Below are 461,373 nucleotides of genomic sequence, written 5' to 3'. Positions count from 1 at the left end.
AGCTCAATGAGGGGATCCAGCACGCCGCGCACCGTGGGGGAGAGCCCCATGGCGATGCCCACCGTGATGCCAAAGAACGCCGCGGCAGCGAGCGCCACCAGGATGCGCCCCAGGCTGGCCCCCAGGTGTTGCCACAGGGTGGCATCCATAAAGCCCGTTGGGCCTGCGATGGTGATGAGCTGTGCCAGCACCCGCTGTGGGGGTGGCAGGAACAGGGGATCGACCCAGCCGAAGTGTGCCACCAGCCACCACAGGGCCAGCAGCACGATCAGGGTGGCGAGGCTCAGGGTCAGACGGCGGGGCCGGGGCCAGCCCGCTGCCCGTGTGTGGGTGACATCCCGTTGCCGGGCGAGGGCGAGAGTCATGCAAAGGCCTCCCGCTCTGCGAACACCCGTTCCAGCACGTATTCACGGCGCTCGATGAAGGCCGGATCGGACTTGATGCTGCGGCAGGGCTCCCCGGCGGCGAAGCGGCGACCGAAATCCAGGGTCAGCCGCTCCGTCACCCGCCCGGGGGAGGGGGAGAGCAGCACCAGATCGGTGGCCATGAAGATGGCCTCCTCGATGTCGTGGGTGATGAGCAGCACCTGACGCCGGTGCTCGTGCCACAGGCGCAGCAGCAGAGTCTGCATCTGCTCCCGGGTGAAGGCGTCCAGGGCGCCGAAGGGCTCGTCCAGCAGGAGCAGGCGGGGCTGGGTGGCCAGGGCCCGGGCGATGCCGACCCGCTGGCGCTGGCCGCCGGAGAGCTGCCAGATGGCGCGATCGCCGGCCCCCTCCAGCCCCACCTGACGCAGCAGTGCCCGGGCCTGTTCGGTGCGTTCGGCACTGGGCACACCCGCCAGCTGCAGGCCGAGTGCCACGTTGTCTCGCACGTTGCGCCAGGGCAGCAGCCCCTCGCTCTGGAACACCACGCCGCGCTCGGCGCCGGGGCCGGTGACCGGCTTGCCCTCAAGGCTTATCTGGCCGTGGTGGCAAGGCTCGAAGCCCGCCACCAGGTTGAGGAGGGTCGTCTTGCCCGAGCCCGAGGGCCCCAGCACCACCATCAGCTCCCCCTCGGACAGGGAGAGGTTGATGTTGTCGAGCACCCGCCTGCCGGCGTACTCGGCGCACACATGAGAGAGCTGCAGCATGGTCGTCTCCTTGGATTTACTGGGCCACGGCTTTCACGAAGCGATCGGTCACGAACTGGCGGTAGTCCGAGGCGGCGTTCGCGACCTTGCCCTGGCTCTCGAGGAAGCGGGCGGTGTCGATGATGGTCTGGTTGACGAGGCGCCCGATCTCGGCACTCTGGGCCTTCGCATCGAGGTAGGTGTTGCCCTTCACCAGCGCGGGAACGTCCGCCTCGGGAACGCCGCTCAGTTTGGCCAGCTTGGCGAGGTTGTCCGGCTTGGTGAGCCAGCCGTCGGGGTTGGCCAGGTAGTCGCGCTGGGCGGCCAGGGTGCTGTTCACGAAGGCCTGCACCACTTCGGGGTGGGCCTTGGCAAAGTCCTTGCGCACTACCCAGACGTCCAGGGTCGGCGCCCCCCAGTCACCCACCTGGGCGGAGTCGGTCAGCACCTTGCCCTCCTTGGTGAGCTGGTTGAGGGCGGGGGCCCAGACATAGGCGCCGTCGATGTCGCCCCGCTGCCAGGCGGCGATGATGGCCGGTGGTTGCAGGTTGACGATCTGCAGCGTCGCGGGGTCGACGTTCCAGTGCTTGAGGGCCGCCAGCAGGCTGTAGTGGGTGGTGGAGGTATAGGGCACGGCGATGCGCTTGCCCGCGAGATCCTCGGGTTTTGCGAGCCCCTGCTTCACCACCAGGGCCTCGGACTCCCCGAGCTTGGAGGCGAGCAGGAACACCTCGATGGGCAGGTTCTGGCTCGCCGCCACTGCCAGGGGGCTGGAGCCGATGTTGCCTATCTGCACGTCGCCGGAGGCGAGCGCCCGTACCACGCTGGCGCCGCTGTCAAACTTGCGCCAATCCACGGTGGCGCCGCTCTCCCTGGCGAAGCTGTTGTCGGCCTGGGCCACCTTGGCAGGTTCGGCGGAGGTCTGGTAGGCCACGGTGACGTCGAGGGCCTGGGCGGACTGGCCGAGCAGCATGGAGGCCGCGAGCCACAGAGAGATGCCTTTTGCTGTCATGATGCACTTCCTTGTTGGGGGTGTTGGAAGCCACATCTTTATCTGAACATCCCCGGGGGCGAAGGAACGAGAAGGGTGCTCTCATGCCGTTTGGTTCTTAGAAAAAGAACGGTAAATCAATGATCTGATTGAGATATGCCAGAAAGTGGATAGCTTGCTCACCCGCCGTCTATCGGGTGGCTGGCGCAAGGGGCCAGCAGGTGCGTGCAGGGGCCAGCCACCAGGGGGCGCAGTGACTGGCAGGGGGAAGAGAGGAAAAGGCCCCGCCAGGGTGGCGGGGCCGGGGGATCAGCGCTCAACCAGCGGGGCCGAGCGGTAGCTCCACAGGCCATAGGTGCGCAGGGCGTCCCGGTAGATGCCAAGCAGCTCCTCCGGGCTCGCCTTGGCCAGGGCCGAGAGGGGCTTGTCCGGGTAGGCGACGCTGTCGATGCGGATGTTCGCCGGGCCGCTCTGCCAGCAGGCGATTTCCAGCAGGGTCTGGCCCCGGCGCACATGGCTCGCCGAGCTCACCAGGGTGGCGAACTCAATCTCGTGGCGGGCGAGGGCATAGCCGCTGTAGAGGGCGTTCTCCACCGTGCTGGTGGCGTAGTTCTCCTCGATGATGCGGGAGCGGTCGATGCCCTTTTTCGCCAGCCAGTCCGCCATCAGCTTGCCCTCGGTCTGGCGGTTCTGGGGCACGCCGCCGGTGAGGATGACGAGGGCCGCCGGATCGGCCTGGGCCAGGGCGCGGGTGGTCTCGAGGCGTCCCAGCAGGATGTCGTGCATGGAGCCATCGGGATTGAGGGCATAGCCCAGGGTGACGATGGCGCGGCGCCCCTTCTTCTCGCCCCGTCCCTGACGCTCCTTGAGGGGGGTGGCGACCACCCTGTCCACGGTGGCGAACAGTCGCTGCAAGTCGGCGGCGCGACCGGCATTGAGCTCACCGACCCGCTTGAGGTGGCCATCGGATTTGGCCTGGTTGCCCTTGAAGCGCTGCCAGGTGGCCAGATAGGTGTTGATGTCCAGATCGTCCGGGGCGGCGGTGAGGGCCTGCTCGAACAGGGCGATGGCCCTGTCCACGTTGCCGTTGTAGATCTGGGCGTTGGCCGCCGAGATGAGCAGATCGGTGCGATAGGGCTCGAGCTGGTGGGCCTCCAGCAGCAGGGTGGTCACCTGCTCCATGTTGCTCGGCATCTTGGCGGTGAAGCCCGCATCGGAGACCCGGGCGGGGGAGTGGAAGATGCGGGCGGCGTCTGCCAGCAGCTGATCCACCACCTGGCGCTTGCTGATGAACTGCTCGTAATTCTGCTCCTTTTGCAGGGAGCGCACCGGGGCGGCCCAGGCATCGGATGAGACAACGAGCGGCAGCGTCAGCAGGCTGGTGAGGGTCAGGGCAATCGCGGTTTTCTTCATCATGGGGCTCCCTCTGGGGTGCGGGGCGCGATGTCGTGGCTCGTCCCCTGAATGCTTTTCCAATAAAAACAGATGCTTGGTTTGCTGCCTACTCTACTCCCTTCCCGATGAAAAAAACGTGAACCGTTCCGGTTATCCCGATGCCCCCCCTCAGCGCAGCCCCAGACGTTCCTGCAGGAAGGCCAGCCAGGCCTCCACCTTGGCGGGCAGGTGGCGGCGCCTGGGATAGACGCACCAGATGCCGTGCTCGGGCAGGGCATGGTCTGGCAGGACGGGCACCAGCCGCCCGATGGCGAGATCCCGCGCCACGATGAAGTCCGGCATGTTGCCGATGCCAAGCCCCGCCAGCAGCGCGGTGTGGATGGCATCGCTGTTGTTGACCTCGAAATTGCCCCTGGGGGTGATGGCCACCTCCCCTTCGGGCCCGTGCAGCCGCCACTGGGTGCCGCCGCGAAACAGGGAGTAGAAGAGGCAGTTGTGGCGCTCGAGATCCGCCGGGGTGCGGGGCGTGCCGGCCTGCGCCAGGTAGGCGGGGGCGGCGCACAGGGTGCTGAGACAGGGGGCGAGGCGGCGGGCCACCAGGCTCGAATCCTCCAGCTCGCCGATGCGCACCGCCACGTCGAACCCCTCGGCCACCAGATCCTGCCGGGCGTCGCTCATCTCCAGCTGCAACTGCACCTCGGGGTGGAGGGCGAGAAACTCGGGGACAAGGGGGGCGATGTGGCGCCGGCCATAGACCATGGGCACCGTCACCCGCAGCAGGCCGCGGGGGACCGATTGCAGGGCGCCGATGGCATCTTCCCCGTCGCTGGCCAGGCGCACTGCATGGCGCACCGTCTCGAAGTAACGCTCCCCCGCCTCGGTGAGGGTGAGGGAACGGGTGGTGCGATAGAGGAGCTGGCAGCCGAGGGCCTGCTCGAGCTGGCTCACCTTCTTGCTCAGCACCGACTTGCTGAGGCCGAGCTGACGGGCGGCGCCGGAGAAGGTGCCCGACTCCACCACGGCGACGAAGGCGGGGAGCAGGGCGAAGGCTTCCTGGTTCATGTTGTTCTCGTTATGGAAACAATGTTGTTCCAGGAGGGTGGATTATCCTCAAATCAAAAACAATTTACCCTGCTCGTCAGTTCAACCAAGGAGCAACCCCATGATCCCCCCGCTTGTTGACCGCGGCCCCGGCCGCCCCGCCCTCGGCCAGACACTTGGCCAGACCCTGGGCGCCCTGGCCGCCTTCGCCGCCGGCCTGCTGCTGGCGCTGATGATCGCCCAGAACGGCGCCCTGTCCCGCGCCACCGACCCCTGGCTCGCGAGCTGGCTGGCCCACGGGGTCGGCACCCTGGTGGCCGGGCTTCTGTGGTGGCTCTCCCCGAGGCCCCCGACGCCGGAGGCGGCCCCGCCCTGGGCCTGGCTCGGCGGTCTGCCGGGGGCGCTCACCGTGGTGCTGGCGGCCCTCTGCCTCAACTCGCCCCTCGGCATGGCGGGCACCCTGGCCCTGCTGCTGCTCGGCCAGCTGCTGTTTGGTGCCCTGTGCGATGGCCTCGGCTGGCTCGGACTGGCTCGCCGCCGCCCCTCGGGGAAGGACGCGCTCGCCGCCCTACTGGTGCTGGCCGGCGCCCTGCTCATCGTGCTGCATTAGGAGAGACACCATGACCTTATTGATCCTGCTGGGACTGCTGAACGGCGTGGCGGTGAGCCTGTCGCGCACCCTCAATGGCCGCCTCGCCAGCGCCCGGGGCGCCATGACGGCGTCCCTTGCCAACCACCTTGTCGGCTTCGGGCTGCTCGGCGCCCTGCTCATCCTCAAAGGGGCACCCTGGGAGCGGCTCGTCGGGCTCGATCCCTGGCTGCTGCTCGGCGGGGTGCTGGGGGCGCTGTTCGTCGCCATCAGCAGTTGGGCCATCGGCCGGATCGGCGCCCTGGCCTGCGCCCTGCTCATCGTCACGGGCCAGCTGGCGGGGGGCGCCCTGCTCGATGCCCTGGCCGGACGGCTGGCTGCGAGCGATCTGCTCGGCATCCTGCTGGTGCTGGCGGGGGCTGCGCTGCAACGCTGGCAGGGCGGCAAGTCGCGATCCCGAGGGTGAGTGATGCGGTGATGGCCTGGGTAAACCGGCAGGGATGACAAGAGTGTCGCCCTGCCTGGATGCCAAAGGCGGCTCGCCTGCCGGATCAGGGCCCAGATGAAAAGGAAAAGGCGAAAGAAAGGGAGGGAAAGGAAGACAAAGGAAGGCAACAGAGAACAAAGAAAGAGAGGCGCCTGTCACCCTGGGCCGCCCTCAACAGCAGAACACCGGCGCAAGGCCGGTGTTCTGAACAGCATGGCGGCGGGCCCGGCGGGGCGCGCGGTCAGGGCCGCTTAGGCGTAGAAAGCCTCGACGGTACCCTTGACGGTGATCAGCATGGGGTTGCCGTAGCGATCCTTGGCCTTGGGGGAGGGGATCTTCACCCAACCTTCGCTGATGCAGTACTCCTCGACATTGGTGCGCTCCTTGCCGTTCACGCGAATGCCGATCTCGTGCTGGAAGCACTCCGCCACATGGTGCGGGCTGCGCGGGTTGGCCGCCAGACGGTCGGGCAGTGCAGGTTTGTTGTCGCTCATTTTATAGACCTGAGTGTGATAAAAAGTGGGTCATTGTAGGCAATGCCCGTCATGGGCTCAAGGCTGGGTTGCGTCCCATGGGGGGGGACTAGGTCTGGCTACAGTTGCAGCTCCGGCAACAGCGTCGCCTGCGCCTGAAAATGGTGGCAACGGCGCTCAACGTCGTCTCGGTAGCGTGCCAGATAAGCCAGTTCGGCGGGATTGTCTGTCTCGACTTGGGCGATGGCGGCATCAAGCTGATGCAGTATGTCGCTGGCCATCTTGTGCAAGGTCTGCTGCAACAGGCGTTTGGGCAGCTCGCATGCTTCGGCCATCTCCAGCAACTGCCATGCGTTGATCGCCTCGGGAGCAAACTCGTCGCCTATGGCCATGGCCAAATACTGGTTGAACTCGGGGTAAAGCCCCACATTGACCAGATCGTACCAGGGGGTGGGCGTCAGCCCTGCTTTTGATACGAAGAAGCTGTAGTTCTTGCCGTGGGCATCGTGGTTGTTGACGCAGAGGTTGAAGAGCAGCCATTGCAGCATGTCCAGTCTAGCCTGCGCCGGATTGACACAGAGGGCGCTGAGACTGAACAGCCGTGGCAGGCTCACCCCTTCCCGAATATGGGCCACGTCCCGCCCGTCACCGAAGTTGCGTTCATATTTTCGGGCGGCGGGAAACCCCAGTCCCTGACAGGCATCGATCATGTGACGACGGCGCACCCTCACGCCATCCTCGTCAAGGCGCCGATCGAACCGTTCCACCAGCAAGCCTCGGTGGGACTTATCGCCTTGGCCGACCCTGTGCAGTTCGATCCGCGCCACCGGCATGCCCAGTAACGCCGCCAGCCGCATGGTCACAAACTCATTGATCACCAGATGAGGATGGTGCTCGAACTTGAGGAGGTGGGTGGAACAGAGCTCGCCCTCGCCAAATCCCAGCGTCCCCTCGAGTCGCAGCAGGTTGAGCTTGGCCTGCACGCCCGCAACCGAGAGGCGGGGGCGACCATCCCAGACTTCCAGCGGCCAGATCTCGGGCTGTTCGAGGCGCAGCAACAGCTCTTCCGGGGTGATGGGGCGAAACCGGGTGGGGACGTCGGGCTCTGCGGGCAGGGTAAAGGTGACCGCCCCGGAGACATCGCGACCGATGCCGTGGATCAGGGCAAAGAGATTGCTGCGCGAAACGGAGAGCGCCTCAATCAGATGGTCCAGCCCGCGATTTTCAGGCAGCAAGTTGCCGAGATACGCCCGGATCTGGGCGCTGCTGGCCGAACCATCCAGCGCCAGCGGGGGAGAGAGCGGGAATCCGCGCGCCTGCCACTCAGGTGTATAGCCGAGCTGAAACGCATCCTGGCTGGAGTCATACTCGAGATGGCCGATCAGCTGGTTACCCAGCCGAAGTTCAAGCCGATGGTGCTCAGAACCACTCATCATCACCGACCTCTGGTTGGCTGTTGCCGCTCGTTACCTGTGAGCCCGCTTCCTGCACCAGTTGCAAGTGCAGCCCCAGCGCCTTCATCACCTGCAGCAGGGTCGAGAGGTAGACATCACCCCCCTTTTCAATCTTGATCAGGGTCTTCTTGGAGATGCCGCACAGTGAGGCCGTCACCTCCTGGGTCATCCTGGCGGCCTTGCGTCTCTCGCGGATCGCCAGCCCCAGGGAGGCGGGATCCAGTTCTTTCGGGCCGGTTTGCAACGATGCATCTGCCATCATGATCACGAAAAAAAGTGTAGGTTGTTACACCTTAACCCATGGCGTGAGAATACATCAATCAAATGTGTACGATGGTGCACTTTTGATGGTTCTGGTACTGGTTGCAAGATAAAAGTGTAGAGGAGTCTACAAAGCTGTTGGCGATTCACATAGTTACAACACTATCTCCTCCGCAGTGGAGTAGGGACTAGTGTCTGGATGTATGGAGTTAAATCCGATCACATCGTAAGTCAATTTTTAATAAAGATTCATATGGTAATGCCGATAGTAATTGAAGACTAGATTGAATCTTAGACTCTGCGGCAAGGACACTATGTTACTCTCAATTCGCACCAATAGTACTGCAATAGCTGCACAACGTAATCTTAGTAGTCTGATGGGGTCTTTTGACTCATCTCTCAAGCGTTTATCTTCGGGCTTGCGTATCAACAGCGCAGCAGATGATGCTGCGGGACTTCAGATCAGTAATCGTCTGACAAGCGAAATCAATGGTAGCAATGGAGCGATTCGAAATATCAATGATGCCATCTCCGTTATCAATGTTGCTGATGGGGCAATGGACGAGTCGATGAATCTCATGCAGCGTATGCGTACACTTGCTCTGCAGGCTGGTAGTGGCATCAATTCGGCAGATGACCGGGCAGCACTCAATATGGAGTTCCAGCAGATGCGTTTGGAAATGGATCGGATCGCAACCAAGACAACTTTTGCTGGACAGAGCCTATTGGCCGGGACATATGAAGGGGTGTTTTCTATAGGAGCTTATGCAGGTCAAAACATGGTCATCACAGATATGAATGCGCAAACCAAAAACCTTGGAGAAATGGTTTGGCAGTCTCGCAGTCCAACCAGCAGTAAACCTGGTGCTCTCAGCATTGATGGTCTTCAGTTAGGTGCCCAACCTATCACACTCAACGGCGTGACGTTCGACACAAACTATCCAACGCTAGAAGCGTTTGTTGCTGACATCAATAGCACTAGCTTCCCAAATAACCAGAGCCCGATAGAAGCTGTACAGCACCCATTCTCGGTAAGATCGTCAATCGATCTGTCCACTCTTCCTTCCTATATCGATATCGAAGGACAGACGGTGGATTTGACAACGGGCATCGACATGACTGGCTGGGATCCTGTGAACCCCACGTCGGAAAATAGTTGGTTGATGGCAACGGTCGTCCATCGGATCAACATTGCGGCACAATCTGCAGGTCTTGGATTTTCCGTCAGTGGTTCGTATAACAACAACCCTGCTAATAATCAGCTTACGATACATAGCTCTCAAGGAAATAGCCTTACTCTGGCAAATGGCAGCATTCATCCACCCCAGCCACCCCAGCCTGCACCTCCGGCTCCTCCTATTCCACCAATCTCTGCTAATCCGTCACTTTCTGCCCTTCTCACGGATGTGAGTAGTACAACTTATATTGGACAACTTGAACTGAGCTCATCAGGTACTCGATATTCAAATATTGATATGGAAGGTAACACGTTGGGCTCTCTTGGATTTTTCCTTCAAGATAAGCAGAAATATACAGTCGATAACATTGATGTGCTGAGCGAGAGCAACGCCAGTCGTGCTATTAGGACCCTGGATGCAGGCATGAAGCAGCTTGGCGTACAGCGATCCCAGATTGGCGCTCAGGCTAACTCACTCGAAGCGAGAGGGCGTAGTTTGAGTACGAGCCATGAAAATCTGAGTGCTGCTCGCGCACGGATTCGGGATGCTGACATAGCGAGTGAGTCTGCACGCATGGTTCGGGTGCAGATCATGCAGCAGGCCAGTGCCAGTATATTAAGTCAAGCTAACAGTCGTCCCAAATTAGCGCTGAGCTTGTTGCAGTGAGATAGCACCAAGGATTAGTTTATCCTGATTACCCATGATTAGCAGTCACCACGAGCTGTACTGATCTTACGTACAGTTACTGAGGTGCGAGATCATGGCCAAAAGCAAAATCCAATTCCAGAAAGGCTACAGCCTGTTTGAGTTTCTCAAGGACTATGGCACTGAGGCTCAGTGCGAAAATGCGCTGTTCACTTGGCGTTTTCCTAACGGCTTTGTCTGCCCTGAATGTGCCAACAAGACCTGTTGTCGCCTGAGAAGGCGGCCACGTGTGTGGCAATGCAATCACTGCCGTCACCAGATGTCATTGACTGGAAATACGATTTTCGCAAACACCAAGCTCCCACTGACCAAGTGGTTTCTGGCAATGCACCTGTTGTCACAAACCAAAACAGGCTTGTCAGCGATGGAGCTAAAGCGCCAGTTGGGCGTCAAATATGACACCGCCTGGATGCTCAAGCACAAGCTGCTGCAAGCCATGAAAGAGTCCGATGACAAGCAGCCCATCAGCGGCATCATTCAGCTCGATGATGTCTACTGGGGTGGCGAGCGCCGTGGTGGCAAACGGGGTCGGGGCGCGGCAGGCAAGACGCCGTTTGTGGCAGCAGTGGCCCTGAACAAGGAAGGACATCCAATCAAGATGCGGATGACGGTGGTCGATGGTTTCAAAACCAAGTCCGTTGCTGATTGGGCAAAACGGCATATTGCCAGTGGTAGCGCGGTGATATCCGATGGATTGGCCTGTTTCAAAGCGGTCAAGGAGGCCAATTGTGAGCACCTGGGTGTTGTCATCGGGGGCAACCTGGACTGGCTGGATCATCCGGCATTCAACTGGGTAAACACGATGATAGGAAATGTGAAAAACTCGCTGCGGGGCAGTTGCCATACGCTCGGAGCGAAGCATTTACCAAGGCATCTTGCGGAATACTGCTTCCGGTTTAATCATCGTTTTGACCTCAAGAGCATGTTGGTTGAATTGGGGCATGCAGTCGTGGCAAGCCCTCCGATGCCATATCGGCTCTTGAAGCTGGCTGAGGGTCATGGGTAATCAGGTAGTTTATTGTGAAATGCTCATGGGGGTGATTTTCGTTATCACGATAAACTGTAAGGTATATGATGCCTTTTCGAGGGGATGACCGATGCACTCATCATAGATACAGATGGTATGAAAGTCTCTTTTGATGAAAATACGTGCAGAGTCAATATATTCGTCATTAAGCCTAACACTTTAAGCTTAGTGTTGGATTATCTGATTGTTTAGTTCTCAAGTGTTCTTCTTGCCTTCCCAAGAAACGGTACAACGATGTTAATGATCATAACAAATACGAAATAGAAAGGGAGCCGGTTAGGCTCCCTTTGGTACGCTGATATCATTATGGCTGAGGCGGATACGCAGCCGGACCATTCACGGCCAAGGGCATGTGGCCAGTGCGCCCCTTATCGATTGGTCGCGGCCTTCATCCCTTCCACAAACTCCTTCAGACGGGTGAGCATATGCTCCGGGTTCTTGTGGTGGGTCTCGATGATCTTCACCACTGCCGAACCCGAGATGGCGCCGGCGGCGCCAGCCTTGATGGCATCGCGTACCTGGGCCGGTTCGCTGATGCCAAAGCCGAGCAAGGCGGGGGGGGCGTTGAACTCGCGCAGGGAGTTGATGAGGCCCTCCACCGGCATGCCGGCCTTGGTCTCGGCACCGGTCACGCCGGCGCGGCTCACCAGATAGGTGTAACCGGAGCCGAGCTCGGCAACGGCCTTGAGCGTCTCGGTATCGCCGTTGGGCGGGGCGATAAAGATGCTGTCGATGCCGAACTTGTCGGCGGCCGCCTTGTAGGGTTCGCACATCTGCACCGGCACGTCCGCCACCAGCACGGAGTCCACCCCTGCCTGCTGGCACTTCTCGTAGAAGCCGTCGATGTGGCGCACATAGACCAGGTTCGCGTAGACCAGGAGGCCAATGGGCAGCTGTGGGTACTTGGCGCGGATGCGGGCGAGCAGGCCGAAGCAGTCGTCCGGGGTGGTGTGGCTGGCAAAGGCACGCAGGGCAGCACCCTGAATGGTGGGGCCGTCTGCCACCGGATCGGAGAAGGGAATGCCGAGTTCGAGGGCGTCGGCGCCCCCTTCGACCAGGGCATCGACGATGGCCAGGGACAATTCGGGGGTGGGGTCACCCAGCATCACGAACGGCACGAAGGCGCCCTGATTGGCCTTGTCCAGACGGGAAAAGAGTTGTGCGTAACGGTTCATGACAAGGTTCCTTCTTTTTCAAAGATGTCGGCAACGGTGAAGATGTCTTTGTCGCCACGGCCGGAGAGGTTGACGATGAGCACCTGCTCTTTTTCCGGTTCACTGCGGGCCATCTTGAGGGCATGGGCCAGGGCGTGGGAGGACTCCAGCGCCGGGATGATGCCTTCGGATTTGGCCAGCTCCTGGAAGGCGTCCAGCGCCTCCTTGTCGGTCACCGAGGGGTACTCGGCGCGGCCGATGGCGGCCAGGTGGGCGTGCTGGGGGCCGACGGAGGGGAAGTCCAGCCCCGCCGAGACGGAGTAGGACTCCTGGATCTGGCCCTGGTTGTCCTGCATCAGGAAGGAGTGCATGCCAAAGAAGACCCCCTTGCTGCCGTGACCCAGCGGCGCGCCGTGCTCGCCGCTTTCGATGCCGTGACCACCGGGTTCGACCCCGATAAGGCGCACGGAAGGCTCATCGATAAAGTCCGCAAACATGCCGATGGCATTGGAGCCGCCGCCGACGCAGGCGATCACCGCATCGGGCAGGCGCTCTTCTTTTTCGAAGCACTGGGCCTTGGCCTCTTCCCCGATCATCTTCTGGAACTCCCGCACGATAGTGGGGAAGGGGTGGGGGCCAGCGGCGGTACCGAGCAGGTAGTGGGCGGTTTCATAGTTGGCAGCCCAGTCCCGCAGCGCCTCGTTGCAGGCATCTTTGAGGGTGCTGGAGCCGGAGTGCACCGGGATCACGGTGGCACCCATCAGCTTCATGCGAAACACGTTGGGCTTCTGGCGCTCGCAATCCTTGGCGCCCATATAGACCCGGCACTTGAGGCCGAGCAGGGCGCAGGCCAGCGCAGTGGCCACACCGTGCTGACCGGCGCCGGTCTCGGCGATGATCTCGTGCTTGCCCATGCGCTTGGCAAGCAGGGCCTGACCCAGCACTTGGTTGGTCTTGTGGGCGCCGCCGTGCAGCAGATCTTCACGCTTGAGGTAGAGGCGGGTCTTGGTGCCCTTGGTCAAATTGCGGGTGAGGGTGAGCGGTGTCGGGCGACCGGCGTACTCGGTCAGGAGCGCCTGAAACTCGGCGACGAAAGCCGGATCATCCTTGGCATCGACGAAGGCCTTCTCCAGCTGGAGCAGGGCGGGGATGAGGATCTGGGGCACATACATACCGCCAAATTCGCCGAAAAACGGGTTGAGCAGGGTCATAGACTATTCCTTGTATTTATAGGCTTAAGCGATTCATTCATTTGGTGCATGTGTTTAGCGGGTTCGCAGCGCTTTTTCACAGTTGGCGCAGGGCACCAAAGGCGGCCGCCAGCTTGTGGGCATCCTTCCTGCCCGGGGCACTCTCCACCCCGGAGTTGAAATCAAGGCCCACACAGCCCACCCGGGCGGCCTCGAGGGCGTTGTCGGGGTTGAGCCCCCCTGCCAGCATCAGTTTGCTCTTGTCGAGCCCGGCCAGCAGAGTCCAGTCGAACGCCTGACCGGTGCCGCCGCTCTGGCTGCCGACTTTCGTATCCAGCAGCAGGCGATCCGCCGGGTAGTCGAGGGCGGGCAGGGGCTCGCCACTTGTGACTCCAACCGCTTTCCAGATCTGGCAGCCTGCCGGCAGCAGCGCGCGCAGTGCCTCGACATAGGCGGCATCTTCATCCCCGTGCAGTTGCACGGCGGCGAGCCCCAGCGCATCCACCGTCTTGGCGATGGTGGCGGGCTGGGCATTGTGAAACACCCCGACGTAAGAGAGCGCCGCACCCGCCATCACGGCGCGGGCGGCGGGAATGTCCACGTAGCGCGGGCTTTTCGCCACAAAAATGAGGCCGCCGAACACGGCGCCCGCCTGATGGGCGGCGGCGGCGTCCTCGGGACGGGTCAGGCCGCACACCTTGTTCTGGCCGAGCACGAGCTTGCGTACCGCGGCCTCCAGATCCGGCTCCGCCATGAGGGAAGAGCCCACCAGGAAGCCCTTGGCGTGGTGGCGCAGGGCCGCCACCTGGGCGCGGTGGTTGATGCCGGATTCGCTGATCACCACCCGATCCCCCGGGATCCTGGCCGCCAACTGCTGAGTGCGGGCAAGATCGACGCTCAAATCCCGCAGATCCCGGTTGTTGATGCCAATCACCGGGGCGCCGAGGTCGATGGCGCGGGTCAGCTCCTCCTCGTTGCTCACCTCGGTGAGCACCCCGAGGCCCAACTCTTTCGCCACGTTGAACAGGGCGCGATACCCCTCGTCGGTGAGCACGGAGAGCATCAAGAGGATGGCGTCCGCCTGATAGTGGCGGGCCAGATAGACCTGATAGGGGTCAATCATGAAGTCCTTGCAGAGCACCGGCTGCTGGACGCGGCCCCGTACCCGGGGCAGGAAGGCAAAATCCCCCTGGAAGAACTTCTCGTCCGTCAGCACCGAGATGGCGGTGGCGTAGTGGCCATAGATGTCGGCGATGGCCTCCGGGCTGAAGTCATTCCGGATCAAGCCCTTGGAGGGGGAGGCCTTCTTGCACTCCAGAATGAAGCGGGTGGAGCCTTGGCGCAGATCCCCCTCGAAGTCCCGATCGCTCGGGGTCAGCGCGTCCTGGAAGCTCGCCAGGGGCTGGCTCTCCTTGCGGGCGGCGACCCACTCCTGCTTGGCCGCCACGATCTTGCCGAGAATGGTCTGGCTGATGGAGGCCATGTTCAGAAAGGCGTGGGGAGCAATGACATCTGACATCTCGTTATCCTTGCGAAGCTGGCTGTTGCCCGTCGGGCGTTCTGGGTGAGTGCCCCTGGGGCACGCTGTGGTGGTGGCTGACATCATGCCTCCTGATGGCTCAGGGTGGCGAGATCCCTGGCGAGGAGGGCGGCCTGGCCGCTTGCCAGCACCGCCAGCACCCGGGCGGCGGCCTGCCGAAAGTCCGGGGCCTCGCCCGCCATGACCAGGAGCGGCGCCACGTTGGCGGCGATGGCGGCGTTGTGGGCCGGGCTGCCGCGCCCTTCCAGGATGGAGGCGGTGATGGCGCGGTTCTCCTCGGGCTCACCGCCCTGGATGGCGCTGACCGGGTAGGTGTCGAGGCCAAAGTCCGCCGGGGTGAGCAAGTACTCGCGAATTTCGCCGTCGCGGATCTCCGCCACCTGGGTCGGGCCGTGGATGGCAATCTCGTCGAGACCGGCGCCGTGCACCACCATACCGGTTTTCAGGCCGAGTGCCAGCAGGGTTTCGGCGATGGGGCGCACCAGCTCGGGGGCATAGACCCCCATCAGCTGGAAGCTGGGACGAGCGGGGTTGATGAGCGGCCCCAGCACGTTGAACAGGGTGCGGGTCTTGAGGGCCTGGCGCACCGGCATGGCGTGGCGTACCCCGGCGTGGTACTGGGGGGCGAACAGGAAGCAGACCCCGAGCTCGTCCAGGCAGCGACGGGCCTGGGCCGGGCTCATGTCGAGCTTGATGCCCATTTTATCGAGCAGATCGCTCGACCCCGACTTGCTCGAGACCGAGCGGTTGCCGTGCTTGGCCACTTTCAGGCCGCAGGCGGCGGCCACCAGGGCCGAGGTGGTGGAGACGTTGATGGTGTTGAGGCCGTCCCCTCCGGTGCCGACGATGTCGCAGAAGGCATAGTCCGGGCGCGGGAAGTCGCGCGCTTCGGCCAACAGCGCCTCGGCGGCGCCGGCGATCTCCTCCGGGGTCTCCCCCTTGATCTTGAGGGCGGTCAAAAGGCTCGCGAGCACGATGGGATCCACTTCACCACGAACCACCTGGCCGAAGGCGTCGCGGGCGGCGTCGCGGGTGAGAGACTGACCCTGATAGAGGGTGTTGAGATGTTGATGCATGGTCTCTTCCTTACCGCACGTGGCTTTCTGGACGGGTGACATGGGCGAGGGCCTGGGTGAGCAGGCGGGCCCCTTCGCTGGTCATGATGGATTCCGGGTGGAACTGGAAGCCCAGCACCCGCTCGTCACGCTGCTCGATGGCCATGGGCATGCCCTGATAGTGGGCAATCACCTGCAACTCTTGTGGCACATAGGTGGCCACCAGGGAGTGGTAGCGGGCCACCGGCAAGGGGCTCGGCAGCCCCGCGAAGGCGCCATGGCCGTTGTGCTCGATGAGGGAGCGCTTGCCGTGAACGATTTCCCCCGCCGCTCCGACGGTGCCGCCGTAGGCTTCGCACAGGGCCTGATGACCGAGGCAGATGCCGAGGATGGGCACCCGGCCCCGGGCCAGCTTGATGAGATCGATGAGGCAGCCCGCCTCATGGGGGGCGCCCGGCCCCGGGGAGAGCACCAGCACGGCGTCCCCTTCGCAGGCGTCGATCTCCTGCATGATGCGGCTCGCAGGCAGGCTGTTGCGGTAGATGCGCACCGGGTAGCCCAGGGTGCGGAACTGGTCGACGAGGTTGTAGGTAAACGAGTCGAAGTTGTCGAGCAGGAAGATGTTAGTCATGGCTCACGTCCTTGTGTTGTTCCTGCTGGGCGCTGAGGGCCTGCAGGGAGGTGCCATGGCTGGCAGCGATGGCGGCCAGCACGGCCGCCGCCTTGGCGCGGGTCTCGTCCGCCTCGGCCTGGGGTTTGGAGTCATAGACCACCCCGGCGCCGGCCTGGACATGGGCGACCCCCTCTTTCACGAAGGCGGAGCGGATGACGATGCAGGTGTCCATTTCTCCTGCGCCGTTGAGGTAACCCACGGCGCCGCCGTAGCTGCCGCGACGCTTGCCTTCCACCATGCGGATAAGCTCGCTGGCGCGCAGCTTGGGGGCACCGGTCAGGGTGCCCATGTTCATGCAGGCCTGGTAGGCGTGCAGGGCGTCAAGGTCGGCGCGAAGGGTGCCCACCACCCGGGAGACCAGGTGCATGACGTGGCTGTAGCGATCCACTTTCAGCAGATCCTTGACGTAGCGGGTACCGGGGGCGGAGATGCGGGCGATGTCGTTGCGGCCCAGATCCACCAGCATCAGGTGCTCGGCCACCTCTTTCTCGTCCTGACGCAGCTCCAGCTCGATGCGGCCGTCCAGATCCAGGTTGATGCTGCCGTCCGGGTTGAGGCCGCGGCGGCGGGTGCCGGCGATGGGGTACATCTCCACCTGGCGGCTGTTGGCGCAGAACTTGACCGCGCTCTCGGGGGAGGCGCCAAACAGGGTGAAGCCCTCGTCCTGCACGTAGAACATGTAGGGGCTGGGGTTGGTCTGCTTGAGGCGGCGATAGGCGGCGACGGGATCCGGGCAGGGGAGGGAGAAGCTGCGGGACGGCACCACCTGGAAGATGTCACCACGGCGGATGAAGCCCTTGAGCTTCTCGACCTCGGCGCAGAACTGCTTGTCCCCCTTGTCGACGGCCAGGGCGCCGGTCAGCGGCGCCGTGCCCTGCGGCGCAGGCAGCGGCTGCTGACAGGCCTGTTTGAAGGACTCGAGGCGAGCGGTCAGGCGGGCGTAGCGCGCGTCCAGCTGCTCATCCTCTTCGCCGCCGAACAGGCAGGCCAGCAACTGGGTACTCTGCTTGATGTGGTCGATGGTGATCAGGGTCTCGGCCACATAGAAGCAGTAGTCAGGGCAGTCGTTGCTCCCCTCTGGCACCTCGGGCAAGTCTTCAAAGGAGGCGATGAGGTCGTAGGCGAAGCTGCCCGCCATGAAGAGGGCCTCTTTGCCCTGCTGGCATTGCAGCTCCCGCTGCAGGGTGCGCAGCACGTCCAGCACGCTGCTGCCCTTGAGGCGGCTGTCTTCGTCAAGCTCCCGATCGGACGCCGGGAAGTCGAGGTGCAGCTCGTCCGCCACCCGGGTCTGGGTGATGACGGCGGGCAGGCGCTGCTCCAGCAGGCGCAGCAGGGCGGCGCCGTTGTCGCCGAGGGGGCGCACCTGCACGGCGCGGCCGCGGCACTCGATGCGCAGGCAGGCGTCCACCAGCAGCAGGCTCTGGGTGCCGGCCTTGGAGTCGATCTCCACCGATTCGAGCAGCAGGTTGTTGGGTCTGTCCTGGCAGAGTCGTGTATAGAGTGCCAGGGGGTCTGTCACATAGGGGGCATTGAGCCGGATGGTATCGAATTCGCCCAGGGGCAAACGGGTCTTGTTGCCTGTCATAATGCCTTCCCTTGCATGTGTTGTGTGTCACCGATGGTCATGGCGCTGTCTCTCTTGAAAATGGGTCGGGTTCGGGTCACGTCAGCGAGTTCGCCATCGCCATGTCAGTGTGCTTCTCTGAATTGTCGGTTTCATCACAGGTCCATTTGCCGGATAATAAAAAAGCCCGCTGGGGTCAGCGGGCTTTTTCTTTGGGTTCTTAACTTGCTGTCAGATTACAGGTACAGCAACGACCACACGCCCGCATGTCAGGGAGTGTGCCACCACCAGATGGTCAGGATGGAAGTCGCTTGCATGAGATTGAGTCCTGTAAAAAGATGTTTGCAATGAAGTGCCTACAGAAAACGATAAAGCCGCGGCCAAGTCAAGTCGCTTTTTTGCCGGCCTTTTCCAGGCAGGTCCCAAACAAGAGCGAAACACGCCGATGAGATTCGATCTTCATTGCCACACCACCGCCTCGGACGGGGTGCTGAGCCCCGCCGACCTGGTGCGCCGCGCCGCCGAAAAAGGGGTGGAGGTGTTAGCGGTCACTGACCACGATACCCTCGACGGGCTTGAGGAGGTGCGCCAGACCATCTCGGCTGACCAGTTGCCACTGCGCCTGGTGAGCGGGGTGGAGGTCTCCACCGGGTGGGAACATCACGAGATCCACATCGTGGCCCTCGGGGTGGATGAGAAAAATCCCCAGTTGCTCGCCTTTCTGGCAGGGCAGCGGGCTCGCCGGGAGGCGCGCGCCGAGGAGATCGGGCGTCGTTTGGAGAAGTGCCTCATCCCGGGCACCTATGAAGAGGCCAAGCAGCTCGCCGGTGACGCCGCCGTGACCCGGGCCCACTTTGCCCGGGTGCTGGTGGCGCGCGGGGTGGCCGACAATATGCAGAAGGTGTTCAAGAAGTACCTGAGCCGGGGCAACAAGGGCTATGTGCCCGCCGAGTGGCCCGGGATGGGGGAGGCCATCGAGGCCATCCACGCCGCAGGCGGGCTGGCGGTGCTGGCCCACCCGAGCCGCTACAATCTCACCGCCAAGTGGATCAAGCGGCTGCTGGTGGCCTTCAAGGCCGTCGGGGGGGATGCCATGGAGGTCTCCCTGCCCCAGCAGAGCCCACAGGAGCGGGCGAATCTCGGCCAGTGGGCCAGGGAGCACGATCTCTATATTTCGGTGGGGTCCGATTTTCACTTCCCCTCCAACTGGACCGAGCTTGGCCGCCACCTCTGGCTCCCCAAGGAGGGGATGCCGCTGTGGCTCGGTCACCCCGGTCATTTCGGGCTCACCCCCGAGGAGCATGCGGGCCTGCTGGCCAGCCGCTGACCCCCGGGCCGGCATCTTTGATGCAGGCGAGTCTGCGTCAAACAGGTTAAGGTAGTGTCATGGGCCAAGGGGCCCTTGACCATGAAGCGGGCAACGAGCGTGCCCCCTATCGCGAGAAGAGCATATGAGTCAGCATTTTTACGTACATCCCGACAATCCCCAGGTTCGCCTCATCAGCCAGGCGGTGCAGATCCTGCAAAACGGCGGCGTCATCGTCTATCCCACCGACTCCGGCTACGCCCTGGGCTGCCAGATGGGCAACAAGGATGCTTTGGAGCGCATCTGCCGCATCCGTCGCATCGAGCCGAACCACGACTTCACCCTGGTGTGCCGTGATCTCTCGGAGATCTCCACCTATGCCAAGGTGGACAACACCGCCTTCCGGCTGGTCAAGAACAACACCCCCGGGCCCTACACCTTCATCTTCAAGGCCACCAAGGAGGTGCCGCGTCGCCTCATGAACGAGAAGAAGAAGACCATCGGCATCCGGGTCCCGGCCAACAACATCGCGCTGGCCTTGCTCGAGGCCCTCGGTGAGCCGCTGCTCTCCACCACTCTGATCCTGCCGGGCTCCGAGATGGCGGAGTTCGACCCCGAGGAGATTGCCGACAAGCTCGGCAAGCAGCTGGATCTGGTGGTCAACGGCGGGTATTTGGGCGAGCAGCCCACCACTGTGGTGGACTTCTCCGACGACGAGCCCGTGCTGCGTCGCCGCGGTGCCGGGGATCCGACGCCGTTTGAGTGATCTTGCCGACCCCGTGCCCGCGCTGACAACCCCCGCGGGCACGACGGGGGAGGCTTCCCTTCCCCCGCCCATCGCCACCGTGCTGGGGCAGCCCTACCATGAGCTGCCCCAGGACTTGTTCATCCCCCCCGATGCGCTGGAGGTGTTTCTCGACACCTTCGAGGGGCCGCTGGATCTCTTGCTCTACCTGATCCGGCGCCAGCAGCTCGACATCCTCAACCTGCCCATCCTGCAGATCACCGCCCAGTACATGGAGTACGTGGATCTGATGCAGGGTCTCAACCTCGAGCTGGCGGCGGAATACCTGCTGATGGCGGCCTGGCTCGCGGAGATAAAGTCCCGCTTGCTGCTGCCCAAGGCCCCGGAGCTGGAAGACGAGGAGGAGGGGGAAGACCCCCGCGTCACCCTCATTCGTCGCCTGCAGGAGTACGAGCGCTACAAGCTGGGGGCGGAGCGGGTCAATGCCCTGCCGAGGGTGGAGCGGGAGATCTTCGTCGCCGCCGCCATGGCGCCGGATTTTGGTGCCTTGAAGCCATTGGCGCCCGATGTTTCTCTGGTTGAACTCGCCCTTTACATGCAAAGTGTGGTAAAACGCGCGACTCATTTTGAACATCACCAGATCCGCCGCGAGCAGATCCCGACCCGGGTACGGATGGCGGAGATCCTCGCCATGCTCTCCCTGGGCCAGACCCTGCGCCTGGAGCAGGTGCTGCGGGCCGAGGAGGGGCGCATGGGGGTGCTGGTGACCTTCCTGGCCCTGCTGGAGCTGTGCAAGGAGCAATTGATCTGGATCTTGCAGGCGGAGCCCCTGGGCCCCATCCATTTTGCCCTGGCCAGTCAGGGGAAAGGGGAGGAGCATGAGCATCTACACTGAGCGAGGGGCGGCGCCAGGGGCGCGGACCCGGGAGGTCCACCGTGGCGCTGCCTGCTGAACGATTGAAGACCCTGATCGAGGCGGCGATCTTCGTGGCGGGGCGTCCCCTCACGGTGAGCGAAATCAAGGGCAGCGTGCTCTCGGACTACCCGGTCACCGGCCGCTATGTCCAGCTGCTGCTGGCAGAGCTCAGACAGGATTACAGCGAGCGGGGGGTCGAGCTCAAAGAGGTGGCCTCCGGCTGGCGTTTCCAGGCCCGCCAGGAGTATGCCGAGGAGCTGTCGCGCCTGTGGAGCGAGCGAGCTCCCCGTTATTCCCGCGCCGTGATGGAGACGCTGACGCTGATTGCCTATCGTCAACCCATCACCCGGGCGGAGATAGAAGCCATCCGCGGGGTGGCGGTGTCGAGCCAGATCGTCAACACCCTCAAGGAGCGTGGCTGGGTGCGCAGCATCGGCCACAAGGAGGTGGCGGGTCGCCCCGAGCTGCTCGCCACCACCCGTGAATTTCTGGACTATTTCAACCTGCAGAGTCTGGAGCAGCTCCCCGAGCTGGATCCCGAGCTGCAGGCCCCCTTGTCGCTCATGCCGGGCGAGGGCGGTGACGGTCAGCCTCTGGCAGGCCGTGCTGAGCATGAACATGGTGGGGAGGCCAACGGGGCCTTCCCACAAGAGCCAAGGTTGTCCGCGATGTCGGCGGGCAGCGATCAACAATCAGGTAAACCCGATGAGTGAAAAACTGCAAAAAGTATTGGCCCGCGCGGGTCAAGGCTCCCGTCGTGAGATGGAGGCCCTGATCACCGCAGGTCGGGTCAGCGTGGATGGCAAGGTCGCCACGCTGGGGGATCGCGTCGAAGTGAACGCCGTGATCCGGGTGGATGGCCACCAGGTCAAGACCCGCGCCGCAGAGGAAGTGATCTGCCGCGTGCTGGCCTACCACAAGCCCGAAGGGGAGATGTGCACCCGCCACGATCCGGAAGGACGTCCCACCGTGTTTGATCGTCTGCCCAAGATGGATGGCGCCCGCTGGATAGCGGTCGGCCGCCTCGACGTCAACACCTCAGGCCTCTTGCTGTTCACCACCGACGGCGAGCTGGCGAACCGCCTGATGCACCCGAGCCACGAAGTGGAGCGGGAATACGCGGTGCGGGTCTTTGGCGAGATCACCGAAGCCATGCTGCAGCGCCTGCGCAAGGGCGTGCAGCTGGAAGACGGCATGGCCAAGTTCAACAAGATCAAGCCCGCCGGTGGCGAGGGGCTGAACCAGTGGTTCAACGTCACCCTGACCGAGGGCCGCAACCGGGAAGTGCGCCGCCTGTGGGAGTCCCAGGAAGTGCAGGTGAGCCGCCTGATGCGTATCCGCTACGGCGACGTCAAGCTGGATCGCGGCATCCCCCGCGGCGGCTGGCAGGAGCTGAAACTGCCCGAAGTGAACTACCTGCGCGGCCTGGTCAACCTGCCCAACGAGACCGAGTCCAAGGTCGATTTGCAGCAGGATGGCAAGAGCACCCGCCACAAGCAGGCCGCCCAGATCCGTCGCGCCGTGAAGCGCCACAAGGAGATGCAGGGCAAGGAGCCGCGCGCCCGTGCCACCACCGCCCGTCGCAAGCCGACCTCCTCCACCCGCAATTCCGGCACCGGCAGCAAGTAAGCCGCCGCCACGGGCCGCTCGCCCCGGACACGCCACAAGCCCGCACCCCAAGGTGCGGGCTTTTTTGTTTTCTGTTCCTGCCGGGCTCCTTGAGACTGAATCGCACAGGGGAGAGAAAGGGCCAGACAAGCTCCTCCCCCTTTTGAAGGGGGAGGCTGGGAGGGGGTGAGTAGTTGTTATGCTGACAGGGGTCATAGTCGGAGGAATACTGTCATGAACGAGAAGCCAGTTCGTGTTTTCAACCGCGAGGCCACGCTGGATAAACGGCGTGAACAGCGAAACAATCCAACAGAGCCTGAACGGCGATTGTGGCAGGCGCTTCGGGCTGGGCAACTCGGAGTCAAGTTTCGCCGACAGCAAGGTATAGGCCCATACATTGCGGATTTTTACTGCCCCGGGCGGTTGTTGGTCATTGAGGTTGATGGCGACAGCCATTTCGACATGCGGGGTTTGCGTCATGACAAGCGACGGGATGCCTACATGGCGGCCCTGTCGCTGACGGTACTGAGATTTAGCAACAGGGAGGTGATGGAAAATCTACCCGGGGTGGTTGTCTCTATTCGGGCATGGCTTGATCGCGTCTGACCCCACCCCAGCCCTCCCCTTGCCAGGGGAGGGGGCCAGAGTGCCCTCTATACGGGCTGGAAAGCGTCATACACTTCCCTTTTTTGAAGGGGAGGTGGTTGCAGACGGGGATGTGCATCAGGATGGTTGCCCTGTCGGGACGGGCTTGTTAGCCTTTCGCGCACAAAGACAGGAGAAACCAATGAGCAAGGTACTGGATGAGCTGCTGGCGTTGCTGGCGCTCGAAAAGATCGAGGAGGGCCTGTTTCGGGGCCAGAGCCAGGATCTCGGGTTGCGATCCGTGTTTGGCGGACAGGTGATGGGGCAGGCCTTGTCAGCCGCCAAGCAGACGGTGGCAAGCGACCGCCAGGTCCACAGTTTCCACTCCTACTTCCTGCGCCCCGGGGATGCCAACAAGCCCATCGTCTACGACGTGGAGAACATCCGCGACGGCCAGACCGTCTCCACCCGCCGGGTCAAGGCCATCCAGAATGGCAAGCCCATCTTCTACCTCAACGCCTCCTTCCAGGTGGAGGCCGAGGGTTTCGAGCACCAGGCGAAGATGCCGGGCGGCATTACGCCCCCCGAGCAGCTCAAGAGCGAGCTGGAGCTGGTGCGTCCCTACGAGCAGATGATCCCGGCGGCCCTGCGGGACAAGATCCTGTGCGAGAAGCCCATCGAAATTCGCCCCGTGACCCTGGTGGACCCCATTCGCCCGGATGTTCACGAGCCCCTTCGCTACACCTGGTTCAAGGCCAATGGCCCGGTGCCGGACGATCAGCGGGTCCACAACTACCTGCTGGCCTATGCCTCCGACTTCCACTTCCTGTTCGCCGCCCTGCAGCCCCACGGGGTCTCCTACTGGGAGCCGGACATGCAGGTGGCCACCATCGATCACTCCATGTGGTTCCACCGGGAGTTCCGGCTGGACGACTGGCTGCTCTACGTGGTGGACAGCCCGAGCGCCAGCGGCGGTCGGGGTCTGGTACGCGGCCAGTTCTTCACCCGGGATGGGGTATTGGTGGCGAGCACCATGCAGGAAGGGGTGATCCGCCGCCGGGGCTGAGACGCCCTCTTGCGCCAACGAAAAACGGGAGCCGATGGCTCCCGTTTTTTATTGCCTGCGCTATCAGGCTGCGTCCTGCTCGGTGCTGAGTGCTGGCTCGCCCCGGGCGAAGCGGTCGGCCCACAGGGCGATGACGCCGTCACCGGTGACGTTGCAGGCGGTGCCGAAGCTGTCCTGGGCCAGGTAGAGGGCGATCATCAGGGCGATGGAGGCCTCACCGAAGCCGAGCATGGAAGTGAGCAGGCCGAGCGCGGACATGACACCGCCACCCGGTGCGCCCGGCGCGGCAATCATGATGACGCCCAGCATCATGATGAAGGGCACCATGGTGCCGTAGCCCGGAATGGCCAGGTGTTCGGAGAGGAACATCACCGCCGTGGCGCAGGTTACCAGGGTGATGGTGGAGCCGCACAGGTGGATGGTGGCGCACAGGGGCACGGTGAAGTTGGCGATGCCGTCGCTCACGCCGTTGCGCTTGCTGGCTTGCAGGGCCACCGGAATGGTGGCGGCGCTGGACATGGTGCCAAGGGCGGTGAAGTAGGCGGGCAGCATGTTCTTGATGAGCATGACGGGGGAGCGCCCCTGAGCGAGGCCGGTGCCGACGAACAGGACGCAGAGCCAGATCCAGTGCATGACGATGGCCATCACCAGCACCACTCCGAAGGTCTTGAGGGTGGCGAAGACGGTGCCTTCCACCGTCATCTCGACGAAGACGCCGGCGATGTAGAAGGGGAGCAGGGGAATGATCACGCGTGTCAGCAGGCGGTCGATGATGTCACGGCCCTGATCGGCGACCCGGCGCAGGTCGGTGGCCTGGGTGGCGCTGATGCCGATGCCGAACACGAAGGCGGCGGCCAGGGCCGACATCACCCCGAACAGGGGCGGGATCTCGAGGTTGATGTAGGAAGCGAGCTTGGTGGCTGCCTCGGCGGTGGGCTCGGCGGCCGTGGTCAGGTGCGGGATCAGGTGGCTCGCCACGGTGAAGGCGAACAGGCCCGCCAGTATGGTGGAGCAGTAGGAGAGCCCTACCGTCTTGCCCAGCAGCTTGCCGGAGTTCTTCGGCAGGCTGGCGATGCCGCTCATGATGAAGAAGAGGATGATGAGCGGGATGGTGAAGGTGATGAGCTGGCCTATCACCGTCTTGGCGGTGAACAGCACGCGGGCGACCCATTCGGGGGCATAGAGACCGAGCAGCAGGCCGGCGAGGATACCGGTAACCAGATTGAGAACGAGTTTCATGGGGGAATCCAGGTGTTGGTGTCTGATTTGTTATTTAATTTTGATTTTAATGCCGCTTTTTAACACAAACACCGCATCTTGTCTGCTTTATGGTGGTTAACTCAGGGTTAAATATTGTTAACGGGCTGAATGCCGTGAGGTGTCACTGTCCCCGGGGGCTTTCGCGGATCAGCGCCGCACCAGCAAGGCGTGCAGCCAGGGGCCGTTCACTTCATCTTCCCCCACCCAGCCGTGGTGCAGGGTGAAGGGGAGGGGAGCGATCAGGCGTCGCAGCCCCGCCTCGTCGAGCCGGGTCTGCAGGGGATATTCCCCCGACCGTGGCAGCGGTTCGCCCTTCCCGTGGGGGAAGGCGGCGTAGAGGGGGCCCCCGGCCTTGAGCAGGGTGGCCAGATGACCGAGCGCCGGGGCTATCTCGTGCTCGGGCAGACAGGGGAGGGAGCCGCTGGCCCAGATGCCGTCATAGGGAACGACGCTTTGCATCTGCTCGACGCGGCAGACTCGCACCGGCTGACCGCACAGGCGCGAGGCGGCAGCGGCCTGCGCCCGGCTCGCATCGAAGGCGGTCACGGTGAGGCCTTGCTGGCGAAAGAGGCGCAGATCCTCTCCTGCCCCGCAACCGGCCTCCAGCAGATGACGGCCGTTGCCCAGCAGGGCCAGGAAGGGGGCATGGGCGCCTGCCACGAGGGCGGGGCGAGGGGCGGCGTCGTGCGCCGGCGCGGGGGCGTGTGGCAAGGGTGTCGGGCTCATCGTGGTGGGGGGCGTTACTCTAGCAGGTTTGCCCCCGGCTGTTGAGCATTGGCGGGGGCGGCGCGTCTTGCCGACTCAGGGGTGGCGGCGAAGGGTGGGGCTCGCGATGAGGGTGAACAGGGTATCGAGGAGAAAGTCCGACTCCTCCATCAGATCGATGCGATCCGGGAAGTGCAGCCAGTTGATGATGTAGCCGTCCAGGGTGCAGTGGAGCAGGGTGGCGGCGCGGCGCAGATCCAGCCCCTCGGGCAGTTGGCCACGACGCACGGCATTGGCCAGGGTGATCTCCAGATCCCGGAAGAAATTCATGGATTGCAGGTGCATGTGCTCGCGCATGACGGCGGCCTCTCCCTCCATGGATTCCAGATTGAACATGATGGTGAACATCTGCTGGTGGGCGGGCTCGGTGCTGATCTTGAGCATCACCTCCTTGAGAAAGCTGCGCAGCTTGCCCAGGGGATCCGGCTCCGCCTCGTCGACGCAGGCATCGAGCTGGTGGGAGAGGGGGGCACACAGCTCCTCCCACAGGGTGACGAACAGCTCTTCTTTATTCTTGAAGTGCCAGTAGATGGCGCCCCGGGTGAGGTCCGTCGCCTTGGCGATATCGGTCAGGCTGGTGCGTGCCAGCCCCTGTTGGCAGAAGAGATCCAGGGCCGTGCTCATGATGTTGCAGCGGGTTTGCTGCGCCTCTTCTTTGGTGCGTCTGGCCATTGACTCCGGTCCTGTTTAAAAGTGAAAAAAGTTTCTTACATACATTCATGAATGTATGTATATTGCCTCATCTTCGCCGTTTTACCAACAGGGGCCTTATAAACCCTGTGGTTTTGTCACTTCTTTTTGATTGAAACTGAGGTTCAGAGACTTGATGCATAAACATATTCTCGCACGTTCGGTCGGCCTTGCCTTGCTGGCAAGCGGCCTGCTGGCTGGCTGTGGTGACAAGGACGGGGCCCAGCAGGCCATGGGGGAGATGCCTCCCGCCGCCGTGGACGTGGTCACCCTCCATACGGCCCCCTGCAACTGTTGTCCGAGCTCACCGGCCGCACCGCCCCCCTGCGGGTGGCCGAGGTGCGTCCCCAGGTGAACGGCATCATCCTCAAGCGCCTGTTCACCGAGGGGAGCGACGTCAAGGCCGGTCAACTGCTCTATCAGATTGATCCCGCCGTCTATCAGGCCGAAGTGGCTTCCGCCAAGGCCAACCTCGCCAAGGCCGAGGCCAACGAGCGCAGCGCCCGCCTCAAGGCCCAGCGCTACGCCGAGCTGGTGAAGGTGAAAGCCATCAGCAGCCAGGAGTATGACGACGCCGACGCGGCCTGGAAACAGCAGCTGGCCGAGATCGGGGCCGCCAAGGCCGCATTGCAGACCGCCAACATCAACCTGGCTTACACCCGCATCACGGCCCCCATCAGCGGCCGCATCGGCAAGTCGGCGGTGACCGAGGGAGCCCTGGTGACCGCCCAGCAGGCGGACAGCCTCACCTCCATCTCCCAGCTCGATCCCATGTACGTGGACGTGCGCCAGTCCACCGCCGACCTGCTGCGCCTCAAGCGCCTAGTGGCCGAGGGCAAGCTGACCCAGGGGGAGAAGGACGGTGCCGGTGTCAGCTTCCAGCTGGAAGATGGCAGCCAGTATGGCGAGAAAGGAACCCTCCAGTTCTCCGATGTGACCGTGGACGAGGCGACCGGCATGGTGACCCTGCGGGTGATCGTGCCCAACCCGGATCAACTGCTGCTGCCCGGCATGTTCATGCGCGCCACCTTGCAGGAGGGCGAGCGCCCGCAAGGCCTGCTGGTGCCCCAGACTGCCGTGACCCGTACCCCCAAGGGCGGTGCCACCGTCATGGTGGTGACGGCGGACAACAAGGTGGAACTGCGTGAAGTGCAGGTCGGCCGCATGTCCGGCGACAGCTGGGTGGTGGAGTCCGGTCTCAAGGCTGGCGAGAAGGTGATCGTCGCCGGTCTGCAGAAAGTCAAACCCGGGGTCGTGGTGGCGCCCACTGAACGTGCCGGCAACAGCGCACAACAGACCCCGGCAACCAAGCAGTAGGATGGAGTAGTCGCCTCATGGCACGTTTTTTCATAGATAGACCCATTTTCGCCTGGGTGATCGCCCTGGTGATCATGCTGGCCGGGGCCATGGCCATCATCGGCCTGCCGGTGGCCCAGTACCCGACCATCGCCCCGCCGGCGGTTGGCATCTCCACCAGCTACCCGGGGGCCTCCGCCAAGACGGTTGAAGACTCGGTGACCCAGATCATCGAGCAGAACATGACCGGGCTGGATCACCTGCTCTACATGTCGGCGCAATCCGACTCGTCAGGGAACGTCAGCGTGACCCTCACCTTCAAGCCGGGTACGGATCCCGACATCGCCCAGGTGCAGGTGCAAAACAAGCTGCAACAGGCCATGTCGCTCCTGCCCCAAGAGGTGCAGCAACAGGGCGTGCGGGTCCAGAAGACCTCCAGCAGCTTCCTGATGGTGGCCGCCTTCATCTCCACCGATGGCGCCATGACCAACGATGACCTGGCGGACTATGTGGTAGCCAACATCAAGGAGCCCCTGAGCCGTCTGGACGGGGTCGGTGACATCACCTTGTTCGGCAGCCAGTACTCCATGCGCGTCTGGCTCGATCCTCACAAGCTCAACCGGGTGCAGATGACCCCGGCCGACATTCAGGCCGCCATCAAGGCCCAGAACGCCCAGGTTGCCTTCGGCAAGCTGGGGGGACCCCTGCGGTGAGCGATCAGCAATTTACCGCCACCATCATGGGCCAGACCCGGCTCTCCACCGTGGAGGAGTTCAACAACATCCTGCTGCGGGTGAACCAGGACGGCTCCAAGGTCCAGCTCAAGGACGTGGCCCGGGTCGAGCTTGCCGGTGAAAACTACGACGCGACCGCGCTCTACAACGGCCAGGCCACCGCCGCCGTCGCCATCAAGCTGGCGACCGGTGCCAACGCCCTGGACACCGCCGAGCACGTGCGGACCAAGCTGGGTGAACTCTCCGAGTACTTCCCGGCCAACATGGAGATCGTCTATCCCTACGACACCACGCCGTTTGTGAAGATCTCCATCGAGGAGGTGGTGCAGACCCTGATCGAGGCGATCTTCCTGGTGTTCTGCGTCATGTATCTGTTCTTGCAGAACTTCCGGGCGACCCTGATTCCGACCATCGCGGTGCCCGTGGTCCTGCTCGGCACCTTCGGGGTGATGGCGGCCTTCGGCTTCTCCATCAACACCCTGACCATGTTCGGTCTGGTGCTCGCCATCGGCCTCTTGGTGGATGACGCCATCGTGGTGGTGGAGAACGTGGAGCGTCTGATGAGCGAGGAGGATCTCTCCCCCCTCGAGGCGACCCGCAAGTCCATGACCCAGATCACCGGCGCCCTGGTGGGCATCGCCCTGGTGCTGTCGGCGGTGTTCGTGCCCATGGCCTTCTTCGGTGGCTCTACCGGTGCCATCTATCGCCAGTTCTCCCTCACCATCGTCTCGGCCATGGTGCTCTCGGTGCTGGTGGCCCTGATCCTGACCCCGGCCCTGTGCGCCACCCTGCTCAAACCCATGAAGCACGGTGAATTCGGCGCCCAGCGCGGCTTCTTCGGCTGGTTCAACCGCTTCTTCGACACCAACGCCAACCGTTACCAGAACGGCGTGCGCAAGGTGATCAAGCAGGGCACCCGCTACGGCATCATCTATCTGGCCATGCTGGCAGTGCTGGCGGTGCTCTTCATGCGCATGCCCACCTCCTTCCTGCCGGAAGAGGATCAGGGGGTCATCATGTCCATGGTGCAGCTCCCGGTGGGGGCGACCAAGGAGCGGACCGAGGTGGTGCTCGGGGAGATGCGCGACTACTTCCTCGAGAACGAGAAGGAGAACGTGGACTCCGTGCTGACGGTGGCGGGCTTCAGCTTCGCTGGTAGCGGTCAGAACAGCGGCATGGCCTTCATCAAGCTCAAGGACTGGAGCGAGCGCAAAGGAGAAGATCGCAGCGCCAATGCCATCATCGGCCGCGCCATGGGGTTCCTGTTCAGCATCAAGGAAGCCCAGGTCTTCGCCTTCAACCTGCCCCCCATTCCGGAACTCGGCACGGCCACCGGCTTCGACTTCTTCCTGCAGGACCGCGGCGGTCTGGGTCACGAGAAGCTGATGCAGGCGCGCAACCAGTTGCTCGGCATGGCGGCGCAGGATCCCAACCTGGTGCGGGTACGCCCGAACGGGATGGAAGACACGCCCCAGCTCGACATCAAGATCGATTACGAGAAGGCGCTGGCCCAGGGGCTCTCCATCACCGACATCAACAACACCCTGTCGGCAGCCTGGGGCTCCTCCTATGTGAACGACTTTGTCGACAGAGGCCGGGTCAAGAAGGTCTATCTGCAGGCGGATGCCCCTTTCCGGATGAACCCGGAAGATCTGAAGCTGTGGTACGTGCGCAACAGCGCGGGCCAGATGGTGCCCTTCTCCGCCTTTGCCAGCACGGAGTGGAGCTTCGGCTCGCCCCGTCTTGAGCGCTACAACGGTGTCTCCGCCATGGAGATCGTCGGTGAGGCGGCCCCGGGCAAGAGTACGGGTGATGCCATGGCGGCCATCGAGGAGATGGTCAAGCAGTTGCCGGAAGGGATCGGCATCGAGTGGACCGGCCTCTCCTTCCAGGAGCGTCAGGCAGGCTCCCAGGCGCCGGCCCTGTACGCCATCTCGCTCCTGGTGGTCTTCCTCTGTCTGGCGGCCCTCTACGAGAGCTGGAGCATTCCGTTCTCGGTCATGCTGGTGGTGCCGCTCGGGGTGCTGGGGGCCATTTTGGCCGCGACCCTGCGCGGGCTTGAGAATGACGTCTACTTCCAGGTGGGCCTGCTCACCACGATCGGGCTGTCGGCCAAGAACGCCATCCTCATCGTCGAGTTCGCCAAGGAGCTGCACGACAAGGGGATGAGGCTCGGGGATGCGGTGGTGGAGGCCTCGCGTCAGCGCCTGCGCCCCATCCTGATGACCTCGCTCGCCTTCATCCTGGGGGTACTGCCCCTGGTGATCAGCACCGGGGCGGGCGCCAGCAGCCGAAACGCCATCGGGACTGGCGTGATGGGGGGGATGATCAGTGCCACCGTGCTCGCCATCTTCTTCGTGCCGCTGTTCTTCGTGCTGGTGATGCGCTATTTCACCGAACGCAAGCATGCCGGGGAAGAGAGTGTCCACACCAAGGAGATCAACCATGACTAAGACCCTGATCGCCCTGGGCGTGACCCTGATGCTGGGGGGCTGCTCCATGGCCCCCGACTACCAGCGCCCCGAGCTGCCCCAAGGCGCCTCCTGGCAAGCTGACCTGGCCGCCAAGGGGGAACTCGCCCCCTGGCGCCAGCAGTTCCAGGACCCGGCCCTTCAGACGCTGATCGGCACCGCCCTTGAGAGCAACCGGGATCTGCGCCTGGCAGCCCTCAACGTCGAGGCCTACGAGGCGAAATACCGTATCCAGCGGGCGGCCCAGTTGCCGACCCTGGCCGCCAGTGGCAGCGGTACCCGCCAGCAGGGATCCGACGATCTCAGTAGTACGGGGCAGGGCACCATCAGCAGCCAGTACGGCGCCAACATCGGCATCACCGCCTATGAGCTGGATCTGTTTGGCCGGATCCAGAGCCTGAAAGATCAGGCCCTTGAGACCTATCTGGCGCAAATCGAGACCCAGCGCAGCACCCAGATTGCGCTGGTGGCCTCGGTGGCCAATGCCTACTTCACCCTGCTGGCGGATCAGGAGTTGCTGGCCCTGAGCCAGGCGACCCTCGCCACCGAGCAGGAGAGCTATGCCCTGACCGAGCACAAATACCGCCTGGGCGCCGCCTCCGAGATGGAGCTGGCCCAGGGGCGCACGGCACTGGAAAACGCCAAGGTCAGCCAGGCGCAATACCAGCGTCTGGTGAAGCAGGACAGAAATGGTCTGGCCCTGCTGCTTGGCACCGATATCCCGGTGCTGGCGGCACAACCGGCCACCCTGGCCGAGGTGAAACTGGCGCCGATCCCGGTGGGGGCTCCCTCCAGCCTGTTGCAGCAACGCCCGGACATCCTGGCGGCGGAGCACAACCTGAAGGCGGCCAACGCCAACATAGGGGCGGCCCGCGCCGCCTTCTTCCCGACCATCTCGCTCACCGCGACGGCGGGCACCGCCAGCAACCAGCTGAGCGGTCTGTTTGACGGCGGCACCGGCACCTGGACCTTCATGCCCCAGATCAATCTGCCCATCTTCGATGGCGGCAAGCGCGTTGCGGATCTGGACGTGGCCGAGGTGGGGACCAGGCAGGCGGTGGCGAGCTACGAGAAGAGCATCCAGACCGCCTTCAAGGAGGTCGCGGATACCCTCGGTGCCCAGGCTGACTACGCGCAGCAGCTGCAGGCGCAACAGGCGCTGGTGGATGCCAATCAGACTTACTTCAGGCTGGCGGAGGTGCGTTACGAGCAAGGGGTGGACAGCTACCTGACCCGCCTCGATGCCCAGCGCTCCCTGTTCAGCGCCAAGCAGGGGCTCATCAGCACCCGGCTCGCCCAGCTGAGTAACCAGGTCGCCCTCTACAAGGCCGTCGGTGGCGGCTGGCAGGCGCCGAAGGACGCAGAGCCGGCATCAGACAAACAGGGTTGACCCCTCGGGGTTGACGTAAAAAGCATCAGGGGCGAACCACTAGGTTCGCCCCGTTTTTTATCTGTCATGTCGAGAAGCCAAATTGAGGCAGGTGACAACGGCGCTCCCTGTCCGGGGCAGGGAGCGGGCAGAAGGAGCCCCACGTTCATGGGCGCCGCCCTCGGCAACCATCATGACCCGCCTGGCGGTGACCACCTCATCGCCGTCATCCGTTGCGACGGACCCAGGCGATGCCATTTATCGCATAAGCTGTGCCGTAATTATTCTTTCAAAGAATAAATGGTCGACTCTTATAGTCAGTCACTCGCCCCTCATTCCAAGGATGTGAAATGAAACGACTCGTGCCCGCCACCCTGCTTGTTGCAGGACTGGCTCTCGCCCCGCTGGCCCAGGCGGCCACCCTGCTCAACGCCTCCTATGACGTGATGCGCGATTTTTACAAGGAGTACAACGGAGCCTTCCTGAAGCACTGGCAGGCCGAAGGCGGGGAGCCACTGCAGATCAACATGTCCCACGGCGGATCGAGCAAGCAGGCGCGCGCCGTCATCGACGGCCTGCCCGCCGATGTCATCACCATGAACATGGCCACCGACATCAACGCCCTCGCCGAGCATGGGGGCCTGGTGCCCAAGGGGTGGGCGGATCGCCTGCCGGATCACAGCGCCCCCTTCACCTCGGCCACCGTGTTCATCGTGCGAAAGGGCAACCCCAAGGGGTTGAAGGATTGGCCTGATCTGCTCAAGGAGGGGGTACAGGTCATCGTGCCCAACCCCAAGACCTCGGGGAACGGCCGCTACACCTACCTGTCTGCCTGGGGGTATGTGCTGGAGCAGGGGGGCGATGAAGAGGCGGCCAGGGCATTTGTCGGCAAGCTGTTCAAGCAGGTTCCCGTGCTCGACACCGGCGGCCGCGCTGCCACCACCACCTTCATCCAGAACCGCATAGGGGACGTGCTGGTCACGTTCGAAAACGAAGCCGAAATGATTGCCCGGGAGTTTGGTCGTGGCAGCTTCGAGGTGGTCTATCCGAGCGTCACCGCCGTGGCCGAGCTGCCGGTGTCAGTGGTGGACAAGGTGGTCGACAAGCAGGGTACCCGCAAGGAGGCCGAAGCCTATCTGGCCTATCTCTGGTCCGACGAAGGCCAACGCATTGCTGCCAGCAACTATCTACGCCCGCGCAACCCGGCGATCCTCGCCGAGTTTGCAGACCGTTTCCCGAACGCCACCTTCCTCGACGTGGTGAAGACCTTCGGCGAGTGGCCTGTGATCCAGCGCACTCACTTCAAGGAGGGCGGGGTGTTCGACCAGATCTATGCCCAGCGCTGAGGGGCCTCTGGATAACGATGCTCACCCAGGTGCAGCCGGGGCGTGGCTGCCTGGCTGCCCTCTCTGTTGGTGGGGTCAGGTTGGTGCGTCAGGCTCTGAAAGATGAACAGGACCGTCGCGGATGGCGGTGTCCTGGAAGGGGAGGGTGTTCTGGCACAGTCACACCGGCGTCTTGGCCAGAGACCCGGGACAAAAAGCACGAAGGGTTGGCCTCGCACTGAGGCCAACCCTTCGTCTGTCTGGTGCCGGTAATAGGAGTCGAACCTACGACCTTCGCATTACGAATCCAGATTTTGCCGATTTCAGTCTGTTTCACCTCGTCTCACAAATCAAAAATAAAAGCCATTAAATCAACCATTTAAACGCAACTCACTGCATCAGGTTGTGTCGTGAAATATCACCCTATACCATAGCAAAAGAGGGGTATGAGGAGGGGTACGGAATGGCGATTACAACCGATGCCGAGATTGCGGCAATCAAACCAGAATCCGGCGTTATTGTGCGCCGTATGGCTATCCAGTCAAAGCATGGTGGCGGACTCAAGCTGGAAGTGCGCACCAGTGGAATCAAGCGCTTTGTCTATCGCTACAAGATAGCGGGCAAAGCTGGGGAAATGCTGCTTGGCGGCTATCCCGCCATGACCCTAGCAAAAGCCAGACAGGCCCACGGTAAAGCGGCTGAATTGGTAAAGCAGGGAATTGATCCGCTTACTGTCACCAAGCAAGCCAAGGCTAAGAACATCGAGATGCCGACCCTTGGCGAGATTTACCGCGATTGGCTGGCGATGCGAGCCAAATCAAAGCCGATAGGCCCGCGCACCCTGCGCGATTATGAGGGAACCTTTACCCGTCACATTGAATCGGCCATTGGCAATACCCGTGTGTGTGATCTCTCCCGTGCCGTACTGTATGAGCATTTCCGCCAAGTAGAGACTGCCGAGGGCGCACGAAAAGGGCTGATAGTTTTGAACCAGTGCCTCGATCACGCGGTGTTACAAGGTCACATCGAAATCAATCCCGCTCGCCTACTCAAACCCGCCATGTTTGGCGCATCTATGCCCCCACCCCGTGAACGCTGGTTGGCCCGCGATGAATTGCGCCAGTTATGGGGAGCACTTGAACAAGCGACTGCTGGCGGCGGTTCTGTGGCTGCTGGTGGCCGTGGGATTGCGTCTAACGTAGTGCTATCGCTTGCGGTGGCAAACTGCTTGCGTTTGATAACCCTGACCGCTGTACGCCGTTCTGAGGCTGTAGGGATGCGCTGGGAGCAGATTAACGGCGACCGCTGGACAATCCCCGAGACCAAGAATGGACGAGCCCACGTTGTGACCCTGTGCCCGCTGGCACTGGAGATTATCGAGCTGCAAAAAGCGTTATCCAATGGCCCCTATGTGTTCGAGTCCACCAGCAAAATAGGGCACCCGATTACGGGGGATGCCGTCACCAAGGCGCTAGATCGCGTGCGGATGAAATATCTAGCCGAGCTTGCGCCATTCAGCCCACACGACCTGCGCCGCAGTGTTGCCACGGGCGCGGCTGAATATCTGGATGCCCCCGAACGTCTGATCGAGCTGATGCTAAACCACGTTCCCAAAGACAGGCTGATCCGCACCTATCAAGTGGGCGGCATGGCCGAGAAGTTGCGGGCGCTATTTCTACGTTGGGGGGATTTCATGACGACCATAACACAGCCGGAGCAGGCCAAGCCGGATAACGTGGTTTCTATCAATTTTGGGGGGCGTGGGTGATGGCGAAGTTTGATAAGCGCCCAGTACTTGAGGTTATGGGCAAAGTCCACAATGCCCATTATAAGCTTGGGCTTGAGGCAAAAATCTGCGAGGCCATTTACCGCGAATTTAGCCCTGAGCACCTTGAGCAAATCCACCTTGCGCTAAGGCCGATATTCTCATTAGTTGGTAAACAACTTGCCATAAAAGAAAAGGGGCTACCCAAAAGCCCCGACCTCAAAAGAGCGATCATAGAGGCGAAGCGCAAACAGCTTAAGCTACTGGAGGAGATTTATAACCTTGGGGTCTCCTCTGAGTGCGAGCATTTAATCATCCCTCTTAACGAGAAGATGAAGGCCGAGCTTGAGTGGTTTGAGAGCTCGGAACTTGGCGAGGATCCCTATAGCGTGACTGTATTGGCGCAAGAAATCCAAGCCGCATGGGCTAAGTTAATGCCAGATAAGGATTGGCAGCTTTACCGACTGAGCGAGCGAGCGGACGAGGAGACCCACACCGGTAGGAGTCTTGATTTTGCAATGCTGGTGATCGAATCCATACCTTGGGATATACGCCCCTCCCTGCGATCCCTGTTCGGATAGCGGTACGACGCAAACCGGTACAACACCTGCCCCAAAATACGTCGTACCGTGCCGTGAGCAATTCCTAAAAAATGCCATCAGAAGCTACGACATGCACGTCGCTGGCAATGAGGGCAATCCCATGCTTATTTCAACCTCTCAATTATCAACCCGTCTAGGCGTTAGCCGCTCCACGGTGGAGCGCCTGCGCCGTAACCCCACCGCCTGTTTTCCCAAGCCCATCCACATTGGCCCCAACTCGGTCAGGTACGACCTTGCCGAAATAGATCAGTGGCTAGAGTCTCGCCGCCAAGGGGAGGCCAAAGCATGATCCCGACCATTGCCGCGCCTGCTGCTGCCTACCCACGCAAAAATACTCGAACCCGCCTTTTGTTGACCCTGTTACTTGATGGGCGAGAAGTTCCAGAAGCTGAGCTTTGCCGAAAACTGGGGCACACCTACCGATCAGCTATTCAGAGGCTTGAAGGGGAGCGGTATTGCTGGCGAATAATCAACGTGCTCGATGATGAGGGGTTAATCATCGCCCGCAAGCTAGATCCGCGCCACCTGACAGAATGCCATATCGATGATGCCAGAGCTCGCCTCGAGCGTCTCAACGAGCTCAAAGACAAGAGTCACCGGCAAGCCATGCGCGAGCGTCAACGAGCGGCAAGATCTGCGCTAGAGCTGCAACATGCCAAAGAACGTCTGGAACAGTTTGAAAAAGAAAACGCCCCCGAGGTTTCCCCCGAGAGCGTCTAGCTAACTCTGCTGGTGGCCGTTCTTCGCAGGGCAGGCCACCGGCCAAATATAAGGTATTCTGATATGGTAGATTTTACCACCATTCCCAGCATTTCAAATAGCGCAACATTCGGCGTTGTTGGCTGGCATGATCTGAAACAATCCGCCCGCAAACCACACAAAAGCCGAGCCCACACACCAGAGGCAGCAAAGAAATCGTCCCCACTGGTGGCCGCCCACAATGGCAAGACTCGCAGCAAGGCAGAGGCAGAGGCTAACGGGCTGTTTGGAATGCTTCGCGCCGATTTGGACAACGCCAAGGGCGAGACGCCCGAGACCATAGCCGCCGCTTTGCGGGAGCAAGGGCTGTGCTCGTTTATCATCTATTCAACCCTGAGCCACCAGCCGGACGCGCCCCGTTATCGGGTATTTGTGGAGCTGGCCGAGCCTGTGCCATTCGCCATGTGGGCCGATCTGCAATTCGCGCTTGCCGAGTTGCTGGGATCTGATCCATGTGTTGGCCGCCCTGCTCAATTTATGATCCTGCCAACGGTCATCAAAAGCACAGCCGAGCATTATCAGCACATGATAGCCGAGGGAGCCGCGCTGAGCCCGTCCGCCCCGTTCTGGCTCAATGCTGCCGCGCTGGCAGAGCAGCACCAAGCCGCCGCAGCTAAAGTTAGCCAGCAGTTTAACCAGGCTGCCCCCAAGCCATTTAATGAAAAGCTGGTGGGTAGGCAGGTGTCGATCATCGAGCGCGTGAACGCCAGCTACGAATGGCCGGAGCTGCTCGCCCATTATGGCTATAAGCGAAAGGGGCGAAACGCATGGATGGCACCAGAGTCAACAAGTGGAACCGCTGGGGTTCATATTCTGACCAGTTCGACGGACGGCAAAGAGCGCATTTTCTCACACCACCAAAGCGATCCCGCTGGTAATAGGCTGTGCGACAAATTCGACCTGATCACCATTCGCAGTTTCAGCGGGGATAGCTTCAAAGCCGTTCAAGAGATTGCCAAAGAGCAGTTCCCCGATATTCACGCGCACAACCGCCGCGAGTGGGCAAGGGCACAGCGAGACGAGCAGCGCCAGCGATTCGAGGCGATGCGAGAGGGCACCAAGCCGTTAGCCGTTGCTAAAAGGCAAGCAAAGGCTATTAGCCAGCCTAAGGGGGTTATGTTTCCATTGCTGAGCGCCGATCAAATGGCAGAGATCATGGAGGCCACCCAATGAAGCCACTGCCACCACCAACAAACGTGATCCCGTTCGAGCCACCAGCTACCCCGGAGCAGATCGAACCACAGTTATTTCTGCCGGACACTGACGAGAAGAGAAAGCCGCTAAAAACGTCACTTAACCTGTTGGCCGTGCTGGAGCACAAGGGATGGATTGGCCGCTATAACACCATGACGGCAACCCCTGAGCTAACGACAGACGAGGGCCGCCGCCTTGGCAAAACTGACGAGGGGCAACGTTCGGCTTTGGTGGACGCCTGCCAACGTGCCGAGGTTCCCGATGCCGCCATAGACGAGCACTTGATCGCGCTGTGCCAGTTGAACAGTTATCACCCTGTCAGAGAGTGGCTAGAGGGCGGTGAGTGGGACGGAGCGCCGAGAGTGGCGAGCGTTATCAAGACGCTCAACGCGAACGATCCAGCCTATGCCGAAGCAATCATACGCCCTTGGCTGGTGGCCGCTGTGGCTGCCGCATGTTATGAGGGCTCGTTTATTAGCAAGCTGATCCCAGTCCTACAGGGCGATCAATCGTTTATGAAATCGGCGTGGGTTCAGCGACTGGCGGGCGTAGTGGAGGGGGCTACGAGTTCCGGCAGTCTCGACCCACAAGACAAGGACAGCGTGATCCGTGCCTGTTCCTGCTGGGTGTTCGAGCTGGCCGAATTGGAAAGCACCACCAAGGGCGAGGCAGGGCGCTTAAAGGACTTTATTACCCAAGCCGAGGACAGATACCGCGCCCCCTATGGGAGAACGACCACCAGCAAGAAGCGGCAAACGGTATTCTTTGCCACGGTTAACGGTACGGACTTTCTCAAAGACCAGACGGGGAACGCTCGTTTTGCTGTTATCGAGATGGCCGCCCCCGCTGATATGGACAAACTCAACGAGTTGTTGGGCTGGACGTGGAACGCCGGACGCCTTGAGCTAAACGACCCCGAGCGCCTGCGTCAGTTCTGGCTTGAAGTCAAAGCGGACTACGATGCTGGGGCGAGCTGGTATCTCGACGAGGCCACCAGCAAAGCACAAGCAGAGGCTAACGATGCTCACACCGACAAGGGGGCACATTACGCGATAATTGTTGACCGACACTTGGCCCGCCCGATGCAATCCGCCCGCTGGTTCACTGCTGCTGAGCTTTGTGGCTATCACGATGAAAAGCCCGCGATGGCGGGTAGATATGGGAGGGCGTTAACAATGCTGGAAAAGGAAGGGCGCATAGAATCACGCCCACTGAGAGCGCGACGCAAGGAATACCGTTTGCCAGTGAACGATTCGCCGCAAACCCAAGAATAGCCGTTGCTGGTTCTGCCCCCTGAGCCCTGCCGATTTGGTGGGGCTTTTTTATGGTGAAGTGGTGAAGCTGTGGCGAAGTAGAAAGCGGGCAGCCTCACCAGCCGCTAACCCGCGCTGTTGCTGGCTTTCATTCATATTTGGTGAAGTGGTGAAGTAGATCTCTTTATAAAGTAATTACACATAGATAAGGGGATTAGATAGACGTATAGGGCGTTGTTCACGAACTAAGGAAGGTGCGAATAAGTACCCTATGCGCCAAAACTAAAAAGTTTAGCCATTTAATATCAATAATTTAGAATGGTGTGTTTTTGTGCCAAGTGACTTGTTAGCACCTTCCCTAAGGAAAGTGCGAACAAGTATCCCACGAACAAAAAATGAAAATTTTAGTCATTTAATATCAATGGGTTACCAGTAAATGCTCTCGTGCCATATGACTTATTCGCACCTTCCCTAAAGCAACGGCTATCTCTAAAAGGGTTTATAGGAAACTTACATCATCTACCTCCCCACCAACAAAAATCCCCCCCTGCAAGCCGCGCCAGCACTGGGTTTGAGCATGGTGAAGAGCCCGCAACTGCTACCCCCACCGCACCCTCACCACTACCCCACTGCCACCCCGCAGCATTCAACCAACGGTTACAAAACGGTGATAGCCCAACGGTAATAATCCGGTAATAGATCGGCCAGTAACGGGCTAGTAATTGGTTAGTATTTCGGGTGAGCGCCAACCAAAGTGGCCTGATCGTTAATATGCAGGAAATAGATTTACACGGCTCAAATTGACTCCTGTAGCTGGTATCATGACGGCTAGGTTACGGCTAGGTCACAGCTAAACGAACGACACAATGGCGACATGCTCGCCAGAGCAACGGGAGCTTGGGGAAGATGAAGGGATTGGTTTTAGGGGCTGTGTTGGCTGTGTGTACTGGTACGGCCTGGGGGCAGCAACTGAGCAACAAATACCCTAACGGTATTGATTACGTGGAGTCCTATGATGCCCGCTATTGCGCAATGGTGGCGCATCAAGCGAACGTCACGATGAAGCTACGTTTGTTCTATGGTGAGTCCCGAGCTAAAGCGCTTGAGGCTGCACGTAGAGAAATTGATTGGTCTGCCGAGTCAGGGGACAACCTCGCAGCCACAAATGGTTTAATCAGGGTCAGACTGATTCATGAGGCTTACCAAAAGCCCCTTCCAGGCAGTGATGAAGGCAAGTCACAACTGGTAAATGAATTTGAGTCCTCTGTGATGAAAAGGTGTTTGGGCCGCTCCTAGCCTAGCCTTGCCCCCCTGCGTCACCCCAAGAAGCCCACCCAAGCAGGATGGGCTTTTTTGTACTCAAGCGGGAGGGGTAGCAAATCGCAAAGGAGGGGTATGGAGAGGGGTATAGAGCAAAAAAGCACAAAGGGTTAGCCTCACCATGATGCTAACCCTTTGTTTTATCTGGTGCCGATAAGGGGAATCGAACTCCTGACCTTCGCATTACGAATGCGCTGCTCTACCAACTGAGCTATACCGGCGGCTTGATGTTCAGAGTCGTGAAAAAAGCCGGACAAGTCAATTGAGCCAACTCGATTTTATGAGTTGGCTCATGATGTTAAGGCATATCAGAGGTCAACGAACTCCGGGATGTGAGCACGGCCGCGGCTCTCGAGAAAATCGAGCAGTGCGCGGGGGGAGCGGGCCAGGATCCGCTCATGTGGGAAGTTGGCTTCGGTGACCAGCCGATGGCAGTGATCAAAGTCGCCGAGGCTGAAAGCCACGTGGGAGTCGGAGCCGAAAGTGAGGTAGGCACCCAGATCGCGCGCTGCCTCGACGATGGCGCGGCAGTTGCTTTCGCTGCCTGCACGGGAGTGACTGAACGAGGAGTTGTTAACCTCCAGCGCCACTCGATACTCTGCCGCTGCCTTGACCACCGCCTGGATATCGATGGGGAAGGCGGGGTTGCCGGGGTGGCTTATCATGTCGACCCGACCACTTCGAATGGCGTTGATCATGGCCTGGGTATGGGTCGCCTGATCGCAGGGGGGAAACACCGGTTCGTGAAAGCCCGCCATGATCATGTCGAGCCGCGATTCGTAGCGCTCAGGGAAGTCTATTTCACCGTCGATATTCTTGATGTTGGCTTCGATGCCGCGCAGGATACCGACCCCGTCCACAACCCTGGGCAACACGTGCAGATTGACGAAATGCCAGTAATGCGGGGCATCTGCCATGTCCGGGCCATGGTCCGTTGTGGCGAACAGCTTGATCCCCTTGGCTTTGGCGATGGGCAGGTAATCATGAATGGTGCTGTAGGCGTGGGTGCTGGCGACGGTGTGCGTGTGGGTATCGACCGTATACTTCATCTTCTCTCCCCTCTGGCATAAGGCGACAGCATAGCAAGATTGGCGAAGCCGGGCCATGTGGCTGGTTGCCATACTTTGTCACAATTTGGGTCTGTGCTGACAAAGTCTGATGACGTTTCACTGCGAGGATAGCGACATCGATGCAAGCCTGAACACCCATCGATGGGTCGACACTGGATGGTCAGACCCGTTTTCCCCGCCGTCGCCCCTGCGACGGTTTTTTTTGGTTCTCTGTCGGCGCATCGGGTGACGGCAGGGCAAAAAAATGCCCAACTAGCATGACGCAGGTTGGGCGAGACTTAATGTTTAATTGCAGTGGCATAGATATAGAGTGCCGTCTCGCCGCGAAGTTCCCGCCATCTTCCCTCTTTTTTGATTAAAAACATTTAGCCAACACTTGTTCACATTCTCTTGACATGAGTGGGCGTGAAACGTACTTTTTAAACATTCGTTTAAGTGAGGTGTCCAGTGAGTAAAATCGATACCAAGAACCGTATTCTCGACGCCGCCGAGGTGCTGTTTGCCGAGCGAGGGTTCGCCGATACCTCGTTGCGTCTGATCACCAGCGAGGCCGATGTGAACCTGGCTTCGGTCAATTATCACTTCGGCTCCAAGAAGGAGCTTATCCAGGCGGTGCTCGACCGTTATCTGAGCCTCTTCATGCCGGCACTGGACGGGCGGTTGCAGACGTTGATGGCGCAGGATCAGCTGACCCTGTTGCAGGTGTTCGAGAGCTTTGTCGAACCCCTGATGAAACTGTCGGCCGTCAGGGCGAATGGTCCGGCGCTCTTCATGCAGTTGCTGGGGCGCGGCTATATCGACAGTCAGGGCCACCTGCGCCGCTTTATTACCACCCATTATGGGGCGACCCTGCACGGGATCACCCAGGCCATCTCCAAGGCCAATCCGGATTTGTCGCCAGCGGATCTCTTCTGGCGCCTGCACTTCACCCTGGGCACCGTCGTCTTCACCATGGCCTCTGCGGATGCCCTGCGTGACATCGCCCAGGCCGATTTTGGCCAGCAGCTCGATGTGGAAGGGCTGGTGCGCAACGTCATTCCTTATCTGGCGTCCGGTGTCGGGGCGCCCGTGGAGTCGACCAGGCTCTCCCTGGCCGTGTAACACCTAACAATAATCAACGGAAACAGTGAAATAGAAGGAACTTCGGTATGATCACATTGCTTGTCCTGCTGGTGCTGGCGATAGCCGTGGTGCTCGGTGTCCCCGCCATCCGTAAAAAGGTGGTGACCCGCCCCGTGTTCGGCATCTTCAAGAAGATACTGCCGCCCCTGTCGGCCACCGAGCGGGAGGCCATGGAGGCCGGCTCCGTCTGGTGGGACGGGGAGCTGTTTCGCGGCAACCCGGACTGGAAGAAACTGCACGGCTACGGCAAGGCCGAGCTGAGCGCAGAAGAGCAGGCCTTTATCGACAACCAGGTCGAAACCCTGCTCGCCATGGTGGACGACTTCAAGATCGTCAACGAGACCAAGGACCTGCCGGAGCCGGTGTGGGACTATCTGAAGAAAGAAGGCTTCTTCTCCCTGATCATCCCGAAATCCTACGGCGGCCGCGAGTTCTCGGCGATTGCCAACTCCACCATCGTCACCCGTATCGCCACCAAGAGCCTGAGTGTCGCGGTCACCGTCATGGTACCCAACTCCCTCGGCCCGGGCGAGCTGCTGATGCATTACGGCACCCAGGCCCAGAAAGATTTCTGGCTGCCGGGGCTGGCCAACGGCAAGGAGGTGCCCTGCTTCGCCCTGACCGGGCCGGAAGCGGGCTCCGATGCGGGCGCCATCCCGGACAAGGGAATCGTCTGCAAAGGGATGCACAAGGGTGAAGAGGTGCTGGGCATTCGCCTCAACTGGAACAAGCGCTACATCACCCTGGCGCCGCGTGCTACCGTGCTGGGGCTGGCGTTCAAGCTCTATGACCCGGAAAAACTGCTGGGTGACAAGGAAGAGATCGGCATCACCTGTGCGCTGATCCCGACCAGTCACCCTGGCGTGCGCGTCGGCGATCGCCACTACCCCATGGGGTTGGCGTTCCTGAATGGCCCGACCTTCGGCAAGGATGTGTTCATTCCGCTCGACTGGATCATCGGTGGCCCGGATTACGCCGGCCGCGGCTGGCGCATGCTGGTGGAGTGCCTCTCCGCCGGTCGCGGCATCTCGCTGCCAGCCCTTGGCACCGCCTGCGGTCACATGGCGAGCCGCACCGTGGGCGCCTACTCCTACGTGCGCAAGCAGTTCGGCATGTCCATCGGCAAGTTTGAAGGGGTGCAGGAAGCGCTGGCCCGTATCGGCGGACTCACCTATCAGCTAGAAGGGGCTCGTCGCATGACCGCAGGTTCCCTGGATTTGGGTCAGGCACCGGCCATCGTCACCGCGATTTCCAAGTACCACATGACCGAGATGGCCCGCCAGGTGATGGATGACTCCATGGACATCCACGCCGGTCGTGCCATCCAGCTGGGCCCGAAAAACTACACCGGCTACGCCTACATGGGCATTCCGGTGGCTATCACGGTGGAAGGGGCCAACATCCTGACCCGCAACCTGATGATCTTCGGGCAAGGGGCCACCCGCTGCCATCCGTATGTGTTTGCCGAGCTGGAAGCGGCGGCCGACACCGATGTGGAGCGTGGTCTCGAGAAGTTTGACGCCCTGCTGATGAAGCACATCGCCTTCGGTACCGGCAACTTCTTCGGTGCCCTGTTCCAGGGGCTGACCCTGGGTCAGTTCAACAGTGCCCCGGTGGCCGGCGAAACCGCCCGCTACTACAAGCAACTCTCCCGCATGAGTAAAGGGCTGGCCCTGTGCGCCGACGTCTCCATGCTGATGCTGGGCGGGGATCTCAAGCGCAAGGAGATGATCTCCGCCCGTCTGGGTGACGTGCTGAGCCACCTCTACCTGGCCTCCGCCACCCTCAAGCATTACGAGGATCAGGGCCGCATGGTCTCTGACCTGCCGTTCGTGCAGTATGCGGTGGAGCGCAACCTCTATCTGATTGGCAAAGCGTTCGAGGGCTTCTTCCAGAACTTCCCGAACAAGGTGGTGGGTGCCGTACTCAAGCGGGTGGTGTTCCCGTTCGGCGTCGGTTACAAGATGCCGGCGGACGATCGCTGCCATGCCATCTGCCTGGCCATGATGACGCCGGGCGAGTTCCGGGATCGTCTGACCGCGCTCTGTTATGTGGGCAAGGATGAGGCGGATCCGGTGGGGCTGATGGAGCGTGCCTTCCAGGCCATGGTCTCGGTGCAGCCCATCGAGAAGAAGCTGGTGCAGGCCCAGAAAGAGGGCAGACTGCCCCGCAAGCTGGCGCTGCCTGAGCTGGTGGCTGCGGCCCTGTCCCAGTCCATCCTCGGCAAGGAGGAGGCGGACAGGCTGCTGGCCGCCGATGCCCTGCGCTACGAGGCTATCCAGGTGGACAACTTCGCTCCTGGCGAGCTGGAAGGATTGTCTCAACCGAACCCGGTCGAGCACGCAGCCTGACCCGGAGCGTAAACCGACAACCGGCCCTAGTGGCCGGTTTTTTGTTGTTTAACCAGGCATTTACAAGGTCGATTAATTCCAGTTTAATGCAATGGCCCCCACCCTTGGGGCAGGAAGCAAGGCCATCGGAATGGCCGATAACAACAACTCAGGAAGAGTGAATGAACCTCGCCAAAACGGCGATCGAACGCCCCATCTGGGTGGCGGTCTCGGTCGTGCTGATTTTTTTGCTGGGCCTGCTCAGTATCCGGGGACTGCCCGTCCAGCTGTTTCCCGACATAGACCGTCCTCACCTCAACATCACGGTGGACTGGCGCTCGGCCTCGCCCCAGGAGATGGAGTCGGAGATAACCGATCCCATCGAGCAGGAGATGCAGGGGGTACAGGGGCTCAAGAGTCTCAGCAGCAACAGCTACCCCGGCTTCACCGAAATCGACATGGAGTTTGCCCTCGGCACCGACATGCAGCGGGCCCAGCTTGACGTCATCTCCCGCCTGAACCGGGTCTCGGGGCTGCCGGACAACATCGGTGGTCCTTACGTCAACAACTACAGTAGCAACGACACCCTGACCTTCTTCTTCATCCAGCAGCTGCCCGGCGCCAAGGGGGAGATAGACGATCACCAGGCGCTGATCGAGGCGAGGGTCAAGCCCGAGCTGGAGCGGATCCCCGGGGTGTCCACGGTCGACATCGAGGGGATCAATGAGCGCCAGATCCAGATCCGCTTCGACCCTTACCGCGCCGCCGAGCTGGGGGTGGAGATCCCGGTGCTCGCCAGCCGGGCAACGACGGGCTGGGATGTGTCGGCCGGGACCCTCGACATCGGACGCTGGGAGTACAAGCTGCGCTTTGCCGGTCGCTATGACGTGGCGGCCCTGGGGGACAAGGTGGTGGACTGGCGTGACGGCCTGCCCATCTATCTGCGGGACGTGGCCGAGATCAGAGTGGCCCGGGAGGAGCACCCGGTGCTGCGCATCCAGAACGGCAACACCGCCATCGCGGCGCAGATCTTCAAGGAGAGCGGCGCCAATGCACTGGCGGCGCTCGAGGGGATCAAGGCCAAGGTCGGGGAGCTCAACCGGGAGGTGCTGGAGCCGGTTGGCCTGCACATGGAGCAGTCGTTTGACGCTTCTCTCTATATCAACCGGGCGGTGAGCATGGTGACAGCCAACCTGGGGCTCGGGGTGTTGCTCTCTTGCGCCATCCTCTGGGTCTTTCTGCGCCAGCTCAAGGCGACCCTGATGATCGCGATCGCCATTCCCATCAGCATCATGCTCACCTTCTGCCTGCTCAAGGTGATGGGGCGGACCCTCAATATCATCTCCCTGGCGGGCATTGCGTTTGCGGTCGGCATGGTGCTCGACGCCGCCATCGTGGTGCTGGAGAGCATCTACCGGCGCCATGAGCGGGGTGACATCAACAAGGGAGAGGCGGCGCTGGAGGGCACCCGCCGGGTGTGGACCGCTCTGGTGGCGTCCACCCTGACCACGGTCGCCATCTTCCTGCCGGTGCTCCTGCTCAACGATGTGGAAGGGCAGTTGTTTGCCGATCTTGCGCTCACCATCGCCTGCGCGGTGACCGTCTCCATGGTGGTGGCGGTCACGGTGTTGCCTGCGGTGGCGGCGCGCTGGATGGGGCTCGAGCGGCTGATTGATCCCTTTGAGCGCCTGTGGTGCCGCGCCACCCGCCATGTGATCCGCTGGACTGCCACCGCCCCCAGGCGCTGGGCCATCATCGTCCTGATGATGACGGGGCCTGTGCTGGCGAGCTGGCTGCTGCTGCCCAAGATGAACTACCTGCCGGATGTGAAGCGGGACGCCATCGATGTCTGGATGAGTTTCACCCCGGGGGTCAATCTCAAGGCCCAGCGGGAGGAGGTGATCGATACCCTGATTGCTCGCCTCGACCCCTATATGAAAGGGGAGAAGGAGCCTGTCCTCAAGAACTACTATATCCTGCGCTACCCGGGCGGTGCCCAGATCGGGGTGCGGCCAAAGGAGGAGAGCCAGATCAAGGTGCTGGAGCAGCTCTTGATGAAGCAGTTGCTGGTGGGCATTCCCGACACCCGGGTGTTTGGCGGTCAGGGGTCCCTGTTTGGCGGTTTTGACAGTGAAAACAGCATCTCCCTGCTGATCCAGGGAGGTGGGCTGCCCGAACTCTATCAGGCGGCCCGGGAGAGCATGACCATAGTGCAGCGGGACTTGCCCGGCGCCCAGGTCAGGCCAGAACCCGGACTCGATTTCACCGCTCCCGAGCTTCGGCTGGTGCCCCAGGACAGGCGCCTGGCCGAGGTGGGCTGGGATCGTTCCCCCATGCCCGCCATCATCCAGACCTTCGGTGATGGCCTGCGGGTCGGCGAATATTTCGACGGGGATGAGCGGCTCGACATCCTGCTGATGGGGCAGGCCTCCGCCAACCCGGACGAGCTCAAGGCGGTGCCGCTTGCTACCCCGTCCGGGCGCATCGTTCCCCTAGGGGAACTGCTGCGGGTGGAGCCGCAACTCGGGCCTGAGAGCATCTTCCGATCCGATGGGCGGCGCAGCATCAGTCTGCAGATTTCCCCCCCTGCGGGGATGAGCATGGAGCAGGTGCTCGACACCCTGCAGCACAAGAGCTTTGCCGCCATCCGGCCGTTGCTGCCGGCCGGGGGGGAGCTGCGGGTCGCCGGCAATGCCGACAGCCTGCAGCAGGCGCTCGGCAACCTCGGCAGCATCTTCCTGTTCGCCGTGATGATACTGCTCATTCTGCTGTGGGGGGTCTTCGCCTCCCTCAAGGATGCCGTGCTGGTGCTGCTCACCTTGCCGCTCGCCACCGTAGGCGGCGTGCTGGCGCTGCACCTGAGCGGTCTGGTGGCGCCGCTGCCGATGGACTTGCTCACCATCATCGGCTTCGTCATCCTGCTCGGGTTGGTGGTCAACAACGCCATTCTGCTGGTGCACCAGACCAGGATGGCCGAGCGGGAGGGGATGAGCCGACAGTCGGCAGTCACCGATGCTCTGCAAAGCCGGATGCGTCCCATCGCCATGACCAGCCTCACCAGCATCTTCGGTATGCTGCCCCTGATGCTGAGTCCGAGCGAGGGGAGCGAAATCTACCGGGGGCTGGCCACCGTCATCGTCGGCGGCATGAGTTGCAGCACCCTCTTCACCCTGATCCTGTTGCCCGCCTTCCTGCGGTTGGGGGAGCAGACCGACATACCGCACGCCCTTCGGCAGCGTGCCTGAGCAAGGAGCTCATCGATGACACAAGGTTTCACAAGGATGGTGGTGGGGGCCCTGCTGCTGGCTGGCGGGCTGCCTGCGCTTGCACAAAGCAAGATGGTGACGCTGGCGGAGGTGGCCCAGGGAGAGGCGGGGGCCAGCATCTGGGTCAGCGGCACGGTGGCGAGCCGCCAGCAGGCGGCGCTCAGCGCCGAAGTGAGCGGTCGGGTGGAGTGGATAGCCGAGTTTGGCAGCCGGGTGAAGGCGGGGGACGAGTTGCTGCGCCTGGACAGCGCGACTCTGCGCCTCTCGCTGGAGCAGGCGAGAGCGGAACAAGCCAGAGAGGGGAGCAACCTGCGTTACGCTCGCGCCGAGTTCCAGCGCCTGGATCGTTTGCACCAGCAAAAGAGTGCCTCCCAGAGCCAGTATGACAAGGCGCGCTATGACGTGGAGCAGGCTGAGCTGGCCGATCAGTTGGCGCGGGTGCAGGTGCGCCAGATTGAGGAGCAGCTGCGCAGAAGCCGCATCTTTGCCCCGTTTGACGGGGTGGTGAATGAACACTTCATCCAGCCGGGGGAGCATGTGGATGCGGGCGAACAGGCGCTTGAACTGGTCAATCCGGATCAGCCGGATATCCGGTTGCGTGCGCCTATTGCCTGGGCCCGGCAACTGGCCACCCAGACCCGGTTGCGGGTGGAAGGGGAGCAGCTCAGCAGCCACGCCATCTATTACCAGCGGGCGGCGAGCGCCGATCCCAAGTCCCGGCTCATCGAGCTGCGCCTCAAGCCGGAAGCGGGTACCTTCATCATCGGCTCGCCAGTGCGGGTGGCGCTGCCGATGGGAGAGCAGCACACCATGCTGCTGCCACGGGATGCCCTGGTGCTCGGCACCGAGGGAAGCGTGGTCTATCAGGTGGAGCAGCGCGGCGAGGCGCTCACGGTGAACCGGGTGCCGGTCACCGTGCTCTTTGGGGACAGCCGGGAAGTGGCGGTGAGCGGCGCTCTCAGGCAGGGAGACAAGGTGGTGGTGCGCGGCGCCGGCAGCCTGCAGGATGGAGACAAGGTGGAGCTGTTTCGCGGTTGAACCTGGGCTGGCCCCATAAAAAAACGGCTCCCGCGGGAGCCGTTTTTGTTGCAGGGAGGAGGGGCGATTACTCGACCATCATCACCTTGCAGGTGTTGGTGCTGCCGACGGTCTCCATCTTGTCGCCGTGGGTGAGCAATACCATGTCGCCGCTTTGCAGCAGTCCCTTGGCCTTGAGCACGTCCAGCGCGTCGCGGCACACCTCGTAGACCGGCTTGGTCTCGTCGCCATCAAACAGCACGGGGGTGACGCCGCGGTAGAGGTTGGCCCAGGCCAGGGTCTTGTTGTGAGGAGACATGGCGAAGATGGGCAGGCCGGAGCTGATGCGGGACATCAGCAGCGGGGTGGTGCCCGACTCGGTCAGCGCCACGATCGCCTTGACCCCTTCCAGGTGGTTGGCCGCATACATGGTGGACATGGCCACCGCCTCTTCCACCGAGGTGAAGGTGTAGTTCATGCGGTGGTTGGAGACGTTCAGGCTCGGGTGCTTCTCGGCGCCCACACAGACGCTGGCCATGGAGGTCACGGTCTCGATGGGGAACTGGCCGGCGGCGGTCTCGGCGGAGAGCATCACCGCATCGGTACCGTCCAGCACGGCGTTGGCCACGTCCATGACTTCGGCACGGGTCGGGAGCGGTGCGTTGATCATGGACTCCATCATCTGGGTCGCGGTGATGACCACGCGATTCAGGCGGCGGGAGTGGCGAATGAGCTTCTTCTGCACACCCACCAGTTCGGGGTCGCCGATTTCGACACCCAGGTCACCACGGGCCACCATGACGGCATCGGAGCCAAGGATGATGTCTTCCATCGCCTCGTCGCTGGCGACGGTCTCGGCGCGCTCGACCTTGGCCACGATCTTGGCGTTGGAGCCGGCTTCGCGGGCCAGTTCGCGGGCGTAGCGCAGATCATCGCCGCTGCGGGGGAAGGAGACCGCCAGGTAGTCCACGTTCATGCGGGCGGCGGTCTTGATGTCTTCCTTGTCCTTCTCGGTCAAGGCCGGGGCGGAGAGGCCGCCACCTTTCTTGTTGATGCCCTTGTTGTTGGAGAGAGGGCCGGCCACGGTCACCGTGGTGTGGATGCGGGTGCCTTCGACCTGTTCGACCTTCAGTTGCACGCGGCCATCGTCCAGCAGCAGGATGTCACCGGATACCACGTCCTGCGGCAGGCTCTTGTAGTCGATGCCGACCTGCTCCTGGCAGCCTTCGCCCTTGCCGAGGGCGGCATCGAGAATGAACTTGTCACCGATGGCGAGGTAGATCTTGCCATCCTTGAAGGTGGAGACGCGGATCTTGGGGCCTTGCAGATCGCCCATGATGGCCACGTGGCGGCCCAGCTTGGCGGCGATGTCACGCACCTGGTTGGCGCGCTGGATATGATCTTCAGGAGTGCCGTGGGAGAAGTTCATCCGCACCATGTCGGCACCGGCGCGAATGATCCCCTCGAGAATGCCGTCGCGATCGGTCGCCGGACCGAGTGTGGTAACAATCTTTGTACGTCTTGGCATGAAAGACTCCAATGTGAAGTTGATATGACTTGAAATACTGCCCCGTCAAGCATGTGGCATGGCGCCAACTGGCAGGCCATCTGGGTGGCCTTGTTTGATTGAATTTCGATACTACACCAAGCCCGTTGGCATAGACAGTCGGGGGCGGCCCCCCGAATGATCAGGAGGAGTGCGGGGTATCAAAGCGGGATTCGCGCAAACCTTCTTTGACTTTCTTCAGGTTTTCGCGAAATTTCATGCCACGGCGCAGGGTGAAACCGGTGGCCAGCACGTCCACCAGGGCGAGCTGGGCGATGCGCGAGGCCATGGGCATGTAGACGTCGGTGTCTTCCGGCACGTCCATGGAGAGCACCAGGTTGCATTCGCGGGCCAGGGGAGAGTCCTTGGCGGTCATGCCGATGACGGTGGCATCGTTTTCCCGGGCCAGCGCGGCAATTTCCACCAGGGCCTTGGTGCGGCCTGTGTGGGAGATGAGGACAACCACGTCCCCTTCGCTGCTGTTGATGCAGCTCATGCGCATCATGACGATGTCATCGAAGCTCACCACGGGGATGTTGAAGCGGAAGAACTTGTTCTGGGCATCCCGGGCGACGGCGGAAGAGGCGCCCAGGCCGAAGAAGCTGATCTTCTTGGACTGGGTCAGAATATCGACGCAGCGGTTGATGGCCGAGATGTCCAGGCTGTTCTTGGCGGCATCGAGGCAGGCCATGGTGGATTCGAAGATCTTGGCGGTATAGGTGTCCGGGCCGTCTTCCGCTTCCACGTGGCGGTTCACGTAAGGGGTGCCGTTGGCCAGACTCTGGGCCAGGTGCAGCTTGAAATCGGGAAAACCCTTGGTATCGAGGCGACGGCAGAAACGGTTGACGGTCGGTTCGCTCACATCGGCCAGCTTGGCCAGGGTAGCAATGCTGGAGTGAATGGCGGTCTGGGGTGAGGCCAGGATCACTTCAGCCACCTTACGCTCTGATTTACTGAAACTTTCCAGATTGTTCGTAATTTTATCGAGGGTATTCATCATTACCACCAGGCATTTTTGTAATTTAACTTCAGTGTCTGTGCACTAAATTCACAGCTCAAGCAGGTTTCCAGTCTCCGCGATGACTATACAAGACAAGCTCTTATCGGAACTAATCTCGGCCCTGCAAAGTATGACTCATGTCTAATTATTTCGTGTTTTTAGTTGCAAACTTCCATTTGTGTCTTGAAAACGCTTACAAATGTTGCAAAGCAACAACACTGTGAGCGGGCGCACACTTGTCTGCATAAATCGCGCAGCTCGGCTGCGGGCTCGAGTAGTATTGCAGCCAAATAATAATGTCGGGACGGTAAGGGCCGCCCCGAGTCGGTAACGAAGGAGTTTGTTATGCAGCATACCCATGCGCTGGTGGGCGACGTTGGCGGTACCAATGCCCGGCTGGCCCTCTGCGAACTGGCGACGGGCGCCATTTCCCAGGCAAAAACCTATTCGGGGCTGGCCCATCCCAGCCTGGAGGCCGTGGTGCGCCTCTATCTCGAAGAGCACGATGCCACCGTGGGCGAGGCGTGCATCGCCATCGCCTGCCCCATCAACGGTGACTGGGTCGCCATGACCAACCACAGCTGGGAGTTCTCCATCCGCGAGATGCAGGCCAACCTCGGCCTTGCGCGCCTGCAGGTGATCAACGATTTCACAGCCGTCTCCATGGCGGTGCCCGTGCTCGGCGAGAGCGATCGCATCCAGCTCGGGGGCGCGGCTCCGGTAGCCGGCAAGCCCATCGCCATCTATGGCGCAGGGACCGGCCTTGGCGTCGCCCACCTGGTGCAGGCCGGTGAGCAGTGGCTGAGCCTGCCGGGTGAGGGCGGTCACGTGGACTTCGCCGCCAACACGGAAGAGGAAGATGCGGTGCTGCAGGTGATGCGCGGCGAGCTGGGCCATGTGTCGGCGGAGCGTTTCCTCTCGGGCCCCGGGCTCGTCAATCTCTATCGCGGCCTGGTCAAATCCGATGGCCGCGAGCCCGAACCCTTTGCCCCCAAGGACATCACCGAGCGTGCGCTGGCGGGGGATTGCCTCGATTGCCGCCGCACCTTGAGCCTGTTCTGCGTGCTCATGGGCCGCTTTGCCGGCAACCTGGCCCTCAACATGGGCACCTTCGGCGGTGTCTACATCGCCGGTGGCATAGTGCCGCGCTTCCAGGAGTTCTTCATCGGATCGGGCTTTCGGGTCGCCTTCGAGGACAAGGGGCGCTTCAAGCCTTATCTCAAAGACATTCCGGTCTTCCTCATCACCCATGAAGGGCCGGGGCTGCTCGGGGCAGGAGCCTATCTGCGCCAGTCGCTCGGGATCCGTCTCTGAGCCTTGCCAGGGTGAACATGGTTCAGTCCCGATTCAGTGACCGGGGCGTAAAGTGAACCTACGTACTCAAGAGGACGGGGCTTCATAGGGAATTGAAACCGGTCTTCATCCGCTGGGTGCGCATTGTCACCTGACAAGCCTGAACTGTTTTACCGGCCCTCGCGGCCGGTTTTTTTATGCCTGTCGTTTCTGCGCGAGCATGGGGCTGAGGGGAGCGGCAGGTCAGCTTCTGATGGGGGTGCAAGCTCGTCAGCCCCGCTGCCATGTGCTTGGCCTGGTCGAAGCATAAGGAGTGAGGTGTGAGACATGGAAAGCACCGGGATGGCAACGCCCGAATGCGGCAGGAGCCAGGTACTGGCTCCTGCGCTGTCAGGGGAGGGTGATGTGGAATCTCGCCCCGCCGAGCGGGGAGTCATCCACCCGGATCTCGCCGCCGTAGCTGTGCACGATTTCGGTCACCACGGCGAGGCCAATCCCCTGGCCGGGGGAGCTGTCAGCCCGCACGCCGCGCTGGAAGATCTGCTGCGATTTGCCGGGATCGATGCCGGGGCCGTCGTCTTCCACCACGATGAGCAGACCCCTCTCCCGGTGGCGGACATGAACCCGGATCTCGCTGATGGCGAATTTGCAGGCGTTGTCCAGCAGGTTGCCCATCAGCTCCATCAGATCGCCCTGCTCGCCGTGAAAGAAGACATCGTCGTCAAACTGGAAGCCGGTCTGCAGCTTCTTGTGGCGATAGACCTTGGCGAGGCTGGCCAGCAGCTTCTCGATGAGGGGAACCGGTTCGGTGCCCTTGCTCGCGAGGCGCTTTCGCCCGGTGACGGCGCGGCGCAACTGGTACTGGATGATCTGATCCATGGTGGTGATCTGTTCATTGATGTTGTCATGGATGTCGTGGCCGAGCTTGAGCTCCTGGGCGGTGATCTGGATGAGTGCCAGCCGGGTTTTCAGGCTGTGGGCGAGATCGTTGAGGGCGTGCTGGTAGCGCTGGGTCTGCTGGCGTTCGTTCTCCAGCAACTGGTTGACCGAGCTTGTCAGGGGGGTCAGTTCGCGCTCGTAGTCGTTTGACAGCGCCTCTCGCGTACCGGCGCGGATCTCGTCAATCTGGCGCGCCATGGTGCGCAGGGAGGAGAGGCTCCAGAAACTGGTGAGCAGCAACAGAGCGCCCAGCAGACAGTAGGCGAGCAGCGCCTGGCGAATGCAGCGGTAGAGGTAATCGCGGGTCTGGGCCTGATAGCGCCGGGCGGAATCGACCATCACCACGTAGTAGGTGGTGGGGCCGGCGCCATGATTGCGCAGGAAACGCAGGCTGTAGATGAAGTAGCTCTCGCCGTTCTTGATGGTATGCAGCTTGAAGAAATAGTCCTGATCCAGTCCCCCCAGGTATCTCATCAGATCCCGGCAGATGGTCTCCTTGATGGAGACCACCTCCGGCATGTGGAGGCTGGACCAGCTCAGCACTCCGTCGGCGCGGCAGATCAGGGTATCGAGATTGGGATCGATGGCATCCGGGGTGAGCTTGCCTAGATCCGTCATGGCGTGGGGCTCCGGCTGCTTGGACGAGAACAGCTTGGAGAGGTTCTCCTGCATGCGGACACTGGCTTTCTGGGCCTGCTCCTCGGCATGGCCGAGGTAGAGTATGTAGACGGAGAAGGCCATGATGAGCGCGATGACCAGCATGGCACTCAGCATCAGCTTGAGGTGCAGGGAGCGGCGGATCAGGGTCAGGGGATGCAACATGGCAAGGCGCATCAGCTGCAGGCGAGGTTGAAGATGTAGCCCTGGCGGCGGATGGTGGAGATGGGCTGGATGCTCCCTTCCGGATCCAGTTTTTTGCGAAGCCGGCTCACCATCACCTCGATGGTGTTGGGATCCCCTTCACCATCCCCATAGAGCTGATCCAGCAACTGCTGTTTGGAGACCACCTGACGGGCATTTCGCATCAGGTATTCCAGGATCAGATATTCGAAACTGGTCAGCACAGTGACCTCGCCGGCGATGGTCAGCTCCTTGCGGGAGAGATCCAGCTCGTAGTCACCCGCCTTCACTCTGGGGGAGATGAAGCCGGCGCTGCGGCGTACCAGCGCATTGAGGCGGGCCAGCAGCTCGTCCTTCTGGAAGGGTTTGACCAGGTAGTCGTCCGCCCCGGCCTCCAGTCCTTCCACCTTGTCCTGCCAGTTGCCTCTGGCCGTCAGCACAATGATGGGAAAGGGGATCTGCTGCTCGCGCAGGCGGGTGATGAGCTGAAGGCCATCCATGTCAGGCAGGCCCAGATCGATGATGGCGACATCGATGGGGTAGTCGGCCGCATAGTGCTGTGCCACCTGGGCATTGTCCGTGCTGTAAACCTGGTTCTGGGCCTCGGTCAACAGGGTGGAGAGGTGGTGATTGAGCAGCTTGTCGTCTTCAACCAGTAGGATTTTCATAAGATGCATGATGATGAGGGTCCAGGCTGCCAATTAGAGGGTCAACAAGAGGGAGAGTCAATCCGGATCCTACCTGACCCCGCTGTATCGGGACTGAATCATCCCAGACTGAACTCCTCAATAGAGTGTTTAATAAGATGTCAAAACTCTGTGACACGAAGCGATTTACATACGGTGACAGCAGTATGCGACCGTTATGATCGCAGTGGAGGGGCAGTAAGGTACGTGAATGGGTCAACAGAAGAGCACACTCTTGATCTCTTGGCGCTATCCTAACAATCTGATGCCCACGAATGAGGTGATAAGAGCACACTGACAGACATATTTTTTCTATTCTTCATCGAAAGGTGTCACTAGAGGATTATCAGTAAAAACACTGGTGACATTGAAGTCATTAGGTTAATGGGAATGCTGTTGAATCCTTACCCTATTGAGGGCCTTTTGCACCTTTTGACTATTCACCCTTGGGTTAAACAAGATAGAATCTGACCCGCGATCGGGTTTAGGGCGCAAAAAGCCCAAGATGTGAGCAATGTAGGTTCCGGACAGCCTAGTAAGGTAATGGAATGCTTAAGAATTGTTAAACATCAATCAAAACAAGAAGCTGGAGGATCTGATGGCCAACAGCACGGACAAGAAGGTTAAAATCAGCATATTGGGAGCTGTAACTCAAGGGCGGTAGCGTTTCACTTTGTTGACTATGTCATCTTTTTCATAATTACCCTCCCCACCAAGTTTATCAAATAAGAATTATTTACAAGTCGTATTGCTAGAAATTATGCAGAAAAATTAACCAAGCTTAGTTTCAGTGATATATCTGTGTGCTAGACGATTTAGTCATCAGTGTTGGCGCTTCGCAAACCTACCGTGAAGATCTTCTACGCAAGCGTCAAACAATGTCTTGTCATTTCGTTATCTTGAAATCGGGAACCTTTCAATGAAGATCCTTGTGACTGGTGGTGCCGGCTTTATCGGTTCAGCCGTTGTTCGCCATATCATCCAGCATACCCAAGACTCAGTTGTCAACCTCGACAAGCTGACCTATGCAGGCAACCTGGAATCCCTGGCTGAGGTCTCGGGCAGCGATCGTTACGCGTTCGAGCAGGTCGACATCTGCAGCCGCGTCGAACTGGATCGGGTGTTTGCTACCCATCAACCGGATGCCGTGATGCACTTGGCCGCCGAGAGTCACGTTGATCGCTCTATCACAGGCCCCGCCGACTTCATCGAGACCAATATCGTCGGCACCTATATGATGCTGGAAGCGGCCCGCGCCTATTGGAACGGTCTGGACGAGGCGCGCAAGACGGCCTTCCGCTTCCACCATATTTCCACCGACGAGGTGTATGGCGATCTGCCACATCCGGATGAAGCGTCTGCTGGTGAACCCTTGCCACTCTTCACTGAAACGACGCCCTACGCCCCCAGCAGCCCCTATTCTGCCTCCAAGGCTTCCAGTGACCATCTGGTGCGCGCCTGGCGCCGTACCTACGGCATGCCCACCATCGTCACCAACTGCTCCAACAACTACGGCCCGTACCACTTCCCCGAGAAACTGATCCCGTTGGTGATCCTCAATGCGTTGGATGGTAAGCCGCTGCCGGTCTATGGCAAGGGCGACCAAATTCGCGATTGGCTCTATGTGGAAGACCACGCACGCGCGCTCTACAAGGTGGTGACCACGGGCTTGGTCGGGGAGACCTACAACATCGGCGGTCATAACGAGAAGCAGAATCTGGAGGTGGTACACACCATCTGCGATCTGCTGGACGAGATGGTGCCGAAGGCGGGCTCTTATCGTGAGCAAATCACCTATGTGGCGGATCGCCCTGGCCATGATCGCCGTTATGCCATCGATGCCAGCAAGATGAGCAGTGAGCTCGCATGGCAGCCGCAAGAAACTTTCGAATCTGGCATTCGCAAAACTGTGCAGTGGTATCTGGATAACGAACAGTGGGTCAACAACGTCAAGAGCGGTGCCTACCAATCCTGGATTGAGCAGAATTACGGGGAGCGTGCCTGATGCATATTTTGCTGTTTGGCAAAAACGGTCAGGTCGGTTGGGAGCTGCAGCGTGCACTCGCACCGCTGGGCCGCATCACTGCCGTTGATTTTGACTCCACCGATTATTGTGGCGATTTCAGCAACCCGGCAGGGGTGGCCGACACGGTACGTCTGGTCAAGCCGGACGTGATTGTCAACGCCGCAGCCCACACCGCAGTCGACAAGGCGGAGAGTGAGCGGGAATTTGCCGAGCTGCTCAACGCGACCAGTGTGGCGGCGATCGCCAAAGAAGCGGAAGCATTGGGTGCCTGGCTGGTGCATTACTCCACCGACTATGTGTTCGATGGCAGCGGTGAGCGTCCCTGGGTGGAAACCGATGCAACTGCACCGCTCAACGTCTACGGTGAAACCAAGTTGGCAGGGGAACAGGGGGCGGCTCTCTGCGCTCGTCACCTGATCTTCCGCACCAGCTGGGTCTACGCCGCCCGTGGAGCCAACTTTGCCAAGACAATGCTGCGCTTTGGCAAAGAGCGTAGCGAGATGTCGGTCATCAATGACCAGTTCGGCGCCCCGACCGGTGCCGAGTTACTGGCCGATTGCACCGCCCATGCGATCCGCGTGGCGCAGAGCAGACCCGAGGTTGCCGGGCTGTACCATCTGATTGCCTCCGGTACCACCACCTGGTTTGACTACGCCCAATTGGTGTTTGCCAAAGCCAGAGAGGCTGGCGTTGATCTGGCGGTCACGCAACTCAATGCAGTGCCGACCAGCGCCTTCCCGACCCCTGCCAAACGCCCCCATAACTCCCGCCTTGATACCGACAAATTCCAGCGCACCTTTGATCTGGTACTGCCGGACTGGACCGTCGGCGTGGAGCGGATGTTGACCGAGATCCTCAGCAAGTAAATCCCTGGTCAGGGATGTGTTGAGTGCATCCCTGGCTGGCAAGAGATAAAACGTAAAAGGTGTAGCTGCAAGCCACCTTTTTCTTTTGCAATTTAAAAATAAGAAACAAGCATCATGACCAAACGTAAAGGCATCATTCTGGCCGGTGGCTCAGGCACCCGTCTCTATCCGGTGACCATGGCGGTGAGCAAGCAACTGTTGCCTATCTATGACAAGCCGATGATCTACTACCCGCTCAGCACCCTGATGCTGGCGGGCATTCGCGATATTCTGATCATCAGCACGCCGCAAGATACCCCCCGTTTTGAGCAATTGCTGGGTGACGGCAGTCAGTGGGGCCTGAATTTGCAGTACAAGGTGCAGCCAAGTCCGGACGGGTTGGCACAAGCCTTTATTCTGGGTGAAGAGTTTATCGGGTCAGACCCCTGTGCGCTGGTGCTGGGGGACAACATCTTCTATGGCCACGACCTGCAGAAACAGTTGGCGGCGGCAGCGGCCAAAGAGAGTGGTGCTACCGTCTTTGCCTACCATGTGCATGACCCCGAGCGTTATGGGGTGGTGGAATTTGATAAAGAGGGTACCGCTATCTCGCTGGAAGAGAAGCCGTTGGAGCCCAAGAGCAACTATGCGGTCACCGGCCTCTATTTCTACGACAACAGCGTTGTTGAGATTGCCAAGCGCCTGAAGCCGTCACCGCGTGGTGAGCTGGAAATCACCGATGTGAACCGTATCTACCTGGAGCAAGGCAATCTGTCGGTGGCGATGATGGGGCGTGGCTATGCCTGGCTGGATACCGGTACCCATGAAAGCATGATAGAAGCGAGCAACTTTATTCAGACTATCGAGACGCGCCAGGGATTGAAGGTGGCGTGTCCTGAAGAGATCGCCTATCGCCAAAAGTTTATCAGTGCTGACCAGATACGTGAGCTTGCAGCGCCGCTGGCGAAAAATGCATATGGCCAATATTTGTTAAGAATGGTTGCTAACGCCTGATGTGATATGGGGGGAGGAATGTTGTTCCCCCATAAAAACTGGATCAAATGTGGGTAAACAGATGAACGTAATCAAAACAGCAATTCCTGACGTGCTTATTTTTGAGCCAAAAGTATTTGGTGATGAGCGTGGATTTTTCTTTGAGAGCTTCAACCACAAGTTGTTTGAAGAGGCAGTAGGATATCCTGTGAGTTTTGTGCAGGATAATCACTCCAAATCGTCGAAAGGGGTATTGCGTGGCTTACATTATCAATTGTCTCCCCATGCCCAGGGCAAGCTGGTGCGCTGTGTTGCAGGTGAAGTGTTTGATGTGGCGGTAGATATCCGCAAAAGCTCTCCAACCTTTGGACAGTGGGTTGGGGTTCACTTGTCAGGTGAGAATAAGCGACAGTTGTGGATCCCGGAAGGGTTTGCACACGGTTTTGTAACTCTGAGCGAGACGGCGGAGTTTTTGTATAAAACGACTAATTATTATCATCCTGAAAGTGACAGAAGTCTATTCTGGAAAGATCCAGACTTGAGCATTGATTGGCCATTAGATAAACCTATTCTTTCAAAAAAAGATGAGAATGCCTTTTCATTTCACAAGGCTGAAATTTTTTAATTTTGTATCAGCATGAATAGAACTATGTAGATGTTCTAGCTATATGGTAAGAGGTTTATTTTGGTTTCTTCTCAAGGGTAATTATGAACCGAGATAGTAGTATATCCCCCGTCCGTATCTTATCGATTTTAAAAAACCGCCATTTGATTATGACGTTAGTTCGCCGCGAAGTTGCAGCGAGATATCGTGGTTCACTTTTTGGAAATTTGTGGGCTTTATTTACTCCACTTTTTATGTTGGCAGTTTACACATTCATATTTAGCGTGGTATTCAAAGCTCGCTGGAGTGGTGGTAGTGATTCTCGTAGTGAATTTGCATTGGTGCTTTTTGCCGGTCTAATGGTCTTCAATCTATTTTCAGAGTGTTTTAATCGTGCTCCACGATTGATTCTTGAAAATGTCAACTATGTCAAGAAAGTGGTGTTTCCACTCGATATACTGCCGTGGGTCGCATTGGGCAGTGCTATGATAAATATGTTTATTAGCTTTATGGTATGGCTTACTTTCTATGCTATTGCTATTGGTACACCACCCATTACTGTTCTACTTTTTCCGATAGTAATTATCCCGCTCATTTTCTTTATAATGGGAATTTCATGGGCACTTGCAGCAATGGGGGTTTACTTACGTGACCTTTCTCAATTGGTAGGCGTTATCAGTACCATATTGATGTTCCTCTCTCCTATATTTTATCCTATTGAAGCATTACCTGAAGAGTACCGCCACTGGTTGAATATCAACCCACTTACTCCTGTTATTGCACAAGTACGTGATGTGCTTTACTGGGGGAAAATGCCTTATTGGAAAGAATACGGCATGACATTGATTGTCGCAACGGTAGTTATGTATGCAGGATTTGCCTTGTTCCAAAAAACGCGTAAGGGGTTTGCCGATGTGCTCTGACAAAGTGGCAATTGAAGTTCATGGGCTAAGCAAATGCTATCAAGTGTATGGGCAACCTGTCGATCGACTCAAACAGTTCGTTTTCCCGCGTGTGTTGCGATTATTTCGACGTGCCTCAAAGCAGTACTTTCGTGAGTTTTGGGCTCTGCAATCAATTAACTTCACAATAAAGAAAGGGGAAACCGTTGGTATTATTGGTCATAATGGAGCCGGAAAGTCTACATTGCTACAACTGATATGCGGCACTCTAAATCCTTCTCATGGTGAAATTAGTGTTAATGGGCGTATTGCTGCATTGCTTGAGCTGGGGGCTGGATTTAATCCGGAGTTCAGTGGGCGTGATAATGTCTATCTCAATGCCAGTGTCCTGGGATTGAGTAAAGAGGATATTGATGCAAGGTTTGATGAAATCGCTCGTTTTGCCGACATTGGCGATTTTATGGAGCAACCCGTCAAGACCTATTCCAGTGGTATGTATGTCCGTCTTGCGTTTGCAGTACAAGCATGTATCGACCCGGAGATATTGATTGTAGATGAAGCACTTGCAGTTGGGGACATAGGTTTTCAGTACAAATGTTTCAAGCGAATGGAAGCCCTTAAAGCCAAGGGAGTGACTATTCTCATGGTGACGCACTCGACTGGTAGTATTCTAGAGTATGCCGATAGATGCCTGGTTATGGAAGGAGGGCGCCTGATTGGTGATACTACGGATGTCTTAGCAGCAGTCATGGCGTATGAAAAAGGGATGATATTGTCGGAAGAAAAAGCAGAGTCATCTTCATCAGTAGCAAGGGACAATGACGGAGAATGTCCATCTCAATCGCTCTTAATTGAGAAGCAAAAAAATGAAGCAAATATGGTGCTGGGTGAAAAACGATTTGGCTCTGCCCGCGCCATAATAGCAAGTCTGACAATATTAAAAAATGATGGAACACCTTATCATGAAGAGCCGTTAGTGAAATCTGGGGAGACTTTAACACTACGCTTTGAGCTCTTGGCGTGTGAGGTTATTGAAGATGTAGTGCTCGGACTTTCTTTGAGTCGGACTCAAGGTGGTGATATATGGGGGGATAACAATATTGCTGCCGGCCATTCTCTTACTTTGAAACCAGGTCGCCAAATAGTGACTTATCAAGTTACTTTACCAATCAATAGTGGTGATTATTTACTGCACTGTGGGTTGGCCTCCCTCAGAGGAGGAATGCGTGAAGAACTTGATCAGCGCCGGCCAATGCGTGCGGTCAAGTTCTGGTCTGCCCGAGAATTGGGCGGTGTTGTACATGCTCCAATTACTGTTCTGGCCTGAACTCATCGGTATTAACAATGCTAGCAGCCTTTTTACCCCCTTACCCTTTTAGGTCTGTACCAGCACCATATCTGTGGTGTTATTATCGCCTACTGTGTGAATGGGCGACAGAATCTTGTATGTTCATTACAGGGCGCGACTATGTGCGACCTATTGAGCAATGGGAAGACCGCTGGGAGTGCACAAATGATGCTGCAACAAGACTTAACTATGCATTACCCAAAAATACACAGCCTCCACAGCATCATTATGCTTGGTTAGATAAAGGGCGTTTTGACGAATGGTTGAGCATTCATAACAGCAACCCTCTAGCCGTTTTTCGTCATTTCTTATGTGAACGTGATAATGCTTATGAAGAAGAACTTCATGAGATGCTATGTTCTGCACCAAATAAGATTGAAGCTGTAATTACATTTTTAAATGTCCCGTCACTTTCCGCAGTTTGTCAACGACTTGGTATTCCTGTGATTCATCAGGAGTTAGGACCCCTGCGTGGGCATATATATCGTGATACAGCTTACGTTGATTTTCAGGGCGTCAATGGAAATTCTGAAGCTGAAAATCGTGAGTGTGAATTCAGGGGCTGGTCTCTAAATTCTCAAAATGAATTAAAGTTAAATGATCTTCTTTTGTTTTTTTTGAAAGACCCTAGCTTTATTAAAAGTTTGCCAGAGAAAACCTCTGAAATTGGAATAGCACTTCAGGTTGAGGATGATTCCAATTTAGTTGCGTTTGGTAATGGAATGGATAACCAGTCTATTATACTTGCTGCTCGTAACCAAACAGCTACATCAAGTCTGTTGATTCGTTCTCATCCAGGTAGTCTGTTTACGTTACGTGAAGGAATAATGCCAATAGATGAATCGCCAACCAGTCTGGAGTTTGTTGCTCGTTGTAAAAAAATAATGACTATAAATTCCAGTGTCGCACTAGAAGCTCTACTTCTTGGGGTTCCGGTGACAATCTTCGGTGACAGTTCATTATGTCATCTGGCCAAAGAAATACCTCATTCTTTATCTTTGGTCAGGCGTTTGACATTCTATCTTTTTGCTTATTTAGTTCCACGATCATGTCAGTTGTCCCCCCGTTATCTGCGTTTTCGTTTAAGTGAGCCAGGTGAGAAAGCCATCATTGAGTATCATTTGGGTTGTTATATGAGAGATGATGATATGACTTTACCAGAAGAGAGCGCTTTTGAAGATCTTCAAACAAAGCTGATAGCTCAGGTATTGGCAAGTAATCAACTTAGAGTTCATCGTAACGAGAGATTGCAAGCTCTCACTGAACAGGTACATGTGCTATCACAAGAACTCACAGACGTTAATAGGCGACTAGTTGAGGAGTGTGAGGCACACGGGCATGCCATTCAGGTGGTTGAGCAGATTACTGAGCAATTCAATACTCTTTCAAAACAATATTCTGACACTCTTGAAGAGTTACATTTGCGTGATAAAAAAATCAAAGAATGTGATGAGCTTTTAAACAAGATACGTAACAACAGAATATTAAATTTTTATATAAGACGTTTTATTTGAATTTATGAGTGAATTTATGTTAATTAGAAATCTTGACGTTATTATACCTGTGTATCGTGGGCTTGATGAAACTAAAGAGTGTATACTTTCGTTATTGTCTAGTATTCCACAGTGGGCTCAGCTTATAGTCATTAATGATTGCTCCCCCGAGCCTGATTTAACTAATTGGCTTAGACAAGAAGCGAGTAATTTAGGCTTCGAGTTGCATGAAAACAAGGCTAATAAAGGTTTTGTCGGTACAGTAAACTATGGCATGAGCCTGAACAAAGATAGAGACGTACTGTTACTTAACAGTGATGTAGAGGTTTCTAATCTGGATTGGCTTAATAGAATGCGAAAAGCAGCATATAGCCATGATCGGGTTGCAAGCTTAACTCCATTTTCTAATAATGCTACAATATGTAGCTTTCCAAATTTTTGTCAGGACAATGAACTGTATTGTGGTTTGGATGTTAATGCGCTAGATCGTCTTTTCTCTAATCTTCCTCTTGAAAGCGAACTCGTTGAGGTACCTACAGGCGTCGGATTTTGTATGTATATCCGTAGAGATTGCTTAGATTCGGTTGGTTATTTCGATGAACAAACCTTCGGTAAAGGTTATGGAGAGGAAAATGACTGGTGCCAGCGCGCGCACAAGTTGGGGTGGAAGAATTATCATCAATTGAATGTGTTTGCTTACCACAAAGGTGGCGTGAGTTTTCAAGAGGAAGGGGACCCAAGAAAAGCTCGTGCATTAGAGTTACTTAACACATTACATCCTAATTATACTCACGATGTGATGGCATTTATTGCACAAGATCCTGCAAGACAAGCAAGGTTGATGGCTAAGATAAAATACATAGCCGAGACTGGCCTCCCAGTTATCTTAGCTGTTGCACATCACCTCGGTGGTGGAGTTGCTCAACATGTTTCAGAGCTTGCGTCGTATTATTTAGAAAAGGCATGGTTTCTTCGCCTAACTCCCGGTAGCAGAGAAGGATATGTTAATCTTTATTTGAGCGCATTGGACGGTGATAAGACTGATGCATTCGTCTTCAACGTTCACACAGATTATGAATTATTAGTGAGTTTATTACGAGATCTAAGAGTTGGTCGGGTACACTTCCATCACAGCATGGGGCTGCCGCCACGAACTTGGTTACTGCCTAGTTCGCTAGGCGTATCCTATGACGTGACGATTCATGATTACTATATGCTAAATGGTAATCCAACACTTACAGATCGTTATGGACAATTTGTGAGTGAGGATAATCAAAATCATGATGATGTCTGTAGAGATGCAGCACAGATCAGTGTCTCAGGTGAGGAGTGGCGCAGTGGTATATATCCTTTACTTTCTCGAGCAGAGCGGATTATTTATCCCAGTAGAGATGTATATCAGCGATTTAGCAGGCTATATGGACATGAAAGTGAGCTATCTAACAAGGCAATTGTAACATACCATCCAGATGCTTATTGTTATTCTGAACCTAAACAGAGTCATAAACCGGGTGATCAGCTTCGTGTACTAATCCTTGGTGCTCTGAGTCGGGAAAAAGGAGCTGATCTATTAGAACAAGTTGCTTTGCTGTGTGATCCAGATAACATAGAGTTCCATCTATTAGGCTATGGCTATCGTCCTTTGCGTGGTGTTGTGAACCATGGTGCATATAGACTGGATCAACTTGAAGAAAAACTTAACAGTATTAAACCTCATGTGGTCTGGTTCCCTGCTTTATGGCCTGAGACATACAGCTATACGCTATCAATTGCGCTTGACCATGAATATCCTGTTGTCTGTCCGAATATTGGTGCTTTTGTCGAGCGTATCGAAAATAGAAATAACTCTTTATTATTACCCTGGAATATCAAACCTATTGATTGTGCTGCATTTTGGCGTGCGTATGCCCAGGGGGCCAAGCTAAGCAATTTCCTTGTTTCAGCTGAAATTTGTGATGAAATAGAGCGAGACGATAATTTCTATCAAGATAAATACCTGAGTGGATTGACAGTATTGACACCTACAGATGGTTCTATTTTGGTCAATAAGTGGAATGAAAAGCTAAGTCTTGCTCCTAGTACTGTACTGTTATCAAGAAAAGAACAACTTTTACAGTATCTATGGAAGGTTAGAAATATGCGTATCGTCAGTTCATTTGCACGTTATATTCCATTTAGATTGCAGAGGGCGATCAAGCGCTTATTGAGTCGAAAACCAATTCACGAAATTATTAAGTGATATGGATTTAAACTATATATAAATATAAGATGTAATTATGTTTGATTTTTGAATGAAGATTAATCATACGGCTCATTATCAGAGAGTAGAGCGCCACGTTAAAAACTCTCTGAATTAGCCGTATGGCTATTAAAAATAGGGTGGCTAATAGTATGTTTCCTAAACCCTCACTTCCTGATAATGAGTTATTGAGAGTAAATTCAAGAATAGTATCAGTTTGGAAAATTAGTCTTTTAAAGACCTCGCTTTATCACTTGGCTCCAGGTGTACAATAAATGAATTCATTCAATAGGATAACAAACTTATTCTTGAGCTATCTTGAGTAATAAAGCAAAGAAAATTGATAACTCAAATTGGATAAAGTAAATAATGAAACGTTGTTCAAGTTTTGAGAAGGTAATTGAGCTTTCCTTTTATTTTATAATAGCATTCTGTGCGATCTGGAAAATAATTCCGACCATTAATGAGAGAGGTTTCTGGTCTGACGAATTGTTTACTGCGGCCGTAGTCCGTTACCATCCTATTTTAGATAGTCAATTTGAAAGAAAAACAGTCATGCAGATTAAAATGAATGATAGTTTTTTGACTGTCAAAGCAGGAGAGCAGCACCCACCTATGTATGACCTTTCCTTAAAGGGATGGGCGTCTTTATTTGGTGATAGTGAGATCTCCCTACGTGGTTTTAATATTTTCCTCATTGCACTCACGTCTATTACCATATTTGTGTCTTGCTGGCGGCGTAAAAATTATCCGCTCGGAACTTTGATTTCCATAACTACATTAGTTGTGCTGTGGCACCCTGTGACCCAGAGTTATGCCACACAAGCTAGAAGTTATACATTTTTCTTGATGTTATCTTTATTATGTCTTTTAGCTTTCAATAAGATAAAAGAAGCTGGTCGTAATGAGTCTATGTGGCGCCTTACCTTTTATACTCTTGCTACTATCTCATTTTTGACACATTACTATATGGCTGTTTTTATTGGTGCTGTATATATCTTTATTGCTTATAGCGATCTCAAGCAAAGGCGCTATGTACTTCCCCTAATACCAGTTCCATTTGTTTTTAGTTGGATATTCCTCTCATATCACAGCCTGCTTTTTACCGCGAGTGGCGGAGTCGCGTGGTCCCAAATATCATATCTACAAGCACTGCAATCAATGTTGCATATAATTTATGGTTACTTTGGTGTAAGCTCCATATTGGTCGCTTTGTCATCTGTGTATTTTTTCTGTAAACGAAAAACCTCTGAAACTCAAGTTTCTATATGTATTGCTGTTTCAGTATGTGTGTTAGCTTTTGTTTGTAAAAAATCAGGAATACTTCATCCTAGACACTTCATATTCATTATTCCTTGGTGTGTCTATCTTATGCTTAACTTAACATTATCGTTGTCTAAAAACAGATTTTTTGTTTTGGCGATAGCGTCAATAATCGTGTTTATTTCTCCCGCAGCAGGAACTCAAGCGAGCGTGTATGCTGACGAACAATATAAAGAGGCAGCAAAACTTATATCGGAAAAATATAGTGGTAAAGATTATAAAATATATGCAACCTGGAGCCCCAACGAAGCATACTATCGATACTATCTTGAAAACTATGCATCGGGGCATGTCAGTGTCGATATGCTCTCTAGTATCAGTGACGTAGATAAAACATGCTCTTATATCAATAATAATAATGTTGTTTTATATGCTCACCATTCACATGATGACGTAATAAATGCTTTTGAATCTTGTTTGTCTACATTTACTAGAACAAATTTTGATGGTGTGGTTGTGATCGCCAAGCCATAAAAGTTATCTAGCTATATGGTGATTTTATGAGAGTTGTACGTATTCCTTAGAGGATATGATGTGATAAAACTTGACGTTTCAATTAGCATCGTAACTTACAATGCTAATATGTCGATGTTATCCCTGACGCTGAATAAGCTTAAAGGTGCAGTTGATTTTATTTCTGATAATGACGTTGAAATAAATACCGTGTTGACGCTCATTGACCATTCTCCCTTCCCGGATTCTATGGTTCAATCTGACAGTGTATTTCAGTGTTTTGGCTGTGGCAGCAAGCTAATTAATGACCCACTGAATCCTGGTTTCGGAGCTGGCCATAACCGAGCTTTACTAAGTGACACTAAGTATCATCTGATCCTAAATCCCGATCTGGAAGTTGCACCAGATGCTCTCAAAAACGCACTAGAGTTTATGGAGAGACATCCGGAGTGCGGATTATTGACGCCTTTCGCGACATGGGCAGATGGTGAGGTACAACGGCTTTGCAAAGGTTATCCAACTGTCTTTGATTTATTGCTGCGTGGTTTTGCTCCTGCTTTTGTGAAGAGGTTATTTCAGACGCGCTTGGCGAAATATGAGATGGCAGATCAGCTCAACAATCATGATGTGCTGTGGGACCCACCCATTGTCAGTGGTTGTTTTATGCTGTTTCGCACAGATGTATTGCAGCAGCTCGAAGGGTTTGACCCTCGCTTTTTTCTCTATTTTGAAGATTTTGACATCAGTTTACGTGCAGGGAGGGTCAGCCGGATTGCCTATGTCCCTCAGGTGAAGGTTGTTCATCATGGTGGTCATGCATCGCGCAAAGGTTGGCGGCATATCTGGATGTTTGGGCGCTCTATGGTGACTTTCTTCAATATTCACGGTTGGCGTTGGTGGTAATGTCAGATATCAAAAGTACAGTCTTGGTAACAGGCGCCAACGGATTTGTTGGCAAGGCGGTCTGTGAACACCTGCTGAGTCTGGGTGTGAATGTGAAAGGTGCGGTGCGAAGTCACCCGCTTGCTTCGTATCACATCAACGCTCCCTCTTTGACAGCAGATGCAAACTGGACAACCCAATTACAACAGGTGGATGTTGTCATTCACTGTGCCGCCAGGGTGCATGTGATGTCTGATAAGGAAGCCGATCCTCTAACAGCGTTTCGAGCGGTAAACACAATTGGCACATTAAATCTCGCAAACCAGGCCGCAGATGCTGGTGTTAAGCGCTTCATATTTATTAGCTCGATTAAAGTAAATGGTGAGCAGACTGAGCCCGGTAAGCCGTTTGATGAACATGTCCAGAATCCACCACAAGACCCTTATGGCCGCTCAAAATATGATGCAGAGCAAGGGCTGATGGCACTTGCTAAGAAGTGTGGTATGGCTGTCACCATTATCCGGCCTCCTCTTATTTATGGTAAGGGTGTGAAGGCTAATTTTGCCAGCATGTTAAAGATGGTGCATACCGGTTTTCCACTCCCCTTTGCCCGTTTGAAAAATGCACGGAGTTTATTGGCATTACCCAATTTATGCGATTTCATTGCTCGTGCGATAGATCATCCTGCTACCGTGAATCAGATTTTTTTGGTCGCAGATCCAGTTCCTGTTTCGACATCTGAAATGCTGATTGCTATTGCTGATGCTGAAGGTGTCCCTTCTCGACTGTTTTATATTCCATCAATTCTGGTAAGAGGGATTGGCCGTTGCTTTGGGATTGATGCCAAATTGCAGCGGATTTATGGATCTCTAGAAATGGATACGGGCAAGGCTCAGAGGCAGCTACAATGGTCGGCTCCTTATACGTTTTCTCAGGCTTTATCCCTGATGGCATCTTCCAAATATGAGTAGTTTGTGATGCTGACATTTCCGTTACTTCTAGTTTTATGTTTGTTTTTCTCCATTATCATGACAGGCTTACTTAAGCGCTATGGTCAGAGCCGTCTTCTTGACCAACCCAATCATCGCAGCTCACATTATATCCCTACGCCGAGAGGCGGAGGCATGGCGATTGTCGCTACATTTCTGTTGGCTTCTCCTTTTCTCGTCGTGAGCCAGGTGTCGGATTTGTATGGGGTATCTTATGGAAGCTTGCTATTGATATGGATTGCAGCACTGGGCATCGCACTAGTTGGTTTTATCGATGATCACCTGTCTCTTGAGCCAAAAACTCGTTTAATTGTCCAGAGTCTTTCTGCTGCATTGGTTGTATTAGCTGTTGATGGATTGCCAGAGCTGACCTTCTTTGGGTGGCAGCTAAATCTTGCCTGGTTTGGTTATGCGCTGGCATGGTTAGGTGTGATCTGGTTTATCAATCTTTACAACTTCATGGATGGCATCGATGGCCTAGCTGCCGGTGAGGCCGTGACTGTCTGTATCGTCATGGCGTTACTGCATTACCTTTTTGGAGGTGAGTGGCCGTTTGCGAGTTTGACCCTGTTGCTGGGGGCTTCTGTTGCGGGCTTTTTGTGCTGGAATTTTCCACCGGCCAAGATCTTCATGGGAGATGGGGGCAGTGGCTTCCTTGGTATGATGCTCTCATCCCTGATGTTGCTTGATGCAAGTTTCGCCCCCCAATTCCTCTGGGCGTGGCTTGTCATGCTCGGAGTCTTTGTCGTTGATGCTACCTGGACTTTACTGAATCGCTATCGTCTCAAATGCCGCCTGAGTGAAGCTCATAGAACTCACGCATTTCAATATGCTGCAAGGCACTGGAAAAGTCATCGTAACGTGACACTGATGGTGCTCTTGATAAATGTCCTATGGCTTGCACCGATTGCTGCCATGATTGTTGGGGGGGGCTCGATGGCGTGTTGGGTCTGATTATTGCCTACTTACCGCTAACTTATCTCGCATTTTACCTAAAGGCAGGAGTACCTGAATGAGCACAGATTTTTTGCCGGGGGGTAGCTGGTTACTTACCTGCCTTGGTTCCTTGTCACGAGCCAGCAAGCGAGCAATATCTGTCGCAGTAGATACGTTATTGATTACCATGGCATATTGGGGGGCATATTGGATCAGGCTTGAACATAGCTGGCCAATCGCAAGCCCCCATCATTGGGCCCTTTTGTGTGCGATTATTGTCCTAAGCATTAGTGTCTTTGTTCGGCTGGGTTTGTATCGTGCAATCTTGCGATATGTTAGCTTTCGAGTGCTCTGGACAATCTCATTAGGTGCATTTGTTTCAACGAGCTTTTTTGTTATCTCTGCGTTTTACTTCGATATCTTCCTGCCCAGAACCGTATCGGTCATCTATCTCTCATTTTTGGTGTTGATGGTCGGTGGTGTGCGGTTGTTCTTTCGGGCTCTGCTGAATACTACTCGTTTGGCGCGTACACAGGTTCTGATCTACGGTGCGGGTTCCTCGGGGCGGCAGTTGCAAGTGGCTTTGTTGCAAGGTAATGAGTTTTACCCAGTTGCCTTTGTGGATGATGATCCTGCCAAACAAGGATGCGTTATTCAGGGATGTACCGTGTACAACAGTGCTCAGCTCCCTACGCTGATTGATCACCATGGGGTGAAGAAGATCCTGTTAGCCATGCCAAGCAGCACCAGGGCTCGTCGCCAGGAAGTGATCAATGCACTTGAGCCTCTCTCTTGTGAAGTGCTGTCTATCCCGGGTATGGCCGATCTGGTCAATGGCTCTGCCCGTATTGATCAGCTTAATGAAGTCTCCATCGACGATCTGTTGGGTAGAGACCCGGTAGAGCCGGTCACGACATTGATGGAAGCCAACATCACAGGCAAAGCGGTCATGGTGACGGGGGCTGGGGGCTCCATTGGATCGGAGCTCTGTCGCCAGATCTTGCGGTGCCGGCCATCCACCTTGGTTCTGTTCGAACTGTCTGAATACGCCCTCTATGTCTTACACAAAAACTTGCGTGAACAGTGCGAACGTGAGGGAATTGCAACTGAGCTGGCTCCGTTACTGGGCTCGGTGCAGCGCCAGCACCGCCTCAAGACGGTGATGCAGAGCTTTCGGATCCAGACTATCTACCATACTGCCGCTTACAAGCATGTGCCCTTGGTCGAGTTCAATATCATAGAAGGGGTGCGCAATAATGTATTTGGCACTCTTTATGCTGCTCAAGCAGCCATTGAAGCGGAAGTTGAAACCTTTGTACTGATATCCACTGACAAAGCGGTACGCCCAACCAACACCATGGGGGCCAGCAAGCGCTTGGCCGAGCTCATCCTGCAAGCCTTGACTCGTGAAAAGCACAAAACCCGTTTTTGTATGGTGCGCTTTGGTAATGTGCTCGGATCTTCCGGCTCAGTGGTGCCACTGTTCAGACAACAGATAGACAAAGGTGGGCCTATTACTCTGACTCATCCCGATATCATACGCTACTTCATGACAATACCGGAGGCGGCCCAGTTGGTTATCCAGGCGGGCGCGATGGGGGAGGGGGGCGATGTTTTTGTGCTCGATATGGGGCAGCCAGTCCGGATCATGGAGCTTGCAAAACGTATGATCCGTCTTAGCGGTCTGACGCTTCGCGATGAACTTCGGCCCGATGGCGACATTGCTATTGAGGTGACGGGGTTGCGGCCAGGTGAAAAACTCTATGAGGAATTGTTGATTGGGGATGATGCTAGAGGTACAGAACATCCCAGGATCATGGTGGCGCAAGAATGCTGGCTCCCCTGGTCAAGGCTGCGTCCCTTGCTGGCCTCGCTGGATGACGCCTGTCACCACTTTGATCAACAGAAAGTACGCGACATTCTGATGCACGCTCCTGCTGCGTTCGAACCAACAGACGGTATCTGTGACCTGGTCTGGCTTGCTAAACAACGTGATCTGCCAACAGACAATGTGGTCCCACTTCCTACACACAACATCGATTTTTATATTGAAAATCAATGATGTTCTATTATTACGCGCCTCATCAGACATCTTTTCAATTTAATTTCTGGTTGTTTTTTGAGCGATCGGAAACTGATTAGACCAGATTGACTACCCTTTTGAGCAAAGCATAGGTAAAATCGCCCCGCCGATTCAAAATTAATCTTGTATCTTCTTGCGCTTAATAGGCTCAACATGATCATGGTTATAACCATAAAGTAAGCATAACTAGCGTCTCGCTGTCTTGTTTGCAAAGGTGTGCAGGATCAGAACGGTCATAAATCTTTGGCAAACTAAACAATATATAGACTGCGAGCGAACTGGGAGCTGTAACTCAGGGGCGGTAGCTAACTTTTTTCAATGCTCTGCGCCATCCTTTAATGACAATATTGTTTTTATAGCCGACTAGTCTGGCACTTGAGCGGCGGTAGATTGTCAGAGCCGCTTTAGGTTAGGCACATGTTTGACACATATATTTGAATGAAGGCACAAAAAGTGTTTTTTTGCAATACATTATTATCATTCAGATACTTAGAACGGGAATTCAGATAATAAGTGCGACACTCATGGATGAATGGCGAGAGGTGGCCAACTGCTGATTGGTGGTACCCTTATGCTCGCCAAAGTAAAAGCAGTATCACCATGAGCTATCAGCAGTTGACCGAGGGGCAACGATACCAGTTATCGGTGCTTCGCGCACAGGGGATGTCCATCCTTGCCACCGCACGCGCCATTGGCGTTCATCGCTCCACCCTCTACCGGGAGCTGCGTCGTAACGCCGGGCCGCAGGGCTACCAGCCAGACAATGCGCATCAGCACGCCACCCACCGACGGGCCAGTGCGGCCAAATCTCGGCTATCTGCCGATGTCATCCAGTTTGTCGAGCTGACACTCGCCTGGTGGTGGAGCCCGGAGCAGATAAGCACGGTGGGCAAGCAGATAGGCCTCATGGTGAGTCACGAGTGGATATACCGCCATGTGGCCGCCGACAAAGCCCGGGGTGGCCAGTTGTACCGCCATCTGCGCCAGGGCCACAAGCGCTACCGCAAGGGGGCGAGCAGCCTGCGTTCTCCCATCAAGGAAGCCCGCTCTATTGATGAACGGCCGGCTATCGTCGATAGCCGGGAGCGGCTCGGTGATTGGGAGGCGGACACGGTGCTGGGCAAGCAAGGCACAGGTGCACTGGTCACCCTGGTGGAGCGCAAGAGCCGGCTCTATCTGGTCAAGCGGGTCGCGAGCAAACAGGCTGGGGTGGTGCGGGATGCGATAATCGAGATGTTAACGCCCTACATCGAGCAGGTGCATACTATCACCTTTGACAACGGCGGCGAGTTTGCCGAACACAAGGCGATAGAGGAAGCGCTGGGTGCCGAGACTTACTTTGCGCACCCTTACTCTTCGTGGGAGCGCGGTCTGAACGAGAACAGCAATGGGCTGTTGAGGCAGTTTATCCCAAAGGGAACAGACCTGAGAGAGGTCACGGACGAGGATGTCAGGAGAGCGGAGCAGTGGCTCAACCTACGACCTCGGAAAGGCCTTGTTGCTCAAATCGGGGAACTATCTGTCATCTCGGTGATCTGATCCTGTAGCGCAGTCTCCGAGAGCATCAGATGGGCAAGTCCAAGCACAAGATCAGCAACTGGCAGCAGTACAACCAAGCCTTGGTGCAACGCGGTTCGTTGACCATCTGGATGGACGAACAAGCCATTAAGCAGTGGCATTGCCTGGTCCACCATGGCCGCCGAGGGAGAGGTTTCCACTACAGTGACACCGCCATTGAGACGGCCCTGATGCTAAAAGGCTTGTTCAAGTTGCCGCTGCGGGCGCTAGAAGGCTTCATTAACTCGTTGTTCCAACTGATGGCGGTGCCTTTGCAGTCGCCGGACTATAGCTGTATCAGCAAGCGCGCCAAGACCGTCGACATCAAGTACCGCCTCCCCAGCCAAGGCCCGGTGGCTCACTTGGTCATTGATGCAACCGGCCTCAAGGTCTATGGCGAAGGCGAATGGAAAATTCGCAAACACGGCAAGGAGAAGCGACGAGTGTGGCGCAAGCTCCACTTGGCGGTGGATGCCACAACCCATGCGGTCATCGCTGCCGAAGTCAGCCTGGAGACGGTGGCGGATAACGAGGTGTTACCGACGTTGCTCAACCCCTTACGACGCAAGATAAAACAGGTCAGCGCCGATGGTGCGTATGACACCAAGGCCTGTCATGCGCTACTGAAGAAGAAGGGGGCGAAAGCCACCATACCGCCGAGAAAAAATGCGGCACCGTGGGAGGAAGGCCATCCCCGCAACGAGGCGGTGACGGCGCTCAAGGCCGGTGAACTGAAGCAATGGAAGAAAGACTCCGGCTATCACCAGCGCTCGATAGCCGAGACCGCCATGTACCGGTTCAAGCAACTCATCGGGCCAACGCTGAGCCTGCGGAACTACAACGCCCAGGTGGGCGAAATCCTGGCTGGCGTGAAGGTGATGAACAAGCTGATAGGGCTTGGTATGCCTGTTCGCCAGCCAGTGAATTGAGTGGTATCAACGGGTTGGGGAACGGCCATCCAGCGACGGATTTGATCAACAACGCCCCTCGGAAATGTCTCGGATTCAGGCAGCCTGTCAAGGTATTCGAAGAGTACCGTCAGGCGGCATAGGCGAGTGTCGCACTTCGAAGTTGAATTCGCGGAACACGTGCAATAACGAAATAACTGCTCACATGAGGTTACTTGGTAGGCATACACAATAATTAAAATATTTGCCTTCCGGAATATTAAAATTAGAGAGTAAAGGGAAATGGATAATAAAATCAACAGCAGTGCTGCATTATGGAACGCAGCGAATGAAAAATTGACAGAGAAGATTCACTCACAAGATATTGGTCATCTCATAGGTGAGCTGAAGCGAGTTCACATGAAAAGTGATGAGCTTTATGTGTATTGTAGTGATAGTGACAAGGCTCTTATTGAGCGAGTGCTAGTCGATTATCCGTTCACGTTGCATTTCAATGTGACGGACATGTCCCAGCTAAAAGGCAAAACCCTTGTGCATTACAAGAGTGGTGACCTTCCCGATGAACTGGCCGCAAGTATCTATTCACCAGGACGGGGTTGACGGCATCAGTTCTGCCGGGATGGGATAATCTGTCTTCTCGATGCACGCCCTGACCACGGCCCTCAACCACTCCTGTGGGCAGCGGCCCAATCGCTTGCCGGTCTCCACCAACGACAGGATGCGCTGGCGAAACAGCTCGCCCCGGTGAGACCACACGCCGTAGCTACCCTTGCGCCAGAGCACATAGCCACGCAGCGCCCGCTCCGCCTCGTTGTTGGTCAGCGCTATTTCGTCGTCAGTCATAAACCGCCACAGCATCTCGTCATCCCGCAGCAGCAACTGGCATCGTCCACGGTAGCGTTTGCTGCACAACAGGGCGCCGCGCTCCAACTGGCTTCGCCAGCTTTGCCGGTAACGCGCGAGCCTGCGCAGGTATTTCTGCTTGCTCAACGCACCGCTTTCCCAACGGTGCCGGGTACGAAACACCGCATCCGCCAGCAAGACCAACCGGGCACCGATGGGCTGGTTGCACTGCTCGCTACTCTCGGCGATGGCCACGAGATTGCGGGCCACGTGGGCCCAGCACAGTTGCCGCTGGTCGGCGTCGATAAACCGGTAGCCGGCGTACTGGTCGGTCACCAGCACCCCGTCAAACTCGGCGCCCAGCAGCCGCTTGGCCGCCTCCTGACCACGGCCATAGGCCGTCATGAAGCAGACGGCTATCTTGCTCAGCGCCAGCCACATCCAGCGGCGCTCTCCACCCCGCTGATGCCGGGTCTCATCGGCATGAACGTGGGTGGCCGTCTGCACCTGCTGCTTGATGGCCTGGTAGGTCGGGGTGAGCATGGCACTCACCCGCCCCTGCGCCTCACTGATGGCGCCCCGGCTAAAACTCAGGCCGAAATGCTGTTTGAGCTGCTGCTGTATCTGGCTGACGCTCTGGTGAAACTGGCCGCTTTGCAGCGCGATGTAGCTGAGCAGATTGGCCCCCATCTGGCTGCTGCTGACGTTGTCTGGCAGTGCGGCCTGGGTCGTGCCGATACACCGTGAGCAGGTCGCACGATACAGTTGGTGTTCGGTGACGAGATAGCTCACCTCGGGCAGCTCGAACACCTGATGAACCTGATAGGGTTTGGCATGGGCCACCATGTCCCCGCCACAGCAAGCGCAATCGGCGGCAGGGTAATGCGGGACCAGGGTCAGGCGGGCATCAAGCGGATGCCGCTCGCGGCGATGTCCCTTGTGACCGGGCTGCGCCCCCCGTTGCTTGCCGGACGCCGGACGCTTGCGGGCCGGCGGCGGTGCACCGGGGCCGTCGCTGGAAGGCGGCTTGGAGGAGTTGCCGCTGTGCTGATTGAGGCGGTCCTCCAGCTCGGCGATGCGGTCGAGGAGCTTATAAATCAGCTCGTTGGCCTGCTCCAGAGTGGTGGGCATTCCCGCGGAATGCATGGTGTTTTTGCTCATGGGGGGAGCGTATCTAAGGAGCAGGATCAAGCAAGCAGGAAAGTGGGATCAAGAGACGATCGTCTCATTTTTCCTGTGTCAATACTGTTCCGGTGAATACTTACGCCGCAATGCTGGTCCTGGCCACCAAATATGGCGCCTACGTTGAACCGCTGGTCAGTTATCTGGACCGTCGTTTCGGCCGCACCGAAGTGGAGTTGCTGCACAGCGGCTACTTCCTGCACATGAAATCTTTCTCCATCCTCTCCCGTCCATCCAATCGCATTGTCAAGCGTGCGCTGGATCTGGTCTCTGCCATTGCGCTCAGTCTGGTTGCCATTCCCATTGGCTTGCTTGCTGCACTGGCTATCAAATTGGAATCACCTGGTCCCATCTTTTATCGTCAAGCACGGGTTGGCCTGTTCAACCAGGAATTCGACGTAATCAAATTCCGCTCCATGCGAAACGATGCCGAAAAAAATGGTGCTCAATGGGCAAGTAAGAACGACGCCCGAGTCACTCGTGTTGGCCGTTTCATTCGCAAGACCCGTATTGATGAACTACCGCAACTGATCAACGTCTTTAAAGGGGAAATGTCTCTGGTTGGTCCAAGACCCGAGCGGGAAGTATTTATCAAAGAGCTGGAAGCCGTTATCCCGTACTATCGCTTCCGTCATGCGGTCAAGCCCGGTATTACCGGCTTGGCCCAGGTCAAATACCCCTATGGGGCATCTATTGAAGATGCCGTGTGGAAGCATAAATACGATATCTTCTATATCAAGCATCAAAGCCTAATGTTGGATATCAAAATCCTGCTACTGACAGTCAAGACTGTGCTATTCGGCATGGGCAGATAAATATAAGGCATTATATTAAGATGAAAATTCTCGTTACCGGTGGCGCTGGTTTTATCGGCTCTGCCGTCGTGCGCCATATCATCCGTGATACTCAGGATGCCGTTATCAATCTCGATAAACTCACCTATGCCGGCAATCTGGAATCCCTAGCCGATGTATCGTCAAGCGAGCGTTATGCGTTTGAGCAGGTGGATATCTGCAACCGTGCCGAGCTGGATCGGGTGTTTGCCCTGCACCAGCCGGATGCCGTGATGCACCTGGCCGCCGAGAGCCATGTTGATCGCTCCATCACAGGGCCGGCTGATTTTATCGAGACCAATATCGTCGGCACCTATATGTTGCTGGAAGCGGCTCGCGCTTACTGGAACGGTCTGGATGAGGTGCGCAAGGCGGCCTTCCGTTTCCACCATATCTCCACCGACGAGGTGTATGGTGATCTGCCCCATCCGGATGAAGTGGCTGCCGGTGAGCCATTGCCGCTCTTTACCGAAACCACTCCCTACGCCCCCAGCAGCCCCTATTCCGCCTCCAAGGCTTCCAGCGACCATCTGGTACGCGCTTGGCGCCGCACTTACGGTCTGCCCACTATCGTCACCAACTGCTCCAACAACTACGGCCCATATCACTTCCCCGAGAAGCTGATCCCGCTGGTGATCCTCAATGCGCTGGATGGCAAGCCGCTACCGGTATACGGCATGGGTGACCAGATCCGTGACTGGCTTTATGTGGAAGATCACGCGCGCGCGCTCTACAAGGTGGTGACCACGGGCTTGGTCGGGGAGACCTACAACATCGGCGGTCATAACGAGAAGCAGAATCTGGAGGTGGTACACACCATCTGCGATCTGCTGGACGAGATGGTGCCGAAGGCGGGCTCTTATCGTGAGCAAATCACCTATGTGGCGGATCGCCCTGGCCATGATCGCCGTTATGCCATCGATGCCAGCAAGATGAGCAGTGAGCTCGCATGGCAGCCGCAAGAAACTTTCGAATCTGGCATTCGCAAAACTGTGCAGTGGTATCTGGATAACGAACAGTGGGTCAACAACGTCAAGAGCGGTGCCTACCAATCCTGGATTGAGCAGAATTACGGGGAGCGTGCCTGATGCATATTTTGCTGTTTGGCAAAAACGGTCAGGTCGGTTGGGAGCTGCAGCGTGCACTCGCACCGCTGGGCCGCATCACTGCCGTTGATTTTGACTCCACCGATTATTGTGGCGATTTCAGCAACCCGGCAGGGGTGGCCGACACGGTACGTCTGGTCAAGCCGGACGTGATTGTCAACGCCGCAGCCCACACCGCAGTCGACAAGGCGGAGAGTGAGCGGGAATTTGCCGAGCTGCTCAACGCGACCAGTGTGGCGGCGATCGCCAAAGAAGCGGAAGCATTGGGTGCCTGGCTGGTGCATTACTCCACCGACTATGTGTTCGATGGCAGCGGTGAGCGTCCCTGGGTGGAAACCGATGCAACTGCACCGCTCAACGTCTACGGTGAAACCAAGTTGGCAGGGGAACAGGGGGCGGCTCTCTGCGCTCGTCACCTGATCTTCCGCACCAGCTGGGTCTACGCCGCCCGTGGAGCCAACTTTGCCAAGACAATGCTGCGCTTTGGCAAAGAGCGTAGCGAGATGTCGGTCATCAATGACCAGTTCGGCGCCCCGACCGGTGCCGAGTTACTGGCCGATTGCACCGCCCATGCGATCCGCGTGGCGCAGAGCAGACCCGAGGTTGCCGGGCTGTACCATCTGATTGCCTCCGGTACCACCACCTGGTTTGACTACGCCCAATTGGTGTTTGCCAAAGCCAGAGAGGCTGGCGTTGATCTGGCGGTCACGCAACTCAATGCAGTGCCGACCAGCGCCTTCCCGACCCCTGCCAAACGCCCCCATAACTCCCGCCTTGATACCGACAAATTCCAGCGCACCTTTGATCTGGTACTGCCGGACTGGACCGTCGGCGTGGAGCGGATGTTGACCGAGATCCTCAGCAAGTAAATCCCTGGTCAGGGATGTGTTGAGTGCATCCCTGGCTGGCAAGAGATAAAACGTAAAAGGTGTAGCTGCAAGCCACCTTTTTCTTTTGCAATTTAAAAATAAGAAACAAGCATCATGACCAAACGTAAAGGCATCATTCTGGCCGGTGGCTCAGGCACCCGTCTCTATCCGGTGACCATGGCGGTGAGCAAGCAACTGTTGCCTATCTATGACAAGCCGATGATCTACTACCCGCTCAGCACCCTGATGCTGGCGGGCATTCGCGATATTCTGATCATCAGCACGCCGCAAGATACCCCCCGTTTTGAGCAATTGCTGGGTGACGGCAGTCAGTGGGGCCTGAATTTGCAGTACAAGGTGCAGCCAAGTCCGGACGGGTTGGCACAAGCCTTTATTCTGGGTGAAGAGTTTATCGGGTCAGACCCCTGTGCGCTGGTGCTGGGGGACAACATCTTCTATGGCCACGACCTGCAGAAACAGTTGGCGGCGGCAGCGGCCAAAGAGAGTGGTGCTACCGTCTTTGCCTACCATGTGCATGACCCCGAGCGTTATGGGGTGGTGGAATTTGATAAAGAGGGTACCGCTATCTCGCTGGAAGAGAAGCCGTTGGAGCCCAAGAGCAACTATGCGGTCACCGGCCTCTATTTCTACGACAACAGCGTTGTTGAGATTGCCAAGCGCCTGAAGCCGTCACCGCGTGGTGAGCTGGAAATCACCGATGTGAACCGTATCTACCTGGAGCAAGGCAATCTGTCGGTGGCGATGATGGGGCGTGGCTATGCCTGGCTGGATACCGGTACCCATGAAAGCATGATAGAAGCGAGCAACTTTATTCAGACTATCGAGACGCGCCAGGGATTGAAGGTGGCGTGTCCTGAAGAGATCGCCTATCGCCAAAAGTTTATCAGTGCTGACCAGATACGTGAGCTTGCAGCGCCGCTGGCGAAAAATGCATATGGCCAATATTTGTTAAGAATGGTTGCTAACGCCTGATGTGATATGGGGGGAGGAATGTTGTTCCCCCATAAAAACTGGATCAAATGTGGGTAAACAGATGAACGTAATCAAAACAGCAATTCCTGACGTGCTTATTTTTGAGCCAAAAGTATTTGGTGATGAGCGTGGATTTTTCTTTGAGAGCTTCAACCACAAGTTGTTTGAAGAGGCAGTAGGATATCCTGTGAGTTTTGTGCAGGATAATCACTCCAAATCGTCGAAAGGAGTGTTGCGTGGTTTGCACTATCAATTGCCACCCCATGCCCAAGGCAAGCTGGTGCGTTGTGTAGCGGGTGAAGTGTTCGATGTGGCGGTAGATATCCGCAAAAGCTCACCAACCTTCGGGCAATGGGTTGGGGTTCACTTGTCAGGTGAAAACAAGCGGCAGTTGTGGATCCCGGAAGGTTTTGCTCATGGATTCCTTACATTAAGTGATACAGCTGAATTTTTGTATAAGACAACCAACTACTATGCGCCGCAGAGTGAAGGTTCTATCCGTTGGGATGATCAGCAAGCGGGGATTAAGTGGCAGATTGAAGGTGGGGTGATTCTATCTAATAAAGATCAAGAGGCCGTTAGCCTTGCAGATGTACTTGAAACAGAGTTATTTTCATGAGCATATTGCGTAATACCGCTTGGAATTTTTCTGGATACGTTTTCCCAACAATAATAACATTTCCTGCTCTCGGTTATTTAAGTAGAGTGTTAGGTTTTGAGTTGTTTGGTATATTCACGCTGTCATTGGCATTGTTTGGTTACGCTAGTATATTTGATGCTGGTTTGACTCGGGCTGTAATTAGAGAGGTTTCGTTCTATCGTGATAATTTTAATGAAAAATTAAAAATAGTTACCACATCAACGATTGTGGTAACTATTTTAGGAAGCGTTGGAATGCTAGTTACATTGAGTCTGAATGAAAAATGGCCAATCTGGCTAAATGTATCTACAAACTATTCTGCTGACTTACAAAACTCAATGGAATTATTGGCTGTTATGATTCCAATTTTTTTGGTTGGACAAATTTGGTTGGCTATTTTAGAAGGTGAGGAGCGTTTTGCTGAGTTAAACCTACAAAAGACATTTACAGGTAGTGTTCAGGGGGGAATGCCTGCGTTATTAGTGTTTTTTGATCCAACACTATTAAGTGCTATTTATGGTTTGCTTATAGGCCGTTTTTTAGTTATTTTATTAGCAGCTTATGCTTCACGAAAAATAATTTTCAATATGAATTTAAACTTAGATCTTGTCGTGTTAAAGAGGCTGATAGTATTTGGAGGCTGGATTACATTAAGTAATATTATTAGCCCAGTGATGAATTATTTTGACAGGTTTTTATCCTCTAATATATTAGGCGCTTCACATATAGCCTCCTACACTGCACCATCAGAACTGATTTCTCGTTTGAGTATGGCACCTGGTGCTTTGTCTAGAGTAATATTTCCTAGATTGGTATCTTGCAATCAAAAAGAAAGGAAGGAGATCAAATATAAATCTTTTTGTATCATGGCGATGTCGGTATTTAGTCTTTGTATCGTTGTTGGCGTGTGGGCTGAAAAATGGTTAACTATATGGCTTGGTAGTGGTTTTACAGAATTATCCCCAATGGTTTTACAGATACTATTGGTCGGTTTTTTTTTCAATTCGCTTGCATTAATTAATTTTTCTAGCTTGCAAGCTAAAGGCTATTCTAACCTAACAGCCATTATTCATATGATAGAGGTATTACCTTATCTAGCCGCATTATTCTACGGAATAAAAACGTTTGGTATTCTGGGTGTTGCTGTATGCTGGAGCCTTAGAATGGCTATTGACTTTTTATTATTATTTTATTTCGATAAAAAATTCGAGTGAAATTGTTTATTTCCAAGATCATTTCAGTAGTAAGACGGTGTGATATTTAAATTCGTTATTTTAGGGGCACATATATATGGGTATTATGATAATGTTGCTTCTGCTCATGTCAGTAACAATGTGTATTACTGTCGTTTTTTTAAGAGCAAAGATTTACTCTCCTATATTTATTCACAACTTTATTTGGCTATTTACGATATCCATTGGGGTGCTCGCATATGACAGGTTTATTGATATTCCTGAATTGTCAGTATGGGCAATGTTGTTGTGGTTCACTACTGTATATTGCATCTTGTTTTTAATGCGTCTAAAAAGTGGACATAGTTCTCTATATCTTGATGGTAAACGGCAATTTGAAAATTTTAAACCAATTAAAAGGCCGCAGATCTGGCTGTTCGTTATCATTGTATCAGTTATATCCATAAGAGAAGTATATGAAGTGGGAATGGGGGGGCCGAATAATAATTTTTTATTGAATTTACGATTGTCGTTAATTATTGAAGATTATGACGGTCCTCGACCGTTTTTTATATTGTTATTTTATCCAATCTTAACTGCGTTATTTTCAATATGCACCTTCTATGAAGGTAGTGCATCCAAAAATACTATTTCACTGCTTGTATGGCAAATTGTTTTTGCCATTGGGACTGCGGGGAAATTTGCAATTATGACTCCATTTTTGATTATGGTTGTCATAGGGCTATTTAAACAGACGATTGAAGTTAAAAAAGTTATTTTTTCTTCATTGTTTATTATTTTTATAATGATGTTATTGCATTTTTCAAGAATGTCAGAGCAAGACTCTATGAGTATTGCTGATGTTTTAGGTATATATATATATTCGCCACTAGTTGCTTTGGGCCTGCTAGAAAATCCTATCCACATTGGGGTGGAATATTTCGGAGAGTATACCTTTAGAACTTTTTATGCAGTATCATATTACTTTGGCTTTAGTGAACTCCCCCCCAAGAAACAATTCTGGATTACGTAAATGTACCTTTTCCAACCAATGTATATACTGTAATGCAACCTTTTTACTCTGATTTTGGTTTGTTAGGGGTTTTTTTGGGTGCCATATTTTATGGTGTGTTTTGGGGCGTTTTATTTAAGTTTGTAGAAAGAAAAGGTTATCATTATTTGATGATTTATTCATTGTTAGTTATTAGTTTGGTAACATCATTTTTTGCAGAAACGTTGATAACAAATTTTTCTGGAAATATGAAGATGGTGTTAAGTATATTATTTTGTTTGTGGGGGTATCGTGTATGGGTGAGGCGCTTAAATCAAGTGTAAGTATTTTGATGGCTACATATAATGGAGCTTTATTTATAGAGAATCAAATATTATCACTCTTACAGCAAAGTTATAAAAACTGGGTGCTTCTTATTCATGATGATGGATCCAGTGATGATACGCTTAGCATAATAAAGAAATATACATCAATTGACTCAAGAATTATCCTGATTAACAATGGCATTGTTCGGCAGGGGGTTGGTAAGAATTTTCTTTCGCTTTTAAAGCATGTTGATACTGAGTATGCGATTTTTTGTGATCAAGATGATATTTGGCTAGAGCGTAAACTAGAAGAAATGCTTAACGCGGCGGATAAAATTGGCTTGGCTAAATTAAAAGAACCAAGTATTGTTTACGCTGATGGCTTGGCGTTTGATAGTGATACTGGCGTTATCAACTATAATAGTATATCAAACAATCATGCTTCTGATTTAAAAGATTTCTTGTTTTTTAACGGTGGCTATCAGGGGTGTTCGATTCTGTTTAATCAGGCGATGATTGAATTTATTGAAAAATATGATGGACCTGTTCATCATCATGATGATTTGGTGAGTCTGGCCGCCCATGCATTCGGTAAGGTTACATTCTTAGATAAAAAGCTCATGCTTTACAGACAGCATTCTAATGCGGTTACAGGAATGAAGTCTTTTAATAAAGGCATATGTAGAAATGAAATAGATTTTATATTGTCTACGCCTCATCACTTAGTGAAAGAATATTTTTTTTATGAATATAAAAGCCTATTTTCTAAAACCAATACACGTGTTTTTAAGACTTATTTAGATTATTCATCAGCACCTTTTATGAAAAGACTCTATATCAGTCTCGTCAGTGGTCTTACCCTCGGTGGCAGTCGATTTAAATTAGTATTAAAGACAATCTTGCGCAGAAAGGTAATGAGCTCATGAAGTTTTCTATTCTAACGCCAACCTATAATCGTGCTTATACATTGCAACGGTTATATGATTCAATTTGCAATCAATCAATCAAGAACAAAAAAGATCTTTATGAATGGATAGTGGTTGATGATGGCAGTTTTGATGGTACAGAAAAACTTGTTCAGAGTTTTATTGCTGAGGAAAAAATAAAAATAAAATATTTTTTTCAAGATAATTCTGGAAAGCCAACAGCAATAAATAATGGGGTCGTGAATTCTTCAGGTGAATATATTTTTATTGTTGATAGTGATGATGTTCTGGCTGAGGATGCTATATCTACACTAATTGATGTGGACATCTTGGCATCTAATGACTTCAACGACAAGCTTTCAGGATTCTGTTTTAGAAAAGCAGATTTAAAAGGCGGGGTGTTAGGTCGTGAAGTTATGGGTGGGGATGATTATAAACTAATGACAGCAACTGAATGTGGTAACTTTTTTCTTGCTGATCTTGCTTATGTATTTAAGCGAGCATATTTGTACGATAATAAATTTCCTAAATTCAGCAGTGAAAAGTTCGTACCTGAATTGTATGTCTGGAATAAAATAACAGATATAAAACCAGTTTTGGTGTTCCCTAAAAAAGTTATATATCTATGTGAGTATATGAATGATGGCCTAAGCAAGAATTTTACATTAGAACTTAAAAATAACCCTCAAGGATTTGGTTTGTTTTATAAAGATCAAATTAAAAGGGAGAAAAGCTTTGTAGCAAAGCTAAAGAAAATGATTCGATGGTCGCAGTGTCAAATTTATTTATTATGCAGGTAGTTAATCATGAACATCATCCTCATAATCACCGGCCTTGGCATGGGTGGGGCGGAGCGGCAAGTTTGCGACTTGGCAGACCAATTTACAGCTAAAGGCCATAAAGTCTTGTTAATCTCGATGACCGGTGAGACGGTTAACCGCCCGCTATCTTCCAAGATTGACGTCTCAGAACTCAATATGGCCAAAACTCCGATAGGGTTTATCAAAGCCTATTGGCAAGCGCGACAGCTAATCAAGCAATTTAAGCCTGATGTGGTGCATAGCCATATGGTGCACGCCAACTTGTTTTCCCGACTTTTGCGATTGAGCGTTCGCATACCAAAACTGATTTGTACCGCTCACAGTACTAGCGAAGGTGGGCGTGGGCGTATGCTTGCATACCGTATTACAGATAAGTTATGTGATATAAGCACGAATGTAAGCCAAGAGGCCGTTGATGCCTTTTTTGCTCAAGGTGCTGTAGCGAAGGGAAGGATGTTGGCGATGCATAACGGTATTGATACTGAGCGTTTTACATTTGATATTAATCATCGCATTCGACTACGGACCGAATTAAATATTAGCGAAGAAATCCCGCTATTGTTAGCAGTAGGCCGATTAAACGTAGCTAAAGATTATCCAAATTTACTGTTAGCATTTCACCATATTATTAAGGCTGGGAGCCTCGCACACTTAGTGATTATCGGTGTCGGAGATGAAGAAACTAAATTAATTAAGATGGTTGCTGAGCTTGGCTTGTGTAAACGTGTTTATTTTCTAGGCTTACGCCATGATGTTCATGAATGGATGAGTGCTGCCGATCTCTTTGTTCTTTCTTCTGCTTGGGAAGGATTTGGGTTAGTGGTCGCAGAAGCTATGGCTTGTGAGCGCCTGGTTGTCGCGACCGACTGTGGTGGAGTTAGGGAGGTTGTTGCCAACTGTGGGGTGTTGGTGCCACCTAAGAATAGCACCGAGCTGGCTAGAGCATTGACCGATTGCTTATCGTTATCAGCTGAGCAAGTAAAGGAACAAGGACGTGCAGCCCGTCAGCGTATAGTAGAGCATTATTCATTAAAAAGCCAAGCCGCTAATTGGTTAAGGCTTTATATGTAATTTAGTCGCTGTTTCAAATTATTCGTAGAACATTTTCGTCATGATTGTTTTTAAATTAAGGTATTTAGGTGAATAATAAAAAAGTTGCTTTGGTTGCCAATACCTCTTGGTCGATGTTTAATTTTAGAAATGGTGTGTTATCTCGCTTGCTTGAAGAGGGGTATCAGTTAACTATCATCGCGCCGTTTGATGAGTTTTCGGAAAAGTTGAGAGAGATGGGTTGTAATGTGATAGATCTGCAGATGTCAGCCAAAGGGACTAACCCTCTACAAGATGTTAAGTTAATCTACACTCTTTATCAGCTTTACCAGAAAATTCAGCCTAACTTTATTATTCATTACACCATCAAACCAAATATCTATGGTTCACTAGCTGCAAAATTGGCTGGTATTCCCTCTTTGGCCATTACTACAGGTTTGGGGTATACATTTGTTAATGATAATTTAGTTGCAAAGGTGGCGCATGGTTTATATAAATTAGCGTTTCGTTTTCCTGAAGAAGTATGGTTTTTAAATGAAGACGATCGACATGTTTTTTTACATAAAAAACTAATTGAATCAAATAAAGCCATTCTTTTACATGGTGAAGGTGTTGATATCACACATTTTTCACCCCAGTCAATATCAATAAATGATGGTAAGGTTCGCTTTTTATTAATTGCCAGAATGCTTTGGGACAAGGGGATCGGTGATTATGTTGAGGCTGCTCGCATTCTCCGGCAGAAGTATCCACAGGCTATTTTCCAATTACTTGGCTCCTGTGGTGTTGCTAATCCAAGTGTTATTGCTCGTGAACAAATTGTCGAATGGGAAAGTGAGGGGCTAGTTGAATATCTTGGTACAACAAAGGATGTTCGACCTATCATCGCGAATGCTGACTGTGTTGTATTGCCATCTTTTTATCGCGAGGGTGTCCCACGAACGTTAATGGAGGCTGCCGCAATGGCTAAACCATTAATTACTACAGATAATGTTGGTTGTCGTGATGTTGTATTACCAGGTATAAGCGGATTTTTGTGTCCGATAAAAGATGCCACCTCATTGGCTGCCTGTTTTGAGAAGTTTATTGTCATGGAACCAGCGCGCCGTGCAAGTATGGGAATTGCTGGTAGAGAGTTCATGGAAAAAAAGTTTGACGAACGATTGGTAATTGAAAAGTATATGTATACTTTAAGAAAATATGTTTTTTGAGATTTTCATTTAGTTGCATTTTTGGTCGTATCAATAATGTTATTGCTATTTTTTATTTGCTCTTATTTTATGGGTTGACTTAATGTATATTTTTGCTTTTAGTTCTGTTCGATATTTGCGATTTGATTGATTTATTGAACACTACTCTTTTCAAGGGTGCAGAAATTATCATGTTAATATACCGGCAGTGAAGATAGAGTAAATATGAAATGTTATTTTACGATCTTTTTGAAATATCTCTCACACTTTTGTGTGAATTATTATATCATATGGCGATTTTCTTAGGGAAGGTGCGAATAAGTCATATGGCACGAGAGCATTTACTGGTAACCCATTGATATTAAATGACTAAAATTTTCATTTTTTGTTCTTGGGATACTTGTTCGCACTTTCCCTAAATAGCTGTTCCGAATAGTAGATCACCGGAGGAAGGGAACTCAGTCCAGTTTGTGCGATCTGATTAGTCGCTAAACAAAACAAGCCACACCCAAAGGACTGAGTTGATGCCTATCCTACCACCTCTGCCACGACCACAACGGCGCCGCATTCACAAAATCATCCATGCCACCCGTGATAAAGGACATGCTCGTCGCTTGATGGCCATCTTGCTGTTACATGAAGGACGCACGATCACCGATGTTCATCACCTTACCGGCGCTGCGCGCTCGACCATCGGTCGTTGGCTTCGGTGGTATCGAGATGAAGGCATAGATGCGCTAGAAGCCTTACCGGCTGGCCGTGCCCCAGTCTTACCTATCGCCAAGATTGTCACCTTACTGGTGCTGCTCATGCAGTTTTCTCCGCAAGATTTTGGTTATCAGCGCAGCCGTTGGTGTACTGAACTATTGGCTATAAAAATCAATCGGTTAACAGGGCTCAATGTGGCAGCCTCCACGCTCCGCCGATGGTTACCTCGTATGGGCATTGTCTGGCGCAGGCCCGTGCCGACCTTGCGGATAAAAGACCCAGCCTATCAGGAAAAAATGGCGAATATCGACGCCGCGCTGGCCCGCTGTGATGCCGATAATCCGGTGTTTTATGAGGATGAAGTCGATATAGACCTCAATCCCAAATTAGGAGCCGACTGGATGTTCAGAGCGCAGCAAAAGCGGGTTGTCACACCGGGGCAGAATGCCAAGCATTATCTGGCAGGCGTTCTCCACGCAGGCAACGGAAGGGTACTTTACGTCAGCGGGATCAAGAAAAACTCATCGCTGTTTATTGCCATGCTGGAAAAGCTGCGCCACCACTACCGACGAGCCAAAACCATCACGTTGATCCTCGATAACTACATCATTCACAAAAGCAAACAGACCGAGCGATGGTTGAAGAAGAATCCCAAGTTCTGCCTGGTGTTCCAGCCAGTTTACAGCCCTTGGGTTAATCACATAGAACGGCTATGGCACAAGTTACATGAAACCATCACGCGCAATCATCAATGCAGAGGGATGGCAAACCTGCTGGCCCGAGTGAAACACTTCATGGATACCGTGTCTCCTTTCCCGGGGAATGGCTATGGCACAGCGAAGGTGTAGCACTATTGGGATCAGTTATTTAGTTCAGTTCCTGATGGCAAGCTTAATAAGGTGTAGTAGTGAAAAGGATTCAGCTCATCCCTCTGTTGTCGGCCGTGGCTCTACTCAGTGCATGTACTGTGGTGCCGGGTACCAATCTTTCCACCAGTGGCAAAACCGAGGTGGCTACAGGTTCAGTTGATGTTGATCAACTGGCCGATGTCTACCCGGTGACGCCAGCACTGGTCAGCGAATTGCGCAAGGCGCCGGTGGTGGGCAAGGCCAACCCTGAGCTCAATCGCCAGATCAGCAGTTATGAGTACCGTATCGGGGTTGGCGACATCCTCAATGTGACGGTGTGGGATCACCCGGAGTTGACCATTCCTGCCGGCTCCTACCGTAGCGCGAGCGAGGCGGGTAACTGGGTACACGCAGATGGCTCCATCTTCTACCCCTATATCGGCAAGGTCGCCGTGGTGGGAAAAACGGTATCTGAAATCCGTGTGGATATTGCCAAGCGGTTGGCTCAGTTTATTGAAAGCCCACAAGTCGATGTCAGCATTGCGGCTTTCCGTTCCCAGAAGGTTTATATCTCAGGCGAGGTGACCAAGCCGGGGGCGCAGCCCATCACCAATGTGCCGATGACCCTGCTCGATGCTTTCAATCTGGCCGGGGGCTTGAGCCCGACGGCGGATTGGCATCATGTGGTCCTGACTCGCCAGGGCAAGGAATACCCGCTGTCGCTGCAGGATCTTTTGCAGTATGGCGACCTCTCTCACAACCAGCTGATGCGCGATGGCGACATGCTCTATGTGCCGCGTAATGATGCCCAGAAAGTGTTTGTCATGGGGGAAGTCAACAAGGCTTCAACCCTGACCATTGGTCGTGAGGGAATGAGCCTGACGGAAGCCCTGAGCAGTGCCGAGGGCTTGAACCAGAATGCTGCCAATGCCACAGGTATTTTCGTATTGCGCCCGGCAGGCAAGTCACAGCAGAAAGCCGCCATCTATCAACTTGATTTGAGTGATGCCACTGCGCTGGTGATGGGGACGGAGTTTGCGTTGCAACCCTATGACGTTGTGTATGTGACTACCGCACCTGTGACGCGCTGGAACCGCGTGTTGAGTCAACTGGTTCCCTCCATCACTGGCTTTAACGAGTTGACGGAAGGCATGTTGCGGGTTCGCAACTGGTAACGCTCAATGGATATTGACTCGGGGCCGTTTGCATCGGGTTGAAGATGAAAGAGTGACAGTAATATGTTTGAGAAAATTCTCGTCGTGTGTGTGGGCAATATATGTCGTTCCCCGACGGGTGAGCGTCTGCTGCGGGAGCGTTTGCCCGGCCGTGATATCCGTTCTGCCGGACTGAGCGCACTGGTCGACAAGCCTGCTGATCAGGTCGCTAACGACGTAGCCCTGCAACATGGGGTTTCTCTGGAGGGGCATGTTGCGCGTCAGCTTAACCGCGCGTTGTGCCAGGAGGCCGATCTCATCCTTGTCATGGAGAAAGGGCATATTTCCGCCGTGACCGCCATTGATCCTGGCGCCCGCGGCAAGACCATGCTCTTTGGCCATTGGCTGGGTGAGTGCGAGGTGCCAGATCCCTATCGCCTCAGCCGGGAAGCCTACGAGCACGTTTACCAACTGCTGGTGCGTGGGGCCGATGCCTGGGTAAAAAAACTGTAACCACAGCCTGTGCCTGTGTTCGGGTTTATCTGACAATAAAAATGGACTCTGTGTAATGACGACTTCTTCTGTTTCGTCCCGGCAAAATAGTGCTGCGGTGGAAAACGATGAGATCGATCTGGGGCGCCTGCTGGGCTACCTGATCGATGGCCGTTGGTGGATTGTGTGTATCACCGGCTTCTTTATGATGATGGGTGTTGCTTACGCCTTGCTGACGACACCAGTCTTCAAGGCCAACGCCCTGCTGCAAGTGGAAAAAAAGGCCAGCGGCACCGCTCTTCTCGGTGACATGGCCGATGTGCTGGGTGGCGAACAGGCTGATGCCGCCGCCGAGATAGAACTCTTGACCTCGCGCATGGTGCTTGGCCGCACAGTGCAAGAGCTCCATCTTGATACCGTGGTGACCCCCGATTTCTTCCCGCTGGTTGGCCGTGGTGTGTCTCGCCTGATGGGCCAGCCCTATCCCAAGATGGCGATTAGTCGTTTTGAGGTGGCACCCGAGCTGATTGGTACTCCCTTCACCTTGACCTTGACCGGAGAAAACCGTTTTACCCTGGAGGTGGAAGGCCGGGTACTCGAAGGACAGGTGGGCAAACTGCTCGAAAAAGAGGATGTGACCCTTCTCGTAGCAGACGTTGCCGCACAAGATGGCCAAGTATTTACCCTGGTCAAGCAGCCTTTGCTTGATGTGATTGGCGAGCTGCAGAGGGATCTTCAGGTCAGCGAGAAGGGCAAGAATACCGGGATCATTTCTCTGGCGTTGGAAGGGGAAGACAAGGGGCGCATTCGCGCTGTGCTCGATAACATCAGCCAGAACTATCTCCAGCAGAACGTGCTGCGCAAGACTGAAGAAGCCCAGAAGAGCCTGGATTTCCTGCAGACCCATCTGCCCCAGGTCAAAGATGACTTGAACCGTTCGGAAGAGCTGCTCAATACGTATCGTCAACAGAACGAGTCGGTTGATCTGTCGCTCGAAGCGAAAGCGGCACTGGACACCATGGTCGGGATTGAGAAACAGCTCAATGAGTTGACCTTCCGTGAAGCCGAGCTGCAACAGCTCTATACCCGTCAGCATCCGGCCTATATCGCCTTGATGGAGAAGCGCCAGACTCTGATCAACACCAAGAACAACATCAACAAGTCGATCAAGCGCTTGCCGAAAACCCAGCAGGACATCTTGCGATTGACCCGTGATGTGCAAGTGGGCCAGGAGATCTTCGTCCAACTGCTCAACAAGCAGCAAGAGCTCAATATCATGAAGGCGGGGACCATCGGTAATGTGCGTATCATCGATGATGCCGCAGTCGAAACCCGTGCTGTCAAGCCGAAGAAGCCGCTGATTGTGGTGCTGGCGACGCTGCTTGGAGGCATGTTGTCAGTGGGCCTTATCCTGGTGCGCGCTGCATTCCACCGGGGTGTCGAGAGCCCCGAACAGTTGGAAGAGATGGGGCTGTCCGTCTACGCCACGATTCCCTATTCCGAAGATCAGGCCAAGATAGAGCAGCAGCAGAAGAAGAAAGGTCGAAAAGCGATGGCTCTCAATGAAGCCTTGTTGGCCGCCCGTAATCCGGCCGACCTGGCGATAGAGTCGCTGCGCAGTCTGCGTACCAGCCTGCATTTCGCCATGATGGAGGCCAAAAACAACATCGTCATGATCTCGGGTCCTGGCCCTGGTCTCGGTAAAACCTTCGTATCGACCAACTTTGCTGCCACCTTGGCCATGGGGGGCAAGAAGGTGCTGGTCATCGATGCGGACTTGCGCAAGGGCTATATGCACAAAGTCATGGGGCAAGAGATGGGGGCTGGCTTGAGCGCCTATCTGGCGGGTCAAAGCGAGATGATGCAGGTGATCAGCAAGACTGGCTTTGACGGGCTCGATTTTGTCTGTCGTGGTGCAGTGCCACCTAACCCCTCAGAATTGCTGATGCATCCTCGCTTCAAAGCGCTGCTGGATTGGGCCGCCGAACATTACGACTTTGTCATTGTCGACTCCCCGCCGATCCTGGCGGTCACGGATGCGGCCATCGTCGGCCAGCATGTCGGGGCGTCTTTGCTGGTGGCTCGTTTTGCCCAGACAGCGGTGAAAGAGGTGGAAGTGGCGATTCGTCGCTTCGAGCAAAATGGTGTAGTGATCAAGGGTATTCTGCTCAACGCGGTAGAAAAGAAAGCCAGCAGTTATTACGGCAATTACGGATATTATCAATATAGCTATGGTGATAAAACCAAAGCCTGATCCTGCTGCAGATAATTGATAAGGGATTGGTAATATTCAGGGAGGCGAAATCGTAGGTTCAATCGATGCCTCCTTTGAGTAATACTAGATAAGGCTGAGGGGTTCCACTCAGTGTTATGTTTTAGCTGTGTCAACAAAAAGGAAGATAAGATGAAAAAGAGTGCGTTTGTTTTGGCTGCGCTGCTGGCTGTTTCTGCTAATGCCATGGCTGTCGAAGAAGCTGGCGGTGCTGCCGGTGCGGGTGCGAGCGGCGCTGCTGCGGGTGTGGCTGGTACCACTATTGCAGTGGGTGCTGCTGCTGCGCTGGTAACTGTGGTTGCGGTATCTGAATCCAACAACCGCAACAACAACACCAGCACTACCACCTCAACCCGATAATATTCAACAAGGCTGCTCTGTTTGAGCAGCCTTGTTTTCTTCTTATCCCTCATGGATGGTGTATTGCGCGTGGCACAGTATTTATCTTATTTCCCCTCCCGATTATTGGCATGGTCAGCCACATTGTTATTGGCTGGCTGCAGCACCTCGACCCATCAGACGATCGAGACTCTGGGTTATGTGTTCAACAAGCCTGATGATATTGTACTGACCTCATCCGAGCTGAGAGCGCTACCCTATGCGAGTGCCTATATCAAGGTGGGCGATCTTCCCCAGGCGTTGGTTGTACTGGCATATGTCAATGGTCCGCGCATGTCATGGATGAGCGCCGATGGTGTGATGTTTGTGACTCAGCATGGGCGCTTGATTAAAACAGTGGGTTTGCCAAATGATTTGCGCTATCTGGGGAGTCTGGATAAGGATCCGCTGAAGACTTCCCGGTTAGACAAGACACCCTCGATGGTGTGGTATAGTGTCGCTGAGTGGTCGAAAAAATACACCAGTGGCTATCCCTTGAGTATGCATTACACGCAGTTGGGGAATGAGGTTCTGAATATTATGGACCGCCCCTATAAAACGACGATTATAGAAGAGCATGTCGTTACCGCCCCGAATGAAGAGCGATGGCTGAATCATTTCTGGATCGATGAGCAGACAGGTCAAGTTCGTAAATTCCAGCAGCAATTAGGCCCTTCCTTGCCAATGATCGAAATGACATTCCTTAAGCCCTATTCATCATGAAAATAATATATAGCTTATTGCTCGCAGCCTTGGGGGCTGCCCCTGTTATGGCAGATGTGTCCGTGTCTGTTTGGTGGCAAGGTCAACCGACAGCAACAATGACTCATCCCCAGTCCATGCTGTTGAGTGACGCGTTGTTAAACTCGGCAGTCTCTCAGTACGATAATTATTGGCCTGTCGCTCATATTTCTACTCCTGCGCGCCAAAAAGACATTGAGTATCAACAGCAAGCCGTGCTGAAGGATCTCAGATTGCTGGCAACGTACTGGCAGCAGCATGATGAAGCTGAGCTCGCCCATGCCGCTTTACAGTTGAATCAACAGTTACAGCAGTTGCATTTGACAGGGCGTTTCGAATTGCCTGTGGATCCGGATATCAGCCTGGTGCCATCAGGTGCCAACCCCGTATTGCAGGGGGACTATCAGCTGTATCTTGCCCCTCGCCGTTCGCAAATCTATCTGGCCGGCTTGATTGGTCGCCCTGGCGAGGCCCCGGTTTTGCCTGCGGCAGGGCTGAGAGAGTACTGGAAAAAGCTGGATCGCTTGTCCGGAAGTGATGACACCGGCGCGTATCTGATTTCCCCCAGTGGCAAATCTGAGTGGATCCCCGTTGCCATCTGGAATGAACGCCATGTTGAAGCCATGCCTGGCGCCACTCTGTTTGTCGGTTTTGCTCCGAGTGTGCTGCCTGAGCAATATACAGACTTGAATACACGCATGTTGACGTTGTTAGCGAATCGGATGCCCAAATGACCTATCCAAGACTCTCACTGATTGCCCTGCTGGTATCCTTTGCAACACACGCTGATGCCGACATTTTTGAGCCGTTGGGTCCATCACAAAGTGACTTCGGCGGCGTTGGCTTGCTGCAAATGCCAACCGCCAGAATGGCCAAGACGGGTGAATTCAGTGCCAATTATGTTGATGATGATCAGTACCGTCGCTGGTCTATGTCAGTGCAGCCGTTCGACTGGCTTGAAGCCACTTTGCGTTATACCGACGTAAGAACTCGCCTTTATAACGCGAATCCCGACTTCAGTGGTGACCAGACTTACAAAGACAAGGGCATGGATGTCAAAGTCAGGTTGCTGGAAGAGTCTACCTGGATCCCGAATCTCTCTATGGGTTTTCGTGACCTGATGGGGACGGGGCTGTTTGACAGTGAGTACATTGTCGGCAGCAAGCGTGTTGGCCCGTTTGATTTCACCCTTGGTATGGGGTGGGGAAATATGGGGGAGAGCGGGAACATTACCAATCCTTTTTGCGAGTGGAAAAATGATTGGTGTTCACGAGATAATGGCTATTCCAGCGGTGGTGGCAAATTTGAAACAAAAAATATGTTCCACGGTAATGCTGCCTTGTTTGGGGGTGTTGAATACCAGACACTTTGGCAGCCACTTCGCCTGAAGCTGGAATATGATGGCAATGATTACAGTAATGAATTTGCCGGGAAAATTGATCATTCATCTCCTATCAATATAGGTGCTGTTTATCGTCTGTTTGATTACATGGACACTCATCTTAGTTATCAGAGGGGAAATACTCTGATGTGGGGGGTTACTCTTCGGACCAACTTTAATGATTTACGTCAGAATCATTTAGATGAGCCTCGCCCTGTGTATATCGCTGAAAAGGCCCCGATAGACTCGTCACACGTTGATTGGCCTGTCATGGCAGGGCAGTTTGAAAGCAATGCTGGTTGGAATACAGCATCACTTTATAGTGACCAGTCCACTGTAACCTTGCTGGGTCAACAGCACAAATATAGGGACCAGCAAGAAGCGATCGATCGTACTGCTCTGGTTGCGATTAATCATCTGCCTGAGACTGTCGAAGAGTTGAGAGTCATTGAGCGCCAGCGAGATTTCCAGTTGCAAGAGACGGTGATTGATCTCGACTCTGTGCGAAAGGCGAACCAGCCCCAGGTTCTTGGGCAGGAGGCAGTGGTAGAAGATCATCAAAAAGTACCTGCTCCTGTCCAGGGAACGCTCCGTTACCAATCTGAACCAGAGTGGTTCTCTTATTCATTTGACCCGGCCCTGACGCAATCTTTTGGTGGTCCTGAATCATTTTATATGTATCAGATAGGCATTAATGCCAACAGTGAGCTGCGTCTTTCCGATAAGGATTGGTTACAGGGTACGTTGTTCTTCAATATTGCGAACAATTACGACAAATTTAATTACAAAACACCACCTGCCGACACGGATGCGTTACCGAGAGTACGCACTTGGGTGAGAGAGTATGTCGACTCTTCCAATATTCTGCTGAACAACCTCCAGTTAACACATATGGAGCAACTTGGTCAGGAGTGGTACGGCCAGGCATACGGCGGCTATCTGGAAATGATGTACGCCGGTGTCGGGGGAGAGGTGCTTTATCGTCCTTTCGGTCAGTCATGGGCTCTGGGTCTGGATACCAACTGGGTCAAGCAGCGTGATTGGAACAACACCCTGAAGATGGCTGATTACGACGTTGCTACGGGTCACTTGACTGGCTATTGGCAGTTGCCTTTTATGGACAATGTCACTGCCAAGGTAGCTGTCGGGCGTTATCTGGCTGGTGACCTGGGGGCCACGTTTGATTTCTCCAAGCGCTTTGACTCCGGGATTGTGATGGGAGCATACGCGACCTTGACGGATGTGTCGGCCGAAGAGTACGGGGAAGGCAGTTTTACCAAAGGCATCTATATTACAGTTCCCTTCGACTTGATGTTGATTCGTCCCACAACATCCAAGGGAACAATTGGATGGGTTCCTCTGACAAGAGATGGGGGGCAGATGCTCAGCCGAAGCCATACCTTGTATGACATGACCGAACGCCTGCCGCTGTAAGGCTCTTCTCGGTATTGATTCGTTAGTCTAATGAGCCGTGATAGTGTTTTTACTGTCACGGCTTTTTTTATGCATGATGAGGCATAAATGGGAAGAGAGTGCAGTTTGGTTCATAAGGTTTTTTGGGGAACATCAGTCTTGTACTGGTTGCTTGGCATGCATTTTTTCATGCACAACCCGGGCGGGGCAGGGCTCTATCTGCCGTTCAATGCCTGGGGCTGGATCTTCGCCAGCCTGGTGATGGCCCTGGGGCTGTGGTATGTGACCCTCAGCCAGCGACTGGTGATCTCGCCGCTGCTGACGGCCCAGTGGCTGGGGGGCATCTTGTTGTTGCTGCCCATGGCCTATCCGGGATTCGAGCTCAAGGACTATGCCATTCCCCGGCTGCTGGGGCTGTTTGCCGGCCTGCTGTTTCTGGCAAGCTTCTATCAGTGGCGATTCGGCCGCGAGGGGCGAGACAGGCTGCTCTATCTGCTGCTGGGGGCCGTTGCCATCGAGGCGCTGCTCGGCCTGGTGCAGTATTACCTGCTGGTGCCGGGCAACTGGATTGGGTACGACACCCAGACCAACCGCCCCTATGGCATCTTCCAGCAACCCAACGTGATGGCGAGCTTCATGGCGACCGGCCTGTCACTGGCCATCTGGCTGGAGCTGCGCGGTGATGCCAACCCCTGGCTCAAGGGGCTGCGCTATGGGGTGATCCTGGCCACTTCCCTGCTGCTGGTGGTCCTGCAATCGCGGGTCGGGCAACTGGGCGGTGTGATGGCTCTCTTGCTGCTGTCTGCCCAGCTGGGTCGTGAGCGGCGGCTGGGCCGGATGCTCGCACTGGTGGCCCTGGGCATTCTGCTTGGGCTTGCCTCGCAATACCTGATGGCCGGAGCCAGACGAGGGCTGGAGATCTACCAGTCCGGCGGCATGCGCTCCATCTATTGGCCCTACGCCGCCAAGCTGATTGCCCAGATGCCCTGGACCGGTTGGGGCTATGGCAGCTTCGAGTCGGTGTTTCTCCATCACTACATGGCCGACAAGGCGTTGAACCCGGCCATGGTGCAGATCGAGTACAACCTGGATCACCCCCACAACGAGTTTCTCTACTGGGCGGTGGAAGGGGGTCTGGCCCCCATGCTGGGCATGGTGCTGATGGGCGGGGCCCTGCTGTGGCGTCTGAGCCGGGCGGGCTGGGTCAAGGGCGCCGCCTTGCTTGCGCTGGTGACCCCCATCTTGCTGCACACCCAGACCGAGTACCCCTTCTACCACGCCATCGCCCTGTGGTGGGCGCTGCTGCTGCTCCTGTATGCGATGGATGCGGAGGTGGAGGAGCAAGGCCACGGTAACTGGCGCGACCATCTGTGCCGCCCCTGGTTGCTGCTGCGCTTCATGGCCATCGCCATTCCCCTGATCGTCATCCCCTTCATGCTGACCGCCCTGCATACCGCCTGGGTGGTGACCAAGTATGAGCGGGGCGGTTACAAGCAGCCTGCGCTCCTGCTCGACATCGTCAACCCCATGGCCTGGCTGACCCGGGTGGAGTTCGACGTAAACGCGGTGCGCCTCATGGTCGGTCTGCAGGCCAAGAACCAGGCGGAGCTTGAAGCCTACCTTGACTGGGGGCAGGCCTTCGTGCGCCATACCCCGAGGGCCAACATCTACGCCAACATGGTGATCGCCCTCAATGCCCTGGGGCGCACGGCGGAGGCGGACAACCTGCGGGCAAGCGCCCTGATGCTCTATCCGGGTGAGCCTTTGCTCACAGTGTCGGCCGCAAGAAAGGTGGCCGCGACCCTGGAGCGCAAGCCCTCTTCGTGAGGGCCGTTTCAATCTGTCAACCATCACGGCCGCCTTTGCGGCCGTGATGGTTTTTGTGCCCGCCTCGTTGAAGGGGGAGGGGGCTGGTTGCCAAAGAGGTTCCCGGCCATCCCTTCACCTCGCCTGCGCACCGCGGCCGTTTTGCTGTACAAGGTTGCAGCAAGGGTTTCATCGGCTCGCAAAAATGGGGTTATCTGCTGGACGGCGCAAGCGCCTTGGTTAAGATAAACGTCTTAACGTCTTGTTTGGCAAGGGAGTATGACATGGAGATAGTACTAGGCCCATTAGAGGCCCGCGTGATCGGCTGCCTGATTGAGAAAGAGATCTGCACGCCGGATCAGTACCCTCTCTCGCTCAATGCACTGGTCAATGCCTGCAACCAGAAGAGCAACCGGGAACCCGTGCTGGAGCTCGCCGAGCTGGATATTCGCGCCGTGATCGACGAGCTGATCCGCCGCCGTCTGGTGGTCAATACCGCCGGTTTCAACGCCAGGGTGCCCCGTTATCAGCATCGTTTCTGCAATACCGAGTTCGGTGAGCTGAAGTTCTCGGCCCAGGAGCTCGGCATTATCTGCGAACTCTTGCTGCGTGGCCCGCAGACCCCGGGTGAGCTGCGCTCGCGCACCAACCGGCTGTGCAGCTTTGACGATGTGACCGAAGTGGATGCCGTGCTGGCCACCCTCATCGAACGGGGGCCCTATGTGGTCAAGCTGCCCCGTGAGCCGGGCAAGCGGGAATCCCGCTACGCGCACCTGTTCAGTGGCGAGGTGGATCTGCAGGCGCTGGCCGACGCGGCGCCCGCTGGCAGCCTTGTGTCACCGGCGGCAGACAGACTGGCAGCGCTCGAAGAAGAGGTCGAGCACCTCAAGGGGCAGTTGCAGGGGCTGGAAGCCCGTCTGGCCCGGCTGGAAGGCTGAGCCAACAACCTGTCTCCAGAAGGCGCTGCGGCGCCTTTTTTGATGACCGCGCCCCTCCTGCGGCCCGTTGCCCGGTGACAGGGGCGAGTGCCCTGTCAGCCCTGTCGCTCGCGTACCCATCAAAGGCGCCAGCTTTTTTGCACTATTTCGCGCTTAAGGGTCGAGCCGCCGCCGCTTTCCCGTTAAAATTCCGCCTTTGCACTTGCCCGTGAGTTCTGATGTCAGCCTTCACCCTCTCTTCAGATTGCCATGCCCTGCTGTGCGAGCTGCAATTGCAGCGCGCCGCCAGCACTCGTTACCTGCAAGACACCCTCTATGCCCCGGGCGCACCCGGGCGTGCGCTGCTCGATACCCTCGATCAGTTGCAGCAGTGGGGGCTTGTCCGTCAACGAACGGAGCAGCAGTGGAGTCTGACGGCAGAGGGAACCCTGACCCTGATCCTGGCGGTGCGTGCGGGGGAGTGCCCCATGCCGCAGTGGTCCCGCATCCCTTCGGTCACGGGCCTGGAGCGGGCACAGGAGGTGGTGCGCGAGCTCTGTCTGGGAGACGCGGGGCAGATCCCGGCCTATTACCAGAGTGCCGAACTCCTGAGCCTCCTGGATCTCCCCGATGCTCCCCGCCTGCTGGCAGGCTCCAGCCCCGCCTGGCAGGCCCTGCTGCTCGAGCACTTTGCCCTGCAGGCCCTGCTTGACGCAGAGCCTGACGAGGGCTGGCCGCTGGCAACGCTGGTTGCCTCCTGCTCCCCGGCCCTCTCTGGCCAGATCCAGGCTCGCGCCCGAGAATGGGAGTGGCTCTGCGGTTCCTTTGGGGGCGAGGTAACCACTCACTGGCCTGCACTGCAACAACTGGCGCAGCAGGGGGATGAGCAGCCCCTGGCCGAGCGGCTGCTGGGGGCGCTTGGCCAGTGGCAGGGGCAAGAGGCGTCGCCCTGGCCCCGGATGTTCAGCGCCCTGCTCTGGCTCGGCTGGTTGCAACAGGCAGATCCGGTACAGGGGAGCGAGCAGCGCAAGAAGTGGCAGCGCAGTCTGGGCCATCACTCCCCCCTGCTGGCCGATCTGCTGGGGCAGTGGGCCGGAGATCGCCACGGCCAGGCGGTTGGCCTGTTCGATACCCTGCAACTGCCGCTGGAGGAGCTCCACTGGGGTTACCTCTGGCTCGATCTCTGCGCCCTGGCGCGCCACGGCGAGCAGAGCCCCCAGGTGACCATCTTGCACAAGTGGGACCTCTCCCACGTGCTGGACGCCGAGCCCCGGCATCGACTGATGGCCTTCTGCCAGGATCTGCTGCGACTCCTGCTGGGCCGGGAGGCCGCCCATTGGCCCCTGCGCGCGCTGCGCCCTGCTCAAGGGGAGGAAGAGGATGCCACCGAGGAGGAAGGCAAGGCCCCCGCCTCGGCAAGCTGGCTCAACTGGCTGCAGGGGTTGGGACGCTCGAGCGGGGTGCGCAAGCCCCAGGAGCGGTTGGTCTGGCTGCTCCACGCGGAGGGGCCTGAGCTTGAGTGCAAGATCCAGAAGCAGAGCACCAAGGGGGAGTGGACCGCCGGGCGAAGGGTCGATCCGGCCCTGCTTTCCACCCAGTACGCCAGCCTGCTGGACGAGGCGGACTGGGCACTGGTGCGCACCCTGCCGCGCAACATGGGCAAGCTGCCCCGGGATGCCTGGGTGCCCCTGGCAAGCCATCCTCGCCTCTTCAATGCCAAGGGGCAGAAGCTGCAACTGGCCGTCAGCGCCCCCCTGCTGCAACTGGTACAGAGCGGGGAGGGCATGAGTGCCAGACTACATCCTGCTCCCGCCGCCCGTGGTGCGCACATCGTCCCCCTGGCTCAGGATTTGTGGCAGCTTATTCTGACACCGCAGGCACTGCTGGACAGATTACCGGCCCTGGAGGCCATTCCGGCATTGCCGCCGGCCGGGCTCGAGGAGCTGCAACGCACGCTGGATGCGATCCCCGATCTCCCCTGGCACAGCCAGGTGGCGGGGCTCAGGGGCAATGCCGAGCTGGCCCCCTGGCCCGGCGTTCCCTCCGTCCTGCTCGACTGGCAGGAGGGGCAGCTCGTGGTCCAGCTGGTGACCCGGGAGGGGGACCTGCCTCCCTTGCCTCTGGGCAAGGGGGAGGCCATCGTGCGCCAGGGTATCCGGGAGTATCACTACTGGCAGCGGGATCTGGCTGCCGAGAAGGACGATGCCCAGCGCCTTCGCAACCAGTTACCCATTGGCCTGCCCGGCAACGAGTGGAAGCTGGACGGGGAGCAGGCGCTCACCCTGGTCAACGCCCTGCCGGAGTTGGTGGACGGCGGTGTGGTGGTGCACTGGCACCAGGACAGCGCCCGCCTCAAGAGCCTTGATGAGGCGGCCCTGAGCCTGCGCATCGAGCGGCGTCAGGACTGGTTCCAGGTGGAGGGGGCGCTCTCGCTGGACGAGCACCAGATCCTCGATCTTCGCCTCATCCTGCGCCAGCTGACACCGGGCCAGCGCACGGTGCAGCTCGACGATAAGACCAGCCTGATGCTGAGCGACAAGCTGGTGGAACGCCTCACCGTGCTCGGCGCCATGCTGGACAACGAGCAGCGCATCAACAACAAGCTGGCCTATCCGCTGGCCCGCCTGCTCTCCGTCATCACCACCGAGGGGGATGCCGCCTGGCAGAATCTCCAGCAGGAGTGGCAGCAGGAGGTGAGCTGTCCCCCTGAGCTGCTGACGGCGCTGCGGGACTATCAGAAGGAGGGGGTACGCTGGATGGCGACCCTGGCCCATCACGGCTTTGGCGCCTGTCTGGCCGATGACATGGGCCTGGGCAAGACCTTGCAGGCCCTCATCGTGCTGCGCATGCGTCAGCACCTGGGCCCGGCGCTGGTGGTGGTGCCCAAGTCAGTGGTCACCAACTGGCAGGAGGAGGTGGCCCGCTTTGCCCCCGAGCTCGAGGTGGTGGTGTTCGACCATCCCGCCGAGCGGGAGACCCTGATCCAGGGGGCCAGGGCCGGACAGATCGTCCTGGTCAACTACGGCATGCTCGGCAGTCTCTCCCAGGCGCTCAAGTCCCGCCGCTGGTCGAGCATGGTGCTGGACGAGGCACAGCAGATCAAGAATGCCGGTACCCAGCGCGCCAAGCTGCTGTTCCAGCTCGACGGGGATTTTCGCCTCGCCCTCTCCGGCACCCCCATCGAGAACCATCTGGGGGAGCTGTGGAGCCTGTTCAGCTTCATCAATCCCGGCCTGCTCGGGAGCCTCGGGGAGTTCAAGCGCCGCTTTGGCAAGGCGGTCAAGGATCCCCAGCACATGGCGATGCTGCGGGCGGTGCTCAGCCCCTTCATCTTGCGCCGCCTCAAGCAACAGGTGCTGACGGAGCTGCCGGACAAGACCGAGATCATCCATCACATCAGCCTCTCCCCCGAGGAGCGTCAGCTCTACGAGGCGACCCGGCGCGAGGTGGTGCAGCAGGTGCAAAGTGCCGATGGCCGTGCCCTGATGCATGTGCTGAGCGGCCTGACCCGGCTGCGCCGACTCTGCTGCTCCCCCCAGCTGGTGATGCCGGAGTGGTCCCAGACCAGCAGCAAGCTGGACGAGGCGATGGCGCTGCTAGACGAAGCCATCGATGGCGGCCACCGGGTGCTGGTGTTCAGCCAGTTTGTCGATCTGCTGAGCCTGCTGCGCAGCCGTATCGAACAGCGGCAGTGGGACTACTGCTATCTGGATGGGGGCTGCTCGGCCAAGTCCCGTCAGGAGTCCATCCTGCGTTTTCGCCACGAAACGGTGCCGCTCTTCCTCATCAGCCTCAAGGCGGGGGGGACGGGCCTCAACCTGACCCAGGCCGACACCGTGCTGCACCTCGATCCCTGGTGGAACCCGGCGGTGGAGGATCAGGCGAGCGATCGGGCGCACCGCATGGGCCAGACCCAGCCGGTGACCGTCTATCGCCTGGTGTGCGAGCAGACGGTGGAGGAGAAGATAGTGGCGCTGCACGACGAGAAGCGAGCACTGGCCGACGGCCTCCTGAGCGGCCAGTCCGAGGTGAAGGGGCTGGATGTGGAGAGCCTGCGGGCATTGCTGATGAGCTGACGGCGATGGGCTGTCGCCCGATGTGACAAGGGGAGCATCCGTGATGCTCCCCTTGTCGTTTGTGGCGGTGCCGAGTCTGCGCTACCCCTGATAGAGGTAGAGGTGCAGCCGCTCTATGATGGGGTCACCGCCAATCTTGCGATCCCGGCGTGCCTGGCGCAGCTTGGGCGGGTAGTGGCCCAGATGGGTGACGGCCGGCTGGGTATCGGAGCAGAGCAGCAGGGGAAGGCTCGCCTTGATCTGCTGCTTGCGGGGCTCCCGGTCCTGCCAGAGCAGGTTGATCATGGGGTGGGTTTTGACCGGCCTGCGGATCCGCAGGCCGGCATCCGCCGGCAGGCGGCGAATGTCGTATACCTCCTGATCCACCATCTTGCTCCACTCTTCGTTGTCAAAGAGCGCCGGTACATACCGGCGGCTTCGCTCCAGCATCTCCAGTACCTGCTCCCGGCTGAGGCGGCTGATGCTCTGCTTGTCGGCCCAGGTGAAGCCCAGCGAATGGAGATCCCCCTGAAGCCAGGTCAGCTTGCGATAGACCTGCAGGGTGATGACGCCGGGCAGGGCGCCGTGCACCAGCTCGAACTTCTCGTCCCGCCCGCCCGCCGCCTGTACCATGGCCTTGAAGGCGAGCTTGTGCGCGTTGATCTCCTCGATGACGGGTGCCAGCTCCCTGGCGCAGGCGGCAGGAAAGCGCAGCCAGCCGGGCAGACGGTGGGTCGCCTTGGTGGAGCAGCCGGGGCGGGCGCTGTGGTCCTGAAAGGCGGCGAGGGTGGCGGCCAGGGCCGCCTCGCCCGAGAGATAGCCCACCTCGATGGCCTCGATGGGCTCATGCTCTTCCCCCTGGGCCACGGCCGGGAGGGGATAGACATGAGCCTCCAGCAGGTCGAGCTGGCCCAGTTGCCGGGCAAGGCGTGCCAGCGACGCCTCCAGCAGGGCCATCTGTTGACGCAGAGCGGCGGTGGGGGTAAAGGTGTCCATCGGCAGATCCTGTGTGTGTGCCGCTCCCCTGTTCAGCATGGTGTTGGGACAACGTGGGGAGGCAGCATGATAAACCACTGTATAAATAACCATACCAGTATGATGGCAGGGTGCCAAGTGTCCGGTGCCACCCTGACGATGGGGGTGACATGGGGGCATCCGGTTCAGGTTGCCTGTTCGTATCTTTTTGTTAAATAACGATCTTGTTGCGATCTATTTGTTAACAAACCCTGGTGGCCGAGAGTTTGCACCCTGCTGACTCGCCGTCGTGCCGTGCATAGCTAGCGTGGGAAAGTGCATAGTTAGAAGTGGGTGGCGCAGGAGAAAATGCTGCCAGGCTGCCAGGGGGAAAGTTTAAGCGTTATTTCATTTTAAAATCATATGGTTATGGTTATTACCCTGGCGATATCAACCATTACTTTTACTAATGTCATGTATCAAAATTCGTCAATTGAGGCACCTCCCCGCCCTGACTAAGCTTTGCGCATCAAATCCGAGCCTTGCGCAGAACTAGAGAGAGGAGCCATATCATGGCCAACATGACTTATACCGAAGCCGGTTACCAGCATTCCAGCGAATCGAATCTGGTTGCTCGCGTCAAGATGACCGTCCTGACCTGGCTGGAACGCAGCCGCAGCCGTCGCCAGCTCTCCGAGCTGCCCGCCTACCTGCTCAAGGACATCGGTCTGAACGAAGCCGACCGCTATCAAGAGACCACCAAGCCGTTCTGGCGTGGTTGATCAGCCGGGCATGGATGCCTTGTTTTTCTGCTGATCCCAGGGGCATGCTGCCCGCCTGTCTGCCGAAGACATGCTGTCTTCACCTGCCGATACCCGTTCACCGCTTTCCCTCTTCCGTGTTTCCCCCCGCTTGATCCTGTTGCATGAGTTGTCACTCATTTTCACCATTTTTGTATCCTTACTGTTTGAATTTGTTTAAAAACTGATTTTAAGCCCGGTTGCCTTGCGTATAATCCGGCCATGGCATTCCAGACTAAAGGGTGAGACGGATGATTCCCCAGCATGACTTTTTGGCCCTGACGCGCCGCCATGAGTGGCAGCTCGAGCCTTTCGCCTTCAATCTGACCGACGGTACCCGGGTGAGCGTGTGGGATACCGGCGTGATCTGCCTGGAACCCGCTTCCGAGGCGGGGCAACCCGGGCACAAGGACATCGTCCTCTCCTGCGGCATCCACGGCAACGAGACCGCCCCCATCGAGATCTGCAACCAGTTGCTGACCCGGTTGCTCGCAGAGGAGCTCAAGGTTCGTCACCGGGTGCTCTTCCTCTTTGGCAACCCCGCCGCCATGAACCAGGGGGTGAGGGAGGTGGAAGAGAACATGAACCGCCTCTTCTCGGGCGCCCACAGCAAGGGGGAGGGGCTGTGCAACCGGGAGCGCATCCGCGCCATGCGTCTGGAGCAGTATGTGAGCCGCTTCTTTGCCGACTCGGCCAGGCCCCGTTACCACTACGATCTCCATACCGCCATTCGCGGCTCGCGCCACGAGAAGTTTGCCGTCTATCCCTTCCCCCACGAACGCCCCCACTGCAAGGAGCAGGTACGTTTCCTCGGTGCCTGCGGCGTGCGCACCATACTGCTCTCGAGCGGCCCGACCACCACCTTCAGCTATTACAGCTCGCACCAGCACGGCGCCCATGCCTTTACGGTGGAGCTGGGCAAGGTGCGGCCCTTCGGTGAAAACGACATGACCCGCTTCATCGAGGTGCGCCAGACATTGCAGGAGCTGGTGACCCAGGATGAGGTGGCCCTCGAGCCATGGCGAGCCGATGACTTCACCCTTTTTGCCATAGATCGGGTGATCAACAAGCAGTCGGAGCAGTTCCGCTTCCTGTTTGCCAGCGATGTGGACAACTTCACCGAATTTCCCCAGGGTTTTGTGCTGGCAGAAGATGGGGATCGGCAATACAGGGTAGAGAAACCGCGGGAGGCGGTGGTCTTCCCCAACGCCAACGTGGCCATCGGACAGCGCACCATGCTGCTGGTGGTACCCACCCGTTTGTGGGAGTGAATTGACGCCTTTTTGTCATGCTGATCCTGCGCCACGGGCGGTGGCAAGCAGCATGGCGGTGATGGGTATGATCCCGAACTCGATATGACAGGGAGCCTGAACAGGCTCCCTTCTTTGTTTATGCTCGCCGAAAATTCCGATTACCTTCGAAAATAAAAGAAGTTTCTACTGGTCTTACCTGGATGAATCTCGTTGCCCTTTGGTTAACATGTTGTTTACATTTTAAATGTCACCTCATGGTGGTGACGCTGACAACGGCAAGGAGCCAGTTATGACCCATGTCGACATCCCCTTCCTTCGTTACCTCGATGAGGAGGGGCGCCCGGTCGCGACACTGCCGACCTGGCTGGACAAGGCGATGCTGCACACCTTCTACCGCAACATGGTGATGGTGCGCAGTTACGACAAGAAAGCGATAGCACTGCAGCGAACCGGCAAACTCGGCACCTTTCCCTCCCATCTCGGGGCGGAAGCGGTGGGGATCGGGGTCGGGCTCGCCATGCAGCCAGAGGATGTCTATGTGCCCTACTACCGGGACATGCCCACTCTCTACGTGAGGGGCGTGCCCATGGAGCAGAACCTGCAGTATTGGGGCGGCGATGAACGGGGCAGTGTCTTCTACAAGGCCGATGGCGAGTTGTCGGAAGACTTGCCCATCTGCGTTCCCATCGCCACCCAGATCACCCATGCTGCCGGCATCGCGGCCGCCTTCAAGCTGCGCAACCAGCCCAGGGTCGCCGTGGTGACCATCGGCGATGGCGGCACCTCCAAGGGAGACTTTCTCGAGGGGCTCAACTGTGCCGGTGTCTGGCATCTCCCCATGGTGATGATCATCAACAACAACCAGTGGGCCATCTCGGTGCCGCGCAAGTTGCAGTCGAGCGCGCCCACCCTGGCCCAGAAGGGCATAGGGGCCGGGGTGCGCAGCCTCCAAGTGGACGGCAATGACGTGGTGGCGGTCTATGAGGCGACCCGCGCCGCCGTCGAGCGGGCTCGCAGCGGCAAGGGGCCGACGCTCATCGAAGCCGTCAGCTACCGGCTCGGGGATCACACCACCGCCGATGATGCGACTCGCTATCGTGACGGCGCCGAGGTGGAAGCGGCCTGGGCCAGGGAGCCGGTCAAGCGGCTGCGCCAGTTCATGTTTGAACGGGGCTGGTGGGACGAGCAGCAGGAACAGGCGCTGCTGGCAGAGGCGGGCCGGGAAGTGGAACGCGCCGTTGCCGCCTACGAGGCCATCACGCCCCAGGCGCCGGAGACCCTGCTCGATTACCAGTTTGCCGAGCTGCCGAAGGCCTATCTTGCCCAGCGCAAGCGCATCATCGCCAAGGGCATGCAGCAGAGCGGGGAGGGACTATGAGCGATATCACGCTGCTCGAAGCGATCAATCTGGCATTGCACCACGAGATGGCACGCGATCCTGATGTGGTGGTACTGGGGGAGGATGTGGGGGTCAACGGCGGTGTGTTTCGCGCCACAGTGGGGCTTCGCGATAAATTCGGGTTCAAGCGGGTCATCGATACGCCGCTGGCCGAAGGACTCATCGCCGGAGTGGCGGTGGGCATGGCGACCCAGGGGCTCAAACCCGTGGCCGAGTTCCAGTTCCAGGGCTTCATCTTCCCGGGCATGGAGCAGATCATCTGCCAGGCGGCACGGATGCGAAACCGGACCCGTGGCCGTGTCACCTGTCCCATCGTCTACCGCTCCCCCTACGGCGCCGGCATCCATTCGCCCGAGCACCACAGCGAGAGCGTCGAGGCCCTGTTTGCCCATATCCCCGGGCTGCGGGTCGTTATCCCTTCGAGCCCGAAGCGAGCTTACGGCCTGCTGCTGTCGGCTATTCGGGATCCGGATCCCGTGATGTTCTTCGAGCCGGATCGCATCTATCGCTCCATGAAGTCGGATGTGGTGGATGACGGCATCGGCCTGCCGCTGGATGTCTGCTTTACCCTGCGTCCCGGCCGGGACATCACTGTGGTGGCCTGGGGAGCCTGCATCCAGGAAGTCATGCGGGCGGCGAACCTGCTGGCGGAGCAGGACATCCAGTGCGAGGTGCTGGATCTTGCCACCATCAAACCCCTGGACATGGAGAGCATCCTGACCTCGGTACGCAAGACCGGGAGGTTGCTGGTAGTACACGAAGCCTGTGGCAGTTTCGGGGTGGGTGCCGAAATCGTGTCCCAGGTGACCGAAGAGGCGATGACTGCCCTCAAGGCGCCGCCAAGACGCCTCACCGGCGTGGATGCCGCCGTCCCCTACTATCGCAGCGAGGAGTATTACCTCATCACCGAGCAGGAGATCGCGCAGGCAGCTCGGCAACTGATGGAGAACCAGTGGCTATGACGCGCGACAGGTACGGATGCGCAAGTGCCTGGGCCACAGGGCTCCATGGTGTCTGTCAATGTTTGGTGATGTCCCAGCAGAGGGAGAGCAGGTCATGAAATTTTTCAAATTGCCGGATCTGGGCGAAGGACTGGCCGAGGCCGAGATCGTCGAGTGGAAGGTGAGCGCCGGTGATACGGTGCAGGTAGATCAGGTACTGCTGTCGGTGGAGACGGCTAAGGCGTTGGTGGATGTGCCCTCGCCGGTGGCCGGGGTCATCGCCAGATTGTGCGGGCAGGAGGGGGACATCCTCCACATCGGGGCACCGTTGGTGGAGTTTGAAGGGGGCGAGGATGACGGCACCGTCGTTGGCAAGGTCAGCGCCCATCAGCAGCATATCGAGGATCATTTCGTGGTGGGGGCCATGGCGCCCGGCGGTACGTTGGTGCAAGCCATGCCAGCGGTCCGTCTGCTGGCGCAAAAACTGGGGCTGGACATCGACAAGGTCAGGGGAACCGGCAGCGCTGGCATGGTGACCGAGCAGGATGTGCAACAGGCGTTCGAGGCCCAGCAGGAGAGCGGCAACGAATTCCTGAAAGGCTCGCGCCGGGCCATGGCCAAGGCGATGGAGCTCTCGCACCGGACTGTGGTGCCGGTGAGCATCACCGACGAAGTGGACTTGCGCCACTGGCGCCCGGATGAAGATGTGACTGTGCGCCTTATCAAGGCGATCGGCGTGGCGTGTCGGGCCGAACCCTCCATGAATGCGTGGTTTGACGGAGAGACCCTGTCGCGGCGTCTGTTCAGGGAGGTCAATGTGGCCATCGCGGTTGACTCCAAGCATGGGCTCTATGTGCCCGTGATGGAGAACGTGGCTGAACGGGACTCGGCTGACATACGGCAGGGACTGGATCGGATGATCGCCGATGTCAAGGCCCGTGCCGTGCCGCGGGAAATGCTGCAGGGGGCAACCATCACCCTCACCAACTTTGGCGCCATCGCTGGCCGTTACGCCAGCCCCATCGTCACACCACCCCAGGTGGCCATCATAGGTGCGGGCAAGTTGTTCGAGAAGGTGGTGTTCATCCACGGTGAGGCGCGCCCGGTGCGTGCACTTCCCTTGTCGATGACGTTTGACCACAGAGCCTGCACCGGTGGAGAGGCGGCTCGCTTCCTCAAAGCCTTGGTCCAGGCACTGGAGTCGGCACAGGTCTGACCCGCTGTACCCCGCCGCTGGCGGGGTACAAATTTGTTTGCGTAATCGACAAAGGCACGTATAATGTTAACCAGCTTGAAAAGGCGATAGTTATGTCAATGAATATGATGTTTTACATCTTTTCCTGTTGTTCATAAGTAATCCCGTTTTTTGAGCTTTATCCGCTGAAAAGCATAAGTAATTATTTTGAATACAGGTTTAAAGATATGTCTAACATGATCACCGGTACCGTTAAGTTTTTCAACGAAACCAAAGGTTTTGGCTTCATCCAGCAAGAAAACGGCCCGGACGTTTTCGTTCACTTCAGCGCCATCCAAGGTAACGGCTTCCGTACCCTGGCTGAAGGTCAGCGCGTACAGTTCTCTGTGACCCAAGGTCAAAAAGGCCCGCAGGCTGAGAACGTAACTGCTCTGTAATTCTTGCAGAATTTAAGAAAGCCGTGGTACCTCTGGTGCCACGGCTTTTTGTTTTCATGGCTTCATCAATACGCGTCATGGCCCTGCTCTCCTCCCTTTTGCTGACCGTGGCGTTGACCGGTCAGGCCAGCCCGCCAACGCCGGATCCTGCGGTGAATGATGCCGTGTCCGTGTGTCAACAGTTTGTACATGTTCGCCTGGGAAACGCGGTGAAACCCGATGAGATCAGGGTACAGCCGGTGCCAAAACGGGCGGGAGAGTGGCTGGTCGATGGCAAGATAAAAGGACCCGAAGGTCCTTTGCTGTTTGCTTGTCTGCTGCGACAAGGAGAGCGCTGGGAGTTGCTCAACTTCTCGCTCTGGGCACCACAACCGCTCAATTCGGCTTGAGTGCGACCAGCAGGTGTTGGAGATGCTCCAGCATGGTCATGCCGAAAGGGGTCAGATAGCCGCCATCTGCCGCGGTGATCAGGCCCTGGCTGTGCAGGCGCGCTGCCGCCTGGCAAAGCGCTTCCGACATGTCGCTGCGCAGCTTGATCCCCAGGCTCATGTTGGCCGGATCAAAACACGCCAGTATTTTCAGCTCATTCACAAAATCGTCAGAAACCTGGTTGATCCCACTCATGGATGCACTCCTTACGCTAAAGATGTATGCAACCTAGCATCCCCGGTGCCTCTTTAGTGGGCGCTGGCTCAAACAATTGGCCTTTATCGGGGCAGCTCTGGTTCAAACGCTGCTTTTTTGGACGCTTTCTATCACCGGTCCGGCTGGACGCAAACGCCCCCAGCAAGGCAAACATGCTAGAATGGCACCCTCGTTCACCCTCATGACCAGGCGTGATGCCAGGTCATCTTGTTCAAGGCGCGTCTCATGATCACTGTCACTCTGGTCTCTCTGCTGCACTCTCTGGGTCCCCGTTTTCCTGTTTATGCTCCCTCCTTGCTGCTCCCTCTCCTAGCGCAACATCAAGGAGATCTCTGGCTGCCGGCCATTCGCGGAGAAGACGTGACGACCCTGCGTCAGCATGGCAAGGATGCCCAGAGTCTGGCTACCTTGTCGGCAGGCTGGTGCGAGTTCGCGGCCCAGAGCAACGAGACGCCGGAGCTCGATGCGCTGGCAAGTTACGATGAGGAGATGCTGGACAACCTGCAGATGTACTGGCGCCACCCGAGCAAGATAAACAGCCCGATCACCGATAACCTGTTCGAGCTCCGCCGTGAGGTGGTGGACGAGGCCCATGGCGGCAAGCTGGTTGCTGCCTGGAGTGCCGCCCAGCAAGCACGGTTTGAGCAGATCATGGTGGGGGTCGCTGCGGGGCGGGATCAGCTCTGCTTTGTGGAGGTGGAGTCCGCCTATTGGCTGAGGGAGCGACTGGGTGAGACCGCGGGACTCCGGCTGTTGACCCCCGAGCTGGGGTGAGGCGATGGAAAGACGGATGACCTATTACTCCTGCTGGACAAGGGGTCGGCAAGATGTGAACATGTCGCCCTTTATTGAACGAGAGACTTGACCGATGAGCTATGAACTTAGCGACACCGAGCGCAATGCCGCGCTGCAACTGAACGCCGATTACCGCTTTGATCACTTCATCAGCAAGCTGGTCGAGCACGAAGAGCTGTTTGTCCTGACCGACGAACACGGCGTCATGATGCTGACGACCGAAGAGGAAGATTGCATCCCGGTATGGCCGCATCCCGACTACGCCAAGGCCTGGGCCGAAGGGGAGTGGGCCGAGTGCAAGCCGCAGTCCATCACCCTCAAGGTGTGGCTGGATCGCTGGGTGGACGGCATGGAGCAGGATGATCTCTGCGTGGCCGTGTTCCCGACGCCGGATCAGGAAGGCATTGTGCTGGACCCGGCCGACGTCGCCGACGCCATTGCGCAAAAGCAGGCCAAACGCGGCTGAGCGCCCTCTGCCTGGTGCCATCCCGGTTGTAACAAAGACCCCGCCAATGTGCGGGGTCTAATGAGATGGTCACCCCCACCCTGTGAGCGGTACGCTGACAGGGTGTTTTTCTTTCAGGAGAGGCCATCATGGAAAACGTTGCGCTTATTGGTATTGATCTCGGTAAACACTCTTTTCACATTCACTGTCAAGACCGGTTCGGCAAGGCTCTTCTTCGCAAGAAGTTCAACCGGACAAAGCTCATCGAATCCCTCGCAACTTTTCCTGTATGCACCATCGTCATGGAGGCATGTGCCGGAGCCCATTACATGGCTCGTCGGCTGGCTGAATTTGGGCATGAGAGTAAGCTCATTTCGCCTCAATTCGTGCGCCCATTCGTCAAGAGCAACAAGAACGACTTCATCGATGCTGAAGCTATTTGCGAGGCCGCCTGCCGTCCCTCCATGCGGTTTGTAACGCCCAAGACCGAAAGCCAGCAAACGTTGGGAGCACTGCATCGTGTGCGCGAATCGTTTGTGCGCGATCGGGTTAAGGCATCGAACCAGATACACGGCTTTTTACTCGAATTTGGCATCAGTCTGCCCGTCGGTCATGCCGCCATCAAGCGCCTGCCTTCTGTGATGGCTGAACACGAGTTACCAGCGCGACTGATTACCATGTTGGAGAGGCTGCATGCCCATTTCAAGTATCTGGAGCAGCAAATTGCCGAGATCGACAAGGAACTGGCCAGCCAGCTTGGCGATGACGATCTTGGTCAGCGTCTGATGACAATCCCTGGTGTCGGCCCGATCACTGCCAGCGTGTTGGCCGCCGAGCTCGGTGACGGAAAACACTATCGATGTAGTCGTGATTTCGCGGCGTCAGTCGGATTGGTGCCACGCCAGTACAGTACTGGGGGCCGGGCAAACCTGAAGGGTATCAGCAAGCGTGGCGACAAAAATCTTAGACGATTGTTGGTGCAATGTGCACGAGCCTATATGCAACGGCTAGAGCGGCAAACGGGACGATTGGCTGATTGGGTCAGGTCTATGTTGACTCGGCGACATTCGAATGTTGTGGCTTGTGCACTAGCCAACAAGTTGGCCCGCACGGCTTGGGCGCTGGCGGCACGGCATACCGAATTTCGGGCAATGCCAACCTGACGCGCCCCTATTTACTTTTGTACTGACACACCCACCTGGTTTTGCGACTGTGATATTGGATGACGTGCACGGCATACCGGCCTGACTGATAACCTGGCAAAAGAATAGGCTTTCTAGGCCGAGGGTCTTTTTAGGACAGTCAGGCGCGATTCTCATCGTGGCGCGGAGAACATTCTCCATCAAGACGCCGGATAGATTTAAGCAAGCCAACCACAACACCCGAAATCAAGGTTGCAAAAAAGGGGGTGACCATAGATTTTGTTTTAGGGCTGATGGTGCCAGCTGCCCTATTTTTGCTGGTAGGTGGTATCCGTGATGGTCACTGGCGGGAAGGTCTGCCCCCCTTTGATGGCGGCCCGGGTCTGCGCCTTTGCCGCTTCGTCAATCCAGAGCAGGCCGCCAAAGCTGTAACCCGAGTTGGAGCCGTCGAGGGGCCAGTAGAGCAAGTCGCTCTGGGGGGTTGCCGGCACCTTGGGCAGGCGTATCCAGCGCCAGGCGCCGGCCCGGGTATAGGGCACCTGATAGGCGGGGACGAAGCTGGCTAGCTCATAGAGTCGCTCCTGGATCTGGCGGGAGAGGTCGGCCTTCTTGCCGAAATCGAACGCCTTGTCGTATTGCTCCACCAGGGCCGAGATCCTGTCGTCATCGATGTTCATGATGTTGTTGGTCTGGGGCTTGTTGGCATTGACCCTGTGGAAGTGTTCCCAATAGGCGGGATAGCGACCACCGCTCCAGGCCATCCAGGCACTCTGGTGTTTTTTCTCCAGCATGGATTTGAAGCCGGCCGATGCATCCATCAGATTGAGCTCGAGGTTGAGCCCCGCCTTTTTCGCCTCTTCCCGCAGCAGGGTGAGGCGCTGGGCATGCTCCGCCGTGGTGTAGGTGATGCTGAGGGAGAGGGGCTGGCCCTTGTCGTTTCGCAAGATGCCATCCGGTCCGGTCTTGGTAAAGCCCGCCTTGGCAAAGAATTCGCGAGCAAGTGCGGGATCGAAGGGGCGCGCCTTGAGGTCGGTATTGGTGAACTCTCCCTGGCCCGAGCCATAGGTGTTGAGACGCTGGTAGTCCCCCCGCAGCAGGGTCGCGATCATCTTGTCCAGGGCGAGGGCGTGCTGGATGCCGAGTCTGACGTCGAGATTGCTCAGCAAGGGATCGGCGGTGTTGAGATAGAGCCCCATGGGGGGCTGAGGCGTCTGGTTGTAGAACCAGAGCCGCTCGATATAACCCTTCTCGAATTCGGCGGTCTTGCTCTTGTCGTGCCACCAGTTGGGCATCACGAGGGGGAAGGTATCGAGCTCACCGCGCAGGAAGTGCTGCCAGGCGATGTTCTGATCCCTGAGCACCTTGATCTCGATGCGATCCGGATTGAAGCGGTGCTGGAAGTAGCGCTCGTCGTTCCCCCACCAATCCTTGACCCGGTCGAAGGTAACCGACTTGCCCTTCTTGAGCTCGCCAATCTGGTAGGGGCCGGTGACCGGCAGCACCTTCCAGTTGTACTCCTTGACCCAGTTGGCGGTCAGCTTGATGGCGTGGCTGGGCTCCGGGGTGAAGGGGAGAGCTTCGAGCAGATCTTCCCGGCTCTTCTCGGTGCCGCTGGTGATGGCGAGGGTGTGATCGTCAAACTTGGTCACTTCGCTTATCTGGGTGCTGTAGTAGTTGTTGTACCAGGGGTCGTTGATCTCCTTGCTGCGCATCATCTTGAGGGTGAAGACCCAGTCATCCGCAGTGACGGGCTGGCCGTCCGACCAGCGGGCCTTGGGGTTGATGCGAAAATAGAGCGTCTTGTTATCCGCGCCGAAAGCCCACTGGTTGGCCAGCATGGGGATGGGATTGCGCGTCACGGGATGGGTGCTCAGGAGCGGCAGGTTGGTCTCGCGCACGTAGGCTGCAAAGCCGCCGTTGGAATCCGGCCCGTATTTGCGCAAGGTGAGCGGAAAGCTCGACATGAAATCCCGGAAGGTGCCGCCTCGCTTGGCCTCGGGGTCTGCATAGACGGGGTCGGTGTCGTTGCTCTCCCATTTGAGATCTGCCGGCAGGGTGGCACTCCAGCCGAACGGGCTCCAGCAGAAGGGGAGCAGCATGGCCGTGACCCGCATGATGCCTGGTAAAGAGGGAATGATCGAAAGTGACGGATGACGCATGTCCTTGCTCTCCTGATGATGGCATCCTGCCGAAATAACGGGGTGGGCCCAAGAGGGCCTGACCCATGATGGGAAGTTTCCCGGGCGAGGTCAATCCTCGGTTTGGGTCTTCAAGAAGCGCATCTTGCCCCCCAGCAGATGCACCACGAAGCCGAGCAGCACCAGACCCGAGCCCAGCCATTGCAGGGGAGTGGGGTGTTCATCGAGCAGCAGGGCGGCGGCCACCATGCCGACACAGGGCACCAGCAGGGAGAGGGGGGCAACCTGGGCCACCGGATAGCGCATCAGCAGCCTCCCCCACAGGCCATAACCGAGCCAGGTGGCGATAAACGAGAGATAGAGCACGCACAAGACGCCCTGCCAACGGATGTTGAGCAGGCTGCTTGCGATGAGTTCGGGCCCCTCGAACAGCCAGGAGAGCGCGAAGAAGGGCAGGATGGGCACCAGCCCGCCCCAGGCGACCAGGCTCGGCAGAGAGGTGCGATAGCGCAGACCTATCTGGCGATTGATGACGTTGCCAAGGCCCCAGCAGGCGGCTGCGCACAGCGTCAGCACAAACCCGATGAGGGTGAGGTTGCCCTCGCCATGGGTGGCAATGAGATAAAGACCTGCTCCCGCCAGCGGCAGTGCCACCCAGTGGTGGGGCTGCCAGCGCTCTCCCAGCCAGATCATGGCGAACAGCAGGGTGAAGACCACCTGGGATTGCAGCACCAGGGAGGCCATGCCGGCGGGCATGCCGAATTTCATGGCGCAGAACAGGAAGGCAAACTGGCCCAGGCTGATGGCACCGCCATAGGCCAGCAGCCAGCGCCAGGGCATGGCAGGCCTGGGGACCAGTAGAATGGCGGGGAAGACGACGCCGACGAAACGCAGTGCTCCCAGCAGCAGTGGGGGGATGCCTTCCAGCCCCCACTTGATGGCAACGAAGTTGAGTCCCCAGCAGAGAATGACCAGGGCGGCCAGACACTTGTCCTTGGTTTGCATGCAGCATCCTTGTTTGAGCGGCGCCGGCACGGCAGGGCGCCGAAGGGGTCGAGCATACCTGCTACAGGGTGGGCACCGTCAAGGGCGCAGGTGTATGCCGGGCGAGTGCGCGCGGGCTAAGCTAAAAGTGAGTGCCCGGATTGACGGGCTGGTGTCGATGGCTGACCGGAGGTATTCCATGAGCGACCATACCCTGCTGCCCCATCTTAAATGCGAAAGGGGACTCCCTCCGACGTAGGTGGGAGGGGAATTTCGCCGGGGCGTCAGCCCCGCTGGTTTTGAATGTATTGCTTGATCACCTCCAACGGTGCTCCGCCGCAAGAGCCCGCAAAGTAAGAGCGTGACCAGAGTACGGGTTTGCTGTAAGCACCTCTCAAGTCCAGAAATTCATTACGCAGTCGCCTTGATGTGACCGCCTTTAACGAGTTCACCAGTACCGATAGCTGTACCGTTGGCGCGTACTCTATCAGCATGTGAACATGATCAGCCTCTCCGTCACACTCTTTCAGTTCCGCACCAAAATCTCTGCAAACCTCTGCCGCACACTGACCGAAGGAGGCGTGATGCAGATCCCCCAATATCGGCTTTCGATACTTGGTGATAAACACCAAATGTACGTGCAAAACGTAGGCCGCATGGCGTGATTTATTAATTTTAGTGAATTGCATTCTGTCACTCAATCGGGCTTAATAGATATGGCAATAATGCTACACACTGAGCGCTAAATGCAAATTCTGAAAGCCTACAAATTCCGACTCGAACCGACCGAACAACAAGCGCAACGCCTGCGCCAGTTGGGCGGTTGTGCTCGTTATGTCTGGAATCACGGGCTGGCAGAAACCAAACGCATTCTGGATGCTGGCGAAAAACTGCCTTCTGCCTTTGAGCTGAACAGGATGCTCACCAGTTGGAAGAAAGACCCAGAAATGGCCTTTCTGGCCGAGGCATATACCGACAACCTCCAGCAGAAGCTCAAGGATTTGCATGGCGCGTGGATGCGCTGCTTTGATAAGAAACTCGCCGCCAAGGCACCCGTATTCAAGAAAAAAAGCGACAACCGCGACGCTATCCGGTTCGTCAACTTCGACAAGTATTGCCGCCTTGAAAAGGGTCGAGTGAAGCTGCCTGCCGGGCTGGCGTGGGTCAAGTTCCGTCAGTCCCAGCCAGTTGAAGGGAAAATTAAAAACGCGACCGTCAGCCAAGCAGCCGGGCACTGGTATATCTCCTTTCAGGTCGAGCAGGAGACGCTTGAGCCAATTCACCCCTCCGGCTCAATGGTCGGGCTGGATGCGGGGATCGCCAAGCTCGCAACCCTGTCAGATGGCACGGTGTTTGAGCCCGTCAACAGCTTCAAAACCAATCAGACCAAGCTGGCAAGGCTCCAACGCCAGTTGAGCAAAAAGGTAAAGTTCAGCAGCAACTGGAAGAAACAAAAAGCCAAGATCCAGCGGCTGCATTCACATATCGCTAATACCCGCCGCGATTACCTTCACAAGGTCACAACGACTATCAGCAAAAACCACGCGATGATCGTCATTGAGGATTTGAAGGTTGCCAGCATGTCAAAATCAGCAGCGGGCACGACCAGCCAGCCGGGGCGCAACGTCCGGGCAAAATCAGGGCTGAATCGTTCGATATTAGATCAGGGCTGGTTTGAGCTGCGCCGCCAGCTCGAATATAAGCAGGCATGGCGAGGCGGTCAGGTGTTGGCGATAAACCCGGCCTACACCAGCCAGCAGTGCGCCTGTTGTGGGCATACTGCGAAGGATAACCGCCAGACGCAAAGCCAGTTTAAATGCGCTGCGTGTGGTTATGAGGCGAACGCCGATGTGAACGGCGCTCGCAATATTTTAGCGGCGGGACACGCCGTTTTAGCCTGTGGAGGCGTGGTGCAATCAGGCCGCCCGATGAAGCAGGAACCCGGTACTGCGCGAGCAGCTATCACCCAGTAATGGGAATCCCCCTCCTGTGACGCGAAGCGCTAAGGTGGGGGAGGATGTCAAGGTGAAGACTTGCGCCGCGCGGTGCGCTGGCTCAGCGAACACCATCAACACGACATCCGGGCCATCGAAGAGGCCTGCCTGCGCTTCGATCTCTCCCCGCTGGATGAGGAGTTCCTGATTCGCCATTGCCGCGAGCAGCAGCCAACAAGCCGGACAGGTTAGACGAAGTTGGCCAGGTTGATGCCAAACTCCTTGGGGTCCACCGTGCTCTCTATGGTCTCCTGAACCCCGTTTTTGGCGAGATCCAGCCACTGCACCTCGAGATAATGGCGATGGCCTGCGTGATAGATCACCTTGACCACGGGCTTGAGCGGTTGCTGTTCGTTGCGCTGCATCACGATGGCCAGGCGCTGGTTGGAGAGCAGCACCAGGGTACCCACCGGATAGACCCCCATGCACTTGATGAACCTGGTTACCAGGTCGGCATCAAAATGCAGATCAACCCCCTTGAGCAGAATGCGAAACGCCTGGGTTGGCTGCATGCCCTGTTTGTATACCCTGTCTGCCGTCACCGCATCGTAGACATCGACGATGCCGCTCATGCGGGTGTAGAGGGAGAGCTGATCCCCCTTGAGGCGCCGCGGGTAGCCGGTGCCATCGATCCGCTCGTGATGGTTGGCGGCCACCTCCAGCATGATGGGGGTGATGCCGGCGGTGGCGGCCAGGATGTCGTGGCTGTGGACCACGTGCTCGCGCATCACCTCCAGCTCCTCATCGGTGAGCTTGCCCGGTTTGTTGAGCACCTCGTCCGGGGTCATGATCTTGCCTACGTCGTGGAGCAGGCCACCCAGGGTCAGCTCCTTGAGCACGCTGCGATCCAGCCCCAGGTAGCGGCCGAAGTGCGCCAGGAGGATGGCGACATTCATGGAGTGCTCCATCAGGTAGGCATCCTTGGCACGGATCCGCGCCAGACAGAGCATGGCATCGCCGTGGGTGAACATGGTATCGACCATCTCTTCGGCCACGGCGGCAAGGGGCGTGATGTCTATGGGCTCTCCGGCCTTGAGATGGCGAATGAACTTGCCCTGGAGTTCGCGCGCTTCCTGATAGAGCCGACGGATCTTGAGCTCGCGCCCTTCACCACTGCCGATCTGACGAGAGGAGCCCGCCCCGTTTGTCACCACATCCGCCGGGCTTGCCGTGCCCCCTCCCGGCAGCTTGCTGCGGGCAAGATCCACCCGCACCGTCAGCACGCCGCGCCGGATCAGCGCCTCCACCTGTTGAGGGTTGGTCACCATGCCCGTCTGGGCAATCTCCATGGCGCCAGTCTGGTTGGCAATGGCAATGACATACATGCCAGGTTTCAACTGGCTGACGGGGATGACGGGGTGAGACTTCGTCGGCTTCATGGGTACATCCTGGGCTTATTACTATGTGTGATGTCGGTCTGCTGACGGCAGTCTATCACTGGCACATCATGGCGTCAGGCGCCATCTTGAGTCCCTGTCGCTTAGTACTGGTGTTGTCGGGTCTGACCGATATAATGTCGCCCCCAATCATGATGGATTCCGAGGTTTTTGCATGCGGCTCGACAAATTTCTTTGCGATTGCTCCGATTTGACCCGTTCCCAGGCGGGCAAGCTGATCCGTCAGGGGGAAGTGCTGGTAGACGGCGTGCTGGTCAAGCAGCCCGCCTTTCACATCAATGAGCAACACCAGATCGAGTTTGACGGTGTCACCTTGACCCTGAACCTGCAGAATCGCTACTTCATGCTGCACAAGCCGGAAGGATATGTCTGCTCCAACGAGGACCCGGATCACGCCACCGTGTTCCACCTGCTCGACGAGCCGGCCATGGGTAAACTGCACGTGGTGGGGCGCCTCGATCTCGATACCACCGGGCTGGTGCTTATCACCGATGACGGCCAGTGGTCCCATCGCATCACGTCGCCCCGGCACGAGTGTGCGAAGACCTACCACGTCTGGCTGGCTGATCCCGTGAGTGAAGAGGCCATCTCGCTCTTTGCCGACGGTATCTACCTGCGCAACGAGAACGACAAGACCCGCCCTGCGGAGCTGGAAATCCTGGACGATCGGGAAGCTCGCCTGACCATCCACGAGGGCAAGTATCACCAGGTGAAGCGGATGTTCGCCGCCATCGGCAACAAGGTGGTCGGGCTGCATCGGGAACGCATCGGCGATCTGGCTCTGGACGATGAGCTGGCACCGGGGGAATACCGGGAGCTGACCGAAGAGGAAGTGGCTCTGTTCTAGGGGCGCGATCGCCTCTCTCCCTGTCCGGCGCGGGGGAGCATCGGCGGCTCAGAGCCGCCGATGGGCGTGTTGGTCCTTCCTTCTTGCAGGAGAGACGGGGCTCAGTTCCCCATTCCCAGCACCAGGGCCGTGCCCAGGGTGGCCAGCAGGGCTCCGGCCCAGGCGGGGAGCGAGGGACGCATCCCCGAGTGCCACCACAGCAAGGGCAGCAGAATGACCGGTGTGGTGGAAGACAAGATGGCCACCATGCCCACATCTCCCTGACGCAGGGCCACCAGGATCAGGGTCATTCCCAGCGTCATCGCCAGAAATCCGTTGATGCCTATCATGCCGAGCACCTGCCGGTTGATGGGGTTGTGCGGCATGGCGAGCGGCAGGCGCAGTGCCCGCAAGACGCAGTGTGCCAAGAGGGCGCTGCCCATGCGCACGCCGGAAGCGCTCACCGCGTCCACGGTGCCGCTCATCATCACCGGCTTGGCGATGATGGCTCCGAGGCTCTGGCACAGGGCTGCGGTGAGGCCAAGGGCTATGCCGACCACGAGGCGGCCGCGCACCTGCTCCCATTCGTTCTGCGGGTTGTCGCCACGACGACCAAACAGGATGGCGAGCATGACCCCGGCCAGGACCAGCAAGGCGCCTGGCAGGCGCCAACCATCGAGCCGCTCGCCAAAGAGCCAGAGCCCAAGCAGGGCGGAGAAGAGGGCGTGGCAGGAGAAGAGCAGACCGCTGCGCCTGGGGCCGAGCCGGTTCATGCAGGCAAAGAGGGCGGTGTCGCCGACGAAGATGCCGATGAGGCCGGAGAGGGCCAGCAGGGGAAGGGCGCTCTCGGTGAGGGTCTGCCAGCCTCCCGTCACCAGACTTGCGCTGGCCAGCATCAGGCTGACCAGGAACATCCGCCAGCGGCTGTAGGCAAAGGCCCCCAGATGGCGAGCCGGTTTGACGGAGATGAGGGCGGCGATCGCCCATAAACTGGCGGCAGCCAGCGCCAACCATTCGTAACCCATAAAGACCCCTGAAACGGTAGACGACAACCGGACCTACAGGCGACATATCACCCCGGGCCGATTGCTTACGGGGCAGGGGAGCGTGCCTTCTTGCTGTCGCACGCACCCGTGGCCGCTATGTCGTCATAAAACCATGAAAAAAATAGCCCGGAAGACTCCCTCTATCGGGCAGGCCCGATACAATACGGGCCGTCTTCGGGGATAACAAGCGCGGCATCATGCATTCGTTTCCAGGCGCACCGCCGGCCTTCTCCCTATTGCAGTCAAAAGAATTGAACGAGGTTAATGTATGTTTTACCGTTTCGCCGTCAGGCCAGCCCGTCGCTGGCTATCTCCCTTACTGCTTGGGTTGATGGCGGTGCCGCCGTCACTGGCTAGTAGCGTGGTTGAGCAGACTTACATTTCAGATAGACAAACCCTGGTCAAAGGCAATGGCGCCGAACCCGAGTCCCTCGATCCGGCCCTGATCCGCTCCGGCTTCCCAGGGGAGGTGGTGCTGGTGGACCTGTTCGAGGGGCTGGTGAGCGAGGATGGACAGGGCATGATAGTGCCAGCCCAGGCCCAGCGCTGGGAGACCAGCGAGGATGGACTGGTGTGGCGTTTCTTTCTGCGTCCCCAGCTCAAATGGTCCAACGGCGAGCCCCTCACAGCCCGGGATTTCGTCTACGCCTGGCGGCGGCTGCTGAATCCGGCGCAGGCTTCCCCCTCCGCTGGCCTGTTGCTGGCGACCGGCATCAACAATGCTCAGTCCATTTATGCCGGTGCGCTCGATCTCGATGCCCTGGGGGTGGAGGCAGAAAGCGACCAGATCCTGAAAGTGACCCTGGAGCGTCCCGTTCCCTATTTCCTGCAACTGGTCAGCCAGCGTCCCTTCGTGCCGGTCAACGAACGGGTCATCACCCAGTTTGGCAAGCAGTGGACCCAGCCAGGCAAGATGGTGAGCAATGGCCCTTACAAGCTGGCGAGCTGGGTGGTGAACGAGCGCATCGAAGCCGAGCGCAACCCCCAGTACTGGGATGACGCCCATACCCGGATCCAGCGGGTGACCTACCTGCCGCTCGCTTCCCAGCATGGGGAGCGGCTGCGTTACGAAGCGGGGGAAATCCAGCTCACCAACAAGGTGGCGCTGGAGTACTACCAGAAGACCATGCAGGAGGCACCGGAGCGGATCTGGGGTTTGCCGCTGCTTGGCACCTATCTTTATACCTTCAATCTCAATCTCCCTGAATTGCAGGATGTGCGGGTGCGCCAAGCGCTCTCCATGGCCATTGATCGCTACTTGCTGACCGAGAAGGTGAGCGGCCAGGGAGAACGTCCTGCCTGGTCATTGCTGCCCGCCATGCCAGGTTATGACGAACTGGATACCCCCCTCTCCCGGGAAGACCAGTCAACTCGGTTGGCCCGCGCAGCCGCGCTGTTGGCCCAGGCAGGCTACAACAGCGCCCATCCCCTCAGGTTGACACTGACCTACAACACGTCGGAGAACCACAAGAAGCTGGCTCTGGCGGTGGCGGCCATGTGGAAACCGCTGGGGGTAGAAGTCTCCCTCAACAACATGGAGTGGAATGCTTATCAGGTGGCCAAGAACAGTGGTGATTTCATGCTGGCTCGTTCATTTTTGTTTGGTGATTATGTCGAGCCGTCGTCCATGCTTGGCAGTTTCCGCTGCCAGGATCCCCAGAACGAGAGCGGCTACTGCAACCCCGTCTTCGATGGTCTGCTGCAGCAGGCCGCCGAGACCCTGGATGCCAACGTTCGGTCCGGGATCTATCATCAGGCCGAGCAACTGCTGATGGAGGAGGTGCCCGTCATCCCCGTCTATCACTACAACCAGATGAGACTGGTGGACCCGGCACTGCGCGGCTTGCCGAGCCGCAACCTCAAGGGCGCCATCGCCACCAAGGATCTCTATTTCAGCCAGCCATCATAAATGCGAAAGGGGACTCCCTCCGACGTAGGTGGGAGGGGAATTTCGCCGGGGCGTCAGCCCCGCTGGTTTTGAATGTATTGCTTGATCACCTCCAACGGTGCTCCGCCGCAAGAGCCCGCAAAGTAAGAGCGTGACCAGAGTACGGGTTTGCTGTAAGCACCTCTCAAGTCCAGAAATTCATTACGCAGTCGCCTTGATGTGACCGCCTTTAACGAGTTCACCAGTACCGATAGCTGCACCGTTGGCGCGTACTCTATCAGCATGTGAACATGATCAGCCTCTCCGTCACACTCTTTCAGTTCCGCACCAAAATCTCTGCAAACCTCTGCCGCACACTGACCGAAGGAAGCGTGATGCAGATCCCCCAATATCGGCTTTCGATACTTGGTGATAAACACCAAATGTACGTGCAAAACGTAGGCCGCATGGCGTGATTTATTAATTTTAGTGAATTGCATTCTGTCACTCAATCGGGCTTAATAGATATGGCAATAATGCTACACACTGAGCGCTAAATGCAAATTCTGAAAGCCTACAAATTCCGACTCGAACCGACCGAACAACAAGCGCAACGCCTGCGCCAGTTGGGCGGTTGTGCTCGTTATGTCTGGAATCACGGGCTGGCAGAAACCAAACGCATTCTGGATGCTGGCGAAAAACTGCCTTCTGCCTTTGAGCTGAACAGGATGCTCACCAGTTGGAAGAAAGACCCAGAAATGGCCTTTCTGGCCGAGGCATATACCGACAACCTCCAGCAGAAGCTCAAGGATTTGCATGGCGCGTGGATGCGCTGCTTTGATAAGAAACTCGCCGCCAAGGCACCCGTATTCAAGAAAAAAAGCGACAACCGCGACGCTATCCGGTTCGTCAACTTCGACAAGTATTGCCGCCTTGAAAAGGGTCGAGTGAAGCTGCCTGCCGGGCTGGCGTGGGTCAAGTTCCGTCAGTCCCAGCCAGTTGAAGGAAAAATTAAAAACGCGACCGTCAGCCAAGCAGCCGGGCACTGGTATATCTCCTTTCAGGTCGAGCAGGAGACGCTTGAGCCAATTCACCCCTCCGGCTCAATGGTCGGGCTAGATGCGGGGATCGCCAAGCTCGCAACCCTGTCAGATGGCACGGTGTTTGAGCCCGTCAACAGCTTCAAAACCAATCAGACCAAGCTGGCAAGGCTCCAACGCCAGTTGAGCAAAAAGGTAAAGTTCAGCAGCAACTGGAAGAAACAAAAAGCCAAGATCCAGCGGCTGCACTCACATATCGCCAATACCCGCCGCGATTACCTTCACAAGGTCACAACGACTATCAGCAAAAACCACGCGATGATCGTCATTGAGGATTTGAAGGTTGCCAGCATGTCAAAATCAGCAGCGGGCACGACCAGCCAGCCGGGGCGCAATGTCCGGGCAAAATCAGGGCTGAATCGTTCGATATTAGATCAGGGCTGGTTTGAGCTGCGCCGCCAGCTCGAATATAAGCAGGCATGGCGAGGCGGTCAGGTGTTGGCGATAAACCCGGCCTACACGAGCCAGCAGTGCGCCTGTTGTGGGCATACTGCGAAGGATAACCGCCAGACGCAAAGCCAGTTTAAATGCGCTGCGTGTGGTTATGAGGCGAACGCCGATGTGAACGGCGCTCGCAATATTTTAGCGGCGGGACACGCCGTTTTAGCCTGTGGAGGCGTGGTGCAATCAGGCCGCCCGATGAAGCAGGAACCCGGTACTGCGCGAGCAGCTATCACCCAGTAATGGGAATCCCCCTCCTGTGACGCGAAGCGCTAAGGTGGGGGAGGATGTCAAGAGGAGTGTGGAATGAAGATTGCCATTATCTCGGATCTGTACGGCAGTCTGACTGCCCTCGAGCAGGTGCTGGCGCAACTCGCTCCCTGGCAGCCTGATCACTATCTGCTGCTCGGGGATCTGCTCAATCACGGGCCGCGCAATCCGGTGCCGGCGGGGTATGATCCTGCTGCCGTGGCGGCAAGGCTCAACCAGCTGGCCCCCCGCATCATGGCGGTGCGTGGTAATTGCGATTCGGAGGTGGACCAGATGCTGCTCCACTTCCCCATCACGGCGCCCTACAACCAGCTACTGGTGGATGGGCGGCGTTGGTTTGTCAGCCACGGTCATCTCTATGAGCCCAGCAACGTGCCCCTGCCTGCAGGGAGCCTGTTCATCAGCGGTCATACCCATGTGCCTGTGCTATGTCAGGAAGGAGAGATGATCCTGATGAACCCGGGGTCTATCTGTTTTCCAAGGGGCGAGTGGGTGGCCAGTTATGGGCGATATCACGAGGGCCGCATGAGCATTCATGCCTGCAAGGATGGAGAAACCCTGATGCAGCTGGTGCTCTGACTAGGGGCCCAAAAGGAGAGGAAGCCCGAAGGGGGAGAGGAGATCAGGCCTTGATCCCGAAAGAGCGGGTGCCTGAGCGGGTATTGCCTTTGGCGTCATAGGTCAGGGAGCTGCTGTCTCTGAGCTTGCTGAGGAAGCTGGCGAGACGGCGATTGGAGACAATACTGAGTTCGAGCAGACGTCCATTGAGGTTGTTCTGCTCCTGACAGGCTTCCAGCTTGGCTTGAAGGGCCTGCAATTGGGTCGGGAAGGCGCCCAGCTGTTGCTGCAAGTCAGGTAGCTCTGCCAGAGTCTTGTCCAGCATCTCGATGGCCACCAGCAGTTGCTGCTTGCGATCGGCGAGTGCCGGCAAGGCAAGGGCCCGGTGAGCCTTGAGGAGGTCGAACTCCTCTGCCAGCAAGCCTTGCATCTGGGAGAGGTTGTCGTCCTGAGCGCGCAGCAGCGAAGGGAGGTCCATCATCCCAACCGTTTATCCAGATCGGCTTCGAAGCTGAACATCTTTCTGGCCACGGCTTCGCTGTTGACCTTGTACTCCCCACTGGCCACGGCCTTCTTCAGGCTCTCGACGCGGCTCTCGTTACCGGTGGAGGCGGTGTTGAGGGTCTTCTGCATCTGCTGCAATTGCTGCGCCTCACTGGTCAAGGAGACAGAGTCGCTCTTGACGGTGGTCGCACGGCTGCCCTCGCTGGAGGTCGCCGGCTTGGTGGCTACACCTTGACTGCTGCCGCTGTTTTGCAGGCGGTTGTTAGCCAAGTTGTTGATATTGTTGATAGCCATAAGGTTTACCTTCGTCTGCTTTACTGTTCGCTTACCTGTGTATCGGTGACGGCGGTCAGAACTTTAGAAAAAAATTGCGCAGTGCATTCATGTGTCAGAATGTCACAATCACGGAGCCCACTGCACTGACCTGGCCTTGCACCGTTCTGCCCGAGCGCGTGTTGACAAGCCGGATCATGTCTCCGAAGCTGCCATCTTGCAAGGCGCGGGCCATGGTTTTGATCTGCATGCTGCTGTTTTCAGCACTCAGGGTGACCTGGTCCCCCTTGCAGACCACGCAGACCTGGGTCAGTCTGATTGGCTGGCCCGGTTTGAGCTCACGTTTGCTGCGTACCCCGATGAGTGCGGTCGGATCGGTAAGGTAGTCGCCACGGATCAGGGTTTGGTCCTGGTATGCCAAGGTCAGCATCGGTTCGCTCAGGATGTCTCCCTTGGCAACCGGGACGGCGACGGTGACATAGGGTTTCTGGATGCTGACCCGGACAGGGAGATAGAGATCCCAGGATTTATCTCCCTCGCACTTGAGGTAGACGGTGGTGTTGCGACGGATCTCCATCCGGGCGGGGAGGGAAATGGTGAGGGCATCTTCGCAGCGCGTGAGGGGGAGGCGCTCGTCAATGGTGCCGGCCTTGACGTCGGCCTGTGCATCGAGGGGAATATCGAGCTGGTCGAGCACGAACGCCTGTGCCTGTTCTTGCAGATAGTCGGTGACCTCGGACGCCATGGCGTGAGACAGACTGCAAAACGGCAGTAAGATAAGGAAAAGTCTACTAATCATTTTTGCTTACCGGTCGATAAGTTATTCACGTATACCACCGTAGTTAACTATGCTTGCTCCAGAATTATTCTGTTGTTGAAACAACGATGGTCTGATGCAAGCCAATGTGCATGCATAATGATATGCACGATCAGTGCCAAGCATTTTTAGGGAGTGTTTATGGCGAGTGTTCTGGACTCGGTTAACCAGCGAACCCAATTAGTGGGACAAAATAGGCTGGAGCTGCTGCTGTTTCGTCTCAATGGACGTCAAAGATTTGGCATCAACGTATTCAAAGTACGCGAGGTGCTGCAGTGTCCCCCTCTGACCGTCATGCCCAAGCTCAACTCCTGCATTCGCGGCGTGGCACATATCCGTGGCCAGACCATCTCGGTGATCGATCTCAGCATGGCGATGGGCAAGCGCCCCATCCAGGATCTCTCCAAGTGCTTCATCATCATCTCCGAGTACAACCGCTCCATTCAGGGGTTCCTGGTCCACTCGGTCGAGCGCATCATCAACATGAACTGGGAGTCCATTCTGCCGCCACCCAAAGGGGCTGGTCGCATCAACTACATGACGGCAGTGACCGAGGTAGATGGCGAGCTGGTGGAGATCTTGGACGTGGAGCGCATTCTCAACGAGATTTCGCCGGTCTCCACTGAGGTGTCCACCGAGTTGGTGGAAGCAAGCGTGGAGCGCAATCCTCACGGGCGTCCCGTGCTGGTTGCGGACGACTCTTCGGTTGCGCGCAAGCAGGTACAACGTGCACTGGAGGCTATCGGGGTGCAGTGCGTGCTGGCCAAGGATGGACGGGAAGCGCTCAACATGTTGTTGGAGATGTCCAAAAATGGCCCCATACATGATCAGATTGCATTGGTTATTTCAGATATTGAAATGCCGGAGATGGATGGTTATACCTTCACCGCCGAGATCCGCAACAATCCCAACCTCAAGGATTTGCATGTTATCCTGCACACTTCCCTCAGTGGGGTGTTCAATCAGGCCATGGTGCAGAAAGTCGGAGCGAACAATTTCATTGCCAAATTCCAGCCGGATGAATTGGCCAAGGCCGTACAAGGCGCTCTCTAATCAAGAAGAACAACTGCATGAAGACACTTTCGGACGACTTATACAGGCAATTCAGCAATTTTCTGGCACAACAGAGCGGCATAGTACTGGGTGACAACAAACAGTATCTGGTTAAAAGCCGCCTGTCGCCCTTGATGACTCAGTTTGGTATCGAGAGTCTGTCTGATCTGGTCACCCGGGCGATGAGCGTGCGCGAGCGGGAACTCAAGATGGCAGTGATCGATGCCATGACCACCAACGAGACTTTGTGGTTTCGCGATACCTATCCGTTCCAGTTATTGAGTGACAAGATTTTCCCGGAGCTTGGTAAGAGCGGTCGCACCATCAAGATATGGTCTGCCGCCTCTTCGTCCGGACAGGAGCCCTACTCCATCGCCATGACGGCGCTGGAGCAGCAAGTTAAACGGCCGGGTAGCATGCCGGGCGGGGTGCAAATAGTAGGGACCGATATATCCAGCACCATGCTGAACCAGTGTAAGGAAGGGATCTACGATAGCCTTGCACTGGCTCGCGGGCTTTCCCCCGAGCGCAAGCGACTCTTTTTCGAACCCTATGGCGACAACAAGATGCGGGTGGTGGAGCGTGTCAGAAAATTGACCAGCTTCCGCCCTCTCAACCTGCTGGAGAGCTACAGCCTGCTCGGCAAGTTTGACATCATCTTCTGTCGCAACGTGCTCATCTACTTTGCGCCCGAAGTGAAATCCAAGATCCTCAACCAGTTCGCCAGCAGCCTCAATCCTGGCGGCTACCTGATGCTGGGGGCCTCCGAGTCTCTGGCTGGCCTCACCGATAAGTTCGAGATGATCCGCTGCAACCCCGGCATCGTCTACAAGGTCAAATAACCCCGCTCAATACCCTCTTGGCACACCTCTTGCTAAATATCCATGAAGCAGGAGGTGTGCTATGGCAATTTCATTCGACAAGGCATTTGGTGTTCATCAGTACACGCTGAGCGTGCGCGCCAAGCGTGCCGAGGTGTTGTCCAGCAACATCGCCAATGCGGATACGCCGGGTTTCAAGGCCCGTGACATCAACTTCTCACAAGCGTTGCAGGATGCCCAGGGCCAGCAAGGGTTCGGGCTCAGCACTACCAGCGAGAAGCACTTCGCCTTGCAGATGGATTCCCCGGGCACGACCCAGTACCGCAATCCCCTGCAACCGGATACCGGTGACGGCAACACGGTGGACGTACAGCAGGAGCGCAGCGAGTTCCTGCGCAACAGCCTTGAATACCAGGCCTCTCTTGAATTCATGAACAGCAAGATAAGCGGCCTGCTCAAAGCACTGAAAGGAGAGCAAGGATGAGTTTGTTCAAGGTCTTTGACATTGCAGGCTCAGCCATGAGCGCGCAGTCCGTTCGCCTCAACACGGTGGCGAGCAACATGGCCAACGCTGACAGCGTCAGCTCCAGCGTGGAAAAAACTTACCACGCCAGGCGGCCAGTCTTTGCCGCCCAGTTGGATCAGGCCATGACCGACAAGCAGGCCTCGGTCGGGGTGGATGTGAAAGGCATCGTCGAGAGCGATGCCCCCCTGCTCAAGGAGTACAACCCGAACCACCCCATGGCGGACAAGGATGGCTTCATCTTCAAGCCCAACGTCAACATGGTGGAGGAGATGGCGGACATGATCGCCGCCTCCCGCAGCTACCAGACCAATGTCCAGGTGGCCGATGCGGCCAAGAAGATGCTGCAGCAGACGCTCGGCCTCGGCAAGTCCTGATAGAGGTGAACCCAGATGACAGAGACCCGTGACCGCCTGTTCGGCCTACGCCGGGCATCGCAAGCCCTAGAGGGGGAAGCATAAGTGGCAGATACCTATGACAGCCTGCTGGGTGTCAACCGGACGACGTCGGCCCAGACCAGTACGGTCAACACCAGCACCCAGAAAAAGGAGCTGGATCAGGAGTCCTTCCTGAAGCTGCTGACCATGCAGCTCTCCTATCAGGATCCGTTCAAGCCGGTGGACAACGCCCAGATGTTGTCCCAGATGACCTCGATGTCGACCTCCCAGGGGATCAGCAGCCTCTCCACCCAGATGGAGAGCCTCAACAGCCTGATGACCTCGAGCCAGGCGCTCCAGGCGTCGGCCCTGGTGGGCCAGAACGTGCTCATCCCCTCCAACACGGGGTATGTGGAGAAGGGGGCACCCTCTCCGGCGTCATCGCCACCGGAGACGGCGGCAGCAACATCAAGGTGACAGTGAAGGACGAGAGCGGCCAGGTGGTCAAGGAGTTCTCCCTCGAGGGGGACCACAAGGGGAACGTGGCCTTCGAGTGGGATGGCAAGGACAAGTCCGGCAATGCGGCCAAGAGCGGCAAGTATTCGATAGAAGCGCACGCCACCGTGGATGGCAAGTCGGAGAGCGTACCCGCCCTAACTTACGCCAAGGTGGAGAGCGTCACCCTGGGTACGAGCACCAATCCCAGCACCCTCAAGCTCAAGGGGCTGGGCGGCATCTACCTGACCGATGTATTGGAAATTGGCGCGACGACCGGCAAGACCACCACCCAGTCGGCTTCGTCCTCTAACGCAGTGATCTAAGGAGAAAGACATGTCATTCAACAATGCCCTCAGCGGCATCAATGCGGCTCAAAAAGACCTGAACGTCACCGCGAACAACATTGCCAACGTCAATACCACCGGCTTCAAGGAGTCCCGCGCCGAGTTCGCCGACGTCTATGCCAACTCCATCTTCGTCAACGCCAAGACCCAGGTCGGCAACGGGGTGGCGACTGGCGCTGTGGCTCAGCAGTTCCACCAGGGCGCGCTGCAATTCACCAACAACGCGCTGGATCTCGCCATCCAGGGCAACGGCTTCTTCGTGACCTCGGACGGCCTGACCAACCTGGATCGCACCTACACCCGTGCGGGCGCCTTCAAGCTCAATGAAAGCAGCTACATGGTCAGCAACTCCGGCGGTTATCTGCAAGGGTACGAGATCAACTCTGACGGCACCCCCAAGGCGGTGAGCATCAACGCCACCAAGCCCATCCAGATCCCGGACAAGGCCGGTGAGCCGGTGCAGACCACGACGGTCGAGGCTGGTTTCAACCTGCCTTCCAGCACGAAAACGCTGATGGATGTCAATGCCTCCAAATTCGATCCCACGGACTCGACCACCTACTCCTCCTCTACTTCCGTGGTGGTCTATGACTCCCTGGGCGAGCCACACACCATCACCCAGTACTTCACCAAGGAAGCGGATCCGGCCGATCCTACCCAAGCGGCGGTGCCGACTGCCTGGCGTATGTACCTCTATGAAGGGGACAAGCCCATCGACATCGTAGGCGGTACGGCCACCACCATGGCGACCGGTCTGAGTCAGGCCCCCCTGAGCGCCCGGGTGACCTTCGATGCCTCCGGCAAGATGGTCACACCCACCACCCCGGCGGTCATCAAGACGGAACCCCTGGGGGCGACAGGGGCTGGTATCATCACCAATGGCGCCGATGGCACTCAGGAGATTGAGTTCAAGCTTGGTACCGTGACCCAGTACGCCTCCCCCTTTGAAGTGAGCAAGCTGACCCAGGACGGCTCCACCGTCGGTCGCCTGACCAAGGTGGAGATCGGGGCGGATGGCATTGTCTCCGCCACTTACAGCAACGCCACCACCGTCAAGGTGGCCATGGTGGCCATGGCGAAGTTTGCCAATGCCCAGGGTCTCACCCAGGTCGGCGACACCTCCTGGCGCCAGTCCCTGCTCTCTGGCGATGCCTTGCCCGGCACCCCGAACTCCGGCACGTTCGGCTCCATCAAGTCGTCGGCACTGGAGCAGTCCAACGTGGACCTCACCACCGAGCTGGTCGATCTCATCACTGCCCAGCGCAACTTCCAGGCGAACTCCCGTTCCCTGGAAGTGAACAGCTCCCTGCAGCAGAACATACTGCAGATCCGCTAAGACGGCGGGTAGTTGGCAGGGGCGCTTCGGCGCCCCTTGTCATTTCCGTCCCGCCTCATTTCCTCCTTTCATTCCGTCTTCGTCATCTCTCTTGGCATTCAACTTGCAGTTGAGCTGTGAGAGTCATCTGTTTGACGGAGGATCCCATGGATCACCTGCTTTACATCGCCATGTCCGGGGCCAAGGAGAACATGAACAGCCTGGCTGTTCGTGGCAACAACCTTGCCAACGCCAACACCATTGGCTTCAAGTCTGACTTCGAGCAGGCGCGCAGCATGCAGGCGTTTGGCGAAGGGCTGCCCACGCGGGTGTTCGCCATGACCGAGCGGCCGGGCCAGAACCTGCAGCACGGCATGCTGATGACCACGGGTCGGGATCTTGACGTTGCCGTCGATGGGCCGGGCTGGATTGCGGTGCAGGATCCCAACGGTGCGGAAGCCTATACCCGCATGGGCAACCTGCAGCTCAATGCCACCGGCAATCTGCAAACTTCCACCGGTCTGAACGTGGTGGATGATGCCGGCCAGCCCATCGTGCTGCCCCTGCCCATGGAGAAGATCGAGATCAATCGTGACGGTACCATCAGCGGCCGTCCCGAGGGGGCCGCCGCCAACCTGCCGGAAGATTTCCAGCGTATCAAGCTGGTCAACCCGGCGGCAGATGCGGTGGAGAAAGGCCAGGACGGCCTGTTTCGCCGCAAGGATGGCCAGAATGAGGCCGCGTCTGCGGATGTGGGCCTGATCGCCGGCTCCCTCGAGGGGAGCAACGTCAACGTGGTCGACGAGATGACCAACCTTATTCGCTTGCAACGTCAGTTTGAAACTCAGGTCAAGATCATGAAGACCGCCGAGGAGAACGACGAGGCACAAACCCAGCTGCTGCGTATCAGCTAATCAAGGAGCACCCCATGAATCCTGCACTCTGGATCAGCAAGACCGGCCTCGATGCCCAGCAGACCAACATCTCGGTCACCTCGAACAACCTGGCGAACGCCAGCACAGTGGGCTACAAGAAGGCGCGGGCCATCTTCGAGGATCTGCTTTATCAGAACATCAACCAGCCTGGCGGTCGTTCCTCGGCGGACACCGAGCTCCCTTCCGGCCTGATGCTGGGGGCGGGGGCCAAGGTGGTCGCCACCCAGAAAAACCACAGTCAGGGCAACGTCCAGACCACGGACAACTCCCTTGACTTGATGATCAGCGGTCGCGGCTACTTCGAAATCCAGCTGCCCGATGGCAGCGCCGCCTATACCCGCAACGGCCAGTTCACCCTGAACGACGAGGGGACCATCGTCACCCCGGGCAACGGTTACCCGCTGCAACCGGAGATCCAGATCCCCGAGAACGCCCAGAGCGTCACCGTGGGGGAGGATGGCCAGGTCTCCGTCCAGCTCAAGGGGGATGGCCAGTCTCAGGTGGTGGGCCAGATCAACACCACGGACTTCGTCAACCCCACCGGCCTGCAGCCCATGGGGGAGAACCTCTTCCTCGAGACCCAGTCCAGCGGCGCCCCCATTCAGGGGACTGCTGGCGCGGACGGGCTGGGGGTGATCAAGCAGGGGATGCTGGAGACCTCCAACGTCAATGTGACCGAGGAGCTGGTGAATCTCATCCAGGCTCAGCGGGTCTACGAGATGAACTCCAAGGTCATCTCCGCCGTCGACTCCATGATGTCCTTCCTGACCCAGCGGACCTGATGAAAGGAGTGCCATGATGAAAGCCATATGGATGCTGGGACTGCTGACGCTGGCGGGTTGCACCAGTACCCCCAATACCGCCAAACCGGATGACCCGGATTTCGCCCCCGTCTACGGGGAGTCGGAGCCGGTGTCGGTGCGCCCGACCGGCGCCATCTTCCAGCCCGAGCAGGTCAACGGCATCTACTCGGACATCAAGGCGCACCGGGTGGGTGACATCATCACCATCCAGTTGGCGGAGTCGACCTCGGCGTCGAAAAAGGCCAACACCCAGAGCGGCAAGGACAACAAGCTGGCGCTCGACCCCGTCACCCTGGGTGGCGTGCCGGTCACGGCGGGGCCCTACGATCTGTCGGCCTCCATCGGCCAGAACAGTGCCTTCAAGGGGCAGGCCAAGGCGGATCAGAGCAACAGCCTGCAGGGCAACATCTCGGTCAGCGTGGTCAAGGTACTGCCAAACGGCAACCTGCTGGTACGCGGCGAGAAGTGGATCATGCTCAACAATGGCAACGAATACATCCGTATCACCGGTCTGGTGCGCCCGGAGGACGTGAGCTCGGAAAACAGCGTCTCCTCCCAGCGGGTGGCCAATGCGCGTATCTATTACGGTGGTACCGGGGATCTGGCGAACACCCAGGAACAGGGCTGGCTCACCAGCTTCTTCAACGGCCCCTGGTGGCCCATTTAAGACTCAAGAGTCCGGGGCGTTCACGGGCCCCGGATCAGGAAGGTTTTGTTAGGAGATGTCATGAACCGATTCCGTCTGCTTGCCCTGCTGTGCTGCCTGCTGCCCTTCGGGCTGGCGCACGCATCGCGCATCAAGGACCTCGCCTCGGTGGAAGGAGTGCGCAGCAACCAGCTTATCGGTTACGGTCTGGTGGTGGGCCTGCCCGGCACGGGGGAGAAGAACAACGCCTTCACCGAGCAGACCTTCAGGACCATGCTCAACAACTTCGGCATCAAGGTGCCTGACAACATCAAGCCCAAGATCAAGGACGTGGCGCCGGTGGCCATCCACGCGGATCTGCCCCCCTTCTCCAAGCCGGGCCAGACCATAGATGTCACCGTCTCCGCCATCGGCGAGGCGAAGAGCCTGCGTGGCGGCACCCTGCTCCAGACCTTCCTGAAAGGGCTGGATGGCCGCGTCTATGCGGTGGCCCAGGGCAGCCTGGTGGTCGGTGGCCTCGGCGCCGAAGGGGCGGACGGCTCCAAGGTGGTGGTGAACACGCCCACAGTGGGGCGCATCGCCAACGGGGCGATCGTGGAGCGGGAGGTTCCCAACTCCTTCAGCCAGGGCGACACCATCACCTTCAACCTGAACCGGCCGGACTTCACCACCGCCCGCCGTCTGGCGGACGTGGTCAACGATCTGGTGGGTCCGAACACCGCCCAGGCGATGGACGCCACCTCCATCAAGGTATTCGCACCGCGGGATCCGGCCCAGCGGGTCTCCTACCTCTCCACCATCGAGAACCTGGAAGTGGACCCGGCGAGTGAGTCCGCCAAGATCATCGTGAATTCGCGCACCGGGACCATCGTCATCGGCAGCGAGGTCAAGCTGCGCCCGGCGGCCATCAGCCACGGTGGGCTGACGGTGACCATCGCCGAGAACCAGCAGGTCTCCCAACCCAATCCGCTCGCTGGCGGGCAGACGGCGGTCACCAACAACTCCACCATCAACGTGCAGCAGGATCCCGGTCGGATGTTCAAGCTCGATACCGGCGCGACCCTGGACGACCTGGTGCGGGCGGTGAACCAGGTGGGGGTCGCCCCCGGGGATCTGATGGCGATCCTGGAGGCGCTGCAGCAGGCGGGCGCGATCCAGGGCCAACTGGTCATTCTGTAATTTCGTGAGCGGCAAGCGGTTGCCACGGGCGGCAAAGAGGTAGGTTATGGCAGAGTTCGACACCCAGAGCGGTATCAATATTGGCATGGTGCAGGATGTCCAGAACCTGGACAAACTGCGCCAGATGAGCCTGAGCAAGGAGGGGAAGCAAGGGGCCCTGATGGCGGCCGCCCGCCAGTTCGAATCCATCTTCACCCAGACCCTGTTCAAGGGGATGCGCCAGGCCAACTCGGTGCTCACCGAGGGCAACCCGATGAACAGCAGCTACACCCAGTTCTATGAAGGGATGCTGGACGAGCAGCGGGTTGCCGACATGTCGAGCAAGGGGGGGCTGGGCATTGCCGAGATGGTGGCCAGGCAGCTCTCACCCGAGCAGACCTTCACCCATCAGGATGGCCGGGTACTCAAGCTGCCCCAGCGTACCGAGCGGGTCTACAAGCCCTATCAACCCCCCAGTGCCTCCAACGATCTGATTGCTGCCTCCAAAGTTGGCAAAGATTTTGCTGATAACGAAATGAAGGGTGAGCTGAATGGGGCCGAGCGAACGCTGGCCCTGCCAAGACGCCCCCACCGCACCGTGCCGCCCATGGGCAGCAGCCAGAGGCCTTCGGCCCTGGATGGCAGCGCCAAGGTGTTTGACAGCCCGGAAGAGTTCGTCGACAGGCTGATGCCGCTGGCCAAGAAGGCGGCGGACAAGCTGGGGTTGAGCCCGGCGGTGCTGGTGGCCCAGGCCGCCCTTGAGAGTGGCTGGGGCAAGCGGGTGATCAAGGATGCAGACGGAAACGTGACGCACAACCTGTTCGGCATCAAGGCCGATCCGCGTTGGGAAGGCCCCAAGGCGGTGGTGAGCACCCTGGAATACGAGCAAGGGGTGGCCTCGCGCCAGAAGGCGGCGTTTCGCTCCTACGAGTCGTTTGAAGAGAGCTTCAACGACTACGTGGATTTCCTGACCTCTGGGAGTCGCTACAAGGGGGCACTGGCCAAGGTGGACAGCCCGGAACGTTACTTCGAGGCGTTGCAGCAGGCCGGTTATGCCACCGATCCCCAGTACGCCAGGAAACTTAAACAAGTGTTGCGCAGTGATGCCATCGCCGGTTACTCGACGCCCGGCAACATTGCAGACAGGAACACAGAGATGGAGCTGTAAGCTATGGCAAGCGATCTGCTTGGAATTGGGACCTCGGGTGTGTTGGCCCAGCAGCGACTGCTGCAGACCACCAGCAACAACATAGTGAACGTCAATAGCCAGGGCTATGTACGTGAACGCACCCTGATCTACACCAATTCCGTCGGATTGGGGACGGGCGACATGGTGAGTGATCGCATCATCAACGCCTATGCCCAGGCCGAGGTGCGCCGGGATACGTCCGCGTATCAGGCGGCCAACACCCGCTACGATCAACTGTTCCGACTCGACAGCCTGCTCGGTGATGCCAGCAACAGCGTGGGGACCACCATCACCTCCTATTTCAAGGCTTTCCACACCGCCAACGAGTCACCGTCCGAGATCGGGGGGCGCAAGACGACCCTGAGTGAACTGAGCGGCATGGTGGACAGATTCCATACCCTCTCCGCCCAGCTCGACAAGCAGTCCGATACCATCAACGCCACCATAGGGGACGAGACGGACAGGGTGAACAGCCTGCTGAACAGCATCAACGATCTGAACCAGGCCATCGTCCGCACCCAGGGCTCCCCTGAAGAGAACCTGATGCTGTTCGATCAGCGGGATGAGGCCATTCGCCAGCTCTCCGAGAAGATGGAGATCCGCACCGTGACCCAGCCCAATGGCAGCATGCTGGTCAACATGAGCACAGGGCACTCCCTGGTGCTCGATGGCGGCGTGGCCCAGTTCAAGGTGGTGCCGGGGGACCCGGATTCCCGTGAGCCTTCCCTGCAGCTGACCCTGGGCAAGAACCAGGCCAGCATCAACGACAAGGATATTGGCGGTGCCATCGGTGGCCTCTTCACCGCGCGCCGGGATCTGGAGCCCGCCAAGCGGGAGCTGGGGCAGCTGGCCGTCGCCCTAGGGGATGCCATGAACCAGCAGAACCGGCTGGGGATGGATCTCGACAACGAGCTTGGGGGGGATCTCTTCACCCTCAAGGGAAGCCAGGGGCTGCCCTACGCCAGCAACCAGGGTAACGGGGCGGCCAGCGTCAGCTTCGTCCCCGGCAAGGGGAGCGAGGTCACCACCTTCGACTACGAGGTGCGGTTCAACAGCGCCACCGGTTACGAGGTATTCGCCATCGACGGCAGCGGGCAGCGTACCTCGCTCGCCACGGGGACCACGCCGCCAGCCACCTTCGAGGTGGCGGGGCACGGCATCGAAATCGATCTCTCCGGCACTCCGGTCGCAGGTGACAAGATCTTGTTGCAACCCACCCGGAATGCGGCTGCCAACCTGGAGCAGGCGATCACCCGTCCCGAGGATATCGCGCTGGCATCCCCCCTGAAGGCGGACAAGGGATCCCAGAACCTGGGCTCGGGCGAGATAACGCTGGGCGGTGTCTACAACACCGGCACGGGCTCGGGTTTTGGCACCAACACTCTGGACCCGAGTGCACCCCAGGTCATCAAGATCGACGGCAGCGGCAACTACGAGGTCTATGACAAGAACAACAACTTGCTCGGTGTGGCCCCCGCCTCCAGCAAGGGAAAGAACCTGATGGCCGCCCTCGAGAGTCCCCTTGGGGGGCCCAAGGTCTACGCCGATCCGACCCAGAGCCCGGGCTATGAGTTCAGCATCACCGGCAAGGTGGAGGCCAGCGACAGCTTCACGCTCAGCTACAACAAGGACGGCTTTGCGGACAACGCCAACGGCCTGGCGCTGGCGGAGCTGCAGAACAAGGAGCTGGTGCGCAAGAACAACAACGCCGCCACCAGCAACGACAAGATGACCTTCAACGATGCCTACTCGGGTCTGGTGAGCGGCATTGGCAACAAGACCAGTCAGGCCAAGACCCTGCTGCAGGCCAACGAGGCGAAGCTGACCCAGAGTACCGCCATCTTCGAAAGTGTCTCCGGCGTCAACCTGGAGGAGGAGGCGGCCAACCTCATCCGCTTCCAGCAGTCCTATGCGGCCTCGGCCCAGATAGTGAATACCGCCAAGACCATCTTCGACACCCTGCTCTCCTCCGTGAGGTAAGTCATGCGCATCACCACCAACATGATCTATGACCGCAACCTTGCCTCCATGAGCAAGGTGAGCGAGCGCCAGAACACCGCCTACAACCAGTTGATGACGGGGGATAAATTCTCCCGCTCCGGGGAGGACCCGGCCGGCATGAGCCAGAAGATGGCGCTGACCAAGGAGATCGATCTCTTCAAGCAGTACGGCGTCAACGGCAGCCTGCTGGAGAACAGCCTGGGCCACGAGGAGACGGTGCTGACCTCCCTCAACAGCGCCATGCTCAGTGCCCAGACCCTGATCCAGAAGGCGAACAACTCCGCCATGGGCTCCGAGGAGCGCAGCGCCATCGCGAGCGAGCTGGAGGGGCTGCAAAAGCAGATGTTCGACCTGATGAACAGCAAGAACTCCCAGGGGGAGTACATCTTCGGCGGCAATCAGAGCAAGACCCAGCCCTTCGTCAAGGATGCCAGTGGCAACTATGTGTTCCAGGGGGACACGGGGCAGCGCAACATCCAGGTCTCACCCACGGTGCAGATCCCGGCCAACGACTCCGGTTTCGATCTGTTCGAGATAGTGGCGACCCGGCGCACTGCCAGCGCCGCTAGTGGCAACATCCAGGTGTCGGTGGCGGATCAGGGGAACTTCGAGAGCTTCTATCGCAACAACTATGACTCTTCCCTGCCGAGCAACCAATATGCGGTCAGCACCCTGGCCGGGCCGCCGGACACCTACGAGATCCGTGACAGCGGTGGCACCCTGCTGCAAAGCGGCGACTATGTGGCGGGCAACAAGATCCCCTTCAACGGCCTGGCGCTCACCCTCGACCTCCCTGCGGGGTCGGCGACCCAGAACTTCGTGCTGGATACCCCGAAAAACGACAACATCCTCAATGGCATGTCCGATTTCATCTCCGCCATGCGTGATCCGACCCTGTCCGAGAGCGATTTCCAGCTGGCGGTCTCCGATGCCACCACCCACATGAGCAACGCCAGAACCAAGATAGACCGGGGACTGGGGGAGCTGGGGGGAAGGATGAACAGCCTGGAGCAGGTGATGAGTTCCAACGATGGACTCAGCACCCTGAACCAGCAGGCGCGGGCCAAGGTGTCCGAGGCGGACATGTACGAGGTGATCGCGGCCCTCTCCAAGGAGGATGCAGCCATGAGCGCCTCCCAGCTAGCCTTCAGCAAGATAAGCAAGCTGACCCTATTCGACTATATCCGCTGACGTTCGTCCGTTGACCGCAGGCTCCCCCGTGCCACGCACGGGGGAGCCTCGTTTCATGAAGGGCCCGCCGTCCGGCCAATTTGTAACAACCCGTTGCCAGGGGCCTGTTTGCCTTGACTCGACCTGCGCCTGGGCAGATGATGCCGCCCGCACGGTAGCGCCGTGCAATCAATGTTCGCAGCATCTCGTTAGCAACTGCCCCGTAAACCCTCGCCCAATCGGGCGGGGATATAAGGGGAGCTAATCTGGTGTGTTCTGCGAGGCCACATACGCCTTGAGCGTTTCGATAGTGGCCCCGCCAGCACTGCAAGCAAAGTAAGAGCGCGACCACAGGAGCCCGCTATTACTTTGCTTTCGTAGGTGCGTATTCAATATGCGGATCTGGCGGCTACTGATCGACTTCAAATTACCTGATTATCCATGACCCTCAGCCAGCTTCAAGAGCCGATATGGCATCGGAGGGCTTGCCACGACTGCATGCCCCAATTCAACCAACATGCTCTTGAGGTCAAAACGATGATTAAACCGGAAGCAGTATTCCGCAAGATGCCTTGGTAAATGCTTCGCTCCGAGCGTATGGCAACTGCCCCGCAGCGAGTTTTTCACATTTCCTATCATCGTGTTTACCCAGTTGAATGCCGGATGATTCAGCCAGTCCAGGTTGCCCCCGGTGACAACACCCAGGTGCTCACAATTGGCCTCCTTGACCGCTTTGAAACAGGCCAATCCATCGGATATCACCGCGCTACCACTGGCAATATGCCGTTTTGCCCAATCAGCAACGGACTTGGTTTTGAAACCATCGACCACCGTCATCCGCATCTTGATTGGATGTCCTTCCTTGTTCAGGGCCACTGCTGCCACAAACGGCGTCTTGCCTGCCGCGCCCCGACCCCGTTTGCCACCACGGCGCTCGCCACCCCAGTAGACATCATCGAGCTGAATGATGCCGCTGATGGGCTGCTTGTCATCGGACTCTTTCATGGCTTGCAGCAGCTTGTGCTTGAGCATCCAGGCGGTGTCATATTTGACGCCCAACTGGCGCTTTAGCTCCATCGCTGACAAGCCTGTTTTGGTTTGTGACAACAGGTGCATTGCCAGAAACCACTTGGTCAGTGGGAGCTTGGTGTTTGCGAAAATCGTGTTTCCAGTCAATGACATCTGGTGACGGCAGTGATTGCATTGCCACACACGTGGCCGCCTTCTCAGGCGACAACAGGTCTTGTTGGCACATTCAGGGCAGACAAAGCCGTTAGGAAAACGCCAAGTGAACAGCGCGTTTTCGCACTGAGCCTCAGTGCCATAGTCCTTGAGAAACTCAAACAGGCTGTAGCCTTTCTGGAATTGGATTTTGCTTTTGGCCATGATCTCGCACCTCGATAACTGTACGTAACATCAGTATAGTTCGTGGTAACTGACTGCTAATCATGGGTAATCAGGTCAAATTATTGACCAACACACTGACGGCCAACTTCGGTGGATAGGCTACGAGCAGATGAACGTGATCGGCTTCGCCATCCATCTCCAGAATGTCGATCTCCAACTTCTCTGCCGCAGATAAAAATGCGCCGCGCATCTGCTCGATCATGGTGCCATCAAGCAGTTTGCGGCGGTACTTCGTGGTGAAGATTAAATGCACAACTAGCTTGCTGACGGAGTGACGCCTCCGCAGATACCTAGTCAAATCATCATGATGCACACTCACTTGCAATACTCCGTTAAAAGTCATACTGTATGGGTATCCTAGTAGCGAGCGGTGACTTTGAGAAGAGCAACGAAAGTACGCATTTATCCGACCGACGAACAAGCGGCATTCTTGAATGCCCAGTTCGGCGCGGTGCGGTTCGCGTACAACAAGGCCCTTCATATTCAACGACACATGTTCAAGCGTCACGGGATTTCACTGAAACCGAAACGCGACCTGAAACCCATGCTCGCAGTGGCGAAAAAATCGCGCAAATACGGCTGGCTAAAGGAGTACGATTCACTCGCCTTGCAGCAAGCGGTGATTAATCTCGACAAGGCATTCGCCAACTTCTTCAATCCCAAGCTCAAGGCACGAATGCCTACCTTCAAGAGCAAACGGGGCAGGCAATCCAGCTATCACCCCAACGGAAAGGTGCTCACAGCGGCTATCCAGTTGCCGAAGATGACGCCCATCAGGGCGGTCATTCATCGAGATATTATCGGCGTGGTATCCAGCATCACAGTCAGCCGTGGCCCGACAGGGAAATACTATGCTTCCATCCTTTGCGAGGATGGCTGCGAGGCTCCCGCCAAGCCCACCTTCATCACGGACGTGACTGGCTGTGATATGGGGCTGTCCCACTACCTCATTGAGTCGAGCGGCAAAAAGATTGCCAATCCACGCCACCTTATCAACGCCAGTCGCAATCTACGACGCAAGCAAAAGGCACTGTCTCGCAAGAAAAAGGGCAGCGCCAACCGTGGCAAGGCAAGACGGCAACTGGCCGCCCTGCACGAACGGGTAGCCAATGCCCGCGCCGATTTTCAGCACAAACTCTCTCACACGATGGTTGACGAAAACCAAGCGGTCATCGTGGAGACATTGAAATCAGCGAACATGATGAAAAATCACAAACTGGCCCGCGCCATTGGCGATGCTGGTTGGCATGGTTTCATCATGAAGCTGGAGTACAAGGCACAAGCGGCGGGTCGCCACCTAATCAAACTTGATCAGTGGTTTGCCAGCTCGAAACTGTGTAGCGATTGCGGCCACAAGATGCCGGACATGCCGTTGCATCAGCGGCAGTGGGTATGTCCAGCGTGTGGGGCAGGGCATGACCGCGACATTAACGCGGCCATGAATATCCAGCAACAAGGCATATTGGAATTAAAGGCGGCGGGACACGTCGTTTCTACCCATGGAGGCCAGCGTTAATCTGCCAATTCGGCAGTAGCGGCCTAAGAAGTGGGAAGCCTCGCCGCTTGCGGCGGGGAGCAGTCACGCGAGGCTCCTGCATAAACACAGGCCACTGATCTCACGACGTCCAGAGACGCCCAAGATCAGGACAGTTTTCATCGGATTAAGGTGTCAACCCAAGTGGCTTCCGGCATGCCGGATACGTTATGCAGTGCTAAAGCTGGTACGTGGGGATGAAAACACGCCGGACGGTGTCATTTCGTGCCTGTTACTCGTCAATCAAATTGCTGTTTTCTTGCCGTTGCATCCGGCCCGGTGCCGGAGGCGTTCAGGTTCGCCTGAAATCACATGAGGACATCTGTGATGAAGAAAACACACACCCTGCTCAATCGTCATCAACTGCTCGACCCGGTTGCCCTGCGCAACTGGCTGGCGCACAACCTGGATCCGGTGGCCCGTGCCGATCAGCTTCTGACCCTGCGCCCGGAAGAGCTCAACTGCATCTTCGATACCCTCTCCATGCCGGAAGGGGCGTCCTTGCTCGCCTCCCTCCCGGCGGAGTGTGCCGGCCATCTGCTGCTCAGGCTGCATGGCAGCATCGTGGGGATACTGCAGGGCACCCTGGCCCGTCGTGACCTGCTGGCCATCCTGCGCAGGCTCGACGAGCACGATCGCAAGACCCTGCTAGCCCGGCTGCCAGAGCCCGCCCGCAAAGCCTTCCAGTCCCTGCTGGCCTGGCCGAACGAGTCGGTGGGGGCCAACATGCGCCACGAATATCTGGCAGTGGAGGCCAATGCGACGGTGGAAAGCGCCAAGCAGCTGATCCACGGCGCCTGGGATCAGGCCAGGCTGTTCGGTCATCTCTATGTGGTTGACGGTGAGCAGCGCCTGCTTGGCAGCGTCTCCCTCAAGTCGTTGCTGATCGCCGATCCTCTGCTGCCGGTAGGGGACCTGATGGAGGGGGAGGCGGTGCGCATCAACGCCCGGGCGGATCAGGAGCTGGCGGCCCGCCTGCTCATTGACCGCGACCTCTCGCTCCTGCCGGTGGAAGATCAGGGGCGTCTGGTGGGGGTCTTCCACGTGGACGATGCCGCCGACATCCTGGAGCTGGAGTCCACCGAGGATGCGGAGCTGCAAGGGGGCTCCTCGCCGCTGGATACCCCCTATCTGCAGGCCACCCCCTGGCAGTTGTGGCGCAAGCGGGTGGGCTGGCTGCTGATCCTGTTCGTGGCGGAAGCCTACACAGGCACCGTGCTGCGGGCCTTTGAAGAGCAGCTGGAGGCGGCCATCGCCCTGGCCTTCTTCATCCCGCTCCTCATCGGTACCGGTGGCAACAGCGGTACCCAGATCACCACCACCATAGTGCGTGCCATGGCGGTGGGGGAGGTGAGCCTGAAAAACCTCGGCACCGTGCTGAAAAAGGAGATCTCCACCGGTCTGCTCATCTCGGCCGCCATCGCACTGGCGGCCTGGGTGCGGGCCTGGAGCCTGGGGGGGGGGCCCGAGATCGGCATGGTGGTGACCCTGACCATCGTCGCCATCTTAAATGCGAAAGGGGACTCCCTCCGACGTAGGTGGGAGGGGAATTTCGCCGGGGCGTCAGCCCCGCTGGTTTTGAATGTATTGCTTGATCACCTCCAACGGTGCTCCGCCGCAAGAGCCCGCAAAGTAAGAGCGTGACCAGAGTACGGGTTTGCTGTAAGCACCTCTCAAGTCCAGAAATTCATTACGCAGTCGCCTTGATGTGACCGCCTTTAACGAGTTCACCAGCACCGATAGCTGCACTGTTGGGCCGTACTCTATCAGCATGTGAACATGATCAGCCTCTCCGTCACACTCTTTCAGTTCCGCACCAAAATCTCTGCAAACCTCTGCCGCACACTGACCGAATGAAGCGTGATGCAGTTCCCCCAATATCGGCTTTCGATACTTGGTGATAAACACCAAATGTACGTGCAAAGCGTAGGCAGCATGGCGTGATTTATTAATTTTAGTGAATTGCATTCTGTCACTCAATCGGGCTTAATAGATATGGCGATAATGCTACACACTGAGTGATAAATGCAAATTCTGAAAGCCTACAAATTCCGACTCGAACCGACCGAACAACAAGCGCAACGCCTGCGCCAGTTGGGCGGTTGTGCTCGTTATGTCTGGAATCACGGGCTGGCAGAGACAAAGCGCATTCTGGATGCTGGCGAAAAACTGCCTTCTGCCTTTGAGCTGAACAGGATGCTCACCAGTTGGAAGAAAGACCCAGAAATGGCCTTTCTGGCCGAGGCATATACCGACAACCTCCAGCAGAAGCTCAAGGATTTGCATGGCGCGTGGATGCGCTGCTTTGATAAGAAACTCGCCGCCAAGGCACCCGTATTCAAGAAAAAAAGCGACAACCGCGACGCTATCCGGTTCGTCAACTTCGACAAGTATTGCCGCCTTGAAAAGGGTCGCGTGAAGCTGCCTGCCGGGCTGGCGTGGGTCAAGTTCCGTCAGTCCCAGCCAGTTGAAGGGAAAATTAAAAACGCGACCGTCAGCCAAGCAGCCGGGCACTGGTATATCTCCTTTCAGGTCGAGCAGGAGACGCTTGAGCCAATTCACCCCTCCGGCTCAATGGTCGGGCTAGATGCGGGGATCGCCAAGCTCGCAACCCTGTCAGACGGCACGGTGTTTGAGCCCGTCAACAGCTTCAAAACCAATCAGACCAAGCTGGCAAGGCTCCAACGCCAGTTGAGCAAAAAGGTAAAGTTCAGCAGCAACTGGAAGAAACAAAAAGCCAAGATCCAGCGGCTGCACTCACATATCGCCAATACCCGCCGCGATTACCTTCACAAGGTCACAACGACTATCAGCAAAAACCACGCGATGATCGTCATTGAGGATTTGAAGGTTGCCAGCATGTCAAAATCAGCAGCGGGCACGACCAGCCAGCCGGGGCGCAACGTCCGGGCAAAATCAGGGCTGAATCGTTCGATATTAGATCAGGGCTGGTTTGAGCTGCGCCGCCAGCTCGAATATAAGCAGGCATGGCGAGGCGGTCAGGTGTTGGCGATAAACCCGGCCTACACGAGCCAGCAGTGCGCCTGTTGTGGGCATACTGCGAAGGATAACCGCCAGACGCAAAGCCAGTTTAAATGCGCTGCGTGTGGTTATGAGGCGAACGCCGATGTGAACGGCGCTCGCAATATTTTAGCGGCGGGACACGCCGTTTTAGCCTGTGGAGGCGTGGTGCAATCAGGCCGCCCGATGAAGCAGGAACCCGGTACTGCGCGAGCAGCTATCACCCAGTAATGGGGATCCCCCTCCTGTGACGCGAAGCGCTAAGGTGGGGGAGGATGTCAACGTGCTCTGGAGCGCCACTGTCGCCTCAGTGATCCCCATAGTGCTGCGTCGCTTTCGCATCGACCCGGCGGTGGTCTCCGCCCCCTTCATCGCTACCCTGGTGGACGGTACCGGCCTCATCATCTACTTCGAGATAGCCAAGCTGATCCTGCCGGATCTGCAGTAGGAAAGCACAAGAGACAAAAAAAGGCAGCCATCGGCTGCCTTTTTGCACAGAGGGGCGGATCACCCGAGCTGGAACAGCAGGGGCCAGCCCTGCTCGTGGCAGTAGCGGTGCTCCTTTTCCAGGTTCTGCATCAGCAACTTGTTCTCGTCGCACCAGTCCAGGGGCAGGGTGACCACCAGCTGATCCCCGGCGGCCTGCACGTTCCACTCGGGCAGCAGGTTGTCCTGACGCCTGTGGTGGGCCGCCACCGCGAGGCGCAGGATGCGGATGCAGCGCAGCACCGTCTGCTCGTCGTGGTTGGGCAGGGCCGGCAGCTCGGAGAGCTTGAGCCCCTTGCGGTGAAAGCGCACCAGGGCCGCCAGCAGGGCCTGATCGTCCTGGTTGAAGCCGGGCAGATCGGTGTTTTGCAAGATATAGGCGGAGTGTTTGTGGATGCCGCTGTAGTTGATGGCAAGGCCGATCTCGTGCAGCCGCGCCGCCCAGCCGAGGATGGCGCGATAGGGCTCTTCCGGCATCTCCCAGGGGCCGCACAGGGCGTCGAACAGGGAGAGGACGCTGCTCTCTACCCGGGTGGCCTGGCGCTTGTCGATGCGATAGTGAGTGCTGAGTGCAAGCGCGGTACGTTCGCGAATGTCGTGATGCTGCAGGCGCTCCTCGAACTCGTAGAGCAACCCTTCGCGCAGGGCGCCGTCGGAGTACTCCATCCGCTCGATGGGCAGGGAGGTGAATAGCCCGAGCAGGATGACCACCGCGGCGGCAAAGACCCCCTGACGCTCCTCGGTGAGGCCCGCCAGTTTGAGCTGATCGACCCGCTTGTGCTTGAGCATCTCTTCTTTCAGCCGCTCCAGTCCCGCCAGGGTGATGGCACCATCGGTCCACTCTTCCCCCTGCAACACGTCGCGCACGGTGCGGATGGAGCCCGAGCTGCCGAGGCAGCTCTGCCAGCCCAGCTTGCGGTACTGGTTGATGATGGGGGCGAGCTGATGCTGGGCTTCCAACACGGCGGCGTTGAAGGCCTTCTCGCCGAGCTTGCCGTTGCCAAAGAAGCTCTGGGTGAAGCTAACGCAGCCCATCTTGCGGCTGGTGAGCGCCTTGTGCTCAAACCCTTCGCCGATGATGAGCTCGGTGCTGCCGCCGCCGATGTCCACCACCAGCACCTGGCCCTCGATGTGCTGGGTATGGGCGACCCCCTGATAGATGAGGCGGGCCTCTTCCTGGCCGCTGATGATCTCGATGGGGTGGTTGAGCACCTTGGCTGCCTCGCGCACGAAGTCGCGGGCGTTGCTGGCGCGGCGCAATGTGTAGGTGCCGGCGATGCGGATCTGATCCGGCTTGATGTTGGTGAGCCGCTCGGCGAACAGGGCGAGGCAGTCCAGCCCGCGCGCCATGGCCTCCGGGGACATGCGGCGCTGCTCATCCATCCCTTCGGCGAGGCGCACCCGCTCCTTGATGCGATCGATGATCTGCATCCGCCCCTCGGTGAGGCGGGCAATGACCATGTGGAAGCTGTTCGAGCCCAGATCGACAGCGGCGTACAGACTATTGTCCATGGTTTGACTCTATGCGTTTGAGGTAGTCGTAAATCGCCACCTGGGAACGGACCTTGCGGCGGTTGCCCCGCTTCACGTACTCGTTCTTCTGGTCGGCATCGATCACCCGCGCCTTGCAGGTATCACTCAGTTGTAGCTCGAGAATGTCGAGGATGCGCTGCTTGAGCCGCTCGTCATAGATGGGGGTGCCCACCTCGATGCGACCGTCGATGTTGCGGCTCATCCAGTCGGCACTGGAGATATAGAGCTGGGGATTGCCCTTGTTGTGGAACACCATCACCCGCGGATGTTCGAGGAAACGGTCGATGATGCTGATGACCCGGATGTTGTCGCTCAGACCCGGCACCCCCGGGCGCAGGGCGCACATGCCCCGGATGATCATCTGGATGGGCACCCCGGCCTGGCCGGCGGCATAGAGCCGGTTGATGAGGTCTCTGTCCACCAGATTGTTGATCTTGAGGGTGATGCCGCTGGGCTGCCCCGCCTTGGCGTTGGCCAGCTCGTTATCGATGAGGCGATAGAGCTGGCGGCGGCTGTTGATGGGGGAGACCAGCAGGTGGTTGAACTTGTAGCGCCGATAGGGGTACTCGATGTACTCGAACACGCTTTCCACCTCGGCGGTGATGTCCGGATGGCGGGTCAGCAGGGAGAAGTCGGTGTAGATCTTGGCGGTTTTCTCGTTGAAGTTGCCGGTCCCGATATGGGCGTAGCGCACCGCCTCGCCGTTCTCGTGGCGGGTGATGAGGCAGAGCTTGGAGTGGATCTTGAGGCTGGGCACCCCGAACACCACCTTGACGCCTGCGTCGGTCAGGATGTTGGCCCAGTCGATGTTGGCCGCCTCGTCGAAGCGGGCGCGCAGCTCCACCACCACGGTCACCTTCTTGCCGTTGTTGGCGGCGTCGATGAGGGAGTGGATGATCCGCGACTTCTTGGCCACCCGGTAGATGTTGATGCGAATGGCGCTGACCGCCGGGTCGAAGGCCGCCTGGCGCACCAGCTCGGTGAAGTGGTGGAACTTGTGGTACGGGTAGTAGAGCAGGATGTCCTGCTTGGCGATGGCGTCGAAGGCGTTGACGAAGCCGTCAAAGTCGCGGCAATCGAGGGCCGGCAGCTTGGGGTTTTCCAGATAATCCCGGCCCACATTGGGGAAGCCGATGAAATCCTTGAAGTTGTGATAGCGCCCACCGGGCATGATGGCGTCGTAGGAGCTGATCTGCAGCTTGAGCTTCAAGAAGCTTATCATGGCCGCCGGCATCTCCCGCTCGTAGACGAAGCGCACCGGCATGGCAGTGAGGCGCTGTTTCAAGCCGTCACTCATCTTGTCCACCAGGCTGAGGTCCAGCTGGTCGGAGAGGTCATATTCGGCATCCCGGGTCAGCTTGACCGAGTAGGCGGCAATCTCGTCGTAGTCGAAGAAGCCCTTGAAGATCTCGTCCAGACAGAAGCGGATAACGTTGTCCAGGATGATGATCTGCTTCTTGCGACGGGTGCCCTCCGGCGGTAGCTGGAAGAAGCGGGGCAGATCGTCGGTGGGCACTTCCACCAGGGCGTACTGGATCACCTGGCCGTTCTTCTTCATCTCGATGGCGAGATAGGTGTGCTCGTCTTTCAGGAACTTGACCGGGTTGACCTCCTTGTTGAGGAGGATGGGGATGATGTGGCGCAGCACCTTTTCCCGGAAGAAGATCCGCAGCCACTGCTGGATGGACTCGGAGAGCTGGCTTTCGTTCACCAGGAAGATGTTGTGGCGGGCCAGCGCGATCAGCAGCTCCTTGTAGGTGTTGTCGAACGCCTCGCCGAGCGCCATCACCTTCTGCTGGATGGCGCGCAGCAGCACCTTGGCCTCGTCGTCGCCGCCGTGGACTTCGTTGATGAGGATGCGGCGCTTGACGTCCGACACCCGTACCTTGAAGAACTCGTCCTGATTGGAGGAGAAAATCCCGAGGAAACGGACCCGCTCGATGAGGGGTACCGTCTTGTCCATCGCCTCTTGCAACACCCGTTCATTGAATGAGAGCCAGCTAAGCTCTTTCTCTTCATACTGCTTGTCGGTGCTCATCTGGTGCCTCTTTGCTCTGGTTGCGTCTGCGCGGAAGTTATGGCGTCAAACCATGACAAATTTATGACAGGCGACACTATTCGCTCAGATCCTGATCGATGTCGACGACGAGGTCGTCGGAGAGGGACTCCAGGGCCGTGACGAGATCGTCCAGTTCGAGCTGCGGCGGCAGGGCCACCAGGGCGTGGGCATAGAAGAGAGGGGCGCCTGAGTGGGGCGCAGGTTCGCAACCTGTGGTGAGGTCGGCGACGTTGATGTTGAGCTGGCGCAGGATGCTGGCCACTTCGTGGACGATGCCCGGTCTGTCGTTGCCGGTGACGCTGAGCATCACCTGATGGGCCGGTTGCGGGCTCAGCTGCCCTTCGGCGAAGCTCACGGTGAGGCCAGGCAGCATCACCAGGGCCTCGCACAGGCTGCGGTAATGCTCGTCAGGCACGGCGACGTGCAAAATGCCGGCAAATTGCCCCGCCAGCTCGCTCATGGAGCTGGCCAGCCAGTTACCCTGCTGCCGGGTGATGGTATCGGCCAGGCTCTCGACGATCCCGGGTTTGTCTGCGCCGATCACGGTGACGACCAATTGCTTTTGCATCCTGCTCTCCTTGAATGGGGCTGCGTGGGGTCCGTTGACGCCTGGCGGCGACGGGGTGCGCGCCAGAACGTCCATGGGCTCTAGCATTGTGCCTGCTGTGACAGGCCATATGAAGCCCGCCTTGCGCAAATTCAGTGAAAAAACGCGAATGCCGGGACGGGCTTGATTTCTGCGCTGCCTGAGTCGCTTTCCCCGTGGTAGAGTGTGCCCCTTCCTTTGGTGTGAACTGAATTTGTCTTGTAAACGGGATGTGCGTGTATGAATAGCCTTGTCGTATCGGGAGCCGTGTTGCTGGGGTTGCTCCTGCTGGTGATCGTCTGGCGCAGGGAGAAAGAGGGCAAGGCCGAGCCCTATGATCTGCAGGAAACCTTGATGAGCCCAGCCGAGCGCACCTTCTTCGGGGTGCTGGATCAGGCGGTGGGGGACAAGGCCCGTGTCTTTGCCAAGGTACGAGCCTCCTATGTATTGACGCCCGAGGCGCACCTTGGCAAGGGCAAGCGCCAGCAGGCGCTCGGCAAGATAGGGGAGAAGCACTTCGATTTTCTGCTCTGCCACCCGGCGGATCTCTCTTTCCTGTGTGCCGTGGAGCTGGATGACGAGGGGCACCGCCACCAGAAGCGCAAGTCGCGGGATCTCTTCCTGAAGGCGGCCTGCGATGGCGCCGGCCTGCCGCTGTTGCAGATCCCGGCCAGCAGCCACTACCAGGTCGACGAGTTGCGGGAGCAACTGCTGCCCCTGCTGGCGAGAACGACGGCGCCGGTGGATGACCTGCTGCCCGGCGAGCGCCGCGAACCGACCTTCAGCCCGCTGCTGCTCGATGGTGTCGATCTGGGCACGTCACACCCGGGGGCTGCCAGGGAGCCCCAGGTGCCTGCCCCCCAGGCCGGAGAGGCAATGCCCGTGTTGATGGAGGAGAATCCCTTCCTCGATCCGGATGAGGAGGAGCCCCGGGAGACGATCCCTCATTGCCCCCGCTGTGCCGCGCCCCTGGTGGCACGGGAAGCACGAAAGGGTCCCCATGCCGGTCGCCTGTTCCTCGCCTGCAGCCGGTTTCCCGAGTGCCGCTATGCCGCTCCCCAGGAGAGCGTGAAACACTGATCCCTCCTCTGACGCCGCACCCTGTCGGCGTCATTCTTTCCCCTTCGCTGGTTTTCATCCGATACTCAATCTGGCTGGAAGCGTGATCCCCGTCCCGCCAGGGTCCGGGAGGATGTGACAAGTTTTGACAATCCGCCATAATTTTGGCACTTTGTCCCCCTTATGACACAGTGCGAAATTGGTTTTAATAAGCACTTAAAAAACAATAGTTTGGCGTCAGGTGTGAAAATATGGATCGGATGGCTATGGGTGTGCTGCTTGTTGATGCCGATGATGTGCGGCGCCAGCAACTGGGGACTGTGCTCTCCTTCATGGGGATCCCCTGGCAGGAGGTGGTTGAGAGCGATCTCGATGTGGCCATCGAGACTGCCGGGCCCTTGCAGGGGATTCTGGCCGGGGAACTGCGCGAGCGCGCCCTGAGTGAGCTGCTTGCCGCCCATCCTCGTCTGCCCTTCCTCTCCCTGATGCCGGCGAGCCATGGTTGCAGCAACTTCATCGGGGTGGCCGAGGCGCCCTTTACCTATGAGTCCCTCACCCGTCATCTGCACTTCTGCCAGGCCTTCATCTCCCTGCATCCCCGTCATCAGACCCACGACAAGGGTCAGACCCTGCTGCGCCTGCTGGTGGGCAAGGGGAGGGGCATCCAGGAGGTGCGCCGTCTTATCGGCCAGGTGGCCGAGACCGACGCCAACGTACTGATCCTCGGTGAGTCCGGAACCGGCAAGGAGGTGGTGGCTCGCGCCATCCACGAGCTGTCCGCCCGAAGCGCGGGCCCCTTCGTGCCCATCAACTGCGGCGCCATTCCGGCGGAGCTGCTCGAGAGCGAGCTGTTCGGTCACGAGAAGGGGGCCTTCACCGGTGCCATTGCCGCCCGGCGCGGCCGCTTCGAACTGGCCCAGGGGGGCACCCTCTTCCTCGACGAAATCGGCGACATGCCGCTGCCGATGCAGGTCAAGTTGCTGCGGGTGCTGCAGGAGCGCCAGTTCGACCGGGTCGGGGGCGGCAAGGCCGTCCAGGCCGATGTGCGGGTGATCGCGGCGACCCACCGGGATCTGGAAGCCATGATCCGCACCCTGGCATTTCGCGAAGATCTCTACTACCGCCTCAATGTGTTCCCCATCGAGACGCCCCCCCTGCGGGATCGGGCCGACGACATCCCGCTGCTGCTGCAGGAGCTGCTCAATCGCCATGCCGAACAGCACAAGGGGATCATCCGTCTGACCCAGCGCGCCATGGAGTCCCTGATGCAGTACGCCTGGCCCGGCAACGTGCGCGAGCTGTCCAACCTCATCGAGCGCCTGCTCATCCTCTATCCGAACCAGATCGTCGATGTGGCGGATCTGCCCGGCCGCTATCGCCTGCTGCCCTGCGAGCCACGAGATGAGCGGCTCACCGAGATGGACGAGCGGGACGCCCTGGCTGCCGTGTTCCAGTCCCCACCAGAGCTGGATCCCGGCATCGCCATGCCCCTGCCCATGCAGTTGCCTCAAGAGGGGGTCAACCTCAAGGAGATGCTGGCCGACCTCGAGGTGGAGCTGATCCGCCAGGCCCTGGAGTCCCAGGACGGGGTGGTGGCCCGCGCCGCCGACCTGCTCAGCATGCGCCGCACCACCCTGGTGGAGAAGATGAAGAAGTACGGCATGAGCAAGGACAATTGAGGTCAATGCTTTGACGCATTGAGCCAATGCATTGATAAATAACGTCTATTTTGCTGGCATGGAAATTGAATAAGCTGACTCAATCGCCAGTTTGAGGTCAGCTTTATGACAATCTTGCAGCAGGATGCCCCCCTCCAGTCACATGAAGTGAGTCAGCTTTACGCCATCTTCACGGCGCTGCCGACCGGCGTGCTGCTGCTCGATGGCGAGGGGCTGATCACCCGCGCAAACCCTGCCGCCCTGGCGCTGCTGGGAGAGCCACTGGAAGGCCTTTCCTGGCGCCAGATCATCGCCCGCTGCTTCGAACCCCGTGAGGATGACGGTCACGAGATCTCCTTGCGCGACGGCCGCCGGGTCCAGCTGTCGACCCAGCCGCTGCCGGATCAGCCGGGCCAACTGGTGTTCATTACCGACTTGACCGAGACCCGCCAGTTGCAGGACAGGGTCAACCACATGAAGCGTCTCTCCGCCCTTGGCAACATGGCGGCTTCCCTGGCGCACCAGATCCGCACCCCGCTCTCCGCCGCCATGCTCTATGCGGCCAACCTGGCCAACCGCACCCTCAAGCCTGAATCCCGCAGCCAGTTCCAGCAAAAATTGATGGCCAGGTTGCAAGACCTGGAAAAACAGATCAACGACATCCTGCTGTTTGCCCGCAATGGCGACAACCAGGTGGTGGCGCCCCTCTCGGTGCAGGGCTTGCTGGCGGAAGTGCAGGCGGGGGCCGAAGCCTTCTGCCAGCAGCAGGGCTGCGCCTTGCATCTGGAGGCCCCTGAGCCCGATCTCTGTCTGCTTGCCAACAGCAGTGCCCTGGCGGGGGCCATCAACAACCTCATCGCCAATGCCCGGCAGGCCGGCGCCGATTCGCTCCTGGTGAGCGCTGTGCGCAGCGGCAACCGGGTGGAGATGCGGGTCATCGACAACGGCAAGGGGATGGCCCCCTCCCTGCTCAACCAGATCTTCGAACCCTTCTTTACCACCCGTTCCCAGGGCACGGGCCTCGGTCTTGCGGTGGTGCAGTCGGTGGTACGAGCCCATCAAGGGAGGTGAGCGTGGCTTCGGTCCCTGGCGAGGGCACCTGTTTTACCCTGTCCTTCCCCCTGCATCAGCAACAGGTTCAGTTGGGGGGCGTGGCATGAGGCGCGCAAAAGCCGGAGCGCCGGTGAAGATGATTCTCGACAAGGCCATGTTGGTTGTAGGAGGTGTGGCATGACCCAGGCTCGCATTCTGGTGGTGGAAGATGACAACGGCCTGCGCGAGGCGCTGGTGGATACCCTGCTGCTCGGTGGCTATGAGTGCCGCGAGGTGGACAGCGGCGAGCGGGCCCTGCTTGCTCTGTCCCGTCAGCGCTTTGACATGGTGATCTCCGACATCCAGATGGGGGGCATGGATGGTCTGACCCTGCTCGCCAATATCCGCCAGCAATATCCCCAGGTGCCTGTGCTCCTGATGACTGCCTACGCCAACATTGACGGGGCGGTGCGCGCCATGCGCGAGGGGGCCATCGACTATCTGGCCAAGCCCTTCTCCCCCGAGGTGCTGCTCAACCAGGTCAGCCGTTATGTGCCGGCCCAGAAGGTGGAGAAGCGTGCCGTGGTGTACGGGGACCCCAGGACTGCGGAGCTGTTCCAGCTGGCGACCCGGGTGGCGAGAAGCGAAGCCACCGTCATGGTGACCGGCCCGAGCGGGACGGGCAAGGAGGTGTTGGCTCGCTATATTCACGACCACTCCAGCCGGGCAGAGCAGGCCTTCGTCGCCATCAACTGCGCCGCCATTCCGGAGAACATGCTGGAAGCGACCCTGTTTGGCTACGAGAAGGGCGCTTTCACCGGTGCGGTGCAGGGGTGCCCTGGCAAGTTCGAGCAGGCTCAGGGAGGAACCCTGCTGCTCGACGAGATCACCGAGATGGATCTGGGGCTGCAGGCCAAGCTGCTGCGGGTCTTGCAGGAGAAAGAGGTGGAGCGGCTCGGCAGCCGCAAGATGATCCCCCTCGATGTGCGGGTCATTGCCACCAGCAACCGGGATCTGAAAAAAGCGGTGCAGGACGGGTTGTTCCGCGAGGATCTCTACTACCGCCTCAACGTCTTCCCCCTGCGCTGGACGGCGCTCTGGGAGCGCCCGGGGGACATTCTTCCCCTGGCGGAGCATCTGCTGGCGCTGCATGCCAGCCAGATGGGGCTGCCGACGCCGCAGCTCGCAGAGGACGCCCGAGAGCGTCTGATGGTTCACCCCTGGCCCGGCAACGTGCGCGAGCTCGACAACGTGGTTCAGCGCGCCCTGATCCTCTGTCCAGACGGCCTCATCGACTGTGAGCACCTGATTCTGGAGGAGACGGACGAGACCCTGGTGCGGCCGCTCGAGCGGCTGTCAGGGGAGGGGCTTGGCGGCGAACTCAAGCTGCAGGAGCACCAGATCATTCTGGACACCCTGCAGGAGTGCAACGGCAGTCGCAAAGCGGTGGCCGACAAGCTCGGCATCAGCCCGCGCACCCTGCGCTACAAGCTGGCCCAGATGCGTGACGCCGGCATCGAGCTGCCCGCCTAGGCCTGACAGGCGCATGGCCTTGCCGGTCCGGCTCGATTATCATGGGCTCTGACGATCGGAATCCGGCTCCCCGCACAGTGCGTGGGGAGCCCAGCTAGGAGACCCCCATGATCTCTCATCGTAAACTGGAAAGCCTGCTCAACCACCTGCTCGAACCCCATGCCATCAAGGATTACTGCCCCAACGGCCTGCAGGTGGAGGGGCGCGAGCGCATTCGCAAGGTGGTGACCGGCGTCACCGCCAGCCAGGCCCTCATCGATGCCGCCGTGGCCGCTGATGCTGACGCCATCCTGGTCCATCACGGCTACTTCTGGAGCGGCGAGCCGGCCCAGATCACCGGCATGAAGCAGCGTCGTCTCAAGACCCTCTTGACCCACGACATCAACCTGTTTGCCTACCACCTGCCGCTGGACGTGCACCCCGAGGTGGGGAACAACGCCCAGCTTGCCAGGCTGCTTGGTATCAAGGTGCGTCGCGGGCTCGAACCCTGGAACAGCAAGAGCGTCGCCATGGTGGGCAAGCTGGAGGAGCCCATGAGCGGCAGCGATTTTGCCAAGCTGATTGCCGAGCGTCTCGGTCGCGAGCCGCTTCATTGTGGTGACAGTGGCCCCGAGCTCATCCGCTCCGTGGCCTGGTGCACCGGCGGTGGCCAGAGCTACATCAGCCAGGCGGCGGAGCAGGGCATCGATGCCTTCATCTCCGGCGAAGCCTCCGAGCAGACCATCCACACCGCCCGCGAGATGGGCATGCACTTCTACGCCGCAGGCCACCACGCCACCGAACGTTACGGCGTCAAGGCGCTGGGAGAGTGGCTCGCCACCGTACACGGGTTGGAGGTGACCTTTATCGATATCGACAATCCGGTGTAGGGCCGATTGGCCGCGCAGCGGCGTCATCGGACGTGATGACAGGCATTGCGCTGGTCGATGGAAATGACAAGGGAGGCCTGAGCCTCCCTTGTTGTGTCTTACTGCTGCTAGCGGTTACTCGCTGGCATAGCCTGCCAGGCCAAGCTGCTTGCCATCGAGGAAGGCAGACCCTTCTCGCATCTGCAAGCGCCCTTCACAGAACCACTGCACCACCAGGGGGTAGATGCTGTGCTCCTGCACCTGGACCCGGGCGGCGACCTCGTCGGCACTGTCCCCTTCGAAGATGGGGACCCGTGCCTGGAGGATCACCGGGCCGCCGTCGAGCTCTTCGGTGACGAAGTGGACGCTGGCGCCGTGCTCGTCATCACCGGCCTCGATGGCGCGCTGGTGGGTGTGCAGACCCTGGTATTTCGGCAGCAATGAGGGGTGGATGTTGATCATCCTCCCCGCGAAGTGGCGCACGAGGTCGGCGCTCAGGATCCGCATAAAGCCGGCCAGCACCACCAGATCCGGCTGATAATCCGCCATCAGAGCCAGCAGGGCGACATCATACTCCTCCCGGCTGGCGAACTGCTGCTGAGCCAGGATGGCGGTTGCCACCCCAGCTTCCCTGGCACGCACCAGGCCATAGGCATCAGCCTTGTTGCTGATGACGCCGACCACCTGACCGGCAATCTTGCCGCCGGCACAGCCGTCGAGGATGGCCTGCAGATTGCTGCCGCTGCCTGAGATGAGGACGAGGATGCGTTTCATGGAGGTCATCTGGCCGTTGATACGATCATTCATTGAATGATGACCTGCTCCTCACCATCGGCCGCCTTGGCGATGTGGCCGATGTGCCAGGCGTTTTCGCCTTCGGCCTTGAGCAGGGCCAGGGCCTTGTCCAGCTGATCCGCCGGCAGGGCGATGATCATGCCGACGCCGCAGTTGAAGGTGCGATACATCTCGTGGCGGGTGACGTTGCCTGCCTGTTGCAGCCAGCTGAACACCGCCGGCCACTGCCAGCTCTGCTCGTCGATGACCGCCTTGGTGTTGGCGGGCAGCACGCGCGGGATGTTCTCCCAGAAGCCGCCGCCGGTGATGTGGGACAGGGCGTGGATCTCGCACTCCTTGATGAGCTTGAGCACGGGCTTCACATAGATGCGGGTCGGCTCCAGCAGGGCGTTGGCCAGGGTGGTGTCACCCAGCGGCTGCTGCACGTCGGCCTTGGAGACTTCCAGGATCTTGCGAATGAGGGAGAAGCCGTTGGAGTGGGGACCGCTGGCGGCCAGGGCGATCAGGGCATCCCCTTCGCCAACCTTGCTGCCGTCGATGATCTCGCTCTTTTCCACCACGCCGACGCAGAAACCGGCGATGTCGTAATCTTCCCCTTCATACATGCCAGGCATTTCGGCAGTTTCACCGCCGACCAGGGCACAGCCGGACTGTTCGCAGCCGGCGCCGATGCCGGTGACCACGGCAGCGGCAGTGTCCACGTCCAGTTTGCCGGTGGCATAGTAGTCGAGGAAGAAGAGGGGCTCGGCGCCCTGCACGATGAGGTCATTGACGCACATGGCGACCAAGTCGATCCCCACGGTGTCGTGCTTCTTCAGGTCGATGGCCAGACGCAGCTTGGTGCCCACCCCGTCGGTACCGGAGACCAGTACCGGTTCCTTGTAGCCAGCAGGGATTTGACACAGGGCCCCAAAGCCGCCAAGACCACCAAGGACTTCAGGACGACGAGTGCGTTTTGACACGCCCTTGATACGTTCAACCAGTGCATTGCCGGCATCGATATCTACGCCAGCATCCTTGTAGCTCAGTGAGGTTTTGTCAGTCACGCGTATTCCCCGTCATATAAAGAAGTGGAGGGTAAAATTCGGGGCGTATTCTACCAGCGGGCACGAAAAACCAGAAAGAAAATCGTTTGCGCGTTTTTGAATCGAAAAGCTCTACAAGCCGTGGCTTTTGTTGTATGATTCCGCGATTTTTTGGCGCCGGTTAGAGGAGATAATAATGAAAGTCGTTGAAGTCAAACACCCCCTGGTCAAGCACAAGATCGGCCTGATGCGCGAAGGCGACATCAGCACCAAGCGTTTCCGTGAACTGGCCAAGGAAGTGGGCAGTTTGTTGACTTACGAAGCGACCTCTGACTTCGAAACCGAAAAAGTGACCATCGATGGCTGGAACGGCCCTGTGGAAGTCGACCAGATCAAGGGCAAGAAGGTCACCGTCGTGCCAATCCTGCGCGCCGGTCTTGGCATGATGGACGGCGTGCTGGAGCACATGCCGAGCGCCCGCGTCAGCGTGGTCGGTATCTATCGCGATGAAGAGACCCTGCAGCCTGTCCCCTACTTCGAGAAGATCGTCAGCAACATCGAAGAGCGTCTGGCCCTGGTCATCGACCCCATGCTGGCCACCGGCGGCTCCATGATCGCCACCATCGATCTGCTCAAGAAGAAAGGTTGCCAGTCCATCAAGGTGCTGGTGCTGGTTGCCGCGCCGGAAGGCATCAAGGCGCTGGAAGCCGCTCACCCGGACGTGGAGCTGTTCTGTGCCTCCATCGACCAGGGGCTGAACGAGAAGGGCTATATCGTCCCGGGCTTGGGTGATGCCGGCGACAAGATCTTCGGCACCAAGTAAGCATCACCCCATCGCCGCGCCCAAGGCGCGCAAACGGAGCCGGCACCCTGCCGGCTCCGCTGTTTCTCCCCCCCTTTGCTTGCTGCCATGCGCGCCTTGCCGCTACCATAAGCACCATCCCCCATTTCGAGAATCTTCTTTATGCTGAAACGCTTAGCGACTCTCCTCTGCTGCTGTCTGCCTCTCGTGGTGTCGGCCGCCCAGGTAACCGACCTCTATCAGGGCAAGGCTCCCACCAGTGGCGACATGACGGCCGCCCAGTCCCAGGCGCTGGGGTATGTGCTCGTCAAGGTGACGGGCAAGCGCGATATCCTCACCCAGCCGGATGTGGTGAAGGCCCTGGCGGCGCCGGCGGATTACGTGCAGCAATACAGCTATCAGGACATCGGCTCGGTCAAGTTTCTCAAGGCGGATTTCAATGTGGCCAAGGTGAACGCCCTGGTCGGCCAGAGCAAGTTTGCCCTGCTTGGCCCGGTGCGGCCGCAGGTCGCCATCTGGCTGGTGGTCGACGAAGGCGAGCGGCGCATTCTGCCGGATCAGTCCGGCGATGGCTGGTCCGAGGCGCTGCGTGCCCAGACCCAGGCCATGGGGCTGCCGGTCAGTCTCCCGCTGATGGACTTGGATGACAACATGGCGGTCAATGCCACCGATGTCTGGGGCCGCTTTGCCGATCCCGTGCTCAAGGCGAGCCAGCGTTACGGCGCCGAAATGGTGGTGCTCGGCAAACTGAGCCCGGAGGGGGAGGCCTGGAGCATCGACTGGGGTCTTTATGGTACCAAGCCGGGGGCGCAGGCAGGAGAGCTGACCGAGCTGACCAAGGGTTCGGGTTCAGGTACCCAGGCCGAGGTGGCAAAGGGCTTTGCCGATGCCCTGGCCGGTTGGCTGGTGCAGCAGTACGGTACCCGTCTCTCCGGTGTCGCCTCCAGCCAGACCCTGGTGGTGGAGGGGCTGTCCGATATCGATGGCATGATCCAGATCCAGAAGCTGCTGCAGGGGATGGCCAGTGTCACCAAGGTGGCTATTGGCAAGCTGGAAGGGGACAAGGTGACCTTCAACCTCTCGCTGCAGGGGGACAAGGCCGAGCTGGTGAGGGGGTTGCAACTGGAGAGCCGCCTGCATCAGGTGGAAGACAACGAGAGCGGCCTGCGCTATCAATGGTCGCAGCCCTGATCCCGGGGAAGGATCCTGACCGCCCGGCATGGTCCGGGCGGTTCTCTATCTGCCCCGCTGGTGATACACTTGCCCGCAAATATCACAGTCAAAGCCCAACGAGTGAAGCAACCGGCCCAACTGTCTTTAGCCGTACAACTACCGGATGATGAAACCTTCGTCAGTTTTTATCCCGGCAACAACGCCCATCTGATCACCGCCCTCAAGAATGCGGCCATCGGTCAGGGCTCGCCCTTCCTCTATTTCTGGGGAGCCAAGGGGTCGGGCCGCTCCCATCTGCTCCATGCCACCTGTGCCGAGGTCAACGCCCGCGACGCCGCAGCCGCTTATCTCTCCCTCGATCAGTTCGAACAGCTTGACCCCAGCATGCTCGATGCTTTGGAGAGCCTGCCCTTGGTCTGTCTTGACAGCCTGGAGGCTATCGCCGGCAACGCCCTGTGGGAGCGGGCCCTGTTCGACTTCTACAATCGCTGGAAGGAGAAGGGGGAGGGGACGCTCATCGTTACCGGCTGCAGCGCGCCACGCAAGCTGGGGCTGCAACTGCCGGATCTCGCGTCCCGTCTCGACTGGGGAGTGAGCTTCCACCTCGACGAGCTGGACGACGAGGGCAAACTCAGCGCCCTGCAACTGCGCGCCGAGCTGCGGGGTTTCAAGCTGCCCATCGACGTGGGCCGTTTCCTGCTCAACCGCCTCTCCCGCGACATGCGCACCCTGCTTGCCACCCTCAATCGTCTCGACAACGCCTCCTTCCGTGCCAAGCGCAAGCTTACCATCCCTTTCGTCAAAGAGATCCTCGAGCTCTGAAAACCTATCCCATTAGGCTAACTTATTCGCCATTTTGAACCTGGGCAGTGCTCGAAATCCTCACGTACTACAGTACGTTCCGGTTTCTGCGCGCTGTCCGTGTTCAAACTGCCTTCAACGATTACGCCTACTGGGATAGGTTCTAAGCCCCATAACGACAAACCCCGGGACTTGGCCGCAATGCTGTTCACTTAAGAGAATTTGAGTTCCAGTCCACGTAGTATCAGGACAAAAAATCGAGGGAGGCATGATGCCTCCCTCTTTCTATTGCAAGCCCCGCTGGATAAAGGCTGGAGGAAGATCGACTGGACACAGCCTTGCCCCCTCAACTCAAATCCAATTTATGAATAATCAGTCAAAAAAGTGCTTATCTGAACAGCATTGCGGGACTTGGCCGGGGTTTGTTTGCGAGCATTACACAGCTATCAGTGGAACTGATCTTCTTCGGTCGAGCCGGTCAGTGCGGTCACCGAGGACTGGCCGCCCTGAATGACGGTGGTCACCTTGTCAAAGTAACCGGTACCCACTTCCTGCTGGTGTGCCACGAAGGTGTAGCCCCGCTCGGCGGCGGCGAATTCCGGCTGCTGCACCATCTCGACATAGTGCTTCATTCCCTCGCCACGGGCGTACTGGTAGGCCAGCTCGTACATGTGGAACCACATGTTGTGGATACCCGCCAGGGTGATGAACTGGTACTTGTAGCCCATGTCGGAGAGCTCCTGCTGGAAGCGGGCGATGGTGGCATCGTCCAGGTTCTTCTTCCAGTTGAAGCTCGGGGAGCAGTTGTAGGCCAGGATCTTGTCCGGGTACTGGGCCTTGATGGCCTCGGCAAATTTGCGCGCCTCGTCCAGATCGGGCTTGGCGGTCTCGCACCACACCATGTCGGCGTAAGGGGCGTAGGCCAGGCCGCGGGAGATGGCCTGCTCGATGCCAGCCTGCACCTTGTAGAAGCCCTCGCTGGTGCGCTCACCGGTCAGGAAGCCGGCATCGTAGGGATCGGCATCCGTGGTCAGCAGATCCGCTGCGTTGGCGTCGGTGCGGGCGATCACCAGGGTGGTGGTGCCGCAGACATCTGCCGCGAGGCGAGCCGCGACAAGCTTTTGCACCGCCTCCTGGGTCGGGACCAGTACCTTGCCGCCCATGTGGCCGCACTTTTTCACGGACGCGAGCTGATCTTCGAAGTGCACGCCGGCGGCGCCCGCTTCAATCATCCCCTTCATCAGTTCGAAGGCGTTCAGCACGCCGCCGAAACCGGCTTCCGCATCCGCTACTATGGGCAGGAAGTAGTCGATGAAGCCCTTGTCCTCTGGTCCAACCTTGTTGGCCCACTGGATCTGGTCGGCCCGGGCGAAGGAGTTGTTGATGCGCTCCACCACGGAGGGGACGGAGTTGGCCGGGTAGAGGGACTGATCCGGGTACATGGTGGAGGAGAGGTTGTTGTCCGCCGCCACCTGCCAGCCGGAGAGATAGATGGCTTCGATGCCGGCCTTGGCCTGTTGCACCGCTTGGCCGCCGGTCAGGGCGCCGAGGCAGTTTACATAGCCTTTCTTGGCGCCGCCGTGGATCAGCTCCCACAGTTTGTCGGCGCCGCGTTGGGCCAGAGTGTGTGCCGGCTGCAGGCTGCCACGCAGGTTCACCACGTCCTCGGCGCTGTAGCCGCGCTTGATCCCTTTCCAGCGGGGGTTTTCTGCCCAGTCTTTCTCGATAGCCTGGATCTGTTGCTCACGGGTCAGTGCCATATCAGTTCCCTCTTTCATTGATTTCACGTTTCCATTGACTTGTTATGGGGGCCGTTACCGGCCCGGGTCTCACAGCCGCTCGTAGCCGGGCAGCGTCAGAAAATCGATGAGTGTGTCGGCGCAGGTGATCTCGTCCATCAGGGCGCTTGCCTCGGCGAAACGGCCCGATTGCCAGCGGGCCTCGCCCACTTCGCCTCTGACCACCTCCTGCTCCTCGGCCAGCATCTGGCGGAACAGCGCCTTGGTCACTGCCTGACCGTTGGAGAGGGTCTTGCCGTGGCGGATCCACTGCCAGATGGAGGTGCGGGAGATCTCGGCGGTGGCGGCATCTTCCATCAGTCCGTAGATGGGCACGCAGCCGTTGCCGTTGATCCAGGCTTCCAGATATTGCAGGGCGACGCGGATATTGGTGCGCATGCCCGCCTCGGTGCGATCACCCTCACAGGGGGCCAGCAGATCGGCGGCCGTGATGGGGGCATCTTGCTCGCGCAGCACGCCGATCTGGTTCTGGGCACCCGCCGGAATGGTGGCGTTGAACACCGCCATGGCGGTATCGGCCAGACCGGGGTGGGCGACCCAGGTGCCATCGTGGCCGTTGTCGGCCTCGCGCTGCTTGTCCGCGTGCACCTTGGCAAACACCTGCTCGTTGACGGCCGCGTCCTTGGCCGGAATAAAGGCAGCCATTCCCCCCATCGCCAGCGCGCCGCGCTTGTGGCAGGTCTTGATGAGGAGTCGCGAGTAGGCAGAGAGGAACGGTTTGTCCATGGTCACCACCTGACGATCCGGCAGGACGCGATCAGAGTGATTCTTCAAGGTCTTGATATAGCTGAAGATGTAATCCCAGCGACCGCAGTTGAGGGCGACGATGTGATCCTTCATCTGATAGAGCAGCTCGTCCATCTCGAATACTGCCGGCAGGGTCTCGATGAGCACGGTGGCCTTGATGGTACCGCGGGGCAGACCGAATTTGTCCTCGGTCCAGGCGAACACCTCGCTCCACCAGCGCCCTTCCAGATGGCTCTGCAGCTTGGGTACGTAGAAGTAGGGACCGGAGCCCTTGGCCAGCAACGCCTTGTGGTTGTGCAGGAAATAGAGGGCGAAGTCGAACAGGCCGCCGGGAATGGGGGCACCATCAAAGGTGACGTGCTTCTCCGGCAGATGCAGACCGCGCACCCGGCAGATGAGTACGGCCGGATTGGGATTCAAGGTATAAGCCTTCCCCTCCGGGCTCTGGTAGGCAATGGTGCCGTTGACCGCATCGCGCAGGTTGATCTGGCCCTCGATCACCTTGTTCCAGGCCGGGGCCAGGGAGTCCTCGAAGTCGGCCATGAAGACCTTGACGTTGGCGTTGAGGGCATTGATCACCATTTTGCGCTCGACCGGGCCGGTGATCTCCACACGGCGGTCCTGCAGATCGGCGGGGATGCCGCGAATGGTCCAGTCACCATCGCGAATATGGGCGGTCTCTGGCAGGAAGTCCGGCAACTCGCCGCCATCGATACGGGCCTGGCGTGCGACTCGCTGCTTCAGCAGCTCGTTGCGTTGGGGTGCGAAACGTTCCACCAGTTCGGACACCAGGGCCACCGCATCCGGCGTCAGGATCTGCGCGTAATCGGGAAGCATCTCGCCTTGAATGCGCAGGCGGGTGCTGCTGATGGTCTGGGCCGGTGCCGACATAGTGGGTACTCCTCCAAAAGTTACATTTTGAATTTATTAACTACGACTAACGTCTATATCCCTTTCTTTCAAACTCCCCGTAACAGCGGGGTAACACGATTCATAAGGTGCAAAATAATGGCGGATTCGTCAACTTGATTTTTAAAACGGGTGTTTTTTGATGATAGTTAAGGTGCTGTTTTAAATGGATTTATGTGATTAGTGCAAAAGCTCTTTGCAGATGGTTATGCTCTTGGGTCGCCGGGGCGGCAGGGGGGAGGATTTCGGTAGAGGGGATGGGTTAAAAATGTAATTAATTACGTAATAAAATTACAAATGCAAAAACAAATCCCGACATTACTCCAAGCTTTGCAAAAACAGCTGTATGAAATGCCTTCGTTCAATCCAGCCTGCATGGGGGCTATGAAGTGACCGGGTAGTGAACTGGTGTTTAAAACTAAAATGTCAGATTGGGTCAAAATGGCGAAGGCGAACAGGAGAGAGGGAAATGACGAGCAATAACGTAGGTTTGTATCAAGGCGTGTCCATGAAGGAGAGGGAGGTTGGGGCGCAGAAGATGGTCAATTAAACTGATTTTTGAAGGAAAACCAGCATTTTGTCGTTATTTGCGGTGGCGGTCTGTTGGCCGGGGTCAAGGGCGGTGCCGGACAGCAAAACCGGCGTCTTGAACCGCACTATGGCACGGGCTCGTCTCAGTAATCTTCATCCGGGGCGGCGAGATCGATCACATCGAGGTGCACTGAACTGCCAAACCCGTGCTCTGCGGAATCGAGCTCGGAGGGCGTGGGGGAGATCAGGGGCTGAACGGGCTGGGAGTCAACAGCTTGGGTCATGGATGCTTGCCTCATTGATTGCAAGCCGGTCGGTGATTCCATCACCCTAGTTTCCACCTCCCTGTTTTTATGGCCGGCGGAAAAGTTGCGTATCCTAGCGGCACTTTATGAAAGCTTCAAGTGGTTCTGTATAAAATTCATGCTAATAAAAAGCGGCGACCCGATGAACGGGGGAGGCGAGAGGAAAAAGAGGCAAGCGTCGGGCGTGCAGGCAAAAAAATAGCCCAGTCGTTTGACTGGGCTATTTTCGGGGAATTTGGTCGGTGTGAGAGGATTCGAACCTCCGACCCTCTACACCCCATGCAGATGCGCTACCTGGCTGCGCTACACACCGACGGAGTCAGCTCGGCTGACGGGGAGGAAGTCTAATCGGATGATTTGGCGGGCGCAACTCCTTTTTTATCAGGGAGATGCCGACTGCTTCTTTATTGTTCAGCCAAGATGCAACTTGGGCCCTGGCCGGAGTTTTGGCATAATCGCCGCCCCCTTAGGCGGGCACTGGGTGGCGAACACCCGACTCGGGGCGTTCCGATGTCGCCGGGGCCTTTGGCCTCTCTTTCATTGACAGCATCTTCTGTCGTGGGCTATCGGCTACCGGCCAGCGCGAGGCGAAAGGGGCCCGGTGTGCCCAGGGCCGGGACGCAGCAATCCGGGAGTGCGCGGCCGATGCCGTGCAGGGGCCAGGCAAGCCGACATCATATCGACGAGAGGATCAGGGCGTGAAACCATCTGAAGTTGCAGCACAGATCAGCCAGCGCGAGGAGGACGAACGCTGGATGCGCCATGCCATGGCCCTGGCAGCCAGGGCAGAGGGGATAGGCGAGATCCCGGTGGGCGCCGTGCTGGTGCTGGGGGACAAGATAGTGGCAGAGGGGTGGAATCGCTCCATCAGCGAGCACGACGCCTGTGCCCATGCCGAGGTGATGGCGCTTCGGGAAGCGGGCAAGCAGCTTGAAAACTATCGCCTGCTCGACACCACCCTCTATGTGACGCTGGAGCCCTGCTGCATGTGTGCCGGCGCCCTCATCCACAGCCGGGTCAAGCGGGTGGTCTATGGTGCCCGGGATTTGAAGACGGGGGCGGCAGGGTCTGTGTTCGATATCCTGCTGGATCCCCGCCACAACCACCAGGTGGCACTGACGGGGGAGGTGCTCGCCGACGCCTGCTCGGCCCAGCTGTCGGATTTCTTCAAACGGCGCCGCGCCGAGAAGAAGGCGGCCAGACTCGCCGCGAAAGAGGCGCTTCCTCACGATGACACCGGGGCCTGATGGCCCCGTTTGCTTTTATTTCACTGCCAGACCGGCTGCCTGCTTCCCACCGAATATCAACTGCCACCCCTGCGATGAAGCCCGCGCTCTTTGCCGCTGTTGATGTAACAAAACTGTCATGCATCCGCCATATAATGCCGCCAAGCCTAGCTCACATTGAGGTCTTGCATGTCATCGGAATCGTTAAATCTGGTCATGGCGGGCAGTCGAAAACGCCGGATCAAGGATAAATTGGCCAAATATGGCGTCACCACAGGGGGAGCCCTGGTGCTGGTGGCGCTGTTGCTTATCTTCTTCTACCTGCTTTATGTGGTGAAGCCCATCTTCAATGGCGCCAGCATGGAGAGCACCGCTTCCTTCACCCTGCCCATCAAGGGCAAGACCGCCTGGCTCGGGGTTGAGGAGCAAAACGAGATAGGTTACCGCTTCAGTGACCTGGGGAAGGTCAAGTTCTTTGCCGTGCAACCGGATGGCAAGATCAAGACCGGACAGGTGATTGGCGAGGCGCAGGTGAACGGCGAGATCACGGCGGTCGCGCCGCCTGCGCCGGGCCAGAAACTCATCGCCTATGGGTTTGCCGACGGCAAGGCCCAGGTGGTGCAACCCTATTTCAAGATCTCCTATCCCAATGACGTGCGCGTCATCGAGCCCAGCCTGCAATATCCCTTCGGCGAGACCCCCGTGGTGATCGATCCCCAGGGCAAGGCGCTGACGCGCATGGTCTTCGAGGCGACCAAGGACAAAATGGCGACCGCGGCCGTGACCGAAGATGGTCGTGGTGTGCTGATGGTGATGAGCGGCGAGGAGAATTTCCTCTCCGGCGAAATCGAGTGGAGCAACCAGACCTACACCATTCCGTCCCTGCCACGCCATGTTGACCAGATGCTGCTGACCCCGAACCTGCGCCTGTTGTTCGTGCGCGAGGGCAACCGCCTGTCGGTCTATGACATCCACAACCTGAGCGACATTTCCCTGCGCAATGTCATGGAGATCAACGCCCCCAATGCCAGCGTGACCCAGGTGGCCCTGCTCTCCGGTGCGTCCTCCCTGCTGGTGGGCAACGACAACGGCGTCATCTCCCAGTGGTTCGAGGTGGCAAAGGATGGCAAGCGCCAGTTCACCCAGATCCGTGACTTCAAGGGTGACGCGCCGGTCGTCCTGCTGACCCCCGAGCACTTTCGCAAGGGCTTCATCAGCGCAGGCAGCGACGGCACCATCAACTTCTTCCATGCCACCGGCGAAGCCAAGCTGCTTGGCGAGAAGATTGACGGGGGCAACCTGGCTGCCGTTGCCATCTCTCCTCGCCACAACCTGCTGTTGACCCAGCAGGGGGATGACTTCAAGGTCTTTGACGTCGAGAACGATCACCCCGAGGTAACCTGGTCTGCCCTCTGGCAACAGGTGTGGTATGAAGGCTATCCCGAGCCCCAGTACGTGTGGCAGTCCACCTCCGCCAGCAACGACTTCGAAGCCAAGCTGAGCCTGGTGCCCCTGGTGTTTGGTACCTTGAAAGCCTCCTTCTATGCCATGGTGTTCGCGGTGCCCCTGGGTGTCGCCGGTGCCATCTATACCGCCTACTTCATGTCGGCGGGGCTGCGCAAATACGTCAAGCCGACGGTGGAGATCATGGCGGCGCTGCCGACCGTCATCCTCGGCTTCCTGGCGGGTCTGTGGCTCGCGCCCATCATCGAAGGGGCCCTGCCCGGGGTGATCCTGCTGCTGATCCTGCTGCCCATGGGCATGCTGCTCACCGCCCTGGTGTGGAACTATCTGCCGGAGCGCGGCCGCACCTGGCTGCCGGAAGGCTGGCACGCCATCCTGCTTATCCCTGTGCTGCTGTTCATCGGATGGGGCGCCTTCGCCTTGAGCCCCATCATCGAGAACGCCTTCATGCACGGTGATTCGCGCATCTGGCTGACCCACGACATGGGCATCAAGTTTGACCAGCGCAACTCCCTGGTGGTCGGTATCGCCATGGGCTTTGCGGTCATCCCCACCATCTTCTCCATCGCCGAAGACGCGGTCTTCTCGGTGCCCAAGCACCTGACCCAGGGCTCGCTTGCGCTGGGGGCGACCCCGTGGCAGACCCTGAGCCGGGTGGTGATCCTCACCGCGAGCCCGGGCATCTTCTCGGCGGTGATGATGGGCCTTGGCCGCGCTGTGGGCGAGACCATGATCGTGCTGATGGCCACCGGCAACACCCCCATCATGGACTTTTCCATGTTCCAGGGGCTGCGGACCCTGGCGGCGAACATCGCGGTGGAGATGCCGGAATCGGAAGTGGGCAGCTCCCACTACCGGGTGCTCTTCCTCGCCGCCTTCGTGCTGTTTGTGTTCACCTTCTTGTTCAATACCCTGGCTGAATTCGTCCGCCAGCGGTTGCGTGAAAAGTACAGCTCTCTGTAAGGACTAAGGAATCGACAATGGGTAAGTGGTTTAAATCGGGGGCCCCCTGGATCTGGATGACGGGGGGCGCCGTCAGCCTGAGTCTGGTGGCCGTACTGGGTCTGTTGTTGCTGATTGGCTGGCGTGGTCTGGTCTATTTCTGGCCCCATCCCATCTATGAGTGGCAACTTCAAGATGCAAGCGGCAACAAGAGCGTCCTGATTGGCGAGATCAACGACCGGGAGCTGGTGCCGGTGGAGCGCCTGCGCGCCGCAGGCCAGGCGCTGGAAGGGGAGGATCGCGAAGAGATTACCCGTTATCTGGTCAAGACCGGCAACCGGGAGTTCGTGGACCTCGATTTTCGCTGGGTGCTGGAGACCGATATCAAATCGCGCACCCAGCCGGCGGAGCTCGCCATGGTGGAACGCGCCACCAACGGCAACTTCTATGGTTACATCACCTCGGTGAAGGAAGATGGCCAGGAGCTGACCACGGATCTGCATCCCGCCTTGCAGCGGGTGCTGGCCCGTGCCAACGGCCTCTCAAGCCAAGCCAACGACCTGCAAAAAGGGGCCATCGGCAGCATCAACTACCAACTGGAGCGCCTGCGCCTGAAAGAGCGCAAGGCCGAGCTGGATGACAAGCTGACCGATCAGCTTAAAGCCGAGCTGGCGAGCGAGCGTCAGGCGCTCAACGACCGTTACCAGGTGCTGGAGAAAGAGCTCTTCTCCCTGCGTACCCAGGCGGACAGAGACAGCATCACCGTCAAGGACATGCGCGGCGAGCTGGTGACCATGCCGATGTCCCGGGTGCTGGATGTAGTCTGGCCCAACGACATGAGCCTGATGGCCAAGGTGGGTCACTGGTTCCACCAGATTGGCAAGTTCGTCTCCGATGACCCTCGGGAGGCGAACACCGAGGGTGGCGTCTTCCCGGCCATCTTCGGCACCGTCTTCATGGTGATCCTGATGGCCATCATCGTGACCCCGCTCGGGGTGGTGGCGGCGGTCTACCTGCACGAGTACGCGGGCAAGAACAGCCTGACCAAGATCATCCGCATCGCGGTGATCAACTTGGCGGGGGTACCCTCCATCGTCTACGGCGTGTTTGGTCTGGGCTTCTTCGTCTACACCCTGGGGGGCAGCATCGACCGCCTCTTCTACCCGGAAGCGCTGCCGAGCCCGACCTTCGGCTCCCCTGGTGTCATCTGGTCGGCGCTGACCCTGGCCATCCTGACCCTGCCGGTGGTGATCGTCTCCACCGAAGAGGGGCTGGCCCGGATCCCGAGCACCATTCGCCAGGGTTCGCTGGCGCTGGGTGCCACCCAGGCCGAGACCCTCTGGCGCATCGTGCTGCCCATGGCCAGCCCGGCCATCATGACCGGCCTTATCCTGGCGATTGCCCGTGCGGCGGGCGAGGTGGCGCCGCTGATGCTGGTGGGGGTGGTGAAGCTTGCTCCCACGTTGCCGATGGACGGCAACTTCCCGTACCTGCACGTGGAGCGCAAGTTCATGCACCTGGGCTTCCACATCTATGACGTGGGCTTCCAGAGCCCGAACGTCGAGGCGGCGCGTCCTCTGGTCTACGCCACCTCCTTCCTGCTGGTGACGGTGATCGTCGGCCTCAACCTGACGGCGATCGGTATTCGTAACCACCTGCGCGAGAAATTCCGGTCGCTGGAACATTAATCCAGTCATTACAGAGACGGGCAGGGACCTTCCCTGCCAACCAGATATTCCGGCGGCGGGCAAGACGTTTGCCCGCTGCCACCAAGAGAATTTGAGGTAAACAGATGATCAACGTAACACCGAGTTCGGCCCCGCACACCGCCACCGACCTGCTCAACCTGACCCCGGAGCAGACTGCGCTGGAGGTGAAGGATCTCAACCTGTACTACGGCAACAAGCAGGCGCTGTTCAACGTCAACATGAAGATCCCCAAGGGTCAGGTCACCGCCTTCATCGGCCCGTCCGGTTGCGGCAAGTCCACTTTGCTGCGCTGCATCAACCGGATGAACGATCTGGTGGAGATCTGCCGCATCGAGGGGGAGATCCAGCTGCACGGCCACAACATCTACGACAAGAGCGTGGATGTCTCCGCCCTTCGCCGTCAGGTGGGCATGGTGTTCCAGCGCCCCAACCCCTTCCCCAAGTCCATCTACGAGAACGTGGTCTACGGCCTGCGCCTGCAGGGCATCAACGACCGCCGTACTCTGGATGAGGCCGCCGAGCGTTCCCTGCGCGGTGCCGCCCTGTGGGAGGAGGTGAAGGATCGTCTGCATGACAACGCCTTCGGTCTCTCCGGCGGTCAGCAGCAGCGTCTGGTGATTGCCCGTGCCATCGCCATCGAGCCGGAAGTGCTGCTGCTCGATGAACCGACCTCGGCGCTGGACCCCATCTCCACCCTCACCATCGAGGAGCTCATCAACGAGCTCAAGAGCCAGTTCACCGTGGTGATCGTGACCCACAACATGCAGCAGGCGGCGCGGGTCTCGGATCAGACCGCGTTCATGTACATGGGGGAACTCATCGAGTACTCGAATACCAACACCATCTTCACCACCCCGGCCAAGAAGAAGACCGAAGACTATATTACCGGTCGTTACGGCTAAGGGATGCCGGTGATTGAGATGAGCAAGTTGAGCATCAACAAGCAGATTGGCAGTCAGTTCAACGGCTAAGGCATGTTGGTGCAACAAGGGTGATTGAGATGAACAAGATGGGCATCAACAAACAGATTGGCAGTCAGTTCAACGGCTAAGGCATAATCGGAGCAACAAGGATTACTGGTATGGACAATATGAACCTCAACAAACACATCTCCGGTCAGTTCAATGCCGAGCTTGAGAGCGTGCGCAATCAGGTACTGGTGATGGGGGGGCTGGTGGAGAAGCAACTCACCGACGCCATCGCCGCCATCCATGGCCAGGATCTGGATGCGGCGCGCAAGATCGTGGCCAACGACCACAAGGTCAACGCCATGGAAGTGGCGATCGACGAGGAGTGCACCCGCATCATCGCCAAGCGTCAGCCCACCGCGTCCGACCTGCGGCTGGTGATGGCCATCATCAAGACCATTACGGATCTGGAGCGGATCGGCGACGTGGCGGACAAGATTGCCCGCATGCTGACCGACAACGCCAACAAGCCGCAGCCGCCGCTGGTGTCGCTGGAGAACATGGGGCGTCGCACCATCAAGATGCTCCACGACGTGCTCGACGCTTTCGCCCGCATGGATTTGGATGCAGCCCTGGCGGTCTACAAGGAAGATGACAAGGTGGACCGCGAATACGAGTCCATTATCCGCGAGCTGATGACCTACATGATGGAAGATCCCCGCACCATCCCCCAGGTGCTCAACGTGCTCTGGGCGGCACGGGCCATCGAGCGGGTCGGGGATCGCTGCCAGCACATCTGCGAGTACATCGTCTACTACGTCAAGGGCAAGGATGTGCGTCACACCAAGGCCGATGACCTGAGCGATCTGCTGGGCAAGGGCTGATGGGGCGCCTTGGGTGGAGCTCCCGTCGCGGCTGCACGACGGGAATCCAACTCTGATTGAATAAAAAGGCGCTTTGAGCGCCTTTTTCATTGCATGGCACGGCAGTTCAAGATAACGCCACCCGGCGGGCGCTTTTCTGCTAGAATATGGCCCCTGTGTGAGTCCCGGATGGAGTCACGGTCCGGTTTCCCGGGCCCAGTTTGCCGTCTTGTGCTAAGGCGGCTGTAGCAATAGGTTAATCATGAGTTTTGCCGATAGTTTGTTCTTTCTGATGCTGCTGGTCGCCGGCAGCGTGTTCTTCTCACTCTCCGAGATCTCCCTTGCCGCCTCCCGCAAGATCAAGTTGCAGGTGATGGCCGACGAGGGCAACCGCCACGCCGAGAAGGTGCTGGCATTGCAGGCCCAGCCGGGCAACTTCTTTACCGTGGTGCAGATAGGCCTCAATACCGTCGCCATCCTCGGCGGTATCCTGGGGGAATCCGCCCTCAATCCCGCCATCAGGGAGCTGATTGCCGGCTTCTACCAGGGGCCCTGGCTCGGCCAGATTAGCTCTGCGGCCTCGTTTGTCTTCGTCACCGGCATGTTCATCCTGATAGCGGACCTGATGCCCAAGCGCCTTGCCATGACCATGCCCGAGCGGATCGCTGTGGTGGTGGTGCGTCCCATGATGCTGTGCGTCACCTTGCTGATGCCGCTGGTGTGGCTGTTCAACGGCATGGCCAACGGCCTGTTCCGGCTGATGCGCATCTCCATGGTGCGCAACGACGAGATCACCTCCGACGATATTTATGCGGTGATGGATGCAGGTGCCGAAGCCGGTGTCATCCAGCGCGAGGAGCACCAGCTCATCGAGAACGTGTTCGAGCTGCAGTCCCTCGGCGTCACTTCCGCCATGACGGCGCGGGAGAGCCTCATCTACTTCACCCTGCAAGAGGGGGAGGAGAGCATCAAGGCGAAGATCGCCGAGCACCCCCACAACAAGTTCCTGGTGTGCGACCACAACCTCGACAGCATCAAGGGGTTCGTGGATGCCAAGGAGCTGCTGATCCGCGTCATCGGCGGCCAGAGCATTGATCTCAACAGCGGCTCCCTGGTGCAGAACGTCATCATCATTCCCGACACCCTCAACCTCTACGAGGCGATGGAGTACTTCAAGAACCATCGCGGCGATTTTGCGGTGGTGATGAACGAATACGCCCTGGTGGTGGGCATCGTCACCATGAATGACCTGATGAGTACCGTCATGGGGGAGTGGGCCACCCACGTGGTGGAAGAGCAGATCGTCCAGCGGGACGAGAACTCCTGGCTGGTGGACGGGGTGACCCCCATCTCCGACGTGATGCGCGCCTTCGACATCGAGGAGTTCCCGGAAAACCAGAACTACGAGACCATCGCCGGTTTCATCATGTACATGCTGCGCAAGATCCCCAAGCGCACCGACTCGGTCAAATATGCCGGTTACAAGTTCGAAGTGGTGGACATCGACAGTTACAAGATTGACCAGTTGCTGGTCACCCGGGTAGAACCTGCGAGCAATGAGAAGCCCGCTCAGGAATCCTAAAGGAGTTCGTTAGCAATCATGAAGATGAAGACTCATTCCCGTGCGCTGGCCTGTGTGGCGCTCGCCCTGGCACTGGGTGCCTGCAGCCAGAGCGCACCGCGCAAGCCGGTGACGCCTGCCAAACCCGTTACCCCCGAGCCTGCCGTGGTGGTCCCGCAGCAGGATCCCGATGCGGTGGTGCAAAGCGCCGTGGCAGAGCCCAGCCCGGTGTTCGACGAGGAGTATCACGGCCCGGATCAAGGGTCGCTTGAATCGGTCACCGCCCTGTTTGCCCGGGGTTACATCGAATCGGCCATGCGCGAGACCATGCTGGCGGCGGTGCACAGCGACTATCCGCTGCTCGGCATGCGGGACGTGCGTCTCACTGACCCTGTTGCCAAGTTCCTCACCTCGGCCCAGGCCCGCACCACGGCCCACGACTACCTCTATGCCGGGGTGCAGCGTCGGCTGGGCCGCCCGCTCAGCCCCGCCCAGTGGGAGCAAATCTGGCAGGGCTATCCCCATCAGGGCCGGGTCTCCGACTGGGTCAAGCAGACCAAGCGGGTGCTGGCCGGGCGCTGAGCCCCCTGGTTATCGGCGGCTGTGCCCGCCTTGATCCCCTGTTTCACAAGAGGCCACCCCCCGGGGTGGCCTCTTGTCGTTTCAGTGCCTGGCCAGGTGATGCCTGTGCCGGGGAGACTTCCCTTTGCCGCTATCATCCTGAGCTTGCCCGGATTTGTTCGTAGTGGATTTGACCCCATAGGTCCAGACACTTTTTCCCGCTTAGGGTTGTGATACCCGACTGCGCAGAAATTCCCGTGGTGAACGGTATCCCAAGGCGCTGTGCGGGTGGTGCTCGTTATAATGCTCAAACGCGATAGCCAAATTGCCTACCGCTGTTCGGCTATCCGGTTTTGGCATCATCTCGATATAGTCTCGCTTCATCGTCTTCACGAAGCTCTCCGCTATACCGTTACTCTGTGGGCTTCTCACTGCTGTCGTTCTGGGCTCCAACCCGATTTCTCGTGCAAACGCGCGGGTCTCATGGGCTCGATACGCCGAGCCATTATCAGTCAGCCACTCCACCGGTGATGCCGGCAACGAATCCCCAAAGCGACGTTCGACAGACCTCAGCATGACATCTTGCACAGTGTCACTATCGTAACCCCCAGTACTGGCCGCCCAGTCCAACGCTTCCCTATCGCAGCAATCCATGGCGAACGTGACACGTAGTTTTTCACCGTTATCGCAGCGAAACTCGAAGCCATCTGAGCACCACCGTCGATTGCTCTCCTTGACGGCAACACGCCCCTTATGTGCCTGCTGGGCCAATGGTGCAGCTGGTTTTCTTTCCAGCAGCAAGCCATGCTCGCGCATGACGCGATATACCCGCTTAGCGTTTACCACAGGTTGTTCTGTTGCCTCAGACTGACGCCGTAACAGCGCCCAGACCCGGCGATAGCCATAGGAGGGAAGCTCTGCCATCGCCTCCATGATACGGCCAAGTAAGGCTGCATCATCACGCTGGCGATGATGACGACCATCTTGCCAACCCGGTTTTCGATGAACACGAACGGATAGCTGCGCACGCGATACATTAAGAGCCTGGCTCACAGCACTTAATCGTCGTCCCCCGGCAACAAGGGCGCATGCGCAATCCATTTTTTTGCTCGACCATACTCCACGGCTTCTTTGAGGATCTCGTTCTCCATGGTCTTCTTCCCGAGCAGACGCTGAAGCTCTCGGATCTGCTTGATGGCAGCAGCCAACTCGGAAGCAGGAACAACATCCTCACCGGCGGTGATCGCCGTGAGAGACCCTTCTTGGAATTGCTTACGCCATTTGAAAAGCTGGTTTGCGTTGACGTCGTGCAAGCGAGCAACATGAGAGACGGTCATCCCGGGCTCAAAGGTCTGCTGCACGATGGCGATCTTTTCTTGTGGAGTCCGGCGTCGACGGCGCTCGGCCCCTGTTAACACTTCGACCATCTTCTCGTTGTGACTAGTACTGAACATAGCTCCAAGACTACCTCTTAAGTTAAGAGGGGCGAAGTGTCTGGATCTTCAAGGGGCCAATCTACGTAGCCCCCGATTGCCTCTTGTTCTACTTTGGGTCATGATATTTGGGATTTCTAGCCGTCTAGATGTTTTGATGGCTTAATGTGGTTTCACACAATAAACACCCGTCATGGCGGGGAGACGCAGAGAGACAGAGATGGACAAGCAGGATTTGTGGGTACTCGATGGCGGTATGGGCCGTGAACTGGCGCGGCGTGGTGCGCCGTTCCGTCAACCGGAGTGGTCGGCGCTGGCGTTGATGGAAGCGCCCGAGACGGTGCGCGAGGTACACCAGGCCTATGCGACGAGCGGTGCCCGGGTGATCACCACCAACAGCTATGCCCTGGTGCCCTTCCATATCGGCGAGGCGCGCTTTGCCGCCCAAGGGGAGGCACTTGCGGCTCTGGCCGGGCAACTGGCCCGAGACGTGGCCGACGAACAGGGGGGAGCCGTCAAGGTGGCCGGCTCATTGCCACCGCTCTTTGGCTCCTATCGTGCGGACCTCTATCAAGCCGAGCGGGTGAGCGAGCTGGCGACACCGCTTATCCGGGCCCTGTCACCCCATGTGGATCTCTGGCTGGCGGAGACCATGAGCCTCATCGCCGAGCCCCTGGCCCTCAAGGCCCTGCTGCCACAGGACAGCAAGCCGTTCTGGGTCTCCTTTACTCTGGAAGACGAGGCGCCGGGCTGTGAGCCCACCCTGCGCTCCGGCGAGCGGGTGGCGGATGCCGTGACCGCGTTGGCGTCGGCCGGGGTGGATGCCATCCTGTTCAACTGCTGCCAGCCCGAGGTGATTGAAGGGGCGCTCAAGGTGGCCGTCGCCGCGTTGCAGGTTCAGGGCCGCACCGACGTTCGCCTCGGCGCCTATGCCAACGCCTTCCCGCCCCAGCCCAAGGAGGCGACTGCCAATGATGGTCTGGACGAGATCCGCGGCGATCTGGGGCCGCTGGATTACCTCGGCTGGGCCGAGCGCTGGCGCAGAGCCGGGGCAAACCTCATCGGCGGCTGCTGCGGCATCGGCCCGGAACACATCGAGGCGCTGGCCAGCCGGCTGCGTTAAGGAGCGCCCATGAAAGAGAGCAAGATCGGGCTCTGGTCCCTCACTGCGCTGGTGTTCAGCTCCATGGTGGGGGCCGGCATCTTCAGCCTGCCCCAGAACATGGCCGATGTGGCGGGCGCTCGCGCCGTGCTGATCGGCTGGGCCGTCACCGGGGTCGGCATACTGGCGCTGGCCATGAGCTTCCTTTACCTGTCGCGGCTCAAACCCGAGCTCGACGGCGGCATCTACAGCTATGCCCGCGCCGGCTTTGGCGAGCTGGTGGGGTTCTTCTCCGCCTGGGGATACTGGCTCTGTGCCTCCATCGGCGTGGTGGGTTATCTGGTGATCGCCTTCGCGGCGCTGGGCAGCTTTGTCGATACGCCGGAGCGGGTCTGGTTTGGCGAGGGCAACACCTTGGCGGCCTTCATCGGCGAGTCCTGCATCCTCTGGGCGGTGCACCTGCTGGTGGCCCGAGGCGTACAGCAGGCGGCCCTGTTCAATCTGGTGGCGACCCTGGCCAAGAGCCTGCCGCTGCTGCTGTTCATCCTATTCGCCTGCTACTGGTTCGATCCGGTCACCTTTGCGGCGGATCAGGAGGGCAGCACCCTGGCGGTACCGGTCTCCGAGCAGGTGCGTAACACCATGCTCATCACCCTCTGGGTCTTCACCGGCATCGAAGGGGCAGCGGTGCTCTCGGCCCGGGCGAGAAACAAGCGGGATGTGGGCACCGCCACCGTGCTCGGCGTGGTGCTGGCGCTGCTGCTCTATGTGCTCATCTCGGTGCTGGCGCTCGGAATATTGAGCCGCCCGGAGCTTGCGGCCCTGCCCAACCCCTCCATGGCGGGACTGATGGCCCAGATGACGGGTTCCTGGGGCAAGCTGCTCATCAGCGCCGGCCTCATCGTGTCGGTGCTCGCCTCCTACGTGAGCTGGACCCTCTTCTCGGCCGAGGTGCCGTTCAGCGCGGCGCGTCACGGGGCCTTCCCGGCCATCTTCCGGCGCGAGAACCGCAACGGCACCCCCATCGCCTCGCTCTGGCTCACCAGCCTGACCGTGCAGGGCTGCTTGCTGCTGGTGTGGCTGCTTGGCAAGGGGTACACCAACCTGCTGCTCATCTCCACCTCCATGATCCTGGTGCCCTACCTGCTCATCGGCCTCTTCCTGCTCAAGCTGGTCTTCAGTGGCAAGGGTGGGCAGGGCCGCGGCCTGATGCGGGTGGTGGCGCTGGTGTCGAGCGGTTATGGTTTCTGGCTGCTCTACGCCGCCGGGGTGGAGTACCTGCTGCTGTCGCTTCTGCTCTACGGGCCGGGTCTGCTGCTGTTTCTCTACAGCCGTCGCCAGCTCGGCGCCGAACAGCGGCTCAGCGGGCGCGAACGGCTGCTGGCCGGGGTGACGCTGCTGAGCCTGATCCCCGCCGTCTGGTCGTTCGTTCACGTCTGACCCGGGGGGTGTCCCTGTCATGAAAAAGAGCGCCCCTGGGCGCTCTTTTTTTATCCTGGTCGGTGGGTCAACCGCTGGTGGGGCCCGCCGGTTTGCCAAACAGCACGGCGAGCTTTTGCCGCCAGGGGAGGCCCCGGGCCTCTTGCAGCATGTCGCGCCACTCGTGGAAGGTGAGGGTGAGCGGGTTGAAGCTGTGGATTGGCTTGGTGATGCCGAAACGGCACGGCTCGCCCAAGTCTTCTTCCACGAAGGTGCCAAACAGCCGGTCCCAGATGATGAGCACGCCGGCGAAGTTGCGATCGATGTATCTGGCGTTGCTGGCGTGGTGCACCCTGTGGTGGGAGGGGGTGTTGAAGATCCATTCAAGTTTGCCCAGCTTGCCCACCACCTGGGTGTGGACGAAGAACTGAAAACCCAGGCTCAAGAGTACGGTGGCCACCACCGCCTCGGGGGGGAAGCCGATGAGGATCATGGGGATCCAGAACAGCCACATGCCGGAGACCGGATACATCAGGCTCTGGCGAAAGGCGGTGGAGAGGTTGAGCCGCTCCGAGCTGTGGTGCACCACGTGGGAGGCCCAGAGCCAGCGCACATGGTGGCTCGCGAAGTGGAACAGCCAGTAGCAGAGATCCTGCAACAGAAAGAGCAGCAAAAGGCTCCAGAGGTTCAGTTCGATATCGAATAGTCGCCAGCCCCAGAGGGTGTCATAGAGATAGGCGATGGCAATGGCAGCCAGGGCATCGCCCCCCTGATGCATCAGTGCCAGGGTGGCATTGGCGAAGAGATCCTTCCACTGGTAGCCCGCTGTGGGATAGGCGGTGCCGTGTTTTCGCAGGTAGAGCATCTCCCAGCCGATGAAGACCAGAAAGAGAGGCGAGAGGTAGAGCAGGAGCAGTTGCACATCCATGTGAGCCATCCGGTTGGACCAGTTGGATGTCAGCATACCGGATGAATTTAAAATTTCATTAACATCCTTGCTCGTTGGCGTGGTGACAACCCGATGGCAAAAGGCTGTGGCAAGCAATGCGCCAGGGAGATGATCTGGGGGGTGAAGAAGGCAAGCATAGAAGAGGGAGCCATGGGCTCCCTCTTCGTGTTGGTGCATCGCGGGTTATAGCACCTGGCTCAGGAACTGGCGCAAGCGCGGGGAGGGGGGATTGTCGAAGAAGTCGGCGGGTTTCTCGTCCACCAGCAACTCGCCGCTTTCCATGAAGAGCACCCTGTCCGCCACTTCCCGGGCAAAGCCCATCTCGTGGGTCACCACCACCATGGTCATCCCTTCGCGGGCCAACCCCTTCATGACGTCCAGCACCTCTCCCACCATTTCGGGGTCGAGGGCGCTGGTGGGCTCGTCAAACAGCATGATGCGCGGCTGCATGGCGAGCGCCCGGGCGATGGCCACCCGCTGCTGCTGGCCGCCGGAGAGCTGGGAGGGGTAGCTCTGGGCCTTGTTGGAGAGACCGACCTTGAGCAGCAGGGCCTTGGCCCGCTCCTCAGCCTCCTGGCGAGAGAGCCCTCTCACCTTCTGAGGGGCCAGGGTGATGTTGTCCAGCACCGTCAGGTGAGGGAAGAGGTTGAAGGACTGGAACACCATGCCCACCTCTTCCCGCAGCTTGTTGACATCCCCGGGTTCGGTGAGGCTGATGCCGTCGACCACGATATTGCCATCGTTGATGGTCTCCAGCTGGTTGAGGGTGCGCAGGAAGGTGGACTTGCCCGAGCCGCTCGGCCCCACGATCACCACCACTTCCCCTTCGGCCACCTGGGTGCTGACGTTTTTCAGGGCGTGCACCTCAGTGCCGTAGAACTTCTCTACACCGGTTGCCTTGATGATGGGATCAGTTGCAGCGCGCATAGTTCACCTCCAGACGACGCACCGGGAAGGGGCAGGGAGTGCCGGTGATGGCAGAACGTTTCGACACCGATGGCGCCTTGATAACGGGATCAGTTGCTGCGCGCATATTTCACCTCCAGACGACGCACCAGGAAGGAGAGAGTGCCGGTCAGCACCAGATAGAGCAGAGCCACGGTGAACCACACCTCGAACGGGCTGAAGGTGGAGCTGACCACTTCGCGCCCCGCCTTGGTGAGATCCGTGATGGAGATGACGGAGACCAGAGAGGAGTCCTTGATGAGGTTGATGAACTGACCCGCGAGCGGTGGCAGCACCCGTTTGAAGGCCTGGGGCAGGATCACGTAGCGCATGGTCTGGGCCGAGGTCATGCCAAGGCTTCTGCCCGCTTCCATCTGCCCCTTGTGAATGGAGCTGATGCCGGCGCGCACGATCTCCGCCACGTAGGCGCCGGTGAAGACCGCGAGCGCCGCCACACCAGCGGTGAATCGGTCGAGGTTCAGCACGGTGCCGATAAAGAAATAGACGATGAAGATCTGCACCAGCAACGGGGTGCCACGGATGAGTTCCACATAGGTCACGGCCAGGTTGCGCAGGGCCGGATTGGGGGAGAGGCGGGCGAGCCCGGCCAGGGTGCCAAGCAGGATGGCGAAGATGCCCGCCACCAGGGAGAGCTTGACCGTGACCCAGGCTCCCCAGGCAATGGGGCCGGCGGTCCAGCTCAGTTGCACATCCAGGGTATCGCCGAGGAAGACGGTATCCCCTTCAGCCAGCTGGGAGCCCTTGGGAGCGATGGCCTGACGGCGGCTGGGGTCGAGATCGTCTTGCAGGAAGAGCTGTCCCTTGTCCGCGACCACGGTGCCGTCAAACTCGGCATAGTGTTTCTGTTCTGCCTGATAGGCGATGTACTGGGGAATGCGTTCCCAGCGCCAGGTGTAATCCACTGCCTGCACGGCCTTGTAGATGCCGAAAATGGCGGCCAGCACCAGCAGCAGGAAGATCCCGTGCCAGAGCAGCTGATTGGGCTGTTTTTCCATCTGTCTTGTGAGTTTGGGGTTGATCACTGTCACAACCTCTTTTGTCGTTATCGTGTGGGGAGTCTGCGTGAAGGGGCGGCATGCCGCCCCTTTGAGAGGTTATTTGAGCTGGTTCAGCCAGGCGGTGGATTCAAACCACTTCTTGTAGAGACGGTCGTAGCTGCCGTCGCCCTTGATCTGGCGCAGGTAGTTGTTGAACCAGTTGAGGGTGTCCTGATCCCCCTTGCGGATGGCCCAGGCCAGCGGCTCGAAGGTGAACGGCTTGTCGAGGTGTACCACGGCGCCCTGGTTCTGGGACGCGAAGATGGCGTTGTAGGGCAGGTCGTAGACGAAGGCATCCACCTTGCCGTTGATCACTTCCAGCTTGGCGTCATCCTGGGTTTCAAACTGCAGCAGGGTGGCCTTGGGGATCATGCGCTTGACCGCTTGCTCGCCGGTGGTGCCGAGTTTGACCGCGATCTTGTATTTGGGATCGTTGAGGTCCTGGAAGGATTTGATTTCGCCCGCCTTGTCCTTGCGAAGCACGATGGTCTGGCCGACGACGATGTAGGGATCGGCAAAGTTCACGCGCAGGTTGCGCTGGGGAGTGACGGTCATGCCGCCCATGATGACGTCGAACTTGTCGGTCAAGAGCGCGGGGATGATGCCATCCCAGGCGGTGTTGACGAACTCCACCTTCACGCCCATCTCCTTGGCGACCATCTTGGCAAGATCCACGTCAAAGCCGATGTACTGGCCCTGCTTGTTGGTCATCTCGAAGGGTTGATAGCCGGCATCGAAGCCGACCCGCAGCACACCGCGTTCCAGCACGGCATCCAGGGTGGAAGTGGGCGCGGCGTTGGCCAGCCCGCACAGCAGCAGGGTAGAAAGAATGAGTTTTTTGATCATAAATGACGTCTCTGTCGTAAATGTGGTCGGCCTTGAACCTGCTCCCGTGCGACTCCATGGCACAAGAGACTGCTGCATCCGGCAGCAGGCAAGACAGGATTATTGTCTTGGTCGGGGCAAAAGCCCCATATGAGATTCTATGAATGGTTCGTTGGATGAAAAATGTACCAAAACCTGTTTGTGCCAGAAGACTCAATAAGTTATGGAGACTTTTATCCCTCGTGGTGACTCATAAAACCACATGAAAACAACATATCTATCTAATGGCGCCGGTTCAAGTGCAAAATATCCGGCGGCCGTCTCGGTGGAAAATCCGGGCACAGACAGGGCGTTGTCCGGCCCGCTTCACGAGGAATGGGGCGTGCGAGTCGGGCAAATATTTTTGCCCGGCCCATAGGCTCCCTCTGTGTCTTGTCATGGGCTTCCCATATACTCAGCCATCCCCATTGGAAGGTTCAGGAATGGACGCCTCAATTCTGCTCAATCTGGACGTATTTACCCTGATGTTGATGGCCCTTGGGGGCTACAGCCTGGGATTCATCACCCTCTCCATCATCTGGTCGACCCACAGGGAAATACCCGGTCTCGGGCTCTGGTGGTGGTCCAGCCTCTGTGCCCTGGCGGCGCAATCGCTCTTCTTCATGCAGGCATTTGCCCCCCATATCGCGGGGATCTGGCTGGCCAACCTGCTCATCACCTTCTGCCTCGCCCTGATGCCACTCGCCATCCAGCGCTTCTTCGGGGAGCCGCCAAACTGGCGAGCATTCACCCTCTTCATGCTGGTCTACCTACTTATCCTCTGCTGGAGCGTCATCTTCAACGACAAGATGGCCCCCGGGTGCTGCTGGCCTGCCTGAGCTACATGATGGTGGGGGCGGTGATTGTCTGGCTCATCTGGCGTCATGGCTACCCTGACTATCTGCCCGCTGTGCTGGTGTTCACCGTGGTCAACATCCTGCTCTACGGTTTCAATCTGGTGCGCATGGGGGCCCTGCTCGGTGGCGAGGTGCGGGTCCTGATGGATCAGCATGCGGTCAATGTGCTCCCTTTCCTCTCCATGCTGATGGGCAACTATCTGTCGACCTTCGGGGTGCTGCTGCTCTGTACCCAGTACCGGGCCCTGGCCCTGCGTCGACAGGCCAGCCAGGATCCCCTGACCGGCCTCCTGAACCGGCGCGGCTTCATGGACCACTGCGTGACGATGGCAAGGCAGGGGGCGCTGGTGGTGCTGGATCTCGACGACTTCAAGCAGATCAACGATCGCCACGGTCACGAGACCGGGGACAGGGTGCTGGAGGCGGTGGGTCGCTATCTTGCCGGCCAGCGGGATCTGGTGGCCAGCCGCTTCGGCGGGGAGGAGTTTGTGCTGCTGTTGCCCGAGCGGGACCCCCTGGCCCAGCAGGCGCGCTGCGAGCAGATCCGCCAGGGGATAGAAACGCTGGGGCTGAAGGGGGTCCGGGTGACGGCCAGCCTGGGGTGGGCGCCCAGCGCCCGCGAATGGCACTTTGACACCCTGTTCAGCCAGGCCGATCGCGCTCTCTATCAGGCCAAGCGGGAGGGCAAGAACCGGATCTGTCAGGGGGCCTGATCCCCCGTCAGGTCATGCCCGGCCGGTGGCCCTTGGCTCCGACCGGACAAAGGCATACCGAGTCAGCTACCTGGTCGCATCAGACCAGAATGGCCGCCTAGCCGCCTGTCAGCGGTGCAGCTCCCCCGCGCGTTCCGGCTGATAGACCACTTCCAGGATCTCCACCTGGATGGTGCGACCGGCCGGCCCCGGCCAGGCGATGCTGTCACCCACCTTGAGCCCCAGCAGGGCGCTGCCCACTGGCGCCAGCACGGAGATCTTCGATTCGTCCCCCTGCACATCCTTCGGATAGACCAGCGTCAGGCAGAAGTCGTTGCCGCTGTTTTGCATCTTGAAGCGCACCGTGCTGTTCATGGTCACCACGTCCGGCGGCATGTCGGCGGGTTCGCGGATCTCGGCGCGATCCAGCTCCTCTTGCAGGGCCAGGTGCTGGGGGTGGTTGCCAAGTAGCTGTTCGATGCGATCCAGATCCAGGCTGGAGATGACGAGATGAGGCTGTTTCATAGGGTATTTCCTTATCAATGACTGAAGGGACCAGGATGACGGGCAGACTGGTCGACAAAAAACGGTGCAAGGGTAAAAAGCAGACAGCAACAGCGATGCCCCCGAGCGACTCGCGCAGCGGGGCGAGGGCGGGGGCTCAGCGGGGTGTGAGCGTACTGGAAAAAATCATGATTGCTTTCATGGAGATACCATAACCATTCTGGGGTGGTTTGGCAATTGGGCTGACTTTCTCATCAGGGAGCCTGGTAATCGTACTGGTGCAGGATGCGCGCGAGACTGCCATCCTCCCTCATTTCCTGAATGACCCGGCGCCAGCGCAGCGCCTCGCTGCGGGAGAAGCGGGGGCTGGCGGCCAAGTAGAGGGTGCTCTGCTGCAAGGTCTCGCCCCGCACCAGATCCGGGAGCGGCAGACCCGCCCGCTGCTGGTTGTAACGGGCGGTGTTCCAGGCCACCGCCCATGCCTGGATGCGGCCGCGCGCCAGCTTGCTGGCGTTGCTGACCTCCTCGGTGACCAGCTCCCGGGTCACCCCTGTCAGCGGCTGGATCAGGCTCTGGCTATGGGAGCCACGCATCACGCCAACGGTGAGACCTGGCAGTGTCTTCATGGAGAGCGGCGCTGGATGGTGACGGCGATGGCTGACCAGCACGAAGGCCTCCTCCAGCAGGGGGGCAATCCAGAGAAACAGTGGTTCGCGCTGGGGATTTCGGGCCGGGGGCAACAACAGGACATCCGGGCGGTGGCTGGCCTGGCTGAGGGCGCGAGCCAGCGGCATCAACTCGATCTCGAGCGGTTCCCCGAGGCGGCGGGCAGCCTCCTCCAGCACCTCGATGGCCATGCCGCTCGGCGCACCCTGCTGGGCGCGGATCACATAGGGGGGAATGTCCGCGGCCACGACGACCACGGCACGGGCCGAAAAGGCGCAGACGATCAGAGGGGAGAGCAGCAGAAGCAGAGTAACAAGGCGCATGGATGTTCGGGTCCGGGATGAGTACAGAGAGTGTAACATCCCGTTACGCCATGTCAGCCAGGCGATTGCAGCCTGGGGGGATCAGTCGAAGAAATCCCGCAGATCAAGGGTCTGGTACCCTGCCAGTTGCTGCCAGGGGAGGGTCTTTGGCAGCGGCTTGAGCGTCACCTCCATCCGGTAGCTGCGATAACCGTCGAGGCTTGCCGACTCCACCACCAGGGGCAACTGCCAGCGGCTCGACCAGAGGATGCGGGTACGCTGGCGACCTTCGCGGGTCTCATACCAGTTCGCCTGGTCGGGGGCGGCCTCATCCAGCGGTGTCATTCCCTCTAACAGGGAAGGGTTGATGAGGTGGCGGATCCGCGCCCACTCCGGTTTGAAGGCCACCTGGCCGTACTCCTCCTGCGGTACCTCCACCAGCTGGTTGTGCCAGGCATCGGCGTAGCGCAACTGGAGTGCGTCTCCCTCGCTGCGGGTGACCCAGCGTGCCGCCATCTGGTGAGTGAAGTGTTTGTGGCCGGGGCGGGCATCATGGGTGGCGTGATAGGCACGGGCCAGGGGAACGGGAATGAGCCGCTGGCTCCACACCTGGTCACCGACCCGCAGCCACTTCTCCTGCCACTGGCTCTCCCGGGTGATGCCGTCGCTGCCGGTCACCCTGTCCACGTAGCGGATGCGGGCGGCCAGATCGGGCACCTCGTCGGCCAGGAGGGGGAAGGAGAGGGCGCTGCCCAGCAGCCATAAAGAAAGCAGATATTTCATCATCGTCTCTCGCTCGACGGAAAAGGTGCCCGGCGAGGTGCCGGGCCCCTTTATCACAGGCCGAGGGCCTCCCTGAGCTTGCCGAACACCCGGGTGTTGTCGAGGGTGCCCTTGAACTGGCTGCTGCCTGCGCCGCCCGCGAACAGCATCACATCTCCGCCGCCGTGAGTCTCGGAGCCGAGCTTGACCCCGGTCTCCTGCAGGTAGTCATCCGCCATCACCTCATCGCTGGTGAGGGTGGGACGCTGGTCCTGGCGGTTGGGGCCGTTGCCGAATACCAGGGTAGTGAACGGCTTGCCGTCCGCGTCGTTCTGGGTCGAGCCATCGGCGTTCTTGACCAGATCCAGCACCTTGTTGCCCTTGGCTGAATAGCCGTTGATGGTCATGGTGTGGTCGTGGTCGGCGGTGACCACGATCAGGGTATCGCTCAAATCCACTTTGCCGAGGGCCGTCTTGACCGCCTCGTCCAGCGCCACCGCATCGGTCAGGGATCGCTTGGCGTTGGTGGCATGCAGGGCGTGGTCGATACGTCCCCCCTCCACCATCAGGAAGTAGCCCTGGCTGTTCTGGCTGAGCAGATCGATCGCCTTGGCGGTCATCTCGGAGAGGGACGGCTGGGTACTGGCCGCCCCCTTGGCGACGCGGTCCAGTTCGTAGTCGAGGTGGGACTTGGTGCTGAACAGCCCCAGCACCTTGCCCGAGTTGACAGCAGAGAGCTCATCCTTGGTGGTGACATAGCGGTAGCCCCGGGCGGTCAGCTCGGCGGTGAGATCCCGGCCGTCGGCCCGGCCGCCCTTGTTGCTGGCGCTGTAGGGCGTCCAGTGGTTGGCGCCGCCCCCCATCAGCACATCGACCCCATCCCCCAGCGCCTGGTTGAAGCCGGCGCCGCCCGGTACCGCCTGCTCGGCGATGGCGTAGGCCGCATCCCGGTGGCAGATATGGGAATAGGTCGCCGCCGGGGTGGCATGGGTGAGCTCCGTGGTCGTGACGGCTCCCACCGACTTGCCGGCTGCCTTGGCCAGCTCGAGAATGGTGGGCACCGGGCTTCCGTTGTCGCTGGTGCAGTTGTTGATGCCCTTGTTGCCGTTGGCATCCTTGGACGGTGCCACGGCCCTGGTGTCGCTGCTCATGGCGATCACCTCGTTGTTCATCTTGACGCCGGTGGTGTAGGCCGCCATGGAGGGGGCGGAGTCCGTGGTCTGGGCATCGTGGGAGAAGGTCTTGATGCGCGCGCTCTGGGGCAGTTTCATCATCTCGAGATCCCCCTCTTCCCCCACCTTGAACAGGCGGGTGGCGGTGAGCACGGTGGGACCCATGCCGTCACCGATAAAGAGGATGACGTTCTTGGCATCGGCGGCGTGCGCCTGGGAGAGGCCGCCAAGCGTGCCGAGCAGGGCGGTGCAGACCAGCGTCTTTTTCATGGTGATGTTCATCCTGATAATCCCTTACAGCTTGGCCGCAGCCTTGATCTTGCCGAACACGGCGGTGTTGTCGAGAGAGCCGTGGAAGCGCTCCGCCCCCTGGCCGATGGCGCCGAGGAAGACATCGGTACCGCCGTGGGTCTCGTTGCCTATCTCGCCCACCTTGACCACCACCTCCTGGTGATAGTCGTCGGCGGAGACGGTGGCGTCGTCGAGGGCCGCCACGCTGCTGCGCGGGCCATCCACTCGGTTGTAGCCGTTGCCAAAGCCGATGATGGTGTAGGGCATGCCATCGCTATCCTTGCTCGGCTCGCCGGTCTCGTAGTTTTTCACCAGCCCGAGCACGCCCGCATTGCCTGCCGTGGTCTTGCCGGTGCGCTTGGCGTACCCGTTGAGCACAAGCGTGTGGTCATGGTCGGCGGTGACCACGATCAGGGTGTTTTTCAGCTCGGGATCGGTTTTCTTCACTTCATTGATGGCGGCCAGGATGGCGTTGTCGAAGGCGAGGGTATCCTGCAGGGCGCGCTTGGCGTTGGTGTCGTGCAGGGCGTGGTCGATACGCCCCCCTTCCACCATCAGGAAGTAGCCCTTCTCTTTGCCCTTGAGCTGCTTGATGGCAGCCAGGGTCATCTGGGCCAGTGACGGCTCGCTGGCGGGCCGGTCCAGGTCATATTTCATGTGGCTTGAGCCAAACAGGCCCAGCAGCGGCTTGCTCGCATCGGCCTGGTTCAGCTCGTCCAGGGTGGCGGCAAACTGATAGCCCTTCGCCTTCATCTCGTCGATGAGGTTGCGGCCATCGGTCCGCTTGCCCTTGTCGGCACTGGGCAGGAAGAAGCTGCTGCCGCCCCCGAGCACCACATCCAGCCCCTCCTTCAGGGCGCTGTTGTAACCGCTGCCCCCCGGCACCATCTGGACGGCGATATCAGCCTCCAGATCCCGGTTGCAGATATGGGCATAGGTGGCGGCCGGGGTGGCGTGGGTGACCCGGGTGGTGGTGACCACGCCGGTGCCACGGCCATCGGCCTTGGCCAGCTCCAGCAGGGTGGTCACCGCTTTGCCGCCGCTCTGGCTGCAATCGCTCTCCTGGGTGGCGTCGCTGTCCATGCTGATGACGCCGTTGTTGCTCTTGACCCCGGTCATGTAGGCCGCCATGGAGGGGGCCGAGTCGGTCACCTGGGCATCGTGGGAGAAGGTCTTGATGAAAGCCGTTTCCGGCAGGGTGTCGATGGTGAGGCTGCCCTCTTCGCCGACGCCATAGATCCGGGAGGCGGTGAGGGTGTTGAGACCCATGCCGTCGCCGAGGAAAAAGATCACGTTCTTGGCGCTGGGTTCCGGGGTGTTGCTGTCGTTGTTGGAGTTGCAGCCGGCGGCCAGGGCGGCGCCTATCATCACTGCAAGTCCTGCCATCTTTCTCATTGGGGTTCGCTCCTTGTGAAACCTGAGCGCAGCCTAGAGGGGGCAGATGACACTTTTAGTGAAGAGAGATGACAATGCGGTGAAAGCGCCTTGTAAATGTTATCTTATATCAATGGGTTATGTTGATTGTGTTCTGCCACTCACCTCCCGGTGGCGTGGCGGGCATCCGGCCACCCGGGTGACAACACCCGGCCAGAATAGCCTGTCAAATCGGGGCCGCAGCAGGTAAAATGCGCCCCCTTGCGATGAGTGCCAGCGGTCTGGCGCATCACCACGCACCCGCAACCCCGAGCGCCCGCAGCCCCGAGAGGGGACCGCATGCCAATGAGAGAGTAACGGATATGTCCATCAACTGGTTCCCCGGCCACATGCACAAGGCCCGCAAAGAGATTGCAGAGGTCATGCCCCAGGTCGATGTCATCATCGAGATGCTCGACGCCCGCATCCCCTTCTCCAGCGAGAACCCCCTGGTGCCGGAGCTGCGTGGGGAGACGCCGGTGATCAAGGTGCTCAACAAGGCAGACCTTGCCGACCCCGAGATCACCGCGCTGTGGGTGGCCCACATGGAGCAGGAGAAGGGGATCAAGGCACTGCCCCTGACCCAGCAGGAGCCGGAGAAAATCAAGCAGTTGCTGACCCTGTGCCACGAGATGCTGCCGGAGCGCAACTTCGAGCTGCGCGGGGTGCGCGCCATGATCATGGGCATCCCCAACGTGGGCAAGTCCACCCTGATCAACACCCTGGCGGGGCGCATCATCGCCAAGACCGGCAACGAGGCGGGGGTGACCAAGTCCCAGCAGCGGATCAAGCTCGACAACCACGTCATCCTGACGGACACCCCTGGCTTCCTGTGGCCCAAGCTCAACCCGCCCTCCTGCGGTTATCGACTGGCGATCACGGCGGCCATCAAGGATACCGTCTTCGATTACGCCGACATCGCCATGTTTGCCGCCGACTACTTCATCAAGGCCTATCCGGAGCGCATCAAGGCACGCTACCAGCTGAGCGAGCTGCCGGAGACCGAGATCGAGCTGCTGGATCTCATTGCCCGTCAGCGCGGCTTCATGCGCAAGGGGGGCTTGCGGATCTGCACAAGGCCTCGGAAATCCTGGTCAATGAATTCCGGTCCGGCATGCTGGGGCGGATCTCCCTGGAGACGCCAGAGATGGTGAGCGTCGAGATAGTGGAAGCCCAGGCCGAGGCTGAGCAGAAAGCCAGGGAGAAGGCGGAGCGGGAAGAGGAGCGCCAGGCCCGGGCTCGTCGCAAGTACGCCAAGAAGCGCCAGCGCTGACCGGCGTTGTGCACGATAGGTTGTGCTTGTCAGAAAGAAGAGGCGGCCCAGAGTCGCCTCTTCTGGTCATGGCGCTCTGGCGTGAGGGAGGCACAGGGTCGATATTCAACCGCCCGGTTCCCCTTATCATGACCAAGGTGCCGGCCAATCAAGGGGATGAGGCTCCCGTCAGGGGAGGGCCGTGCCGCGTTGCCATCACGGTGGGCAGAAAAACCTTGCGACCCGGCCTCAGTGCCGATTGACAAAGGCACAGGCGGTGGCATGATGCGCTCGCATTTTGCCTCTCCCCACGGTTCTATCCATGACCACATACTCCCGCCCGGTGCTGCTCCTGCTCTGTGGCCTGCTGTTGCTGACCCTGGCCATCGCGGTATTGAATACCCTGGTGCCGCTCTGGCTCGCCCATGAGCATCTGCCCACCTGGCAGGTCGGCATGGTCGGCTCCTCCTATTTCACCGGCAACCTGCTGGGAACCCTGCTGGCGGGCAGACTCATCGCCCGCTGCGGCTTCAATCGCAGTTACTACCTGGCCAGTGCGCTCTTTGCCGCAGGCTGCGTCGGGCTCGGCATTACCCTGGCGTTCTGGAGCTGGCTCGCCTGGCGATTCATCGCCGGGGTCGGCTGCGCCATGATCTGGGTGGTGGTGGAGAGCGCGCTGATGTGCAGCGGCAACGCCCGCAATCGAGGGCGCCTGCTGGCCGCCTACATGATGGTCTATTACGTGGGCACCGTGCTTGGGCAACTGCTGGTGAGCAAGGTACCGACGTCGCTGATGGCGGTGCTGCCCTGGGTGACCGCCCTGGTGTTGACGGCCATGCTGCCGCTCTTGTTCACCCGCATCGCCAGTCCGTCAGGCAACCTTCAGGCCAGGACTCCGGTCTGGCCGATGCTGCGCCTGCGTCAGGCGCGTCTGGGGGTGAACGGCTGCATCCTCTCCGGCATCGTGCTGGGGGTGCTTTATGGTCTGATGCCGCTCTATCTGAACCACCAGGGGGTGAGCGACGGGGCCATCGGCTACTGGATGGCGGTGATGGTGAGCGCCGGCATCCTGGGGCAATGGCCGGTGGGGCGTCTGGCGGATCGTTTCGGGCGCCTGCCGGTGCTGCGGGTACAGGTGCTAGTGGTGATCCTGGGGGCCATGGCGATGCTCGGCAACGCGGCCATGGGACCGACGCTGTTCATTCTGGGGGCCGCGGGCTTCACGCTCTATCCGGTGGCCATGGCCTGGGCCTGCGAGAAGGTCGAGCAGCATCAACTGGTGGCCATGAACCAGGCGCTGCTGCTGAGCTACACCATCGGCAGCCTGCTCGGGCCGACCCTGACGGCGCTCCTGATGCAGCACTACTCGGATCATCTGCTGTTCATGGTGATTGCCGGGGTCTCCCTTGTCTATCTGCTGATGCTGCTGCGCAAGATGGGCGAGCACCCGACGCCAATGGCCCATGCCTGAGGGCAGACGGCGTCATCATCCCTGCGCACTGGATATAGAAGAGGCGACCCAAGGGTCGCCTTTTTTCGTCATGGGCCGGGTGGTGCCGCTCAACCAAACCGGTGCCTTGCTGCTTCAAAGAGCGAGAGGTGCAGCGGGATCAACTGCTGCCAGTCTCGCCGGTAACCCCCTCCCGGTACGGCGGTGATGGGCAGCCCGTGGCGAAGCGCAGAGTCAAAGACCATGGCATCGCGCTGGCGCACGCCGGAGTCGCTCAGGGAGAGGTAGCCTAGCTCGTCGTCCCGGTGCACATCCACCCCGGCCTGATAGAGGATGAAGTCAGGGGCGTAGAGGCGATGAGCCAGGGCGAGGGCCTGGTCCAGGGTCTCGAGATAGGCGTCGTCCTCCATGCCGCTTGGCAGGGGAAAGTCCAGATGGGAGGCCGGCTTGTGACGGGGGAAGTTGTGTTCCCCGTGCAGGGAGAGGGTGATGATGTCGCGGCTGCCCGTGCACAGGGCGGCGCTGCCATCCCCCTGATGGACATCGAGATCAACGATCAGTACCCGCTCGCAGAGTCCCTCGTCCAGGCAGGTTCGTGCCGCGATCACCAGATCGTTGAAGAGGCAGAAGCCGCTGCCAAACCCCCGGTGTGCGTGGTGGTAGCCGCCGGAAATCTGCAGTCCGCAGCCCTGCGCAAGGGCGTGGCGGCTGGCGGCCAGGGTGGCGCCGACCGAGTGCAGGGTACGTTCAATCAGCAGGGGAGACCAGGGAAAGCCGAGCCGGCGAATGGCTCCTTCATCGAGGGTACCGGTGAGGGCGGCCTGTACATAGGCCGCATCGTGCACCTTCTCTATCTGCTCACGGTTGGCAGGGGTGGCCTGTGCCAGCGGATAGTCGAGGGCGACGAGGCGTTCAAACAGCGCCTGGTACTTGGCCAGGGGGAAGCGGTGACGCTCGGGCAGCCTCAAGGCGGAGTAGTGGGGGTGATAGAAGATGCGCAGTGACATGAAGCATCGGCCATGAACGGGTATGAAAAAGGGGAGCCAGGCTCCCCTCGATGCAGGCGTGCGATGCGCCTTACTGCTGCTGGATCACCCAGATCTGGAAGGCTTTGCGGGTCTCCGCATCGGCCTTGTTGTACCAGCTCTGCAGCTGGGTCAGGGCTTCCGGATTGCTCATGGCCTTGCTCGGGGCCACTTCGGCCGGTGCGCTGGCGGCGGCCATCACTGCGGCGCTGGAGATGGCGACGGTCTTGGGCTGGTTGAAGGCCTTGCCCATATTGATCAGCTCCTGCTGATAGTCGCGGGTCAGCTGGAAGCCACCCACGGTCGGCATGACGAACTGCTCGCTCTCGACGGTCTGGCCGCTGGCCTTGTCCTTGAGGACCACTTTCTGATCTTTCAGGAAGGCCTTGGCTTCCGCTTCGTTGCGGGGCTTCTTGTAGTCCAGCACCAGGGTCTGGTTGTCGGCGGCGGTGAAGTTGATCACCAGGGGCTCGGCGGTCACCAGCTTGATTTCGCTACGGTTGGAGTAGTTGCCCTCGAAGGCCACCACCATCTGGTGCTTGCCGGCGCTGATGGGGAAGCTGCTGGTCTTTTCGAGCAGCTTGGGGTTGATGGACTCCCCATCGATGAGCTGGACCACATAGGGATTGGTTATTTCCAGTTGGCTATTAGCCAGGGCGCTACCTGCCCACAACAGACCAGCCAGGGCCGGCACCAGAACAGTCAGTTTCATTTCATCTCCTTGAACAGTCAGGCGATTGCCCACTGAAAAATAGGGGTTCATTTTTGCAGGTTTGCCCTGGAGCGGCAATAGCCGTTTATGGCGCGGTCCTGCCGACGGGAGAGCCGATCCTACTCGATTCGCCGGGTGAAAGGAGGCAGGGCGTCCAGCAGCCCCTTGCCGTAGCGTTTGGTCAACAGACGCCGGTCGAGAATGGTCACGCGCCCCCGATCCGCCTCTTTTCGGATGAGGCGGCCACAGGCCTGGATGAGCTTGCGCGACGCCTCCGGTACCGTCAGTTGCAGGAAGGGGTTGCCGCCGCGCTGCTCTATCCACTCGGCAGTGGCCTCTTCCACCGGCGAGTTCGGCACCGCAAAGGGCAGCTTGGTGATCACCAGGTTGGTGAGGTAGTGCCCCGGCAGATCCAGCCCCTCGGAGAAACTGCCGGTGCCAAAGAGGATGCTGGCCTGGCCGCCGTCGCACTTCTGTTTGTGCAAGAGGAGCAGGGCACTGCGCGACGCTTCCCCCTGCACCAGCAACGACATCCCCTTGGCCCTGAGCCCCGCCGCCACCTCGTTCATCTGCCGGTAGGAGGAGAAGAGCACCAGGCTCGCCTCCTTGCCTGCCAGCAGGCGGGGCAGGGTGTCGATCAGTTCCTGGGTAAAGGCGGGGGCGCTCGGTTCATTAGTCATCCTGGGCAGATAGAGCTCGGCCTTGTGGTAGTCGAAGGGGGAGCGCAGCCGCAGATAGCGGGTGCCATCGTGCTCCTTGAGCCCCACCTGGTGGCGGAAATAGCTGAAGGAGGAGAGGGCGGTGAGGGTGGCAGAGACCAGTACGGCCCCGAGGCAGCGGGACCAGAGCCACTCCTCCAGCAGATAGCCTACCTCGATGGGGGAGGCGTGCAGCCAGATGTCCCCGTCCTCGCTCCTGGCCATCCAGCGGGCGAGCGGTGTCTTGCCGGCGGGCACGTGGCGGCTCAGCATCTCCCAGAGGGCGCAGAAGCTCTCGAGCCGTTGCAAGTGAAAACCGCTCTCCGCCAGCAGGGGCTCGGCCTCCTTGCGGCGGATCTCGCCATCTTTGAGCGCCTCGCCGATGGCTCCCTGCATCCTGTCCAGCGCCCGCAGCGCCTTCTTGCTCGCCTCCTTGAGGTTTTCCGCCAGCATGGGCAGGGGATCCGGCAGCACCCCATCGGCGAATCTGTGGTGGGGCTCGCCGCCAAAGAGGTGGTCATTGCTGATGAGCCACTGCTCGAGGGCCTTGAGATCCGGCTGGAGAGAGGCCAGGGCATCCTGCAGCTTCAGCTGGGGATCGAGCAGGCTCTCCTTGTTGAGGGCCCGCGCCAGCTTGCCGGCACTTTGCACCAGCTTCTCCAGCCAGCGGCGGGAGCCCTTGATGCTGGCGCTCGCTGCGCCGTGATCCCGGGCGATGGTCGGCAGGTGGTGAGCCTCATCCAGCACATAGATGCACTCGTCGGGGGGAGGCAGGATGATGCCGCCCCCCATGGTGAGGTCGGAGAGCAGCAGGGCATGGTTGACCACCAGCACGTCGGCGGCGTCCATGTCGTTGCGGGCACGGTGGAAGGGGCAGTGCTGGTGGTGGCTGAGCGCCTTGTTGCAGGTGTGGCGATCGGCGGCGATACGATCCCAGCAAGGGTCCGTAATGGGTTTGGGCCAGTTGTCCCGATCGCCGTCCCACTTGCCCCCCGTGTAAGCCTGCCATAGCGCCTCATAGCACGCCTTGTCGGAGTCTGACGGCTTGTGCTTGCTTAAACTCCCGAAGTCGAGCTCGAAGTTGGCCATGTCGATGCCGCTCGCCGCCTGCTCCAGCAGGTGTTCGCAGCAGTAACGCTGGCGCCCCTTGACCAGCATGAAGCGAAACGGCAGCTCGCTGTGGCGGTGATAAAAGGGGAGATCCTTGTGGATGAGCTGCTCCTGCAGGGCCACGGTGGCGGTGGAGATCACCAGCTTCTTCTGGGTGAGGCGTGCCACCGGGATGGCGCCCTGGGCATAGGAGAGGGATTTGCCGATGCCGGTGCCGGCCTCTGCCACCAGGATGCGGCGACTCCTGTCATATTCTCCCGTCAGGGTCTTGGCGATTTCGGCCACCAGAAAGTTCTGCTCCTTGCGCGGCACAAAACCGGGTAAACCATCGGCAATCTGGCGATAGGTATTGCGGATGGTGGCTTTGAGGCGAGTCGATAGCATAAAGAAGGTGTGGCCGTGTCGGTGTGGATGGCAACAGGATACCCGCAACAGGCGGCCCGGGTCGAGGCAGGGGAGAAGCAGTCGGGTCAGCCCCGGCTTTGCACATATGTTATGAGGGAACAGGGGGTTGCAATAAACCACCAAAAAAGAGGGATTCAGGCAGAGAGTATCGCTGTAAACGTTTTCCCTGATGGGGCAAACATTGTGAGATTCAGCTCACAAATTTTTCCCTGTGACTATGGTTTTCATAAAAAGTTCCAAGTTTTTTCATTGCGGATTCGAAAACCCGGTGATAGTCTCGGCGCCATAGTGATGCAAAGAACATCGCTAACACAGGGAATAACAAGGACTTAGTGTTTAATTACAGTAGGCATTGGAAACTATGAAAAAGACAATTCTGGCTATTGCTATCCCGGCTCTGTTCGCATCCGCAGCCAACGCTGCTGTCGTTTACGACAAAGACGGCACCTCTTTTGATATCTACGGCCGTGTTCAGGCTAACTACTACGGTGACAGTGATAACCCCAATCCTCTCACTCAAGCTGATACACAGGGTGATGCAGAGCTGATCGGTACCTCCCGTCTGGGTTGGTCCGGTAAAGTTGCGCTGAACAACACCTGGTCCGCTATCGCCAAGACCGAGTGGCAAGTAGCTGCCGAAAACTCTGACGACTCCAAATTTAAGTCTCGTCATATCTATGCTGGTTTTGATGGCACCCAGTACGGCAAGATCATCTTCGGCCAGACCGACACCGCGTTCTACGACGTGCTGGAAGCAACCGATATCTTCAACGAGTGGGGCAGCTACGGTAACTTCTACGACGGTCGTCAAGAAGGCCAGATCATCTACTCCAACAGCTTCGGTGGCTTCAAGGGCAAACTGTCCTACCAGACCAATGACAATGAAGCCGTCAAAGTGGCTGATGTTGGTGGTAACTCCTTCACTACCGAATTCCCTGGCATCAAGCGCAACTACGGTTACGCAGCTGCCGCCGGTTACGACTTTGACTTCGGTCTGGGCCTGAACGCCGGTTATGCTTACTCCGACCTCGAGAGCACCACCAATACCAACACTGGTGAGAAGTCCGAGTGGGCTCTGGGCGCACACTACGCCATCAACGGCTTCTACTTCGCTGGTGTTTACACCGAAGGCGATCTGAAGAACGACACCACTGGCTACAAGGGTGAAGGTCGTGGCTACGAGCTGGCTGCTTCCTATAACGTTGATGCCTGGACCTTCCTGGCTGGTTACAACTTCAAGGAAGGCAAGGACAACACTGCTGGTTCTTCCTACGAAGACATGGTTGACGAAACCCTGCTGGGCGTACAGTACGCTTTCACTTCCAAGCTGAAAGCCTACACCGAGTACAAAATCCAGGGTATCGACAAGATGGACGACGAGTTCACTGTTGCCCTGCAATACAACTTCTAATCTAGCCTCTGCGCTGATTTAGTTGATGAACGGCCAAGCTCGCTTGGCCGTTCTGTTTTTTGGCCCCTTCACCACTTTTCGTCCTCTGGCCCTGCGCCATATCACGTTGTCTTCCTTGCCCCCTTGGTTCTCCTCTGGTAAATCGCTAGATTATTCAATTTGTTGAAGCAGATTGGCCGACAGGGAAGGATGCCTTTGATCGATTTCACCCACCCCGAGTGGCGCGCGCTGGCACAGCAGTTGCTGAGCGGCGGCTCCCAGGCTGTTCGCGGTCGTCAATGGCAGCCGCTCATCGGCATGCTTCGGGACAACCAGTTGCTGCTGGCCCTTGGCAATCATCACTATGAGCTCACCCCTGCCGGGCACCGCTATCTGACCCGGGAGCTGATGCTGGCGAAGATGGCCAGTGCCCCGCCGGAACCCGAGGAGTGGCTGCAATCCCACGGCTGGCAACTGGGGGAGAGGGTCAACGAGCGGGTGCTGGCGGCCCTGTATCGCAAGGGGGAGGGTCATTTCAGCCCCATCGAGCAGATCGACTTCGAAGACAAGGGGATCCGGCTTTGCAGTGATCTGCCCCTTCGTCTGCGGGCCGCACGGCCGTTCAGCCTGTTTCTCAGCGGCGGCACCCTGCTGGATGCCGCCCCCTGGCTCCAGACCCTGGGGGAGGTGGCGCTGCCAGCCCGCACCCTGGCGCAGCTTGGCAAGATCCTCTGGGGAGAGGGGGAGATACAGCGGGTGATCACAACCGATGCCGTCGGCGCCTTCGCCGAGTTGCCACTGCCCGCCGACGCCCTGCTGGTCTGGTATCCCGCCGAGGATCCCGGCACGCTGGAGCCCCTGATCGCCGCCTTGCCGCACCAGACCCTCTGGAGCCACCTCACCGCCCTGGATCCGGCCGGGGTCGACAGAGTACTGGCATTGGCCCAGCGGTTGGGGAGACCGGCGAGCTGGTGGTTGCCCCGGGATCTGGTGCCCATCAAGGCGGCTTACGGGGTTCCCCTGGGGGATGGCCGGCCCTGGGAGCCGAGCCGTATCCCCCGTGCGCTGCTGGCGCAGTGCAATGATCTGGTGGAGTCGAATCGGGGTCTGTCGGTCGAGGTGTGTGCCCTGGCACCGGATTGGCACGGGATTGGTTGAGGCGGCGCCGAGAAAGCGGTTTTCCCCTATGGAAGGCAGTGGTATAAAGAGCTGACGAAGCGCTCCCTGGACGGGCGCTTTTGTTTGCCAACCTACTTTGCCAGCCAACGAACTCAACGGACTACAGGGAATACCATGTTTGAAAAGGTTGTTGCCGCCCCAGCGGATCCGATCCTGGGCCTGACCGAAGCCTTCCGTGCCGACACTCGCAGCCACAAGATCAATCTGGGGGTCGGTATCTACAAGGATGAGACCGGTGCCACTCCTATCCTTCACTGCGTCAAGCAAGCCGAGCAGAAGCTCTTGACCGACGAGAAGACCAAGAACTACCTCGGTATCGAAGGCAATATCGAATACGGCCGCATCGTGCAGCAACTGCTGTTCGGCCGTGATGCCGCCCTGGTGACCAGCGGCCGCGCCAAGACAGCGCAGGCGCCGGGCGGTACCGGTGCCCTGCGCATCGCCGCCGAGTTCGTGGTACGCAACAATCTCGCCAAGACCATCTGGATCTCCGATCCCACCTGGGCGAACCACGTCAGCGTGTTCCAGGCGGCCGGTTTGACCGTCAAGTGGTACAAGTACTACGACGCCGCCACCAAGGGGCTCGACTTCGCCGCCATGCAGGCCTCCCTGTCTGACGCGCAGGCGGGGGATCTGGTGCTGCTGCACGGCTGCTGCCACAACCCGACCGGTATCGACCCCACCACCGAGCAGTGGCGTGCCCTGGCCAGTCAGAGTGCTGCCGCCGGCTGGCTGCCGCTCTTTGACTTCGCCTATCAGGGCTTCGCCCGGGGTATCGAAGAGGATGCCGAAGGCCTTCGCATCTTCGCCGAGTGCCACGACGAGCTGCTGGTGGCAAGCTCGTTCTCCAAGAACTTCGGCCTCTACAACGAGCGGGTCGGCGCCTTCACCCTGGTCTGCGCGACCAAGGCGGTGGCCGACGTCGCCTTCACCCAGGTGAAGACCGTCATTCGTGCCAACTACTCCAACCCGCCGTCACACGGCGCCGCCGTTGTCACCACCGTGGTGAGCGACCCGGCCCTCTATGCGGAGTGGGTGGAAGAAGTGGCCGCCATGCGGGTGCGCATTCGCGAGATGCGTGAGCTGCTGGTGGAGAAGCTGGCCGAGCGGGGGGTGAACCAGGATTTCAGTTTCATCCGCGAACAGAACGGCATGTTCTCCTTCTCCGGTCTCTCCAAGGATCAGGTGGAGCGCCTCAAGAGCGAATTCGCCATCTACATCGTCGGCTCCGGCCGGATCAGCGTGGCAGGCATCACCCGCGCCAACATTGATCCCCTCTGCGACGCCATCGCCAAGGTGTTGTAAGAGAGAAGCATCTGCGCCAAGCGCCTTGCTTCAGCCATAAAAAGCCCGCCGACACGGCGGGCTTTTTCATTTTCCGGCATCAGCGGCGCCGCTTGCTGCTCCCCAGCAGGGAGCCGAGCACCCCGCGCATAAGCTGGCGTCCCACCTCGTTGCCGAGGGTGCGGGCCACGCTCTTGGCGGCGGTCTGCACCACCCCGTCATGCTGGCCACCACGGGGGCCGGTGCGACCGAACAGGATGCCATTCAAGGCATCCAGCAGACCGCCGCCCTGGTCGGTCTGTGGGGAAGCGGTCTCGTCATCGGCGGCGGGCGATGCCTCCTGAAGCCGCTCGAACGCGGACTCCCTGTCCTCCTGGGTGTCGTATCTGCCGTAGAGCAATGAGCCCTGAATAAGCGCCTGGCGCTCGGCCGCGCTCAGGGGGCCGATGCGGCTGGCCGGGGGCGCGATGAAGGCGCGCTCCACCACGCTGGGCCGCCCCTTCTCGTCGAGCAGGGAGATGAGCGCTTCCCCGACCCCCAGTTCAGTGATGGCTCCGGCGGCGTCGAAGGCAGGGTTGGCCCGCAGGGTGTTGGCGGCGATGCGTACCGCCTTCTGATCGCTCGGGGTGAAGGCGCGCAGGGCGTGCTGCACCCGGTTGCCAAGCTGCCCCAGCACGCTGTCGGGGATGTCGGCCGGACTCTGGGTCACGAAATAGACGCCCACCCCCTTGGAGCGGATGAGGCGCACCACCAGCTCAATTTTCTCCAGCAGTGCCCTGGGCGCATCCTTGAACAGCAGGTGGGCCTCGTCGAAGAAGAACACCAGCACGGGCTTTTCCGGATCCCCTATCTCGGGCAACTGTTCGAACAGCTCGGAGAGCAGCCAGAGCAGGAAGCAGGCATAGAGGCGGCTGGACTGGGTGAGCTTGCCGGCGGCCAGCACATTGATATGGCCGTGGCCTGCCCCGTCAGTCTGCATCAGATCCTGGATGTCCAGCATGGGCTCGCCGAAGAAGTGATTGCCGCCCGCGCTCTCCAGGGTGAGGAGGTTGCGCAGGATGGCGCCGATGGAGGCGGTCGACACATTGCCGTAGCGGGTGGTGAGGGTCTTGGCGTGCTCCCCCGCAAACTGCACCATGGCCCGCAGGTCTTTCAGATCGAGCAGCAGCAACCCCTCGTCGTCCGCCACCTTGAACACCAGCTCCAGCACCCCGCTCTGGGTGTCGTTGAGGCCGAGCAGGCGTGCAAGCAACAGAGGCCCCATGTCGGAGACGGTGGCCCGCACCGGGTGGCCCTCTTCGGCGAAGAGATCCCAGAACAGGGTGGGGCTGGCGGCAAAGTCGGGTGCCTGAAGGCCGAGCTGGGCCAGACGGGCATCCAGCTTGGCAGAGGGGGTGCCGGCGGCGCCCAGGCCGCTCAGATCCCCCTTCACGTCGGCAAGAAAGACCGGCACGCCGAGGCGGGAAAACCCCTCCGCCAGCACCTGCAGGGTGACTGTCTTGCCGGTGCCGGTGGCCCCGGTGATGAGGCCGTGGCGATTGGCCATGGCGGGGAGCAGGGAGAGGGGGTTGCCATTGGCATGGGCCAGCGTGAGCGGTTCGGCCATGGTGGGCTCCTTGTTTCGAATGGGGGTCGAAAAACAACGGGTTACAAGGAGTGTGGTGGCAGAGGCAGACGATGGCAAGGCACGCCGCCCGAGACAAGGACGGCGTGCTGGCAACCTAGCGGGGGCGGGTCAGTTTGCCCAGTTGCAACAGCAGCAGGGTGAGCAAGGCGCCAGCGGCAGCGCTCAGCACCGCCAGCAGCAGGCTGCCGAGCAGGAAGGGGGGCACCAGGATAGCCGCTTCCTGCTCCAGCCAGTGCAGGGACCAGGTGAGATGGAAGGGGGCTGGCGTCTCGTTCAGCACCAGGCAACCGGTACGATAGGCGTAGAGGTACATGAAGGGGAGCGTCAGCGGGTTGTTGAACCAGACCGCCAAGAGGGCCAGCGGCAGGTTGAAGCTGAACGCCAGCACCAGGGCGACGGCCACCAGGGAGTGCATGGGCATGGGGACCCAGCTGGCGAACAGCCCGGCCGCCACGGCGCCACAGAGGGCCCGCGTTCCCCCTTGCCAGAGGGCGGGTGTCAGCAGTCGCTCGCCAAAGAGGGCGAACCACTTCTGTTGGCGCAGGGTATCGGGGTCAATCTTGAAGCGGGCCAACCAGCGGTTCAGCATGGGCGCGCCACCTTGCGTTTTTGCCACTGGCGCACCGTGCTCAGGCGCCAGCCCGCGCGAACCAGGACATAGCCGACGAGGGCGCTCAGCAGGGCAAGCACCAGGGAGCCCAGCAAGAGCGGCGGGGCCACCGTCTCGAACACCGACACCAGCCAGGCCCAGGTGAAGGTGATCTCGATGTGCTGGGAGGGTTGCCCCAGCAACTGGCAGCCCACCAGATAGGCGCCATAAAACAGCGGTGGCATGGTCAGGGGGTTGGAGAGCCAGACCAGGGCCACCGAGAGGGGCAGGTTGACCCGGCAGGCGATGGCGCCGCCAGCGGCCAGCAGCATCTGGCAGGGGAGGGGCACCCAGGCCATGAAGAGGCCGACCGCACAGGCACCGGCGGCGGAGCGCCGGTTGAGATGCCAGAGGTTGGCATCCAGCAGCAGCTTGCCAAAGAGTCGCAAGTGCTTGTGTTCCTTGAGGGTCGCCGGGTCGGGTAGCCAGCGCTGTATGATTCGTTTGGGCATGTTCTGAACCTTGCTAAATACTTGCTCCATGGATCTGCGTCTGTTGTCGTTTGCCCTGGGGGCAAGCTCCTCACTGCTTTGGCCATGGCTGCCTTCATGGGAATGGGGTGGCCTGATGCTGCTGCTCGCGCTCCCCCTCGCCGGTGGTCGTTGCTGGCGGCTGCTGTTTCTGCTGCTCGGCATCCTCTGGATGCAGGTGAATTTGCACTACCGGCTTGCCTGGCTGGATCAGCTTGGCAAAAAAACGAGCCACATCATAACCGCACACGTGCAAAGTACGGAGTCTTCGGGAGAGAAAGAGGGGGATAAATTTGCGCGCCTGCTGCTGCGCCTCGACACCCTGGACGATCGCCCCCTCATCGTGCCACCCCTGGTGCGGGTCAATGCCTATCAGGTGTTGCCGCCGTTGCCTGCCGGCAGCCGCGTCACCCTGGTGACCTCTCTCAAGCCGGCCCATGGCCTGGCCAACGAAGCGGGGATGGATGGGCGGCGCCTGCTCCTTGGCAAGGGGATCACCGCCACCGGCAACCTGCGCCGGGTCATCGCCCTGGATGCCGTGCCCCCGGGTGTGCGCGATCGCTGGCTGGCGGCGGCGAGTCGCGCCTGGGAGGGGATGGCGCAGGCCCCCCTGCTGGCGGCCCTCACCTTCGGGGAACAGGGAGGGATCACGGATGCCCAGTGGGAACTCTTTCGCGGCAGCGGCCTGACCCACATCATCGCCATCTCGGGCCAGCATATTGCTCTGGTAGCGGTGCTCGGCTGGTGGCTCGGGCGGCTGTTCGGGCTGCGCGGGGCTATCTGCGTGTCACTCCTGTTCGCGGCCACCTACAGCTGGCTGGCGGGGTTTGCGGTGGCCACCGAGCGTGCCCTCATCATGGTGCTGGTGTGGAGCCTGCTGCGCTGGCTAAAGCGGGACTGGCCGAGCCACCGGATCTGGCTGTGGGCCTTTGTGGTGCTGACATTGTGGGACCCTTTCGCCCTCTATTCGGCGGGGTTCTGGCTCTCTTTTCTGGCGGTGGCCCTGCTGTTGCTGGCGAGCCTGTTGCACGATCGCCCCGGCCTGGTGCGGCTGCAACTTCTGCTGCTGCTCGGATTGCTGCCCCTGCAACTGCTGCTGTTCGAGGGGATGGCGCCCCTGGCGTTTCTGCTCAATCTGCTGGCACTGCCGCTGTTCTGCCTTGTCATCATTCCCCTGGCGCTCATCGGCGTGCTGGTGGCGCCCCTCTCCACGTTGCTGGCCCACGGCCTGCTCTGGGTCTCCGCCTTCGGCCTGGAGTGGGTGCTGTGGGGGCTCACGCAGCTGGCGGATCGCCTGCAGCTCTGGTGGCCGGTGCCCGGTTGGCTGATGCCCGCCAGCGCCCTGCTGATCCTGCTGTGGACGGGATGGCACCTGCCGGGAGGGCGCGCCCTGGGGGGGCCAGTGGCGGCGGCCATGCTGCTCGCCCTCTGGCCTGCTCCCGCTTCCTGGCAGGTGAGGGTGCTGGACGTGGGGCAGGGGCTCTCGGTGCTCGTCACCCGGGGGGAGCGGGCCATCCTGTTTGATACCGGGGATCGCTACCCCGGGGGCTACAACATGGCGGATGCGGCCATCCTGCCCCTGCTCAACCGGCTCGGCATCCGGGTGATCGACACCCTGATCATCAGCCACAGAGACAGGGATCACGCGGGCAACCGGCAGGCTCTGCTGCAGAGCATGGCGGTACGCCGGGAGCTCTCCTCCTTCCCCTTTACACCGGCTACCCAGGCCTGCCGCCGAGGTCAGCAGTGGCACTGGCAGGGGCTGGATGTGCGGGTGCTCTGGCCCCTGGCAGCCGGGGCAGGGCGCAACAACGACAGTTGCGTGGTGCAGCTGGACGACGGGCGCCATCGGCTGCTGCTGAGCGGCGACATCGAGCAGCAGGCGGAGCGCCGCCTGCTGGCGCAGGCGCTGGAGGAGGGGGAGGGCGCGGGGCTGGCCAGCACCCTGCTGGTGAGCCCGCATCATGGCAGTCGCACCTCCTCCACGGCCCCCTTCGTGGCGGCGGTGAAACCTGCCTTCGTGGTGCACAGCGCAGGCTTCATGAACCAGTGGGGCTTTCCCCGCCCCGAGGTGGTGGCGCGATACCAGGGGGCGCGGCAGTGGGTCACGGGGGAGGCGGGCGCCATCCTGATCGAGCCGGGGGACGCGGGGCTCAGGATCCGGGCCGAGCGGGAGCAGGGGCCCTGGTACAGGCGTGGCGGCCCCTGGTGGCAGCCGCAGGTATGGGGAAGGGAGTGAGGATCCGGTGAGCCAGCCCGGCAAGGGGCGGCCTTCATTTGTGACCCGGGTTGTAGCCATCGCGCCAGCGGCGCTTGGTGTAGCTCCAAGGTTTGGCTAGAATAGCCCGTCATTTCCCTTATTAACGGCTATTCATGCAACAAGAAACCTCACAAGAGAGCTGGACCGTCTTCAAGCGCCTGCTCGGTTATGTCCGGGATCGCAAGCTGGGTCTGGTGGGCGGCATCATTGGCATGCTGGGTTACGCGGCCGTGGATACCACCTTCGTCTACTCCATCAAACCGCTTATCGATCAGGGGCTCAACGGCAACGACAGCAGCGTGCTCAAGTGGATGCCCTTCTTCGTCCTCGGCATCGTGGCTCTGCGCGGCTGCGCCGCCTTCCTCTCCAACTACTGCATGGCCTGGGTCGGCAACCACGTGGTGATGCGCCTGCAGCAGCAGGTGTTCAGCCACCTGATGGCCATGCCCATGAGCTTCTTCGACCGCCAGAACACCGGCAACCTGCTCTCCAAGGTGACCTATGACGCCGGTCAGGTGTCGTCCGCCGCGAGCTCGACCCTGGTCTCCCTGGTGCGGGAAGGGGCCACTGTCATCGGCCTGCTGGGCCTGATGTTCTGGCACTCCTGGCAGTTGTCGGTGATCTTCCTGGTGGTGGGGCCCCTGGTCGGGATCCTCATCAGCATCATCAGCCGACGTTTTCGCAAGATAAGCCGCCACATCCAGCAGGCGGTGGGTGACATCACCACCTCCACCGAGCAGATGCTCAAGGGGCACAAAGAGGTGCTGATGTTCGGGGGTCAGGAGGTGGAGGACAAGCGCTTCTACCAGGTGAGCAACCGGATGCGCCAGCAGACCATGAAGATGGTCGCCGCCGACGCCATCGGCAGCCCCATCGTCCAGATGGTGGCCTCCGTGGCTCTTGCGGTCTTCCTCTATGTCGCCACCATCGACAGCGTCAAGGCGACCCTGACTGCGGGCACCTTCACCGTCATGGTCACCTCCATGATGATGCTGCTCAAGCCGCTGAAAAGCCTGACCGACGTGAACAACCAGTTCCAGCGCGGCATCACCGCCTGCCAGAGCCTGTTCGGTCTGCTGGACTCCACCCCGGAGCAGGACACCGGCACCCGCACCCTGGAACGTGCCCGAGGTGAAATCGAGTTTCGCAACGTCACCTTCACCTACCCGACCAAGGAGACACCAGCGCTGCGCAACATCAGCTTCAAGGTGGAGGCAGGCAAATCGGTGGCCCTGGTGGGGCGTTCCGGTTCCGGCAAGAGCACCATCGCGAGCCTCCTGACCCGCTTCTATGACATCGAAGAGGGGGAAATTCTGCTGGATGGCGTCAACATCCGCGAATACCGCCTGAGCGAGCTGCGCAAGCAGTACGCCCTGGTCTCCCAGCACGTGCATCTGTTCAACGACTCCGTGGCCAACAACATCGCCTACGCGGCGGAAGAGAAGTACAGCCGCGACGAGATCAAGCAGGCGGCCCGCATCGCCCATGCGGACGACTTCGTCAGCAAGATGCCGGAAGGCTATGACACCGTCATCGGCGAGAACGGCGCCTCCCTCTCCGGCGGCCAGCGCCAGCGCATCGCCATCGCCCGCGCCCTGCTGCGGGACTCCCCGGTGCTGCTGCTGGACGAAGCCACCTCGGCCCTGGACACCGAGTCCGAGCGCCACATCCAGGCGGCCATCGACGAGCTGTGCAAGGCGCGCACTTCCCTCGTGATCGCCCACCGCCTCTCCACCATCGAGAAGGCGGACGAAATCCTGGTGATCGACGAAGGACACATCGTCGAGCGCGGCAACCACCAAACCCTGATGGACATGCATGGTACTTATGCCCAGCTGCGGGCCATTCAGTTTGGTAATACAGCCACGGGTAACAAGGGCTGATGCTGGCCAGACTCTGGTACGGGAACAGCCTCTGGCGCTGGGGGCTGGCCCCCTTCGCCCTGCTGTTTGCCCTCATCAGCGGCGTCCGCCGTCTGGGGTATCGCCGGGGCTGGTTCAGCGCCTATCGGGCCACCCTGCCGGTGGTGGTGGTGGGCAATCTCTCGGTGGGGGGCAACGGCAAGACCCCGGTGGTGGTCTGGCTGGTGGAACAACTCCAGGCCCGGGGCTGGCGCCCGGGCGTGGTGAGCCGCGGCTATGGCGGCAAGGCGCCCCATTACCCCTATCGACTGGATGAGAGCAGTACCCCGGCCGAGGCCGGGGATGAGCCCGTGCTCATCGCCAGACGCTGCGGCTGCCCCGTGGCGGTGGCCCCCAGACGGGCCGATGCTGTGCGGTTGCTGGAGCAAAGCGGTGAGGTGGACATCATCGTCACCGACGACGGCCTGCAGCACTATGCCCTGGCCCGTGACATCGAACTGGTGGTGGTGGACGGTGCGCGCCGCTTTGGCAATGGCTGTCTGCTGCCCATGGGGCCGCTGCGCGAGCCCACGACCCGCCTCAAGCGGGTGGACGCCATCATCTGCAACGGCGGCGAACCCGCCCGTGGCGAATACGCCATGCGCCTGGTGCCGGATACCCTGCGCCGGGTGTGCGATGATGCGCCTCTCACGGCCCCCCTCTCGGGGCCGGTGGATGCCCTGGCAGGCATCGGCCATCCCCCCCGTTTCTTCGCCACCCTGACCGCCCTTGGTTACGAGCTGGTGCAGAGTGTCGGCTACGGGGATCACCAGGCGTTCGACGCCGCCGAGCTGCTGGCCCGCTTCGGCCAGCGCCCCTTGCTGATGACCGAGAAGGATGCGGTCAAGTGCCGCCCCTTCGCCCCGGACAACTGGTGGTATCTGCCGGTCAGCGCCGAGCTGCCCGATGCCCTGGGGGAGGCGCTGCTGCGCACCCTGGGCCCGCAGCCCGGAAGAGGGAACGGGCACCAGGCGCCCTGACGGGGTGCCACCGGATTGGAACAGACGGCCAGCGCCCGGACTCGGGGGCTGGCCCTGCACATTGACATGCCAGGCAAGATCGCCTGTGGGAAATCGTTAAAGGAGTTTCGTTGTGGCACTGGATATTAAATTGCTCGACATCATCGCCTGCCCGGTCTGCAAGGGGAAACTGCACTATCAAGCGCACGCCGAGGGCCCTCAGGAGCTCATCTGCCGTTTCGACAGACTGGCCTATCCCCTGGAGGAGGGGATCCCGGTGCTGCTGGAGAACCGGGCCCGTCACCTGGCGCTGGAAGAGCTGAAGCCATGAGTTTCGTCGTCGTCATTCCTGCCCGTTACGCCTCCACCCGGCTGCCGGGCAAGCCGCTGGCCGACATTCACGGCAAGCCCATGGTGCAGCACGTGGTGGAGAAGGCCCTGCAATCGGGTGCCGATCGGGTGATCGTCGCCACCGATGACGAGCGGGTGCAGCAGGTCCTGGCCCCCTTTGCCGCCGCTGCCGGGTTCGAGGTGTGCATGACCTCACCGGATCACCAGTCCGGCACCGAGCGTCTGGCCGAGGTGTGCCGTCACTACGGCTTTGCCGCCGATACCATCATCGTCAACGTGCAGGGGGACGAGCCCCTCATTCCCCCCGTCATTATCCGCCAGGTGGCGGACAACCTGGCCGCGGCCAGCGCGCCCATGGCGACGCTGTCGGTGCCGATCAGGGATGCCGAAGAGGCGTTCAATCCCAATGCCGTCAAGGTGGTGACCGACCGGGAGGGGTATGCCCTCTATTTCAGTCGCGCCAGCATCCCCTGGGATCGGGACCGCTTTGCGGCCAGCGATCGCGTTGCGGGGAGCCGCGAGCAGATTGGCGATCACTACCAGCGCCACATCGGCATCTACGCCTATCGCGCCGGCTTCATCCAGCGTTACGTGGACTGGGCACCGAGCGTGCTCGAGCAGGTCGAAGCCCTGGAGCAGCTGCGGGTGCTCTGGTACGGGGAGAAGATCCACGTGGCCCAGGCGCTGCAAGCCCCGCCGGTGGGGGTGGACACCCAAGCCGATCTCGACAAGGTGCGAGCGCTGCTGGCCGGTTGAGGCTGGCGGAACGGCTTTGATGCAATACGGCGCCCCAGGGCGCCGTTTTTTAATTGATTCTTTGTATAATAATTTGATTTAAAACGAATTTTACGAGCAATTTCAAACTTTTCCCGCCCATGGTTTGCCAAATCATCGAGTTTGGTTATGATGCAAGACGCCGTGTTAACCCTAACTGGCATATAACGAGATAAAAACGGGGTGTTTGGGTGATTAATGTATTCCTGGTCGATGATCATGAGTTGGTGCGTACAGGGATAAGACGCATTTTGGAAGACGTCCGCGGGATCAAGGTGGTGGGCGAGGCGCAGAGCGGGGAAACCGCGGTGGCCTTCTGTCGGCAACATCACCCCGATGTGATCCTGATGGACATGAACATGCCGGGCATCGGCGGTCTGGAAGCGACCCGCAAGATCCTGCGGATCCGCCCCGATGTGCGCATCATAGTGCTGACCATTCATTCAGAAAATCCGTTCCCTACCAAGGTGATGCAGGCGGGCGCCGCCGGGTACCTCACCAAGGGGGCCGCGCCGGACGAGATGATCCACGCCATTCGCCTGGTTCACTCCGGTCAGCGTTACATCTCCCCGGAGATCGCCCAGCAGATGGCCCTGAGCCAGTTCGCCTCCGCCGACGAGAACCCCTTCAAGTCCCTCTCCGAGCGGGAGCTGCAGATCATGATGATGATCACCAAGGGGCAGAAGGTGACCGACATCTCCGAGCAACTCAACCTGAGCCCGAAGACGGTCAACAGCTACCGCTACCGCCTGTTCAGCAAGCTGGGGATCAACGGTGACGTGGAGCTGACCCATCTGGCCATTCGTTATGGCATGCTGGATGCCGATACCCTGTAACGGGGGCGTGTGGACACCAAAGGCGGCACCGGCCGCCTTTTGCTTTTTGCAGGCTGTGGGCAGTATGCTCTCCCCGTCTTTTTGCATTCATCCGTTGAGTCGAGTTGCCGATGACCCTCTCTCCCGAGCCCCATTTTGACAGCAAGGCATTCCTGAGTGCCGTCACCCACCAGAGCGGTGTTTACCGCATGTACGACAGCGGCGGCACCGTCATCTACGTGGGCAAGGCCAAGGATCTCAAGAAACGGCTCGCCTCCTACTTTCGGGCCAACGTCGACAGCATCAAGACCCGCACCCTGGTGCGCCAGATTGCCGATGTGCAGGTAACGGTCACCCACACCGAGACCGAGGCGCTGATCCTCGAGCACAACCTCATCAAGCAGTACCAGCCCCGCTACAACGTGCTGCTGCGGGATGACAAGTCCTACCCCTGGATCATCATCACCGACCATCGGCACCCGCGCATCGGCGTCCATCGCGGCGCCCGCAAGGTGAAGGGGGAGTATTTCGGCCCTTACCCCTCCGGCGGCGCGGTACGCGAGAGCCTGCACCTGATGCAGAAGATCTTCCCGGTGCGCCAGTGCGAGGATGCGGTCTATGCCAACCGTACCCGCCCCTGCCTGCTCTACCAGCTCAAGCGCTGCGCCGGCCCCTGTGTGGCGGGGCTGGTGAGCGAGGCCGAGTATGCCCAGCAGGTGGCGCTGGCCAAGCTGTTCCTCGCGGGCAAGAACCAGCAGGTGATAGGGGAACTGGTGGGCAAGATGGAGTCCGCCAGCGGCGATCTGCGCTTCGAGGAGGCGGCCCGCTACCGGGATCAGATCCAGGCCCTGCGCCGGGTCACCGAGCAGCAGTCGGTGAGCGGCAACGTGCTGGACGAGCTCGACGTGGTGGGGGTGGCCTTCGAGCAGGGGACCGCCTGCATCCACGTGCTCTTCATCCGCCAGGGCAAGGTGCTGGGATCGCGCAGCTACTTCCCGAAAGTGCCGGCCGATACCCCGCTTGACGAGGTGGTGCAATCCTTCCTGCTGCAGTTCTATCTGTCGGGGCAGGGGGGACGGCAGATCCCGAGCGAGGTGCTGCTGGACGTGGCGCTGGAGGATGAGAGCGTCATCGCCGACACCCTGAGCCAGACCGCCGGCTACAAGGTGCGGGTGGTGAGCCGGACGCGCAGCGAACGGGCCCGCTTCATCAAGCTCGCCTCCATCAATGCCCAGACCGCGCTGCGCTCGCGCCTCGCCCACAAGAGCACCATCACCGCCCGTTACGATCAGCTGGAGGAGCTGCTGGAGCTCGAGACCCCCATCGCCCGCATGGAATGTTTCGATATCTCCCACACCATGGGGGAGCGCACCGTGGCCTCCTGCGTGGTGTTCAACCGGGAGGGGCCGCTCTCCTCGGAATACCGCCGCTTCAACATCGACGGTATCACCGGCGGGGATGACTACGCCGCCATGGAGCAGGCGCTGGAGCGTCGCTTTGGCAAGCAGCAGGAGCCGGACAAGGTGCCGGATGTGCTGTTCATCGACGGCGGTCTCGGCCAGTTGCGCCGCGCGGAGGAGATCCTGGCGCGCCAGCTGGAGTTTCTCGGCGGCAAATACCCGCTGCTGGTGGGCATCGCCAAGGGGGTGACCCGCAAGGCGGGGCTGGAGACCCTGATCCTGGGGGACAGCCACGAAGAGCTGCATTTGCCGGCGGACATGCCCGCCTTGCACCTCATCCAGCACATTCGCGACGAATCCCATCGCTTTGCCATCACGGGCCACCGGGCCAGGCGGGCAAAGGCCCGCACCACCAGTACCCTGGAAGAGATTCCCGGGGTGGGGCCGAAACGGCGGCAGGCGCTGCTCAAATACCTGGGGGGTTTGCAGGAGGTGAAAAAAGCCGGGGTGGACGAGCTCGCCAAGGTGCCCGGCATCAGCCAGGAGCTGGCCCAGTCCATCCACGACGCATTGCACTCGCTCTAGCGCTGCCTTTGGTGTGAAGGAGGTCACGCCAGGGGGCATCAGGGCGTGCCGCCTGCGCACAAGAGCCGTGACGCAGGGGGCTCCCAAATGCCATAATGACCGGCATCCTGAGGTTATTGATGGATTAATGGACCAAGGCGGGCGCCAGTTCGGTTGCATCCGCGATCGGCTTGGGGCTACCATGTAGCGGCATACAAGAAGTGGCTGAAAATAATGACAAATATTCCTAACCTGCTGACGTTCTTTCGGATTTTGCTCATCCCCGTCTTCGTCATCCTGTTCTACCTTCCCTATCAGTGGTCCTACATGGCGGCGGCCATCGTCTTTATCCTGGCGGCCGCAACCGACTGGTTTGACGGCTATCTTGCCCGCAAGCTGAACCAGTCCACCGCCTTTGGCGCCTTCCTCGATCCGGTGGCCGACAAGATCATGGTAGCGGCGGCCCTGGTGGTCATCGTCGAGCACTACAACACCGTCTGGGTCACCATCCCCGCCATGACCATGATTGGCCGGGAGATTATCATCTCCGCCCTGCGTGAATGGATGGCCGAGCTTGGCAAGCGCTCCTCGGTGGCGGTCAGCTGGATTGGCAAATGGAAGACCATGATCCAGATGGTGTCGCTCACCGGCCTCATCTGGCAATACGACATCTGGATGGTGTGGCTCGCCTATGTGCTGCTCTACGTGGCCACCGTGCTCACCTTCTGGTCCATGTTCCAGTACATGAAGGCTGCCTGGGGCGATCTGAGCTACCACTCCCGGTTCTAGTCCCGACGGGAAGATGGCCGTTTCTCTGCCACTGGCGCCGAGAAACGGCCATGAGCTGCAAAAGTGTGGGAAAAGGGTAAAAAACACCCGAACGATCAGCGTATTAAATGTTTTTTGTTGACTGGGCGGGGAACATCGCTAGAATGCGTTCTCACAGTCAGGCAGTCAGCCAGACCGATGCGGGAATAGCTCAGTTGGTAGAGCACGACCTTGCCAAGGTCGGGGTCGCGAGTTCGAGTCTCGTTTCCCGCTCCAAATTCAGACAATAGAGAGTTCCTCTCTTTTGCATGGCGCGTTAGCAAAGCGGTTATGCAGCGGATTGCAAATCCGTTTAGTCCGGTTCGACTCCGGAACGTGCCTCCATATTGACAAGCCCGCCACGCGAGCTTGATACCGATTGCGGTGCCCGAGTGGTGAAATCGGTAGACACAAGGGATTTAAAATCCCTCGACGTTCGCGTCGTGCCGGTTCGATTCCGGCCTCGGGCACCATTAAAATTGAAGAAAAAAGCCTTACAGATTAAACAGATACGACGCTTCATTGCGTCGTTTTTGTTTTACCCCCCCAGAATTTCTTTCCCACTTTTGCTGAATTGGCCATTTCCTGTCCAGGTGACTTGTTGCTCCCTGTGATTTGCTGTAATCGGTTGGCTGAGTGCTCCGACATAGGCAAGCAGATGTGTCTTGACACTGCGCCGAGGTTGTCTAGGGATGGTCTTTGGTACTGAAGCTAGCGCGGCTTGTTATGGCGCCTGGGCCTCGCGTTTCGTTGGCCAGCAAACAGATTTGAATCCTATGGTTGTATTCATTTTCCCGGGCTGGTCTTGTGGACAAGTTCGGCAATCCAGTCAGCAAATGCACGCACGGCAGGAGACAGAAAACGCTGATGGGGATAAAGCAATGTGACTGGCACCGATGGCGGTTGCCAATCTGCTAGCACCTCGATGAGCCTTCCTGCCTGCAGGTGCTCCAGTACAACATTCTCGGCAAGCTGGATGAGGCCAAAGCCATCGAGGCACATCTTGATATAAAGCCCCGTGTCATTGACGGCTGCGGTGCCGCTCACAGTAACCGATAGAGTCTCTTTACCGCGGACAAAGCGCATTTCGTTTGCATGCCTGGCGAGGCCCGAAAAGTAGTGGACCGCCTGGTGCATAGACAGTTCTTCAGGGGACTGGGGAACACCGTTTTCGTGAAGGTATTCAGGCGAGGCGCAGGTTACCCACCGAAACCGGCCAAGGGGACGAGCAACAAGGGTGGAGTTATTCAGCTCTCCTGTTCTGATCACGCAGTCCACACCTTCCTGAACAAGATCAACCTGCCGGTCACTCACACCTATCATCAGGTAGATATCTGGATAACGTTGGTGAAAGTCTCTGAGATTCGGCATGACGATGGAATGTGCTATCCCGCTCGGCATATCAACCCGCAAACGCCCCTGTGGCCGCTTGATAGCCTCAGTCAGGCTGGACTCGGCATGTTCAATCAATGAGAGTATTTCCCTGCACTGGCCAAGATACTGCAGGCCTTCAGGGGTGAGGTTCACCCGCCTCGTTGTTCTGTTCAGCAGGCGCACCTGCAGGTATTTTTCGAGGTTTTTAATCGTACTGCTGACTGTCGAGGAAGGCAGTGAGAGGGTCTCTGCTGCCTGCACGAAGCTTCCGGTCTCAGCAACCCGCATAAAGATCTGCATAGCCTGAATACGATCCACAGCCCTTCTCCCTTGAGACGATAACTCTACCGATAGTTCCCATGATTATTCGAAAATCATGAATTATTAAAACAGTTTGGTCATCTTTTTCAGGGTAATAGAGTGCCGTATCTTTTTGCCATTGGCTAGAAAAGAGGCTCTTGAAATGACCGGATACGTTAGAAATATTGTTAATAATCAAGATGTAATACCAGATTCAATCTTGATCAAGGGGGCCACGATCCTCAGCATGGATGAGAGCGTGGGTAACATTGAACGTGGAGACATTCTGATCAGTGGATCAACCATTACGGCCATAGGCGAGGATCTGGAGGCGAATGGTGCCCGTATCATCAATGCTACGAACATGATCGCCATGCCTGGGATGGTGGATTCTCATCGCCACTCCTGGGAGGGACAACTGCGCCGCATCAATCCGAATGCCACTTGTCTGGAAGACTACAGCAACGCCACGCACTTCTCTTTCGCCAAGTACTATCGCCCTGCCGATATGTATATCGGCAACCTGCTGACGGCACTGGGCTGCATTGATGCAGGCATCACCACCGTCATTGACAATTCTCATAACAGCCGCACCGCAGCCCATTCGGACGCCGCCGTCGAGGCCCTGCTGGATGCAGGGATCCGTGCCATACACGCCTCCGGCGCACCGGTATCGGGGGAATGGGACAAGGCTCATTGGCCGGGTAACTGGCAACGCCTGCAAGAGAAATATTTCAAGGACAACCCAGAGAGCCTGGTTTCCCTTGCTGTCATGGCCCAGCTGGAGCCTGCATTGTGGGCCGAGGCTCGCAGGCTGGGACTGCCGATCGTCACGGAATTCTTTGGTTCTTTTATGGCGTCTGAGCTGGAGTCACTGCATCGGCGCGGTCTGCTCGGCCCGGACAATATTTTCAATCACTGTACGTCACTGCCAGATGAGGGATGGAAGATCCTGCGAGAAGCCGGTGTCCGGGTGAATGTCTGCCCGCGCTCCGATGCGCACTATGGCATCGAGGACGGTATGTTTGCCATCCAGGCGGCGCAGCGTCATGGCATCAACCCTGGCCTCAGCGTCGACAATGAAACCTCTTACAGCACTGATATGTTTATGGAAATGCGCGTGGCATTTTACCTGCAACGGGTGATGGGCATGCATCAGCAGCACTGCTGCGGCTCCGACCACTCGCTGACCACGCTGCCGGCTGCCCAACTTCTCAAATCGGCGACTGTCGATGGTGCTGCCTGTGCAGGGCTGCTGGACAAGGTAGGGAGCCTGACGCCAGGAAAACAGGCGGATCTCATTCTGATCAATGTTGGCGATATCAACCTCTACCCGTCCGGCAATGCCTTTGGCACCGTGGTGCATGCGACAGAGCGCAGCAACATTGATACCGTCATTATTGGCGGGCGCATCGTCAAGCAGCATGGCAAGGTGCTTGGCGTAGACAGCACGCGCCTTCGCGCCGCCATTGATGAGTCCCGTGAGCATCTGTTTGCCGCCGCCGGGTATGAGCCTGACATTTTTGCTGACGCCTTCCTGCCGCTGGCACAGGCACACTGACAGGTATGCAACCCATGAGCACACTGTATTACGTCATCGCTTTTGCCGCAGGTCTCGGGATCACGCTGCAGACAACTCTGAATAGCCAGCTGGCACGAGGACTCGGGGGCGATTCGGTCACCGCCGCATTGTTCTCCTTCGCGGCCGGTGCATTCAGCCTCGGGGTCTTCTCGCTGCTGCGTGGCGGATTATTCACCTCGCTTGCGGCCATTCCATCACAGCCTCTGTGGAGTCTGGCTGGCGGCCTGATCGGTGCTTGCGCGCTGTTCAGCTATGTCGTGCTCGCACCGAAAATCGGGTTGTCAGCCCTGCTTGGGTTGGCCATCGTCGGACAGTTGCTCTCATCCCAGGTCATCGACCATTTCGGTCTGCTTGGCACCATCCAGCGTCCGGTATCTTTGATAAAGCTGGGTGGAATGTTGGTCATGCTGACCGGGCTCGTCATCATGCTGTTCGGTGATCGGTTAGCTGAGCGCCTTATGCACTGATGAAGCGGCCTTCTGATGTTTTGACCTTCACGAACGTCTGCCCCGGGGCAGGCGTTCTGCTGATGGGGTTTGCATCCCGGCTCAGTTCCATGACCTGAATAGGGGGACACAAAGAGGCTCGCCTGACCTGGTCAGGCGAGCCGGCTCATATCGCGTCAGTCATCACCCCTGGACATTGACCAGGATCCGGCCGCGCACCTGGCCTGCCAGGAAGGCATCCCCCAGGGTCACGACCTGGGAGAGGGGCACTTCCCGGGTGAGGAGATGGAGGCGGGTCAGGTCGAGATCCTCGGCCAGTCGGGCCCAGGCCTGCTGACGCAGCGGGCGCGGTGCCATCACGCTGTCGATGCCATAGAGGGTGACGCCGCGCAGGATGAAGGGCATGACGGTGGAGGGGAAGTCCATCCCTCCCGCCAGACCGCAGGCGGCCACGGCGCCGCCGTAGCGGGTAGTGGCGCAGGCATTGGCCAGGGTGTGGCTGCCGACGGTGTCGATGACGCCGGCCCAGCGTTCCTTGCCCAGCGGGCGTCCCGGCGTGGCCAGTTCGGCGCGATCGATCACCTCGGCGGCGCCGAGGGACGTCAGATAGTCGGCCTCGTGCAGCCGCCCGGTGGCGGCCACGACCCGATAGCCCAGCTTGGCCAGGAGGGTGATCGCCACGCTGCCCACACCGCCGTTGGCGCCCGTCACCAGAATGTCACCGTCACCGGGGGTGATGCCGTGCTTCTCCAACGCCATCACGCAGAGCATGGCGGTGTACCCTGCGGTGCCGATGGCCATGGCGTCCCGGGGCTGGAAGCGCTCAGGCAGGGCGACCAGCCAGTCGCCCCGGACCCGTGCCCGCTCTGCCAGCCCGCCACTGTGGGTCTCGCCCACGCCCCATCCGTTGAGCACCACCTTGTCGCCGGGGTGCCAGTCGGGATGCTGGCTCTCCAGCACGGTACCGGCAAAGTCGATGCCGGGGATCAGAGGGAAGCGGCGTACCACGGGGGCGGCGCCGGTGAGGGCCAGGCCATCCTTGTAGTTGAGGGAAGACCACTGTACCGCCACGGTCACATCCCCGGCAGGCAATATCTCCTCGGAGAGGCTCTGGTAGCTGGCGCGATAACCCGCCTCGTCTTTCTCGATCAGAATACCGTTGAACATCTTGTCTACTCCCATTAATTGGACTGACTGACTATTAATCTTCGTAAAAAATCTATTTGGCCAAGGTCATGAAAAAGCGGAGAAAAGAGAGCATGGGCTCGGTATCGCCCACCAGGCGTGCGCGCAGTACGGCCCCTTCCCAGCCGATCCAGAACTGATGGGCGAGGGCAGGGCAGTCACATTCAGGGGGCAGCTCCCCCGCCGTCACGGCATCCCTCAGGCAGCGGGCGAGCAGCGCCTCCCAGTCGAGGAGGATCTGCTCGAGGCGCAGGCGCAGCTCGGGGGACAGTTGCACCACCTCCTGACCCAGGTTGCCCACCAGGCAGCCGCGCTGGAACGCATAACGGGTCATGCCCCGGCAGGCGCTGTCGACGAAGGCGACAAGGCGGGCCAGAGGGGGCAGGCTCTCATCCTCCAGATAGCGCGTCAGCTTGCGGCAGAAGTAATGGTGATAGGCATCCATGACCGCCAGAGTGAAGTCGTGCTTGGTGGCGAAGTAGTGATAGAAGGAGCCCTTGGGGATCCCGGTCGACTGCAACACCCGCTCGATGGAGGTGGCGGCGATGCCCTGCTCGGTCAGCAGCTCCATGCCCCGGCGGATCAACAGATCCCGGGTGTCGGCATAGGTGTGCCCGTGCAGGGCAGGGCGACCGCGAGGGCGGCGGGGCAGAGCGTCGCTGGTTGGCATGGGAGTTATTAGACGCCTCTACTAGAAATGATGCAAGCCCGGCGCCGGGCTAAGGCTCGGGGGATGAGATCGGGTGGTCGCGGCAAGCTGGAGCCAGCGGGGCAGAAAACAGCGAGGGCGCCACTGGCGCCCTCGCATCGATGGGTTGCTGCGTCTCAGCTGCGCAGCTTGTTGTAGACAAACAGCACGATCAGGGCGCCAACGGTGGCGATGATGATGCTCGGCAGGTTGAAGCCGGTGACCGTTCCCATCCCGAGCAGGGTGCTGACATAGCCCCCCACCATGGCACCGACCACCCCCAGGATCACCGTCATGAAGAAACCGCCGCCATCCTTGCCCGGCATGATCCATTTGGCCAGGATGCCGACGATCAGCCCCAGTACCACCCAAGTAAGAAATCCCATGGTCATCTCCTCGTTATGTGCAGAGAACCAGAGTATATGCAGGGATCCTGCTTGTATCCCGCCACAGCACGGCGTGAGTCAGAAACGGTCATATGAGACTCGCTCATGACCATGGCAGGCAGAGGGCCTCAGCCGAGCGCGCGGGTGTCGAGGCGCTGCCCGGCGGGGGAGCACACCAGCACCGACCCCTGCTCGAACCAGTCCCCCAGCACGATGCGCCGCGCCGCATGCCCATCCAGGGTGAAGTCGTGGATGGCGGGCCTGTGAGTGTGGCCGTGGATCATCAGGCGGCAGCCGTGCTGGCGCAGCATCTCGTCTACCGCCTCCGGAGTCACGTCCATGATGATCTGGCTCTTCTGGGCATTCTCCATCTGGCTCTGGCCGCGCATCTTGTGGGCGATGGCCTGGCGGCGCGAGAGCGGCAGGCGCAGGAAGAGCCAGCGCAGCCACTTCTGTTGGGTGATGCGGCGAAACTTCTGGTAGCCCTCGTCCCGGGTGCAGAGCAGATCCCCGTGGCTCAGCAGCACCCGCTCGCCGTACAGCTCGATGACACAGGGGTCGCCGAGCAGGGTCATGCCAGCCCGTTTGGCAAACTGGTGCCCCAAGAGGAAGTCGCGGTTGCCGTGAATGAAATAGAGGGGCACCCCTTGCTGGCTCAGGGCGAGAAAGGCATCGGCCACCTCGCGGTGGAGCGGGTTGGGGTCGTCGTCCCCAATCCAGAATTCGAACAGATCCCCCAGCACATAGAGGGCGTCGGCACCGGGCGCGTCTTCGGCCAGAAAGCGCACCAGGGCCGCCGTCATGTCGGGCCTGCCTTGGCTGAGGTGAATGTCACTGATAAAGAGGGTGCTCATGAGTTCCTGGGCATCATGGTAAGAGAGTCCCGCCTGGGGCCGGACAAGGCCTGTGACCTTGCACGTCGAGCGGGTGGGGGAGGGAAGGGCAGCAGAGCCCCGCAAGGTTGACGCCCTCCAGGGTCAGCAACGCCTCGTAAGGGTCGCCGGACAGACCCAGCAGGCGGCACATGGCCGCTTCCCCCTTGAGCCCTTCATCAACGCGCAGGCGCAGCACCTCCCGGTGGAAGGGGGCGCCAAAGCGCTCAAGCAGGGCGGCCATCAGGCTGAGGTGGCGCCAGCCATGACACATCTCGAGGGGATCAGGGGTGAGGTAGAGCTCGACTGGCCAGCACTGGCCATCTGGCCCGTGGCGTCGCTGCTCGGCGATCCAGACCTGCTCGCCCTTGCTTCGCACCTGCCAGCCTTGTGCTGCCAGTGTCGCGGCAAGGAAGGCCGGGGCCGGATGCTGGCAGAGGATGTCGAGATCGCTGCCGAGCCTATCCAGCCCGATGGCGATCGTGCTCACCAGGGCCAGATCGTTGCACAGGGGGCCAAGCTCATCCCACAGGCCGCCGCTCAGCAGGGCGTGGGCCGAGCGCTGACGTTCGTTGCCCTGGGCCAGATAGTCGAGGCGGCGCCAGTTGGGGGCGGCAGATGGAAAAACTGCGGCCGGGGCCGCAGTTGTGTCAGAGCCTGGCCGGCAGGGATTACTCGGCAAGGGTCACCTTGGTGATGACGACGTCTTCGGTCGGAACGTCCTGGTGCATGCGGCCGTAGTTGCCGGTCTTCACGCCCTTGATCTTGTTGACCACGTCCATGCCGGCGGTCACTTCACCGAACACGCAGTAGCCGAAGCCCTGGGTGGTGGCGGACTTGAAGTCTAGGAAGTCGTTGTTGTTCACGTTGATGAAGAACTGGGCGCTGGCGGAGTGCGGCTCCATGGTGCGGGCCATGGCGATGGTGCCGACCTTGTTGGACAGACCGTTGGCCGCCTCGTTCTTGATGGGAGCGCGGGTCTCTTTCTCTTCAAAGCCCGGGGCATAGCCGCCACCCTGGATCATGAAGCCGTCGATGACGCGGTGGAAGATGGTGTTGTCGTAGTGACCGTCACGGCAGTATTGCAGGAAGTTGGCCACGGTCTCCGGGGCTTTTTCCGCGTTCAGGGTCAGGGTGATGTCGCCGTGGTTGGTGTGCAGAGTAACCATGAGTTGTCCTTTCATTTTGACGCGGGCAGCAAGGTGCCCGCAGGTGTATGGCATAAAGTGGTGGCAATTCTAGCCCATCAAGGCCCTGCGGCATAGATGGCAGGGGGGAGAGGGGGCTTTTTCTGCCTCGTTTTCTATACCGGATGCGGTTAGAATGGCAGGCCATTTTACTCACAGGCAGTGGTCATAAGATGCTGAAGATATACAACACACTCACTCGTCAAAAAGAAGAATTCAAACCTATCCACCCGGGCAAGGTGGGCATGTATGTGTGTGGCGTCACTATCTATGATCACTGTCATATCGGCCATGGCCGTACCTTCGTCGCCTTCGACGTCGTCGCTCGCTACCTGCGTTATGCAGGATACGACCTCACCTATGTGCGCAACGTCACCGACGTGGACGACAAGATCATCAAGCGCGCCGCCGAAACGCACGTGACCTGTGACGATCTCACCGAGCGCCTCATCGGCGACATGCACCAGGATTTCGACGCCCTCGGCATGGTGCGTCCGGACATCGAACCCCGCGCCACCCAGCACATCGGCGAGATCATCGCCCTGGTTGAAACCCTGCTGGAAAAAGGGCACGCCTATGTGGCGGACAACGGCGATGTGATGTTCATCGTCGAGTCCTACGCCGACTACGGCAAGCTCTCGGGCCAGGATCTGGAGCAGTTGCAGGCCGGCGCCCGTGTCGACGTGGTGGATGCCAAGCGCAACCCGCTCGACTTCGTGCTGTGGAAGATGTCCAAGCCCGGCGAACCGACCTGGGACAGCCCCTGGGGCCCGGGCCGTCCTGGCTGGCACATCGAGTGCTCCGCCATGAACTCCAAGCACCTTGGCAACCACTTCGACATCCACGGCGGCGGCTCCGATCTGCAGTTCCCGCACCACGAGAACGAGATTGCCCAGTCCTGCTGCGCCCACGGTGGCGACTACGTCAACACCTGGATGCACAGCGGCATGGTGATGGTGGATAAAGAGAAAATGTCCAAATCCCTTGGCAACTTCTTCACCATCCGTGATGTGCTGGCCCACTACGACGCCGAAACCGTCCGTTACTTCCTGATGTCTGGTCATTACCGCAGCCAGCTCAACTACTCGGAAGATAACTTGAAGCAGGCCCGCGCCGCCCTGGAGCGGATGTACACCGCCCTGCGCGATCTGCCGCTGGCCGCTGCTGCCGGTGGTGACGAGCAGGTGGCCCGTTTCAAGGAAGCCATGGACGACGACTTCAACACCCCGGAAGCCTACTCCGCCCTGTTCGACCTGGTGCGCGAGATCAACCGCCAGAAAGCCGAAGACATGGCTGTCGCCGCTGGCCTCGGTGCCCGTCTGCGGGAGCTGGGCGCCGTGCTCGGCATCCTGCAACAAGACCCCGAGGCTTTCCTCAAGGGTGACGAAGCGGACGAAGAGGTCGCCGAAATCGAGCGCCTGATCGCCGAGCGCAATCAGGCCCGCGCCGACAAGAACTGGGCCGCGGCGGATGCCGCCCGTAACCGCCTCACCGAGATGGGCATCGTGCTGGAAGACAGCGCCGGCAAGACCAGCTGGCGCCGTGCCTAAGGCCGGTGGCCTTGTTGGCGCCTAGGCCAACAGGTTGAGCCAATAAAAAACCGCAGCCCTTGGGCTGCGGTTTTTTTATGGCCTGCCAAAGCCTCGGCATTTTTCGGTCTGATCCCCTCACCCCTTGGGGGAGAGGGTCAGGGTGAGGGGGCTCGCATCATGACTCACCGGAGTGCCTGCAAGCCGTCTGTTGCTTGCCCCCAGTTCCTACCTGATCTGGTTGGCTCCTCTGATCATGGCTGGTCTGGCAGTGTGTTCAGGTCTTTGGTGCGCGCCTCGGTCAACTGGGTGAGACAACTGCTGTGGACCATGGGCGCCATTGATCCCCCTTCATAGACGCCGGCCTCGTAACGGCACTGGGCATCGCGAAAGGCGATCCAGGCCCGTTGCGCAGTTCTCAGCCTCTCCAGCTGTGCCTTCTCCAGGGAGGCAACCCGCTTTTTATAGGCGGCATTGAGCTTGGCATCGGCTCGCTGGTAATCCTGAAACGCACAGATGTTCATGTCGGTTTGTGTCACCGGCGCAGTACAATCCTGTTCGGCCTGAACGGCAGTGGTTGCCAGCAAGAGCAACAGGGCGGGATAGGGTCTCAAGAGGCAGTTCCTTTGTGGTAGGGAGAAGGCCAATATACGGCATAAACCGGCCCGATGGCGGCTCTGTTTTTCAAGAATAACAAGGAGATGACGTCATGAAGTTGAGCTGGAGGCCGTTTCTGGCCCTGCCTCTGCTGGCGTCCGGGCTGTCTGTGGCCGCCACTGCCCCCGATATGCAGGTCCAAGCCCGCGCCAAGGTGGCCGAGTTTCTCGACTGGGAGCGCCAAGTCAAACCGAGCGGCCTCTATCAGGCAGGTCTGGGCGGTGCGTTGCCCAACATCGTCTCCCCCGAGCTGCTCTGCCTGCTCAATGCCGCCTCCAAGGCGCGGGAGATAGCCACTCGCGAAGCCCCGGACGAGAAGCCCCCCTTCGTCGAGGGCAACCCCTTCCTGCCCAACGCCTGGGATAACCTGCTGAGCTCGGAGATCCTCTCGTCGCGCGTCATCGCCGGCAGCCGGGATCGCAGCGAGGTCAAGGTGCGCTTCACCTTTGGCGAGCCGGGCACCCCGCTCGACGCCCCCAGCGGCACCTACCGTTTTGTCAGCACCTATCTGGTACTGGATGGGCCGCAAGGCGCCCGCATCACCGACATCGACGCTGGCGGCAGCTGTGATTTCTGCCAATCCGGCAGCCTGCGCGCCGCCCTCTATGAGACGCTCACCGCCTATCCCGCCGCAGGGGGAGAGCAGTGCAAGGGGTTGGGGAAATAGGGTTTGGCTTGAGTGAAAAAGTGTTTGGGGAATAGAAATAAAAAACGCAGCTCAAGGCTGCGGTTTTTTTGTTTGTGGTTTGCCGAAGCCTCGGCATCCTGCGGTCTGATCCCCTCGCCCCTTGGGGGAGAGGGTTAGGGTGAGGGGGGCTAATGTCATTCCTCTGGCGGAATGCAATCCAACGTTTGGATGGCATGGCTTCGCCATGCAGGACACGAGGGCCTTGCCCTCGAAGGGGTTTCGCCGCCGCTACGCGGCTTGGCGAGTGACTTTGGAAAGACCGCTCTCTTTGGCAAATAACACCAAAAGTCTTCCCCCCGGCAAACCCCCCGCTTCGCGGGTTCCCTCCTCTCGTCCAACGGGTCGGACGGAGCGCCGCAGACGGCACATCCATGTGCCGACTGCGGCTGCGGTAGTTGCTATGGATGCCTTGCCTGAGTTGGTTTGATTGGTTGTATGGAGATGGTATTCACCTGACAGTTGCCCACAAAAGGGAGTGGTCATACGGCTTCAAACCGGATAACAAAACGGTACCCCTACCGTGTTATCTGGAGTCACCGTATGACCACCAACGAGAAAGTAGCACGTCGTAAACTCAGCTTGCTAGAGCTCGCCAAAGAGCTCAATAACGTCAGCAAAGCCTGCAAGCTCATCGGCTACAGCCGTCAGCAGTTCTACGAAATTCGCCGTAACTACCAGACCTATGGCGCCGAGGGATTGCTCGACAAATTGCCCGGGTGTAAAGGGGCTCATCCCAATCGGGTCGCTCCTGAGATTGAACAGGCCATCCTCGATTACTCCCTCACCAGACCCACTCATGGCCCGCTGCGGGTCGCCCAAGAACTGGCTCTGCAAGGCATCAATGTCAGTGCGGGTGGTGTGCGTGGCGTGTGGCAACGTCACGACTTGCTCTCCAAACACGACCGCTTGTTGCGCCTCGAGAAAACCCACCGGGAGCAGACCATTGAGCTCAATGACGAGCAGATCCGCCTGTTAGAACGCTTCAGCCCCGAGTTTCGCGAACGCCAGATTGAGGTCCACTACACCGGAGAACTGGTGGCGGTTGACACCTTCTTCGTCGGCGCGCTCAAGGGGGTTGGCAAGGTGTATCTGCAAACCGTGCTGGACTGCTACAGTCGCCATGCCTGGGGACGGCTCTACACCAGCAAGCTGCCGGTGACCTCGGTTCATGTGCTCAATGAAACGGTACTGCCGTTCTTCGAAGCCCATGAGGCTCGGGTCTATACCATCCTGTCAGATAACGGGCGCGAGTTCTGTGGGCGCCCAGACCATCATCCCTACGAGCTGTTTCTGCAACTGGAGGGAATTGAACACCGGACAACCAAGGTACGCAGGCCGCAGAGCAACGGTTTTATCGAGCGACTGCATCGCACACTGCTGGATGAACACTTCCGTATCAAGGGGAGAACGACCTGGTATGAGTCGGTAGAACAGATGCAGACAGACCTGGATAGCTACCTGGAACACTACAACACCCAGCGGCCACATCAGGGCAGGATGATGGAGGGTCAGACCCCCTACAGCATGTTCAAGAAGGGTCTGAAATTGATACCGAAGGAAGTGCGCACTAAAGTAGCGTAAACAAGACACCGGTTTGAGGCCGGTGTCAGGTGATAACTAGATCTGTACAGATTGGTTAGCTAAATGAAAAACCGCTGCTCAAGAGTTGTGTTTTTTTATTTATGTAGATAAGTATAAATAAACTTCAATATTACAATGGTGACTCTATTTAACTTTGTATTTTGCTAGTTTTTTTTCAGCAATAAAATACAAATTACCTTTGGCCCTAGTGCAAGCAACATAAAGTTTATTTTTTGTCGTAGGGCTAAGATTTTCTAATGTGTTTTCTTCGTAGGATTTTAAGGTTGTTGGGTTCAACACTACACAAACATCCTGGAAGTGATCTAATCCCTTTGTGTTACCCCAATTTGCAGTGTTTCCATGATATGTATTGCTGCCTTTAAAAAATAGTTTAACAATAGATTTATCTTTGAATATACCATCTATTTCATCATCGTCTTCAATGAATTTTACTGCCGTTAAATCTTTCCTGTGGGATTCAATAACAATCCCTAAATGTTTATGGACAAATAAACACACGCTGGGACTACAGCGATAACTATTAGATAAAGATGTTAAGTCTATGATGAAACCAGATTTTTCCAACTTATTACAATATTGGGGAAAAGAGTCGTGTAGAGAGTTTTGGGTATTCCCATCTCGGCTTGTATCGAAAGTATGTTGATAGAAATCACCGACTAGACGGATGTTTACGTTAGCTTCTACCAATGCACATAACAAGTTGAAGTCGTTGGCTGCGAAATCTTGTATCTCATCAATACAAACTAGGTCAAAAAACTTCTCTATTCTTTGAAGGATTTCAGGTATGGCATTAAACTCAATCAGTAACTTTGCAATGCGATTGGAGAATAATCTTTTATTTTTGTCTACGTAATGCGCTAATAGTTTTTTACTTGTGCGCTGTGCATACTGTGGTAATGGATAATCAAAATTAATTCCTTTGGTTTTTATTTCGTGGCCACAAATCGGTCTAAAGCAAAAGGAGTATAAAAAATTGAAATAACTATATATTTTAATGCCGTCTGGAATACACCCAAACTTCCTAATAACGCTATGTTTAAGATGATGAGTGTTATTTTCTGTATATGTAATAAGTAAACATCGACTGTCAGCTACAAGGAGATCAATGATGCTTGATGTTTTACCAGAACCAGCGACAGCGAAGACTACTCGTTTATCCATGTTATGGCCCTCTTTATATAATCTGGTACTGTCAATAATTCTGAGTGATTATCTAAAAGTTGGAATGCACTTTCTGCTTTGTGGCTTAACATGAACTCTAAGGGTGTTTTACTTATTCTTCCGCCAGAAAAAATTGCATCACAAATAGCTTTGTTATCCTGATATATGCATACTTCAAATGTATAACGCTCAGTATCTTCATCAGAAAAAACTTTAATTTTATCTGAAACATGCTCGATGTAGTTTTCTACACAATTAACTTGATAGTCTTTATCATTATCACGAACAACAGCTGTTATAATGCCAAGTTCTCTTGCCAGTTCCATATATCGTTTAAAGCTAGTGCCACCAACAGAAATGACATGAATATTGTCACTCTCTAAACTTCTCCCTGTTTCTTTTGAGTACATTGCATCGATTAACATATACTCTGCGTCGCCCTCAACCAGTATTACTTTACTTGATAATACAAGTTCAAGAATGTTGTTGTCAGGAGCCTTCATAAAAAACTTTGCTGTGGAATTAGAGAGATTCTTTAGCGTAACAGGTTTTTTGCTGGAACTATTTATTAGTATTGACTTTCGCAAATCCAAGCGAGTACTTATCAGACTGCTGTGTGTTGCAATTATTATTTGATTTTGATGTGTATTTGAAATTTTTGAAACTAGCAGCTTCATATTACTATGGCTCAGATGATTTTCTGGCTCTTCAAGTAGTAGCACATCTATGGTTCTTTTTTCAGAATTTCTAGATAATGCAAATTCTGTTTTTATAAAGCACTGCCTTCCTTTACCTCTCTCATCGATTGGAATGTTATCTTGGGTCAGTGTAATATCAGTTTCTAAATTAAATTTTGAACCTGTTCTGACAGTAAACTCATATTCACCCAATTCATCGTTAATGGTTTTAAAATTTTTTTCTTTGAATTGAAGCTTCTGTTGTCTATATTCATTTTGCAAACCAATTCTGGTCACGAGGTCAACAGTTGAATCATAGATGGTTCTTATGTACTCCTTGTTCGCATTCTCACTATTGATTTTTGTACTGTCAATTGTTAGGCACTTTAGAAAACGACGGTATCCTGTGTATGCCTCTCCATTGAAAGTGATGAACTTGACGGTATAAAATTCGAAGGGGAAATTTTCGCTTCCATCAGCCAGTAGTTGGTTTATTTCATTAATAAGATCCTCATTGGGTTGATAAATCATATGCAAGCCACTCGAATTGGTTTTATCAGTATTATGCTTGCCGAAAAGATCTGGATTAGTCTCATCACTAAAATAAGCTTCAATATGCACTTCTGGTAATTTTTCAAAACTCCTATCTGTTTTAAAGAAATCAGATATTGCAGTTTTATTTAGAAGTGACTCCAATCCAACGGATTCGACTTTATGCCTGCTTCCGCTAGAAAGTAATTCTATCGCTTGTAATATTGAGCTTTTCCCTGCTTCATTATCCCCAATAATAACATTCATTTTTGGATCGAATTCAATTTCAAATTCGATGAACCGTTTAAAATTAAGAAGCTTTATTTTCTTTATGCAATTCATAATTATCCCTCTGCTTGATTAATTTGTTGCAGGTATTTGGCTCTGTAAAGGGCCGTAGGTTCGATTAGCGAAGCGTAATCGGACGTTCGAGAAATAAGGTGTTATTACGGTGAAATACTCACTGTCGGACATTCGATATAAAGCTGTTTCTCAATAGGCATATCTACTACTTGCCGTTATACCCGCCATGATTTTTTCACCTATGCAACCATCTTGATAAGGTCTGTTGCATAGGTGCGACAATCTGCTCTCGCCATGGGGTGGGCGAGGGGTAGGCTGTGAGATAACAACCCGCCCAATCTTTGCCCCGAATAAGCTGGGGAGTGTTACCGCGGTGCAATGCGCTGCGCTTGTTGCACCCTACGCTTGTTAACCGGCCTCGGGGCGGCGGGTTGGGTGTTGCCCCCTGTTGTTCGCCGAGGTGAGGGCACAAGGTCAGGAGCGCCGTCATGGACGACGGCGCAGACGCAGGCGGTACAGGGATGTACCGTCTGCGTCGTTCCGCCAGACCTTTTGCCTGAACCGAGGGAACCCGACGCAGGAGGGCGAACAAGTGGGGGTGGCCTTTCTTTTGGTGACTTTTCTTTGGCCACGCAAAGAAAAGTCACTCGCCAAGCCGCGCAGCGGCGGCGAAACCCCATCGAGGACGGAGTCCTCGTGTCCTGCGCGGCGAAGCCGTGCCATTGAGGCGTGGGACGACATTGCACCAGGCAATGACGTTACCGACCCCTCACCCTAACCCTCTCCCCCAAGGGAAGAGGGGATCAAACCGAAGTCGCCGAGGCTCGCGGGCGAAACCCCATCGAGGACGGAGTCCTCGCGTCCTGAATGGCGAAGCCGTGTCATTGAGGCGTGGGGCGGCATTCGCCAGGCAATGCCGTTCCCCACCCCTCACCCTTACCCTCTCCCGCAAGGGGAGAGGGGATCAAACCGAAGTCGCCGAGGCTGGCGGGCGAAATTCCGTCGAGGGCAGCGCCCTCGCGTCCTGCGCGGCGAAGCCATGCCATTCACACGTGGGACGACATTGCACCAGGCAATGAGGTTACCTACCCCTCACCCTGACCCTCTCCCGCAAGGGGAGAGGGGATGGTTACCGCGGACGATGATGCTTCGCTAATCGACCCTACCGACCCTACCGACCCTACGGCGTAGCCATGCCAAATGACGGTGAGTGACCCCCCCACCCTGACCCTCTCCCTCAAGGGGAGAGGGGATGGTGACCGTGGGCGAATACGCGGCGGGAATCGACCCGGCACCCAGGGGCGAGGGCAGAGTTGTGCCCCTGTGTTTCGCATGGCGACGCCGCTTGGGGGCCGGTTATGCCAAAATGTGAACAAATCGATCTTTCCCCCGGTCAATCGCGGTCTACCACTTGTCGGGCCCGCCCCGAGTTGGCTAAGGTAGCCGCCCATCAGATGCACGCAGTAGTGGAGGTAGGCATGGATAAAATTTTGCTGGCGCTCTCGGAGCAGATGATAAACGCGCAGGATCTGGAGAGCCTGACCCGCCCCTTGCTGGAGATGCTGGCGTCGGTGACCGGGCTGGAGTCGACCTATCTCACCGAGATTGACCTCGGGCAAAGCACCCAGCATGTCCGTTATGCCCGCAATGTGGCCGGGCTGCAGATCCCCGAGGGGATGACGGTGGAGTGGAGCGATACCCTGTGTCGCCGCGCCATCGACGATGAGATTGGCTACACCGATGACGTCGCCGCTCTGTGGGGGGACTCCCAGGCGGCCAGCGAGCTCGGCATTCGCTCCTATCTGAGCAGCCCGGTTCGCACCTCGACCGGCTCCCTCTATGGCACCCTGTGCGGCGCCAGTACCGAACAAAAGCCCGCGGTGGCGGGGGCGCAGCAGCTCATCGCCTTCTTCGCGCACCTGATTGCCGAACAGGTGGAGCGGGAGCAACTGCTGCGGCAATTGCAGCAGGCCAACGACGAGCTCTCGCGCCTGGCCCTCTCCGATCCCCTCACCGGGCTCCCCAACCGCCGCGCCCTGATGCTGGAGCTCACCCGCCTCTTCTCGTTGTCGGAGCGGGCGGGGCATCCGGTGCTCATCGCCTTTGTGGATCTCGATGGCTTCAAGGCCATCAACGACGAGCATGGCCACGAGGCGGGGGACAGGCTGCTCACCGCCATGGCGCGGCAACTGGGGGAGACCCTGCGCGGCGGCGATCTGCTGGCCCGCTTTGGGGGGACGAGTTCGTGGCCGTGGGCATGGGGCCTTTCCCGGACGCCGACACGCTGGACGGGGCGGTGGCGGCGTTTCGCCAGCGCCTGTTCGAGCACAGCGTGCTGTCACTGCCGGTGGGGGACAAGGTGATCCATTATCCCGGTGCCAGCGTGGGGGCGGTGGCCGTGATGCCGGCCGAGGTCAGCGTCGAGGAGGCGCTGAACCGGGCCGATGCGAGCATGTATGCGGTCAAGCGCCAGCGCCGGGCCGCAGGGGAGGGCGGGAACCCGCCTCCTTCCAGTCAGGTGTCTGCCCCGCGATAGGAGCGGGGCGGGTTGAGAGGGCACAGGGTGGCGCGTCCACCCGGGTGCCAGTCTGTTTTCCCTTTTATCAGTTCGGAGCTCATACCATGGTTCATCTTCTTGTCCGCCGTGTGCGCGCCCTGGCCGGGCGGGCGGCCACCCTGGTGGCCGGACTCTGCGAGTATCAGCAGCGCATCTGGGTGGTCAGCATCGTCAAGGAGTCCTACACAGATACCTTCGTGGTCAACGAAGGGGGCTTCGAGGAGCCCTTGCAATGGATGCGCCGCAAGGGCTACAGCGCCGAGATGCTGGCCAGGGTGGAGGCCATGGCCCGATCCCAGGTGCTCCAGCTCGAGTGCGCCGGGCAGCATCACCGTCTGATGCGGGTGAAATAGGGGCGAAGCCGCCCCCGAATGGCCTGGGCGGCACCGCCGCCCGGGCATTGACCACATATCCTGCCGCCCTCTTCGTGTCAGACGGGGCAAATGGGTCGCCAGTTATGATTTTTCCGTGGTTCTCTCCGGCTTCAGACCGCCGGAGTAGACGCAAATCGCGGAGTTGTAGCTGTTGAAGGTGACCGCGTAGTTGAAATCGCAGAAATAGGCTGGGTGCTTGGTGGCGACAATGTCCCCCGCCTTGCATTTGTCCTGCATCCCCTCCACCAGGGTGTCGTTGTTTGACCCGAGACAGGCCTTGCCGGTGGTCTTGTCACCGCCGCAGGCCATCAGAAGGGCGCAGACCGAGAGACTCATCAACCATTTCGCTGTGTTGTGCATGTGTGTTCCCAAGAGATCGGAGAGATGGCGGGGAAGGGCGTGAGCGCGGCGCTGCCCGATGAAGGCGGCCAGCGGGCACGCTGCCGCCCCTGACTGTCGCTGCCACCGTGCGCCCTGCCCCTTGCCGTGAAAAAGGGGCCAACAGGCTCCTGCGCCCTATATTACGGACCCGAGGCGGTCTGCGTCACCCCTTGTCGTTGCAAGTGGCGAACATTAAACGGGTTTCGTGCGCTGGCTCAAAGGCGGGCCGGGGCCATGGCGGCCCCGGCGGGGGAAAAGGTCAGGGGGAGGGGAAGTATTTGTGCTGGAGCTGCTGGAAGTCGCTGCTGGCCAGCACCTGGGTCAGGCCGAGCTGGAACTCCCTGACCAGGGCATCGTCCACCGGGTGGCTGAAGGCGAAGCAGTACTGCTCGGAGCTCAACATCCAGCGCACCTCGAACTGGGCAGGATCCAGCTGCTGGGTCTTGATGAGATCCAGCAGGGTGGACTTGTTGCTGGAGACCAGATCGACCCGGCCCGAGGTGAGCATGCGCAGGGCCTGGGAGAGGCGGTTGGCGGTCATGATCTTCTGCTCGTCGAAGCCAGCGTTGAGCAGCAGTTGCTCCCCCACGTCGGATCGCACGGCGCCTATGGTGTAGCGCTGGGCCTCTTCCAGACGGGTCAAGGTCAGGGGGCGACTGGCGAGCCCCATCAGCACTATCTCGGCATAGCCGATGGGGCAGGCCCACTTGAACAGGGGATTGCGCGCCTCGGTGCGGGCGGTGGAGAAGAGCACCACATTGGGTTTCTGGGTCAGCAGGTAGTAGCCCCTGGCCCAGGGCAGGATGCTGACGGGCTGGACAGGGGTGCCGGTCTTTTGCCACACCAGGTGCAGCAGGTCGATGGCAAAGCCGGTCGGGGCGCCATCCTCCCCGGTGAAGTTGTAGGGTTTGTACTCTTCGGTGAGGTAGTGCAGGCTGGCGAGCGCCGGGCTGGCCTGGGTCGCGGGAGTGCCCCAGACCATGGCCGCGAGGGCGGCGCAAGCGACCAGTCTGCGAAGGGGGACTGCAATGTCTATGTTCATCCTGACCGTCCTGCTGCCGAGTGCCCAGTTTCAAGTGTTGCCAAGTCACGGCGTTTCGCCACCCGGCGAATACGTTATCCGTCGGGGGTTGTCATCATTTCGCCACTCTCAACCGGATCGGCGCCCTCTTTTTATTACCAGGCCGGGCGGGTGTGACCCAGGGGGGTGAACGCCTCATCCCTCAGCCCCACCAGCAGGGTGCTGCCATCCTCTTGCAGACGAAACTCGCCGTAGCGGGCCGACTCATACTGATCTCCCGTGCCCTCTTCGAAGAAGAAGGCGTCAGGCCCGATAAACCACTGGCCGTCGCGCTGGCGCACCTTGAGCAGACGCTCCCCCGGGCCCGGGGCCTCGGGCTTGCCCCCTTCCACCCAGTGCACCACCTGATGTTCATCCAGGCGAACGACCAGGGTGTGGGGGCCGGCGGCGGCCTGGCGGCCCGCCAGCTGGCGGGCGAGGGCGTAGTTCAGGCGCATGTAGTCCCCCTGCATCAGGGAGCGGGGGTCGACCGGTGCCAGCTCGATCAGCACCACCTCCCCCTGGCTCATGGCGTGCTCGAAGCGCCAGACGGTGGCGTTGATGCCGGCGAGCAGGGCAAGACCGGTCAGCAAAAAGGCGAGGCGTCTCATGAGGGGCTCCCGTTGTGAAGGTGCTTGAGCCACTGACGGGTACCGAGCAGCAGGGCCCCCGAGGCGAGCAGCAGCCAGGACTTGGTCATCAGGGTCAGCCCCAGATCGTAGTAATAGAGGGAGCCAAAGCCGAGCAGCAGCAGGCCTGCCAGGGTCATCAGGGCCAGGCTGCCGGCGTAGAAGCCGAGCACCAGCACCAGGGCGCCAGCCCCCATGCCGGGAATGATGGCGCTGATCACCACCAGCGGCAGCCCGTAGCGCAGCGGCAGCCTGAGGCGAACCATGACCGCGAGCAGCAGGGCGGCGCTGAGCAGGGGATTGAGCCAGAGGGGCAGGCGGGAGCTGCCGAGCTCATTGAGCACGCTGGTGCCTCCCTCCCACAGGGGGTGGTGCAGCCGTCCCAGCACCAGCAGGGAGAGTGCCAGCCCCAGGGTGAGGGATTCATAGAGCAGATGGCGGGCGGGATCGCGCTCCGCCTGCAGCCAGCACAGGGCGACGGCGCCCATCACCAGCGGCAGAGCCAGCAGGTGCAGGCCGAGGCAGGCGAGGGCGAGGGTGAGCAGGATGGCGGCGGCGAAGCTGTGGAACAGCCTGATCAGCCAGTGCTCGAACAGGGCGGCCACCCCGAGGGAGAAGGCGGTCAGACCGAACCAGAGCCACGCGACGTTCAGATCCAGCCTGTCCAGCAGGCCGTAGAGCAGCCAGGCATCTGCCGCCAGCGCCAGCGCCAGCACGAACTGATCCCAGAGATCGCTGCGGGTCGCCATGCGGTTGAGACCGAGGGCGGCGGCCATCAGCACCATCCCCATGGCGAGGGCGTTGTTGGGGTCGCGGGTCAGCTGCTCGAAGGCCATGAAGAGGAAGAAGAGCAGGAAGAGGGCGGCTATCCAGCCCACCATACCGAGCAGAAAACGGCCCGACCAGTGGGGCTGTTCATCCCGGGGGGCATCCCCTTCCACAAGTTGGGCTGCACGCAGGCGTTCCCAGGGGGTGAGATCAGACATGCTGCCTCCGTTGTTGTTGCAGCCAGCGGCTGGCCATGACCGACAGGCCGATGGCGATGAGGGCCAGCAGCAAAAAGCCGTTCATGTCCGGCTCCATCCACTTGCCAAGGGCCGCGAGGATCACGGCGATAAGGCTCAGGCACCCCATGGCGAGCCCGGCGATGAACCTGTGGTGCCAGCGCAGGTAGGCGGCGCCGAGCCAGGCGAGCCAGGCAGGCCAGACCCAGGGAGAGGCGGCATCGAACAGGGCCAGCAGGGTGAGCAGGGTGATGCCGAGCCCCGCGGCCAGCCCCGCGAGCCAGGAGGGCATCAGGGCGTAGCGGGCGGGCACCAGGATGAGCAGACCCCAGAGGGCGGCGTTGAGCAGGGTCAGGCACCAGCCGAGGGCCTCCTCGTTGAAGGAGAAGAAGAGATCGAGAAGGCCGAGCCGCCAGTAGAGCACCAGGGCGAGCTGACCGAGCAGCCAGGCCAGGGTCCAGAGCAGCGGGCTTCTGCCAAGGGCCGCCAGCGGCAGCAGCATCAGGGCCCAGGTGGCGAAGAGCTGCCAGGGGTCGGCGCCGGTCTGGTAGGTCTGGCCCACCAGGGCGAGCAGGGCGCCGAGGTTGAGGGCCAGGGCCAGCAGCAGGGCCTGGCGCGGGGTGTCACTTATGGGTTTGCGCCAGAGCACCAGGAGCATGGCGAGCAACGGCAGCTCCAGCAGGGCGAGACGTGAGAGGCGCCCCAGGGCCTGCCAGTTGAAGGCGACGAAGAAGACGAGGCCGGCGCCAAGGCAGAGGCAGCCGAGCCAGAGCAGCAGCCTGTCGAACAGCCACTGCCAGCGGGCAGGGCCGGGGGGCAGCTCGCACAGGGCCAGGGCGGCAGGCAGCGAGGCCCGTGGCAGGCGGCCGCGCCTGACCCAGTCGAGCAGGGTCTGTCTTGAGGTGAGATGCATGGGGGCTCCTGAAGCCGTGATGCCTGAAAGATAAGGCATTATGGCACGGCGACGCGTCTCGGGGCAGGGGCGCCGTCGGCGCTGCGACACAGGTCGCGGCACGGGGCCATGTCTTTGCACTAAAAAGGCCCCCGCCGTGAGGAGGGGGCCTGAAGGACGTCCGGGGCGGCGGTGGCGATCAGTGCTCACGCTGATCCCCCGCCGGCTTCTATGGAGGTCAGGCGAAGATCAGGGTGGAGATGCCAAGCCCCGCAAAGAGGATGGCGCAGGCAATGCGGATCCCCTTGAGGGGGAGCTTGTCGGCCCCGAGCTTGCCGAGCAGCACCACGGGCACGTTGGCCAGCATCATGCCGAGGGTGGTACCGGTGATCACCTGGATCAGGGAGTCGTACTTGGCTGCCAGCAGCACGGTGGCTATCTGGGTCTTGTCACCGATCTCGGCGATGAAGAAGAGCACGAAGGTGGCCATGAAGGGGCCGTACTTGTCCAGGGAACTCTCTTCATCGTCCATCTTGTCCGGCACCAGGATCCAGGCGGCCATGGCGATGAAGGCGCCAGCGACCAGCCAGGTCATCACCTTGGGATCCATCCAGCGACTGATGAATTCCCCTATCCAGGCGGCCCCTGCGTGGTTGAGCAGGGTGGCAGCCAGCATGCCGGCGATGATGGGCCAGGGTTTGCGAAAACGACAGATGAGCAACAGGGCCAGCAGCTGTGTCTTGTCGCCGATCTCGGCGATGGCAACGCTGATGGTGGAGGTTAACAAGGCTTCCATAAAAATGACCGGGGGACGGAATTGTTATAAACCAGAGACAAGCCTGCGCCATCCGTCCCCGGTTTTGGCACTGGCCCGTCAAAGGTCTTGTCAAATCCGGCATTGCCCGGATCACCCTGACCATGGTGAGTTGGCACCAAGTATGTTGATCAGGATCGCGCACGGAACGGGTCCGTGGCGAGACTACTCCCCCTCGATGGGAGCGGGCATTCTAGGGAAAAACCCCCGGTGAGGCAAGGCGCGGGATGGGGAATTATCCCCCCACCAGCTTGACCTGAAAGCCGGCCTTCTCCAGTTCGGCCTTGATAAGGTCCCGTTTGTCCCCCTGGATCTCGATGATCCCCTCCTTGAGACCGCCGCCGGTACCGCACTTCTTCTTGAGCAGGGTGGCGAGGGCCTTCTGCTGGTCGACGGGAACGCCGTGGATGCTGATGACCCCGGCCCCCTTGCGTCCCTTGGTCTCGCGGCGGATGCGCACGACCCCGTCGGCGGGGAAGGGGGAGGCGTGCTGGGCGGGGGCGGATTCCTTGATCATGCCGCCGTCCGTGCTATAGACCAGGCGGCTGTTGTTGTCGTGACTCATGGCAATACTTTGTCGGTTAGCTAAGCGGAGTTTGATTTTACGCAAATAAATGTTGAGGGCACAGCTTATAATCCCCCCATTAAAAGCGAATTATTCTTGTTTAACTTCAGGAGCCCGTCATGGTACTCACAGAGCTGTCGCCGGGACAGAGCGCTCGCATCACGCACATGAACCACCTTGGCCGCGCCTTGCGGCGCAAGCTGATGGTGATGGGGCTGCTGCCCCAGACCGAGATCCTCTATCTGCGGGCCGCCCCCCTGGGGGACCCGCTCCAGATCCAGTGCCAGGGCATCTGCCTCTCCATGCAGCGGAGTCTGGCCCAGCAAATCGAGGTGGAGCCGGTATGAGCTACAACCTGGTCACAGTGGGCAATCCCAACAGCGGCAAGACCTCCCTGTTCAACGCCCTGACCGGCTCCCGCCAGCAGGTGGGGAACTGGAGCGGGGTCACCGTCGACAAGAAGATGGGGGCCTTTGCTGCCCGCGGGCAGGAATACACCCTGGTGGACCTGCCCGGCATCTATGCCCTGGCCAACCAGGAGGCGAGCCTGGACGAGCAGATCGCCAGTCGCTTCGTCCAGCGCCAGCAGCCGGATCTGCTGCTCAACGTCATCGATGCCGCCAACCTGGAGCGCTCCCTCTACCTCACCCTGCAACTGCGGGAGCTGGGGCTGCCCATGGTGGTGGTGCTCAACAAGATGGATCTGCTGCAAAAGCGGCGCATCACCATCGACGAGGCCTTGCTCGCCAAGGCGCTGGGGTGCCCCGTGGTGTCGCTCTCGGCCCACAATCGCCAGCAGGTAGCGGCCTTCAAAGAGGGGATCCACCAGTTTATCGGCCAGTCCCAGCCCGCCCTGATGCTCGACTACGGTCAGCCCCTCGAGGGGGACATCGCCGAGCTGGAGACCCTGCTTGCCCCCCATCATCTGCATCGCCGTGGCCGCGCCCTGCGCCTGCTGGAGGAAGACATCGCCATGCAGGAGACCCTGGCGGCGGGGCAGCAGGCGGCGGCCGACAACGTGGTGAGCCGCGCCCACCACGCCCAGGACATCGACCTGCAACTCGCTGATTTGCGCTACGGCCATATCCACCACTGGTGCCAGCAGGCGTGCCGTCATCAGGACAAGCTCACCGTCGCCCAGAGCGAACGGCTGGATAGGGTGCTGCTCAACCGCTGGGTGGGCATCCCCTTCTTCCTGCTGGTGATGTACCTGATGTTCATGTTCGCCATCAAGGTGGGCAGCGCCTTCATCGACTTTTTCGACATCCTCGGGGGGCCCTGTTCGTGGACGGAGTGCACCACCTGCTGGGGCTGATGAGTGCCCCCGATTGGCTGGGAGCCGTGCTCGCGGACGGCGTGGGTGCCGGTTTGCAGACGGTGGCGACCTTCATCCCCGTGGTGGGCTGCCTCTTTCTCTTCCTCGCGGTGCTGGAGAGCTCCGGCTATCTGGCTCGTGCCGCCTTCGTGGTGGATGCCCTGATGCGTCGCCTCGGCCTGCCCGGCAAGGCCTTCGTCCCCATGCTGATGGGCTTTGGCTGCACCGTGCCCGCGGTGATGGCGACTCGCACCCTGGGGTCGGAGCGCGAGCGGCTGATGACCTCGGCCATGGCGCCCTTCATGTCCTGCGGCGCCCGTCTGCCGGTCTACGCCCTGTTCGCGGTGGCCTTCTTCCCCGAGTCGGGGCAGAACCTGGTGTTCGGTCTCTATCTGTTCGGCATCCTGGTGGCGGTGCTCACCGGCCTCTTCCTGCGCAGCACCCTGCTGCCGGGCAAGAGCGACTCCATGGTGATGGAGATGCCCGATTACGAGTGGCCCCGTCCGGTGGACGTGGGGCTGCGCACCTGGCAGAAACTCAAGGGCTTCATCTTCGGCGCGGGCAAGACCATCGTCCTGATGGTGGCGGTGCTGAGCGTGCTCAACTCCCTCGGCACCGACGGCAGCTTCGGCAACCAGGATCAGGAGAACTCGGTGCTGAGCAAGCTGAGCCAGTCCGTGACCCCGGTGCTGCATCCCATAGGCGTGCGGGACGACAACTGGCAGGCCACGGTGGGCATCCTCACCGGCATCTTTGCCAAGGAGGCGGTGGTCGCTACCCTCAACAGCCTCTACGCCGGCGGCGCCGGTGATGAGGAGGAGAGTGAATACTCCCTGCTGGGCAGCCTGAAAGCGGCGCTGGCCACCATTCCCGCCAACCTGGCGGACATCGACCCCGCCGATCCCATGGGGCTCAAGGTGGGGGATCTGGAGGACAAGCAGGCGGCCGCCGAGGCCCAGGAGGTGGACACCTCCACCTACGGCAACATGCAGACCCACTTCGACGGTGTGGCCGGGGCCTTTGCCTACCTGCTGTTCGTGCTGCTCTACATGCCCTGCGCCGCCGCCATGGGGGCTCTGGTGCGAGAGACCGGTCGTCAGTGGGCCCTGTTCACCGCCGCCTGGTGCAACTACGTCGCCTTCCTGTGCGCCACCCTCTTCTATCAACTGGCGACCTTCGCCGCCCACCCGGCGCAGAGCCTGGTCTGGAGCCTGAGCTATCTGTTCTCCCTGGTGCTGCTCTGGTGGCTGGGGCGTCGTCACGGCGACATCGTCGCCCGCAAGGTGGTGACCCTGTGAAGGGGCTCATGGTCAGGGGCGAGTGCGCCGAGAGGGAGGGTATTCTGTGATCCTGCGTGAACTGGGGGACTATCTGGCCCTTCACAAGAAGGTGAGCCGGCGGGCGCTGGCCCGCCACTTTCACACCTCCGAGGATGCGGTAGAGGCCATGCTCGGGGTCTGGATGCGCAAGGGGCGCGTCGCCAAGCGGGAGAGCCGCCTGTGTGGCGGCTCCTGCTGCGGCAAGCACGAAGAGGTGACGTTCGAGTGGTGCGAGCCCGGCCAGATAGGGCTGATCCAGAAGGGCTGATGCCTGCCCATATGCAAAAGGGAACCCGAGGGTTCCCTTTTTCGTGGCCGCCGGGCCCGTCTCAGAAGAGGTCGCCCTCGTCCTTGGTGGGCTCCAGGCTCCAGCCGCTCGCCGCCGCGCTGTTGCCAATCTGGCCCTTCTCCCGCCAGAGTTTGATCTTGAGGCGCAGGTTGTTCTGGGAGTCCGCGTTCTTCACCGCCTCCTCCTCGTCGATCACCCCCTCGACCACCAGATCGAACAGGGTGCTGTCGAAGGTCACCATGCCAAGGGCCCTGGATTTTTCCATGATCTCCTTGAGGCCGCCAAACTCGCCGCGCTTGATGAGATCGCGCACCGTGTGGGTTCCTAGCATTACCTCCACCGCCGCCCGGCGCCCGCCGTCCGTGGTCTTCACCAGCCGCTGGGAGACAAAGGCCTTGAGGTTGTTGCCAAGGTCGTTGAGCAGTTGGGGTCTGCGCTCTTCCGGGAAGAAGTTGATGATGCGATCCAGCGCCTGGTTGGCGTTGTTGGCGTGCAGGGTGGAGATGGCCAGATGCCCGGTTTCCGAGAAGGCGAGGGCATGCTCCATGGTCTCCCGATCGCGGATTTCACCGATGAGGATGACGTCCGGCGCCTGGCGCAGGGTGTTCTTCAGGGCCGCGTGGAAGCTGCGGGTATCCACCCCCACCTCCCGCTGGTTGATGATGCTCTTCTGGTGGCGATGGACGAACTCCACCGGATCCTCGATGGTGATGATGTGGCCGCCGCTGTTGCGGTTGCGATGATCGATGAGGGCCGCGAGCGATGTGGATTTGCCGGACCCCGTGCCGCCGACGAAGAGCACCAGACCCCGCTTCTCCATGATGGTGTCGAGGAGCACCGGAGGGAGTTTGAGATCCTCGAAGCGGGGGATCTCGGTCTTGATGTTGCGCGCCACCAGGGAGACTTCATTGCGCTGCTTGAAGATGTTGACCCGAAAACGGCCTATCTGGGGCAGGGAGATGGCGAGGTTCATCTCCAGCTCTTTCTCGAACTGCTGTTTCTGCTCGAGATCCATGATGTCGTAGGCGATGCGGGCCACCTCGCCCGGCCCCAGGGGCTCCTGGGTGAGGGGGCGCAAGGCGCCGTTGAACTTGGCGCAGGGGGGGCGCCGGTGGAGAGATAGAGATCGGAACCGTCCTGTTTGGCCAGGATCTGCAGCATGTCTCTCAATTCCATGAGGGGCCTCGTCGCTCAAAGGGCTGGGGGATGATGAATGGCTTGAGTGTACAGCCTCAGGCGCCGGTCAGTTTTTCGCGGAACACAAAAAAGACCGCGCCCAGGATGCACAGACCCGCCCAGAGGTAGTCCCACTTCAGATCTTCTTTCAGATAGAAGATGGAGAAGGGAACGAACACGGTGAGGGTGATCACCTCCTGCAGGATCTTGAGCTGGCCGACGGAGAGCACGGTGTGGCCGATGCGGTTGGCGGGCACCTGCAACAGGTATTCGAACAGGGCTATCCCCCAGCTCACCAGGGCGGCGATGATCCAGGGTTTGTGATTCATGCTCTTGAGATGGGCGTACCAGGCAAACGTCATGAAGACGTTGCTGCAGATGAGCAGGCCGATACTGGTCATGATGGGGTTCATTAGGTTCTCCTTTTAAATCAATGCATTTTATCTCGACTCCATGGGTTTTCATAAGTGGTGCTTGAGGGTATTTTTAGCTCACAAGGATGTAACAAAAGAAGGCGAAAGCTGGATGGGCAAGACAAGCTGGGGTGCGCTTTGTCTGTTGTTTGCCTGCTGGGCGCAAGGTGCGCCGACCCTGACGGTGGCCACCGATGTCTGGCCGCCGTTTCGCATGCTGGCAGAGAACGACGACTTCCAGGGGCTGGATATCGACATTCTGCGCCAGTTGCAGGCACGCAGCGGCATTGTGCTCACCCTCAAACGGGTGCCCTGGGGACGGGCACTCAAACAGATGCAGACCGGTCAGGTGGATCTGATGATAGGGCTGGCTCACACCGAGGAGCGGGCCGCCTTCATCGACTACCTGCAGCCGTCCTATTACCAGTGCCGGCCTGCCTTCTATGGCAAGCCCGCCGCCGTGGCCGGCCTCAGGCGCTACGAGGATCTGCGGGGCCGCGAGATTGGCTATGTGCTCAACTCCGCCTACTTCCCCCCCTTCGATGGCGACGCCGGGCTCGACAAGCACGGGGTCCCCACCGAAGACCAGTTGCAGCGCATGGTGGAGCGGGGCCACCTGCCCCTGATGATAGGGACCGACTGCCAGGTGGATTACGCCCTGAGCCAGCACAACGACGCCGGCCTCGTCAAGGCGCCCTTCCAGCCCCCCAACCCGGTGGTGCTCTACCTCGGGATGAGCAAGCACTCACCCCACCACGAGCTGGGCCCCAAGCTGGCGCAGGCGTTGCAAGCCATGGTGGAGAGCGGCGAGATAGCGGCGCTGGCCAAGCCCTACCAGCCTTGACCTTGGGTGGTAACGCGCTGTTATCATGCAGCTTTCCTGCCTGCCCCCCGGCGGGCCTCGCTTCTTGGGGATCCCGTGTATCTCGCTCTCATCCGTCGCCAGCAGCGCTGGCAGCGCCGCTGGCTGCTCCTGCTGTCGCTGCTGACCCTGGCCCTGTTCCTGCTCTCCCTCGCCCTCGGGGAGTTCGTGCTGCTGCCCTGGCAGCCGCTGGGGGATCTGGAGCTGCGCATCCTGCTGGAGCTGCGCCTGCCGCGCGCCCTGCTGGCCCTGCTGGCGGGGGCCTCCCTTGCCTGCGGTGGTGCCGTGCTCCAGGTGATGCTGCACAACCCGGTGGCGGAACCCGGCCTGCTTGGCGTCTCGAGCGGCGCTGGGCTGGCCGCCATGGTGGCGATGGCGGTGGCCAAGGGGCTCGGGCTCTATCTGCCAGGTTGGGGGTTGTCGCTGGCGGCCTTTGGCGGCGCCCTGGTGGTGACCATGCTGCTCATCCGTCTCGCACGCCGGGCACGGCTCGGCCATGGGCGGCTGCTGCTGTTCGGGGTCGCCATCGGCATCCTTACCAATGCGGCCATGACCTGGCTGATGTATTTCGCCGACGACGGCTCCTTGCGGGAATTCATGTTCTGGATGATGGGCAGCCTCGCCTACGGCAGCCAGCAGCTTGCCTGGTGGTGGCTGGTGCTGCCCCTCACCCTCGGCTGGCTCTGCTGGCAGGGGCGGGCACTGCAACAACTGCTGCTGGGGGAGACCCAGGCCCGCCTTATGGGGTTGAACGTGGACAGCATGCGGGTACGCCTGGTGCTGGCGGTCTGCCTGCTGACCGGGGTGGCGGTCTCCCTGTGCGGCGTCATCGGTTTCGTCGGCCTGGTGGTGCCTCACCTGCTGCGCCTGTGCGGTGGCAGCGATCAGCGCTTCCTGCTGCCCGCCTCGGCGCTTGGGGGTGGCGCCCTGCTGCTCGGGGCCGATCTGGTGGCCCGCTCGGCGCTGCACGCCGGTGAGTTGCCCATCGGGGTCATCACCGCCTCGGTGGGCGCCCCGCTCTTTATCTATCTGCTGCTGAGGCAAGATGCCGATGTGTCCCGCTGATCCCGCCCCCTGGCGGCTGGAGGCCCGCGCCCTGGCCATCCCCCATCGCCTCGCTCCCCTGGATCTCACCTGGTCCGGCGGTCAGCTGGTGGCCCTGCTCGGCCCCAACGGCAGCGGCAAGTCCTCCCTGCTCGGGGCACTGGCGGGCCTGCTGCCCGCCGATGGCGCCGTCTTGCTGGGGGGAGAGGCCATCACGACCCTGAGCTGGCCCGAGCTTGCAACGCGGCGCGCCATGCTGCCCCAGCGCCAGCCCCAGCTGTTCCACATCCCGGTGTTCCAGGTGCTGAGCCTGGGGCTGGAGGAGGGGGGCCCCGATGCCCAGGCGCAGGCGGTGGCGGATGTGTGCGACGCCCTGGAACTGGCGCCTCTGCTGGCACGGGACTTCAGCCGATTGTCCGGGGGGGAGCAGCAGCGGGTGCTGATCGCCCGCACCCTGCTGCAACTGTGGCCAAGCCTCAATCCGACCGGGCGGGTGCTGCTGCTGGATGAACCCCTGGCGGGGCTGGATCTGCATCACCAGATGGCGCTGCTGCGGCTGCTCAAGCAACTGGCCGCGCAGGGATTGCTGGTGGTGGTGGCCATCCACGACATCAATCTGGCCATCGATTGGGCGGATCGCGTGCTCTGCCTGCAACAGGGCCGCGTGGTGGGGGAAGGGGACGTCGGGATCATCGACGAGGCGCTGCTGGAGCGGGTGTTCCAGATCCGCACCGATCGCATCGAGGCGGCCGGCCGCATCTGGTTTATGCCGAGTCTTTGAGGCGGTCTTCCCCCTCATCCCCAGCCCTTCTCCCATTCTTTTGAAACAAGTGGGAGAAGGGAGCCGTTCCGTCGACTACGGATACAGCATTGAAAACCTGCAGAGGCTGAGTGAAGCCAAGGGGGCGAGTGAATCACTGTGGAAATGAAAAGAGCCAGGCATCCGTGATGCCTGGCTCTTTGAATTGGTAGAGAGAGCGTTGAGCGGTTGCTCAGGCTTTCTGCTTGTCCAGCCGCACCTGGGCGGCTTCTGCCAGCATGGCCAGCAGGGTTTCGGTGTCACTCCACGACAGACAGGCATCGGTGATGCTCTGGCCGAAGGTGGCGGCACAGCCGTTCTCCACGTCCTGACGCCCTTCCACCAGGAAGCTCTCGGCCATGATGCCGGCGATGCCGGTGCGGCCGCGGCGCAGCTGATCGCAGATATCCTGGGCCACCAGCAGTTGGCGGCGATGATCCTTCATGCTGTTGCCGTGGCTGAAGTCCACCACCAGGCGCTCCGGCAGGCCCACCTGGGCCAGAGCCTCGCACGCCTCGTCGATGCTGGCGGTGTCGTAGTTGGGCCTGTGGCCGCCGCGCAGGATCACGTGGCCGTAGGGGTTGCCGGCGGTGCGGTAGATGGTCATCTTGCCGTCCTTGTCCGGGGAGTAGAAGATGTGGCTGTGACGGGCGGCGCGCACCGCATCGATGGCGATGCGGGTGTTGCCGTCGGTGCCGTTCTTGAACCCCACCGGGCAGGAGAGGGCGGAGGCCATCTCCCGGTGAACCTGGGACTCGGTGGTGCGCGCCCCGATGGCGCCCCAGGTGATGAGATCGCTGATGTACTGGCCGGTCACCATGTCGAGGAACTCGGTGGCGGTGGGCATGCCGGTCTCGTTGATGTCCACCAGCAGCTTGCGGGCCAGTTTCAGCCCTTCATTGACGTCGAAACTGCCGTCCAGGCGCGGATCATTGATGAGCCCCTTCCAGCCGACGATGGTGCGCGGCTTCTCGAAGTAGGTGCGCATCACGATGCACAGGCTCTCTTTGTACTCTTCACGCAGGGTGTTCAGACGCAGGGCGTATTCGTGGGCGGCGGCGGGATCGTGGATGGAGCAGGGGCCGACGATGACTAGCAGGCGCTGATCCTCACCGGACAGAATGGCTTCCACTTGGCGGCGGGCATCCAGCAGGTTCTGGGCGATGGTGTCGGTTAACGGGAAGGCGTGCGCCAGCTCGCTGGGGGTGATCAGGGCCTCCAGGCGACGGGTGCGCAATTCATCGGTGTGAATGGACATACGACTCAATTCTCGAGTGGATAAGGTGGGCGGGATGCCAAAATGCAAGGGAATAAAATAAAGCAAAAGTCACCCGATGGAAACCTTGGGCGGCTCTGATAGGATGTGAACCCAAAAGCCATTTCAAATGAGGTAGTTATCGTGGCAAAGCCAGGCGCGACCGGGATCACCCGCATCATCAACGCAACCGGTTACAGCATGAAAGGTCTCAAATCGGCCTGGATCAACGAGGCCGCCTTCCGTCAGGAGCTGCTGCTCATCCTGCTGCTGATGCCGCTGGCATTCTGGATAGGTGACTCCCTCAACGAGATCCTGCTGCTCGTCTGCATCAGCTGGCTGGTGGTGATCATCGAGGTGCTCAACTCCGCCGTGGAGGCGGTGGTGGATCGCATCGGCTCCGAGCATCACGAACTCTCGGGCCGCGCCAAGGATCTGGGCTCCGCCGCCGTCTTCATCGCTCTGGCCCTCAATGCCCTGGTGTGGGGCGCCCTGGTGGGCCGCAACCTGCTGGGCTGGTGGTAGGTTACGAGAGCAACCTTTCTCCTGACATAAAAAAGCCCGTCATCACGACGGGCTTTTTGCTGCGCAGATAAGGGCTTATCAGTGCAGGATCCGGGCACGGATGGTGCCATTGATTTCTTTGAGACGGGCCAAGGCCTTCTCGCTGTGCTCGGTTTCGACGTCGATGACCACGTAACCGATCTCGCTGCTGGTCTGCAGGTACTGACCGGCGATGTTGATCCCCTCGTCGGCGAAGATCTGGTTGATCTGGTTCATCACGCCGGGCTGGTTGCGGTGAATGTGCAGCAGGCGGCTGGAGCCCTTGTGGCCGGGCAGGGAGACTTCCGGGAAGTTGACCGCGGAGAGGGTGGAGCCGTTGTCGGAGTATTTGACCAGCTTGTTGGCCACTTCCAGACCGATGTTCTCCTGGGCTTCCTGGGTGGAGCCGCCGATGTGGGGGGTCAGGATCACGTTGTCCAGGCCGCGCAGCGGGGTGAGGAACTCCTCGTCGTTGGACTTGGGCTCCACCGGGAAGACGTCGATGGCGGCGCCGGAGAGGTGGCCGCTCTTGATGACGTCGGCCAGGGCGTCGATGTCCACCACGGTGCCGCGGGAGGCGTTGATGAAGATGGCGCCCGGTTTCATCATGCGAAGTTGCTCTGCACCGATGAGATCCTTGGTGGAGGCGGTTTCCGGTACGTGCAGGCTGATGACGTCAGACATGTTGAGCAGTTCCACCAGGTTCGGCACCTGGATGGCGTTGCCAAGGGAGAGCTTGTTCTCGATGTCGTAGTAATAGACCTTCATGCCGATCATCTCGGCGATGATGCCAAGCTGGGTGCCGATGTGGCCGTAGCCGATGATGCCGAGCTTCTTGCCGCGGGCTTCGACGCTGCGGTTGGCCAGCTTCTCCCAAACGCCGCGATGGCACTTGGCGTTCTTCTCGGGAATGCCGCGCAGCAGCAGCAGGATCTCCCCCAGTACCAGTTCGGCCACGGAGCGGGTGTTGGAGAAGGGGGCGTTGAAGACGGGGATGCCGCGCACGTGGGCGGCGTCGAGGGAGACCTGGTTGGTGCCGATGCAGAAGCAGCCGATGGCCACCAGCTTGGTGGCGGCATCCAGCACCTTGTCGGTGATCTGGGTGCGTGAACGCAGGCCCACGAAATGCACGTCACGAATGCGCTCGATCAACTCCTCTTCCGACAGGGACGTCTTCAGATATTCCACATTGGTGTAGCCGGCTGCCCGAAAGGTCTCCACCGTGTTGGGATGGACTCCCTCCAGCAGCAGTACCTTGATCTTATCCTTGTCCAGCGAAAACTTGGCTGTCATGACGTTCCCTCTATTGTTTTGAAAAATGCGTTCAGGCTTGCAGTGTGAAGAAAACCGTAAAGTAGCAAAAACGTTTGGGAGAGGGAATATTTGTGACGAAAGTCAAATTCTTTGAAGTTATCAACGATTGTTGCAGATGTGCTGCTACAACCCATTGAGGGATAACCAGAAACGGCGCCATGAGGCGCCGTTGTCCATTTGGGGCAGTCAGATTGACTGACCCGGGCGGGGGCTTGCCCGGAGGGAGAGGTCCGGGGAGCGGGCCTTAGTTGGTGATCACACCCTCGGGGGTGCCGATCAGCACAACGTCGGCGCCACGGTGGGCGAACAGGCCGTTGGTGACCACGCCCACGATGCTGTTGAGGCGGGTTTCCAGAGCCTTGGCATCGGTGATGACCATGCCCTTGACGTCCAGGATGATGTTGCCGTTGTCGGTCACCACCCCTTCACGCCACACCGGGTTGCCGCCAAGGGCGCGGATCTCGCGGGCCACGTATTCGCGGGCCATGGGGATCACTTCCACCGGCAGGGGGAAGGTGCCCAGCACGTCGACGGTCTTGGTGTTGTCGATGATGCAGATGAACTGGTCGGCCACGGCGGCGACGATCTTCTCGCGGGTCAGGGCGGCGCCGCCCCCCTTGATCATGTCGCGGCTGGCGTTGATCTCGTCGGCACCATCCACGTAGACGGAGAGGGCATCGATGTCGTTGAGGTCAAACACCGGGATGCCGAGACCCTTGAGGCGTTCGGTGGAGGCGATGGAGCTCGACACCGCGCCCTTGATCTGGTCTTTCATGGTCGCCAGTGCGTCGATGAAGTGATTGACGGTAGAGCCGGTGCCCACCCCGACGATGGTGCCGGGTACCACGTATTTGAGCGCAGCCCAACCGGCCGCCTTCTTCATTTCATCTTGAGTCATGATGGATCCTTATGGAAAAAGCGGGCGCATTATATCCAAGCATCCCCCCCAGAGCGACCATGGTGCTCACGTTCCGGCGCAAAAATCCCCAAGATGTAAATCGTTTGCCTGTTTATTGAACCGAAGGGGGCGCCCCCGCCTGATCAGGCAAAGTGCCAGCTGCGGCTGGGGGTGATGATCTGGGGGAGCGGCACGTCCCACTGCTCCCGGGGGACGGCATCCACCTGCTGGCAGTCGTGGGCGAGCCCCAGGGGTCTTGGGCCGAGCTGGTGCTCGTGCCAGCAGGCGAGGGTGCGATCGTAGTAGCCGCCCCCCATGCCGAGGCGGTTGCCAGCCTCATCGAAGGCCACCAGCGGGGTGCAGATGATGTCCAGCATGCTGTGGGGCAGCACCTGCTGCACGTCGAGCTCGGGCTCGGCGATGCCGTAGCGGTTGCGGGTCATGGGGGTGGTGGCGGTGTAGCGCAAGAAGAGCAGGTGACCCGGGGTGAAGGGGTGTAGCACCGGCAGGTAGACCTCCTTTTGCAGGGCCCACAGCCAGTGGATGGCGGGCAGGGGATCGAGCTCCCCGTCGTTGGCCAGATAGAGGGCGATGCGCCTGGCCGCGAGGATGCCGGGGTGTTCCTGGAAGCGTTCGACCAGCTGTTGGGCCGCCGCCTGCTGCTCGGCCTGGCTCAGGCTTTTTCTGCGCTGGCGAATGAGCTGGCGCAGGTTCTGGCGTTCGGGTTGGGTATCCGGCATGGGGACTCCTGGGCAAAGGTGGGCTGGCGCTACCTTAGCAAGGGGCCGACGGGATGAAAAGCCGATGGCGGGGCCGCCAGCCGGGCGGCCCCTGAGGTCGGGTGTCAGGAACGGTGGGGGGCGGGAGCCACTGCGCCCATCTGGTGCTTGAGGAAGACGGCCACGATGGCGGCCAGTGCCAGCGCCATGGGGTAGAAGCTCATGCTCACGACCAGGATCGGCGAGAGGGCGAAGATGGAACCCAGCAGCAGCGCCTGGGCGCCCCAGGGGATCAGCCCCTGTACCACGCAGGAGAAGATGTCCAGCATGGAGGCGGCGCGGCGCGGGGTGACACCGTGATGATCCGCCAGATCCCTGGCCACCTTGCTCGCGACTATGATGGCGACAGTGTTGTTGGCGGTGCACAGGTTGGTGAGGCTCACCACGCCGGCGATGCCGAGCTCGGCCGCCTTTTCGTTCTGCTCGCCATCGTGGTGGCGGGTGAAGCGGGCAATCAGGGCGGCGATGCGCTCACTTATCCATGCGAGCCCCCCTTGGCGTTCCATCAGGGCACCCAGACCGCCGATGAGCATGGAGAGCAGGAAGATCTCCTGCATGCTGGTAAAGCCCTGATAGATGTCCTTGCTGAACTGGCCGAGAGAGTAGCTGCCAAGCAGCCCCACGCCACCGGCCGCCAGGATGCCGAGCCCCAGTACCATGAAGACGTTCATGCCAGAGAGGGCAAGCACCAGGATCAGCAGATAGGGGGCGACCTTGAGCAAGTCCGCCCCGGCGGTGGGGGCCGGCGCTTCACCGGTGGAGCCCAGCACCAGATAGAGCAGGATCACCAGCACGGCGGCGGGGGCGGCAATCTTGATGTTCTCGCGAAACTTGTCCTTCATCTCGCAGCCCTGGCTGCGGGTGGCGGCGATGGTGGTGTCTGAGATGATGGAGAGGTTGTCCCCGAACATGGCGCCGGAGAGGATGGTCCCCGCCATCAGCATCGGATCGATGCCGGCGGCCTGGGCGACGCCCAGCGCCACCGGTGCCACGGCGCCGATGGTGCCCATGGAGGTACCCATGGCGGTGGCAATGAAGGCAGAGATGAGGAAGAGCCCCGGCAGCAGGCACCAGCCCGGAATGAGGGAGAGGCCGAGGGCGACCGTGGCATCCACCCCGCCGGTGGCCTTGGCCACGGTGGCGAAGGCGCCCGCCAGCAAATAGATGAGGCACATGGCCATGATGTTGCTCTCGCCCACCCCCTTGAAGAAGGTCTCGAGGTTCTTGTTGAACCCCTCGCGTCCCATCAGCAGGGCCAGCATGACGGCGGGCAGGGCGGCAACGGGGGCGGGGAGCTGGTAGAAGGCGAACTCGACCCCCTGCAGGGTCAGCCAGGTACCGGTACCGATGAAGAGGGCAAGAAAGACCAGAAGGGGCAGCAGGGCTCTGGCACGGGGTTGGGTCTGGATCATGTGTTCCTCGAAACTTGAACAATGACCTCCTGTCGTTGCCTGTGGCGCCTCCAGGGCGGGCACAGGGCGGGCATCCTGCCACCATGGGGGGCCAACAGTAGTGAGTCGGCCCGCCCGGGTCAAGATAGCCGTCCAGATGGATAGGGCTTTTTGCTTCGTGATTCTGACTTGTCTGGTTATTCCGTTATTTATTCTGTTTTTAATGAATTTATCGTTTAAATGTCGGGGTGGTTTGGCGGGCCAGATCGGGCTTTTCAAAGGGGGCGCGGGCTGGTAAAACGGTCTCTTTCCATAATAAAGAGATGAGAGGGTGGAGATGGACAATCCGATCCGTGTGGCCGTGATGGGCTGTAATGGTCGTATGGGCAAGGTGCTGCTGGAGGCTATCGCCAACGCCGAGGGCGTGGTGGTGGGAGCGGCGCTGGAACGACCGGGCTCTGCCGTGATCGGTCTGGATGCGGGTGAACTCAACGGCCTGGGGCGCCTTGGCGTCATCATCAGCGACAGTCTGGAGAAGGTGAAGGACGAATTCGATCTCATCATCGACTTCACCCGCCCCGAGGTGACCCTGGCGAACCTCGCCTTTGCACTGGCGCATGGCAAGCAGATGGTGATCGGCACCACCGGCTTTGACGAGGCGGGCAAGGCGGCCCTGCACGAGGCGGGCAAGCAGATCGGCATCGTCTTCGCCTCCAACTACTCGGTCGGGGTCAACCTGGTGTTCAAGCTGCTGGAGCAGGCGGCCAGGGTGATGGGGGAGTACACCGACATCGAGATCATCGAGGGGCACCACAGACACAAGGTGGATGCTCCGTCCGGCACTGCGCTCTCCATGGGAGAAGTGGTGGCGAAAACCCTGGGCCGGGATCTCAAAGAGTGCGCCGTCTATGGCCGTGAGGGGATCACCGGTGAACGGGATCGCAACACCATCGGCTTTGCCACCATCCGCGCCGGAGATCTGGTGGGGGAGCACACCGTCATGTTCGCCGACATCGGCGAGCGGGTCGAGATCAGCCACAAGGCTTCCAGCCGTCTGACCTTCGCCAACGGTGCAGTGCGGGCGGGCAAGTGGCTCGGCCAGCAAGGGGCCGGTCTCTATGACATGCAGGATGTGCTCGGTCTGAAATAAACCGTCTTCAGGGGGAGTGCAGACTCCCGTACTGGTTGCCAAACCCCGGTCCGCCGGGGTTTTTTGTCACTTTTTTGTAGAAATGAGCCTTAATCATCACTTTTTGAGTGAACCTCGCTAAATCCTGCCATTCTTACAAGCCTGCCACCCTCTTACGACAAAAATGTCATCAAGGGGTAACGGGTTTGGGTCTCAATATTCCCCTGCGGGGGGGCATTTCGCCTTGATGTGAAATAGACTAAAAATGCAATCCAAGAAAAACGTTTTCTATTCTTGGCGTTCACTTTTCTGGCTTCAAATGGTGTTTTTGCTGTTGTGTTGTTTATTTTTTAATTTTCTATCTTGCTGTTTATTAAGTGGTAAATTTGGTTTTTTGTACGTTGCGTGGCATCGGGCGCCGCTTTGTGGTCTGTGTTTGGCTTTTCTTTTTGAAGAGGGGGTTGCAAAGCGAGTGAGTGCATAGATAATGGGTAATGTTGCTTGTTTATTGAATTTAGATGCATTTCAAACGAGAAAAGACGTTGAAATGAGATCGTTTTTAAGTAGAATGCGCCCAATTTGCCAGAAATCTGCCGGGTTCGAGTCCTGTCAAAGACCGGAACCGAGCCCGCAACACCCAGGTAAATTGCTGAATTTAAAGCTAAATAACTGGAGGTTGTCTTGAATCACACTGCATTGCTAGTGCTGGAAGATGGAACTGTGTTCAAAGGCGTGTCGATAGGCGCCGAGGGATGTTCCGTTGGTGAAGTGGTTTTCAACACGTCGATGACGGGTTATCAGGAAATCCTCACAGATCCCTCCTATTCCCGTCAGATCGTTACCCTCACTTACCCCCATATAGGCAACACCGGCACCAACAGCGAAGATGAAGAGTCCAGTCAGGTCCATGCTCAGGGCCTCATCATCCGGGACCTTCCGATACTGGCCTCCAACTTCCGCAATCAGCAATCCCTCTCCGATTACCTCAAGTCCCACAACATCGTTGGCATCGCCGACATCGACACCCGCAAGCTGACCCGCATCCTGCGTGAAAAAGGCGCCCAGGCCGGTTGCATCCTGGCCGGCAAGCAGCTCGATGAAGCCCATGCCCTCGAACAGGCCCGCGCCTTCCCCGGTTTGAAGGGGATGGACCTGGCCAAGGAAGTGACCGTGAGCGAATCCTACAGCTGGACTGAAGGCAGCTGGCAGCTCGGCAAGGGTCACGTCACCCCGGCGGCCGATGAGCTGAAATACCACGTGGTGGCCTACGACTTCGGCGTGAAGCGCAACATCCTGCGCATGCTGGTGGACCGTGGCTGCCGCCTGACCGTGGTGCCGGCCAAGACCCCGGCCGCCGAGGTACTGGCGATGAACCCGGATGGCATCTTCCTCTCCAACGGCCCCGGCGACCCCGAGCCGTGCGACTACGCCATCGAAGCTATCAAGGCTTTCCTTGATACCAGCACCCCTGTGTTCGGTATCTGCCTGGGCCACCAGTTGCTGGGCCTGGCCTCCGGCGCCAAGACCATCAAGATGAAGTTCGGCCACCACGGTGCCAATCACCCGGTGAAGAGTCTGGACGACAACACCGTGATGATCACCGCCCAGAACCACGGCTTTGCGGTGGACGAGCAGACCCTGCCCGAGTGCCTGCGTGCCACCCACGTCTCCCTGTTCGATGGGTCGCTCCAGGGCATCCATCGCACCGACCGTCCGGCCTTCAGCTTCCAGGGTCACCCCGAAGCGAGCCCGGGCCCGCACGATTGTGCCGGTCTGTTCGACCACTTTATTGAATTGATTAAGCAGTATCGCGCCTAAGAGGATAAAGAGAGCCATGCCAAAACGTAACGACCTACAGAGCATCCTGATCCTCGGCGCCGGCCCCATCGTCATCGGCCAGGCCTGCGAATTCGACTACTCCGGCGCCCAGGCGTGCAAGGCCCTGAAAGAAGAGGGCTACCGCGTCATCCTGGTGAACTCCAACCCGGCCACCATCATGACCGACCCGGAGATGGCCGACGCCACCTACATCGAGCCCATCACCTGGGAAGTGGTGCGCGAGATCATCAAGAAAGAGCGCCCGGACGCCATCCTGCCCACCATGGGTGGTCAGACTGCGCTGAACTGCGCCCTGGCGCTGGAGCAGCATGGCGTGCTCAAGGAGTTCGGTGTCGAGATGATCGGCGCCACCGCCGACGCCATCGACAAGGCCGAGGATCGCTCCCGCTTTGACAAGGCGATGCGCAGCATTGGCCTGGAGTGCCCGCGCGCCGGCATCGCCCACAACATGGAAGAGGCCTGGGGCGTGCAGCAGATGGTCGGCTTCCCCTGCATCATCCGTCCTTCCTTTACCATGGGTGGCTCGGGCGGCGGCATCGCCTACAACACCGAAGAGTTCGTGGAGATCTGCGAGCGCGGTCTGGATCTCTCCCCGACCAAGGAGCTGCTCATCGACGAGTCGCTCATCGGCTGGAAAGAGTACGAGATGGAAGTGGTGCGGGATCGCAACGACAACTGCATCATCGTCTGCGCCATCGAGAACTTCGACCCCATGGGCATCCACACCGGTGACTCCATCACGGTCGCGCCAGCCCAGACGCTGACCGACAAGGAGTACCAGATCATGCGCAACGCCTCCATGGCGGTGCTGCGCGAGATCGGCGTCGAGACCGGCGGTTCCAACGTCCAGTTCGGCATCAACCCCAAAGACGGCCGCATGGTCATCATCGAGATGAACCCGCGGGTGTCGCGCTCCTCTGCGCTGGCCTCCAAGGCGACCGGCTTCCCCATCGCCAAGATCGCCGCCAAGCTCGCCATCGGTTACACCCTGGACGAGCTGATGAACGACATCACCGGTGGTCGCACTCCGGCCTCCTTCGAGCCGGCCATCGACTACGTGGTCACCAAGGTACCGCGCTTCAACTTCGAGAAGTTTGCCGGCGCCAACGACCGTCTGACCACCCAGATGAAGTCCGTGGGTGAAGTGATGGCCATCGGCCGCAACTTCCAGGAGTCCCTGCACAAGGCCCTGCGTGGTCTCGAGACCGGCAAGACCGGCTTCGACCCCATGGTTGACCTGAACGCCCCCGACTCCCTGACCCGCATCCGTCACGAGCTGCAGGATGCCGGTGCCGAGCGCATCTTCTACATCGCCGACGCCTTCCGCGCCGGCCTCTCCATGGACGGCGTGTTCAAGCTGACCAAGATTGACCCCTGGTTCCTGGTGCAGATTGAAGAGCTGGTCAAGCTCGAAGAGCAGGTGAAAGAGCGCGGCATGGCCGGTCTTGACGCCGACTTCCTGCGCGCCCTCAAGCGCAAAGGCTTTGCCGACGCCCGTCTGGCCAAGATCCTCGGCGTGGCCGAAGGTGAAGTGCGTAAATTGCGTGCCCGCCACAACATCTTCCCGGTCTACAAGCGGGTCGATACCTGCGCGGCCGAGTTCGCCACCAACACCGCCTACATGTACTCCAGCTATGACGAGGAGTGCGAGGCCAACCCCACCAACCGCGACAAGATCATGGTCATCGGTGGCGGCCCGAACCGTATCGGTCAGGGCATCGAGTTCGACTACTGCTGCGTACACGCGGCGCTGGCCCTGCGCGAAGACGGTTACGAGACCATCATGGTCAACTGCAACCCGGAAACCGTCTCCACCGACTACGACACTTCCGACCGTCTCTACTTCGAGCCAGTCACCCTGGAAGACGTGCTGGAAATCGTGCGGGTCGAGCAGCCCAAGGGCGTCATCGTCCAGTACGGCGGCCAGACTCCGCTGAAACTGGCGCGGGCATTGGAAGCCAACGGCGTGCCGGTCATCGGGACCAGCCCGGATGCCATCGACCGCGCGGAAGATCGCGAGCGCTTCCAGTCCGCCGTCGAGCGCCTGGGGCTCAAGCAGCCGGAAAACGGCACCGTCACCGCCCTGGAGCAGGCCGTGCAACTGGCCACGCGCATCACCTACCCGCTGGTGGTTCGTCCCTCCTACGTGCTGGGTGGCCGCGCCATGGAAATCGTCTATGACGAGCAGGACCTGCGCCGCTACTTCGCCGAGGCAGTGAGCGTCTCCAACGAGTCTCCGGTGCTGCTGGACCGCTTCCTGGACGACGCCACCGAGGTGGACGTGGACGCCATCTGCGACGGTGTTGACGTGGTCATCGGCGGCATCATGGAGCACATCGAACAGGCCGGTATCCACTCCGGTGACTCCGCCTGCTCCCTGCCGCCCTACACCCTGTCCAAGGCCATCCAGGACGAGATGCGCGAGCAGGTACGCAAGCTGGCGCTGGAACTCGGCGTGGTCGGTCTGATGAACGTGCAGTTCGCGGTGAAAGACAACGAGATTTACCTCATCGAGGTGAACCCCCGTGCCGCCCGTACCGTGCCGTTTGTCTCCAAGGCCACCGGTGCCCCGCTGGCGAAGATCGCCGCCCGCGTCATGGCCGGTCAGAGCCTGAAAGAACAGGGCTTCACCACCGAGATCATCCCGCCCTACTACTCGGTGAAGGAAGTGGTACTGCCGTTCGCCAAGTTCCCGGGTGTGGACCCGCTGCTGGGGCCGGAAATGCGCTCCACCGGTGAAGTCATGGGAGTGGGCAGCAGCTTCGCCGAGGCCTATGCCAAGGCGCAGCTGGGTGCCGGTCACCAGGTACCGAGCGAAGGTCGCGCCCTCTTGTCCGTGCGTCACGGCGACAAGGAGCGGGTGGTGAACCTGGCCGCCAAGCTGCTGGAACTGGGCTATGACCTCGACGCCACCCACGGCACCGCCGTGACCTTGGGCGAGGCGAGCATCAACCCGCGTCTGGTCAACAAGGTGCACGAGGGGCGTCCGCACATTCTGGATCGCATCAAGAATGGCGAGTACACCTACATCGTCAACACCGCCGAGGGTCGTCAGGCCATCGAGGACTCCAAGCAGCTGCGCCGTGGCGCCCTGCAGCACAAGGTGGCCTACACCACCACGCTGCACGCGGCCTTCGCCACCTGCATGGCCATCAGTGTCGATGCCACCGCCAATGTGAATTCGGTGCAGGAGCTGCACGAGAAGGTGAACAACCGCTAAGAGCTCCGGCAGCACGCTGCCCGCTCGATGCACGCAAACCCCGCCAGCAATGGCGGGGTTTTTTATTGCCTGCGCCCTGCCACTTCCGGGGAAACGCCTTCAAGGAAGATGGGTGAGATGGCGGATAATGCATCATGGGTGGTGATACTCACCCCATGAATGAACTTTCACTGCATCAATATTGCTGAATTGGCATGATGGGGTGCAATCTTCGCAATCTCTCGCCCCCACAACCTCCCTATACTGGGTGCTCATACAAACAAGGTCGTCTGCGCCGACACACCAAAAGGTGGCGTGCGAGAGGATCAGCGCCCGCAGCCCGATCCGGCTGCCGTGGCCGGCCCCGGTGACCGACGGGGGCCGCAGGAAAACCGGTCGCGGGGTTACCGCCGCGCGACTCGTCAGGGACGGTGTTACCGCACCAACCCGCTTCCCCTCCTTGCCCCACCCGCCTGTCGGCCCGGTCGTCCGGCGCCTCGCCCATCCGTCAAGGGAATCTGAATATGAGCTTCGATCATCGCAAATACCGCCGTGCCCCCGTGATCAACCTGGCGGATCGCCAGTGGCCCAACCGGGTACTGGAGCGGGCACCGCTCTGGTGCGCCGTGGACCTGCGCGATGGCAACCAGGCGCTGGTCGAGCCCATGACGGTGGCCCAGAAGCTGCAAATGTGGGCGCTGATGACCCACATCGGTTTCAAGCACATCGAGGTGGGCTTCCCGGCGGCCTCCCAGCCAGACTTCGACTTTGTGCGCGAGCTCATCGAGCGCAACCTCATCCCCGATGATGTCACCATCCAGGTGCTGGTGCAGGCGCGCGAAGATCTGATCGCCCGCACTTTCGAGGCCCTCAAGGGGGCGAAGCGGGCCATCGTCCACGTCTACAACTCGGTCAACCCGACCCAGCGCAACTATGTGTTCAACTCAGGCAAGGACGGGGTCAAGGCCATCGCCGTGCAGGGGGCGCGCTGGGTGCGGGAGTATGCGGCCCGCAATCCGGACACCGAGTGGAGTTTCCAGTATTCCCCGGAGAGTTTCAGCAGTACCGAGGTGGAGTTCGCCGTCGAGGTGTGTGACGCCGTCATCGACGAGTGGCGTGCCGCTGCCCGTCCCATGATCCTGAACCTCCCCGCCACGGTGGAGGTGAGCACCCCCAACGTGTTTGCGGATCAGGTGGAGTGGTTCTGCCGACACCTCAAGGCGCGATCCGAGGTGAGCATCTCCATCCACACCCACAACGACAGAGGCTGCGGGGTGGCCGCCGCCGAGCTGGCGGTGCTGGCGGGGGCGGATCGCATCGAGGGCACCCTGCTCGGCAACGGGGAGCGCACCGGCAACATGGACATCGTCACCATGGCCATGAACCTCTACAGCCAGGGGATTGACCCCGAGCTGGACCTGTCTGACATGGATGCCATCGTCGCCACCGTGGGGGCCTGCACCCAGATTGCCCTGCACCCGCGCCACCCCTATGCCGGCGAGCTGGTCTACACGGCGTTTTCCGGCAGCCACCAGGACGCCATCCGCAAGTCTCTCGCGGCAGAAAAACCGGATCACTACTGGGACGTGGCTTACCTGCCCATCGACCCTGCCGATCTTGGTCGCAGCTACGAGGCGGTGATCCGCATCAACAGCCAGTCCGGCAAGGGAGGGGTGACCTATCTGCTGGAGCGTGACCTCGGTCTGCAACTGCCGCGCTGGCTGCAAATCGACTTCAGCCGCCGGGTGCAGGCCGAGGCTGAGGCGAGCAGCAGCGAAATCAGCCCGGAGCAGATCCGCACCCTGTTCGAGCAGCACTATCTTGAGCCGGCCCACGGCTATCGCATCGGGCGCTTCCAGCTCGGTCATGACAGTCAGGAGAGCCTGCGCCTGGAGTTGCAGACCCCCCACGGCACCCTGCAATTGTGCGGTGAAGGGGAGGGTGCCATCACGGCCCTGGTCAACGGCTGGCAGCGTCAGACCGGCATGCACATCGATGTGCTGGATTACTCCGAGCATGCGCTCACCGCCGGCACCGAATCCCGCGCCGCCGCTTATGTGCTGCTGAGCGTCGAGGGCACCCGGATGTGTGGCGTCGCCGTCGGTCGCGACGTGGTCAACGCCTCCCTGCAGGCGGTGATCAACGGCGCCGCCCAGCATCAGGCCCTGCGCCAGAGCGCCTGAGGCTGCACGGCCCGCTTGCCGTGAGGGCGAGCAGGGAAGGGCCGCCCGCCCCGATGTCACGGCAGATCGCGCCGTCCCCGTTGCAACAATCCCCTGACCCATATGGTGAGGGGATTGTTTTTTATGGAAAAATCGGCCCACAATATCAGTGATTTGCCACCAGGAATGCCGTCGGGGTTCGCTGGCGATGGCAGCCAACGGCTGCCATTCGGGATAGAAGACATGCGCGCTTGGAGCCCAAAACATGATGAAGACTCCCCTCAGGTTATCCGTTCACCCCGCCCGGTTCTTCTCGCTTCCTCCCTGCCGTCGTCTCGCGCTGGTGAGCCTGCCCTGTCTGCTGCTGCTGACGGGGATCCTGGCCGGGGTCAGCTTTGATCCCCTGGCAGAGCACAACCTCTATACCGTCGGGGCTCTGGCCGAAGCGCTCAACGTGCTGACCCTGCTGTTCATGTTCTGGGTGGTGCAGTGTGCCCAGATCACCTTGAGAACCTATCTCTCCCTCACCGGCGGGCTGACCCTCTGGCTCGTCTCCGGCGTCATCGATCTGATGGATGAGGCCTATTTCCAGCCCTGGTGGCTCTCCACGGTGGAAGATAGCCTGCGCACGATCGGCATGCTGGCCTCGGCCTGGGGTGTGCTGCTGATGGTGCAGCAGATGTATGGCACCCAGATGCGGCTCTCCTCCCTCGCCATGTCAGACGAGCTGACCGGGCTCTCCAATCGCCGGGCGTTTCGCGCCGTGCTGGAGGCGCACGGAGAGGAGGGGACGCCGCTCCTGCTGCTGGATCTCGATCACTTCAAGCTGATCAACGATCGCTATGGCCACGCGATTGGCGACAATGTACTGCGTGAATTCAGCACCCTGCTGCGCCAGCTCTGCCCATTGGATGGGGTGGTGGCACGCCTTGGGGGAGAGGAGTTTGCCATCTGGCTGCCCGGCATGACGGGCGACAAGGCCCGTGCGCTGGCGGAGCAGATAAGGTGCGCGACCGAAGAGCTGGTCTCAGGTGACGGGGTAAGATTCACCGTGAGCCTTGCCCTGGGTATCAGCCAGAGCGGGGAGGGGGTGGATGCCCTGCTCCAGCGCACCGATCTCGCCCTCTATCAGGCCAAGCATCTGGGACGAAACCGGGTGGAGCTGGCGTGATGGCGCCAGGGAATGCCGCAGCCAGCGGGCCAGCAGGTTCATCCGCCTTCATCTTGTCAGACTTGTTCCCTACAATGTCCGCCTCCATGCATTCGAGCCCTCTCATTCGCGATGAGGGGCAGGTCCCGCTCTTCAGGAAGCCTTCATGATCCCCTCTCACTCCTTGTTTGATGCCCATTGGCGCTGGCTGTCACTGCTTTCCCTTGCCCTGCTGTCGGGTTGTGCCAGCGAGCCTCCCGCCCCGACCAGCCCGGCGACGCCGGCGGGGCGCCCCATTCCCAAGGCGATGCAGCCGCAAAAACCGGCCGACATGAAGAGCCGTATCGTGCGCTTCTTGCCGCGCAGCGTGGTGGACAAGCCGGGCTGGGCCAATGACGTGGTGACGGCGCTCACCACCCAGGGGCTGACGGTGAGCGATCACAACGTCTGCAGCGTGCTGGCGGTGGCGGAGCAGGAGGCGACCTATCAGGCGGACCCCGTGGTGCCCAACCTCAACAAGATTGCCTGGAAGGAGATCAATGCCCGGGCCGGCAAGCTGCTCATCCCCGAGTTCATGGTGCGCACAGCCCTCTCCATCCAATCCCCCACCGGCAAGAGCTATGCCGAGCGCATCGACAAACTTCGCACCGAGCGGGAGATGAGCGAGATCTTCGAAGACATGATAGGCAGCGTCCCCATGGGCAAGCAGCTCTTTGGCAACCTCAACCCGGTGCGCACCGGTGGCCCCATGCAGGTGAGCGTCGCCTTTGCCGAAGCCAACGCCCGTGGCTACCCCTATCCCGTGAAGGAGTCCATTCGCCACGAGGTGTTCACTCGTCGGGGAGGCATCTGGTTTGGCACCAAACACATCTTCGGCTATCCCGCCGACTACCCGGATACCCTCTATCGCTTTGCCGACTTCAATGCGGGCTGGTACGCGAGCCGCAATGCGGCCTTCCAGGCGGCGGTAAGCCGGGTGAGTGGCAAGCCCCTGGCCCTGGACGGGGATCTCATCCGTTACGACTCGGATTTGCCCGGCAAGACCGAACTCGCGGTCCACAGCATCGCCAGCCGCGTCAACATGAGCAAGCAGGCCATTCACCAGAGCCTGAAGCTCGGGGACACCAGCGACTTTGCCAAAAGCGATCTCTACCACAGGGTCTTCGCCCTGGCCGACAAACAGGCCGGGACACGGCAACCCCGCGCCATCCTGCCCGGCATCCAGCTAAAGAGCCCCAAGATCACCCGCAACCTCACCACCGCCTGGTTTGCCAAGCGGGTGGATGACAGGGAGCAGGCCTGCGTCAGGAAGATGGCGAGCATTCGCTGACAGCCAGAGACAACCAGGGCGGCCAATGGGCCGCCATATATTTCATCATTTATCTAAAACACTAAGGATATTAACGCCAAACAGGGACAGTCTTTGCATCAAACAAGTTCACTTTACACTTAAACTTCCCTTTTATACGCTCAATATGTTTTCTATCGTCCTCAGAGTAGACGCCGATGTAAATACTTAATAATCTGTCAGGCATTTTTCTACCTGGCTTTGCTGCGATATTTATTGCATTTATGATATGTTCATCATATTCGCCAAAGTTAAATCCAAAGGTTATCAATGAACCTTCAATAGCACACAATGCATCATAGCAATAAGTTAGATATCGATTGTGAAGGATGTGACTTAACTTTTCGTCGCCATTTCCTGATGCAACAAAGATGGGGTATTGTGAACTGTGAATTCGTTCTTTTATATTTTCAAGAATGTATTTTTTAGGTGTATATTGTTCTTTGGTTATGTGAATCCCCTGGTCAAATATTAGAAGAGAACCATGAAGGTAATGGATATTTTGTTTATCTCTATGCAATCCCCATCGCAGTTCAGAAAACTCAGGCTCATCAGCTGAGCTATCTTCGATATCTCTACCGAAACCATCTATATGGTGAATCGTACCTTTTCGCAATAATACCCAATATAACAATATATCATAGTTCGTGCTGAATATATTGCCATTGCTAGATATGAATGGAGATAGAAATCTAGCACACTTATTGATTTCATCGTCAGAAAGTTTAAATACATGCTCAGGATGTAATGCTTCAACAGCATCAATTAGGCTCTCTTTTAGTTGTTGACTGGTCTGTAATATGTCACTTTCTAAGTTTTTGTCACAACCAAAAACACGGGCTAGATCAATGAAATTATCTAGTTGTTGCATGACAAGTTCGAAGTTCTTGGTTTTGACTATGTCAAACAGAGATTTGATCTTTAAGTTATCTTGAGAACTTATAAAATTATGTAGTGCATTATATGAAAAAATCTCCGGGTTGTAGGCCATACTAAATCCATTACCCAGAAGTAAGTGGATTTGCCGTTGCTTGGCTTTCAGCTCGCTTGTTATTTGCTGATACGTTTTTAGGTTCTGGCTCATACAATTCTCCACCTGTGCTCTATAGTATTTAAAAATTATTTGGTATCAGGGTTGAATTTTTTGATACAACGCAATTAGGGTGTGTAATACGCATAAAATAATTTTCCCCATTTGACAATTACATGTGTTCGACTTGAGTGTTGGGGGCTGTGAGAGCTGCTTGTTGCCCCATGCATTCTTAACTTAATCAGGTTACTACTACGGCGTTTTGAACAGGATTGTGAGCAACAATAGTGGCAGTAGAAATCAACGCTGAGCTAGCAGCGGGTCTATAAGCATAGTGATATGCCTTTACAGACCCTGGTCAGGGATGCGTCTAGATGGGAATGATGCTGCGACACTTGGGATAGCTTGTGCACCCCCAGAAGCTATTGCCCTTGGTGTCCCCCCGCTTGCTGATACGCAATACCATGGTGGTACCGCATTTGGGGCAAGCTGGGGCTGGCCCAGCATTTACCACCGCAGCTTCGCTCTCGTCACTGCTGCTGGCGACCCTTTCCAGCGTGATGCGTACCTCTTCACTGACTCTGATGATCCGCTGCGCTTCGGCATAGGCATCGCGGTAGAGCTCTCCGTCGTCCGAGCGCAGAATCAAGACGCCCATCTCGTTGTTGTTCACCTGGCTGAATTCGTAGAGGTTCAGGCTGGTGACAATGCACATCTCCTCATTGAGGTAGCACTTGGCATGGAGATTTTTGCAAAAGCTGGTGCGGATATAGGTGAGCTCCTTGAGCCAGCTGATCTCTTCCGGTTGGAGTTCGCTCTTGCCATAGACGATCCGCACATCGATCTTGAGCCGGTTCTTGTCGGTCAGCAGCTCCTTGATCCTGTCATTGAGTTTGAGAAAGGGGCTGATCAGGATTAACCGCTCCTTGGCATCCTTTATCAGCTCTTCGAGGAAATAGTTGGTTGCGCTGGTATTCAGAAATTTGGCCATAACAAGCTCCCTGTCCCTGGAAATGTCATGTGTTCTCTGCTCAACAGTAGGTAGTCAGCCTGACCACAATCCCCGGCGTGGTTCTGCTTCACGTCTTCACCCACCGTCCGTATCCCCATGCTAGGAGATACAGGTGGGACCTCATAGCGGCAATGGAGTCAAATGTGCGTTCAGTCAGAGATTTGGTGATGGGGACGGTTCATGTCGCCTTGCTGCGCTAGAAACTCATCGCCAGTCCGATGGAGTAGCCGCTGGTACTGTTGCTGAACATATAGCGGGCCACCAGCCGGGTGCGGGTGATGAAGATGTCGTACTTGCTGCTGTCGAGTTCGAGGCCAAGTCCCAGGGAGTTGAGGCTGTTGAAACCGAGCTGCCCCCGTTGCTGCCCCAGGTATTCGGTTCTGGCCCCTTCCAGCACGTAGCGAAGGGGCCTGTCCAGCAGGGTCCAGTCCCAGAGGGGGGCGCGGCGGCGCAGGTAAAGCCCGAGGTTTTCCGCATCGGCCTGACCGCTGACGCTCTCGGCGGTGCCGGTGAAGCTTTGCAGATGCTGGTAGGAGTAGCGCAGCTCGGCATCGATGTCCTGGGCGGCGGAGAAGAGTTCATAGTCCAGCATCAATGAGCCGCCGAGGCCGTAGACATTGAGGGTGCCGCCGTCGAGGAAGTCCAGATTCTTGCCGCTTCTGTGCTCGAGCAGGGCGGCCCCGATGCGAAGGTCGCTGGCCACCGTGCCCAGGGTGACATTGGCGATGGGCCGCAGCACCAGATTGCCACCAAAGCGATCCCGGTGGACGCCGACATCCCAGCCAATGCCGCCGGTGGCGCTCAGGCTGTTCCATTTGGTGGGAATGGTGCGGGTCTCGTTGCCATCGGTGAACACGAACTGGGGATCGTAGCGGCTGTAGCCCAGGGTGCCCTCCAGATAGAGGGGAACATCCTCGCTCAGGGTGGCGCCACCCCCGAGCTGGGTGATGGTGAGGGCGGAGGTGTCGTTGGTGCCGCTGCCGATATTCAGATTGCTGGCGGTGATATCCGGCACCACGGCGTAGCTCATCAGGGAGACGACGGCGTTGGCGCGCTGTTGAACCAGGCTCTCGTCGCTGGCACGGGCCTTTGTCACAAGACCGGCAGAGACGCCGGCAATAACCGCCAGCAAGGAAAGTGTGTGAGAAGAGAGCTGTCTTGCCATACCTGGCTCCATGAGTACCCCGTCCATCGGGGCATGTTCACACTGTAACGGGTTTCATCTGGCTTGGCAGCCTGGCAAGGGCCGACCCGTCCTGTTTTGGGGCGTGCGCATTGGCCTGATGGGCCAAGCTGCCCTTGCTTTGGCGGGGGCAGGGGGGGGGGCGAGAAGGGTGAGCCGCTGGGCAGAAATCACAGACATTAATTTATTGTTCAGTTCCCCGGGTGTATAAGAGGCCTCCCATACGAACATTGGGGTGGTAGCAGGGATGGATTACCAGACGGGGCCTTCGGGTCATCATGACGAATGCGCATTACGTTGATGGGAGTCACACCAGATGCAGGACATGCTGCTTGCCATATGGCATCAGGATTTTGATCAGCTTATACAAATGCAGGCAATCGGTCTGCTCGTCACCTGTCTGGTGGTGATCCTCTTCCTTGAATCGAGCTTCGTCTTTCTGCCCCTGCCCGGTGACAGCCTGGTGCTGCTGGCGGGCGGTCTGGTGGGCATGGGGGTGCTGGGGCCCGAGGTGACCTTGCTCTATCTGCCGCTCGCGGCCGGGATAGGGAGCGTGCTCGCCTACTGGCAGGGGCAGGCACTGCATGGCACCCGTTTCATGGGCCATGTGGAGCGAATGATCCCGGAAGGGAGCCTGCCCAGGGCCTCCCGACTGCTGGATCGTTACGGCTTCTGGGCCATGTTCGTGTCCCGTTTCATCCCCTTTGTGAGAGTGTTGACCCCCATGTTGATGGGAGTCTCCCGCCTGCACCTGCTGCGGGTGGCCGTGGCGAGTTTTGCCAGCGCCTTCCTCTGGTCCCTGGTACTGAGCATGGTGGGCAAGATGGTGATGGCGACCCCGGTCTTTGCCCATCATCAGGAGCTGCTGACCAAGTGCCTGCTCGTCACCTCTTTCGGGCTGTTCGTCATCGCGGTGGCGGCCATCGGTATGCGGCTGCTCAAGCGTCCGAGCAAGCGGGTGCGCTGATCTCACTGCCCGGGCCGCGCCTGCTGCCGCATCTGGAGAGCGCAGCCGCCGGAAAAATACAGGCCATTTGAGGCGGCATTCCTGTCGCCTATCTGTTACACTTCGCGCCCGCCATTTTCCGGCTCATCTTCTGATCTGATGTCAGACCCAGCCGTCCTTGGCTCCACGCCTCGACGATGCCAGGCCACACGCCGGCCCAGGCCACCCACGCCAACTACAGCTCCGCTGGAACACAGGAACCCAACATGAGATTTGAATCGTTCGATTTTGCCCCCGAGATTTTGCGCGCCATCTCAGATTGCGGTTATCAGGAGATGACCCCTGTGCAGAGCCAGGCCATCCCGGCCATTCGCCGTGGCCGCGATGTGCTGGCCAGTGCCCAGACCGGTACCGGCAAGACAGCCGCCTTTGCGTTGCCCATCCTGCAACGCCTGGTAGACAACCCGGCGCCGGTGCAGCCTTCCAATGCCCGCGTGCTGATCCTGACCCCGACCCGCGAGCTGGCGGCCCAGGTGGCGAGCAATATCAACGATTTCGCCAAGTATCTTGATATCACTACCCTCACCATCGTGGGTGGCGGCAAACAGGATGTGCAGGCCAAGAAGCTCAAAGCGGGCGCACACATCATAGTGGCCACCCCTGGCCGTCTGCTCGAGCACCTCACCGCCTGCAACCTGAGCCTCTCCGGGGTCGAGACCCTGGTGCTGGACGAGGCGGATCGCATCCTCGACATGGGCTTTAGCGCCGATGTGCAGCAGATCCTGCAGGCGGTCAACAAGACCCGCCAGAACCTGCTCTTCTCCGCCACCTTCTCCGAGGCGGTGAAAAAGCTGGCCAACCTCATGCTGGACAAACCCCAGGTGGTGGCCGTCGACAAGCAGAACTCCACTGCCGACACCGTGAGCCACACCGTTTATCCGGTGGAACAGAAGCGCAAGCGCGAGCTGCTCTCCGAGCTTATCGGCAAGCAGAACTGGCAGCAGGTGCTGGTGTTTGCCAGCACCCGCGAGAGCTGCGATGAACTGGTGGAGGAGCTCAACCTCGACGGCATCAAGTCTGCCGTGGTGCACGGTGACAAGGCCCAGGGGAGCCGTCGCCGCGCCTTGCGTGAATTCACCGAAGGCAAGCTGCGGGTGCTGGTGGCCACCGAGGTGGCCGCCCGCGGCCTGGACATTCCGAGCCTGGAATACGTGGTCAACTATGATCTGCCGTTCCTCGCGGAAGATTACGTGCACCGTATCGGCCGAACCGGTCGCGCTGGCAAGAGCGGCATGGCCATCTCCTTCGTCAGTCGCGAGGAGGAGCGCACCCTGCTGGAGATCGAAGCCCTCATCGGCCAGAAGATCCGCCGCATCATGGTGCCGGGTTACGAGGTGAGCAGCCGTGACGACCTCATCAAGCAGTTGCAGGAGCGCCGCCGCTTCGGCAAACGCCCGCAGCGTGAAGACAATGCCGCCGCCCAGGCCATGGCCGAGGCGAAACTGCAAGGTCAGCGCCTCAAGCGTCTGGCGGCGGCCAAGAAGCCCCGTCAGCCGAAATAAGGCAACGTCGCACCCTCCCGGTCGGGGAGGGGCGTTTACTTTCCAAAGGCGCCACTGGCGCCTTTGTGCTGTCGATGACGCGGCCCCTTGGCCGCCCCGTTTCAGAGGATCCGAGATGACCCTTCCTGCTTACAATCAGGCCCTGCTCGAGATGGCCCGCCAGAGCCTGGCGGAGCTGGAGCGCACCGCCGCCCAGAAAATGAGCAAGCGCACCCCCGCCCAGGAGAGCCACTTTCTCTGTACCTGGATGGCGGATTCTCTCAAGGAGAAACGCTTCTCCCGGCTGGTGATGGAGGATCTCAAGACCTGGGTGCAACTGGGGCGGACGCTGGGGGCGGGGGCCGATCTCAAGGGGCTGCTTGAGCGGGTGCAGCGCCAGTATGAGCGTGCCATGCATGAGCCGGTACAGCTGGGGGCGCGCCTGGCCGATCTGCTTTTGGCGCTGGAGGGGGCGGGCTGGCTGGTGTTCACCGACAGCGAACTGAACACCCGGCAGCGGCTGCTGAGCCAGGGGCAATCCAGCCTGATCATCTCGGCCAGCGAGTATCAGGGCCATATCGAGGGGGGTGAGCTGGTCAAGCCCCTCACCCTCTATGTGCGCGGGGACGAGCAGGTACTGGCCGAGGCGGCATTTGCCCGGGGCCTGCTGCTGAGCCAGGGCAACAAGAAAACCACCCTGGTCAAGCACCACAAGGCCTATCGGCTGATGCCGGGCAACGCGCAGCCGGCCCTGGCGCTGCTGTCCTCCTGATCCCGCCTTCTCATCCCGTCACCCGGCCCTGCGCCGGGTTTTTTTATGGCAAATGCACCCCACGGGGTTGCCTGCACGCTCGGGCCGGGCGGGCAATCTTTGTCGTAGCCAAGGGACTCCCCCTCTGATGGGGGGCGTCCCCCATATGGAGGGATGGTGGGGTGGTGCTTCTGCTCTAGGGTGGATGGGCCCCAAAGAGGGCCTTAAAGGAAGCAGACCGCCTGACAAGGCGACACTCAATGAATGAGGAAACATGATGAAAGCGACTCCAATTGCCCTGTTGCTGGCCGGCGTGCTGGCGTCCCCGCTCTGCGCCGCCGGACTCGATGCCCGGCTCACCCTGGTGGAGGGCAGCACAGACGATGTGCGCGTCAACCTGACCCTGACCAACACCGGGGAGAAGCCGGTTCGTCTGCTCAAATGGCAACTGCCGGGCAGCGAGGATGCTCCCCTGTTCCAGGTGGAGCGTGACGGCCAGCCGGTGGATTACGAAGGGGCCCTGATCAAGCGGGCCGCCCCGAGTGACAAGGACTACCAACTGCTCAAGGCGGGCCAGAGCCTGACAGTGCAGGCGGAGGTCTCCGGTCTCTACGACATGAGCGCCCAGGGCCAGTACAGCATCCGTTACCTGCTGCCGACCGTGGCACAGGAGGGGAAAGCGGCCAAGGCCAAACAGGCCCAGGCGAGCGAGTCCAATGCCGTGACCCTCTGGGTGGACGGGGTGAGCGACGATCGGGTGCTGGCCAAGGCTGCGGTGGCCGAGCCCCAGGCGGTGAGCGCCTCGGTCAGCTTCAGCGGCCGTTGCACCAACACCCAGAAGAGCGACATCCTGGCGGCGCTCGATGCCGCGAGTGGCATCGCCAACAACTCCAGCAGCTACCTCGCGGTGGACAAGCCGAATGGGCAGCGCTACCGCAGCTGGTTTGGCGCCTATGACGCCACCCGCTGGAACCAGGCCGAGACCAACTTCAGCAAGATCAAGGATGCCATCGACAACAAGCCGCTCACCTTCGACTGCGGTTGCAAGCAGAGCTACTTTGCCTATGTCTATCCGGACCAGCCCTACAAGGTCTATCTGTGCAAGAGCTTCTGGACAGCGCCGGTCACCGGGACCGATTCCCGCGCCGGCACCATTGTCCACGAGCTGAGCCACTTCAACGTGGTGGCGGGCACCGACGATCTGGGATACGGTCAGGCCAATGCGCGCAATCTGGCGAGCACGGATCCCCAGAAGGCCCTGAACAATGCCGACAACCATGAATATTTCGCCGAGAATACCCCGAGCGAAAATTGAGTTGCAAACAGGGGCCGGATGGCCCCTTTTTTGACGGAGGCACCATGATGACACTCTTGCTTACCACCCTGGCACTGGCGCCCTTGCAGTGCGAGCTGTCGGTCAGCGCAGAGAGCGGGGTGAACGAACCCCTGCCCCTGGTGATGACCCTGACCAACCGGGGGGAGACGCCCCTCGAGGTATTGACCTGGTTCACCCCCTTCGAGGGGTGGTTTGCCGATGCCATCGACCTGACCCGCGATGGGCAGCCGCTGGACTATCGAGGGCCGCTTGCCAAGCGAGGTACCCCCGGGGACGGCGACTTCCTGCACCTGGGGGCGGGGGAGCAGAGCCAGGCCGATGCGGACCTGGCGCAGGCCTACGATCTGTCCCAACCGGGCCGCTACCGGCTCAGCTATCGTGCCCAGCCCCTGACGCTGACCAAGGGTGTGGCGCCCAGCTGCCCCGCCGTCGACTTTACCCGGGTGGCCCCCTAGGCGATCTGCGGCTTGCCCTTGGTATCCAGCAGCCCGACGGCGCGGGGGGCCACCGCCAGACCGCGTGACGATTGGCTTTCCCGCCAGCAGCAGTGCACCAGCGTGATCACATGGTGAGCCAGGGTGTTGTCTTTATCCGGATGACGCAGGGGATGGGCCACCGAGTGGGTCGATAGCAAAATGATGAACATGAGGGGCGGTCCAGCCATGCCATGCACCGGGCCGACTCGTTTACACCGTCAAGGAGGAGACATGGCACTGGAACAACTGAAACGGGAGCTGGAGCGCTTTGGCGAGCAGAATGACGGCGCGCAACACTCCCGTGGCAGCAAGATGCTCAACATTACCCGCGACACCGGCGAACTGCTGGCGGTGCTGGTGCAGACGAGGGGGGCGCAGGCTGTGCTGGAGATCGGCACCTCCAACGGTTACTCCACCCTCTGGCTGGCCGAGGCAGTGAAACGGCTGGGGGGCCGGGTCACCACCATCGAGCTGGACGAGGGCAAACGGACCATGGCGGCGACCAACTTTGAGCGGGCCGGGCTCACTCCCTGGATTGAGCAGTTGGCGGGGGAGGCCGGCAGCCTGTTGCCCTGCCTGCCGACGGCGGGCTATCAGCTCATCTTCCTCGACTCCGAGCGCCGCCACTACCAGGCCTGGTGGCCCGAGATCCAGCGCCTGCTTGCCCCTCGTGGCCTGCTGGTGGTGGACAATGCCATCTCCCATGAGGACGAGATGAGGGAGTGGATGGCACAGGTGCGGCGTGACCCCGATTTCCTGACTTCCCTGGTGCCGGTGGGCAAGGGGGAGTGGCTGGTGGTGCGGTTGTAGGAGGGCTGGATGGAAAACAGGACCATGGAACCAAAAACCGTGGTGCAGACCACTGGCAGGCCATGCAGAGCAACGGTTTCGTCAGGGCCCCCAGGTGGCTGAGCGATGACTTTCTCTGTGACTGGCCAACGTCGGGGGAGCGGCGCGAGGGGCGGGTCAACTTCGTCGAGAGCCATCGGCGCTACCCGGCGGCCGGGCCCTGGAATGTCGACATCGTTCGCCTGCTGGAGCAGGGCGGGAGGTGGTGACCGAAGTGGTGATCACTGACGGTGACGTCAAGGCGCGCGCCATCGCGCCATTACCTTCCACGTGGTGCGTGGCAATGCCATCAGACCGAATTTTGGCCCGATTGATACGTTGTGTCGTGATTGGGCCACTGCCATCCCGCGGGAGCTGCAACCCGCCTGATATGGTTTCCGCTGACGGAGCGCCGCCAGCGGGGCAACTCCTCGGCCAGCCCGGCCATTATTTATTCGTTATCCATTATTTCGCTAAATATCCCCGTATTTCATGGTTGGGTCATGCCATGAGCCACGTTATGTTTCATCCATGCCGCCAGCAAGCACTATGAAGGTTATCTCTGCCGATAATTAATTTAAATTAAACATGATAACCGGCTGGTTTTATTTTGTGGTGGTTGGCAAGCGCTCTGGATGTTCATAAATATAACGAGGTGAATAATGAAAAAACGGCACTCCCTGTTTTTAATGGCGGCACTTCCGCTGGCACTGATGACATCGGTACAGGCACAGTCAAGCCTGGCCGAGATCCAGCGGGCTGGAGTGATCAAGATCGGCACCGAAGGGACCTATCCTCCCTTCACCTACCACGACAAGAGCGGCAAGCTGGTGGGCTTTGACGTGGAGATAGGCGAGCTGATTGCAAGCGGTCTGGGCGTGAAGCCGCAGTTCGTCGAGGGCAAGTGGGACGGGCTCATCGCCGGGGTGGACGCCAAGCGCTACGACCTGGTGCTCAACGAAGTGGCCATCACCCCTGAGCGGCTGAAAAAATATGATTTTTCAGATCCCTACATCACCTCCAAGGCGGTGATCGTGGTGCACAGCGACAACCAAAGCATCAAGAGTTTTGCCGATCTGAAGGGCAAGAAATCCTCCCAGTCCCTGACCAGCAACTTTGCCCAGCTGGCGAAGTCATCGGGCGCCGAGGTGGTGGCCACCGAGGGATTCAACCAGTCCCTTGAACTGGTGCTGACCGGGCGGGTAGATGCCACCATCAACGACAGTCTCTCTTTCCTCGACTTCAAGAAACAGAAGCCGGACGCCAAGCTGAAGGTGGCTGCCACCGAGGCCAAGGGGGATCAATCTGCCGCCCTGCTCGCCAAGGGGCAACCCGAGTTGCTGGCCGCCATCAATCAGGCGCTGCGCAATGCCAAGCAGGATGGGGCATATCAGAAAATATCGCAGAAATATTTCGGCACCGACGTCTCGCAATAATATCGTGGCAACATAATAACAACTGAGGATATTAACGTGCCGGCCTGGTTGCAGTTAATGATCGACTCTTTTTGGCCCCTGCTCAGTGCGGGGCTTATTTTTACCGTGCCACTCACTCTGATTACCTTCGTGCTGGGAATCGTGCTCGGCTTGTCGGTGGCGCTGGCCAGATTATATGGTCCGGCTCCGCTGGTGATGCTGGTCCGCTTCTATGTCTGGCTTATTCGGGGCACGCCCCTGCTGGTGCAGCTGTTTCTGATCTTTTACGGTCTGCCGAGCGCCGGCATCGTGCTGGACGCCTTCACCGCCGCCGTCATCGGTTTCACCCTCAACATCGGTGCCTACAGCTCGGAGATCATTCGTGCCACCCTGGCGGCCATCCCCAAGGGGCAGTGGGAGGCGGCCTACTCCATCGGCATGAACTGGCCCCAGGTCATGTGGCGGGTGATCCTGCCGCAGGCGGCGCGTATCGCGGTGCCACCGCTCTCCAACACCTTCATCTCCCTGGTCAAAGACACGTCGCTGGCGGCGGCGGTGACCGTGCCCGAGCTGTTTCAGGCGGCCCAGCGGCTCGCCTCCGTCACCTATGAGCCGCTCATCCTCTATATCGAGACGGCCCTCATCTACCTGATGTTCAGCTCGGTACTCTCCACCCTGCAAGACAGGCTGGAGCAGCGACTGGCTCACAAAGAGACCCGGGAGGTCGCCCTATGATCCGCTTGAGTGGCATCGAGAAACAGTTTGCGGGGCAGCGCGTGTTGAAAGGGGTGGGGCTGGCGATGGCCGCGGGCAGCGTCACCGCCCTGATCGGTCCCTCCGGGAGCGGCAAGAGTACCTTGCTGCGCTGTGTGAACCTGCTGGAGCGACCCGATGCAGGCCAGTTGGTGCTGGGGGGCAGCGAGCTCGACTTTACCCGGCATCTGTCACGGCAAAGCGTGTTGGCCCTGCGCCAGCAGACCGGCATGGTGTTCCAGAATTTCCAGCTGTTCCCGCACATGACGGTGCTGGAGAACGTGATGGAAGGGTTGGTGACCGTGTTGAAGTGGCCCAGGGAGAGGGCAGTGGCGCGCGCCCTGCAACTGCTCGACAAGGTGGGGCTCAGGCACAAGGCCGAGGCGGTGCCTGCCACCCTCTCCGGCGGTCAGCAGCAGCGGGTCGCCATTGCCCGGGCGCTGGCGCCATCCCCCAAGGTGCTGCTCTGTGACGAGCCCACCTCGGCACTGGATCCCGAGCTTGCCCAGGAGGTGGTGGCCGTGCTGCGCCAGCTGGCCAGTGAGGGGACCACTATGCTGATCGCCACCCATGACTTGCGCCTGGCGGCCCAGATTGCGCAGCAGGTGATCTTCCTGGAGGCCGGGGAGGTGGTGGAGGCGGGCAGTGCGCGCCAGATGTTCACCACCCCCAAGCGGGCGCGTACCTTCGAATACATCTCCACCCTCACCGAACGGCTGCCGGAGAGCTGGAGCATCTAGCCGGTTCTGGCGGATTGAGAGCGAGATAAAAAACAGCCCCGCACGAGCGGGGCTGTTTGCATGACAGCGTGGTTGCGACGGCAGATCACACGGCCAGGTAGTCCATGATCCCTTCGGCCGCCTTGCGACCCTCATAGATGGCGGTCACCACCAGATCCGAGCCGCGCACCGCGTCACCACCGGCGAACACCTTGGGGTTGCTGGTCTGGAAGGCGTACTCGGCCTTCTCGGGCGCCTTGATGCGATCCCGGCCGTCGAGCTCGACGCCGTGCTCTGCCATCCAGGGTTGGGGGTTGGGCTGGAAGCCGAACGCCATCACCACTGCATCGGCGGGCAGCACCTGCTCGGAGCCTTCAATGACCACAGGATTGCGGCGGCCATTGGCATCGGGGGCGCCGAGCTCTGTGCTCACCACCTTGATGCCGCAGGTGCGGCCGTGAGCGTCCAGTTCGACCCCGACAGGTTGCAGGTTGAACATGAATTCCACCCCTTCCTCCTGGGCGTTTTTCACCTCCCGCTTGGAGCCCGGCATGTTCTCGGCATCCCGGCGGTAGGCGCAGATCACCCGATCGGCCCCCTGGCGGATGGCGGTGCGCACGCAGTCCATGGCGGTGTCGCCGCCCCCCAGCACCACTACCTGCTTGTCGGCGAAGTCGATGTAATCGGCTTGCGCCTTCTCAAAGCCCAGCAGCCGGTTGGCGTTGGAGATGAGGTAGGGCAGGGCGTCGTAGACCCCCGGCGCCTCTTCGTTGGCAAAGCCGCCCTTCATGTACTTGTAGGTGCCGACCCCGAGGAAGACCGCATCGAACTCGCCGAGCAGATCGGCGAAGGTGATGTCACGGCCCACTTCGGTCTCGAGACGAAACTCCACTCCCATCCCCTCGAAGATCTCGCGGCGGCGCTGCATCACCTCTTTCTCCAGCTTGAAGGAGGGGATACCGAAGGTGAGCAGGCCACCTATCTCCGGGTACTTGTCGAACACCACAGGGGTGACGCCATTGCGTGCCAGCACGTCGGCACAGGCAAGGCCCGCTGGGCCCGCGCCAATGACGGCGACCCGCTTGTCGGTCTTGACCACCTTGGAGAGATCCGGGCGCCAGCCCATCTCGAACGCCTTGTCGGTGATGTATTTTTCGATGTTGCCGATGGTCACGGCGCCGAATCTGTCGTTGAGGGTGCAGGCACCCTCACACAGTCTGTCTTGCGGGCAAACGCGGCCACATACCTCCGGCAGGCTGTTGGTCTGGTGGGAGAGCTCCACCGCCTCCAGAATGCGTCCCTCGTTGGCCAGCTTCAGCCAGTTGGGGATGTAGTTGTGTACCGGGCACTTCCACTCGCAATAGGGGTTGCCGCAGTCGAGGCAGCGATCCGCCTGCATGCCGACCTGGGCCTGGTTGAAGGGCTCGTAGATCTCCACGAACTGGATCTTGCGGATCTTGAGCGGCTTCTTGGGCGGGTCGACCCGCTGGACATCGATAAACTGGAATACGTTCTGGCTCATAGGGTTCCCTCCTTATTGCGCCTGGATTCTGAGTTCTGCACTGGAACGGCTGGTGTGGCCAAGCAGCGATTTGACGTCGCTGGACTTGGGTTTGATCAGCCTGAACTTGGGCACATAGGAGTCGAAGTTGGCCAGGATCTCCTCGGCACGCGAGCTGCCTGTCTCGTTGAGGTGCGCCGTGATGATACCGCGCAGGTGCTCCTGGTGGATGGCCAGATCCGCCACCTCCAGCAGTTCGACCAGCTCGGGGTTGGTGCGCTTGGCAAAGTTGCCGCACTCGTCGAGCACGTAGGCGAAACCGCCTGTCATGCCCGCCGCGAAGTTGACACCGGTCTTGCCGAGCACGGTGACGATGCCGCCTGTCATGTATTCACAGCCGTTGTCGCCAATCCCCTCGACCACCGCCAAGGCCCCTGAGTTGCGCACCGCGAACCGCTCGCCGGCGGTCCCTGCGGCATAGAGCTTGCCGCCGGTGGCGCCATAGAGGCAGGTGTTGCCGATGATGGCCGCCTCGTGGGATTTGAACGCCACGCCGACGTGGGGTTTGATCACCAGCTTGCCGCCGGTCATCCCCTTGCCCACGTAGTCGTTGGCATCCCCGGTGAGGATCATCTCAAGGCCACCGGCGTTCCAGACGCCGAAGCTCTGGCCGGCGGTGCCGTTGAAGTGCACCTTGACCGGATCGGCCGCCATGCCCTGGTTGCCGTGGCGTTTGACGATTTCGCCGGACAGACGCGCACCCACGGAGCGGTCGGTGTTGCGGATGTCGTAGCGGAACTCGCCGCCACTCATGTTTTCCACCGCATCCAGCAGGTCTTCCACCATCTTGAGGTTCAAGGGCCCCTTGTCGAAGGTGGGGTTGTGCTGCTGGCTGAACAGACTGGAGCCTGCCGGTGCAACCGGGGCCGCCAGGATGCCGGACAAGTCCAGCTTGGCCTGACGGGCGGTGAGGCCGGGCAGGGCTTCCAGCAGGTCGGTACGACCGATGAGGTCGGTGAGCTGGGTGACGCCCAGCTCGGCCATCAGCTCGCGCGTCTCCTCGGCGATGAACTTGAAGTAGTTCATCACCATCTCCGGCAGGCCGGTGAAGTGTTCGCGGCGCAGCTTCTCATCCTGGGTGGCGACGCCGGTGGCGCAGTTGTTCAGGTGGCAGATACGCAGGTATTTGCAACCGAGCGCCACCATGGGGCCGGTACCGAAGCCAAAGCTCTCAGCGCCGAGGATGGCCGCCTTGATGATGTCGAGACCGGTCTTGAGGCCGCCATCCACCTGCAGGCGCACCTTGTGGCGCAGGCCATTGGCCACCAGCGCCTGCTGGGTTTCGGCCAGGCCCAGCTCCCAGGGGGAGCCGGCGTATTTGACCGAGGTGAGCGGGCTTGCGCCGGTGCCGCCGTCGTAGCCAGAGACGGTGATGAAGTCCGCATAGGCCTTGGCCACGCCACAGGCGATGGTGCCGACGCCGGGCTCGGACACCAGTTTCACCGACACCAGGCAGTTCGGGTTGATCTGCTTGATGTCGAAGATGAGCTGGGCCAGATCCTCGATGGAGTAGATGTCGTGGTGCGGCGGCGGGGAGATAAGGGTCACGCCGGGCACGGAGTAGCGCAGCTGGGCGATTTGCGCGGTGACCTTGTCACCGGGCAGCTGGCCCCCTTCGCCGGGCTTGGCGCCCTGGGCGACTTTTATCTGCACCACGTCCGCGTTCATCAGGTAGTGCGGGGTGACGCCAAAGCGACCGGAAGCCACCTGTTTGATGCGAGAGTTCTTCTCGGTACCAAAACGCTTGGGATCTTCACCGCCTTCGCCGGAGTTGCTCTGACCGCCGAGGCGGTTCATGGCGATGGCCAGGGCCTCGTGGGCTTCAGGGCCGAGGGCGCAGATGGACATGGCCGCGGAGTCGAAGCGGGGGAACAGCCTGGCGGCTGGCTCCACCTGATCCAGCGCAACCGGGGTGGTGCCCTGTTTGAGCGACAGCAGATCCCGCAAGGTGGCGACCGGCCGCTCGTTCACGAGACGGGCGTACTCTTTGTAATCGGCGTAGTTGCCGGAGCGCACCGCCACTTGCAGGGTCTGCACCACGTCCGGGTTGTAGGTGTGGTACTCGCCACCGTGGACGAACTTCAAGAGGCCGCCCTGGGTCAGCGGCTTGCGGCCGAGCCAGGCCAGACGGGACAGATTGATCTGATCCTGCTGGATGTCGGCAAAGTCGGCACCCTGGATGCGGCTCGATACGCCGCGGAAGCAGAGTTCGACCACGGCCCTGGAGAGGCCGACGGCTTCGAACAGCTGGGAGCAGCGGTAGCTTGCCACCGTGCTGATGCCCATCTTGGACATCACCTTGTAGAGGCCCTTGTTGATGCCGTTGCGGTAGTTGAGCATGGCCTGGCGCAGGCTCATCTTGAGCACGCCTTCCTCTACCTGCTTGGCGAGGGTCTCGTAGGCGAGATAGGGGTAGATGGCGGTGGCGCCAAAGCCAAGCAGCACGGCGAAGTGGTGCGGGTCGCGCACGCTCGCGGTCTCCACCAGGATATTGGCGTCGCAGCGCAGGTTGTTGTCCACCAGGGTACGCTGCACCGCACCCACCGCCATGGCGGCCGGGATGGGCAGGGTATCCGGGCTGATGTCCCGGTCTGACAGTACCAGCAGCACGGCGCCGCTGCGGGCCGCTTCAGCTGCCTCGTGGCAGAGACGCTCGAGGGCGGCTTGCAGCCCCTCTTCGGGCAGGTAGTTGAGGCTCAGCACCGCATGGCGGTAGTGCTCCCCCTCCAGGGCCAGCAATTGATGGAAGTCGGAGTAGAGCAGGATCGGCGACTGGAACAGCACCCGGTGGGCGTGGCCGAAGGTCTCGTTGAACACGTTCTGTTCGCGGCCGATACAGGTGGCCAGGGACATGACGTGATTTTCCCGCAGGGGATCGATGGGCGGGTTGGTCACCTGGGCGAACATCTGGCGGAAGTAGTCGTACAGGGTTCGCTGGCTGGAGGAGAGCACCGCCATCGGGGTGTCATCCCCCATGGAGCCCACCGCCTCCTGGCCATTCTCGCCGAGCACGCGGATCACCTGATCCAGCTCTTCAAAGGAGTAGCCGAACAGCTTCTGGTAAGTCTTGAGCCGGTCATCCGGGAATTCCCGCGATCCCGTGCTGGCATCGTCCATCTGCTCGAAGGGCACCAGGCGCTTGCAGTGCTTGTCCATCCACTGCTTGTAGGTGTGACGGCTCTTGAGATCGTCATCAATTTCGAAGCTGGTCCAGATCTTGCCGTTGCTGGTATCGACCACGAACAGCTCCCCCGGGCCGACACGGCCCTTCTCCAGCACTTCGTCCGGGGTGTAGTCCCAGGTGCCCACTTCGGAGGCCAGCGTGATGAACTTGTCCTTGGTGATGACGTAACGTGCCGGACGCAGACCGTTTCTGTCGAGTGCGCAGGTAGCGTAGCGACCGTCGGTCATGACGATGCCGGCCGGGCCGTCCCAGGGCTCCATGTGCATGGAGTTGAAGTCGTAGAAGGCGCGCAGGTCGTCATCCATGTTCGGGTGCTTCTGCCACGCAGGCGGGATCAGCAGGCGCATGGCACGGAACAGGTCCATGCCGCCGGCCAGGAAGAGATCCAGCATGTTGTCGAGGCTGGAGGAGTCCGATCCCGTGGTGTTGACGAAGGGGGCGGCCTCTTGCAGATCCGGGATCAGCGGGGTGGCGAACTTGTAGCTGCGCGCCTTGGCCCACTGGCGGTTGCCGGCAATGGTGTTGATCTCGCCGTTGTGGGCGAGGTAGCGGAACGGCTGCGCCAGCGGCCAGCGCGGGCTGGTGTTGGTGGAGAAACGTTGGTGGAACACGCAGATGGCGGCCTGCATGCGGATGTCGGCCAGATCCAGATAGAAGCGCGGCAAATCCACCGGCATGCACAGCCCTTTGTAGACGGTGACCAGGTTGGAGAGGCTGACCACATAGAAGTAGTCGTCGCTGATGCGCTTCTCGATGCGGCGACGCACGATATAGAGGCGGCGCTCGAGATCCTTGTCGACCCAGCCCGGGGGCGCGTTGACAAAGACCTGTTCAATGCTGGGCAGGGACGCCTTGGCGATGGAACCGAGTACGTTGGTATCGATGGGCACCTTGCGCCAGCCGACCAGACTCAGGGTCTCTCTTTCCAGCTCCTCGTCGATGATGTCGCGAGTGGCCTGGGCCAGGATGGGATCGGGGTTGAGGAACAGCATGCCGACCGCGTAGTTGCGGCCCAGGTGCCATCCCTTCTCTTCGGCGACCGCTCTAAAGAAGCTGTCGGGTTTTTGCAGCAACAGGCCGCAGCCGTCGCCGGTCTTGCCATCGGCGGAGATACCGCCGCGGTGCTGCATGCGAGCCAAGGCTGACATCGCGAGACGGACAAGCTTGTGGCTGGCTTCCCCTTCCATGTGGGCCAACAGGCCGAAGCCACAGTTATCCCTCTCCAGCTTTGGATCATATAGTGACATTGCATTTCTCCCTTGCTCGGCCTTCCATCGCACTGTCATCAACAGACTGCATAAATTGCGATTGGCTCTTGTGGTTCCGTCCGCCTGAGGTGGCGAATCTCCAAACTAATGGGATTTTCGGGCAAGGTCAATTGGACATCCCGCTTGTTTGCAATGTTACATCGCCATAACAAAATGTGGGTTTTTGAGACTCAATCAGCATTTTTGTGTATTTATAACTGCTTTTTATTTATTTGTTGGATTTATATTCTGGTTATGGACGGTTTAGTGGTTGACTGCATGGTGGCGGGAAACTGTAGTAATTTTACAAAGTCATCTCTGGTGTGCTTGGCGGGGATCACATTTCAGGATCCTGCGTCTTGCATTTGTCCATAAGCAGACTAAACAGGATTTTTTCAGTAGTTACAGCCGGTTATGGGCGAGAGGTTATGACACTTTTCTCCAGGTTGCAGGAGTGACAGGTTGTCAAAAGTGACCGTGAATGCCGACTGTTGGGTATTTATCACATCTAACGTGAATATTTATATGATTTTTGGGTAGAGAGCGGGATTGATCCAGCGCAGCCTGCCCGCCGGGCTGCGTCGCTAGAATGACACCTCATTTCGGAGGTGTCATGCAGTTACACGAACTCATCAATACATTTGGCCAGGATCTCAAGCAGCGCCACGGCCAGAAGATCCACAAGCTCTCCATCCACGGGGCCTTTACCTGCCCCAACCGGGACGGCACCCTGGGCCGGGGTGGCTGCACTTTCTGCAATGTCTCCTCCTTTGCCGACGAGTCGGCCCAGCAACTCTCCGTGGTGCAGCAACTGCTGGCACGCCGGGACGAGGTGACCCGGGCCAGGCGTTATCTGGCCTACTTTCAGGCCTATACCAGTACTTATGCCGAAGTGGAGTACCTTCAGCGCATGTATGAAGAAGCCTTGTCGGTGAGCGACATGGTGGGGCTCTGCGTCGGAACTCGCCCTGATTGTGTACCCGATGCGGTGCTGGATCTGCTGGCAGGTTATCAGGCCAGAGGTTACGAGGTGTGGCTGGAGCTGGGGCTGCAGAGCGCCAACGACAAGACGTTGCAACGGATCAACCGCGGCCATGGCTATGGCGCCTATGAAGACGCGGTACGCCGGGCCCACGCAAGGGGCATCAAGGTCTGTGCCCATCTGATTGTCGGTTTGCCCGGCGAGGTGCCGATGGACAGTCTCGATACCCTGCATCGCATCGTGGCGACCGGGGTCGAGGGGATCAAGCTGCACCCGCTCCATGTGGTGGAAGGGAGCACCCTTGGCAAGGCGTGGCAGGCGGGGCGGCTGGAGGTGCTGTCGCTGGCGCAATATGTGGAGGCGGCGGTGGCCATGATCCAGCACACGCCCCCCGAGGTGGTCTATCACAGGGTCTCGGCGTCGGCGCGCCGCCCGACCCTGCTGGCCCCCACCTGGTGCGAGAATCGCTGGAGCGCCATGACCGCCATTGCCGCGGCGCTGGCACGCTCAGGCCCTCAGGGACACTGCCTGGGACGCCCTTTTTCTCTCCCTTCCACAGGCGAGTGCCAACTCTAATTTCGTCAAAAAAACAGTGGGTTATTAGATGAAATTCAGTCTTTGGAGTATAGTTTCGTTCAAGTCACCTTGATAAGATGGTTGGCTTGAAAAAAGATATAGTTATCAATAACTCTTTGCAGTTTGTATACCGGGCGGGCTTTCTTCGTACCGGGTGGCATATTTCTTGGCAACATCAGGTGCCCGGCATGTCCCCTCCGTTTCCGGCATGAAAATCTGTGAGGGAGGCGAGACATGCAGTGTCCCGGCTCTGTGCGCTAATCGGGTTGTGGGTCTGGGTGGCGAGGTCTGTTCTGTTTTTCCGGATCGCCGCCGGGCTTTTGGATATTCGGCCCCGAGACAACCTTCTGAATCATGTTTGATGGGATGCTATGCAAGCAGAAACCAGCCATATAGATGAACTGTTGGAGTGCCTGGTCTTTTTGACCCGCTTTTACGGGGTGCCCAACAGTCAGGATGCTCTCACCACCGGCTTGCCACTGGTCTCCGGGCGTCTCAGCACGGCGCTCTTCAGTCGTGCCGCCGAGCGGGGCGGTCTCTCTGCCCGCGAAGTGATCCAGCCCCTTGAACAGATCTCTTCCCTGCTGCTGCCCTGCGTCTTGCAGACGCGCAATGGCGGCGCCTGCATCTTGCTTGAATGGAATGAAGAACGGACCCAGGCGAGGGTCATCTTTCCCCAGGCCGGAGACGCGGCCCAATGGGTCACTCTTGCCCAGCTTGGTGACGAGTACAATGGTCGTCTGTTCTACGTCAAGCGGCAGTTCAAGTTTGATGAGCGCTCGCCCAAAGTGCTGGAGACCCGTGATGGTCACTGGTTCTGGAGCACCTTGTTCGAGTCCCGTGGTATCTATCGGGATGTGCTGGTGGCCTCGATCCTCATCAACCTGTTTGCCATCGCCAGCCCCCTGTTCACCATGAACGTCTATGACAAGATTGTGCCCAACCTGGCATTCGACTCCCTCTGGGTGCTGGCGGTTGGAGCCATGGTGGTGTTCACCTTCGACTTCGTGATGCGCCAGCTGCGCAGCTACTTCATCGATATTGCAGGCAAGAAATCCGACGTGCTGTTGTCGGCCAAAATCTTTGCCAAGGTGATGGGCATGAAGATGGAGTCCAGGCCTGCGTCGACCGGTGCCTTTGCCAAGCACTTGCAGGAGTTTGAATCGGTGCGCGAGTTTTTCACGTCGGCCACCGTCTCCACCCTGATCGATCTGCCGTTTGCCATCTTCTTCCTCTTCATCATCTGGATTTTCGCCGGTGTCATGGTGGTGGTGCCCATCATCGCCATCCTGATCCTAGTGGCCTACAGCTTCTACATTCAGGCACCGCTGAAGCAATCCATCGAGGAGGGCTCCCGGCTCGCCTCCCAGAAGAACGCCAATCTGATCGAAAGCATCTCGGGCCTTGAGACCGTGAAGATTTTCGGGGCCGAGAGCATGTTCCAGCACCGCTGGGAGCAGGCGGTGTCCCACATCTCGACCTGGGGCGTGCAAACCCGGCGCATCACCAACTCCATGTCTTCTCTGGCGAGCTACATCCAGCAGGTGGTGACAGTGGGACTGGTGATCGTCGGTGTTTACCAGATCTCGGAAGGGTTGGTGACCATGGGGGGCATGATAGCGGCCGTGATGCTGTCGAGCCGGGCCATCGCCCCCATGGTGCAGCTGTCGGTGCTCTCCACCCGCTACAACCAGGCCAAGTCGGCGCTCGAGATCCTGGAGAAGATCATGATGACGCCGGGTGAGCAGGAGGAGGGCAGGCAGTACATCCACCATCCGGTCATCCAGGGGCGCATCGAGTTTGAAAATGTCTCCTTCAAGTATCCGGGCATGGAGAGCAGTACCCTGCACAACATCAACCTGCGCATCGAGCCGGGTGAGAAGGTGGCCATCATCGGGCGGATCGGTGCGGGTAAAACCACGCTGGAGAAATTGCTGATGGGCCTCTATCGCCCGACTGACGGCTTGGTGCGTCTGGACGGCTTTGAGCTGGACCAACTGCCGCCGACCATCATTCGCCGCAACATCGGCTGTGTGCCGCAAGATGTGACCCTCTTCTTTGGTTCCGTGCGGGACAACATCATGCTGGGTAATCCCCTGGTGGACGATGCCCGTGTCTTGCGCGCCGCCAAGCGGGCCGGGGTCACCAACTTTACCAACCGGGATCCCAACGGTCTCGACAGACAGATAGGTGAAGGGGGACGTCAGCTCTCCGGTGGCCAGCGTCAGTCCATCCTGCTGGCTCGCGCCTTGCTCAACGATCCCCCCATTCTGGTGATGGACGAGCCGACCTCCAACATGGACAACCAGTCAGAGATGCACGTGAAGCAGGAGCTGGCACGGCTCGGCCCCGAAACCACCCTTATCCTCATCACTCACAAGACCTCCATGCTGGATGTCGCTTCCCGGGTCATCGTCGTGGAGCAGGGGAAGATAGTGGCGGACGGTCCCAAAGAGGTGGTGTTGCAGCAATTGAAGGAAGGCAAGGTGCGGGTGCAGGAGACGGCGAATGGCTAACCACTGGTTCAAGAAAACGCCCTCAGATACGGTCTTGCCTGCACCCGAGCATCTCGAGTACGTGGATGACGGCGCCGCCGCCGTGCTGCTGACGACACCCACCCGTGCCAGAGTCCTGCTGTGGGCCTGCTTCCTGTTTTTTGTCAGCGCCATCGTCTGGGCCGCCTGGGCAGAGCTGGATGAAGTGACAGTCGGCCAGGGCAAGGTGATACCGTCGCGCCAGTTGCAGGTGATCCAGAACCTAGAAGGGGGGATCGTCAAGGAGATCTTCGTCAAGGAGGGGGACATCGTCGAGAAGGGACAGCCACTGCTGCGCATCGACGATACCCGCTTCAAGTCGGATTTTCGCGAACGGGAGCAGGAGCTGGTCACCCTCAAGGGGGATATCGCCCGCCTGCGCGCCGAAATTCGCAGCGTGGTGGTCAAGAACGAGCCCAATCTGGGCTGGCGTGAACAGGTAGCTATCGACAAACAGGCCATCGAGTTCCCCGAAGGGTACGAGAATGTGTTTGCCGAATATGCCGCCCGTGAAAGATCGGTGCAGGAGGCGCGGTTAAACAACCTCAAGAACCAGCTCTACATTCTGGGACAGCAGATCGAGCAGAAAGAGCAGGAGACCATAGAGCTCAATGCCAAGATCCGGACCGTGGGCCGCAGCGTTGATCTGGCTCGTCAGGAGCTGAACATCAGCCGTCCTCTCGCAAAAGAGGGTATAGTTCCTCAAGTGGAGCTAATTAAACTGGAGCGGCAGGTCAACGAAATGCAAGGGGAGCTGGAGGCGAACCGCCTGCTGGTGCCCAAGCTCAACTCGGTACTGCGGGAGACCATCTCGAAGCGAAATGATATCGCCCTGAAATTCCGGGCGGACTCCCAGACCGAGCTGAACGAACGTCAAGGCAAGTTGAGCCAGTTGTCGGAGGGTCAGGTCGGCCTCAGGGACAGAGTCGATCGTACCAGTGTGATCGCGCCTCTCAAGGGGACCATCAAGAAGCTCAAGATTAATACGCTGGGTGGGGTCGTTCAGCCGGGCATGGACCTGATGGAGATAGTGCCGCTGGAAGACACCCTGCTGGTTGAAGCCAAGGTGTCGCCCAAGGACATCGCGTTCCTCAGACCCGGACTGGAGGCCGTGGTCAAGATAACTGCCTATGATTTCACTATTTATGGAGGTTTACATGGCAAGGTTGAACAGATAAGTGCCGACTCAATCCAGGATGAGGAGGGCAATTCCTTCTATCTGGTGCGAGTACGAACCGAGAAGAGTTATCTGGGCGATGAGCTTAACGCACTTCCCATCATCCCCGGTATGTTAGCCAGTGCAGATATTATTACTGGTAAAAAAAGTGTCCTAGACTACTTGCTGAAACCCATCTTGAGGGCTAAGCAGTCGGCACTGAGAGAACGATAAGCCAACAATCTAAAAACAACATGACTGGAGATACCATGAAGAAGACGATTGTTGCCATGCTGGTTAGTGGCACCATACTGTTCCCGGGCCTGAGCCAGGCACAGACGCTGGAACAGTCAGTGGCGCAGTCACTGGCTACCCATCCGAAAATCAAGGAAGCTTTTGATCTCTATCAGGCACGACTGTATCAGCATGATGGAGCCAAGGGCGGCTATTACCCCACCATTGATCTGCGTGGTGGCGTCGGTTACGAGAAGACTGACAGTCCCTCGACCCGTGCCGCAGGTCCCAATTCACAGACGATCGATGACTCCATGACGCGCAAGGAGGCCGGGATCAGCCTTCGCCAGATGCTGTTTGACGGCTTTGATGTCAGCAGCAACGTGGCACGGACCGATGCCGCCGCCCAGGCCCAGCGCCTGGCGATGATCTCCGAGGCGGAGAACACGGCCCTGCGCGTGGCCGAGGTCTATCTCAACATGCTGCGTCAGCAGGAGATCCTGGAGCTGTCCAAGCAGAACCTTGAAACCCACGAGCAGATCCGCAGTGACATCCAGAAACGGACCGACTCCGGTCTTGGGTCGACCGCTGACCAGACCCAGATCGACGGTCGTGTGGCTCGGGCTTACTCCAATCAGGCGGCGGCGGAGAACAACTATCGGGATGCCGAGAGCGAGTTCATCCGTGTCGTCAATGAAGTGCCCAAGGATCTCGTTCAGCCAGTACCGAACACCCAACTCCTGCCCGCAACACTGGAAGATGCGCTGAAGACGGCAACAGAGGTTCACCCGACCCTGCTGTCATCCCTGCAGGACATCGAAGAGGCGAAGTACCAGCATGAAGGCTCCAAGTCAGGGTTCTACCCGAACGTAGCCTTTGAAGTGGATCAGAACTGGAACGAGGACATCGATGCGGTCAAAGGCCGTAACGACGATCTCACCGCCATGGTCCGGATGCGTTACAACCTGTTCCGCGGTGGGTCCGATCTGGCAGAAAGCAAGGCAACCTCTGCGCTCTATTCCCAGGCCAAAGACATTCACATGAATGCCTTCCGTCAGGTGGAAGAGGGGACCCGCCTCGCCTGGAACGCCAAAGAGTCGCTGGCCAAGCAAAAAGTCTTCCTCAAAGAGCACGTGGACGCCAGCTATGACACCGTACAGGCGTACAAGAAGCAATTCGGCCTGGGCCAACGGACCTTGCTGGACGTGCTGAACACGGAGAACGAACTGTTCGAGGCTCGCCGCAGCTACATCACGGCCGAGTACGACTCCCTGTTGGCGGATTATCGTATCCTCAATGCCACCGGTGGTCTGCTCAATGCCCTGAATGTGCAGCAACCGGCTGAATGGCAGGCCAACAACAACTGATGGCCCTGCCACTGATGTCATATCAGGCAAGGGGAATGGCTGCAGCGTGCTGCAGTCATTCTTTTATGCGTCCGGCGGTCAGGGGATGATGGCGGCGTCATGACACAGAAAGAAGTGGCATCGACAGGCTGGAGCCGACGTGATGTGTATCGAGCCCTCGCAGGTGCACGTGCGCCCTGGCGGGTTCGCCTGCTATGGCTGGCCCTGCTGGCGATCCCCCTGCTGCTCAGCGCCAGCCAGCCTCTCTCACCGGAGGATATGAAACTGGTCAAGCGCGCGGAGGAGACCTATGGCCCCAGGGCCGGCAAACGGGTCACCAGCTGGCGCACTTTGGCAATGCAGAACAAGGCGGCGGGGCTGACGGATCGGCAGAAGCTGGAGAAGGTGAACCAGTTCTTCAACCAGATGCGTTTCATCGATGACATCAAGTTGTGGCACAAGAAGGATTATTGGGCGACACCGCTGGAATTTCTGGGCGCAGCGGGGGGAGATTGTGAAGACTTCAGCATTTCCAAGTATTTTACCTTGCTGGAACTTGGCATCCCTGATGAAAAAATGCGAATGGTATATGTCAAGGCATTGGATTATAACCAGTTTCATATGGTCGTTGCCTACTATGAGACGCCTGCGGCAGTACCCCTGATTCTGGACAATCTTGTCGGCTCAATTCGCCCGGCGACCCAACGGGCGGATTTGTTGCCAATTTACAGTTTTAACGGTAGTCACTTGTGGCTGATGAAAGCGCGTGGTCAAGGGGAACTGGCCGGGCAATCATCCCGCTTGGGATTATGGACGGACTTACGCAATCGCATGACATCGGGGCGATTGGCTCGGCCTGCGGTCAATTTGGATGATTAACCTATGACGCTCTACAGACAACTATTGGCAACCATGCTGCTGCTGTTCGGATTGCTGTTTGCCGCCACCTATTGGGTGCAATTCAATTCGACCCGCAACTACCTGGCGCAGCAGCAGGAGACCACCGTCATCAATACGTCCACCGCACTGGGTCTGGCGCTGACCCCCTATCTGGAGAACGGCGACAAGGTCAGTGCCGAATCCGTGATCAAGGCGGTGTTCGACGGGGGTTACTACAAGCTGGTTCGTCTCGATCTGCTGGCCTCCAAGGATGTCATCGAGCTGGAGAACAGCAGCCATATCGAAGGGGTCCCACAGTGGTTCATTGGGCTGGATCTGTTCCCTGAAGTGGCCAATGAATCGATTTTGACGTCGGGTTGGCTGCAACTGGGCAAGCTGAAGGTCGTCGGCCACCCTGGACAAGCCTACTACGAGCTTTGGAAAGGAATGAGCGAACTGGCCACCTGGTTCCTGGTCGGCTTTCTCGTCACCACTCTCTTGCTGATGCGGGCGCTCAATTATCTGCTCAAACCGCTCAAGCTGATTTGCGATCAGGCGGTTGAAATCGAGCTGCACCATTTCGGCCACGCCATTCCCGAGCCCAAGACCCGCGAGCTGCGGCAAGTGGTACAGGCCATCAATACCCTTTCCAGCAAGCTTGCCGTGCAGTTCAAAGAGCAGGCCGACGAGGCCGAGAACCTGCGAGCCCGCGTCTATGTGGATGCCGTCTCCGGGCTTGGCAACCGCTCTTACTTCGTCGGGCAGGTCAATGCCTGGATTGCGGAGGCCGGGCAGGGCGGGGTCATGCTGGTGGCCGTCGACATGCTGGACGATCTCTATCGGGAAGAGGGCTTTGCTGCAAGGGACAACATGGTCAAGTCCATTGCACAGGTGCTCAGGGAACTGCTGGATGGCTGGGATGGCGCGGCGCTGGCCCGGATCTCGGCGACCGAGTATGCCTTGCTCTGCCCCACCGATGATCTCTCTCAGCTCAAGGAGCTGGCGGAGCTCATCAACAGCCGTATTGCCGATCTGGTTGTCAATCCCATGGGAGAAAGCGGTGCGCTGTCCGTCGTCGGCATCGCCGGCCGTGATGGCAATGACGATCTCTCGGCCCTGCTGACGAAGGCGGATAACGCCCTTGGCAAAGCGCGCAATGAGCGGCGCGGTGCCGTCGTGATGGAAGGCGGCAATGAGCAGGGACTGATGGGACGCCTTGCCTGGCGAGACCTGGTGCAGGATGCCATTGCCAGACATCTCTGGCGCTTCAAGGCACAGCCTGCATGTCGCTTCGATGATGGTACCCGCCTGCATGCCGAGTTGTTCGCGGCCATCTCGCGAGATGGAACGGATTACTTCGCAGGGCAGTTCTTGCCTGCGATCGAGCAGTTCAAGATGGGGGCAGAGTTTGACAAGGCGGTGCTGGAAGCCTGCGTCCCCTTGTTCAAGCAGCAACCGGAATTGGTGTTGGCAGTCAATATCACGGCGGGTTCTCTCTGTTCGGATGAGTTCCTGACATGGCTCAGAGGCTATCTGTCGCTGAACGTGGAGCTGAAGGAGCGACTGCTGTTCGAGATCCCGGAAGCGGCCATCATGAAACACAAAGAGTATGTGACTCATCTGGTTGAGCTGTTGCGAGAGCACGGCTTCTTGTGGGGGGTCGATCACTATGGCCGGCACTTCCAGTCCCTCGGCTATCTGGAAGAGCTGACCCCCGCTTATGTCAAGGTGGACCACGGGTATACCAGCCAGATCATGGAACCAGGCGCCGATACCTCCTTCCTGGCGGCTGTCTGTCGGGCTGCCCACAACGCGGGTGTCACGACCATCGCCACCCGGGTGGAAGATAAGCGGCAGGTTGAATTGTTGTCCAGTTTGCATATCGATGGTTATCAGGGGTTCGTTCACCCTGCATTTCCACTGGCATAAGCGGTACAACTCGATAGAAAGGGGCCCATTAAGGGCCCTTTTTTATATCTGTTTAGAATATGTACATCATTTTTACGCGACATATAGGTAATATCACTAAAACTCGCGCTGTTACTTAATTGATTTTTATATGTAAAAAATATTCGTTCGATTCGCTGCATCGGATGAAGTCAAAGAGACTCAACCCTGTACATTTTTGCAACGGAAGCAGGACGGGGGCGTATCTAGAGTGTAGGCATCAAGATCTGTCACCCTGGAGCAATGGATATGCGCACCCAAATCATCGACAAAACCGTGGTCGTCTCTTCCGTAGAAGGCAACGTTCAGATCCTGCTTGCCGATGGCAGCAGTCGCCCTCTCCAGCCTGGCGAGATACTGCAGCCTGGCGCCAGACTCAATATCGCTGATGATGCCAAATTGATGCTGGCGCCCTACGATGACAAACCTGCAGAGGGCAATGGTGTCCCGGCAGGGACAGAGATGCCTCCAGAGGGGCAATCTTCCTCATCGGTTGCCAATCATCAGCAAGGCTCGCCTGAAGTGTCGCCAGAAATTGCGGCGTTGCAACAATCCATCCTGCAAGGGGTTGACCCGACCAAGAACTTCGAAGCCTCTGCTGCCGGTGGGGCACCTGCCGCCGGTGGTGGTGGCGGTATCGGCGGGGTCGCTGGGGCCAGTGGCAATGGTGGTTTTGTTGTCATAGATCGCATCGGAGATGCGACCATAGCCGAGGCCGGATTCGATACCGGCTATGACACGTTGATCGATCAGAATGTGCTGCAGGAAGACGATCTTCTGCCCGAGAATCAGCTCGATGATCAGGATGAGTCTGCTGTTACCCAGGAAGATCAGGCCATCAGTGGCAATGTGCTCGACAACAGCAACAATCCGGATGGTCCCCTTGATACGTCTGTCATTTCCTATAGCTGGGGCAGCAATCAGGGAATTGCTGCCGGCGTTGAGAGCACGCTGGATGGGATTGGTACGCTGATCATCAATGCCGACGGCTCCTATACCTTTACCCCTGCGCTGAACTACACAGGCCCTGTACCTGCGGTCAATTACACCGTAACGGATGGGGATGATACCAACGACTCCACTCTGACCATCACCATCACCCCTGTAGATGAGCCTGTCTCGCTGAATGGATTGCAGGTCGAGGGTGGTGAGCTTGTCCTTGATGAAGCCGCATTGCCGGATGGCTCAGCCTCCGATGGCGCAGCCTTGACCAAGAGCAGTACCTTTACATTCAATGCGGCAGATGGAGTACAAAGCCTGACGCTGGGAGGTGTGACGCTGATCAGCAATGGCCAGGTCTTGACCACCTTCCCCCAGGGGATCCCCAGTCCTTTGGGAAATCAACTGCTGGTGACCGGCGTCAGCTACAACCCGGTGACAGGGGTTGGCAGCGTGACCTACAGCTACACCCTGAACGATAACGAAACACATAACAAACCTGCAAATGATGGGGCTCTGACGGAGAGCTTCAACGTCGTGTTGACGGACCTTGATGGCGACACGACCAGTGCAGGGCTGGATGTCGTGGTGCTGGATGACGTGCCGACGGCGGTGAGCGACGTTAACCTGACGGCGGCGAGCGAGAACAACCTGGTCCTCAATGGCAACGTCATCACCAACGACGTGCAGGGGGCGGATGGCGCGGCAGTGACCGCGGGCACCCTGAGCGGGACCTACGGCAGCCTGGTGCTCAATGCCAACGGCACCTACACCTACACCCTCAACCCGAACGACGGTGACTTCAAGGCGCTGACCGGGGGCGGGGTGGGCAGCGAAGTGTTCACCTACACCCTGACGGATGCGGATGGAGACGTGAGCACGGCGACCCTGACCCTGACCATCAAGAACGACGATGACGGGGTGACCATCACCAACCTGACGCCCAAGGGCGAGGGCGGGGATGCGAAGGTGTACGAGGACGACCTGCTGGCGACCCGCGGCGCGAACGAGTCGGCGGGGTCGGACAGCAGCAAGGAGTCGACCACGGTGACGGGGGACTTCACCATCAGCGCGCCGGACGGGGTGAAGACCCTGAGCGTGGGTGGCATCAACATCGTGGTGAACGGGGTGGTGGCGGGCTTCCCGCTGAGCGGGGTGACCACGCCGCTGGGCAACACCCTGACCATCACCGGGTACAACCCGGCGACCGGGCTGGTGAGCTACAGCTACACCCTGAACGACAACGAGGCGCACCCGACGGCGAACGGCAACAACAGCCTGTTCGAAGACTTCGCGGTGAGCCTGGTGGACAGCGACGGGGATTCGGCCTCGAACACCCTGAGCGTGCAGATTGTCGATGACGTGCCGACGGCGGTGAGCGACGTCAACCTGACGGTGGCGAGCGAGAACAACCTGGTCCTCAATGGCAACGTCATCACCAACGACGTGCAGGGGGCGGATGGCGCGGCGGTGACCGCGGGCACCCTGAGCGGGACTTACGGCAGCCTGGTGCTCAATGCCAACGGCACCTACACCTACACCCTCAACCCGAACGACGGTGACTTCAAGGCGCTGACCGGGGGCGGGGTGGGCAGTGAAGTGTTCACCTACACCCTGACGGATGCGGACGGAGACGTGAGCACGGCGACCCTGACCCTGACCATCAAGAACGACGATGACGGGGTGACCATCACCAACCTGACGCCCAAGGGCGAGGGCGGGGATGCGAAGGTGTATGAAGACGACCTGCTGGCGACCCGCGGCGAGAATGAGTCGGCGGGGTCGGACAGCAGCAAGGAGTCGACCACGGTGACAGGGGACTTCACCATCAGCGCACCGGACGGGGTGAAGACCCTGAGCGTGGGTGGCATCAACATCGTGGTGAACGGGGTGGTGGCGGGCTTCCCGCTGAGCGGGGTGACCACGCCGCTGGGCAACACCCTGACCATCACCGGGTACAACCCGGCGACCGGGCTGGTGAGCTACAGCTACACCCTGAACGACAACGAGGCGCACCCGACGGCGAACGGCAACAACAGCCTGTTCGAAGACTTCGCGGTGAGCCTGGTGGACAGCGACGGGGATTCGGCCTCGAACACCCTGAGCGTGCAGATCGTGGACGACGTGCCGACGGCGGTGAGCGACGTCAACCTGACGGCGGCGAGCGAGAACAACCTGGTCCTCAATGGCAACGTCATCACCAACGACGTGCAAGGGGCGGATGGCGCGGCAGTGACCGCGGGCACCCTGAGCGGGACCTACGGCAGCCTGGTGCTCAATGCCAACGGCACCTACACCTACACCCTCAACCCGAACGACGGTGACTTCAAGGCGTTGACCGGGGGCGGGGTGGGCAGCGAAGTGTTCACCTACACCCTGACGGATGCGGACGGAGACGTGAGCACGGCGACCCTGACCCTGACCATCAAGAACGACGATGACGGGGTGACCATCACCAACCTGACGCCCAAGGGCGAGGGCGGGGATGCGAAGGTGTACGAGGACGACCTGCTGGCGACCCGCGGCGAGAATGAGTCGGCGGGGTCGGACAGCAGCAAGGAGTCGACCACGGTGACGGGGGACTTCACCATCAGCGCACCGGACGGGGTGAAGACCCTGAGCGTGGGTGGCATCAACATCGTGGTGAACGGGGTGGTGGCGGGCTTCCCGCTGAGCGGGGTGACCACGCCGCTGGGCAACACCCTGACCATCACCGGGTACAACCCGGCGACCGGGCTGGTGAGCTACAGCTACACCCTGAACGACAACGAGGCACACCCGACGGCGAACGGCAACAACAGCCTGTTCGAAGACTTCGCGGTGAGCCTGGTGGACAGCGACGGGGATTCGGCCTCGAACACCCTGAGCGTGCAGATCGTGGATGACGTGCCGACGGCGGTGAGCGACGTCAACCTGACGGTAGCGAGCGAGAACAACCTGGTCCTCAATGGCAACGTCATCACCAACGACGTGCAAGGGGCGGATGGCGCGGCGGTGACCGCGGGCACCCTGAGCGGGACCTACGGCAGCCTGGTGCTCAATGCCAACGGCACCTACACCTACACCCTCAACCCGAACGACGGTGACTTCAAGGCGCTGACCGGGGGCGGGGTGGGCAGTGAAGTGTTCACCTACACCCTGACGGATGCGGACGGAGACGTGAGCACGGCGACCCTGACCCTGACCATCAAGAACGACGATGACGGGGTGACCATCACCAACCTGACGCCCAAGGGCGAGGGCGGGGATGCGAAGGTGTACGAGGACGACCTGCTGGCGACCCGCGGCGCGAACGAGTCGGCGGGGTCGGACAGCAGCAAGGAGTCGACCACGGTGACGGGGGACTTCACCATCAGCGCGCCGGACGGGGTGAAGACCCTGAGCGTGGGTGGCATCAACATCGTGGTGAACGGGGTGGTGGCGGGCTTCCCGCTGAGCGGGGTGACCACGCCGCTGGGCAACACCCTGACCATCACCGGGTACAACCCGGCGACCGGGCTGGTGAGCTACAGCTACACCCTGAACGACAACGAGGCGCACCCGACGGCGAACGGCAACAACAGCCTGTTCGAAGACTTCGCGGTGAGCCTGGTGGACAGCGACGGGGATTCGGCCTCGAACACCCTGAGCGTGCAGATTGTCGATGACGTGCCGACGGCGGTGAGCGACGTCAACCTGACGGTGGCGAGCGAGAACAACCTGGTCCTCAATGGCAACGTCATCACCAACGACGTGCAGGGGGCGGATGGCGCGGCGGTGACCGCGGGCACCCTGAGCGGGACTTACGGCAGCCTGGTGCTCAATGCCAACGGCACCTACACCTACACCCTCAACCCGAACGACGGTGACTTCAAGGCGCTGACCGGGGGCGGGGTGGGCAGTGAAGTGTTCACCTACACCCTGACGGATGCGGACGGAGACGTGAGCACGGCGACCCTGACCCTGACCATCAAGAACGACGATGACGGGGTGACCATCACCAACCTGACGCCCAAGGGCGAGGGCGGGGATGCGAAGGTGTATGAAGACGACCTGCTGGCGACCCGCGGCGAGAATGAGTCGGCGGGGTCGGACAGCAGCAAGGAGTCGACCACGGTGACAGGGGACTTCACCATCAGCGCACCGGACGGGGTGAAGACCCTGAGCGTGGGTGGCATCAACATCGTGGTGAACGGGGTGGTGGCGGGCTTCCCGCTGAGCGGGGTGACCACGCCGCTGGGCAACACCCTGACCATCACCGGGTACAACCCGGCGACCGGGCTGGTGAGCTACAGCTACACCCTGAACGACAACGAGGCGCACCCGACGGCGAACGGCAACAACAGCCTGTTCGAAGACTTCGCGGTGAGCCTGGTGGACAGCGACGGGGATTCGGCCTCGAACACCCTGAGCGTGCAGATCGTGGACGACGTGCCGACGGCGGTGAGCGACGTCAACCTGACGGCGGCGAGCGAGAACAACCTGGTCCTCAATGGCAACGTCATCACCAACGACGTGCAAGGGGCGGATGGCGCGGCAGTGACCGCGGGCACCCTGAGCGGGACCTACGGCAGCCTGGTGCTCAATGCCAACGGCACCTACACCTACACCCTCAACCCGAACGACGGTGACTTCAAGGCGTTGACCGGGGGCGGGGTGGGCAGCGAAGTGTTCACCTACACCCTGACGGATGCGGACGGAGACGTGAGCACGGCGACCCTGACCCTGACCATCAAGAACGACGATGACGGGGTGACCATCACCAACCTGACGCCCAAGGGCGAGGGCGGGGATGCGAAGGTGTACGAGGACGACCTGCTGGCGACCCGCGGCGAGAATGAGTCGGCGGGGTCGGACAGCAGCAAGGAGTCGACCACGGTGACGGGGGACTTCACCATCAGCGCACCGGACGGGGTGAAGACCCTGAGCGTGGGTGGCATCAACATCGTGGTGAACGGGGTGGTGGCGGGCTTCCCGCTGAGCGGGGTGACCACGCCGCTGGGCAACACCCTGACCATCACCGGGTACAACCCGGCGACCGGGCTGGTGAGCTACAGCTACACCCTGAACGACAACGAGGCACACCCGACGGCGAACGGCAACAACAGCCTGTTCGAAGACTTCGCGGTGAGCCTGGTGGACAGCGACGGGGATTCGGCCTCGAACACCCTGAGCGTGCAGATCGTGGATGACGTGCCGACGGCGGTGAGCGACGTCAACCTGACGGTAGCGAGCGAGAACAACCTGGTCCTCAATGGCAACGTCATCACCAACGACGTGCAAGGGGCGGATGGCGCGGCGGTGACCGCGGGCACCCTGAGCGGGACCTACGGCAGCCTGGTGCTCAATGCCAACGGCACCTACACCTACACCCTCAACCCGAACGACGGTGACTTCAAGGCGCTGACCGGGGGCGGGGTGGGCAGTGAAGTGTTCACCTACACCCTGACGGATGCGGACGGAGACGTGAGCACGGCGACCCTGACCCTGACCATCAAGAACGACGATGACGGGGTGACCATCACCAACCTGACGCCCAAGGGCGAGGGCGGGGATGCGAAGGTGTACGAGGACGACCTGCTGGCGACCCGCGGCGCGAACGAGTCGGCGGGGTCGGACAGCAGCAAGGAGTCGACCACGGTGACGGGGGACTTCACCATCAGCGCGCCGGACGGGGTGAAGACCCTGAGCGTGGGTGGCATCAACATCGTGGTGAACGGGGTGGTGGCGGGCTTCCCGCTGAGCGGGGTGACCACGCCGCTGGGCAACACCCTGACCATCACCGGGTACAACCCGGCGACCGGGCTGGTGAGCTACAGCTACACCCTGAACGACAACGAGGCGCACCCGACGGCGAACGGCAACAACAGCCTGTTCGAAGACTTCGCGGTGAGCCTGGTGGACAGCGACGGGGATTCGGCCTCGAACACCCTGAGCGTGCAGATTGTCGATGACGTGCCGACGGCGGTGAGCGACGTCAACCTGACGGTGGCGAGCGAGAACAACCTGGTCCTCAATGGCAACGTCATCACCAACGACGTGCAGGGGGCGGATGGCGCGGCGGTGACCGCGGGCACCCTGAGCGGGACTTACGGCAGCCTGGTGCTCAATGCCAACGGCACCTACACCTACACCCTCAACCCGAACGACGGTGACTTCAAGGCGCTGACCGGGGGCGGGGTGGGCAGTGAAGTGTTCACCTACACCCTGACGGATGCGGACGGAGACGTGAGCACGGCGACCCTGACCCTGACCATCAAGAACGACGATGACGGGGTGACCATCACCAACCTGACGCCCAAGGGCGAGGGCGGGGATGCGAAGGTGTACGAGGACGACCTGCTGGCGACCCGCGGCGCGAACGAGTCGGCGGGGTCGGACAGCAGCAAGGAGTCGACCACGGTGACGGGGGACTTCACCATCAGCGCGCCGGACGGGGTGAAGACCCTGAGCGTGGGTGGCATCAACATCGTGGTGAACGGGGTGGTGGCGGGCTTCCCGCTGAGCGGGGTGACCACGCCGCTGGGCAACACCCTGACCATCACCGGGTACAACCCGGCGACCGGGCTGGTGAGCTACAGCTACACCCTGAACGACAACGAGGCGCACCCGACGGCGAACGGCAACAACAGCCTGTTCGAAGACTTCGCGGTGAGCCTGGTGGACAGCGACGGGGATTCGGCCTCGAACACCCTGAGCGTGCAGATTGTCGATGACGTGCCGACGGCGGTGAGCGACGTCAACCTGACGGTGGCGAGCGAGAACAACCTGGTCCTCAATGGCAACGTCATCACCAACGACGTGCAGGGGGCGGATGGCGCGGCGGTGACCGCGGGCACCCTGAGCGGGACTTACGGCAGCCTGGTGCTCAATGCCAACGGCACCTACACCTACACCCTCAACCCGAACGACGGTGACTTCAAGGCGCTGACCGGGGGCGGGGTGGGCAGCGAAGTGTTCACCTACACCCTGACGGATGCGGACGGAGACGTGAGCACGGCGACCCTGACCCTGACCATCAAGAACGACGATGACGGGGTGACCATCACCAACCTGACGCCCAAGGGCGAGGGCGGGGATGCGAAGGTGTATGAAGACGACCTGCTGGCGACCCGCGGCGAGAATGAATCGGCGGGGTCGGACAGCAGCAAGGAGTCGACCACGGTGACAGGGGACTTCACCATCAGCGCACCGGACGGGGTGAAGACCCTGAGCGTGGGTGGCATCAACATCGTGGTGAACGGGGTGGTGGCGGGCTTCCCGCTGAGCGGGGTGACCACGCCGCTGGGCAACACCCTGACCATCACCGGGTACAACCCGGCGACCGGGCTGGTGAGCTACAGCTACACCCTGAACGACAACGAGGCGCACCCGACGGCGAACGGCAACAACAGCCTGTTCGAAGACTTCGCGGTGAGCCTGGTGGACAGCGACGGGGATTCGGCCTCGAACACCCTGAGCGTGCAGATCGTGGACGACGTGCCGACGGCGGTGAGCGACGTCAACCTGACGGCGGCGAGCGAGAACAACCTGGTCCTCAATGGCAACGTCATCACCAACGACGTGCAGGGGGCGGATGGCGCGGCGGTGACCGCGGGCACCCTGAGCGGGACTTACGGCAGCCTGGTGCTCAATGCCAACGGCACCTACACCTACACCCTCAACCCGAACGACGGTGACTTCAAGGCGCTGACCGGGGGCGGGGTGGGCAGTGAAGTGTTCACCTACACCCTGACGGATGCGGACGGAGACGTGAGCACGGCGACCCTGACCCTGACCATCAAGAACGACGATGACGGGGTGACCATCACCAACCTGACGCCCAAGGGCGAGGGCGGGGATGCGAAGGTGTATGAAGACGACCTGCTGGCGACCCGCGGCGAGAATGAATCGGCGGGGTCGGACAGCAGCAAGGAGTCGACCACGGTGACAGGGGACTTCACCATCAGCGCACCGGACGGGGTGAAGACCCTGAGCGTGGGTGGCATCAACATCGTGGTGAACGGGGTGGTGGCGGGCTTCCCGCTGAGCGGGGTGACCACGCCGCTGGGCAACACCCTGACCATCACCGGGTACAACCCGGCGACCGGGCTGGTGAGCTACAGCTACACCCTGAACGACAACGAGGTGCACCTGACGGCGAACGGCAACAACAGCCTGTTCGAAGACTTCGCGGTGAGCCTGGTGGACAGCGACGGGGACTCGGCCTCGAACACCCTGAGCGTGCAGATCGTCGATGACGTGCCGACGGCCAACGATGATGCTGACAGTGCCACTGAAGGTGTGTTCACTCCGGTGACGGGTAATGTCATTACCGGGGCGGGGACCATCGGCGGCACAGCCGGTGCCGGGGTGGACGTCATGGGGGCGGATGGTGCGGCAATCAGCCAGGTCGTGAGCTCGAACGGCAATTCAGACAGTAATCCTGCCGGTGGATTCACTGTGACCGGGCTGTATGGGACGCTAACCATGGGGTTGGATGGCGAATACAGTTATACGCTCACGGCGGCATCGGTTCCCGTGGGTGCCTCGGAGGTATTTACCTACACGCTCAAAGATGGCGATGGTGATACAGATCCGGCAACTCTTACCATCAATATTGCTCAGGATACCCGTGTCCCTGTATTGACCATCGGCAATGCGACGGTTGATGAGGAGGGACTGCCTGAGGGGACGGCTGCCAGTGGTAATTCGGAGATATTCAATGGCAGCTTCACCATCAACACCCAGGGGGAAAATCTGACTACCTTGACCATCGGTGGGCAGGCTTACAACTTGACCAGTGGCGGCAGTCAGACCTTGATCAACAATACGGAAGGAATGCTGACGGTAACCGGTGTCAGCGGCCCCACAGCCGGTGTCTACACGGTGAATTATACCTACACGCTCAAAGACAATGTGCTGACTCACAACGTTCAAGGCAACAGTGATACAGCGAATGGTCCGAGTTTCGTCGTGTCGGCTACGGATGCCAGTGGCGACAGTGGCACGGGTAACCTGCAGGTTGTGATCAGCGATGATGCCCCCATTGCCAATGCTGTTACCAATGCAGGCCAGGCGACTCAGGTGCAGAACACGAATCTGATGTTGATCCTCGATATCTCCGGCAGTATGGGTGATCCATCGGGCTATCAAGGCATGACTCGGATGCAGGTGATGCAAAAGTCCGCTTTGGAGCTGCTGGACAAATACAGCGCCTACGGCAGCGTCATGGTCAATATCGTGACCTTCTCCACTTCAGCCGCCAATCCGACCGGGGTGTGGGTCTCGGTCGATGTAGCCAAGGCCATCATCCTTGGCCTTACCCCCACGAACTCGACCAACTACGATGATGCACTGAACGAGGCAATCAAAGCCTTTGGCGATACAGGTAAACTCGCTAATGCGCAAAATGTCTCTTACTTCATGTCGGATGGTCTGCCAAATGCCAACTCGTTGAGCGGTACCCCCGCCACAGTTCCTGATGGCAACAACTCGCTTGGCGGTGGAAACGGGATCGATGGTGACGGCACGACGCTGAGCGGTGAAACCAAGGACTGGGCCGATTTCCTGACGGCGAACAACATCAATTCGTACGCGCTCGGGATGGGATCGGGAGCGACCCAGTCTGCACTGGATCCCATTGCCTACAACGGGGTCAGTGGTGCCAGCCCGGCAAATACCACCGCAGTGGTGGTGACTGACTTCAGCCAACTGACCGCGACCCTTTTGAGCACCGTGGTAGCCCCGCCCTTGGCAGGACAACTTATAAACGGTGTAGCGGCGAGTGCTGGGGCCGATGGTGGCTGGCTCAATGCCATTACCGTGGGGGGGGTGACTTATACCTACAACCAGAAGACGGACTCCGCCGGCGTTTCGGGAGGGACATCAGCCGGGACCTTCAATACAACGACCAACGAATGGACCATTACACTTGCAGGCGGCATCCTCAAGGTGGACATGGACAACGGCGCCTACACCTATACTCCGCCGTCATCCATTCCGGTCGGGGGGATAAACCAGGTCGTGGGTTACAGTGTGATAGACAACGATGGGGATACTGCGTCCAGCACCTTGTCCATCGTTATCAACCCGGCGGTCGGTCCTACCGTGGTTCGTGATGACTTTATCATCACCAACCAGGACCCCGCGACCATTCCGGATTGGGCTCTGCTTGCCAATGACACCGGGCCTCTGGCTGCGACCCAGATGATCACGGGCGTCTCGGGAGCCGTTGGAGGGACCGTCACAGACAATGCAGGCTCGGTAACATTTGATGATACCTCCGGCAATGCGACTCCCAACTCTTACGAGGGTTCGTTCAACTACACCAATAGCACGACCACAGATACGGCCAAGGTGTATGTGGATGTGCAGAGCGGTTTGACACTTACCGGGAGCTATCTCGACGAGATCCTTATTGGGGGATCTGGAAACGATACGCTCAACGGCAATGCCGGGAACGACATCCTGCTTGGAGGACTCGGTAACGACACCTTGAATGGTGGTGAGGGCAATGATCTCCTGATCGGTGGCGCTGGCAACGATACCCTGAACGGCGGCAATGGCAATGATACGGCCAGTTACTTCGACAGCGCTGCTGGGGTCACGGTCACAGTCAATGGTGCCAGTCAGAATACCGGAGGGGCAGGGACAGACAGCCTGAGCAACATGGAAAATCTGGTAGGATCCATGTTCAACGACAGCCTGACCGGCGATGGCAATGCCAACGTCCTGAGCGGACTGGCAGGTAACGACATCTTGAGTGGTGGTGGGGGCGACGACCTGCTGATTGGGGGTACCGGCAGTGATACCCTGACTGGTGGGGCTGGCAAGGATACCTTCAAATGGATGGCAGGTGATGCAGGAGGCACGGATACCATCAAAGACTTCACCACGGGGGCCAATGGAGATGTCCTGGACCTGAGTGAACTGCTCAGTGGTGAGCATGCCGATGCGAGCACACTGGATCACTACCTTACCTTTGCTTCTGGTCCGGGCAGTGGCAAGTCAACCCTGACCATTGATCTCGATGGAGCGGGAAGTGGCACCACGACTCATACCATCCTCTTTGACAACGTGGATCTGACGGCCGGTAAATCCAATCTGCAGGTCATTCAGGATCTGCTGGATCAGGGCAACCTCAAGGTCGATCCGTAAGCAGGGTATGGGGGCCGGGTGTGCCCGGCCCCTGTTATTTGATGGAGTGGGCAGATAAGATAGCTGCAGTATCAGGAGAGGGTCACCATGCAGTCATTCAACTGGGTCGACATCGACGGCATTCGCTACAGCTGGAACGGGCAGGACAATATCGTCTGCACCGGCCGCTTTGGTTATCAGGCCACGATGACAGGTGACACGCTCAATGGTCTGGAGCTGGAGAGCGAAGATGGTGAGGTGGCGGGGTTGCTGAATGTGGACTTTGCCGCTTCTCGTATCAGCTTCACGCCAGCAGAGGATGCCCCCCTGCCCCACATGATGGTGCTGGTCGGCCATGAGTGGGGGCAGCAGGAGTATTCGTTGCAGAGCCTGAGTGATACCTCCTTGCAGGGGCTGCTCAGCCACGGTGAGGAGCTTGACTGGGGAGCGCTGGCCGTCGTGACGACGTCCGAGCCGAATCTGCCATCACAAGGTCATGTTCTGTCGTGGGATTCGTTCCACTTTGAGGATGAGTCGCTGTTTGGCAGCCAGGCGCCTGCTCCCGTGATGACAAGTCATGGCAATTCAGGAGGAGGGGAGATCAGCATCAATATCGACATGACCAATCAGGTGCTGGACCAGATACCGCCGACACACGATATATGAATCCCAATCGACGACATGCATAATGACCTCCATCTAAATGATGGAGGTTTTTTTATGTGGCGTCCCCTTCTTACCCTGTCCGCGCTGGTTGTCAGTGCTCCGTTGCTTGCCATCGAGGTTCCCCAGGCTCCTCATCTGGTCGTCAGTGGCTATGCGGAGCAGAAGGCTGAACCAGACATGCTGACGCTCAATGTCGCCGTCACGGCACTGGAGAAGCAGGGCATCAAGGCCAAACAGCAGGTAGATACCAAGGTAGCTGCCTTCTTTGGCCAGCTTGAGAGCCTGGGCATCAAGCGCAGCGACGTGGAGGCTGGCAATCTGGTGATCTCCCCCGAGTACCAGTATCCCCAGAACAAGCAACCCGAAATGGTGGGTTACCGTGCCCAGCGTCAGCTGGCGGTCAAACTCTACCAGCTCGACAAGTTGAGCCAGCTGATGGACACCGCCCTCAAGGCGGGTCTGGAGTCCGTGACCCAGATAGAGTACGGCCTGAAGTCACCACAGGTCATCAAGGAGCAGGCCCGGCTTGGTGCTGTTGCTGATGCCACGAGCAAGGCGGAATCCCTGGCCAAGGCTTTCGGCATGAAGCTTGGCAAGGTGTATAGCGTTGAATACCGCAACAGTTCCCCCATGCCGGTCTATACCCGTGCCATGAAGGCTGCGGCAGCCCCTGCCGCCGACATGATGGAAAACAGCTATCAACAGCAGCAGATCAGCATCACTGACAATGTAGAAGCCGTCTTCCTGCTGGAATAACACAGCCCCTTTGTCCATCACTCAAACCCGAGGCAACCCCTCGGGTTTGTCATTGCAGGGGCTGGCAGGACAAGTGAGCCGCGAACTGGGTCAGGTGAAACGGGAATGGAATAAAAAAATACCGGTCAGTGACCGGCATTTTTGCTGGAGAGGCATGATGCCTAGCCCAGGTTGGTAGCCAGCTTGCGTTGGCTCTTCTGTTTGAGCAGATAGCCGATACCGAGTACCAGGACCCAGGCCGGGATCAGCTCGACCGAGATGCGGGTGCCATCGTTCATGTACATGATCACCAGGATGGCGGCCATGAAGGCGAGGCAGAGGTAGTTGCCAAACGGGCTCCACAGTGCCTTGAACTTGGTGGTGACGCCTTCTGCAGCCTTCACCTTGCGGAACTTGAGGTGCGCTAGGCTGATCATGGCCCAGTTGATGACCAGGGCGGAGACCACCAGGGACATCAGCAGACCAAAGGCCTTGCCCGGGATCAAATAGTTGATGAGCACGCACAGCAGGGTGGCCGCGGCCGAGATGGTGATGGCGGTCAGGGGCACGCCGCTCTTGTTGGTCTTGAGCAGGGCCTTGGGGCCGTTGCCCTGCTTGGCCAGGCCAAACAGCATGCGGCTGTTGCAGTAGACGCAGCTGTTGTACACCGACAGCGCGGCGGTCAGCACCACCAGGTTAAGTACATTGGCTACCAGGTTGCTGTCGAGCGCATGGAAGATCATCACGAACGGGCTGCCGCCTTCCACTACCTTGCCCCAGGGATAGAGGGAGAGCAGTACGGTGAGGGCACCGATGTAGAAGATGAGGATGCGGTAGATCACCTGGTTGGTGGCTTTTGGGATGCTCTTCTCGGGATTGTCCGCTTCCGCTGCCGTGATGCCGACCAGCTCCAGACCGCCGAAGGAGAACATGATGAAGGCCATTGCCATCACCAGCCCGCCGACGCCGTTGGGGAAGAAGCCACCCTGGGCCCAGAGGTTGCTGACCGTGGCCTCGGGGCCGCCGCTGCCGGAGAACAGCATCCAGCCGCCGAATCCAATCATGCCGAGAATGGCGACCACCTTGATGATGGCGAACCAGAACTCCATCTCGCCGAACGCCTTGACGTTGGAGAGGTTGATGGCGTTGATCAGCACGAAGAAGAAGGCCGCCGACATCCAGGTCGGGATCTCGGGCCACCAGTACTGGACATAGATACCGACTGCCGTCAGCTCGGCCATGCTCACCAGTACATAGAGCACCCAGTAGTTCCAGCCGGAAGCGAAGCCGGCGAAGTCACCCCAGTACTTGTAGGCAAAATGGCTGAATGAGCCGGCAACCGGCTCTTCCACCACCATCTCGCCCAGCTGGCGCATGATGAGGAAGGCGATGAAGCCGCCGATGGCGTAGCCCAGCAGCACCGCAGGGCCCGCCATCTTGATGGTGTCGGCAATGCCGAGGAACAGGCCTGTACCGATGGCACCGCCCAGTGCGATAAGCTGGATATGGCGGTTTTTCAGACCGCGCTTGAGCTCCTCGCCGTGTTGTTGAAGATCCATGCTTCCTTCCTTACGTCGCTGAAATCACTCGGCTCGCGTCCCGTCAGCCACAGCACTTCCTCTGCCTGGCGCGGCATCTTGTGCCGAAAACGTGACGAAATCCGTATTTATATCGTTACGGTTTGCCGCTGGCTGTTTTTTGTAGCGGCTACCAACCCGAGCAGAATAGTGATAATCGACCGTCCATGCACCTGTTTTCCTCATCATTGGCTGCTATTTTGTGCGCCATGCAGGTTTTTCATGATCTGGGAAGGGGTTTTGAGAGTGGTTGCTGGTTTTGTGTTCGGGTGGATTTTAATCTATTGACTCAGTCCGGTTTTCATGGCCTTGTTGCCCTTTGATAAAAAGGGACTCATATGATGGAGCGTATAGTCGGTGGCCTGGTGATGGCCGTGCTCTGGCTCGGGATCTGGCTATCCCCCATGTTGCTGACGATGGCGATGAGCAGCCTTGTTGTCTGGGGCTGGTTGGGAGCGGATTACCTGGTGAACCACATCGCCATGGTGCTCATCCTTGCTGCCGGGATGGGGATGGTGCCAGCTTGCTGGCTGAGCGAGCGAGTCCGCAAGGGCAGGGGACTCATCCATTTTCACGGCATGTTGATGAACAACAAGGAACTCAACAAGCCCTGAGCCTGCTCGCCCCGCGAGTGATGGGATGCCAGCGATGATGCTGGCATCATTTTTTCATCCTGTTCTTCTGTTTCGTTATCTTGCCACTGACTTGTTTAAATGGTGTGTTGTGCTGTCACAGCCTTGCAGGTTAGCAGAGCTGGCGGCGAAGGCCGGTCGCTTCCAGGATCTTGGCGCTGATCTCCTCGACCGAGTGGGAGCTGGTATCGAGGAAGCGGATCGCCTCCTGGCGGAACAGCCTCTCGACGCTGGCCAGCTCCTGTTTGCATTGATCAAGCGAGGAGTAGCGGCTGTTGGCGCGGCGCTGGTTGCGGATCTCGTGCAGCCGCTGCGGCATGATGGTGAGGCCGAACAATTTGTGGCGATTGGCCTTGAGGGCGGCGGGCAGCTCCAGCGATCCCATGTCCTGCTCGATAAAGGGATAGTTGGCGGCGCGAATGCCAAATTGCAGTGCCAGATAGAGGCTGGTCGGTGTCTTGCCGCAACGGGAGACCCCGATGAGGATGATGTCTGCCTCGTCATACTCCCTGGTGGTGATGCCATCGTCGTTGGCCAGCGCAAAGTTGACCGCTTCGATGCGATCGTCGTACAGCTTGCGGTTTTCCATGCCATGGGTGCGATGCAACCTGGGTTCGGCCTTGATACCGAGCTCCTGTTCGAGAGGGCTCACGAAGGTGTTGAGAAAATCGTGGCTGCTGGCCTGGGCCTTGAGCACCTCTTCACGCACCATGGGGTCGACGATGGTGTGAAACAGGATGGGGCGCACCCCGGTCTGGCGAAACTGCTCATCAATGCGTGCCCGTACCTGGCGCGCTTTCTCCTGGGTCTCGACAAAGGGGATGGTTACCTGTTCGAAGGCCAGGGGAAACTGGCTCAACACGGCGTGGCCGAAGACTTCGGCGGTGATGGCGGTGCCGTCGGATACATAGAATACGGTGTGCACTGCGGACTCCTGTGGTGCGCTCCAGGGGGCGGCGAGAAATAAGTATCTCTCGAAACCATATCGTTTTTGTCAACAGATCTGCCATGCCCAAGTTGTGAACTCGCTTGCAAACCTGAGTCGTTACCTTTTTGTGTCGCTATTGTAGAATGCCTGTGTCAAACGACCATCCCCAACTCTTGCTCGGGGATTTTTTTGACAATAAATAGAAAACGTTTTCATGGTCGTTGGCAACAGACACTAACAAAAACACACGACTTGGCACAGCAGGTGAATTGTCACCCTGGCCCCCCAACCTGGAGACATGCAAATGCAACAGTACGTACTCTGGTACGAACAGCTCGGTATGCAGGACGTTGAACGCGTCGGCGGCAAGAATGCATCCCTTGGCGAGATGATCAGCAACCTCTCGGGGGTCGGCGTGTCCGTGCCGGGCGGGTTTGCGACCACGGCCTTTGCGTTTAACGAGTTTCTGGAGTTAAGCGGCCTCAACGGCAAGATCCATGACCTGCTCGACAGTCTGGATGTGGATGACATCGCCGCCCTCAACCGGGCCGGTCAGCAGATCCGCGACTGGGTGGTGGAAGCGCCCTTCCAGCCCGCTCTAGAGCAGGCGGTGCGCGAGGCCTATGACAAGCTGAGCGCGGGGCTCGAGGCATCCTTTGCCGTGCGCTCCTCCGCCACTGCGGAAGACATGCCGGATGCGTCGTTTGCCGGTCAGCAGGAGACCTTCCTCAACGTGCGCGGTATCGATGCCGTCATGACTGCCATCAAGCATGTGTTTGCCTCGCTGTTCAACGATCGCGCCATCTCCTACCGGGTCCATCAGGGCTATGACCACAAGGGGGTCGCTCTCTCCGCCGGGGTACAGCGCATGGTGCGCTCGGATCTGGCTGCCTCAGGCGTCATGTTTACCCTGGACACCGAATCCGGCTTCAACGACGTGGTCTTCATCACCGGCGCCCAGGGCTTGGGCGAGATGGTGGTGCAGGGGGCCGTCAACCCGGACGAGTTCTATGTGCACAAGCCGACCCTCAAGGCCGGGCGCCCCGCCGTGGTGCGCAAGACGCTGGGCTCCAAGCTCATCAAGATGACCTACTCCGGGGATGCCGGTCATGGCCGTCAGGTGAAGGTGGTCGACACCACCGATGCCGAGCGCAACCGCTTCTGCATCACGGACGAGGAAGTGATGGCCCTGGCAAAGCAGGCCCTCATCATCGAGCAGCACTACGGTCGCCCGATGGACATCGAGTGGGCCAAGGATGGTCAGGATGGCAAGCTCTACATCGTTCAGGCCCGTCCGGAAACCGTGCGTAGCCGCCAGGAAGCCAATACCCTCGAGCGCTTTGCCCTCAAGCAAACCGGCAAGGTGCTGATCGAGGGGCGTGCCATCGGCCACAAGATTGGCGCGGGTCCGGCCCGTGTCATCTCCTCCATCAGCCAGATGGATGAAGTGCAGCCCGGCGATGTGCTGGTCACCGACATGACCGATCCGGATTGGGAGCCCATCATGAAGCGCGCTTCCGCCATCGTCACCAACCGGGGTGGACGCACCTGTCACGCCGCCATCATCGCCCGGGAGCTTGGCATTCCGGCAGTGGTGGGTTGCGGCAACGCCACCGACCACATCCAGGATGGTCAGCTCATCACCGTCTCCTGTGCGGAAGGGGATACCGGCTTCATCTATGACGGCGAGCTCGACTTTGACGTGGCGGTGACCGAGGTGGGCAACATGCCGCGCCTGCCCATCAAGATCATGATGAACGTCGGCAATCCGGACCGCGCCTTCGATTTTGCCCAGTTGCCGAATGCCGGCGTGGGCCTGGCCCGCCTCGAGTTCATCATCAACCGCATGATCGGGGTCCACCCCAAGGCGCTGCTGGAGTTCGATCAGCAGACCCCGGAACTCCAGGCCTCCATCACCAGGATGATCGCGGGCTACGAGAGCCCCAGGGAGTTCTACGTGGCCAAGCTGACGGAAGGGATCGCCACCCTGGCGGCCGCCTTCTGGCCTGAGCGGGTCATCGTGCGGATGTCGGACTTCAAGTCCAATGAGTACGCCAACCTGGTGGGGGGGCGTGGTTACGAACCCCATGAAGAGAACCCCATGATCGGTTTCCGCGGTGCGTCGCGCTACATCGCCGACAGCTTCCGCCCCTGCTTCGCCCTCGAGTGCGAGGCGATGAAACGGGTGCGGGATGTCATGGGGTTGACCAACGTCGAGGTGATGATCCCCTTCGTGCGTACCCTGGGTGAGGCGGAGCAGGTGGTGGAGATACTGGCTGAGAACGGCTTGCGCCGTGGCGAGCGCGGCCTGAAAGTCATCATGATGTGCGAGCTGCCCTCCAATGCGCTGCTGGCGGACAAGTTCCTCGAGCACTTCGACGGCTTCTCCATCGGCTCCAATGACATGACCCAGTTGACCCTGGGGCTGGATCGGGACTCCGGGCTCATCGCCCACCTGTTCGACGAGCGCAACGAGGCGGTCAAAGCACTGCTGGCCATGGCCATCGCCGCCGCCCGCAAGGCGGGCAAGTACGTGGGGATCTGCGGCCAGGGGCCGTCCGATCACCCGGACTTCGCTGCCTGGCTGGTCGAGCAGGGGATCGATTCCGTGTCGCTCAACCCCGATACCGTGGTCGACACCTGGCTCTATCTGGCCGAGCAGCACAAGGCCGGCTAAACCCGTTCCCGCTTTTTGATGACACGGCGCCGCAATGGCGCCGTTTTTGTCTGCGCCCCCCTTTTTCTGTTACAAGGGGAAAGAGCAAGGTGCTCCGCACCCATCACAGGACGATCCCATGACCTCATTGCAGTGGCAATCCGCCACCCTGGCCCTGCGTGGCCACCACACCCTGGTTATTCCCGAACTCTGTCTCACCCCGCAGGCCTGCTGGGCCTTCGTCGGCAGCAACGGCAGCGGCAAGACGGCGCTGGCGTCGGCCCTGTGCGGCGAGCTGGTCGTGCGTGCCGGAGCGGTATCGGGTCGAGTCCGGGCCGAGCGACTCTCGTTCGAGTCGCAGCAACAGCTGGGGGAGCTGGACTGGCAGCGGCGCAATACCGACATGCTGGGGGAAGAAGAGGAGGCGGGGTATCGGGTATCGACCCTGATGCAGGAGGCAGGGGGTGAGGAGCATGAGGCCCGCGCGCTGCTGGCCCGTTTTGGCATTGAATCCCTGTGGGAGCGCCCCTATCGCTACCTCTCGAGCGGGGAGGGGCGCAAGCTGCTGCTGGCCCGGGCCCTGCTGGGGCGACCCGAGCTGCTGGTGCTGGACGAACCCTTCGATGGCCTGGATCAGGGGGCCAGGGCTTCTTTGATGATGTTGCTGGCCGACCTGGTGTCAGAGGGGCTGCGCCTGGTGGTGATCGTCAATCGTTTTGACGAGATCCCCCCCTTTGCCACTCACCTCGGCCTGCTCGGCGAGTGTTGTCTGCTGCTGGCGGGGGAGCGCGAGGTGGTGCTCGGCAGCCAGGAGGTGGCCCAGCTGGCACGCGCCGAAACCGTATCCCCCCGTTTGCCGCCCCCGCTGACGACACCCGAGCCCTTGCCTCCCGGCCCTCGGGTCGTCATGAAAGCCATGCGTATCGCTTACGGGGATCAGGTGATCATCGACGGGCTCGACTGGACCATTGACGAGGGGGAGCACTGGCAACTGGTGGGACCAAACGGCGCTGGCAAGTCGACCCTGCTCTCCCTCATCACCGGAGATCACCCGCAAGGTTACAACAATGAGCTCCATCTGTTCGGACGGCGGCGGGGCAGCGGCGAGAGCATCTGGGAGATCAAGCGCCACATCGGGCTCGTGAGCCCGGCGCTGCATCTGGACTATCGTGTCAGCTGCCCGGTGCAGACAGTGATCCTCTCCGGTTTCTACGACTCCATCGGGCTTTATACCCGACCGGGGGATCGTCAGCTGGCGCTGGCCAACCAGTGGCTGGCCCTGCTGGGGCTGGCCGATCAGGGGGCGCAGCCTTTCCACTCTCTCTCTTTCGGTCAGCAGCGACTGGTGCTGATCGCCCGTGCCCTGGTCAAGCATCCGCCGCTGCTCATCCTGGACGAACCCCTGCAGGGACTGGATCCCCTCAACCGTCACCTGGTGCGGGAGATGGTAGCGCGCCTCGTGGGCGAGGGAACCCAGCTGTTGTTCGTTTCCCATCATGCCGATGATGCGCCCCCCGGTCTGACCCACAGGCTGAGCTTCGTGCCAAGGGAGGGGGAAGGATACGACTATCTGCAGGAGCGTCTGGGGAGCTGAGCCGTCCGGGCGGCATGGTCAGAGAGGGGCCGGTTCGGCGAGGAGCGGCGGCATCCCCAGCAGCGTCCACCACAGCCCGAAGAAGAGCATGATCCCCAGCCAGAGCCAGGCAAGATAGTGACGGGTGGCGGCCATCCCCGTCACAGTCACCATGAATGCCGCCCCGAAGGCGATGAGGGCGAACAGAAAGGGCGCCATGTTGTCCATCATGGCGGTCATTTCACCAGGGAGAGGATCTGGCGAAATGCCGGATGGCGGCAGTCCCCCATCAGCTCATAGAGGCACATCTCCACCGAGGTGAGGGCGGCGCCCCGGGCCGCCAGCTGAGCGATGGCGAGATCCCGGTTGGCAAGGGTGCGAGACGACACCGCATCCACCACCAGCGAGACCCGGGCGCCGCTGGCCAGAAGTCCCAGCACGCTCTGGTAGACGCAGATATGGGTCTCGATGCCACATACCAGCCAATGCTCGATCCCACTCTCGGCCAACGCGGTCGCCACAGTGGGCTCCCCCAGGGCGCCGAAGCTGTATTTGGGCAGCACAAGATCGCCTGCCTGCAGCGATTGCAATTCGGGCACGGTGGCACCGAGCTTGTCCGGGTTCTGCTCCAGCCAGACAACCGGCAGCCCCAGCACCCTGGCCCCTTGCACCAGCCTGGCGGTATTGGCAATCAGGGCGTCGCTCTCCTCGACCAGGCGGGCCAGCTTGCCCTGAATATCGACCACCAGCAGGCCTGGGTGATGGTGTTTGTGCATTTTTTGTCTCCTTTCTCCGTTGCGGATGAGATACAGCGCCATCCTGGGAGCCATTCTCGCGTACATCTTGATACAAATTGTGAGCTGACCGACGGCGTGGCGGGCACTAGGATGCGCGTCATGGAGCCCGTTTTCTCAGTTGTGGTGTGCATGACAAGGGGCGACGCATCAACCCGCTACTGCGTAGTTGGACGATTTTCCATTAACGATGAGAAGTACCATGAAGAAGATAATCCTGTTCGTCTCCCTGGCTGGCCTTTTGGCCGGTTGCGCCAGCCCGGCACAACGCATGGCGGAATGCCAGGCGCAAGGGATCAGCAAGGACGCCTGCTACCAGGCCGAGCAAAACCGCCAGGCGTCCATCATGAACGCCGCCGAGAAGCAGGCCTTGGAGAACGCCAGCAAGGCGGTCAAATAATCTAACCCGACTCACTACGTGTACTTCTCAGGCCCTGGATTCACCGAATGCAGGGCCTTTTGCTGGGTGGCACTGTGCTGCGATGTGTTTGCGGCGTGTGAGGACTCAATGTAGGTCATCGCCTCGATGTTGTTGCCATCGGGATCGCGCAGGAAGGCGGCGTAGTAATTGGGGGCATAGTGGGGACGCAGTCCCGGCAACCCATTGCAGGCAAAACCTGCCTTGATCCCCGCGTGATGGAACGCATCCACCTGTGTCGCGTCGTCGGCCCTGAATGCGAGATGGCAGGAGGCGCCCTGCTGGCCCTGCTCAATCAGGAAGCCCACGTGATCGCGGCCCATCAGGCCAAAACCGGCCGCCGTCTCATCAGACCATTTGAGTTCTATCAAAAGAGGAGCCAGCACGGTGGCGTAGAAGTGCTGACAGGAGTCAAAACGCACCACCTTGATTTCTACATGATCGAACACGGTGACTCCTTGTGTTGCCTGGGTGTAGAGCAGCCCATCAGGACCTTATGGAAACCCGTTGAAATGGGTATCGAATGACCACAATAAGTCAGTTTGACGCCAGGCAGGGAGAGGGCAAGGCGCATAACTGCGTGCTCCGTCAAAGATTTTTCATCCAGTTGCGGGATGCGCTTTGCTTCGTGCTGGCCAAGCTTGCCCGGTTTTGTTGCTTGGCGAAGGCTACGAGCTCTGTTATGGTGTGCTCAGTTAGCCGTTTGGATGGCTAGATGGTTGTGCGTTGACTGCATGTTCGCGCCCCCGACCGCTCACCGTTTTGATGATCATGTTGACAGGGAGTTTTTATGCAACGTCGTTCCTTCTTCACCCTTTCCGCCCTGGCGCTGCTCGCCAGCAGCCTGCCGCTGTCCGCCTTTGCCATCGATGAGGCGAAGAAAGAGATCGTCATCGGCACCACGGTTGGCGACTTTGCCGACATGGTCACCGACGCCATCAAGCCGCAGCTCGAAGCCAAGGGCTACAAGGTCAAACTGGTGGAGTTCACCGATTACGTGACCCCCAACATCGCCCTGGCGGACGGGTCGCTTGACGTCAACTGCTTCCAGCACAAGCCCTATCTGGAGAGCTTCGCCAAAGACCGGGGTCTCTCTCTGGCGCCCATCACCCAGGTACCGACCGGTCCCATGGGGCTCTACGCCGGCAAGCTGGGGGATCTGAAGGCGGTGAAAGAGGGAAGCACGGTCGCCATCCCGAACGATCCCACCAACCAGGCGCGGGCACTGCTGATGTTGCAGGATCTGGGCTGGCTGAGCCTCAAGGAGGGGATCAATCCTCTCAAGGCGAGCGAGTTCGACGTGGTGAAGAACCCCCACAACCTCAAGCTGGTGCTGCTGGAAGCGGCGCAGCTGCCGCGCTCCCGTGAGGATGTGGACTTCTCCGTCATCAACGGCAACTTTGCCGCCTCAAGCGGGATCCCGTTCAGCTCCGGCCTCTTCCTCGAGCGCAGCTATGACTTCATCAACTGGGTAGTGGTCAAGAGCGCCGATGCGGGCAAGCCGTTCGCCAAGGATGTGGCGGCCGCCTACAACTCCCCCGAATTCAAGGCTTATGCCGCCAAGCGCTTCGTCGGCTACAAGTATCCCGAGGGCTGGCAGCAGAAGGGGTGAGTGGCGTACAAGCGATAAAAACGGGCACCCAGGTGCCCGTTTTTTATTGGAGGTCAGTAGTGGCGCAACCACCAGCGGGCGGCCAGGAGGGCGGTAAGGCTGCCAAGCAGGGCGCTTGCCAGCACATCCAGGGGCCAGTGCATGCCGATAAGGGTGCGCGAGAGGCCGATCCCGATGGCCCAGAGTGGCAGCAGCCAGGCCCCGGCGGGTGCCCGGGCCAGCCAGATCAGGCCGAAGAACTGGGCGAGGCTCATGGCGGCGATGCTGTGACCGGAGGGAAAGGCGTAGTTGACCTCTGCCTGCCAGTGCTGGCCGAGCCAGGCGGGCAGCGCCAGCAACTGGGTCGCGGCGTGGACCTGTTCGCTGCGAAGGGCCTGGCTTCCCCCATAGAACTGGCGGATGGCGGGGATCAGCTCCTGGCTCTCCAGCCAGATGAGGTAGGGCCTGGGCTCCTCGGTCAGCAGCTTGATGAGGCTCTTGATGACCCAGTCGCTCGCCAGCACGGCAAAGAGGGCGCCAGCCAGCGCCAACAAGGCGCGACCGTCCAGCGTCAGCTTGTGTCTTGTGAGCAGCAGCAGGGCGGCGATGGTGAAGACCAGCCCCGGCAAGTCCACCATGCGGGTGAGGGCGTAGGGCCACCATAGCCAGCCCGATTGCAGGGCCTGGGTCATGAACGGCTGCCAGGGCAGGCAGACGAGCAGCAGCAGGGGAAGGAGCAGGAGGGCATTGAAATGAAGCACCTTGCGGCGTGGCAACGAAGAGGAGTGAGTCGGCATCAAGGGGTCCGGTTCGGTGGCGCGAGCGGCTAGAAAGAGGCGTCATTGTGCCAGTCAGGTTGCTCTGGTCAAGGCGAAGGGGGCGAGGGCAACAGGCTGTTACATATGATGCTGCCGGACATCGTGCCCGCACCTGAGGCCGGAAGGCGGAAAGATGGCCGCAGAGCGGTCTGCCAACAAGCCTCTGAAAATCCGTTGCGTTTGGGCTAGAATGGCGCGCCTGTGGCCCTTGTGGACGAGATGCGTGCCGATGAAGATCGTCGTTGATGAAAATATGCCCCATGCGGTGGAGCTGTTTGCGGAATTTGGTGAAGTGGTTCCCCTGCCGGGACGAGAAATAAAGGCCGCGGATCTGCAAGAGGCGGATGTGCTGCTGGTGCGCTCCGTGACCCGGGTCAACGAAGCGCTCCTGGCGAGTTGCCCCAGGCTGGGGTTTGTCGGCACGGCCACCATCGGTACGGATCACATCGATCAGGGGCTGCTGGCGGCGCGGGGCATCCCCTTCTTCAGCGCCCCCGGCTGCAACAAGGTGTCGGTGGGGGACTACGTGCTCTCCGCCCTGCTGGTTCTGGCCGAACGCCATGAGCTGACCTTGAGCGAGATGAGCCTCGCCGTCATCGGCGCCGGCAACACCGGCGAGAGCGTGGCCGGCAAGGCCGAGGCGCTCGGGATGAAGGTGCTGCGCTGCGACCCGCCCCTGGCCCGTAGCGGCGCCGCTGGCGACTTCGTGGATTACCGCACTGCCCTGGATGCCGACATCGTCAGCTTCCATGTCCCCTATCTTCGTGAAGGGGAAGAGGCCACCTTCCACCTGCTGGGAGCCGAGGAGATCGCCGAGCGTCCGGCCGGGCAGATCCTCATCAACGCCTCCCGCGGCGAGGTGTGGGACAACCGTGCCCTGCTTGTCCGCCAGCAGGGACCCCATCCCCTGCGACTGGTGATGGACGTGTGGGAAGGAGAGCCCGAGCCCCTCAATGAACTGGTGCCCCATACCGAGCTGGCCACCCCGCACATCGCCGGTTACAGCCTGGAAGGCAAGGCCCGTGGCACCTGGATGCTCTATGAGGCGCTGTGCCGGCAACTGGGGCGCACCCCGCGCCAGGATCTGCAATCCCTGCTGCCTGCCCCAGAGGTGCGCGAGCTAACGCCGGGGCAGCCAGCGGATCAGGCGCTCATCAAGCAGCTTGTCCACCTTGTTTATGACGTGCGCCGTGACGACGCCCGTTTTCGCAACCGGATCGGGCTGCCCGGCAGCTTCGATGAGCAGCGCAAGCGCTACCCCGAGCGGCGCGAACTTGGCGCCTTGCAACTGAAAGGGCCCTTCGCCGACGACAGATTGGCTCGACTGGGTTTTGCCGTCTCGGAGCAATAAACCCGATTTCAACAAGGGGAGGGGCTTGCCCAGGCGGCGCTTCCCCCCGGCCCGGCATCAGGCGGGCCTGTCATCAAACCGATACGCGTGCCAGCCGGGGCCCTCATGCCCGGCCCCGACGGGCCGCATCACAGGAGAACAGATCAGTGAGTCAGCAATTCAACGTAGCGGTATTGGGTGCCAGCGGCGCCGTGGGTCAGGCCATGATCGAGATCCTGGAGGAGCGCGCCTTCCCGGTAGCGACTCTCTATCCGCTCGCCTCCAGTCGCAGCGCTGGGGACACGGTGCGTTTTGGCGGCAAGAACGTCGACATCCTTGATGTGGAGGCCTTTGACTGGAGCCAGGTGGAGATCGCACTCTTCTCCGCCGGTGCCGAGGTATCGGCCAAATGGGCGCCCATCGCCGCCGAGCACGGCTGCATCGTCATCGACAACACCTCCTGCTTCCGCTACGACGAGGACATTCCCCTGGTCATTCCGGAAGTGAACCCGGACGCGCTGGCCGATTTTCGCAACCGCAACATCATCGCCAACCCCAACTGCTCCACCATCCAGATGCTGGTGGCGCTCAAGCCCCTGCACGACGAGGTAGGCATCAGTCGCATCAACGTGGCGACCTACCAATCCGTCTCCGGTTCCGGCAAGGAAGGGGTGAGCGAGCTGGCGGGCCAGACCGCCCACCTGCTCAACGGCCGCCCGGTGGAGCCGACCCTCTATCCGCAGCAGATCGCCTTCAACCTGATCCCGCAGATCGATGCCTTCACCGACAACGGCTACACCCGGGAAGAGATGAAGATGGTGTGGGAGACCCAGAAGATCCTGGGGGATGCCAGCATCGCCGTGAACCCTACCTGCGTGCGGGTACCGGTCTTCTATGGTCACGCCGAGGCGGTCCATGTGGAGCTGCACCAGCCGCTGGACGCCGAGCAGGTCAAGGATCTGTTGCGCAATGCCCCGGGCGTCACCCTGTTTGATGATGAAGGGGACTACCCGACCCCGGTGCGCGATGCCACCGGTCAGGATGATGTGATGGTCGGGCGGGTACGCCAGGATATTTCTCATCCGAGTGGTATCAATATGTGGATCGTGGCCGATAACGTTCGTAAGGGCGCGGCGACCAACAGCGTGCAGATTGCAGAACTGCTGGTACGCGACTACCTCTGAGGCCGGATGTCGGCCCCGGGCGGGGAGGGAACCCCGCCTTGATGTGGGCGCCCTGGCCCCGGTATGTGACCGGGAACCCACTCTCCGGTTTTTGGAATACCGTGTGATATCAGTGGACTAGGTTTTTTTCTACACTCTGGTTCGCGTCTGGGGCTGCTTTCTGGTCGCCGCCGGGCGCGAAATATGTCGGATCGCTGGCTTGAGACCGGCGCCTGATTTATATTGAGCCGATTGTTTTGGGGTAACTATCCAGATTTTTCAATGTGATAGGGCCGTCATACGAAGGAACGAATATGGGACATTCCCGCATAACGCTGGCAACGCTACTCGCATTGGGGCTTCTGGGCACGGTTCAGGCCGAAGAGGGGGCGCGAGAACCCTTCTTTGTCGAACTCAAGGGACCGGATGGCTCACCGCCCCCCGCGGTGCAACCAGAGCCCCGGGCCCAGCCCGTGGCGCCCGTCACCCTGCCCAGAGCCGAGCCCATCGTGCGTCAGGTGCCTGCTGCGTCGGCTGGCAGTTATGGTCCCGTGCGTCCCACCGATACCCTCTGGAGTCTGGCGAGCAAGCATCGCCCTTCCAACCGGGTAAGCGTCTACCAGACCATGGTGGCCATCTATGACAAGAACCCCCGAAGCTTCGCAGACGGCAACATCAACCATATTCTGGTGGGGTCCCACATCCTGCTGCCCACCGCCGCAGAGGCGGGGCGCATCACGGATGCCGAAGCACGCCGTCGCTTCAACAGCGACAACGCGAGCTGGAAGGGGCTGAGCCCCAAATACCTGGCCAACAAGCAATCCCACGTCGCCCAGCCGGTGGCGAGCAAGCCTGCTCCGGCCAAGCCGGCTGTGGTGGCCAAGAATACACCGCCCAAGGCGGCGCCGATCCCGGCGGCACCCAAGGCGACGGCTCCTGCCCCCGAGGTGAAGGAGACAACCAAAGCGGTCGTCTCCACTCCCGTGGTGGTGAGCGGTGCTGCGAGCAGCGCCGACAGCACGGCGCCGGCGCCCCTGCCCGCCACTGCGGTGGGCAAACCTTCCACCGAGATGGCGCTGGCTCTGGAAGATGCCAACGCCCAGCTCGGCCAGGTCACCGAGATGAACCACAGGCTCAAGCTGCGCCTGCAAGCCCTGACCGAAGAGGTGGAAACCCTCAAGGCCCAGTTGCAGGATCAGACCGCCCTGCAAAAAGAGGTGGCGGAACTCAAAGCCAATCCGACGCCTCCCGTGGTGGCGCCGGTGCCCAAACAGAGCTGGCTGATGGAGCTGCTCTCTTCGCCGCTCAATCTCGCCATGATCATCCTGCTGCCGGTACTCCTGGTGCTTGCCCTGGTCACGCTCTGGCTGCGTGCTCGTGCCCGCCGCGAGCTGGAAGAGCAGGAGAAGAGCCTCTCCGAGTCGACCTCCATGGTCATGGGAGACGAGAACAGCGAGTTTGATCAGCTGATGACGGTGGGCATCGCGGATGACGAGCCCCTCCATGGCATGCCGGATCTCAACGAGCCGGAAGTGAGCAGGAAGCAAGATGGCGCCAGTGCTGCCGCCGATGTCATCTTCCGGGATGACGAGACGGCGCTCTCCGCTTTTGATGTGGAGCCTGCGGTGACGACGGCGAACCGGGATCCGGATCTGGTGCCCGAGCTGGATCTGGCCCACGAGGGTGACTTCGATCTACCCGTGGTGCCGGAACTCGATCTCTCCGACGAGCCCAGCTCCTCTGCTCGTGGTCATGACGAGATCATGACCGAGGAGGAGCTGCAGGCCGCCCTGTTTGCCGAGCTGGACGCGGATCTGGAAGCGGATCTGGCCCAGGCCCAGGAGGAGAGCCGCAGCCAGCGTGACGAGACACTGGCCAACTTCGATCTGAGCGATCTAGAGACCGGGTTTGGCGAGCCGACCGACGATGAGCTTGCCGCCAAGGCGCCGCACATCGACGAGACGGGGTTTGGCAAGGACGATGTGGACGACATGCTGGCCGAGCTCGGGCTGGAGCCCACCAAGCCGGCGGCGTCCGAGTGGGATCCCAGCGAGCTGGCCCTGGCGGATTTCGAGGATGCCTTCGCCGAGGTGGAGTCCCATCAGGGGGAGGTGAAACCCCGCGAGCAGGTGCAAGACAGCGACTTCGTTGAAATCGACAAGCTGCTGGCCGATGCCGATGCCAGCAGCACGGAGCAGGAACCCTATCAGGGCTTCTCCCTGGATGTGGGGCTGGACGGTTTCCCCGAGGTGCTGCCGGAGTCCAACGGCTTTGATGTGGATGCCGATGACGGCGGGGTGGGGGCCAAGCTGGATCTGGCCCGGGCTTACCTCGAGATCGACGACAAGGAGAGCGCCCGCGAGCTGCTGGAAGAGGCGGTGGCCCAGGGCAGCGAGCACCAGCGCAGCGAGGCGCAGAAGCTGCTCAAACGCCTGGGCTAGGCAGGCGCTTGTCATCCATGCACCAGAGAGGGCAGCCCACGGGCTGCCCTCTCTCTTTGGGGGCCACGCACCGCGGCCTCGCCCGGTCTGGGACTTTTGAGCTCGAGCGCGTATAATCCGCCCCGTTTCTTTCACTGCATCCTTTCATCAGAAGACACCGTTACCCATGCGAATTGCCCTTGGTATTGAATATGACGGCAGCCGGTACTTCGGCTGGCAGCGCCAGCGCGAAGTGATCAGCGTCCAGGAGGAGCTGGAAAAAGCCCTCAGCCGCATCGCCAACCACCCCGTCTCCATCCAGTGTGCCGGTCGCACCGATGCGGGGGTGCATGCCACTGGCCAGGTGATCCACTTCGATACCGAGTCGAACCGCGCAGAAGGCGCCTGGACCCTGGGGCTCAACTCCAACCTGCCCCCAGACATCGCGGTGCGCTGGGTCAGGGAGGTGGACGAGCATTTCCATGCCCGCTTCAGCGCCACCGCCCGTCGCTACCGTTACGTCATCTACAACCACAACTACCGCCCGGCGATCCTGGGCCAAGGCGTCAGCCACTACCACGAAGCCATCGATGCGACGCTGATGCACCAGGCCGGCCAGAGCCTGCTGGGGGAGCACGACTTCAGCACCTTCCGGGCTGTCGCCTGTCAGTCCAACACCCCCTGGCGCAATGTGACCCACCTGTGTGTCAGCCGTTCCGGCCCCTACATCGTGCTCGACATCAAGGCCAACGCCTTCCTGCATCACATGGTGCGCAACATCACCGGCTCCCTGCTGCTGGTGGGGCAGGGGCTTCAACCGGTGCAGTGGATTGCCGAGGTGCTGGCGGCGAAGGATCGCAACCTGGCGGGCCCGACCGCCAAGGCGGGCGGCCTCTATCTGGTGGATGTGGATTACCCGGCCGAATTCGGGTTGCCCCGGCCGCCCCTCGGCCCGCTGTGGCTGCCGGACTCGGCACCGGGTACGACCAGTTTTTAGTAACTGGGCCCGAAAATTTGTGGTTTAATGATCCGTCGTTTATTGCCATCGAGCCGTTAAGTCATTGAACAATCAAGGCTCGATGTGTTTTGTCAGGCACAAATGCATTAAGGAATTCCATGAGCTGGCTTGAGAAGATCCTTCCCAAGAGCAAGATCACCACACCGCGTCGTCACAACATTCCGGAAGGGGTGTGGACCAAGTGTACTGCTTGCGAACAGGTGCTCTACCGGGCAGAGCTGGAGCGCAATCTCGAAGTGTGCCCCAAGTGTGACCATCATATGCGCATCAGCGCACGTGCCCGTCTCGAGAGCTTCCTCGACGCCGAGGGACGCAGCGAAGTCGCGGCCGAGCTGGAGCCGCAAGACATCCTGAAATTCAAGGATTCCAAGCGCTACAAGGATCGTTTGTCTGCCGCCCAGAAAGAGACGGGCGAGAAGGATGCGCTGGTGGTGATGAAGGGGACCCTTAAGGGGGTACCGGTCGTCGCCTGTTCATTCGAGTTCTCCTTCATCGGGGGCTCCATGTCCTCTGTGGTCGGTGCCCGCTTCGTGCGCGCCGTCGAGGAGAGCATCAAGGAAGGCCGCGGCCTGGTCTGCTTCTCCACCTCCGGTGGTGCGCGGATGCAGGAAGCCCTGTTCTCCCTGATGCAGATGGCGAAGACCAGTGCGGCCCTAGATCGCCTCACCAAGGCGGGCCTGCCCTTCATCTCCGTGCTGACCGACCCCACCATGGGTGGCGTCTCCGCGAGTCTGGCCATGCTGGGTGACATCAACGTAGGCGAACCCAAGGCTCTGATCGGCTTTGCCGGCCCCCGCGTCATTGAGCAGACCGTGCGCGAGAAACTGCCGGAAGGCTTCCAGCGCTCCGAGTTCCTGCTGGAGAAGGGTGCCATCGATCTCATCATCGACAGGCGCGAAATGCGCAACCGTCTGGCCGGTCTGCTGGCCAAGCTGATGAACACTCAGGTCATCGAAGACTGAAGATGAGTTCACACATGCAACAATCCCAAAGCCGGTCGCTGGTCGACTGGCTTTCTTATTTGGAGCAGATCCACCCGGCCAACATCGACATGGGGCTGGAGCGGGTCGGCACGGTTGCCCGCCGCATGGGCCTCACCGAACTGCCGTTCAAGGTGATCACGGTGGCGGGCACCAACGGCAAGGGCTCCTCCTGCGCCATGGCGGCCAGCATCCTGATGGCCGCCGGCTACCGGGTCGGTGTCTACTCCTCCCCCCATCTGCTGCGCTTTACCGAGCGGGTGCGCGTCAATGGCCAGGAGCTGGCCGATGGCGATCACTGCGCGGCCTTTGCCGAGGTGGAAGCCGCCCGGGGCGACATCGCCCTCACCTTCTTCGAGTTCGCCACCCTGGCCGGTCTGTGGCTGTTTCGCCGCGCCGCGCCCGATGTGCTCTTGCTGGAAGTGGGGCTGGGGGGGCGGCTTGATGCCACCAATGTAGTGGAATCGGACGTCGCCCTGATCACCTCCATTGCCCTGGATCACTGCGACTGGCTCGGGGATACCCGGGAGGCGGTGGCGGTGGAGAAGGCTGGCGTCTATCGCAAAGGTAAACCCGCCATCAGCGGGGAGCCCAATCCGCCGTCGACCATCGCAAGCGAAGCGGCGCGCCTCGGCGCCTGCTTGCGTCAGGTCGGCATCGATTTTCGTGGTGACGAGCATGAAGGTGACTGGGATTATCACGGCCTGCACCACTGGTCGGGATTGCCCAAACCGGCCCTGCCGCTGATGAATGCGGTCACCGTGCTGGCGGCCCTGGAGTCCCTCGGTCTGCCATTGGCGGAGTCCGCCATCCGCGACGGCCTGACCAATGCCCGCCTGGCTGGCCGGATGCAGCAGTTGCAAACCTCGCCGCTGGTCATCGTCGACGTGGCCCACAATCCCCACTCTGCGGCCTATCTCGCCAGCCAGTTGCGCCTGCTCCCCGGCAAGGGCAGGCGCCGCGCCGTGGTTGGCATGCTCAAGGACAAGGACATGGCGGGGTCGCTGGCCGAGCTTGACGGTCTGATTGACGAGTGGTTCCTGGCAAGCCTCCACGGCCCGCGCGCGGCCACGGCCGACCAGTTGGCGACGGCCCTTGGCAGCGGCCGGGGCGCGGCGCTCACCTTTGCCAGCGTGGGGGATGCCTACGGCGCCGCCTTGGCCGCATCGAGTCCTGACGATATGGTCATTGTGTTCGGCTCGTTTTACACTGTCGCCGACGTGCTGGCTCTGGGCTCGGTCTGAGCCGTTCGCTCCCCTGGCTCCGTCAACGTGACGACGGGCCGGGTTTTGCACTGGATAATCCCCTTTCAGGCCAAGTGGGTGGCGAGGGACCCGGCTTCGCCAGCCGGCGTGAGGGGAGGCGTTCTTTGCGAAGTGTGCAAGATTGCAATGGATCCTAAGTAACATGGGTGGAAATTAACTTGGCTTCGAAGTTTCAAAACAGATTGGTGGGGACCGTCATCCTGGTCGCCCTGGTGGTCATCTTTCTGCCGGACCTGATGGACGGCAACAAGCTGGAGCAGAAGGACGAGGCCTTCGCCAAGATCCCCCTGCGTCCGGAGCTCGAGCCCGCCAAACCTGCGCTTCAGGTCTCGGCGGCGAGCACCCTGCCGGCCGAGCATCTGGCGAGTCAGCAGCAGGCCTCTGCCGCGACCCAGTGGCAGGTAGAGGAGATTGGCGATACCGTGACCCTGGCCAATCAGGGGGGAGCCAATCCAGCGGGAGCCAGTCAGGCTCCCATCACCCAGCAGCAGCCGGTACAGGCCGTGGCGCAACCCAAGCCCCAGCCCAAACCCGAGCCCAAGCCGGAAGTGATCGCCAAGAAACCGGTGGAGCAGCCCAAACCCAAGCCGGTGCCAACCAAGCCGGTAGAGGTGCAAAAACCGGTGGAGGCCAAGCCACAGGCGGGCCAGATCAAGACCATGGATGATCTCATCGCGAGCAAGATGGCCCAGCCGACTACGGCACCGGCAGCAGCCCCGGCTCAGGGGAGCTGGATACTGCAGCTTGGCGCCTTCAAGAATGCAGACAGCGTCAATGCCCTGGTGAGCAAGCTGAGGGCGGCGGGCTACTCGGCCCAGACGTCGCCGAGAACCCCGGTGCAGGGGCAGATCAACCGGGTCTTCATCGGGCCGGATGTCTCCAAGGCCAAGTTGCAGGGCATGCAGAGCCGGATCAGCCAGATGACGGGCTTGAGCGGCTCCGTGGTGGCCTACAACCCCTGACAGGACGATGAAATGAAAAGACCGCGCCTCATGGCAACATGGGCGCGGTCTTTTTTTGTGTCCAACACGGGGGAGGCAGTGTGGCTATCGGGCTATCGGGCTGCCGAGGAGGACTAGATGCACTTCACCGGCTTGGGGAGGCCTGCGATCTTGGTAGCCTGCTTGGCGGGGCCTTCCGGGAACAACTTGTAGAGGTAGCGGCTGTTGCCCTTCTCCGGGCCGTACTGCTTTTCCATTGCCTTGACCAGGGCGCGGATGGCGGGGGAGGTGTTGAACTCCAGATAGAAGGCCCGCACGAAACGCACCACTTCCCAGTGGGGATCCTCCAGCACTATCCCCTCTTTTTCGGCCAGCACCAGGGCCAGCGCCTCGCTCCATTGCTCGCTGTGGCGCAGATAGCCCTGGGCATCGGTCTCGATGAGTTGGCCGTTGAACTGCAAATGATGTGCCTCGGACATGACGCTTCCTCGAAAAGGCTATCTCAATGGGGCGGGCATGGTAGCGCCTTGCGTCCCGTCCGGCAACCGGGGCGGCGCTTGGCGCCTGCCTCGGGCGGGACAGGCCCGGCGGCTATGTCCGGCTAGGTTCGCCCTGACCTGTCAGCAGCTGGCCGTCGTTGGCCAGCATCAACAGCTCGTCTGCCAACTGGCTGATGAGGGTGAGCTGCTGGCTCAGCATCAGCTGCTCCTCGCTGCTCTCCGGAGCGATGGTCGGACAGGCTCCCGTGAGCGGCGTCGGCATCTGCCCCGCCAGGTGATCGGCGGCCTGCTCCAGGGTCTGGCTGATGTGGCGGCTTATCTCCTCCAGCCCCTCGATGGGCTCGAGTTTGTCGCGATGGGCCCCGAGCGCCGAGATATAGGAGAGCAGGGCATGGTTGCGCCAGGTGAGAGTGAAACAGAGATCCAGGAAGCGGCGGCGTTTGCTCGGCTCCACCAGCATGCTCTGCCAGGCCATGGCCAGCTCGCTGTCGGCGAGGTGGGCACACTTGCGGGCCACCCGGTAGTCCAGGGATTCATCCCGTTGGCGATGCAGGCTGGCGAGTACCGCCGAGAGGTACTTCGCATTGGCGGACAGGGAGTTGGCGATAAGGGTCGGCAACCGCTTGTATTGCCAGTCGGGCCAGAGCCAGGCCACCAGGGCGTAGGAGAGCAGGCAGCCGAGCAGGGTATCGAGCAGCCGGGGCCCGAGGATGGCGAAGCCGATGCCATCCAGCAGGTTGAACGCCATCAGCACGTAGAGGGTGATGAAGCAGACGGCGGCGCTGTAGTTGCTGCGTACCTGGGTGAAGAACAGGAAGGCGGCAAGCCCCATGATCCCCAGTTGCAGGTGCAGCTCGGGGAAGAACCAGAGCACGGGCACGCCGATGAGGATACCGGCAAAGGTGCCGAGCATCCGCTGCACCAGACGACGGCGGGTGGCGCTGTAGCTCGGCTGGCAGACGAACAATACGGTGAGCAGGATCCAGTACCCCTTGTCCAGGTGAAACGCCTGCAGAATGCCATAGCCCACTACCAGCCCGAGGGAGAGCCGCAGGGCATGGCGAAACACCATGGAGTTCGGGGTCAGGTGCTGCCTGAGCAATGCCAGCAGGGGCAGGGCGACCGGCCGTGCCAGGGGAGGCAGGCTGGTGGGCGGCGCGGCGGGGTTTTGCAGCTCTTCGGCGCTTTGCAGCAACTGGTTGATGCTGGCCAGGTTGCGACGCAGGAACTTCATCGGTGTCAGCAGGGTCTTGGGGTAGTGCTGCTTGAGGTGGGTGAACTCCAGCTGATCGCCGAGGGCCTCCAGGGTCCAGTGAATGCGTTTGTGGTGGGTGTAGGGCTTGTGCACCAGGATGGCGTAGCCAAGCTGCTGACAGGCGTCGGCAAGCTGTGACAGCACCTCCTGGAAGCCGTCGAGGACGATGCCCTGCTTGAGCTCCGCTTCCAGCTTGCTGTAGGGGTAGTGGCTGGAGGTGGCCCGCTCCTGGATCTCCAGGGCAAGCAGGTATAGGCGCAGCAGGCCCGCGAGCTCGGGGGCAACCCCGTGGCGGCCGGGGGCATGAAGACGGGCATTGAGCGCCGTCTTGGCCTGGTTCAGGGCATTGACCAGGTTGATGTTGAGCTGGGCCAGATTGTGGCGGATGGCCTGGGCGCCGTGTTCGTCGGCCGGGAAGAAGCGGGATTTCTCCTGCAAGTAGCGGGCGAGGGCGAAGTAGCTCTGGGCCAGTTGCTCGTGCAGGGTCTTGTAGGGCAGCAGCCAGAGCCAGACCAGGGACACCAGGCCGTACCAGAGGGCCCCGGCGCACAGGGCCAGCGGCTGATAGAAGAGATCCGGCGCCTTGGCGGCCCCCAGCATGGTGTAGATGGCAATCAGCAGGGAACCAAAGCTGATGGTGGCGTAGCGTTGGCCGAGGGCACCCACCATGACGAAGATAAAGGTGGAGCCCGCGAGCCCGATGGCAAAGAGCCAGGGGGTGGGGAAGAGATACTGTACGCACAATGAGGCAAACAGGAAGCAGAGCAGGGTCATGGCGAGGTTCTTGACCCGGCCCCAGAGGCTGTCGTCGGTCTCGGCGATGGCGCCGGCCACCACCCCGAGGGAGAGCAGCACGGTGAGCTGGATGTCACCGGTAGCCAGCGCGAAGGCGAGCAGCCCCGCGATGGCGAGCAGGACCTTGAGGGCGAAATAGATGTGGCTGTCGGTCAGCAGACGGCGCAATAAACCTGAGAAGTCCATGGGCATGGGATGAAGGCAACCCTTGAGCGAAACGAAAGCGACAGCATAACCTGTCGATAACGAAACGGCCCTGATTTGGATCAGGGCCACTTCGCTTCATATCCTTGATTTGCAACTTATCCTGACAGAAATGGGCGCCAATAAAAACCCCGCCGAAGCGGGGTCTTGTGCATCTTAAGCATCCATCAGTTGCGGTTGCCGCCAAGCAGGCTCAGCAGGCTCAGGAAGATGTTGTAGATGGAGACATACAGAGTGACGGTGGCAGAGATGTAGTTGGTCTCGCCGCCGCGCACGATCTGCTGGGTGGTGAGCAGGATGGCGCCGGAGGAGAAGAGCATGAACATGGCGGACAGGGCCAGGCTCAGGGCGCTCATCTGCAGGAAGATATTGGCAACCATGGCTACCAGCAGTACCCAGAACCCGACGAACAGCATGCCGCCGAGGAAGGAAAGATCCCGCTTGGTGGTCAGGGCATAGGCAGACAGGCCGAAGAAGGTGAGCGCAGTACCGCCCAGCGCCGTCATCACGATCTCGCCGCCGCCGTTGTTCATGTACATGTTGATGATGGGGCCGAGGCTATAGCCCAGCAGGCCGGTCAGGGCGAAGGTGAACACCAGCCCCATGCCGTTGTCACGGTTCTTCTCGGTCAGGAACATCAGGCCGTAGACACCGATGAGGAACACGGCCCAGTGCAGGGGCGGCATGTTCATGACGGTTGCTACCCCGGCTACCACGGCTGAGAAGCCAAGAGTGAGGGAGAGCAGCATGTAGGTGTTGCGCAGCACCTTGTTGGTGTCGCGCACGGCACCCTGGGTGCCAGTGTAGATAGAACGGGTATCCATCTTGATGTCCTCTTGATTTCCGGGGTGAAGCGACCATTTGTGCTTCGTTAACGCATTGTATGCACTGAATGTGTGGATGACGAGCGCTGATTTCAAGCGCCACCCCACCTGCGTGGTGCCTACTATCCCAGAGCAAAGATGTATTGCGCATGAACAAGGAGGCTCAAGGCGTTGCAGAGGGCGCCTGCTCCTGTTCTTTACCCTGTCTGGCGATCCGCGTCGGCGAGAAGCCGAACTGCTTTCTAAACGCCGTAATGAAATTGGCCACATGGTCATAGCCGGCGTAGGCGGCGGCCCCTTGCAGAGAGAGGCTGCGCGCCTCCAGCCTGGCCCGCGCTTCTTGCAGCTTTCGCTGGCGAAGGTAGCGCTGCAGGCTCATGCCCAGCTCTTTTTTTGCGGCCCGCTGCAAGGTGGAGACGCTCATGCCGAGGGTGGCCGCGATCTCGGTCAGGGTCATCTCGTCCACTTTTTCATCCCTGAGCAGCATCTTGAGGCGCGTCGGTTGCTCGTTCTGGCGCTGGCAGCAGGGGGAGGCGGCCTGCTGGAGGTGGGTCATCAGGCTCTCCCAGACACTGAGGGCAAAGGCCTTGCGCATCAGCATCTCGGAGGCGTTCTGGCTGCTGGTGAGATTGAGCGCTTCCGCAATCTGTCCAAGGGCAGCGGGCAGGGTCCAGTCGACGCGGCTCAGATGGCGGCTGAAGGTCTGTGCGAAAGCCTTGCGATGCGCCTGTGCCAGATTGTGGGCGAGCCAGGTGTGGTCCAGGGAAAGGACGATGCTGCGGCTGCGCACCTGGGCTTTGGCCGCCCCCTGCACGATGTCGGGCTCGGTATAGAGGATGGCGGTTGCCACTATGGGGTCGGACTCGTGGAAGCGGCACCCCTTGAGCCTGTGAGTGGCGCCATAGGTCATCAGGGCCCGGCTCTCGAGGGGAATGGCGATGATCAACTGCGGCGGCAACTCCCGCTCGGTGGCGAAGTCTGCCTTGTGAACGATGTCCTTGTTGTGAAAGCGAAGACCCTCCTGGATCACCAGGTTCTCCACCCTGCCGGTGAAGCGCCCCCGTTGGCGTGCGCTGGTGTCCCTTGCCACTGTGTCAGTCATGTGCAATTTGACCATGTCGAAGAGTGAAATGACCACACCGCAAAACTGCGGCGGAAGATGGAGTGATATATTAGCCCCCGGAAAATCAAATGAAAATGATTATCATCTCTATCTTGGGGTCACTCTTACTATGGTTGTCTTGAAGGATAAAGCGCGAAGCCCGCTGGCTCTGGCCATCTCTGCCGCTCTGGCCGTCACCGTTGCCGCCCCGGCAGGGGCACACACACCGGACATCAAGCCGGACGAAACCCTGGTCGTCTATGGCAATCCACTCTACGGGATGTCGCCGTCGGAGGAGACGGGAGGCTATGGGGTCGACTCGGCCACCGTCGGCACCAAGACGCCGGCGGCCCTCAAAGACATCCCCCAGTCGATCACCGTGTTGACCAACGACTACATCGAGGAGCGCAACTTCGTGGCGGTGGACGATCTGGCCAAGTTCACGCCGGGTCTGCGCACCCTGGTCAACGACAGCGGTCGCTCTTCCATCTTCTCCCGTGGCTATGAATACGACGAGGTGAACCTCAACGGCCTGCCATCGCCCATGCAGAGCAAGTACGGCACCCTGCCGTCGCTGGCGGCGGTGGATCGGGTGGAGATCATGCGGGGCCCCTCCGGCCTCTTCAACAGCACCAGCGAGCTGGGGGGCGTGATCAACATGGTGCTCAAGCGTCCGACCGACGCTTTCAAGGGCTCGGTCACGGCGCGCTATGGTAGCTGGGACAGGCATTACCTAGAGGCGGACATGGGGGGCGCACTCAACGACGAGGGTTCCCTGCGCGGCCGCGTCGTGGTGGCCAACGCCGACATCAAGAACCAGGTGGACTACAACAACAACGACAACGGTACCTACTACGGCACCCTGGAGTTCGATCTCTCGGATCGCACCCGCCTCTCCGTCTACGCCCTGCACCAGACCAAGGACATCCTGCCCACCAACGGCCTGCCGGCATACAAGGACGGCTCCCTGCTCGACATCGGCCGCAGCACCTACCTGGGGTCGGCTGAAGACTTCTTCGACGCCGACACCACGGATGTGGGGGCCTCGCTGCAACACGCCTTTGCCAACGGCGGGGTGGGTCAGGTCTCGGCCCGCTACATGGATCACGACATGCGGCTGGAGCAGACCTTCACCAACGGCCCCGTGGACGCGGCGGGCAACACCGGGCTGATGTTCAACGGTCAGGGGAACCAGCAGAAGAACATGGCCTTCGATGCCAACTACAGTCAGATGTTCGATCTGTTGGGGCACAAGAGCGAGTTTGTGCTGGGCTCCGACTACAAGCGCTACGAGTCGGACATCCAGACCTACACCAACCGCAACCTCGGCAAGATCAATGTGTTCGATTTCGACCCGACCCGGGTCGCCAAGCCGGACTACAGCTACACCAAGAATGACCATGAGGAGCAGTCGGAGCTCGGTCTGTATGGCAAAGTGACCTGGCGGCTGATGGAGCCGCTGGCGGTGATCACCGGGGCCCGCGTCTCCTGGTACGATCTGGATGCCGTCAGCACGACCCTGAGTTCCGGAGCCCAGAGCGGCGAGTCCAGTGCGTTCAACGGCAAGCTCACCCCCTACGCGGGGGCCGTCTATGACCTGAGCGACGCACACGCCTGGTATGCCAGCTACTCCAAGGTGTTCAAGCCCCAGACCAGCCAGGACGAGAGCGGCAACCTGCTCAAGCCCCGGGAGGGCAGCCAGTGGGAAACCGGCATCAAGTCCTCGCTGCGTGACGGCCTGCTCAACACCCGGGCGACCCTCTTCCTGATGAAGGACGACAACATCGCGGCCCAGGCCTACGACGATCAGGGCATTGCCATCACCAACACCTACTGGGCTACCGGCAAGGTGGAGACGCAAGGGGTGGAGCTGGAGGCGAGCGGCTATCTCAGCCAGAACTGGATGGTGATGGCCGGCTATACCTTCACCGACATCGAGGAGAAGGCCGGGGATCACAACCCGAAATTCGACACCATCCCCCGTCACACCCTCTCGCTCTGGACCGACTACCACCTGGCCGACTGGGTGCAGGGGCTGCACCTCGGGGCAGGAATGACGGCGGTGAGCGACTACGGCTTCAACCAGAAGGGGGTCGAGACCCATCAGGGGGGCTATGCCCTGTTCGATGCGGCGGTGCGTTACGAGATCAACGACAGAATGCAGGCGACCCTGAACCTCTACAACCTGCTCGACCGGGAGTACTTCTACCGGGTCGGCTCCACCAGCACCTTCAACATGTACGGCGAGCCGGCGAACCTGATGGCAGGCTTCACCTACAAGCTGTAACGACCGACGACAGCAGGGCCTGCGGGCCCTGCTGTCGTCTCTGTGCGCCGCCCTACGGGGGATCCCCAAGGCTGGCGACACAATCCTGGTTCATCTCATGACAAGACTCATCACCCTGCTGCTCACCATGATCACACTCTCTTCTGCCCAGGCAGACATGCTCCACTACGCCCAGCGCTTCACCCACCATTCGGCCCTGCTGGGGGAGACGCGGCAATACAGCGTCTCCCTGCCCCAGGAATATGAACGCGAGCCCGGGGCTCGGTTCCCCGTGCTCTATCTGCTCGACGGGGAGAAGAGCCTGCTGGAGGTTGTCGGCATCACCCGGGCCCTGCGGGCCGGGCTCAATCCGGCGATTCCCCCCCTCATCATCGTCGCGGTCCACAACACCGACCGGATGCGGGATTACACCCCGAGCCACACCATGACCTTGCCAAATGGGGCACCGGCGGGGCCCGGCTATGCCGTGACGGGGGCGGGCACCGGTTCCTGCGCTATCTGAGTGAGGAGCTGCGCCCCCTCATCGAGGAGAGGTTTCGGACCCAGGCGCCGGCCCTGCTAGTGGGCCACTCCCTCGGCGGGCTGCTGGCACTCGATGCACAGGCGCAAGACGGCGGCCAGTTCCAGGGGGTGATCGCCATCGACGCCAGCCTCTGGTTCGATTACCCCCGCAATTACGAGCGTATCGCGTCGGAGTTGACCGGGCCGCTCAAGCACGCCTCCTCGCTGTTTATGGCGGTGGCCAACAACCCCTTCACCCCGGGATTCGGGCGCTCGGCGTTTCACCGGGATCGCCTGCAGCAGTTTGCGCGGCAGGTAGTGGGGGCTCCCGGCACAAACCTGCACGTCACCAGCCGCTACTTCGAGGAGGAGGATCATCACAGCGTCTACCACCCCGCCGTCTATCAGGGACTCCAGTGGCTGTTTCAGGGCTACCGGCTGGATCTGGCGCCCGGGCACTTCAGCCGACAGGGGGTGATCGCCCGCTTTGATGCCCTGAACCGCCACCTCGGCAGCGCACTGCGCCCGGAGCTGGGGAGCCTGCGGGACATCAGGGAGAAGGCCGCGCGCTGGCCGCAGATGGCGATCCCCGTGGACGAGGCCGATGCCCTGCTGGCCCACTACTACGGGTCGAAGCCGTGAAAAGCCGATATTTTTGCCTGTGTCTGGAATCGTCACAACGGCGCCGGAGACGGGTGTCGGCCCGGCGCCATCCCTGGGTAGACTGCCGAAACGAGGGGCGCCGGGTCGGTGCCCTGACAGAGGCAGGGAGTGAGCGATGGCGGTTGCAGGAAAGAGGGGAGGCATGCTGGCTCTGTGGTGCGGCGCACTCCTGATGTCGGGGTGCAGTGGGTTTGCGCCTGCGCCCATTCCCGTCACCTATCTGAGTCAGGATCCACCCCCAGGCAGGCTGCCCCTTGGGGAGACCGCCTATGTGGATGACGGTCGCTGCCCACCAGGGCAGGTCAAGCGGCTCATCGGCGGGGACGCGAAGCACAATGTGCCAAGAAAGGTGGAGTGTGTGGCAAGACCGCAATGATGATGTGATTTTCACAGCCTGAAACATCCAAAAAAGAGCCCTGAGGCAGTCGCCTTGTGGCTCTTTTCGTCTGGCTGGCCTGGTCGGTGTGATGCCGCAGCGGGCTAGAAGGCATCTCCAGGGACCCGCACCCAGCCTTCCATCAGGATGCGGGCGGAGCGGGACATCACCGCCTTGGTGACCGTCCACTGTCCCGCTACCTGCTCTGCCTGGGCTCCGACTCTCAGGGTGCCGGAGGGGTGACCAAAGCGCACCGCTTCGCGCTCGCCGCCCCCGGCGGCCAGATTGACGAGGGTGCCGGGAATGGCCGCCGCCGTGCCGATGGCCACGGCGCAGGTGCCCATCATGGCGTGGTGCAGCTTGCCCATGGAGAGGGCCCGCACCAGCAGATCGATCTCGCCGGCAATAATCTCCTTACCGCTGGCGGTGCGGTAATCCTTGGCGGGTGCGACGAAGGCAATTTTCGGGGTGTGCTGGCGAGTGGCCGCCTCTTCGGGGCGCTTGATGAGCCCCATGCGCAGGGCACCAGCAACCCGGATCGCCTCGAAACGGGCGAGCGCTTTCGGGTCTGTGTTGATCGCCTCGCGCAGCTCGGTGCCCTCATAACCGATGTCCTCGGCGTTGACGAACACCGTGGGGATACCGGCGCTGATCAGGGTGGCTTTCAGTACGCCGCTCTTTACAACAGACGCGGGTACCTCCAGATCGTCCACCAGATTGCCGGTGGGGAAGAGGGCGCTGCCGTCTTCACCCTCGTCGGATGGGTCGAGAAACTCCAGTACGATCTCGGCAGCGGGGAAGGTCACCCCGTCCAGCTCGAAATCGCCTGTCTCCTGCACCTGGCCGTTCGTCACCGGCACGTGGGCGAGGATGGTCTTGCCGATATTGGCCTGCCAGATGCGCACCTCGCAGGTGCCGCTCTCCGGGATGCGGGACGGGTCCACCAGGCCGGCGTGGATGGCGAAGGCCCCGGCGCCGGTGGAGAGGTTGCCGCAGTTGCCGCTCCAGTCCACGAATGCCTTGTCGATGGCGACCTGGCCGTAGAGGTAGTCCACATCGTGATCGGGTTGCTGGCTTTTGGAGAGGATCACGCACTTGGCTGTGGAGGAGGTGGCCCCCCCATGCCGTCCATGTGGGCGCCGTAGGGGTCGGGGCTGCCGATGACCCGCAGGAAGAAGGCATCCCGTGCCGGGCCCGGCTGCTGGCAGCGCTCGGGCAGGTCAGATAAGCGAAAGAAGACCCCCTTGCTGGTGCCGCCGCGAAGGTAGGTGGCCGGGATTTTTACTTGTGGTATGTGGGCCATAGAGAGTGTCCTGAGAAGAGTCATAGATCCTGCTCCCTCTGGGAGAAGGTACCCGAAGGGCGGATGAGGGGGATTTCCCCTCACCCCAACCCTCTCCCAAAGGGAGAGGGTGCTTTATGCCTTCCCCTTTTTCAAAGGGGCGGAGCGGGGTTGCGATTTAGCTTGCGGCCTTTTGCGCAGTCGACGCCAGAAAATCCTGGGCGAAGCGTTGCAGCACGCCGCCCGCCTCATAGACCGAGACCTCCTCGGCGGTGTCGAGGCGGCAGGTCATGGGCACCTGGATCACTTCGTCGCTGCGACGGCGGATCACCAGAGTGAGATCGGTGCGCGGCTGGCGTGCTCCCACCACGTCATAGGTCTCGGTGCCATCGAGGCCCAGCGTGAGGCGGGTGGTGCCTGGTTTGAACTCGAGCGGCAGCACCCCCATGCCGATGAGGTTGGTGCGGTGAATGCGCTCGAAGCCTTCCGCCGCGATCACCTCCACCCCGGCAAGGCGCACCCCCTTGGCTGCCCAGTCCCGGGACGAGCCCTGACCGTAGTCGGCACCGGCCACGATGATGAGGGGCTGCTTGCGTGCCATGTAGGTCTCGATGGCTTCCCACATACGCATCACCTGGCCGTCCGGCTCGACGCGGGCGAGGGACCCCTTCTGCACCACGCCGTTCACCACCGCCATCTCGTTGACCAGCTGGGGGTTGGCGAAGGTGGCGCGCTGGGCGGTCAGATGATCGCCGCGGTGGGTGGCGTAGGAGTTGAAGTCCTCCTCCGGCAGGCCCATCTTCGCCAGGTATTCCCCCGCCGCGCTGCCGGGCAGGATGGCGTTGGAAGGGGAGAGGTGGTCTGTGGTGATGTTGTCCGGCAACAGCGCCAGGGGCCGCATGCCGCGCAGGGTGCGCTCGCCCGCCAATGCCCCCTCCCAGTAAGGCGGGCGACGGATATAGGTGCTTTGCGCACGCCAGTCGTACAGGGGCGTCACCTTGGGACCCTGATCCTCTTCCTGGGTGAACATGGGGATATAGACCTGGCGGAACTGGGACGGCTTGACCGACGCCTTGACCACGGCGTCGATCTCTTCATCAGACGGCCAGATATCCTTGAGGCGAATTTCCTTGCCGTCCACCACCCCCAGCACATCTTTCTCGATGTCGAAGCGGATGGTGCCGGCGATGGCGTAGGCCACCACCAAGGGCGGGGAGGCGAGAAACGCCTGCTTGGCATAAGGGTGGATGCGGCCATCGAAGTTACGGTTGCCCGAGAGCACCGCCGTGGCGTAGAGGTCCCGCTCGATGATCTCCTGCTGGATGGCGGGATCCAGGGCACCGGACATGCCGTTGCAGGTGGTGCAGGCAAAGGCCACGACGCCGAAGCCGAGCCGCTTAAGTTCCTCGTCCAGTCCCGCCTCTTTCAAGTAGAGGGCGACTGTCTTGGAGCCGGGGGCGAGGGAGGATTTGACCCAGGGCTTGCGCACCAGACCGAGCCGGTTGGCGTTGCGGGCCAACAGGCCCGCGGCAATCACGTTGCGCGGGTTGCTGGTGTTGGTGCAACTGGTGATGGCGGCGATGATGACGGCGCCATCGGGCAAGAGGCCGTCAGCCTCCTGGGCACGAGCCTTGTCCAGGTCCACCGCGATTCCGCGCTCGGCCAATGCCGATACCGGCAGGCGGCGATGGGGGTTGGAGGGGCCGGCCAGGGTGCGCACCACGCTCGACAAGTCAAAGTGCAGCACCCGCTCGTACTGGGCGCCCGCCAGGGCATCGGCCCAGAGACCGGCCTCCTTGGCATAGGTTTCCACCAGCCTGACCTGCTCGTCGTCACGGCCGGTGAGCTTGAGGTAGTCGAGGGTCTGCTGGTCGATGAAGAACATGGCCGCGGTAGCGCCATACTCCGGCGCCATGTTGGAGATGGTGGCCCGATCGCCGAGGGTGAGGGCGGCGGCGCCCTCGCCACGAAACTCCAGGTAGGCGCCGACTACCTTCTGCTGGCGCAGGAATTCGGTGAGCGACAGCACCAGGTCCGTGGCGGTGATGCCGGGCTGCGGCTTGCCGGAGAGCTCGACGCCGACGATCGAAGGCAGCCGCATCCAGGAGGCGCGCCCCAGCATCACGTTTTCGGCTTCCAGCCCGCCCACCCCCACCGCGATGACGCCGAGGGCATCCACGTGGGGGGTGTGGCTGTCGGTGCCGACGCAGGTATCCGGGTAGGCCAAACCGCGATCGGCGTGGATGACAGGGGACATCTTCTCCAGGTTGATCTGGTGCATGATGCCGTTGCCAGGCGGGATCACCTCGATGTTCTTGAACGCCTGCTTGGTCCAGTCGATGAAGTGGAAACGATCCTCGTTGCGGCGATCCTCGATGGCGCGGTTCTTCTCGAACGCCTGGGGGTCAAAGCCGCCGCACTCCACGGCGAGGGAATGGTCGACGATGAGCTGCACCGGCACCACAGGGTTCACCTGGGCGGGATCGCCACCCTGCTCGGCGATGGCGTCGCGAAGGCCCGCGAGGTCCACCAGGGCGGTCTGCCCCAGGATGTCGTGGCAGACCACCCGGGCCGGGAACCAGGGAAAGTCGCGATCGCGCTTGTTGTGCACTATCTGGCCGAGGCACTCGCCGAGGATGGCCGGATCGCATTTGCGAACCAGGTTCTCGGCGTGGACGCGGGCGGTGTAGGAGAGCCTGTCCCAGGCGCCGGGGGCGATGGCGTTCACCGCCTCCCGGGCGTCGAAGTAGTCAAGCTGTGTGCCGGGCAGGGGCTTGCGATATTGCGTGTTGATCATCACTTGCGCTCCTTGAGCGGCACGAACTGGAGATCCTCCGGGCCGACGTAGTTGGCGCTCGGGCGGATGATCTTGCCGTCGATGCGCTGCTCTATGACATGGGCCGACCAGCCTGAGGTGCGGGCGATGACGAACAGCGGGGTGAACATGGCGGTGGGCACCCCCATCATGTGGTAGCTGACGGCGCTGAACCAGTCGAGGTTCGGGAACATCTTCTTGGCCTCCCACATGGTGGACTCCAGCCGCTCGGCGATGTCGAACATCTTGGTGTTGTGCTGCTCCTGGCTGAGCTCGCGCGCCACCTCCTTGATCACCTTGTTGCGGGGATCGGAGACGGTGTAGACCGGGTGGCCGAAGCCGATGACCACCTCCTTCTTCTCGATGCGGGCGCGAATGTCGGCCTCCGCCTCGTCCGGGTTCTCGTAGCGCTTCTGGATCTCGAAAGCCACCTCGTTGGCGCCCCCGTGCTTGGGCCCGCGCAGGGCACCGATGGCTCCCGTGATGCAGGAGTACATGTCCGAGCCGGTGCCGGCGATGACGCGGCCGGTGAAGGTGGAGGCGTTGAACTCGTGCTCGGCGTAGAGGATGAGGGAGGTGTGCATGGCGCGAACCCAGGAGTCGCGTGGCTTGTGCCCGTGCAGCAGGTGCAGGAAGTGGCCGCCGATGGAGTCGTCGTCGGTCTCCACATGGATGCGTTTACCGTTGTGACTGAAGTGGTACCAGTAGAGCAACACGGAGCCGAGACAGGCCATCAGCTTGTCGGCGATGTCCCGGGCGCCTGGGTGGTTGTGATCGTCCTTCTCCGGCGACAGGCACCCCAGCACGGAGACGGCGGTGCGCATCACGTCCATGGGGTGGGCGGAGGGAGGCAACTGCTCCAGGGCGGTCCTGACCCCGGTGGGCAGGCCGCGCAGGGCCTTGAGCTTGGCCTTGTAGGCGGCGAGCTCCGCCACATTGGGCAGGTGGCCGTGCACCAGCAGGTGGGCTATCTCTTCAAACTCGCAGCTGGTGGCTACGTCCAGGATGTCGTAGCCACGGTAGTGCAGATCGTTGCCGCTGAGGCCCACGGTGCACAGGGCGGTATTGCCGGCGGCGGTGCCGGAAAGGGCGACGGATTTCTTCGGCTTGAAGCCGGTGGTTTCGGGCAGGGCGCTCATCACATGTTTCCTCATTCAGTCCGTTGATGCGCCAGCCGCCAGCATAAGGCGGCCGGTCGCCGCCTTATTCCTTGGTCGATAAGTCCTGGGTGAACAGCCTGTCCAGGGTCTGCTCGTAGTGGTGGTAACCGAGAAAATCGTAGAGGGACTCCCGGGTCTGCATGGTGTCGACCACGGCGCGCTGGTGGCCGTCGCGGCGAAGCGTCTGATAGACATTGAGGGCGGCCTGGTTGGCGGCGCGGGCGGCGCTCAGGGGGTAGAGCACCATGTCCACGCCGTGGGCGGCGAGCGCCTCCTTGTCAAACAGCTCGGTCTTGCCGAACTCGGTCATGTTGGCGAGGATCGGCACCCCGGCCGCCTGCCTGAAGCGATCGTACTGGTCCAGCTCGGTGACCGCCTCGGCGAAGATCATGTCGGCGCCCGCCTCCACATAGGCGGCGGCCCGCTCCAGGGCCGAGCCCAGTCCTTCCACCGCCAGGGCGTCGGTGCGGGCCATGATGACGAAGTGCTCGTCCTGGCGGGCATCCACCGCGGCCTTGATCCTGTCCACCATCTCGGTGACGCTGACCACGGCCTTGTTCGGCCTGTGGCCGCAACGCTTCTGGGCCACCTGATCTTCCATGTGGACGGCGGCCACACCGCCGCGCTCGAAGGCGCGGATGGTGCGGGCGATGTTGAAGGCGCCCCCCCAGCCGGTGTCGATGTCCACCAGGAGTGGCACCTGGGTGGCAGCCGTGATGCGTTCGGCGTCGATGAGCACGTCATTCATGGAAGTCATGCCGAGATCCGGCAGGCCATAGGAGGCGTTCGCCACCCCGGCGCCGGAGAGATAGAGGGCCTGGAAGCCGCTGCGCTCTGCCATTAGCGCCATGTAGGCATTGATGGTGCCGACAATCTGCAGGGGCTTTTCGTTGGCCAGGGCCGTGCGAAAACGCCTGCCGGCCGAGGGGGAGAGGTTGGACATGGTGACTCCTTTCATGGGGTGCTTGTCTGCTGTATGTGTAGGGTGAACGGTATCATCTCACACTACGTTTACGTTAACGTCAATTATGCTTAGGTCCAAGGTTGCATCAAGTGTGCTCTCCCCTGACGGACCCCTGGCAATGCCAGTACCACAGACTCGTTGGAACCATTTTTTGGTGTGATGCATCGTGTGGGAGAGCGGTGAACCTGGGAAAATGCCGAGTGTTTTTTGGCCAAACCTGGGCTTTTGGGGTCAAAATCTTGCGCGGCGTCAAACAGGATGCAAATTGTGTCTCAGCCATCCTCCCCGACTGGGTCTCTGCGTTGCTTGCCCGTAGGCGTTTGGCTACGCTCAGTGGGTGATCAAACAAGGGGTGTGCGCCATGAAGAAAAGCCAGGTTCATCTCATCGACGAAGAGGTGGATTTTCCTGCCAATGAACAGCTGGTCTCCACTACGGACCTGCAGGGTGTGATCACCTACGCCAATGATCACTTCTGCCGGGTAGCGGGGTACAGCCGGGCCGAGCTCATCGGCCAGCACCACAACATGGTTCGCCACCCGGACATGCCCAAGGCCGCCTTTGCTGACCTCTGGGGCAAGCTCAAGCAGGGCAAACCCTGGCGCGGCATGGTGAAAAACCGCTGCAAGGATGGGCGTTACTATTGGGTGGATGCCTATGTCACCCCTATCTTCGAGCAGGGGCGGATCAATGGCTACCAGTCGGTCCGCAGTCGCGCCGCGCCGGAGATGAAAGCCGTGGCCGGGCGCACCTATGCCAGATTGAAGAGCGTGGAGCGGGGGGAGCGAAAGGGCGGATTGAGCCTGCGCCCGATGCGCCACGGGCTGGCCATCGTCGGTGTCTTGCTGATGCTGGCGGGGGGGGGCTATCTGATGGGGCCCTGGGGGCCGTTGTTCACCCTGTTGCCTCTCTTGTGGCTGGCCCTGATCTATCGTGACACCCTCATCACTACCCCCCGTTATCTGCGACAGCTCGCGGACGAATATGACAGCCTGACCCGGCTCATCTATTCGGGGGAGGATGCCAGTGCCATTGCAGACTTCCACATCAAGCTGTTGCAGGCCAGGATCCGCACCGTCCTTGGACGAGTGGACGATGCGACCCTCTCCCTGCAGGATCTCGCGGTGCATCTGAAAACAGCCTCCAGCGAGGCAAGCGCCGACATCGCCGAACAGGATGTCCAGACCCAGCAGGTGGCGACTGCCATCACCGAGATGGCGGCGACAGCCCACGAGATTGCCCGCAATATCCTTGAGACGGATAACCAGATAGCCCAGGCCAAGGCGCACTGCCAACACACCGATCAGCAGCTGGAAGATACCCAGCACAGGGTGACGGAGCTGGCCACCCAGGCAGAGCATGCCTTCACGGCCGCCGTGGCACTGGCGGAGGAGTCGGACCGCATCGGTGTGCTGATGAGCGAGATCCAGGGCATTGCGGATCAGACCAATCTGCTGGCGCTCAACGCCGCCATCGAGGCGGCGCGGGCAGGGGAGCAGGGGCGAGGCTTTGCGGTGGTGGCGGACGAGGTGCGAACCCTCTCCACGCGCACCCACAAGGCGACCGAGCAGATCCAGAGCAGCATAGGCCAGATCCAGCGTACCCTGAACGGCTGGAAGGGAATGATGCAGCAGAACCTGCAACAGACCCAATCCTGCGTGACCCTGACCCGCAAGGGATCAGAGAGCCTGCATCAGGTGCTGGCGGAAATAGAACGGGTGGTGGACCTCTCGGCCCAGATCTCGACGGCGGCAGAGGAGCAGCAGGCGGTGGTGGAGGACATCAGCCGCAACGTCAACGCCATCTCCCAGCACTCCCACACCAACAGCAACAAGATGCAGGACATGGACGCTTCGAGCGACATCCTGCTCACCAAGGCTCGCCAGCTAAAATCCCTGGGGCAGACCTTCGGGTAAGAGCGGTCAGACTCATGCAATGCAGGAAGGCCACCCCTGGGGTGGCCTTCCTGTTTATTGGTTTCATGGGGGTATCGGCTCTGTGTGCCGGGAGATGAACCAGTCAGCCGGACTGCTCCGCCAGCGTGATGACGCGGCCGCCCTTGTCACAATACATGGCCCTGTCGGCTTGGATGAGCCACTGCTCCGGGCTCCAGTCATGCTGGTAGTGGCTGACGCCGATGCTGATGCCCACCTGCATCGGCTGGTCATTGACCACGAAGGGGGCCTGCATGGCCTGGCGGATCACGGCGGTGACCTCCTCTGCCTGACGGATATCGTAGCCCGGCAGCAGCAGGATGAACTCGTCCCCCGCCAAGCGGGCAAAATAGCACTGGTGGCCGATGGCGTCGTGGATCCGTCGGGCCAGCTGGCAGAGGATGGCATCCCCCTGGCTGTGGCCGAAGTTGTCGTTGATGCGCTTGAAGTCATTGAGATCGCAAAACAGCAGGCAGCCCGGATTGTCGCTTTGCACCTGGTGTTTCAACTGCTCCATCAGGCTCAGGCGATTGGGCAGCCCGGTAAGGGGATCGAGGCGGGCCAGTTGCAGTATCTCCTGCTCTCGCTGTTTGCGCAGGGCCACTTCCTGGTTGAGCCGCTTGTTGCTCATCAGAAGATAGAGGGAGAGCAGCAGGATGAGACCACCAACCCCCAGGCTCAGCAGGAACCATGGACGCCAGAAGCTCCACTGTTCTGAGGGAACCTGATAGAGAAAACGGGTCAGGGAGACCGGTTTGGCAAGGAGGCCTATCTCCACCAGCTGCTGCATGATGTGAGCGAAGCGATCCGGATTCATATACCCGATCTCCACATAGAGCGGCTGGATCATCTCCTTGCTCATCTGCAACTCGTATTCCATGTGGGCCTGACTGCGGTTGACGCCATACTCTGTGCGCAGCAGGGCGATGGCTTCCTCGGGGTGGGTGAGGGCATAGCGCCATCCCTTGAGGCTGGCTGCACGAAAACGTGCCACCCGCTCCGGATTGAGCCGCTCCTGTGCCTGGGTGGTGAAGAGAATGTCGCTGTAGAAATCGATGCCGTAGTTGCGAGGGTTGATGACGGACACCGAGATGCCGCGCTCTTCCAGATAGAAGGGCTCATTGCTCAGATAGGCGTTGAAGATGTCTATCCGGCCGGCGATCAGATCGTCGATGTTGACCGAAGTGGGGACCGGGATGAGCTGGCGCTCGTGAAGCCCCTGATAGTAGAGGGTGGCCAGCAGTTCTGCATCCTGATGACCCGGAAACATCATGATCCGTTTGCCACGCATGTCCGCAACGGTGAGAATGCCGCTGTCGCGGCGTGCCAGGAAGATGGAGGGAGAGTGCTGGTAGACGCTGGCCAGCGCCAGCAGCGGCTTGCCCTGGGCGTAGTGGGTCAGCACCTCGGTGTTGCCGACGCCAAAGTCGGCGCGTCCGGCCAGCACCTCCTGAACCGGACTTATTCCCTTGCCACCTGGCCTTATCTCGACATCCAGACCAGCGTCGGCGTAATACCCCTTGGCCTTGGCCATGTGATAGCCCACAAACTGGGGCTGATGCAGCCAGCGCAACTGCAATACCACCTTCTCCGGCAGATCACGTGTCCGTTCACTGGCCTGGAGGGGCGAGAAGCAAGTGATGCCAAGCAACAACAGCCAAAACAGGCATTTTTTCATTCGTGCGATTCTTGTGCTGAGGGTCCATGAAGATGGCCTGCAGGCCTGCATTCAAGTTGTTAACAAATAACATTCTAAAGGGTTATACATGTACCGGATACAATTGCAGCACAAAGATTTCATGGTGATCAACAAGCGTCCGGGCATTGGCATGCACGATGATGCCGGCGAGCCGGGTCTCGTCAATCGGGTCAGAATGGATACCGGTCTTGACCTCTATCCGGTCCATCGACTGGACAAGATGACCTCTGGGCTGGTGCTGCTGGCCCGCACCGCCGAAGCGAATCGCGCCCTCAGCATGGCTTTTGCGGCGCGGGAAGTGAGCAAGCAGTATCTGGCACTCTCCGATCGCAAGCCGAAGAAGAAGCAGGGCTGGGTGAAGGGTGACATGGAGAAAGGGCGAGGCGGCAGCTGGATGCTGAGCCGCACCCAGGATAACCCGGCCATTAGCTGGTTCGACTCCGTTTCGGTGCGCGAGGGGCTGCGCCTTTATCGTATCAAGCCCCGGACCGGCAAGACCCACCAGATCCGGGTGGCCTTGAAGAGCGTGGGAGCCCCCATCCTCGGAGATGAGCGTTACGGCGGCACGGCGGCGGATCGCGGTTATCTGCACGCCTGGCGCCTCGCCTTCACCCTGGCAGGTGAGAGCTTCGATCTCGTTTGTCCGCCCGATGAAGGAGCGCTGTTCCTCCTGCCCGAGTTGCATGCCGCCATCGCAGAGATCACCGAATGAGCGCAGCAACCGCGAGAGTCCCAGCCCACGGCTGGATCCTGGCCGACTTCGATGACACCCTAGCGCCGGATGACAGCCATGCGGGGTTGCTGCGTTTCATCTTGCGCCGCCGTATCTGGCCGCTGCTGCTGTGGCCACTGATGGCGTTCGGTGCCGTGATCTATCTGCTGCCAGGTCAGCGCAGTCGCGGCATTGCACTCATCTGGTGGGCCATCACCCTCGGGCTATCCCCCCTGGCCTGGCGCGCCCTGGTACGGCAGTACAGCCTGACCCGGCCCGGTCTGTATCGGGAGGCGCGAGCCCTCCTGACGGGGGAGGGGCACCGCTGCTGGGTCATCTCCGCCAGTCCCCGCGCCCTGGTCCGTGCCCAGCTCCATCGTCAACTGCCAAGGCTCCCTCACCGCATCATCGGCTCGCGGATGGGTTACCGTTTCGGCGGCCTGGTGCCGCGCTTCTATTGCCATGGCAGGCACAAGCTGCTGCCTGAGCTCCTGACCCTGGAGGCCGCACTCACCCTGAGTGACAGCCTGCACGATCTGCCCCTGCTGGCGTTGGGGGAGCAGGCCTGGCTCATCAACCCCACAAGGACTCGATTGTGGAAGATGAGGGCGGTACTGCCCCATATCGAACCCTGTTATTGGTCGTTGTAAGGCAAAGCTGACAGCCTTGCGGGACGCTAACGAGCGCAGTGCAAGGCTGGGGCTGTGATGTCACATTTCATTTACATTCTTTGGCGCGGATTCCCGCCAAACTATCTGAACGCCGCCCCTTCTCATTCCCTGCGCCCGCCACTCTAATGAAACAAGTTGTTAACAATGCCGTGCGGGCTGCCTGTCGAGCCCTTGCGGCGTGACCCGTTTCGTTATCAGTTCATCGCAAGGAGCGCATCATGACCACCCCTTCTTCCCGTACTCACACCATCAACCCCCTTGGCACCGACGGGTTTGAGTTCGTCGAGTACACGGCGCCGGATCTCAAGGGCATTGCGGCCCTCAAGGCGTTGTTCGTCTCACTGGGCTTTGCCGAAGTGGCCAAGCACAGGCACAAGCAGTGCTGGCTCTATCGCCAGGGGGACATCAACTTCGTGGTCAATGCCGAGCCCCACTCCCAGGCGGAGGAGTTTGCCCGGGCCCATGGTCCGAGCGTGTGCGGCATGGCGTTTCGGGTGAGCGATGCCGGCCGTGCCCAGCAGTACGCCATTGGCCAGGGGGCCAAGCCGTTTGTGGGCAAAATCGGCCCCATGGAACTCAACATCCCCGCCATCTACGGCATCGGCGAGAGTACCCTCTCCTTTGTCGATCGCTATGGCGAGCGCGGCTCCATCTATGACGTGGACTTTATCTTCTACCCCGACTGGCAGGCCCGCATGGCCGAGGTGGACGCAGGGCTCTATGAGATCGACCACCTGACCCACAACGTCCATCGCGGCAATATGAACCTCTGGTCGAATTTCTACGAGCGGATCGGCAACTTCCGGGAAATCCGCTACTTCGACATCGAGGGCAAGCTGACAGGACTGCACTCGCGCGCCATGACGGCCCCTTGCGGCAAAATTCGCATCCCCATCAACGAGTCGGCGGACGACAAGTCCCAGATAGAGGAGTACCTGCGCCAGTACAAGGGGGAGGGGATCCAGCACATCGCGCTCGCCTCTGCCGACATCTATCACACCATCCGCACGCTCAGAGGGCGGGGAACCGGCTTCATGCCGACGCCGGACACCTACTACGAGAAGGTGGACAGCCGGGTCGCGGGTCATCAGGAGGATCTGGCCGCGCTGAAGGCGCTGCGCATCCTCATCGACGGCTCGCCGACGAAGGACGGCATCCTGCTGCAGATCTTCACGGACACCGTCATCGGGCCCGTGTTCTTCGAGATCATCCAGCGCAAGGGCAACGAGGGCTTTGGTGAGGGCAACTTCCAGGCATTGTTCGAATCTATCGAGCTGGATCAGATCCGCCGTGGCGTGCTGGACGGATCCACGCAAGGGGAGGTGAACAGTGCCGCGCAGGGCCAGAAAAACGGAGAACCGAGCGATGCGTAACTGGATAAGCTTCCCCCATCGGGAGGGAACCCACTCCCGCCAGGCCCATGCCGATCTGCCGGAGCAGGCCATCTATGAGCGCGAGCTGGGGCGCTCGGGCTTCTTCGGTCCGGCCACCCACATGCACCACAAGCATGCTCCCACCGACTGGGTCAACTGGGAGGGGCCGCTTCGGCCACGGGCGTTTGACTTGAACGATCTGCAGGAGGAGGTGAGCTCCCTCTCCCCCTGGGTGATGCCGGATATTCTCAGCAACCCCCACTGCCGCTACCGCATCTGGCGCCTGCATGAGCCCATGCCGTTTCTGGTGCGCAACGCCGATGGCGACGAGCTCCTGTTCATTCACGAGGGGAGCGGAGAGTTCTACTGCGACTACGGACACCTCATCTTGAGAGATGGCGACTATGTGGTGATCCCCCGTGGCACCATGTGGCGCATCGAGCCCACCGCGCCCCTCTTCATCCTGATGATAGAGGCGACGGAAGACAGTTATCAGCTGCCGGACAAGGGACTGGTGGGCAATCACGCCATCTTCGATCCGGCGGCCCTGGACGTGCCCGCCATCAACGAGCGCTTCCTTGCCCAGCAGGATGAAAACCCCTGGTCGCTGCAGATCAAGCGCCACGATCAGGTCTCGGTCGTCACCTGGCCGTTCAACCCGCTGGATGCACAAGGGTGGCACGGGGACTTGTGCGTGGTGCGCCTCAACTGGCGGGATATCCGCCCGCTGATGAGCCACCGCTACCACCTGCCTCCCTCGGCCCACACCACCTTCGTGGCGAGCCGGTTCGTGGTCTGCACCTTCGTGCCGCGTCCCATCGAGAGTGACCCAGGCGCCCTGCGGGTGCCCTTCTACCACAGCAACGACGACTTCGACGAAGTGCTATTCTACCACGCCGGGGACTTCTTCAGCCGGGACAACATCAAGCGGGGCATGGTCACCTTCCACCCTGCCGGCTTCACCCATGGTCCCCATCCCAAGGCCTTTGCGGCAGGGCAGGCCCATGCCAAGACCTTCACCGACGAGGTGGCGGTGATGCTCGACACCCGGGATGCCCTGGCCGTCGGCCCGATCTGCGAAGGGGTCGAACACCCCGGTTATGTCACCAGCTGGCAGCGTCCAGAGACGCTCGGCAAATAAGGAATTCGATATGAAACTGGCAACCCTGAACAATGGCAAGCGCGACGGCGCCCTGGTGGTGGTGAGCCGCGATCTGGCGCGCGCCGTCCATGTGACGACCATCGCCCCGACCCTGCAGTCGGCCCTCGACCAGTGGGGAGAAGTGGCGCCGCAATTGGCGAAGGTTTATCAGCGACTCAACGAGGGCGCCTGCCCCGACGCCTTCCCCTTCGATGAGGAGGCGTGCCTCTCCCCGCTGCCCCGCGCCTACCAGTGGATTGACGGCAGTGCCTACGTCAATCACGTGGAGCTGGTGCGCAAGGCGCGCGGCGCCGACATGCCAGAAAGCTTCTGGCACGATCCCCTGATGTATCAGGGAGGCTCTGACAGCTTCCTGCCGCCCCGTGGCCCCATCGTGATGGGCTCCGAGGAGTGGGGGATCGACTTCGAGTCGGAAGTCGCCGTCATCACCGACGACGTGCCCATGGGCACCCGTTCGCAGGGGGCGGCGAGCCACATCAAGCTCTTGATGCTGGTCAACGACGTGAGCCTGCGCAACCTCATTCCCGGGGAGCTTGCCAAGGGCTTTGGCTTCTTCCAGTCCAAGCCCTCCAGCAGCTTCTCGCCGGTGGCTATCACCCCGGACGAGCTGGGGGATGACTGGCGCGATGGCAAGGTCCACCTGCCCCTGGTGACCCACCTCAACGGCGCCCTGTTCGGGCAACCCGACGCCGGGGTGGACATGACCTTCAACTTTGATGAGCTGATTGCCCATGCCGCCAAGACAAGGCCGCTTGGGGCGGGTTGCATCATCGGCTCGGGCACCGTCTCCAACTACGACAGAAGCCGGGGATCCTCCTGCCTTGCCGAGCGGCGGATGCTGGAAATTATCGAGTCAGGTCAAGCCACTACACCCTTTCTGCGCTTTGGTGATACAGTGTCCATCGCGATGCAGGATCGCAACGGGATGAGTCTGTTTGGCACCATTTTGCAGCGGGTCACGCAAGCAACGGCCGAGCGGGCGAGCTAGGAGAGCCCGACCCCTGGAGGGGCGGGCGACACGGCAGGTGGCAGACACCTGCCACCACAGGGACACACTATGCTGCAGTTGTTTGGATATTGGCGCTCATCGGCCAGCTTTCGCGTGCGTTTGGTACTGCAACTCAAGGGGCTCGATTATGAGCAGCACCCGGTCAACTTGCGGCAGGGTGAGCAGAAGGAGAAGGCCTACCGCCGGGTCAATCCCCAGGGACTGGTGCCGTTTCTCGTGGACGATGACGTGCATCTGGGTCAGTCGGTGGCCATCATGGAGTACCTCGACGAGACCTATCCCGCCTACCCCCTGATGCCCTCCGCGCCCATCGAACGTGCCCGGGTGCGCCAGATAGTCAACATGATCGCCTGTGACACCCACCCCCTCAACAACCTGCGCGTGCTGCACTACCTGGAGCAGGAGTTGGGGCAGAGCAAGATGGCGCGGGATGCCTGGTATCGCCACTGGATAGACGAGACCTTCACCGCGCTGGAGCAGCTTCTCATGACCACCGCCGGCATCTATTGCGTGGGCAACGAGGTCACCCTGGCGGACTGCATGCTGGTGCCCCAGGTCTACAACGCCCGCCGCTTCGACATGACCCTGGATGACTACCCCACCATTGCGCGCATCGTCGCCAACTGCGAGCAGTTGCAGGCCTTTATCAAGGCGGCCCCCGCCAATCAGCCGGATGCCCAGCCCTGAAGCTGTGCAGACCGGGCCAGCGCGTTGGCCCGGTCTGCCATCTCTTTCCTTGCCCGGGTTATCTTGCTCGCCTCAGGGCGTGCCATTGGCCCCATAGCGTCGAAACCCCGGCCGCTCTTTCAGTCGCTGGTAGTAGTCGTCCACGGCGGGTAGCGACGGGCGATCATAGGGCGTCTCCAGCCAGCGGTTGACTGACAGCCCGATGGGAATGTCTGCCAGCGAGAAGTGCGGACCGGCCACATATCCTCCGGTTGTTTGAAGCTGTCTCTCCAGGATCTCCATGCAGTGAGACCACTGCAGGCAAGCTGCGTGAAGGGCCTGATGGTCTTGATGCTGGGGGGAGCGCCTCACCAGCGACAGGAAGGCGTAGCGCCAGGCGCTGTTCAAGTCCGATGCCTGCCAGTCAATCCATTGATCGACCCGAGCCCTGGCTCTCGCCTCGGCGGGATAGAGTGCATTGGCACCATGGCGCGTCGCCAGGTAGCGGATGATGGTGTTCGACTCCCACAGCGTAAAATCCTCATCCTGAATGACGGGCACCATGGCATTGGGGTTGAGCGCCAGAAACGCCGGGGTGTCCGTGGGTTTGAAGCCGGATCCCCACTCCTCCAGCTCGAACGGGAGGGTCAGCTCAGCACAGGTCCACAGTACCTTGCGCACATTGATTGACGACGCCTTGCCCAGTATTCGCAACATCTTTTTCGTCCTTGTCCGGGGTGATGGATGGCCTGTTTGTCGCAGACATGCCACTTCCCTGTTTGCGCTTCCATCAAGGCCCTGTACTGTCACTGACCGTGCGGGGCCCTGTTTGATTGACTGGCGAGTCAGCCGTGGGTGGTCCTGGGCTGGAAATAGGCGATAAATTTGCCGAGTTTCTCCCCGTCGTAACTCTTCCCCTTCTCCAGCAGCCCGGTGTTGAAGGACTCGAGCAGCCTGCCTTTGGCATCCAGCACGTAGAAGTGGGGGACCCCCAGATACTCGGGATAGTCTTTCAGGAAGGATTCATTCTTGTTCTGCTCGCTGACGTTCACCTTGACCACCACGAAGGTGCGGTTGAGCTGGCCGGCGAGATCGGGTTCCCGGTCCAGAAAGCGGTTCATCTCCTGGCACCAACTGCACCATTCGCCCCCCACCAGCAACAGGACTTTCTTGCCCTCGGCACTGGCCTTGGCGGTAGCGGCGGCGAGATCGCGGGCCGGATCCCGCGTCTCGTCATAACCCTGGCTGTAATCGGGCAGGCTCTGACTCCAGAGGTGGTCGCCCGCGCAGGCGGCGCCATTGAAAAGGAGGGTGCCCAGTATCAGGGGCAGTAACAGTCGTTTCATGGTCTCTTCCTTGTGTCGTTATCTTTGCTTCCAGGCGCAGACAATGTGACACGAGGCGTTTCCTGCGCCAAGCCGCAAACAGGGAAGGGGAAGGCAAAAAGCGGCAATGGAATGGCAGAAAACAACAAAGCCCCTCGAGAGGGCAATGCTGTTCACTTAAGAGAATTTGAGTTCCAGTCCACGTAGTATCAGGACAAAAAATCGAGGGAGGCATGATGCCTCCCTCTTTCTATTGCAAGCCCCGCTGGATAAAGGCTGGAGGAAGATCGACTGGACACAGCCTTGCCCCCTCAACTCAAATCCAATTTATGAATAATCAGTCAAAAAAGTGCTTATCTGAACAGCATTGCCCTCGAGAGGGGCTTTGTATTCAGGTCAGGGGCGATCAGTAACCCTGCTGGTGGACGTCCATCACGGCGCGACCGGAGGGATCGGCCATCTCCTTGAACTTGGCATCCCATTCGAGCGCGGTCGGGGTGGAGCAGGCGACCGACTTGCCGTAGGGCACGGTGCGGGCGGCGGACTCCAGCGGGAAGTGCTCGTCGAAGATGGCGCGGTAGTAGTACGCCTCCTTGGTGAGCGGGGTGTTGACGGGGAAGCGGAAGGCGGCCGCCTCGAACATCTGATCCGTCACCTCTTCCTCGACCATGGCTTTCAGGCTGTCAATCCAGGAGTAGCCTACGCCGTCGGAGAACTGCTCCTTCTGGCGCCACGCCACTTCGTGGGGGAGCAGATCCTCGAAGGCTTCCCGCAGGATGTGCTTCTCGATCTTGCCCTTGCCGCACATCTTGTCGGCGGGATTGAGGCGCATCGCCACGTCCATGAACTCCTTGTCGAGGAAGGGCACGCGGCCTTCCACGCCCCAGGCGGCCATGGACTTGTTGGCCCGCAGGCAGTCATAGAGGTGCAGGGAGGCGAGCTTGCGCACGTTCTCTTCGTGGAACTCGCGGGCGTTGGGGGCCTTGTGGAAGTAGAGGTAGCCGCCGAACAGCTCGTCGGAGCCTTCGCCGGAGAGCACCATCTTGATCCCCATCGCCTTGATGTAGCGGGCCATCAGATACATGGGCGTGGAGGCGCGGATGGTGGTGACGTCATAGGTCTCGAGGTGATAGATGACGTCCCGCAGGGCATCCAGCCCTTCCTGCACGGTGAAGTGGATCTGGTGGTGGATGGTGCCGAGGTGATCGGCCACCTTGCGGGCGGCAGCGAGATCCGGCGACCCTTCCAGGCCGACGGCGAAGGAGTGCAGCTGGGGCCACCAGGCTTCGCTCTTGCCATCGTCTTCCACCCGGCGGGCGGCATAGAGCTTGGTGATGGCGGAGATGACGGACGAATCCAGACCACCGGAGAGCAGCACGCCGTAGGGCACGTCGCACATCAGCTGGCGCTTGACCGCCGCTTCCAGGGCCGCTTTGAGCTCGGCCTTGTCGCTGACGTTGTGCTCGACCGGCGCGTACTCCATCCAGTCCCGTTTATACCACTGTTTAAGCTCGCCATCCTTGCTCCACAGGTAGTGTCCCGGCGGGAAGGTCTCGACGCTCTTGCAGACCGGCACCAGGGCCTTCATCTCGGAGGCGACATAGAAGTTGCCGTGTTCGTCGCGGCCGGTATAGAGGGGGATGATCCCCATGTGGTCGCGACCAATCAGGTAGGCATCCTGCTCGGCGTCATAGAGGATGAAGGCGAAGATGCCGTTCAGATCGTCCAGGAACGCCGGGCCCTTCTCCTTGTAGAGGGCCAGCAGCACTTCACAGTCGGAGTGGGTCTGGAACTGGAAGTCGACCTTGAGGTTCTTCTCCAGCTCCTTGTGGTTGTAGATCTCGCCGTTGACGGCCAATACGTGCGTGCGCTCGGGATTGTAGAGAGGCTGTGCGCCGTTGCCCGGATCGACGATGGCCAGGCGCTCGTGCACCAGGATGGCCTTGTCGGAGCTGTAGACGCCGGACCAGTCAGGCCCGCGGTGACGCAGTCGCTTGGACATCTCCAGGGCCGATTTGCGCAGGGCAGTGGCGTCGGTCTTGATGTCCAGAATGCCGAAAATAGAACACATTGGCGGTAATCCTCTTGATTTTTATATGAGCCCCCCACGTTTGGGCTCGAAATTCCATTTACATTCCTCGCCAATCACAATGCCTAGCGGAAAACCCTTTTGCAAGCGGGAAAACCGCAGAAAATCATGCCGTAAGCGTCAAGTTGCGCAGGGGATGGCGGCCGTCCGGCCGCCTGAAGAGAGAGGGTCAGGGTTGACGTGCGCGTCAACTCGCGTCGGGTTCGAAGATCACATAGAGCTTGCGACAAGGGGTGAGGGTCTCCCACTGCCCGACAAAACCGGCGGGAATGACGAACTGAACCCCCGGTTTGAGGTGCAGCCGGCCGCCCTGCTCGTCGTGGATCACCGCCTCCCCTTCCAGCATCTGGCAGTATTCGTGTTCGGTATAGTGAACGGCCCAGCAGCCCGGCTCGCAAGCCCAGAAGCCCACGTGAAACTGCTGGCTCGGGTCGGAGTAGTGGTTCCATGCCGTCTGGCTCGGCGTCCCGGCCCTGATGCGCTCGGGGGCCGGCATCAGCGGGGTGGGGGAGACAGTGTGTTTGTCCAGCAGGATCCAGTCGTTCAGGCTCTTCATGGTGCGTCCTTGAGTGGCGAAGGAGCATCCTGCTCCCGTTTAGTTTGTTTAACGATTTTGCGCTTACGTTAAACGAAACGGGCCCCCTTTGCCAAGGGGGCCCGTGCAGGCTGAAGGCTACCGGAAGGGCGGCACCCGGGATCAGACGATGTCGATGTCCACCACGGAGTCAAAGATGTGGTTCGGTCGAAACGGCATGCGGTCGATGTCCGCCACCTTGCTCACCCCGGAGAGCACCAGCACCGTCTCGAGACCGGCCTGGAAGCCTGCCAGGATGTCGGTGCGCAGGTTGTCGCCGATGATGATGGTGTCGTCGGAGTGGGCCTCCATCCGGTTGAGGGCCGCGCGAATGATCCAGGCGCTCGGCTTGCCGACATAGAAGGGCTTCTTGCCGGTCATCCGCTCGATGGGGGCGCACAGGGCGCCGCAGGCCGGGTACATCAGGGGGCCGTGGGTGTCGGGGTTGGTGGCGATGAAGCGGGCCCCCTGATCCACGAACTTGGCGCCCTGCTGCATCATGGTCCAGTTGTAGTTGCGGGTCTCCCCCACCACCACGAAGTCCGGGTCGATATCGGTGATGGTGAAGCCGGCCTTGTAGAGCTCGTGGGTCAGGGCCCCTTCGCCAATCACATAGGCCTTCTTACCATCCTGGCGCTTGAGAAAGTCGGCGGTGCCCATGGCGGAGGTGTAGAAGCACTCCTCGGGCACCTCTATTCCGGCGGAGCGGAAGCGGTTTTGCAGATCTTTCTGGGTCTGGGCCGGGTAGTTGGTGAGGAACAGGAGCTTGCTGCCCTGCTCCAGCAGGCGGTGGACGAAGCGGTCGGCGCCGGGAATGAGATCGTTGTTGTGCAGGATGACGCCGTCAATGTCACAGATGACGTTTTTCTTCATGAAATCTCCTTGTAGGGCGCAAGAGCGGGGACAGGGCATCCCTCTGTTTGTCTCTTCAATCGGTTATGGTTTTTGTGCCGCCATTATAAGGCCCTTTGATGACAAGTCTCCCTCGGTGGGCCAGATGGGTGCACAATGAAGGCGAAGGGAGGGCGCCGCCCCGGTGGTGCCCGCACGGAGTCTGACGATGGAGCCGTCATCATGGAGCACTTTATTGCCGACTTGCCCAAGCTGGAACTGCACCTGCATATCGAGGGGACCCTCGAACCCGAGCTGATGTTCGCCCTCGGTCAGCGCAACGGGGTGGCGCTGCCCTGGCCCGATGTCGACAGCCTGCGCGCCGCCTATGAGTTCGACGGCCTGCAATCCTTCCTCGATCTCTACTACCTCGGCGCCAGCGTGCTCATCCACGAACAGGATTTCTTCGACCTCACCTGGGCCTATCTCGAGCGCTGCGTTGCCGATCACGTGGTGCACGTGGAGATCTTCTTCGACCCCCAGACCCACACCGCCCGCGGCGTGCCCTTTGCCACCGTGTTGGGGGGCATCGAGCGGGCGTTGCAGGCTGGGGAAGCAGCCTTTGGCATCAGCTGGCGGCTCATCATGAGCTTCCTGCGCCACCTGAGTGAAGAGGCGGCATTCGCCACCCTGGCAGAGGCCACGCCGCACCTGGCGCGCCTGCACGGGGTCGGCCTCGATTCGGGGGAGCAGGGCAACCCGCCCAGCAAGTTCGCCCGGGTCTTCGCTCGCTGCCGCGAGCTGGGGCTGCCGGTGGTGGCCCACGCGGGGGAGGAGGGGCCGGCTGACTACATCTGGCAGGCGATCCGGGAGCTCGGAGTGCAACGCATCGATCACGGGGTGCGCTGCGTCGAGGATCCCGCGCTGCTGAGCTATCTTGCCGACACCCGGCTGCCCCTCACCGTCTGCCCCCTCTCCAACGTGCGGCTCAGGGTGTTTGACCAGATGGCCCAGCACAATGTGCTGAGGCTGCTGGAGCAGGGGCTCTGCGTCACCGTGAACTCCGACGATCCCGCCTATTTCGGGGGATACCTGGGGGCCAACTTCCAGGCCCTGGCCGACGGGCTTGGCGCCAGCCAGGAGCAGCTGTGCCGCCTCAGTCTCAATGCCGTGGAGGCGAGCTGGCTGAGCCTCGCGGACAAGGTGCGTCTGACCCGGGACATTCGCCTCCATGCCGCCCTGCACGGGGTGAGCCTGCACTGAGCAGGCCGCCTTGCACACCTTGAATGGAGGAGGCCCGCCATGGCGGGCCTCTTTGTGCCATCGTTGGGCGGGTATCAATCCACTCTCACCAGATACTTTTCCCCTTGTCCCTCCTGCTTGACGCGAGTGAGAAGGGAGGGCAGGGCGTCGAAGTCGCCCACCACCAGCGGCGGCAGGGTCAGCTCGCCGCTCGCCATCTGCGCCATCATGGCGACACCGGCCGCCACCAGACGGCTCCACTGTTTGTCCGAGCCAAAGGCGTGCTGGGCGCCGAGGGCAATCTCGTGCAATGAGTGGCAATGGCTAAAGGCGGGCAGCGGGTTGCGCGCGATGCGCCCGAGCACAGTCACCATGTGGCCGTAATAGCCAAGGGCAGGCAGCAAGGCTTCTGCCTGCTGGCTGGAGACCAGATCGATGATCCCCTCGAAGGGTTCACCGCCGTTGGCGGCCTGCAACTGGGCCAGCCAGTCGGGATCCCGATAGTCCGCCACCCCCTGCACGCCTAGCTGTTTGAGCCACTGGTGATGGCGCGGGCTGGCGCTGGCAAAGACGCGGGCCCCCTTCTGGAGGGCAAGTTGCACCGCGAAGCGGCCGACACTGCTGCCAGCCCCAGTGATGAGCAGGGCCTCCCCGTGCAGGTGAGGCAGCTTGGCCAGTGCCTGCCAGGCGGTGAGGCCGGGGCAGGGGAGCGCGGCGGCCGCCTCGTCGCTCAGGGCATCGGGCACCGGCATCAGGGCGCGAGCCGGCACCAGGGTGTGGCGGGCAAAGCTGCCGCCGTGGCGCAGGTCGGTGTGATAGGCGACCCGGGTGCCGGGGCGCAGGTGGGTGACATTGGCCCCCAGTGCCACCAGGGTGCCCATGCCATCGACGCCAGGCACATGGCCTGGCTGCCAGTGGGGATGACCCTGTTCGATGAGTTTCCAGTCCACCGGATTGAAGGCGATGATCCGGTTGGCTATGAGGACCTCGTCGGGCCCGGGGGTGGGGAGCGCTTGCCGGGTGAGGGTGAGCTGGTCCGGTTCGCCGGGGGCGTGCCAGCACCAGGCCTGGGTATGGGTCATGGTGACTCCTTGGATGAGAGGGGTGGGTGCCTTGATTGACTCACATGGCGTAACAATGCCTTGAACTGCTGTTGCACTGGCAAGACAACAAGGCGAGCCCCCTGTTGGAGGGCCCGCCCGGGAAGAGGTTCGGCGCCAGCCGCCTTATGCCCGCTCTGCCCCATAGACGGGGTAGTCCGTCAGCCCTTTCTCGCCGCCGCCAAACAGGGTGGCGGGATCATGGGGGGCGAACGGATGGCCGTGGCGCAGGCGGTTCGGCAAGTCGGGGTTGGCCACGAAGGGGCGACCGAAGCCAATCATGTCGGCCCAGCCCGCCTCGATGGCGGCGCGGGCGCGCTCCCCATCGTATTTGCCGGCGTAGATGAGGGTGTTGGGGAAGGCGTCGCGCAGCCCCTGCTTGAAGCTCTCCGCCATCAGGGGGGCGTCGTCCCAGTCCGCTTCGGCGACGTGCAGATAGACCACGCCGAGCTGGCCCAGCAAGCGCGCGGCGGCCAGATAGGTCTCCTGGGGGTTGGCATCCACGGTGCCGTTGAGGGTGGTGAGTGGCGCAAGGCGTACCCCGACCCGGTCGGGACCGATCTCGTCACAGACCGCCTCGGTCACCTCTTTCAGGAAGCGCAGCCGGTTTTCGAGCGAACCGCCATAGCCGTCGGTGCGGGTATTGGACTCGGAGTCGAGGAACTGGTTGATGAGGTAGCCGTTGGCGGCGTGCAACTCGATGCCGTCAAAGCCCGCCTCCATGGCGTTGCGGGCAGCCTGGCGAAACTGCCCCACCACGGCGTCGATGTCGGCCTGGGTCATGGCGCGCGGGGTGACGGTCTCCACAAACCCCGGGGCATCGCTGCCGTTGTCGACGAATACCTTCACTCCCTTGGCCTGGATGGCGGAGGAGGAGAGGGGCTGGGCGCCGCCGATGTTGTCAGGATGGGTGACCCGGCCCACGTGCCAGAGCTGGGCGAACATGATGCCCCCCTCGGCGTGGACGGCATTGGTTACCTGCTTCCAGCCTGCCACCTGCTCGGCGCTGTGGATGCCCGGCGTCCAGGCGTAGCCCTTGCCCAGGGGATCTATCTGGGTGCCTTCGCTGATGATGAGGCCGGCCCCGGCACGCTGGGCGTAGTAGGTCGCCATCATGGCGTTGGCCACGTCCCCGGGCTGGCTGGCGCGGGAGCGGGTCATGGGGGGCATGACGATGCGGTTGGCAAGGTGCAGCTGGCCGAGGCGAAGGGGGCAGAACAGGGGATCGTGGTGCATGATGGATTCCTCAATCTTTGGGAGTGAGGTGACTCTAGAGGGGATTGTTATTGTGAAAAAGAGGGGGTATTGCAGAAGAGAATTGCCGTTATCGCAGCAATGGCCCGGGAGGGGCCTGGTTCGCGCCAGAAAAAAGAGGGCCAAGGGCCCTCTCTTGCTGTGATTGCCGCCGATGATCAAGGGGAGAGTGGGGTAACCCGTACTCGCTCGATGCGCCGCTCGCTCACGGCCATGACCTCGAAGCGGAACTGGCCGAGGTGCAACTGCTGACCGACGTCTGGCAGGCTGCCGAAGTGGGAGAGCAACATGCCCGCCAGGGTCACGTACTCGTCGCTCTCGCTCACCAGACCGTCGCAGTTCAGGGCCTGCTCCACCTGATGGATGTTGGTGGTGCCGTGGATGAGCCAGTGCTCGCCCTCGCGCACCACATCGGGGGTCTCGTCCTCGTCCGGCAGTTCGCCGACGATGGCCTCCAGCAGATCGTGGTTGGTGACCAGTCCCTGGATGACGCCAAACTCGTCCGCCACTAGGATGAGGCTGCCCCTGGCCTGGCGCAGCTCCGCCAGCAGCCGGATCACGTTGATGGTCTGGGGCACGATGACGGGCTCGTTCTGTCTGGCAAGTGCTGCCAGGGACTGCCCCTCGTTGAGGGCAAACAGCAGATCCCGTGCCTTGACCACCCCGATGATCTCGTCCTCGCTGTCGCTCACGTCGATCCACTCCATCTCGGAGCGCGGGGTCATGATGGTGCGAATGGAACGCTCGGCCAGCGACAGCACGCCGCTCACCATGTAACGCTCCTCTTCACCGAAACCGGGGGGCAGGGGCTGAGCCTGCACCTCTTCTTCGTCCTCCTGCGGGTGGGCTGAGCGCTTGTTCCCCCCCATCAGCTTGAAGATGGCGGCGGTGGTGCGCTCGCGCAGGGGCTGGCGAGCCTCATGGAGCAGGGCACTGCGCTGGGCGAGCTGGTTGAAGAACTCGATGAGCACCGAGAAGCCGATGGCCGCGTAGAGGTAGCCCTTCGGAATGTGGAAGCCGAAGCCCTCCGCCACCAGGCTGAAGCCGATCATCAAGAGGAAGCTCAGGCAGAGCACCACCACAGTGGGGTGGGCGTTGACGAAGCGGGTCAGGGGCTTGGAGGCGAGCACCATCACTACCATGGCGATGGTCACGGCCGCCATCATGACGCCGAGGTGATCCACCATGCCGACGGCGGTGATGATGGAGTCCAGGGAGAAGACCGCATCCAGCACCAGGATCTGGGCGATCACCACCCCGAACCCGGCATAGACGCCGGTGCCGCCTTGCTCCTCGGGCTTGGCCTCGAGTCGCTCATGCAGCTCGGAGGTGGCCTTGAACAGCAGGAAGAGGCCGCCTCCCATCAGGATGAGATCCCGACCGGAGAAGGGGTGATCCCAGATGTGCAGCAGAGGAGCCGTGAGGGTGACCAGCCATGACATGATGGTGAGCAGTCCCAGGCGCATCAGCAGGGCCAGGGAGAGACCGATGATGCGCGCCTTGTCCCGCTGGGCGGGGGGCAGTTTTTTCACCAGGATGGCGATGAAGACCAGGTTGTCTATCCCGAGAACGATTTCCAGGATGATCAGGGTAAGCAGACCGACCCAGATTGACGGGTCCAGCAAGAATTCCATGTGATTGACCTCAATGAAGACAGATGCAGTGAATCGTGGTCACGGCGTGGCCGTGGTGACGGAGACGATCGCTTCAGAGGCGTTGGTTGAGCAGGTACAGATAGGCTTTGATGGGAAAAGACGAAGGGCTACTTCGGGGATTGTCCATGATGGGCAATAAAACCTCGGGTCAAAAGTGAGCCCTGATGATAACGACTCGCCGCCATTTGGCAAGGGGGCTGTCAGGGGGGACGCGACGAAGGGATTGCCGACGGGGGAGGCAAGGGAAAGGGGCATTGATGCGCAGCCAAGTTTGACTGGAGATAAAAGAGCGACACATTGACACGATCACAAATATAGGTGCTGAACAAGGAAAATAAACGATCTGATACCAACAACCGGATTCATCAGGCTCATATATATCCATTATTTTTGTAATAATTTGTTTCAGGGGGAAATATTGCGGCTGTGTCATGGGAGAAAGAAGGAATAGAGGGGGTTATGGTGTTTGATATGGAGTTATTATTCTAAATTTAACTTGTTCGCCACCAACTAATTCACATTAATCATATATTCAGCGTATAAAAAGCAAGGAGGCCCAGGCCTCCTCGTTTGCGCTCACACGGGTTGTTTCAGGGGACGTTAACCCTGGTCGTCAGGTCAATTGCCGGTATAGGCCGCGCCCTGAACATGCCCCTTCTTGTCGCTTAGACAGGACCAGGGGGCATCGGCACCCGGCACCTTGATGGTCACGCCCACCCCTGCCTCGGAGTCCATCACATCGGTCACCTGCAACTTGCTCTGGGCCACCTTGGTCTTGGCGGAGACCGCTTGCAGGCAGGCTTTCTCGGCGAGGCTGCCCTTGTGGGCAGGGGCTGAGGCAGTGGCTGCAGCAGGGGCCGCAGAGGAGCCTGGCTGGCAGGTACCCGAGCCTTTCTTGCTGGTGTAGGAGACATCGTACTGGCCCCCGGTGTTGCTGATGGAGAGGGTGACGCCGGCGCCCTTGGCCTCGTAGAACTCCTCGCTGTACTTCTTGAGTTTGGCCTCCTTGCCATTGATATAGACGGGGCCACCTTCATCGCTGTGCATCTGGATTTGACCCGGGCACTCATAATTCAACTGGGGAATGGCGGCGCTCGCCGCACCCGCCATGGCCAGGGTTATGGCAGCGATCAGTACTTTCTTCATGGACATTACCTCAACTGTTTAATGATACGAGATTTATTATTTTATTTTTCCGGTTAACAACAATTCCATTGCCAGGCAGGAAATAGCCTTCATCCCTGATCGGAATAAATAGCGGCGGTACTTTATTTTAGCAACGAATTTTTATTATTTTTCCCTGGGATGAAAGTGAATATTGATCCGGAAGGGGTGGTAAACGTTTTCTCCTGACGGGTTGAACGGGACAGGGGGAAGGCGCGAGGAGTGAGGGGGTAAGCAGGATGGGGCCTCGACAGAGGAGGGAACTTGGCGGCGGTTGCGCCGGGAGTCATGACGCGGGGCGACTGGGCCCCGCGTTGCAGCGCAATGACGAGCGCCGGATCAGAGCCAGCGTTTCTCGCGGGTGAAGCAGACCGACAGCCAGGCGTCTCCCAGGGTGTCGCCGAGGCGGGACCAGAGCTCCTGGCGCAGGGCATCCTGGCGCTCGACGGGCCACTCCTGGCCGGGGGCCACCAGGATGTTGAGCTCGAGATCGAAGCGGCGGCCGCTTTTCGCCAGGTGGCTGTAGCATTCGATGCCATGGCGCTGGCGCAGGGCCTCGATCTCGTGTTCGACTCGCTGCTTGACCTCTCCCTTGGGGGCGATCTTCAGCACCTCCCGCAGGTTGCGACCGAGCACCTTGATGGGAATGAGGGTGGCGCACAGGGCCAGCAGGGAGACCAGCATGGGGTCTATGTAGCGGTTGTAGTGGCCGTAACCCAGGGTATCGAGCCCGATGGCGACCAGAAAGCCGATGAGCAGGGTGGCGCTGAGCAGGGTATCCACCAGCCACTCCTTGGAGTCCACCCGCACCAGCTCGGAGTTGACCCGCTCGGCCACGTCGGCCTCGATGAGATAGAGGATGCTGCAGAAGAAGGTGGAGACGACGGCATAGATGAGGGCGTGGCCGAGATCGATCTCCCGTCCGCCCGCCAGCAGGGAGGTGATGCCGCCATAGAGGGCACCGAGGCAGAGCAGCAGAATGATGGCGCCGTTGATGACGTTGGCGATGGGTTCGAAATGGGCGTAGCCGTATTGGAAACGGGCGTCGGAGGGGCGGGTAACCAGGTAGGCGGTGATGAGCCCAAGGCCCGTCATGCCCATGCTGAACAGGGTGAAGATGCCGTCCAGCATGATGGCGTTGGAACCGACGAACAGACCATAGCCGATCCCGAAAATGGCAAAGGTGATGCAACCAAACAGCGACAGGGTCAGCGCCTGTTTTTCGGTGCGAATAAGCGTACTGATAACATGGCTGTAGTGAGCCATAAAAGTCCTCCTTTCAAATGGTGAAGATTGCGCGCGCAAGCGGTTTTCTAGCTGATATACTGCCCGCTCACATGTGAGCGGACTGGTTCGGACACCCGCAAAGAGGCAGGCCCGAACGGTCGTTGTCGCCGGAATGCCGGCATCAAGCAAAGGATGGGAACAAGGATTCATGATCCCGAGACTCGATTACCAGGACAGTTTGTCACCTACAACCCTGCAGTTTCTTGAGTTGCTGGCGCGATCAGCATTTCGTGGTGATATCGAAAAGTCTTATGCAAGCCGGTTGGCGATGGCGACGGATAACAGCGTCTATCAGGTCGTACCTCAGGCGGTTCTCTATCCGCGCAGCGCGGATGACATAGCGGTGATGCTCAAGCTGGCCCAGGGGCCCGAGTACGCAACCTTGAGTTTCTTCCCTCGCGGCGGCGGTACCGGCACCAATGGCCAATCCTTGGGCGGCGGCATTATCGTCGATCTCTCGCGCCATATGAACCAGATCATGGAAATTAATCTGGAAGAGGGCTGGGTGCGGGCCCAGGCCGGGGTGGTCAAAGACCAGCTCAACGCCTATTTGAAGCCCCACGGCTACTTCTTCTCGCCGGATCTCTCCACCTCCAACCGGGCCACCCTGGGAGGCATGGTCAACACCGATGCCTCGGGGCAGGGGTCGCTGGTGTACGGCAAGACCTCGGATCATGTGCTCGGCCTCAAGGCCGTGCTGGAAAACGGCGATCTCATGGCGACCGAGCCGGTGACCGGTCAGCGTCTGGCGGACAAGCTGGCCCTCGAGAACCGGGAGGGGGAGATCTATCGCACCCTCTATCGCATCGGCCGCGAGCGGCGCGCCGACATCGAGGCCACCTTCCCCAAGCTCAACCGCTTTCTGACCGGTTACGATCTCAAGCACCTCTATCAGCCCGATACCGACACTCTGGATGTGAGCCGGGTGCTGTGCGGCTCGGAAGGCTCCTTGGGTTTTATCACCGAAGCCAGGCTCAACATCACCCCCATCCCGCGCTACCGCACGCTCGTCAACGTCAAGTACGACAGCTTCCCCTCCGCGCTCAGAAACGCCCCCTTTATGGTACAGGCCCACGCCCTGTCGGTGGAGACGGTGGACTCCCGGGTGCTGGGACTGGCTCGCGCCGACATCATCTGGCACTCGGTGAAGGATCTCATCCAGGATGTGCCCGGCAAGGATCTGCAGGGGCTCAACATCGTCGAGTTTGCCGACACCGACGAGGATGCGCACAAGGCCAAGGTGGCGGAGCTGTGCCGGCGCATCGACGGCCTGCTGGCGCGTGGTGAAGCCGGGGTCATTGGCTATCAGGTGTGCGACCACCTGCCGAGCATCGAGACCATCTATGGCATGCGCAAGAAGTCGGTGGGGCTGCTCGGCAACGCCGAGGGGCGCAAGAAGCCGGTGGCCTTCACCGAAGACACCGCCGTGCCGCCGGAATCCCTGGCGGACTTCATCATGGAGTTTCGCGCCCTGCTGGACGCTCACGGCCTTGACTACGGCATGTTCGGCCACGTCGATGCCGGGGTGCTGCACGTGCGCCCGGCGCTGGACTTGTGCGATCCCGAGCAGGAGGTGCTGCTGCGGCGCATCTCCGATCAGGTGGTGGCGCTCACCGCCAAATACGGCGGCCTGATGTGGGGGGAGCACGGCAAGGGCTTTCGCTCCGAATACAGCCCCGCCTTCTTCGGCGAGCTGTGGGAAGAGCTGCAACGGGTCAAGGGGGCGTTCGACCCGGCCAACCGCATCAACCCGGGCAAGATCTGCATGCCTTATGGCAGCGGCGCTTCGCTTGTCTCGGTGGACGGGCCCAAGCGCGGCAAGTTCGACCGCCAGATCCCGATTGCCGTGCGCGAGAGCTATACACGGGCGCTGGATTGCAACGGCAACGGTCTGTGTTTCACCTTCGAGACCGACTCCCCCATGTGCCCCTCGGTCAAGATCAGCCGCGACCGCCGTCACTCCCCCAAGGGGCGGGCTGGCCTGATGCGTGAATGGCTGCGCCAGTTGTCGGAGCAGGGCTTCGATCCCCTTGCCGAAGAGGTGGCGCTGCAAAGCGGGGGTCTACGCTTCAAGCAGATCGTCGACAAGTTCCGCAATACGGTGGCCCGCGCCCGGGGCGAGTATGACTTCTCCCATGAGGTGATGGAGGCGATGGAGGGGTGCCTTGCGTGCAAGGCATGCACCAGCCAGTGCCCCATCAAGGTGGATGTGCCCACCTTCCGCGCCCGCTTCATGCAGCTCTATCACAGCCGATATCTGCGCGGCCCCAAGGATTATTTCGTGGGCACGGTAGAAAGCTATGCGCCCCTGCTGGCCAAGGCCCCCAAGCTGGTCAACTTCTTCCTCGAAAAAGAGTGGGCCCAGAAGGCGACCGAGAAGAGCATCGGCATGGTGGATGTGCCGCTGCTCTCCGTGCCGACCCTGGCCGAGGAGCTGCGGGATCACCGCGCCCGCTATTTCGATCTGCCGGGCCTCGAGGCCATGAGCCCCGAGCAGCGCCAAAAAGTGGTGCTCATCGTGCAGGATCCCTTCACCAGCTACTACGACGCCCCCGTGGTGCGTGACCTAGTGAAGCTGGCCAGCAAGCTGGGCTATCAGCCCTACCTGCTGCCGTTCAAACCCAACGGCAAGCCTCAGCACGTGAAGGGATTCCTGCGCGCCTTCGCCCGCACTGCTGCCAGCAGCGCCCAGTTCCTCAACAAGGTGGCGGCCCTCGGCATCCCCATGGTGGGGGTCGACCCCTCTCTGGTGCTCTGCTACCGGGACGAGTACGTGAAGGCGCTCGGCCCCGCCCGCGGCGATTTCCAGGTGCTGCTGCCCCAGGAGTGGCTGCTCTCCCTGCCTGCCGAGGCGCTGCCGCTGCGGGAAGAGGCTGGCACCGACCCCTGGTATCTGTTTGCCCACTGCACCGAGAAGACCGCCAAGCCCACCACCCACGGTGACTGGAGCACCCTGTTCGGCCGCTTCGGTGCGCGTTTGCAGCCGGTGTCGGTGGGTTGCTGCGGCATGGCGGGCACCTATGGTCACGACGCCAAACAGGTGGAGAACTCCAAGGGGATCTACGGTCTGAGCTGGGCCGAGCCTCTTGAACGCCTGCCCAAGGCTCGCTGCCTGGCCACCGGATATTCGTGCCGCAGCCAGGTCAAGCGGATGGAGGGGGAGAAGCTCAAGCACCCGCTGCAGGCCTTGCTGGAACTGCTCTGATGCTCCACTTTCCCAAGGGATTCCGGGTGCCAAAGGCCTTTCGGCACCCGCATTTTCTGTTGCTCCCCACCACGCCGTCCCAGGCCGTGGTGGAGTTTGTCGCCATCCTGCGCGAGCGGGATCAGCTCCATCAGCTGTTTCGCCCGAACGATGTGTGGCCCTCCGCCAATTTCAGCCTGAGTCAGCACGAGGCCGACTTGGAGTGGCAGCACGCCGAGTTTCTGGCCAAGCGCTCCTTTGCCTATGGCCTCTGGAGCCCGGACAGGGAGCCCCGCTTCTGGGGCGGGGTTTACCTCTATCCGTCTGTGCTGCCGGAGGTGCAGGTGGAGCTCTTCTTCTGGAAGGTGGCCGAGGCGCCGCTCACTGACAGCGAACTCGAAGCCGAACTGCGCACCTGGCTCGGCAAGGTATGGCGCTGGTCCGAGCCGCGCCTGCCGGGGCGGGACGGCCCCTGGGCCGAGTGGCCAGGGGTGACCTATCCCTGGTGAGGGTCAATCTCGATGCAAGATGCCCCGGCGTGGGCATCTTTTTTTTTGCGCCTTTTTCGCCGACACTGCTGGTTTGCCGCTACAGCGCAGCGATAACCCGTTGATCACGCAAGGAGTCCGCTCACCATGAGTCAAGAAAGCAGCCCCATCTGGCGCAAACCCATGAGCCTGGAGGGGCTCAACGCCAGCTCCCGCAACACCCTGATGGCCCACCTCGACATCGTCTACAGCGCCTTTGGCCCCGACTGGCTGGAGGCCACCATGCCGGTGGATCACCGTACCCATCAGCCGCTCGGGATGCTGCACGGCGGCGCCTCCGTGGTGCTGGCGGAAACGCTGGGATCGCTTGCGGCCAACATGGCGGTGGGAGCGGAGAGCTACTGCGTGGGGCTGGAGGTCAATGCCAACCACCTACGGGCCAAGCGGGAAGGGGTGGTGACGGGGCGCTGCGCGCCGCTGCATCTGGGGGCGACGACTCAGGTGTGGCAGATCGAGATTCGCGATGAACGTGGTCGTTTATTGTGCACCAGCCGATTGACCATGGCGGTGCTCAAGCACAAGCGGGACAAGGACTCTGGCGAAGCGTGATCCGCAATAACGCATCATGAGTGAAAAATAAGCAAGCCATAGTCACGAGATCCCTCTATAATTGCCAACGTCTTGAGACACCTATCACATTTTTCAAGACAGCAGAACAAAGTGGCGCTATAATCGCCGCCTTTTTGCTATTCCGCGGTGTTAGCCGCCTGCCTTAATCTGGAAGAATCTATGTCTGATACCGAACAACTGCCCCTTTTTAGTGAGCTTGGACTGGCCGCGCCCGTATTGAAAGCGCTGCAGGACGTGGGCTATGAGCGCCCGTCTCCCATCCAGGCCGCAGCAATTCCCCACCTGATGGCGGGACACGATCTGCTGGGGCAGGCACAAACCGGTACAGGGAAGACCGCTGCTTTTGCCTTGCCTCTGTTGTCTCGTCTGGAAGCTGGTAACCGCAACACTCAGATCCTGGTGCTGGCCCCGACCCGCGAGCTGGCCCTGCAGGTGGCAGAGGCGTGCCAACGCTATGCCCACCACATGCCCGATTTCCACGTGCTGCCCATCTACGGCGGCGCTTCCTACGAAACCCAGACCCGCGCTCTGCGCCGTGGTGCTCAGGTTGTCGTGGGTACCCCGGGCCGCGTGATGGACCTGATCCGTCGCAAGAACCTGGACCTCTCCGGTCTGAAAGCCCTGGTGCTGGACGAAGCGGATGAAATGCTGCGCATGGGCTTCATCGACGACGTGGACTGGATCATGGATCAGTGCCCGGCCGGTCGTCAGGTTGCCCTGTTCTCTGCCACCATGCCGGAGCAGATCCGTCGTGTTGCCCAGAAGCACCTGAAGCAGCCCAAAGAGATCAAGATCGCCTCCAAGACCGCGACCGCCACCACCATTCGTCAGCGTTACTGGCAGGTGACCGGTCTGCACAAGCTGGACGCCATGACCCGTCTGCTGGAAGTGGAATCCTACGAAGCCCTGCTGGTGTTCGTGCGTACCAAGAACGCCGCCGAAGAGCTGGCAGGCAAGCTGGCTGCCCGTGGTCACGCCTGTGAAGCGCTGCACGGTGACATCCCGCAGAAGCTGCGTGAGCGTACCGTTGACAAGCTGCGTCAAGGCCAGCTGGACATTCTGATCGCCACCGACGTGGTCGCCCGCGGTCTGGACGTTGAGCGCATCACCCACGTAGTGAACTACGACATTCCCTACGACACCGAATCCTATGTTCACCGTATCGGCCGTACCGGCCGTGCCGGTCGCAAGGGTGAAGCCATCCTGTTCGTGGCGCCGCGCGAGCGTCGCATGCTGCGTGCCATCGAGCACGCTACCCGTCAGGCCATCGAACCGATGAAGATGCCGAGCACCGAGGACATCAACCAGCACCGTCTGGCCAAGTTCAAGGAGCGCATCCGCGAAACCATGATGGGTGAAGAGCTCGAGATCTACCACAACCTGGTGAACGAGCTGATCGAAGAAGATTCTGCCGATCCGCTGGAGCTGGCTGCTGCACTGGCCAAGCTGGTACAGGGCGACCAACCGCTGCTGCTGGATGACTCCATTCCGGATCCGGTGTTCAACGCTGGCAACGATCGCGGTGGCTTCGAGCGTCGTGAGTTCAACGATCGTGGCGGTCGTGACTTCGGTGACCGTGGCGATCGTCCGGCCCGTCGCATGCCGTCCCTCGAACCGCGTCCGCTGAAAGACAACCCGGACGTGGAGATGGAGCGTTACCGTGTCGACGTGGGCGCCCATCACGGCGTCAAGCCGGGCCAGATCGTGGGTGCCATCGCCAACGAAGCGAACATCGAGAGCCGCTTCATCGGCAACATCGACATCGCCGATGACTTCTCCACCGTCGATCTGCCCAAGGGCATGAGCGCCGAGGTGCTGGAAGTGATCAAGAAGGCCCGTGTCTGTCAGCGTCCGCTGCAGATCACCCGTTACACCGAAGTGCCGGCCGGCGGCAACACTGCTCCCCGTCCGCCCCGTGGTGATCGTCCGTTCCGTGGCGACCGTCCTTTCAACAAGGATCGCCGTCCCCAGGGTGACCGTCCCTTCAACAAGGATCGCCGTGAAGGCGGTTTCGACAAGGGTCGCAAATTCGGTGGCAACAAGCGCCGCGACAGCTAAACCCTGACTGCACTGATGAGAAGGCCGCTCCATGGAGCGGCCTTTTTTGTGTCTGTTTTTCAGATGCGTAGCGAAGACTGTCACCTTTCTCCGGCCGTGGCGGGCACCCGGTTTGATGAGGAGCCAGTGAAAGAAAAATGGTGCAATCCATTTGCCTGGGGGTGGCGCCTGGTGTCATTCTTTGGGAAGCGATTGGGTACTTTTGGAAGGCGCAGAGATAGTTGCTGGTTGCAAACGACTGCGACTTTGGTCTGAAGGTGCATTCTGTTGTTTGCATATGAGTCAGCAGAGTGAGATGAATAAATAAACCGTATGACAGGGAGGTGCGTGATGGGCAAGTGGCTTGGCAAGGTGTTGCTGATATCTGGATGGCTCGTGTCGGGTATGGTGTTGGCGGAGGAGCCCTTCTTCAGAATTGCGGGGGCGGGGTGCTGCAATGGCAAGGGGGAGGTGGTGCTGACCCGTACCGAGTTTGAGGCCTTGCCGCAGACGGAAGTTAAGACGGGGACGCCCTGGACCGAGGGGGAGCACCTCTATCGCGGGGTGTTGCTGCGGGACCTGGTCAGGATCTACGGTCTCAAGAGCCAGGAGGTCAAGGCCCTCGCGGTCAATGAATACTGGGCCGCACTGCCGCTGGAAGACGGGGAGAAGTACCCGGTGCTGGTGGCCGAGAAGCAGGATGGCAAGGCTCTGACCCTGCGCAACAAGGGGCCGCTCTGGGTCATTTATCCCCTCACCGACCATCCCGAACTCAACAAGGAGCTCTATCACAGCCGGATGGTGTGGCAGCTGACGGCGCTGGAGAGCAAATAAGATGCTGCGCGGCAAGTTCTTGAGCCTGATCCTGATGGTGACCACCTTTTTGGGGGTGACCCTCTGGTCGGTCTGGAACTATGACCGCGCGTTCAATGCGGTGACGCGCTACACCCAGCTCTCCGCCTGGGCACTGGCCCAGCTCGAGCTGGAGATCCACGCCTTCGAGGAGGGCTTGCAGCTCTATCGTGCCGGTGCCGCCAGCCGGGAGGAGATGAACAAGCGCTTTGACATTGCCTGGAACCGGCTCGATGTCTTCCTGCACGGGGAGGAGGCAAAGTCGGTCAGGGCCCGATTCGGTGCGGACAAGGCGGTCGGCAAGATCCTCGCTCTCTTCGAACGCTATGAGCAGGATGTGGTGCAAGGGGAGCCGAATTCCCCTGCACTCAAGATGTTCACGGCCGCGCTCGATGACGAGATGCGCGGGGTGCGGGACGTGATGGTGAAAAACTTCACCGGGCCTTCTGCCATCGCCCAGCGCGAGCTGCTCAACGAGTCGAAAACCCAGAACTTCTTCATCCTGGGATTTCTGATGTTGGCGACCATGGTGATGTTGATGGTGCTGTTTCGCGAAGTGCGTCGCCAGCATTTTCTGGCGTGGAACGACCCTCTCACCCGTCTCCCTAACCGGGCGGCGCTCATCAAGCACCTCCAGCAGTGGACCAGCCATCCCGGTCGGCGCAGCAGCATCACCGTCTGCCTCATGGATCTGGGGCATTTCAGGGAGGTCAATGACAGTCTGGGTTACGAAGTGGGGGACGCCTTGCTCAAACGGCTTGCGGCGCGGATCAAGGCCGCCTCTGGCCAGGGGATCTTCGTTGCCCGTACCGGCAGTGACGAGTTCACCCTCATCATCACCGGCACCATGCCCACCTATCTGCGCTTCCCGTTTCTGGAGCAACTGCGCAGCGAGCTGGCGGATCTGGTGTTTGCTGCCGATCCGGCGCACCGGGTGCGGGTCTTCATGGGCACCAGCCAGTACGTGAAACCGGATCATTCACCGGAAGAGATGCTGTTGTTTGCCGATATCGCCCTCGACAGCGCCAAGCGCAAACGGCTGAATCGCAATGTGCTCTTCTCCAGCAGCATGTATCAGCACTATCAGCGCAAACGCCGGCTGTCGACCGAGCTGCGGGAGCTTATCCACTGCCCGCAATGCCCGCAACTGGCCCTTTACTATCAGCCCATCGTGCGCGGCCAGAGTGTAGTGAGGCTGGGGGCGGAGGCGCTGATCCGCTGGCATCATCCGGAATATGGCTTTATTGCCCCCCTCGACATCATCTCGCTGGCAGAAGAGAACGGGTTGGGTGAGGCGCTGGGGGGCTGGATCATCCGGCGCATGCAGATCGACCTGTCCGGCTTCCCGAAGGAGGTACTAGAACCGCTCGAGATCTCCATCAACCTCTCCAACTCCATGTTCAACATGGGGTTGGCCAGGGAGATTGAAGAGAAGATGGAAGATGGACCGTTGGGGCTGCACCAGTTGATAGTGGAGCTGACCGAAACCATCGCCCTTGATGACATCGCCCTGAGCAAGCAGATCATTCACTCCCTGCGCCAGATTGGGGTGCGGGTGGCCCTCGATGACTTCGGGACCGGCTGGTCCTCGTTCTCTTACCTGCGTGAACTCTATTTCGACAAGCTCAAGATAGACAGATCCTTTATCACCGCGATCGACAGTGACACCCGGCAGGCGCTCTTCGTCGAGACCATCACCACCCTCTCTCATCAGTTGGGGGTGCGTGTCGTGGCAGAAGGGGTGGAAAACAGCGATGAGCTCAAGGCGGTGCTCACCATAGGGGTGGATGAGATCCAGGGTTATTTCTACTCGCGTCCCTTGCCGCTGCCGGAGTTCATGCAGTTCTGTCACCGCTATTTCGCCCACAGCGCCGCCATTCAGGAAGTGGCACTGGGCTAGCCTTGGGGCAATCGAGCTCCTGTAGCCTTGTCTTCGAGTCCCTCTGTTCGATTGTTCCTGGTTGATATTTCATCCCGACACCTTTCTCCCATGGCAGGACCGCCCATGACGTGGCTTTATTGTGCCTCCTGCCAGAACGAGGGTGCGAGAGGGCATGCCCGGTGCTACCTTGTGCCACGAACAGTGCCACAGGGCAGAGGAGCCATAAATGGATCGCTTGGGGGTGATGGAGGTGTTCGTGCTGGCGGTGGAGACCGGCTCGTTTTCGGCGGTGTCCCGCCGACTGGGGATGGGGCAACCCACGGTTTCCAGATTGATTGCCCAGCTTGAGGCGCACCTTGGCAGCCGCCTGTTGCTGCGTTCGACCCGGGGGCTGGCGCCCACCGAGGCCGGAGAGGCCTACTATCTGCGGGCGAGAGAGATCCTGGCCCAGGTCCACGAGGCCGATGCCATGGTGCAGCAATGCCGGGCGGGCCTGAGCGGGCGTCTGCGGGTGAGCGCTCCCGTCACCTTCGCCCGCCTGCATATCATTCCCCATCTTGCCGGTTTTCTGGCGGCTCACCCGGGACTGGATCTGGAGATCCTGCTGGATGACGGCAATGTGGATCTCATTTCGGCGGGCATCGAGGTGGCTCTGCGGATCGGCAAACAGGCCGACTCGTCGCTGGTCGCTCGCTGTCTCGCCCGAAGCGACATGCGGGTGTTGGCGACGCCGGCCTATCTGGCCGCCAAAGGAGAGCCTGAGACCCCTCAGGCCCTGCAACAGCATGATCTGGTGCTTTACAGTCCACGGCCCGGAGTAGGGCAACAGTGGCGATTTCGCCGCGGCGTCGAAGAGAAGGTGGTTTCCGGAGAAGGCAGGCTGACGGTCTCGGCGGCCGAAGGCATGCGCGCAGCCGTGCTGGCAGGACTGGGGCTCGGTATCGCCTCGGAGTGGATGTTTGCTCCCGAGCTTGCCCGCGGCGAGGTGGTGGCGGTGCTGCCCGAGTGGCAACTGCCCATGCAGGAGCTCTGGACCCTGCTCCCGGCAGGTCGCCAGCCTGGTGCCAAGGCGAGCGCCTTTCTGGCATTCGTGACCGGCCTGCCCGGCGTGGGGCATACGCCAGCGGAATAACTGTTATGGTCCCCACCGCTCTACTGGTGGCGACGCTCCCCGGGTAGGCTGTGCGCATGGGGCCCGTATCCTGGCGGGAGCCCTTCTAACACGAGGAGAAGATCATGAGTACATCGCCTTCTGCCGGAGGGGCCGCAACCCCCGGCCCCTCCCTGCTCTTCGCCATGGCCCTGTCATGCGGCCTGGCAGTTGCCAACATCTACTACAACCAGCCCATGCTGGCGGTGATGGCACAGGACTTTCCCGGGCACTCGGGCATGCCATTGATCGCCATGCTGACCCAGCTCGGCTATGCCATGGGTCTGCTTTTGCTGGTGCCGCTTGGCGATGTGGTCGAGCGCCGCTGGCTCATTCCGGGGCAGTTTGCACTGATCGCGCTGGCTTCCCTGCTGGCGGCCACGGCCACGAGTGCCACCACCTTGATGCTGGCATCCGTTCTGCTCGGCATCGGGGCCACGGCGGCCCAGCAGATAGTTCCGGTGGCGGCGACCCTGGCAGATCCCGCCCGCCGTGGTGCCGTGGTCGGCAGCGTGATGAGCGGCCTGCTGGCCGGGATACTGCTCAGCCGCACCGTCGCCGGCCTGGTCACCGCCTATGGCAGTTGGCGCGCCATGTTCTGGCTGGCCATTCCCCTGGCCCTGTCGGGGGCCCTGCTGATGGCCAGGATGATACCGTCCGGATTGCCGCGCTCTCCCCTCGGTTATGGCCGTCTGCTTCACTCCCTGGTCGGTCTGTGGCGCGAGGAGCCCGCCTTGCGCCGCGCGACCCTGACCCAGGCCTTGCTGTTTGCCTCCTTCAGCGCCTTCTGGACCGTGCTGGCGTTCTACCTGGCCGAACCTGCCTATGGGTTGGGGGCCGACATGGCGGGTCTGTTCGGCGTCATCGGGGTGGCTGGGGTGGTGGCGGCCCCTCTGGCAGGCCGGATGGCGGATCGGTTGGGGGCCAGACCAGTGGTATTGGCCGGTGCCGTGCTGGTGGTGCTTGCCTGGATCTGCTTCGAGCTGTGGCTCTCTCTGGCCGGGCTGGCGTGCGGGGTCATCTTGCTGGATCTCGGAGTGCAGAGCGCACTCATCGCCCATCAGCAGCGCATCTATGGTCTGAGACCTGAGGCCAGGGGGCGCATCAATACCCTCTTCATGACCGGCATGTTCCTGGGGGGAACCCTCGGCTCCAGCCTGGGGATGCTGGTCTGGCAACAGGGTCACTGGCTCGGGGTGGGAGCAGCCGGCATGGGGTTGGCCCTGGTGGCCTGTCTCTGTGCCCTGGCCGGCAGGCGGGGACTGCAACCGGCCATCTGAGGCATGTGCAAGACAAGAAAGGCGACCCCGGGGTCGCCTTTTGTCTGTCTGCTCGGGATGGTCTCAGAGCACCATGGCGGCAATCCAGCCGAAGATCACCAGGGGGATGTTGTAGTGGATGAAGGTTGGCACCACGCTGTCCCAGATGTGGTCGTGCTGACCGTCGGCATTGAGGCCCGATGTGGGGCCGAGCGTCGAGTCGGAGGCGGGGGAACCCGCGTCCCCCAGCGCGCCCGCGGTGCCCACCAGGGCGATGGTCGCCATGGGCGAGAAGCCGAGGTGGATGCACAGGGGCACATAGATGGTGGCGATGATGGGCACGGTGGAGAAGGAGGAGCCGATCCCCATGGTGATGAGCAGGCCCACCAGCAGCATCAGCAAGGCCGCCAGTCCCTTGTGACCGGCCATCATGGTGGAGACGGACTGCACCAGACTCTCCACCCCGTGGGTCTCCTTCATGACGGCGGCGAAGCCTGCGGCCGAGATCATGATAAAGCCGATGAGGGACATCATGCGCACACCCTGGGTGAAGGCATCCTGGCTCTCGCGGAATTTGATGACGCCGCCGCAGGTGAAGATGATGAAGCCTGCGAGCGCCCCCAGCACGATGCTGTTGGTCATCAGTTGCAGACCGAGTGCCACGGCGATGGCCAGCAGGGCGACCCAGATGTGGTTGAGATTGAGCTCGACCGTCTCGGGTTCGGCGGCCAGGATCTTCTCCAGATCATACTGACGCGGCTTGCGGTAGCTGAAGAAGACGGCGATGAGCAGGCCGAGGAACATGCCAAATACCGGGATGGCCATCGCCAGGGGCAACTGGCTGAATTCCACCGGTACGCCGTTGTCGACGAGATTCTTGGCCAGGATGTTGTTCAGGAAGATGCCGCCAAAGCCCACCGGCAGCAGCATGTAGGTAGCGGTCAGGCCGAAGGTGATGACGCAGGCCACCTGACGGCGGTCGATCTGCATCTGGGCCATGACATGCAGCAGCGGCGGGATCAGGATGGGAATGAAGGCGATGTGCACCGGGATCAGGTTCTGGGAGGAGATGGAGACCGCGAGCACCGAGGTGAGCAGCAGGCTCTTGACCCAGAGAATGCGGGCGCTGCTGGCATCCTTGCCGAGCTGGTTGATGACCTTGCGGGCCAGCAGATCGGTGATGCCGGAGCGGGAGATGGCTACCGCGAAAGCCCCCAGCATAGCGTAGGAGAGGGCGATTTCTGCACCGCCGCCCAGGCCGCCGGTGAAGGTGCTGAGGGTCTGCTCGAGGGAGAGTCCGCCGAGCAGGCCACCCACGATGGCACCGATGGCGAGGGAGACCACCACATTGATCCGCAGCAGGCTGAGCACCAGCATCAGCGCCACCGCGATAACAACAGGATTCATTTGATTTCCTTATGGATTGTGTTGCTGTCAGTCGTGTGAAAGCCAGCTAGTTTGCGAAAAACAGGCTAAATGTCGAGAAAAAAATCGGCAGATCCCGGCCAAGGGACGCATCTTCTGCTGGCGGTGAACGGGAACCGGGAAAATGGCCCTTCTTCCTTGCCCAGACAGGTCCCCTCATGCAGACAGGCTGCCATGGGCAGCCTGTCTGGGCAGGGGCTGGGAGTGTTCAGCCCTCGTCTTCGGTGTCCGTCGTTTCATCCGGGTTGGCCAGAGGCCAGCCTCCCAGGCTCTTCCAGCGATTGACGATGTGGCAGAAGAGCTCTGTGGTGCGCTCGGTGTCGTAGAGGGCCGAGTGGGCCTCTTTGTTGTCAAAGGGGATATTGGCGCTCTGACAGGCCTTGGCCAGCACCGTCTGCCCCAGGGCAAGGCCCGAGAGGGCGGCGGTGTCGAAGGTGGCGAAGGGGTGGAACGGATTGCGCTTGAGGCCGGCCCGCTCGGCGGCGGCCATCACGAAGCCGTGGTCGAAGGTGGCGTTGTGGGCCACTATGATGGCGCGACCACAATCCTGCTCCTTCATGCCCTTGCGCACCCCCTTGAAGATCTCGGTGAGTGCTTCCTTCTCGTCCACCGCGCCCCGCAGCGGGTTGAAGGGGTCGATGCCGGTGAACTCCAGCGCCGCTTTCTCCAGATTGGCGCCCTCAAAGGGCTGGACATGAAAATGGAAGATCTGGTCAGGGACGAGCCAGCCCTGCTCATCCATCTTGAGGGTGTGGGCGGCTATTTCCAGCAGGGCATCGGTCTTGGCATTGAATCCGGCGGTTTCAACATCGATGACGACGGGGTAAAAGCCGCGAAAACGGCCCTTGAGGGTGTGAACGGCGTCGGTCATGGTATCTCGGTCGGCGTGAAAGGAGGCGGCATTATGGCAAAAAAGCGTGCCCTTGTCCCTTATCTGCCGCCATGGGACGGCAAGAGGGCCATTTTGAAACACCTGTGCTTATAATGGGCGACGTCAACCATGGAGGGAGAGGACGATGAAGAAGCTGGGATTGGCACACAAGATGATGTTGGTGGTCTGTCTGCCGCTGTTGGCCCTGCTGTTTTTCTCCGGCCGGTACGTCTATGAACGTTATCGGGTCGAACAGGAGATGAGCGGCGCCCTGGTCGCGCTGGCGGTGGTGAAGGAGGCGGCGCAGCTGGCCCATGAGCTGCAACGGGAGCGCGGCATGTCGGCCGGCTTCCTCGGCTCTGGCGGCAACAAGTTTCGCGATGCGCTGCCTGCCCAGCGCAAGGTGGTGGACAGCCTGTTGCAGCGTTTTCATCAGGATCCTGCCTTGCTGGCGCTGACCGAGGTGCAGCAGGGAGTGGCGGGACTCACCGCCATGCGTGAGCGGGTCAGCGCCCTGGGGGTCGAGGTGGCGGAACAGGTCGGCTTCTATACCCGCCTCGTGACCGCCTTGCTGGCGGTAGTGGACAAGATAAGCGTCGACAGCATGGATGCCACCATCGCCCTGCAGACCAATGCCTACGCCGCCTTCCTGCAGAGCAAGGAGCGTGCGGGGCTGGAGCGGGCGACGCTCAGCAACGTCTTTGGCCGTGACAGCTTCACGCCTGCGCTGTTGCAGCAGTTCATCTCCCTGCTGGCGGCCCAGAACACCTATCTCGAACGTTTCCAGGCGGTGGCGAGTCCAGCACAGCGTCAGTTGCTGAACGACAGCTTCGCCTCACCCGTGGTGGCCAAGGTGGCCGCCATGGAGAAACTGGCCCTGGACAAGGCGGCCAGCGGCGGTTTTGGTGTCGATGCGGAGGCCTGGTTTGCTTTGAGTACCGACAAGATAGGCCTGCTCAAGGAGATAGAAGACAGCCTCTATCAGCAGCTCTTCGAGCGGGTGGAACAGATGCGGGGCGGGAGTGCCAGTGACTTCTGGTGGGGGGCGGCTGGCGTGTTGCTGTGCATCGTCCTGACCACCTTCGTCTGCTGGCGGGTGGTGCGGGATCTGCATCTGGGCTTCATGGCCCTGCACCAGACCTTCAAGCGCCTAGTGCAGGAGAATGACCTGACCGTGCGGGTCGACTGGCGATCCGGGGATGAGCTGGGGGCTCTGGCGCGGGATCTGAACCATTTCCTCGGGCACCTGGAGAGTTTGCTGCTGGCTGTGCGCCACTCCTGTGACGTGCTGATACGCAGCGCCGCCAGCTCGGCCGAGGTCATTGCCGAGGTGAATGCCGGCGTAGTCAGGGGATGCGGGCAGGTGGATCTGGTGGCGACTGCCGCCACCGAGATGGCATCGACTGTCGCGGAGATTGCCCGCAACGCAACCCAGACCTCCCAGGCGACTCAGCAGGCCATCGGCCGGGCGAAGCAGGGTGACAAGGAGGTGGATCAGACCATCCACACCATCCAGCAGGTGGCGGGCACTCTGGTGGATACCCGGCACCTGGTGGACAGCCTGCATCGGGATACCGAGTCGGTGGGGGAGGCCTTGAGCCTCATCAAGCAGATCTCGGACAGAACCAACCTGCTGGCCCTCAATGCCGCCATCGAGGCGGCCCGTGCTGGTGAATCCGGGCGCGGCTTTGCGGTGGTGGCCGACGAGGTGAGAGCGCTTGCCTCCCGTACCCAGCAGGCGGCGGATGACATAGAGCGGATGCTGGGCCGCTTGCGCCAGGGGGCCAACGAGGCGGTGGCTGCCATGCACACGGGCACCGAACAGGCCGGCCTTAGCGTGACGGAGGCCAAACGGGCGGGGAGCGAGCTGACCGACATCGTCAACGAGGTGCGCAAGGTGAGCGACATGACGGCCCAGGTGGCCACCGCCACCGAGGAGCAGCGTTACGTGACCGACGACATCCAGCAAAACGTGATGACCATCCGTGACGTGTATGAGGCCCATCGCCAGCACTCCCATACCCTGCAACAACACAGTGCCGAACTGGATGCCCTAGCCCGGGATCTGGCGGGACGCATCGCCAGCTTCAAGCTGATGGCCCCTTCTTCCCCCCACTGAGCGTTTTGACCTAAAGCTTGTCCTGCCGCTGCCGATAGATAATTCGAGATAGTGTGGAGGACAAGCCGTTGAATGCTTGGGTGTTGGGGTTGATCAGCATATCAGTGAGTATGCAGTTGCAGGCGGGCGTGACCGAATTTGGCGCCGGTCTGGATCAATCCGTCTGGCGCCTGACCTCTGATACCCAGGTGGAGTGCAGGTTGGAGCATCCTATTCCCCGCTGGGGAACCGGGGCTTTTGTCAGCCGGGCCGGGCGCAAGATCAATCTGGATTTCGAGCTCAAGGGGCAGCGACCCCAGGCGCGTACCCAGACAGTGAGCCTCGGGATCATGCCCCCCAGCTGGCGTCCCGGGGTGGCCGGGCGTCAGATCAGCCAGTTGCAGTTCTATCAGCAGTTTGACGGCCTGGTGGCGGGGCAGACCGCCTGGACCATGCTGGACGAGCTGGAAGGAGGGCGTATGCCGACTTTCCAGTATCGCGACTGGTATCGTCAGGACAGGCCGGTGCGGGTATCGCTCTCGTCGGTCAATTTCAGGGTCAAGTACCAGGCGTTCATGGACTGCCTGAGTGGCTTGCTGCCCTACAGCTTCAACGACATCGCCTTCAGCGTGCTCTCCTATGACAAGAACAGCGATCAGTTGTCACCGGCCTCCAAGCGGCGGCTGGCGATGATCGGTGACTATGTGAAGGCAGACAAGAGCATCGATGTGGTGGTGATCGACGCCTACAGCGACAGCTATGGCGGCCGCTGGCCAAACCAGAAGCTCTCCGAGAAGCGGGCGGATGCCATCAAGCAGGTGTTTGTGGATCTCGGCATCGAGGAGGGCAAGATCTCGGTGGAAGGGCACGGTGAGAAACAGCACGTGGCCTCCAACGAAACGGACGCTGGCCGAGCTAAGAACCGCCGGGTGGTGATCAACATGGGACGCAACGGCACTATCTGATCCCGCTGAGTCATCGAGAGGGGCGGGATTTTCGCTGTAGTCAGGAATAAAAAATGCCAGTCGGCGAACCGACTGGCATTTTTTTCGCGGGTATCCGGGATTACTTGGCCAGGGATTCCGGCAGGTTTTCGCGGATCTTGCCGAGCATCTCTTTCAGCACGCGGGGGTTGGCCACCACGATGTTGCCGGAGTTTTCGTAGTTGTGACCACCGACGAAGTCGGTGACGATGGCGCCGGCTTCTTTGGCCAGCAGCTCACCGGCGGCGGTGTCCCAGGGCTTGAGGCCGATTTCCCAGAAACCGTCGACGCGGCCAGCGGCCACATAGGCGAGATCCAGCGAGGCGGAGCCAGCACGACGGATGTCTGCACACTCGATGAACATGCTCTGGAACATCTTCAGGTAGGGTTCGATGTGGTGCTTCTGCTTGAACGGGAACCCGGTGGCCAGGATGGTGCCGGAGAGCTCTTTGGCCTTGCCGACACGGATGCGGTAGCCGTTCAGCTGGGCGCCGCTGCCGCGGGTGGCAGTGAACAGCTCGTCACGGATGGGATCGTAGACAACGGCTTGTTCGGTCTTGCCCTTGACGCGCAGAGCGATGGAAACGGCAAAGTGCGGAATGCCTTTGACCAGGTTGGTCGTGCCATCCAGTGGGTCGATGATCCATTGGTAGTCCGGATTGGTACCGGCAATCTCGCCAGACTCTTCAGCAACGATGCTGTGTTCCGGGTAAGATTTTTTGATGGTGTGAATGATGGCCGCTTCGGCGTCACGGTCAACGTTGGTCACGAAGTCATTGCTGCCTTTCTGGATAACCTCGATGTTCTCGGGTTGAGAAAAGGCTTTTACTACTACTTGACCGGCGTTGCGCGCAGCGCGCACGGCGATATTCAGCATCGGATGCATAGGTTCACCACTGGATGTTAAAGAACGGGGGATAAAAGGACGCGACATCTTACCAAGATATTCGGGAATAGCAACTGCTATGCCCTCATTCGGTCAGGGTGGTGACTGACAGATCTGACGGCTCCAATAAAGACCTGTAATCAACTAGTCTTATCGCGACAGCCGGATAACAGGCTGTGGTGAGCATAGGGATATGAGCCATGAATCTGTCATTAGTCAGTCAGAAACCGTCGTCGCCGACGACTCTGGGTGTGTTGGCCGCACTGCGTGCCGCCAGCGAAGAGAGCGATTATGTCACCGAGGTCCGGGTGGCGCAGCCCCAGCAGTGGCAACCGTCGAAGGACGAAGCGGCGATCCTGCTGCTGGAAGAAGAGGGGGCTGCCTGGCCTGTTCCGCTCTGGCCAGCAGGAGGCAGTGCACTGGGATTGCCGGTGCTTCCCCTGTTGGTGCATCGACAGTATGAACATGCTCCACAGGGGCCGGATGTCCGGGATCCGCATTTTTATTTTGTCTCCAACGGCATTCTGCTGGATGAGGCCGAACTGGCGGATCCTGCCTGCAGCCTGGCGCTGCAAAGCAAGTTTGAATCCTATTTCCCGCTGCTTTCCCGTCTTATCTTGCTGCGCCAGCGCCAACCAGGGGTACTGAGCAGCTAATCATCTCCCCCTCGATGCGGGCTGTTCAAGCGGCACAATATTTGTCATAACTGACCGACATTGTGCCGCTTTGCTATGGCCTGCGCAGCGGCTCACTGTGTGTTCGTCGACGGAGGTGACATGAAGGTTTATGAGCTGAGGCGAGCCCCCAATGCCCGTCGGGTCAGAATGTTTCTGGCGGAGAAGGGGATCGAGATGGAATATCAACAGGTCGATCTGGGGGCGGGGGAAAACCTGGCGCCCGCCTTTTTGACCAAGAACCCGGCCGGGCGCATTCCTGTGCTGGAACTCGATGACGGAACCTGTCTGAGTGAAACCCTGGCCATCTGCCGCTATTTTGAAGAGCTTCACCCCGAACCGAACCTGTTTGGCTGCACCGCGCTGGAGCGCGCCACCATAGAGATGTGGAGTCGCTTCATCGAGTTCAACCTCTGGTTGCCGATCGGTATGGCGTTTCGTCATATCACCGGTTTTTACAAAGACCGGGAGCGGGTCTTCCCCGAATGGGGGGAGGAGTGCAAGCAACAGGCTCAGATCTGGTTTGACAAGCTCGATGCCCGTCTTGCCGAAGTGCCCTATATTGCGGGGGAACGCTTCACCATCGCCGACATTCTTGCCCTCTGTACCATTGATTTTGGCAAGGTGGTCGGCCTGCGCATCACCCCCGAACAGCCCCATTTGCAGGACTGGCATGACCGGGTGAGTGCCCGGTCCAGCGCCCAGGCCTGATCCTTTCCCCTGAACGTTCAAGGAGTCCAAGATGATAGAGTTGTACACTGCCGCCACGCCCAACGGGTTCAAGGTGTCGATCGCCCTCGAAGAGCTGGGGCTGCCCTACAAGGTCATTCCCCTTGATTTCTCGACCATGGAGCAGAAGAAGCCCGAGTTCCTGGCCATCAACCCCAATGGCCGCATCCCGGCCATCGTCGATCGGGACAATGGTGACTTCGCGGTGTTCGAGTCCGGCGCCATCCTTATCTATCTGGCGGAAAAAACCGGCAAGTTGCTGCCGCAGGATCCCAAGCGTCGCTCCCAGGCCATCCAGTGGCTGATGTTCCAGATGGGGGGCGTCGGTCCCATGATGGGGCAGGCCAACGTCTTCTATCGCTATTTCCCCGAGAAGATCCCGGCCGCCATCGAGCGTTACCAGAAGGAGGGGCGACGCCTGTTCGAGGTGCTCGACGGTCATCTGGCACACCATGAGTATCTGGCGGACGAGTACAGCATCGCCGACATCGCTACCTGGCCCTGGGTGCGCATCCACGACTGGAGTGGTATCTCCATCGAGGGGTTGGTGCATTTGCAGGCCTGGATGGCACGCATGGAAGCCAGGCCCGCCTGCCAGAAGGGCATCACCATTCCACCGCGTAATGAGAGCCCCGAGGATCAGGTCAAGCGGGCGCAGCAGATGGTGACTCGCTGACGCCATCATGATGGCCCTGACGGGCCATCTTTTTTATTCCCCTTTGACTCCCCGTTGTTTGACGATCTGCATCGCAGTCGCTTTTTGTCTTTCAAATAAGCCATTTATCAAAAATCAAAAGTCATTCTTCCTGATTAATTGTTATGTTATAACGCCATCTCTTTGGTTGATGAACATGAAGCTTGGATGGAAAGGATGACAAAAAAATGCACCGCAGCCGGGTGGTTCGCCCTGGCTCTGATGGCAGGAACGACTGCAGCCGACGGCAAACCGCTTGCCATGGTGGGGCCTTGGGAGATCCACAGTGTCGACCCCGCCAGCAACGGGGTCTTCTTTACTCGCATGCAGGTGGTGGAGACCCTGGTAGATGTCGATAGGAAAGGCAATCTGCAACCCGGGCTTGCCAGTGAGTGGTCGCGTAGCGATGACGGTCTGCAGTGGCGATTCACATTGCGCCCCGGGGCCCGTTTTCACGATGGCAGCGAGGTGAGCGCCGAGCATGCCGCTTTTGCCCTGCAACAGGCCTGGCGCAAGCCCGGCGTGATGACCAGCGCTCCCATTGCGTCCATCGGATCTGGAGATGGCGTCTTGAAGGTCACCCTGAGCGAACCCTTCGCCTCCCTGCCGGCCGTGCTGGCCCACCCCAGCACCCAGATCCTGGCGAAGGCCGCCTACGATGCCAAGGGGGAGGTAACTCAGGTGATAGGCTCTGGCCCCTACCGCATCACCCGCCTGCAACAACCCCAGCGGATAGAGACTGTGCGTTTCGACGGCTGGCAGGGGGCCAGGCCCGCAATCGAGGAGGTCAGCTACCTGACGGTGGGGCGTGCAGAGAGCCGCACCCTGATGGCCGAGAGCGGTCAGGCCGACATCGCCTGGGGGCTGGATCCGGTCAGCATCCGCCGCTTGCAGCAGGCGTCACGGGTCTCCATCGCCTCGGTCACCCTGCCACGGACCATCCAGCTCAAGCTCAATGGCGCCGATCCCCGTCTGAGCGATCCGGTGGTGCGCCGTGCCCTGAGTCTCGCCATCGATCGTCGTGGTATGGCAGCCGCCCTGCTGCGGGATCCCGAGATGGCGGCAACCCAGCTCTTTCCTCCCACTCTGGGGGAGTGGCACCAGCTCGGGTTGACGCCGCTTGCCTATGACGTCAAGGCGGCCCGGGCGGCCTTCGCGGCGGCAGGCTGGCAGCCGGGGGAGGACGGTGTGCTGCGCAAGGGGGAAGAGCGCTTCGCCCTGACCCTGCGTACCTTCCCTGACCGTCCGGAGCTGCCGCTTCTCGCCACGGCACTGCAGGCGCAGTGGAAGGCGGTGGGGGTGGATCTCAAGGTGGCGGTGGGCAACTCGAGCGAGATCCCGGCGGGCCATCAGGACGGCTCGCTCCAGCTTGGTCTCTACGCCCGCAATTATGCCCTGGTACCGGATCCCCTGGTCACGTTGCTGGGGGACTTGGCCCCTGCCGGTGCGGACTGGGGGGTGATGAACTGGCACTCCCCGGCCATGACGCAAACACTGACCCGCCTTGCCACGCAAGCCTTGTCGCCCACAAACGCCGCTGCGGCTCGCCGGGAGATAGCCACGACACTGCAACAGGAGTTGCCGCTCCTGCCCATCGCCTGGTACCGCCAGAGCGCGGCGGTCAGTCGGGGGCTGGAGGGGTTTGAACTCGATCCCCAGGAGCGCAGCTATGGCCTGGACAAGTTGACATGGAGCGCACGATGACAGCGACACCCTTGTCTCGCGTCATGGGGATACTGGGTCAGCGTCTGGTGCAGGCGCTGGTGGTTGCCCTGCTGGTGGCCGGACTCTGTTTTCTGATGGTGCAGTCCCTGCCCGGAGACATCGCCTTTCGCATCGCGGCGGGTCGTTATGGCTATGACTATGTCACCGCCGAGGCGGCCAACGCGGTGCGCAGCGAGCTGGGGCTGGCCGGCTCGGCCCTTGCCCGTTTTGGCGACTGGCTGTGGGCCTTGCTGCAAGGGGATCTCGGCAGCTCCCTGGTGACGGGCGCACCGGTCGCCGCCGACGTGGGTCATCACCTGGGCGCCACCCTGACGCTCGCGAGCGCCTCCGTGGTGCTGGCGCTGGTGGTGGCGCTGCCGCTTGGCAGCCTGAGTGCGCTGCGCCCGGGGGGATGGTGTGATCGCCTGACCCTGGGCTGGAGCGTGCTGATGCGTGCGTTGCCCCCCTTCTTGCTCGGCCTGGTGCTCATGGTGATGCTCTCGGTGGAGCTGGGCTGGGTCAGTGCGGCAGGGCACGGGGAGGGGAGCAACCTGCTGCTGCCCGCCCTGACCCTGGGATTGGGGCTCTCCGGCGTGCTCTCCCGGGTGGTGCGTGAAAGCGTGCTCACCGTGGTGCAGTCCGGTTATTACCGATTTGCCCTCACCAAGGGGCTTTCGCCGGCCCGGGTTTTCTGGCGCCACGGTCTGCGCAACACCGGGGTCAGCATCATCGCCTACACCAGCGTGCAACTGGTGCTGCTCATCGAGGGGGTCGTGGTGGTCGAGAGCCTGTTTGCCTGGCCCGGGATCGGCCATGCGCTGGTGCACGCCATCTTCTGGCGCGACATCCCCATGGTTCAGGGGACCGTGCTGGTGCTGGCGGTGCTCTTCGTGCTGCTCAATACCCTCACCGATCTGCTTTGTCTTGCCATTGACCCCCGTGGTCCCAAGGAGTCCTGATCATGTCGTTGTCTGTCAAAACGGGGCTGGGCCTGCTCCTGCTGGTGGTGTTGTTTGCCCTGCTGGGCCCCGTGCTCTGGCCCGATCCGGCGGCTCAGGATCTGGCACAGTTTCTGGCTGATCCCTCCTGGCAGGAGCCCCTCGGGCGGGATCAGATGGGGCGCAGCCTGATGGCGCGCCTCGCGGCGGCGACCCGGCTCTCCCTGCTGCTGGGACTGCTGTGCGTCATCACGGCGGCGCTGTTGGGGTCATTGCTGGGCTGGCTCTCGGCCTGGCGCGGCGGCTGGGTCGACGGTCTGCTGCGCAGCCTGGCCGACGGCGTGCTGGCCCTGCCAGGCCTGTTGCTGGTGCTGCTCTTCTCCGCCATGGCCCAGGGTGGCTTTGCCATCCTCTATCTCGGCTTGGCCATGGCCCAGTGGGTGGAGTATTACCGGGTGGTGCGTGCCCGCAGCCGGGGGCTGCTCGCCTCGCCCCAGGTGGAGGCGTCCCGTCTGCTGGGATTCGGCCATGCCCATGTGGTGCGGCGCCATCTCTGGCCCGAGCTCGCCCCCCAGTTGCTCACCATGATGGCCTTCGGCCTAGCGGGTGCCATTCTAACCCTCTCTACCCTGGGCTTTGTCGGAGTGGGCATTCAGCCGCCAACGCCGGAGCTGGGGCTGATGATGACGGAGGCGCTGCCCCACTATCAGGAGGCTCCCCGTCTGCTACTGGCCCCCATTCTTGTCATGGGGCTGATGTTGCTGGCCCTGGTGCTGCTTCATCAGACGCGCGGCCTTGACATGCCATCTTCACAAGGAGCCACCTCATGACGGCCATTCATATCAAGGGGTTGCAGGTCGATGATGGCCAGAAAACCCTGTTGCAGGCGCTGGATTTCACCATTCATCCCGGCACCGCCCTGACCCTGATCGGGGAGAGCGGTTCGGGCAAATCCCTGTTGGCTCATGCCCTGATGGGCACGTTGCCAGCCCCCCTGACAGGCCGGGGCGAGATGGTGTCGGGTGGCCGCCATCACAACCTGGCCGACACGCCTCGCCTGCGCACTCTCTGGGGGCGGGAGCTGGCGATGCTGCCCCAGGAGCCGGTGCTGGCGCTGGATCCCACCATGGGGTTGCTTGCCCAGGTGGAGGAAGGGTGGCTGCCAGGCGGCAAGGAGGCCCGATCGCGGGCCCGTGCCGCCCTCGAGCGGCTTGGACTGGCCGGGCGGGAGGGCGCCTTTGTACACCAGCTCTCGGGAGGCATGGCTCAGCGCGCGGCCTTTGCCGCCGCCACCCTGGGGGAGGCCCGTCTGCTGGTGGCTGACGAGCCCACCAAGGGGCTCGACAGCCGGGCCGCAGCCAGGCTGGGTGCCTTGTTGCTGGGCTACCTGGCCCGTGGACGCCATCTGCTGACCATCACTCATGATCTCTCCCTGGCTCGCGCATTGGGGGGCTGGGTGCTGGTGGTCAAGGGAGGAGAGATCGTGGAGCAGGGGCCCGCCGAGCGTGTGCTGCACACGCCATCCCATGCCTATACCCGGGCCCTGCTGGCGGCGGAGCCCTCCGCCTGGCCCGAGGCGGCCGTCCCTCCTACCGGTGACTGGCTCATCCGCGGAAAGGGGCTTGCCATGGGATATGGGGCTCAACCCCTGTTCACGGGGCTGGACCTTGCCCTGGCGCAAGGGGAGCGAATGGCCATCATGGCGCCGAGCGGCGCGGGCAAGAGCACCCTCGGCAACGTGCTGCTGGGTCTGCAACGCCCCCTGCAAGGGGAGGTGCTGCGACGGGAAGGGGTAGCTCCCTGCCGCTGGCAGAAGCTCTATCAGGATCCGGTGCAGGCCTTTGCCAGCCGGGTACGCCTCGCCACCCAGTTCGATGATGTGCTGCGTCTGCACAGGCTGCCTCGCCATCGGCTTGTCGACTATCTGGCCCGGTTGGGGCTGGATGAACGGCTGTTGACGCGCCTGCCAAACCAGGTCTCGGGAGGGGAGCTGCAGCGGCTGTCGCTTATCCGGGCCCTGTTGCTGCGCCCCGTGCTGCTGTTCGCCGATGAGCCCACGTCCCGGCTCGATCCCCTGAGCCAGCAACAGACCATCGCCTGTCTGCTGGAGGAACTGGGAGAGATAGGCTGCGCCCTGCTGCTGGTGACCCATGACGAAGGGCTGGTCGGCAAGGTTGCTCCTCGTTGTCTGAGACTGGGGGAGGCGGGTACCCCCATGTTCGAAGGCGCGTCGGCCGAGGTGAGAAGAGTGGGGTAAAGAGGGGACAGGATGAATCCTTCCCCCATGATGAGATGACAGTGACGGGGCCTTGGGCCCCGTCGCATTAGAAAAACTTGGGTAAGCAGATTATAAAGTTTCGTTCGTTTTTTGTGATATGAATCACTAAGATTGTCGTAAGCCAGAGAGCGTCCTGCTGCTGGCGGGTGCGGGTCCTCCGCCTTGTTCCTCTTCAACGACCTTTGTCAGACACCTCCTGCAGATCCCTGCCCGGAGGGTGGCGGCTTTTTGATTTTTTTCGGACGACAGTATGTATCGGCACAGCTTCTATCCCCTGTTTTTCCTGACCATTCTGATGGTCGCCGTGGGTCAGATGACCCAGACCCTTTATGTGCCCTCCATTCCCATGATGGCGGGGGACTTCCATGTGGCCTCCGGCCAACTGCAGGCGGTGATGGCCTGCTACCTCATTCCCTACGGCCTCTCCCAGTTCGTTTATGGCCCCTTGTCGGATCGCATCGGTCGTCGCCCTGTGCTCATCATCGGCATGATGATCTTCCTGGTCGGCACCCTCACCATCCAGCTGATCCCGAGCTTCACCGCCTTGCTGGCGGGCAGCCTTATCCAGGGGCTGGGCACCGGGGCAGGGGGCGCCATGAGCCGGACCGTGATGCGCGACCGTTACAGTGGCGCCGAGCTCAACCGTGCCAACAGCCTGGTGAGCATGGGGGTCATCTTCTCCCCTCTGCTGGCACCTGTGCTGGGCGGCTGGCTCACCGAGCTGTTCAACTGGCGTGCCGGCTACTGGTTCCTGTTCGGTTTTGGTGCCCTGACCACCCTGGCGTTGCTGGCCTGGTTTGGCGAGACGCTGCCAGCATCCGCCCGCCAGCATTCGCTGCGGGTGGGCGCCGCCTATCGTCATGTGCTCGGCAACCCGCGCTTTCAGGGCAACCTGCTCTGTCTGATGGCCACCTTTGCCGGCCTCGCGGTGTTCGAGGCGGCGGCCGGGGTGTTGCTGGGGGACGTGCTCAAGCTGAGTGCCCGCACCGTCAGCGTGCTGTTCGTGCTGCCGCTGCCCGGTTATCTGTTCGGCGCCTGGCTTTCCGCCAGACTGAGTTTTCGCCTGAGCCAGGGCAAGCTGATGCGCCTTGGCATCGCCTTCCTGGCCCTGGGGTCGCTCATCATCCTGGTACCCGGGCTGCTCGGCATGGTGAGCGCTGCCTCCCTCGTGGGCGGGGCTGCGGTCTACTTCATTGGCAGCGGCATTCTCTATCCGACCGCCACCTCCTGTGCCATCGAGCCCTTCCCGGGCCAGGCGGGTACCGCGGGAGCCGTGCTCGGGGGCATGCAGAATCTGGGGGCTGGCGTGGTAACCCTGCTGGCCGCCAGCTTCCCGATGACGGGGCAGGTGACCCTGGGGGCCATCATGACGGTGATGGTGCTGATCGTGGCCTTGAGCTTTGTGTGGCTGCGCCACAACGGCGCGCCCCACGAGCAGATGGCCGTCTGACACGGCCAAGAGCCCGCTCCGTTGGCGGGCTTTTTACTGCCTCCTGCCGGGTGGCGAGACGCCGCAGGCGAGTGGAAGGGGGTTGCCGCGCAGGCAAAGAAAAAGCCCGTCGTGATGACGGGCTTTTTTGGGTAGGTACCCCGGAGATGCCGTTGCCGGTTTGGGCCCTTGAACCGTCGGTTCAAGGCGGAGATCTAATCTGGCCGCAGGCTTCTCGGTCGGGCCGAGCATGCTCAATAGCCAGAAGGCAGACCCCCTGTTTGGTATGAATATCGGCTCGGGGACTTGAACCGGCTGACAAACACTCCAGGGAATTTCAAAACTCGGTGCGATTAGGGCTGTTGCGCCTCTTCGCTGGATTCACCGTATTGTCCGTGCTCGATCAAGGCGGCTTCGATGGTGCGTTGCAGCATCTTGATCCGCTTGTCCATGGTCTCAGAGTATTGGTGGTTTTTCTCTTTTTCAAGGCAGAGCTCATGACAGAAATTGAGCGCTGCCATGACGGCCAGCTGTTCGTTGCTGGAGACCTTGGAACGTTGACGAAGCTCGATGAGCTTGTCGGTCAGCTGGTCGGCGGCCTGGCGCAGGGCATCTTGTTGTCCCAAGGGACAGGACACCTTGTAGGGACGTCCCAGAATGACGATTTCTACGGCCTCTATGCTCATGCCTTCCTCAATACGGCGGGGCTGATTTCCGCCTTTATCCACGTGGACAACTGGGCGGGACTATATAGCGCAGATGCAGAAGTTTCAAGGCCTTGCTGGCTCTGGCTGGGGGAGAATGCTAGGATCTCGGCCATAAATTCTGCATATTTGCCTGAACTTTGAGCGGATCCTAGATGAGCAAAACAACCCCCCTGAAATACGCCGCCGTGGCGGACCTGATGGCACAGCACGACCTCATGGCGACGGCCGTCGAGGCCCATGGCGTGATCTGCGGCCTGGTGTGCGGTGGCGTGGCCCTGGACGACAAAAGCTGGCAGCCCCATTTCAATGATCTGATCAACGACGGTTTCGGTCTGCCGGCACCGGTGCGCCAGGTGATGACCGACCTCTATCACGAGGTGATCGAGAGCCTGATGGCACAAAAGGGCGTCGAGCTGCTGCTGCCAAGCGACGAGGCGCCGCTCGATGAGCGCATCGACTCGCTGGTGGACTGGTCCCAGGCCTTCCTGGCCGGCTTTGGCGTGGTCCAACAGGAGCTCTCCAAGGCATCCGAAGAGCTGCAGGAGATGATTCAGGACATCGCCAGCATCACCCAGGTCTCTGCCGAGTTCGATCAGGAAGATGAAGAGAACGAAGCCTCCTTCCTGGTGCTTTACGAACACGTGCGCCTCGGGGTCATGATGGCGTTCGAGGAGTTTGGCAAGCGCCCGGCTGCACCGAGCATGCCGCCGACCCTGCACTGATCTGCCCGCCCACCGGGTCAATGAAAGAGCGCATCACGGCGCTCTTTCTGTTTTACAAGGGGCGAGAGCAGGGGAGGCACTCTGCTAACCCATGGTGCCAAAGCGGTTTTTTGCCCGTGGCTTCGCATCCCGTCCGCCACCTTTGTGGTAGGATTGGCCCACGTTTTTTCGCCTATGCCCTCTTCTCATGTCTCAATCTGATCTGGTTCACGTCGACGTGGCTATCGTCGGCGGTGGTATGAGCGGTGCCGTGCTGGCCTTCTCCCTTGCCGCCCTGAAAGGACAGGATGGCGCCCCCCTGCAGATCCTGCTGCTGGAGGCCAGTGCGCCCGAGCTCAATGCTCATCCCGGTTTCGATGCCCGTGCCATCGCGCTTTCCGCCGGTACCTGCGAGGCGCTGGCCCGTCACGGCCTCTGGCCGCACCTGGTACCCCACTGCTCCCCCATCACCCATATCCATGTGTCGGATCGGGGCCACTGTGGCCAGACCCGGCTGTCGGCGGCGGAGTATGGTCTACCCGCCCTCGGTCAGGTGATCGAGCTGTCGGCGGCGGGCATCGTGCTGCAAGAGGCGATCGCCGCCTGCCCGCAGATCCGTATGTTGTGCCCGGCCAGGCTTGAGGCCATCGACCCCGACGAGGCGGGAGTGACGCTCGCCCTGGAGGGCGGCGCGCGCTACCGCACCCGGCTGCTGGTGGCGGCCGACGGGGGCCACTCCTTCGTGCGCCAGCATTTCAAGATGCCGGTCAGTCGCCACGATTATGGCCAGAGCGCCATCATCGCCACCGTCAAGACCGCCGAGGATCCCGCCGGACGGGCCTTCGAGCGCTTCACCGATGGAGGGCCGCTGGCCCTGCTGCCCATGCAGGACGGCCTCTCTTCTCTGGTGTGGAGCGTGCCGCGGGACGAGGCACAGGGGCTGCTTGCACTGGATGACGCCGCCTTTCTCGCCCGTCTGCAGCAGGCTTTTGGCTGGCGCCTCGGGCGCATCGAGCGTACCGGCGTGCGCCACCTCTATCCGCTGGTGCTGACGGTGGCCGACTACCCGCTGGCCCAGCGCACCGTGCTGGTGGGTAACGCCGCCCACCTGCTGCACCCCATCGCCGGTCAGGGGTTCAACCTCGGCATGCGGGATCTGGACGTGCTGACCCGGACCCTGGCCCGTGCGCTCGCGGCGGGGGAAGACATCGGCGGCTTTGAGGTGCTAAGCGGCTACTGGCAGCAGCGGCGGGACGATCAGGCCCAGACCGTCTGGCTCACGTCCTCCCTGGCCCAGCTCTTCTCAAACCATCACGCTCCCCTGGTGGTGGGCCGCAATCTGGCGCTCTCCCTGATGGGCAGAGTGCCCTGGCTCAAGGCACCGCTCGCCTCCCGCACCCTGGGATTCGTGGGCGAGGTGTGCGGCCAATAAGCGCTGTCGCCCCGGCGGCAAAGACGATTTCGAGCAAGAGGCACGCCTGTGGGCGTCGCCTCGCAGATCCTGGCGACCCGCCCGGAAAGGACACAAGAGAATGCAGATGCAAGATGTGGATGTGGTGATCGTGGGGGGGGCATGGTGGGCCTGGGGCTCGCTGCCGCCCTCAAGAACCGGGCGATCAAGGTGGCCATCGTGGAAGGCCGGCTGCCCGATGCAACGCTCGGTGAGACGCCGGACAACAGGGTCAGTGCCCTGAGCCTCGCGAGTCAGCACATCCTGCAAGGGGTCGGCGCCTGGGACGGCATAGTGGCGCGCCGCCTGCAGCCCTACGAGAAGATGCAGGTGTGGGAGCAGGACAGTTTCGGCCACATCGATTTCGATGCTGCCAGCCTGCGTCAGGGGGCCCTTGGCCACATCGTCGAGAACCGGGTGATCCAGCTTGCGCTGCTGGACGCCATCGCGGGGGCCAGCAATATCCAGATGCTGACCCCGGCCCGGGCCACCAGCCTGCAGTGCGGGCCAGCGGGCGCCCTGCTGCTGCTGGAAGATGGCCAGGCCCTCTCGGCCAAGCTGGTGGTGGCCGCCGACGGCGCCCACTCCTGGGTGCGCCGTCAGGCCGATATCCCGCTCACCAGCTGGGATTACGGTCATCACGCCCTGGTGGCGACGGTGCGTTGTGCCGAGCCCCATGAGGCGGTGGCGCGCCAGATCTTCACCCCCCAGGGGCCGCTCGCCTTCCTGCCCCTGTGGCAGCCCGACCTCTGCTCTATCGTGTGGTCTGTGCCCGCGGCCCGCGCCGAGGCGCTCTGCGCCCTGGATGACGACGGCTTCAACCGCCAGCTCACCGCCGCCTTTGATGGGCGCCTCGGGCTGTGCAAGGTGGAGGGGGCTCGCAGCGCCATTCCGCTCACCGCCCGCTACGCCCGCGACTTTGCCCGCGAGCGCCTGGTGCTGGTGGGGGATGCGGCCCACACCATCCACCCGCTGGCGGGGCAGGGGGTGAATCTGGGCTTGCTGGATGCCGCCGCCCTGGCGGAGCAGATCCTCATTCATCACGGCAAGGGCGCGGACATCGGCCTGCTCGCCAACCTGCGGGGCTACGAGCGCTGGCGCAAGAGCGAGGCGGCGCGCATGCTGGCGGCCATGGAGGGGCTCAAGCGACTGTTTGCGGGCAGCAACCCCCTCAAGAAGCTGGTGCGCGGGGTGGGGCTTCGCGCCGTCGACGGTCTTGGCCCCCTCAAGCAGGGCATGATCCGGGCCGCCATGGGGCTGGATGGGGAGCTGCCCACCCTGGCCAAGGGTGAAAAAATCTAATCTTACCCCGGGGTTTTAACAAAAAAACTAATCTGACAGGGCGAGATGACCCTTTGGGGGGTCAGCCTTTAATGTTGGCGAGAAGCGAAACGTTTTTCTGTAAATTGTGACGGGACGGTAAAAATCAACATTAAATCCCGCAATGGCGCGGTTTTGGCTGTTTTTATCACTGTTTTTGCCTTAGTGTCTGGTGTCAGTGAGTCGGGTGAGGATTAGTTTTTTTTGAGCGGTGCCCCGGCACGCTTGTCATATAATCCGCTCCGTTCAAGGAATCACTCCTGCCCGCCCGGGCGGGAACGAGCACAGAGCTTGTGGTCCGTAGTTCCCGACGAGCCGGGGCGGATTGCGAGTGTTGTCGCGAACGCTTAAGGAAACACAGCGATGATCCAGACTACTGTATTGCATCCGAAACACCTGGAAGCGGGTGCCAAGATGGTGGACTTCCACGGTTGGGAGATGCCCATCAACTACGGTTCCCAGTTGGAAGAGCACCATGTGGTGCGCACCGATGCAGGCATGTTCGATGTCTCCCACATGACCATCGTCGATTTGACCGGCGAGCGGGTCAAAGCCTTCCTGCAACACCTGCTGGCCAACGACGTGGCCAAACTCACCGTCCCCGGCAAGGCCCTCTACAGCGGCATGCTCAATCCGGAAGGCGGCGTCATCGATGACCTCATCACCTACTTCCTGACCGATACCTTCTACCGCCTGGTGGTGAACTCCGCTACCCGCGAGAAGGATCTGGCCTGGATCCGCCATCACGCCATCGACTTTGCCGTGAGCGTGACCGAGCGCCCCGAGCTTGCCATGATCGCGGTGCAGGGCCCCCACGCCAAGGCCAAGGCGGCCAAGGTGTTCACCCCCGAGCAGAATGCGGCGGTCGAAGGGATGAAGCCCTTCTTCGGTGTGCAGGCCGGGGATCTCTTCATCGCCACCACCGGCTACACCGGCGAAGATGGCTACGAGATTGTGGTTCCCCAAGAGAAGGCGTGCGATCTGTGGCAGGCCCTGCTGGACAACGGCGTGGCCCCTTGCGGCCTGGGTGCCCGTGATACCCTGCGCCTGGAAGCGGGCATGAACCTCTACGGTCAGGACATGGACGAGTCAATCTCTCCGCTTGCCGCCAACATGGCCTGGACCCTGGCCTGGGAGCCTGCCTCCCGCCAATTCATCGGCCGCGCCGCCCTGGAAGCCCAGAAGGCCGCCGGCAACCAGCCCAAGCTGGTGGGTCTGGTGATGGAAGAAAAGGGCGTGCTGCGTGCCGGCATGCCGGTCACTTTCACCAGCGAGAGCGGCGAAACACGGGAAGGGGTGATCACCTCCGGCTCCTTCTCGCCCACCCTGGGTTACAGCATTGCCCTGGCGCGGGTGCCCCGCGATATCGGCGAACAGGCCCAGGTGGAGATCCGCAAGAAGCAGGTCACCGTGAAAGTCACCAAGCCGGCCTTCGTGCGCAACGGCCAGCCGCTGGTGTAATCATTGATTGCGGCGAGGGTTGACCTTCGCCGCCCCATTTTTGTTGAAGCGATCCAAGAGCATAAAGGAAGCACAAATGAGCCATATCCCGAGCGAACTGAAATATGCCACCTCCCACGAGTGGGTCCGTGTTGAAGCCAACGGCGAAGCCGTGGTCGGCATCACCGAGCACGCCCAGGATCTGCTGGGGGACATGGTGTTCGTCGATCTGCCGGAAGTGGGCAAGCAGGTGAGCGCCGGTGAAGATTGCGCCGTGGCGGAGTCCGTCAAGGCCGCCTCCGACATCTACAGCCCGGTGAGCGGCGAGATCCTGGCCGTCAACGAAGAGCTGGAAGGCAGCCCCGAGCTGGTCAACTCCGACCCCTACGGCGCCGGCTGGCTGTTCCGCATCAAGCTGGACGACGCGGGCGAGCTCGCCAACCTGCTGGATGCCGAAGGCTACCAGAACGTGGTGGACGAAGAGTAATGCCCCCGGGCCCTGCCAACACAGCAGGGCCCACTTGTATGACTGCCATCCTGCGGCCATGGCGGTTGCAGGAAAGGCGCAGCCTTTGCGCCTTCGGGATGCCCTTGCCGCATTCCCCGTCTGCCCGCGGCGGACACAGAACATGAGTGGAGCCGGTATCGACCGGCTACAGGAACATCAGGTCTTGGTTATCAGGATGTCATGCCAGGACCTATTACCAGGAAATAGGGAAATGACCCAGTCACTGTTTGAACTCGAGCAAAAAACCGATTTCATCCGCCGTCACATCGGCCCGGGTGAGGAAGAACTGCGGGCCCTGCTCGCCACCGTGGGTGCCGAGAGCCTGGACGATCTGATTGAGCAGACGGTCCCCGCCGCCATCCGTCGTCCGGGGCCGCTTGGTATCGGCGCCCCCATGACCGAAGTGGAGGCCCTGGCCAAGCTCAAGGGCTATGCGGCCAAGAACCAGATCGCCAAGAGCTACATCGGCATGGGCTACCACGACACCCACGTGCCCCACGTCATCCTGCGCAACGTGCTGGAAAACCCGGGCTGGTACACCGCCTACACCCCCTATCAGCCCGAGCTGGCCCAGGGCCGTCTCGAAGCCCTGCTCAACTTCCAGCAGCTCACCCTGGATCTCACCGGCATGGATCTGGCGAGCGCCTCCCTGCTCGATGAAGCCACCGCCGCCGCCGAAGCCATGGCGCTGGCCAAGCGCATGGCCAAATCCAAATCCAACCTCTTCTTCGTGGCCGACGACGTTCACCCCCAGGTGATCGACGTGGTCAAGGAGCGCGCGGTCCACTTCGGTTTCGATGTGGTGGTCGGCCCTGCGGGCGAGGCCGTGAGCGAAGAGGTGTTCGGTGCCATGTTCCAGTACCCGGGGACCACCGGCAATGTGGCCGATCTGCGTTCCCTCATTGCCGCCGTCCAGGCCCAGAAGGGGCTGGCCTGCGTCGGGACCGACATGCTCTCCCTGCTGCTGCTCAAATCCCCGGGTGAACTGGGTGCCGACGTGGTGTTCGGCAGTGCCCAGCGCTTCGGTGTGCCCATGGGTTACGGTGGCCCCCACGCCGCCTTCTTCGCCACCCGCGACGCCTACAAGCGCTCCATGCCGGGTCGCATCATCGGCGTCTCCAAGGATGCCCGTGGCAAGAGCGCCCTGCGCATGGCCATGCAGACCCGCGAGCAGCACATCCGCCGCGAGAAGGCCAACTCCAACATCTGTACCGCCCAGGTGCTGCTGGCCAACATGGCGAGCTTCTACGCCGTCTACCACGGCCCGGTGGGGCTGAAAACCATCGCCTCCCGCGTGCACCGTCTGACCACCATCCTGGCGCTCGGCCTCACTGCCAAGGGCGTGACTCTCAAGCACGGAAGCTGGTTCGATACCCTCACAGTACTGACGTCGGACAAAGCTGCACTCATTGCCAAGGCCGAAGGGCTCGGCATCAACCTGCGCGCGGATCTGGACGGTGCGGTCGGTGTGTCCCTCTCTGAAACCACCACCCGAGGCGATGTGGCCGAGCTGTTCGACCTGTTCCTTGGGGGGGGTCACGGCCTCGATGTGGAGGCCCTCGACCAGGCCGCCCAGACGCATCAGGCGATCCCGCAGGATCTGCTGCGCACCGACGCCGTGCTGACCCACGAGGTATTCAACAAGTACCACTCCGAGACCGAGATGCTGCGCTACATCCACCGTCTCGAAGCGAAAGATCTGGCCCTGAACTACGCCATGATCTCCCTGGGCTCCTGCACCATGAAGCTCAACGCCACCGCCGAGATGATCCCGGTGACCTGGCCTGAATTTGGCAAGCTGCACCCCTTCGCGCCGCTCAAGCAGACTCAAGGCTACCAGCTGCTGCTGGCAGATCTGGAAGACTGGCTGGTGAAGGTGACCGGCTACGATGCGGTCTGCATGCAGCCCAACTCCGGCGCTCAGGGCGAATACGCGGGCCTCTTGGCCATCAAGAAGTACCACGAGTCTCGCGGCGAGGGGCATCGCGATGTCTGCCTCATCCCGGCCTCTGCCCACGGTACCAACCCGGCTTCCGCCCAGATGGCGGGCCTCAAGGTCATCGTCACCGCCTGTGACAAGGCTGGCAACGTGGATCTGGACGACCTGCGCGCCAAGGCCGCCGAGGTCGGAGACCAGCTCTCCTGCCTGATGGTGACCTACCCCTCCACCCACGGGGTGTACGAGGAGACCATCAAGGAGGTGTGCGACATCGTTCACCAGTATGGTGGTCAGGTGTACCTCGACGGCGCCAACATGAACGCGCAGGTCGGGCTGACGGCGCCAGGCTTTATCGGCGCGGACGTCTCTCACCTCAACCTGCACAAGACCTTCGCCATTCCTCATGGCGGTGGCGGTCCGGGCATGGGCCCCATCGGCGTGAAGAAACACTTGGCACCGTTTGTGGCCGGTCACGCCGTGGTCAAGACCGACAAGGAGAGCCGTGACAACGGCGCCGTGTCTGCCGCTCCGTTCGGTTCGGCCAGCATTTTGCCCATCAGCTGGATGTACATCGCCATGCTGGGGGACGAGGGGCTCAAGAAATCCACCCAGGTCGCCATCCTCAACGCCAACTACCTGGCCAAGAAGCTCGGCGAGTCCTTCCCCGTGCTCTATACAGGTCGCAACGGCCGGGTGGCCCACGAGTGCATTCTGGACATCCGCCCGCTCAAAGAAGCCAGTGGCATCAGCGAGATGGACGTGGCCAAGCGGTTGATGGACTACGGCTTCCACGCGCCGACCATGAGCTTCCCGGTGGCGGGCACCCTGATGGTCGAGCCGACCGAATCCGAATCCAAGCGCGAGCTGGATCGCTTCGTGGAAGCCATGACCGCCATCCGCGCCGAGATTGCCCGGGTGCAGGACGGTCACTGGAGCCTTGCCGACAACCCCCTGGTCCATGCGCCGCACACCCAGGACGACGTGATGGATGCAGAGTGGAACCGTGGCTACAGCCGCGCCGAGGCGGTCTTCCCATCCGACGCGGTGCGCGCCAGCAAGCTTTGGCCGTCGGTCAACCGTATCGACGACGTCTATGGCGATCGCAATCTGTTCTGCTCCTGCGTACCCACCGAGGATTACGCCAAGTAATCGCGGCGCTGATCACGGACATTTAAGTTGGAAACCGTGACATTGAAGTTGGAAACCGACAATTGAGTTGGAAACTCAAAGGCCCTGCAACAGCAGGGCCTTTTTATTTTGTGCGGTGATTATCTGTAATTAAATTACAAAAATGATCTCGGTTGGATCTTTCAAGCAAGTCAGGGTCTACCTCTTGTCAATGGCACACACAAAAGCATCATTGCCATTGATGCAAAAATAATGGGCATTGATATTGACTCAGTAGCGTCAGATGCGACACACTGTAACTGCATCATTAACGATGAAGAGATTTTTTGTGAAGCTGAACCAAATTGCCACCATCAGTGCTGGGCACCCCTATCGCGGCAAGATCCCGGATATCGATTCCGGCAGCATGGCCGTGGTGCAGATGAGAGATGCCTCGCCAGAAGGGGGGGTTGACTGGTCTGCCTGCCTTCGTTCTGAGCCTACCAGCAAGAAGGAGCCTGATTGGCTGCAAACCGGCGATATCTTGGTGGCGGCCCGTGGCAGCACTAACTATGCCGTGCTGGTCGATACCGGGCTTGCATCATTGCCCGCCGTAGCTGCCCCTCACTTCTATGTGGTGCGGTTGCATAGCGAGGCGCTCAGTCCCGAATTTCTGGCCTGGCAGCTCAATCAGTCCCCTTGCCAGCGTTATTTCGAACTGCACGCCGAAGGCAGCGCTGCAAAAAGTATTCGCCGTCAGGTGTTGGAGGAGGCCCCTATCGGCATCCCATCTCTTGCGAGACAAGCCGCCATCATGAAGCTGGCCCACAGCCTGCGTGAAGAACGGAACCTGATGCAACAACTGCAACGTAACGGCGAGCAGATGATGCAGGCCATCGCTGCCAGCCTGCTCGAACAATCCGATCAGCAACCGAAATAGTTTCGCTGAGCAGCCCATTTTTCCAAGAAATACCCAAGGAATTGTGACTTATGACTACCTCGATAAACCAGGACGATATCAACAAGGCCCTCTGGTCTGCCTGCGACACCTTCCGGGGCACTGTCAGCCCTGATACCTATAAAGATTTCGTGCTCACCATGCTGTTCCTGAAATACATCTCCGATGTCTGGCAGGATCACTACGATGGCTACAGGGCCGAATATGGTGATGAGCCGGAGCTCATTGAAGAGATGCTCAAAAACGAGCGCTTCGTGCTGCCCAAACAGGCCAGTTTCTACAGCCTGTTCGAGCGTCGCTTTGAACCGGGCAACGGCGAGCGGATCGATCAGGCGCTGCACGCCATCGAAGAGGCCAACGGCACCAAGCTCAAAGACGCGGGCAAGAGCGTGTTTCAGGACATCAGCTTCAACACCGACCGCCTCGGCGAAGAGAAGCAGAAGAACACCATACTGCGCCATTTGATGGAAGACTTTGCCAAGGATGAGCTCAACCTCAAACCGAGTCGGGTTGGCACCCTGGATGTGATCGGCAACGCCTACGAGTATCTCATCAAGAACTTCGCCGCCAGCGGCGGCCAGAAGGCGGGGGAGTTCTATACCCCGCCCGAAGTTTCCGATCTCATTGCCGAGCTGCTGGAGCCGATACCGGGCGACACCATCTGCGATCCGGCCTGTGGCTCGGGGTCACTCTTGATGAAGTGCGGCCGCAAGGTGGTGGCAAACCATGGCGAGAAACACTACGCCCTCTACGGTCAAGAGGCTATTGGCTCCACCTGGTCGCTGGCCAAGATGAACATGTTCCTGCACGGGGAAGACAACCACAAGATCGAGTGGGGCGACACCATCCGCAACCCCAAGCTACTGGATAAAAACGGCGACCTGATGCGCTTCGATATCGTGACCGCCAACCCGCCCTTTTCGCTGGATAAATGGGGTTATGAGGAAGCGGGGAACGATAAGTTCGGTCGCTTCAAGCGCGGGCTGCCGCCCAAAACCAAGGGGGATTACGCCTTTATCCTCCATATGATTGAAACCCTTAAGCCCAAGACTGGCCGCATGGGGGTAGTGGTGCCCCACGGCGTGCTGTTCCGGGGTTCCAGCGAGGGCAAGATCCGTCAGCAGCTGATCGACGAGAACCTGCTCGATGCGGTGATCGGCCTGCCAGAGAAGCTCTTCTATGGCACCGGCATCCCCGCCGCCATCCTGATCTTTAAAAAGCAGAAGGTGGATGACAATGTGCTGTTTATCGATGCTAGCCGCGAGTTCAAGGCGGGTAAAAACCAGAACCTGTTAAGCGCGGACAATATCGCCAAGATTGTCGCTACCTATCGCAACGGCGGCAATGTCGATAAATACGCCTACCTTGCCTCGCTCAAAGAGATCAAGGAGAACGACTACAACCTCAATATCCCCCGCTATGTGGATACCTTCGAAGAAGAGGAGGAGATCGATCTGCTGGCGGTGCGGGCCGAGCGCGAACAACTGAAAACCCAGCTGGCCGAGCTGGAAATCGAGATGGCCAACTATCTGGAGGAGCTGGGATATTATTCACAAGGTGGCTTGCAATGAAACATCCTGCTGATTGGAGCTACAAACGGTTAGAAGATGTAGTTTCTAGAAAAAAGTATGCGATGGTTGATGGCCCTTTTGGTAGTAACCTGAAGTCAGAACACTACAAATCTGAAGGTGTGCCTGTTCTGCAAAGTGGATTTGTCACATCAGGAAAATTCTCAGCAGATAAGTATGTTTATGTTGACCATCAACTATTCAACGAACAAAAAAGAAGCGCTGCTAAAGGTGGTGATATTCTAATGGCAAAGATTGGGGCGCAAGCTGGACGATGCGCAATCATTCCTCAGTCCCATCCAGAAGCCATTATTGCTGGCAACTGCCTCAAGTTATCTTTTGACGATAACGACACGGAATTTTTTAGTTTTGTTCTATGTTTCAACTATGAAAGGGATGGTCTTTCAGAGATTAAAACAGAAACCGCACAACCAGCGATTAGCTTGAAGAGTTTAAAGGCATACAGAGTCCCCGTTCCCCCACTCCTCGAACAAAAGAAAATTGCCAACATTCTCTCCACTTGGGATAAGGCGATCAGCACCACCGAGCAACTGCTGGCCAATAGCCAGCAGCAGAAAAAATCGCTGATGCAACAACTACTCACCGGAAAAAAGCGCCTGCTGGATAACAATGGAGTTAGGTTTAGTGGGGAGTGGGAAAGTAAGTCTCTATCAGACATAGCAGAAGTCTATCAGCCAAAGACTATATCGCAGTCAATGTTGACTGAAACTGGTTATCCCGTTTATGGCGCAAACGGAATTATTGGCCTCTACGAAGAATTTAATCACGCAACTGAGCAAATCGCGGTTACTTGTCGGGGTAGTACATGCGGCGTTGTTAACTGGACTCAGGCTCAGTCATGGATTACAGGGAATGCAATGGTTATTAATACCGATAATTTTCCCGCTATAAGTAAAAAGTTCCTCTTCTATGTATTGGATGGAAGCAATCTGTCGTACTTAATATCAGGATCTGGCCAGCCACAGATTACGGGAAATATAAAAACTCACGTGGTGAAAATTCCCGCACTAGAAGAACAACAAAAAATCGCCACCATACTCTCCACCGCCGATCAAGAAATTATTGCCCTGCAACAAAAGCTCGATGCCCTAAAGCAGGAAAAAAAAGCGCTGATGCAGCAACTGCTGACTGGCAAACGGCGGGTCAAGGTGGAAGTGGCCGCATGAAAAAAGTGACCCTTCACCCCATGACCGAGGCCGACGTTGAGTGGTTGGAGCAGCGGCTGATGGAGTATGGCAACGACGATTCGATGCTGAGTCTGTCGGCACTCGACGGCTTTCTGACCGCCGTGCTTTCCGGCCCCAAGCTGGTATCGCCGAGCCAGTGGTGGCCGGCACTCTGGGGCGGCATGCCCCCCGAGTGGTCGTCCGAGCGGGAGATGAAACGGGCGCTGGACCTTATCATCGGCCATATGAATATGCTGGCCCATACCCTCTGTTATCAGCCCGAGCACTTTATCCCTGTGTTGATGGTCAATCTTTTCGAAGAACAAGAGATCTGCAACGCCGAAGAGTGGTGCTTTGGCTATTTGCGTGGCATGGCGCTGGGGAACTGGTCAGCCTTGCCAGAGGAGCTGGATACCTGGCTTGAGGTGATCCGCCTGCATGGCAGCGATGACCAATTGCCACTGCTTGCCAGCCTGTCGCTGCCGGAACATCAGCAGAGCGTGGCCGAAGTGGGCCCTGCCGCGTTGAAATTGCACGCCTATTTTCTCGCCCAACGGGGGCCAAACAGGGGGCCTGTAGCGGCGCCATCGGTGAAACCGGCCAAGGCCCCTGCCAAGGTCGGGCGCAATGAGCCCTGCCCCTGTGGTAGCGGCAAGAAGTACAAGCAGTGCTGTTTGCACTGATCAGGCGCTCGGCCCGTACCCTCAGTGAGGGTGACGGCCAGGCGAATGGCGAGCCTTGGTTGCATCGCATCACCATAAAAATTAAATAAGATAAACAGTCAGTTAGGGATAAACATGAAATTACAACAACGGATGGAACGGCTGGTCAACGCGGTATGTGAAGGGATGTTTGAGCGGGAGGAGGTGATCTCGGTGGCACTGCTGGGTGCCTTGTGTGGTCAGAATACCTTTCTTTACGGCCCACCCGGCACGGCCAAAAGCCTGATCTCCCGTCGCATCGCCTGTGCCTTTGCCAATCCGGCCTACTTCGAGTATCTGATGAACCGGTTCAGTACCCCCGAGGAGGTCTTTGGCCCCATCTCGATCAAGGCACTCAAAGAAGATCGGTATGTTCGTAAAACCGAGCATTATCTGCCCCAGGCCGATTTCGCATTTCTGGACGAGATATGGAAATCGAGCCCGGCGATCCTCAATACCCTGCTGACACTTATCAATGAGCACACCTTTCGCAATGGCGAACAGATCGAGCAGGCCCCACTGAAAGCCTTGGTGGCTGCGTCGAATGAAACACCCGATGCCAATCAGGGGCTGGATGCGCTGTATGATCGCTTTATCATCCGCCTGATGGTCGGGCCCATTGAGCAGTCTGATAATTTTGAACGATTGCTGGCGTGTAAACCGACCGAGGCGGCTATCAGGATTGATGACTCGCTTGTTGTGAAGGCCGATGAGTGGGCTAAATGGCGAGAGCAACTGCATGAGGTGAGTTTGTCACCGGAAACCCTGACTATTATTCGCCTGATCCGCAGTGAACTCGCCACCAAATATGACAAACTGAAGGTCTATGTTTCCGACCGCCGCTGGCAGCGGGCGACCCAACTGCTCAAGGCCGCGGCCCTCTTTAATGGCCGCAGCGAAACCAATCACAGTGATGCCTTGCTATTGCGGCACTGCTTGTGGACCCATGAAGATAATCGTGTTGCCGTTAACGATATTGTTGAGCAAGCGGTTAAAAATAGCGGTTTTGACAGTGGTATTAATCTGGCAGAGATCGATCTCAAAAAAACGTTGCTGGATAAAGAAATTCACATTGAGCTTTTTTGTTCAGATGATATTTACGATGTTGTATCATTGAGTCGTTCTGTTAAAGGTGAAAAATATTTCAAAGTTAAGAATGAATTAAATAGATATACCGGTTCACCAGCGTATATATACTTTTCAACAAAACGTATGTACAAGTCGGGGGAATTTCATCCACTTGACGAGGCTGGCAATGAAATTGACGAACTGAATTGCGAGTTTGATAAGCAGGGAACATGTAAAGTATCTTATTCTCGCCGTGTTTACCTTAGTGGTTCATTTGAATTCAAACCCAAAGTGTTGTTTCATAAGGGCGATAAAAAACCGGATATCAATCAACGTCTGGTTGATTCCCTCTCATCTTCAGTGACAGAGGTCAGAGCGCAGCTGAGTGCCATATTGGACAAGGTGGAGACCTTGCAGCAGGGATATGAACAGCGTCTTGCATCCATATTTGTCCCGGTAGAAAAAGTAGCCATTGCGCTCGATGGGATTACGGAGCAGATAAGCCAGCTCAAGCTGCGTATCAAGGATTGCGAACGGCTGGAAGCCTTATGCAAATAAGTCAGGTGGAGAGTGCGTCGCTTCTCGCTCACAGAGAACTCCGCGACAGCTATGGTGGATTGCTGGCTCACTCCAGCTCGCTGACCAGCCAGGTCACGCAGAACATAGAGGAGTGGAAGAGAGATACTGAGGCAGCGTTGACCAACGAGTGTCCATTCGCCGGGCATGCCCACAAGCTGAACCATTGGCGAAAAGAGAGTGCGCTTGGCGATATATCCAAAACCTCTTTTCAAGGGGCGGTGAAGGATTATCTCGCGCTCTGTAAAGCCAGCCAGCACCCGGCGGATCCGCCATTTTGGCAAAAGCAGGTTGCCGATAGTTTCGGTCAGGATGCGGAGCCGCCGAGTGCGGATAAGGCCGTCAGTTGCCAACTGCTGGCTACTGAATGGCAAAAGGTGCTGGATAAAGCCAGCAATAGTTGGGAGCTGGCCAGGATCGAGCAGCTGCGTCACCAGTTAATGGAACGATTGGAGAGCATGCTCAAGCTGTTGCAGCAGTTGCAACCTTTGCTTGAAGCGTTGGGGCTGGATCCGGGGCGGCTGGTTGATCTCTCCAGTGGCCAGCTCTGTGCCCAAGATCTGGCCCAGTTCCAAAAGTGGGCAAGCTATCTGGCAAACGACAAGGGGCTGCATGCGTTATGCGACTTGCTCGGCAAGATCCGGCAGATTGAACTCTCCGAAAAGATTGAGCGGGTGAAGGTCAACCACGTTCTGGATCTCTGTCTGCCCGATATCAACTCCCGAGAGGAGATAGTGGGTATTCGGTTGGGGCGAGATCTGGAGCATGTATTACCCAGCGAGAAAGCCCTGTTGGCTGATGACGAGACCGCATTGCTGTTTGATTTGAAGTTCGTCGAGTCACGACTGATGAGCTTTGATATGGCTGGTATACAGACTCAACATCAGCATGTTGAAAGGGAAGAGGAGAGGCAGGTCAACGAAGAGGAGAAGCGCGGCCCCATGATCCTCTGCGTTGATACCAGTAGCTCGATGAGCGGTGCGCCCGAGACGATCGCCAAAGCCATGACGCTATTTCTGGCAACCAAAGCGAGAGAGGAGCAACGTCCCTGTTACCTGATTAACTTCTCTACGGGTATCAAGACGTTGGAGTTGAGTGGAGAATGGGGCCTTGCGTCGATAATCGACTTTCTGAAAATGTCGTTTCATGGCGGTACTGATGCGACACCAGCCCTTGGCCATGCGTTGAAAACCATGGCCGCAGAGACATACCAAAAGGCTGACCTGCTGATGATTTCTGACTTCATCATGGCGGATCTGCCACCGGCGACCCTGGCAAATATCGAGCAACAGCGTGGTAAGGGTAACCGCTTTTACTCTCTGGTGGTCGGCTCTGCCTATATGGTTCAGCGGCTAAAGAGTCTCTTTGATCATGAGTGGGTATATAACCCGACGACGAGTACCATTCATGAGTTGATCGGCTTTCAGCAAAAAATTGACAACCAGTTTGAGGCATCCCCGTTATGAAGGCCTTGCCGAAATTTCAAGAAGAGTACAGCGCCAAGATCCCGGCCCTGACCCTGCTGACCCAGTTGGGCTGGACTTTCCTCTCCCCTGAACAGGCGTTGGCGGCGCGGGATGGCAAGGCCGATCAGGTAGTGCTGCGTCAACAGCTACGCAGCGTATTGGCCGATCGCACCTTTGTGTTTGCGGGCAAGACCTATCCGCTTTCCCCTAAGTCAGTGGACAATCTGGTGAGCGAGCTGTGTAGTCCGGCCCTGAATGAAGGGTTGCAGGCGGCCAACGAGCGGCTCTATAACCACCTGCTCTATGGCATGTCCGTCACCGAGTTTGTTGATGGCAAGAAGGTGAGCCCCACCATCCCCCTGATTGACTGGCACAATCCGCACAATAACCGCTTTACCTTTACCGAAGAGTTTCGGGTCACCCGCGCAGGGGGCATCGAGTCGCGTCGCCCGGATATCGTCTGTTTCGTCAATGGCTTGCCCTTAGTGGTGATCGAGGCCAAGCGCCCGGATGGCAACGCCAAAAAAGGGCCGACCATCAACGAGGGGATCTCCCAGAGCCTGCGCAACCAGCGCCCGGACGAGATCCCGCTGCTGTTTGCCTACAGCCAGTTACTGCTCTCCATTAATGGCATCGAAGGGCGATATGGCACCTGCGGTACGCCGGAGAAGTTCTGGGCCGCCTGGCGTGAGGAGGACATCGGTGATGGCGAGATGACGGCCATCAAGAATCAGCCGCTCTCATCCGAACAACGCTCTGCCCTGTTTAGCCACCGGCCCGCCGCCGACCTGAACTGGTATCAGTCTCTGGTTGCGGCGGGCGAACTGGCCGTCAGCGATCAGGATCGGCTGCTCATCAGCCTGCTTTCCCCGGAGCGGCTGCTGGAGATGACCCGGCTGTTCACCCTGTTTGACAAGAAGGCGGGCAAGATAGTCGCCCGCTACCAGCAGGTGTTTGGCATCAAGCGGTTGATCGAGCGTATCAACCAGAAACGCCCAGATGGCGGGAGAGAAGGTGGGGTGATCTGGCACACCACCGGCTCGGGCAAGTCGTTCACCATGGTGTTCCTTAGCAAGGCGCTGATCCTGCATGACAGTTTGAAACAGTGCCGCCTGCTGGTGGTGACCGACCGGGTGGATCTGGAGAGCCAGCTCAGCAAGACCTTCGCCTCCAGCGGCGAACTTGCGGGCAAGAAAGATAAAGAAGCGGCCATGGCTACCTCGGGCAAGCGGCTGGCCGAGCAGATCGGTAAGGGCAGCGAGCGGATCATCTTCTCGCTTATTCAGAAGTTCAACTCAGCGACCAAGTTGCCGGAGTGCATCAACAAGAGCCCGGATCTCATCGTGCTGATCGATGAGGGCCACCGCAGCCAGGGGGGCGAGAACCATGTCCGCATGAAGCTGGCATTGCCCAACGCCGCGTTTGTGGCTTTTACCGGCACGCCGCTTCTCAAGGATGACAAGACCACCAATAAGTTTGGCCCCATCGTCCATGCCTACACCATGCAGCGGGCGGTCGAGGACAAGACGGTGACGCCGTTGCTCTACGAGGAGCGCATTCCCGATCTGGAGGTCAACGAGCGGGCTATCGACAGCTGGTTTGAGCGCATAACCCAGGGGTTAAACGAGCAGCAGCAGACCGATCTGAAACGCAAATTTGCCCGCAAGGGCGAGATCTACAGCGCGGAAGATCGCATCAAGCTGATTGCGTTCGATATCGCCAGTCACTTTTCAAACCACATTGTCGAGGGGCTCAAGGGCCAGCTGGCCTGCGATAGCAAAGCCTCGGCGGTGCTCTATAAAAAGTACCTCGACGAGGCGGGGCTGTTCGAGTCGGCGGTGGTGATGAGTCCGCCCGACAGCCGGGAAGGCAACACCGAGGTCGATGAATCGACCACACCGCTGGTCACTCAGTGGTGGAAGGAGAATGTCGGCACTCAGGATGAGCAGGTATATTCCAAAGCGCTTATCGAACGCTTTGCTGATGAGAATGATCCCCTCAAGTTGCTGATCGTGGTAGACAAGCTGTTGACTGGCTTCGATGAGCCAAAGAACACAGTGCTCTATATCGACAAGCCACTCAAAGAGCACAACCTGATCCAGGCGATTGCGCGGGTCAACCGGCTGCACCCGAAGAAGCAGTTCGGTCTGCTTATCGACTATCGCGGCATCTTATCCGAGCTGGATACCACTATCGGCAAGTATCAGGATCTCGCTTCCCGCACCCAGGGCGGCTATGACGTTGACGACCTCAAAGGCCTCTACAACCAGATGGGCACCGAATATAAGCGGCTGCCTCAGCTCTACCAGACCCTGTGGAACATTTTCGCCGGGGTGAAGAACAAGCAGGATATCGAGCAACTGCGTCAAGTGCTGGTGCCCAAGATGGAGGAACTGGACGGCGAACTGGTGGATGTGAACCTCAAGGTGCGAGAAGACTTCTACGAGGCTCTCACGGCGTTTGCCAGTTGCCTGAAAGTGGCGTTGCAGTCGGCCTCTTTTTTCGAGGACAGCGCCTTTAGCGAGGCGGATCGTCGCCACTACAAAGAGACGGTGAAACAGCTCTCCAGCCTGCGCCAACTGGTGCAACAGGATGCAGGTGAGAAGATTGACTACGACGAATATGCCGAGCAGGTGAAGAAGCTGCTGGATAAGCATGTGGTCGGTGTAGAGGTCAAAGAGCCGGGTGGCTTCTATGAAGTCGGCAAGATGGGCCAAAAACAGCCAGAAGAGTGGAACGAGAACAAGACCCGTAACGAGACCGACATCATCAAGACTCGCGTCACCCGCATGATCGAGCAGGAGCTACGCGACGACCCCTACGCTCAGGAAGCCTTCTCCAAGTTACTGCGCCAGGCCATCGAGGAAGCTGAGAAGCTGTTCGAGCACCCGCTCAAGCAGTACATGCTGTTTCGGGAGTTCGAAGAGCAGGTGCAGGAGCGGCGTCTGAGTGACATTCCTGACGCCTTTGCCGGGCATCGTCACGCGCAGGCCTACTTTGGGGTGTTCAAAAAGGTACTGCCGGAGGTGTTCGCCATTACCGACAGCCAGGTACAGGAGAAGTGGATAAAGCTGGCCTTTGAGATCGATACGGTCGTGGATGCATCGGTGGCCGAGCACTCCATCAACCCGCAGAACATCGAGGCGGGTATTCGCAAGCAGTTGCTGCCGCGTATGTTCCAGGAGTGCAAAGCAATCGGCAGTGGTATGGAGCAGGCCAAGAAGATTGTCGAGATGGTGGTGCAGATCACCCGAGTCGGCTTGAGCGGAGTCTGATCAGATGAATGTGCCTATTCGGGTCAAGGGCGATGCTCAGCCCCAGGCTCCAGCTCCATCCTTTAGCTTTCGCTACGGCGATGAGCGGATCGCCTTCGAGCGGGTGCAACGGAGACAGGCTAGCGGCAAGGTGCTTATCAAGGTGCATCCCGATTGCCGCGTCGTGGTCTCGGCCCCGCGTGAGACGGCTGATGATGCGGTTCTCGCAGCGGTAAAGCAGCGCGGACGCTGGATCTACGAACAGTTACGCGACTTTCGCCAGCAGTTGGAGCACGTCACCCCACGCCAGTACATCAGCGGTGAGAGCCACTATTACCTCGGCAAACAGTACCTGCTCAAGGTGATCAAAGCCCCTGATTCGGTGCAGGGGGTCAAGATGTTGCGTGGCAAGCTGGAGGTATCGGTCAGGAGCCTAGTCACTGATAGCGCAAAGAGAGCCGAGAAAGTCCAGGCACTGCTCGCTGACTGGTACAAGGCTCGTGCCAGGGAGGTGTTTGCCAGACGACTCAATGCCATGCTCGATCAGGCCATCTGGGTCACCGAGCGTCCGCCCCTGCGCATCCTGACCATGCAGACCCAGTGGGGCAGTTGTTCCCCCAATGGCCGGATCACGCTTAACCCGCATCTGGTCAAAGCGCCCCGCGAGTGTATCGATTACGTGATCCTGCACGAGCTCTGCCATATTGCTGAGCACAATCACAGCGAGCACTTTTACCGGCTGATGGGTCAGGTGATGCCCGGTTGGGAAAAGACCAAAGCGAAGCTGGATGGCATGGCTAACCGCTTGTTGACGTGAGTTATCCGCTCGTCAGTCACCCACAGCCCGGCAGGCCACCCTTGCCGGGCTGAATTTTTTGTTATGGATGCATTGATTACTCTTCGCATGGAGCCTTTTGTAGCCAAAAACGGACATTTTTTCTGAGCGGAATCATCAATCGCTTCAGAATAATGTTCTATATCCGCCATCCTCTTATGTCAAAAAAGGAATAAAAAACATTTACTTATTATTTATAAAAATAAATATTCGTGATTATGTATGCTTATGTGATTTTTTATAACTATATGTTTTTTAAGGTGAAAAATGAAATTGTGTTGAGTGTGGCATTTTTGCCATGATAGCGTCGATAGTTATTATTTATAAAAATAAATAAGTTAAAACAATGGCTTACGCTCGCTCTTGCGGTTGACGATCCCCTACCCAGTTACTAGGTTGTATGCAGGTCAGGTAGGAGTAGTCATGCAGCAAAAAACGGTTCAGCAGCCCATCGTCACCGATGCGGAGATCGCAAAAACAGAACGGTACAACCGCAGTATCCAGGCTCGGGGGTATCGGCCCTGGGTCACGGTGCGGCAGTCCCATACCTATGGTCAGGGGCAGATTGTGTATAGTCACAAAACTCGGCGTGAGCATCATCTGCTGAGTCGTGGCGAGAGGGCACCATTTTTCTATTTCGAACGCGATCCAACTGTTATCGACATTCTCGAACAGTATCCGTTACCACTGCATGAAACGCTCAAAATTGCGGCATCTCTGCACATTGTCCATCCTGGTAATTACATCGATCGAGTTAATTATGGGGGCCGTATCCCTGCCAAAACTATGACTCAGGATTTTGTCGTGCTGAGGCAATCCGATAGTGGTAAAGCACGATTGACAGCATACAGCTTTAAATATTCTGATGCACTGGATCCTGCGATCACAAGTCCCCGAGTCGTTAATCGAACACGAGCAAAAGAGAAAATTGCCCTTGAGTATTGGCGCACTCAAAATATTGATCATGTGTTGTTAACGGAAAAAAGCTTCAATAAAACACATATATATAATCTGGAATTTCTACGTGAGTGCTTTGATATGCCTGAGTATATTCAGGTATCTGAGACCATATACCTCATTGTATTGGGACGTATCAAACATCACCTGATTGCCCATCCCTCAAATACGTTGTTAGTGTTGATCCAGCAGGTGGCCAAGGAGTTGAATATTTCTGACGTGCAGGTGAAATGTGTATTTCAATATGCAGTTTACCATGGTGTTATAATCGTTGATCTTACGCAACGTTTAGAGTTGTATAGGCCTGTGCCATTCAACGAGGTGGTTCATGCGAGTTAACCAGAAACTGATCACTAATACAAATGGTGGTTCAGAGTTTCTGATTGTCTCTATTTGTTATGACATGGGGTTGTTAGCTGTAAGTGAATTATTGGATGGGCCACCAAAACGGCCGATCAATCTATTAATAGAGAACGTCGAGTCTAATATTGAAAGTGGTGAGTGGACTCTGGCTGAACATCAATTTCCACAAGTTTTGTTTTTCTCTGATAGTGAGCTAGAACCTCAATGGATCAAGATTCGCAATGAGAGACTGGCTGTAATTAGTCCGCTGCTTAGTCAGCCTGAATTGTTACATTGCTATTTATATGGTGATGCAAGTGGTATATTGAAAACGTTGATTGAAAATTCCGGTCGAAGTAGGAAATACATTTGTGCTCAATTGAACAGTTATTTCATTTTTGGTTCATTTCCAAATTCATTGCTCCCACACTATTTTAATTGTGGCAGCAACTTTCAACTGCCAGATGTGCCCTTAGGTCAGAGAGCAACCAAGAGCGGCCCAATTACGCGATATGGTACACCATATCGTGGCATTACACGGCGAGATATTATACAGATTGAGCGCTTTTCAAAATCTATTAAATCTGGCTCGGAAGTGAGGTTGTCAGAGCTATACTTTGACTATTGTTTGAAATATGAGTGTGTCAATGTTTTACCGAAGGGTGTTGAGGATTGTGACATAGCAGAACCAATTAAAATGTTACTTCATAGGGAAGATTTAATATCACCAAGAATATTTAAATATCATCTAAAAAAATTCGTCAGTAATCTCACGTTCCTGAAAAAACGAGTAGGCAGTATTAATTATTCTCGTGACCATGCAGGAAAGCCTGGTCTTGCCCGTGCGGGCCTGAGGGGGCCAACGTCACGATATGAAATAGACAGTACTATTGCCGATGTTTACATCCGTTACCCGTACAGTAACGATGAACTACTGAGTACTGGAAGACCGGTTATATATTTTGTCGTTGATACCGCCAGCAGTATGATTGTTGGATTGCATGTCGGTTTCGACTCGCCTTGTTGGCATGGAGCAAGTCAGGCTCTATTCAATGCGATGAGCAGTAAGCAAGCGTTTTGTAGGCAGTATGGTGTGGAGATCGAAGAGGCTGACTGGCCCTGCAATTTACCATGTCGTGAATTAACGTTCGACCGGGGCTCTGAGAATACTGATACCAATATTTGCAGCCTGCTGCGCGGACTCATTGGTATCACAGTCGGTAATTTTAATGCCTATCATCGCGGGGATATGAAAGGCCAAGTGGAGAAAACTTTCGACATTATTCAGACTCTAGCGATCCCGTTCGAGGCAGGCAAGGTGGTTAAGTATCCACATAAGGAGGATCAGCACGCATCTCGTCGCCCCCTGCTGACGTATGAACAGTTCATGTATCGACTCATTAATATCATTATCTATTCAAATAATCATCGTCAGCGCGTGACCTCGCACAACCTAGAAATGTCACGTGATGGGGTTGGTTTTACTCCTCGTGATGTATGGAACTGGGGTCTGAAAAATTCAGTGATGGTGAGGCCTGTTCCCATAGACCGCCTGCGATTTGCGCTGTTGCCAGAGGATGAGGCTACGGTGCGTGCTGAGGGGATATTTTTTCGAGGCCTTTACTATAGCAGTAATGAAATTGTTCGAATGCAGTGGCTGGATCAGGCGAAAAATCTCGGACGTTTCAAAATCAGAGTCAGGTACATAGATACATGTACTAATTCATGTACAGGATCTTTAGCTACAACCAATTGAAATAGATAGAAAAAAGGCTTCGTTTGTGATCTGATTTAATCGCAAAAAAAAACCGACACGCCCGAAGCCATGACTATTATCAATGCAACCCAGTACCTCAAGCAACTTCTTAGCTCTTCTGAACTCAACCGGATCGGTAAATTTACCGGTTTTTGTCAGCGACTCCGGGATATCCAGCCTGCGAGACTACTCCCGGCTCTGCTCTCAGGGCTTGGTTGCGACAAGGTGGATGGTATTGCTGGTTTGCATCGCCATTTCAATGCGTTGCAGCTCCATGATACTGACCAAATAGCGTATAAACCCTTTCACAACCAGTTACGCAAGCAGGGTTTTCCCTTGTTCATGCGCGCACTGGTTGAACGAGCCATCGCCTTACGCCTCAAGGAGTGTCTACCGGACGCCCACGGACTGGCAGGCTTTGAGCAGGTACTGCTGCAGGACGGGTCGTCATTCGCGTTACATCCGCAATTGGCAGAACATTTCCCGGGCCGATTCAATAAGCACAGCCCCGCTGCGGTAGAGTGTCATATGACCATGTCCTTGCTGGACCAGTCGCCGATATCGATGAGTATCACGGCGGATACCGAATCGGAGCGCAAGCATCTTCCGGCCGCAAATTCGTTAAATAACAAACTGTTATTGGCGGATGCCGGTTACATCAGCCGCGAGTACTTTGCTGATGTGACCAAAGCCAAAGGAAGCTATCTGGTCAGAGGGAGTCAAAATCTCAATCCCAAAGTACAGGCAGCTTACCGACAGGACGGCAGGGAAATGCCCAAGTTACTCGGAAAAAAGCTCAAGGATATCGATCGGAGAAGCTGCAGAGCCGAGGTTCTGGATCTGGATGTGAGTTCGGGAAAGTATAAATATCGACTCATAAGACGTTGGTTTGCAGAGGAAAAACGGTTCTGTATATGGATGACCAATCTTCCGCGTGAGCGATGGCCAGCCGAGAAGGTGATGGCATTGTATCGTTGCCGTTGGCAGATCGAACTGTTGTTCAAAGAGCTGAAATCACATAACCGGTTGAAGGCGTTCGCGACACGACAAAAAGCGATAGCGGAAGGCTTGATCTGGGCTAGTTTGCTGGCCTTGCTGGTCAAACGTCGGCTGGCGCTGACGCTGATTGGCAGCGCGGAGTTATCGATGTTGAAGATTGCCAAAAACAGCGCGCTTTGGTTAATGCCGATATTGGCGAGCATCATCCATGGTGCGTGGCAGGAAATAACAGAGAAGTTGGAGTGGGCAATGGTGTATTTATCCAAAAACGGCAAAAAGAGTAGGCAGAGAAAATCCAAGCAAAACAACACGTTAGACGGTATTATTAATTCGCTTGCCGCTTAAGGTTCTGTACATGTGTACTAATTATCTTTGGTTTAAAACTGAGGAGAGTGATGAGGTCTATCAGGTTGAGCTGACAGATCGCAGTGAGGCATATCGGAATCAGGTTTGGGCAAATGTCATGCATCGCCTGTATATTGTTAAACAACAATTGGCTGCGTTGGATGAGAAGAGATTCAATGCTCGCGCAGTGTTAGAAATGGACTTTCGCGAATGTGATGAGGTAATTCGAAAAACTAATCGTGGACTGAAAAAATCCACTGCAAAAAATATACAGTCAGGAATGAAAAGCCATAAACAGGTCGAAGGGAACTTGCAACGTCATCATGAGGAAATGGCTATTGCTGCTGATTTAAGAAATCCATGTCAGCCAGATAATTATATTAAAAAAACACCCAGTCAGAACCTTGCTGATCCGACAATATTTACAGTTCAGGAGAAATAGTCATGGCCGCACCTCAATATTACCCACATCCCAATTCAAAATATCGGGGAAACCCCTATATCGAGGGGCTTGGCTTGCCGCTCTCAACGGCACAATTTTATGCGAACTGTGAGATCCCTTTTCAGTGTGATCTGGATCTTACAGGGGTGGATGAATCGCTGCATTCATATTTTATCCGCACTGCCATAGATCAACTGGCGGACGTGTATACCTCCCCAGATGAGGCGTACCGTTTATATGACCAGATACGACGGATGATCGAGGCTGGGTATGCTCGACGCAATCCAATTGGGGCCGATGTACGCCGGATATTAGCTGCGATTGATCGTGACAAGGCCGAGCCATGGAAAGCTTCACATGTATTGGAACTAGAATTGTCAGTTCAGTATAGCCTGTTACTGCTAGGGCTCAGTGGACGTGGGAAGAGCACGATGGTTAGGCAAATTTGCCAACAGATACCACAAACGATAGATCATGATCGCTATACGGACATGCATGGTCACGAAATTATTGTGAGTCGAGTGCAGGTGACCTATTTGTACATTGAAATTCATGATCGCCGTGGCCAAAAAGCACTTTTGCTGAACTTGTTAGAATCACTCGACGCTGTCACTGGTGAGAGTTATAGCCATACCCATAGAAACCGCTCTGTTAATGAGTTGATTTCGGTAGTGCAAAAATCGTTTATCGGCCATGGGGTTGGTTTGCTGATCCTTGATGAAGCGCAGAACCTGGCCAGGTCTGCCAAGAATGAAGTGATCAGTAACAACGAGAAAACGACCATGAAATTTTTAGAGGAACTATTAAATCGAGTGGGGATCCCGTTGATGTTTGTCGGAACATTGGCCACGATGAAATTGTTTGATAGCGAAATGACGCTAACCCGCCGAGCAACTAAAAATGGATTTATGCAGTTGGTGAGCTGCGATATACATAGCTCATTTTGGCTGCGTTTTATCCGCCTGATATGTCAAACCAGATTTCTGAAAAACCAGAAAACATCAGAGGATGTATTACGCCAACATATACATTATTTGAGTGCCGGTATCCCGGCTATTGCAACCAGTCTAGTTCGCGCCACGCTATCATATCTAACCCTGCTGAAACCAACAGATCAAGATCTCTCGATCGCTGCATTGGACTTATGTTTCAATCGCGAATTTAAAATCCTCCAGCCTGCGTTGAGTGCTCTGCGTAAGGGTGATTACTACCAATTTGAGGACCTATCGCCGATGTTACTGCTCGAATCAGTGGGAAATAGTCAGGTTGTTGATGGAGACACATATTCAGCAGAGGGAGAAATCCTGCTGCAAGGTGAGGTTAAAATCACCAAAAAGCTGCCAAAAACAGAGGAAAAGAAGCTAAAAACTTTAGAGCAATTATCCCCGGATTCATTGCTGGGGCAACTCGGTTACTCTGTAGATAAGGGGCCGTGCAAATGATCCTCCATCGGTTGGAGTTGCTACCTGGTGAGCATTTAGGGGCGGTAGTTGGCCGGATGCATGTGCTGAGCACGCACGGGACGTTTACTGCAACGGCCCAGATGCTGGGGCTGAGCAGCCCACAAATCCGTCCCCATCGTTTATGTCATCCCGACGATCCTGTCCTCGATACCCAATTTCGGGCCCGACACGTTCAACGCACGTGGCAGGATCACTCTGTCGGCAATTATTTAGCTTCTTTTTTGACTCCGGATGAGCAGAGGATAGTGGCATCAGCACTGGTGGGCCGTTCCCAGCTTCGGTTACGGGTGACTGGCCTGCACAATGTACAACACCAATATTGGCGCTGGTGCGCAGACTGTATTGCCGAGGATTATGAGCTCCATGGTATGCCCTACTACCACCGAGATCATCAACTGCCAGGAGTGTTCCATTGTCATCGGCATCAACGCGGTTTGTCTGGTCACTGCGCAGGCTGTGGTTTTTCTGCCAAATTGTTGTCGGAACAACTGATCCCACCCTACGATAGCCTCTGCCCCCATTGTGGACACTGGATGGGGGGATACGATGGTCATTTTACCGAGCGGATGCACGAGATCGAGTTGGCATCGCTGGCATTGGCCCAGTCCGCGAGTGCTCTCACCCTGTGTGCGCTAACTCAGCTGGTGACTGATTCGATGGGCATCTCGGGCGAGGCGATGCGCACGGTCAAAAGTATCAAAACGATCAATGCGTGGTTTCAGCAGATGGACTCGCAATGTGATCCCCTGGCACTTACTGCGTATTTCACCAATAGTGGGGGGCCAGGTCAGGTATGGCAATTACCCCCACAGCTGCGCAATGCACGGGGCTACCATGAGAAGTCAGCCCGAGATCCGTTGCACCCTCTGGCCCATCTAATGATGTTGCAGCATGCAGGCGTCGATCTGGTGGAGCTCTTGGGATCTGAGGGGTGATCGGTGTTGACCTCGGTGATCCCCACCTATATTCCTGGCGAGTCGGCCTACAGCTGGGTCAGCCAGTATTTTGTTCATTCGGCATACAGTGATCGAAACCATTTTTGTAACCAGCTATTCCACTGTCCTGCTGTTCGGTTGCATCCGGCATTACCAGGCCATATTGAGGCGGCTGCCCAGGCGGCGGGGGTGGATCCGCAATACCTGCTGCACCATGGCACGGGTTTCCCGCTTTATGCCCTTACGTTGAGAGACAAGCTGCAAGTCGACAACCTGGCATCTGCGATGTTGGGTGAAGGGAAGGGGCTGATGGCCCTGTCAGGACAAGCGGCCAGCAAGCTGGCTTTTGGCGGTGTCTGCCTGAAATGGTGTTCCGCCTGCTTGCGAGAGGATGAACAGGCCGTAGGATGTGGATATTGGCATACGGCGCATCAACTGTACGGGGTCACGGCCTGTGCCAAGCATGAGCTACGATTGCAAACCCTGGCGGCCAGTGCGGGAGGTATTGATCGGCGACTGCTAATACCGGATCCCGAGATACCCTGTGAACCATCGCGACCATCCGAACAGGAACTCTATCTCTCTACATTTATCACTGCTCTGCATCGGTATCTGTGCGTCCAGTCGCCAACGGAGTCGCTAGCGGAGCTGTACCAGCGATGGCTCGGGCAACAGGGCTATCTGACGGCCAGAGGCCATCTGCGTAGCCAGCCCCTGTTGCAGGCCATGACGGAGTTCTGGCAGGGGTTGTTTGCCGATATAATGCCAACAGTGCCACCGGGGCTGGCCAACTATCGATACGTCTCGGGGCTGGTGCACGGCAACCGCAATCACCACTACCTAAAGCATGCGATGTTGATGGCGTTTGTAAGCCGTAGCCCAGCGGAATTTTTTTCTATCAGTAGCCCACCTACGGTGCAGATACAATCCACTATGCCTAGCGACGGACAGCTATCAGAAACAGCAATACTGACATTGTTGGTGAAGCGAGTTCCCATGCGACAGATTGCCTGCCAGACCGGATACAGCATCGGCTATATCAAACAACTCGCCCTGAGACACAATCAACCGGTTGATCACCGTGCCAAGCGCATTACAGCTGAAGTTGAGCGGGGAATATGGCGTCAGGCGTTCATGGGGGGATCACGGCAGCAGATCGCGCACAGTCATGGCGTTTCTGTCGGGGCGGTCGAAGCCATTATTCAGAGCCACCAAGGGCTGTCTGACTGGCGACGGCATTTGAGAAGGGTTAACCGTCTCCGTGAGCACCGTGTAACGGTGGCTGCATATTTGGCAAAACATGCTGATGCTAGTCGAGGCTTTGTCGAGCAGGTGTGCAGAACGGCTTTCACCTGGCTCTATAAACATGATCGTGCCTGGTTGTATCAACAGTTACCTGCCGCCAAGCGAGCAGTTCACCATCCCAGTGTGGATTGGGAAGAACGGGATAGGAAACTGGCTGAGCAACTGGGGCTGCTGGCCGAGCAGGCAAGCTCTCTATCTGCATTGGAACGGGCAGTCGATAGGCCAGACTGCCTGAGGAAATACAAAACACGTCTACCGCTCAGTTACGCATTGGCTGTGCGGCTGGTTGCGGCGTATGCCGCTCAACATCCTATGCCCTGATGCTCGCCGTCGATACCTATACAGGTTCTGATATCAGGCATCACAACGAGGAGTATTGCCATGAAGGTCGAAGCCATCGTTCCTACCACACAGGTCGTCGATATTTTGTGCGATGTCTGTGGTGCTAGTACTACTAAATCGCTCGGTACGCAGGAATTCGGCACGCTGGAAGCTTGCTGGGATTATGGTTCGCAGCACGATGGTGAACGATATCAGGTACACCTATGTGAAGGCTGCTTTTTTGGGGCGCTGGCCAACCTGAGACAGGAGCATCGGTTGATGAATATGTTTTCGGATGATTATCAACCCGCAGACCCTGATCAATTTGGGAAAATTGAAGGCAATCGAGAGCTTATCTAACCACGATTTGAGTGGTTGTGTTGATCGGCTCATCAAGTGAGTCGATTGGTCGAGGTCATCGGCTCATCAAGTGAGTCGGTTGATCGAGGTGATCGGCTCATCAAGTGAGCCGATTGGTCGAGGTGATCGGCTCATCAAATGAGCCGATTGGTCGGGGTGATCGGCTCACCAAATGAGCCTATTGTTGGTGCTTTATGGTCACGTATGAACTGTTAATCAACAGGGGATGCCATGCCTAATCCGACCGACAAGATCGATAACTGCCTGCGCTCCCATAGGCGTAGTAATCACATCGGCCGGTTTTTCACCACCTAATCCCCACGCAGAGCGGGTGAGCCATCTCATCGTTTTAGCAGTATCTCCCCGGTGTAGGGATATGGCTGCGTCCACTGCTAAGGCTGCCCAGTAAACGCGATCTCCCTGAGCTGTCGATAAGCGATTGCCCCGTTTGATTTGGCGATTCAGTGTGTCTCGGCTAATGCCAATCATCTGGCAAATTGTTCGGGTATTAGACCCCAATAGCTTGCTCAGTTTGACGACGATCTCAGGAGATACACCAGACACTATGTGCTGATGGGCGGCTAGCCAGTTACGTGGTAGACCGAGCGACTCCAGAACAGATAGATTGCTGGTTGGGGGAGATTGCTCTACATGAGTCATTATGAGTCTGCGCCTCCGTATGGGGGTGTTGATGGCAGCCCAATGCGAATCATCACTCAGGAGTTCATTGGGTCATCATCTAGTTTGGGGCATTTCGCAAGCCGTTGGCTACAAAATTGACATCATGATGTAATTATATAAATCAATACTTTAAGTTGGCCAACCCCGATTGGCTCAGTTATCGTTCAACACAAGTGTGCACCAATCAGTTGATGGTATCCATATGGCAGCCATCGTGCGCTCAATCTGTTCCCTTTCTGGCGACTATTGCTGCGAATAGAATCAGTCTATGCGCGGCCCTACAACCTATAAACATTCAATCCTCCAGAGCTGCCATGGCCCCAGGGGTAGAGAGGCCGCACAGGCGTGTGCCAACCTATGAGAGGTGTCATCTGATGACGAAAGTTTTCGTCTAGTTTCCGCTTTGCCGCCTGGCATCTCGCCCGAGCAGGACTATCGTCTGCCGGTGGCGAGTGGGTCATTGCGCTAAACCGATCAAAATGCCCGCTTGGCGGCCTTTCTTGTGGCAAACCAGAGCGGCCACCTCGCTGAGTCAAACTCACCAGCGATTTGTCTTAAACTTTCATCCCGATCAGGCCCTACCGAGCTTCGACAGAGGGTGTAAAAGTGGCGCTACATTACTATTTGGCTGCAAAGCGACCATTTTGCTAAGCGAACTCTGCCATTCAACATAATGGGCATTATGTGCGATTCATTCAGGGGCTCTATATCCTGCGCCAGTTAAAACTGGGGTAGCTTTGCAGAAGTTGCCGGCGAAAATCGTACTAGCCAAAGTCGATTTCATTTTGTTTGATTATAGGGGTGAGCATTAACGTCAAAAAATGAGGTGGTGGGAATGATTTGTCTGAGTAAGCTCGCTGTTTACGAACGATCTAATATAGCCCGAGATCCGACGACTCCTTCGGAGGTGTTGGTTGCATTGACGAGTGATGAAGAGTCGTTGGTTCGCTACTATCTGGCTCTCAATCCCGCGACTCCTATCGAGGTGATGATTGAGCTGGCGGGTGACGATGATGACGACGTTAGCCGGATTGCATCTAGTAACCCAGCTCTCCCGCCCAATACGTTTATGGCACTCGCAGAACACACAAATGTAGTGACTCGCGTCACTGTGGCCAGAAACCGATCAGCTCCGCCTGAGGTGTTAGCAATGCTGGCGTGTGATAGGGATAAGCATGTTCGCCGTGGTGTCAGCTGCAATCCAATTACACCGATATCTGTGTTGGAGATGCTGGCCTATGACGCAGAGGAGGACGTTCGAGCGGGCGTGGCCTGCAATCCTACAACGCCACCTGATTTGCTTGATCGGGTTCTGAGCCTGATGAGCCCTGATGAAGTGCAGATCTTGATGGCTGCGGCAAGCAATCCTTCCATGTTGCCAGACACTGTGAGCAGGCTGGCGTCTGATGAGAGACCTCTAATCCGTATGGCGGCAGCGGGCAACCCCATACTGCCTGTTAATCAGATGGTCGAACTGGCTTGTGATGAGGATAAACATGTTCGCGAAGCTCTCCTCAATAACCCGGCCTTACCAACTCAGGTTCTGCTCAAACTGGCAAGTGATGAGGATAAATATGTCCGACGAACCTTAACTGAGCATCCGTCTTTGCCTGCTGAGGTGCTACTCCAACTAGCCTTAAATGAGGGGGAGGAAGCGTGTTACGCCCTAACACTACCCAATGTGCTACTTAAACTGGCCTGTGATGAGGATAACGATGTAAAAAAGGCCCTTATTATGGATCCACTCTTAACTGCTACGGTTCGGAACGAACTGTCCAGCGACGAGATGCCCTATATTGGAGATAGGAGCGTTCGCATGTCTTTAATCAACCACCCTGCAATACCCCCACAATTGTTACTATTGTTAGCTTTGATAGATAAAGACTCTGAGGTTAGAGAGGCTGCCAGGTCCTTAGCCCAGGCAAAACCAAATATTTTCTGGCAAAATGAAGTAAAAATAATGATGTCAAAAAATGTGATACACGAAGCACTGCTTTTTGCGAAAACTTCAACCTTTAAAACCATTTTTAACAGCCTGTTTATCGCTAAAAATGTGATTCACAGTGTGTGTCATCTATTGAGATCTAATCTTCATCAAGATTCTAATGGTGTTTATTGAAATCATTCAACTGTGTTAAATAATAAAACATGAGCATTTTCTGGATAATGCGTAGTTATCTGGTAAATAGAATGGCGGCTGTTTGTGCGTTCTTGAACTTTTTTCGCTGTGAAATTTATTACTTAAAGGAGCTAAAATGTTGAAACCTTATGTGCTTCACACAATTTTAAAGGATGCGGCAAAAAAAAGTACACTAGTTAGTCTAAGCACAATAGTACAGAGTGTATTCGTTATGGAGTGCAACCTTCCTCCTTATATTGAGATAAAAATAAATGATGAGACTAAGCTTACTCAGTTCCGCCAAGAGCTTAGTGCCGAGCTATGTGCGCTATACCATATCGATATTGCTGCCAATCGATTGCCACTCAGTGCTTTGTTCGTTGGTGAGAAATCACAACAGCCTGGACCACTGCTCCGGAAACTTATGGAATCAACTTATGGATTAGAGTTTGCATCTAACGCTGAGTGGTGTGCCCATTGGCGTGACATAGTCAACTCAATCTATGAACATTACCAAAAGGATTTCATGACCATCTTGTGACGGAAGTCACGTATATTGGTCGCACTCCATTAATATTTCACTACGATCTAACAACTCTTTTATAGCGCAGCGTAATACAAAGATATTAATATGTAACCATCAGGCCGATTTACGGTGCTGCCGAGTGTCAAATATATTCAAGGAGCTTGCAGGTGAACATAGATCTGGAACAATTAGAGCTAGATGCCGACTTAGGGTGTATAAGTGCACAGTTTGCATTGGGAGAAATATACGAAAATGGGCCGGAAAGGAATTACGAAAAAGCCAATGATTTGTATCGCAATGCGGCCCTTAATGGATATGCGGATGCGCAGTTTCGCCTCGGTCAGATGCATGAGCTATGGCATAGCGGTATGGGGTTCTATTTTGGAAAAATGGTTATGCAGGCCGATGATATTAAGCGAGAGTACGAGCAGGCAGTGGCTTGGTACCATAAGGCCGCTGACCAAGGTCATGCCGATGCACAGTACGCTTTAGGCCGGATGTACAGTCTTGGCCAAGGGGTGAGCCAAGATGATGAGCAAGCCGTAGCTTGGTACCGCAAGGCTGCGGGTCAAGGGATTGCAGGAGCACAGTTCGAAATTGGCGAGATGTACAAACATGGCCGTGGAGGAGCACAAAGTGATGAGCAAGCAGTGGCTTGTTATCGCGAAGCGGCCACCCAGGGATATGCCAAAGCGATGTCCGCACTAGGCGAGATGTATGAACTTGGCCAAGGTGTAGCACAAGATAATGATCAAGCCATGACTTGGTATATCGAAGCAGCCAAGCGAGAAAATGCCAAAGCACAGTACCGTCTCGGCCAGATGTACAGTCTTGGTCATGGATTGAAACAAGATGCTCATGAAGCCTTGGCCTGGTTCTGCAAGGCTGCCATGCAAGGTAATGCTGATGCATTGGAAGTAATCGTTAAGATGGCAACGCAAGGTGATATTCATGCCTTTAGCGCTCTCTGCAATATAGCCAAAAATGGACATAAGGGTGCACATGAAATCATCACTGTGATGGCTGAGCAAGGCCATGCAGAGGCACAGTATGTACGCGGCATGATGTATTGGGATAATAGATCCATACAAAATAGCCGCGCACAATGGGTTTTCAATTGGCTGCTAAAAGCGGCAAGCCAAGGGCATGTGCATGCGCAATTACGACTCGCAGAAATGTATTTTAGAGGTAATGGGGTGGAAGAGAATGATGAGCAGGCCATTTTTTGGTATCGCAAAGCGGCCGAGCAAGGCAATGCCATGGCGTTTAACGCCATCGATAAGATGGTAAAACAAGGTAATACCCATGCTTTGAACATTCTTAGCGAAATGGCCAAAGCTGGGAATGATGGTGCACAAAAAATAATTATCGAGATGGCTGAACAAGGGCATATGGAGGCTCAATTTCAACTCGGCGGAATGTATGCCACTGGCCAAGGGGTTGCACTGGATTTTCAGCAGGCAGTGACCTGGTACAGCAAGGCGGCCGAGCAAGGCCATGTGGAGGCGCCGTTCCTACTTGGCTGGATGTACGACACTGGCCGAGGGGTTGCACAGGATGACAGACAAGCTGCGGCGTGGTACCACGAGGCGGCCGAACGAGGCCATGTAAAAGCTCAATTTAAGCTCGGCATGATGTACACCAATGGCCGAGGGATAGCTCAGAATCACACGCTGGCGTGGGCCTGGTACCGTAAAGCGGCCGAGCAAGGTCATGTGGAGGCGCAGTACTACCTAGCTAGGATGTACGATGAGGGCAAAGGGGTTAATAGGGATTATAAACAAGCGGTAGTCTGGTACCACAAGGCGGTAGAGCATGGGCATGCTGGTGCGCAGAACAACCTCGGCGTGATGTACGCTAATGGCCAAGGGGTGGCGCAGGACGATACCCAGGCCGTGGCTTGGTACCGTAAGGCGGCTGAGCAAGATCATGCAGAGGCGCAGTACAACCTCGCCGGGATGTACGCCAATGGCGAAGGGGTGGCGCAGGATCATGAGCAAGCTGTGGCCTGGTACAGCAAGGCAGCCAAGCAAGACCATGCTGAGGCACAGTGCGACCTAGCTAGGATGTACTCTGAGGGCCGAGGGGTAGCACAGGATGGTCAGCAGGCTGTGACCTGGTACAGCAAGGCGGCCGAGCAAGGCCATGTGGAGGCACGGTTCCTACTCGGTACTATGTACACCTATGGCCGAGGGATCGCCCAGAATGACAAGGAGGCGGCGGTCTGGTATCACAAAGCGGCCGAGCGAGCTCATGTGGAGGCACAGTTTCTACTCGGCGGAATATACGCCACGGGCCGAGGGGTTGCACAGGATGACAAACAGGCAGCGGCCTGGTACCGAAAGGCAGCCGAGAAAGGTCATGCGGAGGCGCGGTTCCTACTCGGTACGATGTACTCCTATGGCCGAGGGATAGCTCAGAATGACAAGCAGGCGGCAGCCTGGTACCGCAAGGCTGCCGAGCAAGGCCATGTGGAGGCGCAGTACCACCTTGCCAGAATGTACGATGATGGTCGAGGGGTGGTACAGAATGACAAGAAGGCTGTTGTCTGGTACCACAAGGCGTTCGAGCAAGGCAATGCCAATGCATTGGACGCCATCTATAAGATGGTAAAGCAAGGTAATACCCATGCCCTAAACGCTCTCGGGGAAATAGCCAAAAATGGGCATGATGGTGCACGGGAAATAATCATTGAGATGGCTGAGCAAGGGGCTGCCAGGGCGCAGGCAAAGCTCGGCTGGATGTACAATGAGGGTCAAGGGGTGGAGCAGGATGATGCTCTGGCCGTAGTCTGGTACCGCAAGGCGGCCGAGCAAGGGCATGCCATTGCGCAGTACAACCTCGGCATGATGTACGATGAGGGCCAAGGGGTACCACAGAACTATGCCCAGGCCGCAGCCTGGTATCGCAAGGCCGCCGAGCAAGGAGATGCTGATGCGCAGTTCAATCTTGGCGTGATGTACGACGAGGGCCAAGGGATGCCACAGGACGATGCCCAGGCCGTGGCTTGGTACCGCAAGGCCGCCGAGCAAGGAAATGCCAGTGCGCAGTATAACCTTGGAGTGTCGTACGACAATGGCCGAGGGGTGGCGCAGGACTATACCCAGGCCGTGGCTTGGTACCGCAAGGCGGCCGAGCAAGGATATGCCGATGCGCAGTATAACCTTGGTGTGTCGTACGCCAATGATCAAGGAGTGGCGCAGGACGATGCCCAGGCCTTGGCTTGGTACCGTAAGGCTGCCGAGCAAGGGTATGCCGAAGCGCAATTCAACCTAGGGGTGATGTATGACCACGGCCAAGGGGGGCCGCAGGACGTCAAACAGGCATATGCCTGGTTCTCGGTCTCTGCGGCCAGCGGTTATGGCAACAAGGCCGCTGAGTACCGCGATCGTGCTGCCAAACAATTAACACCAGCAGCACTGGCAGAGGCGCAGGCGCTGGCTGACCGTTATATTCAGCAGCACTCATCCCAGTCGTAACCGACAGGGCGATCAGCAAGAGCACTGTGCATAAGGGGCGGTTACGTTAAACGATCGCCCTTATTTGTAATTAAGTTTCACAAATGTATCACATCAAGCAGTGCTTGGTTTCCAACTTCAATGTCCTGTGTGCTCGTGAAACTGGTGGAGGATTGCTATTGAGTTTCCAACTTAATTGTCATATCGGGTATCGCTAAGGTATTGAATTTTTTGATCCGCGAGTTTCCAACTTAAATGGTCGTGATCAGGCGCCGTGAAGAGCTGACAGCCAATATGCACAAGGCCACCCCCAGGGGTGGCCTTGTTGTGTGCGGCGCCCGTGCGAACGGGCTACTCGCCCTGGCGCGCCGCCTCGATGGTGGCAATGTCAATCTTGTCCATCTGCATCATGGCCTCGAAGGCGCGTCTCGCTGCCTCGGGGTCGGGATCGCTTATCGCCTCGATGAGGACCTGAGGGGTGATCTGCCAGGAGATGCCCCACTTGTCCTGACACCAGCCGCACTCGCTCGCCTGACCGCCATGGTCGATGATGGCGTGCCAGTAGCGATCCGTCTCGGCCTGGTCCTGGGTGGCCACCTGAAACGAGAACGCCCAGTTGTGGCGGACCCCGGGCCCGCCGTTGAGGCCGAGGCAGGGGATCCCCATCACCCTGAACTCGACCGTCAGCACGTCCCCTTTCTTGCCGGCGGGATAGTCGGCCGGGGCCCGGTGTACGGCACCGACGGCGGAGTCGGGGAAGAGGCTGGCGTAAAACCGTGCCGCCTCCTCGGCATCCCCGTCATACCAGAGGCAAATCCTGTTCTTGACTGGTCTCATTGTGTCGCAGCTCCATCCTGGTGTTTGTCCTTCGACGCCCGTGAGCGGGCGCCCCGATGGGTATCCTGCCGCCCGCAGCGCCTGCTGCTTCGCTGGGTGGCAAGCCAGCCTGTACGCCGTTTGCCACCCGCTTGGGGCTTGCATGATGGGGTCAAGTGTAGTGGCATGGGGATCCTGGTCACCAGGCCGGGAGCCGGCATGAAGGCCGCATCAAGAGAGGAGTCTGCCATGGACAGTACCCAGCGATTCTCGACCCGGGTCGAGGCCTATGTGAAATATCGACCCGGTTATCCCGCCGCCATGCTGGATTTTCTGGCAAGGGAGCTGGCCATGGGGCCAGAGGCCCAGGTGGCGGACATCGGCGCGGGCACCGGCATCCTGACCGCCCTGCTGGCCCCCCGGGTCGCGCGGGTCTGGGCGGTGGAGCCCAATGACGATATGCGGGCTGCCGCCAAACGGCTGCTTGCCCAGGTGGGGAACATCGGCTGGCTGCACGGCAGTGCGGAAGCCACGGGCCTGCCCACGGGGGCGATGGATCTGGTGACGGTCGCCCAGGCGTTTCACTGGTTCGATCGCGCGGCTTTTCGGCAGGAGTGCCAGCGGCTGCTCAAGCCCGGTGGCCAGGTCGCCCTCATCTGGAATGACAGGCTGACGAACACCCCGTTTCTCAAGGCCTATGAAGAGGGGCTGCACGCCTACTCGGGGGATTACGAGGAGGTCAATCATCGCAACCTCGGTGAGGCGGATTTTCGCGCCTTCTTCACCGGGGAGTACCGGCTCGATCGCTTCGAGAACAGCCAGCTGTTCGATCTTGACGGGGTGCTTGGACGGCTCAACTCCTCCTCCTATGCGCCTGTGGCGGGCACGCCGGCCCACGATCAGATGACAGCGCTCGTTCGCCGCGAGTTTGCTCGCCACGCCGTTGACGGCAAGATAGCCTTCAACTATTGCACTCTGGTCTACAGTGGCCGGGTGTAGCCCCGTTCAGCGCTGACATCCGCAGTGAAAAGGCCCCCGCCAGTGATGGCGAGGGCCTTGTTTCATTTTGGCGGTCTGTATCCGGGCGATGCGAAAGAGACCGTCGCGCGGCGAAGGGGCGGTATCAGCCCTGATCGATGCTGAGAATGGCCATGGCCTTGGCCAGGGTATCGACCGATTCCTGATGCTTGCCCGCGTTGTGCAGGGTCTCTCCGTCCGCCCTCAACTGCTTCACCTCGGCCAGTTGCTCGGCACTGAGGGCGGGGCCTGCGGCCAGGGCGTCGTCTATCTTCTTCATGTCCATGGGGCAGTGGAAGGCGAGGGCGCTGCCGCAAAAGAGCAGGGCGGCCAACAACAGCATGAGTCTCATCTTTCGGATCTCCATGTGGGGTTCCCGTCAAGCATAGCCCCGCAGGGGGAGGGCATTCGGGTTGAAGGGGGCGGGAGGCAGGGGCTACCATGACCCTTTTATTGCGAGGAGGCTCCATGGCACTGACAAGGTTGCTGTCCCCCCTGACCAGTCTGGTGATCTTCATTCTGGGTCACGGTCTGTTCAATACCCTGCTGACGGTGCGTCTCTCCGCCGAGCAGGTGTCCGCCCAGGCCATCGGTCTGGTGTCGGCTGCCTATTTCGGCGGCCTGGTGCTGGGGACCTTCATCAATGCCCGCCTCATCATCCGGGTGGGACATATCCGGGCCTATGCGGCTTATGCCTCCCTGCTCTGTTTTCTGTTTCTGCTGCACGGCATGGTGGTGGAGCCTGTCACCTGGGCGGCGCTGCGGCTGATCGGGGGGTTTGCCACCGGCGGCCTGTTCGTGGTGCTGGAGTCCTGGATGCTGGTCTCAAGCACCCCGGCGAACCGGGGGCGGTTGATGTCCCTCTACATGATCCTGCTGTACGGTTCACTTGCCCTGGGCCAGCAGCTGCTCAAGCAGGTGGACCCCATGGTGCTGACGCCGTTCGCCCTGTGCGCCATGGCGGCGACTCTCTCCGTGGTGCCTCTGGCTCTCTCCCGAGTGGCGACGCCGGCCATGGTGGCACCCCAGCCGGTGGGAGTGCTGGAGCTGGTGCGCCTCACTCCGGCGGGGATGGGCAGCAGCTTTACCTCGGGCCTCATCCTCGGGTCCATCTATGGGCTGTTGCCGCTCTATTTCACCGACAGCGGCGCCTCCCTCTCCCAGGTGGCGGACATGATGGCGCTGGTGATCCTGGGGGGATGTGTCTGCAATATCCTATCGGACGTGCATCTGATCGTTACGACAGACGGTTGGTGATCCTGCTGCTCTGCGCCCTGCTGACCCTGATCGCGTTGTTGATGGTGCTGCTGCCGGAGCCCTGGCGTGAGCCAGTCGAGGGGACTCTTGTCTTCCTGCTGGGGGGCATGGCGTTCTCCATCTATCCCTTGAGCCTCAGCCATGCCTGCGATGAACTGCGCCCGGATCAGGTGCTGGGGGCAAACCAGGGGTTGCTGCTTGCCTACAGCCTGGGGGCCATGACGGGTCCGCTGCTGGCCCCCTTTACCATGGCAACGTTCGGACCACAGGGGCTGTTCGTCTACTTTGCCCTGTGCGGTCTGCTGCTGTCGGCCTATCTCGGCTGGCGCAGGCGTAAGCGAGCCCCCATTCCGCTGACGGAGCATCAGGTTTTCATACCTGTGCCCCCCAACACCCCCATGACGGCGGAGCTGGAGCCAAGAACGGATCTGGAAGGGGAGGCAGTGCCGGCGAGCTATGCCGTGCCTGATGCAGAAGAGAGAGCGGTGAGTGAAGAGGGGCAGGAGAGGGACGCGCCGCAGGGGCGCTGAAGGCTGGCGACCCAACGACAGGGATAAAAAAACCGACTCCAGGGAGTCGGTTTTTTGTTGGGCGGTTATCAGGCGGTCACGGCATCGGCCTGGGTAGCTTGTGCTTCCGGCGCCGGGTTGCGAATGAGGTAATCAAACGCACCCAGGGCGGCGGTGGCACCTGCCCCCATGGAGATGATGATCTGCTTGAACGGTACCGTGGTGGCATCCCCTGCGGCATAGACGCCGGGCAGGGAGGTGGCACCCTTGGTGTCGATCTCGATTTCGCCAAAGCGGGTCAGGGCCACTTCGCTCCCCTTGAGGAACTCGGTGTTCGGCACCAGACCGATCTGGACGAAGATGCCGGCCACCGCCAGATGCTTGATCTCGCCGGTAGTGCGATCTTCGTAGTCCATGCCCACCACCTTGCTGCCGTCGCCGATCACTTCGGTGGTGCGGGCGCTCATGATGATGTCGATATTGCCCATGGAACGGGCCTTCTTCTGCAGCACATCGTCGGCACGCAGAGTATCGGCGAACTCCACCACGGTGACGTGCTCGACGATGCCGGCCAGATCGATGGCAGCCTCGATGCCGGAGTTGCCGCCACCGATCACCGCCACGCGCTTGCCCTTGAAGAAGGGGCCGTCACAGTGGGGGCAGTAGGCCACACCCTTGGTACGGTACTCGAGTTCACCCGGCACGTTCAGGTCGCGCCAGCGGGCACCGGTCGCCAGGATCACGGCGCGGCTCTTCAAGGTGGCACCGGAGGCGAGGTCCACGTTGACGTAACCATCCTTGCTGATGGCGGCGGCGCGCTGCTCGGTGATCACTTCCACGCCGTACTGCTTCACGTGCTGCTCCAGGCTGGCGGCCAGCTTGGGGCCCTCGGTGTAGGGCACGGAGATGAAGTTCTCGATGCCGACGGTGTCCATCACCTGGCCACCGAAACGTTCGGCGACAATGGCGGTGCGAATGCCTTTGCGGGCGGCATAGATGGCCGCGGCGGCGCCGGCTGGGCCACCGCCCACCACCAGCACGTCATAAGGCGCTTTTTCGCTCAGCTCTTGCGCCTTGCGCTCGGCAGCGCCGGTGTCGAGTTTGGCAACGATCTCTTCCAGCGAGATGCGGCCCTGGCTGAACGGCTGACCGTTCAGGTAGACGTTCGGGACCGCCATGATTTGACGCTCGTTCACCTCATCCTGGAACAGGGCACCGTCGATCATGGTGTGGGTGATGCCGGGGTTCAGGGTGGACATCAGGTTCAGGGCCTGTACCACGTCCGGACAGTTGTGGCAGGAGAGTGAAATATAGGTCTCGAAGTGGAACTCGCCCTTGAGGTTCTTCACCTGCTCCAGCACGGCCGGATCGGCCTTGGAGGGGTGACCGCCGCTTTGCAGCAGGGCGAGCACCAGGGAGGTGAATTCATGACCCATGGGAATGCCGGCAAAGTGCACGCGCGGGGCCTGGCCCTGGGGCGCGATGCTCATGGAAGGCTTGCGGGTATTGGTGCCATCGGTCAGGGAAATTTTGGGGGACATCTCGGCAATCTCGCTGGCCAATGCCAGGAGTTCGGCGGATTTGTCGCTGTCATTGCCGGACACGCTGATCTCGATGGGATTGACGATGTACTGCAAGTAACCGTTGAGTTGTTGTTTGAGGTTGGTATCTAACATGGTCGAATTCCTTCTTGCTGAATGCGGGTCGGCACGATGACCGGATACAGAAAACAGAGGTCCACACAGCAGACCGGCGCATTTTCTGAGGGCCGTAAACAAGACCGGCCCTTGAACGGGCCGGTCTTCAGAGCGGGGAGGCTTAGATTTTGCCTACCAGATCCAGGGACGGGGCCAGGGTGGCGTCGCCTTCTTTCCACTTGGCCGGGCACACTTCACCCGGGTGGGAAGCAACGTACTGGGCAGCCTTGACCTTGCGCAGCAGTTCCAGTGCGTCACGGCCGATGCCGCCAGCGTTGATTTCAACGATCTGGATGACCCCTTGCGGGTCGATGACGAAGGTACCGCGGTCAGCCAGGCCAGCTTCTTCGATCATCACGCCGAAGTTGCGGGTGATGGTGCCGGTGGGGTCGCCGATCATCGGGTACTGGATCTTCTGGATGGTGTCAGAAGTGTCGTGCCAGGCCTTGTGGGTGAAGTGGGTGTCGGTGGAGACGGCGTAGATCTCGACGCCCAGCTTCTGGAATTCGGCGTAGTTGTCGGCCAGGTCGCCCAGCTCGGTCGGGCAGACGAAGGTGAAATCAGCCGGGTAGAAGAACACCACGGACCACTTGCCTTTCAGGTCAGCGTCAGACACCTGAACGAATTTGCCATTGTGGTAGGCGGTGGCGTTGAACGGCTTGATTTCAGTGTTGATGTAGGTAGACATGTATTTGCTCCTTGGTGATGTACATATGCCTGTCTGGTGTTGAAGAGTCGTGCCAGACGAGGCGCTTAACTTTCGATGGAGTCATCATAGTGACTTTTTCTAATCGGTCAAAGCCACAATTTTGAATCACATAAATCTATTTATTAGATAGACCATCACAACTGTACCTAACATGAATATCTCAGGCCTTCGGAGATAACTCATTGTCGAAGTTCAATTTCTGTCCTGCATGTCACATTTTCAAGGGCTGGGCCGGATTTGTTTTCATTGCGTGAGCAGAGAAGGGGGCAGACGAGGCGGCGCAGTAGAAAAAAGAGGGATAAAAAAATCCCGGCGCAGTCGCACAGACAGGGCCGGGTCATCAAACAAGGAATGGCGATAAATATGCTTTACAGCAAAGACTAACTACGGGGTGTGCAAACTTGCAGACATATGAAGAGAAGATGGCGGGTGCACAATCCTCATCTCCTCTTCGGCAACCATTGCATAGTGGGCATCATAGTGTGATGAATGTCACAACGCAAGTTTTGTGGTGTAATTTTACAGTCAAATTGAAAGTGTTTCACTTAAATAGCCGTTAAATTAGGCTTAAAACGCTTTTATTGTAATTTTATTACAGAATTTTAAGATCAAAAGTCGGTTGGGGGCTCCTGCTCCTCCATCAGCTCCAGCAGATTGATGGCCACGGCGATGAAGTCCGACTCGGTGACGATGCCAACCAGCTTGCGCCCCTTGAGTACCGGCAGACAGCCATATTTGTGGCGCTGCAGATACAGGGCCGCCTCCTTGATGCCGGCGTGGGGATCCACGCTCGCCACCTGACGAGTCATGATCTCGTCGAGCTGGACGCTGTCGGTGAACTCCGCCTCCCGCTCGGGGTTGATCAGCAGCAGCTTGGATTCACGGGTGGCCAGGATGTCCGAGAGGGTGACCAGACCAAGCAGATGCTGGTGTTCATCGACGATGGGAACGTGACGGATCCGCTCCTGCTGCATCAGCTCCATCGCCTGCTTGACGCTGTTTTCCGGACCCAGGGTAAAGGGGTGTTCAGTCATGATCTCGGAGAGGGTCATCATGGTGGGCCTCCTTGTGTGTCTGCTTCCACCCTAGCCCAGCCCCCGTCGCCAGAACATGATCGGGGTCAATACAAAACCTTAAAGGTTTTTTAACGGGCCCAGCCTCACAAAATGGCCCGCTATCCCTTGTCTTCCTTGGGTTTTTAGTCTTTTGGGTTGCCTTGGAAGAGGGGGATAACTAGACTAGCCGCCGATTCCCCCGAGGTGAAAGATGCAAGTATCCGATTTTCATTTTGATCTGCCAGACGAGCTGATTGCCCGCTATCCCATGGCGGAGCGTACCGCTAGCCGCCTGCTGCAGCTCGATGGTCAAACCGGCGCCCTGCGCCACGGTCATTTTGTCGATGTGCTTGACCAGCTCAACCCCGGCGATCTGCTGGTGTTCAACAATACCCGTGTCATTCCGGCCCGCATGTTTGGCCAGAAGGCCAGCGGCGGCAAGCTGGAGGTGTTGGTGGAGCGCATTCTGGACGAGCACAGCGTGCTGGCGCACGTCCGCTCGTCCAAGTCCCCCAAGCCAGGTACCCGCCTCCTTCTGGATGGCGGTGCCGACGGCGTGCCCGTCGAGGCCGAGATGCGTGCCCGTCACGACGCTCTGTTCGAGATCCACTTCCTGGACCCGCGCCCTGTGCTGACCATTCTGGATGCCATCGGCCATATGCCGCTGCCTCCCTATATCGACCGTCCCGACGAGGATGCCGACAAGGAGCGCTACCAGACCGTCTACAACCAGAAGCCGGGTGCCGTGGCGGCGCCGACCGCCGGTCTGCACTTCGACGAGCCGCTGCTCGAGCAGATCCGTGCCAAGGGCGTGGAGATGGCCTTCGTGACCCTGCACGTGGGGGCGGGCACCTTCCAGCCGGTGCGCGTCGACAAGATTGAAGATCACCACATGCACTCGGAATACGCCGAAGTGCCCCAGGAGGTGGTGGATGCCATCGCGGCGACCCGCGCCCGCGGCGGTCGGGTGGTTGCGGTGGGGACCACGTCGGTGCGATCCCTCGAGAGTGCGGCCAAGGCGACCCTGGCCCAGGGCAAGCCGCTGGCGCCCTTCTTCAATGACACCGACATCTTCATCTTCCCCGGTTACGAGTTCCAGGTGGTCGATGCCATGATCACCAACTTCCACCTGCCCGAATCCACCCTGATCATGCTGGTCAGCGCCTTTGCCGGCTATGACAACGTGATGGCCGCCTATCAGGCCGCCGTGGCGGGACAGTACCGTTTCTTCAGCTACGGGGACGCCATGTTCGTCACCCGTCGCCGGGTGCAGGGTTAAGCCTTGCCCTTCAGAAGTCGTTCAGGCTCTGCTTGTCAGTATGCCGGCCGGCTTCATATTACCGGGCCCCTCGGGCCCTTTGTTGTCAGACTGTTTCTCTGACTGAATAGAGGTAGCAATGAAATTTGAATTGAAAACCACCGATGGGCGTGCCCGTCGCGGTCAACTGGTGTTCGAGCGTGGCGTGGTCCAGACCCCGGCCTTCATGCCGGTCGGCACCTACGGCACCGTCAAGGGGATGACACCGGAAGAGGTGCGTGAGACCGGTGCCCAGATCCTGCTTGGCAACACCTTCCACCTCTGGCTGCGCCCGGGTCAGGAAGTGATGCGCGCCCACGGCGATCTGCACGACTTCATGAACTGGCAGGGGCCCATCCTGACCGACTCCGGTGGTTTCCAGGTGTTCAGTCTGGGGCACATCCGCAAGATCACCGAGGAGGGGGTGCACTTCCGTCATCCCATCAACGGCGAGAAGATCTTCCTCGACCCCGAGAAGTCCATGGAGATCCAGTACGATCTGGGTTCCGACATCGTGATGATCTTCGACGAGTGCACCCCGTACCCGGCCACTTACGAGGAAGCGCGCAAGTCCATGGAGATGTCCCTGCGCTGGGCCAAGCGTTCCCGTGACAAGTTCGATGCACTCGGCAACAAGAACGCCCTGTTCGGCATCATCCAGGGTTCTGTCTACGAACCGCTGCGGGATGTGTCGCTGGACGGTCTCCTTGAGATCGGCTTCGACGGTTACGCGGTCGGCGGTCTTGCCGTGGGTGAGCCCAAAGAGGACATGCATCGCATCCTTGACCATGTCTGCCCGAAAATTCCGGCCGACAAGCCGCGCTACCTGATGGGGGTGGGCAAGCCGGAGGATCTGGTGGAAGGGGTGCGCCGCGGTATCGACATGTTCGACTGCGTGATGCCGACCCGCAACGCCCGCAACGGTCATCTCTTTACCACCGATGGCGTGGTCAAGATCCGCAACGCCAAGTACCGGGAAGACACCAGCACCCTGGATGCGGACTGCGATTGCTACACCTGCAAGAACTACACCCGTAGCTATCTGTACCATCTGGACAAGTGCAACGAGATCCTCGGTGCCCGTCTGAATACCATCCACAACCTGCGTTATTACCAGCGCGTGATGCAGGGTTTGCGGGACGCGATCGAGCAGGGTAAATTAGACGACTTTGTAACTGAGTTTTACCGTCGGCAAGGGAAGCCTGTGCCTCCACTGGCTGAAAATGACGTGAAATAACAACGACATATAAGTTAGTATTCAAATCTACATCAATAAGAGGTTGTTAAATGAGCATTATCTCCAAGGCGTATGCAGAAGGCGCGGCTCCGGCAGCACAGGGTGGTGGCATGGAAATGATCATCATGCTGGCCGTGTTCGGTCTCATCTTCTACTTCATGATCTACCGTCCCCAGGCCAAGCGTGCCAAGGAGCATCGCAATCTGATGAGCTCCCTCTCCAAGGGCGACGAAGTGCTCACTTCCGGTGGCCTGGTCGGCAAGATCGCCAAGGTTTCCGCCGACAGCGACTACATTGTGCTGGCCCTGAACGATCAGACCCAGGTCACCATCAAGCGTGACTTCGTCTCTGCCGTTCTGCCCAAGGGTTCTATCCAGTCCCTCTAATCTCCCGAGGAGCACAGCGTGTTAAATCGCTATCCGCTGTGGAAATACCTGATGGTGATCGTCGTGATCGCCATCGGTTTTCTATATGCAGCCCCCAATCTTTACGGCGAAGACCCGGCCTTGCAGGTCTCTGCCAGCCGTGGTGCCGAAGTCAAACTAGAAACCCTCGATCAGGTGAAGGAAACCCTCGACGAGGCGAAGATCCCGGTCAAGCATGCGGCGTTCGAGCACGGCTTCATCCTGATCCGTTTCAACAACACCGAAGACCAGCTCAAGGCGCGCGACATCGTGGCCAACAAGCTGGGCGACAATTTCATCACCGCCCTCAACCTGGCACCGTCGACCCCCGCCTGGCTTGAGGCCATCGGCGCGGCGCCCCTGAAGCTCGGTCTTGACCTGCGGGGCGGTGTGCACTTCCTGATGGAAGTGGACATGGCCGAAGCGCTGGCCAAGCAGCAGGAACAGATGGTGCAGGATTTCCGCGCCGAGCTGCGCACCCAGAAGATCCGCTACTCCGGTGTACGCCGGGTCGGGGATCAGGTGCAGGTGGTCTTCCGTGACGAGGCCGATCAGGCCAAGGCACTCTCCTTCCTGCGTCGCCAGAATGCGGATCTTGTCTTCACCACCGACCAGAAAGGGGATGACTTCATCCTGCTGGCCAGTCTGAGCGAAGCCAAGGTCAAAGAGGTGAAGAAGTATGCCCTCGAGCAGAACATCACCATCATCCGCAACCGGGTGAACGAACTGGGTGTGGCCGAGCCGTTGGTCCAGCAGCAGGGCGGCGAGCGTATCATCGTCGAGCTGCCGGGGATCCAGGACACCGCCCGTGCCAAGGAGATCCTGGGGGCCACCGCGACCCTGGAGTTCCACATGGTCGATGAGGCTGCCGATATCCAGGCCGCTGCCGCAGGCCGCGTGCCGCCGAGCTCCAAGGTCTACAACGATCGCAACGGTCGTCCCGTGGTACTGCAAAAGCGCGTGATCCTGACCGGTGACCACATCGTGGGTGCCCAGTCCGGTTTCGATGAATACAGCCGTCCCCAGGTCAACATCAAGCTCGATGGTCAGGGTGGCAACAAGATGGCCAACTTTACCAAGGACAACGTTGGCAAGGGCATGGCGACCGTCTTCATCGAGTACAAGCCGGTGGGGCAGCCTGGTCCGGACGGCAAGCGCAAGTTCCGCAAGCAGGAGGAGGTGATCAACGTCGCCACCATCCAGTCTCGCCTGGGTAGCCAGTTCCGCATCACCGGGATCGACAACGCCAACGAAGCCCACAACCTGGCGCTGCTGCTGCGTGCCGGTGCCCTGATTGCCCCCATCCAGATCGTCGAAGAGCGCACCATAGGCCCGAGCCTGGGTCAGCAGAACATCGACAGCGGGATGGAAGCCATCGGCTGGGCCATGCTGGTGATCGTGCTCTTCATGGGGATCTACTACCGTGCCTTCGGCTGGGTGGCCAATCTGGCGCTGACCATGAACCTGGTGCTCATCGTCGGTATCATGTCGATGATCCCGGGGGCCACCATGACCCTGCCGGGCATCGCCGGTATCGTGTTGACGCTGGGGATGGCGGTGGATGCGAACGTGCTGATCTACGAGCGTATTCGTGAAGAGATCCGCAATGGTCGCGGGGTGCAGCAAGCCATTCACCTGGGCTTTGATCGCGCCTTCTCCACCATCGCCGACTCCAACATCACCTCGCTCATCACCTGCGTGATCCTGTTCGGTATCGGTACCGGTGCCATCAAGGGCTTCGCCCTGACCCTCGGGATCGGCCTGACGGCGTCCATGTTCACTGCCATCACGGTATCCCGCGCCATCATCAACCTGGCCTGGGGTGGACGGCGCATCGACAAGCTGCCGATCTAAGGAAGAGACATGTTTCAAATTCTACATTTTGAAAAGCCCATCCCCTTCATGCGTTTCGCCAAGCTGGGTATGGTCCTCTCTGCTCTGGTAACGGTGCTCGCCCTCTACGTTCTGTACGATCGTGGCCTGAACTGGGGGCTGGACTTCACCGGCGGTACCACCATCGAGGTGGGGTTCCAGCAGTCGGTGAGCCTGGACAAGATGCACGAGGCGCTGGATCAGCAGAAGATTGACGGGGCGACCCTGCAGTTCTTCGGCTCCAGCCGTGATGTGCTGGTGCGCATGGCCCCCCAAGAGGGCGTCAAGGTCGAGCAGCAGGGCAACGAGGTCCTGGCGGCCGCCAAGCTGGTCGACGAGAGCGCCGTGCTCAAGCGTGTCGAGTTCGTCGGTCCCTCCGTGGGTGACGAGCTGGCCACCGACGGTGCCCTGGCCATGCTGGCCTCCATCATCTGTATCCTGATCTACGTGGCGGTGCGCTTCGAGTGGCGTCTGGCCACGGGGGGCATCCTCTCCCTGGCTCACGACGTGATCATCACCCTCGGCATCTTCGCCTACTTCCAGTACGAGTTCGACCTGACCGTGCTGGCGGCGCTGATGACGCTGGTGGGGTACTCCCTGAACGACACCATCGTCGTGTTCGACCGGGTGCGGGAGAATTTCCGCAAGGTACGCCGTGGGGACACCGCGGAGATCATGGATCTCTCCATGACCGAGACCCTGAGCCGGACCATCATCACCTCGGGGTTGACCTTCGTGGTGGTGGTGGCGCTGCTGCTCAAAGGCGGGCCTCTGATCCACGGTTTCTCCATCGCCATGGTGATCGGGGTGGCCTTCGGGACCTACTCCTCCATCTATGTGGCGAGCGCCTCAGCCATGTTCCTCGGGATCAAGCGGGAGCACATGCTGCCGACCCAGGTGGAAAAAGAGGGCGCGGATCAGCAAGAGATCCTGCCGTAACAGACAAGGGCGCCGCAAGGCGCCCTTTCTCTTGTGGCCGGGGTGAGTCATGATGCTCCCCACAACCCAGCATCCATTACCCAAAGCAAGGAGCAAGCCCATGCAACACAATCCCCGTTTTCTGGCCCTGGTAGAGGTCATCCGCCCGCAGGTGCAGGAAACCGATGTGCACCAGATCAAGCGCTGGCAGGATGAGGGCCGAGCATTTCATCTGATCGACGTGCGCGAAGAGAGCGAGTGGGCCAGGGGCCATCTGCCGGGGGCCACCTATCTCGGGCGCGGGGTGATAGAGCGTGACATCGAGACCCGGTATCCGGATCCCGACACCGAACTCTACCTCTATTGTGGTGGGGGATTTCGCTCCATCCTGGTGGCGGATAACCTGCAGAAGATGGGTTATTCCCGGGTCGTCAGCGTCGATGGAGGCTTTCGCGGCTGGAGCGATGCCGGATACCCTGTCGAATCCTGATTTATTTGAGGGAGAGGGGCTGCGCCACATGACAAACGGCCCCGTGATCTTTACCATATGCGGGGTCAAGCGTAAGCGTCGGAGTGTTCATTGAACGTCAGGATAGGGATTGGATACCTCACGGGTATCCTGTTGTTGCTCCCCTTGTGGGGTTGCAGCAGTAGCAGTCAGGTAAAAGCGCCTCAAGTTCCCAAGCCGCAACCCGCTTCACTGGTATTGGCGACCCCCTTGCAGGTCTCCTACCAGAGCGAGTTGGCGTTGGCGCGACTCGGGCAGATGCTCAGTGAAATGGAATTGACGACCGAACAGCGGGCAGAACTCTTCTATGAGCGTGCCGTGGTGTTTGACCGGGTGGGCTTGCGTTCCCTGGCGCGACTCGACTTCAACCGCGCCCTGCGGGAGAAGCCGGATTTTGCCGAGGCCTACAACTTCATCGGTGTCTATCTGGTTCAACAGCAGAACTACGACGAGGCCTATGAGGCGTTCGACTCCGCTCTGGAGCTCGCCCCGGATTACGACTACGCCTATCTCAACCGGGGAATCGCGCTCTATTACGGCAATCGCCCCGAGCTTGCCGCGGCGGATATGAAGCGCTTCTACGAGGCGCAACCAGAAGACCCTTATCGGGTGATCTGGCTCTATCTGGCCGAGCAGAAGCTCAACGGACCGGCGGCCATGAGCCGGATGCGCGAGCGGCTCAACAAATATGACGACGACGCCTGGAACTGGGATCTGGTGCGCCTCTATACGGGCGACATCAATGCCACCCAGTTGATGAGCAACGTGGTGAAAGGGGTCAAGGACAACAGGGAGCTCGCCGAGCGCCTGTGCGAGACCTACTTCTACCTCGGCAAGTTCGAGCTGGCCAAGGGTAACCGCAAGGAAGCCATCAGCTACTTCAAGCTGGCGCTGGCCAACAACGTCTATGACTTCATCGAGCATCGCTATGCCTTGCTGGAGCTGGAACTGATGGCGCGCAAGCCCCAGCCACCCGGAGCCCAGGGCAAGAGCGGCAAAGCGTGACTAAACGGGTTTGAACCCCATGAAAAAGGCCTCTTGACGAGGCCTTTTTGCTGTCTGGTGACACGGGTTGTACCGCTACTCCACCAGGCTCATGCCGGGGATCTGGCGCCAGTAACCGTTGCAGTCCCGCTCCTGCTGCAGGGGCAGGGGGGCCATCCCCTGTTCGTTGGCCTTGAAGCGCTCCAGCATCGTCAGGGTCTCCATGCCTTCGGGCGAGAGGCGCACCACATCCACCAGCCCCTCCATCCCCTTGAGCTCGTTGCCCAGGTTGTAGCAGTAACCGGACTGAGTCTGGATGCCGTTGAGGTTGAACACCTTCTGCCCCTCGCGGCTGCTGGCAAGTCGGCCGGTGGGGTAGTGGATGCAGGCCAGTTCGCAGTTGTCCTTGGGCCGGTCGAGGGAGCGGGCGGTGAAGCAGCGTGCCGAGTAGGCGAGCGGCAGATGACCATAGGCGAACACCTCCACCTCGAACTGCTGGCGCTCCCTGCCCAGATCCTGATTGAGCTGCATCAGCCAGTCGCGGGAGAGCTCCACCGGCATCACCCAGCGCTGCATTCCCTGTTTGAGCAGCATGCGCAGCACGTCGGCGTTGTAGGCGTTGATGGCGGGGCCGCAGACGAACGGCAGCCCGGCTTCACTGGCGAGCTGGACGGCCCCCAGATCGTTGGCCTCGATCATCAGCGCGCCGTTGTCGACCAGCCGCTTGACCTCCTTGAGCTCGGAGGGGGCAGAGATCAGCGCCAGCGTGGAGAGCACCGCCTGCCTGCCGGAGCCCGCCACCTGACGGGCGAGGGCAATCCAGTCATCCACTTTCAGTTCGCGCCGCTTGCTGCAGACGGTTTCCCCCAGATAGACGATGTCGGCCTGGCTGGCGGCGGCCGCCTGATAGAAGGCCTGGGTGTCGGCCTTGGGCCAGTAGAAGAGCAGGGGGCCGAGAGAGAATTTCATGAACAGGGCTCCTTATTGCCACTGGCGATGATAGGCACCGAGGGTGGTCTGGCTCCCCTCGGAGACGCGGGCGAGCTGGGCATCCCACTCAGCCTTGACTTGATAGGCCTCGGGGTTGGCCTGATAGGCGTCGATGGCGGCGCGCCAGACCCGGGTCACCTGCTCCACATAGGCGGGGCTGCGCTGGCGCCCCTCGATCTTGACCGACTGGATGCCGGTCTGGAACAGCTCGGGCAACAGGCCGAGGGTGTTGAGGCTGGTGGGCTCCTCCAGCGCGTGATAGGTCTGGCCATCCACCTCGAAGCGGCCCTTGCACAGGGTCGGGTAGCCGGCATTTTCCCCCGGGCCGTAACGATCGATCAGCACCTCGTTGAGGCGGGATTCGAGGCCGCTCGGGGTCTCCTCCCAGCGTACGAACTTGGCCGGTGAGCAGGCGCCGACGGTGTTGGGGCTCTCGCCGGTCATGTAGGAGGAGAGGTAGCAGCGCCCCTCCGCCATGATGCAGAGGCTGCCGAAGGCGAACACCTCAAGGCCGACGTCGGTCTCGCGGGCCAGCTGCCTGACCTGATGCATGGAGAGCACCCTCGGCAGCACCACCCGGCCGACGTTGAAGTGCTGCTGGTAGAAGCGGATGGCAGCGGCGTTGGTGGCGCTGGCCTGGACCGAGACATGCAGCTCCATGTCGGGATGGCGGCGGCTGGCATAATCGAGCACGGCGAGATCGGCGATGATCAGGGCATCGGCACCGAGCGCCACCCCTTTGTCCACGGCCTGCTTCCAACGGGCATCGGAGCCCGGGTGGGCAAAGGTATTGATGGCGATGTGCAGCTTGCGGCCATGCTGGTGGACATAGTCAACCGCTCTTTCCAGCTTGCTGTCGGTGAAGTTGAGCCCGGCGAAATGGCGGGCGTTGGTGTCATCCTTGAAGCCGATGTAGACCGCATCGGCCCCGTTATCCACGGCTGTCTTCAGTGCCGGCAGGCTGCCTGCCGGGCAGAGTAATTCCATCGGGTACGCTCCGAGAGGGCAAAAATGCAAAGTGGCCCGATTGTATTCATGCTTGCCCTCCCGCTTTTTGACCTGAGGCAGCTTTAGGTGGCTTTACCCTTCTTGAGGTAAGTGGACACAAGTTTGATTTTCAACAGGATCTTGCCGAAGGGGCTGTGCTTGAATGCGCAAAAAACTGGGAGTTTATCGTGTTTCAACATCTGCAACGTCGCCTGGTCGAACAGGCACCCCGTCTCTTGCGCCACCCCCTCAAGCTGGTGCCCTTCCCGCTGCAACAAAACCTGATGGAGGCCCTGCTGGGCAGGGTGTTCCGGGAGGCCATCGAAGAGGGGGAATTTGCGTTTCTTGCGGGCAAGTGGCTGAAAGTGGAAGTCAGCGATCTGGGGCTATGCTGGTTTATCAGCGAGCGGGAGGGAAAACTGGTGGTGGCAAGGAAGTGTGAGCACGCCGATGTCTGTTTCAGCGGCAATAGCCAGGATCTTGTTCTGATCGCCGGGCGCCGTGAAGACCCGGATTCCCTCTTCTTCCAGCGCCGGCTGAAGATAGAGGGGGATACCGAGTTGGGCCTGGAGGTGAAAAATCTGATGGACAGCCTGGATCTGGACGGGCTGGGATTGATGAAATACCCCTTGATGGATCTGGCGACCTTTATCGAGCGGGCCCGCGAGACGCACGTGCCCACTGCCGCGACAATGAGCTGAGCCGTTTTCTTGCCCGAGTGCTGCGGAACAGGTGAACTTGAGCCGCAGTACCCCACTGTCAGCGTGACCACGCAGGGTGGGGATGTATCATCTGCCTGTTTGTGCAGAAATGCCTGGTCGGAAGCGGTGCCAAAATAGCGATTGGTTATGTTACAATTGCGCGCCATTTTTGACTGAAGATTGACTGGGCATGTTGGATCAGATTCGTATCGTGTTGGTAAACACCTCTCACACCGGCAACATGGGATCCGCGGCGCGGGCCATGAAGACCATGGGGCTGACTCAACTGGTGCTGGTCGATCCCCAGGCCCAGCCTGATGAGGAGGCCGTCGCCCTGGCGGCGGGGGCCAGCGATATCCTGGCTCGCGCCCGAATCGTGCCGACCCTGGACGAGGCCATTGCCGACTGTGGTCTGGTCATCGGCACCAGTGCCCGTTCCCGGACCTTGAGCTGGCCCATGCTGGATCCCCGTGAAGCGGGCGAGAAGCTGGTTGCCGAGGGCATGGAGCACCCGGTCGCGCTGGTGTTTGGCCGTGAACGCGCCGGCCTCACCAATGACGAACTGCAAAAATGCCACTTCCATGTGGCCATTCCCGCCAATCCAGAATACAGCTCCCTCAATCTGGCCATGGCAGTGCAGACCCTTTGTTACGAGGTGCGGATGCGCTGGCTGGAAGTACAGAACCAGGAGCATTCGGCCCCGGAGGATGAGCGGGTCGAGTACCCCAGCGCCCAGCAACTGGAAGGGTTTTATCAGCATCTGGAGCAGACGCTGCAAAAGACGGGGTTCATTGCCGATGACCATCCAGGCCATGTGATGAGCAAACTGCGTCGTCTGTTCAATCGGGCCAGACCCGAAGCGGTGGAGTTGAACATCCTGCGGGGCATTCTCACCTCTGTCCAGAAGTCCAGGGCACAGGATTAATCCCGACTGATTTACTCAAGCATATACTTGACTGATTTAGTCGGGTATGTGACCATATGCCACATATTGATTGGTTCGCAAACGGTAAGGCATATGAGACTGACCTCAAAAGGACGTTACGCGGTGACAGCCATGCTCGACGTGGCGTTGCATGCAGAGCAGGGGCCTGTGCCCCTGGCTGATATTTCAGAGCGCCAGGGCATCTCCTTGTCCTATCTGGAACAACTGTTTGCCCGTCTGCGCAAGCATGGTCTGGTGAGCAGCGTACGTGGTCCCGGTGGCGGCTATCGCCTCGGTCTGGCCCCTGGCGAGATCTCGGTCGGTCAGGTGATCACCGCGGTCGATGAATCGGTCGATGCGACCAAGTGCCTCGGCAAAGGGGGCTGCCACGGTGGTACCCAGTGCCTGACCCACTCTTTGTGGCGGGATCTGAGCGAGCGCATCTCCAGCTTCTTGGGGGATATCACCCTGGCCGAGCTGGTTGGTCAGGCCGATGTGCGCCGTATCGCCGGCAAGCAAGATGAACAAATGAAGACCGTGTTGTCCCTGGTTGATCGGGCCGAACGCGGTGATGTGAGCTTGAAAGTCCAACTATAAACGTGCTTTCCACGACGAGTCGCTGTGTGACCCCGTCGTAACGGAGAAAAAGATGAAACTGCCTATTTACCTTGATTATTCGGCAACCTGTCCGGTGGACCCGCGTGTCGCAGAAAAAATGATGCAGTGCCTCACCATGGACGGCCTGTTCGGCAACCCAGCCTCCCGTTCCCACCGTTTCGGCTGGCAGGCCGAAGAGGCGGTGGATCTGGCCCGTAATCAAGTGGCAGAGCTGATCGGCGCGGACCCGCGCGAGATCGTCTTTACCTCCGGTGCGACCGAGTCCAACAACCTGGCCATCAAGGGCATCGCCCATTTCTACGCCGGCAAGGGCAAGCACATCGTCACCTCCAAGACCGAGCACAAAGCCGTGCTGGATACCTGCCGCCAACTTGAGCGGGAAGGCTATGAGGTGACCTACCTCGAGCCCATGCCCAATGGCCTGTTCACTCTAGAGCAGATCGAAGGCGCCCTGCGTGATGACACCATCCTGGTCAGCATCATGCACGCCAACAACGAGATCGGGGTGGTGCAAGACATTGCTGCCATCGGCGAGCTGTGCCGTTCCCGCAAGATCCTGCTGCACGTGGACGCCGTCCAGAGCGTGGGCAAGATCCCGGTCGACGTGGAAGCGCTCAAGGTTGATCTGCTCTCCATGTCCGCCCACAAGGTATACGGCCCGAAAGGCATTGGCGCCCTGTATGTGCGCCGCAAGCCCCGTGTTCGTCTGGAAGCCCAAATGCACGGCGGTGGCCACGAGCGCGGCATGCGCTCCGGTACCCTGGCAACCCACCAGATCGTCGGCATGGGGGAAGCCTTCCGCATCGCCAAGGAAGAGATGGCGAGCGAGAGCCAGCACATCATGGCCCTGCGCCAGCGTCTGTGGGATGGCATCAAGAACATCGAAGAAGTCTATATCAACGGGGATCTGGATCAGCGTGTACCGGGTAACCTGAACGTCAGCTTCGCCTATGTGGAAGGGGAGTCCCTCATCATGGCACTGAAGGATCTGGCGGTCTCTTCCGGTTCTGCCTGTACCTCGGCCAGCCTGGAACCTTCCTACGTGCTGCGCGCCCTGGGTCTGAACGACGAGCTGGCACACAGCTCCATCCGTTTCAGCATCGGTCGCTTCACCACCGAAGAAGAGATCGACTACGCAATCAAGCTCATCTGCGACTCCATCGGTCGTCTGCGCGAGATGTCCCCCCTGTGGGAGATGTTCAAGGATGGCGTCGATCTGAACACGGTCGAATGGGCACATCACTGATCCTTGCCAGCATGGCAAGGGTCTGGTGAACAACGGAATTAGCAGGAGTTAGATATGGCTTACAGTGAAAAAGTAATCGACCACTACGAGAATCCCCGCAACGTCGGTGGTTTTGACAAGAACGATCCCAGCGTCGCCACCGGCATGGTCGGTGCACCGGCCTGTGGTGACGTCATGAAGCTGCAACTGAAGATCAGCGACGATGGCATCATCGAAGATGCCAAGTTCAAGACCTACGGCTGTGGTTCCGCCATCGCCTCCAGCTCCCTGGTGACCGAGTGGGTCAAGGGCAAGACCCTGGACGAAGCGGCCGGTATCAAGAACACCGACATCGCCGAAGAGCTGGCGCTGCCGCCGGTGAAGATCCACTGCTCCATTCTGGCGGAGGATGCCATCAAGGCCGCCATCGCCGATTACAAGCAGAAGAAAGGTCTTTAAGGTCCGGAGAGCAGTATGGCCATAACCATGACAGATGCCGCAGCGGCGCGGGTTTCCTCCTTCATGATCAACCGGGGCAAGGGTATCGGCCTGCGCCTCGGCGTCAAGACGACCGGCTGTTCTGGCCTTGCCTATGTGCTCGAGTTCGTGGATGAGCTGGCTGCCGAGGATCAGGTGTTCGAGCAGAAAGGCGTCAAGATCATCGTGGATGCCAAGAGCCTGATCCACCTGGATGGCACCGAGCTGGACTTCGTGAAGGAAGGCCTCAACGAGGGCTTCCAGTTCAACAACCCGAATGCCAAGGGCGAATGTGGTTGTGGCGAAAGCTTCAGCGTGTAAGTGGTTCGATTGACCGATCGCCCATGTTTGCAACGCCTCGCAGCCACAAGGGTGAGCCCTGTTGCGGCGAGTCTCTTGTGATCAACACCTTGCTCATCAACACAGTGGTGTGGACGCCAGTCCATGCCACTGCTTTCAAGTTCAAGACGAGTGTGGTTGCACTCCCAGCGCTATTGTCTGAGGACGAAGGATGAATCATTTCGAGCTGTTCGGGCTGGCTGAGGGCTTCGAGCTCGATACTCGCCAACTGGCTGACACCTATCGTCAGCTGCAGACCCAGTTCCATCCCGATCGTTTTGCGACTGCCCCCGAGCGGGAGCAGCTTGCTGCCGTGCAGCGTGCTGCCCAGATCAACGATGCGTTTACTACCCTCAAGGCCCCTTGCGCCGAGCCGAGTACCTGCTCTCCTTGCGGGGCACCGATATTCGCGGCGAGCAGCAGACACTGCAAGATCCTGCCTTTCTGATGCAACAGCTGGAGTGGCGAGAGCGGCTGGCTGATCTCAAGGGCGATGCCGACCCTGAGGGGGCCATCAAGGATTTTCGCCAGGAGATCAGGCATGATCACCAGGCGTTGATGCAACGGCTGACCGACTCTCTCACCAGGGGTGAGGATCTGCAGGCGGCGGATTGCGTTCGCAAGCTCAAATTTGTCGACAAGCTCCTCGAGGAGCTGGAACGATTCGAAGACTCGCTGTTCGAGTCTTGACCCTCTAACGCAGGAATTGTGATTACCCATGGCATTACTGCAAATTGCCGAGCCAGGCCAGAGCGCCGCACCTCACCAGCATAAACGTGCCGTCGGCATCGATCTTGGCACCACCAACTCCTTGGTCGCCGCCGTGCGCAGCGGCCAGGCCGACACCCTCTGTGACGAGCAGGGGCGTGATCTGCTGCCTTCCGTGGTCCATTACCAGGCCGATACCATCCGGGTTGGCTTCGATGCCAAGCGTGAGGCGGCCCTCGATCCCCACAACACCATCGTCTCGGTCAAGCGGATGATGGGCAAGGCGCTGGCCGACATCGATACCCGCCAGCAGCCTTACGAGTTCGTGGCTACCGAGACGGGCATGCCCCAGTTGCGGACCCGCCAGGGGCTGGTCAATCCGGTGCAGGTCTCGGCCGAGATCCTGAAAAAACTGGCCGAGCGCGGTGCCGCGTCCCTCGGGGGAGATCTCGACGGCGTGGTCATCACGGTGCCCGCCTATTTTGACGATGCCCAGCGTCAGGGTACCAAGGACGCGGCCAGACTGGCCGGTCTGCACGTACTGCGGTTGCTCAACGAACCCACGGCGGCCGCCATCGCCTATGGCCTCGACTCAGGCCAGGAAGGGGTGATCGCCGTCTATGACCTGGGTGGCGGAACCTTCGATATCTCCATCCTGCGCCTGCATCGCGGGGTGTTTGAGGTGATGGCCACCGGTGGCGACTCGGCACTCGGTGGTGACGATTTCGACCATCTGCTGGCGGACTGGCTCAAAGAGCAAGCCGGGTTGTCCGGTCAGCTCGATGCCCGTACCCAGCGCGAGTTGCTGGATGCGGCGGCCAGCATCAAGCACGGCCTCACCGATGCCGATGCCGTTGTCTGCGCCTTTGCCGGCTGGCAGGGTACCGTCACCCGCAGCCAGTTTGACGAGCTGATCCAGCCCCTGGTCAAACGCACCCTGCAGGCCTGTCGGCGCGCCCTGCGCGATGCGGGTCTCGAGCAGGAAGAGGTACTGGAAGTGGTGATGGTCGGCGGCTCGACCCGGGTGCCGCTGGTGCGCGAGCGGGTGGGCGAGTTCTTCGGCCGCACGCCATTGACCAGCATCGACCCCGACAAGGTGGTGGCCATCGGTGCCGCCATCCAGGCCGACATCCTGGTGGGCAACAAGCCTGATGCCGAGATGCTGCTGCTGGACGTCATCCCGCTTTCCTTAGGGTTAGAGACCATGGGCGGCCTTGCCGAGAAGGTGATCCCGCGCAATACCACCATTCCGGTGGCCCGCGCCCAGGAGTTCACCACCTTCAAGGATGGCCAGACCGCGATGGCGATCCACGTGGTGCAGGGGGAGCGCGAGCTGGTGGCGGATTGCCGCTCCCTGGCCCGCTTCACCCTGACCGGCATTCCGCCCATGGCGGCCGGCGCCGCCCATATTCGCGTCACCTTCCAGGTGGATGCGGACGGTCTGCTGTCGGTCAGCGCCATGGAGAAATCCTCCGGCGTGCAGGCCGAGATCCAGGTCAAGCCCTCCTACGGGCTGGGTGAGGATGACATCCTCAACATGCTGAGCGCCTCCATCGCCAATGCCCAGCAGGACATGGACGCCCGCATGCTGGCGGAGCAGCAGGTCGAGGCCGACCGGGTGGTTGAGAGCCTCAACGCCGCCCTGGCCGCCGATGGCGAGGCGTTGCTGAGCCCCACCGAGCGGGCCGAGCTGGATGCCGCCATCGCCCATCTGCTGACTATGCGCAGCACGGGCACCACCAATCAGATCAAAGAGGCCATCGAGGCGGCGGACGCTGCCAGTGGCGAATTTGCAGCCCGCCGGATGGATGCCTCCATCCGCAAGGTACTGACCGGACAAAACGTCAACAAGGTGTGATATGCCAAAACTGATTATTCTGCCCCATCCCGAGCTCTGTCCGGACGGCGCGGCCCTCGAAGGTGCGACCGGTGAAACCATTCTGGATATCGCGCTGCGCAACGGCATCGAGATCGAGCACGCTTGCGAGAAGTCCTGTGCTTGTACTACCTGCCATTGCGTGGTGCGGGAAGGGTTCGACTCCCTCGAGCCGAGCGACGAGCTGGAAGACGACATGCTGGACAAGGCGTGGGGGCTGGAGCCGGAATCCCGTCTCAGCTGCCAGGCCAGACTGGCGGATGAGGATCTGGTGGTGGAACTGCCCAAGTACACCCTGAATCTGGCGTCCGAGCGCCACTGATGACCCCTTAATTACACATGAGTGAATTGCGCGTGCAGCATCTCATGGTGCAGTAATGATATGGTGAAGGCCGTGACCCTTGAGGGAGCGGCCTTTTTTGTGCCCGTGATTTCCCTATTCGTTGATGAAAGTGCCAATAAAAAGGAAGCAAGAGAACATGGCTGACATGATGAACGTAAGGTTGTCGTCCCAGGCTGCCGCCGCCCACTGGGGCGAGGGTGCCCTGCTCAGTTTCAACGGCGACGAGGCCCATCTCCATCTGGCCGCTGGCCAGGAGAAGGAGGCGCTGCGCGCCATCCAGCGCGGGGCCAGACGCCTCGAGTCGAGCGGCATCAAGCGCGTCAAACTGGTGGGTGAGGGCTGGAATGGGGAGCGTCGCTACGCCTTTGCCCAGGGCTTCTATGCCGCCAAGGGGGATCGCGAGCTCGATTTCGGCGAGCAGAGCGATCAGGAGGCTGCCGAGCTGGCTGCTTTGCTCAAAGCGACCCGCTGGGTGCGCGAGGTGACCAACGGCTGCCCGGAAGCCATCTACCCCATGAGCCTGGCGGAGTCCGCTCTGCTGCTCATTCGCAGCCTCGGCGGTGACAAGGTGACCGCCCGCATCACCGCTGGCGAAGCCTTGCGTGAATCGGGTCATATCGGGGTCTGGTCGGTGGGCCGTGGCAGCGAGCGCGAGCCGGTGCTGCTGGAGCTCGACTACAACCCGACCGGGGATGCCAACGCCCCTGTGGTCGCGGCGCTGGTGGGCAAGGGGATCACCTTCGATTCCGGCGGCTACTCCATGAAGTCCTCCGACAACATGCTGCCGATGAAGTCCGACATGGGCGGCGCCGCCATGGTGACCGGCGCCCTGGCGCTGGCCATCAGCCGTGGCCTGAACAAGCGGGTCAAGCTCATCCTCTGCTGCGCCGAGAACCTGGTCTCCGGCCACGCCTTCAAGCTCGGCGACATCCTCACTTATCGCAACGGCATCTCGGTCGAGATCCAGAATACCGACGCGGAAGGTCGCCTGGTGCTGGCAGACGGCCTGCTGGCCGCCAGCGAAAGCGGGGCTGCCTACATCCTCGACGCTGCTACCCTGACCGGCGCCGCCAAGACCGCGCTGGGCCGCGACTACAATGCCGTGTTTGCCCTCGATGAGGCGGAGCAGGTGCGCGCGCTGGCTGCCGCCAACGCTGAAAACGAGAAGGCCTGGCCGCTGCCGCTCGAACCCTGGCACGCAGGCCAGCTCACCTCGGCCTTTGCCGAGCTGGGTAATGTGGCGTCCGCAGAAGGTACTGCCGGCGCCACCACGGCAGCGGCGTTCCTGTCGCGCTTCGTCCGTGACGAAGGCAAGGGCTGGGTGCACCTGGACCTGGCCGCTTCCTATCAGAAGTCGGGCAATGAGCTCTGGGCGACCGGGGCCAAGGGCCATGGTCTTCGCACGATTGCCCGCTGGCTGCAGGAGGTGTGCGCATGAACGTCTGGTTGAGCCGAGAGTTTGCACCGGCCGAGTGGGGGGAGGGGGCGCTGCTCTCCCACCGTGCCGACGGCATGGTGATCCATCTGGTGAGCGCCACTCCCTTGCTGGATATCCAGCAGGCGGCGCGGCGCCTGTGTAGCCAGGGGATCCAGCAGGTTGTCCTGGCTGGCCACTGGGAGCGCGAGCAGCAGTGGGCCTTTGCCCAGGGGCTGCAGACGCCCAAGGCGGAAGTGGGGTTGCAGTGGGCCACTTCGTCCGAGGAGGACAGGGAGGAGCTGGAGGCTCGCTGGCTGTGCGGGCGCTGGGTGCGGGAGATGACCAACGCCACCCCGGAGCAGCTGGGGCCGCTGGAGCTGGCGGTCGAAGCCGCCGCCTTCCTCACCGAGCTGGCACCGGACCGGATCAGCCATCGCATCCTCAAGGGAGAGGCGCTGCAACAGGCGGGCTGGGTCGGTCTCTATCAAGTGGGTCGTGGCAGTGACCGCGAGCCCGTGATGCTGGAGCTGGATTTCAATCCGGGCAAGGATCCCAAGGCGCCGGTAGCGGCCGCCCTGGTGGGCAAGGGGATCACCTTCGATTCCGGCGGCTACTCCATGAAAACCTCCCAGGGCATGCTGACCATGAAACACGACATGGGCGGTGCCGCCATCGTCACCGGCGCGCTGGCGCTGGCCATTCTGCGTGGCCTCGACAAGCGGGTGAAGCTCATCCTCTGCTGCGCCGAGAACCTGGTATCCGGCCATGCCTACAAGCTGGGTGACATCCTCACCTACAAGAACGGCACCACGGTGGAGGTGGTCAATACCGACGCCGAAGGGCGTCTGATCCTGGCCGACGGCTTGCAACTGGCCGGCGAGTCTGGTGCGCCGCTCATCATCGACGCCGCCACCCTCACCGGGGCGGCCGTGATGGCGCTGGGGGGGCGTTACAACGCCCTGTTTGGACTGGACAAGGGGCTGGTGAGCCGCGCCATGGCCTATTCGGATGCGGAGCAGGAGCCAGCATGGCCGCTGCCGCTGGAGCCCTGGCATCGCCAGCAGTGCCCGTCCCACTATGCCGACACCGCCAACAGCCGCCCCGTGCCGGGCGGCGGACCGGGGGGAGCCTCCAATGCGGCAGGCTTCCTCTCCCGCTTTGTCCCTGATGAGGGAAGAGGCTGGCTGCATGTCGATCTCGCCGCCTGCTTCAGCGAGAACGGCGACAGTCTGTGGGCGCCCGGGGCCAATACCCTGGGGATGCGCACCATCGCCCATACCCTGATGGCGGAGGCGCGCTGAGTCAGTGAACGGCATCACAAGGGCACCTCAGGGGGCCCTTTCCAGTGCTGCTTTGCTGAGCAATTGATACGGTTTTGAGGCATTAGCATGCCGATCGTGCGCAAGCGCACATTTTTTCTCTCTACCCTGGCACAAGATGAGTCACCATGTTGTTTCAAGGATTCTTTTGTTTAACAAAAAGTTGATTTTTTGTGTGTTATTTCGTTTTTTGTTTACGTATAATCGCCGCCGAACATGGATTCCTACAATAAAACTCTGTAGTTAAGGAAAGAACTCAATGGCTATCGAACGTACCTTCTCCATCGTCAAGCCGGATGCGGTCAGCAAGAACCTGATTGGTGCCATTTACAGCCGCTTCGAAAGCGCCGGACTGAAAGTGGTTGCTGCCAAGATGCTGCACCTGACCAGCGAACAGGCCGCCGGTTTCTACGCCGAGCACCAGGGCAAGCCGTTTTATGATGGTCTGGTCGGCTTCATGACCTCTGGCCCCGTCATGGTACAGGTGCTGGAAGGTGAAGACGCCATCCGTCGTCACCGTGAAATCATGGGCGCCACCAACCCGAAAGAGGCCCTGGCCGGCACCCTGCGCGCCTGCTACGCCGAGAGCATCGATCGCAACGCCGTCCACGGCTCCGATGCCCCGGCCTCTGCCGCCCGTGAAATTGCCTACTTCTTCTCCGACGACGAGATCTGCCCGCGCGGCTGATGTTGTCTGCTGGTGACCAAGGGAGCTTCGGCTCCCTTTTGTTTTTTGGTCATCCTGCCAATATCCACTTATTCTCCAGGTGGAAAGCCAGACCCATTATTTGTACAATGCCGCCCCCTGACGTAGGTCAGCCGATAATTTATGAAGTGTGTGAGCTGAGGCCCCTGATGAGCGAAACAAAAACCAACCTGCTGGATCTCGACCGGGATGCCATGCGTGCCTTCTTCGTCGAGTTGGGCGAGAAGCCGTTCCGGGCAGATCAGATAATGAAGTGGATCTATCACTTCGGTTGTGATGATTTCGATCAGATGAGCAACGTCAACAAGGCGCTGCGCGAGCGGCTCAAGGCGATTGCCGAGATCCGTGCCCCCGAGATCAGCCGTGAACAGCGCTCCGCCGATGGCACCATCAAATGGGCGCTGCAGGTGGGCGATCAGGAGGTGGAGACCGTCTACATTCCGGAAGCGGACCGCGCTACCCTGTGCGTCTCCTCCCAGGTGGGCTGCGCCCTGGCGTGCACCTTTTGCTCCACCGCCCAGCAAGGGTTCAACCGCAACCTGAAAGTCTCCGAGATCATCGGCCAGGTGTGGCGTGCCGCCAAAGTGGTGGGTGGCAAGCGCCCCATCACCAACGTGGTGATGATGGGCATGGGTGAGCCGCTGCTCAACCTCGCCAACGTGGTACCGGCCATGAAGCTGATGATGGATGACTTCGGCTTCAGCATCTCCAAGCGCCGCGTCACTCTCTCCACCTCCGGTGTGGTGCCGGCGCTGGACATGCTGGGCGACCAGATCGATGTTGCCCTGGCCATCTCCCTGCATGCGCCGAACGATGCGCTTCGCTCCGAGATCATGCCGATCAACGACAAGTACAACATCGAAGCCTTCCTTGCCGGGGTACGTCGCTATCTGGCCAAGTCCAACGCCAACGGAGGCCGGGTGACCGTGGAGTATGTGCTGCTCGACCACATCAACGACGACATGCAGCATGCCCATGAGCTGGCCAAGGTCCTCAAGGAAACCCCTTGCAAGATCAACCTGATCCCGTTCAACCCCTTCCCGGGCAACCCGTTTGGCAAGCCGAGCAACAGCCGTATCGACCGTTTCTCCAAGGTGCTGATGGAATACGGCCTGACCGTCATCGTGCGCAAAACCCGTGGTGACGACATTGACGCCGCCTGTGGGCAGTTGGTGGGGGAGGTGATCGACCGCACCAAGCGCACCATGAAAAATCGGATGCAACAGGATGGGATTTCCGTCAAAATGGTTTAACTCCTAAGCCATTGTATAGACAGGAAATGGATATCCGTACATTGATCGTAGTGGCAGCGCTCTGTGCGCTGCCAGGCTGTGTCACAGAGACCACTTACGCTGGCCAGAATTCGACCCAGCGTGAAGTGGGTCCCGACCTCAAGGCCGCCGCCCAGACTCGTCTCGATCTGGGTATCCAGTATCTGCGCCAGGGCAATGCCGAGCAGGCCAAATTCAATCTCGACCGCGCCCTTCAGTACGATCCCAACAATCCTCAGGTCTACATCGGTTTTGCCTATTTCTATCAGCAGGTGTCGGATTTCAAGGCCGCCGAGGCGAGCTACAAGAAAGCGCTGGCCATGGATCCGTCCAATGCTGACGCGATGAACAACTATGGCGCCTTCCTCTGCAACCGTGGCCGCTTCGACGAAGCGGAAAAGGCGTTCTTGCAGGCCGTCAGCCAGCCCGATTACGTGAAGATCGCCGATACCTACGAGAATGCGGCGCTCTGCTCGATGCAAAATCACAGAAATGACAAGGCTGGCGAGTATTATCGTCTGGCCTTGGGGTATAATCCCCGCAATCCTAGGTTATTGCTGGACATGGCCGAGCTTTCCATGAAAGATGGCAAGCTTCCTGATGTCCAGTCTTACCTCGTGCGCTTTGCCGACGTGGCAGAGGAGAACGAGGAGAGCCTCTGGCTCCGGCTGCGGCTGGCCCAGGCCATGGACAAACCGGCATTACTTCACCAATTCGGGACTGAGCTGGTAAGGCAATATCCCACTTCGCAACAAGCCAAGCGTTACTTAGCCAATGACTACTGAACAGCCACACGATTTCCAAGACGACTCCCAGGCAGTTGGCCCAGGCCAGCTGCTGCGCAATGCCCGTGAACAGCTCGGCTGGACCCGGGAACAGGTTGCGTCCCGCATTCACCTTCGTCTGACCCTGATCGCCGCCATCGAAGCGGATACCTATGACAAGCACACGTCCCATACCTTCATTCGTGGCTATCTGCGGGCCTATGCCAAGCTCGTGGGCATCCCCGAGGAGACCATCCTCGCCGCCTACGAAAAGCTGGGACTGACTCCCCCCGACAACATCGACATGCAGAGCTTCTCCCGTCGCTCCCGCCAGCAGGCCAATGACAGCCGGCTCAAGGTGGTGACCTGGTTGGTGATTCTGGTGCTGATCGGGCTCTCCGTCGCCTGGTGGTGGCAGAGCACGGCGCGCCGCTCTGCCGGTGACGACGCCTTGGCGGCGACCGAGATGAGCGCGACCGTCAATACGCCGGAAGCGAATGTTGCCCCCGCCGTGGAGGTCGCCGAGCCCGTGCTGCCCGCAGCGTCCGATGCCGTGTCCACCCAGGTTGTGGTGAGCGGTGCCACCGCGACCCTGCCTGTGGTCGCTACGGATGCCAGCGCAGCCGTCCCGACGGACGTTTCCGGCGCGGTCTCGACTGCCGAGAGCACGACCACCGAGCCCGCCAAGGCGCCCCAGCTCAAGATGAGCTTCACCGCCGATTGCTGGCTGGACGTCAAGGATGCCAACGGCAAGACCCTGTTCAGCGGTCTGAAGAAGGCGAACGACGAACTGGTACTGGAAGGACCCGAGCCACTCAGATTCATCATTGGCGCGCCCATGGCGGTCAATCTCGAATATCAGGGCAAGTCCTTCGACATGAGCCGTTACAACAACGGCCGGACTGCCCGCTTCTCACTGCCGCAGGAGTAATCAGTCCGCCATGTCTGTTCACGAAAAGCCCGCACACGAATCACCCATCGTTCGTCGCAAATCCAGACAGATCATGGTCGGCAACGTGCCGGTTGGGGGCGATGCCCCCATCACGGTACAGACCATGACCAACACCAAGACCACGGACGTGGCCGCTACCGTCGAGCAGATCCAGCGGATCGAGCGGGTCGGCGCCGACATCGTCCGGGTCTCCGTCCCCACCATGGAGGCGGCGGAAGCGTTCAAGCTCATCAAGCAGCAGACCCGCATCCCCATCGTGGCCGACATCCACTTCGACTACCGCATCGCCCTCAAAGTGGCCGAATACGGGGCCGATTGCCTGCGCATCAACCCGGGCAACATCGGCAACGAGGAGCGGGTGCGTGCGGTGGTGGATTGCGCCCGTCACTACAACATCCCCATCCGCATCGGCGTCAACGGCGGTTCCCTTGAGCGTGATCTCCAGGAGAAATACGGCGAGCCGACCCCAGAGGCGCTGCTGGAGTCCGCCATGCGCCACGTGGATTACCTGGATCGCCTCGACTTCCAGAACTTCAAGGTGAGCGTCAAGGCGTCCGATGTCTTCCTGGCGGTCGGTGCCTATCGCCTGCTGGCCAAGCAGATCGATCAACCCCTGCATCTGGGCATCACGGAAGCGGGCGGTTTTCGCGCCGGCGCGGTCAAGTCCGCCATTGGCCTTGGCATGTTGCTGAGCGAAGGGATTGGCGACACCCTGCGCATCTCCCTGGCCGCCGATCCGGTGGAAGAGGTGAAGGTGGGCTTCGACATCCTCAAATCCCTGCGCATCCGTTCCCGCGGCATCAACTTCATCGCCTGTCCCTCCTGCTCCCGTCAGGAGTTCGACGTCATCGGCACGGTCAATGCCCTGGAAGAGCGGCTCGAAGACATCATCACCCCGATGGATGTCTCCATCATCGGCTGTGTGGTGAACGGTCCGGGGGAGGCGCTGGTCTCAGATCTCGGCCTTGCGGGCGCCGCCAACAAGAGTGCCTTCTACGAGGGGGGCCAGCGGGTCGACCGGCTCGACAACAAGGATTTGATCCCGACTCTGGAGCGTCGCATCCGTGCCCGGGCTGCCATGCTGGATCCGGCCAACCAGATCCAGGTGGACAAAGGTTGAACGATGACGGGGCCACCTGGGGTGGCCCCGGCTTTAGGTTGTTGATTTTACATCCCGCATCCGGGCTCCCGATTTTACCTCGGGGTCGAAAATCCCTATAATGCGGCCAAATTTTACCTCTTTTTCTCGAGTATCAACGTGGCAAAACAGATCCAAGCTATTCGCGGTATGAATGATTGCCTGCCGGAGCAGAGCCCGGTATGGCAGAAAGTAGAACAGATCCTGCGCCAGGTCGTGGCCAGCTATGGCTACAGCGAAGTGCGCATGCCCATCGTCGAGCAGACCCATCTGTTCAAGCGTGCCATCGGTGAAGTGACCGACGTGGTCGAAAAAGAGATGTACACCTTTGAAGACCGCAACGGCGACAGCCTGAGCCTGCGTCCGGAAGGGACCGCCAGTTGCGTGCGTGCCGGCATCGAGCACGGTCTGCTTTACAACCAGGAACGCCGGATGTGGTACATGGGCCCCATGTTCCGCCACGAGCGTCCCCAGAAAGGTCGCTATCGCCAGTTCCATCAGTTCGGGGTCGAGCTGTTCGGCATCAACGGGCCGGACATCGATGCCGAGCTCATCATGCTGACCCACCGCCTGTGGCGCCTGTTCGGCATCAGCGATCACGTGACCCTGCAGCTCAACACCCTCGGCCAGAGCAACGAACGTGCCGCCTATCGCGATGCCCTGGTCGCCTATCTGGAACAGTACAAGAGCGAGCTGGACGAAGAGAGCCAGCGCCGCATGTACAGCAACCCTTTGCGGGTGCTCGACTCCAAGGACGAGAAAGTGCAGGCCATCCTGGCGGGTGCCCCCCGTCTGTTCGATCACCTGGGCGAAGAGAGCCTGGCTCACTTCGAAGGGCTCAAGCGCCTGCTCACGGCGGCCGGCATCCAGTTCGAGGTGAACGAGCGTCTGGTGCGCGGCCTCGACTACTACAACCTGACCGTGTTTGAGTGGGTGACCAACAGCCTGGGGGCCCAGGGCACCGTCTGTGCCGGTGGTCGCTACGACGGCCTGGTGGAGCAGCTCGGTGGCCAGCCGACCCCGGCAGTGGGCTTTGCCATGGGCATGGAGCGTCTGGTGCTGATGCTTGAAACCCTCGAACTCAATGCTGACATCCGCCCGGCGGTGGATGTCTATCTCTGCATGGTGGGTGAGGGGACCGAGCAGGCTGGCTTCGCCCTGGCAGAGCGCCTGCGCGATGCCCTGCCGGACTTGCGCCTCATGAGCCACTGCGGCGGCGGCAACTTCAAGAAACAACTCAAGCGTGCCGACAAGAGCGGCGCGGCCATTGCCCTGATCCTTGGGGAGACCGAGGTGCAAAGCGGGGAGATCACCATCAAATATCTGCGTGGCCAGGCCGAGCAACAGACCGTCTCGGTCGATGCCGCCATCGCCCTGCTGGCAGCGAAAGGAGAGTAAGCTGTGGAAGTGTATACCACTGAAGAACAACAGGTTGAGGTCATCAAGAACTGGTGGAAAGAGAACGGTACCTCGGTGATCGCCGGGACCGTGATCGGTCTGGTCGGCCTCTTTGGCTGGCGCTACTACAACGAGATGCAGCAGAACAACCAGGAAGCCGCCTCCCAGGCTTACAACGAGATGACCGCCCAGCTCGCCAAGGGGGACGACGCCGCCCTGGAGCAGGCAAAGAGCTTCATTACCGCTCACAAGGGTGACGCCTATGCCGAGCTGGCCGCTCTGCAACTGGCCGCGGCTGCCGTCAAGGCGGGCAAGCTGGATCTGGCTGCCGAGCAGCTGACCCAGGTGGCCGCCAGTGGCGACGACAGCATCAAGCCCATCGCCGCCCTGCGTCTGGCACGGGTCCTGAGCGATCAGGGCAAGGCTGACGAGGCCCTGGCCCAGCTTGGCAAGATCAACAACGACGCCTTCAAGGCCCAGGTGGCGGAAGTGCGCGGCGACATCCTGCAAAAGCAGGGCAAGGCCGAAGAAGCGCGCGATGCCTATCAGGCGGCGGCGGATGCCGGCGGCCTGCAGAGCAGCGCCGAACTCAAGCTGAAGATGGATGATCTGGCGCTGCCAGCCGTCACTGCGGGCGAGGCTCCGGATGCGTAATCTGTACAAGCGAATGGCGCTGGGGGTGGCTGTCTCCTTCGCCTTGCAGGGCTGCTCCCTGTTCAGTTCGGAAGAAGATCTCAACCCCATGGCACCCCTGCCCAAGGTCGAGTCCGCGTTCACTGCCGATACCGCATGGTCCTCCTCGGTCGGGGATGGCATCGGCGACTTCTACTCCCAGCTCAAGCCGGTGGTGGAAGAGGACCGCATCTATGCAGCGGCCCGCGATGGCGATGTGACCGCCTTCGAGCGCGAGAGCGGCAAGGAGCTGTGGAGCGTGGATCTGGCAGATCTGCCCATCAACGCCGACAAGCGCAGTGCCCGTCTCTCCGGTGGTCTGGTCTCTCGCTACGGCAAGTTGTTCCTCGGGTCCGAAAACGGGGTGGTCTACGCCCTGAACGAGGCCAACGGCGAAGTGCTGTGGCAGACCACGGTTCCTGGGGAAGTGGTGGCGAGCCCCGCCGTCGAGGATGGCCGCGTGGTGGTGCTGACCACCTCCGGTCGCCTGGTGGCGCTCGATACCGACGAAGGCAAGCTGCAGTGGACCCTGTCCGAAGAGCAGCCGCCCCTGACCCTGCGCAGTGCCGGCGCCCCCATCATCACCAACGGTGCCGTCATCTATGGCCGCGCCGATGGCAAGGTGGGCATCGCCCTGCTGAGCAACGGCCAGCCTGTGCGTCAATCCAAGGTGGCTGACCCGCGCGGCGCCACCGAACTGGATCGGATGGTAGACGTCGATGCCAGCCCGCTGATTGCCGGTGATGAGCTCTACGCCATCGCCTACAACGGCCAGTTGATGGCGCGCAAGCTGATGAGCGGCGACGAAGTGTGGAAGCGCAAGTATTCCGGTTATCGCGACATGGCGGTGACCGGCAATGCCATCGTGCTGACCGACAGCCGCAGCCATCTGTTTGCGGTCGATCGTCGCAACGGTCTCGAGCTGTGGTCCAACACCCAGCTGGAAAACCGCACCGTGACCGCCCCCGTCATCCTGGGTGACTATGTGGTGGTCGGCGATGTGGAAGGTTACCTGTATTGGCTGGACCGTACCGACGGGACCATCAAGGCCATGCAGCAGCTCGACAGCAGTGGTCTCTATGCCGCTCCGCTGGTGGAGGGTGACACCCTGTATGTGCAGAGCCGTGACGGCAAGTTGTACGCCCTCAAGCGTCCTTGATCGTCCGATAATGTGAATATCCGGCTCCTGGTCTTCGGACCCGGAGCCTTTGTCGTCTTGAGAATGAGGCTTTTATGACTCCTGTAGTTGCCCTGGTGGGCCGCCCCAACGTGGGGAAATCCACCCTGTTTAACCGCCTGACCCGTACCCGGGATGCCCTGGTTGCCGACTTCCCCGGCCTGACCCGGGACCGCAAATATGGCCAGGCGAAGCTGGGCGAGCTGGAATTTATCGTGGTCGATACCGGCGGTATCGATGGCACCGAGGAGGGGATCGAGCTGAAGATGGCCGAGCAGTCCCTGCTGGCCATCGAAGAGGCCGATGTGGTGCTCTTCATGGTGGATGCCCGTGCCGGTCTCACCGCGGCGGATCAGGCCATCGCCGAGCACCTGCGCAAGACCCACAAGAAGGTGTTTCTGGTGGCCAACAAGACCGACGGCATCGACGGTGACTCCGCGGTGTCCGAGTTCTACGGTCTGGCCCTGGGCGAGGTCTACCAGATGGCGGCCGCCCACGGCCGTGGCGTACTGAGCCTGCTGGAGCTGGCCCTGGCCCCCCACCTCGAGACCCTGGTCGGCTCTGCCACCGAGGCACAAGAGGAAGAGGAGCTGGAGGAGTTCGACGAAGAGGCCCTGCTGCGCATGGTGGCTGCCGGTGAGCTCGACACCCGGGAAGACACCAAGGAGACGCCGTTCGCCGACCTGCCCATCAAATTTGCTATCGTCGGTCGTCCCAACGTCGGCAAGTCGACCCTGACCAACCGCATGCTGGGTGAAGATCGGGTCATCGTCTACGACATGCCGGGTACCACCCGCGACTCCGTCTACATCCCCATGGAGCGCGACGATCAGAAATACGTGGTCATCGACACCGCCGGCGTGCGTCGCCGTGGCAAGGTGCACGAGACGGTGGAGAAGTTCTCCGTCATCAAGACGCTCAAGGCGATTGAAGATGCCAACGTCTGCCTGCTGGTCATTGACGCTCGGGAGACCATCACGGATCAGGACTTGAGCATCCTCGGCTTCGTGCTCAACAGCGGCCGCTCCGTGGTACTGGTGGTCAACAAGTGGGACGGCCTGGATCAGAAGGTGAAAGAGGACGTCAAGAACGAGCTGGACAGACGTCTGGGCTTCATCGACTTCGCCCGGGTGCACTTCATCTCCGCCCTGCACGGCAGTGGCGTCGGTCACCTGTTCGAATCCATCAACGAGGCTTACGAGTCCGCGACTCGCCGCACCAGCACCGCCATGCTGACCCGCATCATGCAGATGGCCCAGGAAGATCACCAGCCGCCCATGGTGAACGGTCGCCGGGTCAAGCTGAAGTATGCCCACGCCGGTGGCTACAACCCGCCGCGCATCGTGATCCACGGCAACCAGTTGAATGACCTGCCGGACTCCTACAAGCGCTACCTCATCAACTACTTCCGCAAGTCGTTGAAGATCATGGGAACGCCGATCCGGGTGGAGTTCCAGGAGTCGGTCAACCCGTTCGAGGGCAAGAAGAACACCCTGACCCTGAGCCAGGAACGCCAGCGCAAGCGCCTGCTCAAGGCCAAAGCGAAGAAATAAAGCCCTGCGGCTGCCCTTACCGGCAGCCGTTTTTCTTGGTGGCCCTCCTCAGGGCAGACAAACCGGGGGAGGAGCTGCGAGTGATGCCGGTGCACAGTGACGTAAAGAGGAGTCGAGAAGAGAATGAACACGCTGACCTGCCCTGCCTGTCAGGGCGAACTGGACAGCCGCAGCCAGGAGACGACGTGTGGCCAGTGTCAGGCCCGTTATCGCATCCGGACCCTGTGTCCTGCCTGCGGGCAGGAGCTGGAGCGGCTTCGGGCTTGCGGCGCGGTGGATTATTTTTGCAACCACTGCAACACCCTGGTCTCCAAGCGCACCGTTCTGTTTGAAGCGCAGCCTGACAAGGCATAAAAAAGGCGCTGTCCCAATTATGTGTTGGAAGGCTAATCTGGAAGTAGGTCATCACCGCGAGGACCTTCATCATGGATACGCCAGCCTTCCAACACCTGTTGTCCCTCTTTCCATTACTTACTCTGCGTCAGCGCCGTGTCGCTCAGCATGAGCTCGCCGCTCCACACCCGATTACGTCCCTCCATGCCCAGTTACCCACATGCTGCGGCTGTCCCCACTGCCAGGCGGATGACACCCAGCTGGCCCCCTGGGGCTGGAGCCGTGGGCTGCGTCGTTACCGTTGTAAGCAGTGTCGGCGAACCAGCTCCCTCCTCACCAAGACGCCTTTGGCCAGATTACGTAAGGCTGAGCATTGGGAGGACTACGCCCAGGCTCTCATCGACGGGCTCACTGTCCGCCAGGCCGCCGTCCGCTGCGGTGTTTGCAAGAACACCGCCTTCTTGTGGCGTCACCGCTTCCTGAAGGCGATGGCAAACCACCAGGCAACATGGGAAGAAGGCATTGTGGAAGTGGATGAAACCTTCTTCCTCGAATCGTTCAAGGGGCAGCGAGGGTTGCCTCGTCCGGCAAGACATCGTGGCGGGAAAGGGCGTACCCGGGGGACCGGGCGGGATTACATCCCGGTGATGGTGGTGCAGGACAGGGCGGGCCATCAAGCCGACTTTCAGCTGGAAAGGCTGGATGCGCAGACGGTAAAAGCGGTGTTGCAGCCACTCATCGCGCCCGATGCAGTGCTCTGCAGTGATGGTGCAGGGGTGTATGCCAGTTTCAGCCAAGCGCGGGGCATAACACATCAGGTGGTGCACAACCGTCTAGGTGAGCGAGTCATTGGGGCATACCACATCCAGCATGTGAACGGATATCACCGGCGGTTGAAGGAGTGGATGGAACGATTCCATGGAGTCGCAACCCACTACCTGAGGAATTATCTGGGCTGGCGCAGGATGCTGGAACGTTACGGCAGGGAGGTAAATACCAAGATGTGTTTGCATGAGGCGCTAGGGCACCCGATGCAACACGTAATTGGGACATAGCCATAAAAAAACCCGGCTGATGCCGGGTTTATACTGTGTGCTCCGCTATCAGCAGCGTGAAGGAGCGGTTTCTGTGCCAGATCTTGCGTTTCATGTCGGCCAGCTTGAGCTTGCGTCTCGGGCTCCAGGCACATTTGGTTTTTCGGGCCAATATGGCTCTTCTGCGTGCTCGCATCCTGTTCTCCTCCCTGGTCTTGCGTGGGGCCGAAAGGGCCCTTGGCAGGAACTGCAACGCAATGAATACATTGCAATAAGTTCGCTCCAGCGCCCCTCGTATACCCAAGGATGGTAACAGAGAACAGGGCAGGAAAACACACCCCCGGCGAGGCTAGGGGGTGATGATCTGTTTGACCACTTCGGCGATGATGGCCGGACGCTGTGCTGGCACGTCCGGCTCGCTGCTGTCGTCCTCGTCCAGCTCCTCGCGACGATGGGCCTTCTGCTGTTCGTTGTCGAGCCAGAGCAGGCTCTGGTAGTACTGGCGCACGTTGTTGACATAGTTGCGCGCCTCGCCGCCACGGGCATAGCCATAGCGCACCTTGCGATGCCAGCGTGACTGCTGCAACAGGGGCAGCACCTCTTTCACGTCGCTCCAGGCGTCCGGGTTCTTGCCCAGCTCCTTGGTCAGGCGGCGGGCATCCATCATGTGGCCGTAGCCGATGTTGTAGGCGGTGAGGGCAAACCACACTTTCTCGTCCGCCGGGACCGAGTCGGGCACCTTCGCCATCATCTCCTGCAGGTAGCGGGCGCCCCCCTTGATGCTCTCTTCCGGGTGGGTGCGATCGTTTACCCCCATCGCCTTGGCGGTCGGGCCGGTGAGCATCATCATGCCACGCACCCCGGTGTAGGAGCGTGCCTGGGGATCCCAGTGGGATTCCTGATAGCTGATGGCGGCCAGCAGCCGCCAGTCGATATCCTTGGCGTGGGTCTGGAACAGCGCTTGGTACTTGGGCAGCAGGCTCTTGGCCCGTTGCAGGAAGGTACGGGTGTCGACGAAATCGAAGTTCTGCACGTGGCCGAAGTACTTCTCGTCGAGCTTGGCGATGGCGCCATCCATGAAGCGCTGACCGAAGAAGTCGATGATGCTGGCGTAGAGGCTGTCGTCGGGCAGCTTGGTCATGGCCCAGGCCACGGTCTGCTTGCTGGCGAGGGTCAAGCCTTCGGTGAGTTCGGGGTAGTAGCGCTGGGTACGGGCCAGTATGGTGTCCTGCACCACCGTGTAGTCCACCTTGCCGTCGGCCACCTGCTTGAGCAGCTCTTCCACGTCCGCATCCCGATTGGTGCTCCACTTCAGGTTGGGGTACTGCTTGGCCAGCTCCTTCATCAGGTCCTCGCCGGTGGAGCCCGCCGGCACCACTATGCTGCCCTTGATGTCACCGAGGTTCTTGGGCCTGGGGGAGCCGTTGCGATAGACCAGCTTGGGGGAGACCTGGTAGAAGCCTGGGCCGAAGCGGAACAGCTTGCGCCGCTCCGGGGTCACGACGATGGCGGCGGCGGCGAGATCCAGCTTGCCCTTTTGCAGTTGCTCGACCAGCTCGGCGGTGCTGTAGGCCGGTACTATGGTCAGCTTGACTCCCAGCCAGTCGGCGTAAAGCTGCGCCAGCTCGTAGTCGAACCCCAGTGCGGTGTCGTCACGCTGGTAATAGGAAGTGGGGCCATAGAGGGTGCCAACCCGGATCTCGCCTCGCTGGC

380 protein-coding genes, 5 tRNA genes, 1 other RNA gene, 17 pseudogenes and 1 riboswitch (2 of these 404 running past the window's edge) are annotated in these 461,373 nt (G+C 59.6%); of the genes and pseudogenes, 269 read left to right on the top strand and 134 right to left on the bottom strand.

The genetic code is table 11. The features are described 5' to 3' along the window. The 5 genes from tauC to C2U47_RS02280 all read right to left on the bottom strand — a co-directional run. Window positions 1-365, bottom strand: the start of a protein-coding gene (tauC, locus tag C2U47_RS02300) for a taurine ABC transporter permease TauC (protein WP_103261421.1). 466 nt of this gene lie to the left of the window's left edge; only the first 365 of its 831 coding nucleotides appear in the window; the start codon lies at window positions 363-365; the stop codon falls past the left edge of the window. Continuing rightward, window positions 362-1,129: a taurine ABC transporter ATP-binding subunit gene (gene tauB, locus C2U47_RS02295; protein WP_052815879.1), complete on the bottom strand. Its 768-nt coding sequence runs from the start codon at window positions 1,127-1,129 to the stop codon at window positions 362-364. The genes tauC and tauB overlap by 4 nt, the downstream gene beginning before the upstream one ends. A gap of 16 nt (window positions 1,130-1,145) precedes the next feature. After that, on the bottom strand, window positions 1,146-2,120 hold the full coding sequence (gene tauA, locus C2U47_RS02290) for a taurine ABC transporter substrate-binding protein (RefSeq protein ID WP_052815878.1): 975 nt from the start codon (window positions 2,118-2,120) through the stop codon (window positions 1,146-1,148). 288 nt (window positions 2,121-2,408) lie between these two features. Beyond that, window positions 2,409-3,512 (bottom strand): YdcF family protein, encoded by a 1,104-nt coding sequence (locus C2U47_RS02285; protein ID WP_052815877.1) that lies wholly within the window; start codon window positions 3,510-3,512, stop codon window positions 2,409-2,411. Between the two features lie 150 nt (window positions 3,513-3,662). After that, window positions 3,663-4,556 (bottom strand): LysR family transcriptional regulator, encoded by an 894-nt coding sequence (locus C2U47_RS02280; protein ID WP_052815876.1) that lies wholly within the window; start codon window positions 4,554-4,556, stop codon window positions 3,663-3,665. 100 nt (window positions 4,557-4,656) lie between these two features. Here C2U47_RS02280 and C2U47_RS02275 point away from each other — a divergent pair, with 100 nt between their 5' ends. Continuing rightward, window positions 4,657-5,145 (top strand): DMT family transporter, encoded by a 489-nt coding sequence (locus C2U47_RS02275; protein WP_103261420.1) that lies wholly within the window; start codon window positions 4,657-4,659, stop codon window positions 5,143-5,145. A gap of 10 nt (window positions 5,146-5,155) precedes the next feature. Continuing rightward, the gene (locus C2U47_RS02270; protein WP_103261419.1) at window positions 5,156-5,590 is read left to right on the top strand and encodes a DMT family transporter; all 435 of its coding nucleotides are present in this window, start codon (window positions 5,156-5,158) and stop codon (window positions 5,588-5,590) included. A gap of 272 nt (window positions 5,591-5,862) precedes the next feature. On the opposite strand, the gene C2U47_RS02260 is transcribed toward C2U47_RS02270, so the two are convergent. The 3 genes from C2U47_RS02260 to C2U47_RS02250 form a co-directional block, all read right to left on the bottom strand. Continuing rightward, window positions 5,863-6,105 (bottom strand): DUF3297 family protein, encoded by a 243-nt coding sequence (locus C2U47_RS02260; RefSeq protein ID WP_005302916.1) that lies wholly within the window; start codon window positions 6,103-6,105, stop codon window positions 5,863-5,865. Window positions 6,106-6,203: 98 nt separating this feature from the next. Beyond that, the gene (locus tag C2U47_RS02255; protein WP_103261418.1) at window positions 6,204-7,520 is read right to left on the bottom strand and encodes a HipA domain-containing protein; all 1,317 of its coding nucleotides are present in this window, start codon (window positions 7,518-7,520) and stop codon (window positions 6,204-6,206) included. After that, window positions 7,504-7,800, bottom strand: coding sequence for a helix-turn-helix domain-containing protein (locus C2U47_RS02250; RefSeq protein ID WP_103261417.1), 297 nt, complete (start codon window positions 7,798-7,800; stop codon window positions 7,504-7,506). Before C2U47_RS02250 ends, C2U47_RS02255 begins: the two co-directional genes overlap by 17 nt. Window positions 7,801-8,113: 313 nt before the next feature. Between C2U47_RS02250 and C2U47_RS02245 the strand changes: the two genes are divergently transcribed. Both C2U47_RS02245 and C2U47_RS02240 read left to right on the top strand, forming a co-directional pair. After that, a complete protein-coding gene (locus tag C2U47_RS02245; protein WP_052815858.1) occupies window positions 8,114-9,643 on the top strand; it encodes a flagellin N-terminal helical domain-containing protein in 1,530 nt (509 codons plus the stop codon). A gap of 94 nt (window positions 9,644-9,737) precedes the next feature. Beyond that, window positions 9,738-10,688, top strand: a complete 951-nt coding sequence (locus tag C2U47_RS02240) for an IS1595-like element ISKpn3 family transposase (RefSeq protein ID WP_103261416.1) — start codon at window positions 9,738-9,740, stop codon at window positions 10,686-10,688. 389 nt (window positions 10,689-11,077) lie between these two features. Here the strand turns inward: C2U47_RS02240 and trpA are convergent, their stop codons facing one another. From trpA to C2U47_RS02210, 6 genes are all read right to left on the bottom strand, one after another. Then, on the bottom strand, window positions 11,078-11,884 hold the full coding sequence (gene trpA / locus C2U47_RS02235) for a tryptophan synthase subunit alpha (RefSeq protein WP_103261415.1): 807 nt from the start codon (window positions 11,882-11,884) through the stop codon (window positions 11,078-11,080). Further along, on the bottom strand, window positions 11,881-13,074 hold the full coding sequence (gene trpB, locus C2U47_RS02230; RefSeq protein ID WP_041214833.1) for a tryptophan synthase subunit beta: 1,194 nt from the start codon (window positions 13,072-13,074) through the stop codon (window positions 11,881-11,883). The genes trpA and trpB overlap by 4 nt, the downstream gene beginning before the upstream one ends. Window positions 13,075-13,150: 76 nt before the next feature. Then, window positions 13,151-14,656 (bottom strand): bifunctional indole-3-glycerol-phosphate synthase TrpC/phosphoribosylanthranilate isomerase TrpF, encoded by a 1,506-nt coding sequence (gene trpCF, locus C2U47_RS02225; RefSeq protein ID WP_103261414.1) that lies wholly within the window; start codon window positions 14,654-14,656, stop codon window positions 13,151-13,153. Further along, a complete protein-coding gene (gene trpD / locus C2U47_RS02220; RefSeq protein ID WP_041213212.1) occupies window positions 14,656-15,669 on the bottom strand; it encodes an anthranilate phosphoribosyltransferase in 1,014 nt (337 codons plus the stop codon). The genes trpCF and trpD overlap by 1 nt, the downstream gene beginning before the upstream one ends. Before the next feature lie 10 nt (window positions 15,670-15,679). After that, window positions 15,680-16,279: an aminodeoxychorismate/anthranilate synthase component II gene (locus tag C2U47_RS02215; RefSeq protein ID WP_039039194.1), complete on the bottom strand. Its 600-nt coding sequence runs from the start codon at window positions 16,277-16,279 to the stop codon at window positions 15,680-15,682. Beyond that, complete coding sequence (locus C2U47_RS02210; RefSeq protein ID WP_041213211.1) at window positions 16,272-17,906, bottom strand: anthranilate synthase component 1; 1,635 nt, start codon at window positions 17,904-17,906, stop codon at window positions 16,272-16,274. Before C2U47_RS02210 ends, C2U47_RS02215 begins: the two co-directional genes overlap by 8 nt. Window positions 17,907-18,330: 424 nt before the next feature. Between C2U47_RS02210 and rnm the strand changes: the two genes are divergently transcribed. The 7 genes from rnm (at window position 18,331) to tesB (ending at window position 24,111) form a co-directional block, all read left to right on the top strand. After that, entirely contained in the window at window positions 18,331-19,212 is an 882-nt protein-coding gene (rnm, locus tag C2U47_RS02205) for an RNase RNM (protein ID WP_052814845.1), read from the top strand. Window positions 19,213-19,336: 124 nt separating this feature from the next. Then, window positions 19,337-19,957: an L-threonylcarbamoyladenylate synthase gene (locus tag C2U47_RS02200; RefSeq protein ID WP_010673702.1), complete on the top strand. Its 621-nt coding sequence runs from the start codon at window positions 19,337-19,339 to the stop codon at window positions 19,955-19,957. After that, entirely contained in the window at window positions 19,950-20,831 is an 882-nt protein-coding gene (locus tag C2U47_RS02195; RefSeq protein ID WP_010673703.1) for a segregation and condensation protein A, read from the top strand. Before C2U47_RS02200 ends, C2U47_RS02195 begins: the two co-directional genes overlap by 8 nt. 41 nt (window positions 20,832-20,872) lie before the next feature. After that, window positions 20,873-21,565 carry an SMC-Scp complex subunit ScpB gene (gene scpB, locus C2U47_RS02190; protein WP_042014199.1) on the top strand — a complete coding sequence of 231 codons (693 nt, stop codon included), beginning with the start codon at window positions 20,873-20,875 and terminating at the stop codon, window positions 21,563-21,565. Beyond that, a complete protein-coding gene (rluB, locus tag C2U47_RS02185; protein ID WP_039039190.1) occupies window positions 21,558-22,481 on the top strand; it encodes a 23S rRNA pseudouridine(2605) synthase RluB in 924 nt (307 codons plus the stop codon). Before scpB ends, rluB begins: the two co-directional genes overlap by 8 nt. A gap of 213 nt (window positions 22,482-22,694) precedes the next feature. Beyond that, a complete protein-coding gene (locus C2U47_RS02180; RefSeq protein WP_039039189.1) occupies window positions 22,695-23,066 on the top strand; it encodes an endonuclease domain-containing protein in 372 nt (123 codons plus the stop codon). Window positions 23,067-23,247: 181 nt separating this feature from the next. Beyond that, complete coding sequence (gene tesB, locus C2U47_RS02175) at window positions 23,248-24,111, top strand: acyl-CoA thioesterase II (protein ID WP_041214836.1); 864 nt, start codon at window positions 23,248-23,250, stop codon at window positions 24,109-24,111. A 63-nt stretch (window positions 24,112-24,174) separates the two neighbouring features. On the opposite strand, the gene C2U47_RS02170 is transcribed toward tesB, so the two are convergent. From C2U47_RS02170 to C2U47_RS02160, 3 genes are all read right to left on the bottom strand, one after another. Continuing rightward, window positions 24,175-25,350 carry a dicarboxylate/amino acid:cation symporter gene (locus C2U47_RS02170; RefSeq protein WP_103261413.1) on the bottom strand — a complete coding sequence of 392 codons (1,176 nt, stop codon included), beginning with the start codon at window positions 25,348-25,350 and terminating at the stop codon, window positions 24,175-24,177. Between the two features lie 168 nt (window positions 25,351-25,518). Then, window positions 25,519-26,082, bottom strand: a complete 564-nt coding sequence (locus tag C2U47_RS02165) for a class I SAM-dependent methyltransferase (protein WP_233735857.1) — start codon at window positions 26,080-26,082, stop codon at window positions 25,519-25,521. A gap of 90 nt (window positions 26,083-26,172) precedes the next feature. Next, the gene (locus tag C2U47_RS02160) at window positions 26,173-26,808 is read right to left on the bottom strand and encodes a TetR family transcriptional regulator (protein ID WP_052815707.1); all 636 of its coding nucleotides are present in this window, start codon (window positions 26,806-26,808) and stop codon (window positions 26,173-26,175) included. Between the two features lie 154 nt (window positions 26,809-26,962). Between C2U47_RS02160 and C2U47_RS02155 the strand changes: the two are divergent. From C2U47_RS02155 to C2U47_RS02100, 11 genes and pseudogenes are all read left to right on the top strand, one after another. Next, window positions 26,963-28,143: pseudogene (locus tag C2U47_RS02155) on the top strand (efflux RND transporter periplasmic adaptor subunit). Window positions 28,144-28,160: 17 nt separating this feature from the next. Continuing rightward, window positions 28,161-31,309 (top strand): annotated as a pseudogene (locus C2U47_RS02150) (efflux RND transporter permease subunit). Continuing rightward, complete coding sequence (locus C2U47_RS02145) at window positions 31,302-32,717, top strand: efflux transporter outer membrane subunit (RefSeq protein ID WP_103261412.1); 1,416 nt, start codon at window positions 31,302-31,304, stop codon at window positions 32,715-32,717. Before C2U47_RS02150 ends, C2U47_RS02145 begins: the two are co-directional and overlap by 8 nt. Before the next feature lie 329 nt (window positions 32,718-33,046). Beyond that, window positions 33,047-34,042, top strand: a complete 996-nt coding sequence (locus C2U47_RS02140) for a sulfate ABC transporter substrate-binding protein (RefSeq protein WP_103261411.1) — start codon at window positions 33,047-33,049, stop codon at window positions 34,040-34,042. A gap of 442 nt (window positions 34,043-34,484) precedes the next feature. Beyond that, window positions 34,485-35,789 carry a tyrosine-type recombinase/integrase gene (locus tag C2U47_RS02130; RefSeq protein ID WP_103261409.1) on the top strand — a complete coding sequence of 435 codons (1,305 nt, stop codon included), beginning with the start codon at window positions 34,485-34,487 and terminating at the stop codon, window positions 35,787-35,789. After that, window positions 35,789-36,367, top strand: a complete 579-nt coding sequence (locus C2U47_RS02125) for a hypothetical protein (RefSeq protein ID WP_103261408.1) — start codon at window positions 35,789-35,791, stop codon at window positions 36,365-36,367. The genes C2U47_RS02130 and C2U47_RS02125 overlap by 1 nt, the downstream gene beginning before the upstream one ends. Before the next feature lie 91 nt (window positions 36,368-36,458). Beyond that, window positions 36,459-36,677: a helix-turn-helix transcriptional regulator gene (locus C2U47_RS23710; RefSeq protein ID WP_103261407.1), complete on the top strand. Its 219-nt coding sequence runs from the start codon at window positions 36,459-36,461 to the stop codon at window positions 36,675-36,677. Beyond that, window positions 36,674-37,108: a hypothetical protein gene (locus tag C2U47_RS02115; protein ID WP_103261406.1), complete on the top strand. Its 435-nt coding sequence runs from the start codon at window positions 36,674-36,676 to the stop codon at window positions 37,106-37,108. Before C2U47_RS23710 ends, C2U47_RS02115 begins: the two co-directional genes overlap by 4 nt. A gap of 63 nt (window positions 37,109-37,171) precedes the next feature. Continuing rightward, window positions 37,172-38,320, top strand: coding sequence for a hypothetical protein (locus tag C2U47_RS02110; protein WP_158657385.1), 1,149 nt, complete (start codon window positions 37,172-37,174; stop codon window positions 38,318-38,320). Then, window positions 38,317-39,615 carry a virulence-associated E family protein gene (locus tag C2U47_RS02105; RefSeq protein ID WP_233735856.1) on the top strand — a complete coding sequence of 433 codons (1,299 nt, stop codon included), beginning with the start codon at window positions 38,317-38,319 and terminating at the stop codon, window positions 39,613-39,615. Before C2U47_RS02110 ends, C2U47_RS02105 begins: the two co-directional genes overlap by 4 nt. A gap of 885 nt (window positions 39,616-40,500) precedes the next feature. Next, entirely contained in the window at window positions 40,501-40,890 is a 390-nt protein-coding gene (locus C2U47_RS02100) for a hypothetical protein (RefSeq protein WP_103261404.1), read from the top strand. Window positions 40,891-41,059: 169 nt separating this feature from the next. On the opposite strand, the gene C2U47_RS02095 is transcribed toward C2U47_RS02100, so the two are convergent. Next, window positions 41,060-41,135, bottom strand: a tRNA-Thr gene (locus C2U47_RS02095). 87 nt (window positions 41,136-41,222) lie between these two features. Continuing rightward, a complete protein-coding gene (locus C2U47_RS02090; RefSeq protein WP_005324180.1) occupies window positions 41,223-41,963 on the bottom strand; it encodes a phosphatase in 741 nt (246 codons plus the stop codon). Between the two features lie 468 nt (window positions 41,964-42,431). On the opposite strand from C2U47_RS02090, the gene C2U47_RS02085 reads away from it, so the two are divergent. The 4 genes from C2U47_RS02085 to C2U47_RS02070 all read left to right on the top strand — a co-directional run bounded on the left by C2U47_RS02085 (window position 42,432) and on the right by C2U47_RS02070 (window position 49,740). Continuing rightward, window positions 42,432-43,085, top strand: coding sequence for a TetR/AcrR family transcriptional regulator (locus tag C2U47_RS02085; RefSeq protein ID WP_005324182.1), 654 nt, complete (start codon window positions 42,432-42,434; stop codon window positions 43,083-43,085). Window positions 43,086-43,132: 47 nt separating this feature from the next. Beyond that, entirely contained in the window at window positions 43,133-45,457 is a 2,325-nt protein-coding gene (locus C2U47_RS02080) for an acyl-CoA dehydrogenase (RefSeq protein WP_103261403.1), read from the top strand. 161 nt (window positions 45,458-45,618) lie between these two features. After that, on the top strand, window positions 45,619-48,681 hold the full coding sequence (locus tag C2U47_RS02075) for an efflux RND transporter permease subunit (protein WP_103261402.1): 3,063 nt from the start codon (window positions 45,619-45,621) through the stop codon (window positions 48,679-48,681). 15 nt (window positions 48,682-48,696) lie between these two features. Next, the gene (locus C2U47_RS02070; RefSeq protein ID WP_103261401.1) at window positions 48,697-49,740 is read left to right on the top strand and encodes an efflux RND transporter periplasmic adaptor subunit; all 1,044 of its coding nucleotides are present in this window, start codon (window positions 48,697-48,699) and stop codon (window positions 49,738-49,740) included. A gap of 67 nt (window positions 49,741-49,807) precedes the next feature. Here the strand turns inward: C2U47_RS02070 and pyk are convergent, their stop codons facing one another. Both pyk and C2U47_RS02060 read right to left on the bottom strand, forming a co-directional pair. Further along, window positions 49,808-51,247 carry a pyruvate kinase gene (gene pyk / locus C2U47_RS02065; protein ID WP_005324189.1) on the bottom strand — a complete coding sequence of 480 codons (1,440 nt, stop codon included), beginning with the start codon at window positions 51,245-51,247 and terminating at the stop codon, window positions 49,808-49,810. A 160-nt stretch (window positions 51,248-51,407) separates the two neighbouring features. Further along, complete coding sequence (locus C2U47_RS02060; RefSeq protein WP_029314760.1) at window positions 51,408-52,262, bottom strand: MurR/RpiR family transcriptional regulator; 855 nt, start codon at window positions 52,260-52,262, stop codon at window positions 51,408-51,410. Window positions 52,263-52,610: 348 nt separating this feature from the next. Here C2U47_RS02060 and glk point away from each other — a divergent pair, with 348 nt between their 5' ends. Then, on the top strand, window positions 52,611-53,579 hold the full coding sequence (glk, locus tag C2U47_RS02055) for a glucokinase (protein WP_039041241.1): 969 nt from the start codon (window positions 52,611-52,613) through the stop codon (window positions 53,577-53,579). 369 nt (window positions 53,580-53,948) lie between these two features. Here the strand turns inward: glk and C2U47_RS02050 are convergent, their stop codons facing one another. Together C2U47_RS02050 and C2U47_RS02045 are read right to left on the bottom strand one after the other, a co-directional pair. Then, window positions 53,949-55,319 (bottom strand): ATP-binding protein, encoded by a 1,371-nt coding sequence (locus C2U47_RS02050; RefSeq protein WP_214005469.1) that lies wholly within the window; start codon window positions 55,317-55,319, stop codon window positions 53,949-53,951. A gap of 11 nt (window positions 55,320-55,330) precedes the next feature. Further along, complete coding sequence (locus C2U47_RS02045; RefSeq protein ID WP_162540546.1) at window positions 55,331-56,005, bottom strand: response regulator; 675 nt, start codon at window positions 56,003-56,005, stop codon at window positions 55,331-55,333. Between the two features lie 937 nt (window positions 56,006-56,942). Here C2U47_RS02045 and rfbB (C2U47_RS02040) point away from each other — a divergent pair. The 16 genes from rfbB (C2U47_RS02040) (at window position 56,943) to C2U47_RS01970 (ending at window position 76,204) form a co-directional block, all read left to right on the top strand. Then, window positions 56,943-58,028 carry a dTDP-glucose 4,6-dehydratase gene (gene rfbB / locus C2U47_RS02040; RefSeq protein WP_042877774.1) on the top strand — a complete coding sequence of 362 codons (1,086 nt, stop codon included), beginning with the start codon at window positions 56,943-56,945 and terminating at the stop codon, window positions 58,026-58,028. After that, window positions 58,028-58,915 carry a dTDP-4-dehydrorhamnose reductase gene (rfbD, locus tag C2U47_RS02035; RefSeq protein ID WP_039041244.1) on the top strand — a complete coding sequence of 296 codons (888 nt, stop codon included), beginning with the start codon at window positions 58,028-58,030 and terminating at the stop codon, window positions 58,913-58,915. The genes rfbB (C2U47_RS02040) and rfbD (C2U47_RS02035) overlap by 1 nt, the downstream gene beginning before the upstream one ends. 114 nt (window positions 58,916-59,029) lie before the next feature. Beyond that, window positions 59,030-59,908 carry a glucose-1-phosphate thymidylyltransferase RfbA gene (gene rfbA, locus C2U47_RS02030; protein ID WP_042877769.1) on the top strand — a complete coding sequence of 293 codons (879 nt, stop codon included), beginning with the start codon at window positions 59,030-59,032 and terminating at the stop codon, window positions 59,906-59,908. 61 nt (window positions 59,909-59,969) lie between these two features. Continuing rightward, window positions 59,970-60,512, top strand: coding sequence for a dTDP-4-dehydrorhamnose 3,5-epimerase (gene rfbC, locus C2U47_RS02025; RefSeq protein WP_039041246.1), 543 nt, complete (start codon window positions 59,970-59,972; stop codon window positions 60,510-60,512). Window positions 60,513-60,595: 83 nt separating this feature from the next. Then, the gene (locus tag C2U47_RS02020) at window positions 60,596-61,414 is read left to right on the top strand and encodes an ABC transporter permease (protein ID WP_039041247.1); all 819 of its coding nucleotides are present in this window, start codon (window positions 60,596-60,598) and stop codon (window positions 61,412-61,414) included. After that, window positions 61,404-62,720: an ABC transporter ATP-binding protein gene (locus tag C2U47_RS02015; RefSeq protein ID WP_103261399.1), complete on the top strand. Its 1,317-nt coding sequence runs from the start codon at window positions 61,404-61,406 to the stop codon at window positions 62,718-62,720. The genes C2U47_RS02020 and C2U47_RS02015 overlap by 11 nt, the downstream gene beginning before the upstream one ends. Before the next feature lie 17 nt (window positions 62,721-62,737). Next, window positions 62,738-64,255 (top strand): GT99 family glycosyltransferase N-terminal domain-containing protein, encoded by a 1,518-nt coding sequence (locus tag C2U47_RS22800; protein ID WP_435301502.1) that lies wholly within the window; start codon window positions 62,738-62,740, stop codon window positions 64,253-64,255. Between the two features lie 4 nt (window positions 64,256-64,259). After that, window positions 64,260-66,473, top strand: a complete 2,214-nt coding sequence (locus C2U47_RS02010) for a glycosyltransferase (RefSeq protein ID WP_103261398.1) — start codon at window positions 64,260-64,262, stop codon at window positions 66,471-66,473. 369 nt (window positions 66,474-66,842) lie between these two features. Beyond that, a complete protein-coding gene (locus tag C2U47_RS02005) occupies window positions 66,843-68,270 on the top strand; it encodes a glycosyltransferase family 39 protein (RefSeq protein ID WP_103261397.1) in 1,428 nt (475 codons plus the stop codon). A gap of 60 nt (window positions 68,271-68,330) precedes the next feature. Beyond that, on the top strand, window positions 68,331-69,152 hold the full coding sequence (locus C2U47_RS02000; protein WP_042877765.1) for a glycosyltransferase: 822 nt from the start codon (window positions 68,331-68,333) through the stop codon (window positions 69,150-69,152). After that, entirely contained in the window at window positions 69,152-70,102 is a 951-nt protein-coding gene (locus tag C2U47_RS01995; RefSeq protein WP_103261396.1) for a UDP-glucose 4-epimerase family protein, read from the top strand. Before C2U47_RS02000 ends, C2U47_RS01995 begins: the two co-directional genes overlap by 1 nt. A 153-nt stretch (window positions 70,103-70,255) precedes the next feature. Then, a complete protein-coding gene (locus C2U47_RS01990; protein ID WP_233735855.1) occupies window positions 70,256-71,074 on the top strand; it encodes an MraY family glycosyltransferase in 819 nt (272 codons plus the stop codon). Window positions 71,075-71,132: 58 nt separating this feature from the next. Next, entirely contained in the window at window positions 71,133-73,118 is a 1,986-nt protein-coding gene (locus C2U47_RS01985; RefSeq protein ID WP_103261395.1) for a polysaccharide biosynthesis protein, read from the top strand. A gap of 621 nt (window positions 73,119-73,739) precedes the next feature. Then, on the top strand, window positions 73,740-74,678 hold the full coding sequence (locus tag C2U47_RS01980; protein ID WP_103261394.1) for an IS30 family transposase: 939 nt from the start codon (window positions 73,740-73,742) through the stop codon (window positions 74,676-74,678). 29 nt (window positions 74,679-74,707) lie between these two features. After that, window positions 74,708-75,625, top strand: a complete 918-nt coding sequence (locus C2U47_RS01975) for an IS5 family transposase (RefSeq protein WP_103261393.1) — start codon at window positions 74,708-74,710, stop codon at window positions 75,623-75,625. A 261-nt stretch (window positions 75,626-75,886) separates the two neighbouring features. After that, window positions 75,887-76,204 carry a hypothetical protein gene (locus C2U47_RS01970; protein WP_103261392.1) on the top strand — a complete coding sequence of 106 codons (318 nt, stop codon included), beginning with the start codon at window positions 75,887-75,889 and terminating at the stop codon, window positions 76,202-76,204. Here C2U47_RS01970 and C2U47_RS01965 read toward each other — a convergent pair. After that, window positions 76,187-77,608 carry an IS66-like element ISKpn15 family transposase gene (locus tag C2U47_RS01965; RefSeq protein WP_032495448.1) on the bottom strand — a complete coding sequence of 474 codons (1,422 nt, stop codon included), beginning with the start codon at window positions 77,606-77,608 and terminating at the stop codon, window positions 76,187-76,189. The two genes, C2U47_RS01970 and C2U47_RS01965, sit on opposite strands and share 18 nt — an antisense overlap. A gap of 92 nt (window positions 77,609-77,700) precedes the next feature. Here C2U47_RS01965 and C2U47_RS01960 point away from each other — a divergent pair, with 92 nt between their 5' ends. From C2U47_RS01960 to C2U47_RS01850, 22 genes and pseudogenes are all read left to right on the top strand, one after another. Further along, complete coding sequence (locus C2U47_RS01960; RefSeq protein WP_233735854.1) at window positions 77,701-78,444, top strand: exopolysaccharide biosynthesis polyprenyl glycosylphosphotransferase; 744 nt, start codon at window positions 77,701-77,703, stop codon at window positions 78,442-78,444. 20 nt (window positions 78,445-78,464) lie between these two features. Beyond that, a complete protein-coding gene (gene rfbB / locus C2U47_RS01955) occupies window positions 78,465-79,550 on the top strand; it encodes a dTDP-glucose 4,6-dehydratase (RefSeq protein WP_103261391.1) in 1,086 nt (361 codons plus the stop codon). After that, complete coding sequence (rfbD, locus tag C2U47_RS01950; protein ID WP_039041244.1) at window positions 79,550-80,437, top strand: dTDP-4-dehydrorhamnose reductase; 888 nt, start codon at window positions 79,550-79,552, stop codon at window positions 80,435-80,437. The genes rfbB (C2U47_RS01955) and rfbD (C2U47_RS01950) overlap by 1 nt, the downstream gene beginning before the upstream one ends. A 114-nt stretch (window positions 80,438-80,551) precedes the next feature. Next, on the top strand, window positions 80,552-81,430 hold the full coding sequence (gene rfbA / locus C2U47_RS01945) for a glucose-1-phosphate thymidylyltransferase RfbA (protein WP_042877769.1): 879 nt from the start codon (window positions 80,552-80,554) through the stop codon (window positions 81,428-81,430). Window positions 81,431-81,491: 61 nt separating this feature from the next. Then, on the top strand, window positions 81,492-82,049 hold the full coding sequence (rfbC, locus tag C2U47_RS01940; RefSeq protein ID WP_103261933.1) for a dTDP-4-dehydrorhamnose 3,5-epimerase: 558 nt from the start codon (window positions 81,492-81,494) through the stop codon (window positions 82,047-82,049). Beyond that, window positions 82,046-83,284: a flippase gene (locus tag C2U47_RS01935; protein WP_103261390.1), complete on the top strand. Its 1,239-nt coding sequence runs from the start codon at window positions 82,046-82,048 to the stop codon at window positions 83,282-83,284. The genes rfbC (C2U47_RS01940) and C2U47_RS01935 overlap by 4 nt, the downstream gene beginning before the upstream one ends. Window positions 83,285-83,360: 76 nt before the next feature. Beyond that, window positions 83,361-84,577, top strand: a pseudogene (locus C2U47_RS01930) (O-antigen polymerase). Then, on the top strand, window positions 84,550-85,485 hold the full coding sequence (locus tag C2U47_RS01920; RefSeq protein ID WP_103261387.1) for a glycosyltransferase family 2 protein: 936 nt from the start codon (window positions 84,550-84,552) through the stop codon (window positions 85,483-85,485). The pseudogene C2U47_RS01930 and the gene C2U47_RS01920 overlap by 28 nt, the downstream one beginning before the upstream one ends. Continuing rightward, a complete protein-coding gene (locus C2U47_RS01915; RefSeq protein WP_103261386.1) occupies window positions 85,482-86,285 on the top strand; it encodes a glycosyltransferase family A protein in 804 nt (267 codons plus the stop codon). The genes C2U47_RS01920 and C2U47_RS01915 overlap by 4 nt, the downstream gene beginning before the upstream one ends. A 6-nt stretch (window positions 86,286-86,291) precedes the next feature. After that, window positions 86,292-87,377 (top strand): glycosyltransferase, encoded by a 1,086-nt coding sequence (locus C2U47_RS01910; protein WP_103261385.1) that lies wholly within the window; start codon window positions 86,292-86,294, stop codon window positions 87,375-87,377. Window positions 87,378-87,445: 68 nt separating this feature from the next. Then, a complete protein-coding gene (locus C2U47_RS01905; RefSeq protein ID WP_103261384.1) occupies window positions 87,446-88,567 on the top strand; it encodes a glycosyltransferase family 4 protein in 1,122 nt (373 codons plus the stop codon). 503 nt (window positions 88,568-89,070) lie between these two features. Next, window positions 89,071-90,102: an IS630-like element ISAhy2 family transposase gene (locus tag C2U47_RS01900; protein WP_001809438.1), complete on the top strand. Its 1,032-nt coding sequence runs from the start codon at window positions 89,071-89,073 to the stop codon at window positions 90,100-90,102. Between the two features lie 59 nt (window positions 90,103-90,161). Further along, window positions 90,162-91,277, top strand: coding sequence for a polysaccharide export protein (locus C2U47_RS01895; protein WP_080770008.1), 1,116 nt, complete (start codon window positions 90,162-90,164; stop codon window positions 91,275-91,277). A 63-nt stretch (window positions 91,278-91,340) separates the two neighbouring features. Then, on the top strand, window positions 91,341-91,769 hold the full coding sequence (locus C2U47_RS01890) for an arsenate reductase/protein-tyrosine-phosphatase family protein (RefSeq protein ID WP_103261383.1): 429 nt from the start codon (window positions 91,341-91,343) through the stop codon (window positions 91,767-91,769). A gap of 55 nt (window positions 91,770-91,824) precedes the next feature. After that, window positions 91,825-94,002, top strand: a complete 2,178-nt coding sequence (locus tag C2U47_RS01885) for a polysaccharide biosynthesis tyrosine autokinase (protein WP_103261382.1) — start codon at window positions 91,825-91,827, stop codon at window positions 94,000-94,002. Between the two features lie 150 nt (window positions 94,003-94,152). Continuing rightward, window positions 94,153-94,380 carry a hypothetical protein gene (locus tag C2U47_RS01880; protein ID WP_103261381.1) on the top strand — a complete coding sequence of 76 codons (228 nt, stop codon included), beginning with the start codon at window positions 94,153-94,155 and terminating at the stop codon, window positions 94,378-94,380. Window positions 94,381-94,401: 21 nt separating this feature from the next. Then, a complete protein-coding gene (locus C2U47_RS01875; RefSeq protein ID WP_199766839.1) occupies window positions 94,402-95,121 on the top strand; it encodes a YjbF family lipoprotein in 720 nt (239 codons plus the stop codon). Continuing rightward, on the top strand, window positions 95,118-95,873 hold the full coding sequence (locus C2U47_RS01870) for a capsule biosynthesis GfcC family protein (protein WP_103261380.1): 756 nt from the start codon (window positions 95,118-95,120) through the stop codon (window positions 95,871-95,873). Before C2U47_RS01875 ends, C2U47_RS01870 begins: the two co-directional genes overlap by 4 nt. Further along, window positions 95,870-97,954: a YjbH domain-containing protein gene (locus C2U47_RS01865; protein WP_199766838.1), complete on the top strand. Its 2,085-nt coding sequence runs from the start codon at window positions 95,870-95,872 to the stop codon at window positions 97,952-97,954. The genes C2U47_RS01870 and C2U47_RS01865 overlap by 4 nt, the downstream gene beginning before the upstream one ends. Window positions 97,955-98,122: 168 nt before the next feature. Beyond that, the gene (locus tag C2U47_RS01860; RefSeq protein ID WP_233735852.1) at window positions 98,123-99,760 is read left to right on the top strand and encodes a PglL family O-oligosaccharyltransferase; all 1,638 of its coding nucleotides are present in this window, start codon (window positions 98,123-98,125) and stop codon (window positions 99,758-99,760) included. Window positions 99,761-100,023: 263 nt separating this feature from the next. Further along, window positions 100,024-100,677 carry a YceH family protein gene (locus C2U47_RS01855; protein ID WP_103261378.1) on the top strand — a complete coding sequence of 218 codons (654 nt, stop codon included), beginning with the start codon at window positions 100,024-100,026 and terminating at the stop codon, window positions 100,675-100,677. A 218-nt stretch (window positions 100,678-100,895) separates the two neighbouring features. Further along, window positions 100,896-104,732, top strand: coding sequence for a DEAD/DEAH box helicase (locus C2U47_RS01850; RefSeq protein ID WP_103261377.1), 3,837 nt, complete (start codon window positions 100,896-100,898; stop codon window positions 104,730-104,732). Window positions 104,733-104,813: 81 nt separating this feature from the next. Here C2U47_RS01850 and C2U47_RS01845 read toward each other — a convergent pair whose 3' ends face one another. Further along, entirely contained in the window at window positions 104,814-105,707 is an 894-nt protein-coding gene (locus tag C2U47_RS01845) for a DNA replication terminus site-binding protein (RefSeq protein WP_103261376.1), read from the bottom strand. Between the two features lie 530 nt (window positions 105,708-106,237). On the opposite strand from C2U47_RS01845, the gene C2U47_RS01840 reads away from it, so the two are divergent. From C2U47_RS01840 to C2U47_RS01810, 7 genes are all read left to right on the top strand, one after another. After that, a complete protein-coding gene (locus tag C2U47_RS01840) occupies window positions 106,238-106,447 on the top strand; it encodes a DUF1127 domain-containing protein (protein ID WP_010675316.1) in 210 nt (69 codons plus the stop codon). Window positions 106,448-106,716: 269 nt separating this feature from the next. After that, complete coding sequence (gene astE, locus C2U47_RS01835) at window positions 106,717-107,736, top strand: succinylglutamate desuccinylase (protein ID WP_048207984.1); 1,020 nt, start codon at window positions 106,717-106,719, stop codon at window positions 107,734-107,736. A 271-nt stretch (window positions 107,737-108,007) separates the two neighbouring features. Beyond that, entirely contained in the window at window positions 108,008-109,096 is a 1,089-nt protein-coding gene (pdhA, locus tag C2U47_RS01830; protein ID WP_039040221.1) for a pyruvate dehydrogenase (acetyl-transferring) E1 component subunit alpha, read from the top strand. Beyond that, on the top strand, window positions 109,093-110,079 hold the full coding sequence (locus tag C2U47_RS01825; RefSeq protein ID WP_041213174.1) for an alpha-ketoacid dehydrogenase subunit beta: 987 nt from the start codon (window positions 109,093-109,095) through the stop codon (window positions 110,077-110,079). The genes pdhA and C2U47_RS01825 overlap by 4 nt, the downstream gene beginning before the upstream one ends. Before the next feature lie 94 nt (window positions 110,080-110,173). Continuing rightward, complete coding sequence (locus tag C2U47_RS01820; RefSeq protein WP_103261375.1) at window positions 110,174-111,274, top strand: dihydrolipoamide acetyltransferase family protein; 1,101 nt, start codon at window positions 110,174-110,176, stop codon at window positions 111,272-111,274. 206 nt (window positions 111,275-111,480) lie between these two features. Continuing rightward, window positions 111,481-111,690, top strand: a complete 210-nt coding sequence (locus C2U47_RS01815; RefSeq protein WP_005302803.1) for a cold-shock protein — start codon at window positions 111,481-111,483, stop codon at window positions 111,688-111,690. 77 nt (window positions 111,691-111,767) lie between these two features. Then, on the top strand, window positions 111,768-112,079 hold the full coding sequence (locus C2U47_RS01810; RefSeq protein ID WP_103261374.1) for a hypothetical protein: 312 nt from the start codon (window positions 111,768-111,770) through the stop codon (window positions 112,077-112,079). On the opposite strand, the gene C2U47_RS01805 is transcribed toward C2U47_RS01810, so the two are convergent. Beyond that, a complete protein-coding gene (locus C2U47_RS01805) occupies window positions 112,066-112,314 on the bottom strand; it encodes a TIGR02647 family protein (protein WP_010675310.1) in 249 nt (82 codons plus the stop codon). The genes C2U47_RS01810 and C2U47_RS01805 overlap by 14 nt on opposite strands. A 246-nt stretch (window positions 112,315-112,560) precedes the next feature. On the opposite strand from C2U47_RS01805, the gene C2U47_RS01800 reads away from it, so the two are divergent. From C2U47_RS01800 to C2U47_RS01790, 3 genes are all read left to right on the top strand, one after another. Continuing rightward, window positions 112,561-113,109, top strand: coding sequence for a hypothetical protein (locus tag C2U47_RS01800; RefSeq protein WP_103261373.1), 549 nt, complete (start codon window positions 112,561-112,563; stop codon window positions 113,107-113,109). Window positions 113,110-113,203: 94 nt separating this feature from the next. Next, window positions 113,204-113,596: a DUF2750 domain-containing protein gene (locus C2U47_RS01795; RefSeq protein WP_010675308.1), complete on the top strand. Its 393-nt coding sequence runs from the start codon at window positions 113,204-113,206 to the stop codon at window positions 113,594-113,596. A 128-nt stretch (window positions 113,597-113,724) separates the two neighbouring features. After that, window positions 113,725-114,738, top strand: a complete 1,014-nt coding sequence (locus tag C2U47_RS01790) for an IS110-like element ISAeca3 family transposase (protein WP_052815087.1) — start codon at window positions 113,725-113,727, stop codon at window positions 114,736-114,738. A gap of 287 nt (window positions 114,739-115,025) precedes the next feature. On the opposite strand, the gene C2U47_RS01780 is transcribed toward C2U47_RS01790, so the two are convergent. The 3 genes from C2U47_RS01780 to tnpA (C2U47_RS01770) form a co-directional block, all read right to left on the bottom strand. Next, a complete protein-coding gene (locus C2U47_RS01780) occupies window positions 115,026-116,831 on the bottom strand; it encodes an extracellular solute-binding protein (protein ID WP_199766852.1) in 1,806 nt (601 codons plus the stop codon). Window positions 116,832-116,966: 135 nt separating this feature from the next. Further along, window positions 116,967-117,860, bottom strand: coding sequence for an EamA family transporter (locus tag C2U47_RS01775; RefSeq protein ID WP_010675306.1), 894 nt, complete (start codon window positions 117,858-117,860; stop codon window positions 116,967-116,969). 263 nt (window positions 117,861-118,123) lie between these two features. Beyond that, window positions 118,124-118,528, bottom strand: a complete 405-nt coding sequence (gene tnpA, locus C2U47_RS01770) for an IS200/IS605-like element ISAs26 family transposase (protein ID WP_010674034.1) — start codon at window positions 118,526-118,528, stop codon at window positions 118,124-118,126. Between the two features lie 57 nt (window positions 118,529-118,585). Here tnpA (C2U47_RS01770) and C2U47_RS01765 point away from each other — a divergent pair, with 57 nt between their 5' ends. Then, a complete protein-coding gene (locus tag C2U47_RS01765; protein ID WP_021141234.1) occupies window positions 118,586-119,812 on the top strand; it encodes an RNA-guided endonuclease InsQ/TnpB family protein in 1,227 nt (408 codons plus the stop codon). A 60-nt stretch (window positions 119,813-119,872) separates the two neighbouring features. Next, a complete protein-coding gene (locus C2U47_RS23035) occupies window positions 119,873-120,025 on the top strand; it encodes a hypothetical protein (RefSeq protein ID WP_082189310.1) in 153 nt (50 codons plus the stop codon). Here C2U47_RS23035 and C2U47_RS01760 read toward each other — a convergent pair. Then, window positions 120,022-121,212 (bottom strand): HD-GYP domain-containing protein, encoded by a 1,191-nt coding sequence (locus C2U47_RS01760; protein WP_069785267.1) that lies wholly within the window; start codon window positions 121,210-121,212, stop codon window positions 120,022-120,024. The two genes, C2U47_RS23035 and C2U47_RS01760, sit on opposite strands and share 4 nt — an antisense overlap. 172 nt (window positions 121,213-121,384) lie before the next feature. On the opposite strand from C2U47_RS01760, the gene rsuA reads away from it, so the two are divergent. Continuing rightward, complete coding sequence (rsuA, locus tag C2U47_RS01755) at window positions 121,385-122,077, top strand: 16S rRNA pseudouridine(516) synthase RsuA (RefSeq protein WP_043153817.1); 693 nt, start codon at window positions 121,385-121,387, stop codon at window positions 122,075-122,077. A 101-nt stretch (window positions 122,078-122,178) separates the two neighbouring features. Here rsuA and C2U47_RS01750 read toward each other — a convergent pair whose 3' ends face one another. Beyond that, on the bottom strand, window positions 122,179-123,081 hold the full coding sequence (locus C2U47_RS01750) for a DMT family transporter (RefSeq protein ID WP_069785266.1): 903 nt from the start codon (window positions 123,079-123,081) through the stop codon (window positions 122,179-122,181). Between the two features lie 289 nt (window positions 123,082-123,370). On the opposite strand from C2U47_RS01750, the gene C2U47_RS01745 reads away from it, so the two are divergent. Continuing rightward, complete coding sequence (locus C2U47_RS01745; protein WP_103261370.1) at window positions 123,371-125,011, top strand: peptide ABC transporter substrate-binding protein; 1,641 nt, start codon at window positions 123,371-123,373, stop codon at window positions 125,009-125,011. Between the two features lie 53 nt (window positions 125,012-125,064). On the opposite strand, the gene tnpA (C2U47_RS01740) is transcribed toward C2U47_RS01745, so the two are convergent. Then, window positions 125,065-125,469: an IS200/IS605-like element ISAs26 family transposase gene (gene tnpA, locus C2U47_RS01740; RefSeq protein WP_010674034.1), complete on the bottom strand. Its 405-nt coding sequence runs from the start codon at window positions 125,467-125,469 to the stop codon at window positions 125,065-125,067. A 57-nt stretch (window positions 125,470-125,526) separates the two neighbouring features. Here tnpA (C2U47_RS01740) and C2U47_RS01735 point away from each other — a divergent pair, with 57 nt between their 5' ends. Further along, window positions 125,527-126,753, top strand: a complete 1,227-nt coding sequence (locus C2U47_RS01735; RefSeq protein WP_021141234.1) for an RNA-guided endonuclease InsQ/TnpB family protein — start codon at window positions 125,527-125,529, stop codon at window positions 126,751-126,753. A gap of 63 nt (window positions 126,754-126,816) precedes the next feature. Next, window positions 126,817-127,359 carry a phosphodiesterase gene (yfcE, locus tag C2U47_RS01730; RefSeq protein ID WP_103261369.1) on the top strand — a complete coding sequence of 181 codons (543 nt, stop codon included), beginning with the start codon at window positions 126,817-126,819 and terminating at the stop codon, window positions 127,357-127,359. A 43-nt stretch (window positions 127,360-127,402) separates the two neighbouring features. Here the strand turns inward: yfcE and C2U47_RS01725 are convergent, their stop codons facing one another. From C2U47_RS01725 to flgA, 3 genes are all read right to left on the bottom strand, one after another. Next, complete coding sequence (locus C2U47_RS01725; protein ID WP_010675299.1) at window positions 127,403-127,819, bottom strand: flagella synthesis protein FlgN; 417 nt, start codon at window positions 127,817-127,819, stop codon at window positions 127,403-127,405. Continuing rightward, on the bottom strand, window positions 127,816-128,136 hold the full coding sequence (flgM, locus tag C2U47_RS01720) for a flagellar biosynthesis anti-sigma factor FlgM (RefSeq protein WP_103261368.1): 321 nt from the start codon (window positions 128,134-128,136) through the stop codon (window positions 127,816-127,818). The genes C2U47_RS01725 and flgM overlap by 4 nt, the downstream gene beginning before the upstream one ends. 94 nt (window positions 128,137-128,230) lie before the next feature. Further along, the gene (flgA, locus tag C2U47_RS01715; RefSeq protein ID WP_069652580.1) at window positions 128,231-128,836 is read right to left on the bottom strand and encodes a flagellar basal body P-ring formation chaperone FlgA; all 606 of its coding nucleotides are present in this window, start codon (window positions 128,834-128,836) and stop codon (window positions 128,231-128,233) included. Window positions 128,837-129,073: 237 nt separating this feature from the next. Between flgA and C2U47_RS01710 the strand changes: the two genes are divergently transcribed. The 13 genes and pseudogenes from C2U47_RS01710 to flgL all read left to right on the top strand — a co-directional run bounded on the left by C2U47_RS01710 (window position 129,074) and on the right by flgL (window position 141,786). After that, window positions 129,074-129,985 carry a chemotaxis protein CheV gene (locus tag C2U47_RS01710; protein ID WP_053288335.1) on the top strand — a complete coding sequence of 304 codons (912 nt, stop codon included), beginning with the start codon at window positions 129,074-129,076 and terminating at the stop codon, window positions 129,983-129,985. Window positions 129,986-130,002: 17 nt separating this feature from the next. Further along, window positions 130,003-130,827, top strand: coding sequence for a CheR family methyltransferase (locus tag C2U47_RS01705; RefSeq protein ID WP_052815061.1), 825 nt, complete (start codon window positions 130,003-130,005; stop codon window positions 130,825-130,827). A 61-nt stretch (window positions 130,828-130,888) separates the two neighbouring features. Then, window positions 130,889-131,290: a flagellar basal body rod protein FlgB gene (flgB, locus tag C2U47_RS01700; RefSeq protein ID WP_053288337.1), complete on the top strand. Its 402-nt coding sequence runs from the start codon at window positions 130,889-130,891 to the stop codon at window positions 131,288-131,290. Then, window positions 131,287-131,706 carry a flagellar basal body rod protein FlgC gene (gene flgC, locus C2U47_RS01695; protein WP_053288338.1) on the top strand — a complete coding sequence of 140 codons (420 nt, stop codon included), beginning with the start codon at window positions 131,287-131,289 and terminating at the stop codon, window positions 131,704-131,706. Before flgB ends, flgC begins: the two co-directional genes overlap by 4 nt. Window positions 131,707-131,790: 84 nt before the next feature. Then, window positions 131,791-132,527 (top strand): annotated as a pseudogene (locus C2U47_RS01690) (flagellar hook assembly protein FlgD). 10 nt (window positions 132,528-132,537) lie between these two features. Next, window positions 132,538-133,884 (top strand): flagellar hook protein FlgE, encoded by a 1,347-nt coding sequence (flgE, locus tag C2U47_RS01685; RefSeq protein ID WP_039040233.1) that lies wholly within the window; start codon window positions 132,538-132,540, stop codon window positions 133,882-133,884. A 146-nt stretch (window positions 133,885-134,030) separates the two neighbouring features. After that, window positions 134,031-134,777: a flagellar basal-body rod protein FlgF gene (gene flgF / locus C2U47_RS01680; RefSeq protein ID WP_010675291.1), complete on the top strand. Its 747-nt coding sequence runs from the start codon at window positions 134,031-134,033 to the stop codon at window positions 134,775-134,777. A 14-nt stretch (window positions 134,778-134,791) separates the two neighbouring features. Continuing rightward, window positions 134,792-135,580, top strand: a complete 789-nt coding sequence (gene flgG, locus C2U47_RS01675) for a flagellar basal-body rod protein FlgG (protein ID WP_010675290.1) — start codon at window positions 134,792-134,794, stop codon at window positions 135,578-135,580. Between the two features lie 16 nt (window positions 135,581-135,596). Then, the gene (flgH, locus tag C2U47_RS01670) at window positions 135,597-136,268 is read left to right on the top strand and encodes a flagellar basal body L-ring protein FlgH (RefSeq protein WP_010675289.1); all 672 of its coding nucleotides are present in this window, start codon (window positions 135,597-135,599) and stop codon (window positions 136,266-136,268) included. A 60-nt stretch (window positions 136,269-136,328) separates the two neighbouring features. Beyond that, the gene (locus tag C2U47_RS01665) at window positions 136,329-137,426 is read left to right on the top strand and encodes a flagellar basal body P-ring protein FlgI (RefSeq protein ID WP_069785262.1); all 1,098 of its coding nucleotides are present in this window, start codon (window positions 136,329-136,331) and stop codon (window positions 137,424-137,426) included. A gap of 46 nt (window positions 137,427-137,472) precedes the next feature. Further along, window positions 137,473-138,573 carry a flagellar assembly peptidoglycan hydrolase FlgJ gene (gene flgJ, locus C2U47_RS01660; protein ID WP_048207976.1) on the top strand — a complete coding sequence of 367 codons (1,101 nt, stop codon included), beginning with the start codon at window positions 137,473-137,475 and terminating at the stop codon, window positions 138,571-138,573. Window positions 138,574-138,576: 3 nt separating this feature from the next. Continuing rightward, complete coding sequence (gene flgK, locus C2U47_RS01655) at window positions 138,577-140,574, top strand: flagellar hook-associated protein FlgK (protein WP_103261367.1); 1,998 nt, start codon at window positions 138,577-138,579, stop codon at window positions 140,572-140,574. A 3-nt stretch (window positions 140,575-140,577) separates the two neighbouring features. After that, a complete protein-coding gene (gene flgL / locus C2U47_RS01650; RefSeq protein WP_005329788.1) occupies window positions 140,578-141,786 on the top strand; it encodes a flagellar hook-associated protein FlgL in 1,209 nt (402 codons plus the stop codon). Between the two features lie 240 nt (window positions 141,787-142,026). Here the strand turns inward: flgL and C2U47_RS01645 are convergent. From C2U47_RS01645 to tnpA (C2U47_RS01635), 3 genes and pseudogenes are all read right to left on the bottom strand, one after another. Continuing rightward, window positions 142,027-142,194, bottom strand: a pseudogene (locus C2U47_RS01645) (transposase); the annotation flags it as partial. A 6-nt stretch (window positions 142,195-142,200) separates the two neighbouring features. Further along, window positions 142,201-143,151 (bottom strand): IS1595-like element ISKpn3 family transposase, encoded by a 951-nt coding sequence (locus C2U47_RS01640; protein ID WP_103261366.1) that lies wholly within the window; start codon window positions 143,149-143,151, stop codon window positions 142,201-142,203. A 76-nt stretch (window positions 143,152-143,227) separates the two neighbouring features. Beyond that, window positions 143,228-143,491 (bottom strand): annotated as a pseudogene (tnpA, locus tag C2U47_RS01635) (IS200/IS605-like element ISAeme8 family transposase); the annotation flags it as partial. Window positions 143,492-143,548: 57 nt separating this feature from the next. Between tnpA (C2U47_RS01635) and C2U47_RS01630 the strand changes: the two are divergent. Together C2U47_RS01630 and C2U47_RS01625 are read left to right on the top strand one after the other, a co-directional pair. Next, entirely contained in the window at window positions 143,549-144,688 is a 1,140-nt protein-coding gene (locus C2U47_RS01630) for an RNA-guided endonuclease InsQ/TnpB family protein (RefSeq protein WP_041206863.1), read from the top strand. 52 nt (window positions 144,689-144,740) lie between these two features. Further along, window positions 144,741-144,911: riboswitch (M-box (ykoK) riboswitch) on the top strand. Between the two features lie 122 nt (window positions 144,912-145,033). Then, a complete protein-coding gene (locus C2U47_RS01625; protein ID WP_103261365.1) occupies window positions 145,034-146,350 on the top strand; it encodes a magnesium transporter in 1,317 nt (438 codons plus the stop codon). Here the strand turns inward: C2U47_RS01625 and tnpA (C2U47_RS01620) are convergent. Further along, window positions 146,270-146,674: an IS200/IS605-like element ISAs26 family transposase gene (gene tnpA, locus C2U47_RS01620; protein WP_103261364.1), complete on the bottom strand. Its 405-nt coding sequence runs from the start codon at window positions 146,672-146,674 to the stop codon at window positions 146,270-146,272. The genes C2U47_RS01625 and tnpA (C2U47_RS01620) overlap by 81 nt on opposite strands. Window positions 146,675-146,731: 57 nt before the next feature. On the opposite strand from tnpA (C2U47_RS01620), the gene C2U47_RS01615 reads away from it, so the two are divergent. Together C2U47_RS01615 and C2U47_RS01610 are read left to right on the top strand one after the other, a co-directional pair. After that, on the top strand, window positions 146,732-147,958 hold the full coding sequence (locus C2U47_RS01615; protein WP_021141234.1) for an RNA-guided endonuclease InsQ/TnpB family protein: 1,227 nt from the start codon (window positions 146,732-146,734) through the stop codon (window positions 147,956-147,958). 52 nt (window positions 147,959-148,010) lie between these two features. Next, window positions 148,011-148,175 (top strand): annotated as a pseudogene (locus C2U47_RS01610) (magnesium transporter); the annotation flags it as partial. A 59-nt stretch (window positions 148,176-148,234) separates the two neighbouring features. On the opposite strand, the gene ppx reads toward C2U47_RS01610, so the two are convergent. The 3 genes from ppx to C2U47_RS01595 all read right to left on the bottom strand — a co-directional run bounded on the left by ppx (window position 148,235) and on the right by C2U47_RS01595 (window position 152,373). Continuing rightward, window positions 148,235-149,725 carry an exopolyphosphatase gene (ppx, locus tag C2U47_RS01605; protein WP_103261363.1) on the bottom strand — a complete coding sequence of 497 codons (1,491 nt, stop codon included), beginning with the start codon at window positions 149,723-149,725 and terminating at the stop codon, window positions 148,235-148,237. Further along, a complete protein-coding gene (ppk1, locus tag C2U47_RS01600) occupies window positions 149,715-151,784 on the bottom strand; it encodes a polyphosphate kinase 1 (protein ID WP_103261362.1) in 2,070 nt (689 codons plus the stop codon). The genes ppx and ppk1 overlap by 11 nt, the downstream gene beginning before the upstream one ends. Before the next feature lie 76 nt (window positions 151,785-151,860). Further along, the gene (locus tag C2U47_RS01595) at window positions 151,861-152,373 is read right to left on the bottom strand and encodes a glycine cleavage system protein R (protein ID WP_010675281.1); all 513 of its coding nucleotides are present in this window, start codon (window positions 152,371-152,373) and stop codon (window positions 151,861-151,863) included. Between the two features lie 258 nt (window positions 152,374-152,631). Between C2U47_RS01595 and C2U47_RS01590 the strand changes: the two genes are divergently transcribed. The 5 genes and pseudogenes from C2U47_RS01590 to C2U47_RS01570 all read left to right on the top strand — a co-directional run bounded on the left by C2U47_RS01590 (window position 152,632) and on the right by C2U47_RS01570 (window position 158,542). Further along, on the top strand, window positions 152,632-153,471 hold the full coding sequence (locus C2U47_RS01590; protein ID WP_053288346.1) for a DUF2726 domain-containing protein: 840 nt from the start codon (window positions 152,632-152,634) through the stop codon (window positions 153,469-153,471). A gap of 239 nt (window positions 153,472-153,710) precedes the next feature. Continuing rightward, entirely contained in the window at window positions 153,711-155,129 is a 1,419-nt protein-coding gene (locus C2U47_RS01585) for a sigma-54 dependent transcriptional regulator (RefSeq protein ID WP_053288347.1), read from the top strand. Window positions 155,130-155,234: 105 nt separating this feature from the next. Next, window positions 155,235-156,268 (top strand): annotated as a pseudogene (locus C2U47_RS01580) (sensor histidine kinase). 70 nt (window positions 156,269-156,338) lie between these two features. Beyond that, on the top strand, window positions 156,339-157,673 hold the full coding sequence (locus C2U47_RS01575; protein WP_103261361.1) for a sigma-54-dependent transcriptional regulator: 1,335 nt from the start codon (window positions 156,339-156,341) through the stop codon (window positions 157,671-157,673). A 107-nt stretch (window positions 157,674-157,780) separates the two neighbouring features. Further along, entirely contained in the window at window positions 157,781-158,542 is a 762-nt protein-coding gene (locus tag C2U47_RS01570; protein ID WP_010675276.1) for a Nif3-like dinuclear metal center hexameric protein, read from the top strand. 114 nt (window positions 158,543-158,656) lie between these two features. Here the strand turns inward: C2U47_RS01570 and purN are convergent, their stop codons facing one another. Both purN and purM read right to left on the bottom strand, forming a co-directional pair. Further along, complete coding sequence (gene purN, locus C2U47_RS01565) at window positions 158,657-159,295, bottom strand: phosphoribosylglycinamide formyltransferase (RefSeq protein ID WP_048208753.1); 639 nt, start codon at window positions 159,293-159,295, stop codon at window positions 158,657-158,659. A 29-nt stretch (window positions 159,296-159,324) separates the two neighbouring features. After that, window positions 159,325-160,362, bottom strand: coding sequence for a phosphoribosylformylglycinamidine cyclo-ligase (gene purM / locus C2U47_RS01560; protein WP_052815406.1), 1,038 nt, complete (start codon window positions 160,360-160,362; stop codon window positions 159,325-159,327). Window positions 160,363-160,537: 175 nt separating this feature from the next. Between purM and upp the strand changes: the two genes are divergently transcribed. The 3 genes from upp to hda all read left to right on the top strand — a co-directional run bounded on the left by upp (window position 160,538) and on the right by hda (window position 163,138). After that, window positions 160,538-161,164 (top strand): uracil phosphoribosyltransferase, encoded by a 627-nt coding sequence (gene upp, locus C2U47_RS01555; RefSeq protein WP_005302745.1) that lies wholly within the window; start codon window positions 160,538-160,540, stop codon window positions 161,162-161,164. 141 nt (window positions 161,165-161,305) lie between these two features. Continuing rightward, complete coding sequence (locus tag C2U47_RS01550) at window positions 161,306-162,334, top strand: DUF2066 domain-containing protein (RefSeq protein WP_103261360.1); 1,029 nt, start codon at window positions 161,306-161,308, stop codon at window positions 162,332-162,334. Window positions 162,335-162,436: 102 nt separating this feature from the next. After that, window positions 162,437-163,138, top strand: a complete 702-nt coding sequence (gene hda / locus C2U47_RS01545; RefSeq protein WP_010675272.1) for a DnaA inactivator Hda — start codon at window positions 162,437-162,439, stop codon at window positions 163,136-163,138. A gap of 425 nt (window positions 163,139-163,563) precedes the next feature. On the opposite strand, the gene aceA is transcribed toward hda, so the two are convergent. From aceA to C2U47_RS01525, 4 genes are all read right to left on the bottom strand, one after another. After that, the gene (aceA, locus tag C2U47_RS01540; RefSeq protein ID WP_041213155.1) at window positions 163,564-164,877 is read right to left on the bottom strand and encodes an isocitrate lyase; all 1,314 of its coding nucleotides are present in this window, start codon (window positions 164,875-164,877) and stop codon (window positions 163,564-163,566) included. Window positions 164,878-164,946: 69 nt separating this feature from the next. Beyond that, a complete protein-coding gene (aceB, locus tag C2U47_RS01535; protein WP_010675270.1) occupies window positions 164,947-166,554 on the bottom strand; it encodes a malate synthase A in 1,608 nt (535 codons plus the stop codon). Between the two features lie 692 nt (window positions 166,555-167,246). Then, a complete protein-coding gene (locus tag C2U47_RS23030; protein ID WP_010675269.1) occupies window positions 167,247-167,387 on the bottom strand; it encodes a hypothetical protein in 141 nt (46 codons plus the stop codon). A gap of 257 nt (window positions 167,388-167,644) precedes the next feature. After that, a tRNA-Pro gene (locus C2U47_RS01525) sits at window positions 167,645-167,721 on the bottom strand. Window positions 167,722-168,106: 385 nt separating this feature from the next. Between C2U47_RS01525 and tadA the strand changes: the two genes are divergently transcribed. From tadA to C2U47_RS01490, 7 genes are all read left to right on the top strand, one after another. Continuing rightward, window positions 168,107-168,655: a tRNA adenosine(34) deaminase TadA gene (gene tadA, locus C2U47_RS01520; protein WP_080560539.1), complete on the top strand. Its 549-nt coding sequence runs from the start codon at window positions 168,107-168,109 to the stop codon at window positions 168,653-168,655. A 168-nt stretch (window positions 168,656-168,823) separates the two neighbouring features. Beyond that, window positions 168,824-171,061: an ABC transporter permease subunit gene (locus C2U47_RS01515; RefSeq protein ID WP_029314753.1), complete on the top strand. Its 2,238-nt coding sequence runs from the start codon at window positions 168,824-168,826 to the stop codon at window positions 171,059-171,061. 17 nt (window positions 171,062-171,078) lie between these two features. Beyond that, window positions 171,079-172,728: a phosphate ABC transporter permease PstA gene (gene pstA, locus C2U47_RS01510; protein ID WP_010675265.1), complete on the top strand. Its 1,650-nt coding sequence runs from the start codon at window positions 171,079-171,081 to the stop codon at window positions 172,726-172,728. A gap of 104 nt (window positions 172,729-172,832) precedes the next feature. Beyond that, window positions 172,833-173,651 (top strand): phosphate ABC transporter ATP-binding protein PstB, encoded by an 819-nt coding sequence (gene pstB / locus C2U47_RS01505; protein WP_010675264.1) that lies wholly within the window; start codon window positions 172,833-172,835, stop codon window positions 173,649-173,651. 179 nt (window positions 173,652-173,830) lie between these two features. Next, window positions 173,831-174,541, top strand: a complete 711-nt coding sequence (gene phoU / locus C2U47_RS01500; RefSeq protein ID WP_029314752.1) for a phosphate signaling complex protein PhoU — start codon at window positions 173,831-173,833, stop codon at window positions 174,539-174,541. A gap of 241 nt (window positions 174,542-174,782) precedes the next feature. Continuing rightward, window positions 174,783-176,102: a hemolysin family protein gene (locus tag C2U47_RS01495; protein ID WP_029314751.1), complete on the top strand. Its 1,320-nt coding sequence runs from the start codon at window positions 174,783-174,785 to the stop codon at window positions 176,100-176,102. Between the two features lie 18 nt (window positions 176,103-176,120). Next, window positions 176,121-176,663, top strand: a complete 543-nt coding sequence (locus tag C2U47_RS01490) for a hypothetical protein (RefSeq protein WP_010675261.1) — start codon at window positions 176,121-176,123, stop codon at window positions 176,661-176,663. A gap of 201 nt (window positions 176,664-176,864) precedes the next feature. Here C2U47_RS01490 and C2U47_RS01485 read toward each other — a convergent pair. After that, window positions 176,865-178,069 (bottom strand): IS3 family transposase gene (locus C2U47_RS01485; RefSeq protein WP_100654772.1). Its coding sequence is split into 2 segments (ribosomal slippage): window positions 176,865-177,751 and window positions 177,751-178,069, totalling 1,206 coding nucleotides; the frame shifts between segments, so codons are not numbered across the junction. A 226-nt stretch (window positions 178,070-178,295) separates the two neighbouring features. On the opposite strand from C2U47_RS01485, the gene C2U47_RS01480 reads away from it, so the two are divergent. Next, on the top strand, window positions 178,296-179,198 hold the full coding sequence (locus tag C2U47_RS01480; protein ID WP_010675260.1) for a homocysteine S-methyltransferase family protein: 903 nt from the start codon (window positions 178,296-178,298) through the stop codon (window positions 179,196-179,198). A 9-nt stretch (window positions 179,199-179,207) separates the two neighbouring features. Beyond that, window positions 179,208-180,617 (top strand): basic amino acid/polyamine antiporter, encoded by a 1,410-nt coding sequence (locus C2U47_RS01475; RefSeq protein WP_010675259.1) that lies wholly within the window; start codon window positions 179,208-179,210, stop codon window positions 180,615-180,617. Between the two features lie 67 nt (window positions 180,618-180,684). Here the strand turns inward: C2U47_RS01475 and C2U47_RS01470 are convergent, their stop codons facing one another. From C2U47_RS01470 to C2U47_RS01455, 5 genes are all read right to left on the bottom strand, one after another. After that, window positions 180,685-181,524, bottom strand: a complete 840-nt coding sequence (locus C2U47_RS01470) for a sterol desaturase family protein (protein WP_029314750.1) — start codon at window positions 181,522-181,524, stop codon at window positions 180,685-180,687. Window positions 181,525-181,728: 204 nt separating this feature from the next. Beyond that, complete coding sequence (locus tag C2U47_RS01465; RefSeq protein ID WP_010675257.1) at window positions 181,729-182,472, bottom strand: amino acid ABC transporter ATP-binding protein; 744 nt, start codon at window positions 182,470-182,472, stop codon at window positions 181,729-181,731. Continuing rightward, window positions 182,456-182,578, bottom strand: coding sequence for a hypothetical protein (locus tag C2U47_RS23485; RefSeq protein ID WP_257692682.1), 123 nt, complete (start codon window positions 182,576-182,578; stop codon window positions 182,456-182,458). The genes C2U47_RS01465 and C2U47_RS23485 overlap by 17 nt, the downstream gene beginning before the upstream one ends. Then, window positions 182,562-183,506: an amino acid ABC transporter permease gene (locus tag C2U47_RS01460; protein ID WP_199766851.1), complete on the bottom strand. Its 945-nt coding sequence runs from the start codon at window positions 183,504-183,506 to the stop codon at window positions 182,562-182,564. Before C2U47_RS01460 ends, C2U47_RS23485 begins: the two co-directional genes overlap by 17 nt. Before the next feature lie 99 nt (window positions 183,507-183,605). Beyond that, a complete protein-coding gene (locus tag C2U47_RS01455) occupies window positions 183,606-184,394 on the bottom strand; it encodes a transporter substrate-binding domain-containing protein (protein ID WP_010675255.1) in 789 nt (262 codons plus the stop codon). A gap of 461 nt (window positions 184,395-184,855) precedes the next feature. On the opposite strand from C2U47_RS01455, the pseudogene C2U47_RS01450 reads away from it, so the two are divergent. Further along, window positions 184,856-185,982: pseudogene (locus C2U47_RS01450) on the top strand (GGDEF domain-containing protein). A gap of 108 nt (window positions 185,983-186,090) precedes the next feature. On the opposite strand, the gene rnk reads toward C2U47_RS01450, so the two are convergent. From rnk to C2U47_RS01425, 5 genes are all read right to left on the bottom strand, one after another. Next, window positions 186,091-186,486: a nucleoside diphosphate kinase regulator gene (rnk, locus tag C2U47_RS01445; protein WP_010675253.1), complete on the bottom strand. Its 396-nt coding sequence runs from the start codon at window positions 186,484-186,486 to the stop codon at window positions 186,091-186,093. A gap of 233 nt (window positions 186,487-186,719) precedes the next feature. Continuing rightward, the gene (locus C2U47_RS01440; protein WP_010675251.1) at window positions 186,720-187,454 is read right to left on the bottom strand and encodes a substrate-binding periplasmic protein; all 735 of its coding nucleotides are present in this window, start codon (window positions 187,452-187,454) and stop codon (window positions 186,720-186,722) included. Between the two features lie 81 nt (window positions 187,455-187,535). After that, window positions 187,536-188,219 carry a hypothetical protein gene (locus C2U47_RS01435; RefSeq protein ID WP_029314749.1) on the bottom strand — a complete coding sequence of 228 codons (684 nt, stop codon included), beginning with the start codon at window positions 188,217-188,219 and terminating at the stop codon, window positions 187,536-187,538. Window positions 188,220-188,269: 50 nt separating this feature from the next. Beyond that, window positions 188,270-189,637, bottom strand: coding sequence for an alkaline phosphatase (locus C2U47_RS01430; protein ID WP_174218574.1), 1,368 nt, complete (start codon window positions 189,635-189,637; stop codon window positions 188,270-188,272). Window positions 189,638-189,661: 24 nt separating this feature from the next. After that, on the bottom strand, window positions 189,662-191,053 hold the full coding sequence (locus C2U47_RS01425) for an alkaline phosphatase (RefSeq protein WP_103261358.1): 1,392 nt from the start codon (window positions 191,051-191,053) through the stop codon (window positions 189,662-189,664). Window positions 191,054-191,394: 341 nt separating this feature from the next. On the opposite strand from C2U47_RS01425, the pseudogene ylqF reads away from it, so the two are divergent. After that, window positions 191,395-192,344, top strand: a pseudogene (gene ylqF / locus C2U47_RS01420) (ribosome biogenesis GTPase YlqF). Between the two features lie 301 nt (window positions 192,345-192,645). Next, window positions 192,646-193,794, top strand: a complete 1,149-nt coding sequence (locus C2U47_RS01415) for an MFS transporter (RefSeq protein WP_103261357.1) — start codon at window positions 192,646-192,648, stop codon at window positions 193,792-193,794. An 89-nt stretch (window positions 193,795-193,883) separates the two neighbouring features. Here C2U47_RS01415 and C2U47_RS01410 read toward each other — a convergent pair whose 3' ends face one another. The 3 genes from C2U47_RS01410 to dinG form a co-directional block, all read right to left on the bottom strand. Beyond that, window positions 193,884-194,780 carry a histone deacetylase family protein gene (locus tag C2U47_RS01410; RefSeq protein WP_103261356.1) on the bottom strand — a complete coding sequence of 299 codons (897 nt, stop codon included), beginning with the start codon at window positions 194,778-194,780 and terminating at the stop codon, window positions 193,884-193,886. A gap of 70 nt (window positions 194,781-194,850) precedes the next feature. Continuing rightward, window positions 194,851-195,510 (bottom strand): YccT family protein, encoded by a 660-nt coding sequence (locus C2U47_RS01405; RefSeq protein ID WP_103261355.1) that lies wholly within the window; start codon window positions 195,508-195,510, stop codon window positions 194,851-194,853. Window positions 195,511-195,629: 119 nt separating this feature from the next. Continuing rightward, entirely contained in the window at window positions 195,630-197,702 is a 2,073-nt protein-coding gene (gene dinG, locus C2U47_RS01400; RefSeq protein WP_103261354.1) for an ATP-dependent DNA helicase DinG, read from the bottom strand. Window positions 197,703-198,084: 382 nt separating this feature from the next. On the opposite strand from dinG, the gene omp38 reads away from it, so the two are divergent. From omp38 to C2U47_RS01385, 3 genes are all read left to right on the top strand, one after another. Next, the gene (omp38, locus tag C2U47_RS01395) at window positions 198,085-199,134 is read left to right on the top strand and encodes a porin Omp38 (RefSeq protein ID WP_043153864.1); all 1,050 of its coding nucleotides are present in this window, start codon (window positions 198,085-198,087) and stop codon (window positions 199,132-199,134) included. Window positions 199,135-199,329: 195 nt separating this feature from the next. Next, entirely contained in the window at window positions 199,330-200,271 is a 942-nt protein-coding gene (locus tag C2U47_RS01390; RefSeq protein WP_199766836.1) for a hypothetical protein, read from the top strand. Between the two features lie 135 nt (window positions 200,272-200,406). Beyond that, window positions 200,407-201,597, top strand: a complete 1,191-nt coding sequence (locus C2U47_RS01385) for an amino acid aminotransferase (RefSeq protein ID WP_041213134.1) — start codon at window positions 200,407-200,409, stop codon at window positions 201,595-201,597. A 79-nt stretch (window positions 201,598-201,676) separates the two neighbouring features. On the opposite strand, the gene C2U47_RS01380 is transcribed toward C2U47_RS01385, so the two are convergent. The 3 genes from C2U47_RS01380 to C2U47_RS01370 form a co-directional block, all read right to left on the bottom strand. Beyond that, entirely contained in the window at window positions 201,677-203,182 is a 1,506-nt protein-coding gene (locus tag C2U47_RS01380; protein WP_010675239.1) for a helicase HerA-like domain-containing protein, read from the bottom strand. 115 nt (window positions 203,183-203,297) lie between these two features. Then, a complete protein-coding gene (locus tag C2U47_RS01375) occupies window positions 203,298-203,792 on the bottom strand; it encodes a DUF2062 domain-containing protein (protein ID WP_042017571.1) in 495 nt (164 codons plus the stop codon). Then, the gene (locus C2U47_RS01370; protein ID WP_010675237.1) at window positions 203,786-204,304 is read right to left on the bottom strand and encodes a DUF2062 domain-containing protein; all 519 of its coding nucleotides are present in this window, start codon (window positions 204,302-204,304) and stop codon (window positions 203,786-203,788) included. Before C2U47_RS01370 ends, C2U47_RS01375 begins: the two co-directional genes overlap by 7 nt. A 28-nt stretch (window positions 204,305-204,332) precedes the next feature. Here C2U47_RS01370 and C2U47_RS01365 point away from each other — a divergent pair, with 28 nt between their 5' ends. The 11 genes from C2U47_RS01365 to C2U47_RS01315 all read left to right on the top strand — a co-directional run bounded on the left by C2U47_RS01365 (window position 204,333) and on the right by C2U47_RS01315 (window position 214,626). Further along, window positions 204,333-206,561, top strand: coding sequence for a DNA internalization-related competence protein ComEC/Rec2 (locus C2U47_RS01365; RefSeq protein ID WP_080560536.1), 2,229 nt, complete (start codon window positions 204,333-204,335; stop codon window positions 206,559-206,561). 134 nt (window positions 206,562-206,695) lie between these two features. Continuing rightward, window positions 206,696-208,465, top strand: coding sequence for a lipid A ABC transporter ATP-binding protein/permease MsbA (msbA, locus tag C2U47_RS01360; RefSeq protein ID WP_010675235.1), 1,770 nt, complete (start codon window positions 206,696-206,698; stop codon window positions 208,463-208,465). Further along, window positions 208,465-209,463, top strand: coding sequence for a tetraacyldisaccharide 4'-kinase (lpxK, locus tag C2U47_RS01355; protein WP_010675234.1), 999 nt, complete (start codon window positions 208,465-208,467; stop codon window positions 209,461-209,463). The genes msbA and lpxK overlap by 1 nt, the downstream gene beginning before the upstream one ends. A gap of 112 nt (window positions 209,464-209,575) precedes the next feature. Continuing rightward, on the top strand, window positions 209,576-209,773 hold the full coding sequence (locus C2U47_RS01350) for a Trm112 family protein (RefSeq protein WP_010675233.1): 198 nt from the start codon (window positions 209,576-209,578) through the stop codon (window positions 209,771-209,773). Next, complete coding sequence (gene kdsB / locus C2U47_RS01345; protein WP_010675232.1) at window positions 209,770-210,549, top strand: 3-deoxy-manno-octulosonate cytidylyltransferase; 780 nt, start codon at window positions 209,770-209,772, stop codon at window positions 210,547-210,549. The genes C2U47_RS01350 and kdsB overlap by 4 nt, the downstream gene beginning before the upstream one ends. Before the next feature lie 209 nt (window positions 210,550-210,758). After that, a complete protein-coding gene (uvrY, locus tag C2U47_RS01340) occupies window positions 210,759-211,403 on the top strand; it encodes a UvrY/SirA/GacA family response regulator transcription factor (RefSeq protein WP_010675231.1) in 645 nt (214 codons plus the stop codon). Between the two features lie 110 nt (window positions 211,404-211,513). Beyond that, the gene (gene uvrC / locus C2U47_RS01335) at window positions 211,514-213,367 is read left to right on the top strand and encodes an excinuclease ABC subunit UvrC (RefSeq protein WP_029314745.1); all 1,854 of its coding nucleotides are present in this window, start codon (window positions 211,514-211,516) and stop codon (window positions 213,365-213,367) included. A gap of 213 nt (window positions 213,368-213,580) precedes the next feature. Next, window positions 213,581-214,135, top strand: a complete 555-nt coding sequence (pgsA, locus tag C2U47_RS01330) for a CDP-diacylglycerol--glycerol-3-phosphate 3-phosphatidyltransferase (protein WP_010675229.1) — start codon at window positions 213,581-213,583, stop codon at window positions 214,133-214,135. Window positions 214,136-214,314: 179 nt separating this feature from the next. Then, window positions 214,315-214,390: transfer RNA gene (locus C2U47_RS01325), tRNA-Gly, on the top strand. A gap of 34 nt (window positions 214,391-214,424) precedes the next feature. Then, a tRNA-Cys gene (locus C2U47_RS01320) sits at window positions 214,425-214,498 on the top strand. A gap of 41 nt (window positions 214,499-214,539) precedes the next feature. Continuing rightward, window positions 214,540-214,626, top strand: a tRNA-Leu gene (locus C2U47_RS01315). A 313-nt stretch (window positions 214,627-214,939) separates the two neighbouring features. On the opposite strand, the gene C2U47_RS01310 is transcribed toward C2U47_RS01315, so the two are convergent. After that, window positions 214,940-215,845, bottom strand: coding sequence for a LysR family transcriptional regulator (locus tag C2U47_RS01310; RefSeq protein ID WP_043156228.1), 906 nt, complete (start codon window positions 215,843-215,845; stop codon window positions 214,940-214,942). A gap of 145 nt (window positions 215,846-215,990) precedes the next feature. Here C2U47_RS01310 and C2U47_RS01305 point away from each other — a divergent pair, with 145 nt between their 5' ends. Further along, window positions 215,991-217,388: an amidohydrolase family protein gene (locus C2U47_RS01305; protein ID WP_029314744.1), complete on the top strand. Its 1,398-nt coding sequence runs from the start codon at window positions 215,991-215,993 to the stop codon at window positions 217,386-217,388. Window positions 217,389-217,402: 14 nt separating this feature from the next. Beyond that, window positions 217,403-217,876, top strand: coding sequence for a DMT family transporter (locus tag C2U47_RS01300; RefSeq protein ID WP_010675226.1), 474 nt, complete (start codon window positions 217,403-217,405; stop codon window positions 217,874-217,876). Window positions 217,877-218,038: 162 nt separating this feature from the next. Here C2U47_RS01300 and acuI read toward each other — a convergent pair whose 3' ends face one another. From acuI to C2U47_RS01270, 6 genes are all read right to left on the bottom strand, one after another. Beyond that, entirely contained in the window at window positions 218,039-219,022 is a 984-nt protein-coding gene (gene acuI / locus C2U47_RS01295; protein WP_010675225.1) for an acrylyl-CoA reductase (NADPH), read from the bottom strand. 52 nt (window positions 219,023-219,074) lie between these two features. Next, window positions 219,075-219,710 carry an acrylate utilization transcriptional regulator AcuR gene (gene acuR / locus C2U47_RS01290; protein WP_010675224.1) on the bottom strand — a complete coding sequence of 212 codons (636 nt, stop codon included), beginning with the start codon at window positions 219,708-219,710 and terminating at the stop codon, window positions 219,075-219,077. Between the two features lie 155 nt (window positions 219,711-219,865). Next, window positions 219,866-220,114 carry a GlsB/YeaQ/YmgE family stress response membrane protein gene (locus tag C2U47_RS01285; RefSeq protein WP_010675223.1) on the bottom strand — a complete coding sequence of 83 codons (249 nt, stop codon included), beginning with the start codon at window positions 220,112-220,114 and terminating at the stop codon, window positions 219,866-219,868. Window positions 220,115-220,242: 128 nt separating this feature from the next. Continuing rightward, window positions 220,243-220,968 carry a UDP-2,3-diacylglucosamine diphosphatase gene (gene lpxH / locus C2U47_RS01280; RefSeq protein ID WP_010675222.1) on the bottom strand — a complete coding sequence of 242 codons (726 nt, stop codon included), beginning with the start codon at window positions 220,966-220,968 and terminating at the stop codon, window positions 220,243-220,245. Between the two features lie 13 nt (window positions 220,969-220,981). Then, complete coding sequence (locus tag C2U47_RS01275) at window positions 220,982-221,668, bottom strand: DUF4269 domain-containing protein (RefSeq protein WP_010675221.1); 687 nt, start codon at window positions 221,666-221,668, stop codon at window positions 220,982-220,984. Further along, a complete protein-coding gene (locus C2U47_RS01270) occupies window positions 221,658-222,155 on the bottom strand; it encodes a peptidylprolyl isomerase (protein WP_010675220.1) in 498 nt (165 codons plus the stop codon). The genes C2U47_RS01275 and C2U47_RS01270 overlap by 11 nt, the downstream gene beginning before the upstream one ends. Window positions 222,156-222,346: 191 nt before the next feature. Between C2U47_RS01270 and cysS the strand changes: the two genes are divergently transcribed. Beyond that, the gene (gene cysS / locus C2U47_RS01265) at window positions 222,347-223,723 is read left to right on the top strand and encodes a cysteine--tRNA ligase (protein WP_010675219.1); all 1,377 of its coding nucleotides are present in this window, start codon (window positions 222,347-222,349) and stop codon (window positions 223,721-223,723) included. A gap of 233 nt (window positions 223,724-223,956) precedes the next feature. Here the strand turns inward: cysS and C2U47_RS01260 are convergent, their stop codons facing one another. Next, on the bottom strand, window positions 223,957-224,316 hold the full coding sequence (locus tag C2U47_RS01260; RefSeq protein WP_010675218.1) for a lysozyme inhibitor LprI family protein: 360 nt from the start codon (window positions 224,314-224,316) through the stop codon (window positions 223,957-223,959). 95 nt (window positions 224,317-224,411) lie between these two features. On the opposite strand from C2U47_RS01260, the gene C2U47_RS01255 reads away from it, so the two are divergent. Further along, window positions 224,412-225,026 (top strand): hypothetical protein, encoded by a 615-nt coding sequence (locus C2U47_RS01255; protein ID WP_010675217.1) that lies wholly within the window; start codon window positions 224,412-224,414, stop codon window positions 225,024-225,026. A 561-nt stretch (window positions 225,027-225,587) separates the two neighbouring features. Then, window positions 225,588-226,628 carry an IS481-like element ISAs19 family transposase gene (locus C2U47_RS01250; RefSeq protein ID WP_042864152.1) on the top strand — a complete coding sequence of 347 codons (1,041 nt, stop codon included), beginning with the start codon at window positions 225,588-225,590 and terminating at the stop codon, window positions 226,626-226,628. Window positions 226,629-226,772: 144 nt separating this feature from the next. Here the strand turns inward: C2U47_RS01250 and C2U47_RS01245 are convergent, their stop codons facing one another. Both C2U47_RS01245 and C2U47_RS01240 read right to left on the bottom strand, forming a co-directional pair. Further along, a complete protein-coding gene (locus C2U47_RS01245; RefSeq protein ID WP_010675215.1) occupies window positions 226,773-227,810 on the bottom strand; it encodes a UvrD-helicase domain-containing protein in 1,038 nt (345 codons plus the stop codon). Further along, a complete protein-coding gene (locus C2U47_RS01240) occupies window positions 227,795-229,360 on the bottom strand; it encodes an ATP-dependent nuclease (RefSeq protein ID WP_010675214.1) in 1,566 nt (521 codons plus the stop codon). Before C2U47_RS01240 ends, C2U47_RS01245 begins: the two co-directional genes overlap by 16 nt. Window positions 229,361-230,799: 1,439 nt before the next feature. On the opposite strand from C2U47_RS01240, the pseudogene C2U47_RS01235 reads away from it, so the two are divergent. Both C2U47_RS01235 and C2U47_RS01230 read left to right on the top strand, forming a co-directional pair. After that, window positions 230,800-231,857: pseudogene (locus C2U47_RS01235) on the top strand (GGDEF domain-containing protein). An 86-nt stretch (window positions 231,858-231,943) separates the two neighbouring features. Further along, a complete protein-coding gene (locus C2U47_RS01230; protein WP_010675212.1) occupies window positions 231,944-232,231 on the top strand; it encodes a hypothetical protein in 288 nt (95 codons plus the stop codon). Window positions 232,232-232,333: 102 nt separating this feature from the next. Here C2U47_RS01230 and C2U47_RS01225 read toward each other — a convergent pair whose 3' ends face one another. The 7 genes from C2U47_RS01225 to C2U47_RS01195 form a co-directional block, all read right to left on the bottom strand. Further along, the gene (locus C2U47_RS01225) at window positions 232,334-232,612 is read right to left on the bottom strand and encodes a hypothetical protein (RefSeq protein WP_029314742.1); all 279 of its coding nucleotides are present in this window, start codon (window positions 232,610-232,612) and stop codon (window positions 232,334-232,336) included. Between the two features lie 280 nt (window positions 232,613-232,892). Next, window positions 232,893-233,615: a substrate-binding periplasmic protein gene (locus C2U47_RS01220; RefSeq protein WP_029314741.1), complete on the bottom strand. Its 723-nt coding sequence runs from the start codon at window positions 233,613-233,615 to the stop codon at window positions 232,893-232,895. A gap of 194 nt (window positions 233,616-233,809) precedes the next feature. Beyond that, the gene (locus C2U47_RS01215; RefSeq protein WP_010675209.1) at window positions 233,810-234,304 is read right to left on the bottom strand and encodes a GDYXXLXY domain-containing protein; all 495 of its coding nucleotides are present in this window, start codon (window positions 234,302-234,304) and stop codon (window positions 233,810-233,812) included. Beyond that, a complete protein-coding gene (locus C2U47_RS01210) occupies window positions 234,301-235,308 on the bottom strand; it encodes a DUF4401 domain-containing protein (RefSeq protein WP_010675208.1) in 1,008 nt (335 codons plus the stop codon). The genes C2U47_RS01215 and C2U47_RS01210 overlap by 4 nt, the downstream gene beginning before the upstream one ends. Next, window positions 235,301-236,239: a DUF2157 domain-containing protein gene (locus C2U47_RS01205; RefSeq protein WP_010675207.1), complete on the bottom strand. Its 939-nt coding sequence runs from the start codon at window positions 236,237-236,239 to the stop codon at window positions 235,301-235,303. Before C2U47_RS01205 ends, C2U47_RS01210 begins: the two co-directional genes overlap by 8 nt. Window positions 236,240-236,456: 217 nt before the next feature. Beyond that, window positions 236,457-237,014 carry a TMEM165/GDT1 family protein gene (locus C2U47_RS01200; RefSeq protein WP_010675206.1) on the bottom strand — a complete coding sequence of 186 codons (558 nt, stop codon included), beginning with the start codon at window positions 237,012-237,014 and terminating at the stop codon, window positions 236,457-236,459. Window positions 237,015-237,267: 253 nt separating this feature from the next. Next, window positions 237,268-237,597, bottom strand: coding sequence for a translation initiation factor (locus tag C2U47_RS01195; RefSeq protein WP_010675205.1), 330 nt, complete (start codon window positions 237,595-237,597; stop codon window positions 237,268-237,270). A gap of 119 nt (window positions 237,598-237,716) precedes the next feature. Here C2U47_RS01195 and C2U47_RS01190 point away from each other — a divergent pair, with 119 nt between their 5' ends. The 3 genes and pseudogenes from C2U47_RS01190 to C2U47_RS01180 all read left to right on the top strand — a co-directional run bounded on the left by C2U47_RS01190 (window position 237,717) and on the right by C2U47_RS01180 (window position 240,499). Further along, window positions 237,717-237,944, top strand: a complete 228-nt coding sequence (locus C2U47_RS01190; protein ID WP_010675204.1) for a FeoA family protein — start codon at window positions 237,717-237,719, stop codon at window positions 237,942-237,944. Further along, a pseudogene (feoB, locus tag C2U47_RS01185) lies at window positions 237,941-240,210 on the top strand (Fe(2+) transporter permease subunit FeoB). Before C2U47_RS01190 ends, feoB begins: the two are co-directional and overlap by 4 nt. A gap of 46 nt (window positions 240,211-240,256) precedes the next feature. Next, on the top strand, window positions 240,257-240,499 hold the full coding sequence (locus tag C2U47_RS01180; protein ID WP_010675202.1) for a FeoC-like transcriptional regulator: 243 nt from the start codon (window positions 240,257-240,259) through the stop codon (window positions 240,497-240,499). A 61-nt stretch (window positions 240,500-240,560) separates the two neighbouring features. Here C2U47_RS01180 and tapW read toward each other — a convergent pair. Both tapW and C2U47_RS01170 read right to left on the bottom strand, forming a co-directional pair. Continuing rightward, window positions 240,561-241,696, bottom strand: a pseudogene (tapW, locus tag C2U47_RS01175) (type IVa pilus ATPase TapW). 56 nt (window positions 241,697-241,752) lie between these two features. Then, the gene (locus C2U47_RS01170) at window positions 241,753-242,109 is read right to left on the bottom strand and encodes a DMT family protein (protein WP_010675200.1); all 357 of its coding nucleotides are present in this window, start codon (window positions 242,107-242,109) and stop codon (window positions 241,753-241,755) included. 112 nt (window positions 242,110-242,221) lie between these two features. On the opposite strand from C2U47_RS01170, the gene C2U47_RS01165 reads away from it, so the two are divergent. The 3 genes from C2U47_RS01165 (at window position 242,222) to C2U47_RS01155 (ending at window position 244,796) form a co-directional block, all read left to right on the top strand. Further along, the gene (locus C2U47_RS01165) at window positions 242,222-242,953 is read left to right on the top strand and encodes a substrate-binding periplasmic protein (protein ID WP_010675199.1); all 732 of its coding nucleotides are present in this window, start codon (window positions 242,222-242,224) and stop codon (window positions 242,951-242,953) included. A gap of 75 nt (window positions 242,954-243,028) precedes the next feature. After that, window positions 243,029-244,036 (top strand): vitamin B12 ABC transporter permease BtuC, encoded by a 1,008-nt coding sequence (gene btuC / locus C2U47_RS01160; RefSeq protein ID WP_010675198.1) that lies wholly within the window; start codon window positions 243,029-243,031, stop codon window positions 244,034-244,036. Then, complete coding sequence (locus C2U47_RS01155; protein WP_010675197.1) at window positions 244,023-244,796, top strand: ATP-binding cassette domain-containing protein; 774 nt, start codon at window positions 244,023-244,025, stop codon at window positions 244,794-244,796. Before btuC ends, C2U47_RS01155 begins: the two co-directional genes overlap by 14 nt. A gap of 211 nt (window positions 244,797-245,007) precedes the next feature. Here C2U47_RS01155 and C2U47_RS01150 read toward each other — a convergent pair whose 3' ends face one another. Next, complete coding sequence (locus tag C2U47_RS01150; RefSeq protein ID WP_010675196.1) at window positions 245,008-246,072, bottom strand: 3-deoxy-7-phosphoheptulonate synthase; 1,065 nt, start codon at window positions 246,070-246,072, stop codon at window positions 245,008-245,010. A 141-nt stretch (window positions 246,073-246,213) separates the two neighbouring features. On the opposite strand from C2U47_RS01150, the gene C2U47_RS01145 reads away from it, so the two are divergent. Next, window positions 246,214-246,594 (top strand): diacylglycerol kinase, encoded by a 381-nt coding sequence (locus C2U47_RS01145; protein WP_010675195.1) that lies wholly within the window; start codon window positions 246,214-246,216, stop codon window positions 246,592-246,594. A 78-nt stretch (window positions 246,595-246,672) separates the two neighbouring features. On the opposite strand, the gene serA is transcribed toward C2U47_RS01145, so the two are convergent. The 4 genes from serA to C2U47_RS01125 form a co-directional block, all read right to left on the bottom strand. Further along, window positions 246,673-247,905, bottom strand: coding sequence for a phosphoglycerate dehydrogenase (gene serA / locus C2U47_RS01140; RefSeq protein ID WP_010675194.1), 1,233 nt, complete (start codon window positions 247,903-247,905; stop codon window positions 246,673-246,675). 265 nt (window positions 247,906-248,170) lie between these two features. Next, window positions 248,171-248,824: a ribose-5-phosphate isomerase RpiA gene (rpiA, locus tag C2U47_RS01135; protein ID WP_010675193.1), complete on the bottom strand. Its 654-nt coding sequence runs from the start codon at window positions 248,822-248,824 to the stop codon at window positions 248,171-248,173. Window positions 248,825-248,967: 143 nt separating this feature from the next. Beyond that, window positions 248,968-249,564: a 5-formyltetrahydrofolate cyclo-ligase gene (locus tag C2U47_RS01130; RefSeq protein ID WP_010675192.1), complete on the bottom strand. Its 597-nt coding sequence runs from the start codon at window positions 249,562-249,564 to the stop codon at window positions 248,968-248,970. A gap of 104 nt (window positions 249,565-249,668) precedes the next feature. Further along, window positions 249,669-251,015, bottom strand: a complete 1,347-nt coding sequence (locus tag C2U47_RS01125) for a Na+/H+ antiporter NhaC family protein (protein WP_010675191.1) — start codon at window positions 251,013-251,015, stop codon at window positions 249,669-249,671. A 316-nt stretch (window positions 251,016-251,331) separates the two neighbouring features. Between C2U47_RS01125 and dapB the strand changes: the two genes are divergently transcribed. The 6 genes from dapB (at window position 251,332) to C2U47_RS01095 (ending at window position 261,803) form a co-directional block, all read left to right on the top strand. Beyond that, window positions 251,332-252,144 carry a 4-hydroxy-tetrahydrodipicolinate reductase gene (gene dapB, locus C2U47_RS01120; protein WP_010675190.1) on the top strand — a complete coding sequence of 271 codons (813 nt, stop codon included), beginning with the start codon at window positions 251,332-251,334 and terminating at the stop codon, window positions 252,142-252,144. A gap of 660 nt (window positions 252,145-252,804) precedes the next feature. After that, window positions 252,805-253,941, top strand: coding sequence for a glutamine-hydrolyzing carbamoyl-phosphate synthase small subunit (carA, locus tag C2U47_RS01115; RefSeq protein WP_010675189.1), 1,137 nt, complete (start codon window positions 252,805-252,807; stop codon window positions 253,939-253,941). A 16-nt stretch (window positions 253,942-253,957) separates the two neighbouring features. Further along, window positions 253,958-257,182, top strand: coding sequence for a carbamoyl-phosphate synthase large subunit (gene carB / locus C2U47_RS01110; RefSeq protein ID WP_010675188.1), 3,225 nt, complete (start codon window positions 253,958-253,960; stop codon window positions 257,180-257,182). A gap of 503 nt (window positions 257,183-257,685) precedes the next feature. Beyond that, window positions 257,686-259,344 (top strand): 2-isopropylmalate synthase, encoded by a 1,659-nt coding sequence (gene leuA / locus C2U47_RS01105; protein WP_010675187.1) that lies wholly within the window; start codon window positions 257,686-257,688, stop codon window positions 259,342-259,344. Window positions 259,345-259,588: 244 nt separating this feature from the next. Continuing rightward, a complete protein-coding gene (locus tag C2U47_RS01100) occupies window positions 259,589-260,494 on the top strand; it encodes a GGDEF domain-containing protein (RefSeq protein ID WP_010675186.1) in 906 nt (301 codons plus the stop codon). A gap of 145 nt (window positions 260,495-260,639) precedes the next feature. Continuing rightward, window positions 260,640-261,803 carry a DUF1615 domain-containing protein gene (locus C2U47_RS01095; protein ID WP_010675185.1) on the top strand — a complete coding sequence of 388 codons (1,164 nt, stop codon included), beginning with the start codon at window positions 260,640-260,642 and terminating at the stop codon, window positions 261,801-261,803. Window positions 261,804-261,873: 70 nt separating this feature from the next. Here C2U47_RS01095 and C2U47_RS01090 read toward each other — a convergent pair whose 3' ends face one another. The 3 genes from C2U47_RS01090 to C2U47_RS01080 all read right to left on the bottom strand — a co-directional run bounded on the left by C2U47_RS01090 (window position 261,874) and on the right by C2U47_RS01080 (window position 265,028). Then, entirely contained in the window at window positions 261,874-262,905 is a 1,032-nt protein-coding gene (locus C2U47_RS01090; protein ID WP_081000922.1) for a DUF4917 family protein, read from the bottom strand. A gap of 316 nt (window positions 262,906-263,221) precedes the next feature. Then, on the bottom strand, window positions 263,222-263,842 hold the full coding sequence (locus tag C2U47_RS01085; RefSeq protein WP_010675182.1) for a topoisomerase DNA-binding C4 zinc finger domain-containing protein: 621 nt from the start codon (window positions 263,840-263,842) through the stop codon (window positions 263,222-263,224). A gap of 217 nt (window positions 263,843-264,059) precedes the next feature. Next, window positions 264,060-265,028: an autotransporter domain-containing protein gene (locus C2U47_RS01080; RefSeq protein ID WP_010675181.1), complete on the bottom strand. Its 969-nt coding sequence runs from the start codon at window positions 265,026-265,028 to the stop codon at window positions 264,060-264,062. 334 nt (window positions 265,029-265,362) lie between these two features. Here C2U47_RS01080 and C2U47_RS01075 point away from each other — a divergent pair, with 334 nt between their 5' ends. From C2U47_RS01075 to C2U47_RS01055, 5 genes are all read left to right on the top strand, one after another. Next, window positions 265,363-266,013, top strand: a complete 651-nt coding sequence (locus tag C2U47_RS01075; RefSeq protein ID WP_010675180.1) for a DedA family protein — start codon at window positions 265,363-265,365, stop codon at window positions 266,011-266,013. A gap of 245 nt (window positions 266,014-266,258) precedes the next feature. Continuing rightward, window positions 266,259-267,554, top strand: a complete 1,296-nt coding sequence (locus C2U47_RS01070; RefSeq protein ID WP_010675179.1) for a DEAD/DEAH box helicase — start codon at window positions 266,259-266,261, stop codon at window positions 267,552-267,554. Between the two features lie 115 nt (window positions 267,555-267,669). Continuing rightward, a complete protein-coding gene (locus C2U47_RS01065; protein WP_010675178.1) occupies window positions 267,670-268,305 on the top strand; it encodes a DUF2913 family protein in 636 nt (211 codons plus the stop codon). 253 nt (window positions 268,306-268,558) lie between these two features. Beyond that, window positions 268,559-269,599, top strand: coding sequence for a M35 family metallo-endopeptidase (locus C2U47_RS01060; protein WP_029314738.1), 1,041 nt, complete (start codon window positions 268,559-268,561; stop codon window positions 269,597-269,599). Between the two features lie 44 nt (window positions 269,600-269,643). Next, entirely contained in the window at window positions 269,644-270,075 is a 432-nt protein-coding gene (locus C2U47_RS01055) for a hypothetical protein (protein ID WP_029314737.1), read from the top strand. On the opposite strand, the gene C2U47_RS01050 is transcribed toward C2U47_RS01055, so the two are convergent. Then, entirely contained in the window at window positions 270,072-270,266 is a 195-nt protein-coding gene (locus C2U47_RS01050) for a hypothetical protein (protein WP_010675175.1), read from the bottom strand. The two genes, C2U47_RS01055 and C2U47_RS01050, sit on opposite strands and share 4 nt — an antisense overlap. Window positions 270,267-270,327: 61 nt before the next feature. Here C2U47_RS01050 and C2U47_RS01045 point away from each other — a divergent pair, with 61 nt between their 5' ends. The 5 genes from C2U47_RS01045 (at window position 270,328) to C2U47_RS01025 (ending at window position 273,832) form a co-directional block, all read left to right on the top strand. Continuing rightward, the gene (locus C2U47_RS01045) at window positions 270,328-270,906 is read left to right on the top strand and encodes an O-methyltransferase (protein WP_010675174.1); all 579 of its coding nucleotides are present in this window, start codon (window positions 270,328-270,330) and stop codon (window positions 270,904-270,906) included. 62 nt (window positions 270,907-270,968) lie between these two features. After that, the gene (locus tag C2U47_RS23170; protein WP_010675173.1) at window positions 270,969-271,154 is read left to right on the top strand and encodes a hypothetical protein; all 186 of its coding nucleotides are present in this window, start codon (window positions 270,969-270,971) and stop codon (window positions 271,152-271,154) included. A gap of 432 nt (window positions 271,155-271,586) precedes the next feature. Continuing rightward, window positions 271,587-272,360: an amino acid ABC transporter substrate-binding protein gene (locus C2U47_RS01035; RefSeq protein ID WP_029314736.1), complete on the top strand. Its 774-nt coding sequence runs from the start codon at window positions 271,587-271,589 to the stop codon at window positions 272,358-272,360. A 57-nt stretch (window positions 272,361-272,417) separates the two neighbouring features. Beyond that, window positions 272,418-273,074 (top strand): amino acid ABC transporter permease, encoded by a 657-nt coding sequence (locus tag C2U47_RS01030; RefSeq protein ID WP_174217478.1) that lies wholly within the window; start codon window positions 272,418-272,420, stop codon window positions 273,072-273,074. After that, on the top strand, window positions 273,071-273,832 hold the full coding sequence (locus tag C2U47_RS01025) for an amino acid ABC transporter ATP-binding protein (protein WP_010675170.1): 762 nt from the start codon (window positions 273,071-273,073) through the stop codon (window positions 273,830-273,832). Before C2U47_RS01030 ends, C2U47_RS01025 begins: the two co-directional genes overlap by 4 nt. An 85-nt stretch (window positions 273,833-273,917) precedes the next feature. Here C2U47_RS01025 and C2U47_RS01020 read toward each other — a convergent pair whose 3' ends face one another. Beyond that, the gene (locus tag C2U47_RS01020) at window positions 273,918-275,333 is read right to left on the bottom strand and encodes an FAD-dependent oxidoreductase (protein WP_010675169.1); all 1,416 of its coding nucleotides are present in this window, start codon (window positions 275,331-275,333) and stop codon (window positions 273,918-273,920) included. A gap of 12 nt (window positions 275,334-275,345) precedes the next feature. Beyond that, window positions 275,346-279,803 (bottom strand): glutamate synthase large subunit, encoded by a 4,458-nt coding sequence (gltB, locus tag C2U47_RS01015; protein WP_103261353.1) that lies wholly within the window; start codon window positions 279,801-279,803, stop codon window positions 275,346-275,348. A gap of 613 nt (window positions 279,804-280,416) precedes the next feature. Here gltB and C2U47_RS01010 point away from each other — a divergent pair. The 9 genes from C2U47_RS01010 to C2U47_RS00940 all read left to right on the top strand — a co-directional run bounded on the left by C2U47_RS01010 (window position 280,417) and on the right by C2U47_RS00940 (window position 302,915). Continuing rightward, window positions 280,417-281,361 (top strand): TIGR01212 family radical SAM protein, encoded by a 945-nt coding sequence (locus C2U47_RS01010; protein WP_010675167.1) that lies wholly within the window; start codon window positions 280,417-280,419, stop codon window positions 281,359-281,361. A gap of 371 nt (window positions 281,362-281,732) precedes the next feature. Further along, a complete protein-coding gene (locus tag C2U47_RS01005; protein WP_029314735.1) occupies window positions 281,733-283,877 on the top strand; it encodes a type I secretion system permease/ATPase in 2,145 nt (714 codons plus the stop codon). Next, window positions 283,870-285,285, top strand: a complete 1,416-nt coding sequence (locus C2U47_RS01000; RefSeq protein ID WP_010675165.1) for an HlyD family type I secretion periplasmic adaptor subunit — start codon at window positions 283,870-283,872, stop codon at window positions 285,283-285,285. The genes C2U47_RS01005 and C2U47_RS01000 overlap by 8 nt, the downstream gene beginning before the upstream one ends. Window positions 285,286-285,320: 35 nt before the next feature. Continuing rightward, entirely contained in the window at window positions 285,321-286,652 is a 1,332-nt protein-coding gene (locus C2U47_RS00995) for a TolC family outer membrane protein (RefSeq protein ID WP_010675164.1), read from the top strand. Between the two features lie 99 nt (window positions 286,653-286,751). Next, window positions 286,752-287,510, top strand: a complete 759-nt coding sequence (locus C2U47_RS00990; RefSeq protein ID WP_010675163.1) for a transglutaminase-like cysteine peptidase — start codon at window positions 286,752-286,754, stop codon at window positions 287,508-287,510. 3 nt (window positions 287,511-287,513) lie between these two features. Next, complete coding sequence (locus tag C2U47_RS00985) at window positions 287,514-289,439, top strand: EAL domain-containing protein (RefSeq protein ID WP_029314733.1); 1,926 nt, start codon at window positions 287,514-287,516, stop codon at window positions 289,437-289,439. Window positions 289,440-289,706: 267 nt separating this feature from the next. After that, complete coding sequence (locus C2U47_RS22795) at window positions 289,707-301,514, top strand: retention module-containing protein (protein ID WP_158657382.1); 11,808 nt, start codon at window positions 289,707-289,709, stop codon at window positions 301,512-301,514. Between the two features lie 87 nt (window positions 301,515-301,601). After that, complete coding sequence (locus C2U47_RS00945) at window positions 301,602-302,159, top strand: hypothetical protein (RefSeq protein ID WP_010675157.1); 558 nt, start codon at window positions 301,602-301,604, stop codon at window positions 302,157-302,159. A gap of 54 nt (window positions 302,160-302,213) precedes the next feature. Then, entirely contained in the window at window positions 302,214-302,915 is a 702-nt protein-coding gene (locus C2U47_RS00940) for an SIMPL domain-containing protein (RefSeq protein WP_010675156.1), read from the top strand. 161 nt (window positions 302,916-303,076) lie between these two features. Here the strand turns inward: C2U47_RS00940 and C2U47_RS00935 are convergent, their stop codons facing one another. Continuing rightward, window positions 303,077-304,453, bottom strand: coding sequence for an amino acid permease (locus tag C2U47_RS00935; RefSeq protein WP_010675155.1), 1,377 nt, complete (start codon window positions 304,451-304,453; stop codon window positions 303,077-303,079). Between the two features lie 356 nt (window positions 304,454-304,809). Between C2U47_RS00935 and C2U47_RS00930 the strand changes: the two genes are divergently transcribed. Continuing rightward, window positions 304,810-305,085: a hypothetical protein gene (locus C2U47_RS00930; protein ID WP_010675154.1), complete on the top strand. Its 276-nt coding sequence runs from the start codon at window positions 304,810-304,812 to the stop codon at window positions 305,083-305,085. 130 nt (window positions 305,086-305,215) lie between these two features. On the opposite strand, the gene ppsR is transcribed toward C2U47_RS00930, so the two are convergent. Then, window positions 305,216-306,028, bottom strand: a complete 813-nt coding sequence (ppsR, locus tag C2U47_RS00925) for a posphoenolpyruvate synthetase regulatory kinase/phosphorylase PpsR (protein ID WP_010675153.1) — start codon at window positions 306,026-306,028, stop codon at window positions 305,216-305,218. 307 nt (window positions 306,029-306,335) lie between these two features. Between ppsR and ppsA the strand changes: the two genes are divergently transcribed. Both ppsA and modF read left to right on the top strand, forming a co-directional pair. Continuing rightward, a complete protein-coding gene (gene ppsA, locus C2U47_RS00920; protein WP_010675152.1) occupies window positions 306,336-308,708 on the top strand; it encodes a phosphoenolpyruvate synthase in 2,373 nt (790 codons plus the stop codon). A gap of 118 nt (window positions 308,709-308,826) precedes the next feature. After that, window positions 308,827-310,281 carry a molybdate ABC transporter ATP-binding protein ModF gene (gene modF / locus C2U47_RS00915; protein ID WP_010675151.1) on the top strand — a complete coding sequence of 485 codons (1,455 nt, stop codon included), beginning with the start codon at window positions 308,827-308,829 and terminating at the stop codon, window positions 310,279-310,281. Between the two features lie 18 nt (window positions 310,282-310,299). On the opposite strand, the gene C2U47_RS00910 is transcribed toward modF, so the two are convergent. Continuing rightward, window positions 310,300-310,479 (bottom strand): hypothetical protein, encoded by a 180-nt coding sequence (locus C2U47_RS00910; RefSeq protein WP_223945723.1) that lies wholly within the window; start codon window positions 310,477-310,479, stop codon window positions 310,300-310,302. 17 nt (window positions 310,480-310,496) lie between these two features. Next, window positions 310,497-311,036: a hydrolase gene (locus C2U47_RS00905; RefSeq protein ID WP_010675149.1), complete on the bottom strand. Its 540-nt coding sequence runs from the start codon at window positions 311,034-311,036 to the stop codon at window positions 310,497-310,499. A 220-nt stretch (window positions 311,037-311,256) separates the two neighbouring features. On the opposite strand from C2U47_RS00905, the gene C2U47_RS00900 reads away from it, so the two are divergent. Continuing rightward, window positions 311,257-311,454, top strand: a complete 198-nt coding sequence (locus C2U47_RS00900) for a hypothetical protein (protein WP_010675148.1) — start codon at window positions 311,257-311,259, stop codon at window positions 311,452-311,454. Between the two features lie 14 nt (window positions 311,455-311,468). On the opposite strand, the gene C2U47_RS00895 is transcribed toward C2U47_RS00900, so the two are convergent. After that, window positions 311,469-311,921 (bottom strand): VOC family protein, encoded by a 453-nt coding sequence (locus tag C2U47_RS00895; protein ID WP_010675147.1) that lies wholly within the window; start codon window positions 311,919-311,921, stop codon window positions 311,469-311,471. 341 nt (window positions 311,922-312,262) lie between these two features. On the opposite strand from C2U47_RS00895, the gene C2U47_RS00885 reads away from it, so the two are divergent. Continuing rightward, window positions 312,263-313,084, top strand: a complete 822-nt coding sequence (locus tag C2U47_RS00885; protein ID WP_010675145.1) for a MetQ/NlpA family ABC transporter substrate-binding protein — start codon at window positions 312,263-312,265, stop codon at window positions 313,082-313,084. A gap of 53 nt (window positions 313,085-313,137) precedes the next feature. Here C2U47_RS00885 and C2U47_RS00880 read toward each other — a convergent pair whose 3' ends face one another. Continuing rightward, window positions 313,138-313,860, bottom strand: a complete 723-nt coding sequence (locus C2U47_RS00880; RefSeq protein WP_029314731.1) for a phosphatase PAP2 family protein — start codon at window positions 313,858-313,860, stop codon at window positions 313,138-313,140. Between the two features lie 250 nt (window positions 313,861-314,110). Between C2U47_RS00880 and C2U47_RS00875 the strand changes: the two genes are divergently transcribed. The 7 genes from C2U47_RS00875 to dedD all read left to right on the top strand — a co-directional run bounded on the left by C2U47_RS00875 (window position 314,111) and on the right by dedD (window position 323,019). Then, window positions 314,111-315,232: a 4-phosphoerythronate dehydrogenase gene (locus tag C2U47_RS00875; protein ID WP_010675143.1), complete on the top strand. Its 1,122-nt coding sequence runs from the start codon at window positions 314,111-314,113 to the stop codon at window positions 315,230-315,232. Window positions 315,233-315,378: 146 nt separating this feature from the next. Continuing rightward, window positions 315,379-316,395, top strand: a complete 1,017-nt coding sequence (locus C2U47_RS00870; RefSeq protein ID WP_010675142.1) for an aspartate-semialdehyde dehydrogenase — start codon at window positions 315,379-315,381, stop codon at window positions 316,393-316,395. A gap of 293 nt (window positions 316,396-316,688) precedes the next feature. Continuing rightward, on the top strand, window positions 316,689-318,815 hold the full coding sequence (locus tag C2U47_RS00865) for a FimV/HubP family polar landmark protein (protein ID WP_029314730.1): 2,127 nt from the start codon (window positions 316,689-316,691) through the stop codon (window positions 318,813-318,815). A 166-nt stretch (window positions 318,816-318,981) separates the two neighbouring features. Next, window positions 318,982-319,791: a tRNA pseudouridine(38-40) synthase TruA gene (gene truA / locus C2U47_RS00860; protein ID WP_010675140.1), complete on the top strand. Its 810-nt coding sequence runs from the start codon at window positions 318,982-318,984 to the stop codon at window positions 319,789-319,791. A 119-nt stretch (window positions 319,792-319,910) separates the two neighbouring features. After that, the gene (accD, locus tag C2U47_RS00855) at window positions 319,911-320,774 is read left to right on the top strand and encodes an acetyl-CoA carboxylase, carboxyltransferase subunit beta (RefSeq protein WP_010675139.1); all 864 of its coding nucleotides are present in this window, start codon (window positions 319,911-319,913) and stop codon (window positions 320,772-320,774) included. 2 nt (window positions 320,775-320,776) lie between these two features. Further along, window positions 320,777-322,036, top strand: coding sequence for a bifunctional tetrahydrofolate synthase/dihydrofolate synthase (gene folC / locus C2U47_RS00850; RefSeq protein ID WP_029314729.1), 1,260 nt, complete (start codon window positions 320,777-320,779; stop codon window positions 322,034-322,036). A 179-nt stretch (window positions 322,037-322,215) separates the two neighbouring features. Beyond that, a complete protein-coding gene (dedD, locus tag C2U47_RS00845) occupies window positions 322,216-323,019 on the top strand; it encodes a cell division protein DedD (protein ID WP_029314728.1) in 804 nt (267 codons plus the stop codon). A gap of 113 nt (window positions 323,020-323,132) precedes the next feature. Here dedD and C2U47_RS00840 read toward each other — a convergent pair whose 3' ends face one another. From C2U47_RS00840 to C2U47_RS00825, 4 genes are all read right to left on the bottom strand, one after another. Further along, window positions 323,133-323,477 (bottom strand): TusE/DsrC/DsvC family sulfur relay protein, encoded by a 345-nt coding sequence (locus tag C2U47_RS00840; protein ID WP_029314727.1) that lies wholly within the window; start codon window positions 323,475-323,477, stop codon window positions 323,133-323,135. 112 nt (window positions 323,478-323,589) lie between these two features. Then, window positions 323,590-325,740, bottom strand: a complete 2,151-nt coding sequence (yccS, locus tag C2U47_RS00835; protein WP_029314726.1) for a YccS family putative transporter — start codon at window positions 325,738-325,740, stop codon at window positions 323,590-323,592. A 179-nt stretch (window positions 325,741-325,919) separates the two neighbouring features. Next, window positions 325,920-326,576, bottom strand: coding sequence for a Bax inhibitor-1/YccA family protein (locus C2U47_RS00830; protein ID WP_010675134.1), 657 nt, complete (start codon window positions 326,574-326,576; stop codon window positions 325,920-325,922). Window positions 326,577-326,739: 163 nt separating this feature from the next. Then, entirely contained in the window at window positions 326,740-327,678 is a 939-nt protein-coding gene (locus C2U47_RS00825) for a helix-turn-helix transcriptional regulator (protein ID WP_041201640.1), read from the bottom strand. A gap of 139 nt (window positions 327,679-327,817) precedes the next feature. Here C2U47_RS00825 and C2U47_RS00820 point away from each other — a divergent pair, with 139 nt between their 5' ends. The 4 genes from C2U47_RS00820 to C2U47_RS23705 all read left to right on the top strand — a co-directional run bounded on the left by C2U47_RS00820 (window position 327,818) and on the right by C2U47_RS23705 (window position 331,505). Beyond that, the gene (locus C2U47_RS00820; RefSeq protein WP_010675132.1) at window positions 327,818-329,965 is read left to right on the top strand and encodes a TonB-dependent siderophore receptor; all 2,148 of its coding nucleotides are present in this window, start codon (window positions 327,818-327,820) and stop codon (window positions 329,963-329,965) included. A 97-nt stretch (window positions 329,966-330,062) separates the two neighbouring features. Then, entirely contained in the window at window positions 330,063-330,467 is a 405-nt protein-coding gene (locus tag C2U47_RS23480) for an alpha/beta hydrolase-fold protein (protein ID WP_199766834.1), read from the top strand. Continuing rightward, on the top strand, window positions 330,455-331,108 hold the full coding sequence (locus C2U47_RS23475; protein ID WP_199766850.1) for an alpha/beta hydrolase: 654 nt from the start codon (window positions 330,455-330,457) through the stop codon (window positions 331,106-331,108). The genes C2U47_RS23480 and C2U47_RS23475 overlap by 13 nt, the downstream gene beginning before the upstream one ends. 136 nt (window positions 331,109-331,244) lie before the next feature. Next, complete coding sequence (locus C2U47_RS23705) at window positions 331,245-331,505, top strand: DUF6719 family protein (protein WP_039038793.1); 261 nt, start codon at window positions 331,245-331,247, stop codon at window positions 331,503-331,505. Window positions 331,506-331,609: 104 nt separating this feature from the next. Here the strand turns inward: C2U47_RS23705 and prpF are convergent. The 4 genes and pseudogenes from prpF to prpB form a co-directional block, all read right to left on the bottom strand. Continuing rightward, window positions 331,610-332,808 (bottom strand): annotated as a pseudogene (prpF, locus tag C2U47_RS00810) (2-methylaconitate cis-trans isomerase PrpF). 157 nt (window positions 332,809-332,965) lie between these two features. After that, a complete protein-coding gene (gene acnD / locus C2U47_RS00805; RefSeq protein ID WP_010675129.1) occupies window positions 332,966-335,584 on the bottom strand; it encodes a Fe/S-dependent 2-methylisocitrate dehydratase AcnD in 2,619 nt (872 codons plus the stop codon). Continuing rightward, window positions 335,584-336,741 (bottom strand): bifunctional 2-methylcitrate synthase/citrate synthase, encoded by a 1,158-nt coding sequence (gene prpC / locus C2U47_RS00800; RefSeq protein WP_010675128.1) that lies wholly within the window; start codon window positions 336,739-336,741, stop codon window positions 335,584-335,586. Before prpC ends, acnD begins: the two co-directional genes overlap by 1 nt. A 64-nt stretch (window positions 336,742-336,805) precedes the next feature. Further along, the gene (gene prpB, locus C2U47_RS00795; RefSeq protein ID WP_010675127.1) at window positions 336,806-337,705 is read right to left on the bottom strand and encodes a methylisocitrate lyase; all 900 of its coding nucleotides are present in this window, start codon (window positions 337,703-337,705) and stop codon (window positions 336,806-336,808) included. Window positions 337,706-338,087: 382 nt separating this feature from the next. On the opposite strand from prpB, the gene C2U47_RS00790 reads away from it, so the two are divergent. Further along, a complete protein-coding gene (locus tag C2U47_RS00790; RefSeq protein WP_103261351.1) occupies window positions 338,088-339,641 on the top strand; it encodes a methyl-accepting chemotaxis protein in 1,554 nt (517 codons plus the stop codon). 103 nt (window positions 339,642-339,744) lie between these two features. Here the strand turns inward: C2U47_RS00790 and C2U47_RS00785 are convergent, their stop codons facing one another. Next, on the bottom strand, window positions 339,745-341,337 hold the full coding sequence (locus tag C2U47_RS00785; protein WP_010675126.1) for a GGDEF domain-containing protein: 1,593 nt from the start codon (window positions 341,335-341,337) through the stop codon (window positions 339,745-339,747). A gap of 88 nt (window positions 341,338-341,425) precedes the next feature. Between C2U47_RS00785 and C2U47_RS00780 the strand changes: the two genes are divergently transcribed. From C2U47_RS00780 to maiA, 6 genes are all read left to right on the top strand, one after another. Continuing rightward, window positions 341,426-342,070, top strand: coding sequence for a TIGR01621 family pseudouridine synthase (locus C2U47_RS00780; protein ID WP_029314720.1), 645 nt, complete (start codon window positions 341,426-341,428; stop codon window positions 342,068-342,070). Next, window positions 342,067-342,720 (top strand): HAD family hydrolase, encoded by a 654-nt coding sequence (locus C2U47_RS00775; RefSeq protein WP_010675124.1) that lies wholly within the window; start codon window positions 342,067-342,069, stop codon window positions 342,718-342,720. The genes C2U47_RS00780 and C2U47_RS00775 overlap by 4 nt, the downstream gene beginning before the upstream one ends. Window positions 342,721-342,959: 239 nt before the next feature. Further along, complete coding sequence (gene hppD / locus C2U47_RS00770) at window positions 342,960-344,114, top strand: 4-hydroxyphenylpyruvate dioxygenase (protein WP_010675123.1); 1,155 nt, start codon at window positions 342,960-342,962, stop codon at window positions 344,112-344,114. Beyond that, window positions 344,107-345,255, top strand: coding sequence for a homogentisate 1,2-dioxygenase (locus C2U47_RS00765; protein WP_010675122.1), 1,149 nt, complete (start codon window positions 344,107-344,109; stop codon window positions 345,253-345,255). Before hppD ends, C2U47_RS00765 begins: the two co-directional genes overlap by 8 nt. Before the next feature lie 10 nt (window positions 345,256-345,265). Next, window positions 345,266-346,264: a fumarylacetoacetate hydrolase family protein gene (locus C2U47_RS00760; protein WP_010675121.1), complete on the top strand. Its 999-nt coding sequence runs from the start codon at window positions 345,266-345,268 to the stop codon at window positions 346,262-346,264. Window positions 346,265-346,333: 69 nt separating this feature from the next. Then, window positions 346,334-346,972 (top strand): maleylacetoacetate isomerase, encoded by a 639-nt coding sequence (gene maiA, locus C2U47_RS00755; protein ID WP_010675120.1) that lies wholly within the window; start codon window positions 346,334-346,336, stop codon window positions 346,970-346,972. A 72-nt stretch (window positions 346,973-347,044) separates the two neighbouring features. Here maiA and C2U47_RS00750 read toward each other — a convergent pair whose 3' ends face one another. From C2U47_RS00750 to C2U47_RS00730, 5 genes are all read right to left on the bottom strand, one after another. Then, the gene (locus C2U47_RS00750) at window positions 347,045-347,668 is read right to left on the bottom strand and encodes a glutathione S-transferase family protein (protein ID WP_010675119.1); all 624 of its coding nucleotides are present in this window, start codon (window positions 347,666-347,668) and stop codon (window positions 347,045-347,047) included. Between the two features lie 128 nt (window positions 347,669-347,796). Next, window positions 347,797-348,297: a thioredoxin family protein gene (locus C2U47_RS00745; RefSeq protein WP_010675118.1), complete on the bottom strand. Its 501-nt coding sequence runs from the start codon at window positions 348,295-348,297 to the stop codon at window positions 347,797-347,799. A 385-nt stretch (window positions 348,298-348,682) separates the two neighbouring features. Beyond that, window positions 348,683-350,347 (bottom strand): asparagine synthase B, encoded by a 1,665-nt coding sequence (gene asnB / locus C2U47_RS00740; protein ID WP_010675117.1) that lies wholly within the window; start codon window positions 350,345-350,347, stop codon window positions 348,683-348,685. A 205-nt stretch (window positions 350,348-350,552) separates the two neighbouring features. Then, window positions 350,553-350,921 (bottom strand): cupin domain-containing protein, encoded by a 369-nt coding sequence (locus C2U47_RS00735; protein ID WP_010675116.1) that lies wholly within the window; start codon window positions 350,919-350,921, stop codon window positions 350,553-350,555. Window positions 350,922-351,062: 141 nt separating this feature from the next. After that, on the bottom strand, window positions 351,063-351,812 hold the full coding sequence (locus C2U47_RS00730; RefSeq protein ID WP_010675115.1) for an HAD-IIA family hydrolase: 750 nt from the start codon (window positions 351,810-351,812) through the stop codon (window positions 351,063-351,065). A 201-nt stretch (window positions 351,813-352,013) separates the two neighbouring features. On the opposite strand from C2U47_RS00730, the gene C2U47_RS00725 reads away from it, so the two are divergent. Next, window positions 352,014-353,033, top strand: coding sequence for an adenosine deaminase (locus C2U47_RS00725; protein ID WP_010675114.1), 1,020 nt, complete (start codon window positions 352,014-352,016; stop codon window positions 353,031-353,033). Between the two features lie 74 nt (window positions 353,034-353,107). Here C2U47_RS00725 and C2U47_RS00720 read toward each other — a convergent pair whose 3' ends face one another. From C2U47_RS00720 to C2U47_RS00700, 5 genes are all read right to left on the bottom strand, one after another. Then, window positions 353,108-354,094, bottom strand: a complete 987-nt coding sequence (locus C2U47_RS00720; RefSeq protein WP_010675113.1) for a zinc-binding dehydrogenase — start codon at window positions 354,092-354,094, stop codon at window positions 353,108-353,110. 144 nt (window positions 354,095-354,238) lie between these two features. Continuing rightward, window positions 354,239-355,348, bottom strand: coding sequence for an alkene reductase (locus C2U47_RS00715; protein ID WP_010675112.1), 1,110 nt, complete (start codon window positions 355,346-355,348; stop codon window positions 354,239-354,241). Window positions 355,349-355,524: 176 nt separating this feature from the next. After that, window positions 355,525-357,000 carry a TerC family protein gene (locus C2U47_RS00710; RefSeq protein ID WP_103261350.1) on the bottom strand — a complete coding sequence of 492 codons (1,476 nt, stop codon included), beginning with the start codon at window positions 356,998-357,000 and terminating at the stop codon, window positions 355,525-355,527. 639 nt (window positions 357,001-357,639) lie between these two features. Then, entirely contained in the window at window positions 357,640-358,167 is a 528-nt protein-coding gene (locus C2U47_RS00705; RefSeq protein WP_041201638.1) for a hypothetical protein, read from the bottom strand. A 357-nt stretch (window positions 358,168-358,524) separates the two neighbouring features. After that, on the bottom strand, window positions 358,525-359,451 hold the full coding sequence (locus C2U47_RS00700; protein WP_010675108.1) for a cation diffusion facilitator family transporter: 927 nt from the start codon (window positions 359,449-359,451) through the stop codon (window positions 358,525-358,527). A gap of 169 nt (window positions 359,452-359,620) precedes the next feature. Between C2U47_RS00700 and ydiJ the strand changes: the two genes are divergently transcribed. The 8 genes from ydiJ (at window position 359,621) to C2U47_RS00660 (ending at window position 370,975) form a co-directional block, all read left to right on the top strand. Further along, window positions 359,621-362,677 (top strand): D-2-hydroxyglutarate dehydrogenase YdiJ, encoded by a 3,057-nt coding sequence (gene ydiJ / locus C2U47_RS00695; protein WP_010675107.1) that lies wholly within the window; start codon window positions 359,621-359,623, stop codon window positions 362,675-362,677. After that, window positions 362,677-363,165 (top strand): hypothetical protein, encoded by a 489-nt coding sequence (locus tag C2U47_RS00690; protein ID WP_010675106.1) that lies wholly within the window; start codon window positions 362,677-362,679, stop codon window positions 363,163-363,165. The genes ydiJ and C2U47_RS00690 overlap by 1 nt, the downstream gene beginning before the upstream one ends. A 126-nt stretch (window positions 363,166-363,291) precedes the next feature. Then, window positions 363,292-363,753, top strand: coding sequence for a hotdog fold thioesterase (locus tag C2U47_RS00685; RefSeq protein ID WP_010675105.1), 462 nt, complete (start codon window positions 363,292-363,294; stop codon window positions 363,751-363,753). Between the two features lie 180 nt (window positions 363,754-363,933). Continuing rightward, on the top strand, window positions 363,934-365,832 hold the full coding sequence (locus tag C2U47_RS00680) for a DEAD/DEAH box helicase (RefSeq protein WP_029314717.1): 1,899 nt from the start codon (window positions 363,934-363,936) through the stop codon (window positions 365,830-365,832). A 330-nt stretch (window positions 365,833-366,162) separates the two neighbouring features. Next, the gene (locus C2U47_RS00675; RefSeq protein WP_010675103.1) at window positions 366,163-366,645 is read left to right on the top strand and encodes a molybdopterin-binding oxidoreductase; all 483 of its coding nucleotides are present in this window, start codon (window positions 366,163-366,165) and stop codon (window positions 366,643-366,645) included. 1 nt (window position 366,646) lies between these two features. Then, the gene (locus tag C2U47_RS00670; RefSeq protein ID WP_010675102.1) at window positions 366,647-368,563 is read left to right on the top strand and encodes a putative bifunctional diguanylate cyclase/phosphodiesterase; all 1,917 of its coding nucleotides are present in this window, start codon (window positions 366,647-366,649) and stop codon (window positions 368,561-368,563) included. A 208-nt stretch (window positions 368,564-368,771) separates the two neighbouring features. After that, window positions 368,772-369,677 carry a LysR family transcriptional regulator gene (locus C2U47_RS00665; protein WP_010675101.1) on the top strand — a complete coding sequence of 302 codons (906 nt, stop codon included), beginning with the start codon at window positions 368,772-368,774 and terminating at the stop codon, window positions 369,675-369,677. A gap of 104 nt (window positions 369,678-369,781) precedes the next feature. Beyond that, the gene (locus tag C2U47_RS00660) at window positions 369,782-370,975 is read left to right on the top strand and encodes an MFS transporter (protein WP_010675100.1); all 1,194 of its coding nucleotides are present in this window, start codon (window positions 369,782-369,784) and stop codon (window positions 370,973-370,975) included. A 63-nt stretch (window positions 370,976-371,038) separates the two neighbouring features. Here the strand turns inward: C2U47_RS00660 and C2U47_RS00655 are convergent, their stop codons facing one another. Further along, window positions 371,039-372,361 carry a Na+/H+ antiporter family protein gene (locus C2U47_RS00655; protein ID WP_010675099.1) on the bottom strand — a complete coding sequence of 441 codons (1,323 nt, stop codon included), beginning with the start codon at window positions 372,359-372,361 and terminating at the stop codon, window positions 371,039-371,041. 226 nt (window positions 372,362-372,587) lie between these two features. Beyond that, entirely contained in the window at window positions 372,588-373,250 is a 663-nt protein-coding gene (gene rnt / locus C2U47_RS00650) for a ribonuclease T (RefSeq protein ID WP_010675098.1), read from the bottom strand. Window positions 373,251-373,395: 145 nt separating this feature from the next. Between rnt and C2U47_RS00645 the strand changes: the two genes are divergently transcribed. Together C2U47_RS00645 and C2U47_RS00640 are read left to right on the top strand one after the other, a co-directional pair. Next, a complete protein-coding gene (locus tag C2U47_RS00645; RefSeq protein WP_010675097.1) occupies window positions 373,396-375,369 on the top strand; it encodes a methyl-accepting chemotaxis protein in 1,974 nt (657 codons plus the stop codon). Between the two features lie 68 nt (window positions 375,370-375,437). Beyond that, complete coding sequence (locus tag C2U47_RS00640; RefSeq protein WP_174217494.1) at window positions 375,438-376,313, top strand: flagellar protein MotY; 876 nt, start codon at window positions 375,438-375,440, stop codon at window positions 376,311-376,313. A 100-nt stretch (window positions 376,314-376,413) separates the two neighbouring features. On the opposite strand, the gene suhB is transcribed toward C2U47_RS00640, so the two are convergent. Next, a complete protein-coding gene (gene suhB, locus C2U47_RS00635) occupies window positions 376,414-377,217 on the bottom strand; it encodes an inositol-1-monophosphatase (RefSeq protein WP_010675095.1) in 804 nt (267 codons plus the stop codon). 200 nt (window positions 377,218-377,417) lie between these two features. On the opposite strand from suhB, the gene C2U47_RS00630 reads away from it, so the two are divergent. The 8 genes from C2U47_RS00630 (at window position 377,418) to emrD (ending at window position 385,684) form a co-directional block, all read left to right on the top strand. Then, window positions 377,418-377,873, top strand: a complete 456-nt coding sequence (locus C2U47_RS00630) for a hypothetical protein (protein ID WP_029314712.1) — start codon at window positions 377,418-377,420, stop codon at window positions 377,871-377,873. Between the two features lie 120 nt (window positions 377,874-377,993). Beyond that, window positions 377,994-378,602 (top strand): glutathione S-transferase family protein, encoded by a 609-nt coding sequence (locus C2U47_RS00625; RefSeq protein WP_010675093.1) that lies wholly within the window; start codon window positions 377,994-377,996, stop codon window positions 378,600-378,602. A 31-nt stretch (window positions 378,603-378,633) separates the two neighbouring features. After that, the gene (locus C2U47_RS00620) at window positions 378,634-379,296 is read left to right on the top strand and encodes a glutathione S-transferase family protein (protein ID WP_010675092.1); all 663 of its coding nucleotides are present in this window, start codon (window positions 378,634-378,636) and stop codon (window positions 379,294-379,296) included. A gap of 195 nt (window positions 379,297-379,491) precedes the next feature. Then, window positions 379,492-381,018, top strand: coding sequence for an ABC transporter substrate-binding protein (locus tag C2U47_RS00615; RefSeq protein ID WP_010675091.1), 1,527 nt, complete (start codon window positions 379,492-379,494; stop codon window positions 381,016-381,018). After that, window positions 381,015-381,977 (top strand): ABC transporter permease, encoded by a 963-nt coding sequence (locus C2U47_RS00610; RefSeq protein ID WP_029314710.1) that lies wholly within the window; start codon window positions 381,015-381,017, stop codon window positions 381,975-381,977. Before C2U47_RS00615 ends, C2U47_RS00610 begins: the two co-directional genes overlap by 4 nt. Before the next feature lie 2 nt (window positions 381,978-381,979). Next, the gene (locus tag C2U47_RS00605) at window positions 381,980-382,786 is read left to right on the top strand and encodes an ABC transporter permease (protein WP_010675089.1); all 807 of its coding nucleotides are present in this window, start codon (window positions 381,980-381,982) and stop codon (window positions 382,784-382,786) included. Further along, on the top strand, window positions 382,783-384,213 hold the full coding sequence (locus C2U47_RS00600; RefSeq protein WP_043154919.1) for an ABC transporter ATP-binding protein: 1,431 nt from the start codon (window positions 382,783-382,785) through the stop codon (window positions 384,211-384,213). Before C2U47_RS00605 ends, C2U47_RS00600 begins: the two co-directional genes overlap by 4 nt. 271 nt (window positions 384,214-384,484) lie before the next feature. Beyond that, a complete protein-coding gene (gene emrD, locus C2U47_RS00595; RefSeq protein ID WP_010675087.1) occupies window positions 384,485-385,684 on the top strand; it encodes a multidrug efflux MFS transporter EmrD in 1,200 nt (399 codons plus the stop codon). A gap of 133 nt (window positions 385,685-385,817) precedes the next feature. Here emrD and ssrS read toward each other — a convergent pair. Both ssrS and zapA read right to left on the bottom strand, forming a co-directional pair. Continuing rightward, window positions 385,818-386,000: non-coding RNA, 6S RNA (ssrS, locus tag C2U47_RS00590), on the bottom strand. A gap of 16 nt (window positions 386,001-386,016) precedes the next feature. Beyond that, window positions 386,017-386,349, bottom strand: coding sequence for a cell division protein ZapA (zapA, locus tag C2U47_RS00585; protein ID WP_010675086.1), 333 nt, complete (start codon window positions 386,347-386,349; stop codon window positions 386,017-386,019). A gap of 173 nt (window positions 386,350-386,522) precedes the next feature. Between zapA and C2U47_RS00580 the strand changes: the two genes are divergently transcribed. From C2U47_RS00580 to C2U47_RS00480, 22 genes and pseudogenes are all read left to right on the top strand, one after another. After that, window positions 386,523-387,092, top strand: coding sequence for a UPF0149 family protein (locus C2U47_RS00580; RefSeq protein ID WP_010675085.1), 570 nt, complete (start codon window positions 386,523-386,525; stop codon window positions 387,090-387,092). A gap of 187 nt (window positions 387,093-387,279) precedes the next feature. Continuing rightward, window positions 387,280-388,503 carry a 2-octaprenyl-6-methoxyphenyl hydroxylase gene (ubiH, locus tag C2U47_RS00575; RefSeq protein ID WP_029314704.1) on the top strand — a complete coding sequence of 408 codons (1,224 nt, stop codon included), beginning with the start codon at window positions 387,280-387,282 and terminating at the stop codon, window positions 388,501-388,503. Between the two features lie 100 nt (window positions 388,504-388,603). Further along, window positions 388,604-389,823: pseudogene (locus tag C2U47_RS00570) on the top strand (FAD-dependent 2-octaprenylphenol hydroxylase). A 381-nt stretch (window positions 389,824-390,204) separates the two neighbouring features. Continuing rightward, a complete protein-coding gene (gcvT, locus tag C2U47_RS00565) occupies window positions 390,205-391,302 on the top strand; it encodes a glycine cleavage system aminomethyltransferase GcvT (RefSeq protein ID WP_010675082.1) in 1,098 nt (365 codons plus the stop codon). Window positions 391,303-391,378: 76 nt separating this feature from the next. Continuing rightward, window positions 391,379-391,768, top strand: coding sequence for a glycine cleavage system protein GcvH (gcvH, locus tag C2U47_RS00560; protein WP_010675081.1), 390 nt, complete (start codon window positions 391,379-391,381; stop codon window positions 391,766-391,768). A gap of 232 nt (window positions 391,769-392,000) precedes the next feature. After that, on the top strand, window positions 392,001-394,877 hold the full coding sequence (gene gcvP / locus C2U47_RS00555; protein WP_010675080.1) for an aminomethyl-transferring glycine dehydrogenase: 2,877 nt from the start codon (window positions 392,001-392,003) through the stop codon (window positions 394,875-394,877). 307 nt (window positions 394,878-395,184) lie between these two features. After that, complete coding sequence (locus C2U47_RS00550; RefSeq protein WP_233735848.1) at window positions 395,185-395,775, top strand: restriction endonuclease subunit S; 591 nt, start codon at window positions 395,185-395,187, stop codon at window positions 395,773-395,775. 50 nt (window positions 395,776-395,825) lie between these two features. Continuing rightward, complete coding sequence (locus C2U47_RS00545; protein ID WP_103261347.1) at window positions 395,826-397,364, top strand: type I restriction-modification system subunit M; 1,539 nt, start codon at window positions 395,826-395,828, stop codon at window positions 397,362-397,364. Next, on the top strand, window positions 397,361-398,548 hold the full coding sequence (locus C2U47_RS00540) for a restriction endonuclease subunit S (protein ID WP_103261346.1): 1,188 nt from the start codon (window positions 397,361-397,363) through the stop codon (window positions 398,546-398,548). Before C2U47_RS00545 ends, C2U47_RS00540 begins: the two co-directional genes overlap by 4 nt. After that, complete coding sequence (locus C2U47_RS00535; RefSeq protein ID WP_103261345.1) at window positions 398,545-399,231, top strand: UPF0149 family protein; 687 nt, start codon at window positions 398,545-398,547, stop codon at window positions 399,229-399,231. The genes C2U47_RS00540 and C2U47_RS00535 overlap by 4 nt, the downstream gene beginning before the upstream one ends. 114 nt (window positions 399,232-399,345) lie before the next feature. Then, complete coding sequence (locus C2U47_RS00530; RefSeq protein WP_103261344.1) at window positions 399,346-400,875, top strand: AAA family ATPase; 1,530 nt, start codon at window positions 399,346-399,348, stop codon at window positions 400,873-400,875. Next, the gene (locus tag C2U47_RS00525) at window positions 400,866-402,359 is read left to right on the top strand and encodes a VWA domain-containing protein (RefSeq protein ID WP_103261343.1); all 1,494 of its coding nucleotides are present in this window, start codon (window positions 400,866-400,868) and stop codon (window positions 402,357-402,359) included. Before C2U47_RS00530 ends, C2U47_RS00525 begins: the two co-directional genes overlap by 10 nt. Beyond that, a complete protein-coding gene (locus tag C2U47_RS00520) occupies window positions 402,356-405,634 on the top strand; it encodes a type I restriction endonuclease subunit R (protein ID WP_103261342.1) in 3,279 nt (1,092 codons plus the stop codon). Before C2U47_RS00525 ends, C2U47_RS00520 begins: the two co-directional genes overlap by 4 nt. A gap of 4 nt (window positions 405,635-405,638) precedes the next feature. Beyond that, a complete protein-coding gene (locus tag C2U47_RS00515; protein ID WP_024946118.1) occupies window positions 405,639-406,430 on the top strand; it encodes a M48 family metallopeptidase in 792 nt (263 codons plus the stop codon). Window positions 406,431-406,871: 441 nt separating this feature from the next. Then, window positions 406,872-407,744, top strand: coding sequence for a TnsA endonuclease N-terminal domain-containing protein (locus C2U47_RS00510; protein WP_069785179.1), 873 nt, complete (start codon window positions 406,872-406,874; stop codon window positions 407,742-407,744). Beyond that, window positions 407,734-409,503 (top strand): transposase, encoded by a 1,770-nt coding sequence (locus tag C2U47_RS22790; RefSeq protein WP_158657381.1) that lies wholly within the window; start codon window positions 407,734-407,736, stop codon window positions 409,501-409,503. The genes C2U47_RS00510 and C2U47_RS22790 overlap by 11 nt, the downstream gene beginning before the upstream one ends. A gap of 69 nt (window positions 409,504-409,572) precedes the next feature. Further along, window positions 409,573-410,847: an IS4-like element ISApu2 family transposase gene (locus tag C2U47_RS00500; protein WP_011191341.1), complete on the top strand. Its 1,275-nt coding sequence runs from the start codon at window positions 409,573-409,575 to the stop codon at window positions 410,845-410,847. Window positions 410,848-410,857: 10 nt separating this feature from the next. Continuing rightward, window positions 410,858-411,289 (top strand): hypothetical protein, encoded by a 432-nt coding sequence (locus tag C2U47_RS22785; protein ID WP_158657380.1) that lies wholly within the window; start codon window positions 410,858-410,860, stop codon window positions 411,287-411,289. Window positions 411,290-411,291: 2 nt separating this feature from the next. After that, a complete protein-coding gene (locus C2U47_RS00495) occupies window positions 411,292-412,731 on the top strand; it encodes an AAA family ATPase (protein WP_103261340.1) in 1,440 nt (479 codons plus the stop codon). Next, a complete protein-coding gene (locus C2U47_RS00490; RefSeq protein WP_082189295.1) occupies window positions 412,728-413,687 on the top strand; it encodes a TniQ family protein in 960 nt (319 codons plus the stop codon). Before C2U47_RS00495 ends, C2U47_RS00490 begins: the two co-directional genes overlap by 4 nt. Before the next feature lie 3 nt (window positions 413,688-413,690). Further along, window positions 413,691-415,313 carry a TnsD family Tn7-like transposition protein gene (locus tag C2U47_RS00485; protein ID WP_082189294.1) on the top strand — a complete coding sequence of 541 codons (1,623 nt, stop codon included), beginning with the start codon at window positions 413,691-413,693 and terminating at the stop codon, window positions 415,311-415,313. Window positions 415,314-415,373: 60 nt separating this feature from the next. Further along, window positions 415,374-415,673 carry a hypothetical protein gene (locus C2U47_RS00480; protein ID WP_103261339.1) on the top strand — a complete coding sequence of 100 codons (300 nt, stop codon included), beginning with the start codon at window positions 415,374-415,376 and terminating at the stop codon, window positions 415,671-415,673. Between the two features lie 216 nt (window positions 415,674-415,889). On the opposite strand, the gene C2U47_RS00475 is transcribed toward C2U47_RS00480, so the two are convergent. Continuing rightward, on the bottom strand, window positions 415,890-416,333 hold the full coding sequence (locus C2U47_RS00475) for an antitoxin Xre/MbcA/ParS toxin-binding domain-containing protein (RefSeq protein ID WP_080630556.1): 444 nt from the start codon (window positions 416,331-416,333) through the stop codon (window positions 415,890-415,892). A gap of 928 nt (window positions 416,334-417,261) precedes the next feature. Between C2U47_RS00475 and C2U47_RS00470 the strand changes: the two genes are divergently transcribed. From C2U47_RS00470 to C2U47_RS00460, 3 genes are all read left to right on the top strand, one after another. Then, on the top strand, window positions 417,262-418,473 hold the full coding sequence (locus tag C2U47_RS00470) for a hypothetical protein (protein WP_158657379.1): 1,212 nt from the start codon (window positions 417,262-417,264) through the stop codon (window positions 418,471-418,473). A gap of 136 nt (window positions 418,474-418,609) precedes the next feature. Beyond that, window positions 418,610-419,014: a hypothetical protein gene (locus C2U47_RS00465; protein WP_103261337.1), complete on the top strand. Its 405-nt coding sequence runs from the start codon at window positions 418,610-418,612 to the stop codon at window positions 419,012-419,014. A gap of 152 nt (window positions 419,015-419,166) precedes the next feature. Beyond that, a complete protein-coding gene (locus C2U47_RS00460) occupies window positions 419,167-422,478 on the top strand; it encodes an SEL1-like repeat protein (protein ID WP_158657378.1) in 3,312 nt (1,103 codons plus the stop codon). 330 nt (window positions 422,479-422,808) lie between these two features. Here C2U47_RS00460 and C2U47_RS00455 read toward each other — a convergent pair whose 3' ends face one another. Further along, complete coding sequence (locus tag C2U47_RS00455) at window positions 422,809-423,294, bottom strand: VOC family protein (RefSeq protein WP_010675079.1); 486 nt, start codon at window positions 423,292-423,294, stop codon at window positions 422,809-422,811. Between the two features lie 228 nt (window positions 423,295-423,522). On the opposite strand from C2U47_RS00455, the gene C2U47_RS00450 reads away from it, so the two are divergent. Next, window positions 423,523-424,272, top strand: coding sequence for a class I SAM-dependent methyltransferase (locus C2U47_RS00450; protein WP_010675078.1), 750 nt, complete (start codon window positions 423,523-423,525; stop codon window positions 424,270-424,272). Window positions 424,273-424,396: 124 nt separating this feature from the next. On the opposite strand, the gene C2U47_RS00445 is transcribed toward C2U47_RS00450, so the two are convergent. Beyond that, entirely contained in the window at window positions 424,397-424,642 is a 246-nt protein-coding gene (locus C2U47_RS00445; RefSeq protein WP_041201636.1) for a hypothetical protein, read from the bottom strand. 116 nt (window positions 424,643-424,758) lie between these two features. Here C2U47_RS00445 and C2U47_RS00440 point away from each other — a divergent pair. Next, window positions 424,759-426,077, top strand: a pseudogene (locus tag C2U47_RS00440) (MFS transporter). A 68-nt stretch (window positions 426,078-426,145) separates the two neighbouring features. Here the strand turns inward: C2U47_RS00440 and ahpF are convergent. The 3 genes from ahpF to C2U47_RS00425 form a co-directional block, all read right to left on the bottom strand. After that, window positions 426,146-427,732, bottom strand: coding sequence for an alkyl hydroperoxide reductase subunit F (gene ahpF, locus C2U47_RS00435; RefSeq protein WP_010675075.1), 1,587 nt, complete (start codon window positions 427,730-427,732; stop codon window positions 426,146-426,148). Between the two features lie 142 nt (window positions 427,733-427,874). Beyond that, on the bottom strand, window positions 427,875-428,441 hold the full coding sequence (gene ahpC / locus C2U47_RS00430) for an alkyl hydroperoxide reductase subunit C (protein ID WP_010675074.1): 567 nt from the start codon (window positions 428,439-428,441) through the stop codon (window positions 427,875-427,877). 629 nt (window positions 428,442-429,070) lie between these two features. Beyond that, on the bottom strand, window positions 429,071-429,517 hold the full coding sequence (locus C2U47_RS00425; protein ID WP_010675073.1) for a CBS domain-containing protein: 447 nt from the start codon (window positions 429,515-429,517) through the stop codon (window positions 429,071-429,073). Between the two features lie 211 nt (window positions 429,518-429,728). Here C2U47_RS00425 and queA point away from each other — a divergent pair, with 211 nt between their 5' ends. The 7 genes from queA (at window position 429,729) to nlpI (ending at window position 436,758) form a co-directional block, all read left to right on the top strand. After that, entirely contained in the window at window positions 429,729-430,796 is a 1,068-nt protein-coding gene (gene queA, locus C2U47_RS00420) for a tRNA preQ1(34) S-adenosylmethionine ribosyltransferase-isomerase QueA (RefSeq protein ID WP_010675072.1), read from the top strand. Between the two features lie 118 nt (window positions 430,797-430,914). Further along, on the top strand, window positions 430,915-432,051 hold the full coding sequence (gene tgt, locus C2U47_RS00415; protein ID WP_010675071.1) for a tRNA guanosine(34) transglycosylase Tgt: 1,137 nt from the start codon (window positions 430,915-430,917) through the stop codon (window positions 432,049-432,051). A 50-nt stretch (window positions 432,052-432,101) separates the two neighbouring features. Continuing rightward, entirely contained in the window at window positions 432,102-432,437 is a 336-nt protein-coding gene (yajC, locus tag C2U47_RS00410; protein ID WP_010675070.1) for a preprotein translocase subunit YajC, read from the top strand. 18 nt (window positions 432,438-432,455) lie between these two features. Beyond that, window positions 432,456-434,309, top strand: a complete 1,854-nt coding sequence (gene secD, locus C2U47_RS00405) for a protein translocase subunit SecD (protein ID WP_029314697.1) — start codon at window positions 432,456-432,458, stop codon at window positions 434,307-434,309. 9 nt (window positions 434,310-434,318) lie between these two features. After that, window positions 434,319-435,266, top strand: a complete 948-nt coding sequence (gene secF, locus C2U47_RS00400; RefSeq protein ID WP_010675068.1) for a protein translocase subunit SecF — start codon at window positions 434,319-434,321, stop codon at window positions 435,264-435,266. A 100-nt stretch (window positions 435,267-435,366) separates the two neighbouring features. After that, a complete protein-coding gene (locus C2U47_RS00395) occupies window positions 435,367-435,735 on the top strand; it encodes a rhodanese-like domain-containing protein (RefSeq protein WP_010675067.1) in 369 nt (122 codons plus the stop codon). A gap of 90 nt (window positions 435,736-435,825) precedes the next feature. Further along, window positions 435,826-436,758, top strand: coding sequence for a lipoprotein NlpI (gene nlpI, locus C2U47_RS00390; protein ID WP_280520777.1), 933 nt, complete (start codon window positions 435,826-435,828; stop codon window positions 436,756-436,758). A gap of 75 nt (window positions 436,759-436,833) precedes the next feature. On the opposite strand, the gene C2U47_RS00385 is transcribed toward nlpI, so the two are convergent. After that, on the bottom strand, window positions 436,834-437,706 hold the full coding sequence (locus C2U47_RS00385) for a U32 family peptidase (RefSeq protein WP_010675065.1): 873 nt from the start codon (window positions 437,704-437,706) through the stop codon (window positions 436,834-436,836). A gap of 12 nt (window positions 437,707-437,718) precedes the next feature. Further along, window positions 437,719-438,714 carry a ubiquinone anaerobic biosynthesis protein UbiU gene (ubiU, locus tag C2U47_RS00380; protein WP_010675064.1) on the bottom strand — a complete coding sequence of 332 codons (996 nt, stop codon included), beginning with the start codon at window positions 438,712-438,714 and terminating at the stop codon, window positions 437,719-437,721. Window positions 438,715-438,902: 188 nt separating this feature from the next. On the opposite strand from ubiU, the gene ubiT reads away from it, so the two are divergent. From ubiT to C2U47_RS00270, 22 genes and pseudogenes are all read left to right on the top strand, one after another. Then, window positions 438,903-439,415, top strand: a complete 513-nt coding sequence (gene ubiT, locus C2U47_RS00375) for a ubiquinone anaerobic biosynthesis accessory factor UbiT (RefSeq protein ID WP_029314693.1) — start codon at window positions 438,903-438,905, stop codon at window positions 439,413-439,415. Between the two features lie 190 nt (window positions 439,416-439,605). Beyond that, a complete protein-coding gene (gene trmJ, locus C2U47_RS00370) occupies window positions 439,606-440,340 on the top strand; it encodes a tRNA (cytosine(32)/uridine(32)-2'-O)-methyltransferase TrmJ (protein ID WP_010675062.1) in 735 nt (244 codons plus the stop codon). A gap of 93 nt (window positions 440,341-440,433) precedes the next feature. Next, a complete protein-coding gene (gene iscR / locus C2U47_RS00365; protein ID WP_025327241.1) occupies window positions 440,434-440,937 on the top strand; it encodes a Fe-S cluster assembly transcriptional regulator IscR in 504 nt (167 codons plus the stop codon). Window positions 440,938-440,989: 52 nt separating this feature from the next. After that, window positions 440,990-442,204, top strand: a complete 1,215-nt coding sequence (locus tag C2U47_RS00360; RefSeq protein ID WP_010675060.1) for an IscS subfamily cysteine desulfurase — start codon at window positions 440,990-440,992, stop codon at window positions 442,202-442,204. A 54-nt stretch (window positions 442,205-442,258) separates the two neighbouring features. After that, complete coding sequence (gene iscU, locus C2U47_RS00355; protein ID WP_010675059.1) at window positions 442,259-442,642, top strand: Fe-S cluster assembly scaffold IscU; 384 nt, start codon at window positions 442,259-442,261, stop codon at window positions 442,640-442,642. A gap of 15 nt (window positions 442,643-442,657) precedes the next feature. Next, the gene (gene iscA / locus C2U47_RS00350) at window positions 442,658-442,981 is read left to right on the top strand and encodes an iron-sulfur cluster assembly protein IscA (protein WP_010675058.1); all 324 of its coding nucleotides are present in this window, start codon (window positions 442,658-442,660) and stop codon (window positions 442,979-442,981) included. Window positions 442,982-443,171: 190 nt separating this feature from the next. Next, window positions 443,172-443,689, top strand: a pseudogene (gene hscB, locus C2U47_RS00345) (co-chaperone HscB). A 28-nt stretch (window positions 443,690-443,717) separates the two neighbouring features. Further along, entirely contained in the window at window positions 443,718-445,565 is a 1,848-nt protein-coding gene (gene hscA / locus C2U47_RS00340) for a Fe-S protein assembly chaperone HscA (protein WP_010675056.1), read from the top strand. 1 nt (window position 445,566) lies between these two features. Next, window positions 445,567-445,905 (top strand): ISC system 2Fe-2S type ferredoxin, encoded by a 339-nt coding sequence (gene fdx, locus C2U47_RS00335; RefSeq protein WP_005299781.1) that lies wholly within the window; start codon window positions 445,567-445,569, stop codon window positions 445,903-445,905. Window positions 445,906-446,062: 157 nt separating this feature from the next. Continuing rightward, complete coding sequence (gene pepB, locus C2U47_RS00330) at window positions 446,063-447,364, top strand: aminopeptidase PepB (RefSeq protein WP_010675055.1); 1,302 nt, start codon at window positions 446,063-446,065, stop codon at window positions 447,362-447,364. After that, window positions 447,361-448,644 (top strand): aminopeptidase PepB, encoded by a 1,284-nt coding sequence (pepB, locus tag C2U47_RS00325; RefSeq protein WP_010675054.1) that lies wholly within the window; start codon window positions 447,361-447,363, stop codon window positions 448,642-448,644. Before pepB (C2U47_RS00330) ends, pepB (C2U47_RS00325) begins: the two co-directional genes overlap by 4 nt. Before the next feature lie 277 nt (window positions 448,645-448,921). Beyond that, window positions 448,922-449,350 carry a nucleoside-diphosphate kinase gene (gene ndk, locus C2U47_RS00320; protein WP_010675053.1) on the top strand — a complete coding sequence of 143 codons (429 nt, stop codon included), beginning with the start codon at window positions 448,922-448,924 and terminating at the stop codon, window positions 449,348-449,350. A 167-nt stretch (window positions 449,351-449,517) separates the two neighbouring features. Continuing rightward, window positions 449,518-450,621 carry a bifunctional tRNA (adenosine(37)-C2)-methyltransferase TrmG/ribosomal RNA large subunit methyltransferase RlmN gene (locus tag C2U47_RS00315; RefSeq protein WP_010675052.1) on the top strand — a complete coding sequence of 368 codons (1,104 nt, stop codon included), beginning with the start codon at window positions 449,518-449,520 and terminating at the stop codon, window positions 450,619-450,621. A gap of 11 nt (window positions 450,622-450,632) precedes the next feature. Then, complete coding sequence (gene tapF / locus C2U47_RS00310) at window positions 450,633-451,424, top strand: PilW family type IVa pilus biogenesis/stability lipoprotein TapF (protein WP_080560523.1); 792 nt, start codon at window positions 450,633-450,635, stop codon at window positions 451,422-451,424. Then, window positions 451,414-452,334, top strand: coding sequence for a RodZ domain-containing protein (locus C2U47_RS00305; protein WP_010675050.1), 921 nt, complete (start codon window positions 451,414-451,416; stop codon window positions 452,332-452,334). Before tapF ends, C2U47_RS00305 begins: the two co-directional genes overlap by 11 nt. Window positions 452,335-452,344: 10 nt before the next feature. Next, window positions 452,345-453,475, top strand: coding sequence for a flavodoxin-dependent (E)-4-hydroxy-3-methylbut-2-enyl-diphosphate synthase (gene ispG / locus C2U47_RS00300; protein WP_010675049.1), 1,131 nt, complete (start codon window positions 452,345-452,347; stop codon window positions 453,473-453,475). Between the two features lie 138 nt (window positions 453,476-453,613). Then, window positions 453,614-454,891: a histidine--tRNA ligase gene (hisS, locus tag C2U47_RS00295; RefSeq protein WP_010675048.1), complete on the top strand. Its 1,278-nt coding sequence runs from the start codon at window positions 453,614-453,616 to the stop codon at window positions 454,889-454,891. A gap of 3 nt (window positions 454,892-454,894) precedes the next feature. Continuing rightward, window positions 454,895-455,545: a YfgM family protein gene (locus tag C2U47_RS00290; RefSeq protein WP_010675047.1), complete on the top strand. Its 651-nt coding sequence runs from the start codon at window positions 454,895-454,897 to the stop codon at window positions 455,543-455,545. Next, window positions 455,538-456,722, top strand: coding sequence for an outer membrane protein assembly factor BamB (bamB, locus tag C2U47_RS00285; protein ID WP_029314685.1), 1,185 nt, complete (start codon window positions 455,538-455,540; stop codon window positions 456,720-456,722). Before C2U47_RS00290 ends, bamB begins: the two co-directional genes overlap by 8 nt. Before the next feature lie 74 nt (window positions 456,723-456,796). Then, window positions 456,797-458,293, top strand: coding sequence for a ribosome biogenesis GTPase Der (gene der, locus C2U47_RS00280; RefSeq protein WP_010675045.1), 1,497 nt, complete (start codon window positions 456,797-456,799; stop codon window positions 458,291-458,293). A gap of 123 nt (window positions 458,294-458,416) precedes the next feature. Continuing rightward, the gene (locus C2U47_RS00275; RefSeq protein ID WP_010675044.1) at window positions 458,417-458,647 is read left to right on the top strand and encodes a zinc ribbon domain-containing protein; all 231 of its coding nucleotides are present in this window, start codon (window positions 458,417-458,419) and stop codon (window positions 458,645-458,647) included. A 71-nt stretch (window positions 458,648-458,718) separates the two neighbouring features. Beyond that, window positions 458,719-459,681 carry an IS1595 family transposase gene (locus C2U47_RS00270; protein WP_010675043.1) on the top strand — a complete coding sequence of 321 codons (963 nt, stop codon included), beginning with the start codon at window positions 458,719-458,721 and terminating at the stop codon, window positions 459,679-459,681. Between the two features lie 328 nt (window positions 459,682-460,009). Here C2U47_RS00270 and mltF read toward each other — a convergent pair whose 3' ends face one another. Beyond that, a protein-coding gene (mltF, locus tag C2U47_RS00265) for a membrane-bound lytic murein transglycosylase MltF (protein WP_029314683.1) crosses the window boundary here: on the bottom strand, window positions 460,010-461,373 show its 3' portion. Its footprint extends 130 nt past the window's final position; the window shows 1,364 of its 1,494 coding nt (coding positions 131-1,494); its start codon lies beyond the right edge, outside the window — the gene reads right to left on this strand; the stop codon is at window positions 460,010-460,012.

This window comes from Aeromonas sp. ASNIH7, assembly GCF_002903485.1.
Classification (GTDB): domain Bacteria; phylum Pseudomonadota; class Gammaproteobacteria; order Enterobacterales; family Aeromonadaceae; genus Aeromonas; species Aeromonas caviae.
Note: the sequence above shows the minus strand (reverse complement) of the source record. Positions and strands in the feature narration are given on the sequence as shown.

Coding starts and splice junctions, on each gene's coding strand:
- tauB (WP_052815879.1), bottom strand. CDS start 1,129: ATGCTGCAGCTCTCTCATGTGTGCGCCGAGTACGCCGGCAGGCGGGTG.
- tauA (WP_052815878.1), bottom strand. CDS start 2,120: ATGACAGCAAAAGGCATCTCTCTGTGGCTCGCGGCCTCCATGCTGCTC.
- C2U47_RS02285 (WP_052815877.1), bottom strand. CDS start 3,512: ATGAAGAAAACCGCGATTGCCCTGACCCTCACCAGCCTGCTGACGCTG.
- C2U47_RS02280 (WP_052815876.1), bottom strand. CDS start 4,556: ATGAACCAGGAAGCCTTCGCCCTGCTCCCCGCCTTCGTCGCCGTGGTG.
- C2U47_RS02275 (WP_103261420.1), top strand. CDS start 4,657: ATGATCCCCCCGCTTGTTGACCGCGGCCCCGGCCGCCCCGCCCTCGGC.
- C2U47_RS02270 (WP_103261419.1), top strand. CDS start 5,156: ATGACCTTATTGATCCTGCTGGGACTGCTGAACGGCGTGGCGGTGAGC.
- C2U47_RS02260 (WP_005302916.1), bottom strand. CDS start 6,105: ATGAGCGACAACAAACCTGCACTGCCCGACCGTCTGGCGGCCAACCCG.
- C2U47_RS02255 (WP_103261418.1), bottom strand. CDS start 7,520: ATGATGAGTGGTTCTGAGCACCATCGGCTTGAACTTCGGCTGGGTAAC.
- C2U47_RS02250 (WP_103261417.1), bottom strand. CDS start 7,800: ATGATGGCAGATGCATCGTTGCAAACCGGCCCGAAAGAACTGGATCCC.
- C2U47_RS02245 (WP_052815858.1), top strand. CDS start 8,114: ATGTTACTCTCAATTCGCACCAATAGTACTGCAATAGCTGCACAACGT.
- C2U47_RS02240 (WP_103261416.1), top strand. CDS start 9,738: ATGGCCAAAAGCAAAATCCAATTCCAGAAAGGCTACAGCCTGTTTGAG.
- trpA (WP_103261415.1), bottom strand. CDS start 11,884: ATGAACCGTTACGCACAACTCTTTTCCCGTCTGGACAAGGCCAATCAG.
- trpB (WP_041214833.1), bottom strand. CDS start 13,074: ATGACCCTGCTCAACCCGTTTTTCGGCGAATTTGGCGGTATGTATGTG.
- trpCF (WP_103261414.1), bottom strand. CDS start 14,656: ATGTCAGCCACCACCACAGCGTGCCCCAGGGGCACTCACCCAGAACGC.
- trpD (WP_041213212.1), bottom strand. CDS start 15,669: ATGCATCAACATCTCAACACCCTCTATCAGGGTCAGTCTCTCACCCGC.
- C2U47_RS02215 (WP_039039194.1), bottom strand. CDS start 16,279: ATGACTAACATCTTCCTGCTCGACAACTTCGACTCGTTTACCTACAAC.
- C2U47_RS02210 (WP_041213211.1), bottom strand. CDS start 17,906: ATGACAGGCAACAAGACCCGTTTGCCCCTGGGCGAATTCGATACCATC.
- rnm (WP_052814845.1), top strand. CDS start 18,331: ATGAGATTCGATCTTCATTGCCACACCACCGCCTCGGACGGGGTGCTG.
- C2U47_RS02200 (WP_010673702.1), top strand. CDS start 19,337: ATGAGTCAGCATTTTTACGTACATCCCGACAATCCCCAGGTTCGCCTC.
- rluB (WP_039039190.1), top strand. CDS start 21,558: ATGAGTGAAAAACTGCAAAAAGTATTGGCCCGCGCGGGTCAAGGCTCC.
- C2U47_RS02180 (WP_039039189.1), top strand. CDS start 22,695: ATGAACGAGAAGCCAGTTCGTGTTTTCAACCGCGAGGCCACGCTGGAT.
- tesB (WP_041214836.1), top strand. CDS start 23,248: ATGAGCAAGGTACTGGATGAGCTGCTGGCGTTGCTGGCGCTCGAAAAG.
- C2U47_RS02170 (WP_103261413.1), bottom strand. CDS start 25,350: ATGAAACTCGTTCTCAATCTGGTTACCGGTATCCTCGCCGGCCTGCTG.
- C2U47_RS02160 (WP_052815707.1), bottom strand. CDS start 26,808: ATGGCCAGACGCACCAAAGAAGAGGCGCAGCAAACCCGCTGCAACATC.
- C2U47_RS02145 (WP_103261412.1), top strand. CDS start 31,302: ATGACTAAGACCCTGATCGCCCTGGGCGTGACCCTGATGCTGGGGGGC.
- C2U47_RS02140 (WP_103261411.1), top strand. CDS start 33,047: ATGAAACGACTCGTGCCCGCCACCCTGCTTGTTGCAGGACTGGCTCTC.
- C2U47_RS02130 (WP_103261409.1), top strand. CDS start 34,485: ATGGCGATTACAACCGATGCCGAGATTGCGGCAATCAAACCAGAATCC.
- C2U47_RS02125 (WP_103261408.1), top strand. CDS start 35,789: ATGGCGAAGTTTGATAAGCGCCCAGTACTTGAGGTTATGGGCAAAGTC.
- C2U47_RS23710 (WP_103261407.1), top strand. CDS start 36,459: ATGCACGTCGCTGGCAATGAGGGCAATCCCATGCTTATTTCAACCTCT.
- C2U47_RS02115 (WP_103261406.1), top strand. CDS start 36,674: ATGATCCCGACCATTGCCGCGCCTGCTGCTGCCTACCCACGCAAAAAT.
- C2U47_RS02110 (WP_158657385.1), top strand. CDS start 37,172: ATGGTAGATTTTACCACCATTCCCAGCATTTCAAATAGCGCAACATTC.
- C2U47_RS02105 (WP_233735856.1), top strand. CDS start 38,317: ATGAAGCCACTGCCACCACCAACAAACGTGATCCCGTTCGAGCCACCA.
- C2U47_RS02100 (WP_103261404.1), top strand. CDS start 40,501: ATGAAGGGATTGGTTTTAGGGGCTGTGTTGGCTGTGTGTACTGGTACG.
- C2U47_RS02090 (WP_005324180.1), bottom strand. CDS start 41,963: ATGAAGTATACGGTCGATACCCACACGCACACCGTCGCCAGCACCCAC.
- C2U47_RS02080 (WP_103261403.1), top strand. CDS start 43,133: ATGATCACATTGCTTGTCCTGCTGGTGCTGGCGATAGCCGTGGTGCTC.
- C2U47_RS02075 (WP_103261402.1), top strand. CDS start 45,619: ATGAACCTCGCCAAAACGGCGATCGAACGCCCCATCTGGGTGGCGGTC.
- C2U47_RS02070 (WP_103261401.1), top strand. CDS start 48,697: ATGACACAAGGTTTCACAAGGATGGTGGTGGGGGCCCTGCTGCTGGCT.
- pyk (WP_005324189.1), bottom strand. CDS start 51,247: ATGCCAAGACGTACAAAGATTGTTACCACACTCGGTCCGGCGACCGAT.
- C2U47_RS02060 (WP_029314760.1), bottom strand. CDS start 52,262: ATGAATACCCTCGATAAAATTACGAACAATCTGGAAAGTTTCAGTAAA.
- glk (WP_039041241.1), top strand. CDS start 52,611: ATGCAGCATACCCATGCGCTGGTGGGCGACGTTGGCGGTACCAATGCC.
- C2U47_RS02050 (WP_214005469.1), bottom strand. CDS start 55,319: ATGTTGCATCCCCTGACCCTGATCCGCCGCTCCCTGCACCTCAAGCTG.
- C2U47_RS02045 (WP_162540546.1), bottom strand. CDS start 56,005: ATGAAAATCCTACTGGTTGAAGACGACAAGCTGCTCAATCACCACCTC.
- rfbB (WP_042877774.1), top strand. CDS start 56,943: ATGAAGATCCTTGTGACTGGTGGTGCCGGCTTTATCGGTTCAGCCGTT.
- rfbD (WP_039041244.1), top strand. CDS start 58,028: ATGCATATTTTGCTGTTTGGCAAAAACGGTCAGGTCGGTTGGGAGCTG.
- rfbA (WP_042877769.1), top strand. CDS start 59,030: ATGACCAAACGTAAAGGCATCATTCTGGCCGGTGGCTCAGGCACCCGT.
- rfbC (WP_039041246.1), top strand. CDS start 59,970: ATGAACGTAATCAAAACAGCAATTCCTGACGTGCTTATTTTTGAGCCA.
- C2U47_RS02020 (WP_039041247.1), top strand. CDS start 60,596: ATGAACCGAGATAGTAGTATATCCCCCGTCCGTATCTTATCGATTTTA.
- C2U47_RS02015 (WP_103261399.1), top strand. CDS start 61,404: ATGTGCTCTGACAAAGTGGCAATTGAAGTTCATGGGCTAAGCAAATGC.
- C2U47_RS22800 (WP_435301502.1), top strand. CDS start 62,738: ATGCTAGCAGCCTTTTTACCCCCTTACCCTTTTAGGTCTGTACCAGCA.
- C2U47_RS02010 (WP_103261398.1), top strand. CDS start 64,260: ATGAGTGAATTTATGTTAATTAGAAATCTTGACGTTATTATACCTGTG.
- C2U47_RS02005 (WP_103261397.1), top strand. CDS start 66,843: ATGAAACGTTGTTCAAGTTTTGAGAAGGTAATTGAGCTTTCCTTTTAT.
- C2U47_RS01995 (WP_103261396.1), top strand. CDS start 69,152: ATGTCAGATATCAAAAGTACAGTCTTGGTAACAGGCGCCAACGGATTT.
- C2U47_RS01990 (WP_233735855.1), top strand. CDS start 70,256: ATGGCGATTGTCGCTACATTTCTGTTGGCTTCTCCTTTTCTCGTCGTG.
- C2U47_RS01985 (WP_103261395.1), top strand. CDS start 71,133: ATGAGCACAGATTTTTTGCCGGGGGGTAGCTGGTTACTTACCTGCCTT.
- C2U47_RS01980 (WP_103261394.1), top strand. CDS start 73,740: ATGAGCTATCAGCAGTTGACCGAGGGGCAACGATACCAGTTATCGGTG.
- C2U47_RS01975 (WP_103261393.1), top strand. CDS start 74,708: ATGGGCAAGTCCAAGCACAAGATCAGCAACTGGCAGCAGTACAACCAA.
- C2U47_RS01970 (WP_103261392.1), top strand. CDS start 75,887: ATGGATAATAAAATCAACAGCAGTGCTGCATTATGGAACGCAGCGAAT.
- C2U47_RS01965 (WP_032495448.1), bottom strand. CDS start 77,608: ATGAGCAAAAACACCATGCATTCCGCGGGAATGCCCACCACTCTGGAG.
- rfbB (WP_103261391.1), top strand. CDS start 78,465: ATGAAAATTCTCGTTACCGGTGGCGCTGGTTTTATCGGCTCTGCCGTC.
- rfbD (WP_039041244.1), top strand. CDS start 79,550: ATGCATATTTTGCTGTTTGGCAAAAACGGTCAGGTCGGTTGGGAGCTG.
- rfbA (WP_042877769.1), top strand. CDS start 80,552: ATGACCAAACGTAAAGGCATCATTCTGGCCGGTGGCTCAGGCACCCGT.
- rfbC (WP_103261933.1), top strand. CDS start 81,492: ATGAACGTAATCAAAACAGCAATTCCTGACGTGCTTATTTTTGAGCCA.
- C2U47_RS01935 (WP_103261390.1), top strand. CDS start 82,046: ATGAGCATATTGCGTAATACCGCTTGGAATTTTTCTGGATACGTTTTC.
- C2U47_RS01920 (WP_103261387.1), top strand. CDS start 84,550: ATGGGTGAGGCGCTTAAATCAAGTGTAAGTATTTTGATGGCTACATAT.
- C2U47_RS01915 (WP_103261386.1), top strand. CDS start 85,482: ATGAAGTTTTCTATTCTAACGCCAACCTATAATCGTGCTTATACATTG.
- C2U47_RS01910 (WP_103261385.1), top strand. CDS start 86,292: ATGAACATCATCCTCATAATCACCGGCCTTGGCATGGGTGGGGCGGAG.
- C2U47_RS01900 (WP_001809438.1), top strand. CDS start 89,071: ATGCCTATCCTACCACCTCTGCCACGACCACAACGGCGCCGCATTCAC.
- C2U47_RS01890 (WP_103261383.1), top strand. CDS start 91,341: ATGTTTGAGAAAATTCTCGTCGTGTGTGTGGGCAATATATGTCGTTCC.
- C2U47_RS01885 (WP_103261382.1), top strand. CDS start 91,825: ATGACGACTTCTTCTGTTTCGTCCCGGCAAAATAGTGCTGCGGTGGAA.
- C2U47_RS01880 (WP_103261381.1), top strand. CDS start 94,153: ATGAAAAAGAGTGCGTTTGTTTTGGCTGCGCTGCTGGCTGTTTCTGCT.
- C2U47_RS01870 (WP_103261380.1), top strand. CDS start 95,118: ATGAAAATAATATATAGCTTATTGCTCGCAGCCTTGGGGGCTGCCCCT.
- C2U47_RS01865 (WP_199766838.1), top strand. CDS start 95,870: ATGACCTATCCAAGACTCTCACTGATTGCCCTGCTGGTATCCTTTGCA.
- C2U47_RS01860 (WP_233735852.1), top strand. CDS start 98,123: ATGCACAACCCGGGCGGGGCAGGGCTCTATCTGCCGTTCAATGCCTGG.
- C2U47_RS01855 (WP_103261378.1), top strand. CDS start 100,024: ATGGAGATAGTACTAGGCCCATTAGAGGCCCGCGTGATCGGCTGCCTG.
- C2U47_RS01850 (WP_103261377.1), top strand. CDS start 100,896: ATGTCAGCCTTCACCCTCTCTTCAGATTGCCATGCCCTGCTGTGCGAG.
- C2U47_RS01845 (WP_103261376.1), bottom strand. CDS start 105,707: ATGGACACCTTTACCCCCACCGCCGCTCTGCGTCAACAGATGGCCCTG.
- C2U47_RS01840 (WP_010675316.1), top strand. CDS start 106,238: ATGGCCAACATGACTTATACCGAAGCCGGTTACCAGCATTCCAGCGAA.
- astE (WP_048207984.1), top strand. CDS start 106,717: ATGATTCCCCAGCATGACTTTTTGGCCCTGACGCGCCGCCATGAGTGG.
- pdhA (WP_039040221.1), top strand. CDS start 108,008: ATGACCCATGTCGACATCCCCTTCCTTCGTTACCTCGATGAGGAGGGG.
- C2U47_RS01825 (WP_041213174.1), top strand. CDS start 109,093: ATGAGCGATATCACGCTGCTCGAAGCGATCAATCTGGCATTGCACCAC.
- C2U47_RS01820 (WP_103261375.1), top strand. CDS start 110,174: ATGAAATTTTTCAAATTGCCGGATCTGGGCGAAGGACTGGCCGAGGCC.
- C2U47_RS01815 (WP_005302803.1), top strand. CDS start 111,481: ATGTCTAACATGATCACCGGTACCGTTAAGTTTTTCAACGAAACCAAA.
- C2U47_RS01810 (WP_103261374.1), top strand. CDS start 111,768: ATGGCCCTGCTCTCCTCCCTTTTGCTGACCGTGGCGTTGACCGGTCAG.
- C2U47_RS01805 (WP_010675310.1), bottom strand. CDS start 112,314: ATGAGTGGGATCAACCAGGTTTCTGACGATTTTGTGAATGAGCTGAAA.
- C2U47_RS01800 (WP_103261373.1), top strand. CDS start 112,561: ATGATCACTGTCACTCTGGTCTCTCTGCTGCACTCTCTGGGTCCCCGT.
- C2U47_RS01795 (WP_010675308.1), top strand. CDS start 113,204: ATGAGCTATGAACTTAGCGACACCGAGCGCAATGCCGCGCTGCAACTG.
- C2U47_RS01790 (WP_052815087.1), top strand. CDS start 113,725: ATGGAAAACGTTGCGCTTATTGGTATTGATCTCGGTAAACACTCTTTT.
- C2U47_RS01780 (WP_199766852.1), bottom strand. CDS start 116,831: ATGCGGGTCACGGCCATGCTGCTCCCCTTCTGCTGGAGCCCGTTCGGC.
- C2U47_RS01775 (WP_010675306.1), bottom strand. CDS start 117,860: ATGCAAACCAAGGACAAGTGTCTGGCCGCCCTGGTCATTCTCTGCTGG.
- tnpA (WP_010674034.1), bottom strand. CDS start 118,528: ATGCAATTCACTAAAATTAATAAATCACGCCATGCGGCCTACGTTTTG.
- C2U47_RS01765 (WP_021141234.1), top strand. CDS start 118,586: ATGCAAATTCTGAAAGCCTACAAATTCCGACTCGAACCGACCGAACAA.
- C2U47_RS01760 (WP_069785267.1), bottom strand. CDS start 121,212: ATGAAGCCGACGAAGTCTCACCCCGTCATCCCCGTCAGCCAGTTGAAA.
- rsuA (WP_043153817.1), top strand. CDS start 121,385: ATGCGGCTCGACAAATTTCTTTGCGATTGCTCCGATTTGACCCGTTCC.
- C2U47_RS01750 (WP_069785266.1), bottom strand. CDS start 123,081: ATGGGTTACGAATGGTTGGCGCTGGCTGCCGCCAGTTTATGGGCGATC.
- C2U47_RS01745 (WP_103261370.1), top strand. CDS start 123,371: ATGTTTTACCGTTTCGCCGTCAGGCCAGCCCGTCGCTGGCTATCTCCC.
- tnpA (WP_010674034.1), bottom strand. CDS start 125,469: ATGCAATTCACTAAAATTAATAAATCACGCCATGCGGCCTACGTTTTG.
- C2U47_RS01735 (WP_021141234.1), top strand. CDS start 125,527: ATGCAAATTCTGAAAGCCTACAAATTCCGACTCGAACCGACCGAACAA.
- yfcE (WP_103261369.1), top strand. CDS start 126,817: ATGAAGATTGCCATTATCTCGGATCTGTACGGCAGTCTGACTGCCCTC.
- C2U47_RS01725 (WP_010675299.1), bottom strand. CDS start 127,819: ATGATGGACCTCCCTTCGCTGCTGCGCGCTCAGGACGACAACCTCTCC.
- flgM (WP_103261368.1), bottom strand. CDS start 128,136: ATGGCTATCAACAATATCAACAACTTGGCTAACAACCGCCTGCAAAAC.
- C2U47_RS01710 (WP_053288335.1), top strand. CDS start 129,074: ATGGCGAGTGTTCTGGACTCGGTTAACCAGCGAACCCAATTAGTGGGA.
- C2U47_RS01705 (WP_052815061.1), top strand. CDS start 130,003: ATGAAGACACTTTCGGACGACTTATACAGGCAATTCAGCAATTTTCTG.
- flgB (WP_053288337.1), top strand. CDS start 130,889: ATGGCAATTTCATTCGACAAGGCATTTGGTGTTCATCAGTACACGCTG.
- flgC (WP_053288338.1), top strand. CDS start 131,287: ATGAGTTTGTTCAAGGTCTTTGACATTGCAGGCTCAGCCATGAGCGCG.
- flgE (WP_039040233.1), top strand. CDS start 132,538: ATGTCATTCAACAATGCCCTCAGCGGCATCAATGCGGCTCAAAAAGAC.
- flgF (WP_010675291.1), top strand. CDS start 134,031: ATGGATCACCTGCTTTACATCGCCATGTCCGGGGCCAAGGAGAACATG.
- flgG (WP_010675290.1), top strand. CDS start 134,792: ATGAATCCTGCACTCTGGATCAGCAAGACCGGCCTCGATGCCCAGCAG.
- flgH (WP_010675289.1), top strand. CDS start 135,597: ATGAAAGCCATATGGATGCTGGGACTGCTGACGCTGGCGGGTTGCACC.
- C2U47_RS01665 (WP_069785262.1), top strand. CDS start 136,329: ATGAACCGATTCCGTCTGCTTGCCCTGCTGTGCTGCCTGCTGCCCTTC.
- flgJ (WP_048207976.1), top strand. CDS start 137,473: ATGGCAGAGTTCGACACCCAGAGCGGTATCAATATTGGCATGGTGCAG.
- flgK (WP_103261367.1), top strand. CDS start 138,577: ATGGCAAGCGATCTGCTTGGAATTGGGACCTCGGGTGTGTTGGCCCAG.
- flgL (WP_005329788.1), top strand. CDS start 140,578: ATGCGCATCACCACCAACATGATCTATGACCGCAACCTTGCCTCCATG.
- C2U47_RS01640 (WP_103261366.1), bottom strand. CDS start 143,151: ATGGCCAAAAGCAAAATCCAATTCCAGAAAGGCTACAGCCTGTTTGAG.
- C2U47_RS01625 (WP_103261365.1), top strand. CDS start 145,034: ATGAAGAAAACACACACCCTGCTCAATCGTCATCAACTGCTCGACCCG.
- tnpA (WP_103261364.1), bottom strand. CDS start 146,674: ATGCAATTCACTAAAATTAATAAATCACGCCATGCTGCCTACGCTTTG.
- C2U47_RS01615 (WP_021141234.1), top strand. CDS start 146,732: ATGCAAATTCTGAAAGCCTACAAATTCCGACTCGAACCGACCGAACAA.
- ppx (WP_103261363.1), bottom strand. CDS start 149,725: ATGGACAATAGTCTGTACGCCGCTGTCGATCTGGGCTCGAACAGCTTC.
- ppk1 (WP_103261362.1), bottom strand. CDS start 151,784: ATGAGCACCGACAAGCAGTATGAAGAGAAAGAGCTTAGCTGGCTCTCA.
- C2U47_RS01595 (WP_010675281.1), bottom strand. CDS start 152,373: ATGCAAAAGCAATTGGTCGTCACCGTGATCGGCGCAGACAAACCCGGG.
- C2U47_RS01590 (WP_053288346.1), top strand. CDS start 152,632: ATGAATAGCCTTGTCGTATCGGGAGCCGTGTTGCTGGGGTTGCTCCTG.
- C2U47_RS01585 (WP_053288347.1), top strand. CDS start 153,711: ATGGCTATGGGTGTGCTGCTTGTTGATGCCGATGATGTGCGGCGCCAG.
- C2U47_RS01575 (WP_103261361.1), top strand. CDS start 156,339: ATGACCCAGGCTCGCATTCTGGTGGTGGAAGATGACAACGGCCTGCGC.
- C2U47_RS01570 (WP_010675276.1), top strand. CDS start 157,781: ATGATCTCTCATCGTAAACTGGAAAGCCTGCTCAACCACCTGCTCGAA.
- purN (WP_048208753.1), bottom strand. CDS start 159,295: ATGAAACGCATCCTCGTCCTCATCTCAGGCAGCGGCAGCAATCTGCAG.
- upp (WP_005302745.1), top strand. CDS start 160,538: ATGAAAGTCGTTGAAGTCAAACACCCCCTGGTCAAGCACAAGATCGGC.
- C2U47_RS01550 (WP_103261360.1), top strand. CDS start 161,306: ATGCTGAAACGCTTAGCGACTCTCCTCTGCTGCTGTCTGCCTCTCGTG.
- aceA (WP_041213155.1), bottom strand. CDS start 164,877: ATGGCACTGACCCGTGAGCAACAGATCCAGGCTATCGAGAAAGACTGG.
- aceB (WP_010675270.1), bottom strand. CDS start 166,554: ATGTCGGCACCGGCCCAGACCATCAGCAGCACCCGCCTGCGCATTCAA.
- C2U47_RS23030 (WP_010675269.1), bottom strand. CDS start 167,387: ATGACCCAAGCTGTTGACTCCCAGCCCGTTCAGCCCCTGATCTCCCCC.
- C2U47_RS01515 (WP_029314753.1), top strand. CDS start 168,824: ATGTCATCGGAATCGTTAAATCTGGTCATGGCGGGCAGTCGAAAACGC.
- pstA (WP_010675265.1), top strand. CDS start 171,079: ATGGGTAAGTGGTTTAAATCGGGGGCCCCCTGGATCTGGATGACGGGG.
- pstB (WP_010675264.1), top strand. CDS start 172,833: ATGATCAACGTAACACCGAGTTCGGCCCCGCACACCGCCACCGACCTG.
- phoU (WP_029314752.1), top strand. CDS start 173,831: ATGGACAATATGAACCTCAACAAACACATCTCCGGTCAGTTCAATGCC.
- C2U47_RS01495 (WP_029314751.1), top strand. CDS start 174,783: ATGAGTTTTGCCGATAGTTTGTTCTTTCTGATGCTGCTGGTCGCCGGC.
- C2U47_RS01490 (WP_010675261.1), top strand. CDS start 176,121: ATGAAGATGAAGACTCATTCCCGTGCGCTGGCCTGTGTGGCGCTCGCC.
- C2U47_RS01480 (WP_010675260.1), top strand. CDS start 178,296: ATGGACAAGCAGGATTTGTGGGTACTCGATGGCGGTATGGGCCGTGAA.
- C2U47_RS01475 (WP_010675259.1), top strand. CDS start 179,208: ATGAAAGAGAGCAAGATCGGGCTCTGGTCCCTCACTGCGCTGGTGTTC.
- C2U47_RS01470 (WP_029314750.1), bottom strand. CDS start 181,524: ATGGATGTGCAACTGCTCCTGCTCTACCTCTCGCCTCTCTTTCTGGTC.
- C2U47_RS01465 (WP_010675257.1), bottom strand. CDS start 182,472: ATGCGCGCTGCAACTGATCCCATCATCAAGGCAACCGGTGTAGAGAAG.
- C2U47_RS23485 (WP_257692682.1), bottom strand. CDS start 182,578: ATGCGCGCAGCAACTGATCCCGTTATCAAGGCGCCATCGGTGTCGAAA.
- C2U47_RS01460 (WP_199766851.1), bottom strand. CDS start 183,506: ATGGAAAAACAGCCCAATCAGCTGCTCTGGCACGGGATCTTCCTGCTG.
- C2U47_RS01455 (WP_010675255.1), bottom strand. CDS start 184,394: ATGATCAAAAAACTCATTCTTTCTACCCTGCTGCTGTGCGGGCTGGCC.
- rnk (WP_010675253.1), bottom strand. CDS start 186,486: ATGAAACAGCCTCATCTCGTCATCTCCAGCCTGGATCTGGATCGCATC.
- C2U47_RS01440 (WP_010675251.1), bottom strand. CDS start 187,454: ATGCGCCTTGTTACTCTGCTTCTGCTGCTCTCCCCTCTGATCGTCTGC.
- C2U47_RS01435 (WP_029314749.1), bottom strand. CDS start 188,219: ATGATGAAATATCTGCTTTCTTTATGGCTGCTGGGCAGCGCCCTCTCC.
- C2U47_RS01430 (WP_174218574.1), bottom strand. CDS start 189,637: ATGAAAAAGACGCTGGTCTGCACCGCCCTGCTCGGCACGCTTGGCGGC.
- C2U47_RS01425 (WP_103261358.1), bottom strand. CDS start 191,053: ATGAGAAAGATGGCAGGACTTGCAGTGATGATAGGCGCCGCCCTGGCC.
- C2U47_RS01415 (WP_103261357.1), top strand. CDS start 192,646: ATGACCACATACTCCCGCCCGGTGCTGCTCCTGCTCTGTGGCCTGCTG.
- C2U47_RS01410 (WP_103261356.1), bottom strand. CDS start 194,780: ATGTCACTGCGCATCTTCTATCACCCCCACTACTCCGCCTTGAGGCTG.
- C2U47_RS01405 (WP_103261355.1), bottom strand. CDS start 195,510: ATGAAACTGACTGTTCTGGTGCCGGCCCTGGCTGGTCTGTTGTGGGCA.
- dinG (WP_103261354.1), bottom strand. CDS start 197,702: ATGCTATCGACTCGCCTCAAAGCCACCATCCGCAATACCTATCGCCAG.
- omp38 (WP_043153864.1), top strand. CDS start 198,085: ATGAAAAAGACAATTCTGGCTATTGCTATCCCGGCTCTGTTCGCATCC.
- C2U47_RS01385 (WP_041213134.1), top strand. CDS start 200,407: ATGTTTGAAAAGGTTGTTGCCGCCCCAGCGGATCCGATCCTGGGCCTG.
- C2U47_RS01380 (WP_010675239.1), bottom strand. CDS start 203,182: ATGGCCGAACCGCTCACGCTGGCCCATGCCAATGGCAACCCCCTCTCC.
- C2U47_RS01375 (WP_042017571.1), bottom strand. CDS start 203,792: ATGCTGAACCGCTGGTTGGCCCGCTTCAAGATTGACCCCGATACCCTG.
- C2U47_RS01370 (WP_010675237.1), bottom strand. CDS start 204,304: ATGCCCAAACGAATCATACAGCGCTGGCTACCCGACCCGGCGACCCTC.
- C2U47_RS01365 (WP_080560536.1), top strand. CDS start 204,333: ATGGATCTGCGTCTGTTGTCGTTTGCCCTGGGGGCAAGCTCCTCACTG.
- msbA (WP_010675235.1), top strand. CDS start 206,696: ATGCAACAAGAAACCTCACAAGAGAGCTGGACCGTCTTCAAGCGCCTG.
- lpxK (WP_010675234.1), top strand. CDS start 208,465: ATGCTGGCCAGACTCTGGTACGGGAACAGCCTCTGGCGCTGGGGGCTG.
- kdsB (WP_010675232.1), top strand. CDS start 209,770: ATGAGTTTCGTCGTCGTCATTCCTGCCCGTTACGCCTCCACCCGGCTG.
- uvrC (WP_029314745.1), top strand. CDS start 211,514: ATGACCCTCTCTCCCGAGCCCCATTTTGACAGCAAGGCATTCCTGAGT.
- pgsA (WP_010675229.1), top strand. CDS start 213,581: ATGACAAATATTCCTAACCTGCTGACGTTCTTTCGGATTTTGCTCATC.
- C2U47_RS01305 (WP_029314744.1), top strand. CDS start 215,991: ATGACCGGATACGTTAGAAATATTGTTAATAATCAAGATGTAATACCA.
- C2U47_RS01300 (WP_010675226.1), top strand. CDS start 217,403: ATGAGCACACTGTATTACGTCATCGCTTTTGCCGCAGGTCTCGGGATC.
- acuI (WP_010675225.1), bottom strand. CDS start 219,022: ATGTTCAACGGTATTCTGATCGAGAAAGACGAGGCGGGTTATCGCGCC.
- acuR (WP_010675224.1), bottom strand. CDS start 219,710: ATGCCAACCAGCGACGCTCTGCCCCGCCGCCCTCGCGGTCGCCCTGCC.
- C2U47_RS01285 (WP_010675223.1), bottom strand. CDS start 220,114: ATGGGATTTCTTACTTGGGTGGTACTGGGGCTGATCGTCGGCATCCTG.
- lpxH (WP_010675222.1), bottom strand. CDS start 220,968: ATGAGCACCCTCTTTATCAGTGACATTCACCTCAGCCAAGGCAGGCCC.
- C2U47_RS01270 (WP_010675220.1), bottom strand. CDS start 222,155: ATGGTTACTCTGCACACCAACCACGGCGACATCACCCTGACCCTGAAC.
- cysS (WP_010675219.1), top strand. CDS start 222,347: ATGCTGAAGATATACAACACACTCACTCGTCAAAAAGAAGAATTCAAA.
- C2U47_RS01255 (WP_010675217.1), top strand. CDS start 224,412: ATGAAGTTGAGCTGGAGGCCGTTTCTGGCCCTGCCTCTGCTGGCGTCC.
- C2U47_RS01250 (WP_042864152.1), top strand. CDS start 225,588: ATGACCACCAACGAGAAAGTAGCACGTCGTAAACTCAGCTTGCTAGAG.
- C2U47_RS01245 (WP_010675215.1), bottom strand. CDS start 227,810: ATGGATAAACGAGTAGTCTTCGCTGTCGCTGGTTCTGGTAAAACATCA.
- C2U47_RS01240 (WP_010675214.1), bottom strand. CDS start 229,360: ATGAATTGCATAAAGAAAATAAAGCTTCTTAATTTTAAACGGTTCATC.
- C2U47_RS01230 (WP_010675212.1), top strand. CDS start 231,944: ATGGTTCATCTTCTTGTCCGCCGTGTGCGCGCCCTGGCCGGGCGGGCG.
- C2U47_RS01225 (WP_029314742.1), bottom strand. CDS start 232,612: ATGCACAACACAGCGAAATGGTTGATGAGTCTCTCGGTCTGCGCCCTT.
- C2U47_RS01220 (WP_029314741.1), bottom strand. CDS start 233,615: ATGGTCTGGGGCACTCCCGCGACCCAGGCCAGCCCGGCGCTCGCCAGC.
- C2U47_RS01215 (WP_010675209.1), bottom strand. CDS start 234,304: ATGAGACGCCTCGCCTTTTTGCTGACCGGTCTTGCCCTGCTCGCCGGC.
- C2U47_RS01210 (WP_010675208.1), bottom strand. CDS start 235,308: ATGTCTGATCTCACCCCCTGGGAACGCCTGCGTGCAGCCCAACTTGTG.
- C2U47_RS01205 (WP_010675207.1), bottom strand. CDS start 236,239: ATGCATCTCACCTCAAGACAGACCCTGCTCGACTGGGTCAGGCGCGGC.
- C2U47_RS01200 (WP_010675206.1), bottom strand. CDS start 237,014: ATGGAAGCCTTGTTAACCTCCACCATCAGCGTTGCCATCGCCGAGATC.
- C2U47_RS01195 (WP_010675205.1), bottom strand. CDS start 237,597: ATGAGTCACGACAACAACAGCCGCCTGGTCTATAGCACGGACGGCGGC.
- C2U47_RS01190 (WP_010675204.1), top strand. CDS start 237,717: ATGGTACTCACAGAGCTGTCGCCGGGACAGAGCGCTCGCATCACGCAC.
- C2U47_RS01170 (WP_010675200.1), bottom strand. CDS start 242,109: ATGAACCCCATCATGACCAGTATCGGCCTGCTCATCTGCAGCAACGTC.
- C2U47_RS01165 (WP_010675199.1), top strand. CDS start 242,222: ATGGGCAAGACAAGCTGGGGTGCGCTTTGTCTGTTGTTTGCCTGCTGG.
- C2U47_RS01155 (WP_010675197.1), top strand. CDS start 244,023: ATGTGTCCCGCTGATCCCGCCCCCTGGCGGCTGGAGGCCCGCGCCCTG.
- C2U47_RS01150 (WP_010675196.1), bottom strand. CDS start 246,072: ATGTCCATTCACACCGATGAATTGCGCACCCGTCGCCTGGAGGCCCTG.
- serA (WP_010675194.1), bottom strand. CDS start 247,905: ATGACAGCCAAGTTTTCGCTGGACAAGGATAAGATCAAGGTACTGCTG.
- rpiA (WP_010675193.1), bottom strand. CDS start 248,824: ATGACTCAAGATGAAATGAAGAAGGCGGCCGGTTGGGCTGCGCTCAAA.
- C2U47_RS01130 (WP_010675192.1), bottom strand. CDS start 249,564: ATGCCGGATACCCAACCCGAACGCCAGAACCTGCGCCAGCTCATTCGC.
- C2U47_RS01125 (WP_010675191.1), bottom strand. CDS start 251,015: ATGATCCAGACCCAACCCCGTGCCAGAGCCCTGCTGCCCCTTCTGGTC.
- dapB (WP_010675190.1), top strand. CDS start 251,332: ATGGACAATCCGATCCGTGTGGCCGTGATGGGCTGTAATGGTCGTATG.
- carB (WP_010675188.1), top strand. CDS start 253,958: ATGCCAAAACGTAACGACCTACAGAGCATCCTGATCCTCGGCGCCGGC.
- leuA (WP_010675187.1), top strand. CDS start 257,686: ATGAGCTTCGATCATCGCAAATACCGCCGTGCCCCCGTGATCAACCTG.
- C2U47_RS01100 (WP_010675186.1), top strand. CDS start 259,589: ATGATGAAGACTCCCCTCAGGTTATCCGTTCACCCCGCCCGGTTCTTC.
- C2U47_RS01095 (WP_010675185.1), top strand. CDS start 260,640: ATGATCCCCTCTCACTCCTTGTTTGATGCCCATTGGCGCTGGCTGTCA.
- C2U47_RS01090 (WP_081000922.1), bottom strand. CDS start 262,905: ATGAGCCAGAACCTAAAAACGTATCAGCAAATAACAAGCGAGCTGAAA.
- C2U47_RS01085 (WP_010675182.1), bottom strand. CDS start 263,842: ATGGCCAAATTTCTGAATACCAGCGCAACCAACTATTTCCTCGAAGAG.
- C2U47_RS01080 (WP_010675181.1), bottom strand. CDS start 265,028: ATGGCAAGACAGCTCTCTTCTCACACACTTTCCTTGCTGGCGGTTATT.
- C2U47_RS01075 (WP_010675180.1), top strand. CDS start 265,363: ATGCAGGACATGCTGCTTGCCATATGGCATCAGGATTTTGATCAGCTT.
- C2U47_RS01070 (WP_010675179.1), top strand. CDS start 266,259: ATGAGATTTGAATCGTTCGATTTTGCCCCCGAGATTTTGCGCGCCATC.
- C2U47_RS01065 (WP_010675178.1), top strand. CDS start 267,670: ATGACCCTTCCTGCTTACAATCAGGCCCTGCTCGAGATGGCCCGCCAG.
- C2U47_RS01060 (WP_029314738.1), top strand. CDS start 268,559: ATGATGAAAGCGACTCCAATTGCCCTGTTGCTGGCCGGCGTGCTGGCG.
- C2U47_RS01055 (WP_029314737.1), top strand. CDS start 269,644: ATGATGACACTCTTGCTTACCACCCTGGCACTGGCGCCCTTGCAGTGC.
- C2U47_RS01050 (WP_010675175.1), bottom strand. CDS start 270,266: ATGTTCATCATTTTGCTATCGACCCACTCGGTGGCCCATCCCCTGCGT.
- C2U47_RS01045 (WP_010675174.1), top strand. CDS start 270,328: ATGGCACTGGAACAACTGAAACGGGAGCTGGAGCGCTTTGGCGAGCAG.
- C2U47_RS23170 (WP_010675173.1), top strand. CDS start 270,969: ATGCAGAGCAACGGTTTCGTCAGGGCCCCCAGGTGGCTGAGCGATGAC.
- C2U47_RS01035 (WP_029314736.1), top strand. CDS start 271,587: ATGAAAAAACGGCACTCCCTGTTTTTAATGGCGGCACTTCCGCTGGCA.
- C2U47_RS01030 (WP_174217478.1), top strand. CDS start 272,418: ATGATCGACTCTTTTTGGCCCCTGCTCAGTGCGGGGCTTATTTTTACC.
- C2U47_RS01025 (WP_010675170.1), top strand. CDS start 273,071: ATGATCCGCTTGAGTGGCATCGAGAAACAGTTTGCGGGGCAGCGCGTG.
- C2U47_RS01020 (WP_010675169.1), bottom strand. CDS start 275,333: ATGAGCCAGAACGTATTCCAGTTTATCGATGTCCAGCGGGTCGACCCG.
- gltB (WP_103261353.1), bottom strand. CDS start 279,803: ATGTCACTATATGATCCAAAGCTGGAGAGGGATAACTGTGGCTTCGGC.
- C2U47_RS01010 (WP_010675167.1), top strand. CDS start 280,417: ATGCAGTTACACGAACTCATCAATACATTTGGCCAGGATCTCAAGCAG.
- C2U47_RS01005 (WP_029314735.1), top strand. CDS start 281,733: ATGCAAGCAGAAACCAGCCATATAGATGAACTGTTGGAGTGCCTGGTC.
- C2U47_RS01000 (WP_010675165.1), top strand. CDS start 283,870: ATGGCTAACCACTGGTTCAAGAAAACGCCCTCAGATACGGTCTTGCCT.
- C2U47_RS00995 (WP_010675164.1), top strand. CDS start 285,321: ATGAAGAAGACGATTGTTGCCATGCTGGTTAGTGGCACCATACTGTTC.
- C2U47_RS00990 (WP_010675163.1), top strand. CDS start 286,752: ATGACACAGAAAGAAGTGGCATCGACAGGCTGGAGCCGACGTGATGTG.
- C2U47_RS00985 (WP_029314733.1), top strand. CDS start 287,514: ATGACGCTCTACAGACAACTATTGGCAACCATGCTGCTGCTGTTCGGA.
- C2U47_RS22795 (WP_158657382.1), top strand. CDS start 289,707: ATGCGCACCCAAATCATCGACAAAACCGTGGTCGTCTCTTCCGTAGAA.
- C2U47_RS00945 (WP_010675157.1), top strand. CDS start 301,602: ATGCAGTCATTCAACTGGGTCGACATCGACGGCATTCGCTACAGCTGG.
- C2U47_RS00940 (WP_010675156.1), top strand. CDS start 302,214: ATGTGGCGTCCCCTTCTTACCCTGTCCGCGCTGGTTGTCAGTGCTCCG.
- C2U47_RS00935 (WP_010675155.1), bottom strand. CDS start 304,453: ATGGATCTTCAACAACACGGCGAGGAGCTCAAGCGCGGTCTGAAAAAC.
- C2U47_RS00930 (WP_010675154.1), top strand. CDS start 304,810: ATGATGGAGCGTATAGTCGGTGGCCTGGTGATGGCCGTGCTCTGGCTC.
- ppsA (WP_010675152.1), top strand. CDS start 306,336: ATGCAACAGTACGTACTCTGGTACGAACAGCTCGGTATGCAGGACGTT.
- modF (WP_010675151.1), top strand. CDS start 308,827: ATGACCTCATTGCAGTGGCAATCCGCCACCCTGGCCCTGCGTGGCCAC.
- C2U47_RS00910 (WP_223945723.1), bottom strand. CDS start 310,479: ATGGCGCCCTTTCTGTTCGCCCTCATCGCCTTCGGGGCGGCATTCATG.
- C2U47_RS00905 (WP_010675149.1), bottom strand. CDS start 311,036: ATGCACAAACACCATCACCCAGGCCTGCTGGTGGTCGATATTCAGGGC.
- C2U47_RS00900 (WP_010675148.1), top strand. CDS start 311,257: ATGAAGAAGATAATCCTGTTCGTCTCCCTGGCTGGCCTTTTGGCCGGT.
- C2U47_RS00885 (WP_010675145.1), top strand. CDS start 312,263: ATGCAACGTCGTTCCTTCTTCACCCTTTCCGCCCTGGCGCTGCTCGCC.
- C2U47_RS00880 (WP_029314731.1), bottom strand. CDS start 313,860: ATGCCGACTCACTCCTCTTCGTTGCCACGCCGCAAGGTGCTTCATTTC.
- C2U47_RS00875 (WP_010675143.1), top strand. CDS start 314,111: ATGAAGATCGTCGTTGATGAAAATATGCCCCATGCGGTGGAGCTGTTT.
- C2U47_RS00865 (WP_029314730.1), top strand. CDS start 316,689: ATGGGACATTCCCGCATAACGCTGGCAACGCTACTCGCATTGGGGCTT.
- truA (WP_010675140.1), top strand. CDS start 318,982: ATGCGAATTGCCCTTGGTATTGAATATGACGGCAGCCGGTACTTCGGC.
- accD (WP_010675139.1), top strand. CDS start 319,911: ATGAGCTGGCTTGAGAAGATCCTTCCCAAGAGCAAGATCACCACACCG.
- folC (WP_029314729.1), top strand. CDS start 320,777: ATGAGTTCACACATGCAACAATCCCAAAGCCGGTCGCTGGTCGACTGG.
- C2U47_RS00840 (WP_029314727.1), bottom strand. CDS start 323,477: ATGTCCGAGGCACATCATTTGCAGTTCAACGGCCAACTCATCGAGACC.
- yccS (WP_029314726.1), bottom strand. CDS start 325,740: ATGCCCATGGACTTCTCAGGTTTATTGCGCCGTCTGCTGACCGACAGC.
- C2U47_RS00830 (WP_010675134.1), bottom strand. CDS start 326,576: ATGGATACCCGTTCTATCTACACTGGCACCCAGGGTGCCGTGCGCGAC.
- C2U47_RS00825 (WP_041201640.1), bottom strand. CDS start 327,678: ATGACTGACACAGTGGCAAGGGACACCAGCGCACGCCAACGGGGGCGC.
- C2U47_RS23480 (WP_199766834.1), top strand. CDS start 330,063: ATGACAAGACTCATCACCCTGCTGCTCACCATGATCACACTCTCTTCT.
- C2U47_RS23705 (WP_039038793.1), top strand. CDS start 331,245: ATGGCGGTTGCAGGAAAGAGGGGAGGCATGCTGGCTCTGTGGTGCGGC.
- acnD (WP_010675129.1), bottom strand. CDS start 335,584: ATGATCAACACGCAATATCGCAAGCCCCTGCCCGGCACACAGCTTGAC.
- prpC (WP_010675128.1), bottom strand. CDS start 336,741: ATGAGCGCCCTGCCCGAAACCACCGGCTTCAAGCCGAAGAAATCCGTC.
- prpB (WP_010675127.1), bottom strand. CDS start 337,705: ATGTCCAACCTCTCCCCCTCGGCCGGCAGGCGTTTTCGCACGGCCCTG.
- C2U47_RS00790 (WP_103261351.1), top strand. CDS start 338,088: ATGAAGAAAAGCCAGGTTCATCTCATCGACGAAGAGGTGGATTTTCCT.
- C2U47_RS00785 (WP_010675126.1), bottom strand. CDS start 341,337: ATGAAAAAATGCCTGTTTTGGCTGTTGTTGCTTGGCATCACTTGCTTC.
- C2U47_RS00780 (WP_029314720.1), top strand. CDS start 341,426: ATGTACCGGATACAATTGCAGCACAAAGATTTCATGGTGATCAACAAG.
- C2U47_RS00775 (WP_010675124.1), top strand. CDS start 342,067: ATGAGCGCAGCAACCGCGAGAGTCCCAGCCCACGGCTGGATCCTGGCC.
- hppD (WP_010675123.1), top strand. CDS start 342,960: ATGACCACCCCTTCTTCCCGTACTCACACCATCAACCCCCTTGGCACC.
- C2U47_RS00765 (WP_010675122.1), top strand. CDS start 344,107: ATGCGTAACTGGATAAGCTTCCCCCATCGGGAGGGAACCCACTCCCGC.
- C2U47_RS00760 (WP_010675121.1), top strand. CDS start 345,266: ATGAAACTGGCAACCCTGAACAATGGCAAGCGCGACGGCGCCCTGGTG.
- maiA (WP_010675120.1), top strand. CDS start 346,334: ATGCTGCAGTTGTTTGGATATTGGCGCTCATCGGCCAGCTTTCGCGTG.
- C2U47_RS00750 (WP_010675119.1), bottom strand. CDS start 347,668: ATGTTGCGAATACTGGGCAAGGCGTCGTCAATCAATGTGCGCAAGGTA.
- C2U47_RS00745 (WP_010675118.1), bottom strand. CDS start 348,297: ATGAAACGACTGTTACTGCCCCTGATACTGGGCACCCTCCTTTTCAAT.
- asnB (WP_010675117.1), bottom strand. CDS start 350,347: ATGTGTTCTATTTTCGGCATTCTGGACATCAAGACCGACGCCACTGCC.
- C2U47_RS00735 (WP_010675116.1), bottom strand. CDS start 350,921: ATGAAGAGCCTGAACGACTGGATCCTGCTGGACAAACACACTGTCTCC.
- C2U47_RS00730 (WP_010675115.1), bottom strand. CDS start 351,812: ATGAAGAAAAACGTCATCTGTGACATTGACGGCGTCATCCTGCACAAC.
- C2U47_RS00725 (WP_010675114.1), top strand. CDS start 352,014: ATGGAGCACTTTATTGCCGACTTGCCCAAGCTGGAACTGCACCTGCAT.
- C2U47_RS00720 (WP_010675113.1), bottom strand. CDS start 354,094: ATGACCCATACCCAGGCCTGGTGCTGGCACGCCCCCGGCGAACCGGAC.
- C2U47_RS00715 (WP_010675112.1), bottom strand. CDS start 355,348: ATGCACCACGATCCCCTGTTCTGCCCCCTTCGCCTCGGCCAGCTGCAC.
- C2U47_RS00710 (WP_103261350.1), bottom strand. CDS start 357,000: ATGGAATTCTTGCTGGACCCGTCAATCTGGGTCGGTCTGCTTACCCTG.
- C2U47_RS00705 (WP_041201638.1), bottom strand. CDS start 358,167: ATGAAGAAAGTACTGATCGCTGCCATAACCCTGGCCATGGCGGGTGCG.
- C2U47_RS00700 (WP_010675108.1), bottom strand. CDS start 359,451: ATGGCTCACTACAGCCATGTTATCAGTACGCTTATTCGCACCGAAAAA.
- ydiJ (WP_010675107.1), top strand. CDS start 359,621: ATGATCCCGAGACTCGATTACCAGGACAGTTTGTCACCTACAACCCTG.
- C2U47_RS00690 (WP_010675106.1), top strand. CDS start 362,677: ATGCTCCACTTTCCCAAGGGATTCCGGGTGCCAAAGGCCTTTCGGCAC.
- C2U47_RS00685 (WP_010675105.1), top strand. CDS start 363,292: ATGAGTCAAGAAAGCAGCCCCATCTGGCGCAAACCCATGAGCCTGGAG.
- C2U47_RS00680 (WP_029314717.1), top strand. CDS start 363,934: ATGTCTGATACCGAACAACTGCCCCTTTTTAGTGAGCTTGGACTGGCC.
- C2U47_RS00675 (WP_010675103.1), top strand. CDS start 366,163: ATGGGCAAGTGGCTTGGCAAGGTGTTGCTGATATCTGGATGGCTCGTG.
- C2U47_RS00670 (WP_010675102.1), top strand. CDS start 366,647: ATGCTGCGCGGCAAGTTCTTGAGCCTGATCCTGATGGTGACCACCTTT.
- C2U47_RS00665 (WP_010675101.1), top strand. CDS start 368,772: ATGGATCGCTTGGGGGTGATGGAGGTGTTCGTGCTGGCGGTGGAGACC.
- C2U47_RS00660 (WP_010675100.1), top strand. CDS start 369,782: ATGAGTACATCGCCTTCTGCCGGAGGGGCCGCAACCCCCGGCCCCTCC.
- C2U47_RS00655 (WP_010675099.1), bottom strand. CDS start 372,361: ATGAATCCTGTTGTTATCGCGGTGGCGCTGATGCTGGTGCTCAGCCTG.
- rnt (WP_010675098.1), bottom strand. CDS start 373,250: ATGACCGACGCCGTTCACACCCTCAAGGGCCGTTTTCGCGGCTTTTAC.
- C2U47_RS00645 (WP_010675097.1), top strand. CDS start 373,396: ATGAAGAAGCTGGGATTGGCACACAAGATGATGTTGGTGGTCTGTCTG.
- suhB (WP_010675095.1), bottom strand. CDS start 377,217: ATGCATCCGATGCTGAATATCGCCGTGCGCGCTGCGCGCAACGCCGGT.
- C2U47_RS00630 (WP_029314712.1), top strand. CDS start 377,418: ATGAATCTGTCATTAGTCAGTCAGAAACCGTCGTCGCCGACGACTCTG.
- C2U47_RS00625 (WP_010675093.1), top strand. CDS start 377,994: ATGAAGGTTTATGAGCTGAGGCGAGCCCCCAATGCCCGTCGGGTCAGA.
- C2U47_RS00620 (WP_010675092.1), top strand. CDS start 378,634: ATGATAGAGTTGTACACTGCCGCCACGCCCAACGGGTTCAAGGTGTCG.
- C2U47_RS00615 (WP_010675091.1), top strand. CDS start 379,492: ATGACAAAAAAATGCACCGCAGCCGGGTGGTTCGCCCTGGCTCTGATG.
- C2U47_RS00610 (WP_029314710.1), top strand. CDS start 381,015: ATGACAGCGACACCCTTGTCTCGCGTCATGGGGATACTGGGTCAGCGT.
- C2U47_RS00605 (WP_010675089.1), top strand. CDS start 381,980: ATGTCGTTGTCTGTCAAAACGGGGCTGGGCCTGCTCCTGCTGGTGGTG.
- C2U47_RS00600 (WP_043154919.1), top strand. CDS start 382,783: ATGACGGCCATTCATATCAAGGGGTTGCAGGTCGATGATGGCCAGAAA.
- emrD (WP_010675087.1), top strand. CDS start 384,485: ATGTATCGGCACAGCTTCTATCCCCTGTTTTTCCTGACCATTCTGATG.
- zapA (WP_010675086.1), bottom strand. CDS start 386,349: ATGAGCATAGAGGCCGTAGAAATCGTCATTCTGGGACGTCCCTACAAG.
- C2U47_RS00580 (WP_010675085.1), top strand. CDS start 386,523: ATGAGCAAAACAACCCCCCTGAAATACGCCGCCGTGGCGGACCTGATG.
- ubiH (WP_029314704.1), top strand. CDS start 387,280: ATGTCTCAATCTGATCTGGTTCACGTCGACGTGGCTATCGTCGGCGGT.
- gcvT (WP_010675082.1), top strand. CDS start 390,205: ATGATCCAGACTACTGTATTGCATCCGAAACACCTGGAAGCGGGTGCC.
- gcvH (WP_010675081.1), top strand. CDS start 391,379: ATGAGCCATATCCCGAGCGAACTGAAATATGCCACCTCCCACGAGTGG.
- gcvP (WP_010675080.1), top strand. CDS start 392,001: ATGACCCAGTCACTGTTTGAACTCGAGCAAAAAACCGATTTCATCCGC.
- C2U47_RS00545 (WP_103261347.1), top strand. CDS start 395,826: ATGACTACCTCGATAAACCAGGACGATATCAACAAGGCCCTCTGGTCT.
- C2U47_RS00540 (WP_103261346.1), top strand. CDS start 397,361: ATGAAACATCCTGCTGATTGGAGCTACAAACGGTTAGAAGATGTAGTT.
- C2U47_RS00535 (WP_103261345.1), top strand. CDS start 398,545: ATGAAAAAAGTGACCCTTCACCCCATGACCGAGGCCGACGTTGAGTGG.
- C2U47_RS00530 (WP_103261344.1), top strand. CDS start 399,346: ATGAAATTACAACAACGGATGGAACGGCTGGTCAACGCGGTATGTGAA.
- C2U47_RS00525 (WP_103261343.1), top strand. CDS start 400,866: ATGCAAATAAGTCAGGTGGAGAGTGCGTCGCTTCTCGCTCACAGAGAA.
- C2U47_RS00520 (WP_103261342.1), top strand. CDS start 402,356: ATGAAGGCCTTGCCGAAATTTCAAGAAGAGTACAGCGCCAAGATCCCG.
- C2U47_RS00515 (WP_024946118.1), top strand. CDS start 405,639: ATGAATGTGCCTATTCGGGTCAAGGGCGATGCTCAGCCCCAGGCTCCA.
- C2U47_RS00510 (WP_069785179.1), top strand. CDS start 406,872: ATGCAGCAAAAAACGGTTCAGCAGCCCATCGTCACCGATGCGGAGATC.
- C2U47_RS22790 (WP_158657381.1), top strand. CDS start 407,734: ATGCGAGTTAACCAGAAACTGATCACTAATACAAATGGTGGTTCAGAG.
- C2U47_RS00500 (WP_011191341.1), top strand. CDS start 409,573: ATGACTATTATCAATGCAACCCAGTACCTCAAGCAACTTCTTAGCTCT.
- C2U47_RS22785 (WP_158657380.1), top strand. CDS start 410,858: ATGTGTACTAATTATCTTTGGTTTAAAACTGAGGAGAGTGATGAGGTC.
- C2U47_RS00495 (WP_103261340.1), top strand. CDS start 411,292: ATGGCCGCACCTCAATATTACCCACATCCCAATTCAAAATATCGGGGA.
- C2U47_RS00490 (WP_082189295.1), top strand. CDS start 412,728: ATGATCCTCCATCGGTTGGAGTTGCTACCTGGTGAGCATTTAGGGGCG.
- C2U47_RS00480 (WP_103261339.1), top strand. CDS start 415,374: ATGAAGGTCGAAGCCATCGTTCCTACCACACAGGTCGTCGATATTTTG.
- C2U47_RS00475 (WP_080630556.1), bottom strand. CDS start 416,333: ATGACTCATGTAGAGCAATCTCCCCCAACCAGCAATCTATCTGTTCTG.
- C2U47_RS00465 (WP_103261337.1), top strand. CDS start 418,610: ATGTTGAAACCTTATGTGCTTCACACAATTTTAAAGGATGCGGCAAAA.
- C2U47_RS00455 (WP_010675079.1), bottom strand. CDS start 423,294: ATGAGACCAGTCAAGAACAGGATTTGCCTCTGGTATGACGGGGATGCC.
- C2U47_RS00450 (WP_010675078.1), top strand. CDS start 423,523: ATGGACAGTACCCAGCGATTCTCGACCCGGGTCGAGGCCTATGTGAAA.
- C2U47_RS00445 (WP_041201636.1), bottom strand. CDS start 424,642: ATGAGACTCATGCTGTTGTTGGCCGCCCTGCTCTTTTGCGGCAGCGCC.
- ahpF (WP_010675075.1), bottom strand. CDS start 427,732: ATGTTAGATACCAACCTCAAACAACAACTCAACGGTTACTTGCAGTAC.
- ahpC (WP_010675074.1), bottom strand. CDS start 428,441: ATGTCTACCTACATCAACACTGAAATCAAGCCGTTCAACGCCACCGCC.
- C2U47_RS00425 (WP_010675073.1), bottom strand. CDS start 429,517: ATGATGACCCTCTCCGAGATCATGACTGAACACCCCTTTACCCTGGGT.
- queA (WP_010675072.1), top strand. CDS start 429,729: ATGCAAGTATCCGATTTTCATTTTGATCTGCCAGACGAGCTGATTGCC.
- tgt (WP_010675071.1), top strand. CDS start 430,915: ATGAAATTTGAATTGAAAACCACCGATGGGCGTGCCCGTCGCGGTCAA.
- yajC (WP_010675070.1), top strand. CDS start 432,102: ATGAGCATTATCTCCAAGGCGTATGCAGAAGGCGCGGCTCCGGCAGCA.
- secF (WP_010675068.1), top strand. CDS start 434,319: ATGTTTCAAATTCTACATTTTGAAAAGCCCATCCCCTTCATGCGTTTC.
- C2U47_RS00395 (WP_010675067.1), top strand. CDS start 435,367: ATGCAACACAATCCCCGTTTTCTGGCCCTGGTAGAGGTCATCCGCCCG.
- C2U47_RS00385 (WP_010675065.1), bottom strand. CDS start 437,706: ATGAAATTCTCTCTCGGCCCCCTGCTCTTCTACTGGCCCAAGGCCGAC.
- ubiU (WP_010675064.1), bottom strand. CDS start 438,714: ATGGAATTACTCTGCCCGGCAGGCAGCCTGCCGGCACTGAAGACAGCC.
- trmJ (WP_010675062.1), top strand. CDS start 439,606: ATGTTGGATCAGATTCGTATCGTGTTGGTAAACACCTCTCACACCGGC.
- iscR (WP_025327241.1), top strand. CDS start 440,434: ATGAGACTGACCTCAAAAGGACGTTACGCGGTGACAGCCATGCTCGAC.
- C2U47_RS00360 (WP_010675060.1), top strand. CDS start 440,990: ATGAAACTGCCTATTTACCTTGATTATTCGGCAACCTGTCCGGTGGAC.
- iscU (WP_010675059.1), top strand. CDS start 442,259: ATGGCTTACAGTGAAAAAGTAATCGACCACTACGAGAATCCCCGCAAC.
- iscA (WP_010675058.1), top strand. CDS start 442,658: ATGGCCATAACCATGACAGATGCCGCAGCGGCGCGGGTTTCCTCCTTC.
- hscA (WP_010675056.1), top strand. CDS start 443,718: ATGGCATTACTGCAAATTGCCGAGCCAGGCCAGAGCGCCGCACCTCAC.
- fdx (WP_005299781.1), top strand. CDS start 445,567: ATGCCAAAACTGATTATTCTGCCCCATCCCGAGCTCTGTCCGGACGGC.
- pepB (WP_010675055.1), top strand. CDS start 446,063: ATGGCTGACATGATGAACGTAAGGTTGTCGTCCCAGGCTGCCGCCGCC.
- pepB (WP_010675054.1), top strand. CDS start 447,361: ATGAACGTCTGGTTGAGCCGAGAGTTTGCACCGGCCGAGTGGGGGGAG.
- ndk (WP_010675053.1), top strand. CDS start 448,922: ATGGCTATCGAACGTACCTTCTCCATCGTCAAGCCGGATGCGGTCAGC.
- C2U47_RS00315 (WP_010675052.1), top strand. CDS start 449,518: ATGAGCGAAACAAAAACCAACCTGCTGGATCTCGACCGGGATGCCATG.
- C2U47_RS00305 (WP_010675050.1), top strand. CDS start 451,414: ATGACTACTGAACAGCCACACGATTTCCAAGACGACTCCCAGGCAGTT.
- ispG (WP_010675049.1), top strand. CDS start 452,345: ATGTCTGTTCACGAAAAGCCCGCACACGAATCACCCATCGTTCGTCGC.
- bamB (WP_029314685.1), top strand. CDS start 455,538: ATGCGTAATCTGTACAAGCGAATGGCGCTGGGGGTGGCTGTCTCCTTC.
- der (WP_010675045.1), top strand. CDS start 456,797: ATGACTCCTGTAGTTGCCCTGGTGGGCCGCCCCAACGTGGGGAAATCC.
- C2U47_RS00275 (WP_010675044.1), top strand. CDS start 458,417: ATGAACACGCTGACCTGCCCTGCCTGTCAGGGCGAACTGGACAGCCGC.
- C2U47_RS00270 (WP_010675043.1), top strand. CDS start 458,719: ATGGATACGCCAGCCTTCCAACACCTGTTGTCCCTCTTTCCATTACTT.